The 456847-nt window shown below is 62.0% G+C and carries 425 protein-coding genes, 2 tRNA genes and 2 riboswitches (2 of these 429 running past the window's edge); of the genes, 188 read left to right on the forward strand and 239 right to left on the reverse strand.

Translation table 11 applies throughout. The features are described from left to right. Window positions 1-2137, reverse strand: the 5' portion of a protein-coding gene (locus ACJD00_RS13315) for a bifunctional proline dehydrogenase/L-glutamate gamma-semialdehyde dehydrogenase (protein WP_418907403.1). The gene continues 1385 nt to the left of window position 1, outside the view; the window shows 2137 of its 3522 coding nt (coding positions 1-2137); its start codon is at window positions 2135-2137; its stop codon lies beyond the left edge, outside the window. A 338-nt stretch (window positions 2138-2475) separates the two neighbouring features. Between ACJD00_RS13315 and ACJD00_RS13320 the strand changes: the two genes are divergently transcribed. The 3 genes from ACJD00_RS13320 to ACJD00_RS13330 all read left to right on the forward strand — a co-directional run bounded on the left by ACJD00_RS13320 (window position 2476) and on the right by ACJD00_RS13330 (window position 6517). After that, entirely contained in the window at window positions 2476-3384 is a 909-nt protein-coding gene (locus ACJD00_RS13320) for a LysR family transcriptional regulator (RefSeq protein WP_309409231.1), read from the forward strand. A 102-nt stretch (window positions 3385-3486) separates the two neighbouring features. Next, a complete protein-coding gene (gene putP / locus ACJD00_RS13325; protein ID WP_309409232.1) occupies window positions 3487-4992 on the forward strand; it encodes a sodium/proline symporter PutP in 1506 nt (501 codons plus the stop codon). A gap of 106 nt (window positions 4993-5098) precedes the next feature. Beyond that, the gene (locus tag ACJD00_RS13330) at window positions 5099-6517 is read left to right on the forward strand and encodes an NAD-dependent epimerase/dehydratase family protein (protein WP_418907404.1); all 1419 of its coding nucleotides are present in this window, start codon (window positions 5099-5101) and stop codon (window positions 6515-6517) included. Here ACJD00_RS13330 and ACJD00_RS13335 read toward each other — a convergent pair. The 4 genes from ACJD00_RS13335 to ACJD00_RS13350 are packed head-to-tail and all read right to left on the reverse strand — an operon-like array spanning window position 6514 to window position 11654. Then, the gene (locus ACJD00_RS13335; protein ID WP_418907405.1) at window positions 6514-7467 is read right to left on the reverse strand and encodes an Lrp/AsnC family transcriptional regulator; all 954 of its coding nucleotides are present in this window, start codon (window positions 7465-7467) and stop codon (window positions 6514-6516) included. The two genes, ACJD00_RS13330 and ACJD00_RS13335, sit on opposite strands and share 4 nt — an antisense overlap. Window positions 7468-7495: 28 nt before the next feature. Continuing rightward, the gene (locus tag ACJD00_RS13340) at window positions 7496-9016 is read right to left on the reverse strand and encodes a carboxyl transferase domain-containing protein (RefSeq protein WP_418907406.1); all 1521 of its coding nucleotides are present in this window, start codon (window positions 9014-9016) and stop codon (window positions 7496-7498) included. Continuing rightward, the gene (locus tag ACJD00_RS13345) at window positions 9013-10224 is read right to left on the reverse strand and encodes a CaiB/BaiF CoA transferase family protein (RefSeq protein WP_418907407.1); all 1212 of its coding nucleotides are present in this window, start codon (window positions 10222-10224) and stop codon (window positions 9013-9015) included. The genes ACJD00_RS13340 and ACJD00_RS13345 overlap by 4 nt, the downstream gene beginning before the upstream one ends. Next, complete coding sequence (locus ACJD00_RS13350; RefSeq protein ID WP_418909339.1) at window positions 10221-11654, reverse strand: amidase; 1434 nt, start codon at window positions 11652-11654, stop codon at window positions 10221-10223. The genes ACJD00_RS13345 and ACJD00_RS13350 overlap by 4 nt, the downstream gene beginning before the upstream one ends. 215 nt (window positions 11655-11869) lie before the next feature. On the opposite strand from ACJD00_RS13350, the gene ACJD00_RS13355 reads away from it, so the two are divergent. The 6 genes from ACJD00_RS13355 to ACJD00_RS13380 all read left to right on the forward strand — a co-directional run bounded on the left by ACJD00_RS13355 (window position 11870) and on the right by ACJD00_RS13380 (window position 19211). Beyond that, window positions 11870-12616, forward strand: a complete 747-nt coding sequence (locus ACJD00_RS13355; protein ID WP_418907408.1) for a DUF5058 family protein — start codon at window positions 11870-11872, stop codon at window positions 12614-12616. Window positions 12617-12634: 18 nt separating this feature from the next. Further along, window positions 12635-13384 carry a hypothetical protein gene (locus ACJD00_RS13360; RefSeq protein ID WP_418907409.1) on the forward strand — a complete coding sequence of 250 codons (750 nt, stop codon included), beginning with the start codon at window positions 12635-12637 and terminating at the stop codon, window positions 13382-13384. Between the two features lie 30 nt (window positions 13385-13414). Further along, window positions 13415-14620 carry an amidohydrolase gene (locus ACJD00_RS13365; RefSeq protein ID WP_418907410.1) on the forward strand — a complete coding sequence of 402 codons (1206 nt, stop codon included), beginning with the start codon at window positions 13415-13417 and terminating at the stop codon, window positions 14618-14620. Window positions 14621-15204: 584 nt separating this feature from the next. Continuing rightward, entirely contained in the window at window positions 15205-16833 is a 1629-nt protein-coding gene (locus ACJD00_RS13370) for a biotin carboxylase (RefSeq protein WP_418907411.1), read from the forward strand. Window positions 16834-16915: 82 nt separating this feature from the next. Then, window positions 16916-18103: a serine hydrolase domain-containing protein gene (locus ACJD00_RS13375; RefSeq protein ID WP_418907412.1), complete on the forward strand. Its 1188-nt coding sequence runs from the start codon at window positions 16916-16918 to the stop codon at window positions 18101-18103. 76 nt (window positions 18104-18179) lie between these two features. Beyond that, complete coding sequence (locus ACJD00_RS13380) at window positions 18180-19211, forward strand: LLM class flavin-dependent oxidoreductase (protein ID WP_418907413.1); 1032 nt, start codon at window positions 18180-18182, stop codon at window positions 19209-19211. Between the two features lie 42 nt (window positions 19212-19253). On the opposite strand, the gene ACJD00_RS13385 is transcribed toward ACJD00_RS13380, so the two are convergent. Beyond that, window positions 19254-19841 (reverse strand): nitroreductase family protein, encoded by a 588-nt coding sequence (locus ACJD00_RS13385; protein ID WP_418907414.1) that lies wholly within the window; start codon window positions 19839-19841, stop codon window positions 19254-19256. 93 nt (window positions 19842-19934) lie between these two features. On the opposite strand from ACJD00_RS13385, the gene ACJD00_RS13390 reads away from it, so the two are divergent. The 4 genes from ACJD00_RS13390 to ACJD00_RS13405 are packed head-to-tail and all read left to right on the forward strand — an operon-like array spanning window position 19935 to window position 22458. Further along, window positions 19935-20885 carry an aldo/keto reductase gene (locus ACJD00_RS13390; protein WP_418907415.1) on the forward strand — a complete coding sequence of 317 codons (951 nt, stop codon included), beginning with the start codon at window positions 19935-19937 and terminating at the stop codon, window positions 20883-20885. A 54-nt stretch (window positions 20886-20939) separates the two neighbouring features. Then, window positions 20940-21512 (forward strand): hypothetical protein, encoded by a 573-nt coding sequence (locus ACJD00_RS13395; protein WP_418907416.1) that lies wholly within the window; start codon window positions 20940-20942, stop codon window positions 21510-21512. A 41-nt stretch (window positions 21513-21553) separates the two neighbouring features. Continuing rightward, window positions 21554-21763, forward strand: coding sequence for a hypothetical protein (locus ACJD00_RS13400; protein ID WP_418907417.1), 210 nt, complete (start codon window positions 21554-21556; stop codon window positions 21761-21763). Between the two features lie 8 nt (window positions 21764-21771). Continuing rightward, window positions 21772-22458, forward strand: coding sequence for a hypothetical protein (locus ACJD00_RS13405; RefSeq protein WP_418907418.1), 687 nt, complete (start codon window positions 21772-21774; stop codon window positions 22456-22458). Between the two features lie 17 nt (window positions 22459-22475). Here the strand turns inward: ACJD00_RS13405 and ACJD00_RS13410 are convergent, their stop codons facing one another. The 3 genes from ACJD00_RS13410 to ACJD00_RS13420 all read right to left on the reverse strand — a co-directional run bounded on the left by ACJD00_RS13410 (window position 22476) and on the right by ACJD00_RS13420 (window position 25271). Continuing rightward, window positions 22476-23288, reverse strand: a complete 813-nt coding sequence (locus tag ACJD00_RS13410; protein ID WP_418907419.1) for an ROK family protein — start codon at window positions 23286-23288, stop codon at window positions 22476-22478. A 103-nt stretch (window positions 23289-23391) separates the two neighbouring features. Further along, complete coding sequence (locus ACJD00_RS13415) at window positions 23392-24507, reverse strand: ROK family protein (RefSeq protein ID WP_418907420.1); 1116 nt, start codon at window positions 24505-24507, stop codon at window positions 23392-23394. A 38-nt stretch (window positions 24508-24545) separates the two neighbouring features. Then, window positions 24546-25271 (reverse strand): tyrosine-protein phosphatase, encoded by a 726-nt coding sequence (locus ACJD00_RS13420; protein WP_418907421.1) that lies wholly within the window; start codon window positions 25269-25271, stop codon window positions 24546-24548. A 138-nt stretch (window positions 25272-25409) separates the two neighbouring features. On the opposite strand from ACJD00_RS13420, the gene ACJD00_RS13425 reads away from it, so the two are divergent. Then, window positions 25410-26444 (forward strand): alcohol dehydrogenase catalytic domain-containing protein, encoded by a 1035-nt coding sequence (locus ACJD00_RS13425; protein ID WP_418907422.1) that lies wholly within the window; start codon window positions 25410-25412, stop codon window positions 26442-26444. A gap of 8 nt (window positions 26445-26452) precedes the next feature. Here the strand turns inward: ACJD00_RS13425 and ACJD00_RS13430 are convergent, their stop codons facing one another. The 3 genes from ACJD00_RS13430 to ACJD00_RS13440 form a co-directional block, all read right to left on the reverse strand. Then, window positions 26453-26911, reverse strand: coding sequence for a universal stress protein (locus ACJD00_RS13430; protein WP_309409261.1), 459 nt, complete (start codon window positions 26909-26911; stop codon window positions 26453-26455). A 68-nt stretch (window positions 26912-26979) separates the two neighbouring features. Beyond that, window positions 26980-28191 (reverse strand): NAD(P)/FAD-dependent oxidoreductase, encoded by a 1212-nt coding sequence (locus ACJD00_RS13435; protein ID WP_418907423.1) that lies wholly within the window; start codon window positions 28189-28191, stop codon window positions 26980-26982. 190 nt (window positions 28192-28381) lie between these two features. After that, window positions 28382-30142: a BCCT family transporter gene (locus ACJD00_RS13440; RefSeq protein WP_309410475.1), complete on the reverse strand. Its 1761-nt coding sequence runs from the start codon at window positions 30140-30142 to the stop codon at window positions 28382-28384. A gap of 579 nt (window positions 30143-30721) precedes the next feature. On the opposite strand from ACJD00_RS13440, the gene phoA reads away from it, so the two are divergent. The 5 genes from phoA to ACJD00_RS13465 all read left to right on the forward strand — a co-directional run bounded on the left by phoA (window position 30722) and on the right by ACJD00_RS13465 (window position 35301). Next, window positions 30722-32173 carry an alkaline phosphatase gene (phoA, locus tag ACJD00_RS13445; protein WP_418907424.1) on the forward strand — a complete coding sequence of 484 codons (1452 nt, stop codon included), beginning with the start codon at window positions 30722-30724 and terminating at the stop codon, window positions 32171-32173. 128 nt (window positions 32174-32301) lie between these two features. Further along, window positions 32302-33198: an EamA family transporter gene (locus ACJD00_RS13450; protein WP_418907425.1), complete on the forward strand. Its 897-nt coding sequence runs from the start codon at window positions 32302-32304 to the stop codon at window positions 33196-33198. Between the two features lie 81 nt (window positions 33199-33279). Then, window positions 33280-34425 carry a S8 family serine peptidase gene (locus ACJD00_RS13455; RefSeq protein ID WP_418907426.1) on the forward strand — a complete coding sequence of 382 codons (1146 nt, stop codon included), beginning with the start codon at window positions 33280-33282 and terminating at the stop codon, window positions 34423-34425. A gap of 8 nt (window positions 34426-34433) precedes the next feature. Next, window positions 34434-35027: a dihydrofolate reductase family protein gene (locus ACJD00_RS13460; RefSeq protein ID WP_418907427.1), complete on the forward strand. Its 594-nt coding sequence runs from the start codon at window positions 34434-34436 to the stop codon at window positions 35025-35027. A 22-nt stretch (window positions 35028-35049) separates the two neighbouring features. Next, window positions 35050-35301, forward strand: coding sequence for a hypothetical protein (locus tag ACJD00_RS13465; RefSeq protein ID WP_418907428.1), 252 nt, complete (start codon window positions 35050-35052; stop codon window positions 35299-35301). A gap of 5 nt (window positions 35302-35306) precedes the next feature. On the opposite strand, the gene ACJD00_RS13470 is transcribed toward ACJD00_RS13465, so the two are convergent. Further along, on the reverse strand, window positions 35307-35696 hold the full coding sequence (locus tag ACJD00_RS13470; protein WP_309409270.1) for a VOC family protein: 390 nt from the start codon (window positions 35694-35696) through the stop codon (window positions 35307-35309). Further along, window positions 35693-35980 (reverse strand): ArsR/SmtB family transcription factor, encoded by a 288-nt coding sequence (locus ACJD00_RS13475; RefSeq protein ID WP_418907429.1) that lies wholly within the window; start codon window positions 35978-35980, stop codon window positions 35693-35695. The genes ACJD00_RS13470 and ACJD00_RS13475 overlap by 4 nt, the downstream gene beginning before the upstream one ends. 103 nt (window positions 35981-36083) lie before the next feature. On the opposite strand from ACJD00_RS13475, the gene ACJD00_RS13480 reads away from it, so the two are divergent. The 3 genes from ACJD00_RS13480 (at window position 36084) to ACJD00_RS13490 (ending at window position 38187) form a co-directional block, all read left to right on the forward strand. After that, window positions 36084-36156 (forward strand) — tRNA-Ala (locus ACJD00_RS13480). A 289-nt stretch (window positions 36157-36445) separates the two neighbouring features. Beyond that, window positions 36446-36883: a hypothetical protein gene (locus tag ACJD00_RS13485; protein ID WP_418907430.1), complete on the forward strand. Its 438-nt coding sequence runs from the start codon at window positions 36446-36448 to the stop codon at window positions 36881-36883. A gap of 203 nt (window positions 36884-37086) precedes the next feature. Then, window positions 37087-38187 carry a serine hydrolase domain-containing protein gene (locus tag ACJD00_RS13490; RefSeq protein ID WP_418907431.1) on the forward strand — a complete coding sequence of 367 codons (1101 nt, stop codon included), beginning with the start codon at window positions 37087-37089 and terminating at the stop codon, window positions 38185-38187. Between the two features lie 257 nt (window positions 38188-38444). Here ACJD00_RS13490 and ACJD00_RS13495 read toward each other — a convergent pair. Next, window positions 38445-38517 (reverse strand) — tRNA-Ala (locus tag ACJD00_RS13495). A gap of 193 nt (window positions 38518-38710) precedes the next feature. Here ACJD00_RS13495 and ACJD00_RS13500 point away from each other — a divergent pair. Further along, complete coding sequence (locus ACJD00_RS13500) at window positions 38711-39136, forward strand: VOC family protein (protein ID WP_418907432.1); 426 nt, start codon at window positions 38711-38713, stop codon at window positions 39134-39136. 174 nt (window positions 39137-39310) lie between these two features. Then, the gene (locus ACJD00_RS13505; protein ID WP_418907433.1) at window positions 39311-39907 is read left to right on the forward strand and encodes a glyoxalase; all 597 of its coding nucleotides are present in this window, start codon (window positions 39311-39313) and stop codon (window positions 39905-39907) included. Here ACJD00_RS13505 and ACJD00_RS13510 read toward each other — a convergent pair. Beyond that, window positions 39904-41097, reverse strand: a complete 1194-nt coding sequence (locus ACJD00_RS13510; protein WP_418907434.1) for an MFS transporter — start codon at window positions 41095-41097, stop codon at window positions 39904-39906. The two genes, ACJD00_RS13505 and ACJD00_RS13510, sit on opposite strands and share 4 nt — an antisense overlap. Before the next feature lie 142 nt (window positions 41098-41239). Here ACJD00_RS13510 and ACJD00_RS13515 point away from each other — a divergent pair, with 142 nt between their 5' ends. From ACJD00_RS13515 to ACJD00_RS13535, 5 genes are all read left to right on the forward strand, one after another. Further along, complete coding sequence (locus ACJD00_RS13515; RefSeq protein ID WP_418907435.1) at window positions 41240-42181, forward strand: endonuclease/exonuclease/phosphatase family protein; 942 nt, start codon at window positions 41240-41242, stop codon at window positions 42179-42181. Window positions 42182-42195: 14 nt separating this feature from the next. Continuing rightward, window positions 42196-42666 (forward strand): SRPBCC family protein, encoded by a 471-nt coding sequence (locus ACJD00_RS13520; RefSeq protein ID WP_418907436.1) that lies wholly within the window; start codon window positions 42196-42198, stop codon window positions 42664-42666. Continuing rightward, entirely contained in the window at window positions 42663-43439 is a 777-nt protein-coding gene (locus ACJD00_RS13525) for an IclR family transcriptional regulator (protein ID WP_418907437.1), read from the forward strand. Before ACJD00_RS13520 ends, ACJD00_RS13525 begins: the two co-directional genes overlap by 4 nt. Before the next feature lie 121 nt (window positions 43440-43560). Then, on the forward strand, window positions 43561-44355 hold the full coding sequence (gene cobA / locus ACJD00_RS13530) for a uroporphyrinogen-III C-methyltransferase (RefSeq protein ID WP_418907438.1): 795 nt from the start codon (window positions 43561-43563) through the stop codon (window positions 44353-44355). Beyond that, on the forward strand, window positions 44352-45476 hold the full coding sequence (locus tag ACJD00_RS13535; protein ID WP_418907439.1) for a uroporphyrinogen-III synthase: 1125 nt from the start codon (window positions 44352-44354) through the stop codon (window positions 45474-45476). Before cobA ends, ACJD00_RS13535 begins: the two co-directional genes overlap by 4 nt. 52 nt (window positions 45477-45528) lie before the next feature. Here the strand turns inward: ACJD00_RS13535 and ACJD00_RS13540 are convergent, their stop codons facing one another. Then, a complete protein-coding gene (locus tag ACJD00_RS13540) occupies window positions 45529-46239 on the reverse strand; it encodes a GNAT family N-acetyltransferase (protein ID WP_418907440.1) in 711 nt (236 codons plus the stop codon). Between the two features lie 162 nt (window positions 46240-46401). Further along, a complete protein-coding gene (locus ACJD00_RS13545) occupies window positions 46402-46533 on the reverse strand; it encodes a hypothetical protein (protein ID WP_418907441.1) in 132 nt (43 codons plus the stop codon). A 217-nt stretch (window positions 46534-46750) separates the two neighbouring features. Here ACJD00_RS13545 and hutU point away from each other — a divergent pair, with 217 nt between their 5' ends. After that, a complete protein-coding gene (gene hutU, locus ACJD00_RS13550; RefSeq protein WP_309409294.1) occupies window positions 46751-48424 on the forward strand; it encodes a urocanate hydratase in 1674 nt (557 codons plus the stop codon). A 311-nt stretch (window positions 48425-48735) separates the two neighbouring features. Continuing rightward, on the forward strand, window positions 48736-49098 hold the full coding sequence (locus ACJD00_RS13555) for a hypothetical protein (RefSeq protein WP_418907442.1): 363 nt from the start codon (window positions 48736-48738) through the stop codon (window positions 49096-49098). 81 nt (window positions 49099-49179) lie between these two features. On the opposite strand, the gene ACJD00_RS13560 is transcribed toward ACJD00_RS13555, so the two are convergent. Continuing rightward, window positions 49180-51750 carry an aminotransferase class I/II-fold pyridoxal phosphate-dependent enzyme gene (locus ACJD00_RS13560; protein ID WP_418907443.1) on the reverse strand — a complete coding sequence of 857 codons (2571 nt, stop codon included), beginning with the start codon at window positions 51748-51750 and terminating at the stop codon, window positions 49180-49182. Between the two features lie 496 nt (window positions 51751-52246). Here ACJD00_RS13560 and hutH point away from each other — a divergent pair, with 496 nt between their 5' ends. From hutH to ykgO, 4 genes are all read left to right on the forward strand, one after another. Then, a complete protein-coding gene (gene hutH, locus ACJD00_RS13565; RefSeq protein ID WP_418907444.1) occupies window positions 52247-53791 on the forward strand; it encodes a histidine ammonia-lyase in 1545 nt (514 codons plus the stop codon). Between the two features lie 177 nt (window positions 53792-53968). Further along, window positions 53969-54391 (forward strand): aspartate 1-decarboxylase, encoded by a 423-nt coding sequence (gene panD, locus ACJD00_RS13570; RefSeq protein WP_309409301.1) that lies wholly within the window; start codon window positions 53969-53971, stop codon window positions 54389-54391. A 115-nt stretch (window positions 54392-54506) separates the two neighbouring features. Beyond that, the gene (locus ACJD00_RS13575; RefSeq protein WP_418907445.1) at window positions 54507-55574 is read left to right on the forward strand and encodes a GTP-binding protein; all 1068 of its coding nucleotides are present in this window, start codon (window positions 54507-54509) and stop codon (window positions 55572-55574) included. Further along, window positions 55571-55693, forward strand: coding sequence for a type B 50S ribosomal protein L36 (gene ykgO / locus ACJD00_RS13580; RefSeq protein WP_309409303.1), 123 nt, complete (start codon window positions 55571-55573; stop codon window positions 55691-55693). Before ACJD00_RS13575 ends, ykgO begins: the two co-directional genes overlap by 4 nt. Before the next feature lie 83 nt (window positions 55694-55776). Here ykgO and ACJD00_RS13585 read toward each other — a convergent pair whose 3' ends face one another. Next, window positions 55777-57186, reverse strand: coding sequence for a PLP-dependent aminotransferase family protein (locus tag ACJD00_RS13585; RefSeq protein WP_418907446.1), 1410 nt, complete (start codon window positions 57184-57186; stop codon window positions 55777-55779). Between ACJD00_RS13585 and ACJD00_RS13590 the strand changes: the two genes are divergently transcribed. After that, window positions 57185-58168, forward strand: a complete 984-nt coding sequence (locus ACJD00_RS13590; RefSeq protein ID WP_418907447.1) for a DMT family transporter — start codon at window positions 57185-57187, stop codon at window positions 58166-58168. The genes ACJD00_RS13585 and ACJD00_RS13590 overlap by 2 nt on opposite strands. Before the next feature lie 19 nt (window positions 58169-58187). Here the strand turns inward: ACJD00_RS13590 and ACJD00_RS13595 are convergent, their stop codons facing one another. Genes ACJD00_RS13595 through ACJD00_RS13605 form a run of 3 tightly spaced genes read right to left on the reverse strand, consistent with a single transcriptional unit; the run spans window position 58188 to window position 60386 of the window. Next, window positions 58188-58799 (reverse strand): class I SAM-dependent methyltransferase, encoded by a 612-nt coding sequence (locus ACJD00_RS13595; RefSeq protein WP_418907448.1) that lies wholly within the window; start codon window positions 58797-58799, stop codon window positions 58188-58190. Next, entirely contained in the window at window positions 58789-59601 is an 813-nt protein-coding gene (locus tag ACJD00_RS13600) for an oxygenase MpaB family protein (RefSeq protein ID WP_418907449.1), read from the reverse strand. Before ACJD00_RS13600 ends, ACJD00_RS13595 begins: the two co-directional genes overlap by 11 nt. 8 nt (window positions 59602-59609) lie before the next feature. Then, window positions 59610-60386, reverse strand: coding sequence for a GntR family transcriptional regulator (locus ACJD00_RS13605; protein ID WP_418907450.1), 777 nt, complete (start codon window positions 60384-60386; stop codon window positions 59610-59612). Window positions 60387-60533: 147 nt separating this feature from the next. Between ACJD00_RS13605 and ACJD00_RS13610 the strand changes: the two genes are divergently transcribed. The 9 genes from ACJD00_RS13610 (at window position 60534) to ACJD00_RS13650 (ending at window position 70743) form a co-directional block, all read left to right on the forward strand. Next, window positions 60534-61970 carry an MFS transporter gene (locus ACJD00_RS13610; protein WP_418907451.1) on the forward strand — a complete coding sequence of 479 codons (1437 nt, stop codon included), beginning with the start codon at window positions 60534-60536 and terminating at the stop codon, window positions 61968-61970. 6 nt (window positions 61971-61976) lie between these two features. After that, complete coding sequence (locus tag ACJD00_RS13615) at window positions 61977-62948, forward strand: nucleoside hydrolase (RefSeq protein WP_418907452.1); 972 nt, start codon at window positions 61977-61979, stop codon at window positions 62946-62948. A gap of 36 nt (window positions 62949-62984) precedes the next feature. Continuing rightward, a complete protein-coding gene (locus ACJD00_RS13620) occupies window positions 62985-63665 on the forward strand; it encodes a metal-dependent transcriptional regulator (RefSeq protein WP_418907453.1) in 681 nt (226 codons plus the stop codon). Between the two features lie 330 nt (window positions 63666-63995). After that, entirely contained in the window at window positions 63996-64385 is a 390-nt protein-coding gene (locus ACJD00_RS13625; protein ID WP_418907454.1) for a hypothetical protein, read from the forward strand. Further along, window positions 64378-65895: an ATP-binding protein gene (locus ACJD00_RS13630; protein ID WP_418907455.1), complete on the forward strand. Its 1518-nt coding sequence runs from the start codon at window positions 64378-64380 to the stop codon at window positions 65893-65895. The genes ACJD00_RS13625 and ACJD00_RS13630 overlap by 8 nt, the downstream gene beginning before the upstream one ends. 17 nt (window positions 65896-65912) lie before the next feature. Beyond that, window positions 65913-66572, forward strand: a complete 660-nt coding sequence (locus ACJD00_RS13635; protein ID WP_418907456.1) for a response regulator transcription factor — start codon at window positions 65913-65915, stop codon at window positions 66570-66572. Continuing rightward, complete coding sequence (locus tag ACJD00_RS13640; protein ID WP_418907457.1) at window positions 66569-68050, forward strand: SLC13 family permease; 1482 nt, start codon at window positions 66569-66571, stop codon at window positions 68048-68050. The genes ACJD00_RS13635 and ACJD00_RS13640 overlap by 4 nt, the downstream gene beginning before the upstream one ends. Before the next feature lie 10 nt (window positions 68051-68060). After that, on the forward strand, window positions 68061-69272 hold the full coding sequence (locus ACJD00_RS13645) for a glycerate kinase (RefSeq protein ID WP_418907458.1): 1212 nt from the start codon (window positions 68061-68063) through the stop codon (window positions 69270-69272). Window positions 69273-69312: 40 nt separating this feature from the next. Next, entirely contained in the window at window positions 69313-70743 is a 1431-nt protein-coding gene (locus tag ACJD00_RS13650) for a mycothione reductase (RefSeq protein ID WP_418907459.1), read from the forward strand. 1 nt (window position 70744) lies between these two features. On the opposite strand, the gene ACJD00_RS13655 is transcribed toward ACJD00_RS13650, so the two are convergent. Further along, entirely contained in the window at window positions 70745-71950 is a 1206-nt protein-coding gene (locus ACJD00_RS13655; RefSeq protein WP_418907460.1) for a cation:proton antiporter, read from the reverse strand. Between the two features lie 181 nt (window positions 71951-72131). Between ACJD00_RS13655 and ACJD00_RS13660 the strand changes: the two genes are divergently transcribed. From ACJD00_RS13660 to ACJD00_RS13670, 3 genes are read left to right on the forward strand one after another with little or no spacing between them, the layout of a single operon-like run. Beyond that, on the forward strand, window positions 72132-73202 hold the full coding sequence (locus ACJD00_RS13660; protein ID WP_418907461.1) for a hypothetical protein: 1071 nt from the start codon (window positions 72132-72134) through the stop codon (window positions 73200-73202). Next, window positions 73202-73909, forward strand: a complete 708-nt coding sequence (locus ACJD00_RS13665) for an ABC transporter ATP-binding protein (protein ID WP_309409328.1) — start codon at window positions 73202-73204, stop codon at window positions 73907-73909. The genes ACJD00_RS13660 and ACJD00_RS13665 overlap by 1 nt, the downstream gene beginning before the upstream one ends. Further along, window positions 73906-75141, forward strand: a complete 1236-nt coding sequence (locus ACJD00_RS13670) for an ABC transporter permease (protein ID WP_418907462.1) — start codon at window positions 73906-73908, stop codon at window positions 75139-75141. Before ACJD00_RS13665 ends, ACJD00_RS13670 begins: the two co-directional genes overlap by 4 nt. A gap of 94 nt (window positions 75142-75235) precedes the next feature. Here the strand turns inward: ACJD00_RS13670 and ACJD00_RS13675 are convergent, their stop codons facing one another. From ACJD00_RS13675 to ACJD00_RS13695, 5 genes are all read right to left on the reverse strand, one after another. Then, the gene (locus ACJD00_RS13675; RefSeq protein WP_418907463.1) at window positions 75236-76108 is read right to left on the reverse strand and encodes a metal ABC transporter permease; all 873 of its coding nucleotides are present in this window, start codon (window positions 76106-76108) and stop codon (window positions 75236-75238) included. After that, complete coding sequence (locus ACJD00_RS13680; protein ID WP_418907464.1) at window positions 76105-76845, reverse strand: metal ABC transporter ATP-binding protein; 741 nt, start codon at window positions 76843-76845, stop codon at window positions 76105-76107. Before ACJD00_RS13680 ends, ACJD00_RS13675 begins: the two co-directional genes overlap by 4 nt. Further along, window positions 76842-77759 carry a metal ABC transporter substrate-binding protein gene (locus tag ACJD00_RS13685; RefSeq protein ID WP_418907465.1) on the reverse strand — a complete coding sequence of 306 codons (918 nt, stop codon included), beginning with the start codon at window positions 77757-77759 and terminating at the stop codon, window positions 76842-76844. The genes ACJD00_RS13680 and ACJD00_RS13685 overlap by 4 nt, the downstream gene beginning before the upstream one ends. A gap of 92 nt (window positions 77760-77851) precedes the next feature. Next, entirely contained in the window at window positions 77852-78799 is a 948-nt protein-coding gene (gene hutG / locus ACJD00_RS13690; RefSeq protein WP_418907466.1) for a formimidoylglutamase, read from the reverse strand. 68 nt (window positions 78800-78867) lie between these two features. Next, window positions 78868-79521, reverse strand: coding sequence for a peptidyl-tRNA hydrolase (locus tag ACJD00_RS13695; RefSeq protein WP_418907467.1), 654 nt, complete (start codon window positions 79519-79521; stop codon window positions 78868-78870). A 70-nt stretch (window positions 79522-79591) separates the two neighbouring features. Here ACJD00_RS13695 and ACJD00_RS13700 point away from each other — a divergent pair, with 70 nt between their 5' ends. Beyond that, window positions 79592-80068 (forward strand): hotdog fold thioesterase, encoded by a 477-nt coding sequence (locus ACJD00_RS13700; RefSeq protein ID WP_418907468.1) that lies wholly within the window; start codon window positions 79592-79594, stop codon window positions 80066-80068. Window positions 80069-80101: 33 nt separating this feature from the next. On the opposite strand, the gene ACJD00_RS13705 is transcribed toward ACJD00_RS13700, so the two are convergent. Next, window positions 80102-80875 carry a hypothetical protein gene (locus ACJD00_RS13705; RefSeq protein ID WP_418907469.1) on the reverse strand — a complete coding sequence of 258 codons (774 nt, stop codon included), beginning with the start codon at window positions 80873-80875 and terminating at the stop codon, window positions 80102-80104. Between the two features lie 88 nt (window positions 80876-80963). Further along, window positions 80964-81623, reverse strand: coding sequence for an SDR family oxidoreductase (locus ACJD00_RS13710; RefSeq protein WP_418907470.1), 660 nt, complete (start codon window positions 81621-81623; stop codon window positions 80964-80966). A 387-nt stretch (window positions 81624-82010) separates the two neighbouring features. Here ACJD00_RS13710 and ACJD00_RS13715 point away from each other — a divergent pair, with 387 nt between their 5' ends. Further along, entirely contained in the window at window positions 82011-82787 is a 777-nt protein-coding gene (locus ACJD00_RS13715; RefSeq protein WP_418907471.1) for a MerR family transcriptional regulator, read from the forward strand. Window positions 82788-82854: 67 nt separating this feature from the next. On the opposite strand, the gene ACJD00_RS13720 is transcribed toward ACJD00_RS13715, so the two are convergent. After that, window positions 82855-83064 (reverse strand): helix-turn-helix domain-containing protein, encoded by a 210-nt coding sequence (locus ACJD00_RS13720; RefSeq protein ID WP_309409349.1) that lies wholly within the window; start codon window positions 83062-83064, stop codon window positions 82855-82857. A gap of 204 nt (window positions 83065-83268) precedes the next feature. Here ACJD00_RS13720 and ACJD00_RS13725 point away from each other — a divergent pair, with 204 nt between their 5' ends. Then, window positions 83269-83748 (forward strand): Lrp/AsnC family transcriptional regulator, encoded by a 480-nt coding sequence (locus ACJD00_RS13725; protein WP_309409351.1) that lies wholly within the window; start codon window positions 83269-83271, stop codon window positions 83746-83748. Between the two features lie 13 nt (window positions 83749-83761). On the opposite strand, the gene ACJD00_RS13730 is transcribed toward ACJD00_RS13725, so the two are convergent. The 6 genes from ACJD00_RS13730 to ACJD00_RS13755 form a co-directional block, all read right to left on the reverse strand. Further along, on the reverse strand, window positions 83762-84949 hold the full coding sequence (locus ACJD00_RS13730; RefSeq protein WP_418907472.1) for an MFS transporter: 1188 nt from the start codon (window positions 84947-84949) through the stop codon (window positions 83762-83764). 10 nt (window positions 84950-84959) lie between these two features. Next, the gene (locus tag ACJD00_RS13735) at window positions 84960-85367 is read right to left on the reverse strand and encodes a low molecular weight phosphatase family protein (RefSeq protein ID WP_418907473.1); all 408 of its coding nucleotides are present in this window, start codon (window positions 85365-85367) and stop codon (window positions 84960-84962) included. A 58-nt stretch (window positions 85368-85425) separates the two neighbouring features. Continuing rightward, entirely contained in the window at window positions 85426-86172 is a 747-nt protein-coding gene (locus tag ACJD00_RS13740) for an ATP-binding cassette domain-containing protein (RefSeq protein WP_418907474.1), read from the reverse strand. Then, entirely contained in the window at window positions 86169-86984 is an 816-nt protein-coding gene (locus ACJD00_RS13745; protein WP_418907475.1) for an ABC transporter permease, read from the reverse strand. The genes ACJD00_RS13740 and ACJD00_RS13745 overlap by 4 nt, the downstream gene beginning before the upstream one ends. A 2-nt stretch (window positions 86985-86986) precedes the next feature. Continuing rightward, window positions 86987-87769 carry a molybdate ABC transporter substrate-binding protein gene (modA, locus tag ACJD00_RS13750; RefSeq protein ID WP_418907476.1) on the reverse strand — a complete coding sequence of 261 codons (783 nt, stop codon included), beginning with the start codon at window positions 87767-87769 and terminating at the stop codon, window positions 86987-86989. A gap of 217 nt (window positions 87770-87986) precedes the next feature. Beyond that, a complete protein-coding gene (locus tag ACJD00_RS13755; protein WP_418907477.1) occupies window positions 87987-89408 on the reverse strand; it encodes a flavin monoamine oxidase family protein in 1422 nt (473 codons plus the stop codon). Between the two features lie 98 nt (window positions 89409-89506). Between ACJD00_RS13755 and ACJD00_RS13760 the strand changes: the two genes are divergently transcribed. Beyond that, window positions 89507-90151 carry a TetR/AcrR family transcriptional regulator gene (locus ACJD00_RS13760; RefSeq protein WP_418907478.1) on the forward strand — a complete coding sequence of 215 codons (645 nt, stop codon included), beginning with the start codon at window positions 89507-89509 and terminating at the stop codon, window positions 90149-90151. A 9-nt stretch (window positions 90152-90160) separates the two neighbouring features. On the opposite strand, the gene ACJD00_RS13765 is transcribed toward ACJD00_RS13760, so the two are convergent. From ACJD00_RS13765 to ACJD00_RS13805, 9 genes are all read right to left on the reverse strand, one after another. Continuing rightward, window positions 90161-90349, reverse strand: a complete 189-nt coding sequence (locus ACJD00_RS13765) for a hypothetical protein (RefSeq protein ID WP_309409378.1) — start codon at window positions 90347-90349, stop codon at window positions 90161-90163. A 120-nt stretch (window positions 90350-90469) separates the two neighbouring features. Continuing rightward, the gene (locus ACJD00_RS13770) at window positions 90470-90832 is read right to left on the reverse strand and encodes a hypothetical protein (protein WP_418907479.1); all 363 of its coding nucleotides are present in this window, start codon (window positions 90830-90832) and stop codon (window positions 90470-90472) included. Between the two features lie 194 nt (window positions 90833-91026). Further along, window positions 91027-91269, reverse strand: coding sequence for a hypothetical protein (locus tag ACJD00_RS13775; protein WP_309409382.1), 243 nt, complete (start codon window positions 91267-91269; stop codon window positions 91027-91029). Window positions 91270-91489: 220 nt separating this feature from the next. After that, entirely contained in the window at window positions 91490-91774 is a 285-nt protein-coding gene (locus tag ACJD00_RS13780; RefSeq protein WP_309409384.1) for a DUF1540 domain-containing protein, read from the reverse strand. Window positions 91775-91901: 127 nt separating this feature from the next. After that, window positions 91902-92390, reverse strand: coding sequence for an Lrp/AsnC family transcriptional regulator (locus tag ACJD00_RS13785; protein WP_309409386.1), 489 nt, complete (start codon window positions 92388-92390; stop codon window positions 91902-91904). Window positions 92391-92437: 47 nt separating this feature from the next. Further along, window positions 92438-92917: a DedA family protein gene (locus ACJD00_RS13790; protein WP_418907480.1), complete on the reverse strand. Its 480-nt coding sequence runs from the start codon at window positions 92915-92917 to the stop codon at window positions 92438-92440. Further along, complete coding sequence (locus ACJD00_RS13795) at window positions 92917-94173, reverse strand: MFS transporter (protein ID WP_418907481.1); 1257 nt, start codon at window positions 94171-94173, stop codon at window positions 92917-92919. The genes ACJD00_RS13790 and ACJD00_RS13795 overlap by 1 nt, the downstream gene beginning before the upstream one ends. Next, window positions 94170-95315: an NAD(P)/FAD-dependent oxidoreductase gene (locus ACJD00_RS13800; protein ID WP_418907482.1), complete on the reverse strand. Its 1146-nt coding sequence runs from the start codon at window positions 95313-95315 to the stop codon at window positions 94170-94172. The genes ACJD00_RS13795 and ACJD00_RS13800 overlap by 4 nt, the downstream gene beginning before the upstream one ends. A gap of 1 nt (window position 95316) precedes the next feature. Further along, on the reverse strand, window positions 95317-95634 hold the full coding sequence (locus tag ACJD00_RS13805; protein WP_418907483.1) for a bifunctional 3-phenylpropionate/cinnamic acid dioxygenase ferredoxin subunit: 318 nt from the start codon (window positions 95632-95634) through the stop codon (window positions 95317-95319). A gap of 129 nt (window positions 95635-95763) precedes the next feature. On the opposite strand from ACJD00_RS13805, the gene ACJD00_RS13810 reads away from it, so the two are divergent. Further along, entirely contained in the window at window positions 95764-96198 is a 435-nt protein-coding gene (locus tag ACJD00_RS13810; RefSeq protein WP_418907484.1) for a MarR family winged helix-turn-helix transcriptional regulator, read from the forward strand. A gap of 257 nt (window positions 96199-96455) precedes the next feature. Next, window positions 96456-97706 (forward strand): ATP-binding protein, encoded by a 1251-nt coding sequence (locus tag ACJD00_RS13815; RefSeq protein ID WP_418907485.1) that lies wholly within the window; start codon window positions 96456-96458, stop codon window positions 97704-97706. 81 nt (window positions 97707-97787) lie between these two features. Here the strand turns inward: ACJD00_RS13815 and ACJD00_RS13820 are convergent, their stop codons facing one another. Beyond that, window positions 97788-98375: a helix-turn-helix domain-containing protein gene (locus ACJD00_RS13820; protein WP_418907486.1), complete on the reverse strand. Its 588-nt coding sequence runs from the start codon at window positions 98373-98375 to the stop codon at window positions 97788-97790. Between the two features lie 95 nt (window positions 98376-98470). Between ACJD00_RS13820 and ACJD00_RS13825 the strand changes: the two genes are divergently transcribed. Together ACJD00_RS13825 and ACJD00_RS13830 are read left to right on the forward strand one after the other, a co-directional pair. Beyond that, window positions 98471-99589 carry an aminotransferase gene (locus tag ACJD00_RS13825; protein ID WP_418907487.1) on the forward strand — a complete coding sequence of 373 codons (1119 nt, stop codon included), beginning with the start codon at window positions 98471-98473 and terminating at the stop codon, window positions 99587-99589. Between the two features lie 116 nt (window positions 99590-99705). Beyond that, window positions 99706-101070: an FAD-binding oxidoreductase gene (locus tag ACJD00_RS13830; protein WP_418907488.1), complete on the forward strand. Its 1365-nt coding sequence runs from the start codon at window positions 99706-99708 to the stop codon at window positions 101068-101070. 42 nt (window positions 101071-101112) lie between these two features. Here the strand turns inward: ACJD00_RS13830 and ACJD00_RS13835 are convergent, their stop codons facing one another. The 6 genes from ACJD00_RS13835 to ACJD00_RS13860 all read right to left on the reverse strand — a co-directional run bounded on the left by ACJD00_RS13835 (window position 101113) and on the right by ACJD00_RS13860 (window position 106143). Further along, on the reverse strand, window positions 101113-101673 hold the full coding sequence (locus ACJD00_RS13835) for a hypothetical protein (protein WP_418907489.1): 561 nt from the start codon (window positions 101671-101673) through the stop codon (window positions 101113-101115). Window positions 101674-101850: 177 nt separating this feature from the next. Further along, window positions 101851-102897 (reverse strand): NAD(P)-dependent alcohol dehydrogenase, encoded by a 1047-nt coding sequence (locus ACJD00_RS13840; protein WP_418907490.1) that lies wholly within the window; start codon window positions 102895-102897, stop codon window positions 101851-101853. A gap of 158 nt (window positions 102898-103055) precedes the next feature. Next, the gene (locus tag ACJD00_RS13845; RefSeq protein ID WP_418907491.1) at window positions 103056-103517 is read right to left on the reverse strand and encodes a MerR family transcriptional regulator; all 462 of its coding nucleotides are present in this window, start codon (window positions 103515-103517) and stop codon (window positions 103056-103058) included. A gap of 181 nt (window positions 103518-103698) precedes the next feature. Next, the gene (locus tag ACJD00_RS13850; RefSeq protein WP_309409412.1) at window positions 103699-104187 is read right to left on the reverse strand and encodes a hypothetical protein; all 489 of its coding nucleotides are present in this window, start codon (window positions 104185-104187) and stop codon (window positions 103699-103701) included. A gap of 179 nt (window positions 104188-104366) precedes the next feature. Beyond that, entirely contained in the window at window positions 104367-104951 is a 585-nt protein-coding gene (locus tag ACJD00_RS13855) for a hypothetical protein (RefSeq protein ID WP_418907492.1), read from the reverse strand. A gap of 109 nt (window positions 104952-105060) precedes the next feature. Further along, the gene (locus tag ACJD00_RS13860; protein ID WP_418907493.1) at window positions 105061-106143 is read right to left on the reverse strand and encodes a LacI family DNA-binding transcriptional regulator; all 1083 of its coding nucleotides are present in this window, start codon (window positions 106141-106143) and stop codon (window positions 105061-105063) included. Window positions 106144-106305: 162 nt separating this feature from the next. Here ACJD00_RS13860 and ACJD00_RS13865 point away from each other — a divergent pair, with 162 nt between their 5' ends. The 6 genes from ACJD00_RS13865 (at window position 106306) to ACJD00_RS13890 (ending at window position 111991) form a co-directional block, all read left to right on the forward strand. Next, window positions 106306-107169: an ABC transporter substrate-binding protein gene (locus ACJD00_RS13865; protein ID WP_418907494.1), complete on the forward strand. Its 864-nt coding sequence runs from the start codon at window positions 106306-106308 to the stop codon at window positions 107167-107169. Between the two features lie 60 nt (window positions 107170-107229). Further along, window positions 107230-108009, forward strand: coding sequence for an amino acid ABC transporter permease (locus tag ACJD00_RS13870; RefSeq protein ID WP_418907495.1), 780 nt, complete (start codon window positions 107230-107232; stop codon window positions 108007-108009). Next, window positions 108006-108752 carry an amino acid ABC transporter ATP-binding protein gene (locus ACJD00_RS13875; protein WP_418907496.1) on the forward strand — a complete coding sequence of 249 codons (747 nt, stop codon included), beginning with the start codon at window positions 108006-108008 and terminating at the stop codon, window positions 108750-108752. The genes ACJD00_RS13870 and ACJD00_RS13875 overlap by 4 nt, the downstream gene beginning before the upstream one ends. Beyond that, window positions 108753-109790, forward strand: coding sequence for a Gfo/Idh/MocA family oxidoreductase (locus ACJD00_RS13880; protein ID WP_418907497.1), 1038 nt, complete (start codon window positions 108753-108755; stop codon window positions 109788-109790). Between the two features lie 54 nt (window positions 109791-109844). Beyond that, on the forward strand, window positions 109845-111020 hold the full coding sequence (locus tag ACJD00_RS13885; protein ID WP_418907498.1) for an NAD(P)/FAD-dependent oxidoreductase: 1176 nt from the start codon (window positions 109845-109847) through the stop codon (window positions 111018-111020). A gap of 266 nt (window positions 111021-111286) precedes the next feature. Next, a riboswitch (SAM riboswitch) is annotated at window positions 111287-111422 on the forward strand. Between the two features lie 32 nt (window positions 111423-111454). Continuing rightward, the gene (locus tag ACJD00_RS13890) at window positions 111455-111991 is read left to right on the forward strand and encodes an OsmC family protein (RefSeq protein ID WP_418907499.1); all 537 of its coding nucleotides are present in this window, start codon (window positions 111455-111457) and stop codon (window positions 111989-111991) included. 65 nt (window positions 111992-112056) lie between these two features. On the opposite strand, the gene ACJD00_RS13895 is transcribed toward ACJD00_RS13890, so the two are convergent. From ACJD00_RS13895 to ACJD00_RS13905, 3 genes are all read right to left on the reverse strand, one after another. Beyond that, on the reverse strand, window positions 112057-115251 hold the full coding sequence (locus ACJD00_RS13895) for an SNF2-related protein (RefSeq protein ID WP_418907500.1): 3195 nt from the start codon (window positions 115249-115251) through the stop codon (window positions 112057-112059). A 123-nt stretch (window positions 115252-115374) separates the two neighbouring features. Next, a complete protein-coding gene (locus tag ACJD00_RS13900; RefSeq protein ID WP_418907501.1) occupies window positions 115375-116082 on the reverse strand; it encodes a FadR/GntR family transcriptional regulator in 708 nt (235 codons plus the stop codon). A 20-nt stretch (window positions 116083-116102) separates the two neighbouring features. Further along, a complete protein-coding gene (locus ACJD00_RS13905; RefSeq protein ID WP_418907502.1) occupies window positions 116103-117785 on the reverse strand; it encodes an L-lactate permease in 1683 nt (560 codons plus the stop codon). A 145-nt stretch (window positions 117786-117930) separates the two neighbouring features. On the opposite strand from ACJD00_RS13905, the gene ACJD00_RS13910 reads away from it, so the two are divergent. The 4 genes from ACJD00_RS13910 to ACJD00_RS13925 all read left to right on the forward strand — a co-directional run bounded on the left by ACJD00_RS13910 (window position 117931) and on the right by ACJD00_RS13925 (window position 121375). After that, complete coding sequence (locus ACJD00_RS13910) at window positions 117931-118695, forward strand: (Fe-S)-binding protein (protein WP_418907503.1); 765 nt, start codon at window positions 117931-117933, stop codon at window positions 118693-118695. Next, window positions 118692-120164 (forward strand): lactate utilization protein B, encoded by a 1473-nt coding sequence (locus tag ACJD00_RS13915; protein WP_418907504.1) that lies wholly within the window; start codon window positions 118692-118694, stop codon window positions 120162-120164. The genes ACJD00_RS13910 and ACJD00_RS13915 overlap by 4 nt, the downstream gene beginning before the upstream one ends. Next, a complete protein-coding gene (locus ACJD00_RS13920) occupies window positions 120161-120793 on the forward strand; it encodes a LutC/YkgG family protein (RefSeq protein WP_418907505.1) in 633 nt (210 codons plus the stop codon). Before ACJD00_RS13915 ends, ACJD00_RS13920 begins: the two co-directional genes overlap by 4 nt. A gap of 93 nt (window positions 120794-120886) precedes the next feature. Beyond that, the gene (locus ACJD00_RS13925) at window positions 120887-121375 is read left to right on the forward strand and encodes a MarR family winged helix-turn-helix transcriptional regulator (protein ID WP_418907506.1); all 489 of its coding nucleotides are present in this window, start codon (window positions 120887-120889) and stop codon (window positions 121373-121375) included. A gap of 26 nt (window positions 121376-121401) precedes the next feature. Here the strand turns inward: ACJD00_RS13925 and ACJD00_RS13930 are convergent, their stop codons facing one another. The 4 genes from ACJD00_RS13930 to ACJD00_RS13945 are packed head-to-tail and all read right to left on the reverse strand — an operon-like array spanning window position 121402 to window position 124795. Next, window positions 121402-122184, reverse strand: a complete 783-nt coding sequence (locus ACJD00_RS13930) for an IclR family transcriptional regulator domain-containing protein (protein WP_418907507.1) — start codon at window positions 122182-122184, stop codon at window positions 121402-121404. Window positions 122185-122217: 33 nt separating this feature from the next. After that, window positions 122218-122883, reverse strand: coding sequence for a 3-oxoacid CoA-transferase subunit B (locus tag ACJD00_RS13935; RefSeq protein WP_418907508.1), 666 nt, complete (start codon window positions 122881-122883; stop codon window positions 122218-122220). After that, window positions 122880-123554 (reverse strand): 3-oxoacid CoA-transferase subunit A, encoded by a 675-nt coding sequence (locus ACJD00_RS13940; RefSeq protein WP_418907509.1) that lies wholly within the window; start codon window positions 123552-123554, stop codon window positions 122880-122882. The genes ACJD00_RS13935 and ACJD00_RS13940 overlap by 4 nt, the downstream gene beginning before the upstream one ends. A gap of 32 nt (window positions 123555-123586) precedes the next feature. Next, window positions 123587-124795 (reverse strand): thiolase family protein, encoded by a 1209-nt coding sequence (locus ACJD00_RS13945; protein WP_418907510.1) that lies wholly within the window; start codon window positions 124793-124795, stop codon window positions 123587-123589. A gap of 272 nt (window positions 124796-125067) precedes the next feature. Between ACJD00_RS13945 and ACJD00_RS13950 the strand changes: the two genes are divergently transcribed. From ACJD00_RS13950 to pcaC, 8 genes are all read left to right on the forward strand, one after another. Continuing rightward, window positions 125068-126243 carry an MFS transporter gene (locus ACJD00_RS13950; RefSeq protein WP_418907511.1) on the forward strand — a complete coding sequence of 392 codons (1176 nt, stop codon included), beginning with the start codon at window positions 125068-125070 and terminating at the stop codon, window positions 126241-126243. 10 nt (window positions 126244-126253) lie between these two features. Further along, window positions 126254-127003 (forward strand): IclR family transcriptional regulator, encoded by a 750-nt coding sequence (locus tag ACJD00_RS13955; RefSeq protein ID WP_418907512.1) that lies wholly within the window; start codon window positions 126254-126256, stop codon window positions 127001-127003. A gap of 156 nt (window positions 127004-127159) precedes the next feature. Continuing rightward, entirely contained in the window at window positions 127160-128356 is a 1197-nt protein-coding gene (locus ACJD00_RS13960; RefSeq protein WP_418907513.1) for a 4-hydroxybenzoate 3-monooxygenase, read from the forward strand. Window positions 128357-128391: 35 nt separating this feature from the next. Beyond that, window positions 128392-129240 carry a protocatechuate 3,4-dioxygenase subunit beta gene (gene pcaH / locus ACJD00_RS13965; RefSeq protein ID WP_418907514.1) on the forward strand — a complete coding sequence of 283 codons (849 nt, stop codon included), beginning with the start codon at window positions 128392-128394 and terminating at the stop codon, window positions 129238-129240. After that, entirely contained in the window at window positions 129241-129819 is a 579-nt protein-coding gene (gene pcaG / locus ACJD00_RS13970; protein WP_418907515.1) for a protocatechuate 3,4-dioxygenase subunit alpha, read from the forward strand. Continuing rightward, a complete protein-coding gene (locus ACJD00_RS13975) occupies window positions 129819-131207 on the forward strand; it encodes a lyase family protein (RefSeq protein ID WP_418907516.1) in 1389 nt (462 codons plus the stop codon). Before pcaG ends, ACJD00_RS13975 begins: the two co-directional genes overlap by 1 nt. Then, window positions 131189-131995, forward strand: coding sequence for an alpha/beta fold hydrolase (locus ACJD00_RS13980; protein ID WP_418907517.1), 807 nt, complete (start codon window positions 131189-131191; stop codon window positions 131993-131995). The genes ACJD00_RS13975 and ACJD00_RS13980 overlap by 19 nt, the downstream gene beginning before the upstream one ends. Further along, window positions 131992-132390: a 4-carboxymuconolactone decarboxylase gene (gene pcaC, locus ACJD00_RS13985; RefSeq protein WP_418907518.1), complete on the forward strand. Its 399-nt coding sequence runs from the start codon at window positions 131992-131994 to the stop codon at window positions 132388-132390. Before ACJD00_RS13980 ends, pcaC begins: the two co-directional genes overlap by 4 nt. Here the strand turns inward: pcaC and ACJD00_RS13990 are convergent. After that, entirely contained in the window at window positions 132344-133294 is a 951-nt protein-coding gene (locus tag ACJD00_RS13990; RefSeq protein WP_418907519.1) for an EamA family transporter, read from the reverse strand. The two genes, pcaC and ACJD00_RS13990, sit on opposite strands and share 47 nt — an antisense overlap. A gap of 79 nt (window positions 133295-133373) precedes the next feature. On the opposite strand from ACJD00_RS13990, the gene ACJD00_RS13995 reads away from it, so the two are divergent. Continuing rightward, window positions 133374-134255, forward strand: coding sequence for a LysR family transcriptional regulator (locus ACJD00_RS13995; RefSeq protein WP_418907520.1), 882 nt, complete (start codon window positions 133374-133376; stop codon window positions 134253-134255). Window positions 134256-134545: 290 nt separating this feature from the next. Here the strand turns inward: ACJD00_RS13995 and ACJD00_RS14000 are convergent, their stop codons facing one another. Continuing rightward, window positions 134546-135634, reverse strand: a complete 1089-nt coding sequence (locus ACJD00_RS14000; RefSeq protein WP_418907521.1) for a hypothetical protein — start codon at window positions 135632-135634, stop codon at window positions 134546-134548. A 32-nt stretch (window positions 135635-135666) separates the two neighbouring features. Next, window positions 135667-136329, reverse strand: a complete 663-nt coding sequence (locus ACJD00_RS14005) for a LysE family translocator (RefSeq protein WP_418907522.1) — start codon at window positions 136327-136329, stop codon at window positions 135667-135669. Between the two features lie 127 nt (window positions 136330-136456). Here ACJD00_RS14005 and ACJD00_RS14010 point away from each other — a divergent pair, with 127 nt between their 5' ends. Continuing rightward, the gene (locus ACJD00_RS14010; RefSeq protein ID WP_418907523.1) at window positions 136457-136888 is read left to right on the forward strand and encodes a hypothetical protein; all 432 of its coding nucleotides are present in this window, start codon (window positions 136457-136459) and stop codon (window positions 136886-136888) included. 64 nt (window positions 136889-136952) lie between these two features. Here the strand turns inward: ACJD00_RS14010 and ACJD00_RS14015 are convergent, their stop codons facing one another. The 4 genes from ACJD00_RS14015 to ACJD00_RS14030 form a co-directional block, all read right to left on the reverse strand. Beyond that, a complete protein-coding gene (locus tag ACJD00_RS14015; protein ID WP_418907524.1) occupies window positions 136953-137501 on the reverse strand; it encodes a YceI family protein in 549 nt (182 codons plus the stop codon). Between the two features lie 86 nt (window positions 137502-137587). Further along, entirely contained in the window at window positions 137588-139222 is a 1635-nt protein-coding gene (locus tag ACJD00_RS14020; protein ID WP_418907525.1) for an amidohydrolase, read from the reverse strand. Window positions 139223-139233: 11 nt separating this feature from the next. Beyond that, complete coding sequence (locus tag ACJD00_RS14025) at window positions 139234-140478, reverse strand: MFS transporter (protein ID WP_418907526.1); 1245 nt, start codon at window positions 140476-140478, stop codon at window positions 139234-139236. A 117-nt stretch (window positions 140479-140595) separates the two neighbouring features. Further along, window positions 140596-141222, reverse strand: a complete 627-nt coding sequence (locus ACJD00_RS14030; RefSeq protein WP_418907527.1) for a TetR/AcrR family transcriptional regulator C-terminal domain-containing protein — start codon at window positions 141220-141222, stop codon at window positions 140596-140598. 199 nt (window positions 141223-141421) lie between these two features. Here ACJD00_RS14030 and ACJD00_RS14035 point away from each other — a divergent pair, with 199 nt between their 5' ends. Both ACJD00_RS14035 and rraA read left to right on the forward strand, forming a co-directional pair. After that, window positions 141422-142285, forward strand: coding sequence for a fumarylacetoacetate hydrolase family protein (locus ACJD00_RS14035; protein ID WP_418907528.1), 864 nt, complete (start codon window positions 141422-141424; stop codon window positions 142283-142285). A gap of 3 nt (window positions 142286-142288) precedes the next feature. Further along, window positions 142289-142756, forward strand: coding sequence for a ribonuclease E activity regulator RraA (gene rraA / locus ACJD00_RS14040; RefSeq protein WP_418907529.1), 468 nt, complete (start codon window positions 142289-142291; stop codon window positions 142754-142756). Between the two features lie 45 nt (window positions 142757-142801). Here the strand turns inward: rraA and ACJD00_RS14045 are convergent, their stop codons facing one another. The 4 genes from ACJD00_RS14045 to ACJD00_RS14060 form a co-directional block, all read right to left on the reverse strand. After that, a complete protein-coding gene (locus tag ACJD00_RS14045) occupies window positions 142802-143212 on the reverse strand; it encodes a GNAT family N-acetyltransferase (RefSeq protein WP_418907530.1) in 411 nt (136 codons plus the stop codon). A 310-nt stretch (window positions 143213-143522) separates the two neighbouring features. Next, complete coding sequence (locus tag ACJD00_RS14050) at window positions 143523-144368, reverse strand: CoA ester lyase (protein ID WP_309409479.1); 846 nt, start codon at window positions 144366-144368, stop codon at window positions 143523-143525. A 70-nt stretch (window positions 144369-144438) separates the two neighbouring features. Beyond that, a complete protein-coding gene (locus ACJD00_RS14055) occupies window positions 144439-144849 on the reverse strand; it encodes a DUF4262 domain-containing protein (RefSeq protein ID WP_418907531.1) in 411 nt (136 codons plus the stop codon). 191 nt (window positions 144850-145040) lie between these two features. After that, window positions 145041-146210: an NAD(P)-dependent malic enzyme gene (locus ACJD00_RS14060; protein ID WP_418907532.1), complete on the reverse strand. Its 1170-nt coding sequence runs from the start codon at window positions 146208-146210 to the stop codon at window positions 145041-145043. Window positions 146211-146578: 368 nt separating this feature from the next. On the opposite strand from ACJD00_RS14060, the gene ACJD00_RS14065 reads away from it, so the two are divergent. From ACJD00_RS14065 to nikE, 7 genes are all read left to right on the forward strand, one after another. Then, complete coding sequence (locus tag ACJD00_RS14065; protein WP_309409483.1) at window positions 146579-146965, forward strand: helix-turn-helix domain-containing protein; 387 nt, start codon at window positions 146579-146581, stop codon at window positions 146963-146965. 128 nt (window positions 146966-147093) lie between these two features. Next, entirely contained in the window at window positions 147094-148317 is a 1224-nt protein-coding gene (locus ACJD00_RS14070) for a PLP-dependent aminotransferase family protein (protein ID WP_418907533.1), read from the forward strand. Between the two features lie 173 nt (window positions 148318-148490). After that, entirely contained in the window at window positions 148491-149099 is a 609-nt protein-coding gene (locus ACJD00_RS14075) for an NAD(P)-dependent oxidoreductase (protein ID WP_418907534.1), read from the forward strand. Between the two features lie 122 nt (window positions 149100-149221). Beyond that, complete coding sequence (locus tag ACJD00_RS14080; RefSeq protein WP_418907535.1) at window positions 149222-150889, forward strand: ABC transporter substrate-binding protein; 1668 nt, start codon at window positions 149222-149224, stop codon at window positions 150887-150889. Between the two features lie 19 nt (window positions 150890-150908). Then, window positions 150909-151841, forward strand: coding sequence for an ABC transporter permease (locus tag ACJD00_RS14085; RefSeq protein ID WP_418907536.1), 933 nt, complete (start codon window positions 150909-150911; stop codon window positions 151839-151841). Beyond that, complete coding sequence (locus ACJD00_RS14090; protein WP_418907537.1) at window positions 151838-152644, forward strand: ABC transporter permease; 807 nt, start codon at window positions 151838-151840, stop codon at window positions 152642-152644. The genes ACJD00_RS14085 and ACJD00_RS14090 overlap by 4 nt, the downstream gene beginning before the upstream one ends. Beyond that, window positions 152641-154245 carry a nickel ABC transporter ATP-binding protein NikE gene (gene nikE / locus ACJD00_RS14095; protein ID WP_418907538.1) on the forward strand — a complete coding sequence of 535 codons (1605 nt, stop codon included), beginning with the start codon at window positions 152641-152643 and terminating at the stop codon, window positions 154243-154245. The genes ACJD00_RS14090 and nikE overlap by 4 nt, the downstream gene beginning before the upstream one ends. Window positions 154246-154253: 8 nt before the next feature. Here nikE and ACJD00_RS14100 read toward each other — a convergent pair whose 3' ends face one another. Next, window positions 154254-155108, reverse strand: a complete 855-nt coding sequence (locus ACJD00_RS14100) for an AraC family transcriptional regulator (RefSeq protein WP_418907539.1) — start codon at window positions 155106-155108, stop codon at window positions 154254-154256. A gap of 146 nt (window positions 155109-155254) precedes the next feature. Between ACJD00_RS14100 and ACJD00_RS14105 the strand changes: the two genes are divergently transcribed. Both ACJD00_RS14105 and ACJD00_RS14110 read left to right on the forward strand, forming a co-directional pair. Next, a complete protein-coding gene (locus tag ACJD00_RS14105; protein ID WP_418907540.1) occupies window positions 155255-155812 on the forward strand; it encodes a DUF664 domain-containing protein in 558 nt (185 codons plus the stop codon). A gap of 130 nt (window positions 155813-155942) precedes the next feature. Continuing rightward, window positions 155943-156893 carry a beta-ketoacyl-ACP synthase III gene (locus ACJD00_RS14110; protein WP_418907541.1) on the forward strand — a complete coding sequence of 317 codons (951 nt, stop codon included), beginning with the start codon at window positions 155943-155945 and terminating at the stop codon, window positions 156891-156893. A gap of 97 nt (window positions 156894-156990) precedes the next feature. Here the strand turns inward: ACJD00_RS14110 and ACJD00_RS14115 are convergent, their stop codons facing one another. Continuing rightward, entirely contained in the window at window positions 156991-157308 is a 318-nt protein-coding gene (locus ACJD00_RS14115; protein WP_309409498.1) for an EthD family reductase, read from the reverse strand. Window positions 157309-157463: 155 nt separating this feature from the next. Between ACJD00_RS14115 and ACJD00_RS14120 the strand changes: the two genes are divergently transcribed. Together ACJD00_RS14120 and ACJD00_RS14125 are read left to right on the forward strand one after the other, a co-directional pair. After that, a complete protein-coding gene (locus ACJD00_RS14120; protein ID WP_418907542.1) occupies window positions 157464-157829 on the forward strand; it encodes an ArsR/SmtB family transcription factor in 366 nt (121 codons plus the stop codon). Beyond that, window positions 157826-158824: a TIGR03086 family metal-binding protein gene (locus tag ACJD00_RS14125; RefSeq protein WP_418907543.1), complete on the forward strand. Its 999-nt coding sequence runs from the start codon at window positions 157826-157828 to the stop codon at window positions 158822-158824. The genes ACJD00_RS14120 and ACJD00_RS14125 overlap by 4 nt, the downstream gene beginning before the upstream one ends. Window positions 158825-158891: 67 nt before the next feature. On the opposite strand, the gene ACJD00_RS14130 is transcribed toward ACJD00_RS14125, so the two are convergent. Next, window positions 158892-159674, reverse strand: coding sequence for a FadR/GntR family transcriptional regulator (locus tag ACJD00_RS14130; protein ID WP_418907544.1), 783 nt, complete (start codon window positions 159672-159674; stop codon window positions 158892-158894). 79 nt (window positions 159675-159753) lie between these two features. Here ACJD00_RS14130 and ACJD00_RS14135 point away from each other — a divergent pair, with 79 nt between their 5' ends. The 7 genes from ACJD00_RS14135 (at window position 159754) to ACJD00_RS14165 (ending at window position 167461) form a co-directional block, all read left to right on the forward strand. Next, window positions 159754-160632, forward strand: coding sequence for a carbon-nitrogen hydrolase family protein (locus ACJD00_RS14135; protein WP_418907545.1), 879 nt, complete (start codon window positions 159754-159756; stop codon window positions 160630-160632). Window positions 160633-160650: 18 nt separating this feature from the next. Then, the gene (locus tag ACJD00_RS14140; RefSeq protein WP_418907546.1) at window positions 160651-162006 is read left to right on the forward strand and encodes an APC family permease; all 1356 of its coding nucleotides are present in this window, start codon (window positions 160651-160653) and stop codon (window positions 162004-162006) included. A gap of 119 nt (window positions 162007-162125) precedes the next feature. Next, the gene (locus ACJD00_RS14145; RefSeq protein WP_418907547.1) at window positions 162126-162737 is read left to right on the forward strand and encodes a hypothetical protein; all 612 of its coding nucleotides are present in this window, start codon (window positions 162126-162128) and stop codon (window positions 162735-162737) included. A gap of 60 nt (window positions 162738-162797) precedes the next feature. Further along, entirely contained in the window at window positions 162798-163502 is a 705-nt protein-coding gene (locus ACJD00_RS14150) for a FadR/GntR family transcriptional regulator (protein WP_418907548.1), read from the forward strand. After that, window positions 163499-164479, forward strand: coding sequence for an asparaginase (locus tag ACJD00_RS14155; RefSeq protein ID WP_418907549.1), 981 nt, complete (start codon window positions 163499-163501; stop codon window positions 164477-164479). Before ACJD00_RS14150 ends, ACJD00_RS14155 begins: the two co-directional genes overlap by 4 nt. Before the next feature lie 34 nt (window positions 164480-164513). Continuing rightward, window positions 164514-165920, forward strand: coding sequence for an aspartate ammonia-lyase (locus tag ACJD00_RS14160; protein WP_418907550.1), 1407 nt, complete (start codon window positions 164514-164516; stop codon window positions 165918-165920). A 20-nt stretch (window positions 165921-165940) separates the two neighbouring features. Further along, complete coding sequence (locus ACJD00_RS14165; RefSeq protein WP_418907551.1) at window positions 165941-167461, forward strand: amino acid permease; 1521 nt, start codon at window positions 165941-165943, stop codon at window positions 167459-167461. Between the two features lie 89 nt (window positions 167462-167550). On the opposite strand, the gene ACJD00_RS14170 is transcribed toward ACJD00_RS14165, so the two are convergent. The 5 genes from ACJD00_RS14170 to ACJD00_RS14190 form a co-directional block, all read right to left on the reverse strand. Further along, on the reverse strand, window positions 167551-167898 hold the full coding sequence (locus ACJD00_RS14170) for a DUF202 domain-containing protein (RefSeq protein WP_418907552.1): 348 nt from the start codon (window positions 167896-167898) through the stop codon (window positions 167551-167553). Beyond that, window positions 167895-168275, reverse strand: coding sequence for a YidH family protein (locus ACJD00_RS14175; RefSeq protein WP_309409520.1), 381 nt, complete (start codon window positions 168273-168275; stop codon window positions 167895-167897). The genes ACJD00_RS14170 and ACJD00_RS14175 overlap by 4 nt, the downstream gene beginning before the upstream one ends. 28 nt (window positions 168276-168303) lie before the next feature. Continuing rightward, window positions 168304-169023, reverse strand: coding sequence for a hypothetical protein (locus tag ACJD00_RS14180; RefSeq protein ID WP_418907553.1), 720 nt, complete (start codon window positions 169021-169023; stop codon window positions 168304-168306). Between the two features lie 140 nt (window positions 169024-169163). Then, a complete protein-coding gene (locus tag ACJD00_RS14185) occupies window positions 169164-169700 on the reverse strand; it encodes a methylated-DNA--[protein]-cysteine S-methyltransferase (protein WP_418907554.1) in 537 nt (178 codons plus the stop codon). Continuing rightward, the gene (locus tag ACJD00_RS14190) at window positions 169697-171316 is read right to left on the reverse strand and encodes an AlkA N-terminal domain-containing protein (RefSeq protein WP_418909340.1); all 1620 of its coding nucleotides are present in this window, start codon (window positions 171314-171316) and stop codon (window positions 169697-169699) included. The genes ACJD00_RS14185 and ACJD00_RS14190 overlap by 4 nt, the downstream gene beginning before the upstream one ends. A gap of 161 nt (window positions 171317-171477) precedes the next feature. On the opposite strand from ACJD00_RS14190, the gene ACJD00_RS14195 reads away from it, so the two are divergent. After that, window positions 171478-173502: a S9 family peptidase gene (locus ACJD00_RS14195; RefSeq protein WP_418907555.1), complete on the forward strand. Its 2025-nt coding sequence runs from the start codon at window positions 171478-171480 to the stop codon at window positions 173500-173502. A gap of 60 nt (window positions 173503-173562) precedes the next feature. On the opposite strand, the gene ACJD00_RS14200 is transcribed toward ACJD00_RS14195, so the two are convergent. The 8 genes from ACJD00_RS14200 to ACJD00_RS14235 all read right to left on the reverse strand — a co-directional run bounded on the left by ACJD00_RS14200 (window position 173563) and on the right by ACJD00_RS14235 (window position 184005). Beyond that, a complete protein-coding gene (locus ACJD00_RS14200) occupies window positions 173563-176067 on the reverse strand; it encodes a DUF5129 domain-containing protein (protein WP_418907556.1) in 2505 nt (834 codons plus the stop codon). Continuing rightward, entirely contained in the window at window positions 176064-177557 is a 1494-nt protein-coding gene (locus ACJD00_RS14205) for a hypothetical protein (protein WP_418907557.1), read from the reverse strand. The genes ACJD00_RS14200 and ACJD00_RS14205 overlap by 4 nt, the downstream gene beginning before the upstream one ends. A 39-nt stretch (window positions 177558-177596) precedes the next feature. Next, window positions 177597-178517 carry a sigma-70 family RNA polymerase sigma factor gene (locus tag ACJD00_RS14210; protein WP_418907558.1) on the reverse strand — a complete coding sequence of 307 codons (921 nt, stop codon included), beginning with the start codon at window positions 178515-178517 and terminating at the stop codon, window positions 177597-177599. A 25-nt stretch (window positions 178518-178542) separates the two neighbouring features. Then, window positions 178543-178986, reverse strand: a complete 444-nt coding sequence (locus ACJD00_RS14215; protein ID WP_418907559.1) for a carboxymuconolactone decarboxylase family protein — start codon at window positions 178984-178986, stop codon at window positions 178543-178545. Between the two features lie 211 nt (window positions 178987-179197). Further along, the gene (locus ACJD00_RS14220; protein WP_418907560.1) at window positions 179198-180622 is read right to left on the reverse strand and encodes a dihydrolipoamide acetyltransferase family protein; all 1425 of its coding nucleotides are present in this window, start codon (window positions 180620-180622) and stop codon (window positions 179198-179200) included. A 22-nt stretch (window positions 180623-180644) separates the two neighbouring features. Further along, the gene (locus tag ACJD00_RS14225) at window positions 180645-181622 is read right to left on the reverse strand and encodes an alpha-ketoacid dehydrogenase subunit beta (protein WP_418907561.1); all 978 of its coding nucleotides are present in this window, start codon (window positions 181620-181622) and stop codon (window positions 180645-180647) included. A gap of 2 nt (window positions 181623-181624) precedes the next feature. Next, window positions 181625-182770, reverse strand: coding sequence for a pyruvate dehydrogenase (acetyl-transferring) E1 component subunit alpha (pdhA, locus tag ACJD00_RS14230; RefSeq protein WP_418907562.1), 1146 nt, complete (start codon window positions 182768-182770; stop codon window positions 181625-181627). 119 nt (window positions 182771-182889) lie between these two features. Further along, on the reverse strand, window positions 182890-184005 hold the full coding sequence (locus tag ACJD00_RS14235; protein ID WP_418907563.1) for a histidinol-phosphate transaminase: 1116 nt from the start codon (window positions 184003-184005) through the stop codon (window positions 182890-182892). Between the two features lie 72 nt (window positions 184006-184077). Between ACJD00_RS14235 and ACJD00_RS14240 the strand changes: the two genes are divergently transcribed. Continuing rightward, complete coding sequence (locus tag ACJD00_RS14240; RefSeq protein WP_418907564.1) at window positions 184078-184464, forward strand: phage holin family protein; 387 nt, start codon at window positions 184078-184080, stop codon at window positions 184462-184464. Here the strand turns inward: ACJD00_RS14240 and ACJD00_RS14245 are convergent. Continuing rightward, entirely contained in the window at window positions 184461-185798 is a 1338-nt protein-coding gene (locus ACJD00_RS14245; protein ID WP_418907565.1) for a lipase family protein, read from the reverse strand. The genes ACJD00_RS14240 and ACJD00_RS14245 overlap by 4 nt on opposite strands. 15 nt (window positions 185799-185813) lie before the next feature. Further along, window positions 185814-186089: a hypothetical protein gene (locus tag ACJD00_RS14250; protein WP_418907566.1), complete on the reverse strand. Its 276-nt coding sequence runs from the start codon at window positions 186087-186089 to the stop codon at window positions 185814-185816. Window positions 186090-186260: 171 nt separating this feature from the next. On the opposite strand from ACJD00_RS14250, the gene purB reads away from it, so the two are divergent. Further along, window positions 186261-187667 carry an adenylosuccinate lyase gene (gene purB / locus ACJD00_RS14255; RefSeq protein WP_418907567.1) on the forward strand — a complete coding sequence of 469 codons (1407 nt, stop codon included), beginning with the start codon at window positions 186261-186263 and terminating at the stop codon, window positions 187665-187667. Between the two features lie 70 nt (window positions 187668-187737). On the opposite strand, the gene ACJD00_RS14260 is transcribed toward purB, so the two are convergent. After that, complete coding sequence (locus ACJD00_RS14260; protein WP_418907568.1) at window positions 187738-188727, reverse strand: aldo/keto reductase; 990 nt, start codon at window positions 188725-188727, stop codon at window positions 187738-187740. A gap of 349 nt (window positions 188728-189076) precedes the next feature. Further along, complete coding sequence (locus tag ACJD00_RS14265; RefSeq protein ID WP_418907569.1) at window positions 189077-190627, reverse strand: nucleobase:cation symporter-2 family protein; 1551 nt, start codon at window positions 190625-190627, stop codon at window positions 189077-189079. Window positions 190628-190953: 326 nt separating this feature from the next. Between ACJD00_RS14265 and ACJD00_RS14270 the strand changes: the two genes are divergently transcribed. The 3 genes from ACJD00_RS14270 to ACJD00_RS14280 are packed head-to-tail and all read left to right on the forward strand — an operon-like array spanning window position 190954 to window position 196015. Beyond that, entirely contained in the window at window positions 190954-192369 is a 1416-nt protein-coding gene (locus tag ACJD00_RS14270) for an MFS transporter (protein ID WP_418909341.1), read from the forward strand. Further along, window positions 192369-194507, forward strand: a complete 2139-nt coding sequence (locus ACJD00_RS14275) for a molybdopterin oxidoreductase family protein (protein WP_418907570.1) — start codon at window positions 192369-192371, stop codon at window positions 194505-194507. The genes ACJD00_RS14270 and ACJD00_RS14275 overlap by 1 nt, the downstream gene beginning before the upstream one ends. Further along, window positions 194504-196015, forward strand: a complete 1512-nt coding sequence (locus tag ACJD00_RS14280) for an FAD-dependent oxidoreductase (RefSeq protein ID WP_418907571.1) — start codon at window positions 194504-194506, stop codon at window positions 196013-196015. The genes ACJD00_RS14275 and ACJD00_RS14280 overlap by 4 nt, the downstream gene beginning before the upstream one ends. Before the next feature lie 235 nt (window positions 196016-196250). Here the strand turns inward: ACJD00_RS14280 and ACJD00_RS14285 are convergent, their stop codons facing one another. Both ACJD00_RS14285 and nirD read right to left on the reverse strand, forming a co-directional pair. Next, complete coding sequence (locus ACJD00_RS14285; RefSeq protein ID WP_418907572.1) at window positions 196251-196388, reverse strand: hypothetical protein; 138 nt, start codon at window positions 196386-196388, stop codon at window positions 196251-196253. Then, window positions 196385-196762 (reverse strand): nitrite reductase small subunit NirD, encoded by a 378-nt coding sequence (gene nirD / locus ACJD00_RS14290; RefSeq protein ID WP_309409562.1) that lies wholly within the window; start codon window positions 196760-196762, stop codon window positions 196385-196387. The genes ACJD00_RS14285 and nirD overlap by 4 nt, the downstream gene beginning before the upstream one ends. A 361-nt stretch (window positions 196763-197123) precedes the next feature. Between nirD and nirB the strand changes: the two genes are divergently transcribed. Beyond that, a complete protein-coding gene (gene nirB / locus ACJD00_RS14295) occupies window positions 197124-199745 on the forward strand; it encodes a nitrite reductase large subunit NirB (protein ID WP_418907573.1) in 2622 nt (873 codons plus the stop codon). 12 nt (window positions 199746-199757) lie between these two features. On the opposite strand, the gene ACJD00_RS14300 is transcribed toward nirB, so the two are convergent. From ACJD00_RS14300 to ACJD00_RS14335, 8 genes are all read right to left on the reverse strand, one after another. Further along, window positions 199758-200027 carry a DUF6457 domain-containing protein gene (locus tag ACJD00_RS14300; RefSeq protein ID WP_418907574.1) on the reverse strand — a complete coding sequence of 90 codons (270 nt, stop codon included), beginning with the start codon at window positions 200025-200027 and terminating at the stop codon, window positions 199758-199760. A 20-nt stretch (window positions 200028-200047) separates the two neighbouring features. Continuing rightward, the gene (gene mobA, locus ACJD00_RS14305; protein WP_418907575.1) at window positions 200048-200644 is read right to left on the reverse strand and encodes a molybdenum cofactor guanylyltransferase; all 597 of its coding nucleotides are present in this window, start codon (window positions 200642-200644) and stop codon (window positions 200048-200050) included. Continuing rightward, the gene (glp, locus tag ACJD00_RS14310) at window positions 200641-201879 is read right to left on the reverse strand and encodes a gephyrin-like molybdotransferase Glp (protein WP_418907576.1); all 1239 of its coding nucleotides are present in this window, start codon (window positions 201877-201879) and stop codon (window positions 200641-200643) included. Before glp (ACJD00_RS14310) ends, mobA begins: the two co-directional genes overlap by 4 nt. 66 nt (window positions 201880-201945) lie before the next feature. Then, entirely contained in the window at window positions 201946-202743 is a 798-nt protein-coding gene (gene xdhC / locus ACJD00_RS14315) for a xanthine dehydrogenase accessory protein XdhC (protein ID WP_418907577.1), read from the reverse strand. Further along, on the reverse strand, window positions 202740-205100 hold the full coding sequence (gene xdhB / locus ACJD00_RS14320) for a xanthine dehydrogenase molybdopterin binding subunit (protein ID WP_418907578.1): 2361 nt from the start codon (window positions 205098-205100) through the stop codon (window positions 202740-202742). Before xdhB ends, xdhC begins: the two co-directional genes overlap by 4 nt. Further along, a complete protein-coding gene (locus ACJD00_RS14325) occupies window positions 205097-206602 on the reverse strand; it encodes a xanthine dehydrogenase small subunit (protein WP_418907579.1) in 1506 nt (501 codons plus the stop codon). The genes xdhB and ACJD00_RS14325 overlap by 4 nt, the downstream gene beginning before the upstream one ends. A gap of 348 nt (window positions 206603-206950) precedes the next feature. Continuing rightward, entirely contained in the window at window positions 206951-208471 is a 1521-nt protein-coding gene (locus tag ACJD00_RS14330) for an NCS2 family permease (RefSeq protein ID WP_418907580.1), read from the reverse strand. A 13-nt stretch (window positions 208472-208484) separates the two neighbouring features. Next, the gene (locus ACJD00_RS14335) at window positions 208485-208967 is read right to left on the reverse strand and encodes a nucleoside deaminase (RefSeq protein ID WP_309409586.1); all 483 of its coding nucleotides are present in this window, start codon (window positions 208965-208967) and stop codon (window positions 208485-208487) included. A 272-nt stretch (window positions 208968-209239) separates the two neighbouring features. On the opposite strand from ACJD00_RS14335, the gene mmuM reads away from it, so the two are divergent. Both mmuM and moaA read left to right on the forward strand, forming a co-directional pair. After that, window positions 209240-210202, forward strand: a complete 963-nt coding sequence (mmuM, locus tag ACJD00_RS14340) for a homocysteine S-methyltransferase (RefSeq protein WP_418907581.1) — start codon at window positions 209240-209242, stop codon at window positions 210200-210202. A 111-nt stretch (window positions 210203-210313) separates the two neighbouring features. Further along, complete coding sequence (gene moaA, locus ACJD00_RS14345; protein ID WP_418907582.1) at window positions 210314-211357, forward strand: GTP 3',8-cyclase MoaA; 1044 nt, start codon at window positions 210314-210316, stop codon at window positions 211355-211357. Here moaA and ACJD00_RS14350 read toward each other — a convergent pair. From ACJD00_RS14350 to fdhD, 4 genes are all read right to left on the reverse strand, one after another. Beyond that, entirely contained in the window at window positions 211354-212190 is an 837-nt protein-coding gene (locus ACJD00_RS14350) for a hypothetical protein (RefSeq protein WP_418907583.1), read from the reverse strand. The two genes, moaA and ACJD00_RS14350, sit on opposite strands and share 4 nt — an antisense overlap. Window positions 212191-212464: 274 nt before the next feature. Further along, window positions 212465-212878 carry a molybdenum cofactor biosynthesis protein MoaE gene (locus ACJD00_RS14355; RefSeq protein ID WP_309409593.1) on the reverse strand — a complete coding sequence of 138 codons (414 nt, stop codon included), beginning with the start codon at window positions 212876-212878 and terminating at the stop codon, window positions 212465-212467. Further along, window positions 212875-214083: a ThiF family adenylyltransferase gene (locus ACJD00_RS14360; protein ID WP_418907584.1), complete on the reverse strand. Its 1209-nt coding sequence runs from the start codon at window positions 214081-214083 to the stop codon at window positions 212875-212877. The genes ACJD00_RS14355 and ACJD00_RS14360 overlap by 4 nt, the downstream gene beginning before the upstream one ends. Before the next feature lie 141 nt (window positions 214084-214224). Then, window positions 214225-215049, reverse strand: a complete 825-nt coding sequence (fdhD, locus tag ACJD00_RS14365) for a formate dehydrogenase accessory sulfurtransferase FdhD (RefSeq protein WP_309409595.1) — start codon at window positions 215047-215049, stop codon at window positions 214225-214227. A gap of 294 nt (window positions 215050-215343) precedes the next feature. Here fdhD and ACJD00_RS14370 point away from each other — a divergent pair, with 294 nt between their 5' ends. From ACJD00_RS14370 to ACJD00_RS14385, 4 genes are read left to right on the forward strand one after another with little or no spacing between them, the layout of a single operon-like run. Further along, window positions 215344-215604 carry a MoaD/ThiS family protein gene (locus tag ACJD00_RS14370; RefSeq protein WP_418907585.1) on the forward strand — a complete coding sequence of 87 codons (261 nt, stop codon included), beginning with the start codon at window positions 215344-215346 and terminating at the stop codon, window positions 215602-215604. An 8-nt stretch (window positions 215605-215612) separates the two neighbouring features. Next, entirely contained in the window at window positions 215613-216875 is a 1263-nt protein-coding gene (glp, locus tag ACJD00_RS14375) for a gephyrin-like molybdotransferase Glp (protein ID WP_418907586.1), read from the forward strand. Continuing rightward, complete coding sequence (gene moaC, locus ACJD00_RS14380) at window positions 216868-217356, forward strand: cyclic pyranopterin monophosphate synthase MoaC (RefSeq protein ID WP_309409600.1); 489 nt, start codon at window positions 216868-216870, stop codon at window positions 217354-217356. The genes glp (ACJD00_RS14375) and moaC overlap by 8 nt, the downstream gene beginning before the upstream one ends. Continuing rightward, complete coding sequence (locus tag ACJD00_RS14385; RefSeq protein ID WP_418907587.1) at window positions 217340-217855, forward strand: MogA/MoaB family molybdenum cofactor biosynthesis protein; 516 nt, start codon at window positions 217340-217342, stop codon at window positions 217853-217855. Before moaC ends, ACJD00_RS14385 begins: the two co-directional genes overlap by 17 nt. Here ACJD00_RS14385 and ACJD00_RS14390 read toward each other — a convergent pair. The 11 genes from ACJD00_RS14390 to ACJD00_RS14440 all read right to left on the reverse strand — a co-directional run bounded on the left by ACJD00_RS14390 (window position 217852) and on the right by ACJD00_RS14440 (window position 234973). After that, entirely contained in the window at window positions 217852-218526 is a 675-nt protein-coding gene (locus tag ACJD00_RS14390; RefSeq protein ID WP_418907588.1) for a FadR/GntR family transcriptional regulator, read from the reverse strand. The genes ACJD00_RS14385 and ACJD00_RS14390 overlap by 4 nt on opposite strands. Next, the gene (locus ACJD00_RS14395) at window positions 218523-219764 is read right to left on the reverse strand and encodes an MFS transporter (protein WP_418909342.1); all 1242 of its coding nucleotides are present in this window, start codon (window positions 219762-219764) and stop codon (window positions 218523-218525) included. Before ACJD00_RS14395 ends, ACJD00_RS14390 begins: the two co-directional genes overlap by 4 nt. A 329-nt stretch (window positions 219765-220093) precedes the next feature. Further along, window positions 220094-224728: an alpha-L-arabinofuranosidase C-terminal domain-containing protein gene (locus ACJD00_RS14400; RefSeq protein ID WP_418909343.1), complete on the reverse strand. Its 4635-nt coding sequence runs from the start codon at window positions 224726-224728 to the stop codon at window positions 220094-220096. A 172-nt stretch (window positions 224729-224900) separates the two neighbouring features. Next, the gene (gene yjfF / locus ACJD00_RS14405; RefSeq protein WP_418907589.1) at window positions 224901-225896 is read right to left on the reverse strand and encodes a galactofuranose ABC transporter, permease protein YjfF; all 996 of its coding nucleotides are present in this window, start codon (window positions 225894-225896) and stop codon (window positions 224901-224903) included. Continuing rightward, complete coding sequence (locus ACJD00_RS14410) at window positions 225893-226915, reverse strand: ABC transporter permease (protein WP_418907590.1); 1023 nt, start codon at window positions 226913-226915, stop codon at window positions 225893-225895. Before ACJD00_RS14410 ends, yjfF begins: the two co-directional genes overlap by 4 nt. Beyond that, window positions 226912-228414, reverse strand: a complete 1503-nt coding sequence (locus tag ACJD00_RS14415) for a sugar ABC transporter ATP-binding protein (protein WP_418909344.1) — start codon at window positions 228412-228414, stop codon at window positions 226912-226914. The genes ACJD00_RS14410 and ACJD00_RS14415 overlap by 4 nt, the downstream gene beginning before the upstream one ends. Before the next feature lie 147 nt (window positions 228415-228561). Further along, window positions 228562-229545, reverse strand: coding sequence for an ABC transporter substrate-binding protein (locus ACJD00_RS14420; protein ID WP_418907591.1), 984 nt, complete (start codon window positions 229543-229545; stop codon window positions 228562-228564). Between the two features lie 283 nt (window positions 229546-229828). Beyond that, a complete protein-coding gene (gene araA, locus ACJD00_RS14425; RefSeq protein WP_418907592.1) occupies window positions 229829-231340 on the reverse strand; it encodes an L-arabinose isomerase in 1512 nt (503 codons plus the stop codon). Window positions 231341-231375: 35 nt separating this feature from the next. Continuing rightward, window positions 231376-232056, reverse strand: coding sequence for an L-ribulose-5-phosphate 4-epimerase (locus ACJD00_RS14430; RefSeq protein ID WP_418909345.1), 681 nt, complete (start codon window positions 232054-232056; stop codon window positions 231376-231378). Between the two features lie 93 nt (window positions 232057-232149). Continuing rightward, the gene (locus ACJD00_RS14435) at window positions 232150-233751 is read right to left on the reverse strand and encodes a xylulokinase (RefSeq protein ID WP_418907593.1); all 1602 of its coding nucleotides are present in this window, start codon (window positions 233749-233751) and stop codon (window positions 232150-232152) included. Between the two features lie 145 nt (window positions 233752-233896). Further along, window positions 233897-234973 (reverse strand): LacI family DNA-binding transcriptional regulator, encoded by a 1077-nt coding sequence (locus tag ACJD00_RS14440; protein WP_418907594.1) that lies wholly within the window; start codon window positions 234971-234973, stop codon window positions 233897-233899. 128 nt (window positions 234974-235101) lie between these two features. On the opposite strand from ACJD00_RS14440, the gene ACJD00_RS14445 reads away from it, so the two are divergent. Then, window positions 235102-235899, forward strand: a complete 798-nt coding sequence (locus ACJD00_RS14445; protein WP_418907595.1) for a carbon-nitrogen hydrolase family protein — start codon at window positions 235102-235104, stop codon at window positions 235897-235899. Between the two features lie 102 nt (window positions 235900-236001). After that, complete coding sequence (locus tag ACJD00_RS14450) at window positions 236002-237555, forward strand: long-chain-fatty-acid--CoA ligase (RefSeq protein ID WP_418907596.1); 1554 nt, start codon at window positions 236002-236004, stop codon at window positions 237553-237555. Between the two features lie 39 nt (window positions 237556-237594). On the opposite strand, the gene ACJD00_RS14455 is transcribed toward ACJD00_RS14450, so the two are convergent. Beyond that, entirely contained in the window at window positions 237595-238395 is an 801-nt protein-coding gene (locus ACJD00_RS14455; RefSeq protein ID WP_418907597.1) for an enoyl-CoA hydratase/isomerase family protein, read from the reverse strand. Window positions 238396-238421: 26 nt separating this feature from the next. On the opposite strand from ACJD00_RS14455, the gene ACJD00_RS14460 reads away from it, so the two are divergent. After that, a complete protein-coding gene (locus ACJD00_RS14460) occupies window positions 238422-238922 on the forward strand; it encodes a DUF456 domain-containing protein (RefSeq protein ID WP_418907598.1) in 501 nt (166 codons plus the stop codon). Here ACJD00_RS14460 and ACJD00_RS14465 read toward each other — a convergent pair. The 4 genes from ACJD00_RS14465 to ACJD00_RS14480 are packed head-to-tail and all read right to left on the reverse strand — an operon-like array spanning window position 238919 to window position 242314. Next, window positions 238919-239524, reverse strand: a complete 606-nt coding sequence (locus tag ACJD00_RS14465; protein ID WP_418907599.1) for a response regulator — start codon at window positions 239522-239524, stop codon at window positions 238919-238921. The two genes, ACJD00_RS14460 and ACJD00_RS14465, sit on opposite strands and share 4 nt — an antisense overlap. Further along, a complete protein-coding gene (locus ACJD00_RS14470) occupies window positions 239521-240648 on the reverse strand; it encodes a sensor histidine kinase (protein ID WP_418907600.1) in 1128 nt (375 codons plus the stop codon). The genes ACJD00_RS14465 and ACJD00_RS14470 overlap by 4 nt, the downstream gene beginning before the upstream one ends. Continuing rightward, window positions 240645-241400, reverse strand: a complete 756-nt coding sequence (locus ACJD00_RS14475) for an ABC transporter permease (RefSeq protein WP_418907601.1) — start codon at window positions 241398-241400, stop codon at window positions 240645-240647. Before ACJD00_RS14475 ends, ACJD00_RS14470 begins: the two co-directional genes overlap by 4 nt. After that, window positions 241397-242314: an ABC transporter ATP-binding protein gene (locus ACJD00_RS14480; protein WP_418907602.1), complete on the reverse strand. Its 918-nt coding sequence runs from the start codon at window positions 242312-242314 to the stop codon at window positions 241397-241399. The genes ACJD00_RS14475 and ACJD00_RS14480 overlap by 4 nt, the downstream gene beginning before the upstream one ends. A gap of 153 nt (window positions 242315-242467) precedes the next feature. Between ACJD00_RS14480 and ACJD00_RS14485 the strand changes: the two genes are divergently transcribed. After that, entirely contained in the window at window positions 242468-243163 is a 696-nt protein-coding gene (locus tag ACJD00_RS14485) for a DedA family protein (RefSeq protein WP_418907603.1), read from the forward strand. 1 nt (window position 243164) lies between these two features. Here ACJD00_RS14485 and ACJD00_RS14490 read toward each other — a convergent pair whose 3' ends face one another. From ACJD00_RS14490 to ACJD00_RS14515, 6 genes are all read right to left on the reverse strand, one after another. Then, entirely contained in the window at window positions 243165-243551 is a 387-nt protein-coding gene (locus ACJD00_RS14490) for a DUF2695 domain-containing protein (protein ID WP_418907604.1), read from the reverse strand. Between the two features lie 98 nt (window positions 243552-243649). Beyond that, the gene (locus tag ACJD00_RS14495; protein ID WP_418907605.1) at window positions 243650-244888 is read right to left on the reverse strand and encodes a pyridoxal phosphate-dependent aminotransferase; all 1239 of its coding nucleotides are present in this window, start codon (window positions 244886-244888) and stop codon (window positions 243650-243652) included. A gap of 9 nt (window positions 244889-244897) precedes the next feature. Continuing rightward, window positions 244898-246205 (reverse strand): LLM class flavin-dependent oxidoreductase, encoded by a 1308-nt coding sequence (locus tag ACJD00_RS14500; protein WP_418907606.1) that lies wholly within the window; start codon window positions 246203-246205, stop codon window positions 244898-244900. Continuing rightward, a complete protein-coding gene (locus ACJD00_RS14505; RefSeq protein WP_418907607.1) occupies window positions 246202-246996 on the reverse strand; it encodes a 3-oxoacyl-ACP reductase in 795 nt (264 codons plus the stop codon). Before ACJD00_RS14505 ends, ACJD00_RS14500 begins: the two co-directional genes overlap by 4 nt. A 45-nt stretch (window positions 246997-247041) precedes the next feature. Continuing rightward, window positions 247042-247136: riboswitch (TPP riboswitch) on the reverse strand. Window positions 247137-247443: 307 nt separating this feature from the next. Continuing rightward, window positions 247444-248742 (reverse strand): 23S rRNA (adenine(2503)-C(2))-methyltransferase RlmN, encoded by a 1299-nt coding sequence (gene rlmN / locus ACJD00_RS14510; protein WP_418907608.1) that lies wholly within the window; start codon window positions 248740-248742, stop codon window positions 247444-247446. A gap of 66 nt (window positions 248743-248808) precedes the next feature. Beyond that, window positions 248809-249507, reverse strand: a complete 699-nt coding sequence (locus ACJD00_RS14515; protein WP_418907609.1) for an HAD family hydrolase — start codon at window positions 249505-249507, stop codon at window positions 248809-248811. 202 nt (window positions 249508-249709) lie between these two features. On the opposite strand from ACJD00_RS14515, the gene ACJD00_RS14520 reads away from it, so the two are divergent. Continuing rightward, on the forward strand, window positions 249710-249991 hold the full coding sequence (locus ACJD00_RS14520; RefSeq protein WP_309409637.1) for a helix-turn-helix domain-containing protein: 282 nt from the start codon (window positions 249710-249712) through the stop codon (window positions 249989-249991). On the opposite strand, the gene ACJD00_RS14525 is transcribed toward ACJD00_RS14520, so the two are convergent. From ACJD00_RS14525 to ACJD00_RS14560, 8 genes are all read right to left on the reverse strand, one after another. Next, window positions 249988-251070 (reverse strand): hypothetical protein, encoded by a 1083-nt coding sequence (locus ACJD00_RS14525; protein ID WP_418907610.1) that lies wholly within the window; start codon window positions 251068-251070, stop codon window positions 249988-249990. The two genes, ACJD00_RS14520 and ACJD00_RS14525, sit on opposite strands and share 4 nt — an antisense overlap. 37 nt (window positions 251071-251107) lie before the next feature. Continuing rightward, a complete protein-coding gene (locus ACJD00_RS14530) occupies window positions 251108-251842 on the reverse strand; it encodes a TSUP family transporter (RefSeq protein ID WP_418907611.1) in 735 nt (244 codons plus the stop codon). A 115-nt stretch (window positions 251843-251957) separates the two neighbouring features. Then, a complete protein-coding gene (locus ACJD00_RS14535; protein ID WP_418907612.1) occupies window positions 251958-253484 on the reverse strand; it encodes an APC family permease in 1527 nt (508 codons plus the stop codon). After that, on the reverse strand, window positions 253481-254503 hold the full coding sequence (locus ACJD00_RS14540) for an agmatine deiminase family protein (protein ID WP_418907613.1): 1023 nt from the start codon (window positions 254501-254503) through the stop codon (window positions 253481-253483). The genes ACJD00_RS14535 and ACJD00_RS14540 overlap by 4 nt, the downstream gene beginning before the upstream one ends. 233 nt (window positions 254504-254736) lie before the next feature. Beyond that, complete coding sequence (locus ACJD00_RS14545; protein ID WP_418907614.1) at window positions 254737-255597, reverse strand: sugar phosphate isomerase/epimerase family protein; 861 nt, start codon at window positions 255595-255597, stop codon at window positions 254737-254739. Beyond that, window positions 255594-256430 (reverse strand): carbohydrate ABC transporter permease, encoded by an 837-nt coding sequence (locus tag ACJD00_RS14550; RefSeq protein WP_309409647.1) that lies wholly within the window; start codon window positions 256428-256430, stop codon window positions 255594-255596. The genes ACJD00_RS14545 and ACJD00_RS14550 overlap by 4 nt, the downstream gene beginning before the upstream one ends. After that, window positions 256424-257392 (reverse strand): carbohydrate ABC transporter permease, encoded by a 969-nt coding sequence (locus ACJD00_RS14555; protein WP_418907615.1) that lies wholly within the window; start codon window positions 257390-257392, stop codon window positions 256424-256426. Before ACJD00_RS14555 ends, ACJD00_RS14550 begins: the two co-directional genes overlap by 7 nt. Before the next feature lie 8 nt (window positions 257393-257400). Next, complete coding sequence (locus tag ACJD00_RS14560) at window positions 257401-258720, reverse strand: ABC transporter substrate-binding protein (protein ID WP_418907616.1); 1320 nt, start codon at window positions 258718-258720, stop codon at window positions 257401-257403. Window positions 258721-259031: 311 nt separating this feature from the next. Here ACJD00_RS14560 and ACJD00_RS14565 point away from each other — a divergent pair, with 311 nt between their 5' ends. From ACJD00_RS14565 to ACJD00_RS14575, 3 genes are all read left to right on the forward strand, one after another. Continuing rightward, window positions 259032-260033, forward strand: a complete 1002-nt coding sequence (locus tag ACJD00_RS14565) for an SIS domain-containing protein (RefSeq protein ID WP_418907617.1) — start codon at window positions 259032-259034, stop codon at window positions 260031-260033. Window positions 260034-260103: 70 nt separating this feature from the next. Beyond that, on the forward strand, window positions 260104-260991 hold the full coding sequence (locus tag ACJD00_RS14570; protein WP_418907618.1) for a PfkB family carbohydrate kinase: 888 nt from the start codon (window positions 260104-260106) through the stop codon (window positions 260989-260991). 34 nt (window positions 260992-261025) lie between these two features. Continuing rightward, window positions 261026-262120, forward strand: coding sequence for a LacI family DNA-binding transcriptional regulator (locus ACJD00_RS14575; protein WP_418907619.1), 1095 nt, complete (start codon window positions 261026-261028; stop codon window positions 262118-262120). Here the strand turns inward: ACJD00_RS14575 and ACJD00_RS14580 are convergent. The 4 genes from ACJD00_RS14580 to ACJD00_RS14595 are packed head-to-tail and all read right to left on the reverse strand — an operon-like array spanning window position 262117 to window position 264383. Next, complete coding sequence (locus ACJD00_RS14580) at window positions 262117-262635, reverse strand: hypothetical protein (RefSeq protein WP_418907620.1); 519 nt, start codon at window positions 262633-262635, stop codon at window positions 262117-262119. The genes ACJD00_RS14575 and ACJD00_RS14580 overlap by 4 nt on opposite strands. After that, window positions 262632-263168, reverse strand: a complete 537-nt coding sequence (locus tag ACJD00_RS14585) for a signal peptidase I (RefSeq protein WP_418907621.1) — start codon at window positions 263166-263168, stop codon at window positions 262632-262634. Before ACJD00_RS14585 ends, ACJD00_RS14580 begins: the two co-directional genes overlap by 4 nt. Further along, on the reverse strand, window positions 263165-263740 hold the full coding sequence (locus tag ACJD00_RS14590; RefSeq protein WP_418907622.1) for a hypothetical protein: 576 nt from the start codon (window positions 263738-263740) through the stop codon (window positions 263165-263167). Before ACJD00_RS14590 ends, ACJD00_RS14585 begins: the two co-directional genes overlap by 4 nt. 40 nt (window positions 263741-263780) lie before the next feature. Further along, window positions 263781-264383 (reverse strand): SipW-dependent-type signal peptide-containing protein, encoded by a 603-nt coding sequence (locus tag ACJD00_RS14595; protein WP_418907623.1) that lies wholly within the window; start codon window positions 264381-264383, stop codon window positions 263781-263783. A gap of 346 nt (window positions 264384-264729) precedes the next feature. On the opposite strand from ACJD00_RS14595, the gene ACJD00_RS14600 reads away from it, so the two are divergent. From ACJD00_RS14600 to ACJD00_RS14610, 3 genes are read left to right on the forward strand one after another with little or no spacing between them, the layout of a single operon-like run. After that, a complete protein-coding gene (locus ACJD00_RS14600) occupies window positions 264730-266223 on the forward strand; it encodes an APC family permease (protein WP_418907624.1) in 1494 nt (497 codons plus the stop codon). Then, window positions 266223-266852: a TetR/AcrR family transcriptional regulator gene (locus ACJD00_RS14605; protein WP_418907625.1), complete on the forward strand. Its 630-nt coding sequence runs from the start codon at window positions 266223-266225 to the stop codon at window positions 266850-266852. The genes ACJD00_RS14600 and ACJD00_RS14605 overlap by 1 nt, the downstream gene beginning before the upstream one ends. Next, the gene (locus tag ACJD00_RS14610; protein WP_418907626.1) at window positions 266849-267988 is read left to right on the forward strand and encodes a P1 family peptidase; all 1140 of its coding nucleotides are present in this window, start codon (window positions 266849-266851) and stop codon (window positions 267986-267988) included. The genes ACJD00_RS14605 and ACJD00_RS14610 overlap by 4 nt, the downstream gene beginning before the upstream one ends. A 22-nt stretch (window positions 267989-268010) precedes the next feature. Here the strand turns inward: ACJD00_RS14610 and glsA are convergent, their stop codons facing one another. Beyond that, a complete protein-coding gene (gene glsA / locus ACJD00_RS14615; RefSeq protein WP_418907627.1) occupies window positions 268011-269027 on the reverse strand; it encodes a glutaminase A in 1017 nt (338 codons plus the stop codon). Window positions 269028-269167: 140 nt separating this feature from the next. On the opposite strand from glsA, the gene ACJD00_RS14620 reads away from it, so the two are divergent. From ACJD00_RS14620 to ACJD00_RS14630, 3 genes are all read left to right on the forward strand, one after another. Continuing rightward, window positions 269168-269590, forward strand: a complete 423-nt coding sequence (locus ACJD00_RS14620) for an acyl-CoA thioesterase (protein WP_418907628.1) — start codon at window positions 269168-269170, stop codon at window positions 269588-269590. A 144-nt stretch (window positions 269591-269734) separates the two neighbouring features. Beyond that, a complete protein-coding gene (locus ACJD00_RS14625; RefSeq protein ID WP_418907629.1) occupies window positions 269735-271294 on the forward strand; it encodes an HNH endonuclease in 1560 nt (519 codons plus the stop codon). A gap of 121 nt (window positions 271295-271415) precedes the next feature. Next, window positions 271416-271829: a VOC family protein gene (locus tag ACJD00_RS14630; RefSeq protein WP_418907630.1), complete on the forward strand. Its 414-nt coding sequence runs from the start codon at window positions 271416-271418 to the stop codon at window positions 271827-271829. A 70-nt stretch (window positions 271830-271899) separates the two neighbouring features. Here ACJD00_RS14630 and ACJD00_RS14635 read toward each other — a convergent pair whose 3' ends face one another. The 4 genes from ACJD00_RS14635 to ACJD00_RS14650 all read right to left on the reverse strand — a co-directional run bounded on the left by ACJD00_RS14635 (window position 271900) and on the right by ACJD00_RS14650 (window position 275314). Beyond that, window positions 271900-272067 (reverse strand): hypothetical protein, encoded by a 168-nt coding sequence (locus tag ACJD00_RS14635; RefSeq protein ID WP_418907631.1) that lies wholly within the window; start codon window positions 272065-272067, stop codon window positions 271900-271902. Between the two features lie 92 nt (window positions 272068-272159). Beyond that, on the reverse strand, window positions 272160-273062 hold the full coding sequence (locus ACJD00_RS14640) for a VOC family protein (protein WP_418907632.1): 903 nt from the start codon (window positions 273060-273062) through the stop codon (window positions 272160-272162). Window positions 273063-273164: 102 nt separating this feature from the next. Then, window positions 273165-273980 (reverse strand): PspA/IM30 family protein, encoded by an 816-nt coding sequence (locus ACJD00_RS14645; RefSeq protein ID WP_418907633.1) that lies wholly within the window; start codon window positions 273978-273980, stop codon window positions 273165-273167. 83 nt (window positions 273981-274063) lie between these two features. Beyond that, window positions 274064-275314: an MFS transporter gene (locus ACJD00_RS14650; RefSeq protein ID WP_418907634.1), complete on the reverse strand. Its 1251-nt coding sequence runs from the start codon at window positions 275312-275314 to the stop codon at window positions 274064-274066. A 23-nt stretch (window positions 275315-275337) separates the two neighbouring features. On the opposite strand from ACJD00_RS14650, the gene ACJD00_RS14655 reads away from it, so the two are divergent. Then, the gene (locus ACJD00_RS14655; RefSeq protein WP_418907635.1) at window positions 275338-276027 is read left to right on the forward strand and encodes a FadR/GntR family transcriptional regulator; all 690 of its coding nucleotides are present in this window, start codon (window positions 275338-275340) and stop codon (window positions 276025-276027) included. Here the strand turns inward: ACJD00_RS14655 and ACJD00_RS14660 are convergent. Together ACJD00_RS14660 and ACJD00_RS14665 are read right to left on the reverse strand one after the other, a co-directional pair. Further along, complete coding sequence (locus ACJD00_RS14660; protein WP_418907636.1) at window positions 276024-277298, reverse strand: carbamoyl-phosphate synthase; 1275 nt, start codon at window positions 277296-277298, stop codon at window positions 276024-276026. The genes ACJD00_RS14655 and ACJD00_RS14660 overlap by 4 nt on opposite strands. A 9-nt stretch (window positions 277299-277307) precedes the next feature. Then, window positions 277308-278450, reverse strand: a complete 1143-nt coding sequence (locus tag ACJD00_RS14665; RefSeq protein WP_418907637.1) for a lipid II:glycine glycyltransferase FemX — start codon at window positions 278448-278450, stop codon at window positions 277308-277310. Between the two features lie 96 nt (window positions 278451-278546). Between ACJD00_RS14665 and ACJD00_RS14670 the strand changes: the two genes are divergently transcribed. The 3 genes from ACJD00_RS14670 to ACJD00_RS14680 are packed head-to-tail and all read left to right on the forward strand — an operon-like array spanning window position 278547 to window position 281513. Next, window positions 278547-278876 carry a metal-sensitive transcriptional regulator gene (locus ACJD00_RS14670; protein WP_309409684.1) on the forward strand — a complete coding sequence of 110 codons (330 nt, stop codon included), beginning with the start codon at window positions 278547-278549 and terminating at the stop codon, window positions 278874-278876. A 27-nt stretch (window positions 278877-278903) separates the two neighbouring features. Next, on the forward strand, window positions 278904-279218 hold the full coding sequence (locus ACJD00_RS14675) for a heavy-metal-associated domain-containing protein (protein WP_309409686.1): 315 nt from the start codon (window positions 278904-278906) through the stop codon (window positions 279216-279218). A 33-nt stretch (window positions 279219-279251) separates the two neighbouring features. Further along, entirely contained in the window at window positions 279252-281513 is a 2262-nt protein-coding gene (locus ACJD00_RS14680; RefSeq protein ID WP_418907638.1) for a heavy metal translocating P-type ATPase, read from the forward strand. A gap of 60 nt (window positions 281514-281573) precedes the next feature. On the opposite strand, the gene ACJD00_RS14685 is transcribed toward ACJD00_RS14680, so the two are convergent. Then, window positions 281574-283199: an amidohydrolase gene (locus tag ACJD00_RS14685; RefSeq protein WP_418907639.1), complete on the reverse strand. Its 1626-nt coding sequence runs from the start codon at window positions 283197-283199 to the stop codon at window positions 281574-281576. A gap of 83 nt (window positions 283200-283282) precedes the next feature. Then, window positions 283283-284101, reverse strand: coding sequence for a type II CAAX prenyl endopeptidase Rce1 family protein (locus tag ACJD00_RS14690; protein WP_418907640.1), 819 nt, complete (start codon window positions 284099-284101; stop codon window positions 283283-283285). A 74-nt stretch (window positions 284102-284175) separates the two neighbouring features. Between ACJD00_RS14690 and ACJD00_RS14695 the strand changes: the two genes are divergently transcribed. The 3 genes from ACJD00_RS14695 to ACJD00_RS14705 all read left to right on the forward strand — a co-directional run bounded on the left by ACJD00_RS14695 (window position 284176) and on the right by ACJD00_RS14705 (window position 285440). After that, complete coding sequence (locus tag ACJD00_RS14695; protein ID WP_418907641.1) at window positions 284176-284478, forward strand: MmcQ/YjbR family DNA-binding protein; 303 nt, start codon at window positions 284176-284178, stop codon at window positions 284476-284478. A gap of 38 nt (window positions 284479-284516) precedes the next feature. Beyond that, complete coding sequence (locus tag ACJD00_RS14700; protein ID WP_418907642.1) at window positions 284517-285059, forward strand: CGNR zinc finger domain-containing protein; 543 nt, start codon at window positions 284517-284519, stop codon at window positions 285057-285059. Between the two features lie 66 nt (window positions 285060-285125). Beyond that, window positions 285126-285440 carry a hypothetical protein gene (locus ACJD00_RS14705; protein WP_309409695.1) on the forward strand — a complete coding sequence of 105 codons (315 nt, stop codon included), beginning with the start codon at window positions 285126-285128 and terminating at the stop codon, window positions 285438-285440. Here the strand turns inward: ACJD00_RS14705 and ACJD00_RS14710 are convergent. The 9 genes from ACJD00_RS14710 to ACJD00_RS14750 all read right to left on the reverse strand — a co-directional run bounded on the left by ACJD00_RS14710 (window position 285437) and on the right by ACJD00_RS14750 (window position 295462). After that, on the reverse strand, window positions 285437-285904 hold the full coding sequence (locus tag ACJD00_RS14710) for a DinB family protein (RefSeq protein WP_418907643.1): 468 nt from the start codon (window positions 285902-285904) through the stop codon (window positions 285437-285439). The two genes, ACJD00_RS14705 and ACJD00_RS14710, sit on opposite strands and share 4 nt — an antisense overlap. A gap of 10 nt (window positions 285905-285914) precedes the next feature. Then, window positions 285915-286724 carry an ABC transporter ATP-binding protein gene (locus tag ACJD00_RS14715; RefSeq protein ID WP_418907644.1) on the reverse strand — a complete coding sequence of 270 codons (810 nt, stop codon included), beginning with the start codon at window positions 286722-286724 and terminating at the stop codon, window positions 285915-285917. After that, window positions 286721-287788 carry a FecCD family ABC transporter permease gene (locus tag ACJD00_RS14720; RefSeq protein ID WP_418907645.1) on the reverse strand — a complete coding sequence of 356 codons (1068 nt, stop codon included), beginning with the start codon at window positions 287786-287788 and terminating at the stop codon, window positions 286721-286723. The genes ACJD00_RS14715 and ACJD00_RS14720 overlap by 4 nt, the downstream gene beginning before the upstream one ends. Further along, a complete protein-coding gene (locus ACJD00_RS14725) occupies window positions 287785-288813 on the reverse strand; it encodes a FecCD family ABC transporter permease (RefSeq protein ID WP_418907646.1) in 1029 nt (342 codons plus the stop codon). Before ACJD00_RS14725 ends, ACJD00_RS14720 begins: the two co-directional genes overlap by 4 nt. Window positions 288814-288817: 4 nt before the next feature. After that, window positions 288818-289756 carry an ABC transporter substrate-binding protein gene (locus ACJD00_RS14730; protein ID WP_418907647.1) on the reverse strand — a complete coding sequence of 313 codons (939 nt, stop codon included), beginning with the start codon at window positions 289754-289756 and terminating at the stop codon, window positions 288818-288820. Window positions 289757-289794: 38 nt separating this feature from the next. Beyond that, entirely contained in the window at window positions 289795-290577 is a 783-nt protein-coding gene (locus ACJD00_RS14735; protein WP_418907648.1) for a siderophore-interacting protein, read from the reverse strand. A gap of 567 nt (window positions 290578-291144) precedes the next feature. Beyond that, complete coding sequence (locus ACJD00_RS14740; RefSeq protein ID WP_418907649.1) at window positions 291145-292062, reverse strand: N-acetylglucosamine kinase; 918 nt, start codon at window positions 292060-292062, stop codon at window positions 291145-291147. A 157-nt stretch (window positions 292063-292219) separates the two neighbouring features. After that, on the reverse strand, window positions 292220-293929 hold the full coding sequence (locus ACJD00_RS14745; protein WP_418907650.1) for a flavin monoamine oxidase family protein: 1710 nt from the start codon (window positions 293927-293929) through the stop codon (window positions 292220-292222). 54 nt (window positions 293930-293983) lie between these two features. After that, window positions 293984-295462, reverse strand: a complete 1479-nt coding sequence (locus tag ACJD00_RS14750) for an amino acid permease (RefSeq protein WP_418907651.1) — start codon at window positions 295460-295462, stop codon at window positions 293984-293986. A 100-nt stretch (window positions 295463-295562) separates the two neighbouring features. Here ACJD00_RS14750 and ACJD00_RS14755 point away from each other — a divergent pair, with 100 nt between their 5' ends. Next, entirely contained in the window at window positions 295563-297179 is a 1617-nt protein-coding gene (locus ACJD00_RS14755; RefSeq protein WP_418907652.1) for a PucR family transcriptional regulator, read from the forward strand. Here ACJD00_RS14755 and ACJD00_RS14760 read toward each other — a convergent pair. Continuing rightward, entirely contained in the window at window positions 297176-297967 is a 792-nt protein-coding gene (locus ACJD00_RS14760; protein WP_418907653.1) for a carbon-nitrogen hydrolase family protein, read from the reverse strand. The two genes, ACJD00_RS14755 and ACJD00_RS14760, sit on opposite strands and share 4 nt — an antisense overlap. 127 nt (window positions 297968-298094) lie before the next feature. After that, window positions 298095-300623, reverse strand: a complete 2529-nt coding sequence (locus tag ACJD00_RS14765) for an esterase-like activity of phytase family protein (RefSeq protein WP_418907654.1) — start codon at window positions 300621-300623, stop codon at window positions 298095-298097. Window positions 300624-300816: 193 nt separating this feature from the next. Here ACJD00_RS14765 and ACJD00_RS14770 point away from each other — a divergent pair, with 193 nt between their 5' ends. Then, complete coding sequence (locus tag ACJD00_RS14770) at window positions 300817-301899, forward strand: hypothetical protein (protein WP_418907655.1); 1083 nt, start codon at window positions 300817-300819, stop codon at window positions 301897-301899. Window positions 301900-301912: 13 nt separating this feature from the next. Here ACJD00_RS14770 and ACJD00_RS14775 read toward each other — a convergent pair whose 3' ends face one another. Then, entirely contained in the window at window positions 301913-302341 is a 429-nt protein-coding gene (locus tag ACJD00_RS14775) for a rhodanese-like domain-containing protein (RefSeq protein WP_418907656.1), read from the reverse strand. 93 nt (window positions 302342-302434) lie between these two features. On the opposite strand from ACJD00_RS14775, the gene ACJD00_RS14780 reads away from it, so the two are divergent. Next, window positions 302435-302896 carry an Lrp/AsnC family transcriptional regulator gene (locus ACJD00_RS14780; protein ID WP_309409710.1) on the forward strand — a complete coding sequence of 154 codons (462 nt, stop codon included), beginning with the start codon at window positions 302435-302437 and terminating at the stop codon, window positions 302894-302896. Here ACJD00_RS14780 and ACJD00_RS14785 read toward each other — a convergent pair. From ACJD00_RS14785 to ACJD00_RS14825, 9 genes are all read right to left on the reverse strand, one after another. Next, window positions 302893-304323, reverse strand: coding sequence for a histidine-type phosphatase (locus ACJD00_RS14785; protein ID WP_418907657.1), 1431 nt, complete (start codon window positions 304321-304323; stop codon window positions 302893-302895). The two genes, ACJD00_RS14780 and ACJD00_RS14785, sit on opposite strands and share 4 nt — an antisense overlap. 43 nt (window positions 304324-304366) lie before the next feature. Then, window positions 304367-305365: a LacI family DNA-binding transcriptional regulator gene (locus ACJD00_RS14790; protein WP_309409714.1), complete on the reverse strand. Its 999-nt coding sequence runs from the start codon at window positions 305363-305365 to the stop codon at window positions 304367-304369. A 4-nt stretch (window positions 305366-305369) separates the two neighbouring features. Then, window positions 305370-306242, reverse strand: coding sequence for an inositol monophosphatase family protein (locus ACJD00_RS14795; RefSeq protein ID WP_418907658.1), 873 nt, complete (start codon window positions 306240-306242; stop codon window positions 305370-305372). Next, window positions 306229-307005: an HAD family hydrolase gene (locus ACJD00_RS14800; protein WP_418907659.1), complete on the reverse strand. Its 777-nt coding sequence runs from the start codon at window positions 307003-307005 to the stop codon at window positions 306229-306231. The genes ACJD00_RS14795 and ACJD00_RS14800 overlap by 14 nt, the downstream gene beginning before the upstream one ends. Continuing rightward, on the reverse strand, window positions 307002-308090 hold the full coding sequence (locus ACJD00_RS14805; RefSeq protein ID WP_418907660.1) for an ABC transporter ATP-binding protein: 1089 nt from the start codon (window positions 308088-308090) through the stop codon (window positions 307002-307004). The genes ACJD00_RS14800 and ACJD00_RS14805 overlap by 4 nt, the downstream gene beginning before the upstream one ends. Window positions 308091-308139: 49 nt before the next feature. Then, window positions 308140-309309 carry an extracellular solute-binding protein gene (locus ACJD00_RS14810; RefSeq protein ID WP_418907661.1) on the reverse strand — a complete coding sequence of 390 codons (1170 nt, stop codon included), beginning with the start codon at window positions 309307-309309 and terminating at the stop codon, window positions 308140-308142. Between the two features lie 48 nt (window positions 309310-309357). Continuing rightward, entirely contained in the window at window positions 309358-311196 is a 1839-nt protein-coding gene (locus ACJD00_RS14815) for an ABC transporter permease (protein ID WP_418907662.1), read from the reverse strand. A gap of 223 nt (window positions 311197-311419) precedes the next feature. Further along, window positions 311420-311716 (reverse strand): hypothetical protein, encoded by a 297-nt coding sequence (locus ACJD00_RS14820; RefSeq protein ID WP_418907663.1) that lies wholly within the window; start codon window positions 311714-311716, stop codon window positions 311420-311422. Window positions 311717-311755: 39 nt separating this feature from the next. Further along, entirely contained in the window at window positions 311756-312340 is a 585-nt protein-coding gene (locus ACJD00_RS14825; protein WP_418907664.1) for a DUF308 domain-containing protein, read from the reverse strand. 85 nt (window positions 312341-312425) lie between these two features. On the opposite strand from ACJD00_RS14825, the gene ACJD00_RS14830 reads away from it, so the two are divergent. After that, on the forward strand, window positions 312426-312773 hold the full coding sequence (locus tag ACJD00_RS14830; protein WP_418907665.1) for a nuclear transport factor 2 family protein: 348 nt from the start codon (window positions 312426-312428) through the stop codon (window positions 312771-312773). Between the two features lie 38 nt (window positions 312774-312811). Here the strand turns inward: ACJD00_RS14830 and ACJD00_RS14835 are convergent, their stop codons facing one another. Both ACJD00_RS14835 and ACJD00_RS14840 read right to left on the reverse strand, forming a co-directional pair. After that, window positions 312812-314467, reverse strand: coding sequence for a hypothetical protein (locus tag ACJD00_RS14835; protein WP_418907666.1), 1656 nt, complete (start codon window positions 314465-314467; stop codon window positions 312812-312814). A gap of 79 nt (window positions 314468-314546) precedes the next feature. After that, window positions 314547-315887 carry an MATE family efflux transporter gene (locus ACJD00_RS14840; RefSeq protein ID WP_418907667.1) on the reverse strand — a complete coding sequence of 447 codons (1341 nt, stop codon included), beginning with the start codon at window positions 315885-315887 and terminating at the stop codon, window positions 314547-314549. A 45-nt stretch (window positions 315888-315932) separates the two neighbouring features. Here ACJD00_RS14840 and chrA point away from each other — a divergent pair, with 45 nt between their 5' ends. Together chrA and ACJD00_RS14850 are read left to right on the forward strand one after the other, a co-directional pair. Continuing rightward, window positions 315933-317135, forward strand: a complete 1203-nt coding sequence (chrA, locus tag ACJD00_RS14845; RefSeq protein WP_418907668.1) for a chromate efflux transporter — start codon at window positions 315933-315935, stop codon at window positions 317133-317135. A 30-nt stretch (window positions 317136-317165) separates the two neighbouring features. Next, complete coding sequence (locus ACJD00_RS14850) at window positions 317166-317999, forward strand: hydrolase (RefSeq protein ID WP_418907669.1); 834 nt, start codon at window positions 317166-317168, stop codon at window positions 317997-317999. On the opposite strand, the gene ACJD00_RS14855 is transcribed toward ACJD00_RS14850, so the two are convergent. From ACJD00_RS14855 to ACJD00_RS14870, 4 genes are read right to left on the reverse strand one after another with little or no spacing between them, the layout of a single operon-like run. Continuing rightward, a complete protein-coding gene (locus ACJD00_RS14855; protein WP_418907670.1) occupies window positions 317996-319114 on the reverse strand; it encodes a hypothetical protein in 1119 nt (372 codons plus the stop codon). The two genes, ACJD00_RS14850 and ACJD00_RS14855, sit on opposite strands and share 4 nt — an antisense overlap. 58 nt (window positions 319115-319172) lie before the next feature. Further along, window positions 319173-319853: a response regulator gene (locus ACJD00_RS14860; protein ID WP_418907671.1), complete on the reverse strand. Its 681-nt coding sequence runs from the start codon at window positions 319851-319853 to the stop codon at window positions 319173-319175. After that, window positions 319850-321016, reverse strand: coding sequence for a sensor histidine kinase (locus ACJD00_RS14865; protein WP_418907672.1), 1167 nt, complete (start codon window positions 321014-321016; stop codon window positions 319850-319852). Before ACJD00_RS14865 ends, ACJD00_RS14860 begins: the two co-directional genes overlap by 4 nt. A gap of 40 nt (window positions 321017-321056) precedes the next feature. Then, the gene (locus ACJD00_RS14870) at window positions 321057-322115 is read right to left on the reverse strand and encodes a DUF2867 domain-containing protein (protein ID WP_418907673.1); all 1059 of its coding nucleotides are present in this window, start codon (window positions 322113-322115) and stop codon (window positions 321057-321059) included. Between the two features lie 81 nt (window positions 322116-322196). Here ACJD00_RS14870 and ACJD00_RS14875 point away from each other — a divergent pair, with 81 nt between their 5' ends. Further along, the gene (locus ACJD00_RS14875) at window positions 322197-322748 is read left to right on the forward strand and encodes a TetR/AcrR family transcriptional regulator (protein WP_418907674.1); all 552 of its coding nucleotides are present in this window, start codon (window positions 322197-322199) and stop codon (window positions 322746-322748) included. Window positions 322749-322752: 4 nt separating this feature from the next. Here the strand turns inward: ACJD00_RS14875 and ACJD00_RS14880 are convergent, their stop codons facing one another. Together ACJD00_RS14880 and ACJD00_RS14885 are read right to left on the reverse strand one after the other, a co-directional pair. Continuing rightward, window positions 322753-323529, reverse strand: a complete 777-nt coding sequence (locus ACJD00_RS14880; RefSeq protein WP_418907675.1) for a lysostaphin resistance A-like protein — start codon at window positions 323527-323529, stop codon at window positions 322753-322755. A gap of 175 nt (window positions 323530-323704) precedes the next feature. Continuing rightward, window positions 323705-325711 carry an amidase gene (locus ACJD00_RS14885; protein WP_418907676.1) on the reverse strand — a complete coding sequence of 669 codons (2007 nt, stop codon included), beginning with the start codon at window positions 325709-325711 and terminating at the stop codon, window positions 323705-323707. 211 nt (window positions 325712-325922) lie between these two features. On the opposite strand from ACJD00_RS14885, the gene ACJD00_RS14890 reads away from it, so the two are divergent. Beyond that, on the forward strand, window positions 325923-326486 hold the full coding sequence (locus ACJD00_RS14890) for a TetR/AcrR family transcriptional regulator (RefSeq protein ID WP_418907677.1): 564 nt from the start codon (window positions 325923-325925) through the stop codon (window positions 326484-326486). Between the two features lie 97 nt (window positions 326487-326583). Beyond that, the gene (locus tag ACJD00_RS14895) at window positions 326584-327096 is read left to right on the forward strand and encodes an HAD hydrolase-like protein (protein ID WP_418907678.1); all 513 of its coding nucleotides are present in this window, start codon (window positions 326584-326586) and stop codon (window positions 327094-327096) included. Here ACJD00_RS14895 and ACJD00_RS14900 read toward each other — a convergent pair whose 3' ends face one another. From ACJD00_RS14900 to ACJD00_RS14910, 3 genes are all read right to left on the reverse strand, one after another. After that, entirely contained in the window at window positions 327097-327795 is a 699-nt protein-coding gene (locus ACJD00_RS14900; RefSeq protein ID WP_418907679.1) for a potassium channel family protein, read from the reverse strand. Continuing rightward, a complete protein-coding gene (locus ACJD00_RS14905) occupies window positions 327788-329158 on the reverse strand; it encodes a TrkH family potassium uptake protein (RefSeq protein ID WP_418907680.1) in 1371 nt (456 codons plus the stop codon). Before ACJD00_RS14905 ends, ACJD00_RS14900 begins: the two co-directional genes overlap by 8 nt. Window positions 329159-329301: 143 nt before the next feature. Continuing rightward, entirely contained in the window at window positions 329302-330882 is a 1581-nt protein-coding gene (locus tag ACJD00_RS14910; RefSeq protein ID WP_418907681.1) for a metallophosphoesterase family protein, read from the reverse strand. A gap of 276 nt (window positions 330883-331158) precedes the next feature. Between ACJD00_RS14910 and ACJD00_RS14915 the strand changes: the two genes are divergently transcribed. Continuing rightward, a complete protein-coding gene (locus ACJD00_RS14915; RefSeq protein WP_418907682.1) occupies window positions 331159-333480 on the forward strand; it encodes an FdhF/YdeP family oxidoreductase in 2322 nt (773 codons plus the stop codon). Between the two features lie 89 nt (window positions 333481-333569). Here ACJD00_RS14915 and ACJD00_RS14920 read toward each other — a convergent pair whose 3' ends face one another. The 7 genes from ACJD00_RS14920 to ACJD00_RS14950 form a co-directional block, all read right to left on the reverse strand. After that, window positions 333570-335645, reverse strand: a complete 2076-nt coding sequence (locus ACJD00_RS14920) for an ABC transporter ATP-binding protein (RefSeq protein ID WP_309409754.1) — start codon at window positions 335643-335645, stop codon at window positions 333570-333572. A gap of 1 nt (window position 335646) precedes the next feature. Then, on the reverse strand, window positions 335647-337380 hold the full coding sequence (locus ACJD00_RS14925; RefSeq protein WP_309409756.1) for an ABC transporter ATP-binding protein: 1734 nt from the start codon (window positions 337378-337380) through the stop codon (window positions 335647-335649). 148 nt (window positions 337381-337528) lie between these two features. Further along, window positions 337529-338401: a P1 family peptidase gene (locus tag ACJD00_RS14930; protein ID WP_309409758.1), complete on the reverse strand. Its 873-nt coding sequence runs from the start codon at window positions 338399-338401 to the stop codon at window positions 337529-337531. Window positions 338402-338458: 57 nt separating this feature from the next. Beyond that, entirely contained in the window at window positions 338459-339013 is a 555-nt protein-coding gene (locus ACJD00_RS14935) for a hypothetical protein (RefSeq protein ID WP_418907683.1), read from the reverse strand. Window positions 339014-339214: 201 nt separating this feature from the next. After that, window positions 339215-340384 (reverse strand): hypothetical protein, encoded by a 1170-nt coding sequence (locus ACJD00_RS14940; protein WP_309409762.1) that lies wholly within the window; start codon window positions 340382-340384, stop codon window positions 339215-339217. A 164-nt stretch (window positions 340385-340548) separates the two neighbouring features. Then, window positions 340549-341487, reverse strand: coding sequence for an allantoinase PuuE (gene puuE / locus ACJD00_RS14945; RefSeq protein ID WP_418907684.1), 939 nt, complete (start codon window positions 341485-341487; stop codon window positions 340549-340551). Window positions 341488-341630: 143 nt separating this feature from the next. Beyond that, window positions 341631-342284 (reverse strand): 4a-hydroxytetrahydrobiopterin dehydratase, encoded by a 654-nt coding sequence (locus ACJD00_RS14950; protein ID WP_418907685.1) that lies wholly within the window; start codon window positions 342282-342284, stop codon window positions 341631-341633. Between the two features lie 361 nt (window positions 342285-342645). Between ACJD00_RS14950 and ACJD00_RS14955 the strand changes: the two genes are divergently transcribed. Then, window positions 342646-342774 (forward strand): hypothetical protein, encoded by a 129-nt coding sequence (locus ACJD00_RS14955; protein WP_418907686.1) that lies wholly within the window; start codon window positions 342646-342648, stop codon window positions 342772-342774. Window positions 342775-342812: 38 nt separating this feature from the next. Here ACJD00_RS14955 and ACJD00_RS14960 read toward each other — a convergent pair whose 3' ends face one another. Then, window positions 342813-344510 (reverse strand): purine-cytosine permease family protein, encoded by a 1698-nt coding sequence (locus ACJD00_RS14960; protein WP_418907687.1) that lies wholly within the window; start codon window positions 344508-344510, stop codon window positions 342813-342815. Between the two features lie 182 nt (window positions 344511-344692). Here ACJD00_RS14960 and ACJD00_RS14965 point away from each other — a divergent pair, with 182 nt between their 5' ends. The 7 genes from ACJD00_RS14965 to ACJD00_RS14995 are packed head-to-tail and all read left to right on the forward strand — an operon-like array spanning window position 344693 to window position 350754. After that, complete coding sequence (locus tag ACJD00_RS14965; RefSeq protein WP_309409769.1) at window positions 344693-345004, forward strand: urease subunit gamma; 312 nt, start codon at window positions 344693-344695, stop codon at window positions 345002-345004. Beyond that, window positions 345001-347055, forward strand: coding sequence for an urease subunit alpha (gene ureC, locus ACJD00_RS14970; protein ID WP_418907688.1), 2055 nt, complete (start codon window positions 345001-345003; stop codon window positions 347053-347055). Before ACJD00_RS14965 ends, ureC begins: the two co-directional genes overlap by 4 nt. Before the next feature lie 12 nt (window positions 347056-347067). Further along, window positions 347068-347553, forward strand: a complete 486-nt coding sequence (gene ureE / locus ACJD00_RS14975; RefSeq protein ID WP_309409772.1) for an urease accessory protein UreE — start codon at window positions 347068-347070, stop codon at window positions 347551-347553. Then, window positions 347534-348199, forward strand: a complete 666-nt coding sequence (locus ACJD00_RS14980) for an urease accessory protein UreF (RefSeq protein ID WP_418907689.1) — start codon at window positions 347534-347536, stop codon at window positions 348197-348199. The genes ureE and ACJD00_RS14980 overlap by 20 nt, the downstream gene beginning before the upstream one ends. Before the next feature lie 33 nt (window positions 348200-348232). Further along, complete coding sequence (gene ureG / locus ACJD00_RS14985) at window positions 348233-348847, forward strand: urease accessory protein UreG (protein WP_309409776.1); 615 nt, start codon at window positions 348233-348235, stop codon at window positions 348845-348847. Further along, window positions 348808-349671, forward strand: a complete 864-nt coding sequence (locus ACJD00_RS14990) for an urease accessory protein UreD (RefSeq protein WP_418907690.1) — start codon at window positions 348808-348810, stop codon at window positions 349669-349671. Before ureG ends, ACJD00_RS14990 begins: the two co-directional genes overlap by 40 nt. Before the next feature lie 24 nt (window positions 349672-349695). Beyond that, window positions 349696-350754, forward strand: coding sequence for a HoxN/HupN/NixA family nickel/cobalt transporter (locus ACJD00_RS14995; protein ID WP_418907691.1), 1059 nt, complete (start codon window positions 349696-349698; stop codon window positions 350752-350754). Here the strand turns inward: ACJD00_RS14995 and ACJD00_RS15000 are convergent. After that, window positions 350751-351707, reverse strand: a complete 957-nt coding sequence (locus ACJD00_RS15000; RefSeq protein ID WP_418907692.1) for a helix-turn-helix transcriptional regulator — start codon at window positions 351705-351707, stop codon at window positions 350751-350753. The two genes, ACJD00_RS14995 and ACJD00_RS15000, sit on opposite strands and share 4 nt — an antisense overlap. Window positions 351708-351798: 91 nt before the next feature. On the opposite strand from ACJD00_RS15000, the gene ACJD00_RS15005 reads away from it, so the two are divergent. Further along, window positions 351799-352347 carry a DinB family protein gene (locus tag ACJD00_RS15005; RefSeq protein WP_418907693.1) on the forward strand — a complete coding sequence of 183 codons (549 nt, stop codon included), beginning with the start codon at window positions 351799-351801 and terminating at the stop codon, window positions 352345-352347. Window positions 352348-352513: 166 nt separating this feature from the next. Continuing rightward, window positions 352514-352990 (forward strand): thioredoxin-dependent thiol peroxidase, encoded by a 477-nt coding sequence (gene bcp / locus ACJD00_RS15010; RefSeq protein WP_418907694.1) that lies wholly within the window; start codon window positions 352514-352516, stop codon window positions 352988-352990. 88 nt (window positions 352991-353078) lie between these two features. Here the strand turns inward: bcp and ACJD00_RS15015 are convergent, their stop codons facing one another. Beyond that, entirely contained in the window at window positions 353079-353606 is a 528-nt protein-coding gene (locus tag ACJD00_RS15015; protein WP_418907695.1) for an ASCH domain-containing protein, read from the reverse strand. Between the two features lie 105 nt (window positions 353607-353711). On the opposite strand from ACJD00_RS15015, the gene ACJD00_RS15020 reads away from it, so the two are divergent. The 3 genes from ACJD00_RS15020 (at window position 353712) to ACJD00_RS15030 (ending at window position 359692) form a co-directional block, all read left to right on the forward strand. Continuing rightward, window positions 353712-355229, forward strand: a complete 1518-nt coding sequence (locus ACJD00_RS15020; protein ID WP_418907696.1) for an AAA family ATPase — start codon at window positions 353712-353714, stop codon at window positions 355227-355229. A 1586-nt stretch (window positions 355230-356815) separates the two neighbouring features. Continuing rightward, the gene (locus ACJD00_RS15025) at window positions 356816-358540 is read left to right on the forward strand and encodes a hypothetical protein (RefSeq protein ID WP_418907697.1); all 1725 of its coding nucleotides are present in this window, start codon (window positions 356816-356818) and stop codon (window positions 358538-358540) included. A 12-nt stretch (window positions 358541-358552) separates the two neighbouring features. Further along, window positions 358553-359692 carry a hypothetical protein gene (locus ACJD00_RS15030; protein WP_418907698.1) on the forward strand — a complete coding sequence of 380 codons (1140 nt, stop codon included), beginning with the start codon at window positions 358553-358555 and terminating at the stop codon, window positions 359690-359692. 76 nt (window positions 359693-359768) lie between these two features. Here the strand turns inward: ACJD00_RS15030 and ACJD00_RS15035 are convergent, their stop codons facing one another. The 4 genes from ACJD00_RS15035 to ACJD00_RS15050 all read right to left on the reverse strand — a co-directional run bounded on the left by ACJD00_RS15035 (window position 359769) and on the right by ACJD00_RS15050 (window position 365570). Next, window positions 359769-360104: a hypothetical protein gene (locus ACJD00_RS15035; RefSeq protein ID WP_418907699.1), complete on the reverse strand. Its 336-nt coding sequence runs from the start codon at window positions 360102-360104 to the stop codon at window positions 359769-359771. A gap of 1368 nt (window positions 360105-361472) precedes the next feature. Continuing rightward, the gene (locus ACJD00_RS15040; RefSeq protein WP_418907700.1) at window positions 361473-362264 is read right to left on the reverse strand and encodes a protein NO VEIN domain-containing protein; all 792 of its coding nucleotides are present in this window, start codon (window positions 362262-362264) and stop codon (window positions 361473-361475) included. A 70-nt stretch (window positions 362265-362334) separates the two neighbouring features. Further along, window positions 362335-364194 (reverse strand): DEAD/DEAH box helicase, encoded by a 1860-nt coding sequence (locus ACJD00_RS15045; RefSeq protein WP_418907701.1) that lies wholly within the window; start codon window positions 364192-364194, stop codon window positions 362335-362337. Then, window positions 364164-365570 (reverse strand): transcriptional regulator, encoded by a 1407-nt coding sequence (locus ACJD00_RS15050; protein WP_418907702.1) that lies wholly within the window; start codon window positions 365568-365570, stop codon window positions 364164-364166. The genes ACJD00_RS15045 and ACJD00_RS15050 overlap by 31 nt, the downstream gene beginning before the upstream one ends. 541 nt (window positions 365571-366111) lie before the next feature. Here ACJD00_RS15050 and ACJD00_RS15055 point away from each other — a divergent pair. Next, the gene (locus ACJD00_RS15055; protein ID WP_418907703.1) at window positions 366112-366993 is read left to right on the forward strand and encodes a NaeI family type II restriction endonuclease; all 882 of its coding nucleotides are present in this window, start codon (window positions 366112-366114) and stop codon (window positions 366991-366993) included. Window positions 366994-367084: 91 nt separating this feature from the next. On the opposite strand, the gene ACJD00_RS15060 is transcribed toward ACJD00_RS15055, so the two are convergent. The 3 genes from ACJD00_RS15060 to ACJD00_RS15070 form a co-directional block, all read right to left on the reverse strand. After that, window positions 367085-368092, reverse strand: coding sequence for a DNA cytosine methyltransferase (locus tag ACJD00_RS15060; protein ID WP_418907704.1), 1008 nt, complete (start codon window positions 368090-368092; stop codon window positions 367085-367087). A 342-nt stretch (window positions 368093-368434) separates the two neighbouring features. Continuing rightward, window positions 368435-369757 carry an aspartate aminotransferase family protein gene (locus ACJD00_RS15065; protein ID WP_418907705.1) on the reverse strand — a complete coding sequence of 441 codons (1323 nt, stop codon included), beginning with the start codon at window positions 369755-369757 and terminating at the stop codon, window positions 368435-368437. After that, the gene (locus tag ACJD00_RS15070; RefSeq protein ID WP_418907706.1) at window positions 369754-370389 is read right to left on the reverse strand and encodes a TetR/AcrR family transcriptional regulator; all 636 of its coding nucleotides are present in this window, start codon (window positions 370387-370389) and stop codon (window positions 369754-369756) included. The genes ACJD00_RS15065 and ACJD00_RS15070 overlap by 4 nt, the downstream gene beginning before the upstream one ends. Before the next feature lie 172 nt (window positions 370390-370561). Here ACJD00_RS15070 and ACJD00_RS15075 point away from each other — a divergent pair, with 172 nt between their 5' ends. The 5 genes from ACJD00_RS15075 to ACJD00_RS15095 all read left to right on the forward strand — a co-directional run bounded on the left by ACJD00_RS15075 (window position 370562) and on the right by ACJD00_RS15095 (window position 377093). Further along, on the forward strand, window positions 370562-371584 hold the full coding sequence (locus ACJD00_RS15075) for a phosphotransferase enzyme family protein (protein ID WP_418907707.1): 1023 nt from the start codon (window positions 370562-370564) through the stop codon (window positions 371582-371584). Then, the gene (locus ACJD00_RS15080) at window positions 371581-372387 is read left to right on the forward strand and encodes an SDR family oxidoreductase (protein WP_309409799.1); all 807 of its coding nucleotides are present in this window, start codon (window positions 371581-371583) and stop codon (window positions 372385-372387) included. Before ACJD00_RS15075 ends, ACJD00_RS15080 begins: the two co-directional genes overlap by 4 nt. Before the next feature lie 16 nt (window positions 372388-372403). Next, a complete protein-coding gene (locus tag ACJD00_RS15085) occupies window positions 372404-374065 on the forward strand; it encodes an amidohydrolase (protein WP_418907708.1) in 1662 nt (553 codons plus the stop codon). A gap of 29 nt (window positions 374066-374094) precedes the next feature. Continuing rightward, window positions 374095-375270, forward strand: coding sequence for an MFS transporter (locus tag ACJD00_RS15090; RefSeq protein WP_418907709.1), 1176 nt, complete (start codon window positions 374095-374097; stop codon window positions 375268-375270). Window positions 375271-375758: 488 nt separating this feature from the next. After that, complete coding sequence (locus ACJD00_RS15095; RefSeq protein ID WP_418907710.1) at window positions 375759-377093, forward strand: amidohydrolase family protein; 1335 nt, start codon at window positions 375759-375761, stop codon at window positions 377091-377093. 57 nt (window positions 377094-377150) lie between these two features. Here ACJD00_RS15095 and ACJD00_RS15100 read toward each other — a convergent pair whose 3' ends face one another. Together ACJD00_RS15100 and ACJD00_RS15105 are read right to left on the reverse strand one after the other, a co-directional pair. Then, window positions 377151-377633: a hypothetical protein gene (locus ACJD00_RS15100; RefSeq protein WP_418907711.1), complete on the reverse strand. Its 483-nt coding sequence runs from the start codon at window positions 377631-377633 to the stop codon at window positions 377151-377153. A gap of 33 nt (window positions 377634-377666) precedes the next feature. Next, window positions 377667-378170 carry a hypothetical protein gene (locus ACJD00_RS15105; RefSeq protein ID WP_418907712.1) on the reverse strand — a complete coding sequence of 168 codons (504 nt, stop codon included), beginning with the start codon at window positions 378168-378170 and terminating at the stop codon, window positions 377667-377669. A 205-nt stretch (window positions 378171-378375) separates the two neighbouring features. Between ACJD00_RS15105 and ACJD00_RS15110 the strand changes: the two genes are divergently transcribed. Next, the gene (locus ACJD00_RS15110; protein ID WP_418907713.1) at window positions 378376-379362 is read left to right on the forward strand and encodes a hypothetical protein; all 987 of its coding nucleotides are present in this window, start codon (window positions 378376-378378) and stop codon (window positions 379360-379362) included. Between the two features lie 17 nt (window positions 379363-379379). Here ACJD00_RS15110 and ACJD00_RS15115 read toward each other — a convergent pair whose 3' ends face one another. Beyond that, window positions 379380-380402 carry a YdcF family protein gene (locus ACJD00_RS15115; protein WP_418907714.1) on the reverse strand — a complete coding sequence of 341 codons (1023 nt, stop codon included), beginning with the start codon at window positions 380400-380402 and terminating at the stop codon, window positions 379380-379382. Between the two features lie 267 nt (window positions 380403-380669). Here ACJD00_RS15115 and ACJD00_RS15120 point away from each other — a divergent pair, with 267 nt between their 5' ends. From ACJD00_RS15120 to ACJD00_RS15135, 4 genes are read left to right on the forward strand one after another with little or no spacing between them, the layout of a single operon-like run. Then, on the forward strand, window positions 380670-382205 hold the full coding sequence (locus ACJD00_RS15120; protein WP_418907715.1) for an ABC transporter substrate-binding protein: 1536 nt from the start codon (window positions 380670-380672) through the stop codon (window positions 382203-382205). A 1-nt stretch (window position 382206) separates the two neighbouring features. Beyond that, entirely contained in the window at window positions 382207-383166 is a 960-nt protein-coding gene (locus tag ACJD00_RS15125; RefSeq protein ID WP_418907716.1) for an ABC transporter permease, read from the forward strand. Continuing rightward, window positions 383156-384010, forward strand: a complete 855-nt coding sequence (locus ACJD00_RS15130) for an ABC transporter permease (RefSeq protein WP_418907717.1) — start codon at window positions 383156-383158, stop codon at window positions 384008-384010. The genes ACJD00_RS15125 and ACJD00_RS15130 overlap by 11 nt, the downstream gene beginning before the upstream one ends. Next, window positions 384003-385535 (forward strand): ABC transporter ATP-binding protein, encoded by a 1533-nt coding sequence (locus tag ACJD00_RS15135; RefSeq protein WP_418907718.1) that lies wholly within the window; start codon window positions 384003-384005, stop codon window positions 385533-385535. The genes ACJD00_RS15130 and ACJD00_RS15135 overlap by 8 nt, the downstream gene beginning before the upstream one ends. Before the next feature lie 41 nt (window positions 385536-385576). On the opposite strand, the gene ACJD00_RS15140 is transcribed toward ACJD00_RS15135, so the two are convergent. After that, window positions 385577-386089 carry a hypothetical protein gene (locus ACJD00_RS15140; RefSeq protein ID WP_418907719.1) on the reverse strand — a complete coding sequence of 171 codons (513 nt, stop codon included), beginning with the start codon at window positions 386087-386089 and terminating at the stop codon, window positions 385577-385579. A gap of 167 nt (window positions 386090-386256) precedes the next feature. Between ACJD00_RS15140 and ACJD00_RS15145 the strand changes: the two genes are divergently transcribed. After that, entirely contained in the window at window positions 386257-386844 is a 588-nt protein-coding gene (locus ACJD00_RS15145; protein WP_418907720.1) for an NADPH-dependent FMN reductase, read from the forward strand. Here the strand turns inward: ACJD00_RS15145 and ACJD00_RS15150 are convergent, their stop codons facing one another. From ACJD00_RS15150 to ACJD00_RS15160, 3 genes are read right to left on the reverse strand one after another with little or no spacing between them, the layout of a single operon-like run. Then, on the reverse strand, window positions 386845-388491 hold the full coding sequence (locus ACJD00_RS15150; protein WP_418907721.1) for a thiamine pyrophosphate-binding protein: 1647 nt from the start codon (window positions 388489-388491) through the stop codon (window positions 386845-386847). 25 nt (window positions 388492-388516) lie between these two features. Further along, complete coding sequence (locus ACJD00_RS15155) at window positions 388517-390214, reverse strand: amidohydrolase (RefSeq protein WP_418907722.1); 1698 nt, start codon at window positions 390212-390214, stop codon at window positions 388517-388519. A gap of 24 nt (window positions 390215-390238) precedes the next feature. Beyond that, window positions 390239-391600 (reverse strand): MFS transporter, encoded by a 1362-nt coding sequence (locus ACJD00_RS15160; protein ID WP_418907723.1) that lies wholly within the window; start codon window positions 391598-391600, stop codon window positions 390239-390241. 222 nt (window positions 391601-391822) lie between these two features. Here ACJD00_RS15160 and ACJD00_RS15165 point away from each other — a divergent pair, with 222 nt between their 5' ends. The 4 genes from ACJD00_RS15165 (at window position 391823) to ACJD00_RS15180 (ending at window position 395760) form a co-directional block, all read left to right on the forward strand. Next, window positions 391823-392737, forward strand: a complete 915-nt coding sequence (locus ACJD00_RS15165) for an Lrp/AsnC family transcriptional regulator (protein ID WP_418907724.1) — start codon at window positions 391823-391825, stop codon at window positions 392735-392737. 93 nt (window positions 392738-392830) lie between these two features. Next, window positions 392831-394066 carry a PLP-dependent aminotransferase family protein gene (locus tag ACJD00_RS15170; protein WP_418907725.1) on the forward strand — a complete coding sequence of 412 codons (1236 nt, stop codon included), beginning with the start codon at window positions 392831-392833 and terminating at the stop codon, window positions 394064-394066. Then, window positions 394059-394700: a TetR/AcrR family transcriptional regulator gene (locus ACJD00_RS15175; protein WP_418907726.1), complete on the forward strand. Its 642-nt coding sequence runs from the start codon at window positions 394059-394061 to the stop codon at window positions 394698-394700. Before ACJD00_RS15170 ends, ACJD00_RS15175 begins: the two co-directional genes overlap by 8 nt. A gap of 160 nt (window positions 394701-394860) precedes the next feature. Then, window positions 394861-395760, forward strand: a complete 900-nt coding sequence (locus ACJD00_RS15180; protein ID WP_418907727.1) for a CHAD domain-containing protein — start codon at window positions 394861-394863, stop codon at window positions 395758-395760. 54 nt (window positions 395761-395814) lie between these two features. Here ACJD00_RS15180 and ACJD00_RS15185 read toward each other — a convergent pair whose 3' ends face one another. Beyond that, entirely contained in the window at window positions 395815-396111 is a 297-nt protein-coding gene (locus ACJD00_RS15185; protein WP_418907728.1) for an antibiotic biosynthesis monooxygenase family protein, read from the reverse strand. 71 nt (window positions 396112-396182) lie between these two features. After that, window positions 396183-397220, reverse strand: a complete 1038-nt coding sequence (locus ACJD00_RS15190; RefSeq protein WP_418909346.1) for a M14 family zinc carboxypeptidase — start codon at window positions 397218-397220, stop codon at window positions 396183-396185. 174 nt (window positions 397221-397394) lie between these two features. On the opposite strand from ACJD00_RS15190, the gene lhgO reads away from it, so the two are divergent. After that, a complete protein-coding gene (lhgO, locus tag ACJD00_RS15195; RefSeq protein ID WP_418907729.1) occupies window positions 397395-398588 on the forward strand; it encodes an L-2-hydroxyglutarate oxidase in 1194 nt (397 codons plus the stop codon). A 50-nt stretch (window positions 398589-398638) separates the two neighbouring features. Further along, window positions 398639-399088: a VOC family protein gene (locus ACJD00_RS15200; protein ID WP_418907730.1), complete on the forward strand. Its 450-nt coding sequence runs from the start codon at window positions 398639-398641 to the stop codon at window positions 399086-399088. Here the strand turns inward: ACJD00_RS15200 and ACJD00_RS15205 are convergent. The 4 genes from ACJD00_RS15205 to ACJD00_RS15220 all read right to left on the reverse strand — a co-directional run bounded on the left by ACJD00_RS15205 (window position 399085) and on the right by ACJD00_RS15220 (window position 404158). Next, window positions 399085-401244, reverse strand: a complete 2160-nt coding sequence (locus tag ACJD00_RS15205) for a helix-turn-helix transcriptional regulator (protein ID WP_418907731.1) — start codon at window positions 401242-401244, stop codon at window positions 399085-399087. The two genes, ACJD00_RS15200 and ACJD00_RS15205, sit on opposite strands and share 4 nt — an antisense overlap. Before the next feature lie 754 nt (window positions 401245-401998). After that, entirely contained in the window at window positions 401999-402175 is a 177-nt protein-coding gene (locus ACJD00_RS15210; protein ID WP_418907732.1) for a hypothetical protein, read from the reverse strand. Between the two features lie 307 nt (window positions 402176-402482). Then, window positions 402483-404033, reverse strand: a complete 1551-nt coding sequence (locus tag ACJD00_RS15215; protein ID WP_418907733.1) for a sodium/proline symporter — start codon at window positions 404031-404033, stop codon at window positions 402483-402485. Then, window positions 404030-404158 carry a hypothetical protein gene (locus ACJD00_RS15220; protein ID WP_418907734.1) on the reverse strand — a complete coding sequence of 43 codons (129 nt, stop codon included), beginning with the start codon at window positions 404156-404158 and terminating at the stop codon, window positions 404030-404032. Before ACJD00_RS15220 ends, ACJD00_RS15215 begins: the two co-directional genes overlap by 4 nt. Window positions 404159-404256: 98 nt before the next feature. On the opposite strand from ACJD00_RS15220, the gene ACJD00_RS15225 reads away from it, so the two are divergent. From ACJD00_RS15225 to ACJD00_RS15245, 5 genes are all read left to right on the forward strand, one after another. Then, a complete protein-coding gene (locus tag ACJD00_RS15225; RefSeq protein WP_418907735.1) occupies window positions 404257-405831 on the forward strand; it encodes a PucR family transcriptional regulator ligand-binding domain-containing protein in 1575 nt (524 codons plus the stop codon). Between the two features lie 293 nt (window positions 405832-406124). Further along, window positions 406125-406457, forward strand: coding sequence for a hypothetical protein (locus ACJD00_RS15230; RefSeq protein ID WP_418907736.1), 333 nt, complete (start codon window positions 406125-406127; stop codon window positions 406455-406457). Window positions 406458-406680: 223 nt separating this feature from the next. Further along, window positions 406681-406905 (forward strand): FUSC family protein, encoded by a 225-nt coding sequence (locus ACJD00_RS15235; protein WP_418907737.1) that lies wholly within the window; start codon window positions 406681-406683, stop codon window positions 406903-406905. 8 nt (window positions 406906-406913) lie between these two features. Then, window positions 406914-407585 carry an aspartate/glutamate racemase family protein gene (locus ACJD00_RS15240; RefSeq protein ID WP_418907738.1) on the forward strand — a complete coding sequence of 224 codons (672 nt, stop codon included), beginning with the start codon at window positions 406914-406916 and terminating at the stop codon, window positions 407583-407585. Between the two features lie 119 nt (window positions 407586-407704). Continuing rightward, a complete protein-coding gene (locus ACJD00_RS15245; RefSeq protein WP_418907739.1) occupies window positions 407705-408802 on the forward strand; it encodes an alkene reductase in 1098 nt (365 codons plus the stop codon). A gap of 60 nt (window positions 408803-408862) precedes the next feature. Here the strand turns inward: ACJD00_RS15245 and ACJD00_RS15250 are convergent, their stop codons facing one another. Further along, window positions 408863-410032 carry a Dyp-type peroxidase gene (locus tag ACJD00_RS15250; protein WP_418907740.1) on the reverse strand — a complete coding sequence of 390 codons (1170 nt, stop codon included), beginning with the start codon at window positions 410030-410032 and terminating at the stop codon, window positions 408863-408865. Window positions 410033-410280: 248 nt separating this feature from the next. Here ACJD00_RS15250 and ACJD00_RS15255 point away from each other — a divergent pair, with 248 nt between their 5' ends. The 3 genes from ACJD00_RS15255 to ACJD00_RS15265 all read left to right on the forward strand — a co-directional run bounded on the left by ACJD00_RS15255 (window position 410281) and on the right by ACJD00_RS15265 (window position 412760). Beyond that, a complete protein-coding gene (locus ACJD00_RS15255; protein ID WP_418907741.1) occupies window positions 410281-411468 on the forward strand; it encodes a right-handed parallel beta-helix repeat-containing protein in 1188 nt (395 codons plus the stop codon). Between the two features lie 95 nt (window positions 411469-411563). Continuing rightward, on the forward strand, window positions 411564-412193 hold the full coding sequence (locus ACJD00_RS15260) for a hypothetical protein (protein ID WP_418907742.1): 630 nt from the start codon (window positions 411564-411566) through the stop codon (window positions 412191-412193). Between the two features lie 339 nt (window positions 412194-412532). Continuing rightward, on the forward strand, window positions 412533-412760 hold the full coding sequence (locus ACJD00_RS15265) for a hypothetical protein (protein WP_418907743.1): 228 nt from the start codon (window positions 412533-412535) through the stop codon (window positions 412758-412760). Between the two features lie 1396 nt (window positions 412761-414156). Here the strand turns inward: ACJD00_RS15265 and ACJD00_RS15270 are convergent. Then, on the reverse strand, window positions 414157-419922 hold the full coding sequence (locus tag ACJD00_RS15270) for an SdrD B-like domain-containing protein (protein ID WP_418907744.1): 5766 nt from the start codon (window positions 419920-419922) through the stop codon (window positions 414157-414159). A 594-nt stretch (window positions 419923-420516) separates the two neighbouring features. Between ACJD00_RS15270 and ACJD00_RS15275 the strand changes: the two genes are divergently transcribed. Then, a complete protein-coding gene (locus ACJD00_RS15275; RefSeq protein WP_418907745.1) occupies window positions 420517-421095 on the forward strand; it encodes an NADPH-dependent FMN reductase in 579 nt (192 codons plus the stop codon). A 198-nt stretch (window positions 421096-421293) separates the two neighbouring features. Here ACJD00_RS15275 and ACJD00_RS15280 read toward each other — a convergent pair whose 3' ends face one another. Continuing rightward, window positions 421294-421668 (reverse strand): winged helix-turn-helix transcriptional regulator, encoded by a 375-nt coding sequence (locus ACJD00_RS15280; RefSeq protein WP_418907746.1) that lies wholly within the window; start codon window positions 421666-421668, stop codon window positions 421294-421296. 80 nt (window positions 421669-421748) lie between these two features. Here ACJD00_RS15280 and ACJD00_RS15285 point away from each other — a divergent pair, with 80 nt between their 5' ends. Then, entirely contained in the window at window positions 421749-422156 is a 408-nt protein-coding gene (locus tag ACJD00_RS15285) for a RidA family protein (protein WP_418907747.1), read from the forward strand. Between the two features lie 126 nt (window positions 422157-422282). Here ACJD00_RS15285 and ACJD00_RS15290 read toward each other — a convergent pair whose 3' ends face one another. Continuing rightward, entirely contained in the window at window positions 422283-423749 is a 1467-nt protein-coding gene (locus ACJD00_RS15290; RefSeq protein ID WP_418907748.1) for a chlorohydrolase family protein, read from the reverse strand. 734 nt (window positions 423750-424483) lie between these two features. On the opposite strand from ACJD00_RS15290, the gene ACJD00_RS15295 reads away from it, so the two are divergent. Beyond that, window positions 424484-424999 (forward strand): tetratricopeptide repeat protein, encoded by a 516-nt coding sequence (locus ACJD00_RS15295; RefSeq protein WP_418907749.1) that lies wholly within the window; start codon window positions 424484-424486, stop codon window positions 424997-424999. Here the strand turns inward: ACJD00_RS15295 and ACJD00_RS15300 are convergent. Beyond that, window positions 424996-426318: a YjiH family protein gene (locus ACJD00_RS15300; RefSeq protein WP_418907750.1), complete on the reverse strand. Its 1323-nt coding sequence runs from the start codon at window positions 426316-426318 to the stop codon at window positions 424996-424998. The genes ACJD00_RS15295 and ACJD00_RS15300 overlap by 4 nt on opposite strands. 691 nt (window positions 426319-427009) lie before the next feature. Between ACJD00_RS15300 and ACJD00_RS15305 the strand changes: the two genes are divergently transcribed. Beyond that, window positions 427010-429043 carry a S8 family serine peptidase gene (locus ACJD00_RS15305; protein WP_418907751.1) on the forward strand — a complete coding sequence of 678 codons (2034 nt, stop codon included), beginning with the start codon at window positions 427010-427012 and terminating at the stop codon, window positions 429041-429043. Between the two features lie 275 nt (window positions 429044-429318). On the opposite strand, the gene ACJD00_RS15310 is transcribed toward ACJD00_RS15305, so the two are convergent. Further along, window positions 429319-430329 (reverse strand): FUSC family protein, encoded by a 1011-nt coding sequence (locus tag ACJD00_RS15310; RefSeq protein WP_418907752.1) that lies wholly within the window; start codon window positions 430327-430329, stop codon window positions 429319-429321. A gap of 266 nt (window positions 430330-430595) precedes the next feature. Beyond that, a complete protein-coding gene (locus tag ACJD00_RS15315; protein ID WP_418907753.1) occupies window positions 430596-431513 on the reverse strand; it encodes a LysR family transcriptional regulator in 918 nt (305 codons plus the stop codon). 140 nt (window positions 431514-431653) lie between these two features. Between ACJD00_RS15315 and ACJD00_RS15320 the strand changes: the two genes are divergently transcribed. Together ACJD00_RS15320 and ACJD00_RS15325 are read left to right on the forward strand one after the other, a co-directional pair. After that, window positions 431654-432205, forward strand: a complete 552-nt coding sequence (locus ACJD00_RS15320) for an AAA family ATPase (protein ID WP_418907754.1) — start codon at window positions 431654-431656, stop codon at window positions 432203-432205. 127 nt (window positions 432206-432332) lie between these two features. Further along, window positions 432333-432689 carry a hypothetical protein gene (locus ACJD00_RS15325; protein ID WP_418907755.1) on the forward strand — a complete coding sequence of 119 codons (357 nt, stop codon included), beginning with the start codon at window positions 432333-432335 and terminating at the stop codon, window positions 432687-432689. 69 nt (window positions 432690-432758) lie between these two features. On the opposite strand, the gene trpS is transcribed toward ACJD00_RS15325, so the two are convergent. The 10 genes from trpS to eat all read right to left on the reverse strand — a co-directional run bounded on the left by trpS (window position 432759) and on the right by eat (window position 443076). Continuing rightward, on the reverse strand, window positions 432759-433799 hold the full coding sequence (gene trpS / locus ACJD00_RS15330; protein ID WP_418907756.1) for a tryptophan--tRNA ligase: 1041 nt from the start codon (window positions 433797-433799) through the stop codon (window positions 432759-432761). A gap of 139 nt (window positions 433800-433938) precedes the next feature. Then, complete coding sequence (locus tag ACJD00_RS15335; RefSeq protein WP_418907757.1) at window positions 433939-434121, reverse strand: hypothetical protein; 183 nt, start codon at window positions 434119-434121, stop codon at window positions 433939-433941. Between the two features lie 142 nt (window positions 434122-434263). Further along, the gene (locus ACJD00_RS15340; RefSeq protein ID WP_418907758.1) at window positions 434264-435220 is read right to left on the reverse strand and encodes a D-alanine--D-alanine ligase family protein; all 957 of its coding nucleotides are present in this window, start codon (window positions 435218-435220) and stop codon (window positions 434264-434266) included. Beyond that, window positions 435217-436320, reverse strand: a complete 1104-nt coding sequence (alr, locus tag ACJD00_RS15345; protein WP_418907759.1) for an alanine racemase — start codon at window positions 436318-436320, stop codon at window positions 435217-435219. The genes ACJD00_RS15340 and alr overlap by 4 nt, the downstream gene beginning before the upstream one ends. Next, window positions 436317-436976 (reverse strand): M15 family metallopeptidase, encoded by a 660-nt coding sequence (locus ACJD00_RS15350; RefSeq protein ID WP_418907760.1) that lies wholly within the window; start codon window positions 436974-436976, stop codon window positions 436317-436319. Before ACJD00_RS15350 ends, alr begins: the two co-directional genes overlap by 4 nt. Before the next feature lie 200 nt (window positions 436977-437176). Continuing rightward, on the reverse strand, window positions 437177-437977 hold the full coding sequence (locus ACJD00_RS15355) for a 3-oxoacyl-ACP reductase (protein WP_418907761.1): 801 nt from the start codon (window positions 437975-437977) through the stop codon (window positions 437177-437179). 36 nt (window positions 437978-438013) lie between these two features. Then, window positions 438014-439390: an aldehyde dehydrogenase family protein gene (locus ACJD00_RS15360; RefSeq protein ID WP_418907762.1), complete on the reverse strand. Its 1377-nt coding sequence runs from the start codon at window positions 439388-439390 to the stop codon at window positions 438014-438016. Beyond that, the gene (locus ACJD00_RS15365; RefSeq protein ID WP_418907763.1) at window positions 439387-440154 is read right to left on the reverse strand and encodes a gamma-glutamyl-gamma-aminobutyrate hydrolase family protein; all 768 of its coding nucleotides are present in this window, start codon (window positions 440152-440154) and stop codon (window positions 439387-439389) included. The genes ACJD00_RS15360 and ACJD00_RS15365 overlap by 4 nt, the downstream gene beginning before the upstream one ends. A 33-nt stretch (window positions 440155-440187) precedes the next feature. After that, on the reverse strand, window positions 440188-441585 hold the full coding sequence (locus tag ACJD00_RS15370) for a glutamine synthetase family protein (RefSeq protein WP_418907764.1): 1398 nt from the start codon (window positions 441583-441585) through the stop codon (window positions 440188-440190). Window positions 441586-441639: 54 nt separating this feature from the next. Further along, window positions 441640-443076, reverse strand: coding sequence for an ethanolamine permease (eat, locus tag ACJD00_RS15375; protein WP_418907765.1), 1437 nt, complete (start codon window positions 443074-443076; stop codon window positions 441640-441642). Window positions 443077-443251: 175 nt separating this feature from the next. Between eat and ACJD00_RS15380 the strand changes: the two genes are divergently transcribed. From ACJD00_RS15380 to ACJD00_RS15390, 3 genes are all read left to right on the forward strand, one after another. Continuing rightward, window positions 443252-443977, forward strand: a complete 726-nt coding sequence (locus ACJD00_RS15380) for a FadR/GntR family transcriptional regulator (protein WP_418907766.1) — start codon at window positions 443252-443254, stop codon at window positions 443975-443977. Between the two features lie 99 nt (window positions 443978-444076). Further along, on the forward strand, window positions 444077-444766 hold the full coding sequence (locus ACJD00_RS15385; RefSeq protein WP_418907767.1) for a response regulator transcription factor: 690 nt from the start codon (window positions 444077-444079) through the stop codon (window positions 444764-444766). Further along, a complete protein-coding gene (locus tag ACJD00_RS15390) occupies window positions 444756-445850 on the forward strand; it encodes a sensor histidine kinase (RefSeq protein ID WP_418907768.1) in 1095 nt (364 codons plus the stop codon). The genes ACJD00_RS15385 and ACJD00_RS15390 overlap by 11 nt, the downstream gene beginning before the upstream one ends. Here the strand turns inward: ACJD00_RS15390 and ACJD00_RS15395 are convergent. The 11 genes from ACJD00_RS15395 to ACJD00_RS15445 all read right to left on the reverse strand — a co-directional run. Beyond that, window positions 445847-446134 (reverse strand): putative quinol monooxygenase, encoded by a 288-nt coding sequence (locus ACJD00_RS15395; protein WP_418907769.1) that lies wholly within the window; start codon window positions 446132-446134, stop codon window positions 445847-445849. The two genes, ACJD00_RS15390 and ACJD00_RS15395, sit on opposite strands and share 4 nt — an antisense overlap. A 128-nt stretch (window positions 446135-446262) precedes the next feature. Then, on the reverse strand, window positions 446263-447201 hold the full coding sequence (locus tag ACJD00_RS15400) for a hypothetical protein (protein WP_418907770.1): 939 nt from the start codon (window positions 447199-447201) through the stop codon (window positions 446263-446265). Window positions 447202-447465: 264 nt separating this feature from the next. Continuing rightward, on the reverse strand, window positions 447466-448689 hold the full coding sequence (locus ACJD00_RS15405; protein ID WP_418907771.1) for an amidohydrolase family protein: 1224 nt from the start codon (window positions 448687-448689) through the stop codon (window positions 447466-447468). Between the two features lie 39 nt (window positions 448690-448728). Then, entirely contained in the window at window positions 448729-449727 is a 999-nt protein-coding gene (locus ACJD00_RS15410; protein WP_418907772.1) for an ABC transporter ATP-binding protein, read from the reverse strand. After that, window positions 449724-450722 (reverse strand): ABC transporter ATP-binding protein, encoded by a 999-nt coding sequence (locus tag ACJD00_RS15415; RefSeq protein ID WP_418907773.1) that lies wholly within the window; start codon window positions 450720-450722, stop codon window positions 449724-449726. The genes ACJD00_RS15410 and ACJD00_RS15415 overlap by 4 nt, the downstream gene beginning before the upstream one ends. A gap of 11 nt (window positions 450723-450733) precedes the next feature. After that, window positions 450734-451735 (reverse strand): ABC transporter permease, encoded by a 1002-nt coding sequence (locus ACJD00_RS15420; RefSeq protein ID WP_309409901.1) that lies wholly within the window; start codon window positions 451733-451735, stop codon window positions 450734-450736. A gap of 10 nt (window positions 451736-451745) precedes the next feature. Then, window positions 451746-453455 carry an ABC transporter substrate-binding protein gene (locus tag ACJD00_RS15425; RefSeq protein ID WP_418907774.1) on the reverse strand — a complete coding sequence of 570 codons (1710 nt, stop codon included), beginning with the start codon at window positions 453453-453455 and terminating at the stop codon, window positions 451746-451748. 58 nt (window positions 453456-453513) lie between these two features. Continuing rightward, on the reverse strand, window positions 453514-454503 hold the full coding sequence (locus ACJD00_RS15430; RefSeq protein WP_418907775.1) for an ABC transporter permease: 990 nt from the start codon (window positions 454501-454503) through the stop codon (window positions 453514-453516). Between the two features lie 240 nt (window positions 454504-454743). Further along, the gene (locus ACJD00_RS15435; RefSeq protein WP_418907776.1) at window positions 454744-455403 is read right to left on the reverse strand and encodes a GntR family transcriptional regulator; all 660 of its coding nucleotides are present in this window, start codon (window positions 455401-455403) and stop codon (window positions 454744-454746) included. Window positions 455404-455416: 13 nt separating this feature from the next. Beyond that, complete coding sequence (locus tag ACJD00_RS15440) at window positions 455417-456403, reverse strand: ornithine cyclodeaminase family protein (RefSeq protein ID WP_418907777.1); 987 nt, start codon at window positions 456401-456403, stop codon at window positions 455417-455419. A gap of 209 nt (window positions 456404-456612) precedes the next feature. Next, a protein-coding gene (locus ACJD00_RS15445; RefSeq protein WP_418907778.1) for an amidase crosses the window boundary here: on the reverse strand, window positions 456613-456847 show its final stretch. Its footprint extends 1208 nt past the window's final position; 235 of the gene's 1443 nt are visible here — the last part of the coding sequence; its start codon lies beyond the right edge, outside the window; it ends in the stop codon at window positions 456613-456615.

Consider the following 456847-nt stretch of genomic DNA (forward strand, 5'->3'; position numbering starts at 1 on the left):
TCAGGCGATCCACGCGCTCATCGGCCACGAGCTGCTTGCCCAGGTCGCGGTTGGCCACGAAGACCAGCTGCAGCACGTCCTTAGGGACACCGGCATCCCACAGTGCCTGCACCATCATGGCGCCGATACGGGCCGCCTGGCTGGCCGGCTTGATGATCACGGCGGATCCGGCGGCCAGCGCGGAGAGCGTGGAACCGGCCGGGATCGCCATCGGGAAGTTCCACGGCGGAGTCACCAGGGTCAGCTTCGAGGGCACAAAGGTAGCACCGTCGACCTGCTCAAGTTCGCGGCCACGCTCGGCGTAGTAGTGCGCGAAGTCGATGGCCTCGGAAACTTCCGGGTCACCCTGGTCGATGGTCTTGCCGCACTCGGATCCCATGACCTCGAGCATCAACGCACGACGCTGCTCGAAGATGCGTCCGGCGTTGTGCAGGATTTCGGCGCGGCGATGCGCACCGAGCTCCTGCCAGGCTGCCGAAGCATCCACACCCATGGCGATGGCTTCATCCAGTTCGGCGGCGCTGTCCAAGGTGTTGGCCTTGACCAGGTCGGCACCGAGGGTGGAGTTTTCCATCTTGGCGAGGATTTCGCGGCCCCAGGCACGGTTCGCGGCCAAATCCGGGTCGGTGTCCGGGGTGTTGAAGAAGGCACCTTCGCCGGCGGCCAAGGCGTCGACCTTAGCCTCGATGATCTCGTCGCGGGCGCTACGGTTCTGCACGCGGTTGGAGCTCGGCACCCGAGTGGTCAGCGCGGCCAGCGAGGAGCGGAAGCGGTTCTTCTCGCGCTCGAACAGGGCCTCGTTCTTTTCCAGTTCGAACACGGCCGACATGAAGTTCTCCTGGCTGGCGCCTTCCTCGAGGCGGCGAATCAGGTAGGCGATAGCCACGTCGAACTCGTTCGGGTGCACAACCGGGGTGTAGAGCAGGAGCTCACCGACGTCGCGGCGCACGGCTTCGGCCTGGCCGGTAGCCATACCGAGGAGCATTTCGAATTCGATGCCGTGCTGTACCCCGCGAGCCTTGGCCAGCAGCCAAGCCAACGCAATGTCGAACAGGTTGTGACCGGCAACGCCGATGCGAACGTTCTCCACGTGGCCCGGACGCAGCGAGTATTCAAGCACGGCCTTGTAGCTGGTGTCGGAATCCTGTTTGGTGCCCCAGGTGGCCAACGGCCAACCGTGGACGTCGGCTTCCATGGTTTCCATCGGCAGGTTGGCGCCCTTGACCACGCGGACCTTGATCGGGGCTCCTCCATCGGCCACGCGGGCGGCGGAGAATTCCTGCAGCTGGATCATCGCGCCCAGCGCGTCGGGCAGGTAGGCCTGCAGCACGATGCCGGCGGAGAGGTTCTTGAACTCCGGCAGCGAAAGGATCTTGGTGAATACGGCGATGGTGAGTTCAAGGTCCTTGAACTCTTCCATGTCCAGGTTGATGAACTTCTTCTTCGGGTGGTTGTTGGCCAGCTCGTAGAGCGGGCGCAACTTCTGAACGATGTGCTCCACGGCTTCGTCGAAGGCCCAGTGATTATGCGGGGCCACGGTGGAGGAAACCTTGATGGAGACGTAATCCACGTCGTCACGCGCGAGCAGCTTCTTGGTGCCCTCTAGGCGGCGGGAAGCTTCGCCCTGGCCCAGAATGGCTTCGCCGAGCAGGTTCACGTTCAGGTTCACGCCCTCGCGCTTGATCTTGGCGATGGACTTGCCAAGCTTTGCGTCCGAGGCGTCAATGATCAGGTGCCCGACCATTTCGCGCAGCACCTTGCGGGCGATCGGTACGACCACGCCGGGCATGATCGGCGCCATGGCGCCTCCCAACGCCACGGCCTTACGCATGTACCACGGCAGGAAGCCCGGTACCTTCGGAGCCAGAGCCTTCAGGTTGGCCGCGGCCACCTGTAGGTCCTCCGGGCGAATGACCCCATCGACGAAGCCGACGGTGAAGTCCAGTCCATTCGGGTCCTTCAGCACGCCAGCCAACCGGGCGCCCGAGGCGTCGGCGGGGATCTTGGCGGCTTCGGTGAGCCAATGGCGAACCAGTGCGATGGCCTCATCGGCCAACTCGGCGGGAGCGGTCAATGGGTTACCCTCGGCGTCGAGGGCCGGGGGAACGCTCTGGTTCTCAGCGGAGGTCGCGGACAATTATGCGCCTACCTTTCTTTGCGTATTCGGGATCTGTGGCACCGGGGGCGTCTTGCGTGACTGGCGGGTTTCGATTGCCGTGCATGTGCCGTGCTGATGACCGGTATCCATCGTGGGCATCCCGGTTTTTCCTTGGCCATCAACTGCAAAGAAGCTGTGTGCTGATAAGAGTATGAACCCCATGCTAGGTTTAGGAAAAGTGAACAAACCTGAACGATTTCGTTCGGGATTGCTAAAGTGTTTGACCTAGGCGTGTTGCCCCGCGAAACTACGCCAAATTCGCGCCGTCGAAGCGCTAATTTTTGCCGGTCCGACTAGTAAAAAGAGGTATAGATCACATGCTGGAGTTAAGACGCCTCCGCCTCCTGCAGGAGCTGAGTGTCCGCGGAACAATTTCCGAGGTGGCCGACGTGCTGAGCTACTCACCCTCCTCGGTCTCGCAACAACTGAGTCTGCTCGAGGCCGAAGCCGGTGTTCCGCTTCTGCGTCGCGCCGGACGCACCCTGCAGTTAACCCCGCAAGCGCAGGTACTTGTGGCGCACACCGAACAGCTGCTGGATTCCATGGAACGCGCCGAGTCGGATCTGGCTGCCACCCTCTCTTCGGTGGCCGGAACGGTACGCCTCGCGGCCTTCCAGACCGCCATGCTGGCCATCATGCCTCCGGTCCTGACCCAACTGGCGATCGACCACCCCAATCTGCGAATAGAAATGACTCACCACGAGCCAGCCAAGGCAATGCGCGAAACCAGCGCGCGAAATTTCGATCTGGTGATCGCCGAGCAGTACCCCGCCCATGCCGCGCCGCATTTCGAGAATCTGGATCGACGCACACTGACCCACGACCCCTTGCGCCTGGCCCTGCCACCACAGGCCTCGGCGGCCAAGATCACCTCGCTCGCCCAGGCCTCCGGCATGCACTGGGTCATGGAGCCACGTGGCACCTCTAGCCGACACTTCGCCGAAGAGGCGTGCCGCACCGCAGGTTTCGAACCCGAGGTACGTTACGAGACGGCCGATCTACAGGCACACGTACAGCTTGTCGAGTCGGGACTGGCTGCCGCCTTTCTGCCCGACCTACTGACCGCGCACCGGCCCGAAGCAGTGGGTCGACGCCCGGCGCGGCTCGTGGATTTGCCCGGGGCGCCGGTGCGTACGATCTTCACCGCAATGCGCCATTCCTCGGAGCGCTCCCCCGCCATCCAGGCGGTACGCGAAGAGATCCACAATCAGGTCACGAAATGGTAACGAAGTATCTCCCTCGGCGAGACATTCGCTGTGATTGGTGCCATAGTAGGTTCTCGCACACTTTTGCGGCGTGCCTCACGCTATCCGCCAACAGAGGGAATCATGTCCGACTCCACATTCCAGATGATTGCGATTGTCATCTACATGGCCGCAATGCTCGGCATCGGCTACATCGCGTATAAGCGCACCAACGACATCGACGACTACATGCTCGCCGGCCGTGGGCTCAAACCGTCGGTCGCGGCGCTGTCCGCCGGCGCCTCCGATATGTCCGGCTGGTTGCTCATGGGGCTACCCGGCGCCGTTTACCTCGGCGGCATGCACGCCGCCTGGATCGCCATCGGCCTGATCATCGGTGCCTGGCTGAACTGGAAGTTCGTCGCCCCACGGCTACGGTCCTACACAGCGATCGCTCAAGAAGCCATTACGATTCCGAGCTACTTCGAAAAGCGTCTGAAGGACCGCTCGCACCTTTTGCGCATCACGTCCTCGCTGGTCATCTTGGCTTTCTTCACCTTCTATGTCTCTTCCGGCATGGTTGCGGCGGGCAAGTTCTTCGAATCCACCTTCGCCTGGCCGTATCTGTCGGGTCTGTTCTTCGTCGCCGGCATCACCTTGCTCTACACGCTCTTCGGAGGCTTCCTCGGTGCTTCGCTCACCGACATGGTCCAGGGCATTTTGATGTTCGCCGCATTGATTGCCGTGCCCGTTGTTGCGGCCTTCCGTGTTGGAGATATCTCCACATTGGGTCAACGCATCACCGATGCAAACCCGATCGCCTTCGATCTGTTTTCTTCCTTCCACGATGCCAACGCATTCCTGGCCATCGTGGCCATCTTCTCCACCGCGGCCTGGGGTTTCGGCTACTTTGGCCAGCCGCATATTCTGGTGCGCTTCATGGCGCTACGTACCCCAGGCGAAGCGAAAACCGCGCGCCGCATCGGCATCGGCTGGATGTTCCTGACCACGGTCGGCGCCGTGGTGACCGCCCTGGTGGGCATTGCGTACTTCGCGGACAAGCCGTTGGATAAGAGCAGCAGCGAAACCGTCTTCCTGTTGCTCTCGCAGGTCTTCTTCCACCCGTTCGTGGCCGGCTTGGTGTTGGCCGCGGTGCTCGCGGCCATTATGTCCACCATGTCCTCGCAGCTCGTGGTCTGTTCCTCGGCACTGGTCGAGGATCTGTACAACATTGCCGGTCGCAAGGCGAGCCAGAAGACCCTGGTGCTCATGGGCCGCGCGTGCGTGCTGATCATTGCGATTATCGCCGCGCTGCTCGCCTTGGACTCGAGTTCCTCCATCCTGAAGCTCGTGTCCTTTGCCTGGGCCGGATTCGGCGCCGCCTTCGGACCGATCGTGTTGCTGAGCCTCTACTGGCGTAAGCTCAGCGCCGTGGGCGCCTTCGCCGGCATGCTCACCGGCGCCGTAGTGGTCTTTGTGTGGGGCAATATTCCCGCACTGTCCGGGGCCATGTACGAAATTGTTCCGGGCTTCGCGCTGAACCTACTGGTCACCTGGCTGGTCTCCAAGGCCACCTGGCGTGAAAACGCGACCATCGACGAGGAGTTCTCGGCTATGGAACGCGAAGTCAACGGGTCCGTGCGTGTCTAGTTCGTAACGCACACCGCAACGATTCGGCCTCGGGGAGCAATCCCCGGGGCCGTTTCGGTTCGTGCACAGTAGGCTAGGCAGTGGACCTACGATGAGGGATGGTGACATGCGATACCAGCTACCCGAGGCGCTGAATTCCTTCACGCGCACCGCTACACAATTTGTCGCGCTCGAACCCGATGCGGTGTTCGCCGTTGTCGGGGACCTGGCGCGCACCGGTGATTGGATGAAGAGCTTCAATGGCTTCGTGGTCCATGACGCCGGACATCTGGCCGGCAACAAGGTCGACCTCCTTCCCCCGGGACGCCTTTTTGGTCCACTCCACACCGCGACCGCCCCGTCCGGGTCGATTACCCGGCGCAACGAGCGCGAACGATTAGTGGAATTTACCCAGCCGCAGCCCGGCGGTCGAATGATCTTACGCTGGCAGGTGGCCGAGGAGTCCGGTGGCGCACGGTTATCCTTCACCGTGACGCTGTCCGGTCCAGGAACCAGCGTCTTCAAACTCACCGTGGCCAACGCCCTGTGCCGCGACTTCTCCGTGGCGGCAGCACGACTCTATCGGCTGTTGCCCTCCGCGGCTCGAACCTCAACCCGTGGCGAACACGTGGTCATTGCCGGGGGTCGTGGTTTCCTCGGGCGCAATCTTGCGGCCGATCTCCTCTGCCGCGGACACCAGGTTCGAGTACTCACCCGAAGCCTTGAGGAACACTTCCCAGCCGAGCAACTTCCCTGGGACGGTGCCCACCTAGGTCCGTGGGCTCATGCGCTCCACGGTGGAGTACACCTCATAAATCTCGCCGGTGCCCGCGTGGATGTGGCCAATACGGCGGAGAATCTCGAACTTTTGCGCAACTCGCGGGTGCGCGCCACACACATTCTGGCCGAGGCAGCCGCTGCCGCGGAGCAGCCCTTGCGCACCTGGGCGCAGGCCAGCACCACCGCGATCTTCGGCGATGGGAAACAAAACCGCTACACCGAGCGGTCGACCCCACCGCGCACAGCGGCCGAAGGTGCCCTCGACGAGATGACCGAAGTAGCCCGCGACTGGGAAGCGGCATTCAACGACGCACGGATCAACGCCGAATCAAAGCATATTGTGCGTACCTCGCTGGTGATGCACCCCGATGCCCCGCTACTGACCCCATTGCAGACCCTAGTGCACACCGGAATGGGAGGTGCGCTCGGTAGCGGAGAACAGTGGATGAGTTGGATCAGCCTGCCGGACTGGCTGCGTCTTATTCGCGCCCTGCTTGGGTTGGAGACTGCGCACATCGAGGCCGAGCTGATTCATGCCGCCGCACCGCAACCGGTACGCAACGAGCAACTCATGCGGGTACTGCGCGAAGCCGCCGGATTGCCAGGACTTCCGGTCCCCGCCGCTCTCGCCACCCTAGGGGCCAAGGTTTTGGGCACCAACCCGCGTATCGCCCTCACCGGGCGTTACGTCACCAGTGAAGTGCTTGCCCCCTCCGATTTCGCCGATACCACCTTGGCACAGGCACTCGGGCTTGCGGCGAATTAGGCCAGTTTCCGACCACCGCGTTTGCGAGCCTGAACCACCATCGAGGTTTTCACCTGGGCGAGCTGATCGCCCCAGGTGGCGTGCGAAATGAAGCGATAGAGATCCGCCTGCGAACGCACCGTCACGTCGACGATGAGCTGGCAGTCGCCGGCCACGGCCGCGGCATAGCGCACCTCCGGGAGCGTGGCCAGGCGTTGCCCGAGTTCCTCGAGGTGGCGTGGTGAGGTCTGCACCCACAACAACGCCTCAACGGGGCGTTCCAGCAAGGCTGGTTCAACCAGCGCGCGGATGCTCAGGTATTCGCTACGCAATAGCCACTCGAGGCGCCGTGAAACGGTGGATTCGCCGAGTTTGACCTGACGGGCGATGGATTCAATGCTCGCCCGTCCATCCTGTGCCAGTGCCGCGATAATTTGTTCGTCCGTGCTGGAGAGCTCGTCGAAATCGTGCAAGGTGCGCGGGTCCCCGGTAAGTTCCGGAGCTAAGGCTTGGCGTTGAGCCTCGGTGAGATTCCCGGCCGTCCAGCCACGAATAGTTTTGAAAAATTTGAGGACCGGATAGGCCACATACTGCCTCACCCCGGGGGTGGCCGGTAGCTGCAGGGTCAGCGTTTCGGTGATATCCCCGTCGTAACGTAGCTCGGCCACCACATCATTTTGACCGGTGACCATGTAGCTGTAGCTGGTGTCGGCGCGTTGGGCTAGCGCCTCACAGGCTAGCTGGGCCGTGCCTGGGGCGCATTTAAAGGCCACGATCATCGCAGAGGAGTGGTGCTGCAAGGCCGCGACGATCACCTTGCGATCGGCAAGCAGACTCGAGCCGTAGCGAGCCACGGTACGTTCGGGTTCACCGAGTACCGTGGCAATCTTGCGCCAGGTGGCCCGGCCATCGACCTGTAGCGCGGCAATAATATTGCGTTGCAGGTCGTTCAGTTCCGGCTCCCGGGGCATGCGTTTCACCTTTCACCACCACTGCGTGCTATCGCACCGAAGCATACTTCAGTGCACGCGCCGTGGCCCGCATTGCCGCAGGGGTCGCTGCGGCATCGGCCAAGGCTCCGGCCAGCGCGGCCCCGATGCGCTGCGCGAAGTGGCGTGGGTAGCGGGTGGCCGGTTCCGGCTCGGCAATAATGCGTTCGACGATGCCAGCCCGGCGCAGGGCGAAGGCATCCACTTTCTGTGCATGCGCCAGTTCGGCGGCATGCGCGGTGTCGCGGTAAAGGATCGCGCTGGCCCCTTCCGGCGGTAACGGGCAGAGCCAAGCGTGTTCGGCCGCGAGGGTGATATCGGCCGGAAGCACCGCCAAGGCGCCGCCGCCGGTTCCCTGCCCGAGGAGCAGGGACACGCTGGGTGTCTCGAGTCCGATCAGTGCGCTGATCGAACGGGCAATCTGCCCGGCAAGCCCTTCTTCCTCGGCTTGCTTCGATAGCGCCGCACCCTCGGTGTCAATCACGGTCAGCAGCGGTAGTCCTAACCCGCTGGCTAGTTCGGCCCCGCGGCGAGCCTCACGCAGGAAGGCGGCACCCAAGGGTGCGGCGGTGCTCGGGTCACGATCCTGCGCCACCAACACACAAGGTTGCCCATCGAAGCGGGCGAGCCCCAAATACATCCGGGCATCGTGCTTTCCCTGCCCGGTGCCCGAGAGTTGCAAGGCGTCGCTGGCGGCGTACTTGATGACATGGCGCACGCCCGGTCGTCGCGGATGGCGGGTGTGTCCGACGCTGCGCCACACGGCGTCCTGGTCCAGCTCCCGGTCCACGAAGTCGTCAATCAGCAGGTCCGCCGGGTCCCGCCCGCTGCGGGCAGTGGCCGGGGCGAGAATGCGTAGGATTCCGCGCACGATCTCGGCCAACTGCTCGACCGGGAGCACCGCGTCGATGAGCCCCTGTGCGTAGAGATTCTCGGCCTGCTGCACACCGCTCGGGAATGGCTCATGGTAGATGGTTTCGTACACGCGCGGGCCGAGGAAGCCCAGCAACGCCCCGGGTTGGGCCACGGTGATGTGCCCTAGGGTGCCCCAGGAGGCCATTGCCCCGCCGGTGGTCGGATCCCGCAGATACACGAGGTAGGGCAACGAGGCCTGCTTATGGGCACGCACGGCCGCGCAGATACGTACCATCGCGACAAAGGCCGGGGTACCCTCCTGCATCCGGGTGCCGCCCGAGGCCGGCGAGGCCAGCACCGGCAGACCCAGCGCAGTGGCCTTGTGCAATGCCGCGACGATCCGATCTGCGGCGGCGTTGCCGATCGAACCGGCTAAGAAGTCAAAGACGCTGAGCACGACGGCTACCTGCTGCCCGGCGATACGCCCGGTGCCGGTGATGACCGATTCGTCGTGCCCGCTTTTGGCGGCGGCCGCAGCCAGCTGGCTGGCGTACTGACTATCCGCGTAGGAATAATCCGCGGGAGTATCCCAGCTTTCAAAGGACCCGGGGTCGAGCACTGCGTCGATCATGTCCCGGGCGCTAATCCGCTGGATACGCTGACTGGTTGCGCTCATGACTGCTCCCCCGGCCGGTCCCCGACCGCCGCGGTGCCAGCGAGCCACTGTTGGATCTGGGCGGCATGTTCGTTCAGCCCGGGAGGTGGCGTGTGCTCACGACGAGTTTGCTCTTCGCCGTCGCGGAAGAAACGCAGTGGTGGGCCCGGCAGCTGCACCTGTCCGAGAACCGGGTGGGCCACATCCAGCAGCAATCCCTGGCTGCGGACCTGATCCCAGGCGTAGACCTCATCGAGGCTACGCACGATTCCGGCGGGAATGCCCGCGGCGCCCAGACGTTCGAGCAGCGTCGCGGTGTCGAGGGTCATGAAGACCGCTTCCACCGCCTGAATCAGCTCAGCACGCCGTGCTACGCGGTCGGCGTTGGTTTCGAACCCGGCGGTAGGGATCTGGAATTCGGTGGCGAAGGTCGCCCACAGTTTTTCGCTACCCACCGAGATCTGCACGAACCCATCGGCGCTGCGGAATAGTCCGTAGGGTGCGATCGAGGGGTGATGATTTCCCTGCGCGGCCGGGACTTCACCGGCCACCGTGGCCCGCGTGCCTTGGAACGCGTGGACACCGACAACGGCGGCCAGCAGCGAGGTGCGCACCACCTGCCCGCGCCCGCTGCGTTCGCGCTCGAGTAGCGCGGCGAGCACACCGAAGGCACCATACATGCCTGCCAGCAGGTCGGCGATGGGTACGCCCACGCGTTGCGGGTCCTCGGGTGCGGAACCGGTCAGTGACATCAAACCGGCCTCACCTTGCAAGATCTGGTCGTAGCCACTTCGCCAGGCCTCGGGCCCGTCGTGGCCAAAGCCGCTGATGGAGAGCACCACGAGGCTCGGGTTCAGCTCGGTGAGGCGTTCTTCGGTGAATCCGAGCCGGTCCAATACCCCGGGACGGAAGTTCTCCAACAGGACGTCGGCACGGCGCACCAGCTCGGCCAATTGCTCGGTGCCCTCGGGTGACTTCAGGTCGAGGGTGATCGAACGCTTATTGCGGTTACAGGACATGAAGTAGGTTGAGATACGCTCATCCTCGGGCCCGACGAAGGGCGGACCCCAACCTCGGGTGTCATCGCCGGTGGCCGATTCGACCTTGATGACATCGGCGCCGAGGTCTCCGAGCATCATCCCGGCATGCGGTCCGGCCAGCGCCCGGGTCAGATCGATGACGGTGTACCCGCTCAGTGGCCCGCTGTTGTTGGTCTTCTCCGGGTTCATTGGGCGGCCTCCGTATCGAGCTGGGCCAGCGCCGGGGCACGATCGGCAAAGTGAGTGGCTTCTTCATAACCGGCGGCGGCATTGAGCAGTTCGACATCGCGGTAGTGGTTTGCGGCCAACTGCCAGCCCACCGGCAAACCGGAGGCCGTGAAACCACCGGGCATGGCGATCACCGGCAGGCTCGTGGCCGAGAGCAGGCAGGCCGAGCGCATCCAATCCAGATAAGTCTCGGACGGAACTCCGGCAATCTGCTCGGGATAACGCCATGTCGCATCGAAGGGCAACACCTGGGCGGCCGGTGAGAGGAAGAAATCGAAGCGTTCGAAGTAGCTGTCTACCGCCTCACCCAACCGGGTGCGAGCCGCGGCGGCGCTGATCATGGCATCGGCATCCAATGCCAGCCCCTTGTTGACGTTCCAAATCACCTCGGGCTTGACCAACTCCGGATGCTCGCGCACCAAGCCGCCCAACCCGGTGGCAAAGTCGAAGGCGCGGGTGACCGAGAAAACCTCGTCGGCATCGCTGAAATCGATGGTGGCTTCCTCAAGGATGGCCCCGGCCTGCTCGAATACGGCCAGTTGGCCACGCAGCACCTCGATGACTTCCGGCTCCACCGGGACGTTGAGACCGAAGTCGAAGCTGTACCCGATCCGCGCACCCTTGAGTTCGGGGTGAAGTGACGCAAAATCTTGACCGCTGAGGGTATTGCCCGTGTGGATCTTGTCGTTGCCGGCGCTTGCTTGCATAAACAGTGCGACGTCGGCGACCGTGCGAGCCATCGGACCTGAGCGAGCCAACCAGGCATGTGCATTGCCCGCAGAGCCTAACGGGATCACGCCATAGGAGGGGCGGAAGCCGAAGACGTTACAGAAACTACCGGGGATACGCAGCGAACCGCCCATGTCCGAGCCGTCGCCTAGCGGCTGAATACGTGCGGCGATGGCGGCCGCCACACCTCCGGAGGAACCGCCGGCCGACTTGTCGGTGGCGTAAGGGTTGGTGGTCGTGCCGAATACCTCGTTGAAGGTGTGCGATCCGGCGCCGAACTCCGGAACGTTGGTTTTGCCCGTGCGGATAGCGCCCGCCGCCTTGAGTCGGGCGATCTGCAGGTCATCGTGTTCCGGCACGTTCTCGGCAAAGGCGGGCGAGCCCTGAGTACTCCGCAGACCCGCGGTGTTGAAGGTATCCTTGTGGGTCATGGGTAGCCCGTGGAGGAGACCGAGTTCTGCGCCCTGCGCCTGAGCCTCATCGGCTGCGGTAGCGGCCTCGGCGGCACGCTCGAAGTCCGTGATGACCACAGCGTTGATCGATTCGTTGACCTTCTGGATCTGGTCAATATGGCTGGCCAATGCTTCTCGGGCCGAGAGCTGGCCGGAGCGAATCAGCGAGGTTATTTCCACTGCGCTTAGCGCCTGAAGCTGGGACACGATGCCTCCTGTGGTCTGTGGGTTGTCCCACCATCGTGAACCCGAGTGACCACAAATGGAATAAGAAGCGAGGAAAACGCTCTTTTTGGTGGATCTAGCCAATTTTTTGTCCAGAACCACCATTCCTTGCCGTTTTCCCGCGGATGAATCATCGTAGATACACGTAGTGATCCATCTCACACCGCAACCATCGATCCTCACGTTCAGGAGCATCCGACATGCAGACGCCATCGATACTGGCGCAGGCCAACCCGTCTTCCACAGACATCTGGGCCATCGCCAACTCCCCCTTCCTCTGGATCTGCGCGCTAGGCGTTTTCGCCACCATCTTCGTTCAGACCGTCCTCTACGTGCGGGCCGCCAAGGCGGCAGCACCGCATGTCGATATGCCGCTTCGTGAGGTCAAGGAATCCTTCCGCGCCGGCGCAGTGGCATCCATCGGCCCGTCGCTCGCCGTGGTGCTGGTAGCCATCGCACTGCTAGCCCTGTTCGGTACCCCAGCAGTCCTGGTACGCATCGGCTTGATTGGTTCGGCCTCCACGGAGACCGCTTCGGCGAGTATCGCCGCCCAATCCATGGGTTCAACCCTGGGCGGCGACGACTACACACAGCAGGTTTTCGCGGTCGCCTTCATGGCCATGACCCTCTCGGGCGGCATGTGGATGCTGGCCACGCTGATCCTGACCCCAATCCTCAAGCGCGGCGGCAAGACGCTGGCCAAGCGCAACCCGGCCGCCATGGCATTGATTCCTACTGCGGCCCTGCTCGGCGCCTTCAGCATGCTCACCGTGGCCGAGATGCCTAAGTCCCAGATCCACCTGATCCTGGTGCTTACCTCGGCCGGTGTGATGGCCCTGTGCCTACTACTGGCCAAGATCCTGCACGCTCACTGGCTCAAGGAATGGGCCCTGGGTTTTGCCATCGTCATTTCCATCACCGTCGGCTACCTGCTGCACACGGCCTAAGCACCACGGGAGATCACCATGAACACCCACACACCAGTCACCAGCAATTCCGACGCCTCAATGGCACGCTTCGAAAAGCAGACCACGCGCTACGGTTCGGCCACCATGGCCGCCGGACTTCTCTTCTCATTACTGGGCCCGCTCTACCTCTTCTTCTTCACCGACCTAGAACTCACCGGGGATATGATCTGGGTGGCCTTCTTGGCCGTGGCCGCGACCTTCGGCGTCTTCTGGGTCGTTGAACCGCTAACCTACTTCCCGATTCTCGGCTCGGCGGCAATGTACCAGGCCTTCATGATCGGCAATATCTCCAATAAGCTGCTGCCAGCCGCGATCGTCGCCCAGTCCTCCATCAACGCCAAGCCGGGCACCAAACGCGGAGATATCGCCGCGGTGATGGCCATCTGTGGTGCTGCGACCGTTCACCTAAGTAGCCTGTTGATCTTCGTCGGCCTCTTTGGGTCCTGGCTTGTGGCCCGAATCCCAATGGAGGTCATCGAGGTGGCCCGCCTGTATATCCTGCCCTCCCTGATGGGTGCGGTGCTCGTTCAGGCCATCGTCGCCATGAAGCAAATGCGGACCACGATCGTGGCCATCGCACTGGCACTGATCATGTACTTCCTCATCATTCCCGTTGCCCCATCCCTAGCCCTGTACAGCACGGCCTTGGTCGTGGTGGGATCGATCATCATCTCCTGGTTGGTTCGGGACCGTAAGGCGCACGTCGCCGAGGAGCCGGCCACCGAGAACGACATCGAGCCCAACTAGTTCCGCCCAGTATCCCCGAAGGAGCCGAGCATGGTCACCACCACCTTGAACGACCACCAGACAGAACGCTTACACGCCACCTACAAGCACCTGCACACGCACCCGGAGCTGTCCATGCAGGAGCACCAGACGGCCGCCTTTATCGAGGCCAGACTGGATGAGCTGGGGCTCGAGCACTTCCGGTGCGGCGGAACCGGTGTCGTCGCGCTACAGCGCAACGGTGAGGGACCGGTGGTCGCCTTCCGCGCCGACACCGACGGTTTGCCGATCGCCGAAGACACCGGGGCCGACTACTCTTCCACGGCTACCGGGAAGCTTCCCGATGGCACCGAGGTTCCGGTCATGCACGGCTGTGGACATGACACCCATGTGGCGGCGGCGCTGACCGCCATCGAGGCTCTCGCCGGCCAGCCCAGCGCATGGGCCGGTACCATCGTGTGGATCTTCCAGCCTGGCGAAGAGACCAGTCAGGGCGCGGCGGCCATGGTCGAGGACGGTCTATGGGACCGAGCCCCACGCCCTGAGGTCGTCTTCGGGCAGCATGTCTTCCCATTTCTCTCCGGGGCGTTGGCCTTCACCTCCGGCAATGCCATGGCCATGGCGGACTCGTTAAAGCTGACTCTCTACGGCAAGCAATCCCATGGATCGCAACCGCAAGATTCGGTGGATCCGATCGTACTGGGTTCGCACATCGTGACCCGCCTACAGAGCATCGTCTCTCGCGAGGTCTCGCCGCTGAGTAGCGCGGTGGTCACCTGCGGTAGCTTCCATGCGGGACTGAAGGAAAACATCATTCCGGACCGCGCAGAGCTGACATTGAATGTACGCACATTGACCCCCGAGGTGCGCCAGCAGGTATTGGCTGCGATCACCCGCATCGTCAATGCGGAGGCAGCCGCTTCTGGTGCTCCGCAGCCGCTGATAGAGGAGCTCTACACGTTCCCCCAGCTGTATAACGACCCCGAGCACACCGAGGTTGTCGCCAAGGTGCTTCGCGAAGAGCTTGGCGAAGCGCAGATCCACGAGGTGCCCCCGGCCATGGGCTCGGAGGATTTCGGTGCGCTCGCTTCGGCCATTTCGGTGCCCAGCGTGTATTGGTTCTTCGGAGGCACCGCCGCCAACGATCCAGCTCCGGCGGTCAATCACTCCCCGCATTTCCTTCCCACCCTTGAGCCCACGCTAAGCACCGGCGTGCGGGCCATCCTCGGTGTCCTGGGGCACTATGTCGGGAAATAACTAAACCTGCGAACCGGAGCTTACGCACGAGTATCGCGTACCAGGTGCCTACTCATTACGAACGGCGGGAACCACGCTCAGCGTGGCCCCGCCGGTCACTCTTTGCCAGACGCAACAACGCTCGGCTGACGAAACTTCGACTCGATAAGTATTCCCACACAAAAACAGATCAAATACGATTTGATAATCTCATTATTTGTCGAAAAATTTCACAAGGCGGAGCAATCTCGATGACACCTCAATTACCGTCGAGTATCTAAGTGCTTTTACACGAAATCCTCCTAGAATTCACATCCCTCGAGCTACTTCTCGTCATGTGCAATTAACTGTCGCAACATTCGTCCATGGATGTGGATTTATTGTCCGCGGCTCATATGATCGATGCGTGAGCTAGATCACTCGGTCGCGGACTGCTCGTGCTTGTCGTGCAGCACCGGTCGTTTGAAAAATGTTCACAGCGCGTTCAAGTCGCCTTGATGGCTACCTCACCGGCAAGAGCGACGATGGTTCGGGGCGAAAATCGCACCGACTCGTCAGCACGCGACAGACCGAATATTTTGAGTATTTTCCGTGAGGGTTGAACAATGGCCAAGACTGTGGAATCCATAAAGAAACCAACAAACCGCATACCGAAACCCAGTGACCTAAATCCTCGCCGCGCGGCGAAGGCCGAACTGGAGGATATGACGGCCAACGGGGCCATTGACGCCGCCTACAATGACGAAGACGACGTCGATACCAACAACACACGACGCGTCGACTTTACCGGTCAGGGTCCGCTGAAGAATATGAGCGAGGTGCGCCATTTCTTCCGCACCAATTCGACCCCCATCTACTTCTTTGGCGCCACCCCTGTAAACCTGCTGGGCTTGGACCGCTGGGTTCGTAAATTCAGTTACATCAGTTACTACGACGGTTGGGATGGGCACCACCCGCGTGTCTTCACCCCGAGCGAGAAGCCCTACATCGAGTTCCAGTCGGCCGAAGAGATCAACAACTGGTTGCTGGAAAACCCCGAGGTACGCGAGTACATCGATGCGCGACGCATTCCCGGTGGACCACGTCCCAAGGTCGCCATGGTGTTTTTCGACGAGGAAACCGAGGCGATCTGCGAGGAGCTTGGCTACGACCTCATCCTCCCGCCAGCATCCTTGCGCAACCACCTAGACTCGAAGATCGTCACCACGGAGCTCGGCAACGCAGCCGGCGCCCCATCCGTTCCCAATGTGCTGGGCACCGCCGATAGCTATGCGGAACTGCAGAAGCTCGCCGACGGGGCCGGGCTTGGCGACGACCTAGTGGTACAGACTCCCTATGGCGATTCGGGCAAAACGACCTTTTTTATTACCAACGAGTCCGACTGGAATCAGTACGCCAAGAACATCATTGGCGAACAGCTCAAGGTGATGAAGCGAATCAACAACCTGCCGGTGGCCGTCGAAGCCGTGCTCACCCGTTGCGGCACGGTGGTAGGTCCGATCCTGACCGAGTTGGCCGGCTACAAGCAGCTCACGCCGTACAAGGGTGGCTGGTGCGGCAATGAAATGCATCCCGAGGTGGTTACCGAGACGCAGCGGCACCGCGCCATCGAGCTCGTCAAGGCCGTCGGCGACGGTTTGAATCAGGCCGGTTACCGAGGCTTCTTCGAAGTAGACGTACTCATCGACACCGACACCGACGAGGTATACCTCGGCGAACTGAATCCACGTATCTCGGGTGCCAGTGCAATCACCAATGTGACCGCCGGAGCCTACGCCGACGTGCCGCTGTTCCTCTTCCACCTGCTCGAATACCTCGATGTTGACTTCAAACTCGATGTCGACGAGATCAACGAGCGTTGGGAGCGACTGAGCGGGGTCGACATCTGGAGCCACATGATCATCAAGGAAACCGATGACATCGTGCAGTACATCACCCACGCCCCGCGCACCGGTAACTACTATCTCGATGCTCGTGGCAAGCTACAGTTCTCCCGTAACGCCCTAGACTGGCACCAACTGCAGAACCACAAGGAAGTGTTCTTCCTGCGGATCTATGGTGCCGAGGACTACCGGTGGAAGGGTGCCGACTTGGGAGTACTCGTCACGAAGGCGAAGCTACAGTACGAGTCCAAGGGCAAGAAGCGCCTGTCCATCGATGCGCGGCACTTCATCTCTTCCATTCGCGCACTCTACAAGGGCATTGACGTGCCCCCTGCGAGCTCGGGCGAATAGCGCGAAATCAGGGATGCTCAATTGAATGGTATTCTCCATACTTTGAGCATCCCTGACTTCATCTCTCGAGGAGACCACGTCCATGAACAGTGAGCAACCGGTAGCCGCCGTTACGGCAGCGAACTGGCAGCTACCCGAAAACATTCGGTACAGCTTCCAGAACCTCGCCGACGTTCTGCCCACTGTGAAGGTCTCTCGCGGCGACGACCACATCGCGAAGCTACCGCGTACCGAGATGGACCTAGGCTCGATTCAGCTACCGCGCAGCATGGGCGAGCCATCAATGACGGTGCGTGGTGTCATGAATTCCACGGATACGGATGCCTGGCTCGTAATGCAAGACGGACGGATCCTGACCGAGAAATATCTCGAGCCGATGACCGCGCTGACCGATCATCTGCTGATGAGCGTGAGCAAAACTCTTGTCGGCACCGTCGCCGGCACCTTGGTTGATGCCGGGAAGCTCGACGTCAATGCGCCGGTCACCGACTACGTCCCAGCCCTCTCGCGCAGCGGCTATAACGGGGCCACGGTGCGCCACCTATTAGATATGCGCTCCGGTATCAAGTACTCCGAGGAATACTTGGATCCCGCCGCCGAGGTGCGCCTACTCGAGCAGGCCATCGGATGGGCCGAGCTCGAGGGCGATATGAAGCCCATCGGTCTCTACGATTACCTACTCACGCTCAAGGCCGAAGGCCCCCATGGCGGGCCCTTTGATTACCGCTCCTGTGAAACCGATGTTCTCGGCTGGGTCTGCGAGGCCGCCGGCGGGGCTCGGATGCAGCAACTTCTCTCGGAGAACGTGTGGGCAAAGATCGGCGCCCAACAAGATCTGGTCATGGGTGTCGACCAGTTCGATACCGGTATGTTCGACGGTGGCTTCAACTCGACGTTGCGCGACTTGGCCCGCTTTGGTCACCTGTTCATCAACAACGGTATTTCGCTCACCGGCGAGCGCGTGGTCTCTGAGGCCTGGCTGGCGGATGTCTTCACCGAGGATGAGGAACTCGTCGAGGCCTTCGCGGCCTCACCGGGAGACAACATGATGCCCGGTGGCCACTACCGCAATCAGATCTGGTTCCCCTACCCGGGCACCGGCGTCGCCCTAGCCTTGGGTATTCACGGTCAGATGATCTACATGAACCGTGCGACCGGCATGGTCGGAGTAAAGCTCTCCTCATGGCCACTGCCGCAGGACGCGGGGAAATTATTCCCTACCATCCGGGCCTTCGACGCCATTGCCAATCACTTGGCGGATCTGGACTAGTCGGTCCGCCACTGGCTCGGGGGTTGTCGCGTAGCTGGCCAGGAATAAATCCCTGTCTAATGTAGTTGACGCGTACATGAATTCACCTAAACGCATCGGCTTCCTGTCCTTTGGACACTGGACCCCGCACCCCACCTCAGCGACCCGCTCGGCCTCCGATGTCCTGCTACAAAGTATCGATCTGGCGGTGGCAGCCGAAGAACTAGGCGCCGATGGGGCCTACTTCCGAGTCCACCATTTTGCCCGCCAGCTCGGTTCTCCATTCCCGCTGCTCTCCGCGGTTGGTGCGAAAACCGACCGCATTGAAATTGGCACAGGCGTCATTGACATGCGCTACGTCAATCCCATGACCTTCGCCGAAGACGCCGGAGCCTCGGACCTGATCTCCGCAGGTCGCCTGCAGCTCGGTGTTTCGCGAGGTTCGCCCGAACAGGTCATCGACGGCTGGAAGCACTTCGGGCAGGCCCCCTCCGCCGGACAGAGCGACGCCGATATGGCACGTCAAATCACCACACAGGCTTTGGAGCTGATCTCCGGGAAAAAGTTTGCTCAGCCCAACCCGCGGCCGATGTTCCCGAATCCCCCGGGGCTTCTTGGGCTCGAACCTCAGTCGCCCGGTCTGCGCGAGCGTGTCTGGTGGGGAGCTGGTTCGGATGCCACCGCGATCTGGGCGGCACAGCATGGCATGAACCTCATGTCTTCGACCCTGAAGAACGACGAGTCCGGTGAACCGCTGCATATCCAGCAGCGTAAGCAGATCGAGGCATTCCGTGCCGAGTGGGCCAAACACGATCATGGCTTCACCCCGCGCGTTTCCGTCTCGCGTTCCATCATGCCGATCGTCAACGATCTGGACCGCCGGTACTTCCTAGGCAGCGGGGAACGACGCGATCAATTCGGAAATATCGACGAAACTACCCGTGCCGTTTTCGGACGTAGTTACGCCGATGAACCCGACGCCCTGATCGAACAGCTTGCCGCCGACGAAGCCATCGCCGCGGCCGACACGATCCTGCTCACCGTGCCGAACCAACTAGGCGTCGATTACAACGCGCATTTGTTGCATTCGATCCTCACCCACGTGGCCCCGGGTCTCGGCTGGCGCTAGAGACTCGACGGCAGGAAGCACCTAGTGTCAGTACCCTGCGACCTAACGACGCCTTAGGGCGTCACGACTCCAGACGAGTTCTTCGTGGCTAAGCCGTTCGCGGCTCGTCCCGGCCGATGCTATTTGGCCGGGGCGGTGGGCCGCGACGCCGAAGGCCGTCATTGAGGCGACCTGCCAGTGCGCCGGAACGTCGAATTCCTCGGCCACTGCTTGGCGGTCAAAGGCTCGAATCTGGTGCGCATCCAAACCAAGCGCTAGGCCCTGGATGGTCATATGCGCGACGGCCTGGCCCAAATCATAGTGCGCGAATTCCGAGTACTCCCATCCAGGCGCGTCGGCGACCCCGATTTGGGCAAGATTGACCACAAGTAGCGAAGCGTCTGGGACCCACTGAGCGGCGCTTCGTCCTAAATGGGGCAGAATCCGTGCGTGCACGCTCCCTCCGCGCTTCCCCACAATGAATCTCCACGGTTGCGAGTTACCAGCGGAAGGGGCCCGGCGGGCCGCCTCGATCAAGGTTTCCACCTGTTGCTTCGTGAGCACCGCATCGGGTTGGAACCGTACGGGGCTAAATCTTCGGCATAGGGCAGGATGCAACAACTGGTCAGTAGGGGCCTCGCAACTTGTCATAAACCCATTATGGGCTGGTGCACGGTAGGGACGCGGTTCGCTCCGATCTTGGGGCTGGCCTGTGCTCGCACTACCCTATGAGAGGATTCACCCATGAAAACCGTGCAACTGGGCCCCACCGAAATCAAAGTCCCCAACGTCATTTCCGGCATGATGCGCATTGCCGATGCCAGTGACGCCAAGATTCGCGAGCTCTATGACACCGCCCGCTCCTCCGGAATAGACTACTTTGACCATGCCGACCTCTACGGCTTCAATCATCCCAGCGGCGGGACCCACTGGTGCGAACACCGCTTCGCCCAGGCCTTGGGGCTCTCGACTTCGGAGCGCGAGCAGATCATGCTGCAGTCCAAAACCGGAATCACCACCGACCCGCTCAGCTACGACCAGTCCTACGAGCACATCGTGTCTTCCGTTGAGGGCTCGCTGCGCGCGTTGAACACCGACTACCTCGATGTCTTGCTCCTGCACCGACCCGATGCCCTCGTGGAGCCCGAAGAAGTCGCGCGGGCCTTCGATGATCTGGAATCTCGCGGCATGGTCCGTGCTTTTGGCGTGTCAAACCATACGCCTCGACAGATCGACCTGCTCAAAACCGCAGTTCGCCAACCGCTGGTGGTGAATCAGGTACAACTCTCGCTCACCCACGCCTCACTGATCACCCAGGGCATCTCCTCGAATACGGCCGGAGCCGATAATGCGATAACTCGTGATGGCGGAGGGTTGGTGGATCATGCCCGGCTGAATAAGATCACCTTGCAGGCGTGGAGCCCCTTTCAGAGCGGCGGAACTGCCGGTGTCTTCTTGGATTCATCAGACTACCCCGAGCTCAACGCCGAACTATCGCGCTTGGCCGACCGCTACGGGGTCACCCCGCTGGCGATTGCGGTCGGCTGGATCACCCGGCACCCGGCAGGTATGCAAGTGATTTTAGGTAGCACCACTACGCAGCGAATCGTCGACGCGAGCGCTGGCTCCGAGGTGCCATTGACCCGTGGCGAATGGTACGGGCTGCTCCGCGCCGCCGGTCATCACATACCGTAGCCGGGAACGTAAGCTCCTAGCCCTTAGATCGCTGGGTGAATTAGGCTCAATGGCGTGAAACATCAGCAAATTCTGGACAAGCTCGCCCTCGGTGCGATTCCCTCGTTGGTTCAAGACGAGACGCATATGCTCGCCCGACAGAGTTTCTACGAGGCCAAACACGATGGTCACCGTGGCGCCAGGTATGCGGAGGTCGTTCCCCCGCTCCTTCGTCGCTGGGGTCCGCTCATGACGCGTCATGGCGACCAAAGCGAGCTGATGACCGGGCACCGGGTCGCGATTGCCTTAGCGACCTGCCTGCACAAGGTAGGTCTCGCCGACCCTAGTCTCACCGAGCGGGCCCTGCGTGGGATCGACGAGCTAAATGACGCCGTGTGGCTCAGTGATGAATTTGCCCGTCAGTCCCCGGCTTACTCTGATCTGCTGCGTTCCACGCCGCCTGCTCTGGGCAAAACTCCAGCGGTGCGTGAGCCGGTGACCTTCACTCGGCCCGGAGATTTGCTGGCATCCACACCGCTCGTGGCTATGTGCTGGCCCACGTGCACGGCGATACTGGCACAAACGAAGCGCCCATACTTGAGTTGTATCGGCAGATTTACCAGGTCCTACCCGCGGCTGATCAGGTAGTTGGCACTCAGGCTGCCGGCGAACAACTCGGCAACGGGCCGGTGACGAACAGCCACATCGCGGTCGTCGGTCTACGGCATATCCCCGACCCGGCGGAACAGATTGTGCTCCTTGCCAGCGGCCAGAACCGCGCGCCAGATACCTCGCACCTCGCCGCGAAGGATTATCTGCACACTCGGATGAGGCTTTATGAGTTTCTCGACTACATCGAATCGCCGGTCGCCCGATTGATACCTACCCCTACCGCATAGGACAAGGCATGCCGAGCAGTCGACCCGCGGAGCTTATCGCCGCACAACAGCGAGAGTTTCGCGAGCTATGGCGGTCAGGCCCGTTGCCCGACTTACCGGGCCTGACCGCGCGAGGCACTTCCCGTGCCATCCGCTACGCGCACGCCGGCCAGCTCGCCGTGAGCGTCGAGGTCAGTTTCGTCAATAATCAGCGACTTATGGAATACGGGGCTCTCTGGGCTCTTGAGCTGATCGGAGAATGTCACCACAGCGCCTTCGACGCATGCCTGACGTCGTTGAATGATGCCCTTGGCCCGGTCCACACGTCAGAGGGCCAACCCGCGCTTCTCCGGGTGGCTTCGCGCCACGATCCGCAGTACATGCCGCCCCTACGCCGCGATGGAACCCTGAGCTTCGTCGCGGACAGTGACATCGCGGTAGCGCACGCTCAAGTTCTCACCTGCCTGAACCAGCAGGTGCTTCCACTTCTCACTCGGCTGCACCGGGCTGAGTCGGATGCCATCGAGGACATCTTGGGCCGCGACGGGCAGGGATATCAGACACCGGCGCGACTCGTTGCAGCACTGTGTGCACACGCTGGCACCCCGGACCGCTTCGACGAATTAGCCGCAAGTGGACGTCTGAAGAAACTGGCGCGGCGTGAAGACACCTCGGTAGCGCGGCTACGCGACTGGGTACATTCGTACTGCGCCTAGCCGCCGACTAGCAGCTCCTAATGCGCCAGTAGAGCGCGGTGGGCAGCGCCCAGCACACCGGCAGCGTTGTTATTTTCGGCCGGGATGATCTTCGCGCGCAGCTCTAGGCCGGGCAGGAATTTCTCGTGCTCCACCGAGATCGCCCCGCCGATGATGATCAGATCCGGGCTGCACAGGAACTCAACATGGGACAGGTAGCGCTGTAGACGCTCGGTGTACTGCTCCCAAGTCAGATTTTCTTCACGGATCACGCGTGCTGCGGCAGCCAGTTCGGCGGACTGCCCATCCATGATGAGGTGGCCGAACTCCACATTGGGGAATAGCACCCCGTCGCGGAACATCGCCGAACCAATTCCGGTACCCAGCGTCAACACCAGGGTGCTCCCCGGAGCCGGTAGCCCGTCCGCGCCTCGCCCTGCCCCGGCGTAGACTTCGGCGATACCGGCGGCATCGGCGTCGTTGAGCACATGCACCGGGCGTCCGAGGGTTTCGGTGAGCAACGCCTCGGCGTTAAGCCCACGCCACTGCGGGTCAATATTTGCTGCCGAGTGCACCACACCGTTGGTTACGATGCCGGGCACGGTGACGCCTACTGCCGCGCCGTCCAGTGCCGATCCAAATTGCTCGTTCAGGGTGGCGAGAACGCCCGCCATGGCCTTGGCGACCGCCTGCGGCTGAGCGCCTGCTGGGGTGGGCACCTGCCCAAAGGATGATTCGATCAGGGCCCCGGATGCGTCGATAACACCGAATTTAATGGCAGATCCGCCCAGATCCATGCCAATGGCCTGCGGATTGGTGGCACCGGACGTGTCAGTGATGTTAGCGAGCATGATTCCCCTGAAGCTCAGCGTTCTTGGCACCATCACGCGGACAGCACGACAGAACGCACATTAATTTAGGATTCTTTACGATAACTTTTGCGGGTGCACCGCGTCAATGCTGTGACGCTCCGGTGCGATACTTCTGGAAGATCACCTCGGCCGCCGCAGAGCGGGCGGCAGCCACCGCTCCAAAGAGCTGTGCCTCATCGCCCAGTTGCGCGGCAAGGATTTCATCGGTCCCCACGCTGCGGTGAGCCGAAAGTCCTGCGCGCACCTGCTCAACGAATCCAGGCACCTGCGCCACTGGCCCGCCGATAAGTATTCGTTGCGGGTCGAGGAATCCGGCGGCGTTGCCCAACACCTCGATCACCGGCGAGAGGAACTCAGCGCGCCGTGCGGCCTGCTCTTGGTTGGCCGGCTCCCCTTCGAAGAGCTCTATCACCTCGGGCACCGCCACACGTCCCTGTCCGGGAACCGTGAATCCAACCTCCATCAAATGCTCAATGAGGTTGCTCTTGCCATAGGCCTGATAGCTCAGCTCCGCCGCGGTGCCACGATATCCGCGGTACACGGCGCCATCGAGCACTAGACCGGCGCCAATGCCCGGCCCGAAATAAACCAGCAAGAGGCTTGAGGCCTGCTGGCCCGCACCAGCCATATATTCACCCAGCGCCATCCAGTTCACGTCGTTGTCGACCAGTAGCGGGGCGCCGGTGACCCGTTTGCAGACCGTGGCCAGGTCAGCCTGGGCCGCGGGCAAGACCGGGTTAGGTACCGTCAGCGTGCGATTGCTGTCGCGCAATACCGGGGCGCTGACGCTGAGCGTCGCGTAAATGCAGCGACTACCGACCCGCCGGATCATCTGCTGCAACTCGGTCTCGAGCAGGGCTTCAAGTTCATCGGCGGATATATCGGCGGGCAACGGCGCGGCCGCACGTTCGAGCTTCGCTCCGGCCACATCGCTGGCTTGCAGCACCAGCGAGCCGGCATGCACGAATACCGAGAGCAGGTGCCCATACCCGGGGTTGAGCGCGTAGTACTCGGGGCTGGGCCCACGCTGGGTGGGCACATCGGCCGGTGCCGGCACCACATGAACCAGTTGCGCGTCGAGCAAACGCCCCATGGCTTGGGAGGCGGTGGGTTTGGAGAGCTTTAGTTCACGAGATAGTTCGCTACGGCTACAGGTGCCTTGCTCGAGCAAGTGTTGAAAAATCAGCCGGTCGGTCATGACAGCCACGGTTTGGGGCCCCAGCGGCGCTGCGGGATTCATCGGCTCACCAGCTTCTGCTCGAGGGATCGTAGATCCGCGGCGGATAGACCATGGTCGCGAAGGTAGCCAACGACGCTTCCATGTTGTGTTTCAATGCCTTCAATCGCGGCATTCAGCCCGGCAATGGTGGTGCCCACCAGCAACTCACGCGACCGTTGCCCAAGGGTGATGCCCTGCGCCTTGGCGTTCTTGGTGACCAGACTGAACCACGCGCCGGAGAGTTCATCGGTGGAGCGGGCGTAATCGGCAAAGACGGCGTGACGGTTCGCGCCCACGGCGAGCAACAGCAAGGCAACGGCCACTCCGGTGCGGTCCTTGCCGGCGGTACAGTGCACGAGGGTCGGTCGCTCGGCGTGAGCGACATGTTCCGCGATCCGCACCCACACCGGTCCGTGCTCGTGAACTAGGGTGAGGTAGATTTCCTCGAGGCCCGGCATGTCTGCCGGATTGCCGATCGCGGCTTCCAACAGCGGGATGCGCGTACGGGTGCTGTGATTCAAGGTTTGCGGAAACCCGGGAAAATTGGAGGCTTCGGATTCGCTGCGAAGGTCAAAGATCTCCCCGACCCCTGCGGCGCTCATCCAGTCGGTTAGTGACTGGTCGATGTGAAAGGGTGCGGCGCTGCGAAACAGTACATTGTCGCGGATGACTCCCCCTTGCACGGGTATGCCACCGGCTTGGCGCAGATTGGCGATAACCGGCATCGTGGGCAGGGGTCCCATCGCACTCCTTCGCTCTAAGAATGGTCCCTTCCACATTAGTGCACCGTCGAGGCCGGCGAATATAACCCAGCCACGGACAGAGCTCGATGACAGTGACCCGATGTTAGAGTCGCAACAAGCCAATCTCAGGGAGTGAGCATGAAAGCAACATTTCTGCACGGTCAGGGTGATATCCGTGTCGAAGAGGTCCAGGACGCACGGATTGTCGAACCCAGCGACGCACTGGTACGGGTGGTGCGCAGCTGCATCTGCGGCTCTGATCTGCATCCCTACCGCAGCGACCGGGCGCTAGAAAAGCCAGCGGGCATTGGGCATGAATTCATCGGTGAGGTCCTCGAAACCGGTTCCGAGGTTTCTTCCCTGCGCGCCGGGGATCTCGTTATCGGTCCCTTCATGGTCTCGTGCGGCAATTGCGAGATGTGCGTCGCCGGCCTGTTTACCTCCTGCTTGCACGGCGGAGGTTACTCGGCAATGACCGGTAACGGCTGTCAGGCCGAACTCATCCGGGTACCACTGGCCGAAGGCACATTGGTCCCCGTGGAACCCGGAATTTCGCCCGAACACTACGCCAGCTTGCTCACCCTGTCCGATGTCTACGGCACCGGTTTCCATGCCGCCCACACCGCTAAGGTGTCCGCCGGTGACACGGTGGCTGTTATCGGTGACGGTGCCGTGGGACTCTTGGCCGTGCTGAGCGCCCAGCAGCTCGGGGCAGAACGCATCATCTTGATGGGACGTCATCAGGCGCGCACGGACTTAGGGCGCCAGTTTGGCGCCACCGACGTGGTGGCCGAGCGCGGTGCGGAGGGCATCGCCCGCGTGCGCGAGCTCGCCGGTGGTCTCGGAGTGCATAAGGTGCTCGAGGCGGTGGGTCATATGCCGGCCTTTGAACAGGCGCTCGGGATCGTGCGACCGGGCGGAACCATCAGCCGAGTCGGCGTGCCGCAGTATTCGCAGGGCCATGTGGGACGCAAATTCTTTGGCAATAACATCACGCTGACCGGTGGAGTCGCGCCGGTGCGCGGTTATGTCAAGCGCCTGCTGCCGGGCATTCTCGATGGCTCGGTCAACCCCGGACTGGTCTTTGATGCCGAACTACCGCTGGAGCGTGCCGCGGAAGGGTATGCGGCCATGGATCAGCGTCGCGCCCTGAAAGTCATGCTGGTGCCCTAAGCGTGCGCTCAGGGCGCGGGGGTTACTTCCTGGGGCACCACCATTACCGGGATCGGCTGGTGGTGTGCCAGATAGACGGCCACCGAGCCGTCGAGTAGTTCGGCGAACCGGCTGCGCAGCCCCGCGTGCCGGGTACCAACCACGATCACGCGCGCGCCAACCTCTTGGGCCACGGCCGCCAGGGCTTTCCCTGCATCGCCCGAGACCATCCGAAGTTCGGTGGGTACCGAGGTCTGCTCGGTGACCGCGGTGATCCGCTGTGCCAGTTCGGCATCAAATTCCGGGGGCTCATCAAGCGGGTGCGCCGCCGGTGGGTTGACTAAACTATCGGCCACGAGCCGGCCGGTCTGCACTTGAACGCACAGCAACCGGGCGGATAGGCCCTGTGCAAGACTCAGCGCCTGCTCCAGTACAACCGGTGCTTGATCCGAGTCGATGCCCAGCAGGATGACGTCGGCGGTGTCCATCTTCGGCCCTCACTTTCGCAGGCTTGGTACCTCACAGTATGGCAGACAGACACCGCCGCGCCCAGAGCCTAAAGGGACTCGAGATCGATCTGCGGATCGCGGAGTCGTTCGGGCTCGATGGAGCGTCCGATCAAGCCCCGCAACGTGTCGTTGACATCCCACAGGTTCACGTTCATGGCCGCACGAATCACGCCCTCACGCAGGTAGAACACGATGAATTCGTCCTCCCCACCGCGGAAGACCGCCTCATCGCCGGCCTCGGCCTGCCCGACGAACTCCATGCCCAGATCAAACTGGTCGGTGAAGAAGTACGGGTACCAGTCGTACTTGTCGTCGCCGCCGGTCAATGTGCTGGCCGCCAGAGCGCCCTGGCGGGCCGCGTTATCCCAGTGTTCCACGCGCAGCTGGCGCCGCAGGGTGGTGTTGAAGGCCTGAGCCACATCGCCGATAGCCAGAACGTTCGAGTCGCTACTGCGCAACGATGCATCGACAACGATGCCGGAGTCGGTTTGGATCCCGGCCGCGGCGGCCAACTCGGTGTTGGGTACGGCACCGATGGCCAACAGAACGTGGTCGGCACGGATCGGCTCGGCGTCCGTATCGACCAATAGTTCCCCATGATCGGCATGGATCGAGCGAACCTTGGTCTGTAGCTTGAAGTCGACTCCCTGCGCACGGTGTATCTTCAACAAGTGCTCGCCGAAGCGCTCGCCGAGCACGGCAGCTAGGGGTATGGCATCCGGGGTGATGACCGTGACCTTCGCACCCAGCTGGGTGGCGGAAGCGGCGACCTCCATCCCGATCCATCCCGAACCGACAATGGCCAGGGTGCTCCCCTCGCCAAGGTTCTCACGTAGGGCCTGGGAATCTTCGATGCTCCGCAGCAGGTGCACCCCGGGGAGCTGGGCGCCTTCAATCGGAGCGGATCCCCCGGTATTCGGCCGGGCACCGGTGGCCAGCACCAACTGGTCGTAGCCGAGGCTGGTTCCGTCCGAGAGACGCACCACCCGTTCGGCCCGGTCCAAGCCGGTGACGGTGACCCCGCGCTGCAGGGTGATGTCGTGCTCGGTGTAATACTCTTCCTCGCGCACGGTGAAATCCTTGACCGCGCTCTTTCCCTGCAGAAAGTCCTTCGATAGCGGCGGACGCTCATAGGGAAGATGCTCTTCGGAGGATATGAGGGTGATTTGGCCAGCGTGGCCGCGCTTGCGTAGTTCGATGGCGGTGGTCGCGCCGGCTAGACCGCCACCGACAATCACAATATGTTCACTGTGGCTCATGTTGCTCTACCTCCTAGTTATTGGTTCGAGGCGTCACAATCCCGATCCAAACATCCATTGGGCCCTACTGGCAATGCCTTGGCGGCACATGACGTAGCACGAGGGCAACCTGCCTTGCCCCGAAACGAACAAACGGGCCACTTGCAGCACCTCGTGGTGTTGCAAGTGGCCCGCTGACGTATCCGCAGAACTACTTCGTGGGTTTCTTTCCCGAACCGGTATCGCGGCGCAGACCGCCGCGGGTGCGTGAAATGCGGTAGTCGATACGGTCATCGACGTAGCGCCGCAGTTCGGGCATGTCTTCCACGTTGTTCATCAGCTCGCCGGAGACGTGCTCGGTCAGCGCATCGAGGTGACGCCGCTGGTCGTGGTAGTCCAAGACCCGCGACTCGTAGCTCAGTCCGCGAATCGTGGCGATCGCCATCAGGATCATGATCACGCTGAAGGGCAACGCTGTGGCCAGCGAACCGGCCTGCAGAGTACTCAGACCGCCGGCCAGCAGCAGCCCGATAGCGAGCAGACCCTCAAGGACAGCCCACAGCACACGCGACCAGGTCGGTGGGTTCGGGTGACCACCCGAGGCGAGCATGTCCACCACCAAGGAACCGGAGTCGGAGGAGGTGATGAAGAAGATTGCAACCAGAATGATGGCCACCACGGAGAAGATCTGCCCCAGTGGCAGGCCGTGGAGCACGGTGAACAGCGAACCCTCGGCCGACACCTCTCCGTCCTGAACCAGGTCGCCCTCGCCGAAGAACTGACGGAAGATGCCCGAACCACCCATGATGGAGAACCACAGGAAGCCTACCAGGGTCGGCACCAGAAGGACGCCGAAAACGAACTGGCGCACGGTGCGACCACGCGAAATACGGGCGATGAAGATGCCGACGAACGGTGCCCAAGCGATCCACCAGCCCCAGTAGAACACGGTCCAGGAGGAGAACCAGCTTTCGGCCGCTTCGCTGTGCTGAAAGGCGCCAACATCGAAGGTCATGTTGAAAATGTTGGCCAGATATACGCCTAGGGACTGCACGAAGTTCTGCAGCAGGAACAGCGTCGGCCCGAGAACGAGCACCGAAATCATCAACAGACCGGCCACGGACAGGTTGATGTTCGACAGCCACTTAATGCCGGCGCCCAGACCACTGATCACCGAAAGCGTGGCGAGGAAGGTAATCACAACGATCAGAATGACCAGCAGGGTGTTATCCGCGGTCTCAACGATGCCGATGGCCTTCATACCGGAGCTGATCTGCTGAACGCCCAGGCCCAGCGAGGTCGCCACGCCGAAGACGGTGCCGAAAATGGCTAGCACGTCGATAACGTCACCGAGCCAACCCTTGACGCGATCGCCCAGGATTGGTTCCAACGCCCAGCGAATGGACACCGGACGACCGCGACGGTGGATGGCGTAGGCCAGGGCCAGACCGATGACGGCGTATACGGCCCACGGGTGCAGGCCCCAGTGGATGAAGGTCTGCGCCATGGCCAGACCGGTCAGTTCGGCCTGCGATCCGTCCCATCCCGGCTTCGGGTCGACGGTGGCGTAGATCAGTGGCTCACCGACGCCGTAGAAGACCAGGCCGATGCCCATACCGGCGGCAAAGAGCATGGCAAACCAAGAGATCAGGCCAAATTCGGGTTTCTCGTGATCGTGACCGAGGGTGATCCGCCCCAGCTTGGAGAAGCCGATGACCAGCACGAGGGCCACGAACAAGCCGATAATCAGCATGTAGTACCAGCCCAGGTTCTTCACGATCCAGCTCTGGGTCGTGGAGAAGACGGTGCTGGCCCCGGTTGGGGAAAGGATGGCAAAAATTGCCACGCCCAAGATCACGAGCAAGGCAGGCCAGAAGACGGCCGGGGCGATACCGCCCTTGCCAATGCGCACACCTTGACGACGCAGCTTGGCGGTGATCTGCGCATCGCTGTCGTCCTCGGCGATATGCATATGCACCGGAATTGGTGCCGTGTGTGGATGGGCAGGCTCTAGCAGTAAGCCCTGCTCATCTGCGCGGGGTTCTTCCCCGTTCGTCTCTATATTCGTCATTGTTCACAATCTTTTCGTTATGACCACTCTCGTTCTTTCTTTAATAGCCTTGTCGCTCGTCGTTGATCTTTCAACCTGAGAATGCGAAAATATGGATTTTTCTAGGGTTAGAGCCGCCGGTCCGCACGAGACCAGCGCGAGCAGTTTTTTGCGCACGGCACCTCCAGTCCAAGATCGCAGAATCGACATAACCTCAGTTCATCTGCGGTATATGAGCCGATTCGCGGCGGCTCAAGCGCTCGAGGAGTCAGCCTGCCTAGCCAACGGCAAGTCCTCCAGGTCACAAATTGTCCCTTGAGACCTATTTCACGAAAATCGGTTGCGCCCCGCAACCATGCGAAATCCTGATACAGGGCCCCTGGCGGTTAACCCATCGGTCGCTTTAACTTCACCAACCTGAAATCACTACAGGTCAACCTCGGGATCAAGCGACGCTTTAGAACCTGTGAAGCGAGACTTCGACCCTCGATAGGACTGATGATGACTGTACGGATCCAAAAAATTCTGCCGACTACCGCGGCGCTCGCCTTGGGCCTCGGCGCACTGAGCGGATGCGCAACTACCGCGGGAAACACGGCCGCAGAGCCAGCACGATTACTCGACCGCCCGGCAGCTGGTGAACTGTCCGAACATGGAGGCGCCCGCCGCTTAGATGGCGACACCACAGATGCGGTGCGCCAGGCGGTGCAAGATTCGGGTGCCAAAAACGTCATCCTGCTCATCGGCGACGGCATGGGCGACTCGGAAATTACCGCCGCACGCAATGTGGCCAAGGGAGCCGGCGGATTCTTTGCCGGCCTCGACGCATTGCCACTGACCGGTCAGTACACCCACTATTCGCTACACAAGGACGGCAAGCCTGACTATGTCACGGACTCGGCGGCCAGTGGCAGCGCATGGGCTACGGGCACCAAAACCTACAACGGCGCCATTTCGGTGGATATCAACGGCGCAAAACAACCCACGCTCCTAGAACTAGCCAAAGAAAAGCAGCTGGCCACCGGGGTGGTCACTACCGCCGAGATTCAGGACGCGACCCCGGCCGTGCAACTGGCGCATGTCACCGAGCGCAAGTGCTACGGCCCCGAGGTCACAAGTGCAAAGTGCGCATCCAATGCCCTCGAAAACGGAGGTGAGGGTTCAATCACCGAACAGTTGCTGAACACGCGTGCCGATCTGGTCCTCGGCGGCGGTGCCGAAACCTTCGCCGAAAAGGCCAAGGCAGGGCCCTACAAGGGCCAAACGCTACGGGCACAAGCCGAGTCTCGTGGTTACACCATCGTGGATGACACCCAAACGCTGCAGCGGACGACAGTTGCGAACCAAGAGTCCCCGGTACTGGGGCTGTTCGCGCCCGGGAACATGGAGGTGCGTTGGACCGGTGAACACGCAACGAAGAATGGGATCGAAAAACCAGCGCAGAAGTGCACACAGAACCCGGCACGCGATGAAAGCAAGTCGCCGGATCTCAAGACGATGACGGCCAAAGCCATCGACTTGCTCAAGGGTAATGAGCAGGGATTCTTCTTGCAGGTCGAGGGAGCTTCCATCGATAAACAAGACCACGCGGCAAATCCCTGCGGCCAGATTGGCGAAACCGTTGATCTAGATGAGGCAGTGCAACAGGCTCTGGACTTCGCCAAGCAGGACGGTCAGACGCTCGTCGTGGTCACCGCCGACCATGCGCACACCAGTCAGATTGTCGCACCAGATACCGAATCCCCGGCCCTGACCTCCAAGTTGGTCACCGCTGACGGTGGGGAAATGGCGATCCTTTACGGCACGGGCGAGGAAGATGCCGCACAGGGACACACCGGCACGCAGCTTCGGATCGCCGCCTACGGGCCAGGGGCAGCCAATGTCGTTGGGCTCAGTGACCAGACCGACCTGTTCTTCACCATCCGCGACGCACTCTCCCTCAGTCAGCGCTAGTCGGCAGGTGTGCTCCGCCGTCATCAGTAAACAGAAGGCGGAGTCCACCGCACCCAGCCCTCATAATGGACGGTAACGGCGAACTGAATCTCATTCGACCGCTCAACCGACCTCCGAGGAGTACCTTCGTGCCCGAGACCGCCCGAGGCACCTCAATTGGTGTGGCCCTGTCATTGGGTGCTTCGGCGCTATTCGGTCTGATCTTCCTGGTCTCCGGCTGGGTGCACGCCCCGGCGGAAGTCGTCCTAGCCTGGCGCGTGGTAATCACCTTCGGTTGTTATGCGCTCCTGTTGCTCGGCCAATCGGGCCGAAGGGCCCTGTCCGAGTACTTGAGCGTTGTGCGCTCGATACGCGGCGGACCTCTACTGGTAATTACCCTGGCGCTGATGGTCTCCAGCCAGTTGTGGGTATTCGTCTGGGCCCCTGCCCATGGCATGGCCCTAGATGCTTCGCTTGGCTTTCTGCTATTGCCGATCACCCTGGCGCTCGGTGGACGGTTCATCTTCCACGAACCGATCTCGCGGGTGCAGTGGGTGGCCATCGCCGTGGCCTGTCTTGCGGTGGCCCTCAAGGTACTGCTCGTGGCCGAGTTTTCATGGGTCACCGCGCTGATCTGCTTCGGGTATCCGGTCTACTTCATGACCCGTCGCCACACCGGCCTCGGTCACCGGGCAGGCTTCGGTGTAGAAATGGCGCTGCTCACGCCGGTAATGGTGTTGTTGCTTCTCACGACCCCGGCAGGGAGCCCTGCACTGGCAACCATTGCCGGTGTTGGCATCATTGCTTTCTCTGGGGCGGCCGCGATGGCAGCCTACCTCGGAGCTTCGACCCGACTGTCGCTCCCGGTCTTCGGTTTGCTTTCCTATGTCGAGCCATTGTTGCTCGTGGCAGTTTCGCTGTTGCTGGGCGAGTCACTGACCGCAAGCGACTACTGGATCTACGGCCTCTTGGCAGTTTCGCTGGGCATTCTTGGGATGGATGCGATGCGCGCCGTGTGGCACTCGCGTGGTTTACGAAATACGTAGACGCGCCTGCGGCCCGGCGATAGTGTCGGTACTACTTCATACACTGGCACCACAAAGTGAAGCCGTTCGAAGGAGCAAGCGATGTACCAGCCAAATACTCTGCACACGACCGAAGCCAGTAGCAATCGCTTTGTGGTGCTGTTCGATACAACCGACGACGAGCAACGCAATGTTTACGCTCCGCGCCTGCTCAGCGCGCAGGGTTTCACCACGGACACCTATTTTCCGCGGCTGGGAATCGGCGTTGTCGACGGTGAGCCCACGCAACTGCAGGCGCTTCAAGTACGCGCCAGCGACGAACGCGCCGCGCTACGTTTCGTTCCCGAACTGACCTACCATGTGCTTTCGGAAGCGCCCTCGACCTCCTTCGCGGATACCGACGAGGCAACATGGGGCCTACAGGCCGTGCGGGCCCTCGATTCCGACCTGAGCGGCAAGGGCATCAGGGTCGCGGTGCTAGACACCGGTTTTGATGCCGCGCATCCAGATTTCGCCGACCGTTCGGTGACGACCAAATCCTTCGTTTCCGGTGAGGACGCCAGCGACGGACACGGCCATGGAACGCATTGCATCGGTAGCGCTTGTGGACCGCGAACTCCACAGACCGGTCCGGGCTACGGCGTGGCCTATGAGGCAGATATTTTCGCTGGAAAGGTGCTGGGGACGAATGGATCGGGTACCGATACCTCGATCCTCGCCGGAATCGACTGGGCAATTGAAAACGACTGCCACGTTATTTCGATGTCCTTAGGCGCCGACGTCCGCGACGTCCATCCCCCTTATGTACGGGCCGGTAGGCGCGCCCTGGATCAGGGTTCACTCATTGTCGCCGCGGCAGGCAACAACGCGCGTAGGGCCCAAGGGGATCCAGGTTTCGTCGGCACCCCGGCCAATAGCCCCTACGTTATGGCTGTCGCCGCGCTGGACAGCGACCTACAGATCGCGGATTTCTCGGCCCAGTCACTGGCTGCCCGGGGCGGGCAGATCGATATGGCAGCCCCGGGGGTCAACGTATATTCCTCGTGGCCCGGCCAGAAACGCTACAACACCATTAGCGGCACCTCGATGGCGACACCGCATGTGGCCGGCCTCGCCGCGCTACTGGCCCAAGGCACCGGTTCGCGCGGTCGGGCGCTGTGGGCCGAGCTGGTTCAGGAGGCCCAACGAGTCCAACTATCCTCGCTCGATGCCGGTACCGGGCTAGGTATCGTCGCAGCCAAGCTCTAGGTCGAACCATGGCGGTGATCGCAGACATCTCAGTGTCACTGGACGGCTTCGTCACCGGGCCAAACCCCGGTCTCGAAAACGGTCTTGGTGCTGGAGGCAGCGCATTGCACCGCTGGGCCTTCTCCGATAACCCACAGGAACAAGAGCTTGTGGCCCGGGCGACCGAACGTTCAGGGGCCGTGGTGCTGGGCCGCAAGCTCTTCGATATCGTCGATGGTCCAGGCGGCTGGAACGAGGACGTTGGCTATGGAGCCTCGCTGGCGGCCACCCCACCATTTGTGGTGGTGACCTCCCAGCCCCCTCGGTCGGTACGTTTAACGCAACTCGATTGGTCCTTTTCCACCGGGGGTCTTGCCGAGGCGATATCCATGGCCACCTCCCGCGTTAAGGATCCGGCACAGGATGTGGTGTTAATGGGCGGCGGACTGCTCATCGGCACGGCACTTCAGGCGGGGCTCATCGATCAGTTACACCTGCACGTAGCGCCCGTACTACTCGGGGCGGGCACCCCGTTGTTCCGCGACGGCGGACTGCAGCACTTTGCCCAACGTGAAGTACTGGCGACCGAGAATGCGACCCATTTGGTCTACGAGCCGGCCTAGACAGGCGGCGTATGCTGGGCATATGGAACACGAAGCTGGACTAGTGACGTGGATCGTAACCGTTGAGGAACGAAAAATCGAAGTCATCGACGCGGTGGCAGCCGAACTAGGATCGCAAGGATTGCATGTGCAATCGATCTTGCGATCTCTCGGGCAGGTCTGCGGTCAAGGCTCGTCAGACTGCCGGGCCCGGCTGGCCGCGGTCGATGGCGTGCAGTCGGTGGACGCCGAACGCGAGTTCCGAGTTCCACCCCCGCACAGCGATATTCAGTAAAGCTGTTACTCTTTGGTTTCGATCAACTGAATAAGATTTCCACAGGTGTCATCGAGCACGGCGATAAGCGCCGTGCCGATGTCGGTTGGCGGTTGCGTGAAACTCACTCCAAGACCAGTCAGGCGCTCATGCTCGGCAGCCAAGTCGGTCACCTCAAACTGAGCCAGCGGAATTCCGTCGGCCATAAGCGCGTCACGATACGGTTTGACTGCTGGATGATTCGACGGCTCCAACAACAGTTCCGGCCCGTCGGGCACTTCCGGTGAAGTAACTGTCATCCAGAAAAATTCGCCAAGTGGGATGTTGTGTTTGGGCTGGAACCCCAAGACCTCTGTATAGAAGCGCAGTGCCGTCTGCTGGTCGTCGACAAATAGCGAAAGCATGTTAATTTTCATGCCTGATCTCCTTCGATTGCTTGCGGCCAACGCCGCGTAATTTCAGCCAACGGCCCGGGAGTGAAGTAATGGAATTTCACGCGTCCTGCACGTTCGACCCGTATCAGACCCGCTTCTTCAAGTAGTGTCAGGTGCTGCGAAATTGACTGTCGCGATTGGCTTACGCCATGGTTCATGGTCAACGTTCCGCACAACTCAAAGAGCGACTGGCCGTCTCGTTCGGACAGCACATCAAGAATTTTCCGTCGCGTTGCATCATCCAACGCCCGGTAAATATCGGTCACATGATCATTATATGCAAGTGATCACTTGCATATCTAGAGGTACTGACGGAAAGTTCTGAGAATTTTGCAGTCTGTACCGAAAACAGTAGGCTGAGGAGTACTTGGGGCTATAGCTCAGTTGGTAGAGCGTTTCGTTCGCAATGAAAAGGTCAGGAGTTCGATTCTCCTTAGCTCCACAAAATCTACCGAGCGGATCAACCATCTCGCCTTGCCGCCTCAAACGCGCTTGGACCCGCGGACTGGCTTCCGCCTGCGGATTGCTCCCGGCCACTCAACCTTTATCCCGTATTGCAGTCTGGGCCTTGTCAGGTTGTCCCGCAGGTTTCGTGCACCATAGATCCTCGAACGGCTTAACCCGTAGCCGGCGAGTCTCGGCTGCGCTCGGAGAAAATGCGACGCCATCCGGCCCACCGAGTAGAACCCAACGAAGGTACACTCAGAACATCCCGGGGAAAGGCCGCTGACATGATCTCGCGTAGCTTACTCGGCGTCAGTAGCGCACTTTTGCTGACCGCGTTGGCCGGTTGTGCTCCAGTCAGCGTCAAAGAACCGCAAGAGACTGCCCCCGCGAGTGAGCCTAGCGTCTCGAGCGCCGAAGACTGGCAACCATGGGCCGATAGCGTCATGGAACCTTACCTACGCCAGAATCCCGATCTCTCTCGCATGACGACGCCCAACGCCCCACACCGGCAAATCCTTGGATGGGGCGCCCTCGCGCACGGCGAGCTGCAGGTCATCGTCTCCGGCGAGCGCTGGCAAAACGGAGCGGATCTCGACGCGGTTGCCATGGGGATCCTGGCAGATCTCGAGGGAAATCGCTCGGTCGTTTCGGTCGAGGTGTGGACCATTGCCCGGGACGCCAAGGGGAAGGCCTCGGGAGCGGACGCCCAAAGCACGGCCTAGCCGACAACTGCCGCAGATTCTCCCTTCGAGAACGACATCCGGAGTCGTTGCGAAGCGGATCTGCGCGCCCTACAGATACTGCACCTCTACCGTTTATGTGGGCGTATTGAACTAATCGTGCCTCCATAAGGTCGAGGCCTCGAATCGGAGAGCTGTCGCTTTGGGCCTAGCTGTGCGTACATCGGTCGTGTTAAGGTCTCGGCATGACCTCCGATTTACAGCGCGTCATAGACCGCCACGTTGCACAGGGCACGGCTCCAGGAATTGTGGTTGCGACGGGCAGCACGGAGGAGCCTACACGCTTTCTGCAGGCCGGCGACTTGTCGATTGATGCCATCGCCCGAATCCAGTCGATGACTAAACCCGTCTTGGCCGTAGCCACCCTGCGGTTGATCCAGGGCGGAATGCTGACCCTCGATGATCCGGTTGAACACTGGGTCCCCGAGTTGGCCAACCGGCGCGTCTTGCGTAGCCCCGACGGGCCTCTTGAAGATACGATTCCAGCGGAACGACCCATCACGGTACGTCACCTCCTGACCAATACCTCGGGCTACGGCATGATGACCAGCGATTGCCCACTGCAACGTGCGATGATCGCAAACCAGACTCAAGCCGGACAGGAGCCGGTCGCCTTGGGCGCGCAAGACTGGGTAGCGGCACTGTCTGACTTACCTCTGGCATTCCAGCCGGGCACTGGGTGGCGTTACCACCATTCCTTTGGCCTGCTCGGGATACTACTTTCTCGCTTGGTAGGCGGAGAGCTCGCGAGACACCTACGTGAAGACATTTTCGCGCCCTTGGGGATGCACGACACCGGCTACACCGTGCCTACTGCTCAGGCTCACCGTTTACCGGCGGCCTATCGCCACCTGCCCAATGGCCCACTTGTCGAAGTCGAACCGGCGGGGTCGGGCTTCTACGTTGCGCCGGCAGACTTCGATCTGAGCCACGCGGAGTTGGTCTCCACGGTTAGCGACTATGCCGCCTTTGCCCGAATGCTAGCCGCATCCGGATGGCATGGTGGGCAGCGTCTGCTAGAACCAGGGTTGCTAGAGCTAATGCGTAGTGACCAGATTCCGAAGGAGCTCAAAACCGCGGACAGTTTCTTCCCGGGCTTCTGGAACGAGACCGGCTGGGGGTTCGGCGTGGCGGTACAAACCTCCGGCGCGCAAGCTGGCCGATACGGTTGGTCCGGAGGCCTCGGAACCAATGTGCACATCGATCCCGACGGTTCGTTTCAGGTGTTGTTTACCCAAGTAGAGATGGGGCCTCAGCTGATGGGCCTGTTGGCCGAGGTGCAATAGAACCGCCCGTAGGCCAAGCCCAAGAGTGACTAACCACCACTCTTTCTAGTCCGGTCCGTTCAGTTTTTTTGAGCCCTGGTATTTGGAGACTGCGAGAACTCACCTATGAGCAAGCCGCGCCTAGTGGGCGCTTCGACGCTATGTGAGACCAGCGTTCCCCAGACCCCGAACCGCATGACTACGTTGCGGGCAGTACATGTTGGTCATACGCAAAAATCCCGAAGCATCAAAAATCGATGCTTCGGGATTTTAATCTGTGGAGGTAAGGGGATTCGAACCCCTGACCTTCTGCATGCCATGCAGACGCGCTACCAACTGCGCCATACCCCCAGATGAAGGTTTGGTTTAGGGCTTCTTTCGATCCCCTGAACCGAGATAAAACTCTACACGAGAGTTGTTGGAAAAAGCTAATCGACAAGGGGGTGACTCTGTTCACACAGGCTCTTCCATTGTGTCGGCTCATGCTGGAACAATGCGACGTGGGCCCACTTCAAGCCCGCGAACCCTAGAAAGGTGATCGACAATGGCTATTGGTTTGACCCCATACTTACGCTTTGCCGGTGTAGCCCGCGAAGCAATGGAGTACTACCACTCCGTGCTGGGCGGCGAGTACAGCGCCATGACTTTCCGTGAGGGTGCCGGAGAGGAAAATCCTCAGTTCGCCGACAACATCATGCATGCTTCGCTCTTCGTGGAACGTGGTGTGCATTTCATGGCCTCCGACGTGCCTCCTACGATGAACGCGACGCCCAACGGCGTCATTGCGTTGAGCAACGATGGCAATGGTGACGGCGCGGCCGATGCAGACACTCTGCGGGGATGGTGGGATAAGTTCGCCGACGACTCGACGATCGACATTCCGCTGGAAACCGCCCCATGGGGCGATTCGTTCGGCCAGCTCACCGACCGCTACGGCGTCACCTGGATGTTCAACATCGGCGCACAGTAGTTCGTACAAAGAGATCTTGCGGTCCCGGCAGCGGTGACGATTTCCGTTCGCCGGGCATCGCTCTGCGTAGCCAGCCAGAGATAGTCATTCCCAGCGCCGCATCGCCGGCAGGGAGCGGCCTGCCCGCAAGAATTGCCAAGTCCTAGTCCTCGACCTGCGAGTAGCCTAAGTTTCATGACAACCATTGAGCAGATTCAGATTCGCACCGACGATGCCGAACAGGCCATGACCTTCTACAGCTCGGTATTCGGTGAAGAGTTTCCCGTCGTCGCCATCTCTGGAGGAGTACGCCCCCAAGGGTTCGACGGTTTCGCGCTGTCTGCTCTCACTGCCCAACCAGGGGATGTCGATCTTGTGATCGCCCATGCCGCAAACAGCGGGGCCAAGGTTCTAAAGCCGGCCAAGAAATCCTTGTGGGGATATGGTGGAACGCTCAGCGCGCCAGATGGCACCATCATCCATGTTGTCTCCGAAACGAAGAAAGACAGCTCCCCCGTGCTCCGGAAAATCACCGCGCTAGTTCTACAGCTTGGTGTCGCGGATGTGCCTGCCAGCAAGAACTTCTATATTGAGCAGGGACTGGACCTGAGCAAGAGCTACGGAAAGCGATATGCGGAGTTCGCGACACAGAACGTGAGCGTCATCCTCAATCGACGAAGCGACGCCGCCAAACAGGCCGGAGTGCCCGACGTTGCGCCACAAACGCATCGCCTCGTGGTTTGCTCCGACGCAGGTAGCTTCACCGACCCCGACGGTAATGAGTGGCGTTAGCCGATTTGTAACCCGGTCCGTTTCGCGTTCCATTGTGCGAGCAAGGCCAGAATCAGCCCCAAAGCGGCGAGCAAGGCACCGACGAAGGCCGGCGCCTGATAGCCAAAGCCCATGGTGATGACGGCCGCGCCTAGGGCGGCACCCAACGCGTTGGCCACGTTAAGCGCAGAATGATTAAGCGACGCCGCCAATGATTGTGCGTGGGGCGCGGAATCCATGAGGAGTGTTTGTAGGCCCGGAATGAGCAACGATCCGGTTGCACCCATCACGAACACCATAATCAGCGTCGGGATGAACCACTCGGAAATCAACCCGAAGGTGAGCATCACGACGATCATGATGGAGGTGGCCAGCTTGATCGCGCCAAAAACGGACCAGTCGGCCAGTCGGCCACCGATCAATGAGCCGACAACCATACCAATGCCATAAAGTGCCAAGACCAGCGGAACGAGGTTGATATCAACGCCAGTCACATCGGTTAACGTCGGGCTGATGTAGGAGTACACGGCGAAAAACCCGCCAAAGCCAACAATGCCGGTCAGCATGGCAAGCCACACTGAGCCGCTACGCAGGGCCGATAATTCGCGCCGCATGGACGCTCCCTCGGCGGCCTTATGCCATGGCACGAAGAACGTAATCATCACCAAGGTCAGTAACCCGATAACACCCACGACGATAAACATCGAGCGCCAGCCGAGAGATTGGCCCAGTCGAGTCACCAACGGCACACCGGCGACGTTTGCCACTGACAGGCCCAGCATCACCCACGCGATGGCCCGTCCACGCATGGTTGCGGGCACGAGCGAACCAGCCAATACGCCGGCTAGCCCAAAGTAGGCACCGTGCGGCAGCCCGGAGAGGAAGCGGGTGAGGATCATGGATCCGTAGTCAGGGGCGAAAGCCGAAGATAGGTTCGCAATGGCGAAGAACACCATCAGATACTGCACAGCGCGCTTGCGCGGAATCTTGGCGGCCAGTGCGGTCAGCAAAGGTGCACCGATAACGACACCAATGGCATAAGCACTAATCATCAAGCCCATCGCCGAGTTTTCTACGCCAAGGTCGGCGGCGCCTTCCTGCAACAAGCCCATGATCGAAAACTCGGTAACGCCAATACCAACACCGCCCATGGCCAGAGCGATGACGGCCCAAAATAGCGCGCGGCCTTCTAAGTACTTGGAGGTGCTCATGAAATCCTTTGAGGTGATGAGTGCGGAGTTAGGACGATGCGGCGTCGCTGGCACCCTCTAAGCCTACGGTTCGAGAGTTTCCAGATAAAGGCCGTGGCACTGCCACCTTGCTCACAGGACACTGTGGCAATCTTAGAGCCTGATGTCTCTGAATCCCGTTGCCCGGGTGGGCCTCGGGCGACGTATCGCCCGAGTCGTTTTCTCGCTTGCTCTGCTCGCACTCGCAGGCTTACTCATTTTTCATCATTGGGTACCTGACGTTTTCGGGCTGGGACTGATTGCCGATAATCTCGCACCGTGGCTTGGCGTCCTCGTGTTGTTAGCCATCGTGCCGCTAGCGCTAATTCGTGGAAAACTAGCACTGGTCAGTTGGTGTGTGCCCGCCATAGCGTGGACCCTGATGTTCGGAACCGCGGTGCTCCCGGCTACTACCCCACCGGCAGCTTCTTCCCTCATTATGGCGACACAGAACGCCTATGTGACCACCAACGGGTTGCTGGAGTCCGAACTCACCGGTGGGTCGGTGGATGTGCTCTCGGTACAAGAAATCTCCCCCGAGCAAGTCGACGATCTGCAGCGTGAGCTGTCCGATGTTTTTCCGCACTACGTCCATGTCGGCACCGTGGCGGTGTTCAGCAAGTACCCGCTACGCAATACCCAAGCCTTGGATTTGGGGCTGGGTTGGAAACGCGCCTTGCGCACGGATGTGATCACCGACCAAGGCCCGCTTCGTCTTTACGCGGTACACGCGGCCTCGGCCCGACCGGCGGACCATGCCTCACGTGACCGGATGCTCGATCAACTGGAATCAACCATTGCGACGGACTCCGCTGCCCGAATTGTCGCCATGGGCGATTTCAACGCCACCTCCACGGACCGAAATATGTCAGGGCTCCTCAAATATCTGCGCGACACCCCAAGCAGTCACTGGGGGCTGGGCATGACGTGGCCGGACCGCCCCTTCCCCGTGATGCGCTTGGATCATGTCCTTATTTCGGACTCGCTGACCGGCTCCTCGCGGACCATTAGCGTCAAGGGCAGCGACCATCGAGGCGTGATCGCCACCCTTGCACCAGTGGAATAGGCAATACTGGTGAGATGGCCGTCCAATTTCAATGCGTTACGAGAACCGCACTTCCCGTCCAGGAGCTCTTCGATCGGTCGCTGAGTATTGACGGGCATATCGCCTCAATGCGGCATTCGGCGGAGCGAGCCGTCGCCGGCGTCCGAAGTGGACAAATTGGTTTGGGCGAGCAGGTCACCTGGCGGGCACGTCACTTTGGCCTCCCAATCCGAATGACATCGCGTATCACCGCACTGGAGTCCCCACGATTCTTCATAGATGAACAAGTGACCGGGCCCTTTGCTTTCTTCTACCACCTGCATGAGTTTCGTGTTGAGCACGGGCAAACCGTCATGGTGGATACGGTTCGTTTCCGCGCCCCCTTCGGAGCCTTGGGCTGGCTGGTCGAAAGACTTATTCTGGGCAAGTATCTGCGAAAACTGATCGAAATACGCAACCAACATCTGGTGTCCAATGAAGCCGTAGGCGGGAAGGAGCCCCGATGAACGTCAAGGTGCCCGCAGCCCAACATACGCTCCGCATCCTGACCCTGCTGGCCAGCAGAAAATCGCCGACCCCCGCGGCCATGATCGCCAAACTCCTCGATATTCCACGCTCGAGCGTCTATCAGATTCTCACCATCATGGTGGAGCAGGGCTACGTAGCGCACTACCCCGAAGAACAGTCCTACGGCCTAGGTATTTCCGCGTTCGAGCTCTCGAGCGCTTTCACCAGACAGGAACCACTGGCACGTCACGGTGCGCCACTTCTGGCCAACCTGGTGGACCGCATTGGCGAAAGCGCCCACCTGGCAGTGCTCCACGGCAATGACGTGCTCTACATTGTCGAGGAGCGCGCGAAAGGCCGTCCTTCGCTGGTTACCGACGTCGGGGTGCGTCTACCGTCTCACCTAACAGCCTCAGGACGCGCCATTCTGGCGGCCCTGCCCAAGTCTCAGGTGCGAGCACTCTACCCGCGTGCCTCAAGCTTCACGGTACGCGAAGGGGCAACGACGTCAATGCGCAGCTATGCAACGCTACGCACCGAGCTGGAGCACACCGCAACGCGCGGGTACGCTCAGGAAAGCGGGGATGTCACCCCCGATTTCCACTCGATTGCCGTGGTTGTGAAAGACACCCGAGATTGGCCCGTTGCCGCAATCGCCGTGACGTTCCTGGCTGGACGATTCACCGAGGAAAATATTCGCGAGCGTGTGATTGAGCCACTGCAAGAGACCGCCGGTGCTCTGGCGGATCGCTTTTCAGGACGTCGCCGCTAGCCCGGTCGGGCCAATAGTCGGATTTATCATGCTTGAAACATTCAAGAAACTCGGGGGCAAAGACCCTTGCATAGGGTTTTTTTATTCCCAGATTTCACGAATGAAAGCCGAGTTGGTTCCCATGAGCACCGAACCCTCTAAACAAAGCCGCGGAGGTCGCCCTTCTGGGCGCATCTCCCTCGTCGGGGGTGGCCCCGGCGCATTGGATCTACTCACCCTGCGGGCCGCGCGGGTACTGTCCGAGGCCGATGTGGTGTTCTATGACCGGCTGGGACCGGGCAAGCACCTCTCCGAATTGGCGCCTCATGCGCGACTGGTGGATGTCGGGAAGACCCCCGGCCACCACAAGGTCTCGCAACGCGAAATCGAACAGCGAATGATTGAGGCGGCCAGCGCTGGGGCTCATGTGGTCCGTCTGAAGGGCGGTGACCCCTACGTATTCGGCCGAGGCTACGAAGAAGTTCATGCCGCACGCGCCGCTGGGCTGGAAGTCGACGTCATCCCCGGGCTGAGCAGTTCCATCGCGGTTCCCGCCGCCGCCGGAATCCCGGTGACTTCGCGCTCCGTAACAACCTCATTCACCGTCATCTCTGGGCATGACCCGCTATCCGACGAGCAACTAACTCACCTAGCCGCGCTAGGCAGCACGATCGTGGTGCTCATGGGCATGGGTACTTTGGAGCACACCTGCGCCGGTTTGCTGCGCCGCGGTCTTGTAGCGAGCACTCCCTGCGCCATCATCGAACAGGGATGCACCGAATCGCAACGAACGCTCCACAGCACCCTGGGCTCGCTGGCAACAGATGCTCGCGCACATCACTGCGCTAATCCCGCCGTCATCGTCATCGGTGAAGTAGCAGCGCTTCCCTTAGCATTGCCTCAGATCCAGCCGGTCCCAGCCATGGAGGTGGCATGAACGCCCCGAGTCCGCAGTCCACGCTTCAGGCGGCGCCCCTTGCCGGCTTCCGTATCGCGGTGACCAGCGACCGACGTTCTCAGGAACTTGTCGAGGCGCTGGAACGACGCGGTGCACTGGTTGAACACACACCTCTGCTCAAGCTCGCTCCGCTCGATAACGAAGAACAGCTTCTGTCCCAGACGCGACAAGTAATTGCCCAACGACCTCATCTGCTTCTGGTAACCACCGGCTACGGCTTTCGCCGTTGGTTCGACTCAGCAGAGGCCGCCGGTCTCGGCGAATCCTTGACTCGAGTGTTGAGCGACGCGCAGATTCATGTACGCGGTGCAAAGGCGCTCGGGGCGGTGCGAGCACTGGGATTCACGGCCGCATCGGTGGGATCGGACGGCCTTACCTCCACGCTTTTGCGCGACCTTGCCAGCGAGATCCGGGGCAAGAAGGTGGCGATCCAGTGGCACGCCGATAGCGACCCGGATCTTATTGGTTCGCTACACCGGCTAGGCGCCCGTGATTTGGTTGAGGTCGAACCCTACCGCTGGGTGGACTCGGCGCGCGAAGAATCGATGATCGAACTGGTACATTCGCTGATTGCTGGTCGTCTTGACGCTGTCACTTTCACCAGTGCTCCGGCGGTGCATGCGCTATTCGCCGTGGCTCGCTCCCGAGGTTCCTTCGACGCCCTCACCCGGTCGCTACGCGAACGAGTCACCGTCGCTACCGTCGGCCCGGTGACCGCTGCCCCCTTGCAGTCCGCTGGCGTAGAACCGCTAATTCCCGAGCGTCACCGTATGGGTGCCATGATTTTGCAATTGATTGAGCACTTGGGCACGCACGGCACCTTGAGTTGCCAGACCGCGTTAGGGGCCTGCCAGCTTCGCGGGCACACGCTGTATGTTGAAGATCAGTCCATCGAGCTCGGGCAGGCTCAGGCCGAGGTCTTCCGTCGCCTGCTCGATGCGGGTGGTGCCGTAGTTTCCCGTGCCGAACTGGTGTCATTGCTTCCATCGGTCAGCTCCAACCATGCCTTGGACATGGCCGTGAGCCGACTACGCAAATCACTCCCCGATCCGACGTTGGTCTCGACCGTCATCAAGCGCGGTTACCGGCTGAACGTCTAGGGAAGGCTTGGAATCCCGCGTGGCCAGAGCCTAGGCCAGGCGGGCTCGTCAATTACTTTTTGGCACGCTCTGCAGCGGTCATTCGTCTGCCGTGCCCTTGTGGAATATTACTTTCGGTCTCAACGGAGAGAAATCCCAGCGCACTATTAATCCGACGCACCCATTCGTTCTTCTCGTCGCTACTGGTTCGCACAGTGGCTACCGGGGTCGTACATACTGCCTGAGCAAGGTTCTCCTGTTTCTCGGCCTTCCCGAGCCCTTTTCCACGGTGCTCTGCAAGCACGATGGTCCCTTCGATCTGTGCGGGACGATCGGGCTCCGCAGGAACGACGAGACAGGTCCAAGCCACCACGGTGCCGTCATGGGTTACCGCAAAAGATTCAACGACCGTGGCACCTCGCGCGGTCCAGTTTTCAATTTCGCGGACGTACTGAGCGGGTGTTAGCGGGGCGTCTTGCCAATCCAATGCACCACTTGGCGCTTCCGCGTCGACTAGACCTTTCAGATAGCCAATCTGCTCCTGAAATCTCTGCGGAACCCCGTTATTGAAACTTGCGATGGTGTACCCGGCCATCTCTCCCGGCGGGAAGGGCCCCGCGCTACGAAGATCCAATTCAACGACCGTCTCCGTGGTTGCCACGGCATACCCTAGCGGTAGCGCGAACCGCTGTGTCAGCACATCTATTTCGTGGATTGTCGAACCATACGCGCTAGCAATCAGGCGGCGTGTGTCGGCGGAGCTGGTGGCTTCTACTGCGCGCACGAACGAGCTGCCAATCCCCCTTCGCTGGTACTCAGGTGCGACCCAGACCAACACCCATCGCTCCGTGGCGGAGGCTTCCTCATGCAATCCAGCGGCGAAGCCGCAGAGCCGCGCCCCGCCCCACATCCCGACGAGATTTTTATACCAACCATCATTGGCGCGCTACGTTGCGATGCGGTTCTGCGCAGAGGGTGCGATCCAGCCGGCTCGTACTGCCGAGGTTGCTGCAGTCTCGACCGTATATCCCGAGATCATGTGCCGTTCGTCAGCAAGATCGAGGGAACGCATATCCATAAGGTCATACTAGTCGCCGAGGACCGTCGAAATTCCCTCGCTGACCGGCGGTTTCCCAGATTCGGCCCGGCGCGGATGCCGCGAGATCAGCACGAGTGAACCCCCGGATCTGAAATACCAGACACATCGAGCAAAATTGCGCTACCGCCCGAGCCTTGGGTGACGAATCATTAAATCAATCGCAAAACACTGCTTGATTCCACCCAAGGAGCCACACATGTCGACCTCGACCTCACGTGTAGTCCGCGCCCCACGCGGCACCGAACTAACCGCAAAGTCCTGGGCCACCGAGGCCCCGCTGCGCATGCTGATGAACAACCTCGACCCCGAGGTTGCCGAACACCCCGAATCGCTGGTCGTCTACGGTGGCACCGGCAAGGCCGCCCGTAACTGGGAGGCTTTCGATGCCATCGTTGAGACCCTGAAGGACCTCGAAGAAGACGAGACCTTGTTGGTTCAGTCCGGCAAGCCGGTCGGCGTCTTCAAGACCAACAAGTGGGCACCGCGCGTACTGATCGCCAACTCGAACCTCGTGGGCGACTGGGCCAATTGGGAGTACTTCCGCAAGCTCGAGGCCGAAGGCCTGATGATGTATGGCCAGATGACCGCAGGTTCCTGGATCTACATCGGCACCCAGGGCATTCTGCAGGGCACCTATGAAACCTTCGCAGCGGTCGCCAAGAAGCGCTTCAACGGCACCCTGGCTGGCACCCTGACCCTCACCGGTGGTTGCGGTGGCATGGGCGGCGCCCAGCCACTGTCCGTCACCTTGAACGACGGTGCTTGCCTGATCGTGGACGTCAATGAGTCGCGCCTACGCCGCCGCGCCGAGAAGCGCTACCTCGATGAGGTGGAGCTGGATCTGGACAAGGCCCTGGAGAAGGTCCTGGCCGCCAAGGCCGAAGGCCGCGGCCTGTCCGTTGGCTATGTCGGCAACGCCGCCGAGGTCTTCCCGGCACTGCTCGAGCGTCACAAGGCCGGCGAGTTCACCATCGATATCGTCACCGACCAGACCAGCGCCCATGATCCGCTGTCCTACCTGCCGGTGGAATACACCATGGAGCAGTGGGATGCCGAGGCGAAGGCCGATCCGGTGGGCTTCACGAAGAAGGCCCAGGCTGCCATGGCCGCTCAGGTTCAGGCAATGGTCGAGTTCCAGGATGCCGGCGCCGAAGTCTTCGACTACGGTAACTCGATCCGCGACGAGGCTCGCAAGGGCGGCTACGAGCGTGCCTTCGAATTCCCGGGCTTCGTTCCTGCCTACATCCGCCCGCTGTTCTGCGAGGGTCTTGGCCCATTCCGCTGGGTTGCCCTTTCGGGTGATCCCGAGGACATCCGCGTCACCGACGAGGCGCTGAAGGAACTGTTCCCGGAGAACGAGCACCTGCACCGCTGGTTGGACGCGGCTGCCGAGCGCGTGGAGTTTGAAGGCCTGCCGGCACGTATCTGCTGGTTGGGCTACGGCGAGCGCCACAAGGCCGGTCTGCTGTTCAACAAGTTGGTCGCCGAGGGCAAGGTCTCGGCTCCGATCGTTATCGGCCGCGACCACTTGGACTCGGGTTCGGTTGCTTCGCCGTACCGCGAGACCGAAGCCATGAAGGATGGCTCGGACGCCATCGCTGACTGGCCGCTGCTCAACGCATTGACCGCAACCAGCTCGGGTGCGTCATGGGTTTCGTTGCACCACGGTGGCGGCGTTGGCATCGGCCGTTCCATCCACGCCGGACAGGTCTCCCTGGCCGACGGTACCGAGTTGGCTGCGGCCAAGCTTGAGGCGCTGCTGACCAACGACCCGGGCATGGGCGTTATCCGTCACGTGGATGCCGGCTACGACCGCGCGGTCGAGGTAGCCAAGGAGCGCGGTGTGCGCGTTCCGATGATGGATCAGTAAGCACTGACACCACCCGAGGGTGGGTACCGGCAATGGCGCCGGTACCCACCCTCAACTGGTTAAGCCTTGCCAGTGCCGCTATCGATGTGCCGGCGTTTAGCCATTGCCACGGATGCGGCCTAGGGTGGGTAATTGGCAAAGAAACCGAAAGGATTCTGATGACGAACACCATGCGATCCCTTACCGCTTCCTTGGCGCTAAGCCTGCCTCTCCTAGGGCTATCTGCCTGCGCTGGGCCGGAGGTGGCATCCGAGCCGCCGCAGGGCGAAGGCTCAACGCCCAGTACTTCGGCCCATAATACATCACCTTCCATGGACGGTGATGGACTAAAGGCTGCCTTCACCCAGATCACCACACACGGTCGCAAGGTGACCTGCTCCGAGGGTCCTACCGTCATTCCTCGCGAAACCAGCGGAAAAATCGTCGAACTCACCGGCGACTGCTCCGAGGTCGTGATCGAGGCCAATGGACTGAAGTTGGCAGCCGAGCAAATCGGCACACTTCGCGTGCGTGGCAATGGAAACATCATTGCCCTCGGGACAGTAGTGACCCTTGAACTATCCCGCGATGGAAATATGGTTGGCTTTTCGCAACCACCGCAGACATTTAGCGACACCGCGCACGGAAACCAATACGGCACCGACGCCCTGGCCAATATTCATCTGAATTTCTGACGTCAAATACCGCGAATATGTACGCAAAACAAATGCTCGGCACATCCATTTAGGAACGTGCCGAGCATTTGACTTTACGAACTATTTCTCGAGAATCTTGGCAATCGCGGCAGGGGTAAATACCTGATATCCACGACGGCGGTCATAGCCGTGAATCTCGCGGGTATCGAGCACGTCCATGTAGTCCAAGATCTCCGCGGTAATAACTTGGCCCGGCACGAGCACTGGGAATCCCGGCGGGTAGGGTGTCACGAAGGCCGCCGATACCACTTCTTCGCCTGCCGCAATGCGTTCACGGATCTGTCTGGAGAACAGGAAGTGGCTCGAGCCCTCTTGGTAGGTCAAGTAATAGGCCGTGCGCATGTCACCACTGCCACCGCCCCCGCTAAATGCTTCGGAGAAGTAGCTGAAGTCCGGCATGGGAATGCCCGCCGCCGGGTCAACAATCGGTGCCATGGCACCGTTTAGTCGGCGTTTGTGGTCAAGCTCTTCAGCGATCTTCACGAGCACCTCAATGAGGTGTGCCACGGCGGAACGATTAGTACCGATATTGGTCATCAGCAGCACGGAAGTGCGGCTGGTCTTGTTGACCTGGATTGCGTGCCCGTCCATCAGGTAGGTGTGTTTGAACGTATCCCCATCCACACCGGTGGCACTGATGTCGAGGGTCAGACGGCTGGGGTCAACCACGAACTCGTCTTCGGCCCAGACCGTATCCCACGTCCCCAAGCCGTCCCGAACCGGATCCGGAACCCGCGCACTACGAAATTCTTGGGGAATCAAATCGAAGGTGTTCAAGACACGGAAGTACTTCCGGAGCAGTTGATGACGGTTAACTGCGCGAGCCACTGATTGCGCCAAGTCCACCTGGCGTTGGATCAAGGAATAACCTTCGAGCTCGACCTGTCGACGCCCGATGTCCAGCGACGCCAAAATTTGGTAGTTCGGCGAGGTTGAGGTGTGCGTCATGTAGGCCTCGCGGAACGCGGCAACGTTACGCGTGGCGAAGTCTTGATCGTAGACGTGAATCATCGAGCCCTGACGTAACGAGGTCAGGGTTTTGTGCGTGGACTGCGTGGAGTAGACGCGCAGGCGCGCCTTGTCCGGGTCCGGAATCAACCGGGTGTCGAGCCATGCCTGATCATTATCGGGACTCTGCGCCGATCCGGGAGCCGGAAGCCGATGCGTCTGATCACGGTAGGCGGCGCGGTACTGTACGGTCTCGAAGTCGGCCTCCATACGCGCCGCCGAAGCCATACCGGTGCGTTGCCGGTAGATCGGGTGGAATCCAGCGAAGGCAAACCACGCTTCATCCCACAAGAAGACCAGGTCGGGCTTGATGGCCAGGCACTCTTCCATCACGCGGCGAGCGTCATAGACGATGCCGTCAAAGGTGCAGTTGGTCAACGCAATCATCTTGACCTTATGCAACAAACCTTCGCGACGCAGCGCCAGCAGACGTCCCTTGATTTCGCGGAGCGACACGGCTCCATACATGGAATGCTCATCGAGCGGGTAGGCCTCTAGGTACGAGACGTTTGCCCCTGCCAGCACCAACGAATAGTGGTGCGATTTGTGGCAGTTCCGGTCCACCAAAACGATGTCACCGGGCGCGATGATCGACTGGTGCACGATCTTATTCGCCGTGGAGGTGCCGTTGGTGACGAAGTAGGTGCGGTGGCTCCCGAAGGCTCGGGCAGCCAGCTCATGGGCCTTCTTGATTGACCCGTGCGGATCGAGCAAGGAGTCAAGGCCGCCGGAGGTAGCCGACGTCTCGGCCAACAGGAGATTCATGCCGTAGAAGTCGACGAGGTCGCGGGCCCAAGGCGAGTTTTGCACGGATCCGGCCCGAGAGATGGGCATGGCGTGGAAGACACCGCCAGGTCGTTTGGCATAGCGTTGTAGCGCCTTGAAGAACGGCGTGTCATAGCGCCCCATGATCTCGGCAATCAGCGATAGGTGAAGATCTAGCCCATCGTTGCGGGAGAAGATGCGCTTGAACCGCCCGGTGATTTCATGTGCGAGCGATTCGAGTGCCACCCCGGCGATCAAGTACACCGGAATCTCAGGTCGAATTTCGTCCAGTGCCTCTTCGAGGTCGAGGATCTGCTGGATCTGACGCGCCGAGGAGAAAAGCCTCTTGGTCCGACGGTCAATGTACTGCCGCAACTTGGAGCTGAGCTTACGGCGCGTGGAAAGTTCGAATCGCGCGGTGATCACCACGGCTTGGATACCGGGGTTAATCACCACGGCGGCCAGTGCATCTTCGGCGCTGGGCACAACAACGAAGTTGTAGTTGAACGGATCGGTCCGCACACGCATTGACAGCATTTCTTCTTTGAAACGCGCAATTTCATCTGCCGGTCCGTTGTCGACCAGGAGAATTTCGACGTTTGGCGTGTGCGAGCCGTGCTGATGCTCCTCGTCATGCTCACTGCCATTATGGTGACCCTCTAGGTCAACGTACTGCGTTTGCGTACGAAATGATTGGTTGGCCTGATAGATCTTCTCTAGGGCCTCGGGGAATCGCTCCTCGCGTATGAGGTCAAGCACTCCGTGAAAGTATTCGATACCCGGATTGGCCCAGTAAGACTCCATGCTCTCAAGCAAGCCCAGAAGCCGACGCACCTCACTGCGGTGCAGTTTGCACACTTCGGCTTCCTCCGACTCACGGATAATTTCCCCTAGTACATAGCCCAGGTGTTCCCATGCGTCTTTGCGCTTTCTCCATGCGCTTTCTGGTGTCGCAGTCTGCGGCACATCTTTCGTTACTATTCCCGTGGACACCTTGGGTGGTCTTCCTCTGTGTGGTGGCGCTACGCCGTTAACCTTGCGGACAACGGTCATCGGGGCACATCGTCGTGACCCATTTCTCGAGGGTATTCCACTTCGACAGAGAATTGATCAATAGTGAGAGATGTTACAGAAATCCGCGAAATCTGGGCCCACAATTCGGCGGGCTCGCGACCTTTGCATTAAATCTTTTCAAACTATTCACGCGCCAAGCAAGCAAAATGAATGCCATTCAATAGCAAAAGCTGGGCTGTCTGAAATCCCGGATACCAGCTCGTGGAGGCCCTAGGTAAACCCGCCCGCGTACCCAACAATGGATGGTAGGAACCGAACTGACCTAACCCAAAGGATTGTCATGACTGCTACCACCACCGGCGTGACCTTGAATGTCACCGGCGTCACCGCCGAAGACGTCATCAACGTCGCCCGCCACGACGCGCAGATCACCATCGCCCCGGCTGTTATCGAACAGCTCGCAGAGGTCCGCGCCCACATCGATGCCCTCGCCGCTCAGGAAACCCCGGTCTACGGCGTGTCCACAGGATTCGGCGCACTGGCCACCCGCCACATCCCGCACGAGGATCGGGCCAAACTGCAGCGCTCGTTGATCCGCTCTCACGCCGCGGGTATGGGCACTCCGGTGGAGCGCGAAGTTGCTCGCGCCCTGATGTTCCTGCGCGCCAAGACTCTGGCCTCGGGCCGCGCCGGCGTGCGCCCAGTCGTGCTGCAGACCATGGTCGACCTACTCAATGCCGGGATCACCCCGCTGGTCCGCGAGTACGGTTCGCTGGGCTGCTCCGGTGACCTAGCCCCGCTCTCCCACTGCGCCCTCGTGCTCATGGGCGAAGGCGAAGCCGTAGACAAGGACGGCGTACAGCGCCCGGTTCCCGAACTGCTCGCCGAAGCCGGCATCACCCCGGTGGAGCTGCGCGAAAAGGAGGGCCTCGCACTGGTCAACGGCACCGACGGCATGCTGGGCATGCTGGTCATGGCCCTGGCGGACCTGAACGAGCTGGCAGATCTGGCCGATGTTACCGGCGCCATGAGCGTCGAGTCGCAGTTCGGCACCGATCAGGTGTTCCGTGCCGAGCTCCACGAACCGCTGCGCCCGCACCCGGGCCAGAAGACCAGCGCCGCGAACATGTTCAAGGCCCTGGCCGGATCCGAAATCGTCGCCTCGCACCGTGAGGGCGACGGCCGCGTACAGGACGCCTACTCGCTGCGCTGCTCCCCACAGGTCACCGGCGCGGTCCGCGACACCATCGCCCACGCCACCACCGTGGCTACGCGCGAACTAGCTGCCGCTATCGATAACCCCGTGGTGTTGCCAAGCGGCGAAGTTACCTCCAACGGCAACTTCCACGGCGCCCCAGTGGCGTACGTGTTGGACTTCTTGGCCATCGCCGTCGCCGACCTCGGCTCGCTGGCCGAGCGCCGCACCGACCGTGCGCTAGACCCGGCCCGCAACCGCGATCTGAACGCCTTCTTGGCAGACGATCCGGGCGTGGACTCGGGCATGATGATTGCTCAGTACACTCAGGCCGGCCTGGTGGCCGAAAACAAGCGTCTGGCCGTGCCGGCCAGCGCCGATTCGATCCCGTCTTCGGCCATGCAGGAAGACCACGTGTCGCTGGGCTGGCACGCCGCCCGCAAGCTGCGCACCGCCGTGGCGAACCTGCGTCGCATTCTGGCCATCGAGCTGGTGGTATCGGGCCGCGCACTGGATCTGCGCGCTCCGTTGAAGCCAAGCCCGGTCACCGGCGCCGCCCTCGAGGTGCTGCGCAGCAAGGTTGCCGGCCCGGGCCCGGACCGTTTCCTCTCGGCCGACCTGGAAGCGGCCTACGAGCTGATCGCTTCCGGCGAAGTTACCCGCGCCATCAAGGACGCCGCTGCTAAGTAGTTCTGCGTTTCTGGCATAACCGCCGCAGCCCGGTAAACTCGGGCTGCGGCGGTTTTGCTTGTCCGCTGTCACTGCCGGCGCTTTGTTATCGTCGTCTCCACACGCCCACTGCGCCTAGCGACCGGCGTACACTGGATGAGCGTAAGACCCCGTAGATACCCTCAGGACGGTCACCCCATGCAGCGGACCATGTTCAAGTCCAAGATCCACCGTGCCACGGTCACCCAAGCCGATCTGCACTACGTTGGCTCTGTCACCGTTGACTCCACCCTGCTCGAAGCAGCTGACATCCTGCCTGGCGAGTTGGTCTCGATTGTTGACGTCACCAATGGCGCCCGCCTTGAAACCTACACAATTGCCGGCGAGCCCGGTAGCGGCGTGATTGGCATTAATGGAGCCGCCGCCCATCTGGTGCACCCCGGCGACATCGTGATTCTCATGAGCTACGCCCAGATGGAGGATGCCGAGGCCCGGACCTTCACCCCCTCGGTCGTCCACGTCAATGAAGACAATGCCATCATCCACTTAGGCGATGACCCGGCGGTGGCCGTCTCCGATTCGGTAATGACCCCGCCTTTTGCTCAGGTCACTGGCCACTAATCCAATAGACTCGGCGCGGCCGCGTACTTCCCTTCGGAGGTACGCGGCCGTTTCGTTAAGCCGACCCGTGACCCAGACTTGCTAATGCGAATGATTCTCATTTAGAGTTCTCTCGATGGAACTTCTAGTGATTTCAGCTCTCGAACAACAGGCGCGCGCTGCAGCGCTGACCCATGCGCGAGCCATCTACCCCGACGCGACCGTCGCGACCTACGATGCGCTCGAGGGGCCGCGTTTACTGCGCCAGATTCAACGCCCGGGCGGAGCAGGCGAACGCGCCGAAAGTACCTTCGAGCACTGGTGTCAGGGCTGCGCCTTTCGCTATGACATCCTGCCCACACTCTTACGCCTACGCACCGAGGGCACGCGCTTTATTCTTGCGCTCCCCACCGGATGGTCCTTGGCCACTGTGGAGCACTATGTCGGCGCCGAATTGCGAGCCAAGGATATTCGCGTGCGGTCGGCCATTCTCGGCCTCGATCCCGCCTCTTTCGAGGATCATCTCTGGGACACCCGACTGCTATCCGAGGCGGGCTTTGGGGTCGACGACAGCGACCCGTCACGTCCCGGAGAATTCCTAGTACAGGATGCCGCTTGGGCCGATACGCTCGTACTCGCCCACAGCCTGGACAGCGCCTTGCTCGAACACGACGCTGCTGAGCATCACGAGTGGATGACCGGGCGCCATCTCGTGGACTTGCTCGCACCGCATGCCGTCCGCGTTCAGGTCGGCCACGATCTCACGTTGGGAAACTTTGACCTGCCCTCCGCCCTGAAACGCACTCGGCCCGGCCAACTACCGGCACTTAACGCGCAGGCCACGATTCCGGGAGCCGGTGGACACCGTTGCCTGCGACTCCAGGCCGAGCGCCCGTTACACCCTGAGCGCTTCCGCGAGGCCTTGCCGCAACTTGCTTCCTCATGCGCTTGGATTCGCGGCACGCTCTGGATGGGAAATTCGCCGGGATCACGTATTGCCCTCGGCGGTGTTGGCCCGCGCGTCTGGATGCAATCCACGGGTAGTTGGGGTGCCGAGACGGCATGCACCCAGCTCGTGCTGACCAGTGACGAACATGAGGCCGAGGAAGTCAGTGCGCTCTTGCGGCACTGTGAACTCAACGATGCCGAGCTAGCCGATTTATCAACCGGTTTAACGCCACACACAATGGAGGAAAACTCATGAAAGTTCGCAAGTCGATCCGCTCACTGAAAAATCAGCCCGGCGCTCAGGTGGTGCGCCGCCGCGGCAAGATCTATGTCATCAACAAACAGAATCCGCGGATGAAGGGCCGACAAGGGTAGTCTCCTCGGTCCTCCGCCGACATACTCGAGCACATTCTGTGGGCCGCGCTGAGCTTCCCTTTGAAGCTTAGCGCGGCACCGTATTACAGCCCCTGCGCACTGAGTTGTTGGCCGATCACCTGCGCACCATGTATGAATCCCGCGGGGTCGGTTCCAGAGTAATTCAGCCGCAGGTAGCACCCGGCCGGCTCCGCAGGGAACCACTCGTCGCCTCCAGCGATGGCCACTTGTTGAATTAAGCAATCTTGTTCAAGTCGCATCAGATCCGTATGCTCGGGCAGCTGTAGCCAGAGGTTCAGTCCGCCACGCGGTACGTGGGTCAGCCGGGCCTGCGGCACATATTCTTGCACAGCCGCGATCAGTTGATCTCGCCGGTGTTGCAATTCGGACCGCAACCCTTTCAAGTGCGTTGTCCACCCGGGCTGGGTCACTACATCAAGAGCGGTTTGTTGAAGCACTCCACTGACGTACATCGACTGCGCCTGCAGGTTGTTCAGGAGGCGCTCACGCGCCGGACCTCGCACAATCATCGCCGCAACACGTACCGCAGGCGAAACACTTTTGGTCAATGAGCGCAGGTAGAGCACATGTCCGCTGTTGTCACGGACGGCCAGTGGCATCGGCTCGTTGCTAATGCCGAAGTCGTGAGCCCAATCGTCCTCGATCAGAAAAGCGCCGTATTCGCGCACAACGTCAAGAATGCGGTCGCCGAGTTCCTTGCTCCATTGCGCACCGGTCGGATTGGCGTAATTTGGCTGTGCATAGAAGGCGCGCGCGCCGGTGCGCGCAAAGGCGCGCTCAAGTTCCCGCACGTCTGGGCCCTGTGGTCCGCTGGGGATAGGCACAATCTGCACCCCAATTTGTCGCGCGGAAAGAATTGCACCCCAATAGCTGGGCGACTCGATCAGGAGCGGGCGGCCAGTTCCAACAATGCTCCGAAAGAGCGCCCCCAATCCGCTCTGACTCCCCGGGAGCACCACCACGTCCCGCGCGGAGGGGCGAGCCACGCCCGGAGCCATCACGCGACCTAGTTCGGCCGCGAACCACGCCTGCAGATCAGGCAACCCCGCCGCCGAAGGCCGCGTCAGCGCAGACTCACTGCGCGCGGACCGGGCCAGAGCGGCCCGTATCAAGCGCTGCGGCAGCAATTCGGGCTCCGGATACCCAGAATGCAAGGCAATGACACCGTCGGGTATGGGCCTTAGCGCGGAAGTCAAGCCAAATCTTGGTGCCGCCGGCCCCAGAGCAGCGCTCTGCCACCCATAATCGGGCGGTACGGTGGTACCAGCGGCGCGCACGAACGTTCCCACCCCGGGACGTGACTCGATGAGCCCTTGAGCGTTCAAGAGACGCAGAGCTTTTTGCACCGTAACCGGGCTAGCTTCAAACTGCGCAACCAGTTCTCGCGTGGATGGTAGCTGCGCGCGGTCCGGGGCTTGGGCAATCCACTGGCGTAATGCCTCGACGATACGCTCACTGCTACTATTGTTCATGAAAGATAAGAATAGCGCTATCCTCTTTTCTCGCCACCCGCTACCCAGCCCCGCGACCGGGATTCGCTGGGGGCTACTCGGAGTGCTTGCCTTCTCCTTGACCGTGCCGATGACCCGAGTCGCGGTGGCTGACGATGGCATGTCGGCGCTGTTTGTCGGCGCGGGCCGTGCAGTGATCGCTGGAGTACTTGCTGCCCTGACGCTCTGGGTCACGGGTCAACCGCGGCCGCGTGGTCGACAATGGTTTCGCGTGGGAATCGTTGCCGCGGGAGCCGTTTTGGGCTTTCCACTACTGACCTCCTACGCTCTTGAATCCGTACCGGCGAGCCACGGTGCCGTCGTGATTGCGCTACTTCCAGCTGTAACGGCCGTTGTTGCCGTGCTGCGGAGCCACGAACGGCCTAGGCCAAGCTTTTGGGCGGCCACGCTGGCCGGGGCAATCACTGCGGGTATCCTCTCCAGCCTGCGCACAGGCGGGTTCGGCACCTTCCACTACGCAGACCTTATGCTCTTTGGAGCGGTCTTTCTCTGCGCTACCGCGTATGCCGAAGGCGGTCTGTTGGCCCGCGAACTGGGGTCATGGCAATGCATTTCCTGGGCGCTGGTGCTCTCACTACCGATCACGCTCTTGCTAACCGGATACGCGGTCGCCGCGCATCCCCCGGCACCATCCCCAGCCCAGTGGTCAGCTTTCGGGTATCTCGGCGCGGTCAGCATGTTCTTAGGATTCTTCGCGTGGTATCGAGGCCTTGGCATCGGCCCGATGGCCACTGTCAGCCAAGTACAGCTGATCCAACCACTACTGAGTCTGCTCTGGGCCGGACTTCTATTACATGAAGTTCTCGGCTGGAGCACACTTGTCGGCGGACTCGCCGTCGTACTCTGCGCGTTGCTCGCGACGAAGAGCCGCACCGTAGCGCAGCCTCTACCTGCGGAGTCTCGCCAGGAAAAAGCCACTGAAGGCCCCAGCCGACCGAAGTAGTTTCAGCAGGGCAATTCTCCTAATACGGAAGGTCTACCTTCTGCGCGATCAGTGCCGCGTGGGCTCGCGCCCCCGGGTCTTGACGCGTCTCGCTGCGCACCACGCGAAATCCGGCGCGCTCCAATCTCACGGTGAGATCTGTGACCCGGTGGTAGTAGGCCAAGGTGACGGCATGGTCGAAGGGCTCGCCCTCCGGCCCATCGAAGAACCCCATCAGCAGAGAACCACCAGGGCTCAAACAACGATTAAGCTCCCTGAGCATTTGATCCAGGGTGGCCGAGTCTGCGTGGATGAGGGAGTACCAGGCCAATGCGGCCCCAAACGAAGCGTCTGGGAACGATAGCTGGCGCAGATCTGCGCGGTCGAAGGCTAGCTCGGGGTATCGCTGCCGCGCGGAAGTAATAAAGCGCTCGCTGACATCCACTCCCAGAGTTTGGTGCCCCTGCGCGGCAAGCCATTCCGACCAGTGCCCTGGGCCGCAACCGGCATCGAGGATCCGCCCGTGGCATTCCGCCGCCCAGGAGCTAATCAGTCGGCGATCCTCGGCGGCTAGCCGTGCGGCATCCCCGAAGAGCTCGGTGTAGCGTTCCGCGATGGCGCAGTAGGCCGTGGGGTGTTGTTCAGCGCTCAACGTTGACCTCCCTAAATGTCCGGTGCAAGTACCGCAATGACAGAAAGAGTGGGATCCTCCGGATCCTACGCGGTAGCCACCTGGTGGCCCAGCGTGCGCCGGCAAGGCAGGCCCTCGCCCTCCGCCGGGTCGCCCGCGTACTGCGCAACCCGAAGCCAAGGGCCAACGCCGGTGGAAGAGTTTCGATGGTCACGGCCCGCACCGTGGGCATTACTGCACGAATCCACCACGGAGCGTGCTGGGCTGCGAAGAGCTGCTGGGCTAGGTGCCGTGCCTGCTCAGATACCTGCAAGGAGTGTGTGGTGGCGCGCAGGTAGTCTTCAAAGGCGCTACGGGTCTCCGGCCAGTTCTGTTCGGGCATTTGCAGCGCCGAGCCCAGCCGATGGTAGAAACGATAGATGCTTTCTTCGGCGGCGGGACTCAAAGGCGGCAGCACCTGCTGGGCCAGCCTGTGGGCCGAGTCGTACAGCGTGGCGGCCACCCACAATTGCAGGCGGGGGTCACGCGCCGAGTAGGCCGCCTGCGTACCATTCCGTGAGCCGCGAACCGGCCGATGTTCGGCATTTACCCGCTCGATTACCCAAGCGCGTTGTTCGGCGGTACCGGCCAAGACCGCGTAGACATAGCACAGGGTATGAATTAGCCGCCGCTCGGGGTGCTCGTCAAAGGCCGAGTGCCGGGCGATAGCTCGCGCGATGTCGGGATGGGCCAGTTGCATCAAAATGGCCCGGCCACCACCGAGTAGAAGCGCCCCTTCGGCCACAAAATCCTGAATGACCTTGTCCTCATCGTTCACGGTCATTACGCTACCTAGGTTTGTTTCAGAAGCAGGTGCCCGGCCCGGGCTGGCACAACGCATTTCGCGACATAGCGAGGCACCGAGGCGAAGGCAACACTCTGGGTGAGCACCAGAATTGGATCTTCGACCTCCAGCTCTAAAAGCGGTGCGCGCGTTTCACGGGCCTGCGAAACAGAGATCTCGCATTCGCCAGGGCCAAAGTCGGAGCCCAAACGCTCCTGCAGGCGCGTCAATAAGGTGCCAGTGGACTCCGTGGCAGGCTGGTCGCTTAGTTCCCGCGCCAGCTGGCCGATCTGCTCATCGCTCACCGCCACATGCTCCTGAAGGAGAGCCACCGGCTCGCCGTCGCGGAGAAACACGGTTTCAAATAGATGGGTCGGTGCGTCGATTTCCAGGCCGAGGCGCGGGGCAATAAATTCTGAGGCCGGCTGTTCCGAGACACTGGTGCGGCGCAGTTCTAGCTGTTGATTCGGCGCGGCCAGCAAGCGTTCATAGGGCTGGATTTTCTCGATGCCGATGCGCGGTAGTTCATGGGACACGAACCGCCCAACCCCTCGCCGAGCCCGCACCAGGCCATCTTCTTCGAGCAGCATCAGCGCTTCGCGTACCACGGTGCGTGAAACATGAAGTAGCGTCCCCAGCTGACTTTCCGTGGGCAGTAGCGCACCGGGTGAAAGCTGGCCGGCGCGGATCGCTTCGGCAATGCGTGAGTAGGCAGCCACCCTTAAGGGCACGCCAGGGCGCGATTCGACTTGGGTAGCCCACGGCCACTGCGTGATCTCCTGCATGAACATCCACCTTTGGATTAGAAACGCTCCTGCCGCGATTCTACAGGTTCGTCACATTTACCAATTGTATTCAGTTGTCATTCATGGTTGTATAACAACTCGTAACCAAGAGCTGCCCATCACCTGCAAAACAAGGGAGTTTCTGTCGTGACTGCTCTGTCCTCTGACGCGCCACAAAGCGTCTCTGCCGCGCCCACCGGGGCACGCCGCCCCGGCCCGATCCTGCTGGTCACGGTGCTTCTGCTCGGCGTGATCTCTTTCCAGCTCAACGCCTCGATGCTGACCCCAGCCCTGCCCGCCATCGGCGCGCATTTCGGGGTAGACGCCGGCCAGGTGGCCCAGGTGCAATCCTTATTCTTTCTCGCCGGCGCCATCTCCGGCCCACTGATGGGACGCTGGAGCGACTTCATTGGTCGACGCACCGCACTGCTCATCGTCATCGGCATTATGGCCACCGGCACGGTGCTCTGCCTGCTAGCACCAAGCCTGCCGATCCTGCTCACCGGGCGCTTTATGCAAGGCACCTCCAGCGCGATCTTTGCGCTGAGCTATATCGTGCTCCAAGAAAATCTCTCGCGGGCCGCCTTCGGCACCGCGGTGGGCGTGCTCGCCTCGATCAATGGCGGCGTCGCCGGATTCGACGGCTACCTCGGTGGCCTGATGACCGAGAAACTCGGTTTCCACTCCATCTTCTGGGTTGTGCTCGCCCTAGCCCTCGGGGCCGCCCTGGCAATTCTGCGTGTGGTTCCCGCCCGGCACGCGGCCGTAGCCACCGGGCGCATGGACTGGTGGGGCGCCGCACTGCTCTCGACCTTCTTGGTTCTGCTGACCTACTTCGTGCAATCGGGCTCCGAGGCAGGCTGGGCAGCCGTGCCAACCCTGCTCCTTGGGGCGGGAACGCTGCTGAACTTCGCGGTATTCTGCCTCGTGGAAAAGCGCCGAGCCACGCCTCTGGTTGCCGTGCACCACCTGCGCTCGCGTCCGGTGCTAACCGTGATTGTCTCCACCGTACTCACCTTGGCCGGCGTATTTGCCGTCATGAACTTCACCGTGATCGTCCTGAGCCAGGACAGCGAACACGGCTTCGGCCTAGACCCCTCGCTTTCCGCGCTGCTCTATCTGACCCCCGCGGCACTACTGGGCGTGCTATGCGCACCGTTGGCCGGCTGGCTCACCGGAAAGATCGGCTGGCGTCTGGCGCTACGTATCGGTTCCGCCTGCTCGTTGCTTGCCATGATCGGCGCGGCGTTCTTCGTCGAGAACCGCTGGCTGGTGCTCGCGATGATCGCATGCCTCGGGATCTTCTACAATGGATTCTTCCTGACCTCCATCAACGGACTGTCGGTGCTGCTCTCCCCTAAGGAAGCACCCGGCACGCTACCGGGAATCAACGGAGCCTCCTTTGGCCTCGGCGCCAGCCTCGGCGTGGTGCTCGTCGCCCCGTTGGTGGCCCGTGCCTCCGAGATTGGCTACGCAACCGGACTGTGGCTCTCGGCAGGAATCGCCGCCGCCGCGCTACTGGTCAGCCTCATGGTCCCAGCGCCTACCGATGACAGCACTACCACTACTCCCGAAGGGAACTAACACTCGATGTCTGCACGACCCATCTACTTCGACTGCGATACCGGCGTCGATGATGCGCTGGCGCTGGCCTACCTCATCGCCAGCGACAAGGCCCAGTTGCGCGGCATCGGCACGGTCAGTGGCAACACGGACTCGACCACCGCGGCACGGAACACCCTGGACCTACTGCAGTTGGCTGGAGTGACGAACGTGCCGGTCGCCATTGGCGAACGCGATTTCATGACACGCAGTTATGACGGCGGCGCTCCGCACGTGCACGGTGCAAACGGCATCGGCAACATCGTGCTGCCCGAGTCCACCACCAAGCCCAGCGCAGAATCCGCTGTCGACCTGCTGCTTCGGCTGGCTCACGAGACAGAGGGAAAGCTCCATCTCATCGCGGTGGGTCCGCTGACCAATATTGCCCGGGCGTTGGAGCGTGAGCCCCGACTTCCGGAGCTGGTCGACGGGATCACCATCATGGGTGGCGCCGCGGAGGTGCCGGGGAATATCACGCCGGTAGCCGAAGCAAACATCGCCAATGATCCCGAGGCAGCGGCCGCCGTATTTTCCGCAGGCTGGACGGTCACCATGGTGCCCTTGGACGTCACGATGACTCAGGTGCTCGAGGCCGAAGACCGCGAGCGTTTGGCCGCCTCCGGGACCGAGTTCGAGCAGGCACTTGCCCAAATGCTCGGCCACTACTTCGAGTTCTACCGGGAAATCTATGGTCGTGCCTGCTGCGCCATGCACGACCCATTGGCCGTCGCCGTGGCCCTGGGAGATGTCGAGATCACTTCCGCCCCGTTGGTGCGTGCCCAAGTCGACACCACCAATGGTCCGGGCCGCGGACAGACGATCTGCGACCTGCGGGCCAAATACCGCGGTTATCCCGATCAGTCGCGCGCCAACTGCCGGCCGGTACTGGGCATTACCGGGGACTTCCCCAGCCAGTTAACGCAACTGCTACTGGAGCCAACGGCTCAGGTCCTTTCCTGAGTCGACGAATCCAGCATGGGGGCGTGGCCGACTAAGATGGATACCGTGTCGATCTCAGAGCTTTCGGATAGCGCACAGAACTACCTCAAGATCATCTATGGTCTGCAGGAATGGTCCAGCGACCCGGTCACCCCCAGCAGCATCGCGCAACGCGCCGGCATGAAATTGTCGACCGTCTCCGGTGCGTTGGCCAAATTACGTCAACAGGATTTGTTGGATCACTCCCCCTACGGCGAAGTTGCCCTGACCGAACGCGGCCGCGACTTTGCCGTGCAGATGGTGCGCCGCCATCGGTTGATCGAAACCTTCCTCGTGAAGATGCTCGGCTACCGATGGGATCAGGTTCATGAAGAGGCAGACAGTCTCGAACATTCCGTCTCCGACTTCATGATTGAGCGTATGGATCAAACCCTCGGGTACCCCACCCGCGATCCGCACGGGGACCCGATCCCGGCGGCCGACGGAACGATCAGCTTCCCCGAGGCCTACCTGTTGGCCGATGCCGTGGCGGGCAGCACCGTAGTTATCGAGCGCATCTCCGACGCGGATTCTGAGCTGTTACAGCACCTGCAAGAAAATGGTGTGGTGATCGGCGCGGAAGTCGAAATTTCGGGGATGGATAAGTTTGCCGAAACCGTCGAGGTACGCGCCGAAAGTGGCACCACGGTGGCTCTAGGAATGGCTGCCGCTCAGGCTATTTGGGTCTCTAACCCCTAGCGCTACGGTGCCGGAAACCGGACATCCCTCGACAGTGCCCTGTCACTACTGAGTATTACCGGACGCGGAAAGTCCGCGCCCTCCCCCGGCCCAAGGCCTGAGCCCTCTTCGCTGGGTACGGTTACCTAAAGTGGGAACGGACCTTGGCAACAAAAATCCGCGCCGGAGGCCATCAGCGTCATTTCCTCCGGTGGATGGCCCTTCTTGCCGTGAGGTAAAAAGATTTCGAAGCGAAGCTTCTCCTTCGAAACCACCGATGACCTGTAACTATGAAGAAACCCTTAGACATCCTTCACATCGGTTTCACATTCATCTACCAAGATGAATTCTGTGAGGAAGAAACTAACGACCGCGCTTGTTATCGGGCTATTGCTGATTCCGGTGACATTCCTTGTCGGAAGCCAACTATTACTGGTCAGCGATCAGAACCCCGTTGTGCCACAATCCCCAGTAATCGTCGAGAACACCCCGCGCCCCTCGGTGCACCCCAGCCAGTCGAGCACGGGGCAACACGAAATCTCTGATGGGCGCGCGTCCGATCCGGTGACGGCGCGCGAATCGGCGAAACCATCGGAGCCAGCCAAGGAACAGTCAAGGACGCCAGCCGGAGGCATATCCCCCATCCCTCAGCCGAGCAAGACGCCAACCCACAAACCGGCGCCGAAGCCAGTCGAGTCTGCCGACGAAGACGACGAGGACGAGGACGACGACGATGACTAGGCGCCGCTTCCGCTTCCCCACCCTCTCCGCCCGGCTTCGCATCACCGGCTGGATCCTACTCACCACAGCAGTCGCCCTGGTGGCTGTCTCCACGACCGCACGTAGCATCTCTCAACTCGAAATCGCCCAGAGCGCGAACGAGGCGGTGACCCAAGAAACCCAAGAGTTTGTGCGCTTCGCCGAAACCGGAAGCAACCCACGCACCGGCGGTCCCTTCGAGACCGTGGCTGACCTTCTCCGTCAATATATCCATCGCCAATCACTGACCACCGGCGAAAGCCTTGTGGCCATCGTGGATGACACCGTAGTGTCGGCCGAAGGTGCATCCACCGCATCGGTAGAGGCTGGCACCCCGGTCTCAGCACTCTCCCCGCCGCTCCGAGAAGTGGCAAACGCGTCCGCTACCTCTGGGATTACTGCAACGTCCGATGGTGCTCTGCACTGGGCCCGCATCGAAGTAACCTTTGGGGCACAGAACGCCACCCTAGTGATCACCCAGGCCACCGACCAGGCGGTGGCCTCGCTACAGCGCTCCACTCTGGCCATGGCGTGGGTGGGCCTAGCCGGCCTCGTGCTGACCTGTGGAATCGCATGGCTGGTCGCGGGGCAGATCCTCAAACCCATCCGTCAGGTCCAACGCGTCGCCCAGGACATCTCGACCAAGGACCTCTCGGGTCGAGTACCGGTGAATGGCAATGACGATATTGCAGCCGTGGCGACCACATTCAATCTCATGCTCGATCGACTACAGGCGATCCACGATACCCAGCAACGTTTCGTGGATGATGCCGGGCACGAGCTACGCACCCCCATCACGATTGTGCGCGGTCATCTGGAATTGCTGAGCGAGGACCCGGCCGAACGGGCCGCAACGTTACGCCTCGTCGACTCCGAACTGGCACGCATGGGACGCATCGTCTCGGACCTACTGGTTCTGGCGCGCTCCGAACAGCCGAACTTCGTGAACCCCGCCGAGGTGGAATTGACCGAACTCATGCTCGATATCGAGGCCAAGGTGCAGGTGTTGGGCGACCGTCGTTGGCAACTGGTGCAGATCGCTGAGGGCGAGCAGGTGCTCGATGCTCAACGTATTACCCAGGCATTCCTGCAGCTAGCCACCAATGCTGTGCAGTACACGCAACCCGGAGACAAGATCCGTATGGGCTCAAGCCTCGAAGTTGACGACTGCGGTCAGATCCTACGTTTCTGGATCCACGACTCGGGCCCCGGCGTTTCACAAGCCGACGCCGCCCATATCTTCGAGCGCTTCGAACGAGGCGACGGCCACCGCTCGGGGACGTCCCCACATGAACGGGCCGGCGCGGGATTAGGACTGGCCATCGTTCGAGCGATCGCCCACGCCCACGGCGGAAGTGCATGGGTCTCCAGCACCAAGGGAGACGGGGCGCGCTTCGGCATTGATCTTCCGGCGGAATTCCCGGATCGTAGCGAGTCCTCCGGCGAAGAACCGGCCACCACCATCCCGCTCCATGTCCTTCCCTCAGCATAAATCCGAGAGGATCACCCATGCATATTTTGATTTGCGAGGACGATGCCCACATCGCCTCGTTCGTCAGCCGCGGCCTGCAGTCGGCCGGCTACCAGACCAGCGTCGTGGGCGATGGCGCCTCCTGCCTGCTGATAGCCCGCCAAGGCGAAATAGACATGATCATCTTGGACATCGGGTTGCCCGCCATGAACGGCTTCACCGTGCTCGAAACCCTGCGCGGCGAAGGGGTGCGTACCCCTGTCATCGTGCTGACCGCCCGCGATTCGGTGTTCGACACCGTGGCCGGGTTGGAAGGCGGAGCCAACGACTACATGACCAAGCCCTTCCAGTTCGCCGAGCTGCTGGCTCGCGTAAAATTGCGCATCGGCGACTCCCCGGTAGAAACCGCCGGCACGTCCCTGTTGACCCACCGCGACCTGAGCGTCGATATACGCTCGCGCCGCGTCACCACCGCGACCTCTGAGGTGGACCTGACCACCCGGGAGTTCTCACTGCTCGAGGTCTTCATTGAACATCAGGGCCAGGTGCTCTCACGGGACCAACTCATAGCCCATATTTGGGGGCTGGATTTTGATCCGGCGTCCAACGTTGTTGACGTGTACGTGCGCAGTCTGCGCAGCAAGATCGGTGCCGATCGCATCGAAACCATACGCGGGGCGGGATACCGGTTGAAATGACACAGGTTTTCTACTCAACACGCCCGGCACCGAACGGTCCGCAACCCCCACAGCGCAAGGCTCCGCTTCGCTGGCTGTGGCCGGTTTCCATTGCCTGCAGCACTGTGTTGCTGGCGCTGGCCCCAGATGGCCCCGGGACCTCCGGTGCGGCGACCTTGGGCATCTTCGCGCTCGCCGTGTGGGCGTGGGTGGCCACCAAGCTCTCCGACACCTATGTGGCCCTCTGCGCGTGTCTGCTCCTACTGGCCGTCGGCTCCCTACAGACAAATGAACTGTTCTTGGCGCTCGCCGACCCGACCATCTGGTTGCTTATCGGTGCCTTCCTCGTGGCTGCGGGGATCAGTGCGAGCGGTCTAGCGAACTACGTGGGTCTTCGTATGGTGGTCCGGGCACGCAGCGTACGGCAGCTGTTCTACCTGCTCACGCTGGCCCTATACCTCACGGCCTTCGCCATTCCGGCCACGAGCGGGCGGGCGGCCTTGGCCTTGCCGATCTTTACCGTGCTGGCCGGGGTCTTCGCCGCACAGCGGCGCATCGTGGTGGGCTTGAGCCTGCTGGTCCCCTCGGTGGTGCTGCTGTCCGCGGTCGCCTCGCTGATCGGCGCCGGAGCCCACCTGGTGACCAACCAGTTGCTGGCCACCGCCGGCTACGCACCCATCGATTTCCTCTTCTGGCTACTGCTGGGAACCCCGTTGGCGCTGTTGAGTTCCTTGGCGGCCTGCGAGCTGATCCTGCGCCAGCAGGTGCCGGCCGACCAACGTGGACGCCTGAAAAAGGACGTGCGGGCCCAGCTGCTGCAACATGCCGAGGGGAGGATGAGCCCGGCCATGTACCGCGCCGGCGGCATCCTGCTGGCGGTAGTGTTGGCCTGGGCCACAGGTCCGCTCACCGGGATGGACCCGGCGGTCGCCGCGCTGGGCGGAGCCGCCCTCATGAACTTCCCCGGGCTGACGGGGGCCAAGCTGTCCACTAGCCTGAAGGGCACTCCCCTAAACATCCTGATGTTCTTGGCCTTCACCTTGGCCCTAGGCACGGCGTTGAGCAATACCGGGGCGGCCGGCTGGCTGATCGCATTGCTCTTCGCCCCCGTGGGTTTGCTCGGGGCCGGCGCCCCGGCTGTCACCTTGGCCCTCATCACGGCGATCTCTCTGGCCGCGCATCTGCTCATCCAGTCCCGGTCGGCGCGATCGACCGTGCTCATCCCGTTAGTCATTCCGCTCGCGATTGAGCAAGGAGTGAATCCGGTCGCCGCCGCTTTCCTCTCGACCGCAGCAGCCGGCTTCTGTCACACGCTGACCAGCAGTGCCAAACCCGTTGCCCTTTTCAGCGACTTGCCCGATACGCCCACATTTACCCCTGCCGACCTGCGTCGCTTCGCGATCTGGTTCGCCCCGCTGATGTTCGGCCTACTAATGATCTTCGTCTGGATCGTCTGGCCAGCATTCGGCCTTCACCCATTAATGACCCACCAAAACTAGGAGCACCTCCATGAGCATGATCGTTCCGCAGCGCATTTTGATCGCCCCCAGCGGGTTCAAGGAATCTCTAGACGCGGGCACCGTCGCGTCAGCCATTGCCGCGGGTGTGCGCCGCATTCTTCCCGGCGCCGACCTGTTGCAGCTGCCCATCCCCGACGGCGGGGAGGGCACTGTAGCTGCCATCGCCGCCTCCGTGGGCGGCACCGTGCACACCACCATGGTCACTGGACCTGTTGGCCAACAGGTCGCCGCCGGTTGGATCATGATCGAACGCGACCAACAGCGCACCGCCATACTGGAGATGGCCTCGGCCGCAGGGCTATCATTGGTACCCGTCGATCGGCGCAACCCCACCGCCACCACCACTTACGGGGTGGGAGAACTGATTATCGCAGCGCTCGAAGCCGGGGCAGAGCGCATCATTCTCGGCTGTGGCGACTCGGGGACCAGCGACGGCGGCGCCGGCGCCTTGATGGCTCTGGGAACTACGATCCTTGACGAAAACGGCAAATCAATCGGACTCGGTGGCCGATCGCTACGTCGCGCGGCCCATCTCGACACCACAGGCCTGCATCCCTTGTTGGCAGACGTTCCGATCACTCTGGCCTGCAATATCCACAATGTACTGTGCGGCGAGAAGGGTGTGGCGCGAGTCTTCGGTCCTCAGAAGGGAGCGACTAGCAAACAGGTCGCCAAGCTCGAAGCTGGACTGGAGAACTGGGCAAAGCTACTGAACGAACAGGCTCCCCACGTGGCAGGCAAAGACCTTCGTTTGGGCCCGGGGACCGGGGCTTCAGGAGGACTCGGTGCAGGGCTGGCCGCGGTGCTCGACGCCCGTTTAGGCAGCCGGTTTGAGGTCTTATTGGATTCAGGCATGGCCGGCATCGATTTGGACGCTGCAATGCGTACTGCGGACCTGGTGATCACCGCCGAGGGTGCAATAGATTTCCAGACACCACACGGGAAGGTACCCGCAGAAGTTGCGGCTCGCGCCCAACGAGCCGGCGTGCCGGTGCTAGCCATCGCAGGTTCACTGGGGCAAGGCGCACCCAGTGTGCACGAGATTGGGATCTCGGGGCTAGCGTCAATTTTGACTGTTCCAATGCCGCTGTCGTTGGCCGTGGAACGCGGTGAACAACTACTGATCGACGCTGCCGAGCGCACCATGCGACTAGTTCTCCTCGGTTCCGCAGTGGCGGCGCGCAGCGCGCGCGTTGCATGAGCTGTTAGGGTGTGGCCCAGAGCAACCTAGAGGAGCGACTGTGGAGCATTTCGATCTGATTATCGTCGGTACCGGTTCGGGGAATTCGATCCTCGACGACCGCTTCAAAGATCTCAAGGTGGCGCTGATCGAGCGCGGAACATTCGGCGGCACGTGCCTGAATGTCGGGTGCATTCCCACCAAGATGCTGGTTCATACCGCCGATCTGGCACGCACCCCGTCGCGGGCTGCGGACTTCGGGTTGAGCGAACGGCTAGAGCAGGTACGTTGGGCGGAGATTCGTGATCGGATCTTTGGCAAGCGCATTGACCCGATCTCCTCGGCAGGACGCGAGTACAGGGCTGCGCACGCCGACAATGATCACGTTCGTTTGTTCGAGACCACGGCGCGTTTTGTTGGGCCGCGCGAGCTGGCGTTAAGCCCCAGCGATGGTGGGGCGGAACAGGTCATCAGCGGCGATCAGATCATTCTCGCCGCAGGTTCGCGCCCCAGCCTGCCACCGATCGACGGGCTCGATGACGTCGCGGTGCACACCAGCGACACGATTATGCGACTGGATTCGCTTCCCGAGTCCATGACCATACTGGGCAGCGGCTTCATCGCCGCAGAGTTCGCCCACGTTTTCTCGGCGCTCGGGGTGTCCGTTACCCAGATCGCCCGTTCGGGTGCGTTGCTCCGCTCGGAAGATCAGGACATCTCGCAACGCTTCACCGATGTAGCTTCCGATCGGTGGGATGTGCGGCTCAATACCCAAGTCCATCGCGCCGAGACACTATCGGACCGATCCATTCGGTTGCATGCCACGACGCCACATGGCCCGCAGACCATTGATGCAGAGGTCTTGCTCGTCGCCACCGGACGCACCCCCAACACCGATATCCTCCAGGTAGCGGCCGCTGGGCTGTCCATTGATGAGGAGGGGCTACTCCACGTCGATCAATACCAGCGGGCCTTGCGCGGCGACCAAGTTGCCGAAGGTATTTGGGCCCTAGGTGACCTGTGCTCTCCCTACCAGCTGAAGCATGTGGCAAACCACGAGCAACGGATTGTGCAGTACAACGTACTGCACCCGACGGACCCAAAGCCTGCCGATCACAGGTTTGTACCCCACGCGGTATTCTCTTCCCCGCAGATCGCGTCGGTGGGCCTGACCGAGTCCCAAGCCCGGGAGCAAGGCGTTAATTTTTCCGTCGCCCACCAAGATTATGCGGACATCGCGTACGGATGGGCCATGGAGGATTCCAGCGGCTTCGCCAAACTTCTGGCCGACAAAGACAGTGGACTACTCATCGGCGCCCACATTATCGGACCGCAGGCGTCCACACTGATCCAGCCGATAATCCAAGCTATGAGTTTCTCCCAGCCCGTCTCCGAATTGGCCCGCGGACAGTATTGGATCCATCCGGCCCTACCGGAACTGATTGAAAATGCGCTGCTGAAGCTCGAGGTACCCGGTCCACGTCCGCTGTAGGTTAGGCGGCCATGGGGGTCGGTTTGCCTCCGAGAAGTTTCGCCACGGCCGGGAAGACCAGCACCGTTAGCGCCCCGCCCGTAACCATCACGGAGACGGCGACCTCCGAGAGTATGCCACTGGATCCGGCGATCTGCGTGACCGCGACGATGATTGGCAGACCCGTCGCGGCGTAGAACCCTAGGGCCAGACGTTCACGTACGCTACCGAGCTCGGATGACTGTGCAGCGAACTGCTCACGCAGAAAGACCGGTAGGCCACGCACGAGAATGATCAGCCCGACAAAGGCCAACAGCAGTGGCCATTGGGCAATGACCTGCGAGAGATTGATGTTCATGCCGCTGGTCACGAAAAACACGGGGATCAGGAAACTGAAGCCCAGCACCTCGACCTTATGCATGACCTCGCTTGCATGCTCTGCTTTGATGGCCTTCAGAACCGCATTGGCCAGAATACCCGCGGCGAAGGCCCCTAGGGCCACATCCAGATCGAACACGGCGGTGACCAGCATGAGCGTCACCAACAACAGCACGGTCATGCGCATCATGGTTTGCATCGTGGAATTTGATGCCTGGGATAGCGCGCGGGCCAACAACGGCACCCGGCGGAAGAAGCGCGCTGGGACGGCAATGGCCAGTACAGCCAACACCGCGAAAAGCACCAGGAGTGCCGCCGAAACACCGGTACCACGAGTCGAGAGCAACAGCGACATCGCCACAATGGGAAGCAGCTCGCCGTAGGCGCCATGAACCAATACCGCCTTGCCCAACGGTGTATTCATCGTCCCTGAATCTTTCAGGATCGGCAGTAGCGTGCCCAAAGCCGTCGAGGTGGATGCAATACCGAAGGCCACGGCGGCCTGCCACTGCCCGTGCACCAAGAAGAACGACGCACCGATGCCCAGAGCCGCACAGATCAGCCACGTCCACGCCGCACGCCGACCGGCTTTCGCCCGCATGTCGGAGGTATTCACCTCAAAACCAGCGAGCAAGAACAGGAAACCCATGCCCAGTTCACGCAGGAACTCCACGGCTTGGGTTTGCTCGGCGAGACCCAGAAGATTTGGTCCGATCAGGGCACCAAAGGCCAATAGCCACACCACATCTGGTACGTAGCGCCGGGTGATCAGCGCCAAGATCGGCGCAAGAGCCGCCACTGCGGCAATCCACCAAACGGATACGAGGTTGTCAACGAGCTGATGATGCATATCGCCAGCTTAAACGATTCTCCTTCGTTCCATGCAGACTCCGTTTGTCCAATTACCTCCTCGCAGCCTCTTGGGAAGTAAATATCCAATAAATTTCAATTAATTGTGAGTGTTCGCGGAAAATAAGCTTGGTCTTAGCTGAGTGGTTTGATAATCATGGAAGGATGAAAAGAGTCACCACATGAGCCAACGCCGCGTATTCCGCCGCATCGTCCTTCCCACCGCTTGGCTGGTGATTGGCGCGCTGATCGCCATCAGCCTCGTCAAGCTGGCCTTTACCGGGAGTAATTCCGTAGCCGACGATCAGCTACACCCGACCGGAGAGATCCCGGCCGAAACCATTGTGGCGGAAACCGCCACCGTGGAAAATACCCTCTCGCTATCCGGCACCATCAAGCTCGAGGATGCGCAGAGCGTCAATGCTCCGCTGGACGGCGTGGTGAATTGGTCCTTCGTCAAGCCGGGAGACCACGTTAGCAAGGGTGACCGGATCTTCCAGATTCGCGCCGAAAGCCAGCCCGAGGCCGGTCCGGTGACTCGCTCAACCGAGGACAGCACCGCCGACAGCGAGCCAATGCCAGCGGCCCAGCCGGTGGTGACGTACCACGACGTCCGCTCCCCGGTCACCGGAAAAGTGGGAACTTTCGCCATTGAACTCAATGATCAGGTCACCAAGGGCGCCGACCTGGTCAAGGTCCAGCCACAGGAGTTCAAGGCGGTTGGCAGCATCAGCCCGTTGGATCGCTACCGCCTGACGGATGAAACGCTCGAGGCCACCATCAACATCGAAGGCGGCCCCGAACCCTTTACCTGCAAGGGACTGAGCATCGGAGACGTCGCATCGGAAACCGTGGATTCGGCCACGGACGAACAGGAAATGAATATGGGTATGGGACCCATGCCGGGCGAAGAGCAACCTACCTCCGGCTCCGGTAGCGAAATTTCCTGCACGGTCCCCGAGGACATCACCGTCTTTGATGGACTTTCTATGAGCATGGACATCGACGCCGGCACCGCCGAGAACGTGCTGACCGTGCCGGTCACCGCAGTCCGCGGCCTGGTGGGTCAAGGTACGGTTTGGACGCTCAACGAAAACGGCGAGCAAATCAAGACCGAGGTCAAGCTCGGAATCACCGACGGCAAAGCGGTTCAGATACGCTCCGGCCTGAAGGAAGGGACCGAGGTCCTGCGCTATGTACCTGGCTCCGATCCTCAGCCAATGCAGGAACCGGGCATGGAGATGTACCCCTGATGAGTGGGGCCCAGCTACTACAGCTTGAAAACGTCACCCGTAGCGTCCTACTACCCGACGACAGTGAACTTCACATTCTCAACGGGATCGACCTGACGGTCTCCGAAGGCGATCACATTGCCATTGTCGGACGCTCGGGGACCGGAAAGTCCACCTTGCTCAACATCCTCGGGCTCTTAGATCGCCCCACCTCGGGCACCCTGAGCTGGCGGGGAAAGGATGCCAGCCGGCTCAGTGCACGACGGGCGGCGCTGGCGCGCGGACGTGACTTGGGCTTCGTCTTTCAGCAGTTCAACCTGTTGCCCGGACGTACCGCGTTGGAAAATGTAATGGCGCCGCTGATGTATGCCTCGGGCCGCGACTTTTGGCAGCGGCGTCGCCTAGCCGCCGAGTCCCTCGAACGCGTCGGACTCGGTGCGCGCCTAGACTCCATGCCGCAGACCCTTTCCGGTGGCGAACAACAGCGCGTGGCCATTGCCCGTGCCCTAGTACGACGTCCCCGCGTGGTGCTCGCGGATGAGCCCACCGGCGCGTTGGATGTGACCACTGGACGCGCCGTCATGGAGCTCTTAGACGCGGCGACCGTCGAATCCGGTGCCGCGCTGATCACCATTACCCACGACGCGAATGTGGCTGCGCTTGCCCGCGAGCAGTTCCGCCTCGAAGGAGGACGGCTACAGCCACTCATGCAGGAGGTTGCGCGATGAACGGCCTCGGAGGATTGGCCACCGGCTTCGTCGCCGCGCTACTCGAAGCGTGGCAGGAACTGCGGATCCACAAACTGCGCGTCCTGCTTTCGCTGATCGGCGTCACCATTGCAGTGACCTCGCTGACCACCGCAGTGGCAGGCGCCGGAATGGCAGAGCAACTCATGAAAGAACAGCTAGAACGCCAAGGGCGACCGGCGATGATCTACGCGTACGCCAACGATCCCACGAACATGGGCATGCCAACGGCCACGAATGAGACCTCCGCCGCGTTCAAAAAGACCGCCGAGCGGTTCAAAGTCGAGTACACCTCAATAGTCGGACGTTCGTCCGGGGTTCAGGCCACGCATCAGGGCCTGAGCGTAGACGCCGATGTACAAGTGGTCGATCCCGATTACGCCCCGATGCACCGCATCTTCGCCCAACGCGGTCGCTGGTTGGAGGAAGCCGACGCCAACAACCTCTCCCCCGCCGTGGTTGTCGACAAAACCGTGGTGCGCTCGCTAGGACTGCAAAACGCAAAACTGCCGGCAACCGTCGAAGTAGGCACCGGCGGCGAAAAGGTGTCCGTGACCGTCATCGGCGCCACCTCGACCCAAGACTACGGCACTATGGGTCAGATGTGGATGCTGCCAGAAACCTATGAGCACTGGTTCGCCGCCGCCGTGCCGCTGGGGGACGTCAGCTATGCCATGTGGGTACCCACGGAAAATGCCGACGAACTGGCCTCCAATTTCGCGCTACAGATGCGCGCCGAGCTGCCAGGCTACCAAGTCAATGCTCAACGCGTGGACTATCAGGCCTGGGGTGCCGACGAGAGCCTGGAACAAATGGCCATGGTGGTTGCCGCCATTGCCGGGGTGATCCTGTTGCTCGGGTCGCTGAGCCTGCTCAACGTCGCCATGGTGACCATGAAACAGCGCATCCGCGAGGTCGGCATCCGGCGTAGCTTCGGCGCCACCACCGGCCGGGTGTTCTTCTCGGTCATGATGGAAAGCGTGGTGGCCACCGCAGTGGCCGGCGGAGTGGGCGTGCTCCTTTCGGTGGCGCTGGTCTCCAACCCGACGCTTATCAACATGGTGCTCTACGGCGGAATTGATGAAATGCCCGGCTTCCCCGTGGGCGCCGCACTCCTGGGCATGGGCGTCTCTGTCGCGGTCGGCGCACTGACCGGCGTGCTGCCGGCGCTGGTGGCCGCGCGGGTGCGCATCGTGGACGCAATCCGCGTCTGAGCCTAGACAGTGGAAGGGGCCGACACCGATGGATGGTGGCGGCCCCTTCGAGGTTCCTGCGCTGGCCGACCCCCAATACCCGGCCAGCGCAGCCTCAGCGTGCTGCGAGTGCTACACGCCGCCGACGGGCCGCCCAGCGAGTGGCCAGTTGTCCATGTTTCGGGCTGAACAGGTACACCAGTACGAAGAGGATGCCCTGAGCGAGCACCACCATACCGCCGGTCGCAGCATCGAAAAAGTAACTGGCGTAAACCCCGGCAACAGCGGCGACTGCGGCCAGGATCGGTGCGATCAGCAACATCTTGGAGAATCGATCGGTCAATAGATAGGCGCTCGCCCCTGGGATGATGAGCATGGCCACCACAAGGATGACTCCCACCGCCTGCAGCGCCACGACACTGGTCATGGCCAGCAGGCCCAACAGGACCGCCCCGATTAACCGGGGGTTCATCCCCAACGCGTGGGCATGGGTTGGGTCGAAGGCGTACAGCGTGAAGTCCTTGCGTTTGGCGATGAGAATCCCCAAGGTCAGGGCCCCGAGGATCAGTACCTGCCATAGATCGGCAGTGGAGACGCCTAAGAGATTGCCGAAGATGATGTGGTTCAGATCCAGGTGGCTCGGCGTCACGGAGATTAGTACCAGCCCCAACGAGAACAGGGTGGTGAACACGATTCCGATCGCGGCATCTTCCTTGAGCTTTGAGGTGTCACGTACCCCTCCGATCAGCGCCACCGCGAGCAAACCAAAGGCCACTGCACCGACGGCGAACGGCACGCCGAGAATATAGGCGAGCACCACGCCCGGAAGTACCGCGTGCGAGACGGCATCGCCCATCAGCGACCAGCCGATGAGAACCAGCCAACAGGACAGCACCGCGCAGAGCACAGCGGCCAGTACCGTCACCGCCAGCGCCCGAAGCATGAATTCGTAGCTCAACGGCTCAAGCATCAGATCGATCAGGTTCACGCTGCATCTCCTCGGTTCATCGGGTCCAACCCGAAGGCTAGGGCTAGGTGTTCGGGGCGAAGCACCTGGTGCGGGTCGCCGTGCATTAGCACCCGGCGCATGAGCAACACCGCTTCGTCGGCGAGTTCAGGTAATCCATGCAAGTCATGAGTGGAGACCAGCACGCTGCCGCCCTCCGCGCTTAACTCGCGTAGCAGGCGGGTGATAGTTGCTTCGCTACGCTTGTCGACCCCGGCGAAGGGCTCATCGAGCAGGAGGATGCGTGCCCCCTGAGCCAGCCCGCGCGCCACGAAGGCGCGCTTTTTCTGTCCGCCGGACAGCGCCCCGATCTGCCGGTGGGCGTAGTTGGTCAGTTCCACGCGCTCCAGCGCCTCGGCTACTGCCTTCCGGTCGGCGCTGCGCGCCCGGCGCGTGAAACCCATATGCCCGTAACGACCGGTCATGACGACTTCTCCGACGGTAATCGGAAAGTCCCAGTCCACCGCCTCGTTCTGCGGCACATACCCAACCAGTCCACGCTTGCGTGCCTGCTGCGGGTCCATGCCACCGACCCGTACGGACCCGGTGTCGGGTTTAAGCAGCCCCATGATCGTCTTGAACAGGGTCGACTTGCCCGAGCCGTTCATGCCCACCAGGCCGCAGACCCGCCCCGCCTCAAGTTTGAGGCTCGCCCCGTCAAGGGCGCGCACCGGGCCATAGTGTACGGTGACGTTCTGCACGTCGACGCTGAGGTTCATGGTGTGGCTCCGTTCAGGGCGTTGGCGATGGTTTCGGTGTCGTGGGTGATCAGCGTGAGGTAGTCGGGCACCGGGCCGTCGGGCTCGGACAGGGAGTCGACATAGAGGGTGCCGCCGTAGCTCGAGTTAGCCGATTCAACGACCCGTTGCATGGGCGCGTTAGAGACGGTGGACTCGCAGAACACGGCGGGAACGCGCTGTTCACGGACCTCGTCGATGACCCGGGCAACGGCGCGCGGAGCGGCCTGACCGTCGGTGTTGACCGCCCACAGGTAGCGCTCGGTGAGTCCGGCATCGCGCGCGAGGTAGGAAAAGGCTCCCTCGCAGGTGACCAAGTAGCGTTGCGCGGCAGGCACCTCGCTGATTTGCTCGAGCAGTCGCTCGTGAACCCGTTGCAGCTTGCGCTGATACTCCTGACCATTTCGTCGGTACTCGGCGGCATGTTCCGGGTCCAACTCGCTGAAGGCCTTCACCATATTTTGGACGTAGACCTTGACGTTGAGCGGTGACATCCAAGCGTGAGGGTTTGGGTGTCCCCCCGCTTCACCTTCGGCGATGGCGATGGGTTCTATACCTTCGCTGACGGTGACGTGGGGAGCGCGGATATCGCGCACGAATTTTGCGAACCAGGCTTCGAGGTTCAGCCCGTTGTCGAGGATGAGGTCGGCGCCTGCGGCACGCCGCAAGTCGTCCGGAGTTGGTTCATAACCGTGAATCTCCGCCCCGTACTTGGTGATGGATTCGATGCGCAGGTGATCGCCGGCGACGTTCTGGGCAATATCGGCGAGCACCGTGAAGGTGGTGAGCACCATTGGGCGCTTATCGGCTACCGGTTGCGGATCCGTTGCCGAACAACCAGTAATTAGCACCAGCAGTATTGCCGCCAGCGACGCGGTAACCGCGCGAAGTTTCATTGACCCGCTCCATTGCATGATGAGGTGACGCCGAAGAATTCTTCGACGTCACCTCATCATAATGTTTGTGGGGTCAAACATTCAATTCGGAACTACCCAACACTTGCCAGAGTGTGAATCAAACGAGCCGCGCTCCGTGCGGTGCGCGCATCCACATCGAAGTGCGGGTTCAGCTCAACCACATCCACGAGGCCCAACTTGCCGCTGGCAGCCACCTGTCGGCAAATACCATGGATGACTTCATAGGGCACCCCATAACCAGCCGGTGCACTGACTCCAGGCGCCACGCTGGCCGGCAACACATCAAGGTCGATGGTCAGGTAGAGCACGTCGATCTCCGCTAGGAAATCGGCAACGAATCCGCTGACCTCGGACAAGCTCTGGCTCTCTTCGTCCAGCAGGTAGCGCACCGAAAGCTGCTCCGCCTTATCGAAGAGGATGCCGGTGTTATTCGGGCGGCTGATGCCCACAATCGCGTAGTTGAACGCCTCACCGGTTCCCTGCAGGTGCTGGGCAATGTCCAAAAATGGGGTGCCACTACTGCGCCGCGGGGCGCTACGCAGATCAAAGTGGGCATCAAGGTTCAGGATGCCAATCCGCGCCCCGTCGACCGCGGCATGTAGTCCCATGAAGGATCCGTATGCAGTTTCGTGTCCGCCGCCGAGCACAATCGGCAGCGTGCCACGACGGTGCAACGCCGTGACCGCCTCGGCCAACCGGTGCTGCCCGGATTCCAATTCATCGCCGTGCACCACGACATCACCGGCGTCGACGATTCCTCGTGGCACGTGAATCGCCATCGAACCCAGTGCGGCGCGCAATGCGGCCGGCCCCTCGGCGGCGCCGGGGCGCCCTGCGTTGCGCTTCACCCCGGCATCCGAGGCGAATCCCAGGAGCGCCACGGCGCCCGGGGCGGTGTTTTCGTCCAGCGCGGCCACCTGCTGATGCCAGCGCAGGTGCTCGGCGGTATCGCCATCGATACGCCCACTCCACTGATTTGGGGCACGATCAACATTCACGGGTGCGGCAAAGTTCTCCATAGTTCAAGAACACCAGCAACCACGCGGAAATAGGGGCCCGCGACACACCCAGCGTCCGAAATCCCGGATCAGACCTCGGTCTGCAATACGTAGGCGGTGGAAGAGCCAGGCTCAATCTCGGTGCGCCCGGCATCTTGGATTACCGGCCCCACGGCTCGTGAGGCCACGGCGGCAAACTCCCGGCGCTCTAACCACAAGACCCCGACCGGCGCGTGTTCTTTCAGCCAGGCTTCTACTTGGGGTGCTGGCGCCTCGATGAGCCATGCGAACAGGGCGTGGGCAGCTTGGGCCGCCGCCTTGCCTGTCGACATCCCCAAGCCGAGATTCAGCGCAATCGTCACCGGGGCTCGAAGTCCTTGCTCATCGGGCTCTAGTTGCGTACCGGAAACCTGTAGCTTGGCAATCAGCTTGGGCAAACCCGCCGCGGGTAATGGCAACAGGCCAACGGCTTGGGCCTTACCGACCTCGCTGATCATTCCATGCTCAGTTTCCTCAAGCACTCTCGCGAAAAACTTCGGGTTGGCGCGGCGTACCGACTTCGCGAAGGCCTGCTGCGCCCAGAGCTGCCAGCGTTCGTCCTGCGGCGCCGAGAGGTACGCCAAGACCGCGGCCCGCGCCACGGCGCTAATTGCCTCCTCGGCAGAAGGCGGATCATGCTTATCGATACGCAGAATAATGGGCTGCACTAGTTCCAGCGGGTCACGCTCGTTCTCGGAGATCACCCCAACAGTGTAGTGCCCACGCCAGAAGCTAGGATTGAGCCAACGGGTTATCTCGCGAAAGGCAGCAAATATGGCTGATCGGCAAGACTCCATATGGTTCTCCCCGGAGGCGGCCGGGCACCTGGCCACCATCAGCGGTGGACTGGGCGAACAGTTGGGCATCGAAATCACCGAACTAAAAGCCCAATCGATTCACGGACGCATGCCGGTCGATGAACGCACCATCCAACCGGCCGGCGTACTACACGGAGGCGCCTCCGTAGCCTTCGCCGAAACGTTGGCCTCCCTCGGCGGCCACCTAGTGGTGGACAGCTCGATCTACCAGGTCATGGGTCAAGAGATCAACGCGAACCATTTACGTCCCGGCATTCGTGGCGAATGGGTTTATGGTGCGGCCAGCCCGGTCATGATCGGACGCCGCTCACAGGTATGGTCCATTGAAATCAGCAATGAACAAGGCAAACTCATCTGCCTCTCGCGCTGCACGCTGGCCGTAATCGAGATCCCGTCCCGCCCGCTCACCGCGTCGGATACGCGCGCGCAGTAACCGTCCGGCGGCACGGGCGCTCCGGCTCGTGCCCTAACGCCGCGCCTTAACCTTGCCAACGATCAATAGCATCACGCTCAAAAGCATGGCCACCGCCAAGGTGGTCACCGCTGGCCACAAGGGTTCTTGGTCGCGGACGAGCTGCGCGCCGGTCTTCCACAGCTGAGCAATGCCCACGTCCTGATGTTCGGTGGCACCACGTAGCACCCAGAGGGTGGCGCCAAGCACCCCGGGCATCAGCCACTGAATAAGCAATGCGACCGCCCAGATGGCGAGGTTGGCTACGTGAAGGAATCCCAGCACGCCCAGAGCAATCCCCAGACACAGCGGACCGGCCAGCTCCAAGTAACCCTGTACTTTCACCGGCGCGTGCAGCACGGTACCCATTGCTGCAGCCCAATAGCTCGGGGCGAAGCCCAACACCGCGACGGCCAACACGAGAGAGATCATGGTGCCACGAGCGATAGACCACAGGGCAAGTTGACCCAAGAGCAGACACACCCCGACGGTCCATAATTGCACGACGCTCAACACCGGCAAGGGCGAGGCCAGCGCCTTGGACGAGGCGCCCAGTAACGCACCAAATGTCAACGCCAGCACGCCAAGGCAGAACACCACGTCCACCACCACGGTGAAACGCAGAACCCCATCGCCCACGGTCCGGGCGAGTACGGCCACCAACAGAAGGGCCATACCCATGGTGCCGAGCAGAGCCAGCGGCGCGGAGACGGCATGCGGCCAACTCTGAAATTGTTCGGCGGTGCCTTGAGTCAGCCACCACGGGCCAAGGGCCACAACTAAGGACATGAGCGCTGCCACAACTTGGACCCACCAAGAGTGCCATGCGCCGTGCGCTGAGTACGAAAGCGAAGCTGTTCCCACGCGCCTTATTCTGTCAGAAGGAGTCGATGAGCTCACGCATCGCGGCGGACACTGGCTTGTCCCCGTCCACCAGCTCGATGACGCGGCGACGCAGGGCCGGGGTATAAATAGCCTCATGGATGAACTCGGCGACGTTATCCCGGGACACGGTCCCGTACTGAAGCGCCGGACCGGCGGCCACTAGGCCGCTACCCTCACCATCGGTCAGTCGACCGGGCCGCACGATCACCCATTCCAGATCTGTGGCGGCCAAATACACGTCGGCTTCGCGTTTGACGCGAATATAGTTCTCGAATCCGTCCGTGGATTGCGAGCCCCGGTGCGCGTCCATAAACACCGAAACCAGAATGAAGCGACGCACCCCGGCACGCAGGGCAGCGTCCACCGCTTTTTCTAGACCTTTTCCGTCGATCAAATTGGTTTGTTCCACGCCGGTTCCATGAGCGCCCGCCGAGAAGACCACGACGTCGTGCCCTGCAATCAGCTCCGCCAAGCGTTGCACCGAGTCTTCAATCAGGTCACCGCGCACGGCAGCCGCCCCGGTGCCCTCAATAACGGCGGCTTGCTCTGCCCAGCGGTGCATCCCCGTAACACGAGCCCCGGACCTGACGAGCATTTCACTGAGTCGGCGACCAATCCCGCCAGCTGCGCCGATCTGAAAAATTTTAGCCATGCGCGTTTCTTTCTCTACGTTTGATTTTTCTCGATACTACGCACTGAGGCGGCCCGCGCTCATTCTTTTGACCAAAGAATGACCGCGGGCCGCCTCAAAAGTATGTCTAAGTCATCCGGCATGCTTGACCGGCGCTGTCCGCGGTGGCAGGTGGTGTACTGTCAGCCTCGGCGACGATGACCTCTCGGCGGTGGCCTCAAAGTCATTTTCTGGTACTAGATAACAACACACCCAACAGACTGCGCAACTGACTCACTTTGCACCGGTCATATTGATCAATTCACTGCGATGTACTTCGACATGGACGGGCATTTTGATCGTTCCGGTCCATGCGCTGCGAATGAGACCCTTGAACTTGACGTAACGTCAACCAATATCGTGGAGTCCATGAACGCTCAAGACCAGAGTCACGTGGCCGTACATTCGATCAATGAGGTAGCTCGGGCGGCCGGAGTCACCAGCCGCACCCTGCGTCACTACGATCACATCGGTCTATTGGAACCGGCGTTCACCGCGCCGAACGGCTACCGCTACTACGAACAACCACAAATCCTGCGCCTGCAACGGATCATCTTGCTCCGGCAACTCGGGCTCAAACTCGAGGTCATCGGCGAAATCCTCGACAACCAACGTGACCAGGTGCAGGCCTTGCAAACGCATATCGAGGATCTGCGGCAGCAACGCGAGCTCCTCGACCGGCAAATATCCGCGCTGCGCACCACCATCGAGACCATCGACACGAAAGGAACGCTGGACATGAATAAGACATTCGACGGTTTCAACGAGCAATACAAGGACGAAGTCATTGCCCGCTGGGGAAAGGAGAGCTACGAGAGCTCCAACATCTGGTGGAAGGCCCAAGGGCCGGAAGGACAACATCAGATGATGCAGCGCGTCGCCGAGTTGAACAAACGGTGGGCAGAACTAGGTGCCGCAGGAGCCGATCCGCAAGGCGCCGAAGCCCAAGAATTGGCTGCCGAGCATGTCGACTGGTTGCGCAGCATCCCTGGCACGCCGGCCCACGATTCGCCGCAGCACACCGCACAGTATGTGCGTGGCCTAGCGGACATGTATGTGGATGATCCCCGCTTTGCCGCGAACTATCAGGGGCAGGCTGCCTTCGTGCGTCAGGCGCTGAACCACTACGTCGACGCCGAGGGCTAGACCCCGTGCGCCATTACTTCTGTGGGCCCGTCGAGAGCATAGCGCTCCCGGCGAGCCCGCATGGTGCTCAGTCTTCGCCGAGTCCCTTGGCGATTTCCTCTCGGGCTTCGCTGTACCGGCGCTGGATGTAGTTTTCAAGTTCCACGCGTTCCACCCGCCACATCCCGCGACCACCAATCTGAATCGCGGGTAGCTCCCCGCTTTTCACCAGGGACCTGACCTGCGGGAGCTTCACGTTAAGCTCCTCGGCCACATCTTCCAATCGCAGAAACCTCATATACGAAAGCGTACTGCCCGCTGGGCCGCAGAGGGGCACATCCGCGCAACTGTGGACATTTCACGCTCGAATGGCACCCAGCATTCCGCAATAAAACCGGTCATAGCGTGCAATAAGGTTGGGGTTCGCTGGTCATATTGCCTAAAATTTTCTACGGGCCTTCACCCTCGGGTCACACGGATCTCAATACAGGAGACAGTAGCGATGAATCAGGATACGTACCAGCTCGATGAAACCGATCGGCGTATCCTGCTGGCTCTGGATAACGACCCGCGTGTTCCGATTATGATGCTGGCTCAGCAACTCGGTTTAGCCCGCGGCACCGTGCAGTCGCGCCTCGAACGGCTCGCGAATTCCGGTGCTTTGCGCCCCAACACTGCACGGGTGCGCCCCGCGGCCCTTGGGCGTGGCGTCTCGGCAGTGGTGAGCGCCGAATTGGATCAGGCCCGCCTCGACGATTCCATTGAAGCGCTGCGGCAGATCCCCGAAGTGCTCGAATGCGTCGCCCCGGCCGGCGACACCGATCTGCTCCTGCGCGTCGCGGCCAAGGACCCCGACGACCTTTACCGGGTTAGCGAGGTCATTCGACTCTGCCCCGGCATTACGCGAACCTCGACATCGATGATCCTTCGCGACGTCATCCCGTACCGCACCACCGCATTGTTGCAGCACGATACCCCGTAGCTCCGCGAACGGCTCAGTGCTCGACCACCTGCAGGCCGCCGCGCCCGGGCAGGAAACGGCGCCCGGCAAGTACCAGCACAAGACACAGCCCACAGGCCAGCGCCAAAAGCAGCACGAAATACAGCGGATCACCAAGATTTCTGAATAGGGCCATCAACGTCGGAAACAAGAACCCGACGTAGCACATGGCGTAAAAACGCCCGGTCAGCTTGCCTGCCTCCGCCTCGGCGGCCAGATCCAGCACCTGGGTGAGGCCACCCTTGAGTAAGATCCCGTTCGCGCACCCGGCCGTAAACGAGCCCAAAAGTCCAACGATGACCTGACCGGTCAGAGCGGCAAGGACAATGAATGCGTAGGCCACTAGCCCCACGACGAGACCCAGCACGATCATGCGCACCGAATCCGGTCGATTAAACCGTTCCACTAATGGCTGCACCAACACACCCATCCCCATGGTGAGGGCAACGGTAGCGGTGCTCACCAGTAACGAAGGACCCTGAGCGTTATTCACGAGCGCCGGAACAATGGCGAACCCGCTGGTCGCAAGCCCGAAGACCCACGGTGCCATCGGTAGCACGACCCAGGTGAAGCGGCGCATATTTTGCGCACTAGTGCCGGGCCCCACGGCGATGACCACCTGGCGCGTGTCCACCTCGGCGGCCAGTAGCCACAACGGAATAAACCACAGCAGGGTGCTGGCGGCATGCGCCGCGTAGGCAGCTTCCGGGCTGCCGCTCATCCCCACAATCGCTGCAGAGAGCACCGGGCCAAGGGCGAAGCCTAACGAGGTACTCAACCCCGCGCGGCTCGCTCCCTTCGTTCCGGCGCTATGCTTGACCCAGGTAGTGGCCGCCACCATGGCCAACCCCATCCCCAGCCCGGTGAGCACGCGCCCGGCGTAGAGGCCCAGCGGATCGAACTGGCCCAGCATCATCACCAGCGATGCGGTCAGCGAGCAACCCAACGCCACCAGGGTGAAGGGTTTTCGGCCATAGCGATCGGCCCAGTTCCCGCCAAAGAGCAGAGCCGGCAACAGGCCGATCACATAGCTGGCCAACACCAGGGTGCTGGCTAGTTCGCTCAGCCCGCGCTCTTGCTGATACCAGCCCATCAGGGGCACATACTGATTGGCGCACCAGCCGGTCAGCACTAGGGCCACGGCCGGGAACCACCAGGCAGAACGCGATCGGTGCGAAACCATCGTGCCGATATCAGTCCTCGTTGAGTTCGTGGAACAGCTCGGTGACGCGCGTGGCGATTTCGTCGCGAATCATATTCATGCGTTCGGCTCCGGTCACCCCGTCTTCGCTCGGTTCGTAGGTCACCCAGCGTTCGACGTTCACCTCCGGGTCCAGGACCGGGCGTGCTTCGGAGCCGAGGATTACCACGCGGTCAGCCTCGGCGACCACTGCCGGATCGATTGGCTTGGGTACCCCGCCGGACATATCCGCGCCGGTTTCGGCTAACGAGGCCACCGCCTCCTGATTGATCCCCGAGCCGGGGTTGGTTCCGGCGGAGTAACTGGTAACCGTCCCCTTGGATATCTGGTCCATAAGGGCCGCAGCCATTTGCGATTTTCCGGCGTTACTGGAGCATATAAAAAGTACTTTCGGTGCCATGCTCACATTCAACCACCGATTGCGCGCACCACCACCGGCCGATACCAGATTGTTGCGTTCAACCTCGGGCCGGGTCATCGGCCGCAGGCAAGGTGGCGGCCACGGCTCGGACGAAACGCGTCTGGGGTTGTGCCAGCACGTGGCGCACCTGACCGCGCTGCACCACGCTGCCATGTTCAATCACGATCAGCTCGTCGGCCAATTCGACGGCGTCCACGGCCGAATGCGAGATGACGATGGTGCGGGTTTTGGTGCGGTCCAATTCGTGGCGCAACAGCGTGCGCATATCCGCGGCCGCTTCGACATCCAAGGACACGAAGGGCTCGTCGACCATCAGCATGCGCGGTCCGGCGGCCAAGGCTCGGGCCAGGGCCACGCGCTGACGCTGTCCCCCGGACAGCTCGGCCGGCTTTCGAGCGGCCATGCCCGGCAGGCCAATGCGTTCGAGCCACTGCTCGGCCAATGCCAATGCCGCTGCCTTAGCCATACCCGCGGCCCGTGCGCCAAAGGCGATATTCGCCCGCGCGTCCAGGTGCGGGAAGAGGTTCGGTTCCTGCCCGAGCAGGCCAATGGACCGGCGGTGCGGGGGCAGGTGCACGCCGGGGCTGGCCAGCACCGTGCCATCGAGGCTGATCCGCCCGGCGTCGATACGTTCGAGCCCGGCGATGGCCGAGACGATGGTGGACTTACCTGCACCGCTTGGCCCCATGAGGGCCAGTACCTGTCCCTGATGCAGCTCAAGTTCAACCCGCACCTCGAAGGCTGCCCGTTGCACGGTGAAGTCTGCGAAAAACCCGGGGCTCATTTCAACGCTCCTGGCCGCCAAGCGCGCACCGAAAGCAACACCAAAATGGCGGTGGCTAGGAGCAGCAAGGACAGTGCCACGGCCGATTCGCGGCCGGTGCCGGCCCCGTTGAACGCGGTGTAGATGGCCAGAGGCATGGTTTGGGTGACCCCTGGGGCGTTGCCGGCAAACAGCGCGGTGGCCCCAAATTCACCAATGGCCCTGGCAAAGCACAGAATGACACCGGCCACTAATCCGGGGGCCGCCAGCGGCAGGGTGACCCGGGTGAGCACCATCCACCGTCCCGCCCCGAGGGTTGCGGCGCTCTGCTCGTAGCCGGCGCCTGCCGAGCGCAGGGAACCTTCCACGGACAGTACCAAGAAGGGCAGGGCCACGAAGGCCTGCGCCAAGACCACCGCGGTGGTCGAGAAGGTCAGGCTGACGCCCCAGAGCGCTTCGATCCAGGCACCCACCGGGCTGGAGCGTCCGAAGAGGAAAAGTAATGCCACACCCCCAACCATGGGCGGCAGAACGAGCGGTACGGCCACCAGTGCACGCAACAGGTGCGCGACGCGTGCCGGGCTACGGGCAATCACCAGTGCGAGGGGCACTCCGAGCAGCACGCATAGAGTCGTGGAGGCCAGACCGGTGCGCAATGAGAGCGAGAGGGCATCTAGCGCTTGTTTGCTGGTGACGTCCGAGAGCAAGGTGCCCCACGAGGCACGCGACACCAAGGCGATCAGCGGCAGCACCAGCAGTGCCAGCCCGAGCAATGCCGGGAGCACGGCAATCACCGGGGCACGGGTGCCCACATCAACCGGGACTCGGGCCACGGCTAGTTCTCGCTCGGTTCGGCCCGAGCACCAAAACCGTAGCGCGCCAAGATCTGTTGCCCCGGACCACCGGCGACAAAGTCGACGAACCGCTGGGCGGCCTCTTGGGTGCTTTGCTCCCCCACCGTCAGCGCGGCGGCCGGGTAGTAGTTCACCACCTCATCGGCGCCGTCCGGGCGGATGGATTCCACCGCGTCGTCTCCGGCCACATCGGTGGCGTAGACCAGCCCCGCTTCGGCTTCACCGGCGGCGACCTTGGCCAACACGGCGGTGACATTCTGCTCCATGCTGGCGGGGGTCACCTTGACCGAGGCGTTGCGCAAGAGTTCCTGCGAGGCGTGTCCGCAGGGCACCTGCGGGGCACAGAGCACGGTGGTGGCATCGGCCAATTCCGCCAGCGAGGTGACATGTCCCGGGTTTCCCTTCGGAACGGCGATCACCAACGTGTTGGTGGCAAAGATGCGTGGCTCGGAGGTCAAACCGGCCTCCTGTACCGAGCGCATATTGCGGGTGTCGGCCGAGGCGAAGACGTTGATCGGCGCGCCCTCGAGAATCTGCGTAGCCAAGGTGGAGGAGCCATCGTAAAGGATCGACTCAATACGAATATCGGGGTTGGCCTTCTCGAACGACTGCTGCATGTCCCCAAAGGCCCGTTGCAAGGAGGCGGCCGCGGCCACGGTAATCACCGTGGGTTCTTCGCTCGGAGGTGCCGATTCTTGCGGTGCGCACGCGGACAATGCCAGCAGCCCAGCCAGCAGCAGAGCGGTGGCTCGAAGTACGCGCATGCGATGTTCCTTTGTTCGGTTCTCCCTCGACGATGCCATGCTATCGCCCCACCCGGGTCCCGGCGAATACGCGTCACGTACCAAGTCATCTGGGACTCTTGGCGGCTACCGGTTATACAGAAGAGCGCGGGGCGGACGCCATGATGATGGCTCCGCCCCGCGCGGCGCTTACCCCCCGGATGAGGTGGCAGTGCGCTCGTCGTTCCGTGCTCGGTGGTTACTGCGTAACCAGCGACGCGATCGACTTTTCGCCGTCGTAGGACTCGTCGTATGCGGTGCCATCCAATTCGGCGACAATACGTGCGGCGGTGCGGCGGCCCATCCGGACCGCGCCGTCGACGTGCTGGTAGCCGGCGCCGGCCAAATCCGAGGAGGAGAAGTAAATCGGTCCCACGTTCTCGTTCTGGCTCGGTCCGAAGCGGTACAGACCGCCGAGGTCGTAGCTGGTGGCGTAGGCGCCACGGGTCCATTCCTCGGATCCGAAGTCGGAGAGGTAGAAGACCTTCGGATCGAGTGCCTTGTCGCCAAGGAATTCGGCGATGGCCTTCAGAATCGTTTCCTTGCGCTCTTCGTCACTCTCCATGGCCCAGATCTTGTCGGCTTCCACATCGGAGATGAAGCCGACGAGGGTGCCGGTAGATTCGCCGTCGAAGGTGTTGTCGTAGATTTCCTGCACCAGGTGGTTCGGTCCGAAGCAAGTACCCGACAGGCCTTCTTCGCGCCAGAACGGGGTCTCGTAGACGGCGTGCACCTTGATGACCAGACCCATCGACTGGTGTTGGTGGGTCACGTGCTGCCAGCGTGGCAACGGCGGGAAGTAGCTAATGCGGTTGTAGAGGTTCGGCGGAACGGCCAAGATGACCTTCTTGGCGCTTACGGTCACGTCCGCACCGTGGGCCACCACGCCGTCTTCAGACCATTCAAGCTTCAGCACCGGGTTGTTCAGGAAGAGCGTCTGCTCGTGGAGGCGCTCGGCCACGGCCTTGGACACACCCTGCATGGTGGACTTCATGCGACGATCCAGGATGAAGTCTTCGTCGACGAGGTTGTCGAACGAGCCGGCGGAGGCTGCCATCAACACGGCCTGCAGCGCCGAGAAGGTGTGGGCCGGCTTGGTGAGCATGCCACCGGCGATGAACAGACCGACGTTCAGGCAAGCCAGCTCGTCATCGGACTGTTCGCGAAGCCAGTGATGGAAAGAGATCTTGTCCAGTTCGGCGGCCTGCGGGTGATCCCAGGGCTTATCCGGGTTGGTCGCGGTGGCCAACTCGTTCATCAGGCCGATGAGCTTGTTCATTTCAGCAACCGTGTGCTCGGAGACCGGGAAGTCCGCCCCGTCATATACGGTCACGGTGCCATCGGTGGCACGGTAGACGCTCTTGCCCTGCTTGTAGCGTTCGAAGGTCTCGATCCCCAGCTCGTCGATTAGGTCGTAGAGAGCGGTCTGGTCCGGGCTGATCCACTGTCCACCGATCTCGATGGTGGCCCCGTCCATGACGTCGGTCCAAGTGCGCCCCCCAACGCGATCGCGGGCTTCCAAGACGGCCACGGTCTTGCCGACCTTTTGCAGCTCATAGGCTGCGTTCAAGCCGGAGGGGCCGGCGCCAACGACCACAACGTCGCGTTCCAGATGCTTCATGAAGGGATTCTCCTCGTTCAAAATGAATTGAGTTCATTTATCTTTGAATCCAGCATAGGGTATCGTGACGGTTTTGTGAAGTAGTCGACGTCAGGGAGATGATCGTGGTCGAAAATAGCCACCGCAAGGCGGGTCGTCCGCGTACCAGCGTGCTCGATCGTGAGCGCATTACGCAGCACGCGCTCGAATTGGTCACCGCCAGTGGCTATGAGGGGTTGACCATGCAACGCCTCGCGAAGTCCTTGGGTGTCTCTCCGTCAGCGCTCTACAACCACGTTGATTCCAAGCAGGATCTATTGCAGTGGATCCAGGAAAGCGTGATGACCCAGGTCGATAGCTCCAGCTTCGATACGCTGCCGTTGCGCGAGGCGCTGGGCCATTGGGCCACGAGCTACCGGGACACCTTCTCCAATCACATTCCACTCATCCCGGTCATCGCGGTGCTGCCCGTTGCCGATTCGCCCCGAACCCTGCGCATGTATGAGCGGGTGGCGCGCGCACTGACCGAGGCCGGCTTGGCTCAGGAACAGGTCGTGCCCACGATCGTGGCCCTGGAATCCTTCATTTTCGGCTCGGCGATGGATACCTCGGCGCCGCATGACATCTTTGATGCCGGCGCACACCATGAGGAAACACAGAATTTCACCGAGGCCATTGAGGCGCAGCGGCGTACCGAAGTGCCGACCTCCGACGCGTCGTTTCAGCGTGGACTCCGGGCGCTGATCGACGGTATGGTGCCGTAGCTTCGATAGCTAGTCGTCGAGCAGGGCCCACTCCCCGACGCCCTCGTGGCGGGTATCGAAGACCTCACCCTCTACGCCGTGTTCCATGGGATACAGCTCAATATGATTGGCCAGTGACCTGAGCACATGCTGCAACTGCTCCAGCGGTTGCTCCTGCATGGTTTCGGTGTCGAAATTAACCTCTAGTACGAAACGCATTGCATACTCCCCTCGATGGAATTGTGCTCATCCTATGCGTTGCCTCGCCGAAAAACGAGGCTGCAATGTACAAAATCCCATGTACCTATTCGGTACATGGGATTAGCGAGGGTCGGCGCGTTAGAAGCTGTAACTCGTCAGGTACTGCAGGCTGTCGGCACCGCCGACGTGATAGAGCACTAGGAGTAGGCCGCCGAATACGACACCGGCCACAATGCTGTAGCCCAGCGAAATTTTCGCCAGAGTGCGTGCCTCACGGCGTGAGACGGTCGCCTCGTCGTTCAGGAAACGTTCGGCAGCGCCTCGCATGGAATCTGCTGGAGTGAGCGCTCCGACGCGGGCGACCAGATTGGCTGCCGTATCGGTCTGACCGTTGCGCAGGTACGCCACCGTGCGACCATTCTTGCGGTCTTGACGGAACTTGATGATGTTCGCGCCATGGCGCGCCAACAAAATATCTTCCCCCAATGGAATGGTGCTCATGCGTGTTCTCCCGATTCACTAAGTCTGTGCACCATCTAGTAAATCCCGTACCGCATAACCGGCTGACCAAAACCCGCCTCTAGGCCAGCAAGCTCACAGCCCCATGTGACCAACCCGGCATCCGCGCGGCTCTAACGGCTGGCCTGACAATGCAAAACGGGCAACCCTTCGCTACGAAGGATTGCCCGCCCACGCTATGCGGTTTTCAGATGCTTTTCTTGCTTCTGCTGTTTCTTGGCCTCACGCACCCGACGCTGGAGCACCTTTGTTTCTAGGTCCTCGGGGGCGGCCAGGCCCAGCTTCTTCGCCTGCTTCACTAGGTTCTTACGAATTTCCTCCGCCTGGGTGCGGCGATAGGCCAGCACCAAGAACACACTGATCACGGCCAGCACCAATAATGTTGCCAACGCGGTAGCCACGGTGAACTCGATATTCATGGTTCGACCTCCTGATTCTCTCGTCCATAGGTCTTCGTCGGCGACCTGCCGCGAAGACAGTGGTCCATGAAAGGATCATCAAGTCTAGCATTTTTCTTCGATTAAATCGATTTCCCGTCCGGCATACTCGCTGGTACGTCCCCAAATTCGAATACCTGCAACATCGTTTTGGGCAGAACAAACGGGACGTGGTTTCACGTCCCGTTGGCTCTTGAATTCTTTACTTATGTTCGTAGGTCAGACAGTCGGCGACGTCGGCACCCGGCCCGACCTTTACCTGCGGCGCATTGCACATCAGGTGATCGTTGTGAGCGCACTCGGTTCGCTGGCAGGCGCCGACGCTGGCCAGCACCTTTGGCAGTCCACCGCTGACCCCAATGTCGATAAAGGTGGCGCACTGAGCATGTTCGGAGGCACCGGCGATCGTAATACCGGAAGCGTTGCAGTGCGTGTGGTCGTTGAACGAACAATTCTCGACGCTACATTCGGTGACTTTCGTGTCCATTTTCCCTCCACGGGTCGGGCTCTAGGAACTTGGTGCCCCCAGCGTAACCCCAAATGGCCCGAGCAAATTAGTGCTGATTTCATGGCCCATTTAGCCTTCCATGTGTGGCGCGGAACGCAGGACCGGCTCAGTACTCGTCGGTGCCGATGCTGTGCTCGAAGACGATGGAGGTCTGCGTAGTGGCCACGGCGGGGTTGGCCGAGAGGTTATCCAACACGAATTGACGCACATCGGCCGAGTTGCGCACGGCCACGTGCAACACGAAATCATCGGCCCCACCGAGGAAGAAGAGCTGTCGCACCCCGGCCTTGCGCCGCATTTCGGTGGCAAAGCTCGACATCAAATGCCGCGCCCCGGGCCGAATGCGCACAAAGATCAGCGCTTCGAGTTCACGGCCGAGGACCTGCGGATCGACTTCCACGGTAAAGCGTGAAATCACGCCGCTTTCGCGGAGGGCATTGAGCCGTGCCAGGCAGGTCGATGCCGCAATACCCAGCTCCTCGGCCAGCGAGTTATTGGTTCGGCGCGCGTTCTCGGAGAGCAGTCGCAGAAGTTTACGATCGAGATCGTCGAGTTGCGCGCGACGCGGTTCTCGCGCTGGCTGGCTGGTCGGCATCGGCTAGGCCTTCCGTCTCATGGGTGCAGTGCTGATGAATGGAGAGTTTATTCTGGCACACCCGCGCGTCGGCGACGGCCGCGCAGAATAACGAAGACCGTGATCGCAATAACGACCGCGCCGAGAGCCAACCACTGCCATTCGAGGGCCAGCCACGCATACACCACGGCCATCCCCACCGTGGTGTACACCAGCGCCCAGAGCAAGCATCCAACGACCACCGCCGGGAGGTAGCGGCGTAGCGGCATACGACTGATACCGGCCGAGGCGTTGACGGCGCTTTGCACCCCCACGGTCAAAAAACTCAGTGGCACCGCCAGCACACCCCAGCGAACGATAAATCGTTGGGCCCGCTGGTAGACCGGGCCCTCGAGATGACGCTGAAAACGGGTATGTTCAACCCCCTTGGCCACTCCGCGACCGATCCAATAGGTGGTGTTGGCCCGGATCATGGCACCGCAGAAGAAGAATACGAAGGTCACACCCCACGGGGCATCGTTGAGTAGCCACTGCAAGGCCTCGCCCATTAGGGCACGCTCCTGACCTTCGTAACCAGCCAGGCCCCGGCGAGTGACACCACGGCGGCGGAGAGGAACAGCGCCGGGTAGCCACCCAGCCAGGTCACCGAAATCCAAGCCACCACGGGGGCCACCACCTGCGGTAGCGAATTGGCAATGTTGATCACGCCCAAATCCTTGCCGCGCGAATCGGCATGTGGCAGCACCTGCGTCAGTAGCGCGAAGTCCACCGCCAGATAGGAACCAAAGCCCACACCCAGTAACATGGCGCCGATCACGGCCACCCAGAACACGCTACAGAACGCCATCAGTATTGCGGCCGCGGCGACGATGAGCGAGGAGAGCACCACATACCGTTTACGCTTCCCGTCGCGGTCCGAGAAGCGCCCGAAGAGTACCGCGGAAAAAATCACGCACACCGCATAGACCGCGGTGAGTACCAGCACGCCCTGGGCCGGTTCCGGGTGGTGCAACTTATCCTGCAGGAAGTACAGCAGGTACACCAGTATCAGTTGCGACCCAAGATAAAGCAGGAAGCGAGCCAACCAGGCCCACCCGAAGTCCGGGTAGCGTGCCGGGTTGATCCAGAAACTCCGCAGAAACTGTCCGAGGCGCAGCGGCTCAAGGGCACCGGCTGGCAGCACCACGTCTCGGCGCATCAGCACGAAAGGTACCGCACATAGCCCCACACAGACGGCCACCAACGCATACCCAAAAACTAGATCCGCGGCGGCCACCATGCCAATGGCGGCGCCGATTAGGGCACCACCGGTTTGCCCCAGCGCGACCAGGCCACCGACTAGTCCGCGCTGTTCGACGGGCACCTTATCGGGCACTACCGCGAATATCGCAGCCAGTGCCGCGTTACCGGCGGCCTGCACGAGCGCCCAGCCGAGCACAAGCCCGGAAACCGAATTGGTGGTGGACATGAACAGCAGCGCGGCCGCCACGGACAAGGTTCCGACGAAAATCCAAGGCACGCGCCGGCCAAAGCGCGAGGTGGTGCGATCGCTCAGGGCACCGAAAAGCGGATTAGCCACCATCGAGACCGCGGCACCCACGGCCGTGACGAGGGAGAGAATCGCGGCCTTAGCGGAGGCGTCGATCTGCTGGGCATGCAAGCCGAGTAATACCTGAATCGGGGCGAAGAATCCCACGTTAATGCCGACATGCACCACCACGATGGCGGCAATAAACCCAGCCCCGACGCGGGCGGTGGGCACACATAGTGCCTCGGGTACTTGCGGCGGTGGCAAGGTGCTCATGAGCGGCCCGCCTTCGCTAGTTCACGCGGTCCCACGCTCGGGTCGGCCAGTTGCTCGGCCGTGGGGCTCACTCCGGCGTCCATCAGTCGGCGCAGCGCCTTGGAGAGCAAACCGCCATCGACCATCGAGGCGGCTACCAGGTTCCCGGCGCTGTCCAGTCCGAAGACGGCCTCGAGATTTCCGCGTCGCCCCAACCGGGAGATGTGGGAGCTGGCCCGCGAGAAATCACCGACGACCTCGACATGCGCATCGTGACGGTCGGACCAAAACCAGTCGATCTTGCGGGAGGGCGCCGGTTGCCCGGTGATCACCGCTGCGGCAATGGCCGCATCGTCCATGGCCGCTTCCCAGTGCACCGCGCGCGGATGATCGACGCGACGGGCCGCATCACCGATGGCGAGCACCTGGCGCTGGCCAATCACCCGCTGCGCGTCGTCAACCAGAATTCCATCGTCCACCGCAAGGCCAAGTCCTTCGGCCACGGTGGTGTCGGCCTCGGCCCCTACTGCAGCGACGATCAGCGCGGCCTCATGCCGTTGCCCGGCGGCCACCACATAATCCGGTCCGACCTCGGTCACGGCGGCATCCACGCAGGCGACTCCGTTACGGCGGTGGGCGGCGTGTAGTTCACGCGCCATCTCTTCGCCGAGTACTCGGGCCAAGGGGGCACTGGAGGCGGAAAACAGCGTCACCTGAGCGCCGGCCTGTCGGGCCGCGGAGGCGAACTCCGCGCCCACAAGGCCGGCCCCGATAACGGCCACGGGCATCGCGAACATGCCCTGATCCAGACGCCGGGCAATGAGTTCGGCCTCGTCGGCGGTATGCAGGCTCAGCGCATGCTCGGCGCCCGGCACGGTCAGCTTCTTAGCCCTGCTCCCGGTGGCCAGTACCAGCCACTCGTCGGCGGCTTCGGGCAGCGCCGGATCATTGATCGCCTCGGTCCGCAAGTGCACGCCGTGCTCCGCGTACCAACTGGCGGGCATGAAGTGCTCGCGGCGCAGCGCCTTACTCAGCGGCGGCCGGTCATAGGGCAAACCCTGCGGGTCACAGAGCACGATCTCGCCCCGGTAGCCACGCTGGATGAGCTCGCGGGTCAGCGTAAATCCGGCGACACCGGCGCCGACGATTTGTACGCGGGCCATGCTAGATATCGAGTTCGAGTTGTCCATCGACGACCTCGACCTTATAGGTGCGGGCGTCTACGGTGGCCGGCATGCATAGGGCCTTGCCGGTCTTCAGGCAAAAGGTGGCCGAATGCAGCGGGCATTCAACCTCGGTTCCGTCGATCCATCCATCCGCCAAGGAGGCGGTTTCGTGGGTGCATTCGTCTTGCAGGGCATAGAAATTGCCGTCTTCAGCATGGAAGATCGCAATATCCTCGGCCGCCCCACTGTCACTGGAATCGACGAGCAACGCCTCTCCCTCGGGGATTTGCTCGGCGGGGCCCACCTGGTAACTCACGCTCTCTCCTTCGAATATGCAACACTTCTGGTGCCATTTTGTCACTATCCACCAGGACGGATGTAGCGGCTGGGTCACGTTTCAGGTTTCGAGAACCGTATTTCTGCTACGGGAACCTAGAATGGAGCAATGCACGAGGAGAAGCTGTACCAGCAGGTGGAGGAAGAATTCACCGCCACATTGATTCGCGCCCGCCGCACCTTGCGCCGTCGCGCCCGGCAAATCCACCCCGAGTTGCAGCCGGCCGGTTACAAGGTTTTGGCGTTACTGATGAAGCGCGACGGGCAGCAACAGAATGAATTGGCCGAGCACCTCGAAATAGATAAGGCCACCGTTTCACGCATCATCAAACAGCTAGAAACCCAAGGGCTGATCACACGCATCAGCGATCCGGCCGATCGCCGGGCGCAACTGGTCTCCATCACCGATGAAGCCCGTACCTCGTGGATCGCCACGGGCACCGAGGCTCGGCAAAACCTGCGTCGCAAACTCGACGAATGGTCCGACGAGGACGTGCAGCGTTTCGCCGAGTTACTTCACCGGCTCAACGCGGCCGAGGACTGAGCACCGCGGCGGCCGAGCGCGCCCACGACCACTGGGCAGGCTTCCGCCCCTTTGGAGAACGCGGCCTCTTCGCGGACCTCGGGCCAAAGATCTGGCAACGGCTTGGGCCTCATAGCGGCAAGCTCCCGCCATCCGAGTAGGCCGAGCGACACTCGGTCCGACTGCACCATAGCGATTCACAAACGTGTCGATAGATCGTTCACAAACATGTCACTAAATCATTCACAAACGTGTCGATAGAGACGTAGCATAGGCTCATGGAATACCTTCCGAGAGTTGTTGACCAGGAAATTTCTGAACTCCAGGCGATGGCTGGCGCCCTTCTCATCGAAGGCGCCAGGGCTTGCGGAAAGTCCGCAACCGGCCGGCACCATTCCCGCAGCCACATCCAACTCGATATCGATCAGAATGCTCGAAGACTCGCCGAAATCGACGAGTCGCTGCTTCTCGACGGCGACAAGCCCCGGTTCATCGACGAATGGCAAGTCATTCCGGGCGTGTGGAATCAGGTGCGCGCATCGGTCGATAGCGCACAGACTCCGGGTCAGTACGTGCTCGCCGGCTCTGCCGTACCCGCAGATGACCACACTCGCCACTCAGGCGCAGGCAGGATCCTGCGGATGCGAATGCGACCCATGTCTCTCTTCGAGAGCGGCCACTCCAGCGGTCAAGCGTCGTTGAAGGAAATCCTGGCTGGCGGGGTCTTGAAGCCCCAGCGAAGCCCGCTGACCGTTCGAGCGCTTGCGGAGAGGACAGTCATAGGCGGCTGGCCTGGTTTACAGCGCCTTGGCGCCGACCAGGCCCAGCGATTCCTGCGCTCCTACTTGGCGGATGTCGCACGTGTCGACCTGCCCGCGCTTGAGGACGAGCCACGTCGCGATGCAGCGAGAACTGGCTTGCTCATACGCTCGCTGGCTCGATCGGTAGGCACCGAAGCCAGCTTCAGCACCATCTCCGCCGATATGGGACCGGTCGGAGGACTGAGCGCGAGATCGGTTTCGGCGTACCATCAGGCCCTGGAACGCATTTTCGTGGTCGAAGACCAGCCCGCTTGGTCCCCGAAGCTGCGCTCGAAAGACCGCATTCGGGCCGCCGTCAAGCGGCACTTCGTCGACCCGTCCTTGGGTGCCGCCGCCCTGGGTGCGGGACCCGATCGCCTCCTCAGCGACCTGGAGTATTTCGGCCAGCTCTTCGAGTCACTTGTCGTTCGGGACCTGCGCGTATACACCCAAGCCAGCAGCGGGCAAGTCATGCACGTGAGGGATTCGCGAAACCGGGAAATCGACGCCATCATCGAGTTCCCCAATGGACAATGGGCCGCGCTCGAGATCAAGCTCGGCGCGAATGCCGAGGACAAGGCGGCGCAATCCCTCACCGCATTCATCGACAACGTGGATCAGGCCGCATCTGGACCGCCTCTCGCCAAGATCATCGTGACCGGCGGAGAATTCGCATACACTCGCCGGGACGGAATCCACGTGGTCCCCATCGGGTTGCTTGGCCCATAGCTCCGGCACAACCACGCTAACCACAGGGCCCGGCTCGCATCCGATCGGCACCAGCCATCCGCCCCGTAGAGAGGCCACGGCTCAACGCCCCGAATTGATCACCACGATCCTCACGAACCGCACGTCTTCGGCGCCTTCATTCAGGTAGCTGTAGTGCCGATCACTCGGGATGCGTAGCACCGTACCGGCCGGCACCCGCACACGCTCGGCGTCTAAGAACACGGTCAGCGTGCCGTGCTGCACACCCAGCAGTTCCTCGGATCCCGGTGCGTCGGGCTGGGCATCGTAGCGCTGTCCTGGCGCCAGCGACCAGTCCCAATACTCGGCCCGCCCGACGCCGCGCGTAGACAAGAACATCCGTCCCAGACCGCCCTCCCCAGCGGCACGCCACAAAACCGAGGCCTGCGCGGCGGACACGGATTGCACCGGGGTGCCGCTGCGCGCACCGACCAGATCGGCAAAGTCGACGCCCAGCGCCGCCGCCAACTTGTCGATGGTCACCAGCGACGCGTTGGCCTTACCGCCCTCAATGGAAGCCAGCATGCTGCGCGAGATTCCGGCCGCCTCACACAGGGCCACCATGGACAGTCCACGCCGCATCCGTAGCTCGCGCACGGCCATGCCGACTTGCTGCAAGAGCCCCGCGCTCTCACCTTCGGGTTCACCCACGATATTTCCTCTTCGTCGCCAACATGTTTGCCACACAGGACACTATGTGCACTATATTAGACACAACCGACCGCTGGCAACGACAGAGGAGCCCCATGGAGATCGAAGACTTCGGCGTCGAAATCTGGATGAACGAGTACGAGAACAACTGCACCTATAACCTCGCCGAAACCTGCGTGGACTCGCTGACCGTCGGCGAACTGCTGGACCTCGCCGGCGAGCGCGAGAGCATTCTCGACGAGCTTTCGGCCATGCGGCTGAGCTACGGAGCCATTGCCGGTCGCGAGGATTTGCGGGAACTGATCGCCAAGCTCTACACCGGGCAGAAGGCCGGCAACGTCCTGACCACCCACGGGGCGATCGGCGCCAACGCCTTGGTGCACCAAACCTTGGTCGATCCCGGAGACCACGTCGTGGCGATCGTACCCACCTACCAGCAGCACTATTCGATTCCACGCAGTCTCGGGGCCGAGGTCAGCTTGCTGCCGCTACGCGAAGAGAACGGCTTCCTGCCGGATCTCGAGGAGCTGGCCGCACTGCTCATCCCGCAGACCAAGCTCATCGCGCTGAATAACCCAAATAACCCCACCGGAGCACTGATCGACGCGACCACGCTGCAGAAGATTGCGGACTTGGCCTCCCTCAGCGGCGCCTGGGTGCTCTGCGACGAGGTCTACCGCTGCATCGACCAGCAGGCACCGCATGTCACCGCCTCGATCGCGGATCTCTATGCCAAGGGCATCAGCACCGCGAGCATGTCTAAGTCCTTCTCGATGGCCGGGCTGCGCATGGGCTGGATCGCCGCGCCGGAGGCACTCATCGAGCGCATCATGATCCACCGCGATTACAACACCATCAGCGTCGGCATGATCGACGAGGCCTTCGCGGCCATGGCCCTGCGCCACGCCGAGAAGATCCTGGCGCGCTCGCGCGAACTCACCGCCACGAACCTGTCCATCCTCGACGCGTGGGTGCAGGAGCAGGAGCACATCAGCTTCGTCAAGCCCGGCGGCGGCACCACCGCCTTGCTGAAGTACAGCGCGGCCGCTCCCTCCCACGACTACGCGGTGGAAATCCTCGAAGGCTGCGGGGTGCTGTTCACCCCGGGTTCGGCTCTGGGCATGGAAGGCTACCTGCGGATCGGGTACGCGAATGAAACAGAGGTGCTGCGCGCCGGACTCGCCGCCTTTGCCGAGTTCCTGAATCGCCGCTAAGCAACCGGAGCGTTGAGGACGACCAAACGCCACGCCAACGACCTCGCCGGCAGGTGCGGATCGGGCCAGTAGACTCACACCAACAGCGCAGGCAATCGAAGCGATGGAGCCGGAGTATGCACAGCGATCCACTCGAAGATATCGGCACGTTAGCCGATCACCCGCGCTATGACACAGACCTAGCGGCGCGCGCCGCAGCCTGTACCGACCGCTCAGGGTATATGCCCGATTCGCCGCCCGATGCGGTACTGCGTTGCCACACCGTCGAGGAGGTGCGCGCCGCCCTGCGTTTGGCGCACGCCGAGGGGATTAGTGTGGTCCCACGCGGCGCAGGCACCGGCTTGGCGGCTGGGTCCAGTGCCACCGCCGGCCAGGTCGTCGTCGATGTGTCCGCGATGAACCAGATCCTGCACATCGACGACGTCGAGATGCTGGCCGTAGTCCAGCCGGGCGTGCTCAATGCCGAGGTGAATGCGGCCGTCGCCGACGCCGGCCTGTTCTACGCCCCGGATCCGGCCAGCACCGCCATCTGCTCGATCGGCGGGAACATCGCGACCAACGCGGGCGGCATGTGGTGTGCGAAGTACGGGGTCACCAGGGAATCGGTGTTGTCCCTGTTAGTGGCCTTACCGGATGGAGGGCTGGTGCGGACCGGGCGGAATACTATCAAGGGCGTCACCGGCTACGACCTGAACGCGCTGTTCATCGGCTCGGAAGGGACCTTGGGGATCGTGGTGGAGGCTACCCTGCGGTTGCGCCCGAAACCCGCGCGCACCGAGACCGCGGCAGCCTACTTTGCCGACGTCGAAGCGGCAGGGCGGGCCGCCTCGGCGATCACCGCCGCGCGAATCCAACCATCGATCCTCGAACTTATTGATGGCCCTACCCTTGAAGCCATTGATCTCGCTACGGGTACGGCGCACCGGGCTCAGGGTGGGGCGTTCTTGCTCGCCCAAACCGACGGGTACGGCGCGCACCTTGAACTCGAAGAAATCATCCGTGCCATCGCACCCTACACCACCACGGTGCACCGAGCCACCGACGAACTCGAGGCGCAGGCCCTAGTCCAGGCCCGCCGCGACGCCATCCCGTCGCTCGAGCAGCTAGGCCGTGTGTCCATCGGCGATATCGCCGTGCCGCGCAACAGGCTGGCCGAAGCCTTCACCGGCTTGGAACGCATTGCCGAGCGCACCGGCGTGCGGATCTTTTCCGTGGCTCATGCCGCCGACGGCAACCTACACCCCATGATCGTGGTCGAGCCGGACGAGTCCATCACGACCGGTCCGGCCAAGGTGGCGCTGGGGGAAATGTTCCATTTGGCACGAGATCTAGGTGGCACCCTGACCGGCGAGCACGGAGTTGGGTTACTCAAGCGCGAGTGGGTGCGCGAAGAGCTCGGCGACACGTCGCTCGAACTCCAGCAACGCATCAAACAGGCCTTCGATCCAAGGGGGATCCTCAATCCGGGTAAGGCGCTGTAGCTGTAGTTGCTGCGGTGCCTGCCGGGATCGCACGCCAATGGCTCACTGGAAGAACGTGATCTCGTGGCCGGTCACGTGGTTCCGGAACGCCATGGGGCCGACGGCCCGGCTGAGGTCGCCAGCGTAGAGATTGTCTAGGATCTTCTCCAAACCCCTCGGCACTTCGTCCAGAACGTATCCCTCCGGTGCGAGGACATAACCCTCGTGGCGCTGGACATTCCCTATTTCGCTGGCGGAACTACCGTGGCTGCCGTGCTCGGCGAATAATTCTGGCGGCATGCAGACCGAGCCTCCTCCGCCGTCGTCGTCCACGAGGTCGTAATACACGCACAGGTGGTTTTGCGCGTCGACACCGGCCCACACGGCCGCCGTATCGTTTTCGCCAAGGAAACGCACGCGCGTCGGCTGGTTGAGGTCATCCGCGTCGAGCCGTGAGGAAAACTCGGGAGGGATGCTCTCCATTCCGGCGTCCTCGGTGGCAAGGATCGGCAGCAGGTCCTCGGGCGCGGGCTGCGCAGCGGAACACCCCGAAGCTCCGGCCGCGAGAATCATCAGCACCGAAACCGTCGGCATCCACTTGCCGTTGTGCCATGGCTTTGGCATAACTTCTCCCAGTCCTCGAGGATCGCAGGGTGGGTTGATCCTACGTCGGGGCCACGCTCCTCCACAATGGTCAACCCTTGCAGGGTCTGCAATACGCATAAGCCCGGCGTCTTCCATGGCGTGGGGAGGCGCCGGGCTTACGCGTCGCGGTACGTTACTCGCGCACCGATCGGACCGCTAGGCCAAAGTGGAGATGTCGACCACGAAGCGGTAACGCACATCCGAGGCAAGCACGCGCTCGTAAGCCTCGTTGATCCGAGCAGCCTCGATGACCTCAATCTCCGCCCCGATGCCATGCTCGGCGCAGAAGTCCAGCATCTGCTGGGTTTGCGCGATGCCACCGATCATGGAGCCGGCAAAGGAGCGGCGTCCGCCGATCAATGCCATGGCCTGAACCGGCAGCGGCTCGGCCGGAGCGCCAACGTTGACCATGGTCCCGCCGACGGTTAGCAACCCCAGGAAGGCACTCACATCGATCGGTGCACTGACCGTGTTGATGATCAGATCCAGCGAGCCGGCGAGCTCGGCGAAGGTACTCTCCTCGCTGGTCGCGTAGTAGTGGTCTGCGCCAAGGCGCAGGCCGTCCTCGCGCTTTTTCAGCGACTGGGAGAGCACGGTGACCTCCGCGCCCATGGCGCGCGCGAGCTTCACAGCCATGTGCCCCAGCCCTCCCAGGCCGATCACGGCGACCTTTGTGCCCGGTCCGGCGCTCCAGTGTCGCAGCGGGGAGAAGGTGGTGATCCCGGCACAGAGCAGCGGCGCGGCCACGTCTAGGTCGATGCCCTCCGGGATCGTCAGCACGAAGTCCTCGGTGACCACCACATGGGTGCTATAGCCGCCCTGGGTGATGGTGCCGTCGCGGTCGGTGGCGCCATAGGTGCCGACCATGCCTTCGAGGCAGTACTGCTCGTCGCCGTTCTTGCAGTTCACGCAGCTGCCGCAGGAGTTGACCATGCACCCGACGCCGACCCGGTCGCCAACCGCGTGCTTGGTTACCTCCGAGCCGACGGCGGCAACGATCCCGGCGATTTCGTGCCCGGGCGCCAGCGGGTAGGACTGCGGGCCCCAGTCACCCCGCACGGTGTGGATATCGGAGTGGCAGATGCCGGCGAACTTGATCTCGATCAGCACATCTTTCGGGCCGACCTCGCGGCGCTCGATAGTGGTCTCGATTAAGTCTGCGCCAGCGGCAGGTGCCGCATAGGCTTTTGCAATGGTGCTCAAAGTGGTATTCCTTCGTTGAATGCAGTCGGCATGCTCGGCCGAGTGCGCGTATTCTTTTTCAGTCACGTGCTCTGCTCAAGACACGATCCGGCCGTGCTCAGCGGCCTCCTGGATCGCGGCTCGAACCTCGAACCGCCCGTCCAACCGTTGCGTGGATATCAGCGTTTCGCGCTCTTGGCCAGTTCTATGGCCAACGCACCAGCGTCCTGGGAAATCTGCGCGGCACGGTCCTTGCTTCCCTCGCTGACAGCCATCCAATAATCGATCTTGAGCGCAACATACCGCTGGCGCAGTGCGATTTGGCGGGCTTCGGCCGCCAGGTGCTCCTGCTGGACTTTCAGTAGCTCGATCTGCTGATTCGCCGCATCCGCACCTAGGCGGTTATTGGCGATGTAGTGCCGCATATCGGCAACGGACATCCCGGTGGCCGACAGGCAGGCCACTGCGGTGAGCACGTCGAGATCGCTCGGCGTATAGACCCGGTGCCCACTACTCTCGTCGCGGCCAATTGGCATGATGATGCCAATCGATTCGTAATAGCGCAACGTGCTGGCCGGAAGTCCGGTCAGCGCGGCCGCCTGTCTGATCGAATAGCGTTGTCTGGTGGTCGAAAAGCTCACGAATTCAACGTTAGAAACTTCGAGCACTTGAAGACAAGCGATTCCGTATGCGCTACCCGCCTGTGCGAAATAGGATCATCTCGCATATCAAGTCCGTTGCTCTACGCAACAGCAGCTGGTGCCAACCATCCTATTGACAGCGATTCTCTTAGCTGCCTGAATTCCACCGGCTGCTGCGGGATCAGCGGGGAATCTTGATCTGCCGCCCGGTGCCCTCGGACCTAAAGCTCACCCAATGATCACCGCCAGTTCCCTCGCCGGCCAGCACATTGGGTTGAATGAGCTCGAGGCCCTCGGGTATTTCGACGGGGGCATATCCGTCGGGAACGACGAATAGCTCGGTGTGATCGGTCCGATAGTTGCCCTCTTCATCCTTGTAAGAACCGCTACCGCCCGCCGAAGCGCCATCCAGCCTGAACCGTTGGAGTGACTGGCAGTTGATGCTCACATGTTGAGATAATTTCTGTTCGGCGAAAACACAAATTTCGCCTCGTTCATCGACTCCAACCCAGTAGCGGCCAGAGGCGGTTTCGCCCAGAAAACGAGTCACCCGGAGCTCGGCTCCATCCCGCTCCCGTGCATCGTCAACAATCTTGGGAAGAGCATCCTTTTCGGCATCTCCCGCGCCGGACAGAATAGAGAGCAGGTCGGCCGGTTCGGTTTGTTGCATAGAACAACCCGGGATGGCCACTAGCGCAATCGTTGCCATCACAGCAGCCAGCGCCCAACAGCTCCGCTTCTTATGACTTACGGTTCTCACAATCTACCGCCCTCGACCGTTCACTGTTCATTTGCTCCGTGAGAATCCACCGCGTACAGCGGCATAGAAGGGCGGGACGCTAGCCTCCGTTATCCAGGGAACTCGATCTCCCGGCCGGTCTTCTCCGATCGAAAGGTGATCGGTCGTTCCTCTCCGGTTCGATCACCGGCTAGCACATTCGGCTGGATTTGCTCGAGCCCCTCGGGAATCTCAACCGGCGTGTAGCCATCCGGGGCCACAAAGATTTCGGTACGCTGCGTGCGTTGCACGCCTTGCTCGTCGTCATAGGATCCCATCCCGGAGATCCAGAGCCCGGACATCTCGAAGCGGTGCATCGGAGAACAGGTGCTGGCCAACCCCTTAGCGTCCTTCTGGTAGGCGAAGGCGCAGAGACGCTGCTCCCAATCCGAAGCTACCCAGTAGCGGCCCGCCTCCGTTTCGCCGACGAACCGCGACACCTCAATTTCCCCTCCATCCGGGAGGGAAACAGAACCCGTCCCGAAATCTGGCATTGGATCGTTCTCGGGATCCTCCGGAGAGTCGAGGATCGATAGTAGCTCGACCGGTTCGTCGGGCCGCGCCGAGCATCCGGCGAGCGCTCCCACCGCGCTCAGCCCCGCCAATACCAACCCAAGAGTACGTAACGTGCGTGCTTTGGCTCGAGTGTCTTTCATCGGATGCCTCCGCAATCGGTTCGCCATTTTCCGAGCTCATCAACACCCAACCACACCTGATTGCAAAAATCTACCATTGGTTATTTCAAAGGAGCGCGCACGGCAGTCTTTATCCCGCTTGCCGCACATGCCCTAACGGTTGACCAACCGAGCCGCGAGTCACGACGTGCGGGGTGAGCCAGATTTCGCGACCGCCTTCGGCCCCATCGATGCGCTCGAACAGTGCCGTTGCCGCCTGCTCGCCCAGATCGTAGGCCGGTTGCCGCACCGCGGTGACCGGTGGCTCGACCAACTCGGCCCAGGGCTGGTCATCGAGCATCACCACCGACACATCGTGTGGGATCCGCAACCCGCGCCCTTTGAGTGAGAGCAACAGGTCCAACGCCACTAGCGAATCCGAGGCGACCAGAGCCGTCGGCGGCTCCGAAAGCTCCAGCATTTCTCCGAGGATCCCATCCACGCTCTGGCGATCCGAGGCGCCAAACTGGAACAACACCGGATCCACCTCGCTCTGAGAGTCTTCCAAGGCCCGGCAGATGCCATCCACGCGCTGCGAGACCGTGGAGAGATCCAAATCTTGCCCCGGGGCGAAGCCGTCGGTGGCGAGTTTGAGCGTGGATATATAGGCGATGCGGCGATGTCCCGCGTCGATCAGCCCCTGAACCGCCTCGCGCGTCGCCTCGGCGATGCGCATTTGCACCATATCCAAGCCACTGACGGAAATATCGCGGTCGAAGAGGACCACGGGCCGCCCCGAACGTTCTGCATCTAAAATGTGTCCGTGCGAAGTCCGAGAGGTCGGGCAGATCAAAAGTCCATCGACTCTTTTGTCCAGCAGCATCTTCACGGCTTTTTCCTCGTCGGCGAGGGATTCACCGGTATTGGCTAGCACCACGTCATAGCCGTGCCGGCGCGCCACATCGCTGATTCCGCGCGTGACCAGACCGAAGTAGGGGTTTTCGACATCCCCCACCACTACGCCCAGCGACTGGGACTTGCCGGTGTTGATGCTACGCGCGAGGGCATTGGGACGGTAGCCGAGTTCCTGTGCGGCCTGCTCGACACGTTGCTTGACCTCGTTGCTGACCGATCCGTAGCCTCCCATGGCGCGTGCCGCTTGGGCCTTGGAGACTCCGGCGAGCCGCGCCACATCGGAGATGGTGACCTCGCCGGTCCCCTGTCGTCGAGCCATTTAACTTTTCCTCAACCTCTTGACGTCGCTTCAAATTGAAGTGTAGCTTATTTCACAACGAGATTGAGACCGGTCTCAGGAAGCATTTTGAGACCGGTCTCTGATCATCGGCCACAATCTTCGGGCGGCCCTCACTCGCCCAGCACCGAACGGAGAATCCCCATGAAGAATCGACTCGGCTTCCGCGCACTGGCGGCCACGGCGGCAGTGGCGCTCAGCGCCCTAACCATGACCGCTTGCGGCTCCGGCAACGCCTCCGCAGAGCAAGACAATCCCTACAACCTCATCGAACCCGGCACCATCCGTGTGGCCAGCATCGGTGACAGCAAGCCCTACACTTTCACCGACGCCGAAGGCCAGTTCACCGGCTTCGACGTAGAACTGTTCACCGACGTCGCGCACCGCATCGGCGTCGAAAACGTGGTCTTCACCGGCCAGGATTTCTCGGCCCTCCTCTCGGCGGTCGCCAATGGCCAGTTCGACGTGGGCGTGGCCGCCATCGGCATCACCGACGAACGCAAGCAGACCGTGGACTTCTCCGATGGATATCTTGCCGGATACCTGACGGTCTTGGCCTCCCCGGAGAAGAACATCGACGACAAGGACGACCTCGCCGGCAAGCGGCTGGGCGTCGTGCAAGGCAGCCTGCAAGAGGCCTACGCGGTCAAGAACTTCACCGACACCGACATTGTGCGTTTCCCGGACAACAACACAGCCGTCTCGGGGCTCAACGCCGGCTCCGTTGACGCGCACTTCTTGGACTACGAGGCCGCCAAGGACTACTCGGATCGGTATGACCTAGAAAACGCCCTCGATGTGCCTTCCTTCGACGCACCGGCAGGTTTCGCCGTTGCTCCCGAGAACGACGCGCTACGCGACGCCTTGAATGAGGCGCTGGCCGAGGCCATGGAGGACGGTACCTGGAAGGAGCTATACCAGAAGTGGTTCCCCGGCTCCCCGATGCCCGAGCAGTACCTGCCCAAGGCCGAGCAGACCGGTGCCGAGTCCGCCGGCGACGACTCCTAATTACCACTCGCGGTGGGGTCCGGCGAAACACCGGACCCCACCAGAGGGCAAGGAACACCTATGGAATTCTTCGACACTATCTCCAAGACATTTCTGGACTTCGAATCCATGCTCGAGGTCCTCCCCCAGCTACTGAAGACCGGGCTGACCAACACGCTAATCATCTCCATCAGCGCCACCATCATCGGCATCGTGCTCGGCATGCTGGTCGCCGTGATGGGTATCGCCCAAACCCGCTGGATCCGAATTCCGGCACGTATTTACACGGACCTGTTCCGCGGACTGCCGGCCATTTTGACCATCCTGCTAATCGGACGTGGTTTTACCGGAATCTCTCAAGATATCTTCGGCCCCTCCCCCTACCCACTGGGTATCATCGCGCTCAGTCTCATCGCCAGTGCCTACATCGGCGAGATCTTCCGTTCCGGCATCCAGTCGGTCGAAAAGGGACAGCTCGAGGCCTGCCGCGCGCTGGGCATGTCCTATGGCCGGGCCATGGTATTGGTCGTGATCCCGCAGGGCATCCGCCGTGTATTGCCGGCCTTGGTCAACCAGTTCATCGCCATCGTCAAGGATTCCTCGCTCGTGTACTTCCTCGGGTTGCTTCCGATGGAACGCGAACTATTCCGCGTGGGTCAGGATGCCGCGGTACTGACCGGCAATCTTTCGCCGCTGGTGGCCGCCGGTATCTTCTACCTGATCATCACCGTCCCGCTGACCCACCTGGTCAACTACATCGATCAAAAATTCCGCACCGGACGCCGCAAGGCAACTCCCCCGACCAGCGGGCTGAAGGAAGTTTCGGAACTGCAGTCCTCGACGCAAGGAGAGCGAGCATGAGCGCGACCAAGGAATTTCACGGTTCCTCGCTAGAACTGACCGATATGGCCATGGCCTATGGCGATGTCGAGATCCTGCACAATATCAATCTGAAGGTCGCCCCGGGCACCACCACCTGCATCATTGGACCCTCCGGCTCGGGTAAATCCACCCTGTTGCGAGGTATCAACCGGCTACATGAGCCCAAACGCGGCGACGTCATCGTCAATGGCTCCTCCATTCTGGGAGATCGTCCGGACGATGTGCGCAAGCGCATCGGCATGGTGTTCCAGCACTTCAACCTCTTCCCGGATCACACGGCCCTGCAAAATGTGGCGCTGGCTCCGTGGAAGGTCAAGGGGCTAAACCGCAAGAAGGCCGAAGAGCTCGCCGCCGCCCGCCTGGCCGAGGTGGGCTTGGCCGAGCGTAGCGATCATCGCCCACGCGATCTCTCCGGTGGTCAGCAGCAGCGCGTAGCAATCGCTCGCGCGCTGGCCATGGAGCCGGAGATCATGCTCTTCGATGAGGCCACCAGCGCGCTGGATCCGGAGTTGGTCAAGGGCGTGCTGAACCTGATGGCGGATCTCTGCCAGCGCGGTATGACCATGGTGGTGGTCACCCACGAGATGGGCTTTGCCCGCAAGGTCGCAGATCAGGTGGTGTTCATGGATGAAGGCGAAGTAATCGAATCCGGTACGCCGGAGGAGCTGTTTAATAACCCCAAATCCGACCGACTACGCCGCTTTTTGGACGAGGTGCTCTAGATGTCCGCAACTATCCGTACCGCCATCATCGGCTTCGGCGTCTCCGGCAAGGTCTTCCATGCACCCCTGCTGGCCGCCAACCCGGACTTCGAGATCTCGTTTATCGCCACCGCGAATTCCGAACGGCAGCAGCAAGCGGCCGATGCGTACCCGCACGCCAGCATTGTTCCCAGCTACCGGGAGGTTCTCGCCTCAGCGGAAGAGTTGGATCTGCTCGTGATCGGCACCCCGCCACCGACCCACTTTGAGATTGCCCGTGCAGCACTCAAGCGCGGGTTGAACGTGGTCATTGACAAGCCCTTTGTGGTGCATAGCGCCCAGGGTGAAGAGCTCATCGCTTTGGCCGCCGAGCTGGGGTTGACCCTCACCGTCTACCAAAACCGGCGCTGGGACGGTGACTTCCTCACCATTAAGAAGTTGCTGGGCGAAGAGGCGCTGGGCGCCGTGCATACCTTCGAGTCGCGTTTCGAATGGTTCAAACCCCAGGGCATGCGTAGCTGGAAAGCCGAGCTCACCGCGCAGCAGGGCGGCGGCATCCTCTTCGACCTGGGAACTCACCTGATCGATCAGGCCATCGAGCTTTTCGGACCGGTGAATAGTGTGCAAGCCAGCCTGCGGCCGCTGACCGATCAGGCGACCGCAGAGGAGGACGCGCACGTGTTGCTCCGACACTGTTCGGGCACCGAATCCCGGTTGACCATGAGTAGCTTGAACGCGGCCCCCGGGGCGCGCTTCCAGATGGCAGGGCACCGCGGGGCCTACACCAGCTTTGGGCTCGATCCACAAGAACCTCAGTTGGCTTCGGGCATGAGCCCCACGCAAGCCGAGTACGGTCAGAAACCCGAAGCCCACTGGGGCCAACTGGCCACCGGGCAGGCTACCCGCGAAGTGCCAACCCTGCCCGGGGACTACCCGCAGTTCTACCGTGCGTTGGCCTCCTGCCTGCGCCACGCCGGTCCGGTCCCGGTCGACCCACACGACAGCCTGGCGGTGTTGCGTCTGATCGAATCCATTCATCGGGACACGGTCACCGCCTAACCCCGCACCGTCGGGCCCACAGATCCACCCCAATTCTGAAGAAAGTACACACTCATGTCCTCATCTTCCTCTGTTAAGCACGTCGCCGTGATCGGCGGCGGTATCCTCGGCGTCTCCACCGCCATGCATCTAGCACGCGCCGGCGCCAAGGTCACGCTGGTCACCTCCGGCACCCTAGCCGACGGGGCCTCCAGCCGTTCCATTGCCTGGCTCAACTCCTCCGGCGCCCGCTCCGCCGACTACCATTACCTGCGCATGCTGGCCATGGACCGCTACCGCACCTGGAGCAACCGGCACCCGGAAAGCCACGAATATCTGCGCTTCAATGGGGCACTAAAATGGGCCGCCCCGGGGGAAAGCTTCCGAGATACCTTTGCCTTCGAGCGTTCCGGTGGCTATGACTCCCGCTGGATCACCCGCGAGCAGATCACCGACTTCGCCCCCGATGTCGACCCTGCGGCCGTTGCCGAGGAAGGCGCGATTTACAACCCCGGCGAAGGCTGGGTCAACTTGCCCGACTTCGTGCCGGCGCTGGCCGCCGAGGCGGTGGCCGAGGGAGCACAGATCATCGAGAATGCCGGGCACGCGCGCGTCGCGGTCCGCGAGGGGCGTGCCGTGGGCGTCACTCTCGCCGATGGCAACACCATCGATGCCGATGAGGTGGTGCTTGCCACCGGTGGTGAGGTCCCGGCCCAGCTCGCGGAGCTCGGTATCAGCGTGCCGGATGCTACCCCGGCCGCCTTCGTGCTCTTCACCGACCCGGTGGATCTCCAGGTGCGCACCGTGCTGAACACCCCGCGTGTAGCGGTACGTCCCACCCCCGATGGCCGCCTGGTCTTGGACGCCAACTGGTCCGAGCAGATGGTGGTCGTCGAGGAAGATGGCAACTTCACGGTGCCGCAGCAGGCGGTGCAAGGCCTCCTCGAGGAGGCTTCGAAGGTTCTGGCCGGAAACCCGGTGCTGACCGCCCAGCGCATCGGGGCCGGGCTCAAGCCGATTCCGGGCGATGGCGAACCGGTAGTTGGTCCGGTCCCCTCGGTGAATGGGCTGCACACGCTCTTCACCCACTCCGGGGCGACCCTTGGCTTGATTCTCGGTGAACTGCTGGCCGAGGAGATCGTCACCGGCGAAAACAGCCCGGTGCTACGTTCCTTCCGCCTGGACCGTTTCCACGAGGGTGCCCTGGAGGGCCGCGTTGGAACCGGTGCGTGGGAACCGGTGCAGAAGTAACGAAAGCGCTGCGCCAAAAGGAACCCTATCCCGGCACCGGGAGCGGTTGACCGGCAGGTGGTTGGTCCGACGTGGCTCAACCACCCGCCGCACTAAATTCGATGCCTAGCTGACCGCTCGCAAGGCGGACCGGCTAGCATCGTCGCCAGAGCGTGCCGGCCACGTGCGAGTCGTGGCCCGGCACGCTCCGTTTGTTTGGGGCAGATGACGAAGCATGAACTGCGCCCTACCCACGGCTCCTGTTACCTGCGAGCATGGAGCCACAGAATCACGAGCGTCGATCATTTGCAGCCCTGGCTGGTCGACCGGCAACCCTTCTCGCGCCGTGCGCGGGGTGCCCCAGGTGACGATTCGACGGTGACGATTCGACGGTGCCGAACGTCGGCACCGTAAGCGATGGCGCTTTTTCTGCGCCGGAAAGGGGGATCTTCCCCATGAGCAGTAACCTCTCCACCGTCGAGGACCGTGCCGCACGGCTGATTGCCGCCGGCGAGGCTTGGAGCGGACGCATCGCCGAAAACCCCGATCATGCAAAGCTGACCTTTGCCGTATCGGGAGCCGGGTTCGGTGCCGTGGCCAGCAAGATCAGTGCCGGGAAGCACAACTTCGTCGTGGATGAACCGGCTGCGCTCGGCGGCGATGATGCGGCGGCCAGCCCCGTGGAGTACGCGCTGGGTGCCCTGATTTCCTGCCAAGTGGTGGTGTACCGGCTCTACGCCCAGCAGTTGGGCCTGCAGGTCGACGATGTGCAGATCACCGCCACCGGGCGCCTGGATGTCCGCGGCCTGTTCGCCATCGATGAAGCGGTGCGCCCGGGCTTCAGCGATATCGAGATCGAAGTGACCGTTTCGGGTCCGGAAAGCGACGAGCGTTATGCCGAGCTGCAGCGCACCGTGGATCGGTACTGCCCGGTGCTGGACCTGCTGTCGAACCCGACCCCGGTGAACACCGCGCTAAAGGTCGCCCGGTAGAACCGATTAGTTAGACCTAGGCCGCCGTGGACGAACCCCTCCGGGGATGTCGTCCACGGCGGTTGTCATTGAACCAGTTCGAGGAAGTCCTGCGCCGAGAGCGTGCTCGAACCGGCCGTGTCCTGCTGCTCGCAGAGCACGTCGTTGAACAGTTCGGTCTTCTTGGCCTGGAGCGATAACACCTTGGATTCAATGGTGTTCTGCGAGACCAACCGGTAGACATACACCGGCCGGTCCTGCCCGATGCGGTGGGCACGATCGATCGCCTGCGCTTCAGCGGCAGGATTCCACCAGGGGTCCAGCAATATGCAGTAGTCCGCCTCGGTGAGGTTGATGCCGAACCCGCCGGACTTGAGCGAAATGAAGAACACCGGGAAATCCCCGGCGGAAAACCCCTCCACCAGGGTTTTTCGGTTGGTGCCGGACACCGAGCCGTCAAGGTACCCGTGCGCAATACCCAGCTCTTCGGCTACCGTCCGCGCCTTGGACAAGAAGCCGGTGAATTGGCTGAACACCAGAATCTTGTGCCCCTCGGACACTCCATCCTCCAGCAGGTCGCGCAGCAGATCGAGTTTGGCGCTCGGCGCGTCGCCTTCGTCGACGAGCGAAGGATCCAGAGCCAGCTGACGGAGCAGGGTGAGCGATTGCAGAATCTTGAAGCGGTTGGAATCCACATCATCCTGCACCAGTCCCAAGACTTCTTGCCGGACACGTTGGAATCGGCGATCGTAGGCGCGCCGATGTGCCGGATCAAGCTCAACCTCGAGTACCTGTTCGGTCTTCGGCGGTAGCTCGGGCACCACCTGTTCCTTGGTGCGGCGCATAATGAATGGCCGTAGTCGGCGTTTAAGCCGCTGCAGTTTCCCCGCATCCCCTTCGGTTATGGGCTTGAGGTAATTCTCCTTGAAGGCCTTCAAGCCACCGAGCAGTCCCGGCGCGGCCAGTGAGGCCAGCGCCCATAGTTCGGTGAGGTTGTTCTCCATCGGCGTGCCGGTGACCACGAGCTTGGTCGGCACCGCCATCTGCCGGGCCTGTTTATAGCCCTTGGACACGTGGTTCTTCAGCTGCTGGGCCTCGTCCAAGATGAGCACGTCAAAACCCAGCGCATCGAACTGCTCGAAATCCAATCGGAAAATCGCGTAGCTGGTCAGTACGAGTTGCGCCGTACCGACGGTGTCGGCCAGTGGACGTTGTTGCTTCTTCGCGGTGGCCAGGACCGTCGCCGTGCGTAGCTGAGGGGTGAAGCGAGCTGCTTCGCTGGCCCAGTTGCCCACCACGGAGGTCGGAGCGACGACTAGGTAACGCTGCTCGGGATGCTGGATCCGTGCCCGTTCGAGGGCGGCGAGGAGCTGCACGGTTTTACCCAGCCCCATGTCATCGGCCAGGACCCCGCCGAGCTGGTGTCGTCGAAGGAAATCGAGCCACGCGACCCCTTGGCACTGATAGCCACGCAGTGTTGCGGTGAAACTCTCCGGTAGCTCGACCTCGGCCAAAGTTTCGGTGTCGGAGAGTTGACGCATGGCGTGTAGCCACTCGTTCTCTTGGGCCTCGATAATCCCGAGGGCCACCAGTTCCTGCCACCAATCCACACTGAGTTTGTGCATGCGCACGCCCTCGGGCGTGACCTTGGACAGTTCTCCGGCCTCGGCGATCAGCGCCCGCAGCCGCTCCATTTCCTCGCCATCGATCTTTAGCACCCGGTGTCCATCGAGCTCCAGGTAGCTATCACCGCGTGTGAGGGCCTCGAAGAGCTGAACGAAGGGAACCTTCTGCCCATCGATCTGCACCTCAATGCCCAGGTCAAACCAGTCGTTGCTACTCCGTGGCCGCTGGATGTGCACCTGGGCGGAACCGGCGGCCATCTGGTAGTCCGGAAGTTGCTCGTCCTCGAGCACCCGCACATCGCGGTGCGCCCGAAATACGGGTAACGCATGAAGTACGAAGTCGATCTTCTGGCTGGGATTCAAGGTCGCGGACGGGAAACGGCGGTGACGTACCGGGCCCAGCTCGACCTCTGCCAGGTCGACGGTGAGCTCGTCGATAATCTCTTGCTCGAGTTCGGGGTTGGGGTCGACGTGCTGCGGGTAGACCCAGCGGTAATCAACGCTCAGGAACTCCTCGCGGGTTGCCAACGCCACCTCAAGAACCGGCCGTGGCGGGGCGGGAATCGCATAGCTGTGATCCGGGCTGGTCAGCGGGCCGGTTTGCTGCACCCTCGGCAGAAAGCTGCGTTCGAACTCCGGGAGCGCATCTTCGGGGATGGTGATCGCTCCTTGGCGGGCGAGGGAGCGCAGGGAGGCGTGTAGTGGCGCATCGAACTCGGCCAGTTCGAGGGTTTCGGATTGATCCAGTGGGGTGCTACCGACCAGGGTGAGCAAGGCCGGACGTCCCAGCGGCGCTAAGTCCTGCGATTCAGCGCCGGGGGCCTCGATCCGTGCCGCGAGGCGTGCGTGCCCGTCGTGGCGGGTCAATTCGTAGCCGCCGTGGGCCTGCTCGGCACGGTAGCCGATGACCTGACGGGATGCGGCACCAGGCTTAATGAGCGGCACCTCGGTTGCGCGGATGCGCTCGAAGATGCTCCGAAGTTTTTCCCCGGGCAGCCCGTTGAGCACCACCCAGTCATCTCCGTAATAGTTGCCGTAGCTGTGGTTGCTGCCGTGGTGGTGGTTCTGCAGGGTGACCAGAGAGAAGACGGCCTCGCGTTGTGCTTCCTCGAACCGTTCATCGAAGGCCAGCCCGCGCCACGAGACCCCGCTTTGCACCCAATTCGTGCCACGGGCTCCGGGGTGTACCGGACGGGCCTTGACCTCGTAGCCGCTGTCGTCGATGTAGTTGTTTGGGGTGACCTTAAGGAGCAGGCCTAGCGGCTCGAGTTCCGGAATGTCGACCGGGGCACTGTGCGGGAGCAGGTCGCTTAGTTGGATCCGCCAATGTGGTTCGCGTGTTCGTGTGCTCCCCGGGCGGGTGAAGAGGTCAGGGCGTTGCTTGGTGGCGTCGAGGAGCAGCGCGGCCACATGCTCGCAGCTAAAGCCGTGGGCGTCGACCGCGCAGTAGGCTGAGGCCGACACGGAGCGCCCTTCGAACGCGAAACGGGCCATGGCCCGCACCCCGAGCACCGACCCGTCGAAGGTCATATAGGCATCTTCAACCTGTGCCCGGAGGTTTTTAACCTGCCGTTGGAGCACCAATAGTTGCCCCTTGGCGACATCGGTGGTGCTGAGTAGGGAGGAGATCTGCGCGAAATTCAATTCTCGTGCCACGAGCACCCGGCCTTCATTGTCATCTGCTTATCCCGTCGGTGCTCTAGCCTATCCAGTTCCCAGTGTCGACCGGTGATGCCATGTCGCGTCACCTGTTAATTCTCAGCTTGGAGCGCACACAGGCTAGTGGGTCTGCCCGTAGAACCAGGTGATGTGCTCTTCGAGAAGTTGTGCGGCGCGTTCTCGGTGCCCGTTGGCGTAGGCGTGATGGATGGCCTTATGTTGTCGCCGCAGGATCTTGACGACCGACTGCCAGGTCTCGTCGTCGGTGATCGCGGCCGACACATAGTCACTGATGGCGTTGCGCAGCGACTCCATCATGGTGGCTACCACCGCGTTTCCGGACATCGAGGCCAAGAGCACGTGGAATTCGGCATCGATGCGGTGGAACTCTTCGCGGCTGAGTTCCGGATCGTCCATGCGCATGATTAGCACGGCGGTTCGGGCAATCACCTGCTGGGCGTAGCGCGGATCGCGCGGCTGCATCTGCGCCGCCCAAGTTTCGAGCAGAATGCGTGATTCGACGATCTCGGCGACCTCGATCCCCTTGGCCGCCACATGAAGGCGGAGCGCCTGCGAGATACCGGCAGCGGGATTCGAGATCACCACGGCTCCGGAGTTCGGCCCGGACCCGGTGGAGGTGCGCACCACCCCCATCACATCCAAGATGCGGATGGCGTCGCGGACCGAGGCCCGGGAGATCCCGTGCTGCTCCGCGAGCGCACGCTCCCCCGGCAGCTGCGAGCCGAGCTTGAGCTTGCCGGTGCGCAGGTCGTCCTCGATGGCGTCGAGGACGACCTGGTACGCACGCGGAGCTGGGGTTGAAGCCATAATGCTTCCAGTTTACCGGCCTAGAATGCCGGAAGCATCCAGCTCAGCACCGGCGTGGACTGCAGGTAGACCAGGACGCAGAGCAGCAGCAGCATGCCCACCGACCAGCCGGCGACCTTCTTCAGGATCACCGATTCCTGGCCTTCCATCTTCACGCTAGTTGCGGCGATGGCCAGGTTCTGCGGCGAGATGAGCTTGCCGACCACGCCGCCGGAGGTGTTGGCCGCGACCAGCAGCGTCGGATCGATGCCGGCGTTGGCACCAGCGGTCTGCTGCAGCTTGGCGAACAGGGCGTTGGCGCTGGTGTCCGAGCCGGTGACCGCGGTGCCGATCCAGCCCAGTATCGGCGAGAGGAAGGCGAAGGCTCCGCCGGTGCCGGCCAGCCAGGTGCCCACGGTGATGGTCTGGCCGGACAGGTTCATGACGTAGGCCAGGCCCAGCACAGAGAGGATGGTCAACGCCGCGAAGCGCATGTTCACGATGGTCTTGGCTATTTCCGCCAGGCCCTGGCCGAAGCCCATCTCGTAGCGCCCGCCGCCGTTGTTACGCGAGTAGACGAAGGCCGCGATGATGCCGGTCAGCAGCAACAAGGTGCCCGGGGAGGAAAGCCACTGGAACTTGTAGATGGTGGCCGAGATGGCCTCGCCCTCGCCGTTGACCACCCGGCCGTGCAGCCCGGGCCAGCCGAAGGCGATATCCGTGCCGGAAAGCCACTTCGGGATGTCCACGCCCAGAGTCCACAGCTTGGCGATGCCGAAGATCACGATCACCAGCAGGTACGGGAACAGCGCCATCCAGGTGTCGGCCTTGTCCAGCGACTTACCGGCCACATGCGGCTGCGCGGCGGCCTCCTCGGTCAGCACGCGGTGGCGGGCCTGTTCGATGCCCTGCGGGCGCCAGACGCGCAGCAGCAGCACGGCTGCGCCGAGGCCGACCAGCGAGGCGACGATGTCGGTCAGCTCGTAGGAGAAGTAGGTGGCGCACAGGAACTGGGCGATGGCGAAGGAGAATCCGATGACCAAGGTGGCCGGCAGGGTCTGGCGCATGCCGCGCCAGCCGTCGATGACCAACACCAGGACCGAGGGGACGAAGAGGGCCAGCACCGGGGACTGGTGGCCGACGACCGCGCCGATTTCCGCGGCGGGGATGCCGGTCAGGGCGCCGGCGGTGGTGATCGGGATCGCCACGGCGCCGAAGGCGACCGGGGCGGTGTTAGCGATCAGCACGGCCACCGCGGCGCGCAGCGGTGAGAGCCCCAGGGAGAGCAGCATGGTGGCGGTGATGGCCACCGGGGCGCCGAAGCCGGCTAGGGCCTCGAGCAGGCCGCCGAAGCAGAAGGCGATGAGCACCGTCTGAATGCGCACGTCGCCGCCGCCGATCACGTCGAAGACCCGGCGCAGGTCCTCGAAACGCCCGGAAACCACCGTGACCTGGTAAAGGAAAATGGCCATGACCACGATCCAGACAATCGGGAAGGCGCCGAAGACCATCCCCATCACCCCGGAGTTCAGGGCCATCAGCACCGGCATCTTGAAGCCGAGGATGGCGATGACGATGGCCACCAGCAGGGAGCTGAGGCCGGCCACGTGGGCCTTGGTCTTCACCACTGCCAGCAGGATGAAGAAGGTGAGCAACGGGATGAGCGCGACAAGCGCCGAGATGGCGACACTGCCACCTATGGGATCTGTAGTTGGGGTAAACACGATGCGGGCGTCCTTACTTGAAATGGTCTGACCATACGTGGTCGGACCACTAAGCTAGCAAGGTGAGGGCCGTCACAGCAAGCCTTGACTTTCGAATTTCGCGGTCATACTATGGTCAGACCACATATTGAAAGAGCGAGCAACCATGCGAATTGCACTATTTGCGACCTGCATCGTCGACGCTATGTATCCGGAAACGGCGGCCGCGACGGTCAAGATCTTGCGACGCCTCGGACACGAAGTAGTCTTCCCGCAGAACCAGGCCTGCTGCGGCCAGATGCACATCAACTCCGGCTACATGCCCGAGGCGCTGCCGGTGGTCGAAAACCACATCAACGCCTTCGACACCGACGACTACGACGTCGCCGTGGCCCCCTCCGGCTCCTGCGTCGCCTCGGTCCGCCACCAGCACGGCTTCCTGGCCGACCGCCTCGGCCGCCCGGACCTGAAGGCGCGCGCGAAGCGGGTCGGGGCGCGCACCTACGAGCTCTCCCAGCTGCTCGCCGACGTGCTCGGGGTGACCGACGCCGCCGCGCAGCTGGGCAGCTACTTCCCGCAGACCATCACCTACCACCCCTCCTGCCACGGCATGCGCTCGCTCAAGCTCGAGGACCGCCAACTGAACCTGCTCAAGAGCGTCGGCGGCATCACCGTGGACGAACTGCCCGAGGCGGACCAGTGCTGCGGCTTCGGTGGCACCTTCTCGATCAAGAACTCCGAGGTCTCCACGGCCATGCTCGAGGACAAGGTGAAGAACATCTGCTCCACGTCGGCCTCGCTCTGCTCCGGCGGCGACGCCTCCTGCCTGATGCATATCGGCGGCGGGCTTTCGCGCTCCGGGGCCAAGCCCACCACACTACACCTAGCCAATATTCTGGCCAGCACGAAAGACGAGGTGTTCCTGCCGTGACTCACGTATTCCTCGGCATGCCGGCCGCCGGTCAAGGAAACCTGCACGCGAGCGAACCTTTCCCGCAAGCCGCCCACCACGAACTGGGCAAGCCCCAGCTACGCGCCAACCTGCGCCACGCCACCCACACGATTCGCGACAAACGCCTGAAAGTCGTGGGCGAACTGCCCGACTGGGAAGAGCTGCGCGATGCCGGTGAGGCGATCAAGAATTTCTCCATGGCCACGCTCGAGCAACGCTTGGAGGAGTTCGAAAAGAACTTCACGGCCGCCGGTGGAACCATCCACTGGGCCCGCGACGCGGCCGAAGCGAATGAGATCGTCACCGCGCTCATCCGCGAACAGCAGGTCGCCGAGGTGGTCAAGGTTAAGTCAATGGCCACGCAGGAAATTGGGCTCAATGAGCATCTCGAAGCGCAGGGCATCGCCGCCTACGAAACAGATCTCGCCGAACTCATTGTGCAGCTTGGCCACGATAAACCCAGCCATATCCTCGTCCCGGCGATCCACCGTAACCGCACCGAGGTGCGTGACATCTTCCTACGCGAAATGCCCGAGGTCGATCCCGCACTCACCGATGATCCGCCGCGGTTGGCCGAGGCTGCGCGCCGCCACTTGCGTAAGAAGTTTCTCTCCGCCAAGGTGGCCATCTCCGGGGCGAATTTCGCGTTGGCGGACACCGGCACGCTCGGCGTGGTCGAATCCGAGGGCAACGGCCGCATGTGTTTGACCCTGCCCGAAACGCTGATCACCGTGATGGGCATTGAGAAGGTGTTGCCCTCGTGGCGCGACCTTGAGGTCTTCATGCAACTACTTCCGCGTTCCTCGACCGGTGAGCGGATGAACCCTTACAGCTCACTGTGGACCGGTGTCACGCCCGGGGATGGACCGCAAAATGTGCACCTGATCCTGCTGGATAACGGGCGGACCCGCGCGCTGTCCGATCGCGTCGCACGCAGCGCACTGAACTGCATCCGTTGCTCGGCCTGCATGAATGTCTGCCCGGTTTATGAGCGCACGGGTGGCCACGCCTACGGCTCAACCTACCCCGGACCGATCGGGGCGATCCTCTCGCCATTACTGACCGGCATCGAAGCCGAGGAGAATAACTCCCTCCCCTACGCTTCCTCGCTATGCGGTGCCTGCTATGAGGCCTGCCCGGTGAAGATCAACATCCCGGAAATCTTGGTGCATTTGCGGGCCGAGGACGTCGATGCCCGACGCGGCCAGTCCAAGCTCCCGTCACAGATGGATCTGCTCATGAAGGGCGGATCTTGGGCGCTGGGTTCGGGCAAACATTTGGGGCTCCTGGAAAAGGCGCTACCACTGGGCCGGCTTGCCGCCGGCCGACGCAAGAAGATCAAGCAACTTCCCGGAATCGCTGCGGGCTGGACCGCTAGCCGCGACATTCCCGCACCGCCATCCAAGTCTTTCCGCGACCAGTGGAACGCCGAAAAGAGGAGCCAGTGAGCGCCAAAGAGGAAATCCTGGGCCGCATCCGAAGCGCGCTAGGTGACAGCCCCATCCCCGCCGAGATACCCCGCGCCTATCGCACCGGCTCTCTGCTGCCCGGCGATGAAGTGATCGAATTACTGGTGGACCGACTAGTCGACTACAAGGCCGGTGTTCAGGTGCTCGACGCGGCGCAGGCTCCGCAGGCTGTGGCCGAAGTCCTGCATGTTGCCCGCACGGTGGTGTATCCGCAGGGCTTGGACGCTCAGTTACTTGTCGCGCTACCAGAGACGGTCGAACTCATTGCCGATGGACGGCAACGACAGCTAAGCGTGGCCGAACTGGACCAAGCGGATGCGGTGATCACCAGTTCTGCGGTGAGCATCGCCGAGTCCGGGACCATCATCCTCGACGGCAGCGCCGATCAAGGACGCCGCGCGATTTCGCTGGTACCGGATCATCACCTGTGCGTGGTGCCCGCCTCGACGATCGTGCAGTTGCTACCCGAGGCAATGGAGCGATTGACCATCACCCGCCCGCTGACCTGGATCTCAGGCCCGAGCGCCACCAGCGATATTGAACTCGAGCGCGTCGAAGGAGTTCATGGGCCACGCACCCTCGATGTTCTGATTTTGCGCGACGCGTGAAGCCGGACGGCGCAACGGGCCGTAGCAAAACTGCTGCTCTACGCACGATGAACTCGGCTCGCTGGGAGCCCTTGAACAAATTATGCTGGATAGGTGACTACCCCTGGTGCCCTTCCGAGTGGCGTTCCCGATCCCGAGCCGGGAGCTTCGAATCTATCGGAGCATATTCTGACGCGACTAAGCACGTATGTGCGGCTGGCCGCGCAGAATCTCACGACGCAACGTGCCGAGGCACTCCGGCCCTTCGGGCTGACACCTATGCAACACTTCGTGCTGATGCTGCTACACGACTCGCCCGGGCTGTCCTCCGTAGACTTGGCGCGTCAAGCGGGGGTCACCCCACAAGCGATGAGCCTGATTCTCGACCGGCTTACCGCAACGGGTCTGGTGAAGCGCGAACCGTCGAAAACCAACCGGCGGCGGTACTCGGTCAAGCTCACGCATGAAGGCGAATTGCTGGTATTGCGCGCGGACCGCGAGATGGCCCATATGGAGCACCTGCTCAGTTCCACATTGACAGCCCCGGAGCGGGCCCAGCTAGCCGAACTCTTGCGGCGGCTGGCCGACGGGCAGGACGACTAGGCCACAAGCACTACCGCCGGCGGCACTCAGCGTCGTGCGGCGAGGGCCTGTTCCACACGCTGCGCGGCCTGCTGCAGCGCGGGTAGTACGGCCGCCAACGCCTGCTCTGGGGTACGCGAATCGACGACGCTCAGTGAGACATTCAGTGCGCAGACGATCGTGCCATCGGGGCCGTGTACCGGCACGGCCACGGATCGCAGTCCCAAGGAGAGCTCCTGGTCCACGAAACAGTAGCCCTGCTCGGCTACCTCACGCAGAATCTCACGCAGGCGCTCCGGGTCGGTGACGGTCAGCGGGGTGAGCGCCGGCAGCGGCCCGTCGAGTAGCTCCGTCACAACCTGAGCCGGTGCCCCGGCCAAGAGGACCCGCCCCATCGAGGTGGCGAGCGCCGGGAAACGCGTGCCCACCGAGATTCCTACCTGCATAATTGCGCGCGTGTGCACCCGGGCAATGTAAACGATCGAGTCGCCTTCCAGAACCGACGCCGAGGCCGATTCGCCCATGGCCGCCGAGAGATCCTCGAGTACCGGAGAGACCAGTTGTGGCAAGGGAGCGCTCGAGAGATAGGAGTAGCCCAGCTGCAATACCTCGCTAGTCAGCTCGAAAATCTTGCCGTCCGAGCGTACGTAACCCAAGTCCCTGAGGGTTAGTAAGAACCGTCGGGCGGTGGCTCGCGAGAGCCCCGTGCGGGTGGCAACTTCTGAAAGGGTCATCCGCGGGTTGTCGGCGTCAAAGCTTCGAATCACGGCTAGCCCACGGGCTAGGGATTGCACGGATCCCGCGCTTCGTGCCTCACTGCTCTCGCTCACGCACGCTCCTGTCGATTGGTCAATAGCACCAATCTACCCGCTGGCTTGCGCGTGTAGCGGGACCGGCACCAGCTCACGCAGGTCGGCTAGCTCAATGCCATGAACGGAACGAACGCGCACCTGCCCGGCCGCGATCTCAAAGACCGCCCGTTCGGTGTACACCCGCGAGACACAACGCAGCCCGGTGACCGGGTAGCTCAGCGCGCGCACCAGCTTGGAGGCGCCCTCCTTGGTGCATAGGCTCATCATCACCCAGGTTTCCTTGGCCCCGATGGCTAGGTCCATCGCACCGCCGACCGCCGGAATAGCCTCCGGCGCTCCGGTATGCCAGTTGGCCAGATCGCCCTCGGCGGAGACCTGGAAGGCACCCAGCACGCACACGTCGAGGTGCCCGCCGCGCATCATGGCGAAGGAGTCGGCATGATGGAAATAGCTGGCCCCGGGTAGCTCGGTGACCGGGATTTTCCCGGCGTTGATCAGATCGGGATCGATCTGCTCGCCATGCGCCTCGGGCCCCATCCCGAGCATCCCATTCTCGGTATGCAGGGTGACACGCTGTTCGGCGGCCAGATAGTTCGAGACATTGGTCGGCTGACCGATGCCGAGGTTTACATAGGCTCCGGTCGGGATATCGGCGGCAACCATGGCCGCCATCTCATTGCGGCTCAGCGGCTGCGCGGTGCTTATCGGTTGGCTCATGCCTCGGCTCCTTCCAGGGCCACCAGGGTGTTCACGTAGATTCCGGGGGTCACCACATGCTCGGGATTCAGCGCACCGACGGGCAGGATCTTTTCCACCTGTACGATGGCGTTGCGAGCCGCGGTGGCCATAATTGGCCCAAAATTTCGCGCAGTTTTGCGATATACGAGATTGCCGTACTCGTCGGCGTGCAGCGCCTTGATCAGAGCCACATCGGCGTGGATGGGTGTCTCGAGCACATAACCGCGCCCATCGATCATCCGCGTTTCCTTCCCCTCGGCCAGCATGGTGCCGTACCCGGTGGGAGTAAAGAAGCCGCCAATGCCGGCACCTGCGGCGCGGATGCGCTCGGCGAGGTTGCCCTGCGGGACCAATTCGAGTTCGATCTCACCCGCACGGTAGGCGGCGTCAAAATGCCAAGAATCGGACTGCCGAGGGAAGGAGCAAATCACCTTGGCCACGCGGCGCTCCTTAATCAGCAGGGCCAGTCCAGCATCGCCCTGCCCGGCGTTGTTGTTCACCACGGTGAGCGAGCTGGCTCCGGAGTCCAGCAACGCGTCGATCAGTTCCATGGGTTGCCCGGCGTTACCAAAACCACCGATCAGCACGGTGGAGCCGTCGCTAATTTCGGCCACCGCTTCGGCGGCGGTGCGCACAATCTGAGGTGCCACGTTATCTTCCCTTACTTGAGTTCGTTGATCGGCTAGGCGGCGTTCGGGTTCTCTAGAACCACGGCCAGACCTTGGCCTACGCCGATGCAGATCGCGGCCACGCCATATCGTTCGCCGCTAGCCTGCAACCGGCGCGCCAGCGTGCCGAGAATCCGTAGTCCGGAGGCGCCGAGCGGGTGACCAATGGCGATGGCCCCACCCCAGGCGTTGACGATCGCCGGGTCGATATTCCACGCTCGAACGCAGGCCAGCGACTGCGCGGCAAAGGCCTCATTGAGCTCCACGGCGGAGATATTCCCCCACGACAGCCCGGCCTTGGCTAGGGCCATATTGGCCGCTTCGACCGGGGCGAAGCCGAAGTATTGCGGATCTAGAGCGAAGGCTCCGTTCGAGACGATGCGGGCAATGGGATCGGTCCCCAATACTTCGCCGCCACGCTCGGAGCCGATAAAGGCGGCCGAAGCCCCATCGGACATGGGCGAAGCGTTACCGGCGGTCACGGTGCCGGTTTCGGCCGGACGGAAGACGGTGCGCAATGCCGCGAGGCTGGCGGCCGAGGATTCCGGGCGAATGGTTTCGTCACGCACCACTGCGGTACCCCGCGCGCTAGCTGGCGGTACGTCGATGACGAGATTCGCATAGTCGCCCCGTTCCCAGGCCGCCGCGGCGAGTTGGTGCGAGGTGGCGGCAAAGTCGTCTTGATCTTCACGAGTCACCGCGTACTTCTCGCGCAGTTGTTCGGTGGCCTCCCCCAGCGAAACCGACCACTCACCCGGCATCTTGGGGTTGACCAGCCGCCAGCCAAGGGTGGTGTTGGCTAGCTCGAGGTTGGCCATCGGGTAAGGGCGCTCGGTTTTCGGCAATACCCAAGGGGCGCGCGACATAGACTCCACACCGCCGACCAGCACGAGCTCGGCGTCATGGGTGGCTATCTGGCGGCTGGCGGCTATGGCCGCGTCCAGCGATGAGCCGCAGAGTCGATTCATCGTGGTGCCGGGAATCGAGGTGGGTAGGCCTGCCAGCAAGGTCGCCATGCGTGCCACATTGCGATTCTCCTCGCCGGCCCCGTTGGCGTTCCCGAATATCACTTCGTCGATTGCCCCGGGCTCCAGCTTGGGGGCACGCGCAACTAGCTCGCGCACCACATGGGCGGCGAGATCGTCGGGGCGATGCCCGGCGAGGGTGCCACCGATCTTCCCGAACGGGGTCCGAATCGCATCATACAGATAGGCCTGCCGCACTAGTCACCACTCCATCAACAGTTCGTTCGCATTGTGAACCATAGTTCACTAAACGAACAATACAGTTAGCCGAGCGCTGTTTCAAGGCTCTTGATGCGGCCAACGCGAAGGGAAGGGATTTTTAATTGTGCGCTATACGCACAGTTGTGCGACAAGTGATTATCGCGCTAGTATCTCGGATCACATGACATACATCACTAGATGGCATGCACCGGCACCCGGAAGGACTAACGGCTTTGAGCACATCGACCGAGAACACTAAGACGCTGAGAATGAGCGGTTGGATCGCCACCCTATGTTTCCTGATTGTCGTTTTTGAGGGTTACGACATCGTGGCCCTCGGAGCCACAATTCCGGTACTCACGGACCCGCAGGTCGGCGGCTATTCGGTCAGTTCCATGAACTGGGTCAACACCTTCTCCCTGATCGGTGTCGGAATCGGCGCGGCCATTATGGGGCGTCTGGCGGACCGTTTCGGACGACGGCGCCCGCTACTGATCGCGGTGTTGGTATTCTCCGTTTTCACGCTGGCCTTTCCCTTCATGCCCTCGGCGGTGGCAATGGGAGCCGTACGCCTTATCGCCGGCCTAGGACTCGGCGGTTGCATGCCGGTTGCTCTGGCACTCATGCAGGAAAATGCACCCGTGGGCCGTCGCGCATTAGCCAATAACCTGCCCATGGTCGGTTATCACCTCGGCGCCGTGCTCGCCTCGCTAGCCGGAAAGTACGCTGGCATCCATTGGTCGCTGCTCTACTACCTCGGTGGCGGGCTCGGCCTGCTATTGCTGGCTCTGCTCTGGTTCAAGCTACCCGATAGCCCGGTCACGCCCTCGTCCGAACGGACCGGCATCGCCCAAGTGCTCGCCCCGCGCTACCTGCGCAGCTCCATCGGCCTGTGGATTGCGGCCTTTATGGGCTTGGTTCTGGTCTATGGGCTCAATGCGTGGCTACCAAAGATCATGTCTGGTGCCGGCTATCCAGTGGCCGACTCGCTGACCATGCTGTTTGTGCTGAACCTCGGGGCGATCACCGGCCTGTTCATCAGCGCCTTCGCGGCCGATGCCAAAGGCATCAAGCTGGTTTCGGTCCTCTGGTTCGCCGCTTCGGCCGTGCTATTGGTACTACTGGCCATTCCATTCGGTAGCCAGATCGTGCTCACCACCGTGATCTTCGTGACCGGCATTTTCGTTTTCAGCGCCCAGTGTCTGATGTATGTGTATGCCGGGCATATCTATCCGCGCGATATGGTGGCCACCGGCATCGGCCTAGCCTCCGGCATCGGTCGCTTTGGCGCCATTATCGGCCCATACCTCACGGGCCTGATGGTTGCCGCGGGCACCGCCTACCCCGGAGCCTTCTTCCTCTACGGCGGTGCAGCCCTCGTCGCGGTCGTGGTCATCGCCCAGATCCCCAAACCCTCCCGCGACGTGGCGGCCACAGCGTCTTAGGGTTAGAGCCATGGCCAATTCTCGTAGCGGAGACTCGATGCTGGATCGCCTCGTGCGGATCCTAGACGCCTTCGACCGCGACAACTCGTCGCTGAGCGTCGCTATTTTGGCACGCCGCGCCGAAATTCCCCTAGCCACCACCTATCGACTGATTGAGGACCTCTGCGGTCACGGACTCCTGGCCCGTGACCGCCAGGGACAAATTCGGCTTGGGTTGCGTCTCTGGGAACTTGCCAACCGCGGGGCGGTCACCCAAGACCTGCGCACGGCGGCGCTGCCGTTCATGGAAGACATCAATCAGCTTTTGCGCCAGCACACCCAGCTATCGGTGCTGCACCAAGACGAGGTACTCATCATCGAGCGTCTTTCGCGCCCCGGCGCGGCGGTCAATCAGGCCAATGTGGCCGGACGCATGCCAGTGCACCGCACGTCCATGGGCATGGCCCTGCTGGCTTTTTCGCGCCCAGAGGAGATCACGGGCTTTCTCGAGCGGCACGGGGAAATCATGCGTTCCACCCACCCGCATCTGCGCGCTGAAATGGCCGAGATCCGACGCCGTGGCTACGCGTCAATGGATGGCTACATCGATGAGGACACCACCGGTGCCGCCGTGCCAGTTACCGATGATGCCGGCTACCAGGTCGCAGCGCTCTCGGTGGTGGTTCCACGCTCGACCACCAGCCTGCAGCCGACGATTATGGCGTTGCGGACCGCGGCTCGCGGCGTCTCACGCGCGCTGGGTTACCGTCACGGAACCTAATTAACGGACCGGATTTCTCATTCATTGAGAAGTCGGCTGATCTGTGCCACGGGTCACCGGCAAGCTAGAGGAAATCCACTCATCCCGACGCCATGATGAGCCTCGACTGGTTCTCGACCGTCCCGGCTCACCTGGCCCCACTCGAAGGAACCCTCAATGGCGCAGGAACCTCGCATACTTCGTACCAAGGTCGGTATTATCGGCGGCGGTCCGGCCGGCCTGATGCTCTCGCACCTGCTCTCCGGGGCAGGCATCGAGAACATCGTGGTCGAGAAAAACGACCACGCAACCATCCGCAACACCCACCGCGCCGGGATCCTGGAAGCCCAAGCCGTGCGCATGCTCACCGACTCCGGGGTCGAGGGGCGCGTACTGAGCCACGGTGACGAGCACGCCGGAATCGACCTACGCTTCAACGGAGAATCGCATCCGTTGGATTTCCGTGAGCTCGTAGATGCCACGGTGACCCTCTATGCGCAGAATGAAATCTTCGTGGATCTGGCGGCGGCGCGCGTCCGGGACGGCGGGGACGTCCGCTACTCCTGCGAAGTCACCGAGATCCTGGATGTTGAAAGCAAGAACCCGAAATTCCGTTTCACCGATGCCAACGGAGCGGTCTACGAAGTCCACGCGGACATCCTCGTCGGGGCCGATGGCTCGCGGTCCTTCGCGCGTCGCCAGATGCCGGAATCAACCCGGCAAGATTTCAAGGTCAGCTACCCCTTCGCCTGGTTCGGGATCCTCACCGAGGCCCCCAAATCGGCACCCGAGCTGATCTACGCGAACTCACCGCATGGCTTCGCGCTGATCTCCCAGCGCAGCGACAGCGTTCAGCGCATGTACTTTCAATGCGACCCGAACGAAAACGTCGAGGACTGGAGCGATGATCGAATCTTCGACGAGCTACAACGCCGCGTGGCCGGACCGGATGGCTTCGAACTAAAAACCGGCCCAATCTTCGACAAGACAGTGCTCGGTTTCCGATCCTTCGTCCGCGAACCGCTCTCCCACGGCCGGCTTTTTCTCATCGGCGACGCCGGACATACCGTGCCTCCTACCGGCGCGAAGGGCTTGAACCTGGCTTTTGCCGACGTCAAGGTGCTCTTCGAGGCTCTCGATTCCTACTATTCCACCGGCGATGACACATTGCTCGGTGGCTACTCGCAACAGGCACTGAAGCGCATATGGAAGGCGCAGAACTTCTCCTACTGGATGACGTCGATGCTGCACAACCCCATCGGCGCCGACCCCTTCATGACGCGACGGGCCCTTGGCGAGCTCGACTCGGTGACCTCCTCTACGTACGGCCAGCAGTATTTGGCCGAAGCCTATACCGGCTGGCCAAACTCCTAGACACCCCTCGCCTCCACCCCCGAAAGGAGAACCTCGTGCGCACCGAGCCTACAAGCAGCGATCGCAGTACCGCCGAAACCCTCCAGAACGCCCACACCCTCGACCCGGCGGCCTCCTCAGCGTCACAGGAGCAAGTCAGCGACGAGATCGCGCAGATTCATGACGATTACCGCCAGCGCCTCGTGGCCGGCCAAGATACCGAAACCCAGCCACGCCTGGATTTCGCCCCGTACCGTTCCTCGTTGCTTCGCCACCCCACCAAAGATTTGCACCATGCGGATCCGGAAACCATTGAACTGTTCGCTCCAGCCTTCGGGCAGCGCGATGTCCACGCTCTCGAATCCGACCTGACCATCCAGCACAACGGCGAGCCAATCGGCGAGCGTATCGTGGTCGCCGGACGAGTACTCGACGGTGATGGCCGCCCGGTCGCCGGACAGCTCATTGAAATTTGGCAGGCCAATGCGGCTGGCCGTTACGTGCATAAGCGCGACCAGCACCCGGCGCCCATCGACCCGAATTTCACCGGCGTGGGACGCGCGATCACCGGCCCGAATGGCGAATACTCCTTCACCACCATTAAGCCGGCCCCCTACCCGTGGAAGAACCACCACAACGCTTGGCGCCCGGCGCATATTCATTTCTCGCTATTTGGCACGGACTTCACCCAGCGTATGATCACCCAAATGTACTTCCCGGGCGATCCGTTATTCGCACTGGACCCGATTTTCCAGTCGATCACCGACCCACAGGCCCGCGAGCGGTTGATCGCCACCTACGATCATTCGCTGACCTCGCACGAGTGGGCCACCGGATACAACTGGGATATCGTGCTCACCGGCAGCAATCGCACCTGGATGGAAGACGAAGAGGCAGAGCATTAAATGGCACAACACCCAGCATTGAAGCTACTCCCCACCCCGGGGCAGACCGTCGGTCCCTTCTATGGCTACGCCCTACCTTTCGAACGGGGCGGGGAACTGGTGAACCAGGCGCACCCGGCCGCGGTGCGTTTGCACGGCACGGTGTACGACGGGCAGGGCGAAGTCATCCCCGACGCCCTGCTGGAGATCTGGCAGGCCGACGAACACGGTCAGGTGATTGCCCGCGAAGGCTCGCTCGTGCGCGATGGTTACACCTTCACAGGTTGGGGCCGCGTACCGGTAGATAACGCGGGGCAATACAACTTCACCACGGTGAATCCCGGTCCCACCGAACCGGGCAAGGCCCCGTTCATCATGCTCACGATCTTCGCCCGCGGTCTGCTCAATCGCTTGTTCACGCGAATCTACCTGCCCGAAGATACCGCCGCGTTGGCCAACGATCCATTGCTCGCCTCGCTGCCGGACGAGCGTCGGCAGACGCTGATCGCCACCCGCGAGGATGATGGCGCGTTGCGCTTTGATGTGCACCTACAGGGTGCGCTGGAAACCGTGTTCCTCTCCTACCCGCGCGCCAGCTGATGTCCGCCCGCGACTATGGCCTATTGGCTCCGGCGTGGGCTGGTACCGAAGCGGCCGAACTGACCGACGATACCGCCTTTGTCCAGGGCATGCTCGACGTGGAGGCCGCATGGGTCCGTGTCCAAGGCGCCGCAGGGCTCTGCCCCGCAGAACAGGTGCAACGGGTTCAGCGTGCCGCCCAGGTTCGGAACTACGATCTGCATGAATTGACGCAGGCTACGCCGGCCGGAGCCAACGCGTTGATTCCCCTGCTGGGTATGGTTCGCACCCGGCTAAGCGATGAGACCGCTCCGGTCCCGGCGGCCTTGCACCGTGGTTGCACGAGCCAAGACATTATCGATAGCGCACTGATGTTGTTGGCCGCGCGAACGGTACCGAAGATACGCGCCGCGGTACGGCGTACCGCCACGGCGCTCGCCGCGCTGGCCGAGGAACATCGCCATACCCTGTGCATTGCCCGTTCGCTGACCCAGCATGCACTGCCCACAACCTTTGGATTACGGGCCGCCAATTGGCTCGCCGCGCTACGCGCCGCCGCCCAACGCCTCGATACGGTGAGCTTTCCCCTGCAATTTGGCGGTGCCGCCGGGACGCTGGCCTCGCTGGATCAGTTCCTGAGCGAGGACAACATTGCCACCAGCGCCGAGCTAGGCGCGGCGTTGGCCCAGGAGTTGGGTCTGGACTATCCGCTTACGCCGTGGCACACCAACCGCCAACCCATCCTTGATCTGAGTTCCGCGCTCGGCGGCGTCCTAGCAGCGCTGGGCACCTTCGGTGCCGATGTGCTCACCGCGGCGCGCCCGGAAGTCGGTGAACTCTCCGAACCCCACGCCGCGGGCGCCGGTGGCTCATCGGCCATGCCGCAAAAACGAAACCCGGTGCATTCGATCCTGTTGCGCGAGGCCGCCCTGAGCTCCCCGGGCCTGATCTCCACCCTGTTCACGGCCGCCGGCACCGCGGTGGATGAACGACCCGACGGTAGTTGGCATGCCGAGTGGTCGGCCCTGCGCGAACTGTTGCGGTTGACCGGCGGGGCCGCCGAGCACGCGGCCACCCTGGCCGAGGGGCTCGTGGTCCACCCGGATAAGTTAGAGCGCAATCTTCAGCTTGGCGGCGACGCGGTGCTATCCGAACGCATGGTGACCGTTCTGGCTGACCGCTATCCCGGAGGTGCCGCCGCTATTCGCGCGGAGGTGGTCGACGCCCTCGACGGTGGACCGACACTACGCCAAAGACTTCGGCGCAACCTTCCGGTCGAGCAGTTCAGCGACGCCGCTTTGGACGCGTTGTTTGACCCCGCCGGCTACCTCGGCTCCGCCGACCGTTTCATCTCAAACTCCCTGTCCGACTTCACGACGTGGAAAGAATCATGGCAGTCCCTTTCCTAACTCCCTCGCTACTTCACGCGGCTCCCGGTAACCCCACGCTGCTCCTCGGTCCCTCGCTGGGCACCGGAGTATTGCAGCTGTGGGCTCCGAGCGTGGATTACTTGAAACAGCATTTCCAGTTGGTGGCCTGGGACCTGCCTGGCCATGGGCACAGCGCCCCCAGCACCGAGCCTTTCAGCATGTCCGAACTCGCCACGGCAGTGCTCAATCTGGTGCACACGTTACAAGCCGATGGGGTGATCGACTCCGCCTCTGGATTGCTCTACGCCGGAGTTTCCGTCGGCGGTGCCGTGGGGTTGCAATTAGCCCACGACGCGCCGGGCACCTTTCAGGCCCTGTCGGTGATCTGTTCTGCCGCCAAGATCGGCGAAACGGAAGGCTGGCAGCAGCGTGCCGAACTCGTCTCCCGCGCCGGGACACCCAGCATGGTTGCCGGGTCCGCACAGCGCTGGTTCGCCCCGGGCTTCATGGAACGCAACCCGGTGATCGCCACCAATTTATTGCATTCCTTGCAGGTGGCCGACCGCTTCTCCTACGCGCATGTCTGCGGCGCGCTGGCAGACTTCGATTTGAGGGAGGCACTGCCCACGCTCACCGATCCACTGCTGGCCATCGCCGGGGCCCAGGATGCAGTGTGCCCACCGGCCGAAGCTGAACGAATCGGCACCCAGGCGCCGCATGGGCGTTGGGCGGTCGTGGAATCCGTGGCCCATCTGGCCCCGGCCGAAGCCCCCGAAGCCACCGCCAAGCTACTGCTGGATTTCTTTACCTCTAAGGAGCAACGATGAGCACTACACCGCCAGCCAACGACCCCTACCAGGACGGGATGACCGTGCGCCGCGAGGTCTTAGGCGATGCACATGTGGACCGGGCCACCGACGCTTCAAACGAGTTCACCGACGATTTTCAGGAGCTGATCACCCGTTACGCGTGGGGCAGCATTTGGACCCGCGAGGGGTTGCCGCGCACCACGCGTAGCGCCATCACGCTGACCGCCATGATCGCCGGTGGTTATTGGGAAGAGCTGGAGATGCACGTGCACGCCGCGCTTCGCAACGGCATGACGCCGAATGAAATCAAGGAGGTCTTCTTGCAGTCGGCCATTTATTGTTCGGTGCCGGCCGCCAATATGGCATTCAAGATCGGCAAGCAGGTACTTGCCGAATACCAGCAGGATCACTAGTCCTCCGCCGTCGGGGTCCGGGGAGCTGTCCGGCAACTAGAGCGGCAAGGGCGAGCGCAAATCCGATCAGCTGAAGTGGATTGAGTGACTCACCGGCCAGTAAGGCACCTAGCACGGCAGCCATCAACGGCGAGAGCAGACCCAACAGTGCAGTAGCCGTCACCGGTAGGCGGCGCAGGCCAGCGAACCACAGGGTGTAACTCACCAATGCCCCGGCGAGCCCTAGCCACAGGTAACCAGCGATCGCTTTGCCGTCAATCCCCGCCGGTACCCCGTCAATGAGCAACGCTGGCACGAGCAGGAGGATGCCCGCTGCGCTCAATTGCCATCCGGCGTACCCCAGCGCACCAACCGATTCGGGACGTCCCCACTTTTTACTCAGGACTACCCCTAGCCCCATGGACAGCGCGCCGACCAAGCCCGCCAGGATGCCGATCACGTCGAAGCCGGCTCCGGGGCTCAGCACAACGAATCCAACGCCGATCACCCCGATCACTCCCCAACCAATGCGCCACGCCGAGAAACGCTCACCGAGGACAAGGACGGCAAGGAAGGCGACCACCAGCGGTTGCGAGGCCCCTAGCGTTGCGGCCACTCCTCCGGGCAAGCGTTGCGCGGCGACGAAGAGCAGCGGGAAGAATACTGCGAGGTTCAGCGCGCCGAGCACAAAGCTCCTCCACCACCAGTGACCGTGGGGCAGGTTGCGTGAGAAGAGCACGGCCAGCAGTCCGGCCGGTAGCGAGCGCATCAGTGCCGCGAACAGTGGGTGTCCGGCCGGTAGCAGTTCGGTAGTCACGAGGTATGTGGTCCCCCAGATCAGTGGGGACATGGCCGTTAGCGCGATCCATCCGATACGGGCGGGCGCTGGACCGGCAGTGACCGGGGCGGGGCTGGAGGTAGTCATGTAGCTATCTTCGGCGCTCCCGGTTCAATGAGTCCAACACATTGTTGTCATGAAAACAATGAATGTAGATCATAGTTCTATGGAACTTCAGCAAATGCGTTACGTGGTTGCGGTCGCCGAGGAACGAAATTTCACGCGCGCCGCGCAACGATGTCATGTCGTGCAATCCGCACTGAGTCACCAGATTAAGGCGTTGGAACGCGAACTAGGAGTGCCGCTCTTCGTGCGCAACAGTCGCCGGGTCGAGCTCACCTCCGCGGGTGAGCAGTTTGTTGCCAGCGCCCGAGCGAGCCTCAGCGCCGCTGAACGCGCCGTGGCAGATGCCACGGGCGTCAGCGGTGAGCTGCGCGGAGAACTCCGTGTGGGCCTAATCCCCACGGTCAATGCACTTAACGTCCCCGCCACCCTCGGCGATTTTCATCGGAAGCACCCCGCTGTCAACATCAAGCTCGTTAGCGGTAGTAGCGATAACTTCATGGCCGCCATCGCCGAAGGGCATATGGATCTGGCGGTGCTCGGCCTTCCGGAAAGCGTGACGCCGCGGGGTGTGCAAACCACGGCTTTGGCCCGTGAACCTCTGGTGGCAGTTTGTTCCACCGAGCACCGGTTGGCGCCTCAACCACGGGTGAGCTTGGAGGAGTTAGCTCGTGAGAGTCTGGTCGATTTTCCAGCCGGCACCACCGGGCGCTCCCAAACCGATATCGCCTTCGAGCGTGCCGGTTTAACGCGCACGGTGGTCTTTGAGGCCATGACCACTCCCCTAATCCTCGACCTAGTTCGTCACGGCCTAGCCGTGGCCATTTTGCCCGGCTCCGTGGTGCCCGAAGATCCGCAGTTGCAGTGCCTTCCCATTGGCGAAGACGGTCCGGTACGTGTTGAATATCTGGCATGGCGGGACTTTAACCCGTCGCCAGCCGCGCAGGTCTTCCTGGAAATGCTGCTACCGCATACGGAAATTTAGTAGTAGGTTTGCATTTAACGCGAGAGGCTAGACGCCTACTACAAGCAATTTTCATCCACAGAAGGCCCACACATGCCACAGGCTTTGCGCAAAACATCTCGCCGAACGCTGAGGCTTGCAGCCCTAGCCCTAGTGATAGGCAGCTATTTGGCTTTAGGCGCGACCCTGGGAACGAGCGAGAACTCGCCCCTAGCAGGCTCGGTCTGGCAATTTGGAGCACTTACCGTCGGCGTTCTCTTGACCTTAAGTGGCCTTGGGATGATTGCGGGAGCCGTATTCCGCCACCGCCATTAGGTAACAACCCGCTCCCATTGTTCGCCCACGCCCTCCACATGGCGCACGGACCAGCAGTGGATCGGTTCGCGAATCATCACTCGAGGATCAAACCAATAGGTCACGTCCGGAGCCCAGCCGGCCACCATGCTGGCGGTCTCAGCACCGACGTCGATCACCTCACCGGCACAGCCGAGGTATCCAGCAACGCTCAGGTGCACACCGATGTAGTCGCGGGCGACCTGCTGCCAGTTTGGGATGACCCAGCGCCCGTCACGTCCGGTGCATTCCCACCAGACCCGGCGCATATTGGCACTAACCTCCAGTGGGTAGCGTCGACACAACTCGGCCCAGTCTGCTGGTTGGTGCACCTCATATACGGCGCCGTCGTCGGGGATGCGCAATGCTGCGCTGCACGCTTCGGTCCATCCAAAGTCGTCTTCCTGACACCACAAGGCCAAGGGGGCGGCATCGGCAAATGTGGCGCTGGATTCGTAGAGGCCGGGCCCCGGCGTGACCCACCATTTGCCGTTGGGGCAGTTCTGGATCGGTCGCACCAGATACTTTCGATTCCGATGCTCTACCGCCGTGACCTGCTCGTGCCATTGCCCGAGCGCTTCCGCCGGGGGCCTCGTTCCATAGGCATAGAGATCGATGTCGTTATCGCCGACGAACGCGACTTGGAACTGAGCCTCCCGCTGTACCGGCGCCGCAAATCTCGCGGGCCAATGCTGTGCAAGGTGACGCGCCACTCGGCGAAGCGCGGGACGCACCTCTTCGTAGCCCAGCAAAATATCCACGGAGTCAGCTGGCTGCCAATACGCCGCACGTTCCACCGAGGCATAGAGCGCTCGGCGCCAGCTCGCCGCACTGGGCTCAGGTAACGCGCACTGGTCCAGAGCCTCGGCCAATCTCTCGGCGCAAGTATTCCTGATCTGTCCTGCTCCGGGACCAAGGCAGTCAGCCTCGGGGTGCCGCAGCATCCACGCAAGCAATGGGCCGGTGCCTCCGGTGGCGTTCAGCGCTCGATCCTCATGCTCGCGTAGCATCTCGAACAATAGGCGACGTCCTCGTTGACCAGAGGAAAGAATCTCCACAATGTCCATGGAATGAGCTTATCGGGTCAGTTACAACGCCCCTAGTGGCTCGGCAATACCGCAGAGAGCAGCACCACTGCGCCCATGATAATCAGGGCAGCGCAGGACACTAATTCAAGACGTTGTGCGATCTGCGGTTTCTTGAACCACCCCACGGCTCTGGAGGCCACCACGTTGAGCCCAGTAAGGTAGAGGCAACCCACCAGACCAAAGGTGGCCCCTAGCACCATCCCCCAGAACAGGGTGTTGGAGCCATGCGGGATGAAGGTGGGCATCATGGCCAGAAAAAGTAGCCCAATCTTGGGGTTCAGCGCCGACGACAACACTCCGGCGATAAAGGCCTGGCGCGCACTGGTGGTCGCCGCCGGCAGTGCTCCGCGTTCGGCGCTGCGGGCCATGGCACTGTCGGTCGTGGCCACACGGCGCGACTTGATGAGCCCGCTCAACCCGAGATAACCCAGATAGAGTCCGCCGAGCACAGCAATCACCGTTTCAATCACTGGATAGCGCTGGAGCAAGGTGGCCGCTCCCGCTCCAGCGACGAGGGCCCAGCCGAGAATGGCGACAAACATTCCTCCGATGGCCATCAAGCCCAGGCGTTGGCGAACCAGTGAAAAGCGTAGCGCCAGGAAGGTATCGGGGCCTGGTGATAAGGAAACCATCAGGCACACGCCAAGGTAACCGATGAACGAAGCGAGGGTCATAACTCCCATGATAAAACGGGGTTTCATAACGAATAATGCGTGACCCCAGCGCGTCATCACCGCGCGTCGAGATCCATTCTGAAATACGGCTAGAATTTGGTTGAACTACCCGGTGGAAGGAACTGGAATGTCGAGCCAGCACAACGAGCCCAATAACCCGTACGCAAATCAGGGGCAGAGCGGTTACCAGCAGCAGCCCAATGGCTATTACCAGTCGAGCGCACAGCAGCCCAATGGCTACTATCAGCCCGGTGCGCAGCAGCCCTACCCCGGATACATCAACACTCCACAGCAGCTTGAGGGTGCGCAGCTGGCGCAGACCTCGATGATCCTAGGCATCATTTCGCTATTCGTGGTCGGCATCATTCTCGGACCAATTGCCATCGTTAAAGCCAACCGCGCCGAACGTGAATTTAATACGGCCGCTACTGTAGGTAAGGTCACCGGCTGGATTGGCACCATTTTCGGCATTCTGGGCGCACTATATATAGTCTTTTTGATCATCGTGCTCTTTACGGCCGCGAGCGCTGGCTACTCGGAGTTTTACGATTACATGTAGCACTGCGCGCAAAGGCGCCCGAGAAACTTCGGTTTCTCGGGCACCTTATGCGTTGCGGTGAGGATTACTCGGTCGGCAGCACGAAGGAAGCCTCAATTTCGATAACGACCTTGTCGGAGACCAGCACACCGCCGGCTTCCAGCGCAGCGTTCCAGGTCATGCCGAATTCCTTGCGCGAGATCTTGGTGCTGGCCGAGAAGCCTGCACGGGTTGCCCCGAATGCGTCCACTGCCTGGCCACCCAGCTCGACATCGAGCTCGACCTGCTTGGTGACGCCATGGATGGTCAGATCGCCGACGAGCACGAAGTTCTCTTCATCGCCCTTGACGCCGGTGGAGCGGAATTCCATGGTGGGGAACTGCTCGACGTCGAAGAAGTCTGCGCCCTTCAGGTGTCCATCGCGGTTCGCATCCTTGGTGGTGATGGAACCAACCTGCACCGTCGCTTCTACCGACGAGGCCTCGAGGGTATCGGCGACGACCAGCGTGGCGTCGAACTCGGTGAAGTTGCCACGGACCTTAGAGATGCCGGCGTGACGTACGGTGAAGCTAATTTCGCTGTGCGCGGCGTCCAGGGTCCAGGTGCCGGCGGTCAGTGCGGTGGTTGCAGCCATGGTAAAGATCCTTTCAGGAACGCCAACGTTCATTGACGCTTCAACTTGTTTGATAGAACCACTATGGCACAGGCTAAGTTGAAGCGTCAACTAATTTTTGAAGATTCTTTGGTGAACACCACTTCCCCGGCCACCACGGTCATCCGCGTCCGCACCGATAACAGCTCTCGATTCCGGGCTTGATAAGGGTCTATATCGATAACGCTAAAGTCTGCAGCCATCCCGACCGCCAGCGTACCAACTTCGTCCTCCCAACGACAGGAATATGCAGCACCGGCGCTAAAGGACGCTAAGGCTTCGGAAAGCTCAAGTTTGAGCTCTTCCACATTGGCCGGTAGCTCCGGATCCAGTGCGGAACGGCGCGTGGTGGCGACATACAAGTTGTCCCACGGCTCGTAGGGCGCCGTCGGCGCATCCGTACCAAGGGCCATGCTCACGCCGGCATCGCGAATTTCACGCCAGGGGTAGCCTCGCTCCACCCGTTCATCGCCCAAGTTCTCTCGCCAATGAGCCTGAATTGCCGGGTCGGCATGCACCGGTTGCACGGAGGCTACGAGCTTGAGCTCGGCCAATCGCTGGATGTTGCGCGGGCTAACCACCTCTAAATGCTCCAGTCGATGGCGCCGGGGCAACGAACTGTTGATTTCGAAGGCCGCCTGAAGTGCATCCAAAGCGATATCTGATGCGCGATCGCCAATTGCGTGAATCGCGATTTGTAGCCCGGCCGCATCGGCGGCGGTGACCACCGGGGTCAGTGCCGCGACATCCCAGATGGGTTCCGCCTGCGTGCCATCGGCAAAAGGTTCGCACATGGCCGCGGTGCAACCATCGATCACCCCATCCGCGATGATCTTGATCCCCACCACCTTCAGCCACGGTTCATGCTGTTCCTGTGCTAGGGCAACCGCACGCTCTACTTGGGCGAGGTTCAGCTCGTCTCTGGCTTCGCGGTGCACCAGCCAATGCGCCGCGATGCGGAACGGAGGAATCCGGTAGCCGGACATCACTCGGCGCATGCTGGCCAGCTCGGCCTCACCCAGGGCCATATCGATCGCCCCGGTCACTCCGTGGGCCAAGTAGGTTTCAATGGCGGTGCGCAGGTAGGCATCGCGTTGCTCATCGCTGGTCAACCGCTCAAGGGTGCCCCACACGTACTGTTGCGCCGCCGTCTCCTCCAGCAGGCCGGTCGCCTCGCCGGTCTGCTCGTCGCGCACGATGCGGCCGCCGAGAGGATCTGGACTTTGCGCGGTAATTCCCATTTCACGTAGCGCGGCCGTATTCACCCATACGGAGTGCAGATCGTTGGCATCCAGATACACCGGAATATCGGCAATGATCTCATCCAACATCGCCGCCGTGGGGCGTCCGGAACCAACTGCTGCGTTCAACCATCCGGCACCTAGGAGTCGTTCGGCCTGAGGGTTCTTGGCTCGGGCGGCCAGCAAGCTCTCACGCAATTGCTGTGGCGAGGTGACCTGGCGTAGCTGCACCTTGGCAAGGTTCTCCCCCATCATCACCAAGTGGCTATGGGCATCGATCAGCCCGGGAACGACCACATCTCCCGAGAGGTCAATCGTGGGAGCACCTGGGGCCAACGCAGCCGCCGAGGCTGCGTCCCCGATATGAGCGATCTTGCCGTCTGCGACCACGAGATGGCTGGCCGCTTCGGCTTTTCCGTCGGCCAGGATGCGACCGTTGGCGTAGATCAACGTGTCGGTCATGAATGTTCCTCCTATTTGGATGGGTGAAGGTCAGCCTGCTCGGCCGCGTAATGCTGCCGCTGAATTGATTCGGCCTGAGCGGAGAGCCGCGCCGCGTAAAGCAGTGGAATAAAGAGCGCCGTGGTGATGCCAGCTAGGATCCAACCCAACGCCGTGTAGCCCAAGGTGCTGGCGATACCGGTGCCAACCACCGGGGCGAAGGATGATCCGACCAGATACACCCCGAGCAACGGGCCGGACCAGCGTCCGGTGACATCTAGGGCCGCGGCGATGGCCACGATGTACATGAAGGCCGCGGCATAGATGGTGTTCCAGGCAATCACCACAACGAGGTAGCTACTTTCGGTATGCACCTGAGCGGAAAGCACTTTCAACACGGCCCCAAGGATCAACAAAATGGCCAGGGGCAACGTGCGACCAAGTCGATCGCCCAGGGCCGCCATCACGATGGCAACCACAAGCCCGCCAGCGGAAGATGCGCTAAGCACCAGCGACATTCCACTGTCACCTAGTTGCGCCTGCGCCGCCCCCATAGTTGCCGCGACAGCCCAGAGCGAATCTTCGCCCACCGCCCAGAGCGCAAAACACACCAGAAGCATCCACCCGGCCACGGTAAATTTACGGTCCGTAAGCGGGCGGACAGGCACGGCACCGGCGGCGGCGAGCTTCTCCGGATCGGGTTGCGGGGCGTTCGGGAGCCAGCTGCTGGTGAATAGGGCGGCTAGGCCAAGGCCCGCCAGCAATCCAAAGGCACCAAGCATGAGTGTGGCCACCAGAGGCGCCACCGCCAGCACCACGGTCACGATGGCGCGGTTTACCAGCCCGGAGAGCGCCGCCACACGGTTCGGATTACTCAGCGCGGCCAGCGCCGCACCGCCCGCGGAAACCGCGCCACCAGCACCAATGCCTCCAAGAATAATGCCGACCACAGCCAACGGGACGCTGGTGGTCAAGGCGGTGGTGCCGAAACCGAGTACGACGAACAGTAGGCCTATTCGCGCAACTAGCCTCCGCTGTGAGCCCTCGGTAAGTTTCGTCGTGGCCAACGCAACCAGAGCGGTGCTGAGCAGGCCGAGGGTTACCACGAGGCCGGCCGCCGCCTCGGGCATGCCAGTTTCGGTCACGAGCGCCAGAATCATCAGTGGCGCAAGGTTGGCCCCCATGAAGCCGACGACACTGATGCCAAAGGTCGAGGTGCCGCGCGGAATATTCAGCGGCAGGCGCCCGGTGGCGTCGGTATGTGGTGCGTTGGACATAAGATCTCCGCGAGTATTGATGGTGCATCTGCTTCTCGGTGCGAGTACCGAGCCGTAAAACGAATGCCTTTCGTTTTATAGTGTGGAGCAGATCACCCTTTCACGCAAGGAGAATTTTTAGTGGGTGCGCTCCGATGGCGTAGGGAGGTGCCGCGCCAGCCCCTCCAAGATCAGGTCAAGGCCAAAATCAAAGGCATCGCTGGCGCGCTCCTCGCGATTTGGCATTAGTTGTAGTGCTCGCGCGAACCGTGGATAACGCTCGGCGTTGATCGACCACGCCACTTCGGGCGACCCGACGTCGAGCGCGGCCCCCAGCACGAAGTCATCTATCACGGAAATCATGTGGACGGCCCGTTCCTCCCCGAGGCCCGCGCGGAGCAAGACCTCGATGATTCGGGCGTAGTAGTCGATCACCACTTCACTGCTAACCGTCTGGCGGATCAGCAGCGGCACAAGATTAGGATGCGCGGCAAGCGAGTGCCAATAGGCCTGGATCAGAGCGCGCAACGCCTCACGCCATGGCAAGTCCTGATAATTAGGGACCACCAGGTCCTCGATACAACGAGTACGCACCAACTCGATGACGCCCTCGCGCCCGTTGACATGGTTATACAAGGAGGACTGCCGCACCCCTAAGGCACCAGCCAGCTTGGGCATGGAAAAGTCTCCGGCGCGGTCAATGAGTCCGATCGCCGCCTCGGCAATTGCCTCGCGAGTAATTAACGGGCTACTCGGCCTGGCCATGGACACTCCTTTGAAATTATCTAGCTGACTACCAGTTTGGCGAACATCCAACAACGAACCAAACGCACGCCACAGCAACGCCCCCGTGGGAGCAGTTGTGAAACCGATGGGCCACCCAAAGAATCCGCATCACGAAAATTTTGTTTCATAATGTGGACTCATAGTGACGTTCGGCACATCAATGTAGTGAGATGGAGTCATGAAGTTAGCTACCCTCCGCCTGAGCAGTGAACCAGGACAGACCACGGCAGCAGTCGTCGACAATGGACGCGTCTACTACCTGGAGAACGTCAAGAACCTCAACAAGTTCCTCGAGCTCGACGAAGCCACCCGTCAGCAGGTGATCGAGCGCGCCCTACTCGGCGAGTCCATCGCCGAGGGTGAGGCCGACTATGCCCCGCTGGTGCCGACCGCGGCCCACGTCTTGTGCATTGGGCTGAACTACCCCAAGCACGTTGCCGAGGTCGGTGCCGAATTACCCAAATACCCCACAGTGTTCGCCAAGTACGCCTCAACACTGGCTGGGGCCAACGATCCCATCAGTATTCCGGTCGAAGATCACCGCGTGGACTATGAAGCCGAGCTGGCCGTGATCATTGGCAAGGCCGGGCGACGCATTGCCGTGGAGAATGCCATGGAACATGTCGCCGGTTACTCGATGGCCCAAGATATCTCCATGCGTGGCTATCAAGGACGCACCGCACAATGGTTCCAAGGCAAGGTGTGGGATCGCAGCACACCGTTGGGTCCGTGGCTGGTCACCCCCGACGAGTATGTGGTCGGCGGTTCGATCAGTAGCGCCGTCAACGGTGAAATCATGCAGCAGGACACCACCGATGGGCTGGTCTTTTCCATCGCGGAACTGATCAGCTACCTCTCCACCTTCTGCGAACTGCAGCCCGGCGATGTTATTCTGACCGGCACGCCCTCGGGTGTTGCCATGGGTCGCCGCAATGAGCATGGCCGCCATCCCTGGCTGAAGAACGGGGATGTGCTCGAGACGCGAATCGATTCACTGGGTGTGGCCACTAACCACATCCTCGGACCCGACACCGAAGGATAATCCATGAGCTTCTCCACCTGCGATCTCTTCGACGAGGACCCCACGCTACAGTCCGATAATTCACAGATGCGCAACTTCGGAGCCCAGCACAAGTTCTCTGGCCCCATTCGAACCGTGCTGTGCTATCAGGACAATTCTCTGGTTAAACGAGAATTAGCCACCCCGGGCAACGGCGCGGTGCTCGTGGTCGACGGCGGTGGCTCATTGGACTGCGCGCTCCTAGGCGATATGGTCGCGCAACTCGCGGTGGATAACGGCTGGGCCGGGCTGGTAGTCAATGGCGCTGTTCGAGATAGCGCGGCGTTGGCGCAGATGCCTCTAGGTATCAAGGCGCTAGGCACTAATCCGCGCAAGTCCGCCAAGACCAATTCCGGGTCCGTGGGTGTGGAGCTACGTTTTGGTTCGGTGATTTACCGTCCGGGACTCATGCTGCATTCCGATGAGGACGGCATTGTCGTAGAAGCTATCTAGGTTGCGCGGACGTACCGGTGCTCACCTACCGGTCACGTCCGCGCATCAGGCATCTACCTGAGTGTTGCGCTGGTGCCATTCCTCGGCCAGCATCGCAAAGTGCAACCCATCAAGCCAGCCTAGTTCTGCGTGCCATTCCTCGGCGAGACGGCGCGCCTCCAGCCGCATACCGGCACCCGCCAACAAACGTGCCGAGGCTACATTTGGTGCGCTACAGGTAGCCGTCACGCGACGCAGCCCCAGCACGCTAAAAACAACCTCCAGCAAGGCAGGTACCAAGTCCGAGCCAATCCGCTGTCCCCAGTACTCTGGGTGCACCAGATATCCAATCACTGCCTCGGTACCAAGCCGTTTTCCCGGTTGCCCCGCCGCATCGTGCAACTCTAAAAACCCAATGGCCACGACGGTATCGCCGTGCACCGCCACGCAGGAATAGTCGCGCTCCGACGCGGCCACGTCCTACAGTTCACGGCGCAGCTGTTCGGGTTCCACCGAGGTTCTAATCATGAAGCGGTTCACCTCGGGAAAGTTCCGAAAGGCCATCACCTGCTCTATGTCTCTGGCGGTGGGATAGCGCAGGGTCACTGAGTCTAGCTCTACGGGCCATGGTGAATGCACATGGGAAAGTCTGCCGTCTGACTCCCTATCCGTCAACGCTGAGCGTGGGATGAGCCCACCACCGAGCGCCAATGCCCCGCTTAAGAACCTACGCCGCCGATTCGCGCAATGTGCGAATCGGCGGCGTCGAGAGTTGTGGTGAAAGCTTCTAGGCGTTCCACAGTCCATAGGAGTCGGCCAGATCGGCGATCTTCTGGGCACGAGCAAGACGTGGCAGGTAGGAACCATCGCCCACAGAGGCCCCGGCGGCGTGCGCGTCCAGCAATTCCTTGGCCCACGACAGTTCGTCCTCGCTGGGGGCCAGCGCCGCATTGATGTGATCGACGTGGTCGCGCGACAGCGAAAGTTTGCCGGTCATGCCCATAGACGCGGTGAGCAGGGCTTCCTTGGTGACCTGCTCCGCGGGGGCACCTGCCGCCGGCGGACCATCAATGGCGCCGGGCAACTGACCAACACGCGAGGCGACCACGAGCTTGCCACGTGCATAGGCCAACGCCATCGGGTCGTCGGATACACCGGTGTCTTTGCGGAAATCGTTCAGTCCGAAGGCCAGGCGGAAGGTGCCGGGAGCCGAAGCGATCGCGGTGGCGTTTTCAATACCCACGGCGGATTCGATCAGAGCCAGCACCGGGGTTCCTGCACGCAGTCGCATTGCCGTGTAGGTCACCTGTTCGGGCTTTTCGGTCATGGCCAGCATGACACCGCGTAGACCCGAGACCTTCGAAAGAGCGGCCAAGTCATCGGCCCAAAAATCGGTGTCAATGCCGTTCACACGAACCCAAGCGGTCATCCCCGAGGAGAGCGCGTCGCTGACGTAGCCTAGCGCTTCGGCCTTTTTGTCATCGGGTACCGATGCCTCAAGGTCGAAAATTACCGAGTCGGCTTCGCTCGCCAGTGCCGGCGCAAAATCCTCGGGTTTAGCCGCGTTAACCAGCAGCCAGGAACGAGACAATTTTGCAGGTAGAGCCGCAGCACGGCGATTTCGGAATGCCATACTCTCACATTACCTAGCTTTGCCACCGCGCTTCCACTTAAGACACTGCTTCGGGGCATGTGACCGTTGACTAGTTCTGTGTTGGATGGAACCCTCCGCACGCGGCGGGAAAGCCTTCGGGCATCAAATGTATTTCCAGTACTCGGGCGCGGGAGCCGTAGCGGCTGTAAACGCCAAGGGCATAGTTTCTCGCCCCGCGCATTCGCGCGAAATACAGAATGCGGTTTCCCTTCCATGCGGCGGTGTGGCCGGCGGCATAGAAGTCTCCGCGGTGCAGAATATCGGTGGCTACACCGTTGAGTATGATGCCCGAATCCTCCATGGTCATCCCCCGCACACAAAATTCGGGTTGCCCAAAATCGGTCAGTCCAATGGTGTAGGCGAAGCATTCGCTTGTCTCTTCAGCCTCCACATACTGGATCGTAAACCCGTACTTTTTGATCCGTTCATTCATGGAATGTCTGACCTGTTCGAAAGACATGCCATCGCAAATCTGGCACATTCAGACCATCTCCCGTTTCGATACCGAGCTGCGCTTACGCGCTCAGTGTCAGACCCGGAAGGTTCGAGAAGCGGCGTGCGCCCGCAGAGTGTGGAGAACCTGTCAGATGGCGTGCCACGAGGCGGCACCCCCGAGCCTCGGGGATGCCGCCTCGTGCGGTGTACTCGTGCCTACTTAGCGGCGACCGCTGCTACGGCGGCCGAGACCGCTGGCATCACGCGCTCATCCAACGCCGAAGGGATGATGTAGTCGGCGCTGAGATCCTCACCGACCAGATCGGCGATGGCGTGGGCCGCGGCGACCTTCATCTCCTCGGTGATCGCTGTCGCCCCGGCATCCAGCGCACCGCGGAAGATCCCCGGGAAGGCCAACACGTTGTTGATCTGGTTCGGGAAGTCGCTACGTCCGGTGGCGACGACGGCCGCGTGGCGGGCGGCCACATCCGGCATAACCTCCGGGGTGGGGTTCGACAGGGCGAAAATGATCGCGTCCTTGTTCATCTTCGCCAGCGCCTCTTCCGGGAACTGCGAGGAGGACAGACCGATGACGGCGTCAGCGCCGTCGAGGGCCTCGGCCAGGCCGCCGATGACATCATCGCGGTTGGTCCGGCTAGCCAGTTCGGCCTTGGTGGCGTTCAGGTCGTCGCGCTCACGGTGAATGGTGCCGCGCGAGTCCAGCACGATCACATCGGCCACACCGGCCGAGAGCAGCAGGTTCGTCACGGCCACACCGGCGGCACCGGCTCCGGAAACGACCACGCGCAACGAGCTCAGTTCGCGACCGGTCTGTCGCGTGGCGCCAATCATGGCGGCCAGGGCCACGACGGCGGTGCCGTGCTGGTCGTCGTGCATCACCGGCATATCCAGCGCCTCGATGAGCTTGCGCTCAATCTCGAAGCAGCGCGGGGCGGAGATGTCCTCGAGGTTCACCGCACCGAAGCTCGGGCTCAGGCGAACGATGGTTTCGACGATTTCATCAACGTCGGTGGTGTTTAGCACCAGCGGAATGGAGTCCAGCCCAGCGAATTCCTTGAACAGAGCGCACTTGCCTTCCATCACGGGCAACGATGCGCCGGCGCCGATATTACCCAGTCCGAGCACGGCGGTTCCGTCGGAAACCACGGCCACCAGACGCGAAGCCCACGTGTGGGTGGCGTGCTTGGCCGGATCGTCGGCGATGGCCTGGGAAACCTTTGCAACACCGGGAGTGTAGGCGATGGATAGATCGCGCTTGCTCCGCAGTGGGGACTTGGAGACCACGCTGAGCTTGCCACCCTCGTGGGCTTCGAAGATTTCGGCGTCGGTGATGGTGGAAAGATCTTGGGTTGACTCGACGGTCATGTGAGTTGTCCTTCGGGGAAAGTCTGATGACGGTACACGTATCGCCCGCTGAACGGGTTTTCTCACGCGGCAACACGCAACACCAACTACACGGCCACGGGGCATGGGCGCAGTCCCCTCGTTGGGGCGGCCCTCGTCGCTTCCGCACAAAGACGGCTCCGCCGTTACCAGGTAAGGCACAGGCCACGTTGCCGCACGCCGAGACGTTGGGTGGTCAGTACTTTCTTTAGACCGTGATTTCCACCATACGGGAATGGTTGACCGAAAAACAAGCCGTAATGTCCAGCATTCGGAAACTTGGCCTTCCGCCCTCCAGGAAGGACGGCCACCGGCACCCACGGCGAGGTCTTCTGGGGCAGAATGGCAGTATGTCCGCCGGAACTTCCTCTTATAGCCATGCGCGCACCTTTGAGGCATTGCCTGAGAAGGACACCGCACGCCTAAATCGCGCGCTCGCCGAATCCGATGACACCACGGTGTTCGTCAACGGCACGGCCCTACGCCTCCCCGAGGGCGCGCAGGCCGCATTACTTGAGGTGCTCACGCGTTTTGCGCGCGGGGAGGCAGTCACCATCGGAACGAGCGAAACCCTGCTGAACACCTCCCAAGCCGCGCAGATGGCCGGGATATCCAACTCGTACCTGCGCAAACTCGCCGATAGTGGCCAGATCGAGGTCGAGTATCGCGGCACGCATCGGCGTATTCGCCCCGCCGCGATCCAGGCCTGGCTCAATTCGCGCGAAGCGCAGGACTAACTGGCGGTTGCCGCCCTGCGGGACCCAATGCCCCAGCGGCGCTGAAGATTGGTGCACCTCGGCCCTTTTTGCCCAGCGCGGAAAGGGAGGAAAATACTAATCAAATGCACCGCGAACATCGGAGAACCATGACGGCTACACCCCTGACCGATATCCACGCCAACCTTTTCTCGGCTCGTGCCGCTGGCATTAAGCAGTCTGCGGTGCGCGATGTCTTCGAGCTTTCGCTCGATGAATCGCTGGTCTCCCTGGCCGGTGGCAATCCCTACTTACAGCTCCTGCCGCTGGAGAAGCTTGGAGCCATCGCCCAGCGCATCATCGTCGAGCAGGGCCCGGTGGCCCTCCAGTACGGCTCGGGCCTGGGCACCGAGGAACTGCGCGAACAGATTCTTGAGGTGATGGCCGCCGAGGGCATCACCAATGTGGCGCTCGAAGACGTAGTGGTCACCAACGGTTCGCAGTCGGCTCAGGATATGGCCTGCAAGGTCTTCTGCGACCCGGGTGACACGGTTCTCTGCGAGGACCCCACCTATGTCGGAGCCCTGAACACCTTCGAGGCCTACCAGGTCAAGGCCGCGCCGGTAGCTACCGATGAGCACGGGCTAATCCCGGAAGCCTTGCGTGAGCGGATCCACGAGCTGCGCGCCGCCGGCGAGCGCGTCAAGTTCCTCTACACCATCCCGAACTTCAACAACCCCTCCGGCATCACCTTGGCCGCCGAACGCCGTCAGGCCGTCGTGGACATCTGCCGCGAAGAGGGCGTGCTGATCCTCGAGGACAACCCCTACGGCATGCTGCGCTATGAGGGCGAAGCGGCACCGACGCTGCGCAGTCTAGACGCCGAAAACGTGATTTACATGGGCTCGTTCTCCAAGATCCTCTCCCCCGGCCTGCGCATCGGCTGGGCGGCGCTGCCCACCCACCTGTTCCGTCGTTTCTACCTGGCCGGCGAAGCCGTCGCGCTCTGCCCGCCGACACTGAACCAGATGATCATCAGCGCCTACCTGAACGAACATGACTGGCGCGGACAGATCGCCAGCTACAACGAGGTCTACCGTTCGCGTCGCGACGCGATGCTGAAGGCCTTGGCCGAGTACCTTCCCGAGGGTATTCACTACACCCGCCCCGAGGGTGGCTTCTTCATCTGGCTCACCCTGCCGGAGGGAATCGACACCTACGAGCTGCTGCAGGAAGGCGTGCAGGCCGGGGTCATCTTCATCCCGGGTGCCGCCTTTAGCCCCAATGGTCAGGGCGCAAACACCCTGCGCCTAGCGTTCTGCGCGGTGGATGAGGACACCATCACCGAAGGCGTGCGCCGCCTCGGCGCGCTGCTCGAGGCCAAGCTCGCCTAGGCTCCGTAGCGACGATCCGACGCCCGGTTTCATAACCCCGTCGCCTGTTACAGGCAGCGTGGGAATGAAGCCGGGCGTCTGCGCGTTCAGTACAGTGCAACCGGAATCATTGGACCGCTTTGCTCGCATCGCGGCACGTCCCACCCGTTGATGTTGTCGAAAGGACACACCTTATGAAGATCGCCATTTACGGTGCCACCGGCATGGTCGGTAGCCAGCTTGTCGCCGAAGCTCTCGAACGCGGTGACGAAGTGACCGCCATTTCGCGCAACGGCACCGAGGTGCCCGGAACCACTGCGGTGGCGGCCGAGCTCTCCGACATCTCGACCTACCTCAAGGTGGGCAAGGAGCACGATGCAGTGGTTATTTCCGTGCCGCCTTCGCGCACCGGAGGCGACCACCAGGAGTATCTAGACGCCTTCGAAGAGATCACCGAAACCCTCGTTCCGGCCCGTCTGGTCGTAGTCGGCGGTGCAGGCGCCACCGAGGTCAACGGCACCCGTCTGCTGGATATGCCGGACTTCCCCGAGATGTACAAGGCCGAAGCCACCACCGCCGCGGCCGTCTACGATATGTTCACCTCCGTCTCCGGCATCAGCTGGACCGTGGTGGCCCCGGCCCCGGAGATTGCCCCGGGTCGCCGCACCGGTACCTACACCCTCGGCACCGATTCCCCGGCCGGCGACTTCGTCTCGAGCCAGGACTTCGCGGTCGCTATTCTCGATGAGCTCCACGAACCGAAGCACGAGAATCGCCGCATGACGGTCGCCAGCGAAAAGTAAATCTTTCGCCCGCCAGCCGAGGCCCGGACGCCCTGTGATTTGGGCTACGTCCGGGCCTCGGTCTGCGCCGACCTCGCTATGGTTAGATGCATCAACTCCCACAGTTCAAGGTAAAAGTTCGCATGCCCTCAGTTTCTCGCGCCCGTCGCGTGCTCTCCCTATCCATCGGCTTGCCGGTAGCCCTGACCCTGCTTGCCGCCTGCGCCCCGAGCAACCCGGAGTCCAGTACCAGCCAGGCATCCGTCGACCCGGTTGCCGGCGGCACGCTGGTGTACGCCTCGGGAGACGCCGAACCGACCTGCCTGGACCCGCATGTGGGCGGCAACTACCCGCAGGCGCTGGTCGCTAGTCAGTACCTCGAAACGCTGTTCGCCAAGGACGCCGAGGGCAAGATCGTGCCGTGGCTGGCCGAATCCACCGAGCTGAGCGACGACGGGCTGCACCGCACCATTACGCTGCGCGAGGGCATCACCTTCCATGACGGCACCAAGCTGACCGCCGAGGCCATCAAGGCCAATATTGAGCACCTGCAGGACCCCAATACCGCGTCCTCCACCGGGTACCTGGCCGTCGGCAAGATCGAAAAGGTCGCCGTGACCGACGAGCTAACCGCCGAACTGACCCTGGCCTCGAAGGACAACGCCCTGCTCGAATCGCTATCCATGCCGTGGACCGCGATCGAATCCCCCGAGGCCCTCAAGCGTCCCAAGGCCGTGAACTGCACCTCGCCGGTCGGCACCGGCCCCTTCAAGGTGGAATCATGGCAGACCCAGCAGGCGGTCAACCTGGTACGCAACGAGGACTACCAGCCACCGGTGGCCCAGCCCGAGCGCAGCCAGCCCACCGCCTACCTGGAGGGCATCAGCTGGCGTTTCATCCCGGAGGCCGCCACCCGTTACGCGGCCCTGCAGTCCGGTGAGGTCGACATCATCGACAACGCCCAGCCCGATACCATCGCGACGGCCGCCACCTCCGGCGCATTCGGACACCTCGACGCCCCGCGCCCGGGTGCCGCCAACCGCTTGGAACTGAACAGCTCCAAGGCACCCTTCGACGACCAGCTGGTGCGTGAGGCCTTCATCCGTTCCCTGGATGTGAATTCGGGCATTAATGCGCTGCTGTTCAACACCGCGCAGCGTAGCTACTCCCTGCTGTCCAGCGTCGAACCCCTGGGCATTTCCGAACCGGACCTGTTCGCCCCTGACGTGCAGAAGGCCAATGCGCTACTCGACGAGGCGGGCTGGACCGAGCGCGACGCCGAGGGCTACCGGGTCAAGGACGGGAAGCGGCTCTCGCTGACCTTCCCCGTCTCCACCAACCAATCGGTACCGGCCGAACAATCCCTGTTCGAGCAGATGCAAGCCTCCGCCAAGGAGGTCGGCTTCGAGGTCAAGATTCAGCTGTTGGATCTCTCCAGCTGGTATGGCGCCCTGGCCGAACACGAGTACAATCTGGTCTCCGCCCCCTACACCAAGGTGGGCCCTAGCGTGCTGCGCATCCTCTACCACGCCGATTCGACGGTACCGGCCCCGAGCGGCTACTTCGCGAATAACGCACAGCTGAAGAACCCGAAACTGGATGAGCTGCTGACCCGCGCGGAGGAAACGAACGACGAGGCCGAACGCGCCGAGCTGTACGCGCAGGCCCAACGTTTGGTGCTCGAGGGCTACTACGTGCTACCGCTGTACGACCAGCAGAACCACTTCCTCTACGGCAAGCACGTGCATCAGGTCGGCGACACCACCGCGGTCTCCTCCCCGGTCTACTACAACACCTTCCTGTCCAAGTAACTGAGCTCCGGCACGGCCCATGAAGCTTCTGGCTCTCGTCGCACGGCGCCTCGGCGCGACCCTCGTGGTGCTCTGGCTGGTGGCCAGCGCCATTTTCCTGGCCATCCGCGCGGTGCCTGGCGACCCCGCCGAAGCGATTATGGGAGGTCCGGGGTCCCAGGCCTCGGAGCAGGCCCTCGCCGAGGCACGGGCCGCCTTCGGCCTGGACCGGCCGGTGCCCGTTCAGTACGCGATGTTCCTCGGGCGTCTCGCGGTCGGTGACTTTGGCACCAGTTACTCACTCAAACGCCCGGTCGCAGAGGTCATGGGCGAGGTGCTGCCGCCCACCTTGCTCCTGGCCAGCTGCGCCCTGCTGACGGCCTGGCTGCTAGCCACCATTGGCGGACTGCTCGCGGTGCGGGCCACCGCGCTGGGTAGTGCCCTCGGATCGCTGGCCGAAATCGTGGCCGCAGCGCTGCCCCATTTTTGGTTGGGGAGCGTGCTGATTATGCTCTTCTCCACCGCACTGGGCTGGCTACCTGCGGTCGATACCGGTACCCCGGCCGGCATGCTGCTACCGGTGCTCACGCTCGCGCTGCCCTTGGCCGGGTTCCTCACCCAACTATTGCGTGATTCGCTGGCCACCGCACTGGGTAGCGACTTCGTGCTGGCCGCCCGGGCCCGTGGCGAAAGCAAAACCTCGGTGTTCTTCCGCCACGCGCTACGTCACAGCATGTTGCCGGTGCTCTCGCTCAGCGGCTGGGCCTTTGCCTCGTTGCTCTCCGGGGCGGTAGTGGTCGAGGCCGTGTTCGCCCGCCCCGGGCTGGGCCGCGCCCTGCTCTCGGCCGTGCTGGCCCGCGATATCCCCATGGTCACCGGCATCGCGTTATTCTCCGCTGCGGTCTACATGCTGTTCATGACGCTGGCCGATGCGATCGCCTCAATGCTCGGCGGGCGGGTGCATGCGGCATGAAAACTCGTCGTCTTTTTGCCCGCCTCGCGGCCTGGCTGCTCCTCGCCGTACTGGCGCTGTGCGCGCTGGCTCCGGGGCTACTTGCCCCCGGCGACCCCTTGGCCATCGACCCGGCCGCCGCCTTCACCCCGCCGAATTTGACGCATCTAGCCGGTACCGACGAATCGGGACGCGATGTGCTCACCCGGATCGTGCACGGGGCCCGCCCCTCGCTGGTGATCGGCCTGGCCGCCACCGGATTGGGCATGGGCTTGGCCCTGATCTTGGGCACGGCCGCCGCCTTAGCCCCGCGCTGGCTCGACGGGATGCTATTGCGTCTGCTCGATGCGCTCTACGCGATCCCCTCGCTGCTGATGGCGTTGCTGATCATCGCGCTGACCGGCCCCGGGGTGGGCCCGGCCATTATTGCCGTCGGGTTGTCCACCGCACCGGGCTACGCCCGCATTGTGCGCACCCAAATCCGCACCCTCAAAGACTCGGCAATGATCGAAGCGGCCACCGTGCTGGGCCGTACCGGCATCCAACGCACCGTGCACCACCTGCTGCCGAATGCGCTTCGTCCTTTGTTGGCCTTGGTGACCTTGGGGATTGGTCAGGCCGTCATCTGGGCCTCGGCGTTGAGCTTCCTCGGTTTGGGCACCGCCCCGCCGGCCCCGGAATGGGGCGCGATGCTGGCGGCCGGACGCACCTACCTGCACCTAGCCTGGTGGATGAGCCTCTTCCCGGGACTGGCCATCGTGTTGGTTGCCGCCGGAGCCACCGCCATCGGCCGCGCCCTGGGCGGAAAGGTACGTGCCCTATGAGCCGCTTACTGACGGTGGAAAACCTCAGCGTGGATTTTGCCGGCGCCGAAGCGGTGCGCGGGGTGCAACTACAGCTGGACGCCGGTGAATGCTTAGGGCTGGTGGGCGAATCGGGCTCCGGCAAATCGGTCACCGCACGCAGCCTGCTCGGGCTTTCCGGCGGCACCGTTCGGGCCGATGCGCTGCGCATCGCCGGCACCGACGCCCGCGCGCTGAATGAACGCGGCTGGCGCACCCTGCGCGGAGCCACCGTCTCCATGGTGTTACAAGATGCCCTGCTGGCGCTGGATCCGCTCCGTCCGATCGGTAAGGAAATCGCCGACGCGCTGCGCGTCCACGGACGCCATAACCGGGCCGAGCGGCGCCGGCTGACCCTGAACCTGCTCGAGGCGCTGGGCATGGACGACCCGGCCCGGCGCATCACCGCCCGCAGCGGTGAACTCTCCGGCGGGCAACGCCAGCGCGCACTGATCGCCCAGGCACTCATTGCCGAACCGCAACTAGTTATCGCCGATGAGGCGACCACCGCGCTGGATACGCGGCTGGCGGCCCTGGTGCTCGAGCAACTGCGTGCCGTTAAGCAGTCGGGGCGCGGTGTGTTGATGATCAGCCACGATCTGGCGCAAGTGGCTCAGGTCGCGGACCGGATCGCGGTTATGCGGCAGGGACGCATCGTGGAAACCGGTCCCACCGCCGAGTTGTTGCATAACCCCACGCACGAATACACCCGGATGTTGCTGCGGGCCATCCCCGCCGGGGTGCCGCGCCACACCCCGCTTTCGCGACTCGGCGAGCGCATCACGCTGGCCCCACGAACCGATACGCTACCGGCGGCCGCCAGCGATCCCACACCGGCGCTCCGCGTCGAGAACCTGAGCAAGTCCTTCGATGGCATCCCGGCGGTACGTCAGGTGAGCTTCGAGCTCCCCAAGGGCCAGAGCCTGGGACTGGTTGGGGAATCCGGCTCGGGGAAGACCACCACCGCACGCATGGTGTTGGGCCTGACCACCCCCGACGGCGGCCAGGTCCGGGTGAACGGGAAACTCTTCGCCCCCTTGCCGGAGCGCGAGCGGCGCACCGCGCGGCCACAGCTGGGGGCCGTCTACCAGAACCCGATGGCATCCTTTGATCCGCGATTCACCGTCGGCATGCTACTCGCCGATGCCCTCTCGAAGGGCAGGAACCTGCGCGTTGCCGGGCAACGCAGGGCCATCACCGAGCTGTTGGACACGGTCCGGCTGCCGGCTAAGCTGGCCGAGCGTTACCCCTTCGAGCTCTCCGGAGGGCAGCGCCAGCGGGTAGCCATCGCACGCGCCTTGGCCCCGGAGCCGAAGGTGTTGGTGCTCGACGAACCGGTGTCGGCCCTAGATGTTTCGGTACAGGCCCAGGTGTTGGACCTGCTCGACGAGATCCAGCGGGCGACCGGCACCAGCTACCTCTTCATCAGCCACGATCTAGCGGTCATCGAACATGTCAGCGACCGGGTCGCGGTGATGCGTGGTGGGCAGCTTGTCGAGCAGGGCACCGCCACCCAGGTCTTCACCCAGCCGCAGCACAAGTACACCCGTTCTCTGCTTCAGGCGCTGCCGCGGCTTGGTTAGCCGCGGAATTACTCGCGTTCGATCGGAATCCACAGTTCGCCGCTTCCGGAACGTCCGCCGGTATCGCTGGTGACCTTTAATAGTTGCGGGCCCGGTATCCAGCGGTAGGGGTTCGCCGGGAAGAACTCGGTGGCCGCGCTCGCCCACAGGTTCTGCAGTACCTCGGGGAATGCTCCGTGCCCCTCGAAAACGACCCAGAGCCCCTGGGGAATCGGGCGGGAGTCGAAACCCTCGGGGACCGGGCCCTGCCCTGCCACCGCATGCCAGTACTCAACCGGCGAGCCTTCGACCGCATCCGGGCCCTGCGTTTCGGTGGCGGTCAGGCGCCCCGGCGGTGTCGTATTCGACAGCGGCAGAAGCCGATCATCCAGATCCTTGGGTAGCGACCGTTCAAACTCCTCGATGGCCGGATTGGCCCCCGAATAGACCAGCGGCACGGTGGTCTTCGCCCCGATCAGGAAAAAGCCCGGCTTGTTTTCAATGCGGTGTGTCATTTCATGTGTCCCTTCCACCGTGAGGTGAAATCGCAGTTGCGGTTGACTATGTAGCGTGGCGCCGGGCTCCCGGGCCTGAGAGGGCGTCATTCCGTGCATGGCTTTGAAGGCCCGGCCGAAGGCCTCGGCCGAGTTGTACCCATAACGGACGGCGACCTCGAGCACCGGCTCTCCGGCCACGATCTGCGCGGCCGCCACGGTCAGTCGGCGGCGCCTGATGTATTCGGAGAGCGGCATCCCGGCCAGCGAGGAAAACATCCGACGGAAGTGGTATTCACTGGTAGCCGCATAACGAGCCAGCACCGCCACATCGATCTCCGTCGCCAGCCGCAGCTCAAGTTCTTCGAGCGCCTTGTTCCACTGCTTCATTTCTCATCCCTTCCACACCTAAGCCTAGAAAGCGCGGCGAGCCGCCCGCCCGATAATCCGTGCCCGATATTCTCGGGTCTCAGCCAACGGCCGCTTAGACTGACGCTCATAGGGTGATCCCCCACAACCGCCGAGGAGACAACGAGATGAGCCAATCGCCGAAACGCTGGACACAAGCCACGGTATACCCAGACATGTGGGTCAACCCGGATCAAGATCCGCGGGAGACCGAGCAGCCAATCGAGGGCGAGCGGGCCACCTTAGAGGATTTCCTGCGCAACTACCGCCTGACCCTGCTGATGAAATGCGAGGGGCTGAGTCCCGAGCAACTGGCCCAACGTTCGGTTCCGCCCTCCACCCTCTCCCTGTTGGGGCTACTGCGTCATTTGGCCGAAGTGGAACGTGACTGGCGTGGCTGGGTGACCCCGGGCGGCCCGGAACCGAAAATCTACGGGCCCAAGGATGCGGACTTCAACGGCGTCCGGCCCGACCCGCAGCTGGTCCAAGACGCCTACGCCGATCTGGAACGCGAGCAAGAAGCCACCGACGCCCTTCTGGCACAGTTCAGCGACCTCGGAGCGCGGCTGGATCCTTCCCAGGTTTCGCTACGCGAACTGATGGTGCACCGCGTCGAGGAGTACGCTCGCCACTGTGGGCACGCGGATCTGCTCCGCGAGTGCGTAGATGGCCGCGTGGGGCAGTAACTCCGGTACTCACTGCCGAGTCTCCAGCATCTGGTCAGAACGTGCGCTTCGTCATGTGCGACGCACGCACGTCGCAAAGCAACTAACCTTGATGCTAAGAACTATCCTGATCCTTTCAAGGAGCAACAGCATGTCCGCAAGCAAAGTCGTCTCGTTTGGCCATTTCCAGCCCGAGCGCATCGTTCCGAATTCCGAGCTGGAAAAGCTGGTTGAGACGAGCGACGAGTGGATCACCCGTCGTGTGGGAATCGAGCAGCGTCGTTGGGCGTCGGCGGAGGATTCGGTACAGTCGATGGCCACAGCCGCGGGCACCATGGCCCTCGATAACGCCGCCGAGGTCGATGCCTCGATGATTGACCTGGTCATCGTCGCCACCTGCACCGCGCTGGACCGCTCGCCGAATATGGCCGCCCGTGTGGCTCAGGCCCTGAATATGGATCAGGGCCCGGCCACCATCGACGTCAACACCGCATGCTCGGGCTTCGCCCACGCCGTGGCCCTCGCCCAGCACAGCATCGCCGCCGGTAGCGCCACGCACGCCCTGGTGATCGGTTCCGAGAAGCTCACCGACATGACCGACTTCACCGACCGCACCACCTGTGTGCTCACCGCCGATGGCGCCGGCGCCATGGTGATCTCGGCCTCCGAGGAGTCCGGCATTTCCCCGGTGGTCTGGGGTTCGGTTCCTTCGCTGTCCGACGCGGTGCGCATCGAGCGCGAGAACGATGACAAGTTCGCACAGAACGGGCAGAGCGTGTACCGCTGGACCGTAACTCAGTTGCCGAAGATCGCCTCCAAGATCATCGATCGGGCCGGGCTCGATCCGGAAGAAATCGGCGCCATCGTCTTGCACCAGGCCAACCTGCGCATTATCGAGCCGCTGGCCAAGCAGGTCGGCGCTCCCAACGCCCGTGTCGCCACCGATGTCGTAGAGTCCGGCAATACTTCGGCGGCCTCGGTGCCGCTGGCACTGTCGAAGATGATGGCTTCGGACGAACCGCTAGCCTCGGGTACCAAGGCGCTGCTCTTCGCCTTCGGCGGTGGCCTGTCCTACGCCGGTCAGGTCATCACCATCCCGTAACCCGACCCGCAACGACGTTAGCCGAAGCCTGCCGCCATCTGGTGGCAGGCTTCGGCTAGTTTAACGCTGGGGAACTGCGCCTATGCCGCCGCGCTGGCTAGGAAGCGCTGGAACCGGTTGGGGAAAAGTCCAGCGTGATCGCGCCTCCGCTGGCGTAGTTCGGTACATCCTGGGCAACTTCTTGCCCTTCGGGTGAGGCCATGGCGGCCGCAAAGCTCTGCGCATCGGCGAATTCGGCTTCAAACACCGCAAAATAGGGTGCGCTACCTTCCGGGCCACCAGCAACATCCAGCGCATAGCTCCAGGACTGGAGCCCCGGCAGTTTGGCGACCTTTGGCAGGTGCGTCGAGGTGTAGTAGTCGATAAAGGCCGCGCGATCCGCGGGTTCTGGGTAGAGGACCATGAGTTTGTGCATTATCTGTCTTCCTCGCTATGCGCTGTGCCGCGCGGCACGGCTCTTCCGCGCCGCCGAATGTCCGAGTGAGCCTATGACCGGATGTACGCGTGACACTACCCGCGGAAAAGGACTCGCAACAGTTTCGCGGTGCCGGCTCTTGCCAAAATGCGTTAGTGACAGCTAACGTATTGATTATGCAGGACTTATTGGAAGTCGCCGCCGAACCTCACCGCCGGCGGTTGCTTCAGTTATTGGGATCCGGCGAGCAAACGGTGTCGCAGTTGGCCACGCACTTCACCGTGTCGCGCTCGGCCATTTCGCAACATCTCCTTCTGCTCTGCGAGGTTGGCCTGCTGCAGGCACGCAAGCAGGGGCGTAGCCGCTTCTATGCACTGAACCCCGCCGGGGTCACCCAACTCAAAGCCCAACTCGATTCCTTTTGGAACAGCGAGTTGGATCTGCTCGTTGCCGAAGCTCGGCAACTGAACCCCGGGGCACTGCCACATGCGGCACCCCCGAACAATGGAGCATCATCATGAGTTTTGAACGAACCGTTATTCTTCCTGTTGCCGCCGAGGTCGCCTTTGACCTAGTCACCGACCCGGCGCGCATACGTCGCTGGCAGAGCGTCGCGTGCCGCGTAGACCTAAGACTCGGCGGCGAATTCCGCTACACCATGGGCCCCGGGCACCAAGCCACTGGTACCTTCACCGAAATTGAGCCGGGGCGTCGCCTAGTCTTCGATTGGGGCTGGGAAGGGTCCGCTGAAGTCCCGCCCGGGGCAACGACCGTTTTCCTCACCCTCGAACCCGTCGACGGAGGCACCGCATTGACTCTTAGGCATGAGGGTCTGGGGCCACAGCAAGCCGCGAGCCATGCCGAGGGGTGGAATCACTTCTTGGACCGGCTGACTCAATACGCCGCCACCGGTCACCCCGTGTTCGACGAATGGAACGCCTGCCCGGAGCCCGAAAATCCCCTCGTCTCCGCCGAGGCGTCACTGGCCGCGCTACAGTTCGCTCTGGATCGGCTAACGGAGGCAGATAGCACGCACCAAACACCCTGCACCGAGTTCACGGTCGCGGACCTCGTGGACCACCTAGCCAAGAACCTCGCACTCATTGGCGTAGCGCTTGGTCTGGATCTAACCGACCGCCCAGCGCTACAGCCCGAGCCGCGCATTGCCAGCTTGGCCCAGCCGGTGTTGGAAGCCTTTTATGGGCACGGACTCACCGGCGAGCTCACGCTGGGAAGTACCAGCCTGCCTGCCAGCGTGGTCGCTGGCATTCTCAATCTAGAACTGCTCGTACATGGATGGGACTTTGCACAGGCCACTGCGCAGGATTTTCCGGTGGATCCAGGCTTAGCGGCATATGTCTTGGGGTTGGCTCACGAGGTAATTGGGGCACCGCAACGCGCCTCAGGCTCCTTTGGCCCTCCGACCGCCATTGCAGAATCCGCAGATAGCATGGACCGACTACTCGCGTTCACCGGACGCTTCCCAGCCCCCGCCGGACAGCTCTCACACGCCTAACCTTCCGCAAACGCGCGTCACTAACCCTCGAGCCCTGAAGCTCATCAGGGGCTCGAGGTTAGCGCATTTAGCTAGATGACGAGGAGCTCCGACGGCGCAATCCGACGAACATTTCGCGCCGCAACGCATCCACGTGCTCACGCGTCACCTCTATGGCCGCCAGCGGATCATGACGCCGAAGGGCCGCAACGAGAGCACTGTGATGCCCGCGCCCCTCTTCGAGTTGTTCCTGTGGGTATGGCACAAAATACTTGGTCAGCGCCTCATAACTGGCGAGATACGCCGGCACTTCAGGAAGGGTGCTGATCTCTGCCACGAGGCGATGAAACCGCGTATCGGGGATATGGTGCTCATGCCACGTGGCAGCCTGCCGTGACTGCACGATCAACTCATCGAGCTCATCGCATTGCGCCGAAGTCGCATGCGCCGCGGCGGAAGCGGCGATCGCCGACTCCATCAGACTGCGTTGATCAATGAGCCGCAAGATTGCCTGCTCATCGGCGCGAAAGGCCTGTACCGAGGAATCGTTGAGCTGTGGCGGGTTCTGCGCCACGAAGGTACCGCCGCCGCGACCGCGGCGGCGCTCGAGCACCCCGTCCTCAACTAGGCTCTCCAACGCTCGCCGAGCGGTAATCACGCTGACCTCAAGGCCCGCGGCAATCAGCTCCGTACTAGGCAATTTACTACCCGGCGCCAACAGCGCATGCTCGATGGACAGCAGAATTCTGGCGCGCACGGTTTCCACGGCAGTAAGTCGGGTGACTGCGGCGGAACCGGGAGCCGCGAACAGCAACCTGTCGACCTCGCGCTCCTGCGCCGCGCTCGGCGCCGAGATTTTTTTCGCAGCCATGTATTGAGTCTATCGGCCAGATCACTTACATTTGAAATCTGATCATAATGATCAGTTATAGATTCAAAGGAGCATCCCGGTGGCCGAAGAACTCATCGTGGGCCTAGCGCAACGCACCCCACTGCCACTCACCGACCCCCTGCCGGCATTCACCGACGACGTGGCAGCCACCCTGCGCCGCTACGGCTCGATCGATATGCTCATCTACCCCGAAATGCACCTGCATGGCAGCGAACATTTGCCCGAGGCGGAGCGCCCCGCGGCCATGGAACGCGCCGCGGTGGCCCTAAACGATCCCTTCGTGACCCGATTGGGAGAGATCGCCGCCGCACATAGGATCTGGCTATGCCCCGGAAGCATCGGAGAACTCGATGCCGCGGGAAGCTACTTCAACACCCAGCTACTCTTCGCCCCCGACGGGACGCTGGTCGCCCACTACCGCAAGATGTTCCCCTGGCGCCCCTTCGAACCTCATCAGCCCGGCACCGAATTCGTCGTCGCCGAACTGGAGGGAGTCGGTCGGGCGGGCTTATCCATTTGCTACGACGCGTGGTTCCCAGAACATTCGCGGCATCTGGCCTGGCTAGGAGCGGACGCGATCCTCAACATCGTCAAGACAACCAGCGAGGACCGCGAACAGGAATTGGTGCTGGCTCGAGCCAACGCCATCGTCAATCAGGTGTACGTGCTCAGCGTGAACTGCGCTCACCCGGTCGGCCGGGGTCGGTCCATCGCCGTTGACCCCGAAGGGCACGTACTGGGTGAGGCTGGCCTAGGCGAAGACACCATCATCGCTAGGGTCGATCCGGAGAAGGTCCAGCGCGTACGTGCGACAGGAACGGCCGGCACCAACCGCGTGTGGTCCCAATTCCGCCACGGCGATTCCCCCATCCCACTTCCGATGTATAACGGCGCACTGGAGCCGACCCGATGGTCACCAGGGCCCACCAACTCGTAGAAAACAATGGAGTTTTCCATGTCCAACACAGTCACTCTCAGCAGAACACTGAAACTACCGTCGCTGGTCATCTTCGGACTGGCCTATTTGACACCCCTCATCGTTCTGGGCATCTTCGGGGTTATCGCCTCGCAAACCGGCGGCGCCAGCGCCAGCGCCTACCTCATCGCACTGCTGGCCATGCTTTTCACGGCCAACAGTTATGGACGCATGGCAGCGGCCTACCCAACGGCCGGTTCGGCCTATACCTATGTGCGGCGAACCATTGACGGTCGCGTTGGCTTCCTCGTCGGTTGGGCCACGATGCTGGACTACCTCTTCCTCCCCATGGTTATCTGGCTCATCGGCGGATCCTACCTGCAGGCGCAGTTCCCCGCGGTGCCGATGCCGCTGTGGATCCTCGGATTCATCGTGTTGACCACGGTCCTGAACATCATTGGAATCAAGGTGGCCGATCGGGTGAACCTGGTCCTCATGGCCTTCCAAATCTTGGTGATCGCCTTCTTCGTGGCCCTTTCGGTGGCTCAGATAATGAGCCATGGGGGTGCCGGTGGATTGGTTAGCACCTCACCCTTTGTCGGGATCGACGCCACCGCGGCGGGCATTGCCGGCGGTGCGGCCATCGCGGCTTATTCCTTCCTCGGATTTGACGCCGTGACAACGCTGACAGAAGAAACCATCAATCCGCGACGCACGGTCCCCAAGGCGATCATGCTCGTTGCGCTCATTGGTGGCGGCATCTTCGTAGTGGTCGCCTACGCCGTGCAGCTGGTTCATCCCGGCGGAAACTTTACGAACTCCGATGCGGCCGGGTTCGAGATTGCCCAACAGATCGGCGGCAACCTCTTCGGAGCGGTGTTCCTCGCGGCCCTGGTTATTGCCCAGTTCACCTCCGGCATCGCGGCCCAAGCCGCCGGTAGCCGTCTGCTTTACGCCATGGGTCGCGATGGCGTGCTGCCACGCAGCATCTTCGGTAGGCTCAACGCCCGCTGGCACACACCGGTACTGTCGATCGCAGCCATCGCCGCCGTCGGACTGATCGCCATGGTGATGGATGTGGCCACGTCGACCAGCTTCATTAATTTCGGTGCCTTCGTCGCTTTCATCATGGTCAACGCATCGGTCATCGTCTACTGGGTCAAGGAACGCAAGCAGGGACGCCCCCTTAATCCGTTGCTCTACGTACTATGCCCGGCCATCGGCATGCTCGTTATCGGATTTCTCCTGTCCCAGCTGGATACCAACGCAATCGTACTCGGCACCTCATGGCTGCTGGTGGGGCTGATTATCCTCGCAATTAGCACTCGGGGTTTTAAGTCGCAGCCGCCTCAAATGGATGTCGAGGAAATGCAGAAGTTGGAGACCACGCACTAAACCTTCCTCCAAGCCAGACCCTGTCACCACCTCGTACCCCGCTTCACGCATCTAGCCTCGGGGGATACGGGGTGGTGACATATCGGCATTTAAACCGTAGGGTGGATAAAGGAGGTCTAGTGAAAACTTCAACGCACGGATTTTGTCATCGGGCAGCGGCCGTCTTGCTCCTCACACCGCTGGCCCTTGGCGGGTGTAGCGCCCCACAAGATCTTGATAGCGGCCCCAGCCCTAGCGACCCGACCGCGGAGGGACCTTGCCAAGAGCTCGTTGCCGAACTGCTGAACACCTCGTCCCTTGAACCAGAACTTATTCGCGCCGATCGAACGACCACCGAGGGCGACACTCCCAGCACGAAGTTCTATGGTGGCTTCGAAAATACCTGGTCGTGGACCGGAGATACACCGTACCTCGATCACTTCAAGGTACCCGCCGTGCTCGAGGCCAGCGCCCGAGACAGCGGTTATGAATTGGAAGTAGGCTCGATGGCCGGCGAAGAGCTCTCCCCCACCGCGGAGAACGATCAGTCAAGCTTCGTATTTCAGGTCGCGGAGCCCACCGAGCTGACCTTCGATGTCTCCTGCATGGGTCGAGAGCCACGCGGTGAGGCCAAGGCAATCCATTACAACACCGCGATCAGCGATGTGCTCCCCTGCCGGGCTCCTGAGCCCACCTCGCGCTACCCCGATCTCGAACAAGAGGTCCGCTCGGATCTCTGCTCCGACACCTAAGCTACGCCCTCTCACTAGGGAAGTTGACCTACGTCACCTTGGCTTGCGACACTTACTCTCGTGAACCTGTCAGACAGCTGGACACCCGGACAGCAACCCATTCAACGACGCTCCGCCGCCGAAGCCGTCTTTTATGCGCTCCGTGGCGCCATTGAAGCCGGCGAAATTCCGCTGGGCACCAAACTTGGCTCCGAGGCCTCCCTCGCCGCCGACTACGGGGTAAGCCGCTCGGTGATCCGCGAAGCGCTGCGTTCTTGCGCCGCTTTGGGCCTCACCCGGACCGAAACCGGACGCGGCACCTTCGTCATCTCTCACCAGCCGCCACGCGAATTGAAGCTCGGCACGTTTTCCTCCGAGGATCTGCACGAAGCCCGCCCGCACATTGAAATTCCGGCCACCACTCTGGCGGCAACACGCCGGACCACCGAGGACCTCGAACGGCTTAGTGGGCTCATTGAGCAAATGGAGCAGGAGGACGACCCGGCCGCATGGGTGGACCTCGATACCGCCTTTCACGCCGCCATTGCTCAAGCCAGCGGCAACTCCGTGTTCGTCAAGGTCGTCTCCGACATCCGCGAGGCTATGGCCCGGCAGTCGGAAACCGTCAACCTCGTGGCCGGACGCCGCGGACCGTCCAACGCCGAGCACCGGGCCATCTATCAGGCCGTGGCCGCCCAAGATGCCGCGGCAGCCACCCAAGCCATGACCGGACACCTATCCGCCGTCCAGGACGCCGTCTCAACCATCGTCAGGAGCAAGAAGTGACCCACGCAGATTCTCAACCTTCCCTCGCCACGCTGGCCGCCGCCGGCCTGCCGCATCACGTCCCGTTGGTCGCCGCGACGCGCGGTGAAGCCATCGAGTCCATTCACTACGGTTCGGCGGTGGTTCTCGCGCCCAACGGGCAGATCCACTCCGTGCGCGGGGACGGGCAGGCGGTGTTCTACCCACGTTCGGCCCTGAAGCCACTCTTCGCCGTGGGGATGCTACGCGCCGGCCTCGAGCTAACCGACGAGCAAATTGCTTTGGCCGCCGCCAGCCACTCGGGCTCGGTCCGCCACCAAGAGATCGCTCGCTCCACGCTGACCGCGGCCGGCCTCACCGAGGCAGCCCTAGGCAATTCCACAGACCTGCCTTACGGGGTTGCCGAACGCGCCGCGCATCTGGCCGCCGGTGGCACGGCCACCCAGCTGGCACAGAATTGCTCGGGCAAGCACGCCGCGCTGGTGGCACTAAGTGAACTCAAGGGCTGGGATACCGCCAACTACCTGGCCGACGCTCGCCTGCTAGACCTGCTACAGGAGACCGTTGAGGAACTGACCGGCGAAAAGGTCAGCGGTCAGAGCGTGGACGGGTGCGGCACCCCGGTCTACCAATTGACGCTGGCCGGGCTGGCCCGCGGATTCGCACGCCTGTCCACCGCCGCAGCGGATACCGAAGAGGGACGCGTGGCCGCGGCCATGCGCCGCTACCCCGAGCTGGTGGCCGGCGAGGGGCGCGATGTCACGACGCTCATGCGCGAAGTACCCGGCGCCGTCGCCAAGGACGGCTTCGAAGGCATTCAGGCGGTGGCGCTGCCCGACGGCACCGCACTGGCGGTCAAGATTGCCGATGGCACCGACCGAGCCCGCATGCCCATCACCGCGGCGCTGCTGGCCGAGCATGTAGAGGTGCCCGCCGCGCTATTCAGCTCTCCGGCCCTCGGCGGTGGCAAGCCCGTTGGGCTGCTAGCCGCACTCTGAATTTCACACATATCTACTAAGGAGAATCATCCCCATGGGAGAGCTCACCGCGACCCGCGTAGAGCATGACTTAATCGGCGACCTCGAGGTACCGGTTGAGGCCTACTGGGGCGTGCACACCCTGCGCGCCAAACAGAACTTCGATATCACCGGAACGCAGTTGTCGGGCAACCCCCACCTGATCCGTGCACTGGCGCACGTGAAGCAGGCGGCGGCGCGCGCCAACCACGAGCTCGGATTGCTCGATGCACAGCGTGCCGCTGCCATCGACGCCGCCTGCGAGCGCATTGCGGCCGGTGAACTTCACGACCAGTTCATCATCGACCCGATTCAGGGCGGAGCGGGCACCAGCACCAACATGAATGCCAATGAGGTGATCGCCAACCTCGCGCTGGAGATCCTCGGGCATGCAAAGGGTGAATACCAATACCTGCATCCGAACGATCATGTGAACCTGTCGCAGTCCACCAACGATGCCTACCCCACCGCGGTGAACGTGGCCACCTACTTCGCCACCCAGCCGTTGCTGGAGGCCATGAAGGTGCTCGAGGATTCCTGCCTCGCCAAGGCCGCCGAGTTCCGCACCGTGGTGAAGATGGGCCGCACTCAGTTACAGGACGCCGTCCCCATGACGGTGGGTCAGGAGTTTCGCGGTTGGGCCGTGACACTGGGTGAGGACCGGGCCCGGTTGACCGAATCGTTGAGTCTGGTCACCGAGATCAATCTGGGAGCCACCGCCATCGGCACCGGGCTCAACGCCCCGGCCGGTTACGCCGAAGCCGCCTGCCGCCACCTGGCCGAGCTTACCGGCCTGCCACTGACCACCAGCCCAGATTTGATCGAGGCCACCAGCGATGTGGGCGCATTCGTGCACCTCTCGGGCGTGCTCAAGCGTGTTGCGTTGAAGATTTCCAAAATCTGCAACGATCTGCGCTTGCTGTCCTCCGGACCGCGCGCCGGGCTCAACGATTTGAACCTACCGGCCGTGCAGTCCGGTTCCTCGATCATGCCGGGCAAGGTAAACCCGGTCATTCCCGAGGTCGTCAACCAGATCGCGTACCAAGTGGTCGGCCACGACCTGACCGTGACCATGGCCGCCGAAGGTGGTCAGCTGCAGCTGAACGCCTTCGAACCGGTCATTGCGCACAGTATCGGACTGTCGTTGAAACATTTGACCAACGGCTGCCTTACCTTGGCCACCCGCTGCATCGACGGGATCACCGTGGATGAGGATGCGCTGCGTCGCGAGGTGGAGAACTCCATTGGTTTGGTCACCGCGCTCAACCCGCGTCTGGGATACGCGCAGTCGACCTCGATCGCGCTCGAGGCACTACACACCGGCCGCGGCGTGGCCGAGCTAGTTCTCGAACGAGGCCTGCTCTCCGCAGCGGACCTCAATGAACTGCTCTCCCCCGAACGCCTCGCAAACCTCACCGACTAGTTTTCCCGCAAAGGATTTTGATGGATCGCACCTCCTCCACGGCTACGGGCCCGGCACCGGCCGCCGCGCTCACCGCCGGTGATAACGACTACCACAAGGGCCTATCCTCCCGACAGATGCAGATGATCGCCATTGGCGGCGCCATCGGCACCGGGCTGTTCATGGGTGCCGGCGGCCGTTTGGCCGAGGCTGGCCCCGGCATTGTAATTAGCTATGCCATCTGTGGTTTCTTCGCCTTTCTGATTCTGCGCGCGCTGGGCGAGCTCGTGATGTATCGCCCGTCCTCGGGTTCGTTTGTTTCCTATGCACGCGAGTTCTACGGCGAGAAGGCGGCCTTCGCCACCGGCTGGCTCTACTGGCTGAACTGGGTGATGACCGCCATCGTGGACATCACTGCGGTCGCGCTGTATATGAATTTCTTCGGCAAGTACGTTCCGTTCATTGCCGCCGTTCCGCAGTGGCTCTGGGCCTTGGTGGCCCTAGCCTTGGTGCTGGGCATGAACCTGATCTCGGTCAAGGCGTTCGGCGAGGCCGAATTCTGGTTCGCCTTGGTCAAGGTCGTAGCCCTGGTGGCGTTCTTGATCGTCGGTTGCTACTTCGTCATTTTCGGCACACCGGTCGACGGTCACGAGGTCGGGCTTTCGCTCATCACCCAGGGCGGCGGGCTGCTGCCTAATGGCGTCTTGCCGGTGCTGGTTCTTATGCAGGGAGTGGTGTTCGCCTATGCATCGATCGAGCTGATCGGTACCGCGGCAGGCGAGGCGAAGAACCCGGAGAAGGTTATGCCTAAGGCCGTGAACACCGTGATCATCCGCATCGCAGTGTTCTACCTCGGCTCCCTCGTGCTGCTCTCGCTACTTCTGCCCTACACCGCCTACAAGGCCGGTGAGTCGCCCTTCGTGACCTTCTTTGGTTCCATCGGTGTACAGGGCATGGATGTGGTGATGAACCTCGTGGTGCTCACCGCGGCGCTGTCCTCGTTGAACGCTGGCCTCTACTCCACCGGGCGCATCATGCGTTCGATGTCGCTCTCGGGTTCGGCACCACGCTTCGCCGGGCGGATGAACCGTAGCGGCGTCCCCTACGGCGGCATCGTGATCACCGCGGCCGTTGCCGTGTTCGGTGTCATTCTCAACGCCATCGTCCCGGCGAAGGCTTTTGAGATCGTGCTGAACCTGGCGGCGATTGGCATTATGGCTTCTTGGGGCATGATCGTGCTGTGCCAGATGGCGCTCGTGAAAAAGGCGCGCCGCGGCGAGTTGCAGCGGCCTTCCTTCCGGATGCCGCTCGCTCCTATCTCCGGCTGGGTCACGCTGGCCTTCTTGGCGGCCGTTTTGGTGCTCATGGCCTTCGATAACCCGGTAGGTACCTGGACCGTCGCCTCACTGGTGATCATCGTGCCGCTACTCATTGTCGGCTGGTACCTGTGCCGCGGGCGCATTACGCAAATTGCGCAGGCTCGTCAGGCCGCGGAGCGCGCGGCCGATCAGGAAATCGCCGAACTCTTTGCCCGCGAAACCACCGGGCAGGACACGGTCTAGCATCGCACGGACTGTCACGTTATCGGCCTCGTACCCACGCCAGGGGTGCGGGGCCTTTAACGTTTGGGCGGGCTCGATGCGTGTTTGGCCTAGACGGAATTGGTGTAGGCGGCACCTAGTACGATGGCCATCCCAAACACGGCGAGCGCACAGACGATCACGCTGAGCACCACCACCGACAGCGGTGCGGGGTGAGAACGTTCATCGCGAATCGAGGCGCTGCCTTGGCGATAGCGCACGGTCTGTAGGGCGATGACCAGTAGCGCGCCTCCGAGGCACAGCAGGAGCAACCCCACGGCTAGGTCATTGAGCAGATGCACCCAGCGCAGACTGAGCAGGCCGACGATGGCCATCGAAAACCCGGTGCGTAGCCATGCCTGTGCCGTGCGCTCCGGTTGCAACCCAGCATCCGCGTGTGGCGGCTGTACGCGCCTCATAGCACTCGGGTAATCACAAGCATCAGACCCGCCGCTCCCAACGCCGAGGCGAGCGAGACCAGCGGAACAATCAGCGGTACCGGCAACGAGCGACGATGGCGCATCGCCGACTCGACCCTGAACCACCGGACACACGCACCGGCGGCCAGCAAGAAACCGATCATCAGCAAGATGAGCGACAATACGGTCCGTGTGGCGGCCGGGAAGATCTCGGCGGTAAAGGCCTCAACGGCAATGCCGCCACCGATAAACGCGAGTGAGGTGCGGATCCAGGACAGGAAGGTGCGTTCATTAGCCAGGGTGAATCGTGGGTCAGGATCCTGCCCATGTGGGAAGACACGACGGGTTAGTCGGCTACGAGGCTCTTCACTACTCACGGTTCTATCCTAGAACCTCGTCCGTGCGCTACTGGTCGGCCTGCCGTAGGCTCAGCAGGATCGCCTCCAAGGTCGCGTAGTCCGAACTAGACAGGAATTTCTGAGCCTGTTCTTCGCTAAGCTCCTCTCCGTCCGCGGCTATTTCTTCAACGTAGTCGTGCAGCACCCCGAACATCGGAGCCTGCCGATCGTTAAGTTGGAAGTAGCTAATATCCGGGGCTTCACCCCGTTTGGCGAGCACTTCATCGTCCACCAGTGCGATGTCCAGCCCAGCGCTACGTTCCCCATCTTCTTGGTCTTCCGATACCCAGTACTCGGCGAATTGGCTCGTCGGCTTGTACTTCAGATTCGGTGCCGGTTGCTTAGTCAAGATGGTTCGTTGGTAGAGATTGGTGTCTCCATCGGGTGAGGTCGCACTGTTGGCCGCAAAATACATGGCGTGCTCACCGTTGGCATCGCGGATATCCCACTGACCATATTCATTTTCATTGCAGTCCCCTTCGCAGTACTCCCCCGGCTCTATGCTCCAGCCTTCGGGCAACATCAGCACGATGCCAAACTTCTCCACGCGCTGGGTGAGCTCTTCGGGGGTCGCCGAGGCGGGAGCCGAAGACTCGGTTGGCGAGCTACTCGTGGGACTTTCAGATGTTGGGCTTGAGGGTGGGTTCATGGGACTGGGTGCGGTGCAGGCGGTTAGTGATAATACGGCCACCGCGCCGATCGCAGTCAACATTGGATACTTAGCCATGGGGTTGCTCCTTCGCTCGGAAAATTTGCACACACCCCGGTCTAGGGACTGCCATGCTAGCCACATGGTTAGTCCAAATCAAGACCTAAAGACGGAGGTTCTGCGCGGCAAACCGGCGACCCCTCACTACGCGCCGCGAGCTACGCGGTAGGCAAAAACCCCTCGCGCTCGAGCAGGCTGCGCTTGATCGCCAGTCCGTAGCGAAACCCTCCTAAGGAACCGTCTGAGCGACGCACGCGATGGCAGGGCACAAACAGTGCCGCCGCGTTCATGGCACAGGCCGAGGCCGCGGCACGCACGGCGGCCGGACGGTTCGCCCGTTGCGCATACTCCGTGTAGCTGATGCACTGCCCGGCCGGCACCGTGCGCAGCACGTCCCAGGCCAGCATGCGAAACTCACCGGACTGCTGGCGCACCGCCACACGCTGAGGCGCGGATAGATCACCATCGTAGTAGTCGCTCAGCGCACTGAGCACGGGAGCGAGCCGACTGTCGTCGGATCCGGCCGCCACCTGCTGCAACTGGTCGATCGGCTGCCGCAAGCTTGGGTGAATCAGTGTATTGAGCGCCGCTAGGTCGTCACTAAAGCCAGAGGCCAATAGGCTGCCCTCGCTCACAATAAGGCTAAAGGGTCCATCGGGGGTGCTGACCGTGGTGGCAAGGTGTTGTTCGGTCATGACTCTGTTCTCCTACGTCGAGGGGTCGGATTGGTTAGCGCGGCGGACCACAGATGCAAACTGGCATAAGACCGCCAGGGGGCAAAGTGTTCGGCCGCAAAGTCGCCGAGCGCGCGATGCGCCGCGGCGGGCTTGAGCGAAGGATCGATCAACCCCAAGCTCCGGGCCCCGGCCAGGAGTGCCACGTCGCCGGGCATCCAGGCATCCGGGTCGGCCAGCACCCGCAAGGCGATATAGCCTGCGGTCCACGGACCGATGCGCGGAAGGGCCACAAGTTGCGCGGTCAGCTCCCGAGGGTCCACGGCGCAGTCCACGGCTAGCGCTCCGCTGATCATGGCCTGGGCGCTGGTGCGAATCGCGTTGCTGGCCTGACCGGGAAGACGCAGCACACGTTCCGGGTCGAGCGGCTCGCCGGGGTATACCTCGGGGACGGCCTGCAAGATCTGCTCATTGGTGGGGAAGAGCCTGTCTAGGCCCGGGAAGCGAGAGGAGTAGGGCTCACCGGCGTGGGCCACCAACCGGTTGAGGTGACCGCGCGCCGCGGCGACGCTGATCTGCTGCCCAACCTGGGCACGCACCACCATCTCTTGGGGATCCGCTGCCCCCGGCACCCGGGCACCGGGTCGTGCCGCGACAAGTGGTTGGAGCACCTGCACGGCCGACAACGCCTGATCGACGGCGGCCGGGTCAGCGTCGAGATCGAAGACTCGACGCAAGCGCGCCAGAGCCGGAGCCACGTCGGTGACCTTGCTTAGTTCCAGTCGGCCACGCAACTGCCACTGCCCGTCGCGCGCGCGCTCGGCCAGTACTTCAAAGGCCCCTGGCCCGCCCGGCAGCCGCAGGGTGCGGGCGTACCGCAAGCGCTCGGCACTCATTTCCACGCTTTCGATGCCAGCCAGCGCGCGTTGCGCCAGGAACTCAAAGAGGCCCGGCGCATCATAGGGTTGACGCACCGGCAGGTCGATATCCAGCAACACGGCATCGGCCGTTCCAGTGCCATCCGCCGACTCCTCGTGGGCCGGACGACGGTGGGCCCGCGCACGTAATTGCGAGGGCGTGGCGTCGAAGACCTCACGGACACAGTCGTTGAACTGGCGTACCGAACCAAAACCTGCGGCAAATGCCACTTGCCCCAGTGGCAGGTCCGTCCCCGTCAACAGCGCCCGTGCGGATTGCGCGCGCCGGGCCCGGGCCAGCGCGAGCGCACCAGCCCCCAGCTCGGAGACCAAGAGCCGATTCAAGTGGCGCGGGGTGTAGCTCAGTCGCACGGCCAGCCCCTCTACCCCTTGCCGGTCGATGACACCATCGTTGATTAACCGCATGGCGCGCGCCGCGGTGTCCGAACGAATATCCCACTGCGGCGTGCCCGGCACCGCCTCGGGTAAGCATCGTTTACAGGCGCGGTATCCGGCCTCATGGGCGGCGGCCGAGGTCAGGTAGAAACGCACATGTTCGCGTTTAGGGGTACGCGCCGGGCAGGAGGGCCGGCAGTAGATGCCGGTGGAGGACACGGCGGTATAGAACTGTCCATCGAACCGTGCATCGCGCGCGTCGATGGCCCGATAACGCTCCTCAAAGCCGCGCTCGCCGGGCGCGCAGATGGGATTTTCGCCCATGATGCTCCCCTGTCCCTTATTGCTGGTCATACTCCATAGAAACACGAGCCCGGGAAATATTCTGGCGGGTTTCGGACACGAGGGTGAACTCGCTCCCGAGTAGCGCGCAACGTTGGGCAAAGCTCTGGAAATACCGAGTCAGCCGTGACAGGATGTGAACCATGGCACATGCTAAGCAACTATTTCACGATTTGGATGACTACGTCGCCGCACCTCGGCACGAAACACTACGCTTATCCCCCGACGGCACTCGCCTGGTCACCTCGATCAGCTCGCTGGATGACGATGGCACCGGCTACCAAAGCGCGCTGTGGCAACTCGACCCGCAGGGCGTGTTGCCGGCCCGACGGCTGACGCACGGCAAAACCGGCGAATCCCAGCCGCAGTTCGCGGCAAACGGCGATCTACTGTTCACCGCCAAGCGCTCCACCGAGGAGAACGCCACCGCCGAGCTCTGGCGCCTACCGGCCGCCGGCGGTGAAGCCCATGTCGTGGCCTCGCACCCCGGCGGGATCGGACAGGTTCATCCCTGCCCGGCGAACCCGAACACCCTGCTGGCTCAGGCGCTGGCGCACCGGAGTCCCGCCGATCTTGAACAGGAGCAGGAACTTCGCGATAACCGTCGAAAGCAGAAGGTATCGGCCATCCTGCACGATGGTTATCCGGTGCGCTACTGGGATCACGATTTGGGTCCGGCTACCCCACACCTGTACCGTGCCACCCTCGACGTAGACCCCAAGGCACAGTTGCACGATCTCACCACCGGAGTGCGCGGCGAACTGCTCGAGGCCTCCACCACCGTAGCCCCGAACGGTAGCTACCTGGTGAGTACGTGGAACCAACCCGAGGGACGCGGTGCAACCGTCGCCGGGCTGGTGCGCGTCGACATGCTCACCGGCGAGCGCAGCGAGCTTATCCGCGCCGATGACGAATACGAATACTCGGTCTATGCCATCAGCCCCGACTCCACCCAGCTGGCTTACACTCGGTGGCGTCGCGCCACGGTCGAAGAAACCATGGACTGCACGCTATGGATCATGGATATGGAATCCGGTGAACAGCGCGAGGTGGCCCAGGGGTGGGACCGCTGGGCCAATGAACTAGTTTGGCTACCCGATGCCAGCGGCGTACTACTCTCCGCCGACGAGGATGGGCGTTGCCCGCTCTTCCTGCTGCGTTTCGACGGGCGGTCGCCGGTGCGGCTGACCGATGAGGGCGCCTATTCGAACCTCTCCGTCAGCCCGGATGGCGCCACCGCCTACGCGCTCCGGGCCAGCTACGAATACCCGGCCGAACCGGTTTCCGTGCAACTAACCGGCGCGCACGAGGTCCTGGCACTGCCCTCGGCCATGGTCCGCCCGGAGCTACCCGGTACCCTCACGGAGGTCGAGACCACGGCCGCCGACGGCTCGCGCATCCGCGCGTGGCTGGCCCTTCCGGCCGGCACCGACGCGCAGCACCGTGCACCGCTACTGCTCTGGGTTCATGGCGGACCGGTGGCCTCGTGGAACGCGTGGTCATGGCGCTGGAATCCGTGGCTGGCTGTCGCCCAGGGGTACGCGGTGCTCCTGCCGGATCCAGCGCTGTCCACCGGCTACGGCCGAGACTTCATCCAGCGTGGCTGGGGCCGGTGGGGCGCCGAGCCATACACCGATCTGATGGCCATTACCGATGCCGTGGAAGCACGCGAGGATATCGACGAATCTCGCACGGCGGCCATGGGCGGGTCTTTCGGTGGCTACATGGCCAACTGGATTGCCGGGCACACCGACCGTTTCAAGGCCATCGTCACCCACGCCAGCCTGTGGGCCCTGGAAGGATTTGGCAAAACCACCGATGCCTCCTTCTTCTGGGAGCGCGAAATGTCCAAGGCCATGGTCGATGCCAACTCGCCGCACCATCAGGTCGGACAGATCACCACGCCCATGCTGGTGATTCATGGCGATAAGGACTATCGCGTACCGATCGGTGAGGGGCTGCGTCTCTGGTTCGAACTACTGAGCGCTTCCGGTCTGCCGCAGACCGCCGATGGTTCGACCGTGCACCGATTCCTCTATTTCCCGGATGAGAATCACTGGATCCTCTCCCCGCAGCACGCCAAGATTTGGTACCAGGTGGTCTTCGCCTACCTCGCCGAGCATGTGCTGGAGCAGGGGCCGCAGCAGCTGCCCGAACTGCTCGGCTAGGCATCGACCCGTCTCACCGGTGGATCCGAGTCTGACTCGGCTTCACCGGTGAGCGGCGGGCTAACGCATCTCACGCCGCCCGAGGTCAATGAAGGCCTCGGCACGCTGCGTGACGTCGGCGTCGCGGGCACCCAGGGCGGCGATCACCCCGGCGAGGTGTTCGACCTTGGCCGCGTACGCCGCGGTCAACCGCTCGGAGAGGGCCGCCGAGCGCAGATCCTGCACTTCGCGCCAGGCCATCACCAGACCACGTTCAAACAAGCGTTGCCCCGCCTCGGCGGCAGCCGAGGCCTCATCGGCACCAAGGACCGCCACGGCATTGAGCCGGGACTCGTCAAGTGAACCGGTGAGTTCCTCCAGACGGCGTTCCGCGGCACGTAACCGCGGGCCACTGCTGCCAAAGCTGACCCAGCGCAACAGTAGAGCCCCCAGCGCAAGGGCCACAGCCACCACGGCGAGCACTGTGCACACGATAGCGACATAGAGCAGGAAGAACAGCACGCCATCGGATACACCGATATCCCGGTATCCGTTATTTTCTAGGTCGTCGGCGAAATCCTCTAGCACGTTGGCCACCTGAATTTCACGGTACTTGCTCGCGTGCAGCAATCCGTATTTCCAGTCGGCCGGTGAGCGGAAACCCCAGTCGCCCATATTGGTCACCGAACTGATCATTCCGGGCACTGCCCCCTGGCCGTCGCTGGTGATAAATAGCGGCACAATGTTCTCACCGGCCTTCAGCTCTTCGTTCGGCCCGAGCAGTTCCGGTAATTCTGCCTTGATTCGCCCCATTGCCTCGAGTAGTGAGCGCGGGCTGGCCCCGGAGACCTTACCCGCCTCGCGATACTCGAGTTCGAGATAGGACTCGGCGTCTCGAATAGCCACGGTGACATGTTCACCGGCCGGTAGTTCGCGGTCCAGAGTTTTACGCAGGGCCGCCAGATCGAGGTACTGTCCCGGACCGTCGACCCGAAGTTCTATCTCGGCCACGGGGCTGGTGGGTGCCTTGGCGCGCATCGTTAGCTCATCCACGCCGAGTCCCGCCGGAACAATCGCGCCGACCAGCACGAGGACACCGGCAGTGATCCCCACCCCGCGGGTGATGCGTGCCGAGCCTCCGGTCAAGCGCGCAACCAACGTAGCCAGCGGGTGTTTTCCTGCCGTGTCTCGGGGCGCCAACGGCGGGTCGAAGGATGGATGTGGGCCCAGGATCGCCGCGGCGAGCGCGTTGATCTCCGCCAGTTCAAATCGCGCGTCGAGATGCCGGCGGGTTGGCAGCTTGAGCGATTTGCGCAAGGTTGTCAGCGCCGCATCGGGTAGCCGAATCGGCTGGGTCCGGCCGCGCGGATAGCTCCGTAAATGTTGGTGCACGTCACGCAGGTCTGCGAGCAGCTGCGCTTCGGCCTCGCCAAAACGCGCCAGCAACTTCTGGCTCGGTTCGCCGCGACGTGCCACCGCCAGCATCCGGTTCAAGTCCGCGCGCAACGTGTTTTGTTGCGTCTCGGTGAGGATCTGCGTGCTTCCCTGCGCGACGCGGGTCAGCAGTTCGGTGACTCCGTCATAGAGGGGGCGCAATAGCCGGTCAAAGGTATCGGAGAGCCCGGCCAGTTCGGCATGCACCGATCCGGCACCCATAATCGAGTCGGAGAGCACCGTCAGTCGCGCGGCTTTGGCCTCAAATTTCTCCAGCAGTCTCTCGGTGTCGGCGCTCAGTGCCTTTCGGCGAGTGAATACCCCTTCGACGACCTGTGATTCCTGACGGGCCAGGTCGAGGGAGAGTTCGTTGAGCCGCACAAAATGCTCGGTATAACTCGCCGGCCGCTTATTCTCCGGCACCGTGGCATAGGTGACTTCAAGTGCCTCGAGGTCGAGCACCACACGGGCCAAGTGGCGCTGTGCGGCGCGCAGGCGGCGGTAACGTCGTGCCCAAAGCAATTGCCAGCGCCCGGCCATAATGAGGCTCAGTGCACACAGCGCCGCCCCGCTACTAAGCGAGGAGATCCAGAGCACCGGGTTACGGTTCGGCGCATCGATGCGCTCTGCCGCCTCCCGGGCGGCGGCCAGCACGGCCTTCGGCCCGTGGCCCAATCCGAGGTTGCGTTCGTAGGCATGCAGAATGTCGTAACGCAGCTCGGTACGTGTTTCCTTGGCTTGCTCGAGCTGGACGTTGACCGCCACCCCGTTGAAGCGCTCTTCGACCCCGTAATCCTCGTCCTCAAGTTTTTCCATCTGTGTGGAGAGCAACAGGTCGTTGTCCATCTGTTCGCCACGCAAGATTTCATCTGCGCTGAGGTAGCGGTCGGTGACCGTCAGGGTCAGCGGACGCCACGCAAGGATAGGGTCGCGGATTGAATCGTTGATCGCTTGCTGGGTGATCCCCCAGGGATTGTCGCCCTGAACGCTGATCTGGACCGGATGCGTGGGGGCGCGTCCGAAGGCAAGGGCCGCGTTAGTACCGACCACCGTAGTGACCACCGCTGCAAGGGCGGCCAGTACCCACCACAGCGAATAGGGCCGACGCAGTGCGCGCCCGAATTTATCAAGTCCGTAACGTGCCCGGCTCATAGGCTCCCTGCTTCCAGCGCCGTCAACTCCCGCAGCGCGGCGAATATGTCCTCCGGTTCATTTTCGAGATCAGCGGCCCTAGCGCCCGGGGCATTCTCGCGGACGGCTTGGCGGGTGTGTGCTGCGGCGGCGTACAGCGCGGCGAAGCGTTCGACCAACTCCCAGCGCTCGTTTGGCGACGTCTGTGATGTCTTGAGCCGGTCCACGCTCTGGGTCAGTTGCTGTAATTCGTGGAACTGTTCAAGGATCTCGGCACGCAGTTGGGCGCCAGAATTCTTCTCGCGACCCTCAATCGCCTCGATCTCGGGCATCAGCCGCTGTAGGGACTCGGAAAGGGCCACGCCGGTGCGTTTGAGGTAGGTGCAGGCCTCGGACCAGTTTCCGGTGACCACCTGCCCGTGGTTGACCAGGCGTTGGGCCTGCATGCACCATCGCCGCTGGGCCCGCAAATCCCGCAGGGCGTCGGGTGCTACCTTGCCCTGGTCCTGCTTCTGCCGGTGCACCTGCTCGAGCACCGCCTCGGCGCGCGTCAAACGGTCCGCTCTCTGGCGCAGATGCTCCCGCCAGCTCTCGGCCAGTACACCGTCGCCGAAGGGGTCGGGTGGGGTGCTCTCGCGCAGGCCGCGCAACATTCCGCGCACCGCCACCAGCTCGGTCGCGGCCGCGGCGACACGCGTGGCCTCCTGCTGCTGACGGCGAGTGCGACGCCCCCGCCGTGCCAGCAGGCCCACAACCAGTCCCGCGCAGGCCAGGGTCAGGCCCGCCAGTAACCAGGTTGTTGCGGGCCAGCGATTCGGCGCCCAACCGTCAGGTGCCAGCGTGTAGCCAAGGGAGACATAGTCCTCGGAACGCGCGGCAGTTATGGCGGCATCCAGGGTCAGTGCGGCCGCCTCGGTACGCTGCTGTTCGGCGAACCATTCAGAGATCTGAAGCACCAGTTGCTGTCGCGCGGCGGTGCCGTGCGTCAGGTTGCGCCCATACTGCACATCCACCTCGGGGGCGCCGGTGTCCTGCTGCGGTAACAAGACCCCGATCACCACCCAGTCCTTGCCCACGTAGCCCAGGCGTTTGCCGTTCTCGACCCAGTCGTCGGCCAGCGCATCGCTGGAACCGAACATGAGGATGGCCCGGACAAGCTGTGCCGCGCCCTTGAGCCGGGTCGGGTGGGTGTCCACCCCTAGGAGTATGCGCACGTCCTTGGACGCGGCCTGTCGCTCAAAGCGTTGCACAAGCCCGGCGGCGTCCACCGAGTCCACCCGGTCGCCCACCGCCAGATAGACATGTTCTGACTGTTGCACGACATCGGGGAACGTGATGGCCTGCTCGTCGTCGCGCTCATCGGTGCTCGGAGCGGTGGGAAACACCGGCTCGGTCATATCGGTTTGAGCTGCCGCCGGCGACAGGAAGCCAACACTGATCAGGCCCACCGAGCACAGGGCCAGCAGCGCATTGGATACCCTCAGACGGTGGCGGGGCCGATGGAACCTCACGGCGGGCAACCTTTCGCGCTGGTGACAATAGCCCATAGTCTAGCCGGGTTCGGCTCCAGCCTGTATGACGGTGACCCGACGGTGGGTAGGTAGATATCCAAGCTTCTCGGGGTTGCACACGATAAGGACCCGTTGCCCTCCATCGTGAACCTGGGCGAAGAACACCACGTCTTGCCGCTGGGGCGCCTCGAAAAGCAGCGCGAAGCCGCCGTTGAGCGCTAGTTCGAACACCTTGCGGTCCGGATGTTTTGCGCTCGTTCCGATCAGGAACCTAGCGACCTTTTCGGCTCCAAGTATTGGGCGACGAGCCGCGCTCAGGTGGCCCCCACCATCGGAGTGCAGCGACACCTCATCGTGCAGTAGCGCGGCGACCCGCGCCACCTCACCGCTAGCGATCGCCTCGAGTAGCTGGTACGCATAACGCCGTTGGCTCTCCGTGTCCGCACGCCGTGTGGGCGGGTCGCCGATTTTGCGTTGCGCGCGGGAGACCAACTGGCGGGCCGACGCCGTGGTCAGTTCCAGGATCTGCGCAATCTCTGCATAGGGCAGTTGCAAGGCATGGCGCAGCACGTAGGCCGCACGCGCCTCGGGTGAGAGCACCTCCATGAGATGCAATACCCCGAGCTCTAGGAGTTCGCGCTCCTCGGCCTCTTCGTCCGGTAGCAGCGCGGTGTCGATCGGCTCAGGAAGCCATTCGCCCGGATACTCCACGCGTCGGCGCGTGGCCGAACGCAGTTGGTCGACGGCCCGCCGCGTGGTCATCGTGCGAAGCATCGCCGGCCACGACTGCACTACGTCGGCAGCGTGAGCATCCAGTGCGGCCAGTTGCGCGCCGACCTCGGCCACCGCATCCTCGGCATCACTCCAGGAGCCAAGCATGCGGTAAGCCAAGGCGGTTAATTGCCGGCGTTGCTCCTGCCAGACGGCGATCGGAGGCAACGCTGTTGCATCGGTGCTCACCTGCCGATCGTAACAAGTCGCTCCGTTAGGCACGGACCGGTGGCTCCAAACGGGTGGTGATGGCGATCCGGTTCCACACGTTAATGGTGGCGATGGCCAGGATGAGGTTGCCCAAATCCTTCTCCTCGAAATGTTCGGCGGCCTCATCCCACACCTCGTCGCTGACGCCTTCGGCGGGGTCCAGACGAGTTACCGCATCGGTGAGCCGCAGGGCGGCCCGCTCGGCCACGGTGAATAGCGGCGAATCGTTATAGGCGGCCACCGCGAAGAGCTTCGCCATGGAGATGCCGTGCTTCATCCCATCTTGTGAATGCATGTCCGTGCAGTACGAACATCCGTTGAGAATGGAAGCGCGAAGTTTGATCAGTTCGTATAGCTCCCGCGATACCGACTTGGCGGAATAGGCTTCCATTCCCAAGACGGCGGCGTAGCCAAGCTTGTGGGTTTTATTCATTGGCAAGCGGCTCATGGTGCTCTCCTGAGGTTCTCGTTCCCAGGTACCGTTCGGCGAACGGCCCTCATAGAGACTGTCGAGGCGACCGCCCCAGATGTGACAGCACGCGCAGAAATATTTGCGCCGCATGCCCCAGGCCCACTTCCGCCCTCCGTTAACGCCGCAGGCGGCGGGCACCTCGAGATCATCGAAGTGCCCGCCGCCTGCGTTCCAAGTGCGGGTGCCCTCAGTCCAGCAGCATGGCCGGTTCCTGCATGATCGAGGCGACATCGGCCATAAAGCGCGCCGAGAGATCGCCGTCGACCACGCGATGGTCGAAGGAACCACCCAGGGTGGTGATCCAACGCGGTACCACCTGACCATCGACAACCCACGGCTTCTGTTTGATCGTGCCGAAGGCGACGATCGCGACCTCGCCCGGATTGATGATCGGGGTGCCGATGTCGATGCCGAGCACGCCGATATTGGTGATGGACAGGGTTCCATCGCGCATATCCTCGGGGCGAGTCTTGCCCGCACGGGCGGTGGCGGCCAGCTCGTTGAGCGCAATGGCCAATTCCTTCATGGACAGATCCTGCGCGTCCTTGATATTCGGCACCAGCAGTCCGCGCGGGGTGGCGGCGGCGATGCCCAGGTTCATGAAGTGCTTCTGGTGGATCTCGTCGCCATTCGGTCCCGGAACCCACGAGGCGTTCACCGACGGGTTGCGCGCGGCGGCCCAGATGACGGCCTTGGCCAGGACCAGCAACGGCGATACCTTAATGCCCTCGAAGTCACGCGACTTCTTCAGGCGCGCCACATACTCCATGGTGCGCGTCGCATCCACGTCGACGAAGATCGACACATGCGGTGCCGTGAAGGCGGAGTCCACCATGGCCTTCGCGGTGGCCTTGCGCACCCCGCGCACCGGAATGCGTTCGATGCGGGTTTCCGGTGCCCCGGTGCCCGGACGCCAGTAGGTCGGGGCCGCTGCGTGTTCGGCCTCGCGCTGAGCCTGGTAACTGTTGACGTCCTCGCGGGTCACCTCGCCCTGCGAACCGGTACCCACCACATCGTTGATGTCGATGCCCAGTTCCTTGGCCAGTCGACGCACCGGCGGTTTAGCCAGTACCCGGTCAACGAAGTTGGCCACGGCCGGCTTGCGGCGATCCACCTCTCGGGCCACGACCTGGCTAAAGCCCTGGGCGCGGCGGGAGATCTGGTCGGCCAAGGCGGCCGGGGTCCCGCTGGCGCGCACCGAGGCCGTACGTGCCCCGGTGGCGCTGGGCTCGGGACGATTCACTCGGGCACGGCGGGTCGCGGAGTCGGCCGTCGGCCCGGAGCCGACCAGCGGCCCGGGTTCCTCGCTAGCCACCGGTGCCGCGGTGCTCAGCGCCTCATTAGGCTCCGGTACACCGGTCGGCACCGGCGCCGCTCCGTCCTCGTTGATGGAGATCAGCGGTTCATCTACCTGCACGGTCTCGCCCTCCGCCGCGTGCAGTTCGGTCACTACACCGGCGTAGGGGCTCGGTAGCTCCACGAGCGACTTCGCGGTTTCGATCTCAACAAAGATCTGGTTCACCTCGACGGTGTCCCCCACGGAGACCTTCCAGGAGGCCACATCGGCTTCGGTTAGGCCCTCGCCCACATCGGGAAGATTAAAGGTCGTCATTATTACTCCTCGTCAACCGTGACTAGTACGCGAATGAGCGGTCGAGCGCTTCGAGTAGCTTGTCGATATCGGGCAGGTACTGGGACTCAACCTTGGAGATCGGGTACGGCATGTGGAATCCGCCCACGCGTAACACCGGTGCTTCCAGGGACAAGAATGCGCGTTCCGAGACCCGGGCGGCGATCTCCCCGCCCAACCCGCCGAAAGTTGGGGCTTCGTGGGTCACGATCAGTCGTCCGGTTTTTTGGACCGACTCGAGGATGGTGTCGAAATCGATCGGCGACAGCGAGCGCAGGTCGATGACCTCGACGCTACGGCCATCCTCGCGGGCGGCTTCCGCCGCGGCCAGCGCAACGGGTACCAACGGACCGTAAGCCACAATGGTCGCGTCTTCGCCGGGGCGCACAACCTGCGCCTTGAAGGCATCGAGCGCCGGAGCTTCGGTGTCCACCTCACCCTTGAGCCAGTAACGGCGCTTGGGTTCGAGGTAAATCACCGGGTCTTTGCATTCGGCGGCCTGCTGGATCATCCAGTAGGCATCGTGTGCGTTGGAAGGGGTAATGACGCGCAAACCGGCGGTGTGCACAAAGAGTGCTTCGGGCGATTCCGAGTGATGCTCGATGGAGCCAATGCCGCCACCGTACGGGATGCGGATAACGACCGGGACGTTCAAACGCCCCTCGGAGCGCGCATGCATTTTCGCCAACTGGGTGGTGATCTGGTTGAAGGCCGGGAACACGAAGCCATCGAACTGGATTTCCACCAGTGGCGAGTGGCCTCGCAGAGCCATGCCGACGGCGGTGCCAACGATGCCGGCCTCACCCAGCGGTGAGTCGATAACACGGTGCGAACCGTACTTATCGATCAGCCCATCGGTAATGCGGTACACGCCACCGAGACGTCCAATATCCTCGCCCATCAGTAGCGCCCGATCGTTGTTTTCGAGCACCGCGTCCAGTCCGGAGGTGATGGCCTTGGCCAAGGTCATGGTCGTGGTCATACTTACTTCTCCCCGTCTGCGGCCTGATCGGCAAAACCGGCTTCGTACTCAAGATGCCAGGCGAGTTCTTCCTGAACCAGCGGATGTGCTTCGGCATACACCTGCTCGAAGGACTTGGCCAACGGTGGAACCGGAAAGGCCATGGCGTCACGACGCACGGTGGCCGCCATTTCATCGGCGTCCTGAGCCAACTGTTCGAAGAAGGCATCGTCCACGAGGTCGTTCTCGCGCAAGTAAGTTTCCAGGCGCACCAGTGGGTCCTTCGGCGCCCAGAGCTTCTCTTCCTCGCTCATCCGGTACTTGGTCGGATCGTCTGCCGTGGTGTGTGCACCTAGGCGGTAGGTGACCGCTTCGATGAACACCGGGCCCTTGCCGGAGCGCGCGTGCTCGAGGGCCCAGCGGGTGACTGCCAGCACCGCGAGCACGTCGTTGCCGTCCACGCGGATGCCGGGCATGCCGTAGCCAGCTGCACGGCTGACCAGTGGCACCTTGGACTGCACCTCGAAGGGCACCGAGATGGCGTACTGGTTGTTCTGGCAGAAATACACCACCGGTGCATTGAAGGAGTTCGCGAACACCATGGATTCGTGTGCTTCGCCCTCGGTGGATGAACCGTCACCGAAGTAGGCCACCACCGCCTCGCCTTCGGCGGCGCGCTTGGCCTCGTCCCAACCATGTTGTTCCAGGTTGACGGCCATGGCATATCCCGCCGCATGGGGTAGCTGAGCGGCGAGCACCATGGTGTACATGTGGAAATTATTCTCGCGGGGGTCCCAGCCACCACCGGAGATGCCACGGAACAAGCGGAGCATCTCGGAGAACGGCACGTTGCGGGTGAGAGCCACGCCGTGTTCTCGGTAGGTGGGGAAGATGTAGTCCCCGTCGCGGGCGGCACGGCCAGAGCCAATCTGCGCGGCCTCCTGACCTCGTAATGGCACCCAAAGGCAGAGCTGCCCCTGTCGTTGCAGGGCGGTCGCTTCCTGATCGAAGCGGCGGGTCATGGCCATGTCACGGTAGAAGTCCCGGAGCATGTCGTCGTCGACGTCTTCGAGGTACGCGTCGTAGAGGGAGTGAGATTGACGTTTCCCCTCGGGGGTCAGAATCTGGATCAGGTCCTGCTCCAATGCCTCGGCTGCGCTACGCGGCATGGATCTCCCTTCAATCAAAATATGCCCCGTGCGGCATACATTCCGCACGGGACATATACGGTTTTTCTAGGTATAAGCCTATGTCAGTTGGCTGTGCAAAGGCGAGAAATAAGCCGAATCTACACGGTGAGCAACGTCGCGTTTTCGCGGCAAAGCTCGATAAAGCGATCGTTTGCCTCCGCTTCACCGATACTCACACGCACGCCTTCGCCGGTAAATCCACGCACCGAAAGCGCCTGGGCATCGGCCAGTTCGACGAAGGCATCGGTCTTGTCGCCAAGGGGCAACCACACAAAGTTCGCATCCGTGCGCGGGATGGTCCAGCCCAGCTCGTCCAGCGCCGCCACGACGCGCTCACGCTCAACCACCAGCGAGTCGACCCGTTCGAGCACCTTATCCATATGCCGCAAGGAGGCGATAGCCGCGTCCTGAGCTACGGACGAGACGGCAAACGGTGTGGCTACCACGCGGATATAGTTCGTGATCTCGGGGTGCGCCACCGAGTAGCCCACACGCAGGTTGGCTAGGCCATGGGCCTTGGAGAAGGTACGAAGCAACAGCACATTATTATGGGCACGGTAGGTGGCAACACCATCCACCGCCTGCGGGGAACGCACAAATTCGATATAGGCCTCATCGAGCACGACCAGCACGTTCTTCGGCACCCGCGCCAAGAAGTCGTCCACTTCCTGCTGGCTCAGACTCGGGCCGGTGGGGTTATTCGGGGTGCACAACAGAATGACGGAGGTGTTCTCGTTAATGGCCTCGATCATGGCTTCAAGGTCGTGGCGCCCGTCCTCAAGAAGCGGCACCGGGACCGGCAACGCCCCGGCCGAGTTCACCACAATTGGGTAGGCCTCGAAGGACCGCCAAGCGAAAATCACTTCGTCCTGCACGCCATCTTCGTTCTGCCCTGCGAAGGTGGCCAGTACTTGGCTGAGTGCCCCCAGCGAACCGGTACCCGTAACAATATCTTCGGCTGGCACGTCAATGACCCCGGACAGTTCTTCACGCAGAGCGGTGCACAGCGGATCAGGGTAACGGTTCAGATCCGTTTGCTCACGGACCGCTTCTTTTACCTCGTCCAACGGCCCGAAGGGGTTCTCGTTGGAGGAGAGTTTAAAGGGCTGCAGCCCCGGAACCGTCACCGGCGGCTTGCCCGCAGCGTATCTAGGCAAGCGGGCCACCACCGGGCGTGGCTGGACTGGATCATGGTTCACGGAATTCTGACTCATGGTGCACAGCATATTAGACCGACTGCCTTCGACACCCACCGGCGATTCAGTTTTATGTGCAAGAGTTACCTTATGAGTTTCCTGATTCGAGTTCTGATCAACGCGCTCGCCTTGGCCGCGGCCGTTTGGATCGTGCCCGGTATTCAAATGTCGCCCTTTGCCGACGACTCGCTGAGCGTTGGGTTGTCGTACGGCGTTATTGGCGTTATTTTCGGACTGATCAATGCGCTAGTCCGTCCGATCATCGCTTTGTTCTCGATGCCGATCACCTGCCTGACGCTGGGCCTGTTTACCGTCATTATCAACGCCGGCATGCTCATGCTGACCAGTTGGCTGACCCAATTCACTCCAGTGGGACTGCATGTCGATGCTTTCTGGTGGGACGCGATCGTTGGCACCATCATTATTTCTATCGTCTCTGCCGTATTGGGCGTGTTCGTCAAGTCTGACAACCGCTAATCCTTCGGTGCCGGGTACACCCGGCGTCCCTGATGATTCAACGGCGGCGCCGGGTACTCGTGCCGGCGCCGCAGTTGGAAGCGCCGCAGTTTCACCGGCCCACCATCCAGACTGAGTTCGCGAACGTTCTCGCGCACCTGCCCGGTGGGCCTTCGTTCCAGTTCGGCCAGATGATTTCCGTAGTTGTGCAGATTATGCGCCTTGCCAAAGAATCCGCTCTCGAACTCGTCGGGGCGTCGCGGACCATCAAATGTCACCGTGAGCTGGTTTTGTTGGTACTGGTTCGGCACTCCTTCAAGGCCCGGCACCATATCCTTGGCGTCCTCCAGATGCAGGCTGCGCACCTGTTTCGGCAACTGGATGGTGCCCACGGGTGACCCGAAGGTGACCGCCTGGTTCAAACGGTACTTCTTGCGCAGAAACGCATTTTTTAAGAGATTGGCCACGTGCAGGCCGCCTTGCGAGTATCCAGAAAGAATGACCTCATCACCGGGACCGGCACCGCTGAGTCTTAAGGCCTCGTCCACCGGATCCTGCAGATTCTGCGACTCTCCCCCGTATGCATCAAGAATGCCCTTGGCATCGAAGGGTAGTTGCCCCCAACTATTGTCTTGGGTGCCCGGCAGCACCACCAGGTACACATCCCGTCCGCGTTGTTCGGCCTGCACCACCATGAACCTGCCCGGATTCTGTTGCGCATCGCGCTCTAAGTAATCGTGGAGTTGGTAATAGCCGCTGAGCCCGCCATCGATTTCCTGGCTCATGATGGGTGCGGTATCGCAGAGCTTCATGCTGAAGAGCCGCCGCGAAGTATCTAGGCCCAGCACTCGAGACAAGGTGCGCAAGACATCGCCGTGGCGTTTGCTCTCGCTGTCGTCCAGATACCCCCACAGTGGACCGGTCAGCATGTCCACGACCAGCCGCACGAGTTGCTCAGTTGTCTGCCGTGGCGGACGCAAGTCGTTCAAGGAGGAACTGACCACCAGGTCGGCCAATTGGTCCAGAAGCCGTCGGTCCGTAATGAGCCGCTGGGCCAGACGCTCGGACTCAATGTAATTCACCATGGCCTGACGTGTACGTTGGCTCAGCTTTTCGGCCTCGGTGGCGGCTTCGCTGGCAAGCGGAGCGGTTGACAGTAGCTTCAGCCACAACTCGTTGAGCGTGTGCCCACGCGGGCCCAAGCCAGCGGCAATGCATTGCGACTGCACGATCTGCTGACAGTTCAGCACCTTGTCCCGCAGACGCAGGACGGTCTGCTCTACCTCACGCAATGAGCTATTCGCCGCATCGCAGATCGTTGCTGCATCCGCGTAGTCGGCTTCGTTGAAGTTCACGACGTAACCCACGGGTCAGCCCGCCATCCGTTGACCCATGATCTGCGCCTCGAGGACATCGAGTTCTCGCTTGGCCACCATCACGTAGTTGGCCGTGTCATCCAATGAGCACTCCAGCATGTGAAGTACCTCGATAAGCTCAAGTACTTTCTCTTCAAAGGACCGCCCGGCGCTGGTGTTCCATGTCAGGTTCGTTATCGAGCCAAGGTTTCCGGCGGTCTGATGGGTCGATTGCCGTGCCCGGACGAGTTCGCTCATCACCCCGTCCAGACTAGAGTCGAAGATCATCACGCCTTACCCTCCTATTCCTTCCTGGTGGGCATTCCTCCGCCCGCTGGCATCATCCTGCCCCTAGCCGGTGAGTACTGCGGGGCATGATGCAACGAGCTGTGGATCGGTCGTGTTCGTTGCGGTGCGCCACAAAAGATGTACCGGCCCGCAAGTGATGGAAGAATAGGAATCATGGCTGAGATTGCGCGCACTTCACTTGCAGATGAACCCCTGGCCCTTGGGGCCCTTGACGGCCGCTACCGCGGTGCCGTCGCTCCCCTGGTCGATTACCTTTCCGAAGCAGCGTTGAACCGAGATCGTGTTCACGTAGAAATCGAATGGTTGATCCACCTGACCGATAACTCCGTATTGCCGGGCACCAGCCCGCTGACGGCCGAGCAAAAGGCCGGTCTGCGCAAGATCGTCACGGACTTCAACCTCGATTCCGTCAAGGAACTGGCCGAGATCGAAGCCGTGACCGTGCACGATGTAAAGGCCGTCGAGTACTACATCGCTAACCGCCTCGAGGGGCTGGGCATCGGCCAGCTCAAGCCACTGGTGCACTTCGGCTGTACCTCGGAAGACATCAACAACCTGTCCTACGCCGTGGGCGTGCAGGGTGGCGTTACACAGGTATGGTTGCCTGCCGCACGGGCGCTGGTTGCCCAGCTGACCACCATGGCCGACGAATCCCGCGACGTGCCGATGCTCTCGCGTACGCACGGGCAGCCGGCCACGCCGACCACCCTGGGTAAGGAATTGGCGGTTTTGGCCTGGCGACTGACCCGCCAGCTCAACCGCATCGAGAAGACCGACTACTTGGGCAAGATCAATGGTGCCACCGGCACCTACGCCGCCCACTACGCCTCGGTGCCCGGTGCAGACTGGCAGCAAATCTCCAAGTCCTTCGTGGAGCACTTGGGTCTGACCTGGAACCCGTTGACCACCCAGATCGAATCTCACGACTGGCAGGCCGAGCTGTACGCGGACATTGCGCGCTTCAACCGGATCCTACACAACCTGTGCACAGACATCTGGAGCTACATCTCCATCGGCTACTTCGCACAGATTCCGGTGGCCGGTGCTACCGGTTCCTCGACCATGCCGCACAAGGTCAACCCGATCCGCTTCGAAAACGCCGAAGCGAACCTAGAGATCTCCAACGGCCTGCTCGACACGCTGGCCGCCACCCTAGTCACCAGCCGCTGGCAGCGCGACCTGACTGACTCCTCCTCGCAGCGCAATATCGGCACCGCAATTGGGCACTCGCTGCTCGCGATCTCTAACGTGGCCAAGGGCCTGGATCGCTTGGACGTCGCCGAGTCCGTGCTGGCCGAGGACCTGGACCACAACTGGGAGGTGCTGGCCGAAGCCATTCAGATGGTGATGCGTGCCGAGGCCATCGCTGGTGTCGAAGGGATGGATAACCCCTACGAACGTCTGAAGGATCTGACTCGCGGCCACCGTGTGGATGCAGATCGCCTGAAGGAATTCGTTGGCGAACTGGGCCTGTCCGCCGAAGCGCAGGCGCGCCTGCAGGAGCTGACCCCAGCTACGTACAACGGCATTGCCGCGCAGCTGGTAGATCACCTCAAGTAGCCAGCACAGAAAACCGCCGGCCGCCGCCCCTTTCAGGGGTCGACGGCCGGCGGTTTCTTAACGTCGGGAACTACCAACGAGGATGAATCTGCCCGCGCAGTTCGACATCGTAGAGTTCACGCGCTGCGGCTAGGAATTCCGCAGAAACGCTGTAGTTGGCGGCCTCGGCATTGTCGCGGGCCTGTTCGGCGTTACGCGCCCCGGGAATGACGGTGCTGATGTCCTCCTGCGCAACCAGCCAGGCCAAGGCGGCCTGTGCGGTGCTGGCATCGGGCAATTCGGTCGAAGCCAGCCGGGCAAAATGTGCTGCCGCCTCCAGCCCGGTCCCGTAGTCAACGCCGGAAAAGGTTTCGCCCACGTCGAAGGCCGACCCGTCGCGATTGTAGTTCCGGTGGTCATCCGCGGCGAACGTGGTTTGCCGGGTGTACCGGTTGGTCAATAGCCCGCTGGCTAGCGGAACCCGCGCAATAATGCCTACGCCCGCTTCTCGAGCCACGGGCAGAACCTGCTCGATTGGCTTCTGTCGAAAGGCGTTGATGATGATCTGCACGGTAGCGACATGCGGACGTTCCATAGCGGTCAGGGCTTCATCTACGGTTTCTACCGAGACGCCGTAGCTTGCAATGCGTTCCTCCTGAACCAGTGTGTCTAACGCATCGTAGACAGCGTCGGAGGAATACACCGCGGTGGGAGGACAGTGCAATTGCACGAGATCCACGGTATCCACCCCAAGGTTGCGACGCGATCGATCGTTCCAGCTACGGAAGGCGTCCAGCGTGTAGGCCTCGGGCACTTGGTCCGCCCGACGCCCCATCTTGGTGGCCACCGTGATTTCGGCATTTGGGTTCTCGCGGCGCCAGCGGCCAATCAGCTCCTCGCTGCGCCCGTCCCCGTATACATCTGCGGTGTCAAAGAAGGTCACCCCGGACTCATAGGCCGTGTCGAGCACCGACAGGGCCTCAGCTTCATTGACGTTCCCCCAGTCTGCACCCAGTTGCCAGGTACCCAGCCCGATAACGGAAACTTTACGTCCGGTTCTTCCTAGTGCGCGTGTTTTCATGCTGTCGAGTCTAATCATCAACATTTACGGTCTCGTGCATAACGGGCCCGAACCAACTCTACTAAGTTGCATCGAATGAATAGAATCCTCGCGATGGAACTAATGCATTCTCTTTCTGGAACGAGGAGCCGATGCGTCAGGTATAGCTGACTGGCGAAGTTCCAGTCAACCGCCGGTAGTTTGGCTATGTCTTTGACCGGCATTGTTTAACCTCCGTAGGCGCTGGCAGCACAGGCTCAGATACCTTTTCACGGTCACCCCGGAATGCTAACGAACCTGAGTCGCGGCAATTGAAACATGCCGCGAACGCCACTATGGCTCCCCAACCTCGCGCTTGGCAGACTTGTGGCTAAAGCGGTGGCATTGGACGGTCGCCGGCGGCACCATATTCTTCGCTGATTACACGAATCTCTAGGCCTTGGCCGTCATAGAGCTTACCGTCGATCATACGGTCCCCGTCCTGCAGGCCTTCGGTTTGATACTTATAGACGGTGCGCGGTGATAGCTCGGCCTGTTTCTTGCGGGTCAGTTCATTGAAGATCACGTTGAGCAATACGGCCATGATGGTGGCCGAGGAAATGCTGGACTGGAAGATCGTGCCCACCCATGCCGGGAAGGTTGCGTAGAAGTCCGGCTTGACCATGGGGATGCAACCGAAGGCCAAGGAAGTGGCGATGATCAGCATATTCATGTTGTCGTCGCGCACCTTGGCCAAGGTGCGGATGCCGGCGGCAGCCACGGAACCGAAGAGCACGATCCCCGCGCCGCCGAGCACCGGTGCCGGGATGGAGGCCACCACGCGCCCCAGCACGGGCAGCAGCCCCAGCACCACGAGGATGCCGCCGCCGGCGGCAACGACGAAGCGGCTCTTCACGCCGGTGATGGCCACGAGTCCCACGTTCTGCGCGAAGGCGGACTGGGTGAAGGTATTGAAGATCGGCGCCACGGTCGAGGAGAGCATGTCGGCGCGCAGCCCGTTGGCGATGCGCTTGGAGTCGACCTTCGATCCGGTGATCTCGGCGACCGCGAGCATGTCGGCGGTGGTCTCGGTGTAGGTCACCAGGATGACGATCATCATCGAGATGATCGCGCCGATTTCGAAGACCGGCGCACCGAAGGCAAAGGGGGTTGGGAAGGCGAAGATGTCGCCCTCGAGCACCTGCGAGAAGTCGGCCATGCCCATGAAGGCCGCGACAACGGTGCCCAGCACGATGGAGAGCAGGATCGAGAGGCGGGAGAGCGCCGGAACCCCGGACTTGGAGAGCACCAGCAGGATCACCAGGGTGATCGCGGCCAGCGCAATGTGCTTCAACGAACCGTAGTCCTCCCCGGCCGTGGCGCCGCCCATGGCCCAGTCTGCAGTGACCGGGAACAGCGACACGCCGATGATGGTGATGACCACGCCGGTGACCACGGGCGGGAAATACCGCAGCAGCCGGGCGAAGAAGGGCGCGATCACGATGCCGATCGCGCCGGAGGCCAGCACCGCACCGAACACCGCCGGCATGCCGCCTCCCCCATTGAGGATGGCGATCATGGTGGCTACGCCGGAAAACGAGGTTCCCTGTACGAGCGGGAGCTGAGCGCCGAAGAACGGCAGGCCCAGGGTCTGCAGGAAGGTGGCCAGGCCGCCGATGAACAGGCAGCTGGCAACCAGCACACCCATTTCGGCAGTTCCCATGCCGGCGGCTCCACCCATGACCAGCGGCGGCGCGATAATGCCTCCATACATGGTCAGCACATGCTGGAATCCGTAAGCAACGGTGCGCCCGGCGGACAGACGCTCATCTTCGGGTCGGGCGGCCGGTGCCGCTGTGCCGCGGGCAGAGCTCAAGGGTGATCTCCTCGTCGGTGGGGGTTGATGCTCACTAGGTCGCTCCAGTGAGCTAAACGACCCCATTAATTCTTCCGCACTGAATACTGAAGACAGCACCCCAAGACGCGCTCAGCGGGTAAGCTATGTCACATTAAGCGCTTAGTGTCTGGATTTTCGCCACTTCCCCGACCCAGCGATTCGAAGTTTGTCGACGCTAACCGCCCTTGTCTTTGCGTCTTTCCTCCGACGAACGCCTCCGAAAAACCCGCTAGATTTCAGACGCGTTACGCCTTGCTCTCCACACGACACGATTCGGTGACGAAAAATTGTCATTGGTGCAATACGCTCTGCACGCTCATGAAATACCGCTCTGGAATGCTCGAAGCATCATCCACGAGTGAAAGGCAACGATTCGCGTGAGCGCCCAGCTAGAGTCAGAAACGCAAACAACCGCCACTCTGCCAGCATCAACCACTTCCCTGATGATGACCAAGGGCCGGTGGGTCCACAACTGGGATGCGGAGAACCCAGAATTCTGGGAAGGTATCGGTCAACGTACCGCAGCTACGAACCTTCGGTGGTCGATCTTTGCCGAATTCCTAGGCTTCGTAGTGTGGCAACTCTTCGCCATTATCGCCGTATATCTGCCGGCCGCAGGCTTCGACTACAGCACCTCACAGCTATTCTGGCTGATCTCCATGCCTAGCCTCATCGGTGCAACACTGCGCATTCCTTACACCTTCATGGTGGCCCGATTCGGCGGGCGCAACTGGACCATCGTTTCGGCGCTGCTTTTGCTCATCCCGGCACTGGGACTGGCCTTCGCGGTGTCCAACACGAGTACTCCATTCTGGCTGATGCTCACGCTGGCCGGGCTGGCCGGATTCGGCGGGGGTAACTTCGCCTCCTCGATGGCCAACATCACCTACTTCTACCCGGCCTCGCAAAAAGGGTGGGCACTGGGACTCAATGCGGCAGGCGGCAACCTGGGCGCCGCGGTGGCCCAGCTGATCGTCCCTGTAGCCATCACGATCTTCGCCGCTGGCTCGCTGCAGTTGCCGCTGGCCGGGTTCATCTGGGTTCCGTTGATCATCGTTGCTGTTTTCGGTGCCTGGCGTTCAATGCACAACCTCAGCACGGCTCGTTCCGATGTGCGTGGTGCGCTGAACAGTCTGCGTGAACCGCATTTGTGGATCATCGCGACCCTCTATATCGGCACCTTTGGTTCTTTTATCGGTTTCTCGGCCGTCTTCCCCAAGCTTATTGCGGACACCTTCCCGGAATTCTCCGCATTTGCCCTCGGCACGGCCACCGTTTCCCTAGCTTTTCTTGGTCCGTTGGTTGGGTCGCTGTCTCGCCCCTACGGCGGTAAGCTCGCCGACCGTTTCGGTGGAGCACGCATCACCCTATGCTCATTCGCCGTAATGGCCGCGGTCACCGTGGCCCTGGTCTTGCTATTGCCTACGTTGAATTTCTGGATGTTCCTGGGCTTGTTCCTCGTGCTCTTCACCACCAGCGGTATCGGCAACGGTTCGACCTACCGGATGATCCCGGCCGTCTTCGCCATCAATGCGATACGAGCAGGTGACACCAGCGAAGCGCGGATGAACGGTGCGCGCACCTCCGCAGCCGCGCTCGGACTCATCTCCGCCTTCGGTGCCTACGGCGGGTTCTTGGTCCCCCAGTCACTGAACCTCTCGATCACTACCAGCGGGAGCTACGTCCCCGCATTCAGCGGCTTCGTATTGGTCTACTTGGCGCTCATGGCGCTGACCTACGCCTGCTACGTTCGCCGCAGCAGCATCTTTGCCGCTCAAGGAGTCTAATGTCGCACAGCACCAGCTCCACCGACACCCACTGTCCCTACTGCGCACTTCAATGCGGTATCTCGCTGACGCCCACCCCGGGTCCCGAGGCCGCAACACCTGTCGCATTGCAGGGACGCAACTTCGAAACAAATGGTGGGGCACTCTGCCGCAAGGGATACAGTGCCGCCGAACTACTGGCGCATCCCGAACGGCTTAGCGCCCCGCTAGCCCGACAAGCCGACGGCTCGTTTGCCGCCGTTGAGTGGGATGAAGCTCTGGATCTGGTGGCGCACAAGGTGCGTGCTTTGCAGGCAAGTCATGGGCCGGATTCGGTGGCGGTCTTCGGTGCCGGCGGATTGACCAATGAGAAGGCCTATCAACTAGGCAAGTTCGCGCGGCTGGCGCTGGGAACCTCGCGGATCGACTACAACGGGCGCTTCTGCATGTCCTCGGCGGCGGCCGCCACCAACCGTGCCTTCGGGTTAGACCGCGGTTTACCTTTTCCCCTGCGGGATCTGAATTCGGCCGCGATGATTCTGATGCTCGGCTCCAACGTGGCCGAAACCATGCCACCCTTCGTCCGTCACCTCGACGGCGCCCGGGAGGCAGGCGGCTTGATTGTGGTCGACCCACGGCGCTCCGCCACCGCACAGCTCAGCGAGAACGGGGCCGGATGGCACCTGCAGCCCACCCCGGGCAGCGACCTGCCGCTCCTTCTCGCGCTAAGTCACGTGCTCCTGACCGAGAACTTGGCCGATGCTCGCTACCTCGAGGAACGCACCGCGGGTCTTGCCGCGTTGCGTACCTCGCTCAATGCCTGGTGGCCCGAACGGGTCGCAACGCTGACCGGAGTACCCGCCGCGCAGATCCGTCGGACCGCCCGCGCGCTGGCAGCCGGTGCAGAGCGCGCTAAGCAGGGCGGCGCCCCGGTATTCATCCTGACCGGCCGCGGCGTCGAGCAGCATGAAAACGGCACCGATACCGTTAGTGCCGCCATCAATCTTGCCCTGTTACTGGGACTGCCGGGAACCCGCGCCGGCGGCTATGGCACCATCACCGGCCAAGGCAACGGCCAAGGCGGTCGAGAACATGGTCAGAAGTGCGACCAATTGCCCGGGTACCGCAAGATCAGCGACCCGGCACACCGCGCACATGTGGCCGCGGTCTGGGGTGTGGCGCCCGAGCAAATCCCGGGCCCAGGCCTTCCCGCAACCGAGCTATTGCGCACCCTGGGTACCCCCGGTGGCTCGCGCATTCTGCTGGTGCACGGTTCAAACCCGGTTATTTCGGCCCCCGATGCCGGCAACGTGTTGCGGGCGCTGCGCCGCCTAGATTTCCTCGTGGTCTGCGATTTCTTCCTTTCCGAAACGGCCGCCGAAGCCGACCTCGTGCTCCCGGTGTTGCAGTGGGCCGAGGAAGAAGGCACCATGACCAATCTCGAGGGCCGCGTGCTGCGACGCCGCGCGGCGCTGACCGCACCGGCGGGGGCCCGCAGCGAACTGTGGATCATGTCCCAGCTCGCCGAACGCCTAGACGCCCCGGGACATTTTTCCGATGATCCCCGCGAAGTCTTCGACGAATTGCGCCGGGCGTCGGCCGGTGGCCTGGCCGACTACTCGGGTGTGAGCTGGAGCGCGGTGCAATCCGGGCAACCGGTGTACTGGCCCTGCCCGACAGGTGGCGACCCGGGAGGCACGCCACGCCTGTTCCTCGACCGTTTCGCGCACCCCGACGGCAAGGCCCGGCTGATACCGGTCACCGCCCATGGCGCGACGGAAGCCGTCGACGCCAACCAGCGGCTGTGGCTCATCACCGGTCGACTACTGGAGCATTACCAGTCTGGGGTCCAAACTCGCCGCGTAGCCCAGTTACAGGCAGCCGCCGATCAAGGCTTGCTGGAAATCCACCCGTCCACCGCCCGGGCCCACGGCATTATCGATGGCCAGCCGGTCCGCGTGAGCAACGATCGTGGCACCGTGACCGCACGCGCCCGATTTAGCCCGGAGTTGCGTTTAGACACCGTGTTTCTGCCCTTCCACTTCCCGGGTGAAAACAACGCCAATCTGCTGACCCGGGACGACGTTGACCCGCACAGCGCCATGCCCGAGTTCAAGAACGCCGCCGTGCGACTGACCCCTTTGGAGAGCCGCGAATGAGTCACACTCCCAGCGAAAGAATTCTGATCATCGGTTTTGGGCCGGTGGCCGCCTCACTCATCGAGGGGTTGCTACCGGGCGTCAGCGCCGGGCAGATCGAGCTGACCGTGCTCGGTGCCGAACCGCAGCCAGCCTACAACCGGGTGCTGCTCGCCGAGGTCGCCGTGGGAAGCACGCGGACCGAACATCTGATGCTGAGCGATCTGAACCGGCTGCGCGACGCCGGGGTGCACGTGCTCTGCGGCTACACCGCAACCCGTGTGGACCGGGCTCGTCGCAAGGTGCACCTGGCTACCGGAGAGCCGCTGAGCTACGACCGGTTGATCTTCGCAACCGGTGCCCGCGCAATGATTCCCTCGCTGCACGGCGTGAACTTCGACCCCCACACCGAACCCGACCTGCCCGAAGGGGTATTGGCCCTACGCACCCTCGAGGACGCGTTGTCGTTGCAGAAGGTCTTGGCGCGACGCGGACGAGTGCTTATTCTCGGTGGCGGCATTCTCGGACTCGAGGCCGCCCTAGCCATGGCAACGGCCGGGCACACGCCGGTGCTTATTCACCACGGCCCGGCACCGCTGGGTCGCATGATGGATGCCGACGGCGGCCGGCTCCTGTTGCGCCAACTGAGCGAAGCCGGCGTTGAGGTGCACAGCCAGGTGCGTGCCACCGGAGTGCGGCTCAACGAGAACGGATTCGCCGCACTCGGTACCGAAACCCACGGGGAAATCACCGGCGACGCGCTGCTCATTTCCACCGGCGTGCGAGCACGCACCGAGTTGGCGGCCGGTTGCGGCCTCGAAGTGGGCCGCGGAATCAAGACGGACGAGTACCTCTGCGCCGACGCAGAACACCGGATCTTCGCTCTCGGCGACTGTGCCGAGGTCGCCGGCACCGCACCCGCTGGACTGTTGGCCCCGGGTTGGGCGCAGGCCGGGTGGCTGGCCAACTACTTGCTGACACACCGGGCTCCACGCCCGGACCGGGCGCCGGAACCCCAATCGGCGCTGACCCCACCCTCACCGTTCACTGCCAGTCAGGTGCTCATGCTCAAGGGCCAGGGCCTGGAGCTGACCGCCGCCGGGGACATCGACTCACCGCTCTTCGCCGAGGACGGGCGCGACGTCATGGTCTTCGCCGACCCATCGCGCGGATGCTATCTCAAGCTTGTCACCCGCGATTCGGTGGCTCTAGGGTTCGTCGCCTTAGGGTTGCCGCGCACCAGCGCCGAAGTGGTGCTGGCCTTCGAACGCGGGGCCGCGCTACCCGAGGACCGTTCGCTACTGCTGCGCCTCGATGATCCGGGCCTGCCGGAACCCACCGCGGCTGCCGCCGATGAAGACACCCTATGTCGTTGCTCGGGGGCAACCTACGGAGATGTGGCACATGCCGTTTCCGAGGGCTGCGAAACCGTGGCTGAAGTGGGTGAGAGTTGCCGTGCCGGAACCGGTTGCGGTGGCTGCCGCGAGAAGATCGAGCAGATGCTTCAGCGCGTAGCCATCCCCGCCTAAGCAGCTTGCCTCACCGCGATCTGCGCAAAGCTGCCACCTGGCGGAGCGCTACGTTTCCCGTGCACGGTGTCGGTAGCGATGACCGTTTTCTACTGCCCCAAGGGTGCCAGTTCCCGCGACCAAGCTCGGGCCAGCGGCGGGAACTCGCATTCGGCCGACTCTTCACAAGCCAGGCACGTTAAACTCCTGAGGACCCGCCATGCGGGTCCTCAGGAGTTTGTTCTAGGGATTCGGGCTAGGTCGAGTAGCCCAGCTTGGCTCGGCTGGCGGAAGTCTGCGCCTCAAAGCGCACTTCGCGTTCCTCGGGTACCTCGTACCATCCCTGCCACGCGGTATGTTCGACGGGGGTCGCCGTGCTCGGTCGAGTACTCATGCGCCCTGCTCCATCCAGATCCAACCATCACGTTCGGTGACCTCATACACGGCCAAGGCTTCGGTGTCGGCGTTCAAGCAAATGCCGGTGTCCAGCCGGTACACCTCTTTGTGCAACGGGCAGGCGATGGTATCCACGCGTTGTCCCTCAATGGTCGCGTCTCCGAGGATCCCCCGGGCCATCACCTTGGCTCCTAGGCTCGGGCAGTGGTGAGAGGCCGCGTAGAAGCGCCCCGCTTCGGTCCGGAACAACGCGATCTGGCGACCCTCCAGCCAAGCTGCTTCGCCCCAGCCCGGAAGCAGGTCGGAGCTACGACAAATTGGGGCCGCTTCCTGCGACTCAGCGATGACATTTTCGATGGTTTGTGCGCTCATCTGTGCATTCCTTTCAGCGGATTGATCCGATTGATTTCGAGCTTAATCCGTAAATGTTTCGATGGACACGTTCCTCAGTTGCCGTCGCGTAAACCATATTTCACGTCCTGTCACGAGCCTCGTTAGACCCGATAATCCCCGAAATATCGGGGTTCTTACCACCGCCACCCAGTGTTGGCCCGTACGTCTGCGCGGTTCATGAGTCCATTGTGTTACGCCCGGCTCACCACCGCTCACCGACCGGTCAGAGGAATTTGCTGTGACCGAAACATCTGGGTAATTCCGGGGCAAACATGAATTTATAGGCTTTTCGCAACGAAACAAACCCCTTCAGGAAAAACGAGCGATAGTGGGAGAGACCATGGGCGCACAGAGCGTTGAACGCAGCATCATCGTGATCGGCGGCGGCCCCGCCGCGCACCGATTTACCGAGGCACTCGCCAGCCGTGCACCGAGCGGGGTGCACCTGAGAGTACTCACCGAGGAAAAGCACCTGCCCTACGACCGCGTGGCTCTTTCCCAGGCGCTCACCGCCCCGGATGTTGACCTCACCCTGGGCGATGCCACCCTATGGGAGGCACAGAACATCACCCTAGAGACCAATGCTCAGGTGACCGAGCTGGATCCCGCCAAGCGCCAGGTGCGCACCGCCGATGGACGCTGCTTCGAGTACGACGAATTGGTCCTGGCCACCGGTTCCAACGCGGCACGGCTACCCATCGAGGGGGCCGAGTACACGCACGTCTATCGCACGCTGGAGGATGTCTGGGGCATCGCCGATTCGGTCCGTGAGCTGGGCCAGTCGTTGGGCCGCGCACCGGTGGTGGCCACCATTGGTGGTGGCCTGCTCGGGCTGGAAGCCGCCGCCGGTGCCAAGGCGTTGGGCGCCGAGGCGCTGATTATCGACGGCGGCAAGTGGCTCATGGGTAATCAGCTCGACGAGGGAGCCGGTCAGGCGCTCGGCCGACTGATCGACGAGACCGGCCTGCTGGTTCACGGTGGTGTCTTCCCGAAGAGCATCCTTGTCGACGAGGAAAGCCAGAGTCCGTCCGTGCGCGGTGTACTGATGGCCGACGATCGCACCATCGACGCGGATATGGTCGTGGTCTCCATTGGTGTTCGCCCCCGCGACGAACTGGCCCGCGGCTACAACGAACGCGTCGAGTCTGGCGAACTTTCCGGACCGGCCTTCGGTATCGGCCCGCGTGGTGGCGTTGAGATCGACGCGACCTGCGCGACCGCGGTCCCACATATTTGGGCCATCGGTGAAGTCGCCAACTTCGAGGGAATGTGTATCGGCCTGGTGGCCCCGGCCAACGCGATGGCCGAGGTGGTCGCCGACCGGTTGCTGGGCGGCAGCGCCGAATTCACCGGATTCGATACCGCCACCAAGCTCAAGCTTTCCGGAGTGGATGTGGCCAGCTTCGGCGACGCCTTCGCCCGCGCGGAGGGTGCGCTCGAGGTGGTTTACGCGGATGCGCCACGCGGGCTGTACCAGAAGCTGGTGGTCTCCGCCGACGCCAAGGTCCTGCTCGGCGGCATCTTCGTAGGCGACGCGACGCCATACCAGTCACTACGGCCGTTGCTGGGCCGCGAACTGCCCGGCGAACCCGGCGCGTACCTCTCGGCCCTCGGCGGCGAGGTGCCCGATGGAGAACTGCCCGACGATGCGGTGTTGTGCTCCTGCAACAACGTTTCGGCCGGCGCAATCCGAGATGCGGTCGGCGGTTGCGGTAGCTGCGAGGGCAAGGAGCCGGTCACCAAGCTCGCCGAGCTCAAGGGCTGTACCAAGGCCGGCACCCAGTGCGGTTCCTGCGTTCCGATGCTCAAGAAGCTCATGGAAGCCGAGCTGCGCAAGAACGGCGCCGAGGTCTCCTCGGCCATGTGTGAACACTTCGAATTCTCCCGCGCCCAGCTCTTCGAGGCGGTACGCCTGGCCGGCCTGCACACCTTCGGCGAGGTTATGGAACGCTTCGGTACCGGCGCCGGATGCGATATTTGCAAGCCCGTGATCGCCTCGGTGCTCTCCTCGCAGACCTCGGCCCACCCCATGGAGGCGGGACTGGCCGGCGCGCAAGACACCAACGACCGCGTGATGGCCAATATGCAAAAGGACGGCACCTACTCGGTGGTGCCGCGTATCCCCGGTGGTGAAATCACCCCGGAGAAGCTGGCGGTGATCGCCCGGGTTGCTCAGAAGTACGGGCTGTACACCAAACTCACCGGCGGCCTACGCATCGACATGTTCGGCGCACGGCTCGAACAGTTGCCGGAGATCTGGCGCGAACTGGTGGAGGCAGGCTTCGAATCGGGCCACGCCTACGGCAAGTCGCTGCGTAACGTCAAAACCTGCGTGGGTTCCTCCTGGTGCCGCTACGGCATGCTCGATTCGGTGGCCATGGGCATTGAGATCGAGTTACGATACCGGGGCCTGCGGGCGCCGCACAAGCTGAAGATGGGTGTCTCGGGCTGTGCCCGCGAATGCGCCGAGGCGCGCGGCAAGGACGTCGGCGTGATCGCCACCGCCGAGGGATGGAACCTGTATGTGGGCGGTAACGGCGGCGCGAACCCGGCCCACGCTCAGCTGCTGGCCGGCGGGCTCGATGACCGCACGCTCTTGCGCTACATCGACCGCTACCTGATGTACTACATCCGCACCGCCGACAAGCTCCAGCGTACGGCGCACTGGGTGCAGGAGCTCGAGGGCGGGATCGACATGGTCCGTTCCGTGGTGGTTGACGATGCGCTCGGCCTGGCGGCGGATCTGGATGAGGCCATGGAACGGCATGTGGAGAACTACGAAGATGAATGGGCCGCCACGCTGGCCGACCCGGAGAAGCTCAAGCGTTTCCGTTCCTTCGTCAACGCACCGAACTTGGCCGACCCGGATCTGGAGTACGTGCCCGAGCGCGGTCAGCACCGTCCGGCCGGGCCGGTGTCACTTGGTTCCACCATTGCGGTGGGTGCTCCGGCCCAGCCGTAGGCTGACGGGTTTTTACTCCTCGGCTTCCTCGGCCCAGCGCCTGGCCCGGGCGTTGAGCTGAGTGGCCAGGGCCTGCAGGTCCGCGTCCTTTCCGGCGCGGGCCACGGCCAGGCCGAGCAGGAAGGTGCTCAGCGGTGCCGCCGGGCGGGCCACGGTATGTGCCACCTGTCCGGCGACACCCAGAATGGTGTCGATATTAACCTCGGAGGTATCCAGCTGGAGCTCTTCGCCGGCGGCCTGCAGCCAGGGAATCAGTGCCTCCGCGGGGAGATGTTCTGCCATGATCGTCGATCCTTTCCTCGTTAACTTTGTGGACTAGATGGTGGAAGATCCTGTGCGCGGGCTGCGGCCAGGGCCTCGGGAGTATCCAGGTCGGCGCAGAGCGCATTCTCGACCGGTAGCCTGCGCAACTCAAGCTCGGCCAGCACGGCGCGCAAGGGCGCGTTGGCCAGCCGCGGACCGAGGGCGGCGCATCCGTCGCGCAGGGCCTGTACCCGGTAGCATCCGGCCAGCCACTGCACCCGCTCGTCCTCGTCGACCAGCACCACACCGTCGGCTCCCGGTTGCTTCATCGCCTCGCGCAGCCGTTCAATGAGCGCACCGGGATGCTGAAGATCGCAGGGTAGGATCATCACCCATTCGGTAGCTACTTGCGGCAATCCGGCGGCGATGGAGGCCAAGGGCCCGGTAAAGGGCGGGTCTTCGCGCACCACCAGATCGGCCTGATCCCCGGTGTGCTCCGGGCCGATCACGATGACCGGGCGAGCCTCGGCGTGGGCGGCGGCGGCCACCACCCGGTCCACGAGCCGCTGGCCGCGCAGCAGCAGCGTGGCCTTCTCAACTCCCCCGAGCCGCCGTGAACGGCCACCGGCGAGCACCAGCGTCGAACACCAACTCATGGGCACAACCTCAGCACCGTGACGGTGTCCCCGACCGCCACCTCGGCGCGTTCGGGTTCCACCAGTGCGTAACCCTGAGCCGCCCCGAAACCGCCGACCGAATGTGAAATTCGGGTGGCCGCGACCGCGGGCAGGCAGCGCAGCGTCGGTCCCGGTTCGAAGATGACCGGCAGGACCTGCCAGCGTCCCGGCGCCGAACGCCAGCCGAGGGCCGCCGTGGCTTGCAGGGTGGGGGTCAACGGCTGGCTGGCCCCCTGTATGGCGCGCAGGGCCGGGCGGACGAAGAGTTCAAAGCTCGCCGCGGCGCTGACCGGGTTGCCGGAGAGCGCGAAGATGAAGGCCCCGTTGGACAGCCGTCCGGCCGCCTGATGCTGCCCCGGGCGCATCGCGACGCGCAGCTGCCGCACTACCGGCTCGTCGATCAGCGCGGCGCGCATGACATCGTGGGTTCCCGGCCCTATCCCGCCGGTGGTGATGATGACCTCGTGCTGCTGGGCCAGCTCATCCAGTAGCGCTTGCACCTGCGCCAGTTCATCCGGGCAATGCCGCACGCTGACCTGAGGGATCCCGGATTCGGCGAGAAGTCCGGCGATAAGTTGCGAATTGGATTCGGGGATCTGCCCGCGGCGCAGCGTGCTGCCGGGGGCGGCCAACTCGGCCCCGGTGACCAGCACCGCCACGCGCGGTGCCCGGTGCACAAGCACCTCGTGCACCCCGGCGGCGGCCAGCGCCGAGCGACGCACCGCGCTGAGTTCATCTCCCGCCCGGGCCACCGTGGCCCCGGCGAGCAGATCTTCTCCGGCCGCGCGCACCTCTTGACCGGCGGGCACCTCGGCGGTGAGCGATACGTGATGCTGCGCCCACTGCCCCGGCCCGGATTCGCCGCTGGTGTGTTCCACCCGGACGATGGTGTCCGCGTCGCTGGGCAGCGGCGCACCGGTCATAATACGCACCGCCTGCCCGGCGGCCAACGGCGGATCCCAGTCGCTGCCGGCGGCCACCTCGCCGAGCACCTGAAGGCTCACCGGTGCCGCGTCACTGGCACCGTAAGTGTCCGCGCTGCGTAACGCGTAACCATCCATCGCCGAATTGTCCCAGAGCGGCAGCGAGTGCACGGCGCTGACATCTTCGGCCAGAATCAGCCCCTGGGCGGCAGAAAGCGGCAGGCGCTGCACCTCGGTGCGGCCGATGCGCTGCATAATCCAGTCACGGTGTTCCTGCGGGCTAACCCCCATGCCGGGCTACCTTTCGTCGACGTCACTTGTAGTATCGCACTCGAAGGTCGCCGTCGGGACGAAAGATTACGCGGCCGTGGGTGCGCGCCGAGCGAGCAGTTCGGCGGCCACCGAAACCGCGATCGTTGCCGGCTGTTTGCCCGCCACTTCGGGGATTCCGATGGGGCATTGGATCCGTTCGATGGTGGCCCGGTCGTGGCCGAGTTCGCCGAGCTTCTTAATGAAGCGCTGCCACTTAGCCTTGGACCCAATCAGCCCGATCGAGCCGAGCTGAGGGTGCCGCAGCGCGGCATCACACAGGTGCAGGTCCTCGGCGTGATCGTGGGTCATGATCAGCACGTCGGTCCCGGCCGGCAGCCGTGAGATGGCCTCCTCACCGAGCACCGCGACCTCCGCATGAATGCGGGCCACCGCCGGTTCCAGCACCGGCAACGCATCGAGGAACTCGGGCCGCGAATCACTCAACATCAGATCGAGGTCGTGACGCGAGAGAATGCGTGCCAGTTCCAGCCCCACATGCCCCACCCCGAAGATCGCCACGGTGTGGGCCTGAGCCAGTGGTTCGAGCAAAATGCTCACCTCGCCTCCACAGCACTGACGGCCGTATTTCGCCGGTGCCTTGTCGTTGAGCCGCAGCTCGAGCAGTTCGGGGGTGCGGACCGACTCGTTGAGCATTTCGCGGGCCCGGTTGACCGCCACCATTTCGAGATTGCCGCCGCCGATGGTTTCGTAGATTTCATCGGCGGCGACCACCATTTTCGCCCCGGCCTCGCGCGGGGCGTGGCCCCGCACGGCGGCCAGGGTGACCAGCACCGCCGCGCGCCGCTCGCCACGTAATCGGGCGACGGCGTCGATCCAGGTCATGACGTGGCGCTCGCGGCCTCTGCCACGGCTGGTTCGCGCACCGACTCGATCGCCCAGAACACCGCTTCGGGAGTGGCCGGCGAGGCCAACTCGACGCTCGCCTCGGGGGCGCCGAAGGCAGCCACCGCCTGGCGCAGCGCCTCGCGGACCGAGAAGGCCAACATCAGCGGCGGCTCGCCCACGGCCTTGGAACCGTACACGGCTCCTTCCTCATGGGCCTTGTCCAGCAACGCAATGTTGAATTCCTCGGGCATTTCCGAGAAGCTCGGGATCTTGTAGGTGCTGGCCGCCTGCGTGGCCAGGCGCCCGCGCGTGGGTCGGTCGGAGGTATCCCAGCGCAGATCCTCGAGGGTCATCCACCCGGCACCCTGCACGAATCCGCCTTCGATCTGTCCGATATCGATCAGCGGGGAGAGCGAATCTCCCACGTCATGCACGATGTCGACGCGACGTAGCGTGTAAGAGCCATCGAAGCGGCTGACCTCGACCTCGCTGGCGGCCACTCCGTAGGCGAAGTACTTAAAGGGTTCGCCGGTCATGATGCTCAGATCCCAGTGCAGCCCCTCGGTTCGGTAGAACCCGGCGGCCGATAGCTGGATCCGCTGGAAGTAGGCGGCCTTGACCAGCTCTTCCCAGCTGATGGTGGCCTTGGTGCTCAGTCCACTGACCACCCCACGCTCGAAGCGCACCTCATGGGCGGGCACCCCGAGCTTCCCGGCGGCGACCTGCGCCAGTCGCGCCTGAATCTGCTCGCACGCGTCCTTGACCGCGCCACCGTTCAGGTCGCTGCCGGAGCTGGCCGCGGTGGCCGAAGTGTTCGGGACCTTATCGGTGCGCGTGGGGGCCAGCCGCACCGTGGACATCGGCACGCCGAGGGTGGTGGCGGCCACCTGCAACATCTTGGTGTGCAGGCCCTGCCCCATTTCCGTTCCGCCGTGCGTAACCAGTACCGAGCCGTCCTTATACACCAGCACGAGGGCCCCGCCCTGATTGAAGGCGGTGAGGTTAAAGGAGATTCCGAATTTCACCGGGGTCAGCGCCAAGGCACGCTTACTGTGCTCGTGGGTGGCGTTGTATTCGGCAATCTCGGCTTCGCGACGCTCAATCTCGGCCTGATCGATAACCTGTTGCCAGGCCGCATCGATCCGGTCCGGGTGGCGTACCGGCTGGTAGTACGGGGTGTCCTGTCCCTCGGTGTAGAAATTGCGCCGACGCAGCTCGCGCGGGGAGAGGCCCAGTCGCGGGGCCACCCGCCCCAAGATGTCCTCCATGACCAGCATGCCCTGCGGCCCGCCGAAGCCGCGGAATGCGGTCTGCGAGGTCTTGTGGCATTTGGCCACCCGACCGTGCACCTTGATATTCGGCACCCAGTAGGCGTTGTCGATATGGCACATGGCGCGGGTGAGCACCGGCTCGGATAGATCCAACGACCAGCCGCCATCGGCGGTGAGCGTGGCGTCGAGGGCGAGAATTTTTCCTTCGGCGGTGAAGCCAATCTTCCAGCGCGAATGGAAGCCATGACGTTTGCCGGTCATCGTCATATCCAGGGTGCGGTTCAACCGCACCCGAACCGGACGCCCGGTCAGCGTGGCGCCAAGGGCGGCCACCGCGGCATAGCCGTGCGGCTGCATTTCCTTGCCACCGAAGGCACCACCCATGCGCAACACCTGCACGCTGATCTGGTGGGCCGGAATGCCCAGCACATGCGAGACGATGTCCTGGGTTTCGGTTGGGTGCTGGGTCGAGGAGTGGATCATGATCTGTCCACCCTCGTCCACGTAGGCCAGCGAGTTCTGGGTCTCGAGGTAGAAATGCTCCTGACCGGCGAACTCAAACTCGCCTTCGAAAATATGCGCCGCGTCCGCGAAGGCGGCCTCGGTGTCGCCCTTGTCGATGACCGGCTGCACGCCGTGGAAGCTGTTCGCGGCGATCGCATCCTGAATGCTGATCAGCGATTCAAGCGCCTCGAATTCGACGGTGACGGCGGCGGCGCCGGCCTTCGCCGCTTCGAGATCTTCGCCGAGTACCCAGGCCAGTGGCTGACCATAGAACATGATCTCGTCGGTGGGCAGCATCGGCTCATCGTGCTTAGCGCCCTGATCGTTGACCCCCGGGATGTCCGCGGCGGTCAGTACCCGGACCACGCCGGGGATGCGCAGGGCCGGTGCAACGTCGAGCGAGATCAGCTTGGCGTGGGCAATGGTGGATTGCACCGGGTAGGCGTGTAGCACGCCGACCATGCGACCGACGAGGTCGTCGGTGTACAGCGCGGTGCCGGTGACGTGGGCGGCCGCGGACTCATGTGCGTGGCTTTCGCCGACGATCGGGTTATGTGGGCGTTGCGAGAGGTGGCTCATGCTAACTGCTCCCCTTTGCTGAAGCCGGTATTCGGAAGTTGTTGGGCGTAGAACCGCTCGAGTGAGGAGGCCAGCATGGCCTTGCGGTAACGCGAACTGGCTCGGTGATCATCCATCGGGGTTCCTTCGTCGCCCATGATCTCGGCGGCCGCCCGGATCGTTTCCAGGCTCCATTCCTTGCCCTCTAGGGCCGCCTCGGTGGCGGTGGCACGCAGCGGGGTCGCGGCCACACCGCCCAGCCCGATACGGGCCTTGGTGATCAGCCCGTCGGAGACACTCACGGCATAGCCGATGGCCACCGAGGAGATGTCGTCGAAACGGCGCTTGGCGATCTTCTGGAAGCTGGTCAGCTCGGCCAGTGGACTCGGGATGCGGATCGCGGTGATCAGTTCGCCGGGCTGGCGCACGGTCTGCCGGTAGCCGGTGAAGTAGTCGGCCAGTGGAACCACGCGTCGCCCGGAGGCGCCGGTGAGTACCAATTCGGCTTCGAGAGCCAGCAATGCCGGCGGGGTGTCACCGATCGGGGACCCGGTGCCCAGGTTGCCACCGATGGTCGCCCCGTTGCGGATCAGGCGGGAGGCAAACTGTGGGAAGAGCTTAGCCAGCAATGGAATCTTGCCGTCCAGGGTGCGCTCTAGTTCGCTGAGCGTCAGTGCAGCACCGATTTCGATGTGATCTGGAGTTTCAATGATCTGGCGCAGCTCTTCAAGCCGGTCGATGGCCACGACGGAGCGGGCACGGGTGCCCTTGATGTTGACCTCAACGCCCCAGTCGGTGCCACCGGCCAGCACGAGGGCATCGGGTTCGTCGGCGAGGATCCGTAGGGTTTCGAAGAGGTTTGCCGGTCGACGGTAGCGTCCCAGTTGCCCGGTGGGGGTATCGGCGCGCAGTATGTCGGTGCTCACGGCGGCCGGGGCCGGTTGCCGGCGGCGTGCGGCGATGGCGTCGTCGGTTTCAGGCTCCCCCAGCGCGTAGGCCGCGTCTTTAATGGGGCGGTACCCGGTGCAGCGGCACAGGTTTCCGGAGAGCGCATGCAAATCGAAGCCGTTGGGACCGCAGTGGTGCTCCTCGCTGGATTCGAGTGCTTGGGCCGCATCGGTCGGTCGCTCGGGCCGGTAGTATTCGGCGGCCATGGAACAGATGAAGCCCGGGGTGCAGTAGCCGCACTGCGATCCGCCGCGCTGGGCCATTTCTTCTTGGACCGGGTGCAGGTCATCGACGCTACCTAGGCCTTCGGAGGTGAGCACCTCTTGACCGTCCAGAGCGGCGGCCGGTAGCAGACAGGCGTTCACGGCGGTCCAGCGGGTTTCCTCGCCGTCCGCGCGGGCGACCAGGATGGCGCAGGCGCCGCATTCGCCTTCGGCGCAGCCTTCCTTGCAACCAATCAGACCCTGCGTGCGCAGGAAGTCGAGGGCGTTGGTGTGGGTGGGACCGTCGAATTCGCGTACGGTTCCGTTAACGGTGATCAGGCACCGGGATTTTTCTGTAGCTTCAGCGGTCATGCCGCCAACCTCCTACGCCCCTGCAACAATCGTCGGGCGCATCGAATGATGGTGTGTGGATGAGAAATGCATCGGTAGCCAAGCGCAGAAAAACGTGCGCGGGCTCGAGCGAAAACTGCTCGTTGGTAGCCGGCTCGAGCCCGCGGACGCGACGGTCTGCGGTGAGGCTCAAGCGTCAGTCGCCGTGGGCGATCTGGCCTTTCGACCAGGCAATGCATCCACCCATGATGGACCTCCTGGAATTTCGAATCTCGGAAAAAGATTTTCAGCTAGGACTAGTGAAGCCCACTACTACCCAGTATGTCAAAGCTCACATCGAACTGGGAAGAGCTTCGGTGACGTGCCCGCTCAGGACAACAGCGTGGTAATCGGGCCGCGCGCAAAGTAAACGAGGAATCCCGCGGCAACGATCCACATCAGCGGGTGAATCTTCCGGTACCGTCCGGCCGCGGTGTTGACCACTACCCAGGCGATGAAGCCCGCGCCGATGCCATTGGCAATGGAATAGGTCAGCGGCATGGTGATCAGCGTCAGGAAGGCCGGCATGGCCGAGGAGAAGCGCTTGAAATTGATCTCCTTGATCTGCGCGCACATCAACGTACCGACCAACACGAGTGCGGCCGCGGCAACCTCGATCGGCACCACGGAGGTCAACGGGGTAAAGAACATCGACCCCAGGAACAGTAGGCCGGTGACGATTGCCGCCAAACCGGTTCGCGCGCCTTCACCAATACCGGCCGCCGAATCCACGTAGACGGTATTTGACGAGGAGGAGCCCATACCGCCGGAAACCGCTCCCAGACCCTCGACGACGAAGGCCGCCTTGAGCCGCGGGAAGGTCCCGTCCTTGTGGGCCAGGCCGGCGTTCTTCGCCAGGCCCGTCATGGTGCCCATGGCGTCAAAGAAGTTGGTGAACACCAAGGTGAACACCAGCATCGTCGCCGCCAGCGCCCCGATGCGGGTAAAGGAGCCAAAGAGGTCAAAGTCTCCGGCCAGCGACATATCCGGTAGCGAGGCAAACTGCCCGGCCAACACCGGGGTATTCAGATGCCAGCCATGCGGATTATCTGCGGTGGCTGGGCCAATCTTCAGCACGGCCTCGGCGATCACGGCGAGCACGGTGGAAATGACAATGCCGATGAGGATCGCGCCCTGCACCCCGCGGGCCACCAGTGCGCCCATGATGAGCAGCCCCACCACGAAGATCATCGTGGGGATGGAGACTATGGAGCCGCTATCGCCTAGTTGCACCGGCGGACCGGCCGGCGTTCGGGTGACGAATCCGGAGTCCACAAATCCGATGAAGGTGATGAACAGCCCGATACCCACCGTGATGGCGGCCTTCAGATCCTTGGGAATGGCATGGAAAATCGCGGTTCGAATTCCGGTGAGTCCGAAAACCACGATGAGCACACCGTTGATCACCACCAACCCCATGGCTTCGGGCCAGGTGACATCCTGAATCACCGACACGGCGAGGAAGGAGTTGATCCCGAGCCCGGCGGCCAATCCAAAGGGAAGGTTTGCCACCAGTCCAAAGAGGATGGTCATGGCCCCGGCCGTCAGGCCGGTCATGGCTCCGACCTGTTCGGCCGGCAACCACCCACCGGCCACATCCACCGGGGCGGCGTCCGCGCTAAAACCGCCGAGGATCAGCGGGTTAAGAATCACGATGTAAGCCATCGTGAAGAAGGTGACGATCCCGCCGCGGAATTCGCGGGCGAGAGTTGAACCGCGCTCGGTGACGCGGAAGTAGGCATCGAGCACGCCGCGCGGGCCGGCGCCACCGGAACCGACGGCTGTGGACCGTGCCGCGCGCGTATTCCCGACCTTGCGGGGTTCTACCTGCGACTGACCTGTCGTCGACATTGTGATCGCACCCTTAGTAGTCGGTGCGGGTTTCGAGGGAGTCCCAAACCTTGAATGGCTTGAGTCGCTCCTCACCATCACCGGCACGTTCGACCGGCATGAGCTTACGGTCAGACTCCGGCTCGAAGTAGTCATAGAACACCGCGTCGTCGAATCCGGCGGCCGCGGCGTCGTGACGGTCGGCGGCGAAGACTACTCGGTCGATGCGGGCCCACAGCGACGAGGCTAGGCACATGGGGCAGGGTTCGCAGCTGGAATAGAGCACACAGCCGCTGAGGTTGAAGGTACCCAATTCCTGGGCGGCGGTGCGGATGGCGACGACTTCGGCATGGGCCGTGGGGTCGTTATTCGCGGTGACGCGGTTGACCCCCTCGAAGGTCCGACCATCCGGTGCGACAACCACCGCTCCGAAAGGTCCGCCGGCATTGCGGACATTGGTGGTGGCGATCTCGATAGCCATGGACAAATAGTCGTGGCCGGTAGTTGCGACACTCATTGCGCGACTCCTCAAATTCTCGATGAGTCCAGCGGCCACGGCCTTGGCAACCCAGGCATCGACGCCGGCCCATCTGCTGAAATGGATCAGTTTCACGCCCGGTAGATAGCGACCCGTAGTCGGGTGCCCGCCATAGACAGTTATCGAGATTAGCAGTGAACTGTGAGCCGCGCCACAGATTTTGGAAAAGTAATTTCGCCGCACGCCATCATCCGATGTCACCGGCCGTTCATCCACTGGGCAGGACAACGCTGGAGGTATAGCCTCGAAGGGTGAGTACCCCCGCATCCGCCGACTCCTTGGCCGCAGCCCTAGCCGCCAATGACCCCCGCCCGTTGCTCCTCGATGGCGGTCTCGGCACGCATTTGGCCGAGCGCGGCAACGACATCACCAGCTCGCTGTGGTCGGCCCACATTTTGCGCGAGAATCCGCACGAGGTTCGCGCGGCCCATCAAGATTTCTTTGCCGCCGGAGCACAGCTAGCCACCACCTGTTCCTACCAGGTCAGTGCGGATGCACTGGCCGCCGCCGGGCTGGATGCGACCCAGGCGCCGGAATTGCTGCGGCGTAGCGTGCAGTTGGCCCGCGCGGCCGCAGAGTTCGATGCTGGAACGAGGCAACGTTGGGTGGCTGCGTCGGTCGGCCCTTATGGTGCTGGCCCGGGGCATGGCACCGAATATGACGGTGCCTACGGGCTCACGCAGGGTGAGCTAGCGACCTGGCATCGTCCTCGTATCGCCAGTCTGGATGCCGCCGGGGCCGACCTGTTGCTGGCCGAAACGGTGCCCAGTCTGCCCGAGGTATCCGCGCTACTCGACGAAGTAGCCGGCACCAAGACCCCGGCAGCGCTGAGCCTGGCCGTGCGCCGCGACGAAACCGGACGGGGCGTGGTGCTCGGAGATGGCAGCACACTTTCACAGGTCGCGCAGGTGATCCGCGAGCGCGGAAACTTGTTGGCCGTGGGCGTGAACTGCGCCCCGGTTTCAGTGGTGCTTGAAGCCCTGGATATCTTGCGTCAGGAACTGGACGCGCCGTTGCTGGCCTACCCGAATGGCGCGGAGATCTGGGACCATCAGGCCCGGCAATGGCGCCCCGGTGGTGTCGAGCCGGACTTACCGGAGGCGGTCGAGACCCTGCTCGCCAGGGGCGTACGCCTGCTCGGCGGGTGCTGCCGGGTCTCCCCGGAACAGATCTCCCGGACTAGCGAAACGCTCATACGCCTTACTCGGTCATGAATCGGCATCTGATGGTGCTTGCGCCTAGTTTGTTCCGGTACCATGAAATGCCCGCTGTGAATTGGGACACGATATCTACGCGAATCTCGCGACGTTTTTGGAGGTGAATCCATGACCACTCTTGAGCCGGATCCTACATGGTCCGATACCCGCGGCCGCGCCCTGCGTGACCTGCGCATTTCGATCACCGATCGCTGCAATTTCCGTTGCGTGTATTGCATGCCCAAGGAGATTTTCGGTCAGGATTTCGTCTTCCGCGACCGCTCGGAGCTACTGAGTTTCGAGGAAATTGAACGCCTAGCGCGCATCGTCGTGGCCCGTGGCGTAACCAAGCTGCGCATCACCGGCGGCGAGCCGTTGCTGCGCCGCGGCGTCGAAGATCTGATCTCCCGACTCGCGGCATTGCACACCCCCGAGGGAGAACCGGTGGATCTGGCCATGACCACCAACGGTTCGGCATTGGCCGTGAAAGCCGCCGCGCTGAAGGAAGCGGGACTGAACCGAGTCACGGTCTCTCTGGATTCACTGCGCGAGGAACGCTTCAAGGCCATCAACGACGTGAACTTCCCGGTGGCCCGGGTACTGAAGGCGATCGACGCGGCCGAGCGCGCCGGGCTGGGCCCGGTGAAAATCAACACTGTTCTCAAACGCGGGGTCAATGACGACGAAATCCTCGAACTCGCCGAACATTTCCGCGGCACCGGACACATTCTGCGCTTCATCGAATTCATGGATGTCGGATCCACCAACGGGTGGAAGCTCGACGAGGTGGTCCCCTCCGCCGAGGTCGTGGAGCGCATTTCGGCGCGATACCCGCTCGAGCCGATGGCCGCCGCCCAAGCTGGTGAGACCGCCAAACGCTGGCGCTATGTGGATGGCGGCGGGGAAATCGGCGTCATCTCCTCGGTGACCGGGGCCTTCTGCGGAAGCTGCACCCGCGCCCGAGTTTCGGCCGAAGGCCAGTTATATACCTGCCTGTTCGCCGCGGAAGGCACCGACCTGCGCGCAATGCTCCGCTCCGGCGCCGACGATGAATACATCGCCAGCGCACTGACTGCGGTCTGGTCAGCACGAGACGACAACTACTCGGAGATCCGTGCGGCACTGGCGCCCGGCAATCGTCGACGCATCGAAATGTCGTATATCGGCGGCTAGTTGCGCTCCCACAGCGCCCCGCGCACCTCGTAGGAAGAATCGACGCAGCCACCGCCGGCCACAATATTGTTGGTTCCGATCTCCCACGCCGTGACGATCCCCATCCCAGCACGGGATATTTCAACGATGCGGGCGGTATGGGTTCCCTGCGTCACCGATTCGACCGCGCAGCTACGCACCGAAGCCCATGCCTCACCATCGAGTGCCGTGTAGGCCAACGAGAGGGGCAACAATAAAGTGGCCGCGACGTAGAACATGACGCGCTCGATCCCACGTACTTTCCGCTCATCACTGGAGGGTCGAAGACCTTTGCGTACCCGGAAGATATTGCGCAGGATGAACAGATCGCTCGGCGCACTAAAGACGAGCGTCGCGGCGGCAATAGCCAGAGCCCAAGCCGGCCCGAATAGCACCAAACCCCACAAGAATCCAATTCCCGGGGCCACCAGATCGAGTAGCAGTGTCACCGACCGTGAATTCTGTTGTCGTATATCCCGATGCCCGAGAAAACGGCGCACTGTGGAACGCACTAGTTTTGGCAAGCTTGAGCCGCTGATCAGGGCATAGAGTAATAAGAACGGCAACTGGTAGCGCAATATGTTATCGATGACCGTATCGATCCAACCCATCGGCCCGAGCAAACGAATGACCTCGCCGGCAATGGCAGAACTCTGCGTGACATAGAAGATCTTTAGAAAAGGAAAGCTGATCACCAACGCGAGGGCGATCATCTGAACCGGCATTTTGCGTGACTTTGTTGGATCCACGCCGAGTTCCTCGGCCAATCCATCGATGTCGGCGTCGTCCGGTTCCTGCTCATCTGCTTCACGCACGATGACCTCCCTCGGGTTAACGGTAATCCCTTTCTGAGGCATCGTAACCGAGCGACGATCGAGACATCCCGTAGCATCCCGAACGACGTACTCGTTATTTCACCAGCCGACCCGAAGCTATCCCCAAGGCATGGCTCAGCTTGCCCATAGACTCCACTTGTAGAGTGGTAATTACCTCATGAAGGTGCGAGTGATGATCTGAAACGGTCCCACTGTCCATCGGACAGTGGGACCGTTTTGGTTAACCCGTCAGCGCCTTAGCGGCGCCCTCTGACTAGAGCCCCACCCATTCACTCGTTCCGGTTTCAAAGTGCTGCCGCTTCCAGATCGGCACCTCGAACTTAATCCGCTCCACCAATTGCTCGAGCGCGGCAAAGGCCTCACCACGGTGTGCGGCGGCGCTGGCCGCCACCAACGCAGCATCACCGATAGCCAGCTCACCCACCCGGTGCACGGCCGCCAAACGCACGCCGCTACGCTCAACTTCCTCGGCGACGATCTGCTTCAGGAAGGCTGTGGCTTGCGGGTGACTAGAGTAGTCCAACCCACGCACCGACTCTCCACCGTCGTGATTGCGCACAATCCCGTGGAACATCACCACGGCGCCAGCGTCTGGCCCGTCAACGGCGGCTCGCACGGCCACCTCATCGATCGACTGGTCGGCAATCAGCGCGTAGTGCTCACTCATAGATTCAGATTCTCCTGGTCTCGTGCGTCCACCAGCGGGCCGCTTTCAATAAATTCTGGGGCCTGCTCTTCGAAGGCAAAGATGCCGCCGATAACGTACCGAGCCCGTAGGCCCCGCCCGGCCACAAGCTGTGCCGCGCGTATGGAGCGTGGCTGCCGGGCACAGTAGATGGTGACCTCGCCGGCCACCTCAAGCTCGGGAAGCGCACGGTCCTGATCGATCGCCTCTTGCAGATCATCGAGCTCGAGAGCGTGCGCTCCGCGGATCCGATGTTCGAGGCGCTCGGCCGGGGTGCGCACATCCAACAGCCACGGCGTATGCCCCGCACGCAGCTGTGCGGCCAACTCGGCAGCCGGCAGCCCCTCCGGTTCGGGGTCGGAGCCACGGCAGAACAGTTCATAGTCAATCAGCTCGGTGACTTGTTGCCCGCCGGGGTCCTTGGCGTATGGGATCTCCCGGGTCCGTGCGGCCAGGGCATCGTAGACCAGAACCCGACCGAGCAATAGGTCGCCTAATCCGGTGATCACCTTCAGCGCCTCGGTGGCGAGCAGACTTCCCACCGTACCGCATAGCCCCGGGAGCACACCTCCGGCAGCACAACTGGGTACCTCGCCGGGATTGGGCGGGTCGGGAAACAGGTCGCGGTATCCCGGCCCGTAGGCGTGCCAGGCCAATCCGACTTGACCGTGGGTGGCCAAAATGGCGCCCCAGACCAAGGGGATATTGTTCAGCTGAGCCGCATCATTGGCCAGGTATCGCGTTGGAAAGTTATCGCTTCCGTCGATCACCAGGTCGTAGTCGGCAAAGATCTCCAGCGCATTCGTGGAATCCAGCCGCACCCGGTGTTCGATAATTTTGACCCCCGGGTCCAAGGCCGTGGCGGCCTGGGCGAGGGATTCGGTTTTGGCCACGCCGAGGTTCGCGGTGGTGTGGGCGACCTGGCGGTGGAGGTTGGATAGCTCCACCACATCGTCATCGACCAGTCCGATGGCGCCCACCCCGGACCCAACCAGGTAGGGGACGCTGGCGCTGCCCAGTCCCCCGGCACCGATCACTAGTACCTTCGCGTTAGCCAGTCGCCGCTGGGCGACCTCGTCGAATCCCGGCAATAGCAGTTGGCGTTGGGCTCGCGCCCGACGGTCATCGTCCAGTTGCGCTGCCGGGTGGACGGCGGGCGGCGGCGCGCCGTGCTCACGTTGCTTCATAGGGCAAAATTCTACGCAGTTCTGGCCCCGGAGTGATTCGCATTACAGCACGTGGCTCCCCACCGTAATGTCTTCGTTCGGGCCTAAGCTCCCCGTGCCACACCCAAGGTCCAGATACCCGGCAAACACCGGCATCAAGGGCTAGTAAATACGATCCGTGTGAGTGTAGAGGTTGACGCTACTGCCGCGCGAAAAGGCCGCCAAAGTCATCTGCGATTCCTCGGCGAGCGCAACGGCCAGCGACGAGGGCGCACTGACGGCGGTCAGTACCGGAATGCCGGCCATCGCGGCCTTTTGAACCAGCTCGAAGGAGGCGCGGCCAGAGACCTGCAGGACGCAATCACGTAGCGGAAGTTTGCCGGAGCGCAGAGCCGCGCCGATGACCTTATCCACCGCGTTATGTCGTCCGACGTCCTCACGGAGGATCAGCAGACGCCCATTGAGATCGAAAAGTCCCGCGGCGTGAACGCCGCCGGTGGAGGAGAACAGTTTCTGGGCATCGCGCAGGGTGTCGGGCATACCCAGCAATACGCCCAGTTCTACCCGTCCCGACTCGAGGTCGAGTTCGTGCGGTGACTTCTTGCGCACCTCATCGATGGAATTCGTGCCGCAGATACCGCAGGCCGAGCTGGTCACCACATTGCGGGCCGCACTCAGATCCGGAACCTCTGCCCCAAAACCCAGTTGCACCTGGATGACGTTATATGTCTGATTTCCCTGCTCATCGGTACCCGCGCAGTAGCGCATGGAGACCAGGTGTTCCGGCGAACGCACGATCCCCTCGGCGACGAGAAACCCGGCCACCAAGTCAAAATCGTCCCCGGGGGTACGCATTGATGTGGTGAACGCGGTCGAACCAAAGCGGATTTCTAGGGGCTCTTCGCCCGCGAGGCGTTCATCCCGGGGCCGGCGTACCCCGTCGGCGGTGGCGCGGATAATCCGCTGGCGCACAATCTTGCGTCCCATACAACTCCTTTGGCGATCTGCGACGTGCTCGCTCGCATTCACCGAAAGTCTACGCATATCCGGGCACGGATCAATCGCAGGATAGCCTGCGAGGCCACCGCTGCACCTGAGGTGCTTGGGGTGCCTGCAGGACGGCAAGTAACCAACGCCAAGCTCGGGCCCGCAACAGAATTCATCCGTGCAGGCCCAGCGGCCAGAACGTTGCGGCGCCCACCCCGCGCACGGTGTGTCAACTCCCGAAACCTCCCGCAACCCGACTCACGGGCACTGTGGCGTGGGCGATAGTATGGCGGCATGACCGAGATCCAAATTCGCTACTTCGCCGCGGCCGCCGAGGCCGCAGGGGTCGAGGAGGAGCGCTGGCCCGCCACGAACACTCTGGCAGAGCTGCGCACCGCGCTCTCCGCTAAATACGGTGCGGCAATGACCAAGGTGTTACGTAGCGGCAGTTTCCTCGTCAACGGGACGGTACGCCGCGACGACGGCGCGCTCGAAGCCGCCGACGGCGGCGCGGCCATCACCGTAGACGTACTACCGCCCTTCGCCGGCGGATAGCACCAGCCATGGTTTGCACCCTCGAAAACCACCGTGCCGAAGTGCGTGAGCTTCTCGCCGCGGCATTCGATTCGATCGATACCGGGCCCACACAGCTACTGCCACTGTCCAGCGAGTCGCTACCGGGCCGTGCCCTGGCCCGAGCGATGCATGCCCGCCTGCCCATCCCATCCTTCACGAATTCGCAGATGGATGGCTTCGCGGTCTGCGCCGCGGACCTTGCCGAGGCCAGTACAAGTCACCCCGTCACCCTGCCACTGGGTTTTACCGCGGCCGCCGGCGGCGCCCAGGTAATCCACCAGCCAGGGACGGCCACCCCGGTCATGACCGGTGCCGAGATCCCCGCGGGAGCCGACAGCGTGGTACCCGTCGAAGATACCGACCCTGGGGTGTTCACCGATCTGGTTCGCCCGGGTGAGGGAACGCCAAGCGGCAACGTCAGTTTCAGTTCGCCAAGTGCCGCGGGGCGCTTCATCCGCCCGATCGGCGACCAGCTACCGGCCGGAACCCTACTGGCCGAAGCCGGCACGCGACTGACCCCAGCCCTCATCGGTGCCCTCGCCGCTAGCGGGATCCATGAAGTGCCGGTGCGTCGCGCCCCACGGATCCTGCTGTGCACTACCGGTGACGAATTAGCTGCCCCCGGTGAGCAGTTGCACTCCGGGCGCATCCCCGACGCGAACTCACCGATGTTGGCGGCCTTGTTGCGCGGTTACGGAGCACAGGTCAGTACCGCGCGGCTACCGGATGACCCGCAGGGATTTACCGCGCACCTACATAAGCATGCCGGCCGGGTCGATCTGGTACTGACCATTGGCGGTATTAGTGCCGGTGCCTTCGAGGTGGTGCGGCAAGGTCTCGAACCATACGGCGGCACCTTCCATCACGTGGCCCTGCAACCCGGAGGCCCGCAAGGTTTCGCGGAACTCAACTCCTCGCGGGGTCCCACCTTGCCTGTACTCTGCTTCCCGGGCAATCCGGTCAGTGCGTATCTCTCGGCCGAACTGTTCCTCGCTCCCCTGCTACGATCGCTCGCCGGTCTGCCCGAACCGGTCAGCCGTAGCGCCGTGCTGGCCAGCGAGGTTCATTCGCCCGAGCATAAGCATCAGGTGCGCCGAGCCGTCTTCGAACATGGTCGGGTGCGCGTGCTCGACCCCGGCTCACACCTCATTCACGACCTGGCCAACGCGGACGCATTGGTCCATATCCCGGTCGGAGTTTCACATCTGCCGGCCGGATCACGCATCGACACTTGGAGTTTAAATGTCTGAGCCTTCAAACCTCACCCACCTGCGCGCCGATGGCAGCGCCCATATGGTTGATGTCAGCGATAAGGCCGTGACCAAACGAGTCGCAACCGCTCAGGCGCTCTTCGTCACCCGCCCCGATGTGATCGAACAGCTGATGACCGGCAACCTGCCCAAGGGCGAGGCGCTAGGCACGGCACGTGTGGCCGGAATTATGGCCGCCAAACGCACCTGGGAACTTGTCCCGCTGTGCCATCCGCTACCCATTTCCAAAGTTTCGGTGGACTTTGCCGCCGAGGGCGATACCGTGCGCGTGACCGCGTCCGTGACCACCAAGGGCGTCACCGGGGTCGAAATGGAGGCGTTGACGGCCGCCAGCGTGGCTGCACTGACGCTTTACGATATGACCAAGGCCGTGGACAAGCACGCCAAGGTCACCGACGTTCAGGTACTGGCCAAGTCCGGGGGCAAAAGCGGAGATTGGGACCGTGGTGTCACCGGCTAGCAACCCCACCCGGCGGGCCACGGTGGTGGTGGCCTCCACGAGCGCCGCATCCGGCCTGAACCCGGATCTGACCGGCCCGGCTCTCGTCGACTGGCTGCGCGGGCGCGGATTCGAAGTCGACGCGGCTCAGGTGGTCGCCGATGGGGACCCGGTTGGCCAAGCCTTGCGGGCCGCGGTAGAACGGCACGACGACGTGGTGATTACCACCGGCGGCACCGGTGTATCACCGAGCGATGCCACTCCAGAGCAGAGCCAGGGCTTATTGGACGTGGTACTGCCCGGCATCATTGAGGCTATTCGCCGACGCGGTGAAGCTCAGACGCCGCTTGCGGTGCTAACCCGGGGCGTGGCCGGCTTTGCCGGTAACACCCTGATCGTGAATCTTCCTGGCTCCCGCGGCGGGGTGCGCGATGGGATGGCCGTACTTGAGCCATTGCTCGATCATCTACTCGACCAGCGCCGCGGCGCTGGATCCCACGGACCACGCGGCCGAGCTTAGGGCATCCAGCCCATGCAGTAGTCGAGGTTCGCAATCACCGTACGGGCGGCAGCCTCATCATCGGCGGCCTCAATGGCTTCGACGAGCGCTTCGTGTCCTTCACGCAGGCACCCGTCAAAACCTTCGGCCAGGCGCTGGGACATTTTGGTGCCGTGAAAGACATCCCCGAAGCTCTCGTAAAGTTCGTGCAGTAGTGGCACCCCCGAGGCGCGCGCCACCTCGAGGTGGAAGGCCCAATCCGCTTGCGACCACGCCGAAAAGTCCTGGCGTTGCCAGGCGTCGCTACGCTGGTCCAGGAAGTCCCTGAGCCGTTTGATGACCTCTTGGTCGCTGGCCCGGGCAGCCAGCCGCGCCGCTTGGGTGTCGAGGGCAAAGCGCACCTGCAGCACGTCGTGGTCCGAATGCTCGCGGTACACCCGTTGTGCGGTGCCGCAGATTTCACTCGTGGCTCGCACGTAGGTGCCATCGCCCCGGCGCACCTCGAAGATCCCCGAGTGCGCCAGAGCTTTGATAGCTTCACGCAATGTGCCACGTGAAACACCCAATTCGGCGATCAACTCCGGCTCGGCCGGGATTCGCTGACCCACGGCCCACCGCCCATTAGCCACGTCCTGGCGTAACTTACTCATTACTTCGCCGGCCAGTGGCGGGCGCATCGCCGACGTGCTCATGAGCGTGCCTCCGGCGCAGCGCCATCGACCTCAATGAGCTGTCGGCGGTCGGCGTCGGTGCGCAATCCGCCAAGCTTGTAACAGAACACCAACTGAATAACAGCCAACACCAGCACGATCACCAACCCAACCGTCCATGAGCCAAGGGCGCCCTGTAGCAAGCCGAGTGCGAAGGGTCCGACGGCGGCGATCAGGTAGCCCACCGACTGCGCCACCGTGGACAGCGCCGTGGTTTCCGCCGCCGTCTCGCCGCTTCGGCTCAGCATGAGCATCACCAACGGGAAGATCCCAAAGCCCAAACCGATCAGCACCGCGGAAATCAGCGACAGACTCACCGGAAGCACTAACAAGGTAAGGAAGCCAAGAACGGAGCAGCTTGCGGTCAGCACAAAGGCAGGGCGCAGCAGATGGGGCTTGGCGGCCATCCACAACAAGATCATCACTGCCGGGATGCTCACCCCTTGCACGATTCCCAGCATGAGTCCGGCGGCTGCCGGTTCTAGGCCGCGCGAGATAAGAATATGCGGCAACCAGCTAACGACCGTGTATACGAGTAAGGATTGAACGCCGAAGACGGCGGTGAACAATAGTCCCTTGCCCGTGGCCAGCAGTGGCCACGGTGAAACGTGGGCCCCGGTGGTGGTTTTGCCGCGCCCGCCGGCGAATGACAGCGGAATAAAGGCCACCAATGCCAAGCTTGCGGGAATCGCCCAAAGCGCCAGAGCCGTAGTGGGCGAACCGACCTGCACCGCAAGCGGAACACTGACGGCGGAGGCGAAGGTTGCACCGATGGACATGGTGGTGGTGTAGGCGGCGGTCATGGACGCCGAACGGTGTCCGTGGTGTTCGCGAATGAATGAAGGCATAGCCACGTTGCAGACCGCCAACCCACACATTCCGACCACCGTGCCACCTAGTAGCGCCCACGTGGAGTCGACGACACGCAGGGCGAGCCCGGCGGTAAGAAGCACCAGGGACAGTGCGATACCCAGTTCGAGTCCGGTACGGCGAATGAGTACGCTGGTCGCCGCTCCGGCGACGGCAAAGCAGAGCACCGGGATGGTCGGTAGTAGCGAGGCGACGAAGGTTCCGTAGCCCAGTAGTTCTTGAAGTTCGTGGAAGAGCGGTGAGGCCGAAGCAATACCCATGCGGAGATTCAACCCCACCAAGACCACCGCTACGACGGCCAACGTTCCGGTTATCCATGGTGCCGGGCGGGTCACCGAGGTCGCGGGCATTGGGGGCGTAGGTGCAGAGTTAGTGGTCACTCTTAAACGTTAGACGTTTGATGTTTACCCTCGCGAATTATGTGGTGAAAACCATGAGGAAGGTGTGGCTCGATGATTCAGGGGCACGCTTGATTCGTCATGCCGCAACCGCATGGTCAACATGAAACAGCGACTCGACCCGGCACCTCCGCTTGGAGATACCGGGCCGAGCCGCTATATGTACGCCGCTCGCTAAATCTTCTCTTGCCAGCGTCGATTGATGGGGCACACTTCACCATTTGCACGGCAAGCTGTGCACCGTTGTCTACCGCGCGGTCGCGTCCAATTCCACTCTTACGTCAGCGGTCGGACGATCCGGCGGTAGCCATGCGCAGGAAGGTGACGGAGTACGCCGGGACCTCGTAGTTCAGCCCGTGCTCCCCGGCCGCCACTTCGAAGTCACGCGGAATCACATTCTCCGGATCTTCCTTGGTGTTTTGTGCTTCCGGTGCCGCTACCAGTTCGGTGGCCTTAACCGGGCCCGCGAGGTTAGCGTCCGAAACCTCGATGGCCGCCTGCGTTGCCGTACCGGTCGGGTTGACCAGCTTGACGATCAGCTCATCGGTGTCGGCGTCGCGCGTCACCACCTGGTAGAGCGGCTTGGGTGCAGGCTCGGTGTATTCCAGCTGCAGCTCCCCGTCGAGGTACATCTTGATGGTGTTCCCCTCGACGACGATCTTGACCTGGTAGTCGCGTCCGGTTTCGACGGAGATATCCTTCCCGGCCGCGACTTCACCCTGACGGGCGCCGTCGGCACGTTCAAGCACCGAGCGGGTGTTGCCCCAGCCACCGATATTCCACCAGTAGAAGTCATCCGGTGCCCCGGCCGCGAAACCGACCATGAACCCTTCCGATCCGGCTTCCTTGCGGGCGGTGAGCTCCAGGGTGTAGTTGCTCCAGTCCTTGTTATAGCCATCGGCGATGACGCTACGCGCGTCCTCCGTGCCGGCGTCCTGCTGCACATAACGACCGTCCACGACCTGCCAGTCGCCACCCTGCGCCTCCCACTGCGAGGCATCGGAGAAGTCGTCGGCGAAGAGCGTTTCGCCACTTGCGTTGTCGGTGACCTTGACGTTGTCATAGGCGGCCTTGGTCAGCCAGCTGGTGAGGAAAATACCGCCACTGAGATCCGCGGCGCTGGAGGTTTCCCCGCTGAGCTGCGAGGGAACGACCTGGTCGCCGACGTTATTCATCCACAGTTTCTGGTTGTAGTAGTTCACCGAACCCCAGGCTTGGTCGTTATCGAACCACATCATGTCCGGCGACCACTGCACGTAGTCCTCGTTGGCAAACATCGGCGCGTAGGAGGCCATCTCCACCACATCGGAGTTGCGTTCCAGACCGGTCATGTAGGCCGCTTCGGCCAAGGCGTTGGCGAAGGTGTTTCCCCGCGAGGCGTACTCGCCGAGGAACACATGCGGACCGTTGCGATCGTAGGAGTCATAGCGTTCGTCGTTGCCCAGGAACCAGGAGGGGTCGTTGTAGTAGTGCTCATCGACCATGTCCACGCCCTGTTCGCGGTTGAACTTCCAGAGCTCATCAAAACGCGTGCCGGCATCGTCGGGACCGGTGTTGGAGATGATGGTGACCTCTGGGTACTTTTCGGCGATCGCATCGCGGAACTTCGGGAAATTGGCCTCGAAGGTCTTGGTGTTCTCTTCGTTGCCTAGCCCGATGTACTTCAGGTTGAAGGGCTCCGGGTGACCGAGTTCGGCGCGCTTGGCGCCCCAGGTGGTGTTGGTGTCCCCGTTGGCGAATTCGATCAGGTCCAGGGTGTCTTGCACCCAGACGCCGATGCGTTCGTCATCGGTCATCTCCGGGATATTCGAGCCACAGCCATTGGCACCGACCGAGACCACCGGCAGCGGGGTGGCGCCCAGGTCTTCGGCCCACTTCATATATTCCAGATAGCCGATGCCGTAGGACTGGTTATACCCCCAGAAGTTCCAGTTGGTGGGCCGCTGTTCGATGGCCCCAATGGTTTCCTTCCACTGGTAGGTACGCTGGCGGTCCTGACCATCCGAGTCGAGGTAGGTGTCAAAGGTACCCACATTGGTGACACAGCCTCCGGGGAAGCGCAGGAAACTCGGCTTGAGTTCCTCCACCATCTCGGCCAGATCCTTGCGCAGCACGGACTTGCCGTTGACCGGCCCGACCCAGGTGTCCTGCGGGAAAAGCGAGACCATATCCAGACGCAAGGTGCCTGCCGCGCCGGCGGCAACCTGCAGGCGCCCGGCATCGGTGGTGCGTTGCGCGGTGAGGGTTGCGGTGTATTGCTTCCACTCATCGCTGCCGTCGATGGCCACCGTGACGCTGCCAAGATCCTGTTCTCCGGTGGCATCGGTGAGGCTCACCTGGAGGTCTTGGGCGGTCGCGGAGCGGGCCCACACGCTGAAGTCGTACTTCTCGCCTTCTTTCAGCGCCACTCCCTCGTTGTACGAGGTGTTGCGCACCCCGTCACCGGCTGCACTGGCTTCAATCTGCAGGTAGGCACGGTTGGAATCGTTCAGCCACTGCTCGCGCTCGGAGGCGACCTCGATTTTACCGCCGCCGACGGTCTCCCAGGCGGTTAGGCCGTGGAAGCTCTTATTGTCGCTGGGCGCAAATTCGAAGGAACGGTTCCGCACCAATTCGGCGTAGATGCCGCCGTCGGCCGCGTAGTTGATGTCTTCGTAGAAGGCACCGTACATGGTGTCGCTGATGTCGTGGGCGGTGCCGTCACCGTCGATGCTCAACGTGTGTGCACCGACTTCCCCGGAACCCAGGCTCAGGCTCACGGCCTGGTCCCGGCTACCCAGACGCAACGATCCATCCTCGTGCTGTACGACCCAGGCCTTGGCCTCATGCTTGGCATCAGCCAAACGCAGCTTTAGCTTGCCGCCGCCGGCATCCACCAGACGCCACGCGGCACCGTCCTTCTGGCTCAACTCGAGCTTCTTGCCGCGCACGGAAAGTTCGCCCTGTTCGGCCACGATACGCAGCGGGCTCGTTTCGCCATCGGCCTTCAGCGTGGAGGCGGTGAAGCGCAGGGTTTCGGTCGGGCGAGTTTCGCTCAACGACAGGCGCTGGTGCTTATCGGTGACGAGGTACCGTTGCTTGCCCGGCCCATCGAGGGTGAAGGAACCGGTCGGCACCACGTCCTTGGCTCCGGCTTCGCGCAGCCAGAAGCTATCGAAGCTGGCCGTGTGCCCGGTGCCGTCTTGGGCGGCCAAGGCGTACAGACCCACCTGGGTCACATCCCAGGAGACCGTGAATTTGGCGGCTTCGGCCCACTGGCCCTCGGAGTCACCATAGAACACGGTCAGTTCGTTGCCGGTGCGGTCCAGACGCAACCATTCGGTTTTCGACCCCGGGCGCGGGGTGAAGGACGAACCAAAGACACCGTCGGTTTCGGCGGCGGATTCGATGACCACCGGTCCCCCGGCGGCGCTGTTGACATGGGCCAGTCCGGCGCGCACGTAATTATCGAAGTCCTTCCAAGCCAGCAGTCCGGCGCCCTGGAAGTCCTTGGAGACCGGGGCGGTCAGATGCGTGGCCACCGAGAAATCCCCGGCGGGGACATCGACCATGAACAGGTTCTTCGCGTCGTTCGAGTCCTGCCAGGTGTCTCCGCGCTGCGAGGTGATCTGCAGTGCCGAGTCCTTGAGCTCCCAGCTTCCAGCCTGTTCGTTCACAATGTTGAAGCGCTCGTTCAGCTCGACTGAATCGAAGCCCTCGGTGAAGGTTCCCTCGGGCAATTCGGGATCCGGTCCGGGCTCGACCGGCGCCGGCGGCTCCGGCTCCTCGGTCTCGTCGGCCGGCGGGAAGGCCTCGATCAGGGCCTGCTGTTCGGCGGCGGTAATCGGCAGCACGGTGCCGTGACGCGGGCTGGAGGGCAGGTCGATTTCCGGGGCACTGCGCCAGTCTCCGCTGGCCAGATCGTCGGTTTCGAACACCATGTAGCCCTGGCCACCGTGGTAGGAGGGCTGGTCGATCATCAAGTACCAGCTGTCATCGCGTAGCGAGGGGAACATGGTCGGACCCTCGCCGGAGGTAAAGGTCCCACCCCACGGATTGGGCTGCCCGACACCGATCTGCTCGGTAATCAGGTTCCACCCGTCGCCCTCGGTTACCCCTTGGGTGCGGAGCAGCTCCGGCGAGGACTCCATGCGCACGCTCATGTCGCCTTCGTCCTTGGTCAACCGATAATAGGTGTCGTCGACCTCGGCCACGGTGGAGTCGATCATCCCCAGGCCGTCGCCGCGCTTCTCATCGATCCACAGCTTGGGTTCGGAGAAGTCCACGAAGTCGGTGGTGGTGGAGTACATCATGCGCTGGTAGGAGTCGCGAATATTGCGGTCCTCCGGGGCCACCTCGTCCGGGTAGAGGGCCGAGGCCCAGTAGACCACGTACTGTCCGGTGGCTTCATCCCAGTGGGCCTCGGGAGCCCACAGGTTGCCCGAGTTCTCCGGGGCCAGCTCGACCTCGCGCTGTTCGGACCAGTTGATCAGGTCATTGGATTCCCAGATCATCAGTGAACGGCTGCCCATTTCCTGGGCGTCGCCGAAGCTCCCGCCACCGTACATCTTCAGGTCGGTTGCCAGTAGGTAGTACTTCGACCCGTCGGGCGAGCGGATCAGGAAGGGATCGCGCAGGCCCTTGGTGCCCAACTCGGATTCGAGCACGGGCTTACCGTCGTTGAGCGTGTACCAGCCATCCGGGCTATCGCCCTTGGAGACCGCAAGGTGGATCTTTTCGCCGTCATCGCTGCCTTCCCCGGTGAAGTAGGGGAAAACATAGGCTTCATGCTCCTCGGCGGGTGTATCGTCGGCCGGTTGGGCCAATGGCGTGGCCGGCCGCGGAAGTTGCGGCACGGCCGCCGCGGCGCTGCTGACCGGCAGCGTGAGGGAGACGAGCAGTGCCAGCGGCACCGCCCAGCGTTTTCGTTGGTGCATCACAGCTATAAACCTCCGTTATGGTAGGTCGACGTGCTAACGTCGTGATGGCGCGCGTGGGCATTTGACAGTTGAGCCACTTGCGCTGGGAAACACCGCCGGATGGCGGCGAAAATAATGGGTCAGAGTTCGGCGCCGGTAGCCGCCGACCTCTGACCCGCACCCGGACGGGTCAGGTCCGCCGCAGGGTGAGTATGCGCTGGAGGATCACGAACACCAGCAGCAGCACGCCGATGACGATCTTGGTCCACCAGGAGCTCAGGGTCCCCTCGAAGGTGATGATGGTCTGGATCAGACCCAACACCATCACGCCGAGGACCGAGCCAAGCACAAATCCGGTGCCGCCGGTGAGCAGCGTTCCGCCGATCACCACCGCGGCAATAGCATCAAGCTCCATGCCTACGCCCGTGAGCGCGTAGCCCGAACGGGAAAACATCGCGAAGAGCACCCCGGCCAGGCCGGCGCAGGTCCCGGAGATCACGTACACCATGACCTTGGTGCGTTCGACGCGTAGGCCCATGAGCGTGGCGGACTGTTCGCCGCCGCCCACCGCGTAGACGGTGCGGCCGAAGCGGCTGCGGTGCAGGACCCACCACGAGACCAGCAGCACGAGAGCGGCGATCACCACCGCGGCGGTCAGCCGCCAGCGTCCGGAGGCCATCCCCCAGTTGGTCAGGGCGATGAAACCCTCATCGCGGATCGGCACAGATTCGGGGGCGAAGACGAAGCACAGGCCGCGGGCCAGGAACATGCCCGCCAGCGTGGCCACGAAGGGTTGGACCTCGAAGTATTGGATCATCACGCCCATACCCAGCCCGAGCAGTGACCCGGCGGCGATGGCTAGCGGTAGCACGAGCGCTACGTTCCATCCGGCGTTGAGCAGGGTCGCGGTGATGACCGAGGATAGCGCCAGCACCGAGCCCACCGACAGGTCGATACCGCCGGTGAGGATCACGAAGGTCATGCCCGCGGCCAGCACGATCAGGTGCGCGTTGTTGATGAAGAGGTTGGAGATGACCGCCGGGGATAGGAAGTTGTCGTAGCGTAGCCCACCGATGACGAGCATGAGCCCGAATACGAGCATGGTGCCCAGTACCGGAAGGTAGCGTCGGTCGAGTTTGGGCGGGCGGAATGTGCGGGTGCCGGCGAGCGCGGTTGCGGTGCTCATGCGTTGACCTCCTGGTAACGGCGGCGCTCACGCAAGCCCGCCAGCATGCCACGCAGTCGTGGCGACATCATTAGGGTCACGGCAATCACGACGATCGCCTTGAACATTGGGGTCACCAGCGGGGAAATGCCCAGTACGGTCACCGTGAGGTTCAGCGTGGTAATGATCAGCACGCCCACCAAGGTGCCCCCGAGGTTGAATTTGCCCCCGGCCAGCGAGGTACCACCGATCACCACCGCGAGGATGGCGTCCAGTTCGATAAACAGTCCGGCGTTATTCGCGTCGGCGGCCATGGTGTTGGAGGCGAAGATCAGCCCGGCCAGGCCGGCTAGCGCGCCGCAGAGGGTATAGACGGTAAAGACCAGCGTCTTGGATTTCACGCCGGCCAGGCGACTGGCATCCGGGTTGATGCCCACGGCCTCGAGCAGCATGCCCAGCGCGGTGCGGCGCACCAGGAGTGCGATCACGATGAAGACGCCGTAGGCGATCAGTGCGGCCACCGGAAGACCGAGCAGGAAGCCCGAGGCCAGCGCCGCAAACGGCGCGCTGTTCACGGTGGTGATCTGCCCGCCGGTGATCAGCATGGCCACGCCGCGACCGGCGGTCATCAGGATCAGCGTCGCGATAATCGGCTGAATGCCTAAGCCGGAGACGAGAAATCCGTTGAAACTACCCAGCACGAGGCACAGTCCGAGGGCCACCACAATGGCACCGAGTGCGGTGCCCAGCGATCCGGGGTCGTCCGACCCGGCGATAAAGGTCAGTGCCACGGCTCCGGCGATGGCCACCGTTGCACCCACCGACAGGTCGATGCCGCGGGTGGCGATCACCAGGGTCATGCCCAGCGACACCAGCAGCAGGGGTGCGCTATTGCGCAGAATGTCGATCGGGGCCCCGAAAAGGTGTCCGTCAAGGACGCTGATGCCCAAGATGTCGGGACGTTTCAGGGTACAGGCCAGTAGCAGCGCGGCCAGCGCCACCACGGGCCAGAAGAGTCGATGTTTGTAGATGCGAGTCATTTGCTTTCTCCCCCGTTGGCGATGACTTCGATCAGCTGCGGAACGTCGACGTCACGGGTGGTTGGGATTTCTGCGACCTTCTTGTGATCGCGCATCACGGCGATGCGGTCGGAGAGGCGCAGTACTTCTTCGAGTTCGGCGGAGATGAACACCACCGCCATGCCCTGGTCGGCCAGTTCGGAGACCAGGTTCATGATTTCGGTTTTGGCACCGATGTCGATGCCGCGCGTGGGCTCGTCGAGCAGCAGCAGTTTCGGGGCGGTGGCCAGCCAGCGGGCGAGCAGCACCTTCTGCTGATTGCCGCCGGAGAGGTTTTTCAGTAGGGCGTCCGGGTTGGCCGGGCGCACCCCGAGGGCCTTCATATAGGCCTCGACAATTTGCTTCGCCTTGGTCTTGGGCAGTGGTCGCATCCAGCCGCGGGCCGCTTGCAGGCCCAGGATGATGTTCTCGGCCACCGTCAATTCCCCGACCACGCCCTCTCCCTTGCGGTCTTCGGAGGTATAGGCGATCTTCTGGGCCAGCGCCTGGCGTGGGGTGCGCAGTTTGAGGTCGCTACCGGCGGCCCGTAGCTGGCCGCTGTCGGACTTGTCGGCCCCGTAGAGCAGTCGGGCCAATTCGGTGCGTCCCGAACCGAGCAGGCCGGCCAGGCCGATCACCTCTCCGGGGTACAGGTCCAAGTCGAAGGGCTCGACCGCGCCCTTGCGTCCCAGCCCCACGGCCTGCAGCAGCGGGGCGCTGTCCTCGGTACGCACCGCTTTGCCGCGGCGTTCGGTGGCCACGCCGACCTCGGCGTCGCTGGTGCCGGCGATCATCAGCGAAACCAGTTCGCGTTGCGGCAGGTCGGCGGTCATCCGCTCCTGCACTAGTTGCCCGTTGCGGAGCACCGTGATGCGGTCGGAAATGGCGTAGATCTGGTCCAGGAAGTGCGACACGAAGAGGATCCCGACCCCTTCCTCGCGCAGTCGGCGCATCACCCGGAAGAGCTGCTCGACTTCGTCGGCGTCGAGCGACGAGGTCGGCTCATCGAGAATGAGCACCTTGGCGTCGACCACCATGGCACGGCTAATCGCCACGAGCTGCTGCACGGCGAGCGAATGCGAGTCCAGGGAGCTGGCCGGGTCGATATCTAGTCCCATGCGTTCAAGGTGCACGCGCGCCTGGGCACGCATCGCCTTCCAGTCCAGGCCGCCGAAGCGCCTGGGTTCGTTGCCCAGCATGATATTTTCGGCCACGGTCAGGTTGCCGCAGAGATTGACCTCTTGGTAAACCGTGGAGATGCCGCGTTCGCGGGCATCGGCTGGACCGCCGAACAGGGTTTGCTTCCCGTCGACCACGATCGTGCCGGCGGAGATTTGGTTCACCCCGGTCAAGGCCTTGATCAGGGTGGATTTGCCGGCACCGTTCTCACCCATCAGCGCATGCACTTCGCCGGGGAAGAGCCGGAAGTCCACCGAGTCCAGCGCCTTCACGCCGGGGAACTCGACGCTGATGCCGGTCATTTCGACCACCGGGCGGGCACTTCCCGCGAGCTGATCGGTGGCGGCGTTCTGCCGCTGGTGGGGAGTTGATGCAATCATGGCCTTGCCTTCAAGGGGTTCGTCTAAGGGTGGTGGCGGTGGGCTCGAGCCCACCGCCAAACCTGCTGATTAGTACTGGCGATTCGGTAGCGCCTCGGCTGCCTGTTCCTGGGTAAAGGCGGCGTCTTCAACAACGATGCGCTTCTCGACCGGCTCACCGGCCACAACCTTCTTCGCGATCTCGGCGAGGTCTTCACCAAGCATCGGGTTGCATTCGACGATGTAGTTGATCTTGCCGTCGGCCAGGGCCTGCATGCCGTCCTTGACCGCGTCGATGGTGACGATCTTGATGTCGTCGCCCGGCTTCTTACCGGCGGCCTGAATGGCTTCGATGGCGCCTAGACCCATGTCGTCGTTGTGGGCGAAGACCAGGTCAATGTCGTCGTGCGAGTTCAGGAAGCCTTCCATGACCTTCTTGCCGCCGGCGCGAGTGAAGTCACCGGTCTGCGAATCGATGATCTTGGCATCGCTGCCCTCGATGGCTTCGGCGAAGCCTTCCTGGCGATCCAGCGCCGGGGCAGAGCCGGTGGTGCCCTGCAGTTCGACGATGCTCAGCTGGTCTCCGTCGAAGTTTTCCTTCACCCATGCTCCGGCGCGACGTCCCTCTTCGACGAAGTCCGAGCCGATGAAGGAGGCGTAGAGGCTGTCGTCGGTGGTGTCGACGGCACGGTCGGTGAGGATCACCGGAATACCGGCGTTCTTGGCTTCCTGAAGCACCGCATCCCAGCCGGTTTCAACCACCGGGGAGAAGGCCAGCACGTCCACGCCCTGTGCGATGTAGGAACGCAATGCCTGGATCTGGTTCTCTTGCTTCTGCTGGGCATCCGAGAAGCTGAGCTTGAAGCCGTTTTCCGCGGTCAGTGACTCTTGGATCGACTTCGTGTTCGCAGCGCGCCAACCGGATTCCGCGCCGACCTGGGAGAAGCCAAGGCTGATGGTTTCGCCGGCGCCTGCGGATCCGCCGTCACCTCCGGATGAGCAGGCGCCGAGCGCCGCTACTGCGACCATGGACAGGGCGGCGAGGCCGCTGCGCAAAAAGGTCTTTCGCTTCATTGAGATTCCTCCTTGAGACCGACCCGCTAACGGGTCGGAAATGCATCCATTTGGACGCGAGCTAATGTGCCGATGGTCACAATGTTAGCGCTAACAATTCACCCAGTAAAGAGTTCGACGCAGATATGACCGGAATTTTTTCCCGATGCAACGGGACTCGATCAGGCACCACGCTCACAATGAAAAAGTCGGACTACTAACAAGTAACTGACGTCACAAAGTTAGCAGTCCGACCCCTTGCGCACTGAATCGCGCGCGGTCAGCCGGCGTTCACCGACCCGCCCTAAAGCCCCTCGGCCAGACGGTAGTAGGCCTGGTTGAAGCGCACCGTCTCGGCGAAACCACGCCGCGTGGTGTGCTCATCGATCACCAGCAGTTCGGTGCGGGCGATCTGCGCGAACACCTCAAAGGCCTCCAGCCCCGCGGCGGTCGACATCACCGTATGGTGCGCACCACCGGCGGTCAGCCACGATTCGGCGGAGGTGGAAAAGTCCGGACGCGGCTGCCACACCGCACGGGCAACCGGCAGGTGCGGCAAATCCTGCGGCGGAGTGACCACATCGACCACGTTGGCCGTGAGCCGGAACCGCTCGCGCATATCGGCCAGCGAAACCACCACGGCGGCCTCGCTCGGCGCGGCATTGAACACCATGCGCACCGGATCCTCGCGGCCCCCGATCCCCAGCGGGTGAATCTCGATACGCGGGGTATCGGTGGTCAACGAGGGGCAGACCTCGAGCATATGCGCCCCGAGAATCAGCTCTTGCCCCGGCGTCAGATCGTAGGTGTAGTCCTCCATGAGCGAGGCGCCACCGGCAAGTCCGGCGCCCATGACCTTGGCGGCCCGCACCAACACCGCGGTCTTCCAGTCACCCTCGGCACCAAAACCGTAACCCTTGCTCATCAGGCGTTGCACGGCCAGGCCGGGTAGCTGACGTAGCTCGCCCAGATCCTCGAAGTTGGTGGTGAAGGCCTTGGCCCCCTCGCGCACGAGGAAGGCCTCGATGGCCAGCTCCTGGCGGGCGGCGTAACGTAGCGAGTCATGGCGCTCGCCCCCGGCACGCAGCTCGGGGACCACCTCATATTCGCGCTCGTAGAGTGCCACCAGCTCATCCACCTGCGCCTCGTCGACCGCCGCGACGGCCTCGACCAGGTCGTTGACCGCCCAGGTGTTCACCGAAACTCCAAAGCGCAACTCGGCCTCGGTCTTATCGCCCTCGGTGACCGCCACATTGCGCATATTGTCCCCGAAGCGCACCAGTTTCAAGCCCTGCGTGGCGGCCCAACCGGCCGCCCCACGAATCCAGGTGCCGATGCGCGCGGTCACCGCCGGATTCGACACGTGCCCCACCACGGTCGTGCGCGCGGCACCAATCCGCGTGGCCAGATACGCATACTCGCGATCTCCGTGAGCGGCCTGATTCAGGTTCATGAAGTCGAAGTCGATGGTGTCCCAGGGAAGTTCGACATTGGCCTGGGTGTGCAGATGCAACAGTGGCTTGCGTAGCGCGTTGAGTCCGGCGATCCACATCTTCGCGGGGCTGAAGGTATGCATCCAGGTGATCACCCCCAACACCCGGTCATCGCTATTGGCCTCGAGCATGGCACGACGGATTGCCTCGGCGTCCTTGAGCACCGGCTTCCAGACGATACGGGCCGGAATCTCATCGCTCTGCTCCAGGGTCTGGGCGACTTCGCGAGATTGCTCGGCTACCTGGGCCAGGGTTTGCTCGCCGTAGAGATCTTGGCTCCCGGTAAAGAACCAGACCTCCTGCTGCGCGTACGCTTTGCTCATTTCCGTTAATACCTTTCAGCTTGTTCCGCGGGCCGTTACTTCTGGCCGTAGACGTTTTGGTAGCGGTCGTAGAGGGAGTCGATGGCCTCGGGTGCGATGGCCAAAGGGTCGCCGAGTTGCCGGGCGATATGTACTGTGCGGGCAACCTCTTCGCACATCACGGCGGCCTTAACCGCCGAGCGGGCATCGGCTCCGATGGTGAAGGGCCCGTGGTTACGCATCAGCACCGCCGGGCTGCGCGAAGCGCCGAGGGTTTCGACAATGCCGCGGCCGATGGAGTCATCACCGATGACGGCGAAGGGACCCACCGGGATGGAGCCGCCGAATTCGTCGGCCATCATGGTCAGCACGCAGGGAATCTCCTCGCCACGTGCGGCCCATGCGGTAGCGTAGGTGGAGTGCGTATGCACCACACCGCCAACCTGCGGCATCTGCCGATAGACATAGGCATGTGCCGCGGTGTCGGAGGAGGGAGCCCGGCTGCCCTCGAGCAGTTGCCCATCCAAGGTGCACACCACCATGGACTCGGCGGTCAGTTGCTCGTAGGAGACCCCGGAGGGCTTGATGACAAAAAGGTCGGCGCTGCCGTCGGGCACCTCGGGGTTGGCCACACGTTGGGACACGTTCCCTGCGGTCCACACCACCAATTCGTAGCGGGGCAGTTCGGCGTGCAGCTCGGCCACGGTCTGACGCACCTGGCGAAGCTGTTGGATCATACTGGCCGGGTAGGCGGCCAAGGCATTGCTGGTGGACATGGCGGTCCGTCTCTTTTCTAGGTTCCGATTCGATGTCTAGGGCGCACCTGCCCGTTAGAGGGCCTCGGTGGCGGCGCGTTGCACGGCCAGGCCGGCGCTGTAGCGATTCAGGTAGCTGTCGTAACCGACGACGTCCGCTTCCTGAGGTGCGAGCACCGCAGGTTGGGTGGCGGCGAAAATCTGTCGTTGCAGGTAGTCGGCCAAGTCCTCACGGGCCCCGCTGCCCATGTAGGCGGCTAGGACGGCGATCCCCCAAGCACCGCCCTCCCCCGCCCCTTGCCCGACGGCGACCGGGGTTCCGATGGCAGCGGCCAGCATTTGCTGGGCGACACCAGGGGTGCGGAACAAGCCGCCATGGGCATGCATTGTCTCGATTTGCACCCCCTGCTCGGTCAGCACGCGCAGACCCAATGACAGCGTGGAGAACACCGCATAGAGCTGGGAGCGCATGAGGTTGGCCAAGGTCAGTTGCGAATCTGGACCGCGCACCAGAAGCGGCCGTCCCTCGCTGAGGCCGGTAATGGGTTCGCCGGAAAGATTGTTGTAGGCTAGCAGGCCTCCGGCGTCCGGGGAGCCCTGGCGGGCCGCGTCGAAGAGCGTGGCATAGACCTGTGTGGCATCCACCTGATGCCCCAGTCCCGTGGCGAACTGCGTGAAGACCTCGGCCCAGGCGCCGAGCTCACTGGCTCCGTTATTGCAGTGCACCATGGCCACCGGGTCGCCGCTGGGCGTGGTAACCAGATCGACCTCGGCGTGCGCACCGCGCAGCGCTCGTTCGAGAACGACCATGGCAAAGATGCTCGTGCCGGCCGATATGTTGCCGGTGCGCACGGCCACCGAATTGGTGGCCACCATGCCGGTTCCGGCGTCCCCTTCCGGCGGGCAGAGCGCGATACCCGCCTGCAGCGTGCCACTGGGATCCAAGAGCCGCGCCCCGTCGGCGCTCAGGAATCCGGCATTCTCCCCGGCTGGCTTCACTGTCGGCAACAGGGCGCGAAGCCCTCGGGAACCGAGCCGGTCCCCGGCCAATTCGTCGAAGGAGGCGATGAGCTTAGCGTCGTACTGTCCGCTTTCGCTATCGATCGGGAACATCCCCGAGGCGTCCCCGACGCCCAGCACGAATTCTCCGGTGAGCTTCCAGTGCACGTATCCGGCCAGGGTGGTCAGCCGGTCCAGCTGCGGTACATGCTCCTCGTTATCGAGCATGGCTTGCCAGAGGTGAGCAATGGACCAGCGCAAGGGGATATTGCACCCGAACCGTGCGCTGAGTTGCTCGGCCGCGACGGCGGTGTTGGTATTACGCCACGTGCGGAAGGGCACCAGCAGTTGCCCCTGCGCGTCGAAGGCCAGATAGCCGTGCATCATCGCGGAAATGCCGATGCCGGCCAACTGCCGCAGCGAGGTGTGATACTCCAGTTCGACCTGCTCGGCCAGCGCACCATAGCAGCGCTGGATCCCTTCCCAGACGGCCTCGAGGCTGTAGGTCCAGAGCCGGTTCTCATAACGGTTCTCCCACTGATGCTCCCCGCCGGCGAGCACATCCCCATTGGGTGCGATCAGCACCGCCTTGATGCGGGTGGAGCCAAGTTCGATCCCCAGATAGGCACGCCCCGAGTCGATGTCGCTGCGGGCGGTCTGAAACTGCTGCGTGCTCACGGGTACTCCTTGAGTAACTCCTCGTACGGTGCACGAGAAGCGCTGAAATGTGGTCTGTCTCCAAAAATGTTAGCGCTAACATCTTTGGCTCACAAGCCCCCATGGCAATTTCAGTTTCTAGCTCCGGGCTTCGGCGCCCGGCAAGTTAGTCCTTCGCGGCGCGTGGCGGCGCGGTGGACGCGCGCACAATCAGCTCCGGCTCCAGGGTGGCCGCAAAACGCCCTTCACCACCCGGCTCCCCGGCGGACAGCGCCGAGAGCGCACTCATGGCCGACTTGCCCAGGGCCCCAAAGGGTTGCCTCACGGTGGTCAATGCCGGGATATAAAAAGCCGAACTCTCCACATCATCAAAACCCACTACCGACACATCATCCGGCACTTGCAAGCCACGCTCCCAGAGTGCTCGCAGGAGACCCAGCGCGATGTAGTCGTTGGCCGCGAAAACCGCGGTAGGACCCTGGCCGGCGGCAATATCGTCGGCAACTTGCCGCCCCACCGCATAGCCATCGGCAGCGCTCCAGCCCTCGGCGCGGTACTCTCGACCCTGCACCGCATGCTCCTCGAGCACCTTTCGCCACTCCGTGCGGCGCTCGGCGGCATCGATCCAGTTCTCCTGGCCCACCACATGGGCGATCTGCCGGTGCCCCAGTTCGATGAGATACTCGGTCACCGCCCGCGCGCCGAAACGCTGGTCCGCGCAGACGTAACGCAAGGCATCCGTGGGCTCTGCCAGCGGGTTGGCGGCCACCACGACCACCGGCACATTCAACGAGGCGCGCTCCACCACCTGGGCCACCTCCGCCAGCGGTGCCACCACGATGATCCCGTCCACTCCCTGATCAACCAGGTGGCCCAACGCCAGTTGCGCACCGGCCGCATCGGAGGCCTCCAGAGAACTCACCGAAACGAAGTACCCCTCGGCTCGCGCCGCCGATTCAATGCCCAGCACGGTATTGGCCGGTCCGAAATTCGAATTTCCCACGGTCAGAATGCCAATGGTGCTGGTTCGTGCGGTAGCCAGCGCGCGTGCTGCCCGATTCCGCCGGTAGCCCATCTGCTCAATGGCCTGCAGAACACGCTGGCGGGTGTCTTCACGGACATTGGGGTGGTCGTTGAGGACTCGGGACACCGTTTGATGCGACACCCCGGCCACCGTGGCCACGTCGGCCATCGATGGTGGTCGCGAGTTTGTCGGTTCCGCATCCCTGTGCTCAGTAGTCATTGTCTTATTATTACGGATGATTCTCACCAGCGGCAGGACTTACCGACGTGCGCTTGCCGCACGGGAGCCAATATGGGCCAACTGTGCCAAGATGGTGGAACGCAAGCGTCCACAAGGCAGGGATGATGATGAAAATTGCACTCGCACAAATTTTGAGCACGACCAGCCCAGCCGAGAACCTCGAGCTGCTGCGCACCCACATCGCCGACGCCGCGCGGCAGGGCGCGGATCTCATCGTCTTTCCCGAAGCCTCCATGTGCGCCTTTGGCACCTCGCTATCCCCCATCGCCGAACCCCTAGATGGCCCGTGGGCCAGCGCCGTGCGCGCCGCCGCCGAGCACCATGGGATCACCGTCGTCGCCGGCATGTTCACCCCGGGCGCCGACAAGCACACGGTGCGTAACACTCTGCTCGTCACCGGCCCGACGGTGGACACCAGCTACGACAAGATCCACCTCTACGATGCTTTTGGCTTTCACGAATCGAAAACCGTCACCCCCGGCGAACACCCGGTAACCTTCGAGCTCAACGGCATCACCATCGGCTTGGCCACCTGCTATGACGTGCGCTTCCCCGACCTCTTCCTGCAGATGGCCGAAACCGGCGCGGTAGTCAATATCGTGTGCGCATCCTGGGCCTCGGGCCCCGGAAAGGCGCGGCAGTGGAAGCTGGCCACGCGGGCCCGCGCCATGGACAGCACCACCTTTGTCATCGCGGTCGATCAGGCCGATCCGGCTACGGTTCGCGACGACGTACCAGCCGGCACGCCACTGGGCGTGGGGCATAGTGCGGTCATTTCCCCGACAGGGGAAGTCATCAAGGATCTCGGCACGGCTCCGACCATGCAGCTAGTGGGCATCGATCCAAGCATTATCGATCAAGTTCGTCAGGCCCTGCCCGTGCTGAATAACGCCCGACTGCGCTAGGTCCCCGCGCGAATTGAAACTGAATCTCTTGATTTGAGACGGCGTTCCACTAGGATGATATGTACTGTGATACACGTCACCCAATGCCAAGGAGATCCTTCCATGCAGCGCCCCGCCTCGAATCTCACCATGTCCGTCGCCGCCCTGCTGGCAGAATCCGCCAAGCGTCATGCGGATCGCCCCGCGATCACCATGAGCGGGATTACCACCAGCTACCGTGAGCTCTGGGATGAGACGCGTGCCTACGCCGGGGCACTACGCGACGCCGGGGTGGGCCCTGGCGATCGCGTCGCACTACTGATGCCGAACGTGACAGATTTCGCCCGCGTTTACTATGCGGTGCTGAGCCTTGGGGCCATTGCGGTCCCCATCCATGCACTACTCAAACGCCAAGAAATCTCCTACGTGTTGGAGGACGCCGAGGCCAAGGTGCTTATTTGCGCGGCCCCGCTGCTCGCCGAAGGAACCGCCGGGGCACAAGCCAGCGGTGTGCCGGTCTTCAGCGTGCTGGCACCGACCGAACTGGGCACCGACCGGCTCGAAGAGCGTGCCGCCGCCAGCACCCCCATCGACACCTACCTGCCCCGACACCCCGAAGACATCGCTACGATCCTCTACACCTCCGGAACCACCGGCAAACCCAAAGGGGCCATGGGCACCCACCTGGCCCTTGTGGAACAAACCGGGGCACTGATCGGAGGAACACTTGAAGTCCAGGCCGGTGACCGGCTCTTTGGCGGACTACCGCTCTTTCACACATTCGGGCAAACAGCGGTGCTCAATGTGGGAATCCGCGCGGGTGCCGAAATCATCCTGCTGCCAAAATTCACCGGACCCGATGCACTGGATATCGTGCTCGACCAAGACGTGGACGTGTTCTTTGGGGTGCCGACCATGTATATCGCTCTGCTCGAAGCCGGCAAGGCCCGCACCGAGCGGCCCAAGTCATTGCGCTACGGGGTATCCGGGGGCGCGGCACTTCCGCTAAGCGTCTTGCAGGGCTTTGAACAGCGCTTCGGCGCGAAAATTCACGAAGGCTACGGCCTCACCGAAACCTCACCGGTGGCCTGTCTCAACCATGTCAACCGCGAACCCCGGCCAGGAACGGTCGGCACCCCGATCTGGGGTGTGGACGTCGAGATCGCCGACCCCACCGAGCCCGGACGCATCGTGTTGCTCGCACGCGGCGAACTCGGCGAAGTGGTCGTGCGCGGACACAACCTTTTCTCCGGTTACCTCAATCGTCCCGAAGCCACCGCCGAAGCCATGGTCGATGGCTGGTTCCGCACCGGTGACCTGGGCACCAAGGACGAGGATGATTACGTGCGCATCGTTGACCGAACCAAGGACATGATCCTGCGCAATGGGTACAACGTCTACCCACGCGAAGTCGAGGAAGTCCTCATGGAGCATCCGGGGATCACCAACGCCGCGGTCTACGGCGTCAGTCACGAAACACACGGCCAAGAGATCGCCGCCTCCATCACCGTGGCCGAGTCCTCCGGGCTCGACGCCGATACGGTGCGGCAATGGGCTGCCGAGCGCATGGCCGCATACAAGTACCCGCGGCTCGTCGAGATCGTCACCGAGTTTCCGCTGGGCCCAAGCGGCAAAATCCTCAAACGAGAGCTGGTGGCGCGGCACGCTCAAGCCTAAGAACCGCGGTCCATACGTCGGTTCGGTACCATTCTTTTGCTACTGGACCGACGCGGACCACGGGCGAAAATCAGGGCGGCGTTTCTGCTGGAAGGCTGCCCGCCCCTCGGCCAAATCGGGATTGGCCCCGTTCTCAGCCCAGACACGTTGCCAAAACTCCGACGAGTCGGCGTCTTCGGCGCGCTCGAGCAGGTTCATCGCCTGCTTGCTCCGGCGCAGCGCGTAGGGGGAATTCTCCGCCAACTGCTGCACTAGCTTCGCCACGCGCTCGTCCAGGTCCCGGGCCGGAAGCACCTCGGTAAACAACCCCCAGGCGGCTATCTGCTCGGCCTCGAGCCGGAGTCCGGAAAAGAGCAAATAGCGGGCACGGCTCTGCCCCACCGTATTCACCAGCCGCTCCAGGCCCCGCCGCGGGAAGAGCAAACCGATTTTCGCCGGGGTGATGGCTAAACGCACGTCCTCGCAGGCCAGTTGGATGTCGCAAGCAGAAGCCAGCTGCCAGGCGCCGCCGTAGCAGGTGCCGCGCACGAGCGCGATCACCGGTTTCGGGCAGTCGCGCAGGGCCCGATCGACCGCGTCAAAATGATTCACGACTCCGTCCGGGCCGTCGAAGAGCACTTCGTCCATGCGATCGATGGCAATGCCGGCACAGAAATGCTCGCCGTCGCCGGTGAGCACCAGTACGGCCACGTCGGCGTCCTCGCTACAGCGTGCAATGTGCTCGATCAGTTCCTGACACATCTGGCGCGTCAGGGCGTTGTACTGTCTCGGATTATGCAAGCGCAGGGTGGCCACGGAGTGTTCGATACTCAGTTCAATGCCAGCTGTCGGAAGACTCATGACCTTAGCGTGTCACACTGGGGATCGTGGATACACAGATTTTGTTCTCGGTGCTCGCCGCCGCCTTGTTGATCGTTTCGGCGCTCGGCACGATTTTCCCGGTTTTGCCCGGGTCGCTGTTGACGATCGGCACCCTGATCGGCTGGGCCGCACTGATGGGCACGGCCCCGGCGTGGTGGGCCGCGGGGATCGGTGGCGTGCTGGCCTTGTTGGGTTTTAGCGCCTCGGCGGTGCTGACCGGCAAGAAGCTCAAGGAACACAATATCCCGCGTGGTTCGATCCTGATCGCGCTACTAGCCGCCATTATCGGTGCCTTCGTGATCCCCGTGGTGGGCCTGTTTATCGGTTTCGCGATCGGGTTGTTCGCCGGCGAAAGTGTGCGGCGTCGAGACGCCCACGGTGCGCTTGGATCGTCGTGGGCGGCGTTGAAGGCGATGGGCGTGGGTATCCTGGTGGAATTCGGTTGCGTCGCATTAGCCTCATCGGTCTGGGTGGTCGGCATGATCACCCACTTTGCGACCCGCTAGATCCAGCCGCGTTCTTTTGCCGCATGGGCTGCCTCGATGCGGTTGGCGGCACCGAGTTTGCCGATCGCATTCGATAAATGGTTGCGGACCGTTCCGGCGGATAGGTGCAATTGCCCGGCAATCCGCGCCACCGGGCCTCCTGCGGCAGCCAGCGAAAGCACTTCGCGTTCGCGCTCGGTCAGGGGATTTTGCGCGGTTTGTACGCTGAGCATCGCCAGTTGCGGGTCAATCACCTTGCCTCCCCGATGTACCCTGCGAATGGCCTCGACCAGTTCGGCCGGTGGCGCATCCTTCACCAAGAATCCTTGAGCCCCCAGATCGAAGGCCTGCCGGAAGTAGCCCGGACGGTCAAAGGTGGTGACGATGATGATCTTCACCTCCGGGTGTGCCACACGTAGCTGTGCCGCGGTCTGCAAGCCGTCCTGCCGGGGCATTTGTACATCGAGCAGCGCCACGTCGGCCGGGTGCTCGGCGAGCGCCGCGAGCACTTCGTCGCCGTCGGAACATTCGGCGACCACCTGAAGGTCGGCCTCCAGGTTCAAGAGCGCGACCAGCGCCCCGCGCACCAGATGCTGGTCGTCGGCAATGATGATCCGGATCATCGCTGGTCCCCCTCGGTTACCGGAAAGGTCAGGCGTACGCTGACGCCACCTAGATTAGAGGTGCCTAGTTCGAATTCGGCCCCGAGCAGTCGGGCACGTTCATACATTCCACGAATGCCATGTCCCGGTTCGCTGCCCTGCAGTCCATCACCGTCATCATCCACGCTCAGCGAAGCCGGTCCGATCACCACGCGGACACGGCTGGCATGCGCATGCCGCCACACGTTAGTGAGCGCCTCCCGAAGAATCCATGAGGCGTGCGAACGCCACCGTGTCGGGATCATATCGGGTTGCCCGATGACGGTGAACGAAATGCCGTTGGCCTCGCACGCCTCGCGCACCGCGGCTAACTGTTCGGCTAGGTCGTGGTGACTCAGCCCTTGCACGGTGGTGCGCACCGAATCTAGCGCGGCCACGGCCAGTTCGGAGAGCTGTTCAACCTCGCTACGTGCTTGTTGTACCTTGCCGTTATCGATCAGCCGCAGGGCCAGCTGGGCCTTTAGGTTCAGTGCTGTGAGTGAATGGCCGATGCCGTCGTGCACGTCGCGCGCCATCCGTTCCTGCTCGCTGAGGACGAGGAAGTCGGCGCGCACCGCTTCGGCGGCGACGGACCGCTCGATGGCCATCACGGTGATCAGGTACACCACCATGAGCACCACGTTCAGCCCGATGAGGAACAGGGCTCCGAGCAGCACATCGTAGATGAGCGGTAGCGCGAAGCAGAGCACCAGCACCACGGCGTAGGTTGCATAGACGGCCGGACGGCGAAGCAGGAACGCGGCGTAGGAGGAGATGAAGGGCAGCATGCTCAGCACGCCCGCATCGAGTAGCGGTATGGAGCCCAGAACGAGAACACAGAGCACCGCGAAGTAGCCATACGCTTCGAGGCTTCGCGTTCCGCCGTGACCCACCGTGTGGCTGAAGCGAGCATAGCCGCGCACATAAATCACGGCGAAGAGCACGATGAGCCCTATCCCCAGTACCTTCAGTGGTAGCGGATAGGGCTCCTCGAGCAGCGCCATCAGCGGGAAGGTCAGAAAGATCAGCCACACTCCGGAAATAAGCCATCCATGCTTATTCCAGAACTGTTCCGCTTCATCCGGCGGTAGCGACCGTTCGCTCACTGCCGGGCCTTGGCCTTCCGAGTGGCCGCGACGGCGAAGATCGCGAAGATGACGGTCCATGCCACCAGATTAGTCACCGGAATCCACAATGCGTCCGGTGCCATGCCGGTGAATTCGGGAACATCGCGCATCAGCGGGTAGCGGGCCAGCGCCACGAACCCGTACATCGGGGTGAATCGTGCGATGTCCAGCATGAGGCCGCTGAGCGGCATAAATACGTTGCCGAAGAAAGCGAAGAAGACCAAAAGTCCCGAGGCCAACCCCAGGGCCGATTCCGACTTAAACAGCATGCCTACGCCAATGCCGTAGCAGGCAAAGATCAGCGACCCGCAGAGCGTAATCAGATAGCTCACCGGCCAAATCCAGCCTTCGGCCACGGTGGCCCCGGTACTGGCTCCCAATACGAAAACCAGCGCGGAACTCAGCCCTGCAACGGTAGTCGCCACAAACATCTTGCATGCCACAAAGGAAGCGGCAGGCATACGCGTCATCGCTATCTGGCGGCCCCAGCCCTGCATGGTTTCGGTGGCTACCGTTCCGGCAATGGCCACTGTACTCACCGCCGCACCGTAGGCAGCCATGGAGACCATGATGTAGAACTTCACGTTGCCAGCCCCGGCTTCCTCTGCGGAGTACCCCGGCAGGGTGCCAAAAAGCAGATACATGGCGGCGGGCAGTAGCAGTGCGAAGAGCAAGTTATACCCGTCGCGCAGGTGTCGGGTGAACTCAATGCGGATATAGGTGGCATTCATGAGGGGTCCTTGGTTAGCTGGATGAAAGCATCTTCGAGGCTAGGGGCGGAAATCTCGAGGTCGAAGGCACCGAGTTCGCCCAACAGCCTGGCGGCTAAACGGTCGGAATCTTGGCAACTGAACTGCACGCGCAACCCGTTGCGTTCGACAATGCTTACGTTCGGGTCACTGGCTTCGGCGGCCGCCACTGCCTGGGCGTCGGGTAGGGTGGCGGTGACATGCCGACCCGAGATCAAGGAGCGAAGTTCGCTGGTCGCTCCGTCGGCGATGATCTGTCCTTGCCGCATGAGCACGGTGCGTTCGGCGAAGCTCTGTGCTTCCTCCAGATAGTGGGTGGCGAAAATAATGGTGCGCCCGGTCCCGGCATCTTCGCGCATCGAGGCCCAGAAATCACGGCGTGCCATGACGTCCATGCCGGCCGTGGGTTCATCGAGGATCAGCACATCCGGGTTTGGCAGCAGGGCCAGAGCGAACTTGACGCGTTGTTGCTCGCCGCCGGAGCACTTGGCGATTTTCCGCTTAGCGATTCCGGTCAGCCGCGCCCGCTCCATCACTTCGTTCACCCGTTCGGGGACTTCGTGCATGGCGGCGATCACGGTGACCGTTTCACGTACCGTGAGATCGCGTAGCAATCCTCCGGTCTGCAAGACGGCGGATAGCCGGCCGCCGAGTACCGCCTGCTTAGGCTTCAGCCCCAGCACTTCGACCTCCCCCGAGGTGGGAGTGCTCAAGCCCAGGATCATGTCCACCGTGGTGGTCTTCCCGGCGCCGTTAGGCCCTAGCAGGGCCATGATTTGGCCCGAGGGAATCGACAGGTCGATCCCGCGGACCGCATGGACGGTGTCACCGAGACCGGTAAAGGTTTTAGTCAGCCCCGACAGTGTCAGGGCCTGGGTGGCTGTCTGTGTTTCCATGCCTCTAGTCTTCGCCACGGCACCTAACCGGCAGAAGATCAAAAAGTCATGTTCCACCCATGACAGCTGTCATGCCAGAGCCGGGCAAAGCATAACGTGAGGCTGCCTACTTGTCATGGGAAAAGCCCAGCAAGTTCCCGTACTGTAAGAAGCGTGCTTGATCTTTCCTCCTTGCTTTCGACATTCAGCAATCCCGGAGTGATGCCCCTTGGCGCGGCGTTCCTCCCCGATTGGCTGAACCCTGCCGTATTCCTCAACAACCCGGCCCTCGGCCCTTGGGTCTTGCTCTTGGTGTGCGGCATCGTCTTCGCCGAAACTGGTCTTTTGGTCGGGTTCTTCCTGCCTGGCGATTCGATGCTTTTCACCGTGGGCATGCTCATCGCCACCGGAACCATCCATATTCCGTTGTGGGTCTTCTGCCTCGCGATTTTCGTTTGTGCCTTTATCGGGGATCAAACCGGATACATTATTGGGCGAAAGACCGGGCCAGCGCTGTTTAAGCGCGAGGACTCCCGGTTCTTCTCCCAGTCCAATGTGCAAAAAGCCCACGAATTCTTCGAACGCTTTGGCGGTCGTGCCGTGATTTTGGCTCGCTTCGTACCGGTCGTGCGTACGTTCGTGCCGGTGATCGCCGGCGTGGCCGAAATGAAGCGTTCCACCTTTGTCGCTTTCAACCTCATCGGTGCAGCGCTGTGGGGTATCGGCGTCACGCTACTCGGTTATTGGCTGGGGCAGATCGACTGGATCGAGCACAATATCGACCTGATCTTCATCGTGATCGTGCTGATTTCCTTGATCCCGATCGCAGTGGAGCTATTGCGTGCCCGCAAGGGTGTCGTCAAAAAGTAGTTCATCGATACTGACCGCCGCCCCACTGTATACCGCGGCGGATGAGCCAGTTTTCGCAGGGTCTGGTGCAGCCCCGGCGCACGCCGGTGCACACCAGCTCTTTCTGCCCGTCGTCGGGTTCCCAGCTTTCCAATTCGTAGGCCCCGTCCTCGTCCTCGTCGTCTTCGTCGAGTTCGTCGGCGGGGCTGACTAGGTTCATAAGCACCTCACAGTCACAGAACCCGCCCAGCTCGGCCAGTTTGCGTTCCAGTGCAATGGCGCGCGGCGCCATCGTGTCGCGGTAATAGGCGCTCAGCCGCAAAGTTTTATCGCAGCCCATTACACCGAACATGCGGTAGAGGTAGCAGTACAGGCATTCGTGTTCCACAACGGGCAGTGGCTCGGTCATCACGGTTCCTCACATCGATCCAGGGTCAGTGCACCCAGATTCGCTGTAACCCCCTCGCAACCGACGCGCCGCGGAACGAACTGTGGATACCGCCGCCGCTAGCCGGCGAGCCCGTGGCGCGTGAGGAATGCGTCGATCCGTTCGATGGCTTGCGCGATGGCTGTTGGCCCGGCGGCGAAGGACAGCCGAACATAACGATCTCCGGTCGCGGGGTCGAAGTCGTTGCCGGGGGTGAGCGCCACCCGTGCCTCATCCAGCACCGCCCGACAGTACGCCGACGCACTAGCGAAGCGTTCGACTACCCGCGGAGCCAATCGGCCATAGAGGTAGAACGCTCCATCCGCCGGAGCGGCCGAGTCGAAACCGAGCCGCTGAAGATTCTGCATCACCAGCTCCCGGGTTGCCGCGAACTCGGTCACTCGTTCACGAGCTTCGGCCAACGAGGACGAACTAAAGGCGTGAAGCACCGCCCGCTGCGCCGGGGCCGGTGCGCACAGGGCCAGGTTCGAGGCCAAGGCATCCACGGCACAGATCAGGTCATCTGGCACCAGCATCCAGCCCAACCGCCAACCGGTCATTCCCCAGAACTTGGAGAAGGACGAAACCACGAGACTCTCACGCGAGTATTCCCAGGCGGTGTGGGCCGGACGCTGCGGATCGAACTCGATCCCGTGATAGATCTCGTCGCTGATCAGGCGTACCCCATGCCGTTGGCACCAGTGCGCCAGCTCGGCCAGCTCGGCACCGGAGAGCATCGTGCCGGTGGGGTTCGCCGGGGAGGCGATCACCAGACCGTCGAGCCTACCGTGTTCGGCGAGCGCCGCTTCGAGTGAAGCGACGGTGGGTTGGAAGCGCTGCTCCTCCCCGGTGGCGAGGTCCACTACCTGCAATCCGAGCGCGCTAAGAATGTTTGCGTAGGCTGGGTAGCCCGGACGTGCCAACGCGACCACGTCGCCCGGATCAAAGGCGGCGAGAAAGGCCAACTGGAAGGCTCCGGAGGAGCCGGTCGTCATCACTATATTCTCCGCAGGCAGTTGCACCGAATACTGCCGTGCGTAGTGCTCGGCCAGAGCTGCCCGGGTCTCGGGTAGACCGCGAGTGGGCGTATACCCAAAGTCGGCGCCCTCGGCGTGGAGCTTGGCCGCGGCCGCGTTCACGGCTGCAGGGGCTCCCCCGCCGGGTTCCCCCACGCACAGCGAAATAACATCAATACCCTGAGCCCGGAGTGTGGAAACTCGATCGACTATGTCCATAACCTCGAAGGGTGCCACCGCACCGCGGGCGGAGACCTTAAGGCGACTGACGGTGTGCTGCGATTGTTTCCCACTCTCTGACATATGCCGAGCTTACCGCTCATGCCCCTGAGCGAGATGCGAACGTAGCGTACTGCCCTGATACCCCATGCGAAATCTGCCACGACGCTGCAATTCTGGGACGACGAGATCGACGAAGTCGCGAAGTCCCTCAGGCAAACTCGGTGGCATCAAGTTAAAACCGTCGGCCGCGCCAGTATCCAGCCATAGTTCAATCTCATCGGCGATGCTCTGTGGTGTGCCGATCATGGTGCAGTGACCGCCACCGGCGGCTAGGAATCCCAACAGTTCTCGCACCGTGGGTCGATGCACCTCGATCAGCCGCAAAATGGTCGCATAGCGTCCTTTGGGTCCGGTGAAATCGGCCAGCGGCGGTAGTGGCGGCACCGGCTCATCCAGCTCCCAGTCACTCACATCCTGCTGTGTGAACAGTGCCAGCTGGCGCAGTCCCTGCTCTACAGGTAGTAGCTGGTCCAAGGCGCGCTTCTTGGCGCGTGCTTCGCCCATGCTGCGCCCCACGTAACAGACCAAGCCCGGCATGATCAGTGGGCCGTGTGGGTCTCGGTCGTACCGGCTCGAGCGCCGCCGCAAGTCTCTGGCGTACTCAACGCCCATCTGGTGGTCCGCGGCCACCGCATAGATACCCTCGGCGTACCGTGCTGCCATTTCACGCCCGGGCTCCGAAGCTCCGGCCTGGAAGATAACCGGTGGGCCGTGCTCGTGGGACACCGGAACGTTGAGTGGGCCGTTGACTGCAAAGTGTTCACCACGGTGTGCGATGGCGCGCGCTCCGCTGGGATCCATGAAATGCCCCTCTCGGTCCACCCGCAGGGATTCCATGGGCCAGGAGGCCCAGAGATCGGAGAGTACCCGGATAAATTCATCGGCCCGTGCGTAGCGTTGGGCATGCTCGGGAAGTGCTGACATCGAGTGGTTCTGAGCTTCACTATCAAACATGCTCGTCACCACGTTTACACCAACTCGGCCACCACTGAGTTGCTGCAGGCTGGCCAGCAGTCGCGCCGCATGGAAGGGCGTGTAGAAACTCGAGGAGACGGTACTGATCAGCCCAATACGCCGGGTATGCTGGCTCAGTGCGGTGAGAAGGGTCAACGGTTCGAAGAACCAGCTCGGCGATTCGGCAGCCCTGCGTGGGTCGAGGCTCTGCCCATCGGCAAAGAAGACCGCATCGAATAGTCCGCGTTCGGCCAGTTGGGCCAATTCGATGTGATAGTCCAGCGTGCCTAGGCGTTCAGCGGCCGAGGACCGGTGCCGCCAAGCGGCCTGATGGTGTCCGACCCCGTAACTAAAAAGATTCAGATGTAACTGTTTCAGGCTCATCCCTTAACCAGTCCACCATCGACGATGAGATTCTGTCCCGTCACGCCACGCGCCCACTCGCTGGCAAAGAAGAGCACCGCGTCGGCCAATTCCTCCGGTGTCGTAACCCGACGGGTCGGAGTACCTGCAGCAATGTAATCAAATACGTCGGCAGGGGTCGCAGCGGACGCGTCCGTGGTGCGTAGCAGACCCCCAGAAACCATATTCACGTTGATGCCCTCAGGCCCGAGATCTTCGGCAAAGGTGCGGGTCAATGAGAGCAGTGCCGCCTTGCCCGCGGTGTAGTCGTGATACGGAACCACCGGGTGCTGGAACAGGTTTGTGCCAATGTTGATAACCCGCCCGCCTCCGGCCGCGCGCATCGACGGAAGCACGGCCTGAATCGCTGCGACCGGTGCGAGCACCGACCCGGAAAATTGCCTTTGCAGGTCCGACGGACTCAGATCGGCCGCCTTCGCGCGTGCATTGCCGTTGAAGGAGAAATCAAAAAGGGCATTGTTGACCAGCGTGGTGATCGGCATCCCGAAATGCTGCTCACCTGCGGTCACGGCTTCCTTCAGTGTTTCGGGCTGGTTGAGATCGGCGTGCAGCGCCAGAGCCTGCTGCGGAAACTGCTCAGCGAGTTGCTCCGCTGCCTCTTGCGAGCGGTGGTAATTAATCAGCACACGTGCCCCGGCGCTCAAAAAGGCGTGGCTGATGGCACGGCCTAGGCCGCGGCCAGCGCCGGTGACGAGGACGAGTTGCTCACCAATGAGTGGGGTACGTGCCACGGTGGCAGGTTGGGTGCTCATTCAGGCTCCTTGCGTTAAGGAGGCGAACGGGAAGAGTGCAGCGGGCGACACCCACTAGGACAATCCCTTCGCCAGTACTAACTGGATCAGGTTCAACGGGTGTACTCTCAGCCGATGTCTCGGCACCCCGTGTCACTACCTCCACTCCTACCAGCAGGGCACGGCGAAGGACGAATGTTTCAACATGCCGTACACAGCTTCCGGAGGGCTATCAACAAATACTCCACATCATCTGTGGATAAGCGACAACTCGTTGATAACCGGCAGAATACGCGAATTTACGCGGCTAATTTAGGCCAAGGCACGCTGCGCGCATGTGATCTATGTAAAGTAATTAACAAGTTATCCACAACCCTGCTTGCTCGAGCTAGATGACATGGGTGGATAAACTTCAGGCGGCCACTTCCCTTACCGGAAGTGGCCGCCTGAAGTAGAAACTGTTGCGGGTTACGAGTCGCCGTCGGCGGCCAGCTGGCCGCAGGCTCCGTCGATTTCCTTGCCGCGGGTGTCGCGCAGGGTCGTCGGGACCCCCAGCTCGTCGAGCCGACGCACGAAGTCCCGGGTGATCTCTTCCTCGGAGCGGGTCCACACGGAGCCGGGTACCGGGTTCAACGGAATCGGGTTCACGTGCACCCAACCGCGGCCTCGAGCGTTGAGCTTCTTGGCCAACAGTTCGGCGCGCCAGGCGTGATCGTTCATGTCCTTGATCAGCGCGTACTCGATGGAGACGCGGCGACCGGTTTTCACGTAGTAGTCATAGGCGGCATCCAGTGCCTCGTCGACCTTCCAGCGCGAGTTCACCGGGATCAGCTCGTCACGCAGCTCATCGTCCGGGGCATGCAGCGACAGCGCGAAGGTCACCGGAACGTTTTCCTCGGCCAGCTTGCGGATGGCCGGAACCAGCCCCACGGTGGAGACCGTGATACCGCGGGCGCTCATCGCCAGCCCCTCGGGGGCTTCGGCAACCATGCGGTGCACGGCGTTCATCACGCGCTTGTAGTTGGCTAGCGGCTCGCCCATCCCCATGAACACGATATTGCCTACGCGCTCCTCGGGGTGCTTCTGTCCTCCCAGCCCACCTTCGGCGATCACCCGGTTGGCCTGCACGATCTGGTCCAGGATTTCCGCGGTGGACATGTTGCGGGTCAACCCGGCCTGGCCGGTGGCGCAGAACGGACAGTTCATGCCGCAACCGCACTGCGAGGAGATGCACAGGGTGATGCGGTTCGGGTAACGCATAAGCACCGATTCGACGAGCGACCCGTCGAAGAGCCGCCAGAGGAACTTGATGGTTTTACCGTCGTCCGTGGTCAGCCGCTTCACCTCGGTCAGCAGCTTCGGGAACATTGCCGAGACCAGTTCCTCGCGACCGGCCTTGGGCAGATCGCTCATGGCCTCGGGGTCGGTGGTGTAGTGCTGGAAGTAGTGCACGGAGAGCTGCTTGGCGCGGAACGCCGGAAGCCCGAGCTCCTTGAGCTTCTCCTGGCGCTCGGCCAGGGTCAGATCAGCTAGGTGCACCGGCGGCTGCGAGACCCGACGCTTGGTGGAGAACTGCAGTTCGGGGCGGCCGTCGGCGCCCATCTGCTGCTTCCACCCCTCGGCCGTGGGGATCACCTGGGCGCGCCCTTCGGCCTTGGCCCGCGATTGAGAAATACGCAGTTGCTGGGCGCGCTGGGCGGCGGCCTGCTCCTGGCGCAGGGCCTTGCGTTCGGCCGCGGACAGTGTGGTGGAGTTGCTCGAAGTCATCTCTTCCATTGTTTCATGCCTGCGTCTAAGAGCAACGGTGAAGTTGGGCACCTTCGCGCCGGTGGGCTATTGCTGGGGCGTGAGGCAACCAAGTAGCTCCGCAAGCTGGTCCATATGGCTGAAGGTGTGCTGGGCTCCGGCGGCACGCAGGGTTTCGGACGAGGCATGGACTGGACCGCCGGGGCAGAATCCGAGCACCGTGGCCCCGGCCGCAACTCCGGCCCGCACCCCCGAAACGGTGTCCTCGATAACCAGCGCCGTGGTCGGATCGATGCCGATCCCGGCGGCAGCTGCCAGATAGACGTCCGGAGCGGGTTTACTGCGGGGTTGATCCATGCCGCTGTAGAGTTGCCCGGCGAAGAGCGGCAGCAGCCCGGTCATCTCCAATTGCATGGTGGCCTTGCCCAGGTCCGCCCCGGTGGCGCAGGCGATCCGCGAATCGAACCGGTCCGCCGCTGCGCGCACGGCCGCCGCCGCCCCATCGATGGCTTGCAGCTGAGCGCGCAGTTGGGCATCGCGGCGGGTGCGGAACTCGGCCAACCAGTCCTCGGTGATCCACACGGAACTGTGCTGGAAGATCAGCTCCCGCTGATCCCGTAACGCCCGGCCGATAAAGAGCTCGATGCACTCCTGTGCGGAGATCGCCCACCCCAGTTCGTGCAGCATCGTCCGCAGCACCGCATTGGTGATCGGTTCGGAGTCCACGAGTACCCCGTCGCAGTCGAAAAGTACCCCGCGCACGCTGTTGCTAATTATCTGACTCATCCTTGCCTTTCCGTGCAGATCCCCTCCGCCAAGAGCGCTCCGAAACATCGATGTGGCGGGCGGCACATTTTTATTGATGAAATTCCCAGCTTTGGATCCTACTACTGGTCAGCTTCGCCTATTAGACTGACGGGCGGGGAAATTGGGGACCGTCATCATCGCCCGTTCGCGCTTCGGCGCGCTTCACTGACCGGAGTTATATATGTCAGGTGGAACCTCTCAGCCCGGCCGCTCGGTTACCAACCGAGTTCTCGAAATCCTTGCGGCGTTTGAACAGTCGCCCGCCCCCATCAAGGTGGCGGACATTGCGGCACATGCCGATTTACCCATTAGTTCCGCGCATCGGCTCGTCGCCGAGCTTGTCGAGTGGGGTGCGCTAGAACGGCATCCGCAGGGCGGCCTGCGCCTAGGCCAGCGCATTTTCCGTATGGTTTCTAACCAGTATCCGGAAACAAAGCAGCTGGCCGGATCGGGCGTTCGCTAGCTTTCAATTCCCTCGACCATCGCGGCGGTGGTGCGGATAAAGACGCTTAACCATCCGAAACATATGGCCACCGCGACCAGTTCAAAGCCGGTCAGGTTGTAATAGTGCCAGCGGGTCCACAGCAGATTTGCCAGCACCACCGCGATGAGCGAGGCCACCGAAAACAGGTGGAAGGCGGCCGGGAAACCGGGAAACAGCATGAGGCTGCCGGCGAAGAGCACCATCATGCCCGCCGCCGCAATGCGCACGAAGGCCGAATGCAGTGATTCGGCCGGAGCCACCGGGACCAAACCAATGAACACGACGGCGGCCGCGACCAGCAGCAGGCACCAGCGGACGAACCAGGGGCGTGGCCGAAAGACCTTCCCCCAGCGCCGAGGACGGGCCAGCACCCGCTGCCGATAGATCGCGCCCAGCCTAGCCAGGTCGCGGGTGAGGAATTCGGTGAGCGAGGCTAGCACCAGCCCGGAGACCACCAGCGTGGTGTTAAAGGTCCAGAAGGAGCCGGCCCCGGCGCGCGACGTGCCCAGCGCGGAGAACATCACCCGCCACCAACCCAGTTCCTCGGCCAGGAGCATGCTGATGCTCACCCCGGCGACCATGAATACCCCGAGCACCCCGGCGAGGCTCGCCGCGTCGGTGCGCGCGGTGGATCCCAAGGCGATATAGCAACCGATGCCGGTGGCGGCGGCCACGAAAAGCGAACCGGCCAGGGCGTCGACGTCCAGCCCGAAAAAGGCCTGCTGCGCCAGGTAGAACAGGGTGGATAGGGCCATCACGATGCCACCGCTGTGCACGAGCACCAGACCGGTCATGGTCAGTGCCTTGCGCCAGGGCGGAATATCGGCCAACCAGGGTTCGCGGACCACGAGCAACTGTCGAAATCCCCAGACGCTGGCCGCGACCACGGCGGCGCCCGCGGTCAGCGCGGAGACCGAACCGACCGATAGCCCACCGGCCAGCGGTGGGCGTCGCCCCGCAAAGACAATCAGCGCCACGATCAAACCAAGCACACTCCCGGCGGCGCCGGCCCACAATGCGTGACGCTCGATATCGAGTTTGCTGACCTGACTGCGCACTACCCCGCCCTTTTCGCCTGTTGATCCGTCTGCACCATTATGCGGCGAGTTGCGTAATTCCAGAGAATAGGAGGCTCAGCGCGCCGGCCAGGGCAATGAGGATGACCACCGCGCGGCTGAAGGCGGGATTGATCTTCGCCGCCAGCAGATTCCCAACGGTGATGCCCAACACCATGGCGATGAGGCAGGCGGTCCAGGCCGGTCCGCTGAGCCGCGGCATCCCACCCTTGGCCAGCAGCGAGGCGGTGGCCAACACCAGAAAGTAGAGCTGCACGGAGATCGCGAATTTGGCCTGTGGCCAGCGGGTGGCAACCGCATAGCCGGCGATGGCCGGGCCGGAGACGCCGGCGGTCACCGACATGAACCCGGACAGTGCCCCGGCGCCCACCGCCAGCGCTCGGCTTTGGGCAATGGGCAGGTTGCGGATCGCAAAGCTGAGCGACAGGGCCAGCAGCACCAGCGCCGCAATCATCACGTTGAGCCAACCCGAGCCCAGATGGCCGGCCACCCATGCGCCGGGAACGGTCATCACCACCGCCGGAAGTAGCAGCAGCCCGATCTTGCGGTACTCCACCTGCCGGAAGACCTGCAGGAAGATCAGCGCCGCCGAACAGGCTCCGAGGAAATTCACCAGCATAATTCCCTCGTAGGGCCCCAGCACGAGAACGAGAAAGGGCGAGGCCACCAGGGCGAAACCCATGCCGGAGATGCGTTGGAGGGAACTGCCGAGAAAGGCCGACCCGGCCAGCGCCAAGAGCGCACCGATTCCCACCCGTCGTCCACCTCCCGTACCGCATGCCTACCTCTAACCTAGCGCAACGCCCCGCCCGCCCCGGCGTCGCAAGGACGGGCGGGGCGGACGGGGCGTGCCGACTAGCTGGTGGCGGCTAGCCTTGTTCGAGGTCCTGTCGCACATAGCGGGTTTCGGGACGGGTGTCATAGAAACGCGGACGACGGTTGCGAGCGCCAATGAGGAACACCGCACCCAGGATCAGGATGCCCACTCCGACCACGAACACCAGCCCCATGCCGGCCACGTGCGTACCCGAGCCGTAGTCCGGGTCGAGCGAGTCGATCACGGTCTGTACGAACACGGCCAGCAGGGCGATGCCGCCGAGCAGCGGGGCGATGCCGCGGGTGATCAGGTTGCGCAGCGAGGCGCGCAGGGTGCGGCGGAAGTACCAGACGCAGGCAAAGGCGGTCACGCCGTAGTAGAAGCAGATCATCATGCCCAGCGCAAGGATCGTATCGTTGAGCACGTTCGTGGAAACGAAACGCATCAGCGCGTAGAAGGCGGTGGAGATCACCGCGGCGACGATGGTCGAGAACGCCGGGGTGCCGAACTTCGGGTGGATCCGGGTGAAGGCCGGCGGCAGTGCCCCGTGGTGGCCCATCGAGAGCATCGAGCGTGCCGGGGAAATCATGGTGGACTGCAGCGAGGCGGCGCAGGAAGCCAGGGTGGCCAGCGAAAGCAGGATCGCCGCCGGGCCCATGACCGGTCCGGCCAGCGAGGCGAAAACGTTGCCGATGGTTTCCGGGTTGGCCAGCCCCAGCCCCTCGGTGCCCACACCGGCGAAGACGGTGGCGGCCACGGAGGTCAGCAGGTAGATGGCCAGCACGGCCACCGCGGTGAAGCCCGCGGCCACACCGGCGGTGCGCTCGCCGTTCTTGGTTTCCTCGTTCATCGTCAGGCAGACGTCCCAGCCCCAGAAGGCGAAGATCGACAGGCTCAGGCCCACCGCCATCGCGGAGAAGGAGTCGATCCCCATCGGGTTGAACCATTCGGCGGAGAACTCGACGGCGGGTCCGGCCTTCGCGAAGGCGGCGAAGGTGAACCAGAGCAGCACCAGCACCTGCAGTCCCACCAGCAGGTACTGGACGATCGAGGCGGCGTGCAGCCCGCGCACCGAAATCCAGGTGGCGCCGAGCATGAAGACCAGGCAGGTGGCGACGTTGATCCACGGGTTCGTGGCCAGGTCGGCCAGCTCGGGACGCCCGAAGGCCTGCCCGAGGAACAGGTAGAAGAAGTCCACGGCCACACCGGCCAGGTTGGAGAGCACGATGATATTGGCGGCGAGCATGCCCCAGCCGCCCATCCAGCCGGCGCGCGGACCAAAGGCCCGCCACACCCAGGTGAAGGTCGTGCCGTTATCGGGCATCGCCCGGTTCAGCTCGCGGTAGCCCAGGGCCACCAGGAACATGGGGATGAAGCCGACGATGAAGATCGCTGGCAGGTGGGTGCCCACGGCTTCGGCGGTGGGGCCCAGGGTGCTGGCCACCACGTAGCTCGGGGCGATGGTCGAGACGCCGATGACGATGGCGGTGAACAGGCCGATCTGCCCGGCGGTCAGCCCCTTGCCGGTCTTGGTGACCGGCTCGGTGCTCAGCTTGCTGGTGTTGGTCGTTGAATTCATCGGGTTGGTACCTGTTGGGTGATGCAGTGGATTCCGCCACCGCGGGCGTACAGTTCGGTTGCGTCCACCGAGACGACTTCGCGTCCCGGGTACACCTCGGCGAGGATGCCGGCGGCGACCTCGTCGTTCGGGTCGTTGAAGGCGCAGGCGATCACGCCGTCGTTGGTGACCAGGTGGTTGATGTAGGAGTAATCCACCCAGCCTTCCTCGTCCTTGAGCACCTTCGGGGCCGGGACCGGCACGAGCTTCAGAGCCCGCCCGCGGGCGTCGGTGGCGTTCTCCAGAATCGAGCGCACCTCGGCGGAGATCGCGAAGTCCGGATGGGTGTCATCCTGCTGATCGTGATAGAGCACGACGCCGGGGGCCGGGAAGCAGGCGACGATATCCACGTGCCCGCGGGTGCCGAACTCCTCGTTATCGCGCGTTAGTCCACGGTTGAGCCAGATGACCCGTTCGGTGCCCAGCAGGCGAGCGAACTCGGCCTCGATCTGTTCCTCGGTGGCCTGCGGGTTGCGCCCCGGATCCAGCTGCACGCTGCGCGTGGCCAGAATGGTGCCCTCGCCGTCGACGTGGATGCCACCACCTTCGTTGGTGATGGAGGAGGTCAGCAGCGGCACGTCGGCGTGCCGTGCGATCTCGGCGGCGATCTTGCTGTCTTTGTCCCAGCTGGCCCACTCCTGGGCGCCCCAGCCGTTGAAGTTCCAGTTCACCGCGGCCAGCTCCCCGGAGGCGTCGCGCACGAAGGTCGGCCCGATGTCGCGCATCCAGGCGTCGTTGAGCTCGCGGAATTCGTAGTCCACCGCGTCGCCCAGGTGGCGGCGTGCGTCGGCCTCGGCGGCCGGGTCGACGACCATGGTGACCGGGGTAAAGCGGGCCACGGCACGGGCGACATTGGCCCAAGTGGTGCGGGCGGCTTCGGCCTGTTCCTCGGTATCTCCCAGCGTGTAACCGCTCGACGGGAAGGCCATGTAGATCCGCTCGTGGGCAGCGGTTTCTGCAGGCATGAAGTAGGTGCTCATGGATGCTGTTCCTCATCGGTGGCGGCCTAGCGCCGCCCCGGGGCCAGTAGGTCGCCACACTGCACGGTGATCGCCGGCACGGGTGGTCATGACCTAAATAACGAATATGATTCGTTTTCTACGATACGGCCCATGGAACGTGAGCACAAGCACTTAAAAGAATTAAGTTCATTATTAGTTCACCGTGGAACTTCCGCCTTCGCTTCGAGGCCTTCAAACCACCAACAGCCGTATCAATTACGCCCTAGGTGACCGCTCAGCTCTCCCAAAACCTGCTCAATAGCCCGCGCCGAACGCCGATGCGCGGCGCCGGGATCCGCATGATATTTTCCCTCGCCGAAAAGCTCCACGGTCAGCAGCCCGTCATATCCACCGGCCACCAAATCGCGCAGGATCCCGCGCAGATCGAGCCACCCATCACCCCAGGCCAAATGCCCGGCGGGTCTGCCATCGATCAGGTGCACATGCCACAATCGGTCCCCGACGCTTCGCCAATAGTCCTCCACACTTTCGCCAGCCACCGCCATGGCCACGGTATCCAGCGTGACCCCCAAATTCGGCGCACGCACCGCCTCGAGCATCGCGGCGGCCTGCCCGGCGGTGGTCACGAGGTTCGATTCGCTAGGTTGCAAGGGTTCGAGCACGCAACGCAACCCCAGCTCGTGGGCGTAACCGCAGATCTCGGCGAGCGCCTCGGCACTGCGCGCAAAGCCCCGTTCGGGCTCCTCGAGGGCTGAGCCGCAGCCGGCGGTCAGAAACAACAACTCGGCACCAAGCTCGGCCGCAAGCTGCGCGGCCCGGCGAAATCCGCGCAGGCTGTGCCGCCGAAGGTCACGGTTCGGGGAGGCGATGTTGACCGGATAGCTGACCTGCTCCGGAGTCAGGCATCGAATGCGCAACCCGTAGTCGGCGGCTTGGGCGCGTAGCGCCCGAGCCTGCTCATCGCTGAGCCAGGGAAGGTGCGCATGCCCGGCAATCCCCCACAACTCAAAGTCGGTGCGCCCCGCGGCGGCCATCTGCGCAAAGCAATGCCGCAGCGGGTACAGCTGATAGCCGAAGTTGCTTCCGGCGATCACCGGCAGCGCACCGGTCATTTGCCGACTCCCTCGCTCAGACCCTTGACGAAGTAGCGCTGGCTGGCGAAGAACAGCACCAGTACCGGGATCGCCGCGATGGCCATACCGGCGAAGACCACCGGATAGTCGGTGCCATGCTTGCTCATCAGGCTGGTCAGCCCCACCGGTAGTGGTTCGACGCCGGTGCCGTTGGTGAAGACCATCGCGAAAATGTACTCGTTCCATGCGAACAGCACATGCAACAGAACCGTGGAGACCAGGATCGGGGTGCACATCGGCAGGATGATGTGCCAGAAGGTCTTCCAGCGGCTGGCCCCGTCCATCTCCGCCGCCTCGTCGATCTCAAAGGGCAGATCGATCATGTAGGCGCGAATCAAGAAGGTGGTGAACGGGATGCGGAAGGCCGTGTAGAGAATCAGCAACGCCCAGAAGGTGTTGTACAGCCCCAGCGCCTGCATCAGCTTCACCAGCGGCACCAGTGCCACGGTCGGGGCGAGCATGAGCCCGCCGAGAATGAATCCGGTCCAGAACTTCGAAAACGGGATTTTCACCCGGCTCAGCCCATAGGCGGCCCAGGCGGAGATGAACACCGTGGCGATCGTCGAGGTCACGGTCACCAGCACGCTGGTGGTCACGTAGTTGCTGACCCCGCGGTTCCAGGCGTTGACGTAGTTCTGCCAGCTGAACTGCTGTGGCAGTGCGAAGGGGTTGGCGAACAGCTCGCTATTGGTTTTGAAGCCGTTAAGCAGCATCCAGAGCAGCGGGTAGATCACGATCACCGCCAGACCCAGCAGGAAGGTCCAAGCGAAGACCCGGCCGATCACCGCGAAGAAATAGCCCTTGCTTACCATTGCACTCTCCTGCGCTTGGTGTACCACATCTGAACCAGGCCGATCGAGATCGTCACCACGAAGATCACCGTCGCAATGGCGGCGGCATAGCCGAAGTCATTGCGCGAGAAACCGTTGTGATAGAGCCATGTCCCCAGTACCTGGGTGGAGTTATTCGGCCCACCGCTGGTCATCACCATCACCTCGTTGAAGACCTGGAAGGCACCGGAGATCGTCACGATCACCATGAGCCCGGACATCTCGCGCACCAGCGGCACGGTGATGGTGAAGAACTGACGCACCGGACCGATCCCGTCGATTTCGGCGGCCTCGTAGAGTTCGCGCGGAATGCGCTGGATGGCTACCGCGAAGAGCAGCGTGCTGTAACCGAAACCCTGCCACTGGCTCATCATGATGATCCCGAGCATTGCGGTCGATTCCTGCCCCAGCCATGGCTGGGCCAAGGCACCGAGGTTGACCGCCTCGAGCAGGTGGTTGAGCATGCCGAGCTTCGGCTCGTAGATGAAGTAGAACAGCAGGCCCGCGACGGTCAGCGAGATGGCCGAGGGGACGAAGTAGATCGCCCGCAACGCGCGACGCAGGCGTTCGCTACGTCGAGACTCGATGACCACCGCCAACAGCAGCGCCCCGGCCACCTGGAAGATCAGCGAGAGCCCGGCGTAGAGCAGGTTGTTCAGCAGCGAGCGGTGGAACACCGGATCGGCGGCCAGCCGACTGAAGTTCTCCAGCCCCACGAATTCCCGCGTGCCGGTATACACATCCCACTCGGTCATCGAGAAGGCGAAGTTCTGCACCAGCGGCCAATAGACGAAGGAGAGCAGAATCAGCACCGCCGGGGCCAGCCAGAGCAGCCCGCGCGGGCTCAGCCGTCGGCTGAACAGGGCCGGGCTGGGCCGCCCGCTCCGCCGCGCCGGCGCACCGCTGGGGTGGCGCCGCGGCGGAGCGCTATGCGTCAGGGTCATCACGGCACCTACTTAGCCGATTCGCTGGCCGCGCGGACCGAATCGATAACCTCGGCCGGGGTGCTACTGCCGCTGGTCAGCGCCTCGCCGCCGGCCAACCACGCGTCGGCCACCTCCGGCACGGTGACGGTATCCAACCAAATCACCAGTTGCGAGGCCTCGTTGACCTTCTCGATTCCCTCAAAGACGGCCTTCGAAGAGGTCTCTTCGGTCACCGCACCCTTCACGGCACTGGGCTGACCATATGGCGTGGCGGAGAGGGTCTGCGCGTTCTGCGTATTCGTTGCGAACTTCATGAAGTCCGCCGCTAGGGCGGCCTGCGGCGAGCGGGCGTTGATCATGTAGCCCTCGGGGGAACCCTCAATGGCCGCGGGGTCTCCGGCGGCGTCGGCCGGGGCGGGTAGCGCGAAGATGCCGAACTTCTCCGGGTCGAGCTTCTTCTCGCCGGCCACGGAGTCGAATTCGAGCACCTCTTGGTAGTACATCGCGGCACGTTCGCCGGAGAAGGCTTCCTGTGCGGTGGTGTACAGCACGCCGTTGGACCCGGCTCCGGTGTCGGTGCAGGAATCGACCAATCGCTTGTACTGCTCGAGCGCGGTGACATAGCCCGGGTTCTGCCAGGAGGCCGTCTGCGGATCGAAGTCAGCGTGCAGCACCTCGGCGGGCACGTTGTAGGCGAAGAGCTGGCCTAGGTAGTGCAGCCCGGGCCAGCCGTCCTTGTTGCCAAAGGCGATCGGCTCGTACCCGGCCTTGCGCAGCGGCTCGCAGCTGGAGATGAGTTCGTCGAAGTTCGTGGGCACGTCGACGCCGGCCTTTTCGAAGGCGGCCTTGTTATAGCCCATGAACTTACCGTTGTTGTACAGCGGGATTCCGTAGTATTTCCCGTCCACGGCGAAGGCATCCAGCGAGGCTTCACCGAAGCTACTCCCCCATTCGGTCTCCGGGGCGATGACTTCGCTCAGATCGGCGGCCAGCCCACCGTTGACGTAGTTCTCCTGCCAGTTCCCGGCCCAGGTGAAGTACACATCCGGTAGCGCCTGCGAGGCGGTGAGCGTGCGGATCTTGTCCTTGATCGACTGGTCGGTTTCCTGAATCAGCTCGATGCTGACCCCGGGGTGCTCCTTCTGGTAGGCGGCGGCCACATCTTCGAAGTAGGCCTCGAGCGGCTCACCGGCGAATTTGGTCAAAACGCTGATGCTTCCGTTGTAGTCCGGCTCTCCGGTGAGGTCCGCCGCGGGTGCCGCCTCGGGGCCACCGCCCGAACATGCGCTCAAGGCTAGGGCCGAGGCCGCGACCAACGCGGCCATCTGTATGCGGGGAAACTTCATGAAAATGCTCCTCTTCTCGCCCGAGTGCCGTCGCCTGCCGCTCGGAGCAATGAATAACTTGGATGCGAATATACACACTTTCTGATACCGGTACCAGAGTTTCGTTGAAATTTTCCTCGCGCCAATCCCGGCGTCACCACCCTCTGGGAGATTTACCCCATAAACACAATGAATAACGGGTAGTTAAGCCGGAAAATCCATGGCACTTCACCCTTGACGCGACCGCTTGGGGCATGCAAGCATTATTCGCACCTGATACCGGTACCAGATAGGTCACCATCTCACGAGGATCTGTGAAAGGATCACCGCATATGCTCGGCTTCAACGAATCCGAATTCCGCACCCAAATTGCCAGCGCCGTAGCCCTCCGCCCGGAGGTCGAAGCACATCTCGATACGCTCCTGAGCACCGGCATCGACAACGTGTTACTCATCGGCTCCGGTGGCACCTACGCCCAAATGTGGCCCTATGAGTTCTTGGCCCGCCGCACCTCCACCCTGCCGGTGCAGGCCCTGATCGCCGCCGAGCTGGTGGAAACCGGCAATGCACTGATCAGCGAGCGCACCCTGGCGGTGTTCACCTCGGTCTCCGGCACCACCGACGACGTGGTGCGCGCCATCGACTATGTCGCAGCCCGCGGGGCACAGACCGTCTCCTTCACCGGTCACGCCGACAGCCCCATCGCCGAAAAGGTCGACAAGGCCTTCATCTCCGAACCGAAAACCTGGCCTTTCGACATGCAGATGTTGCTGCTGGTGGGCAATATCCTGCACCGCCGCGGCGAGTTCGCACACTATCCGGTGCTCGCCGACGAGCTGCGCCTGCTACCGGACGCACTGGTGGCCGCCGCGCAGCAGGCCGAAGCACAGGCCATCGACTTTGCCGAGAAGCACAAGGACACCGACTATCACTTCCTGATCGGCGGTGGCCCGCTCTGGGGTTTCACCTACCTGTACTCGATGTGCATCCTCGAAGAAATGCAGTGGCTGAAGACCACCCGCGTGCACAGCGCCGAGTTCTTCCACGGCTCACTCGAGCTGCTCGAGGAAGACACCTCGGTCATCGTCTTCCAGGGCGAAGACGACACTCGCCCGCTGACCGACCGCGCCGAGGACTTCGCCAAGCGCATCACCTCGAACGTCAGCGTCTTCGATACCCGCAACTACGAGCTCGCCGGGTTCAGCGCCGAGAGCCGCGCGTTGATCGCCCCGATCGTGCTGGACACCGTGATGGGCCGAGTCAGCAAGCACCTCGAGCGCGTGCGCGAGCACTCGCTGGACCTGCGCCGCTACTACCGGGTGATGGAGTACTAGACACACCCGCGCGGCCCCGCTCCCCGGCGGGGCCGCGATCACACACCTCATACTGCGAAGGAGATCCCCGATGCGCGTGCTCGGCCTGGGCGATAACATCATTGACCGCTTCATCGACCGCCAGGTCGACTACCCCGGCGGCAACGCCGTTAATGTGGCGGTGTTCGCCCGGCGTCACGGCGCCGAATCGGCCTACCTCGGAGTCTTCGGAGACGACGAGCTGGCCGGCTTTCTGCGCGGTTGCCTCGAGGCCGAAGGGGTGGACACCTCGTACAGCCAGGTCAAGCACGGGCCCACCGGCATCTCTCGGCTTCACGTGGTCGATTCCGATCGCGTCTTCCTAGGCTGGAACGGCGGCGGAGTCACGGTCTCCGACCCACTGGAACTCGACGCGGAACTCCTGGCCTATATCTCCGGCTTCGATCTGACGCACTCCAGCGTCTATTCCGGGCTCGAGTCTCAGCTCGCGGCGCTGCGCGAGACCAACACCCTAGTCAGCTTCGACTTCTCCAGCGAACCCGAATACCGCAGCACCGAGTATCTGGCCCGAGTGGCGCCGCTGGTGGATCTCGCCCTGATCTCCTGCGGCGAGCTGCCACCCGAGCAGGCCGATGCATTGTTGCGCAGCATCCACGCGGCCGGCGCACCGCTGGTACTGGGCACCTGCGGGACCGCCGGCTCCCGGCTTTTCGATGGCACCCAGATCCTCACGCACCCGGCGCACCTGCACCAAGACCCCACGCAACTGCGCGACACCATGGGGTGCGGGGACGCCGCGCTGGCCGGCTTCGCCACCTCGCTGTTGGCCGATGGCTGGTCGCGGCGGCGGCCGCCCACCCCCGAGGCGTTGCGGCGTGGCCTTGAACGGGCGGCCGAGGCGGCGAAGGTGCAGTGCACCGTGGAGGCGGCCTTCGCCCATCCGCGCAGCTGGCGCGATGAAACGCTGCCAGTAAGATGAGGGTAAGACCCACGAGCACGGGAGTAGCCCCCTAATGCCGCAACCGCGAACCGGCGCCCCAACGATTTCCGATGTGGCCCGCGAGGCCGGAGTTGGCCGCGCCACGGCCGCGCGCACCCTCGGCGGCTACGGTTACGTCAGCCCGGCCATGCAGGATAAGGTGCTGGCCGCCGCCGAACGCCTCGGCTACCGGGCCAACGCCCTGGCCCGCAGCATGTCCACCGGCGTCACCCACACCATCGGGGTAATCATCGCCGATATCGGCAACCCCTTCTTCGCCGGGGTCATGCGCGGCATTTCTGATACCGCACGCGCCCGCGGGGTCGACACCCTGGTCATCAGCTCTCACGAAGACCTAGCCGAGGAAGTGTCGGCGATGAATACGCTGATCAATAAGCGGGTGGATGGCATCATCATCTCCACCTCGGCGCGTACCGCCGCCGGGGCCGGGCATATCAGTGCCGCCGCCGCGCAGGGCATCCCGGTGGTCCTGGTGGACCGCGCGATTCCCGAACTCGGACTGGATGAGGTGGTCATCGATAACCGCGCCGCGGCACGCCTGGCGGTCAGCGAGCTGATCGCCGCCGGCCACCAACGCGTCGGCTTCGTCTGGGGCCCACCGAGCACCCACCGCCCGACGGTGCGCCGCGAGCTCGTCGATGCCTCGGCCAATAACCTCTTCACCGAGGGCGAGCGTCTCGAAGGATATCTGGACGCCTTGGACGACGCGGGCCTACCCTGCGACCTCGACCTGGTGATGGTGGGCGAAAAGACCGCCGAACATGCCAAGGCCGAGGTCACCCGAATGCTCGAACTCGAGCAGCCGCCCACCGCCCTGTTCTGCACCGAATCCGATGCCATCGTCGGCGCCCTGCGCGCCATCCGGCAGGCTCGACTGCGTGTGCCGGAAGATATTTCGCTCATCGGCTTCGACGACAACCCCTGGGCCGAGGTGATGGACCCACCGCTGAGCATGATCGCCCAACCCATGCACGAGCTCGGTGCCCGGGCGGCCGATAAGCTCTTCGAACGTATCGACAGTCCCGCCCACGCGGCCGAGCGCATCACCTTGGACACCGGGCTGGTTCGCCGCGATTCGGTACAAGCGCGCAGTCACCAGGCCAACTAGCCGGGTAGCTGCCCCTGCACCTCACAGGTCACCGAGGCGGCAATGCCCACCAGGCCACCGTTGCGTAGTAGCACGCGGCGCGCCGAGGTCACCGACACCCACTCGCTCGACGGGTACTTATAGAACGTCTCGACGGTGACGTTCAGCCGGTCGATGCGCCCAATGGAAAGGCTCAGCAGACCCTCGAGCAGGGTCGTCGTGAAGGTCATCTGCGTATTGGTGGTGAAATCCTGGCGCACCGCGCTTTGCCCCTCAAATTGCGAGGTCACCCGGTACCGGATGGAACTGACCCCCGGCGGCACCGTGGCCGCCGGCCAGCTCAGCTGTGCCCGTGCGCCCAATAGGTTCGGGATGTTCGTGCAGGTCGTACTCGCCGGTCCGGGCAACTGCACAGCACCCACGGTGCCGGCATCGGCCACCTGACTGTGCTGCCAGGTCGCCTGCGTCGGACCGACCACGCCAAGCGCCGCCAAGGCCAGGCAGGCGACCGCGGCCAGCGCGGCACGATACCTCATCGTCGTGCCCTTCGACCCTGCGGGCGCGGCCAAAAAGCCCAGGTCACCAGCCCCGCGGCCAGCACACTGAGCACTCCGAGCACCGCCGGGCGCTGGAAGAACACCACCACGTGAGCCAGCTCCGGCACGCTCCCGCGCACAATCCGCACCTCGCTCACCTGGTAGGGTGCGGGGTCGTTCTGCTCGTTGGCATCCCCACGCAGGGTCAGCTCAACCATGGCCCCCATGCCCGACTCAATGTCGACGATTCGGTGGGTGATCGGCAGCTTTCCGGGACGTTCCACGGTCACCACATCTCCCACCGACACCTCCGCGGCGGGTACCTCCTGCACCAAGGCCACCGAGCCGGCCGGAATCGTCGGAGACATGGAACCGGTGGAAAACATGATCAGCGAGAGCGACTGGGTTTTGGCGATAATCACCAGCACGATGCAGATCAGGCCGAGCCCCGCGAGCAACCACAGCAAGATGTCCCCGAGCGCCCCGGGGACCCCAGCCCAACTCCACCGCCTGCCGGAGGAAGCTGAACTCATTCGCTGCTCCCGGTCACCGTGAGGGTGAGCCCCACCGTGGCCCCCTGCACGCTCGAGGGGACGTTATCGGCCACCATGCGCAGATCGAGGCAGTACTTCACGAGGTTGCCGCGCGCCGCCTGCACCTGCTGATTTCCGGTAATCACCGGGTCGGCGTCCATGGCCCGCCAGGCACCGGAGGCAATGGTGCGCGAGGCGCAGGAGGTGCCGGTGCTAACCGACTCCAGAGAGTACTGCAGATAGCTGGGCAGCGAACCGGTCTTCGAGGTGGGCACCAACGCCAGCTTCGGCACCAACGCGCCGCCGACGGTACTGGCCGAGGTAGTGCGCACCAGAAAGCTGGCAGTTTTCTGCGCGCCGGGGCTCAACGCCGCGGCGTCGAGATTCAGCTGCGCGGCCGCACCCTGCGGGTAATCGGCCCAGCCGGTGGAACCGGTGGCATCCACCGTGCTTTCCAGCGCAAAAATACTGGTGCCCACCGAGCTCTGGGCATACTGCGAGGAGGTCCACGCGGCCAGGGTCGTTGCCGCCCCGACCCCGAGCACCAGTCCTCCGGCTAGTACGGCGGCCACGCGCCGACCCGTCAGACGGGCCCGGCGCGTGGTCTTCGTGCTAGTTGTCAGCCTGTGTTGCGGCAAATTCCCACACCACGCTCGTGGTCTGACCCGGCGTCAGGTCCGCCTGCGCGCCGGCGCTGACGGTGAAGCACAGGTTGACCGGGGCACCGGCGGCGGTATCGGCGCCCTGGCTCAACGACAGCGGGCTGGTCTGCACGCCGTCGGCGGTGGCCAGCGCACGGGTGCCGACCCAGCCGGTCTGCGTACCGTTGGCGCAGTCGGGGGTGCTGGACTGGGTGACGGTGTAGCTCAAACCGGCGTTCGGGGAGCTCACCTCGGTGTTCAGCACCACGGTTGCATCCACCGTGGTATCGCTCGAGAGGCGCACCGCGTAGGGAGCGGTCACCGATTCACCCGGTGCCAGGTTCAGCGACTCGATGCCAAAGCTCAGCGTGGCCGGGGAGGATTCGGGGTGGTTGGCGAAGTCGGTGGCGTTGGTGCTGCCCTCGAGCACCATGTTGCCGGTGCCGAAGGTGCCGGCGGCGAAGTCCGAGCTGTTCCATGCGGCCAGGGTGGCGGCAACGCCGAGACCCAGCACCACGCCGCCTGCCATAATCGCGCGGACCTTCTTGCTTCGCTGTGAACGAGTGCTACCCATTGATGTCTTGCCTTTCGCGGACAGGGAGAAATGTACGGGCAGAAATCAACGCGCCGTCATTTGATGATATGCACAGCGTAACCAGCGCCCGCGCGATACACCATACTCCTTGAGGATGACAAAGTCAGCGGTAGTGACCGACGGCCGCATATGCCGCTTTGCGACTATGACGCACTATGACGACGCCCCGCGCGGCACCGGTCTCAAACCGACCTCAAGCCGGTTCAAAAAGTTGAACAGCTGTTCAGAAATTTTTGGGAAACCGTTGACTTTAAGGTGATCCAGAGCACAAAGTGTTCATACGGCCGATCAATTTTTCGCTAACCCGCCTCAGGGAGCCTCCACCATGCAACTCACCTCTCAGCAAGCCCCGCCACGGGCCGCTCTGGCCCAAGGGAAACTCGGAACCTTGGACATCGTGTTCTTCGTTGTCTCCGCGGCGGCCCCACTGACCGTCGCGGTCAGTTCGGCGCCACTGGCCTTCCTCGTCGGCGGCATCGGTGCCCCCGGTGCCATGCTCGCCAGCGGCATCGCCCTGCTGTTCTTCGCCGTCGGCTTCACCGCCATGTCCCGCTATGTCCGCAATACCGGTGCCTTCTACGCCTATGCGGCCGCGGGCCTCGGCAAGCCGATAGGCATCGGCGTCGCCTTCCTCACCGTCGTCGCCTATGCCTTCCTGTGCATCTGCTTCTACGCCCTGCTCGGCTTCTACGCGCAACTAACCTTCTCGCAACTGCTCGGCATCGACCTGCACTGGGGCGTATGGGCGGTGCTGTCCATCGTGCTGGTCGGCGTGCTGGGCTACCGACGCATCGACGTCGGCGCCAAGGTGCTCGCCGTGCTCCTATCGGCCGAAATCGTGATCCTGTTGGTGATCTGCATTGCGATCATCATCCAAAACGGCGCCACCATCCCCGAGGCCACCCAAGCGACCTTCGACCCGCAGAACGTGCTCTTCGCCTCCGGGGCGAGCGCCCTGTTCGTCTTCGGTTTCGGTGCCTTCCTGGGCTTTGAGGGCACCGTGATCTACGCCGAGGAGGCCCACAACCCGCGACGCACCGTACCGAAGGCCACCTACATCGCCATCATCTTCCTCGCGGTGTTCTACGCCTTCACCTTCTGGGCGCTGGCCGTGGCCTTCGGCCCGGCCGGGATCATCGAGCTGGCGAACTCCGCCGACTTCGAACAAATGATGTTCATCGCCGGCAGCAACGCGTTGGGCGCCTGGGCCGGGGTGGTGCTGGAAATCCTGATCATTACCAGTTTCTTCGCCGCGGTGCTGGCCTTCCACAACGCCTGCTCGCGTTACCTGTTCTCACTGGGCCGCGAACGCCTGCTGCCGCAGATCTTCGCGCGCACCCACCGCACGATGTCCTCCCCACACATCGCCTCGCTGTCCTTCACCGTGCTCTCGGCCGTGGCGCTGATCATCGCCGCCGCCTTCGACGCCGACCCCTTCGTCGGCCTGGCGCTGTGGACCTACGCGGTGGGCGTGGCCGGGCTGGTCTTCTCCCAGGGCATCGCCGCACTGGCGGTCATCGGCTTCTTCCGCAGCAACCGTCGCGGCTACGGTATGTGGAGAGTAGTTATTGCGCCGATCCTCGGTGCCGTCGGACTCTTATCGGCCTTCACCGTGATCGTGCTGAACTTCGACCTGGTCTCCGGGTTCGAAGGCCCGATCAACTGGCTTCTGATCGGTGTGGTGCCGGTGATTTTCCTGACCGGCGTCATCGTCGGACTGGTGATGAAACGCCGCGCACCGCAACGCTACGCGGCGCTGACCCAGAGCATGAAGGTTGTCCCGGCCCCCGAGCGGCAACTGGAGGAAGAGGAAGTGTGATGTCCAAAAGCCAGCAGCGCAAACGCGATCTGCTCTCCGCCGCCACCCATGTGATCGGCGCCCACGGGATTTCCGGGGCGAATATCCGGGCGGTGGCCGAGCAGGCCGGCATCAGCACCGGCAGCGTGCTCTACCACTTCGAATCCTTCGACAAGCTGGTCATCGAGGCGGTGAAGAATGTGCTCGACGAGTTCAGCACCCGACGCCGCCAACTCATCGACGGAATTGCCGATCCGCGCGAGCGGTTGCGGCGCATGATCACCTCCGGCATTCCGGAAGTGATCAGCGACGACCTGCGCGTGATCTACGAAGTGGCCGCCGTGCTGCGCGACAAACCCGAATACCGGGCCAGCATGACCCTGTTGGCCGAACGACAGGTCGGGCTCTACCAGGTGGTGATCGAGGTCGGCGTGGCCCTTGGCGCTTTCCGCCCGCGCGGCGACGTCGAGGGGATCGCGACGAACCTGGTGGCCCTGGAAGACGGCTACGGGCTCTACCTGCTCGACCCGGATAACTGGCAACGCGAACGCTATCTGGCCAACCTCATACAGTACGCGCAGATCGCCCTCGACTGCGATCTAAGCGCCACCGACGAAACCCCCAGCGAGACAGACGAGGAACCCCAATGACCGCGAACTACTCCCCCAGCACCCCTCGCCCCCGCGCCCGCGACCTGGGCATCCCCTTCGACGGCGAACCCGGAACCTGGAACGCCATCACCGACGTGCCGGGCCTCGAGGTCGGCTACACCACCCTGATCGAGGACGGCGAGGAGGTGATCCGCACCGGAGTCACCGCCATCCTGCCGCGCGGCAAGTCCGCTCCGGGCTCCGCCTGCGCCGCCGGGGTCGCGGTGCTCAACGGCAACGGTGAACTCACCGGGCGCTCCTGGATCGACGAGGCCGGCCAATTCCAGATGCCGGTGGCGATCACCAATTCGCATGCCGTCGGCCCCGTCCACCAGGGCATCGACCGCTGGATGGCCCGCAACGACCCGTCCACCGCGGCCCAATGGATGTTGCCGGTGGTCGGCGAAACCTGGGACGGCTACCTGAACTCCATCAACGCCGAGGCGTTAACCCCGCAGCATGCCATGGAGGCCTTCGACGCCGCCGGCACCGGACCGTTGCAAGAAGGCAATGTCGGCGGCGGCACCGGGATGAACTGCTACGGCTTCAAGGGCGGCACCGGCACCGCCTCCCGCGTGGTCCGCGCCGCGGATGCCCAGTGGACCGTCGGGGTGTTGCTGCAGGCAAACTTCGGGCAGCGCGCCGAACTGCGCGTGGCCGGGCACAACCTCGGCAAGGACTCGCAGGCGCCAAACCCCATGGAAACCACCGACTGGCTCTCCGAAGACGTCAACGGCCCGGCCCATGCGGTCCCCGGCGGCGGCAGCGTGATCGTCGTGGTCGCCACGGACGCACCGATGCTACCGGATCAGTGCCGGGCGTTGGCCCGCCGCGTGCCGTTGGGGCTCGCCCGCACCGGCACCACCGGCAGCCACTTCTCCGGGGACATCTTCCTGGCCTTCTCCACGGCCAACCAGGGCCGACTGAACTCGCGCATGGAGCAGGGCATTGTGCGCGAGCAACTTGAGCATCTGACCTGGTCCAGCATGGATGACTTCTACACCGCGGTCGTCGAGGCCACCGAGGAAGCCGTGCTCAACGCGCTGGTGGCGGCCGAAGATATGGTCGGACGCAAAGAGCACACCAGCTACGCGCTGCCTCATGAGGAAATTCGGGCGGCCTTCGCCACCTCCTAGGCGGTTGCGGCGCCGCGCGGGCCTAGTCCCGCGCGGCCGGCATCGACCAGCGTTCGGGGGCCGAGGCGAAGAGATTCAGCCCCAAGGTGCGCGACAGATGACCGACGGCCAGCTGTCCGCGCACCGAGTTTCCGGCCGAATCCAGGCGCGGCGAGAAGGCCCCCAACGCACCCTTGCCCGGGGCGACGGCCACGATGCCGCCGGAGACCCCGGACTTGGCCGGAATCCCTATCTCGAACATCCAATCCCCGGAGCGTTCATACAGTCCGCTGGCGGCCACCGCGGCCAGCGTGTCACGGCAGGTATCGGCATCCAGGACCCGCACCCCGGTGACCGGGTTGACCCCGCCGTCGGCCAGCGTCGCCCCCATCACCGCCAGGTCGCGGGTGGTGATCCGCAGCGAGCACTGGCGAGTGTAGACGTCGACGGCGGCCTCCGGGTCTCCGAGGATACGTCCGTAGCTTTTGAGCAGTCGTCCCAACGCCTTATTGCGTTCATTGGCCGCCGATTCCGAGGCGTACACCTCGGCGTCGAGCTGCAGCTCGCGGCCGGCGAAGTCGGAAAGCCCGCGGTGAATGGCCACCCACTTATCCTCCGGTCCCTCCCCCGGCACCAGTTCGGTGGTGGCGATCGCCCCGGCGTTGACCATGGCGTTCATCGGCCGCCCCTCGTTCAGCTCAATGGCCATGACCGAGTTAAAGGGCAGCCCGGTGTTATTCACTCCGATGCGTTCGCGCACCTCGTCGCGGCCCAGGTGCTGCACGGCCAGCGCAAAGACGAACATTTTGGAGATGGACTGAAGCGAAAACTCATGACCGCAGTCTCCGACCTCGAAGACCGACCCACCCACGTGCGCCATGGAGAGCGCAAAGTGTTCCGGATCGGCGTGGCCTAGGGCCGGAATGTAGTGCGCCTGCAGACCCTCGCGGTTCTCCCGATACCTGTCGTGGGCTTCCTGGAGCAGGCCTTGAATACTTTGCCGAGCCAACCGCCCGGTGGCGACCTGCTGGGCAACATCCTCAAAGTCTGTAGGAATCATCGGCCACCTGCTTTCCCTTACTGCGCTGATCCTGCGTCCGACACTAGCAAAACTGTACTCTGGCCGGGACGCATGTGTTTCCGACGACAGTGTCATCGAGCTAACAGCGCCCCGCCGCGCGCTCAATCTACGATGAGAGCATGGCTAAGGGAATCACTTTTCACACACGTAAATGGGTCCGCCCGGAAGATCTCAACGCGAACGGCTCGCTCTTCGGTGGTAGCCTGCTGCGCTGGATCGATGAAGAAGCGGCTATCTACTCGATCATCCAGCTGGGCAATAAGCACGTGGTCACCAAGTACATGTCGGAGATCAACTTCGTCGCTTCCGCGAAGGAGGGCGACCTGATCGAGATGGGACTGACCGCAACCGATTTCGGGCGCACGTCCATCACGCTCCGCGCCGAGGTGCGCAATATCTTCACCCAGCAGTCGATCCTGACCATCGACAAGATCGTGTTCGTCAATATCGGTAGCGACGGCAAGCCCGAGCCCCACGGCTACGACCACATCACCTACACCCGCGATCGTATTCCGCTGGAAATCACCAAGGCTCTGGTCTAGCTCCACCTTCTTTTCCCTAGTCGGCAAGGGCCCGCCGACGATCTTGACTGATCGTCGGCGGGCCGTTGTCATCTTGGGGCATGCATGAGCGCCCGGAGATCCGTGGCGAGCCAAACTGTCGGACCCCGAACATAACCTAGATATATGTTCGAGGACGAAGGAAAGAATCCTCAAGGGTTCGAAGTTACTTCCGGGGTGCTACGCGATGCGGAGCAGGCCCTGCAGTCGCTAAGTAGCGCCGTGTTTTTGAGCATTTACGCCGGGAACGACCGCGAACTGATCACCACTGTCGAGGAACTAGAAAACCTCAAGGCCTCCGTCTGCGCCTTGCAGGCCGAGTTGGCCTGCGCCTACGAGGATCGCAACCTCAAACAGCAAGAAGCTCCGGAGGGCACCTCGAAGCCGGGGTCCATGTCCATGGCCTCACGCCGCGGTGCCGCCGCCAGCATCGCCCTGGCCCGCCGCGCCCCACAACGCGGAGCCCAACATTATCTGCGATGTGTGCGACTCTTACGCACCGAGGCGCCCTCCGTTTTCGCGCATTTCCTCAATGGCGAACTAAGCGAAGACCAGGCACTGGCCGCCGCCTCCGCACTGCATCGCACATCACAGGCGCATCGCCGTGACTTCAATACGGTCTATCAGGAGAACCCACGGCTCTTTTTTGGGCGCAGCCCGCGCGAAATCACCGATATCGTACGTAGCTATACCCAACGGCATAACACCGCCGAATCCGCCGATCGGCTAGCAGCCGCCGCCAAGGAACGGTTCCTCCGGTTACGTCCGGATGCCGACTGTGTACGGGTCAGCGGCAAGCTACCCCTCGAAAGCGGCATGGCGCTCCTCACTAGCTTTACCGGCCGGATCAAGGCGGCCCGGAAATCCGGCGACCCGCGCAGCGAAGCACAGCTCGGAGCGGACCTTTTCATCACCCACACGCTGGCCACCGATGATGCAGCAGACGAGCCACAGCCGGTGGGTCGTGCCCCGATTAATTTGGAACTGAAACTGGTCATGACCGACCGTTCGCTGCTTCAAGGAGATCGCGAACCGGCCCACCTGCCCGGATACGGTTATCTCCCGGCGGCCCGGGTACGAGAGCTAATTTCGGCAGCGAGCGACGAGACAACCCCCACGGATCAAGCACGTCGCATGGAACTGTTCACTGCCCTGCAGCGAATCTACACGGCCCCGGGGGATCAACAACTCATTGCCATGGATCGTCGAAGCCGGCTGTTCCCCAAGGCGCTAAAGGAGATCCTCTGGCTCCGGGACCGGCGCTGCCGCACGCCTTTCTGCGGAGGTAACGCCGAGCAAGCCGACCACGTGGTTCCGTGGCGGCACGGTGGACGGACTGCCATAGAAAACGGCGCGGCCCGCTGCGGTTGTTGTAATCGCGCTAAAGACGCACCCGGCTGGATCGAAATCGTCACCGACACCCAGGCCGGAGATATCCAGATCACGACTCCATCGGGCCGAAGTTATTCGGCACCAGCGCCGCCGTTGACTGGCGTGGCACGAACCGAAGATTGTGTGCCGCCCACGCATGCATGGCCCACATGGTCAGCGCGGCGCAATCAAGTCGCGCCGCGTGCTGCGGTGGCCGCACGCGCCCGGATCGCCGCGCGATACGCCCAAGAAGATCTCGACCAACCAGTCAGGATGGTTATAGGCCCTCGTCTCGATCCGCCCGACGACGGCTGATCGTCCACTCCACACTAAAGATTTAAAGTCCATTGACCACGTCGGTGGTTCCGGGCAGACTAGTGCCTGCGCAACCAGCGCATCCTTCTTCATCGCATTATGAGGTCTCAACATGAGTCGAATGATCTTTGTTAACCTACCCACCAACGATCTATCCGCGGCCGACCGATTTTACGCTGCCCTAGGGTTCACCAAGAATGATGTTTTCTCAGACGAAAACGCTTCGTCCTGGGTCATCAGCGATGCCATTACCATCATGGTGTTGCGTAGCGAGTTCTTTGCCACCTTCCTCGTCGACGGCGACGAGCCGGTGGTCGGCGGCACCTCGCGCGAGGCGCTGAATGCGCTGTCCTCTGACACTCGCGAGGGGGTTGACGAGTTCCTCGCCAACGCCGAAAAGGGCGGCGGAACCATCTACCGCGCCGCTGCAGAGCCGTTCCCGGGCATGTACCAGGGCGCCGTAAAAGACCCGGACGGTCACGTTTGGGAGATTGCCTGGATGAGCCCCGAAGCCATCGAGGCCGGCGGACAGTAACGCACGGATGATCTAGTAGCACAATGGGAGGGACCCGCTTGGGTCCCTCCCATTGTGGTGACATCGTGATTCAGGCGGTGCAGGCTTCGTTCGAACATCCGGCGTCGCGCGGCAACCATTTATCTTCGCCGGACTCAACTCTCTCCCAGACCACATGCCGGTGCTGGCCGCAACGTTCGCAAGCCGGTGCCAAGTACGTAGCCCGTTCCTCCATGGTGTAAGCGTGAAAATCACCCATGGAAACCTCCCAGATTATTGGCGTTATCCGTTCCGTACCGGGTCGTGGCCCGTCCCGGTGCAAGTCACTCTACGCCGCGCCGGTTCCCCGGGCTAGAACTCGTCGATGACAAGTTTCTTCATTCCCATCAGATTCTGGAAACCGTTAGGACGTGCCAGCAGCTCGTCCATATTGTCGGGAACGATTTGCCAGCTCAATCCCGCCTTGTCGGTGAGCCAGCCGCAGACCTCGTTATCCGGATTAGCGGAGAAGGCCTCCCAGATGCGGTCGATTTCTTCTTGGCCGTGGCAGCTCAGCTGCAGCGAAACACCCGGAGTAAAGCTCCAAGGCTGTTCAACACCCGAATCCATGGCGGCGAACCACTGCCCGCAGAGTTTCATTTCGCTATACATCAAGGCGTCTGCGCTCGCTGGACCGGTTGGGGTACCGTAGCGGAATTTACTGCCCTCAGCCGAGTCCGGCAGAACGCTCCGATAGAAGTCGGTCATCTCCTCGGCCTTATTCTGCGCGGAACCAGCGAACATCAGAGCCGGAATCACGAAGGGGCGTGGTTCCCCTTCGACATCGGATAGGGTCAGCTGCCAGCTCACGCCGTATCGATCCTGCACCCAGCCATATCTGCGGCTGAAGGGATATTCATCGAGGGGCATGAGCACCGAGCCGCCTTCGGCCAGCCCGGCCCAGGTCGCATCTAGAGCTTCGCGGGCCTCCTCCGGATTCGCCTCGAAGAACAGCGGGTCAAAGTTCAAAAAGATCGACAACGAAGGGTTCGGCGTGAACTCTCCGCCAGCATTGAGTAGCCGGACAATGAACCCGTCGATCGTCACATCGACGGTCACCGGCTCGCCAGCAAAGTCACGTTGGAAATCCTGTAGCCCCTCAGTGGGGTATCGGCCAGTGACTTCGGCAGTTGTCTTTGGAAGAACGGAGGCGTAAAAATCGCCGGCCTCCTCGGCATTCTTATGGAACCAAAAGTTGGGGACGATCTGTTGCATGAGGAAATCCGCTCCTTGATCGAAAGTGGCTTATTGGTTAGCCACTTTCGAGCATAAACCGGGATCCCGAGCGCGTCACCAGCCCATGAGGAAATTACTAAGTTATCCCTGATTCTTCTTCAGCGCCGCAAGACGTGCTTCGATCTCCGACATTTCAGGTGCCGAGGCTTCAAGCTGTCCGGGCTCATCGGCTTCCTCCAGAACGTTGCTCTCGTTCTTCATGGCCGCCAGCCGTGCTTCAATTTCAGAGTCCTGCCCCAGGTTATCCAATTCAGCGAACTGCGAGTCCAGTGAAGAGGCCGCCAGTTCGGCAGCACCACGCGCCTTCGCTTCATCGGCACGTACCGCAGCTTCGAATCGCCCCATTTCGGAGGTCGGGTCGGAAACATCCATGGCCTTGAGTGCGTCGAGCATCTGCCCCTGTGTTTTGGCGTTGCGCGCACGCGCCACCAACTCATCGCGCTTCGAAACCAATTGGCGGTGCTTTTCCTTCATGCCGTTCAGCCCGCTCTTGAGCTGTTCCACGGCCTGTCGGGCAGTCGCGATAGGTGCCTCAAGATTGGCTGCGGTTTTCTCGCTGGCCCTCTGCTTCTTAATCGCTACGGTAGCCAGCTGGTTGAACTTATCGGCGTTCAGGCTATCCCCCGCGGCCGCATACTCTTCGGCCTTGTTCGAGGCGGCCAGCGCCTTTACGCCCCACTGTTCAGCTTCGCGCCGCGCCTTGCTCTGATCTTCTTCCTGCATGCGCAGGTTACCGATACTCGTAGCAATGGCGGCTTCGGCCTCGGAAATGTTCTTGGTGTAGTCGCGGATGGTCTGGTCCATCATTTTCTGTGGATCTTCAACCGCGTCGAGGGCAGCATTCGCGTTCGCCTCCCCGATCTTGAAGATACGTTTGAAAATAGAGGTGAACCCCATGGTGCTTTCCCTTCGTCTACCGGCTTTAACTGTATGCCACGAACTGGTACCGGTTCATCTTTTCGATGCGGAGCAAAGGGTGCTTAACGCGCGGTGACCTCTTCAAGCTCGCCATGGAGATCACCCTCGACATAGCGTGGTCGTCCAGCCATATAACCGGCGACGCACAACAAGAGCAGAATGCCTCCCATGAACAATATGGGTCCGTTCCACGAGCCAGTTGCCTCATGGAGAGCTCCCACCACCAGCGGTCCCGGGATCGAAATGAGATAACCGACGGACTGCGTGAAGGCCGACAATTTCACCACACCGGCGGTGGTGCGTGCCTTGAGCCCGATCATGGTCAGGGTCAGCGAGAACGTACAGCCCGAGAACCCCAGCAGCAACGCCCAGAGCAATGCGCCGGAGACCGGCGCGAGCAGGAGACCAGCGATACCCACCAGGCCGCTAATGCCCAGCAGGAGAACGATCGCCCCCTGGTGCGCAAAACGAGCCGCGGTCGTGGGGATGAAGAAGGACAGCGGTACCGAGACACCCATAATGATGGCCAGTAGCCAACCGGCCCGATCGGCGCCCAATCCAAAGTCGGTGAAGATCTTCGCCATCCACCCCATATTGATATAGGCCATCGAGGCCTGCAGACCGAAGAAGATCGCCAACCACCAGGCTGTGGGGCTACGCCAGATGACGATTTCGCCCTGTACATCCGCCGCCGTGACCAGCTCGGCATCTCGCTGAGCTTGGATATGCGGACGCAATCCCAGGTTCAGCACCACCCAAACGACGACGGCCACCGCTGCGGGTACCGCCCAGGCGCCAAGGCCCAGACGCCAGTGCCCACCCAGGGCGTTATTTAGTGGTACCGCCACTCCAGCGATCAACGAGGATCCAATGGCCAGAGCCACCGAATAGGCTCCGGTCACCAACCCGATACGGTGCGGAAACCACCGTTTCACTAGAACCGGCATGAGCACATTGGCCACCGCGATACCGCTCAGCGCTAAGGCACTGAGCAGTAGGAAAAGCGCGGTCGTCGGGGCCAGCGAACGCAACAGAACACCGAGGGTGATAGCCAGCATCGCGGCAAGAACCACCAGTTCGGGTCCACGCCGCTTCGCTAGACGCGGTGCCAAGGCACCAAACAACGCAAAACATACGGCCGGCGCACTGGTGAGCAGTCCAGCCACGAAGCCGCTCATCTGCAGGTCGTCGATGACCAGGTTAAGCAGCGGGCCGAGGGAGACAACAGCGGGGCGAAGATTCAGTGCGGCTAAAACAATGCCAATGAAAAGCACCACGCCCAGCCATTTCGGCAGCGAAGGTTTCGAACTCATGCAAGCAATCATATAATCATAGGATGATTCAGCGTAAAGGATCCTCGGAGACCTTGCCCACCCTGACGCGGCAAAACCTCGTGGAGCAAGTGCTCCACGAGCTTCGCCAACGGATTATCGGCGGTGACTGGAAGGTGGGCGAGAAGATTCCCACGGAACCGCAACTGGTTGAACAACTCGGAGTTGCCCGCAATACCGTGCGGGAAGCGGTGCGCTCCTTGGCCACCAACGGCCTGCTCGATATCCGCCAGGGCTCGGGAACCTACGTGGTGGCCACCAGTGAATTAGCCGGAGTGTTTACTCGCCGCATGGCCGAAACACCCAGCGAGCAGGTCACCGAGCTGCTCACCGAATTGGCCGCCAGCGGCGCGCGTCTTGCGGCGCAACGCCGCGATGAGGCGGACCTGACGCGCATGCGCCAGCTACTCGCCGAGCGCGAGCTAGCTTGGGACCGCGGAGATATTGAGGATTACCTCGAAGTCGACGCGCAATTCCATCGTGCCGTACTGGCGGCCAGCAAGAATCAGGCCCTACTGAACCTCTACGCGGATCTCTCTGAGGTGTGGGGTTCGATGCTACGCTCGCGGCTCGCACGCGATGCCGTGGAGGAACGCGTCGAACACGGCACACTGCTCGAAGCCATCGAAGCGCAGAACGCGGTGCGCGCCGAAGAGATCACCCGTGAGGACCTGCGTCCGCGCGAACGTTCCTAGAGTTCGCGCGGCGGGAACTTCTTGTATTTGCGGTAGTGATTGATCGCGTTAATCTTCAGGTACAGCCGTCGCCGCCAGTGAGTTTCCGGGGCATACTTCAGCGGGTTCGAGACGCGTTTGGCGGCTAGCAGCGCCTTGGCTTTGCGCCCGGTGGCGGTGCCGAGGAATCGGCGGAGCAGGTGCTTGGGGAGCACCGTAAACAGTCGTTCCTCGCGAAGCTGCAGCAACCCGTTGGCGTCGCGCACGGTCGCCGCGGTATCCAGTGCGGTCTTTTCGAAGTCGGGGCCGAGGTACTGAGCCACGTAGAAACGTGCCGGGTTGACCCCGGCAGCGGTGAGGTAGAAGTGGTTGCGCCCCAGCCGCGGGTTAATCTCGAAGAACTTCACCTGCCCATCGCGGGCATCGTACTTGGCGTCGATCATGGCAATGCCGCTATATCCCAGCTCGTTGAGCATGCGCGCCCCGTCCGCGGCGACCTGTTCATGCTGCCCGGTCACGATGGCTGCCGAGTTGCCCAGCACCAGCGGAGCATGTTCCTCGATGACTACCTCGCCATAGCCGGCGAAGACAACCTTCTGCTCGGTGGTGGAGAAGAAGGTGCACAGCCGCATGGCGTCGTCGCCGCCGGGAATGTACTCCTGCAGGATGTAACCGGCGCTGTAGCCGCTGCCATCGATCAAGGCCAGCAACTCACGCAATTGTTGCTCGTTCTCGATGGTGTGGATCTTTTGCTTACCGGCAAATTTGGCGGCGATCCATTCGGCCGAGCTCGATGGCTTGCCGATCAGCGGGAAACTCAGTTCACGGGTCAGCTCGCCGAGATCGTCACCCGGGCGGTGTACGACGGTGCGTGGGTGGGCCACGCCCAGCGACTGGGCCAAGCGATAGAAGTTTTCCTTCACCGCGGCCCGTTCAATCACCTCGAGCGTTGGGTAGGGAATCACAAAGCGCGCGGCCAGCTCGCTACGGTGCCGGGCGATGAGCATGACGTGATAGTCCAGCGAACCGAAGAGCATCAGCGGGCGCGGACCGTCGGCCACCAGGTCGCTGGCCAAGTCGAGCAACCGGGCCACCACACGGGTTTCGTCGGCCATCGAGCCGATGGGGTGTAGCTCCACGGCCACCGAATGTTCGATCACGCCGTTGCCGGCCGCGGGCACCACGACGGACTTCACGCCGTAGGCCTCGTGGAATTCACGGGCCAAGGTGTAGGTGCCGATGTCGCCGCCGAGGATGACCGGCACGAAAGGCTGGGCTGCGTCAATGCTCATCGTTTGGTCCTACTTCTTCCGCCAGGCCATGTACTTGTCGAAGGCCCAGGCGATGGGCTTGTTCAGCGCCAGATCCCATTCGCCCGTGGTCTGCACGATGTCGCAACCGGTATTGGTCTTGAACTTGGTCAACCCGGCTAGGTGGTGATGCGCGTCCAGGGTAGGGCTTACCCCGCCCTGATCCAGATGCTGGCATCCGGCGGCGGAGGCGTCGGCGATCATGCGCTGCATCAAGGCCTTCGGGGCGAAGAGCTTGCGCTGCGCCGAGGAGGAAGCGCCGTAGAGGTACCAGGCACGGTCCGAGGAACGCACCATAATGGCGGCGGCGAGGTCTTCTCCCTCGTGGCTGGCCAGGTACAGGGTGCAGGAGCCGGGCACGGCACCGTTGAGTACGCGGTGCATATTCTCGAAGTAGCTCAGCGGCCGGCCGGTGAATTCGTTGCGGTCCGCGGTGTGATCGTAGAGCGCATGGAAACGGGCCATATCCGCTACCTCGCCGACCTCGACCTGTAGCGGGCCCTTCAGGGCCTTACGGGTTTCATTTCGGGTCGTCGACGAGTAGCTGGCCATCACCGCATCGGCCTCCAGCTGTTCCCCGGCGGCATCGCGCAGCGACACCCGGGCGACGTACTCGGGCTGACCGACCGCAAAGTCCATGCCGGTCTCCTGCTTGGCGTAGCCCAGGTCGCGTAGCGTCTGCACCAGCTGCTCGCCCTGTTCGCTACGCTGCGCGGGTTCCAGATCCTCGAGGCTACGCAGGCCTTCCTTGCCCAGCGATTTGCGCACGACCCCGGCGGCCCACGTTTTGCGCATGAGCCCCGGGCCTACGCGCAGCTGGAAGGCTCCGCGGTTGCGCAGATAACTGGCCAGCGGGTTGAGCACCTCGGCTGGCGTGTGGGCGGCAAAGTCGATCACCGGTCCGTCGGGCACATAGGCCAGGGTTTTGCGGATCACCGGAGCGGCCCGATGCAGCACCAGGGCGGTGCCGACGAGCGTATCGGCCTCGAACCAGCCCAACGACTCCGGCTTCCAGCCGCCCTTGACCTGAGCCCATTCGGGCCGCTGCAGGAAGCTGACGTTGGATTGGTCGGCAAGAAAGGCGGTGTGCTCGGCGCCGGATATTGGGCGCACGCGTAGTTCTTTGCGGATCACAGCACTACCCTACCGTGCATCGGCTATGAACGATGTGAAGCTAGATACCCCCAGGGGGTACTTGACAACATACCCCCTAGGGGTATTATTGAGCCCATGGATACTCACCAGGATCCCGGAGATCACGGCCCAGAACACGGGTACACCAAGGACAAGGCAGCCCTCGAGCGTCGTATGCGGCGCATCGAGGGTCAGGTCCGCGGTGTGGCGAAGATGATCGACGAGGACAAATACTGCATCGACATTCTCACCCAGATCTCCGCCATTAACGCGGCCCTGCATAAGGTCAGCGTGCAACTGGTTGAGGAACATATCGGACATTGTGTCGTGGGGGCCGCCGAAGAGTCCCTGCGCACCGGCGATAACAGCATCGTGGCGGACAAGGTCAGCGAGGCCAGCGCGGCCATCGCCCGGCTTGTGCGCTAGAACCCAACAAGCAAAGGATCGAGAATCATGACCTCCTCCAGCGGATGCGGCTGCGGCTGCGGCACCGACGAGAACAAGAACAACGCGCAGGGTCTGCAGATCGGCTCCGCGCCGACCAGCACCACCACCGAAGTGGGCGTCAGCGGCATGACCTGTGGCCACTGCGTCTCCTCGGTCAGCGAAGAACTCTCCGAACTCGAAGGTGTTAACGACGTGCAGGTGACGCTGAATACCGGCGGCACCTCCGTGGTGACCATCTCCTCCACCTCGGCATTGGATCCGACGGCCATTCGCGCGGCCATCGACGAAGCCGGCTACAGCGTGGAGCACATCAACGCCTAATCCATCCTTGCGCGAAACCGACAAGGAATCGACATGTCCACACACTCCAATCACAGCGACCACGGCGGGACGAACGACCACGGCGGCTCAACCCGCACCGTCAACCTCGATATTCAAGGCATGACCTGCGCCTCCTGTGTGAACCGCGTGGAACGAAAACTCGGCAAACTTCCCGGTGTCAGCGCCGCGGTCAACCTACCGCTGAACTCGGCGGCCGTCGAGGCCCCCGCGGACATCAGCGATGAGAAACTGATCGACGCCGTGCAGGCGGCCGGCTACTCGGCCAATGTGAAGCAACCTTCGCGACACGATGAGCACGGCCACCATGGCGACCACGAGCATCTGGTCCCCGACCACCTGCTCCGCAGGCTGATCGTCTCGGCCATCTTCACCGTTCCCCTGTTCATCATCTCCATGGTGCCCGCGGCGCAATTCGCCAACTGGGGCTGGGTGGCACTGGCACTGGCGACCCCGGTGGTCTTCTACGGGGCTTGGCCCTTCCACAAGGCCGCCGCCGTCAACGCACGCCACCTGGCCTCGACCATGGACACGCTGGTGTCCATCGGTGTGCTGGCCGCCTACCTGTTCTCGCTCTTCGAATTGCTGCGGAACCCGCAGATGACGGCCATGACCGGCATGTCGATGAGCGGGCACGCCCTCTACTTCGAGACCGCCGCGGTGGTGGCCACCTTCCTGCTCCTCGGCCGCTACCTCGAATCACGGGCTAAGGACCGCGCTTCGGATGCCCTGAAGTCGCTGCTGAGCCTGGGTGCCAAGGAAGCGGTGGTGCTGCGCGAGGGACGCGAGGAACGCATCCCCGCCGATCAGCTGGTGCCGGATGACATCTTCGTCGTGCGGCCCGGCGACAAGATTGCCACCGACGGCGTCGTCACCGAGGGCACCAGCGCTGTGGACAGCTCGCTGATCACCGGCGAATCGGTGCCGCAGAGCGTCGGACCGGACTCAGAGGTCATCGGAGCGACGATCAACACCAGCGGACGCTTGCTCGTGCGTGCCACACGGGTGGGGTCGGACACCACGCTGGCCCAAATGGGTCGCCTGGTGTCCGAGGCGCAGTCCGGCAAGGCCCCGATTGCCCGGCTGGCCGACCGCATCTCCGCGGTCTTCGTGCCGATCGTCCTGGCGGTCGCGGTACTGACCTTCGCGGCCTGGCTGATCTTCGGCGGCGAACTGCTGCGGGCCTTCGCCGCGGCGGTGGCCGTGCTCGTCATCGCCTGCCCCTGCGCCCTGGGGTTGGCCACGCCCATCGGCCTGCTGGTCGGTACCGGACGCGGCGCCCAGCTGGGCATTTTGATCCGCGGCCCGCAGGTGTTGGAAGATACCCGCCGGCTGGACACCGTCGTGGTGGATAAGACCGGCACCGTCACCACCGGTGATATGGGCTTTAGCGGACTGACCACGGTCAACGGTTTCAGCGAGGACACCGTGCTCGCGCTCGCCGCCGCCGTCGAACACCATTCCGAACACCCCATCGCCCGGGCGATCGCCAGCGCCGGTGCCGAGGCCGGGCAGCTGCCCGAGGCCAGTGACTTTCATTCCGACGCTGGTGGCGGCGTGCGTGCCACCGTGAAGGGGCAGCGCGTGGTGGTTGGCCGGCGCAGCTGGCTGGCCGATAACGGCACCGAGTTGGATCGGGCGGGCACTCAGCTGCTCGAATCGGCCGAAGCGGCTGGGGCCACCGCAATTCTGGTGGCCGTCGACGGGGAGTTTGCCGGGGTGATCTCGGTGGCCGATACCATCAAGGACAGCTCGGCCCCGGCCATCGCCGCCCTGCGTGAACGCGGTCTGCGCGTGGTGCTGCTGACCGGTGATAACCAGCAGGTGGCCACGCAGGTAGCCTCCAAGGTCGGCATCGATGAGGCCGATGTGCGCGCCGGGGTACTGCCCGCGCAGAAGGTCGACGCCATCCGCGAGCTGCAAGACTCCGGCGGCGTGGTGGCCATGGTTGGCGACGGTGTGAACGACGCTCCCGCCCTGGCGCAGGCTGACCTGGGCATCGCCATGGGTTCGGGCACCGATGTGGCCATCGAGGCCGCGGATATCACCCTGATGGGTAACTCGCTCGAGCAGGTGGTGCAGGCCATCGACCTGTCCACCGCCACCCTGCGGGTCATCAAGATGAACCTGTTCTGGGCCTTCGCCTACAACACCGCCGGCATTCCGATCGCGGCGCTGGGATTGCTGAACCCGATGATCGCCGGTGCGGCCATGGCGGCCAGCTCGGTGCTCGTGGTGCTGAACTCGCTGCGCTTGCGCTCCTTCGGCAAGAAATAACCGGACGACGAATCCCGCCCCCGGACCGACCCGCAACACGCGGTCCGGGGGCGGCCCCCGTTAAGCCTCCCAGCGGCTAAAGCTGGGGAGACCGGCCAGATAGGTGGCCACCACCTGCACGTCTGCCAGTTCGCTCAGGGGCACCTGGCGCGGGTCGCGCTCGAGCACCACCAGATCCGCGCTCGCCCCGGGTTCCAGCACACCCCACGGTGCCGCCAGCCGGTCGGCGAAGGCTTGGTGGGCGACGCCGGCGGTGTAGGCGGCGAGCGCAGTTTCGGCATCCAGTCGTTGCTCCGGCACCCAACCGCCCTCCGGGTAGCCCTGCGCGGTCATGCGACCCACGGCCACCGCGATCCCCGCCAGCGGGTTCGCCTCGGAGCAGGGCCAGTCCGACCCAAAGGCCAACGGCGCACCGCTGCTCTGTAGCGTGTGCAGCTGGTACTGCCGTGCGGCGCGTTCGGCTCCCAAGCGGGGCACCGTCAGCACGGTCATCAAATCGTCGAGTTGCGCCCACAGCGGCTGCATCACCGGAATCACCCCGAGCTTGGCGAAACGTTGCAGATCCACCCCGTCGGCCAACTGCACATGGGCGATCACCGGCCGGTGCGTGCTGGGTCCGTTGGCGCGCGCCGCCGCTTCGATGGCATCCAGCGCCCGCCGCACCGCTCCATCGCCGATGGCATGCAGGTGGGCCTGAAACCCCGCGGCATCCACCGCGCCGACCGCCTGCGCCAACGGCTCGGCCTGCCAGATGTAGAGACCGTGATCGTGCAGGGTGGAGCAGTAGGGCTCGAGCAGGGCCCCGGTCTGGTTCTCCACCACCCCGTCGACGAAGAACTTCACGCTGTGCGCGGTCAGCAGCTCATGCCCGGCCTGCTCCACTCGGCGCCGCGAATCCAGTAGCCGCGGCAGGGAGCCCGGAAATTCACGCGGGTCGGCCAGGAGCGCGAGGTTAAAGCGGTTCTTCAACAGCCCGCGCTCGGCCGCGGCCAGATACACCTCGACGTCCTCGGGCTGCACCCAGGCATCCTGCACCCAGCCGATCCCCAAGGAGGCCAAATGGGCGCTGGCGGCGGCGAGCGCGGCAACCCGTTGCTCAAAGTCATGGCCGGGGTTCACCCTTTGCATCAGGTCAACGGCACCCCATTCACGCAAAACCCCCAGCGGTGCACCGTCGGCATCGCGCGGGATCTGCCCGAGTTCGGGTTCCGGGGTCTCGGCGGTGATCCCGGCTAGTTCCAAGGCCTTCGAGTTGCACCAGAGCGTGTGATAGTCCCACGCCCGGAGCACCACCGGGCGGTCGGGCACCGCCTCATCGAGCCAGCGGGCCTGAAATAGCCCCTCCTCGACCAGTGAACCGTTATAGGAGGCCCCGAGAATCCATGCTTGATCCGGATGCTGCGCGGCGTACTCGCGCACCGCCTCAACGATTCCGGCCACCGAGTCCACCTCGGTGATCTGCGGCCCGGCCCATTCGAGCCCGCCGAAGATCGGATGCGCGTGCCCTTCGCCAAAACTGGGCATGAGAAAGCGCCCGGCGAGGTCGATTACCCGCGAGGCACCCTGTGCCCGGGCCTCGGCGTCAAAGGCCGCCACGGCGCCTTCGCGAATGAGCAAGTCGCTCGCCTCGGGTAATCCCTTGCCGCGCCAGATCGTGCCGCCGGTGAACAGAATGCTCTCGCTCATCTGCGCCTTCCGCAATATATGAATAACGTTCGTATCGCTAAGGCTACGAGGACGCGGCACGCAAAGGCAATGCCTCCGACCGGTCAGTACAGAAAGATCGGTAGCCACTGCCGGTTATGCGCATGCACCAAGGCCAGAAACAGCACGAAGTCGAAAATGAGATGAACCGACACCACATAGCTCAGCGACTTCGTCAGCTTGAAGGTGTATCCCTGCAAAAGCGCAAAGGGAAAGGTCATCAGCGGCCCCCACGTCTGATAACCGATCTCCCACAGGAAAGAAGTGAACATGACCGCCTGCAGGGTATTCGCCGTCCAATCGGGAAAATGCCGACGCAACAACGCGAAGCTCGTGCAGATAAAGAACAGCTCATCCCAGATACCTACCGCGTTCACGCCCAGAAAGAGACGGACAAAGATCACCGGATCGGAGGCATCGGGCCAATTGTGATAAACCCCGGTGTTGATCAGGTAAAAGGGCAGAATCAGGTAGGCCAGCCCGATGATCCCCACGAGGTAGAGTTTCGCGACCAGCGGCCACGGCCGCCCGGTATTGACCGGAAACCGAATGATCCGCTCACGGTAGACGAAGCGCGAGATGAGCCAGGGCAGCAATACGGCCAAGGTCAACGCCGTACCCATCAGCGCCATATGTTGCAGGCTCAGATCCGCATGCAGCGGGACGATACTAATGATCAGCAACCCGCCGGCAATCAGCGACAGATCCCGCAACAGTTCGCGATCGATCAATGCGGCGGCCACGACACCGGCGGCCAACGACGCATAACCGGCCACATCGTTACCCACCGCAAAGAGCAACACCGCGCACAAGGCAATCAGCCCCGCGGGAAGCAGTTTCCAGGACCGCACGCTCCGCGACGGTTCACCGAGTGTCGACGTCATGGCTCCAGCATGTCAGGCGAGCCCGCAGGAGCGGAACCGTTGAACTTCGGCAAGAGCCCTGCGACACTGCCGTTATGGTCAGCGAAGAAGACGTCCGCGATGCGGCGCTGCGTCTGCCCGGGGTCAGTGAACGCCTCAGCTGGGGGCAACCGGCGTGGTTTGCCCGCACCCTATTTGCCCGCATCTGGGAAGATGGCGTGCTGACGGTAAAGTCCGACGAACGCGAAGCGCTCGCCGCGCTCGATCCGGAAACCTACTACTGGACGGCGCATCATCAACGCTCGCCGTTGCTTGTCCTCGTTCGCATGGACCGGATCGATGCCCAGGTGCTGGGCGAGCTCATCGCCGAGTCGTACCGGTTGGCCAACGAACCCTAGAATAGCTAGGACGGCATCCGCGCACGACAGGACCGAGAATGAGCTTTGCCCCCGACACCGAACGCACGCTGCGTTCGATCGTGGACCTGCTAAACACCAGCAGCCCGCTGGTCGACCTCCTCTCCACGGTGGCGGACCTCGACCAGTACCTCTCCGCGCAGAGCTTCGCCGGTCCGCGCGCCCGCAACCAGGCCGAACTTCGCTCCATTCGTCTGCTGCGCTCCCAGCTTCAAGCCATCTGGACCGCACCGGTCGAAGAGGCCGTGCACCGAGTGAACTACATTCTGCGCAACGGACGCGCGTTGCCACAGCTGGTGACCCGCGACGGCAAGAGCTACTTTCTGCATGCGGTGACCGAATCAGCCCCGCTCTACGACCGGATGGCGGTTACCGCGGGGGTGGCCCTGGCCGAGGTGATCAGCGCCGATGGTCTGGACCGCCTGCGGATCTGCGCCTCGCAGGATTGCCATGCGGCCCTGCTCGATCTTTCACGCAACAATTCCAAGCGATACTGCGACACCGGTAACTGTGCAAACCGCGAGCATGTGCGTGCCTACCGAGCGAGAAAGGCCGCCAAGTAGCTCAACGAACAGATCAGACCTATGCTTGGGACAACGGAAATGTTGCCGCCCAGCCGAGGGAGAATCATGAGCACCGAATCTCATGCCGCTGACCACTACGAGGCCCGTCTGGAACAGAGCCACGAGACTCCCCTGCGCGCCGCGGGACGCTGGGTTGCCGCGATCGCCTCGGCGGCGCTGGGCTCCAATGAAATCGAACCCATTGGTGCCGCCGTCGTCGTCCACTCGCGCGCCGACAACTCGGTCATCCTGACCCTGAAGACCTCAAATATCGAAGAGGCCGAGCGACTGATCGAATCGGTTCGCAAGGACCTCGAAGAGCTCACCGACGAAGAGTTCATGGACGAGTGGGGTGCCAAGGCCGCCGAAGACCCGGCCTAGGAGTTAGCCCGCGCCAGATCCACGGTGATCTCAAGCTGCCCTAGATGCTGGCAGAGTTCCTCGAATACGTGCAGGATGACGCCCCCGCAGGTATCGAACCACGGCTCCGCGCGCTCGGCGGGCAGAGCCACCGACGGTGCGGTGAGATCCGTGAGGGCAAGATCTTCGAGGAAGGCCGTACGCGTGGCCGCCGCCAGCTCCAGACCTTGGGCCACGGGCATCTGCACGGTAAATTCCGCCGCGCGATCCCGTGGCACCGTAACCCCGCGATTGACCGTGGAACTCCAGCGGCGCATCATCCCGCAACAGTGGCTCAGCAGCTGAATGGCCGAGTTACTGCCAGGCACCGGCAGCACATAGTTGGCCTGCTCGTCGGTAAGCGAGGCCACCACGGCGACGAGTTCGTCGAACTTCTGCACCGTGAAATCTATTAGCAGCGAATCGTTAGGGCTTCTGGTCGTCATAGCCCTAAGCCTAGCTGCGCTTCATTGCTCGGCTATCGCTGGGGATGAGGCAGGGCAATCCGGTGACCGGGTCGGAGATCACCACATTGGGCAGGTCGAAGATCTCGTGGATCAGGTCGCTGGTCACCACATCGGCCGGTGCCCCCTGTGCCCGGATCTTCCCATCCTTCATCAGCACTAGATGACTGGCATAGCGGAAGGCGAGGTTCAGATCGTGCAACACGGCCACCACGGTGCGCCCGCGATGCACAAGCTCATCGAGCAGATTCAGCAGTTCCACCTGATGGGCGAGGTCCAGGTAGGTGGTGGGCTCGTCAAGCAACAACAGCTCTGTCTGTTGTGCGAGCACCATGGCAATCCACGCGCGTTGACGTTGGCCTCCGGAGAGCTGAGTGAGCGGCCGGTGAGCCAGCTGAACAAGCCCGGTCTGCTCGAGCGCTTCGTGGACCGCCAGCCGATCGTCCGAACCGAATTGACGCAGAAATCCTTGGTACGCATAGCGTCCGCGACAGACCAATTCGTAGACCGTCAACGAGTCTGGCGAACTGGCCGACTGTGGGAGCATCCCTAGGTGCTTGGCCAATTGTCGTGGCGTGTAGCTTTCTAGGCGCCGATCGTTGACGATCACCTGCCCGGCCTCGGCCTTTCCCAGCCCGCTCAGGGCGCGTAGCAGTGTGGACTTTCCGCAGGCGTTCGGCCCGAGAATCGCAGTAAAAGAGCCCGGGGTGATCTGCACGTCCAACCCCTCGCTGATAATTCGGGGGCCGTACCCGAGAGTAAGTCCTTCGCCGGCCAGCAGCCGGGTGACAGTCTCATTCACAGTTGCCCTTCTTTCTGGCTGCTCAGCAGCCACAGCAAATACAGTCCGCCCAGCACCACGGTGACCACACCCACCGGCACCGTCAACGCAATGAGGTGTTGTGCGATTAGGTCGGAGGCGAGCAACAAAAGCGCCCCGCACAGCATGGTGCTGCCCATGGGTAGATGTGCGGTGCCGGCCAGCCGCCGAGCCACCTGCGGCGCCACCAAAGCGATGAAGGATATCGGCCCAGCAGCCACCGTAACGGCGGCAACGACCACTACCGCCAACGCAATGACCAGCACCGGGACCACCCTAATGCGGACCCCGGACGACTGGGCGACATCGTGCCCCAGATCCAGTTGCCGTAGTCCTCGTGCAAAGCCCAACAGCATCAGGCAGGCCACGAACAGTACGATCATTGAGGGCAGGGCATTCTGCCAAGAAATGCTATTCAAGGTACCGGCACCCCACGCCGCAGCGAACAGTGCAACCTCCAGTTCAACGCGCAGGAGTAACCACGTGTTCAACGCCCCAAACATCGCGGCAAGTCCAATACCAACGACGATAAACCGAAATCCCTGCAAACCGTCCTTGAAGGCCAGCAGGTAGATCAGGGCTGCGGCGGCCAAGGCTCCGAGGAGCGACCCGAGCATCTGCTGCGGCCAACTCCCGCCCACAACGGTCAGCACCAGAATCATGCCGGTCATCGAACCGTTAGCCAGCCCAATGACATCCGGGGTGGCCAGCGGGTTCCGCGTCAGCGTTTGAAAGCACAGCCCGGAGAGGCCCAACCCGGCGCCGAAGAGCACCGCGGCGAGCACACGCGGGGCGCGCCACTCGTTCACGATGGTACTTTCCATGCCTCCGTCGGGATGTAGCAGGACACCAAGTACCCGGCCCGGGGCAATCGCAAAATCCCCTAAGCCGAGGGCCAGGATGACCAGCGCGAGCAACAGGAAACCGCCCAGCAAACCCAATAGGGTGGCGCGGCGATGAAGTTGCAGGTAGTACCGTCCCAGGCGCAAGTTCCAGGCGCGCGCGGAAAAATCTCCGCGTGGCAGCAGCTCATTCCTTTGAGTCATAACCCGGTGCCCTCCTTACGCCGCACCAGCGCAATCAGCACTGGACCGCCGACAAAGGCGACCATCACGCCCACCGGCATTTCCCCGGGGAGCACGAGCACCCGCCCGAGCACGTCACAGAGCAGCACGAAGAGCGGGGCGATCAGCAGGGTCACCAACACGATATGTACTTGGTTCGGTCCAACGACCCAGCGGGCCACATGCGGCACCATCAGCCCGATAAAGGCGATCGGTCCGGCCACTGCGGTGGCCGCGCCGGCCAGCAAGGTGACCGCGGCGAGCACAAGGACCTGGTTGCGACGCACCGAGACGCCCTGACTTTTGGCCACGTCGGACCCCAGAATCATGGAGTTCAGCCCGGGGGCACTGGCCAGCGCCAAAACCACTCCGATCAGCAGCATGCCGCTCGCGGGCAAACTGACCTCGTAGCCCCGTTCGAGTAGGGTTCCGGCGTTCCAGCCGCGCAGTCGGTCGAAGGCGTCCGGATGCGTCAACACAATCCCGGTCGTCACTCCAGATAGGGCCGCCCCTAGCGCCACACCGGCCAGCAACAGACGTAGTGGCGAATCGTTCACCGACGCCCGCGACCCAATCCCGTAAACGGCCAGGGTGACGAGCAATGCTCCGAGGCAGGCCAACCACATGATATGCGCCGGGGTATGCAGTGAAAAGAAGGCCACACCTACTGCCACCAGCACACCGGCGCCCGCATTAACTCCCAAGATGCCTGGATCGGCGAGCGGATTGCGGGTGAAGGCCTGTGTGAGACAGCCGGCCACCCCCAAACAGATCCCGACCACTACCCCGGCGACGGTGCGCGGCAAGCGTTGGCCAAAAAGGATGTAGTTGGCTTCGGAGCTCCCCGCGCCGCGGGCGGCATCCCATAACGCGCCCGGGCTGAGCTGATTCGCTCCGATCAGCAAGGAAGCCAGCAGGCTCATCGCTAGCAAGGTGGTTAGAAGCGCCAGACGGCCGCCCAGCAATGCCGGGCGGCCCATGACTTGAGTACTCAGGGTTTGTGTCAAGGTACTACTTTGGTGGCTGAGCGAGGATTCGTTCGAGGTCGTCGAGCACCGTCATCCCACCCTTGGGACCCACTCCGGCAATCCAGTAGGAGAAGTCCACCAGGTGGGTGTTCTCGAAGCTCTCGGCATTCGCCTTGATGCTATCGGGCATCGTGGCCGGATCAGTGGGATCGTTGCTGGTCACGAGCACCAGATCGGCCTTGGCATCGAGCACCTTCTCCGGTGAAATATCCAGTGAAATATCTTCCCAGTCATGTTCCGGGATGCTCAATCCGGCGCATTCTAGGGTGCTACCCGCAAAGGAAACCGGACCGTAGAGGGTCAGCCTGGTATCGCGCGGTCGAATCAGTTGCACGGTGGTATCAGCCGTATTGTAGCTTTGGGCGATTGACTCACAGCGTTGCTGGTAGGCGCCCAGCAGGTCGGCCGCACCTTCGGAATCCCCCAACGCCTCGGCCACCAAGGCCACGTTCTCTTGCCACGGGTCGGCTTGAGTCTTCATGTAAACGGTCGGTGCCACATCGGAAAGTTGTTCGTACAGTGCCGAGTGCCGCGATTCGGTGCCGATGATCAGATCGGGGTTCAGCGCCGCGATCTTCTCTAGGCTGGGCTCCATGACGGTGCCGACCTGTGCGATATCCGCCGCTTCTTCCCCGAGGTAGGCGGGCACGCCGGTGGTCTCGTTGACCACGGTGGTTCCCACCGGTTCCTTGCCGAGGGCCACGGCAGTATCGAGTTGCACCGGTTCGAGTACGACGACGCGTTGCGGGTCGACGGGAACTTCCGTGGTTCCGCGCGCATGAGTTACCTCGTGCATGTCTGCGGCTTCGGCGGAGGGGTCGACTGGCTGTGCGGCGGACGAGCAGGCGCTCAGGGCCAGCACACTGCTGGCCAGCACGGCGGCCGCGGTCAGTATGCGACGGCGCAGGGTCGTTACGGTCATGGGAATACCCTTCATGATGGTTGCGAGACGATGATCGATTAGCTCAGCGCAGCCCGGCCGCGCCGGTTCCAGTAGCCCTGAGCCTGAAGCCGCACGGCACGGTGCCGTGCGGAAAATACCCGTTTCAGGTCGCCGATGACCTGATGTTCGGCGGCGAACCAGGCGTAGGCCGAAGTTCCCGCAGCGGTGTGCGCCCAGTGTGTCGCCGCCTCGTACAGCTGTTGCGGATCGGTGAGCAGGCGAACTTGGCGACCGGGGAGCCGCTCACGCATCCATTGGGCGAGCTCTGCCGAATTGGCCTGAACCAAAAAGAGCGCAGAAACGCTCCCGGGTAGTTCGCGGTGAATGCCGAGCATCGCGGGGAAGGCCGTTTCGTCTCCGGCGATCAGCACCTGCGCTTGGCCGTTGTAGGCGAATTGCACGCCTTTGCGCTTGTGATCCAGTGCGGCCAGAGGGCCGGAGAAGACCAGCTCGTCGCCCACCGCCGCCGACTGGGCGAAGCGGCTGGCCGGACCGTGCGCATGATCGACGAAGAAGTCGATATCGATCTCCCTGACGTCGGGCCGACCATCGGCAATGGTAAAGGTGCGCAAATAGGGACGAACTTCGAGATCCTGCGATCGCCAGAGTGCTTTCCAGCCGCGTTCGGGGAGGCCAGCGAGGTACCCTTCGAGCCGGTTTGGCCGCTTGGGGAGGAAAAGTTTGATGCGCTGGTCCACCCCATGCCACGCCATATCGCCGAGGTCCGCGCTGTGCACGGTGAGACGAATAAAGCCCGGCGCCAGTTCTCGACGCGCGATGACATGGGTACGGAACAGCACGTTCGGAGAAGACGACGCGGGCTTAACCGAAACGTCTCGTAAACGTGGCCGGGTTTCGGTCACCGTCATTGGCGGTTCCCCCTTGGCGGGTCGCGGGCTCTTGCTCAGGTAAGTCTAACCATAGGTTCTGCCGCAATAAATTCGCACTAAGTACGTAACCTAATCTCAATCACGAGTGACTATATCGTCCACGGCATGGCACAGAGCGCACCCAACCCCCTCCAAGGAACGAAATTTGCCAGAAAACCGGTTGTCAGGCGGATCTCAACGCGGCGAGGAGTAACGACAACCTACTAAGTGCCGTGAAGGCTATCGTTCGCGCCGAGGGGAACACATGACGAAAATTTTCGCGTGGGTAGCGAGAACTGCTGAGCGACGATAACCCGAGACAAGTCGCCAAGCCGGTGACATAGACTCTCTGAGTCTCTACGAGGTACGCCGCGCTCCCAAGGCCACAAGCTTGGTAGCCGGAATCTGAAACTACTCGAGGATGGGCGGGCAATGAATCTGCCCTTTCACCGTGACCTCGCGAACTTCCGACCGACCCCTCAGCTCGGTGGCGATAAGTTAATGCCGGGCCTCGGAGACCAGATGCATCAGCGGGTGTTCGGCGCTCAAGTCTGCAAGGCGCAGCGCCCCGGCAAGACCGTCGCCGTCGGCGGATACCACCTCGGCCCGCGGCTGTAGCTCGCCCAGAACCAGGGTGAATTCCTCGGCGATCAGCTCATTGGAGAACACCCCACCGATCGCCGCCACCGGAAGCGACTGCTGGCTTGGTTGTTCTTCGGTCACCAAGCGCAGCGCGGTGGCCGCCGATTGTGCCAGCTCGGTGGCGGCCCGCACGCAAATATCGCGCGACACCGTGTCGGTTGGCGCCCAGCGCGCTACCTCGCGGGCCAGGGAGGCCACGAGGCTCACCCGGTCCGGTGCGGACTGCAAGGCAATGTAGGCCTCGTCGAGTCGTGGCCAACGTTCCCGCACCGGTTCGCTGAGGCCGGTTGCCGGTCCACGTCCGTCGTAGGCCCGCATGACGGCCCGCAGCGCCTGCTGGCCGATCCAATAACCGCTGCCTTCATCTCCCATGATGTAGCCCCAGCCGTCGACCCGGGCGGTGCGTTGCGGTCCAACGGCGAGGGTGACCACGCCGGTGCCGGCCGCGACGACGGCTCCGGGACGATCGCCGAGGGCTCCGAGATAGGAGGTCACCGAATCGTGGGTGAGCAGCACGCGTTCGATGCCCGCGTCTCCAAGCACCGCGAGGAGTTCGGCGGCGTCATCTTCGGCGCTGGTCAAACCGGAGACCCCGAAGGCCAGCGTGGGTGCGCTCAGCCCGCTGTCCTGCACCGCGGCGGCTAGTTGCGGTAACAGCGGCCGATCCGTGCGCACCCCAGGGTGCCGCGACTCGCGCACCGGCTCCCCGGGGCTCTGCAACCGCAGCTTAATGCCGGTTTGACCGCAGTCCACGGCCAGCACAGTTTCGGTCACTTCTCCCCCATCAACGCAGCTCTGCACCTCATCGTCGCCCGTGCCGGCACAAACTGGCAAGCGGGACACGAAAAGCCCCGGTGTCGACGCCCGGGTCACGGGCGCCCACGCCGGGGCTTCTAGCACTCGCAGTGCTCGCTACGCGGTGATGGCCGCGTTAGTCCAATTTCTTCGGGCCGAGTTCGGCCAGGAACTGGCCGGGGCCCGGGTTTGCCTCGGCGTCGTTACCGCCAAGGTGCTGCACAACGCCCCACACTGCATTCAATCCGGTGGTCACCGCGCCTTCGGCCCAGCCCGCGGTCCACGACACGTCGTCGCCGGCGAGGAAGATGCCGCGGTGTTCGGCGGCAAGGTTGGCCTGATCGAAGTGGGTGTACAGGCGCTCCTGGTAGCGGTAGTGACCCGGCAGGTTGGCCTTGAAGGCGCCCATGAAGTTCGGGTCGGCCTCCCAAGAGACGGTGACCGGCTGGCCCACGATGTGGCTGCGGATGTCCACGTTCGGGTAGATCTTCTCCAGCGAGTGCAGCATCAGTTCCATGCGGCGTTCGGCGGAGAGCGAGAGCCACTTCAGCGCATCGTCGTTCCAGGTGTAGGACAACAGGATCACCGCGGGCTGATCGTCCCCGTTATCCAGCAGGTAGGTGGCGCGGTTCAGGCGGTCGGTGAGGGTCATCGACATGACGTACTCGCCGGTGACCGGGTCGCGGTCCTTCCAGAACGGACGGTCCACCATGACGAAGGTCTTCGAGGACTGCATGTAGTGGCTGCGCTCGATCGCGGTCCACAGCTCTGCCGGGAAAAGCCCTTCCTCGGTGTCGATGCCGGTGGAGAGTAACCAGGACTGCACCGTGGAAACCACGGCCGGGTAGGTCGCGGTGCGCCCGAAGCGTTCGGTGATCTCGATGGCGTTCGAACCGTTGAAGCCGGGCTGCTCGGAACGACGGATCTTGGCCACGGCACCGCGCGGTGCGCCACCGTGCAGCGAGGCCAGCGTGGTGCCGGCTGGCCAGTGCTTGAGGTCGGCCGGGGCGTGGTTCCACAGGGCGTGCGGCAGTTTGGCCGCGCCACCGGTGATACCGCGGTGGTTATCGTCGGCATCGGTGTAGACCACGCGCAGGATCTCCAGGATGGAGTTCGGGAAGTCGGTGTCCCAGCCGCCGGAGCCGAAGCCCACCTGGCCGAAGGCCTCGCGGTGTTCGAATCCGGCCTCCTTGAAGGCCTTGGAGTTGGCGATGAAGCCGTAGAAGCTTTCCTCGTCGAACTCCTCGAGCAGCGAGTTCCAGATGCGCTTGACCTCGTGCACGTCGCGGTCCATGATGGCACGCTGCATTTCGTCGAACTTCGCGTCGTCGCGCAGGGCCTGTTTCCAGGCCTCGGCCACCTCATGGTAGAAGGCCGGCAGGTCCTCGTCCTTTTCCACGTAGACCTTTTCGCCCTTGAGCTCGATCACGGTGGAGTCGGTGGGCGCGGCCAGCGGGTTCGGAAAGTCGAAGGTTTCCAGGCCCAGCTTGTCGATGTAGTGGTACAGCGCCTTGCTGGAGACCGGGAAGCGCATGCCACCGAGGTCGCAGGTGATCTCCGGGGCCGAGGTGAAGCTTGCGGTGCGCAGACGGCCGCCGATCTCGTCGGCCTCAAAAACCACCGGCTTCAGACCCAGCTTCATCAGCTCGTAGGCGGTGACGAGGCCGGAAAGACCGGCTCCGATCACGGCCACCTCGGTACCGTACAGCGACTCGGGCACGCTACCCAGGCCCGCCGGGTGCTCCAGGTAGAGGTCGTAGTTGAACGGGAAATCAGGGTTCAGCATGTTGATGCTGCCATCGGCCTGTGGTGCCGCAGCGCCTGCCGCGTTGTGCAGTGAGGTCATGGAGTGTTCTGCAATCCTTCGGTAGTGATGTGCGTAAGTGGCGGGGGTGGGCGGTTACTTCTCGCCCAGGTGACTGTCGATGTATTCCTGCTTGCTCAGCTGCCCCAGGCGAGAGCGGCGGCGTCCGTAGCCGAGGTAGATCGCGGCACCGACGAGCATCCACAGACCGAAGACGGTCCAGGTGTGCCAGGACAGCTGGCTCATCAGGAAGGCGCAGGCGGCAACGCCCAGGATCGGGGTGACCGGGTAGAACGGCACCTTGAAGGTACGTTCGGCCAGCGGCTGCTTGCGGCGCAGGTAAATCACCGAGACACCGACCAGGCCGAAGGCGAAGAGCGTACCGATGCTGGTGGCGTCGGCCAGGGCACCGAGCGGGATGAAGGCCGCGGTGATCGCTATCAGGCCACCGGTGATGAAGGTGCCGGCCAGCGGGGTGCCGGTGCGCGGTGAGACCTTGGCGAAGACCGGCGGAACCAGTCCGTCGCGCGACATGGTCAGCAGAATACGGGTCTGGCCGTAGAGCACGGTCAGCACCACGGAGCCAATGGCCAGCACCGCGGAGGCCGCGAAAAGCAGCACAACCCACTTCTGACCGGTCAGTTCGGCCAGGATCTGCACTAGGGCGGCTTCGGTGCCGTCGAACCAGTTCCATTCGCGGGCACCGATCGCGGAGACAGCGACCAGCACGTAGGCGGAGGTGACGATGAGCATCGAGAGCAGGATGGCGCGCGGCAGGTCGCGCTTCGGGTTCTTGGCCTCTTCACCGGCCGTGGAGGCGGCGTCGAAACCAATGTAGGAGAAGAACACCGAGGAGGCCGCAGCGGTGACACCGGCGGCGCCCATGGGCAACAGCGGTTCGAAGTGACCGGCGTCGAAGGCGGTGAAGGCCACGATCGAGAAGAAGATCAGGATGCCGGTCTTGATGGCCACGATGATGGTGTTCGCGATCGCCGACTCACGGGCGCCGCGGGCCAGCAACAGGGTGGCCAGCACGACGACGATCAGCGCCGGAAGGTTCACCACGCCACCCTCGGAGGGGCCACCGGCCAGTGCGTCGGGCAGGCCCATGCCGAACACGCGCAGCGTTTCGTTGACGTACTCACCGGCGCCGACGGCGACAGCGGCCACCGAGACGGCGTACTCAAGCACGAGGCACCAACCACAGACCCAGGCGATGCCCTCGCCCATGGTGGCGTAGGAGTAGGAGTAGCTGGAGCCGGAGACCGGGACCATGCCGGCCATTTCGGCGTAGGACACCGCCGAGAGCAACGCGGTAATACCGGCAATCACGAAGGAGATCCAGATGGCCGGACCGGCAACCGGCACGGTTTCGCCCAGGATCACCAGGATACCGGTGCCCAGGGTGGCACCGACGCTGATCATGGTCAGCTGGAACACGCCAAAGCTGCGGCGCAGCGTACCGCGACCGGCGTTGGACTCCGCTTCGCGGACCATGGAGTTAATCGACTTGCGTCGGCGCAGCTGCGGACCAAGCGCGGTGGCCGGTCCGGTCGTGCCGGTGGTGGTGTTCATAGGCGTATCCTCATTGAAAGACGTGCAGTGGTGCCGAATACAAGCCTAGGCCTGTGAGGTGGCTCTCAGAACGGTTCGATTTGAACTAAAGTTGTCTGCCATGGGACAAATCGCACCTGAACCGGATACAACGATAACACCGCACGATCCGTTCACTCGGGCGTGGGATACCATCACGCTGGCCCGATTTCTTCGGCAACTTCCCGATGACGTGCGGGTACATCACGACGCGGGTGACCGACCGCTGCGTTGGGTCGAACCCAGTGATATCGATGACCCCACCCCGTATCTGGTCGACCATGAACTCATCCTCACCAGCGGATCGTTATTCGTCGAGCACGCCGAGGACCAGCAGTGGGTGGACTCCTTTGTGGCCCGGCTCGTCGAGGCCAAGGTCAGCGCCTTGGGTTTCGCGATGGACCCCTACTTCTTCGAGGTGCCGACCTCGGTGATCGATGCCTGCCGCCGCCACGACCTGACCCTGTGGGAGATCCCGGCCTCGCTGCCCTTTGCCGCCATCGGTCTGGCCTTTGCCAAACTCATGGAGGCCGACAGCGCACGCCAACTACGCCACAGCGCCGAAGCCAATCGCGCGCTGATGCGCTGCGTCGCCGCGGCCAACCCCGAGGAACAACTAGTTACCGTGCTCGCCCAACGGGCCGGGTGCGCGGTGCAACTACTGAGTCCCGCCGGCCGGCTGCGCCACTATGCCAGCGGCAGCAAGGGCACCGGGCTGGACGGGGCCGCACTGGCCAAGCTCTGCGCCGAAGCCGTGGATGCCCCGGCCGCCGGGCAGCTTGTCATGGAGCAGGATGAGTCCGGCACCCATCTGGCCTTCCCGATTCGCGCCGGCACCAGTGGAACCCGCAGCGCCGCCGTGCTCGGGGTGTTGCAGCTGAGCTTTGCGCAGACGCCCACCAGCATCGACCACGCGCTGGCCTCGACCGCGTTGGGGTTGCTCGAAGTTGTGGCGCGCCAGCGCATGGCGGGATCCTTCGCCCCGACCCAGCTGGCCACCACCATGCTGCTCACCGGTCGTGCCAATCTTGACGCCCGCGAATTGGAGCTTTTCGCCGGCTCGCTGGGCGGTCCGGCGCGCCGCCCGGTGCGTGTGGTGGCGTTGCGGCAACAGGGCGATCCCGGCGAGAGCGGGCTCGGGGCGGATGTCACCCCGCTGCGTTCGTTGCTGGATACCAAGCTGGTGCTGGCCGAAGACGCGGGGTTCCTGGCGATCACCCGGGCCGAACCGGTCAAGGCCCTCTTCGACCGGCTCAAGCGTGCCGGATACGTGGCGGCTTTCAGTCACCCGGCCGAGGTCAACCCCAAACTGGCCGGGCAGTTGGCCGACCTGACCGCGCAGGCCCGCGGCCTGTTGGGCCGCGCCCGGGAGGAAGGACGATGCCTGGATGCCGCCGAACTGCCGCGCACCTTCGCCTCGCTACTGCCGCAGCAGGCGGGGCGTCAGCTGGCCGAGGAAACCCTCGCCGGTGTGCTGGAGCTCCCGGCCAAGCGCCGCAGGTTGTACCTGCAGGTCTTGCGCGCCTGGTTGGCCGCCAACGGTTCCTGGGATGTGACCGCCGGGGCGATCGATCTGCACCGCAATTCGGTGCGCCGCCATATCGCCTCCATCGGCGAACTGCTCGACCTGGACCTCAGCGAGGCCGCGGTGCGAATTGAGCTGTACCTAGCGCTCTCATTCCTGCCGGAGCAGGATTAGCCGTCCCAGCGCTCGTACAGCTCGGGACGACGGTCGGCCAGGTAGGGGATCTCCGCGCGGGCGCTGGCCACCAGTTGCGGATCGAAATCGGCGAAAAGCAGATCCTCGTCGGCCGTGGCCCGCGCCAGCACCGTGCCATCGGGGCCGGCGACCACACTGGTGCCGGCCAGCTGGAAGCCGGCCTCGCTCCCGCAGTGGTTCGCGTAGGCGATATACATCTGGCTTTCCATGGCGCGGGTGGGCACCAGCGTGGTGCACACCGCCTCATAGCCCGCTCCCATCGCGGTGGGGACCAGCAACCCCTGCGCCCCTCGCAGGGCGGCGGCGCGCACGGTCTCGGGGAACTCGACGTCGAAACAAATCACCATGCCCAGGCGCAAGCCGCGGAAGTCGACGATCGTCGCCGGCTGATCGCCGGGCACGAAAACGTCCTTCTCCTCTTCGCCGAAGAGGTGCACCTTTTCATAGTGGCCCAGGCGCGCACCGGTCTCGTCGATGAAGGTCGCGGTGATTTTCCAGCCCGACGGGGAAATCTCGGGCAACGAGTACACCAGGGCGATCCCGCGGGAGACGGCAATTTCGGCCAGCCGGGCACGCGTCTCGGGCAGGATGGCGGGTTCGAGCTCATCGCGCAGTTGGTAGGGTGCGTAGCCGACCACGAAGAGTTCCGGGGTCAACAACAGTTCCGCGCCCTGCGCAACGGCCCGGTGCGCGGCAGCATCAATCGCGGCCAAGTTGGCGTCGATATCCAGCACCGCCGCCTGGGCCTGCATCACCGCGATCTGCATTGAGGGTCCTCCTGCGCGTCGTTTAATCGCTTGCTACTAGATTAATCCGTCAGGGGTGGCGCGGGGGCTAGTCCATTAGTACCGGTTGGGTGGCGAAGCTGGATGATTCGCACCAAAGCGGCGGCGATCAGTGACGACGTCGCATCCGTGCCGCGACCGCCACCACCGCACCGATCAGCAGGGCTGCCGCGCCGAGCCCGAGGAGTTGCTCGGCTGCGAAACCGGTGTCGGCCAGTTTCTCGTCGCGCTCCGGCGCCGAGGCTGTGCTGCTCGGTGTGGAACTTCGTTCCGGTGACTGGCTGGGTTCGGCCGAGACGCTGGGTTGCGGCGACTGGCTTGGCTCCGGGCTGTGCGTCGGCTCGGCGCTCGGGCTCGGGCTCGGTGCTGGCTGTTCGGTCAGCGCGAAGAGCTCCTCGACGGCGCCCAGGTGAGCGAAGACGGTCTCGCCCGTGGCGTCCTTGACCGCGTCGTTGTCGCTGACCACATACACCTGCCCGGAACCGGTCACCCCCAGTCCCTCGAGTTTCTCTTGCACCCGCCCGTTGTCGCCGGTCAGACTCGGCATTACGTCCACGGCAAGCTTCTTGTGCAACATCGGTACCTGGCCGGCCACCGGCTCCGGCAACGTCACCTGATATACGGCCTTGAGTTGGGCGTGCTCCCCCACCTGGTTATCGCGTTCGATGACGGCCAGCGACCCGTCGGGCAGTGCGGTGATCTCCGAGAGACCATTCCACTGCCCCTTTCCGGCGCTGGGCTCGAGTTCGTACCCAAACCAGGCGAAGTCCCCGTCGGCCGGGCGATACCGTCCGATCCGCACGAAATCCTCGCCGGGTACCTCGCGCTGCAGGGCGAAGACCACCTCCTCGTCGGCGTCGGCCCCACGCACGGTCACGCCCTCCAGCCCCTGCTTGCCTAGGTCAGCGACGACGTCCTGCGGCAGCGGAACCTCTTCGGTGACCGAACCCTGCGCGTCGAGGCGCAGCAACAGGTTTTCGGGCCCGCGGGTTCCCTCGTGAACGGCCCAAAAACCACCCTCGGCGCGGGCGGCAATGCCTTCTAAGTCGTAGTGGGCCGGGGCGCCGTCCTTGGTCACCGGGATACTGCCATCGATGAGCGCCGGACTTTGCGCGGTGTCGATGGAGTAGATCCGCGGTAGGTAGGCATTGTCGTTGACCGCGTAGAGCCGATCCGCGTTGGCCGGGTCCTGGCTCAGCCCACTCAGCGCCCCGAAGCCGGCGACCTTCTGGCCGTCGGCCTGCAGCTGCGGGAAGGCAGCCTGCGCGGCCCCGAAGTTGAAGAGGTTCAGCGAGGAACGCACCCCTTCCTCGGCCTCGTCGACCTCCGAGGAGATGGCCAGCAGGTCGCGGCCCGGAATCGGCAGCACGCCCTCGGGCCCGTTGGTAGTTGGCAGGCTCTGCACATAGCGCGGCTGCGTGGGATCGCTTAGCTCATAAACCGCCACGAAATTCGCCCGTTCGGCGGCGACAAAGGCGTAATCGACCCCGTTGAACTCGGCCACGGCCAGCCCCTCGGGCTCGATGCCTTTCTTCTCGGCCCGGTGCTCGGGGAACAGGCCCTGCGCCAGCGCCAGCCGTTCGAGCTCGTTCCCGGCGTCCCAGATGACCTCTCCGGTGCTGGTGTCGAAGACCGAGAACCCGCGGCTGCCGCCCTTCCAGTCGCCCTCATTGGCCGTCAGCAGGTAGCGATCCTGCGCCCAGGCAATCGCGTCGGGTTCGCGCGGGGCCTGTTCCAGCGAGCCGGAGGGATCGAGCTGCCCATCCTTGGCGATATCCACCCCTGCCACGTCCACCTCCCCGGTGCTGAAGGCCCCGGTAATTTCGCCGCTTGGCAGGTCGACGAGCACCACGCCATTGTTCTCCTGCAAGCTCACCGCCAGCTGGTTCTGCCCGTTGATGCTCACATACTCCGGCTCCGGGTCTTGGGGCGTATCGAGACCGGCCTGCTCCAGCACCGGCAAGGCCTGCGGGTCACCGGGATCGCCACTGGTCAGCGGGACCTCACGCAGCGACCACTGCGCAGGTTCGTTAGCCGCCAAATCCAGGATCGCAATGGACCCGGCCGGCGCCTGCGGCAATCCGCCATCCCCGGCTTCCTCATCACGTTCATTCTCGATGGCGATCGCCGCAAAGGCGCCGTCGGCGGATACCGCGATGGAATCCGGCTGCCCGGGTAGCTCGAAACTATGCACCACGGAGCGATCGGCAATCCGCACCACGTCGACCCGTCCGCTGGGCTGCGCATAGCTGGCGGAGGTATTGACCACCACAAAGACGTACTCGCCATGGGTGGCGACGCTGGTGGGCTCGTCTTCTTCATTACCCAGCTGCTTCAGCGACAGGGTGCCAAGACCCTGCGGGGCACTCGCGTTGGAAATGTCGACGAAGCCAATTTGCCGTGCCAACGCGTCGGTATAGATCAGTGTCTTCCCGTCGGGTGACACCGCGGAAATTTCGGCGGCCGTCACCGCCGACTCGCCCTCCGGGTGATTCTGATACACCGGGTAGGTGGCGGTGCGTTCGAAGAACTGCTGCTCGGCGGCCAAGGCCTCCGGACCGATCAGGGTCACACTTAGGGCCAACGATCCGGTGAGCAGGGCGCCGGCTAGTACACGAGGATGAAGGTTGCGATTCACGAGTGACTTTCGGTAGCGAAACGATGCGAGGGCCGCAGGAAATGAGGCCTCTCACAGGGTGGCAAGCCGACATGACCTGTTGCTTAACGGCAGGTGAAGGAACCGCACCGGCCAATATGTCGGCCCGTTTGCTTAGGATGAAGCACGCTTGGGGCAACCAGTGCCCGGGCCCAAGGATTCGAAAGGACTCGCGATGGCACTGCCAGCAATCCGTCGCCACGGTTTCGACCCGGTTTATGACCGGATGGATCGGGCCACCCTCATCGCCCTGTGTCACGATCGTGCAATGCCAGGTCTTGGCAGTCGCCCGGAGAACATGACCCGTCGGGAGCTAATCGATGCCATTCTCGATAGCGAATCATCCCCGGCCCCTGGCCCAACCGACGACTATCCCTTGCGCCGACCTCACCAATGGGTTCCTACCGCTCGGTTATCCGAGCTCACCGGGCAGCGGGTGCTCTGGCGCTTCGCCCAAGCCACGCTGGGAACGCTCCGCGCCTTGGAGCGTGCGGATACCACGGCCCTGCCCGACGATCGTTTTCCGCTACGCGCGGGCGATCTGGTGCTGACCGCGGTGAATACGAGCCCGGCACTGCTGCTGGGCATCGACCAGGTCGTGCAGGACGAGGCTGAAACCACCGCTCTGGAACACCTGGCGACCTTCTCGAATCCGCTGTCGCTGACTCAGCTCGAGGCACGCACCGGTAATCGTCTGCCCCGTGCCACGCAACTTCTTGCGATGCCGGACTCCAATCGATTGCTCGCGGCGGTGACCGACGCGCTAGCAACCCCGGCACCGATTTTCCTTACCGCCGGTGACTGCGCCGCGGGGGCATCGAAGGGCAGCTACCGCACGCTCTTGACGCTTGCCCTATTGCAATCCGGTACTCAGGAAGAGCCAATGTGTCAGGTTTGCGAACGCTACAACCCGTCCCGGCTCGAAGCGCATCTGGACCGCCCGGGGACCGAGGACCTGCATCTGGAAATTCAGGACCACATCGATGACACCGTGGTGCTCTGCAGCGACTGCCATGCCATGGCACATAACCCCACTGTGCAGCAGCTTGGAGGTTTCACTCGCCCCGCCTGCCCGGACTGCGGCGCCCCGAATCCGATGCAGATTATCTGGGGTGAGCCCGCCATTGCGTTCGACGAGGATGTGGTGCTCGCCGGATGCGTCATGTCTTCCGGACCAACACCTCGCTGGCAGTGCCGTGAATGCGAGGCTCGGTACTGGGTGGAATCTGCGCGGCACGCGCCGGAGCAGATGTTCTAGTCCGCCGCACGCCTTAGCAGCCACAGGCGGCGCCGCGCGGGGCAACCCGAGCGTCGACAGCCTCTGAGCGCAGCCCCTGCGCCGTAGCCACGTCGAATCCTTCACGGATCCAATATTCGATGCCGCCGAGCATTTCCTTTACCCGATACCCGGCCTGCGCGAAGGCGAGCGCGGCACGAGTTGCACCGTTGCAACCGGGTGTCCAGCAATAGGTGACCACCGCGGTTCCGGCGGGGATCAGTTCATGCGCGCGCCGCGGAATCTGCGCGGTCGGCAGGTGCACCGCGCCGGGAATATGCCCCTGTTCCCACGCCGCGTCGCTACGCGTGTCGACGAGTACGAAATCCTCATTCGCCTCCAGTGCCGCATGCACATCGGCGACGTCCGTTTCGTAGGCGAGTTTGGCGGAGAAGTGAGCGATGGCTTGTTGTTGAGTCTGCATGCCACCAACACTATGAGGAGTAGCTCGCGCATTGAAGATGAGAATCCCTGACTTTTTCACGGTATGCAATGAAAGTCGTGGGAAAATTCGAGGATGACCGCGAAACTTCCGATCACCCTCGATTCCGTAGATGCCGCACTGCTCGAACGCATCCAGCACAACGGGCGGCAAAGCGTCGCCGAGCTGTCGCGGAGCCTGAATATGAGCCACAGCGCCACCGCCGAACGACTGCGCCGTCTCGAAGAAAACGCGGTGATTAGCGGCTACGCGGCACACTGCGATCCAGAACGCCTGGGGTACAGCATCATGGCGTTTATTCATCTGCGCTACCCGAGTAGCAACTACGCGCCGCTTCATGAACTCATCGGCCAGATGCCCGAAATCATCGAGGCCCACCATGTCACCGGCGACGACTGCTTCATCATGAAGGTTATCGCCGGTGACATGAGGCATCTGGAACAACTCAGCGGCCGGGTGGGGTCCTTGGGAAGCGTGCGGACCTCGGTGGTGTATTCCTCGCCGCTAGCTTCCCGCGCCTTAGCACCGCGCGCCTAGTCTTGCTTCACTAGGTCTCCCAAGCAACGACGCAGTTCGGTGTCCGCGTAGAAGAAGCTGCCCTCTTCAATCGGTTCGCAATCGAATCCGAATGGGATTTCGCGCTCGTTGTAGAGCATCCGCACAAGCACCTCGTGATCGTCATTGGCATAGACATCCCACTGAATGTTCGAGCCCATCGGCGCGACCTGCGCCCCGCGCCAGTCATTGTTTTCGTAGCTGAATAGGCTATCGGACGGCTGGGCGGTGGTGCTGCCGGGCAACTGCAGCAGCGCGGCCAAGGGAATGATCTCCTCCGCGTGGGCGAAGCGGAAGTCCGCGGCTTGGGTAGTTTCACCGGTACGCACTCCGGTGACCGCGTCGAGCATATCGGAGAGCAGCACATCGGCCATCCGGTAGGTCACGTCGCTGCCGACGAAGCTTGGGCCCTTCTCGTAGAAATCTTCGGCTTCGGAGACGCGCGAGAGCACCAAGGCGTCGTCGTTGGTGAGGAACTGGCTAAAGTCGATGGGGTGCTCATCGGCCATACCCGGAGCGATAACGTACAGCTCATACAGGTACATGGCCGCATCGACGACGCTTTGCAGGTGCTTCTTTCCCTTGCCCCGATCGACCAGATCGATCGCGCCGCTATCGAGCTTAGCGATGAACTCTTCGGTAAATAGTCGACCGACCACCCGGCGAGCCACCTGCTGAATTTCCGGGTCGGCCTCGACCTTGTCGAGAGTTTCAGCCAGTAGCGGGTCGTTGTCCACGAAGTCGTTATAGGCTTCGTCGGTGTCGTGGAAGTAGAGCACGTCGGGCTTCGCCACCGGCTCGCCGATCACCTCCGCTAGGTCGTCGTCCTGGTCGGTCAGCCCCTGCACAAAGTTTTGTGCGCTATCCACCGCCCTGTCCACTCCGGAGGTCGCCACGTTGATCGGTAGTTCGTCGTCTTCGGCCTCCTCGAAGAGGTCCTCCATGCGCTCATAGGCACGCTCGGCCATATCTCGGTGCTCTCGTTGGCCCAGGGCACTGAGGTTTCCGTAGCCGACCTGTTCGTGCACGGCGGTGATCTCTGCGACCACCGGTCCGAGCCGCTGACCGGTCTCGGTGAGACCGTTCTCTGACTTGGCCATTTCCCAGAGCTGCGTGATCAGATCGTCATATTTCTTGCTCGAGAGCAAACGTGAGCCGTGGCGGGCCACATGTTCGAGCAATACCGGCTCAAACTCGTCGGGTGCCTCGGAGTATTCGATGTCCTTCGCCGGGGCCTGATAGGTCGCCTTGGTGCCTAGGGCTAGGCGCGCGGCATCCGGTGTCTGGGATTGGCTGAAGCTCTGGGTTTGCGGGGTTTCAGCCGCGAAGCCGGTGGTGCTGCACCCGGTTAACGCCAACATGGTGCCAACCAGTGCCAGCGAGGTGATCCGTGAGGTGGTGTCCTTCATGAATGATGCTCCTTGGAGTGTTGGTGATGGTTCCTGCGGGGTGTTACAGGTCTGTGGTCGAAGCGCGAGCGACAAGGCTCGGGGTGTAGAACTCGCGCAGTGGCTCGGTGCGTCCCTCGCCGCGTTCGACGAGGGCGTCCACGGCGCGTCGTCCCATCTGCGCTTGCGGCTGATCGATGCTCGTGAGGCTGGGGTAAAGCAACTCGGTCAAGTGCGTGTTGTCGTAGCCGATGACCGACAGGCGATCCGGTACGGGGATGGATTGCTGATGGGCCAGGCGGATGACCTCGGCCGCCGTCAGGTCGTTATTGCACAGCAGCGCGTCGAGGTCCCGTTCATCGAGCAGACGCTGCAGGTCGATCTGTTCGCCCGAGGCGATCTGGATCAGGCAACTGGGCAAGTTCGCATCGGCCAGAGCCAGCTGCACGCCCTGAACACGCGCCTGACTGGTGGCGCTCAGCGAGCGGGACAGGTACCCGATACGGCTTCGCCCGCTAGCAATTAGATGTTCCACCGCCAGCCGGGCGCCGAGGATATCATCGCTGGCGATGGTATCGATCACCGGCGGCGGATCGGCAATCTGGGTGACCACCACGGTCGGGACCTCCGCACCAGCCCTCTCCAGCACCTCTCTGGGCACCCAGGACGAGACGATCACCAAGCCATCCACGCGTAGCTCGATCATCGTGTCGATCTGCCGCCGCAGCTCCGCCTCGGAGTGGCCGCCGTGGCCGATAAGCACACTGGCGCTCAGTTCCCTAGCGCGCGCTTCCACCCCGTCCACGATTCCGGTGTGGTGTTGGTTTCCCAGCTGGTTCAGAACCACACCGATCAGCCCCGAGACCCCGCGCACCAAGGAGCGCGCAGCCGAGTTTGGTCGATACCCTAGGTCTTCTGCGGCGTCCAAGACCAGCAGACGGCTTGCTTCGCTGACGCCCGGATCTCCACGCAGTGCGCGTGAAGCCAGTGACTTAGAAACCCCGGCGCGTTCGGCCACATCGATGATGGTGGGTCGCCGGCCGCTGGCAAGCTGCAGTGACATGGGGCTAGTCCCCGATTCCCGCGCGGCGGCGCGAGACCCGCTCGACGAAGCTCTCTAACGCCGGATAGTGCGCGCCGGGTCCCGCCGCCATGAAGGCCGGGGCCAGGTGGTCCGGGCGCTGAGCCTGCGGGGCATCTAACCAGACCGGACGGTAACTGCCCCCGGCGCGTCGCACGATCAACGCGCCGGCGGCCACATCCCAGGGGTTGACCGAGCCGCCGAATGCGCAGTCCACCCAGCCGGCCGCCACGTGGGCTAGGGTCAACGCCCCGGATCCGGTGCGACGAAGCGAGGAGAACGCCTCGATCAAGGTGCCGGCATCTTCCAGTGCCGTGGATCCTTCCACGGCGAGATCGCGGGCGGTTGGGTACCCGGTGATCATGGTGGCCGCATCGGCCGGCTGAGCGGGAGCGGTGCGCAGGACGCTGCCGTCCAGATAGGCGTGCCAGTCATCGGCGCTGAACATGCGGTCGGCCATCGGATCGTAGATGACCCCGGCACGCAGTTCCTCGTCGACCTCCGCCCCGATGGACACGCAGAAGAAGGCCAGTCCCTGGGCGAAGTTCGACGTTCCGTCGATCGGGTCCACATACCAAGTCACCGGGCCGTCGCCGCCACGTGTGCCGCCTTCCTCACCGACGATGCGCCAGCTCGGGTCACGCTCCAGCAGGAACGGAACGATGAGTTCCTCGGCGGCCCGATCGTGCGCGGTGACCAGGTCGTGGCGGTCGCGCTTGTAGTCGATCTCCATCTTCGAGCGGAACACGGTGCGCAGGTAGTCGCCGGCCAGCCGGGCGGCATCCTCGGCGACCAGGCGCAAGGTCTCGGCGTCGTGGCCGGTGACCGTCGAGTGGCTCTGGGTCTTAGGTAGGGACATGAATTTTCCTCATTTCGTTCAACAGGTCTCGTGGGGTGCCCAGTACTAGGTCGGCGCTGACCGGCACGTCATAGGGGCGGGCGGCGCTCCCCGGCGAAGGCATGAGCACGTTGGCGCCGATACCCGCACGGGTGCCGCACAGCACGTCACGGTCCAAGTGGTCACCCACGTACCAGCAGTCGGCGATATCTAGGTTCAGCGCCTGGGCGCCGAGGTGCAGGAAGTCGGGGTTGGGTTTGCGGAGGCCACATTCATCCGAATACAGCTCGGCGACGAAGTAGTGGCTGAGCCCCTGCTCCGCGAGGTAGTCGCGGTGCACCTGCCCGCACATAGCGTTGGAGACGATCGCGACGGGCAAGCCGATCTGCTGGCACCATGCCAGTAGCTCCTCGATGCCGTCGCGCAGGGTGCGCAGTTCCTTGGTGGAGCTAATCAGGTAGCACAGCGCCGCGATGTGTTGGACGATGGTTGCCCGAGCTTCGTCGGGCCAGTCTGCCGCGATGAAGTCCATCACGTAGCTTTCCTGATCCAGTTCTCGCGGGTAGCGCGGACGAGACATGGCGTTGCGCCACAGGCCGGCGGCCACCGCACCGGCGGTGATGTCCGCCAACAGGCGTTCGCGCGGGACCAGCGGCCCCTCTCCCACCAGGCTCAATACGGACTCGGTGACCGTCTGCTGCCACCCGACGGGCTTTTCAGAATTCACGATGACTCCGCCAAAGTCCAGCAACAGGCCGCCGGGCAGGTCTAGATTCTGCCTCATGCCGCAACCTCCATTCGTTCGTAACGCACACCCGAGCCAGTGAAAAGGTGCACCGCCTGCGGTGCCACAAGGACCGGTACCAGTTGCCCCTGCGCCACCTGCGGACAACGCTGAGTGGTGGCGAAGTACCGACGTGCCCCGTCGTTCAGTTCGACGATCCACGACCCGCCGGTGGGCAGAAGCGCACTGACACGCAGGTCAAGGGTGAGCTGACCGCTACCGGGGCGATGCACCTCGCTGGTCAGCTGCAGGTCTTCGGGGCGGATCCCCAACGTGGCCACGTGTGGGTCGATGTGTTCAAGCCAAGCGTCGGCCTGCGCGTTCTGGCCGCGCTCAAAGATGTTGATCGGCGGGTTGCCCATAAATTCGGCAACGAACCGGTTAGCCGGGGCGTTGTAGATTTCCATCGGCGTGCCGACCTGCTGGATTTGGCCCCGGTTCATCACCACAATGCGGGTGGCTAGGGTCATCGCCTCGAATTGGTCGTGGGTCACGAAGAGCATGGTGTTGCCCGTCTGACGGTGCAGGCGTTGGAACTCGGCACGCATCTCCAAGCGAAGCCGCGCGTCGAGATTGGAGAGCGGCTCATCCAGCAGCAGCACTTCGGGACGGGCGGCCAGCGTACGAGCGATGGCCACGCGCTGTTGTTGCCCGCCCGACAGCGCCGACGGGTACCTGTCGGCCAGCTCCGCGATGGCTAAGGTATCCAGCGCCTGTTGCACGCGCAGCTCGCGTTCGGCCTTCGGCAGTTTTTGCACGCGCGGGGCAAAGCAGACGTTCTCGCGCACGCTCAGGTGCGGCCAGAGCGCGTAGTTCTGGAACACCAAGCCCAGGCCGCGTTGCTCGGCGGGGATACAACGCCCGCTGGATACGTCGTCCACGACCCGATCTCCGATCACGATCCGCCCCGAGCTGGGATTTTCCAGCCCGGCGATCATGCGCAGCGTGGTGGATTTGCCGCAGCCCGAAGGTCCGAGCAGGCACAGGAATTCACCTGGTTCGATCTCTAGGTCCAACCCCTGCACACTGGGCGTGCGGCTACCGGGGTAGGTTTTACTCAGCGCGCTGAGCGTTATCTGCGCCATGGCGCGATCCTCCATCCTGAGGGCGGGGCCGATTCACCGGCCGAGTTAGCTATTTGGCCGAGGTGCGCCAGAGGTCCTGCCACGCCTCGCGTGAGGCCCAGTCTGTTTCCAGGCCCGCATTGTTGAACTGGAAAATCTGCTCGAGGTGCTTGCCGACATGGGCCGGGTCCTCAGGCTGGGTGATGCTGGAGTTCGCCGAGATCTTGCCGTCGGCGATCTGTGGGGCGATGCCCTCGGCGGTCAGCGCGAAGTGCACGTAGAGTTTGGCGGCGTTCGGGCTCTTGGTCCCCGAGGCGATGGTCAGCCCCTTCGGGGATGCCTTGCCCACCCACGGGACCATGCCTTCGCAGACACCGAGGGCGTAGCCCTTTTCCTCAATATTTCGGTACTTGGCGCTGGACATCAGGGCCATCGGCGGGTTCTGCTGACCGGTGGCGCCCACGGCCTCGGAGGACTCTTCGCTGGACTTGGTCAGAATCGGCTGGTTGGCTGCCATACGGGCCACCCATTCGGCCGCAGCGGAATCCTTATCGGTCTTCAGTTCTTCGCCAAAGGCCTGCTGGTAGGCCTCGCGCAGGGCGTCCTCGCCGAAGCTCGCCATCTGGCTGTACCAGTCCAAGGCGCCGTTGTCCCCCACCGGGTCTTGGAAGGCCACCTTGCCGCGGAACTCCTCGGTGGTCAGGTCCCAGATATTATCGGCCGGGCAGCTCTGAAACGCCTCGGTGTTATAGGTCCAGAAGCTCGGGTCGGTGATCATCACCAACGGCTCACGCATCGACGGGTCGATATGCTCGGCCACGTCGCCAGGTACCCAGCTGGTCACGAAGTTGTTGGGCAAGAGCTGGTTCTTCAGCGCCGGAAGATCGGATATCGCCACCACATCGCCCACGACGTTGCCCGCCTGCGCTTCCCGGGTGACTTTCTCGATGGTTTCCGCGGCATCGGCCTTCACGCCGGTGGCCTCGATACCGTACGTCTTGGTGAAAGCCGCCGCCATCTCCTCCACCTTCGAGGTGCTGTCGTAGATGGTGATGGGGCCCTCGGATTTAGCGGCGGCGATGAGTTCGTCGAGGTTGTAGTCCTCGGCGGATTCGGTGACCGCGACGGGTCCAGGGTTTGCGCTGGACGCGGGATTGCCCCCGGCGCATCCGGTAAACAGCAGCGCTCCGATGGCGAGGGTAGCGAGGGTGGCCATACGGCCGGTGCTGATGATGGTCATGGCGTTCTGCTCCTTGGTGCGATGGTGTTGCGATGGTGTTGTTGAGGTTTAGCCGCCTAGCCCATCGGCTAGGTTGCTACGGAAAAGTCGTTGGGTCGCCCAGGTGCCGAAGAGGGCAATGGCGCAAATCAGCACCACCACGGCGTTCGCGGCGTGGGTGTAACCGAAGTCGATCAACGTCATGGACAGCGTGGTCATAAGCTGGGTGCCCGGGGTGGCCAGAATGATGACGAGGCTCAGACCCTGCACCCCCGAGACGAAGGGCAGCAAGGTGGCGCTGGCCACCGAGCCACGTAGCATCGGAATGATCACGGTGCGCATCCGTCGGGTAAAGCGCGCCCCGAGGCTTTGTGCCGCTTCCTCGGCCTCCTGCCCCAGCTGCATCATCGCCGACACCCCGGCCCGTGAGGCAAAGGGCATTTCATCGGCGATCATGATCAGGATCAGGATGGTGGCGGTGCCATAGAGTGCGGGGATGGGGCCGCGCGGTACGGCGAAGAGGGAGAGGTAGGCCACCGCGAAGGCTAGACCCGGCACGAGGTAGGGCATGAAGGTGATGACGCGCAGGGCGGTGCCCAACTGCCGAAGCGGGGAGCGCACCACAACGTAGCCGACAAGCAGCCCCAGCAAGCCCGTGCAGATCGCGGCCAGTCCAACCATCCACAGGGTGTTCCAGGCCGCGTGCCATGTCTCTGGCGAAACCAGCACGCCCCGGTTGAATCCCACGGTGGGAAGGTTGCGGCCGATCCAGTAATCCAGGGTGAAGTTCGACGGGGCGAAATGGCCAGGCACCCGCATCACCGTGGACAGCACCAATGTGCCCAGGGGCAGTACCACGGAGATCGTGAACAACGCGGCGACCAGCGTGAAGGCGAGAACCTTGAAGCGTGCCAGCGGCACCACACGCGCCGCGAGGCTCTTACCCGAGACGGTCATGAAACGCTTGGTCTCGCGCAGGAAGCGAATATCGATCAGGAGCGAAATCCCGCCGAGCACCACCATGACCGCTGCGATCACCGCCGCTACCCCGGACTGCTGGGTAGAAATGCTTTGGTGCAGGGTCGTGGAGAGGACCTGGAATCCGGCCGGCAACCCCAGTACGTAGGCCACGCCGAATTCTCCGACGGCCTTGGCGAACATCAGGGTCGCGGCGGAGAGTAGCGCCGGACGCAGCAACGGCAGAGTGATTCGCCGCCACCGTTCCGCGGCCGTGGCTCCGGCCATTTTGGCCGCTTCATCCAGCTCCGAGGGAAGGTTCCTCATGGCGTTGGTGACCAGCAGGATCACGAAGGGAGTGAAGTGCAGGCAGAAGATCACGATAATGGGCAACGGCCCATAGGCCAGCCAGTTCGGAGGCTCCCATCCTAGGGACTCGAGCCAGCCCAGTTGCCCTGCGCTGCTGCGGTTTTTGAAGATCGTCGTCCAGGCCAGCGCGAAGGTCCAGGCCGGCAGCATATAGGGCACGATCAATGCACTGGAGAACCAGCGCCGAGCCGGCAGATCGGTACGAGCCAGCAGCCAAGCCATCGGCACCCCGATCATCAGGGCCAGCGCGATGGAACACAGCGAAATAAGCAGGGTGTTGCGTAGCGGCGTGTAAAAAATGATCTCGGAGACCGGGGAGCTAAAGACTCGCGCCAAGTAGTAGCTGGTCAACTCGCCCGCTCCGGCTCCGGCCTTTGCCTCGTCGCCGAAGCCGACCTGCACGGCGCCCAGTAGCAACGAGATCACCGGAGCCACGATGAGGTACCCGAAGAGCAGAATCAACAGGATCCCGATGAGCGTGGCCGGGTGCCGGAAATTCACCTTCGTGCGGTACGCCAGCCCCTGGGTTTGTGGACGCACTTGGCGTGTGGAACGTTCCCTTTTCGGGGTAATGAGTGCCATACATCCCTCCACGTGACCGGTGATTACGGGGCCGACGAGGAGGTTTCCCCGCGGCACCTGTTTGAGGCTATGTGGCGTGAGCAACGTTCAGATGGCAGTAAAGTGAACGGCTCGAGTCATCAAGTGGAACGTTCCCCTGTCGAGGCACGAAAAAAGCCGCCGCGGCGCTCCACATCGTGTGGTGCGCCGCGGCGGCCTACAAATCTAGGGCCAGCAAGGGGCTTTAGTCCTCGAACTTCTTCTGCGGGTTGGCCGAGGAGCGGTTAACGCCCGAGCCTTTGCCCAGCGACTCGTCATTTTCCTTGGAAGCCATCGTCAGCACGGAGATGACCAGCAGGCAGGCGACAAAGGCGATGCCAAAGCACAACAGACCGATGTCGTAACGAATCGGGTTCTCCGAACCGCCCGTGGAAGTAATCATCCCGACGATTCCGGCGATGAGCGCCATCACCAGTGAGAAACTCAGTGGGCCCTTAATCGACTGGCTCCACGGTTGTTTCTTCTGTCCGTTATTTCCCACCGGAAACTCCGTTTCTATCTTTCTTTGGTCAGCTGAAGTCTAGTTGCTTTCCGGCGTACCGGGGTCGGTTTGTTCCTTGCGGGCCTCGTGACGATGGCCGAAGGCTGCGATAAGCACGAAGACCGCGAAGATGATCGCGCCACCACCGATCAGCCCGAACATGCCGTGCGCATCGAGCGATCCGCCAACAGCCAAGGCCGCAGCCAGTGCAACCGACACCGCCCCGCTGACCAACTGATTGCGGTATGGCGGGAACATCGCCCGATACTTGGCGAAAACAAGGATCTCGCTGATGCCTGCCACGAGGAACCCGAAGGCCGCCATGAAACCAACCATGGCCGGGGTGCCCATGAACAGCGTGACAATACCGGCGATGAGCATGAGCCCGGATCCCAGCGCGTAGAGACCGCGGGACTTTTCGGGCGCCGAGGGCACCGAGGCGTACTGCCACATGAAGACGCCGGTCACCACGAGGAGGGCACCGGTTGCATAGGCGAGCACCTGGGTGTCGGCGTTGATCCAGAAAATCGAGGCCAGCGCGTAAATGAGCGCGCTTAGTCCGCGCAGGAAGACGGGGCGGAAAACCTCTGAAGCTTGAACTGGGGTGGTTTTGTCGGCAGGCACGCATCTATTCTACCGGGCATAGAACAAAGGGCTAACTCACGGAGCATGGGCTTGCGCACGCCGGTAGAAAGGAAAGAATGTGGCTATGACCTTCGCGGAACAGCTGATCGCACGCCACGTTAACGCATTCAATGCCCGTGACCTCGACGCATTGCTGGCAGATTTCACCGACGACGCCTCTTGGGTCACCGGGGATTACAGCGTCCCTGCCGGTGGGTTGCGTGAATTCTTCGACGAGGCGATGCGTGCGATCCTGCCGCACCTCGAGATCCGCAGAGTGATCGATGGCGAACAGGTGGTGGCCGCGGAGCTCACCGAAACGTGGGAACATCAGGGTTCCACCCGTCGTGCCGCACTGATCGCCGTCTTCGATATTGAACGCGGACGCATCAGCCGCGCCAAGATCTATCGCGAGGGGTCGGCCGACGCTTAAACCAGGCAGACTGGTGCCGATGTCCGCAAGCACGGTAGCTACTTGGGTTCGAAGTTGATCGTATTGCGCCACAACCGTTGCTCGGGATCCACGTGCTTTGGATATCGCACCCAGGGCAAGCCGTCCTTCACCACGATCTCAAATAGTCCGGCATGCCGGTCGGTGTGATGTCCCGGATGGATGCTGGCCCCGTTCAGCACACTGGTCGGCCCGCCGTTGACCCATTCTTGAATATGGTCGACCTCGCAATGTTCGGGCGGGACCGTGCACCCCGGGACAATGCATCCACGGTCCCTGGCCAAGATGGCCCGTTTCATCGCGGTCGGGAAGTAGCGTTGGGAGCGTCCGACATCCAGGATCTCGCTGGATCCGCCCAGCACCATGGGGATGATGTTCGCCTCGCACAGCATCCGGCGTAGCGTACCGGGATCGATCGCTAGGCCGTGGGCCGTAATTCCACCGACCGTGGGTAGTCTCCCTGCCCCGGATGCCTCCGGTAACTCGAGTCCGTGCCGGTCCGCGAGGGCCAGCATCTCGCGTAGTGGCATATGCACAATCACGGTCGGCCGAAACAGGCCCTTCGGTTTTCCGGAGCCCGTCGCGGCGATCCCGGCGCTGTTTCCAGTGATCTGCGAGCGCAAGGCATTGGTCAGTCCGGCCAGACGACGTTGCGCAACGGTGGGTTCCGGAGCGCTCAGGTCGACGGCGCAGGCGGAGGCAGCTTCTTCGTCGGTGAGGAAGTCTGGATGGGGCAGCTCGTCCTGTCCCGCCTTGCCAGTTGGGCCGACGCTTGCTTTTGCGGAATCGACCGCTGAGGCGTGAGCCTGTGTTTTGGGGTGGTCCACGTTGGCGATCAACGATTCAAGTAACTCGCTGTCTTCCCCTGCGGCCTTAAAAACGTATGTCGTGATGCCGTTCTTGGTGCCTTTGCGAAAAAGCCCGGTGCCGACCAGCGGGTCGGTGGCTTTCTGGATGTCGGTGGCGCGACGGAAGAATTTCGATAACCCATCGGCGCGCGTGCGTGGATCTTCTTCGCCGAGCAGGGTGGCGGTCTGTTCTTCTAGGTCGGCGGACTCGTTGTCGTCGGCCACTTTCTCCAGGCGGCGCGCCGCGGCCAACACCCCATGGGGGTCAGGCGTACTCGTGAACTGTTCGGCGAGCCGGATGAAACGCGGCTGCTCGGGAAGCTCTGCGCTGGCGGGACGAGCGATGAGCCGGTGGGCATCTTCGACCCGGGCTTTTGCGCCGAAGAACTCGATGCGCAACCATGCGGCGAGGAAGCTGGTGGCGTTCTGGTACGTGGGACGCCCGGGGACCAAAGCGCACGGGCCATCGAGCATACGCTCCAGATCGGGCTCCTTAGCCTTCGGCGAGTCATCCGCGGCCGGTGCTGTGGCTGAGGCGGATTTGAGATGGTCGAGGGTGGCCACTGGCAGGGCGTGAGCAGCGGTGACTTCGACCCTGTGGGCTGCGTGGATCTGGTTCCGCACCACCTCGTGCTCCAGCTGCTCGATCTGCAGTGCCGCCAATGCGGCCACGCGCGGGTCCGCGTTCTGGGCTAGCAGACGTGGGAGTTCGTGCAGATAGTCGGTGATCTGCTTTAGGGCGTGCAGATGCCTGGCCGCACGCTGCTGCGGGTCGAGGTTCGCGGTGGCCTCGTCGTTCAGGGACCGGGCCAGGTCGGTGATCTGCATAGGCCCAGTCTCGACGCGCCGCGGCCGCGGTGCTATGCGGGCTTGCGAACTGTGGATAAGAAGGCGCGGGAGCCCCGGGCTACTCCCCCAGCCGCATCCAGGCGGTGCCGCGGGCGCGCACCGAGAGGGTCAAGCCGCGCGCGGCCATATAGCCGAGGGCGAAGGCAATCCAGATCCACAAGATCGCCGTCGCGGGACTCTGCGCAAATACCTGCACCGCCCACAGCATGGGTAGGTACACCACCATATTCAGCAGGCCCACCAAACCCAGGTACTTCGCATCGCCGGCGCCGATGAGCACGCCGTCGAGCACGAACACCAGCCCGCAGAGCGGCTGAGCCACCGCGAGCACCCAGAGTCCCGGGGTGGCCAGCGCCTGCACCTGCGCGTCGGAGGTCAGCAGTTTCGGGAAAACCCAGGACAGCGCGAAGAGGAACAGCCCGGTCAGCACGCCGAAGTAGAGCCCCCAGCGGCTCATCACACCAGTGAGCGTGCGCACCGCGGGGGCGTCGCCGGCGCCCAATTCCTTGCCGATCAGCGCCTGGGCGGCGATGGCCAAGGCATCCAACGCGAAGGCCAAGAAGGAGAAGATGGTGAAGACCAGCTGGTGGGCCGCCAGCGTGCTCGGGCCGCTATTGGTGGCCACCACCACGGTGGCCAGGAGCGCCACGCGCATGGTCAGGTTGCGCAGCATGAGCCAGGACCCGACCTGACCGGTGGCGATGAACCCGCGATAGGTGGGACGGATGGAAACCTTGGCGGCGCGAATGCGCGGCACCAGCAGCCACAGGTACACCGCGGCCATCATCCACTGGGCGATCGAGGTACCCAGCGCCGCGCCGGCCACCGACATGCCCAGCGGGTAGACCAGCACGAGGTTCAGTAGCGCGTTGATCGCGAAGCCCACGGTCGCCACCAGCAGCGGGGTTTTGGTGTCCTGCATGCCGCGCAGCACGCCGGTGGCCGCCAGCACCAGCAGCATGGCGGTCAGCCCGGGCAGCGAGTAGTGAATGTAGTCCACCGCGAAGTCCAAAGTCGGGCCGCTGCCGCCCATGGCGCGCACCAGCGGGCGCGCCCCGAGGAGCCCGGCGATGCTGAGCAGCACGCCCAGGGCCACCGCGAACCACATGCCGTCGCGCCCGGCCGCCATGGCCCGGGGCATATTTCCGGCGCCGATGGCGCGCGCCACCGCGGGGGTGGTGGAGTAGGCCAGAAACACCATCAGTCCGACGGCGGTTTGAATGATGGTGCTTCCCAGCGCGGCCCCGGCCAGTTCGGCGACCCCAAGATGTCCGACGATGGCCGTGTCGGCCAGCAGGAAGAGCGGCTCGGCGATCAGCGCGCCGAAGGCGGGCACCGCCAGGGCCAGGATGCGCCGGGCCAGCGACCGGGAGGGGTGGGAAGTTTTCGCGTCATTCACGGTTTCCAGCTTAGATTCAGCGCTGCGCCGGGCAATAATTGAGTCATGCGAACTCACCCACCGGGCAGCGCCGGCGAAGTGTTCACCGCCTTTCTCCGTCTCGGGCTGACCGCCTTCGGCGGCCCCGTCGCCCACTTGGCCTATTTCCGGGAGGCCTTCGTCGCCCGACGCAAGTGGCTGAGCGAGGACGAGTACGCCGACACCGTGGCCCTGTGCCAGTTCCTGCCGGGGCCGGCCTCAAGCCAGGTGGGCATGGCGCTGGGTTTGCAGCGGGCCGGTTGGCGCGGGATGCTCGCGGCCTTTACCGCCTTCACCTTGCCTTCGGCGATCCTGATGCTGCTGTTCGCGGGCAGCGCGGTGTTCCTCGGGCAGACCCTGGGCAGTGGCTGGCTGACCGGGTTGAAGGCCGCCGCGGTGGCGGTGGTTGCTCAGGCGGTGCTGGCGATGGCTAAGAACTTGGCCGCGGAGAAGATCCCGGCGGTGTTGGCGGCCGCCGCCTTCGCGTTGGTGTTGCTGGTGCCCGGGGCCTTCAGCCAGCTCTTGGCGATTCTGCTGGGCGCGCTGGCCGGACTGTTGCTGCTGCGGCGCTCGACACCGGGCGAGGCAGGGTCGAGAAACGCCAGCCGCCGACCGGTGTTGCCGATGGCCGTGGCCGTGAGCGCCCTGGTGCTTTTCGCGGTGCTGCTGCTCGGGTTGCCGGTGCTGGCGGCGCTCACCGGCAATGATGCGCTGGTGCTCTCGGAGATTTTCTACCGGGCCGGGGCGCTGGTCTTCGGTGGCGGGCACGTGGTGCTGCCGCTGCTCGAGGCCCAGCTGGTGCCCACCGGGCTGATCGATCACGACCTGTTTTTGGCCGGTTATGGTGCCGCGCAGGCGGTGCCCGGGCCGCTGTTTACCTTCTCGAGCTACCTCGGGGCGCTGAGCCAGGATTCGTTGGCGCCGCTGGCCGGGGCCGGGTTGGCGGTGCTGGCCATGTTCCTGCCCGGGGCGCTACTGGTGGCCGGGGCCTTGCCCTTCTGGCAGCGGCTGCGCACCTGGGCTCCGGCTCGGCGGGCGCTGATTGGGGTGAATGCGGCCGTCGTCGGTATTTTGGGTGCCGCGCTCTACGATCCGGTCTTTACCGCCGGGGTGACCTCGGCCGGCACGCTGGCCCTGGCGGTGGCCGCCTTTGTCGGGCTGCACCGGTTGAAGCTTGCGCCGTGGCTGGTGGTGCTGGGCGCGGCGGTGCTTGGCCAGTTCTTCTTCTAGGCTCCGCCTCACGGGATTACACTGGGGCCCATGGACGCCACTTTGCAACGCTGGCAGTGCGCCACCTGTGCCACCGAATTCGATCCGGCTGATCAGTTGCCGCAGTTGTGCCCGATTTGCGCCGATGAGCGCCAGTATGTGCCCGACGGGGTGCAGCGCTGGGTGACCGCTGGGCAGTTGCTCGACGCCGGTCACCGGGTGCGGATCACCGGGATCGAGCCGCGGCTCTACGCCCTGGACGTGGAACCGGCGGTGGGGATTGGGCAGCGCGCCAAGCTGGTGTGTACCGAGGGCGGGAACCTGCTCTTCGATGTGCCGCCGGTGCTCGATGACAAGTGCGTGGCGCGGCTGCGCGAGCTCGGAGGTGTGGCGGCGATCGTGGCCAGCCACCCGCATATGTATGGGGTGCAAAGCGCCTACAGTGCCGCCTTCGACGACGCCCCGGTGTATGTGGCCGCAGTCGATGCGCACTGGGTGCAGTTCGAATTCGCCGCGATCCGGCACTTCGACGCGGGCTTCGAGCCGTTACCCGGGCTGCGTCTGGAGATCGTCGGCGGGCATTTCCCGGGCAGCACCGTGGCGCTGTGGGCCGATGGGGCCGAGGGCCGTGGCGTGCTGTTGGCCGGGGATGCGATTTTCCCGGTGGCCGATGGCAATGTGACCTTCCTGCGCAGCTACCCGAACCGCATTCCGCTCTCCGGTCCGGTGGTGCGCCGGATCGCCGCGCAGGTCACGCAGTGGGACTTTGATCGGCTGTATAACAACTTCACCGGGGTGCTGCCGCGGAACGCTCGGCGGATCATCGGATTTTCCGCCGAGCGTTACGCGCGTTGGGCCGAGGGCGCCAACGACCACCTGACCTAGCCTTCGGCGGCGCGGTAGCGCGCATAACCCCAGGTGGCGAGGGCCAGCAGCGGGCCCCAGGCCCAGAACGGCAGCATCAGGGCGCTGGCCCAGTGCAGCTGCCCGGCGGCAATGAGCACGAGTTCTTGCGCCCCGCCGGCGGTGAAGAGCACCGCCACCGTCAGCGCCGGGATCACCGCCAGCCGGGTAGGCACCGGTTGCCCGCCGATGCCCGGGACCCAGTGCGGGAAGCGGGTGCCCCAGGGCCGTACCAGCCCGATGGTCAGCAGCGCCCCGAGCAGCATCGCTGCGCCGAGCATCAGCCCGGTGGCGAACATGCTCGGGTCGTCGGCAAACTTCTGCGCATCACCGCCGAAGAGCGGCCATGGGGTCAGCCACGAGATGCGGGCGAGGACATAGGGCAGTGGGCAGAGCGCGGCGAGCACGGTGAGCGTCACCCGGTGGCGCTGCACGGATGCCCCGAGCCCGCCGAAGGCGACGGCGGAGGCGCTGACCCCGCGCACCATCCCGAGTCCGGCGAAGATGATCAGCCCAAGGGCGGTGGCGTAGCGCACCGGCTCGTCAAGCACGGTGGTGGCAAACTTTACGTAGAGTACGCCGAGCGGAAAGTGGCCGGTGAGCGCCAGTACCAGGACCCCTAACGCCGGTAGCGACACGGCCAGGGCCAGCCAGGGGCGACGTCGGGCCAGGAGCAGAATCAGTGCCAGCAGGCCCAGCGGCAATGACAGTGCGAGCGTATATCCGGCGATGACGATTCCGTCGAAACCGATGAGACATAAGGCAACGAGCGCGGCGGCCACGGCGGCCAGCGGCGGGAGGGTTCGGCCGAGCCAGTCAGGCCGCGTGGCGGGCAGCAACCCCGTGGTCAGGGTCAGGGCCCCGGCCGCGGCCAACAGTGCGGCCGCGGCGATGCTGGCACCCTGGCCGATGCCGAGCAGTTGTTCCAGCGGGGTGTTGCCGGCCGCGAAGGGTCCGGCGGCCGGAATCAGCAGCCAGAGTAGGCCAAAGGCCAGCGCCGCGGCACAGAGAATGATGCTGGCCCAGCCCAGCGGGCCGTTCTCGGGGTAGCGATCGTGGGTGGTCGGTAATGTGCGGTTGGTTGCTTGAGTGTTCATGGTTCAAGCCTCGCTCTCGTCATGGTGCGTGCGCTTCGCCCGGCGGGGCGGGACCGGCTCACCCGTGCGGGTGAGTTGGCACGGCCTGCGCTCCCCCGGGTTCGATCACGCCGTGCTCGTAGGCCCAGATCACCACCTGAATGCGATCGGCGAGCCCCAGCTTGGCCAGAATCGACTTCACGTGGGTTTTGACCGTATTGCCGGTGAGGTAGAGGGAGCGGCCGATGGCCTCGTTGGAGGCGCCGCGCGCCAGGAGCAGCGCCACCTCGCGTTCGCGCGGGCTCAGCGGCGCAAGGGCCTGCTCGCCGTCGGAAGGTATGCGATGGCGCGCATATTTCAAGAGCAGTGCCGTGGCCCGCGGGGATACCGCGGCGTCCCCCGCCGCCACCTGCACAATCGCCTCGGCCAGTTCCGCCGGATGGGCGTCCTTGGTGAGAAATCCGCTGGCTCCGGCCCGGATGGCGCCGAAGACGTACTCGTCGACGTCGAAGGTGGTCAGCACCAGCACTCGGGTCTCCGGGCGCAGGGTGCGCACCGCCTGCGTGGCGCGGATCCCGTCCATTTGCGGCATGCGCACATCCATCAGGACGACGTCGACCGCGTGGGCGCGCACGAAGTCCACGGCCTCGGCCCCATCGGCCACGGATCCGACGATCTGCAATCTCGGATCGGCACCGAGCACGGTGCCCAGCGCGTCACGGAGCAACTCCTGGTCATCGGCGAGCAGGACGTGGATCATGTGCCCGCCCCCGCCGGCAGGGTGACGCGGATGCTCCATCCGTCCCCGCGCTGCACCTCGAGATGACCACCGGCTTGGCGGACGCGTTCGGCCATGGCCAGCAGGCCGGTACCCGCGCCCGGATCTTCTCTGGGCCCGGCGCCTCCGTCGTCGGTGACGGTCAGCCGCACTTCCTTAGCGGCCCACGCCAATTCCACCCGCACACTGAGTGGAGGCCGCAGGTGGCGTACGGCGTTGGTCAGCGCCTCCTGGGCGGCGCGGTAAAGGGCCAGTTCGGCCTCGGGGGCCAGTTCTCGAATCTGGCCGGTCTGCCGGAAGCTCAGCTGATGCTCCGGTGAGCTGGCGGCGGCCACCAAGTCGGCCAGCGCGCCTAAACCCGGCACGGGTTGCGTCCCGGCGGGAGGCGCTTCCGGGTCTTCCTCGAGTACCCGGAGCATCCCGCGCAGTCCTTGCAGCGCCGAGCGCCCGGTCTGCGCCACCCGGCTGAGCGCCTGAGCGGTCTCTTGTTCCCTGGTGAGCACCCGGGCCGCCTCGGACTGCGCGATCATCACGGTGAGCGAATGCGAGACCACGTCATGTAGGTCCCGAGAGATACGGGTGCGTTCGGCGGCGATCGCCTGGCGTATTTGGGCCTGTTGTGCGCTCAGTACGGCCGCGCGGCGGCGCCGAGCTGAGCGGCCCCAGAACCAGGCGGCCCCGACCACCGCCGCCAATGCGGTGGCTTCGAAGGCCAGCAGCATCAGGTCACGTTGTTCATAGCTGATGGCGTCCACCGCGGTGATCAGCAGGGCCCCGAGCAGCCCCACGCCCAAACCGGTCAGCGCCGTGGGCCGCGGTTGGGTTGTGGCTAGTTGCCATTGCAGCAGCAGGAAGGTGACCGTCGAGGGCAGCAGCGCGGCGCTCGAACTGCCCAGATCCCCGGCGAGCGCCAGGGCGAGCATCAGCAGGGCGCCGAGACCGAACCCCGCGCGCGGGAACCAGACACAGAGGAACCCCGCCAAATGCAGTGCCACCGCCAGCGCGCCGATCCACGGCACAACCCCGTCCCAGCCGGCGGGCTCGGCGAGCTGAAGCAGCGCGGCGATGCTCAGCGGCAGGCCGATGGCGCAGATCAGCATGGCCGCTACGAGCGGCGCGCGGGTCTCGGCAGAGGTTGGGCTCACGGCTTCATCCTGCCACGTGGGATCGGGCCGGCACCTCCCCCTAACGGGTGATCCCTGAGGCCTTCATCAAAGCGGGAGCTTCGCGCACCATAACGCTCGTGGCATTGAGATGCACCGGCAATAAGATGCGCCAAAGCATTCGTCCTGCCGGCCGCCGGTAGCGGACAAAGGTGGCCAAGCTGAGACGGTCCCCTACGGCGCAGATCACGAGCTGTCCCGTCAAGGAGCGGGACGCCGACGACAGTCGCACCCATCCATCCCCGCGGGATTCGATCGGCCAGCCGGCGATGGTCTCGGAGGTACCCAACTCGGCCAGGGGAAGGCGCAGTACCTTGCGCCAGATCCATTGACCCGGCGTACCGGCAGCATCGCGCAGCAGAATCTGCGCCCACTCTTCGGCACTGGCTCGCACCTCCGTACGGATCGAGACGCAGTCCACAGCATCAACCTCCGGCGCGCCCAGGGCGCGAATTTCTGATGTGACGGCCTCGCCACGAGTTCCTTCGACACGACCGTGTTCCGCGGTCAGACGCGAGAGCCAGGCCCGTTTCCACTGCCGCGTCAGCGAGGGATAGACCAGGAGTCGACGGAAGGGAAGGATGGCCGCGAGATAGGCCCGACCGAACCAGTTGCGCGGGCGTACGAGCACGGCAAAGCGTAGTTCCCAGCCCCGAGCACCCTGCACCCAGCCAAGGTGCATAACCGCGTGGGTGGTGGCGTTGGCGATTTCGCTGGCGTATTCATTGGGCAAGCGATACAGCGGGCGGAACACTTCTACAGGTTCTCCCTCGACGGTTCCACAGAGGTCCTCGGGTAGTTTCTCTGTGAGCGACCGGGATGCGGCACCCGGCGCATATTCGTCCCTGTCCCACCCAAATATCGCGCCCAGCCGCCAGCGTAGCGCGAATAGCGCACGTACGACCGGCGACGAGTTCCCCGGAGCCCCGGCCTCACGGATGGCCTCAAGGAGCGCGGGAAAGTCTTCCGGCCCGGCGCCCGGAGTGTGGATCGACCATAGGTCTTCGAGTACAAACCCGTCGGCGATCTGGTGGATCCGCCGCGGGTGGTTGTAGTGCACGGAATTGCGTAGGCGAGCCATGGTAGCCTCCATCTATACGGATACGTATAAAAGGAGTCTAGCGCTTCTATACGCAGGCGTATAGATTTAAGGAGATTGAGCATGGCCAATGCACGTACCCCGAGAGATGAATGGATTCGCGCGGGTCTTAACGCGCTTGAGCGCGGTGGTCCGGGCGCTGTACGCGTGGAATCGATCGCCAGCACTCTTGGGGTCAGCAAGGGCGGGTTCTATGGATACTTTTCGGGACGCGACCAATTGCTCGACGAGATGCTCGCAACGTGGCAACATGAGGCCGCGAACGCGGTGATCACCGAGGTAGAAGCCGCCGCTGGCGATGCCACCGCTCGGCTTGCCGCCCTACATCAGAGTGTCGACGCACGCGCCGACCGAACCGGACTCGAGCTAGCGGTCCGAGAATGGGGAAGACGCGACCCCGCCGTTGCACGCCGTCTCGCTCAGGTCGATGCCGCCCGCATGGACTACCTGCGTGAGCTCTTTCTCGAAGTGACTGGAGACGAGGAAGAGGCACTGACCCGCGCCGCGACGGTCCTTGCCGTGTGGATGACTGGGTACCTCATGCGCTACGACTGCGCCGGGCGAACTCATGACGAGATAAAGAATCTCACCATGCAACGCACCCTCGACAGGTAACTTCCTAAACGCCCAGGCCCGGCAACATCGGTGCAAGCGTGTAGCTCACCGTCAGCGCGATCCCGTTATTGACCACGTGCATCATGTAGGCATAGGCCAGCGACTTGCCGGAAAGGATGTAGGCCAGCGACATCAGCACCCCGAGGAATAGGTAGGGCAACACCTGCACGATGTTGGTCAGTTGCCCCGAGCCCACGAAATGGATCGACGCGAAGAGCACCGTGGATATGACCGCGCAGATCCACACATTGACCCGACGCGAGAGTTTGCCGATGAGCAGGTGACGGAAGAGGTATTCCTCTACGAAGGGCCCAAAGAGCGCGGTCACCGCAAACATCACCGGGAAGGGCACCACACTCGTCATGGACTGCAGCGCCTGTTGATTCTCGCTGATTTCAGGACCGCCGGCAAGCATGGCCACCGCCGCGGAAACGATGATGGTGGCGAACCAACCCGCCGGTAGCATGAGCCATTTCACCCAGGGCAGATAGCGCATGGTCGCGAAGGACTCGAAGAACTGCTGCCCGCACTGGATCATTGCCAAGATGAAGAACCCCGAGTACAGGATGAGGTTCACCCCGAACAGCGCCGCCTGGTCGCTCGGGAAGGCCTCCATATAGCCCGGCACGAGGGTGAGCAGGGCCGCTCCCCCGCCAACGAACAGGAGTAGGTACGCGAGCACCGTGAAAAAGTCTCCACGGTGGAACCGTCCAGCATCGAACACCCTTTGACGTCGCCGCGGAGGGAAATATGCCGGAGGCCCAAACTGCGATTGCTGCATAATCCCTACCCTACCCAGCACGTCTGTGAGTGGGCCGATTGGACACCGGATAGGCCCGATCCGGAGGCACACGGCAAGCGGTATCGCGCCCGATGTCGCCGGAGCGCGCGAACTCAGGATTGCGAGGAGGGGACGGTACCGTCCCCTCCTTCCGCCCAAGCCGACAGCGCAAGGGCTATGCCTCGGCGAATGCACCTGCCGCACGGCCGGAGGCGTTGACCACATGAGCCACGGCCAACACCTGGCTGATCACCGGGTTACTGGCAACCTCGGCCGGCACAATTTCTGGTCCGATAATGGCGCTGGCCTCCCAGCGATCCCCGTCGCGGGTGGTGGGGGTCTGCTCCCCGTTGATGGTCAGCTGCACCTGAACGCCCTCGGCCTGCTGCACGGTGCCGGTCACGGTGACCAGGCGGGCGCCCTCGTTGTACGCCGGCTCGTGAATGCGCAGCTCCTCGATGGTGATCTCCGGCGCCGGGCCCTGGGCCGAACGCTCAAGCAAGGGCAGCGTGTCGGTGGGCAAGGCAGGGGCCAGAGCCGGGACGCCACGCAGCCGCGCGGCCGCGTCAAAGGCGTAGCCGTAGGCGAGCAGGTTGCTATCGTCATAGGCCGCACCGGCGATGGTCAGGCCCACCGGCATGTCGATGTCCTCCATGATGCCCATGGGTACCGTGATCGAAGGGATACCGAAGTGGCGCAGCACGTAGTTGCCATTGGAGAAGAACACGCCATTGGCCCAAGCCTTATCCGCGGACTGCGGGTTCACGTCCGCGTCGGCGGGGGCCACGTCGGCATTGGCCGGGAAGACGATGCCGTCGAGCTTCAACTCGGCCAGCCAGTCCTCGAAGTATTCCTTCCGCATGGCTTCTAGGGCATGGAGGGCCTCGGAGAAGCCCGGCAGCTCGGAGGCGATGGCGCGCCCCTGCCCGGCCAGCGCCACCATATCGCGGTAGCGGTTCTCATAGTCCTCGACCTCTTCGTAGCGGTCGGGTAGCGAACCGGCCGGCGCCGGGAAGATCTGCAGGTGGTCCACGTCGGCCAGCCGGTTGAGCTTCGGGTCGTTATTGGCACGCAGGAAGGCATCCCAGCCGTAGGCGAGCAATTCGTTGAACTCGCGGTCCATCCAACCCTCGGGCAGGGTGCCGAGCGCGGCCAGGCTTTCTCCGCCCGGGATGGCACCCTCGTACTTCTCCACGACCGGCAGATCCACCTCGATCACCTCGGCGCCGAGTTCTTCGAGCTTGGCCTTGGCCTGCTCCCAGAGCTTGAGCACGCTGGGGCGTACCTCGATGGGGAAGTTCTCATCCTTGCCCAAGTACATTTTCGGGGCACCAAAACGCTTGCCCTGCAGTGCCTGGCCGTCGCCGAGGGCGCGGTAGCTGGCCGGACGCACCTCGCTCAGCGGAGGAAGTTCCACGGCCTTTTGGTCGCGCCAGAAGTCGCCGGTGGTGATCTCGTCCTCGGCCACCAGCACGTCGAGCACGCGCAGCATGTCCGCCATGGTGCGCGTGTGCGGTACGACCACGTCGCGGGTGGGGAACAGCGGCCAGTTACCGCGAATGGAAATCACGCCACGCGAAGGGGTGTAGGCGCACAGCGAGTTATTTGAGGCCGGGCTACGTCCCGAGGAGACGGTTTCTTCGCCCATGCCGAAGGCGCTCATATTCGCGGCAGTGGAAACCCCGGAGCCGTTGGAGGAACCGGAGGCAAAGGCGGCGGGCAGGAAGTTGGTGTTGTACGGGCTTTCGGCGCGTCCGTAGACGCCGCGCTGCATGCCGCCATCGGCCATTGGCGGCATATTGGTCTTGCCGACGAGCACGCCGCCGGCTTGGCGCAACTGCCCCACGCTGAAGGCATCGAACTGTGATTCGAGGTCCTTGAAGGCCGGCGAGCCGCTGGCCACGGTGAGGCCGCGGGCCATGTAGCTGTCCTTGACGGTGAAGGGCACGCCTTCGAGTTCGCGGGCGTTTCCGGCGGCTCGTCGCTCATCGGCGGCGGCGGCTTCGACGAAGAGTTCGGGGTTCAGCACGGGCACGGCGTTGAAGCGAATGCCGGAGCGGTCGTAGCGTCCGATGCGGGCCAGGTAGGCGCTGACTAGTTCCACCGAGGTGGTCGCGCCGGTCTCGAGCGCCTGGGTGATCTCGTCGATTCCGGCCTCGATGAGGTTGAACGGTGTTGCCATGTGTTCGTGATCCTTCGAATCTGTCTTTATCCGGTCCCTCATGCTGCGTGGCTGCGACCGGTGGAGTGCTCACATCCATTATTGACTGGATTTTCAGTTAAGCATAGTCTGGCAGCGAAAAAAGTTGTCGACGAGGTCAGAACTTTCCCGCCGGCAGACAGCCTCGCTAGGGTTGTTTCCTGTAGTCGCGAACGAAATATTGGAGTGGAATATGGCCGCCGGAAACCCGGAACGCATTTTGGCCGCCTGTGCGGCCTGCATTGCCGAGCACGGGGTGCGCGGCCTGCGCGTCACCGACGTCGCCAAACGAGCCGGCGTATCCTCGGGGCTGCTGTATTACCACTTTGAAGATCGCGACGGCTTGCTCGCCGCCACACTGGAATATGTCAACGCCACATCACTGGCCTCACGGCAGGGACAGGAGGCGACCGGGGAACAGGCCGCGGCCGAAATCACGCGTCGCCTGCTGGCCGAAATCGACGAAGATCCCGAAGTACGGGGGAACTCCATTGTGTGGAACGAGATCCGGGCTATCGCCGTATTTGAGCAGACGTTGGCCGGGCATCTGGCCAACTCCACCAGCGCCTGGCAGGGCGTGATCCGAGACCTAGTCACCGGCCACGGCGTCACCGATCCGGCCGTGGCCGAACGTAGCGCACTACTGCTGACCGCCCTCGTCGAAGGGCTTTCCGGACGGTGGCTCAGTGGACAGATCAGTGCCGCCGAGGCACGCGAGGCCTTGGAATCCGGCATCTCGGCCCTGCTGTCGACCTAGCACCACGCGGTATCGTTCACGGGAATTTCACCGGCGCCCAACCGGGTGTACACACCGGACACCACTGGGCGTCACACCGCGCCGTTAGCGTCTTGCCATGACGATTACCACCTTGGCACCGGAGACCCTGTACACCATGGATGCGGTGTTCTTCGATTTCACCTCAGCATTGCGGCAGGGGTCCGGCGGCGATCCCGCCGGGTCCGCGACGGATCGCATCGACGAATCCGCCCGGCAGCTGGTGCGTTCGCTCTACCGTGCCGGAGTTAAGCTCGCCGTGCTCGGTGCCGCTACCGAAGCCGAACTCCTACCGGTCCTGCGCCGGGCCGGCATCCTCGAGCTGATCAGCGTCATTGTCACCGCCGAGGAACTCTCCGGACATGCGCCACACGTTTCGGCCGCGGCCCTGGCCGCTCGGCAGCTGGGCCTGCACCGTTCGAGCCGCGTGGCGGTTTTCGCCGATACCCTACCCGGAGTGCAAGATGCCCTTCAGGAGGGCATGAAGGCGATCGCCGTGAGCGGCGGCAACCCCACCCTGGCGTTCGAATTGACCACGCAACTGGTGGTCCCTCGAATCACCCTCGACTGCCTTGGCCTGAAGTTGGCCTGATCAGCCCGGTAGCTGCCCGAAGGCCTCGGTGTCCTTGGTCGGCCCCAACACCAGAATGCGCTCCCCTGGCCGCAACACGGTGGCCGCGTCGGCGTTCTGCCACTTACCGTCGGCATCCGCATGCGCGGCAATGGTTACCCCATAGTGCTTACGCAGATTGCTATCGCCCAGTCGTAGCCCCTGCAGTACCTTCGGCACGGTCATCTTCACCATGGCATAGCCGCGTTCGACCTCCACATAGTCCATCATCGACCCGCGCACCAGGTGTGCCACTCGGCGCCCCATATCCTTATCCGGATACACGATGTGATGGACGCCGAGCTGCTCCAGGATCAAACCGTGCTGGTCGTCATGGGCCTTGGCCCAGATTTCAGGAACCCCCATCTTCAGGAGTTTCGAGCAGGCCAGGATGGAGGACTGCAGATGGCTGCCGATGGCCACGACCACGCGATCAAAATCGGCCAGGGATAGCTGCTCGAGCGTTTCGAGCTTGGCCACATCGGCCTTCACCACCTGGGTCAGCTCGCCGTTGAGAGACTGCACGGTCTCTTCGTTCGAGTCGATGCCCATCACGCTGGCGCCCGTGCTCATCAATTCGAGAGCCAGCGAGGTTCCGAAGCGGCCCAGGCCGAGAACGGCCACCGAATCGGCTTGCGCGATCTTCTTGGCGGCGTTCCGACCGCCGATAATGTTAACCAATGGCTGGCCTTTCCTTGGGTAGTTCATACACTAATTTCTTGTCTCGTAGCGCAAGCGCGGATCCGAGCGAGAGCACGCCGACGCGGCCGGTGAACATGAGGACGATGACAACGATCTTTCCGGCGGCCGGTAGGTCTGGAGTAATTCCGGTAGACAGCCCCACCGTGGCGAAAGCGGATGCTGCCTCGAAAAGGCACTTGTCCAGCGAATGCTCCGTGATCAGCATCAGCGCCATGGTGCCCACAAACACCGCAGCCACGGCGAGTAGCACCACGGCAATAGCCTGGCGGTGTACCGAACGCGAGAGTCGCTTGCCGAAAATATTGACCGCACCCTCACCGCGCAACTCGGTTGAGAGGATGAAAAACAACACCGCGAAAGTGGTGATCTTGATGCCGCCAGCGGTACCGGCGGGTCCACCACCAATGAACATCAGTACGTCCATGCCCAGCCACGTGGCCGGATGCATCTGTCCGATATCTATGGAGTTGAATCCCGCCGTACGCGTTTGCACGGAATGGAAGAAGCCTGCCATGAGCTTCTCCGGCGGTGACAACGGCCCCAGCGTGCCCGGGTTCGACCACTCGAGCCCGGTGATAAACACCGTTCCAGCCACCAGCAGCATCGCGGTGCCCGCCAGCACCAGCTTGGTATTCATGGACCACTTCAGGCGGTTTCGGGCGTACTTACGCAGCTGCAGTAGGACGGGGAAACCCAACCCGCCAAGGATGATCGCGCCAGCAATCGGCAGACAGATCCAGGGATCGGTCACGAACCCCATGAGACTGTCAGAGAAGAGCGCGAAACCAGCGTTGTTGAATGCCGACACCGAGTGGAAAACGCCCAGCTCAATCGAGCGCGGCACCGAATAGCCGTAGCCGAGGTAGAACCGGCCGATGAGCATCAGTGCCACAATCGCTTCGATGAGGAAGGTGGTCTTGACGATGCCCAAAACAGTTCCGCGCACGTTGTTGCCTTCAACTGCCCGCGCCTCTGTCTGGGTGGTCATCTTGGTACGCAAACTCAGCTTGCCAAGGATGCTCAACGAAATGAGCGAAGCGAGCAGCATAATGCCCATTCCGCCGATCTGGATCAGCATGAGGATAATTCCTTGACCGAACCCGGAGAAGTCGTTGGGCGTGTCCAGCACGACCAATCCCGTGACGCAGACGGCCGAAGTGGCGGTAAACAGTGCATCGATGAAAGCAATTGGCTGACCGTCCGCCGAAGCCCACGGCAAAGCCAGCAGCATCGCGCCAATCAGGATGGTGAAAGCGAACCCACCGACGACGGTCCGCGCCGGTTGGGCAACCACGCGGGCACCGTGCACTCGTATTTGGGGCTTGCCTTTGATGACGCCCATAACCTACCTGAGTTTTCGCTACTGCCTTCCGCATTTCGCAAAAGGCCTTACGAATGGATGATCATACGCCTACCCGGCGGCTAGTCAAACGTTAGCTGCACCACAGAAGCGGTACGTGGATGATCCGTGGTGCAGCCGTGAGGTTAGGCGTTTCTGGGCACTGGGAGATCGATGGACTTGATCAGTTCTTGACTCATGAAGTCCCATGCCTCGATGCGTATACGATCCCTAAAGGTCTTGACTCGCAATCCCGAAGCCCGCTCGCCGGGCAGCGCCACCTCGGAGTAGTCTCCACCCAGCGTGTACTCATTGGCCAGGGCCCCGGTATTGACCACCATGGGCCCACGTTTGCTGCTCCAGGCATCGGAACCGCCGTGATATTCGCTAGCCCAGTCGTCTAAACGTAGCGACCAGTGGGTGTGGCTGGTGAGCATCACGACGTTAGGGTTTTCGGCAAGTAATTGCTTGAACCGCTCTCGGTGGGCTCCAAAATCGTCGCGGTAGAAATTAATGAATGTGCCCGAAACGCTGTTGTCCAGAACATAGTGGCTAAAGAGCAACACCGGCTTTCGTTGCTCCTTCCAATAAGCGAGGCGTTCTTCGAGCCACGTCAGCTGTTCCTCGGAGAAGTCCACAAAGGGCCCCGACCCGGTGTTCTCGTTATAGTCATAGCCTTCGCTCCCGATGACCAGCATCGGGGTCTGCCCGATCATCTGCTCCTGCCACACCTTTTCCTGCCCGGTGTACTTCAAGAAACGTTGCAAGTAAGTTTGGGATCCTTCGCGTCCATAGAATTCATGATTTCCGTTGGCGTAGAAGATCTGTCCGGAACGGTGCCCCTGGCTTGATTCCAAGGCTTGGGTGAATGCTTCCCAGTTCGCGGTACTGCCTTGGCTGACGATGTCACCGTTAATCATTAGGGCGTCGGCCGAGTCGGGTAGTGAATTCAGCAGCGGCAACGCATGGTCCGTGAGGTGTCGGTTGCCGGTGGCACCCTGGATGTCGCTGACTACATCGAGCACGCCGGTAGGCTTGGCACTGGTTTCTGGTAGCGGCGCGACCACCTCGACGTTATCGATGGCCCAGAACCAGTTGTTCGCCGAGTCGCGGTAGTTGAACTCGAAGTTCACCTTCTTCGCTCCCTGCGGGACGGTGAAGCGTACGACTTCGCGTTTGGAGGCCACATCCTTGCCGGCATTATCCGAGGCGGCGGAGCGGTCGTAGGTGAGCACCGTTTGCGGGTGCTGTCCCGGCATATTCATTATGATGTCCGCGCTTTGTTGCCCGCGCCCCTGCCGGTAGTGGCTGTCGAAACGTAGCTCATAGGTGCGTCCGGCTTCTACGGGAATCATCGGTGTTTTCATGTGGCTGGAAAACGAACCGTTCGTTGGCGCATTCTGGTCACTTTCAACCACGGCCATCGGGCCGGCGGCGCGAGTGAACGACTGTCGCAAATCGGTGCCCCAGCGTTGCACAAACTCATCGCGGGTGTGAAGGGTGAAACCTTCCCACCCTTGCGCCATGCCCTCGGTGTTCTCGTGGGTGAAGGACCAGCCGCGCGGGATCCTTCCCTTATCGAATCCCTCGAACCAGACCCGCTGCTCGGTGAAGCTCCTGTCGGCCCCGTCGGTTCCAGGCGGTGCGGCAAGAGCTGTCGTAGGAACAAGAGGTAGTAGCGCGCAGGCCGCAAGCGTCGCGGCGAGGGTACGGCGAGAAGTCTTCATCGATCATCCTTGGTCTGTCATCCGTGCTCCCGAGGAGCAACCTATCTCTACAAGTCAGCCAGCGAAAGATGACTACTACGCGACCGGAATATGTACGGAAGCCAAAGCAGGCACCCGCTGCGGCGAATACTTGGTGAACGCTCACGAAAAGCGGCCCGCGCGGCGAGTTCCTGGGAACGGTCGGACGCTGGCGCGCGGACTCCCGAAACCTATTCATCGCCAAGATCACGCGATAGGGTACGAGTTAACTTCCCCCACCGAAGGACTGTGCGCACCGTGAGCTCATCGAAAAATCAGCAAACAAACAGCATCCCCGAGGCCCCAGACGACTCCGCGAAAGTCAAGAAACCCGAGTTTCACCCCTACCACCATCCTGCCGCCGGATGGGGCGCGGCAAAGAGCGTTGGACGGGTCCTTTTAGAGCAGGGCCAACTCGTCGATGGATCCCGGGCAATTTTCCGGATGAATCATGAAAACAAGGGCTTCGACTGCCCGGGGTGTGCCTGGCCCGATGACACCAAGGGACTACGACTCGATATCTGCGAGAACGGCATCAAGCACGTCACCTGGGAAATGACACGCAAACGCGTCGGCGCAGAGTTTTTCGCCGAGCATTCGGTCGCCGAGCTTTCCCAGTGGACCGAACACGAGCTCGAGAACCAGGGGCGGCTAACCGAGCCGATGCTCTACGACGAGGCCAGCGATCACTACGTTCCCATCTCTTGGGCGGAGGCCTTCGAGGTCATTGGCCGCAACCTACGTGAACTAGAGAACCCCGATCAAGCGGCCTTTTATACCTCTGGGCGCCTCGGCAATGAGGCCACGTTCCTCTACCAACTCTTAGCCAGAGAGCTGGGCACCAATAACCTGCCGGACTGTTCCAACATGTGCCACGAAGCCAGCGGCCGGGCCCTGCAGGCGGCGCTAGGCACGGGCAAGGGCACCGTAGACCTCGAGGATTGGGAAGTCACCGACGCCCTGTTCGTCATCGGCGTCAACGCCGCCAGCAACGCTCCGCGCATGCTTACCTCCTTATCCGAGGCCTACCGACGTGGCGCCCAAATCGTCCACATCAACCCGCTTGTCGAGGCGGCCGCCACCCGGACCATCGTCCCGCACGAGATGCTCGACATGGCCACCTTCCGGAGCACGAAGACCAGCACGCTGAACTTCCAGCCACGCATCGGCGGAGACATGGCGCTGGTGCGGGGCATGGCCAAGGCGATCTTCGAGATGGCCCTGAGCGATGAAAAGGCGTTGGACCGCGAATTCATCGAACGACACACCACAGGGTTCGAGGACTACCGGAAGCTGTGCGAGTCGACCGACTGGGCGGAACTCGAGCACCAATCCGGGTTGAGCCGGGCAGACATCCTGGCGGCGGCTCAGGTATACCGCGATGCCGACCGGAGCATCATCAGCTGGTGCTTGGGCGTCACGCAACACGAACATGGGGTGGACACCGTCCGTGAGATCACCAACTTGCTGCTCATGCGGGGCAACTTGGGCCGTGAGGGTGCCGGGCCTTCTCCGATACGCGGACACAGCAACGTGCAGGGCAACCGTACCTGCGGCATCAACCATCGGCCGCGTGAAGATTTCCTCGACCGTCTCGACGAGGTCTGCGGCATTAAGGCGCCGCGCCATCATGGCCTGGACACGGTGCAATGCATCGAAGCCATGCGACGTGGTGAGGTAAAGGTGTTCGTGGGTATGGGCGGCAACTTCGCCCTGGCGGCCCCGGACACCGAGTACACCTTCGAGGCATTGCGCAACTGCGAACTGACGGTTCATGTGAGCACCAAGCTAAATCGTAGCCATCTGGTGCACGGCCGTACGGCGTTGATACTGCCCTGTTTGGGGCGCACCGAGAAGGACCAGCAGGCCGAAGGACTTCAGAGCACCTCGGTGGAGGACTCGATGAGCATGGTGCATCTCTCGGTCGGCATGAAACAGCCGGCCTCCGAGCATTTGCTTTCCGAACCGGCCATCATCGCCGGGATCGCCCAGCATGCGCTGCCGCAGAGCGAGACGCCGTGGCAGTGGTACGTCGACGACTATGATCGCATCCGCGACACCATGTCACGGGCCCTGGTTGGTTTCGAAGACTTCAATCGCCGGGTGCGCCTGCCCTTGGGTTTCCGAATCAAGCAGCCCGCCCGCGAGCTGGTCTTCCATACGCCCTCGGGCAAGGCCGAGTTCAGCGCGTCCCCTTTGCCCGATGTGGTGCCAGCCTCTGGAACGCTGGCCCTGGGCACGATGCGCTCACATGATCAGTGGAACACCACTATCTACTCGGATAATGACCGCTACCGTGGGGTGAAGAATCTGCGCACGCTGATCTTCATGAACGCCGAGGATATGGCCGAACGAGGCATCGACAAGCTTCAGTCGGTGGATATTGAAAGCACCGCTCGCGACGGGTCCACGCGCTCGCTCGAGGGTTACCTGGCCGTCCCCTATGACATTCCCCGCGGCTGTGCCGCCGGGTACATGCCGGAGATGAACGCACTGTGTGCGATCGGGGATTACAGCACGCAGAGCGACCAGCCCATTATGAAGCACCTCAAGGTGCGGGTCACCCCGGCTCGGCACTAGCCCCCGCGTTAGGTCCGGAACGAGCAAGAGCGCTGTGGCGCGGTCACCAAAGGGTTACCGCGCCACAGCGCTCAATGCATGGTCCTCGCCTAGTGGGCCTGATCCTCGGCGAGCGGTTCGGCGACCGCCGCGTCGGTGACCGGGGTGACGCTGGTATCCGGGTTCGCGTCGATATCTTCGGCGGGGCCGGAGAACTGCGACTGGTACAACCGGTAATAGGCGCCCTCGGCCGCCAGCAGGGTTTCGTGGTTGCCCTGCTCGACAATGCGACCGGCCTCCATCACGAGGATGGTATCCGCGTCGCGAATGGTCGACAATCGGTGCGCAATCACGAAGCTCGTGCGGTCGCTACGCAACGCGGCCATGGCCTTCTGCACGAGCACCTCGGTTCGGGTATCCACCGAGCTGGTAGCCTCGTCGAGGATCAGCAGCGACGGGTTGGCCACGAAGGCGCGGGCGATGGTGATCAGCTGCTTCTCACCGGCCGAAACATTCGTTCCTTCCTCGTCGATGACCGTCTCGTAGCCGTCGGGAAGTGCACGCACGAAACGGTCCACATAGGTGGCCTTGGCCGCGGCGATGACTTCCTCGTCGGTGGCCTCGAGGCGACCGTAGCGGATGTTCTCCATAATGGTGCCGCCGAACAACCAGGCGTCCTGTAGCACCATGCCCACCTTGGACCGCAGATCTGCACGGGACAGGTCCGTAATGTCCACCCCGTCGAGCACAATGCGTCCGCGGTTCAGCTCGTAGAACCGCATCACCAAGTTCACCAAGGTGGTCTTTCCGGCCCCGGTCGGACCGACAATGGCCACGGTGTGCCCCGGGTCGGCGTCGAAGGAGAGATCTTCGATCAGCGGCTTGTCCTTGGAGTAGGAGAAGCTCACGTTCTCGAAGGAGACGTGCCCATCGGTGCGGGCCGGCAGCTCGCGGGTGGCGTTCTCCGGGTCCTGCTCCTCGGCATCCAGCAATTCAAAGGTGCGCTCGGCCGAGGCCACACCGGACTGCAACATGTTGGCCAGGCCGGCCATCTGCCCCAGCGGCTGGGTGAACTCACGCGAGTACTGGATGAAGGCCGTGGCATCGCCCAGGCTCAGTGCACCGGAGGCCACGCGCAGGCCACCGACCACGGCGATGCCCACGTAGGACAGGTAGGAAATGAACTGCATCACCGGGAAGATCATGCCGGACATGAACTGTGCGCCGAAGCTGGCCTTGTACAGTTCGTCGTTGCGCTTGTTGAAGCGCTCGACCATATCCTGTTCGCGACCGAAGACCTTCATCAGCTCATGGCCGGAGAAGGACTCCTCGATCTGCCCGTTCAGTGCGCCGGTGTTCTTCCACTGGGCCGTGAACTTCCCCTGCGCCTTCGAACCGATCACGCCGGCGGCAATACCGGAGAGCGGCAGGGCCACCAACGCGATCAACGCCAGCTGCCAGGAGACGATGAACATCATGATCACGATGCCCAAGACCGTCAGCACGGACTGAATCAGCTGGCTGATGGCCTGCTGCAGGGCGTTTTGGATGTTGTCCACGTCGTTGGTGACGCGTGAAAGCACATCGCCACGCTGCCTGGTATCGAAGTAGTTCAGCGGCAGGCGGTTGAGCTTATCCTCGACGTCCTTGCGCAGGTTGTAGATCACCCGCATCACCAGGCGGTTGAGCAACCATCCGGAGGCCCACATGAAGATCGAGGCCACAAAGTACATGGACAGCACGATCAGGATGTATCGCGAGAGCAGGGTGAAGTCGATCCCCTGGCCCGGTACGAAGTCGATCCGGTTGAGCATATCGGCCTGGGTGGTCTCCCCGGCGGCACGCAGCTGCTCGACGAGACCTTCCTTGGTGGCTCCCGGTGGAAGCTCGATCCGTTGCCCGAGGACGCCGGCGAAGATCACGTCCATGGCCTTACCCAGCACACGCGGGGCAATGACCGAAAGCACCACGTAGACCGCGATCAGGCCCAAGGAGATGAAGACACCGAGCTTGTGCGGGGCGAGCAGCCCGACGAGGCGTTTGGCCGATGGCCAGAAGTGCTTGGCCTTGCGCACGGGTGCGGCGTCGCCGAACACGTCGGTGGAGCCAGCGGTATCAAATTCGTCGACCTCGGCCAGCTCCTGATCCACCGCCGTGGTGGTTCCGCTTTCTTTCTTCCGCGCCATCCTAGGCCACCTCCTCGATGCTCATCTGAGATGCGACGATCTCTTGGTACGTTTCGGAGGTTTCCAGCAGTTGCTCGTGGGTGCCACGCGCCACGATCTGGCCTCCGTCGAGCACGAGAATCTGATCGGCTCCGGTAATGGTGCTCACGCGCTGAGCCACGATAATCACCGCGGCATCGCGGGTGGGTTCACGCAACGCCGCACGCAGCTTGGCGTCGGTGCTCACATCCAATGCGGAGAAGGAGTCATCGAAGAGGTAGGTCTTCGGCTTCGCCGCCAGGGCGCGGGCAATGCATAGCCGTTGCCGCTGACCGCCCGAGATGTTGGTACCGCCCTGGGAGATCCGTGCATCCAGCTCTTCGTCGCGTTCGGCCACGAAATCGGCGGCCTGCGCCACCTGCAGCGCCTGCCACAGGTCCTCGTCTGTCGCCGATTCGGCACCGAAACGCAGGTTGCTGGCAATGGTGCCGGAGAACAGGTAGGGTCGCTGCGGCACGGCGGACACATTGCGCGAAATCACGCTACGGCCCAGTTCCTGCACCGGACGCCCACCAATCAGCACCTGCCCCTCGGAGGCATCGTAAAGCCGCGAGATGAGGTTCAAGAGCGTGGTCTTACCGGCGCCGGTGGAACCGATAATGGCCGTGGTCTGGCCCGGCTCTGCCTTGAAGGACAGGTTCTTGAGTACCGGTTCCTCGGCGCCCGGGTAGCCGAAGCTGACATCGCGGAATTCCACGGTGCCCGGAGTGGGAAGCTCGAGCTCAACATCCGGTGCCTCGGTCATCGACGGTTCGGTCGACATGACCTCGTCGATACGTTCGGCCGAGACCATGGCACGCGGGATCATCATGGCCATGAAGGTACCCATCATGACGGCCATGAGGATTTGGAGCAAGTACTGCAAGAACGCGGTCAGCGCTCCGACCTCAACCTGCCCGGAATCCACGCGGTGCCCACCAAACCACAGCACGGCGGCCGTGGCCAGGTGCATGATCATGCCGATGGCCGGGAACATGAGCACGAAGAGGTTACCGACCTTCACGCCCAGTTGGGTCAGCTTGTCGTTCGCATCGGCGTAGCGTTCGGTTTCGTGGCGTTCGCGCACGAAGGCGCGCACCACGCGGATGCCGGTGATCTGCTCGCGCAGCACCCCGTTGATTCCGTCGATGCGGGTCTGCATCTGGCGGAACAGCGGCATTAGCTTCAGAACCAGCACACCCACGACGACCAGTACGACGGGCACCGACACCCAGACCAGCCAGGAGAGGCCGGGATCTTCGCGGACCGCCATGATCACGCCACCGATGGACATGATCGGAGCGTTGACCATGAAGTTCAGCATCATCAGGGTCAGCATCTGCACCTGCTGCACATCGTTGGTGCCGCGGGTGATCAATGTGGCCGCACCGAACTTGTTCACGTCCTGCGCGGAGAAGGTGGTGACGCGTTCGAAGATGGCATGGCGCAGGTCGCGCCCCAGTGCCATGGCCGTGCGCGCGCCAAAATAGACGGCACCGATGGCGCTGGCCACCTGTGCCAGCGCGACCAGCAGCATCAGCCCGCCGGTGCGCCAAATGTAGTCGATATCGGATTGGACCACGCCGATGTCGATGATCTTCGCGTTGAGACTCGGCAGATAAAGCGTGGCGATGGTTGTGATGAGTTGGAGGATCAACACCGCGATGATCCACCCGGTATACGGTTTGCTATGTTTCAGAATGAGCTTCAGAAGCATGTTTTCCCTCAAGGACTCTCAAATCGGGAGCCACCACCGCCGACCGGTTGCGGGCAGCGTGAATCCCGAGCGATCAATAGTCTATGCAGGGAGTAGGACGCTTTGAGTCATCCTTGCGGTTGATTTTTCTCAACCAATATACTTTTGCTCAGCGCTCCACTTGCCGGATGGCCGCATTGGCCGCCTGCACGGCCAGCAAACGCACCACATCCACATGGGCCGAGACTTCTCCGACGGACGCGGCGATCACGGCGTCGCCGTCGAATCGCGTATGTGGTGGATGCAAAGCTCGGGCCAACCCATCGTGGCCACCCTGAGCCACGACGTGGCAGGCGACCTTGTCCAAGCGCGCGTTGGTCAATACCACCCCGATGGTGGTGTTCGAGCGGGGGGTCTTCGCACCCGGTTCCATGGCGGTTAGTGCGGCCAATACCGAGGCGGTGTCGGCCGTGGACTCCCCCACGTCTCCGAAGGCGTTGACCGCGAACAGCGCGCCGACCACCACATCATGGTAGCGGCGTTCGGCGTAGACAATGCCGCCAGGATAGTGACCGGCCGCTCCTCGCCAATTGCCGGCATAGGCGCCGGTACCAGCGCCCATCGCGCCGGTCACCACAACCCCTTCGGTGGCATCGCGTGCGGCAAGGTAACCGTGTTTGGCTTCGGGGCGGGTGACGGCCTGCCCCACGGCCAAATCGTAGAGGCCGAGCGCCGGAACAATCGGCACCACACCGGCGGGCGCGGGTACCCCACGACCCTGTTCCTCCAGGTATTGCATGACCCCGTCTGCGGCGGCCAACCCGAAGGCCGACCCGCCGGTCAACAGCACCGCGTCGATTTGCGCCACGGTTTTGTCCACGGAGAGCACATCGAGCTCACGGCTGGCCGGGGCACCGCCGCGGATCTCCACCGCGCCGACGGATCCCTCGGGCAGCCGGATGACGGTGCATCCGGTTTGCGCTTCGTGGTGCGTCCAGTGGCCCACGGCGACACCGGGTAGAGACATTCGTTCTTCACTCATGACAACCTCCCGCAATTCAGCATGTGCTTGTGGCCGCCGGATGTCCAGAGCCTTAGGTTAGCGGCCCTCACCGCGTCCGAGCTTGCTGACCTTTTTCGGTAGCTTACTCACCTTGGGCGCGGCGGGCTTGGCCGGCGCAGCTTTTTCTTCCTGGGTGGCTGGCTTCTGCTCGCTGGACTCGGTGGGAAGTTTACGTACCTTGGTCGCGACGCCACTGGGTCGTTTGGTTGCTTTTCCGGAGGGCTTGCCAAGCGATGCGGGCTGATCGGTCACCGGGTGCTTCTTCAGCTCCACGAGTTTGCCGGGCTTGATCTTGGGCTCTGGTTCGGGTTCGCGCAAGACCTTGCGCGCAACGTGATTCGCCTCGTGGACCGCGGCGCGCAGGAACCACCAGACAAAGAGGTAGCCCACGGTACCGAAGATTGCTGCCGCCTTCGCATCGCCGGCGATGGCGAACAGCCCGGCGACGCCTAGCATCACCAGCGACCAGTGCATGGCGCTGCGGACATAGGGCCACGCCGCATAGTGCCCCTCCACCCACGCATGATCGCTACGGGTGGTCCACTTGGTGCGTAGGCCCAAGGAGCCGGGCGCCAAGCTGCGGGATTTCATGGCACCGAAGAGCATGGCACATAGCCCGCATACGCAGGCTAAGCTCATGAGAAATGCGATGACCAAGGGTACGTACATGCTTCTGAGAGTAGCAACGCGCTACCCCAGTTTTGGCCGCTACGCACCTATTAACAGGTCACTTTTGGGTCACGGTCGATTTACTTGCGGATTTAGGCGCATGGTTCCCATCACACTCGGTGATTAGGGGCCTTCGAGCACTGTCCCGGAGGCCGCGTCGAGGGTGTAGTTGGCCGATTCGTAGCCATTGTCGAAGGAGAAATGCGCCTGCGGATCGGCGATCGTCTTGCCGTAGTCGTCACCGCCTATTTCGTTGTTGCGGCCACGTTCAACGTAGTAGCTGGTTTGCTCATCCAGGTGAAGATCACCACCTTGCCCAGCACTACGCACGGCCTGCCAGATCGCGTTCCAATTGATCTTGGAGGCACGGTAGAACTCGCGTTCGTCCTCGGGCTGGATGGTAGCGGGCCCCTCATTGCGCAGCTCGCCACGGCGGTAGATCCAGTCATCTGCTCGCAACCCGGTCGCGTCAACGGCGGCCTCGATAGTTACGAACTCCGGGTAGGCGCGTACGTTAAGCACCCGGTCGTGCCCGACCTCTCGTTCCAGGGCTTGCAGTGCGAGCTCCACCGAGTATGGTTCACGCATATCTAAATGCAGTTGGCCGTGCTCCTGCAGCGCATAGACGCTCTGCGACAGGGCAGCACGATAGGGATAGAGCACTGCGGTGACGGTCAGAGTAAAGATCAGGGCGAAAAGTATGGCGCGCCAACCTCGGCCCTTGGGCCCAATACCCAGCAGTGGCTTGCGGCGCGTTCCGTCCTCGCGCAACCCACCGGGCGCCGGGCGCTGGATGTCGCCGGCCTGCGCCATCGAGGGGATACTGGTACGGGACCAGATCTCCGCGTGCGCATCCGCATCAAGCAGGGCAACGTCGGGCTCTCCCGGGAGCAGTTGCACCACAACCCGGCGCATTCCTGGCTGCACACCCGGTAACTGACTGACCGGAATGACCGAGCGCAAGATCGTTCGGTAGGCGGCTTCGTGCGCCGGTTGCACCGTGAGTTCAAGTTCGCACAGTGGTTGATCATTGATCTGCGTACCGGTTTGTCTTAGCGCATCGATACGCGCCAAGGACACCCGTCCTTCATCCTGGGCCTTGCGTACGAGCGCGGTCGGCGGGGCCTGGATTGTACGCATGGTTCCGGAGATTCCCCAGAGCACCGCGGCGGTGATAGCCAAGCCTAAACCCGGACCCCACGCGCCGACTCCGGCCCCCGGAGGCCCGACCACAGTGGCCGTAATGCCGCCGACGAGGAGACCTAAACCAACGAAGAACAGTGCACGGATCATTCACTTATCTTATCGGCGGATTTAATATCGACTGGACCGCGCGGACCGCACGGCGCCTCCACACAGCTTTATTCGCCCACCTCACCCTCTGACGAATGCTTGTTAACGAAAGACTCCCGGAGACGACAGTCACGCTGTCATCTCCGGGAGTCGTTGCGCTGGCTTTAGCGTGCGGCGTTCTCCGGGTGGTGCTTCTCGTGCCAGTGGCGGGCGATGTCCACGCGGCGGGTAACCCAGATGTCCTCATGGGACTTGACGTACTCCAGGAAGCGGCGCAATGCGGCCGCACGGCCCGGGCGACCCACTAGACGGCAGTGTAGACCGATCGACATCATCTTCGGCGCACCCTCCTGACCCTCTTGGTAGAGGGTGTCGAAGGTGTCTTTGAGGTAGCTGAAGAACTGGTCGCCCGAGTTGAACCCCTGGGCGGTCGCGAAGCGCATGTCGTTGGCTTCGAGGGTGTAAGGAACGATCAGGAAGGGCTTACCCTCGTCGGTGCTGACCCAGTACGGCAGATCGTCGGCGTAGCTGTCGGCGGAGTAGAGGAATCCGCCTTCTTCCTGCACGAGGCGCAGGGTGTTATCCGATGGCTTGCCCTGGTAGATACCGTAGGGGCGCTCACCGGCGACCTCGGTGTGCAGGCGGACGGCCTCACGAATGTGGGCGCGCTCGACCTCTTCGGGAACATCCTTATATTCCAACCAGCGGTAGCCGTGGCTGGCGATTTCCCAGCCGGCCTCGTTCATCGCGGCGACGGCTTCGGGGTTACGCGCCATGGCGGTGGTAACGCCGTACACGGTGACGGGCAGATCTAGGTCGGTGAACATGCGGTGCAGGCGCCAGAATCCGGAACGCGAACCGTACTCGTAGATGGACTCGATGTTCAGGTTGCGCTGACCCTGCCAAGGAGCCGCACCAACGATTTCGGAGAGCAGGCACTCGGAGGCTGCGTCGCCGTCCAGGATGTTGCTTTCGCCGCCCTCTTCGTAGTTGACCACGAACTGCACGGCGAGCTTGGCGCCGCCCGGCCACTGCGGATCCGGGGTGTGGCGGCCATAGCCGACGAATTCACGAGGGCTGGACAGGTCAATGAGGTCGTTCATGACGATTCGCTCATCCTTTCGTTCGGTGAAACTCTGCTTCCGGTTGGTGGAAATGTGCTCCCACTCACAAGATACGCCTTCCGGGCCCCGAAAGGAAACCGTTACGCCCAATTCTCGGTCGCGCGGAGCACCGAACCAATCACCTACTGCTCATGCGGCGCCTCGGTACAAAAACAGAACCGGTTGCCCTGCGCATCGGTCACGACCGTCCAGCTCGGGGTTCCGACATGGCCCAACGCCCCACCAAGCTTCTCGGCCTGCTCGAGTTTAACCGCCGCGTGTGAAACCGGCATATTGATATCCATATGCAAGCGGCTGGTATTTGGCGTGGGCGTGACTTGGAACCATACCGCCGGGCATCGACCATGGGGATCCACGAGAGCGCCGGATTTGTCGCGCACATAACCCAGGGCCTCGCGCCACAGTTCGGCGATCGGTTCGGGGTCATCGGTGTCGATGCAGATATCCATGGTGCGCACCAGTTCCAGACGCACCTTGGCCTCGGCAGCCTTGGCCTTCTCGGAGATGGTGGCGGCAAGGTTCAGATCGCGGTCGGTCACTCCGCCGGCATCGTGGGAACTGAGCGCCACGAACAACATATCGTACCGCCAGTCGACATCTGGGTGGTGGTTCGCATCCTCGGCGGCTGCCGCCACGGCAACGAAGAGCGAGGTGGCCACGCGCGAAGAGTTGAATTTATAAGCGGTGCGCAGCGCGCCGTCCACATACCGCCAGTCGGGCAGCTCTTTCAGGCGGTCAACGATGGTGTCGCGGTCTAAGGGCTTGGGGGAAGTCATCGGCACATCCTTTCTAGTCCAGCGACATGGATCACATGCCACGGCTTCCAGTCTGTCACCGCTCTAGACCCACCGCTAGGGCGCGCCAGATGGATTCCCCTGAAGAAGCGGGGAATGAAAAGTTGCCAGCGGCCAGCCCCGGTCGACGCAGTACGTCTTCTGCGCCGAACTCGCGGCCCGGAGCTCAACCGGGATTGCGGGCAAGGAGCCGGATGAGACTAGTCAGAGGTCACCGACGCCCGCTACCGCACGGTTGATGCTACGGTGATTTTGTTGCCTCTCACGCTGTGAAGAGGTCGTCAGTTACGTGTTGTGCACCGTCTGATTAGCCAATCAACTACCCCATCATCGGAGCCCCTTTATGGAACAACTATTAGAACTGCTCGCCTTGACCCAGAGCAGCTTCAGTGACGCACTAGCCGTCCTTTCCGAAGAACTCCCGCACCTCACCGATACCATCATCGAGCAGCTTCGGGAATTGTTCCGCTAGGGATCAAGCACGTCCGGTCGCTACCCATGGCTCACGATCTAACGAATTGGCGGATCTGCCGGTAGCAGGTGTTCACCGGTGCGGTCGGTAGCCAGCGCCAAGGAAGAGATGTACTGTCTCTCGCCGTTTGGGCCGGGCACCGCAGAGGCCACCATATCGGGGCGTTCGAAACTCAGCCCGGTCACACAGCAGGTCAACTGCTCATCGCTGGGGTTGCCCTCGGCATCCAGCAACGGAATCTCGATTCCGTCGTCGCCCCGTCGCAGGTAGTACCGCCCCTTGGTGGCCACTGCCAGAATCGGCGGCAAGAACAGCGCCAAGGCCACGGCCACCAGTGGGCTGAAGGGTTGCAACTGCGGACCGAAGAGGCCGAAGAAGACGGCGATCGAGGCGACCGCGGAGAGCAACATCGAGATGAATCCCACCGGGTTGACGGCGTAGAGCATGCCGCGGCGGAACTCGGGGACCTTTGGCGAGAGCTTAAGTAGGTACTTGTTGATGGCGATGTCACTAGCCACTGTGACCACCCACGCCATGGCGCAGTTGGCGTAGAAGCCCAGCACGGTATTGAGGAAGTCGAACATGTTCGCTTCCATCAACACCAGGGCGATGCCGAGGTTCACCAGCACGAAGACCATACGCCCCGGGTAGGTTTTCGTCACGCGGGTGAAGGAGTTCGTCCACGCCAGGGATCCCGAGTAGGCGTTGGTGACGTTGATTTTGATTTGCGAGATCACCACGAGCACCACGGCTAGGCTCATCGCCAGCCACGCGGGCATCATCTCACGGTAGACACCGAGGAACTGGTGGACCGGCTCGTTAGCCGTGGCCGAGGCCTGCGGATCCAGTGTGGCAATCAGATACACGGCGATAAACATGCCGGTGATCTGTTTGATCGCACCGAAAATAACCCAGCCCGGACCACCGAGGATGACCGCGGTCCACCAACTGCGCGCATTGGCCGCGGTCTTCGGCGGCATGAAGCGCAGGTAGTCGATCTGCTCGGCGATCTGAGCCATCAATGAGAGGCAAACACCGGCGGCCAGCATGGCCGAGGCGAAGTTCACCCCTCCGCCGGTTCCTTGTTCGCCGGCGTAGCTTAGAAACCTGTCCACCGATTCCGGGTGGGAGGCAACCAGATACACCAGCGGGACGACCATCAACACCAGCCATAACGGTGTGGTCCACACCTGTAGCTTGGCCAAGGTCTTCATCCCGTACACGACCAGCGGAATGACCAGCAACGTAGAGAGCGCGTAGCCCAGCGGCTTGGGAATACCCAGCCCGAGTTCCAGCCCCTGTGCCATGATGGCGCCTTCCAGGGCAAAGAAAATAAAGGTAAAGGTCGCGAAAATGACGTTCGTGACAATCGAACCGTAATAGCCAAACCCCGAACCGCGGGTGATCAGGTCCAGGTCGAGGTTGTAGCGTGCCGCGTAGTAGGCCAGTGGAAAGCCGGTGACAAAGATAATGAGTGCGGCGATCAGCACGCCGGTGATCGCGCTGGCCGTCCCGTGGGCCAGGGCAATATTCGCGCCAATGGAGAAGTCCGCTAGGTAAGCGATCCCACCGAGCGCGCTGGTGGCGACAACTCCCGGTGCCCACTTCCGGTAGGAACGCGGGGCAAAGCGCAGAGTGTAGTCCTCCAAGGACTCCTTGGCCGCATTCATCTGCCCCTGTGTGGAGGTGCTGGCGGCTACCGGAGCTGCGTGCTGTGGCTGATTTGTCACTGTCATGGCTCCAGCCTAAAAATCACATGTTTCACGGGCCGCGTTAGTCATGTAACCAGCTCGTAAATTGCAACTCACCAAGTAAAGCCTCGGTTAAGCGGTCGCACAGGCGATTCATGCCAAGACGTTGCCAGCCAGTGACATAGTCGCAACATGCGTGAAACACATCGTTACTAAGCTCAACGATTATGCGATTGACTGACAGGGAGCAAGAGAAGCTCATGATCGTGGTGGCGGCCGATCTGGCCCGCCGCCGGCAGCAACGGGGACTGCGTTTGAATTACCCCGAAGCCATCGCCATCATCACCTATGAGTTGCTCGAAGGCGCGCGCGACGGGAAGTCGGTGGCCGAGCTGATGTCATTTGGCACCACCATTCTCTCCACCGACGATGTGCTCGACGGGGTCCCCGAAATGATTCACGACGTACAGGTGGAGGCCACCTTCCCGGATGGAACCAAACTGGTCACCGTCCACGACCCGATCAGGAGCGCGGCATGATCCCCGGAGAACTCATCCCGGCCGAGGGGCACGTCGAGCTCAATGCATCGCGTCCCCGGGTGACCGTGACGGTCTGCAATACCGGCGATCGTCCGGTACAGGTCGGTTCGCATTTTCACTTCGCAGAGGCCAACCGTGCGCTCGAGTTCGATCGGGAGGCAGCCACCGGCTACCGACTCGATATTCCGTCGGGAACGGCCGCGCGTTTCGAACCGGGCGATCGGCGCGAAGTACGTCTCGTGGTCTTGGCCGGAGGCCGCGAAGTCTACGGCCTACGCTCGCTCACCGACGGGCCACTTCCGGCAACCGTCGTGCCGGATAAGAAGCCTCAAGGGCTCTCGATCCCGCGCCGGCAGTATGCCGAACTTTACGGACCCACCACCGGCGATAAGGTTCGGTTGGCCGATACCGAGCTCTTCGCCGAGGTTGAAGACGACCTCACCGTGTACGGCGAGGAGGTGGTCTTCGGCGGCGGCAAAACGATCCGCGACGGTATGGGCCACAACGGGCGGTTGCCTCGCGCCGCCGAGATCGCCGACACCGTCATCACCAACGCGCTGATCATCGACTACACCGGGGTGTACAAGGCCGACATCGGGCTACGCGACGGACATATTCACGCCATCGGAAAAGCCGGTAACCCGGACATCCAAGACGGGGTGGATATTGTGATCGGCGCGTCCACCGAGATCATTGCCGGCGAGCGCAAGATCCTCACCGCCGGCGGCATCGATACCCACATTCACTTCATCTCCCCCACCCAGATTCCCACCGCGGTGCAGAACGGCATCACCACCATGATCGGCGGTGGCACCGGCCCGGCCGAGGGAACCAAGGCCACCACGGTCACCCCGGGCCCGTGGCATATTTCCCGTATGCTCCAGGCGGCCGAGGGGCTGCCGGTCAACCTCGGGTTTCTCGGTAAGGGCCACGCCTCGGCCACCGAACCGCTGGCCGAGCAGATCCGTGCCGGGGCGATTGGGCTGAAGATTCATGAGGACTGGGGCGCAACCCATGCGGCCATCGACACCTCATTGCGCGTGGCCGACGAATACGACGTGCAGGTCGCCATCCACACCGACACGCTCAATGAATGCGGTTTTGTCGAGGACACCGAGGCAGCCATTTCCGGCCGGGTGATCCACACCTTCCACACCGAAGGGGCCGGTGGCGGACACGCACCGGATATTATCGCGCTAGCCTCGCGGGAGAACGTGCTGCCGGCCTCCACCAATCCGACGATCCCCTACACGGTGAATACGGCCGAAGAGCATTTGGACATGCTGATGGTCTGCCACCACCTGAACCCGGATATTCCCGAAGACATGGCCTTCGCCGACTCGCGGATCCGCCCCGAAACCATTGCGGCCGAGGACGTGCTGCACGATCTGGGGATCTTCTCGATCATGTCCTCCGATTCGCAGGCCATGGGACGGGTGGGCGAAGTGGTCACCCGCACCTGGCAACTGGCCGATGCGATGAAGCGGCGGCGCGGGGCGATCGACGAGTCGGGGGTGAACTCCGCGGCCAACGACAATTTCCGGATTCGCCGGTACGTCGCCAAATACACCATCAACCCCGCCCTGGCCCAAGGCATCGCCGACACGGTGGGGTCCATCGAGGTCGGGAAGTTCGCCGATTTGGTGCTCTGGGAACCGGCCTTCTTCGGGGTCAAGCCGGATCTGGTGATCAAGGGAGGTCAGATCCTGAACTCGGTGATGGGTGATGCGAATGCCTCCATCCCCACCCCGCAGCCGCAGTTGCTGCGTGGGGCCTTCGCCGAATACGGCACGACCATGGCCGAAGCGGCCATCACCTTTCTGCCGAAGGCCGCCATCGAGGCTCAGGTCCCGGAAAGGCTCGGGCTGCGCCGCAGAATCCGGGCGGTGTCGGGGTGCCGCGAGGTTCGCAAGCAGGACCTGAAACTCAACGACAGCACCGCCCATCTCGAGGTGGACCCGCAAACCTATCAGGTACGTGTGGATGGCGAGCCGGTCGGCTGCGAACCGGTCGTCGAATTGCCCATGGCCCAACGCTATTTCCTGTTCTAGGAAGGACTTGTTATGTTGATCGATTCCCTGCAGGGCAACCTGTACGAACTGGATGAGGCGCAGGCACAGGAACTGGCGCAGCTACACCACGAATATGTGTTGCTCTCCGGCGCGCAACTGACCAAACGCATCCAACGGCTACGCACCGATCACGACCGCGAGCTAGGGTTACGTCTGCCCGGAGGTCACCGCGACCTGCGTGACGGCGATATTCTGCACCGCGATGAGAAGGGGCTGGTGGCGGTGAAACTGCTACCCACCGATGTGTTGGTGATCAGCCCGCGAAGTATCGAGCAGGCCTTGTTCACCGCGCACTCCTTAGGCAACCGGCACCTGCAGGCGCAGTTCTTCGGCCCCGACTCGGCCTATGGCGCGGAGGTGATGGTGGTGCAATACGACCACACGGTCTGCGACTTTCTCGATGCGCACGCGGTGCCGTATGAACGAACCGACCGAGTAATGCCGGTGCCCTTCCGCCATGCCGAACACACCCACTAAGGGCGAAGAGCTCTCGCTGGTGCTGCAGTTGGCCGACTCGGCGTTGCCCACCGGGGCCTTCAGCCACTCCTTCGGCCTGGAATCCCCGATCGTCGCCGGGCTCATCGGCGATGAAGAGTCGCTGCAGCGCTGGCTGCGTAGCTACTTGGAGACCCAGCTGCTGTGCTCGGAGGCCTTGGCCATGCGCTGGATCTACGAGGGGCAAGATCCCGCTCGGGTACACGCACTGCTGGCGGCGGCCACGGTGGCGCCTCAGGTGCGGCTGGCCAATCGCCGCATGGGCGCGCAACTGATCAAACTCGCCCCACAGCTCGACGGCACCCTCGGCACCGCACCGCTGCAGTGGCCCGAACACTTCGCACTGGGCTTCGCCCTGTTCGGCAAGCACCTTGGTCTGGACTTCACCGTTCTGGTGCAGGTGTTCTTGCATTCCTCGGTGACCACTCTGGTGCAGAACGCCGTACGCGCCATACCGCTGGGGCAGTTGGCCGGCCAGCGGGTGCTCAGTGCCCTGCGTCCGGCCATCGCGGCGGCCGCGGTGAAAGCCAGCACGCTGGACGAGCGGGAGTTTGGCAGCGCGGCCCCCGGACTTGAAATCGCCCAGCTGCGTCACGAACACCAGTCCATGCGCATGTTCATGAGTTAGCAGCCACACCACTAGTTGAAAGCAGGACCCACGATGAACGACCCGGTAATCATTGGCATCGGCGGCCCGGTCGGCGCCGGCAAAACCCAGCTGATCGAACGGCTGACCCGGGCGGCCAGCCACGAAATCTCCATGGCCGCGATCACCAATGACATCTACACCATCGAGGACGCGAAAATCCTCTCGGAAAACTCGGTACTCCCCCTCGAACGCATCATCGGCATTGAAACCGGTGGCTGCCCGCATACCGCGATCCGCGAGGACACCTCCATGAATGAGCAGGCCATTGCCGAGCTCAAGGAACGCCACCCGGACCTTCAGGTAATCTTCGTGGAGTCCGGGGGCGATAACCTCTCGGCCACCTTTAGCCCCGAACTCGCCGATGTCTCCATCTACATCATCGACGTGGCCCAGGGTGAGAAGATTCCGCGCAAGGCCGGTCAGGGCATGATCAAGTCGGACCTGTTCATCATCAACAAAACCGATCTGGCCGTGCACGTCGGTGCCGACCTGGCGGTGATGGAATCCGATTCGAAGGTGTTCCGTGGCGAGCGGCCCTTCTGCTTCACCAACCTGAAAACCGACGAGGGGCTCGAGGCGGTGCTGCAGTGGTTGCGCCACGATGTGCTGATGCTGGATCTGGTGTAGCCACCGAAACCGGAACGCTGCGCCTCGCCACACTGAATACGGGCGACGGCCGCACCCGGGTGAGCCAGCAATTCCACCGCGGAGCGCTGCGCATCCTGCGCGCCCACCCCACCGCGGAGCGCACCACCATCACCGTGGTCAATCCGGGCGGCGGATACCTCAGCGGCGACCGCTACCTGCTGGAATACCACGGCGGCGCAGGCACCCGCACCCTGCTGACCACCCAGTCGGCCACCAAGGTCTATCGCAGCACCGGTGAGCCCGCACGCAGCGAACAGCGCTTCTCTCTGGCCTCGGGGGCGGTGTTGGAAAACGTCCCCGACCAGCTGATCGCCTACGCGCACGCGCGCTATGAACAAGACACCGTGATCGAGTTGGCCGATGCCAGCGCCGGCTACTTCGGGGCCGAAATTATCACCCCGGGCTGGTCCCCGGACGGTGGAAGCTTCCGGTACGAGCAGGTCCGCTTACGTACCCGGCTAAGTGTTGCCGGCGCGCCGCTGCTTTACGAAAACCTGCTACTCGCCCCGGGAGAACATGCGGTCGACGACCCCGCCTGGTTGGGTACGAAGAGCCATTGCGCCTCGGTGGTCATTGCCGGCCTCGGCGTCGATGAGCGGCTCCTTGGCGAGATTCGCGCGCTCTGCGCCGAGGCAGAACCTCAGATACTCAGTGGTTGCGGACTGTTGGCCGGACCGGGCGTGGTGGTCCGAGCGCTGGGGGCCGACACCGGTCGGCTACGTGCGCTGGTCGATGATCTCGGTCGGCTCTATCAGCGCGCTCGCGGTCTCCCCGGCACCGGGTGGGACCTGCGCAAATACTGACATTTTCAATTCAAGGAGCACAGCATGACTCAAAGCTCGGTGGCCGGCCAGAAGCATCAGGTTCTCAAGGTTTTGGGCGGGGTTCTGGCACTGAATCTCGTGGCCTGGGGACTTTTCGCCCTCGCGGTGGCCGGTCACGGCTTCGCCCTGCGCGGCGGGCAACTCTTTACCGCCGGGCTCGCGACCAGCGCCTTCCTGCTGGGGGTGCGCCATGCCTTCGACGCCGATCATATCGCCGCCATTGATAACACCACCCGTACCCTCTCCGGCCGGGGCCTACCACATGCCAGCACCGGTTTCTGGTTTGCGCTGGGCCATTCGAGCGTCGTGCTCGGTGCCATGGTGCTGCTGGCCGCCGGAGCGACTGCCTTGGCCGGGGCCCTAGAGAATCCCGAGTCGTTGTTCCTGCACATCACCGGAGTCTGGGGCCCGGCTGTCGCCGGGAGCTTCCTGATGGTTATCGGGCTGATAAATCTTCTCTCGCTGGTGCAGCTCGTCCGGTCGATCCGGGCGCTGCGCTCCGGGGCGGACACCGCCCAGGGCTTGGAAACCGCATTGTCCAAACGTGGTGTGCTGGCTCGGGTAATCGAGCCCTTGGCCCGAAAGGTTGATTCGCCGGCCAAGCTCTACCCGCTGGGTTTGCTCTTCGGGCTGGGCTTCGACACCGCGGCCACGATCGGCCTGTTGGTCATCTCCGGCGGTGCGGCGCTCGCCCTGCCCTGGTACGTCATGCTGTGCCTGCCGTTGCTCTTTACCGCGGGCATGGTGACCTGCGACAGCCTCAACGGTCTGGCCATGGGCGGGGTCTACCGCTGGGCGCATAAGGAACCGGTCCGCCGGGCCGGGTATGCGCTGGTGGTCACCACCTTCTCCGTGTTCGTGGCCTTCGCGGTGGCCGCGGTGGTGCTCGGCGGGCTCGTCGAAACCCTGCGTGGCGAGCCAGTCCGGGTGATTTCCATGGTGGCCGGCATTGATTTGGAGTACTTCGGGCTGATCACCGCCGGCCTGTTCCTCGCAGTGTGGTTGGTTTCCTGGGGGCTATGGAAGCTTTCGGCACCACGAGGCACGTCCGTGACCAGCTAGTCGGCGGTGGCCCGGGCCAGTCGAGCCGACCATTCGTGGAGCATCTGGACCAAGGCGGCGGGGCGTACCTCGCTAAGTTCCGCGGCGGTGCTAGCGAGCGCAAACGCGGCCCAGCGCAGGTCGTTGGTGTCGGCTCGCACCCGGCAGGATTCCGCGCCGAGCTCTTCAACTTCAAACCAGCGTCCAATGGCGCGCCGTACGTCGCCGGTCGGGGCGTGGATCACCGCGCTGCATTCGTGGCGCTCGCTGCCGCGAAGCCCACGCCGAACGAACTCGGCCGCATCCCCGCCGGGGATCGGCCGGGGCGTGAAACGTAATGTCTGCGCCTTGGCGTCTCGGGCCCGGTCAACGCGGAAGCTGCGCCAATCTTGCCGGTCGAGGTCGAAGGCAACCAGGTAATACCGGTTGGCCACACTGACGAGGTTGACCGGTTCCACCCGTCGGGAGGTGGCACCGCCACGGGCGTCGACGTAGTCGAAGGAGATGCGCTCACGGTCGCGGCAGCCCTGTGCGAAAACCACGAGCGCTTCGGGTTCGGCGAATTCGGGAGCCGGTTCGCCTGACCCCAACGGCACCGTCGCCGTGGCTAGGGCCTGGACCTGTTTGCGCAACCGGGCCGGGAGCACCGGAACCACCTTGGTCAGCGCGCGCACCGATGCCTCGGCAAGCGAGCTCACCCCGGCGTGGGCGGCGGACTGCAGGCCCACCACCAGTGCGACGGCTTCATCATCGTCGAGCACCAGTGGCGGCAGGGCCGCACCGGCGGCCAGCTGGTAGCCACCGCCCACTCCCCGTTCGGCCTGCACCGGGTAGCCCAGATCCCGCAAACGTTCGACGTCGCGCCGTAGCGTGCGCAGGGAGACATCGAGTCGTTGCGCCAACTCGTCGCCGGACCAGTAACGATGCGTCTGGAGTAGTGACAGTAAGCGGATGAAGCGTTCGCTGGAGCTCATGAAAATATTCTCCTCTTATTGAGGACAAAAACTGACACTTATTGCTTCTACTCTTGAACCTACCAAGCCACTTCAAGCCAAGGAGCACCCCATGAGCACCACGATGGTCACCCCAGATACCACGCTGACCGGCGAACGCGCAGACCTGCACCAGGCTCTGGCCAATGCGCGGCATTTTCTGAAGTTCACCACCCGAGAGCTGAGCGATGATCAGGCCCGGTTGCGCACCACCGCCAGCGCGCTGACCCTCGGCGGTCTGATCAAACACGTCACCGGCGTGGAGGAGCAGTGGCGCAATTTCATCGTGCAGGGGCGTGCCGCAATGGGTTGGGACGGCATGGGTTTCAGCACGATCACCGAGGAAATGATGGAAGCCTTCCACGAAGAGTTCCGGATGAACGCGGACGAAACGCTTGCAGGGCTACTGCAGCGCTACGACGAGGTCGCTGCCGCCACCGACGAACTGCTCGCCACGGTGGACCTGGATCAAGTCCACGAATTGCCGCAGGCACCTTGGTTCACCGGCACCCATTGGTCGGTGCGCCGCACCCTGTTGCACATCATCGCCGAAACCACCCAGCACGCCGGGCATGCGGACATCATCCGCGAATCGCTGGACGGGGCGAAATCCATGGGTTAGCGCGATGGCGCCCTGTGCGCCCGCACGGTTCCATGCCGTCAGGACGCACAGGGCCATCGAGCGCTAGCCGCTCGGGAAACTCGTCGGTCAGCGCCGTACACTAGAAATCACACCACTAGCGTCCTAGAATGGAATCAAAATATCGCTATATGAAAGTGAGTGTGTAGTGAGCGAGTACTCCACCCCGCTGACCGTCGGCCAGAAAGCCCCGGATTTCTCCCTGCAGGACGCCAACGGAAACACCGTCTCCTTGGCAGATCAGGCCGGCAAGAACGTCATCGTCTACTTCTACCCGAAGGCCGCCACTCCCGGCTGCACCACCGAGGCCTGCGACTTCCGCGATAACCTCAACTCGTTGCAGGGCGCCGGCTACACCGTGCTGGGAATTTCGCCTGACCAGCCGGAAGACATCGCCAAGTTCGCCGCCGATGAGTCGCTGAACTTCCCGCTACTGTCCGATCCGGACAACAATGTCGCCAAGGCCTACGGCTCATACGGCGAGAAAAACATCAACGGCAACACCATTGTCGGCACCCTGCGCTCGACCGCAGTCGTCGACGCCGAAGGCACCATCAGCCACATTGAATACGGCGTTGACGCCCAGGGGCACGTGGCACGCCTGCGCGAAACTTTGGGCGTCTAGCTTCAACTGAAGCCCGCCACCCGGCGAATCAAAATAAATGTCGCGACCCCTCTCCAAGGAGAAGGGGCCGCGGCATTGTTGTTTTCGCCTAGTGCGCGAACTTCAGCGGCCAACAAACCTCGAAGCGCTCCATGATCACCTTGTGCCCCGGCTTGTCAGTATCTGAGGGAGACCATTCATTACCCATGGAACCTTGGGTGCGACGCCAGAATGCTTCATGCTCGCGGCGCCAATACTCCAGCGACAAGTCCCCTTCGCCTTCCGCGGCGGCAAAATCGGCGTCTACGTCATAGAAGCTGCGTTTCTCCACGGACGAGACCCGCGTAATGAGCTGCGGTTGACCACGGCCGTCGCAAATCATCCAATAACGGCCCACCTCGGGCAGCGGTTCATCGAACTGCGCGTACTCGATCTCCAGTGAAGAGGTAGCCCGCTTGGCCCCGTGGCTCACGGCATGCAACAGCTCGTCGGCTAACTCCGGGCTATCCCCGAAACACTCGGCCGTGTATTCCCTTGGACGTTCGGCGCCGTCGAAAGCGGCCAAATATTCCTCCCACAACTGCTGCGCAGCCAGATGATTTATCGCTGGCAATGATGAGTATGTTGAATCGCTCATGCTTCCATCGTTCCATTCTCTCCGGTCAAACTGATTATCCGCTTGTCAGGAAATAGTTCCGGCCTGTCGGTCCACAGAATGTACTATCCCTGATAGCCTCGGCCCATGGATGAAAACCTGACGTCGTTTGCCGATTCCTTCGTTCGCTTATCCCGCCTGGTTCTCAACCATCAACCGGAGTCGGAGAGCCCTCGGCTCGTGCCCGTCCTCAGGGAGTTTCTTGGCGCGGAGCCATCGACCGTGCCGGTACTGACTGAGAATTTCAGCGCCCATCGGCTCGCAGATGCGAATATCGTCCTTGATGACATCGTGGGCCGCGATCCAAACGCAAAGCTCATCGGATTTGCGGGCAGGGAACGTCACCACATGGAGCTGGCAGATCATCTGGAATCCTCCGGTCCCGTCGGTTTCATCGGCGAACCTGACTACATTTCCATGGCCGTAGGCCCAGACGAGCAACGCCGCTTTTTGTCCATGGGAATGCATCTGTTCACTTACCGCGGCACACCAATGGCCGTGTTGATTCGCACGGCCAATGAACGCTTCGGGCGCTCTAATAACTCCCTTGAGATCGTAAGCCCCGACCAAGTATCCGTGGACAGCTTCATCAACGAGTTCCGAGTAGGGCTGCGCACCACCAGCATCTATCGCGGCCACGTCATCACCTTCAAGCCCTCCGAATATGGCAGCACGAACGCCGGAGTGACGTTCCATCACCGTGGCAATATGCAGCCCCACCAGCTCGTGCTTCCCTCCGGCACGCGCGAACGGATCGATGAGCAAGTCCTCGGCATTGGTAAGCACCGTGATTTCCTTAGGGACCGCGGAATTCATCTAAAGCGCGGCGTACTGCTATATGGCCCTCCAGGAACCGGCAAAACCCATACGGTACGCTATCTGACCTCCGCCGCCAAGGACCATACGGTCGTTCTTCTCAATGGAAATTCACTTGCACTAGTCAGCGAGGCAGCTGCCATGGCTCGTGCTCTTCAGCCCTCACTCGTAGTGCTCGAAGATTGCGATCTCATCGCCGAAGACCGTTCTTTCGGACACGGTCCGCAGCCACTGCTTTTTGAAGTTCTTGATGCCATGGATGGGCTGGATCCAGATGCCGATGTGACGTTCCTGCTCACCACAAACCGCGTCGAATCACTTGAGCGTGCGCTGGTCCAGCGCCCCGGTCGCATCGATCTTGCGGTCGAGATACCCCGGCCCGACCGTGACGGAAGACTTTCTCTACTACATCTCTACGGAAAGCACGTCCACGCGTCGGAGGAGACCTTCCATGAGGTAGCCGAGAGGATCGATGGAACGACGGCCTCCTTCATCAAGGAGCTCATCCGCCGCAGCGTCTTGCTTGCCGCGGCAGAGGGTATAGATCCCTCGGACTCGCACCTTATACATGCGGCCGAAGAACTCATGAGCAATCAGGCCGATACGACTCGCAATCTACTCGGCGGCACTGCAGACCCTGAACACAGCGACGAGGACCTGGAACACGGCCATGTACATGAGGGCGGGTCTTTCGGGTTCTTCCCTGAAGCTGTGGCATCTGTCGACTACTTCGCACCTGAACCCGGTATTGCCCCTGGGACTGGGCACAACGCGGAAGACGAGCAGTGAGCGACGCATAGGCACGAGTGCGCATCTCGCGTTCTTCCGTAGCGCAATTCTGCTATCTCTCGGCGCTTCCGGGTGTTGCTATCAGCGCCAATAGACCCATGACCCCTGACGAGAGTACTGAGCTACGAGGATAAAGGGCCCCTCTGCGTACTGCTAACCAGCGTTTACCATACTCGATAGCGACAAAGTGACTCTGCAATATAAAGATCTAATCTGAGCCTGAAGCCGCCCGACGCCAACAGTGAACGCACAACATTAATTATCGGACTCCTGGTTTCGAGGGCGGATAAGTAACAATGTTCGAGTTGTTTCGTTGGCTACTCCTGAAGGATCGTTGAAAGTCCTACCCCCTCCCAAGAACGCCAACGCACCCTAGACATTCCGCTTCATTGCCCACGGCGGCGCGTCCCATCACCCAACTTCCGGTTCACATGTTTTCAATTAAATAAGTTGCCGCGACATTTTGATACGCGCCGAGAAACTCCCAACACCGATCCTTGTTCCTCGAGGAACAGTGCAACCCGCTATATACTCTGTTACTTTGCGAGCTAGTCATCACCAGTCAGCTGCTTCCGCCAGACTTGATACAGGGAATGACGTTTCATTTCCTCGACGCCGAAATTAGAAGTGATTGACACAGCGCCATCCATAGATCATCTTGTGCCTAGCAAGTTTCAAAACGTGGAACGTACCGCGATTTCCATTGCGCTTGACAGCGCCTAGTCGGCCGCAGATCCGAGCTGGGTGAACATCGTTCATCAAGACCGATTCGTTCACGTTACATATCCCCCTGCAATGAAGAGCTAAGCGATCGGTGACCATATCCAGCAGTCGGGACGCTCCGCTGCCCCCCACTCGTCAAGGCCAAATCGAAAATCACGGCGGCATAATCACCTCTCCAACGAGTGCAGCACTATATATACATTCATGCTGATCGTTCTCGTCACTTAGTAAGTGGCCAGCCCCTGGTTAAGACACCGTTTCTCAGCAACGAGCAGAGAGCCGTTCATGGCATCCCACGGTACTCGCGGCATACTCCAATAAGCTAGGCGAACGAATATTGGCCGCCCAACCCGATAACTTCCCACACCAACACAGCTGGAGGGAACTTCTCCGGTGTCTCTGCCAATAGATCGACACCTTGCAATAAGTCCGTTGAACCAGTCATGCGATAGTACCGGCAAGCGAGCACGACCAGTGTTGCCGATGCCAGCCGAAGGGCTCGCCAACTTACCGGGCGCATGTTCGGCAAATCAGGGCCGGCATCCGATGAGTTGACTCAGCTTCAAATCTTATTCCGGGTCTGAAGACACCGACAATCATACGAAATGGTCGATGACCAAGTATTTCGGCAAGAGTTGTCCAGCCCAAGCACCAAGAATGTGTCATTGCACACGTTGAGGCCTTCTGGATGCTCGGTGCAGCGGGCTTAGTCTTACGAAAGAATCGATCCTTTCATACCTAAACGCCACCCATTCCATGGTCGACATTCGCCGCCGACGGCGTCTTCGATCATGAAGCACCGAATATTGAATCAAAGTGTCCGGAAAAACTGATAGAACAAAAGGAGTAGTAAATTCTGCTGAATGCGTGATTCCGTAGGGGAATATGTGATTGGATACAGGACACTCGCGTCCACGGCAACGCCGGGTTCGAGGGAAAAGATGGTCAGTGCGATCGAGAACTGGCTCAGATACAACAAGGGCTTTAGGGAAATGCCAGCGCCCGACCAGACCGTGGTGAACGACAAGAGATTCACGCTACGCCACCAACATCGTTTATTAGATGAGGGAGTTGAAGCTTGGCGATGGCATTTCGTGGAAAAGTGGACGAAACTGCCCTTTCAAGGCGACGACGTAGACCAGACTTCAAGGATGCAAATTACGGTCACCAGCGATGGCCAAACGACTTGGATCCTAACGGATATCCAACCTCCCATGGAAGAAACCCGGTATGGACGGCGGCCACGACATGCAGGAACTCCTGGCGTGATCAGTACACTGCTAGATGCTGTTGAACTCTTCGATGGGCATACAGCACTCACGTTGGTTCCATGTCTAGCAGATTCGGCCGACTCGCTCGACACCCTGCTAAATGCCATTCGCGATGACAGCAGACAGGGCATGGTGCTTGTCACTACGCCGCCGCTCGGGTCGACACCCGCACATTGGCAAGACACGCTACGGGATGTTCTCCATGGGACCAATGGGCTCGCCAGCGCTCATATGGTGGCACCCGAGAAACTAGATGTCTTTAACGACTGGGCCGGCCCGGCGCACAGCCTAGCTCCGGGGTCCATCCGAACTTACAAACCGGGCGCTGACTTTGAGAATCCTCTGGATGGACACCTTCACAGGACGATGCCGCACCACCGCATTGCAGGCAAAGAACACCCTAAGAAGTTAAACCGCGTGCTCTGCCGCTCCTTGGTAGCGGAGCTAGCGTCAGCGGAACTACCGTCAGCACTACGTCTCGCCGACGGTGTTTTCCGTAGAATCACCCGCCAACCACCTTCCCCGATAAGAATCAGCAATCTCGCTGAGGCGACAGCGCTCCAAGAGGAAATTCGAGAACTCAACGAGCTGTTGGAGCATTCCGACAATGAAAATCACGAACTTCAAGAGCAAGTGCGAGAAGCCGAGAAGACGCTCCGCGAAGTAGTCGCAGATAACGAATTGCTCACAATTGAGGTGTCTACCCAGCACGACAAGCTTGACCAGCTCTACGCCGATAGACGCGATCTACGGCGCAGACTTTATGATTTAACGGAAGACCAAAGTTCTTTCAATGCCTCTGCACCGGTTCAAGAATTACCACAAAGTCCCGAGACTTTCACGGAATTGGTTGAACGAATAGGGGAAATACCTGGCGTCCTTTGGTGCGGCGATCCGGACTTCACCACCGAACTCGACGAATACTCCGACCTTGGCGCAAGCGTCGTTATGAAAACGTGGGAAGTACTACTCACCTTCAACGCCTATGCCGAGGCTCGGGCGGAAGGAACCTTCGACAACGGGCTAATCCAATATCAGCGCAATCACGAGACTCACGGCAGATATATGCGTATCAGCAAACTCAGCGCACGGGAATCTAACACTGTCCAGCAGAACCAGAAAATGCGCGACCAGCGGACCTTCAAGGTGCCTCCGGAGGTCAATCCGTCAGGACAACTCACCATGTATGCCCATGTTCCTCTTGCGACCGGTCGCGGGCGATCACCACGCCTCTACTTTGAGGACACATGGGACATTAATGAGCGTGTCATCATCGGATACATCGGCGCTCACCTCGACAACAAATCAACAAACTAAAGGACTACCGCATTGGCTAAGACCACTGGCAAGAAGCCACAAACTCCGATGGAGCGCATCGACAACACGATCGATAAGCTCAAAGACGTAGATTCAAAGTTCTTCATCCGAGCTACCGATGTTCCTCGTGACGCCTATGCCCTCTTAGTTTTCGGCATTTCCCGAGGGTGCACCGTCGAACGAATTACAGAGAGCAATTTCCAACTCAATTCATTGGATACCACCGGAGGTCGGTTCATGGTCGCTAAAAATGCGTCCTTCCGAAGAACCTTCACTCAAATGGTGAAATCGCTTGAACCGAGCCCTGCTTCACGCAAAAACTTCATGACATCCATGGAGAAGTACGCAGAAGCTTGCCTATCCGTGACAGACCAACACAAGGAATTTAACGGCTCACTCCCTTTGGAAGACGACCGTACCCTTAACTCGAACGAACCTGCAGAGAATAGAAAACCAAGCGAAGCCACACCCCCATCAACTACTCCATCAGCACCCTCAGTGTTGACAGACCGACGCAAGGTCATAAAGAGTGAGCCTTTCCAGGCTAAGTACTACCAACGCAAAGACAACGGAGTTAAGCGTGACTCAGAGCTAATCAACACCATCACCTATGACGACGGAAGCGAAGCCTTCCAATGTCGCGTATGCAACGAGTACACGAGCGACAATCCTAAAAGTCTCCCTGGCCATATAGGTAAGCACAGCCCTCAGGAACGCACGAATGCGAAAGGTACCCCCGTCTTGCATCTCACAGATAAATGGGTTCCCACTTCCACCCAGAGAAGCCGAATCACCCGACTAGCCAATGAGATCTCCAAGGCTATGGAGCTTGGCCTGTCAACACCGGAAGAAATTGCAAGCGCAATTATCGAGGCTCGTTCAAAAGATCCAAACGGTCAAGGCGATGGCGACGATCCCGAAGTAATTGATATGACGCCGGAACAGCAGATCGAAGCGATACGCCGTATTCTTGGTGATGATCAAGAGGCAAAAGCAGTATCCGACCGCCAAGAGAAGCTGATTTCCGGACTCCAAGACCAGGTCGACCGTACACGTACGGAAATGGATCTGCTTCGCAAAGATCGCGATCTCGCAAAGAAAAACTTGGCCGACTATCAGGCATGGATGGCCAGCGCTCCGAAGCCGAGCTAGTCCAAGCGCTGGTCCGCGCAGGGTGCACCGGATGCCCGTACCATGCACCCTGCTTCGTGCTCGGACGCCCCCGCGTTTAGCAGACGCATTCGGTAGCGCGTGTGCCAAACAATTTGCGCTTCGTTGAATGGCTGTTCGCGTACTCTCGCCATGCTTGATACACGGTGAAATGCGGGTTCGCTTTCATTGACTTCACGGCGTTCGAGAACTTTGGCGCTTCGTAGTCTTCGGAGACTTTCGAACGGCCGTCGGGGAACAATTGGGCGAGCCGTTCCGGGCTCATTGTTTCCAGTGATTCCGCCGTGATCCGGTAGGTGTTGAGTGTCTGGTTAGCACTGGATACATCTCTGGTCGAGCATTCAGCGCTCGCGCAGATTTGCAGGTAACTGAGCCCCTGCAGAATCTGGCTCATAATCTTGTGGTAGTTAGCCATCGGCGGTTTTTCTCACGTGTCTGACGCGGCACCACCTGATGCGGTGTCGTCAGATAGACCAGAACATCAGGTACTGGATACGCGACCAACTACGAATAAGCGCGAGACCAACTCTGCAGACATCCGCGACCATCAAGCACTATTTGCCAGTCGAGACCAGTCGATCCAAAGTAATTATGCGCATGGCAACAAACGAAAGTATGCGCCACCGCGCCAGAGGCTATAAATGCAAGGGCGGTTATCCGTCAGGAATTTGCGAAGAAACCCCATCAATCCATCAATCCATCAACCTTATTTCGAGAATTAGAGAACGTTGGGTCAACCGGCCTTATAAATAACATTCAGAAGGTGGACTAAATCCGAAACTAATCATTTCGTGCCTGGGCTCGTCCGCAGGGAAGTGGATGCACCATCACCCCCCAGAATTCTCTCGCAGTTAATTCGTCGTGCGGCACTATTGGGAACTATTACGATCGAATTTTGTCACACGTGAAGGCGTTTCCTACCTTCGGAAGCCAAGCCTACAGGCAACTAAAGCAAGCACGTCAGTAACCTCAGCGATCGAGATCGCTCCGATTCCGTGAGACTTTCCTTCACGTAAGCCACCTAGCCCAGCTCCCTATGCAGTGATTCAACGACTTCGGCGCGTCGCTCAGACGGAACTCTCAAAAACGCGGCCCACGCCCGGTCAAGGCCAGTCATGCCGCGACGACCTCGATCCACCCAAACAAGTAACCTGCGCCGTTCGGAGAGCTCTAGCTCTCGCGCAGCGGCTAATACCTCCGAGAGATCACTTGGAGAACTCGTCGAACCTGAACGGCACCTACTGCACTCGGTTTGAAGAACTTCAGATATCTTTCCATCCGGCTCAAGAACACTTCGTCGAAAGACTGAAATTACAGCAGTCTTTACGGGATCGTCGGGATAGGACTCCGCGCCGCTAATGCCGCACAACGTACACATATACTCATCCCGAGCGAGAATAGCTTGCCTCTCTTTACTCGTAATCGCCCTCTGACGAGGCGCGTTGCGCCGTGCCATTTGGTCCCAAACCTCAATTCCCGCCCTGACAAAACGCTGGTCTTCCGCCTGTAAAGATGCGTCCTCGGAGCTCGTGTGCAGCACCCACCCATACTCGCGCAGGTCGCGGATGCGACGATCAATCTGGGAGACACGAGGAAAAGCTTCTCTAAGCTGATTCTTTGTGAATACGTTGCCCACCCCTACAACCTGAACTAGCCACAGTGCACCGCGCACCATAGACCCATCTGACCGCTTCGGATCATTCCATAGTGGAAGTTCCATGGTCGATCCTCCTTTCCACTAGCGCAAATTGAGCAGATTAAATTATTCAGATTGTTCATTTGCTCGATCTCCGCGATGCCTCCAAAGCGGAAGGAGTCCCGCAGCCGCAGCGCCCAGTTCAGCGACGCTGCTCTTGATGGCATCTGCGGGTATTTCGAGTCTGCATGTCTCCCAGTGTCCGAGCTTGCTGGAGTCACATGGTATGTGGCTGGCGATCCAGTCCTTGGAAACTGACCCGACATCGGTAACCTTGAGATCCTCAGACAGCCGGACAGTTACCATTACCCAACACGGATCACGCTGCATTACCCGATACTCGTTGCGTGATATGTACGCCACAAATCTCTCTTTGCGACCAGTGCTTTTGACCTCCAAGTGTGCTGAATAATCACCCTGCACAAATGCGACATCATATCCAAATCCGTCTGAACGCTGAGAAACGTGGTCAATCCTCGCTCCCGTTATCCCACGAAGTAACTCAACAAGTGCAAACTCGCCGGCTGCACCGAATCGTTCTCGCTCGGCTACATCTACTTTTCCCCAACTGCGAACCAACTGCTCATAAATATGATCTGCGTCGAGACCCAATGAGCGACCAGCTTTTAATATATCAATGGGCAATTCTTCGGATGATTGTACAAGAATATCCGCATCTTTCACCCATGATGGTCCGTCAATCTCTAAAATGGCCGATAGTATCTGGTCGGCCGGTTCAAGCGAGTATTCGTTAGACTCCAAAGACTCCAATAAACCACTTTTGCCTAACCAAGAAAGAGCAGCGGAGTACTGCATTGGCGAAAGATCGCTAAACCTTGGATGCGTGGTGAGCAGCATATGAGTACGCTTCAGCCCCCCGCCAGCCGACAGCTCCTCAAGCCAACGCCGCGCAGCCGTCAATAAAGCCTCAGATGGAAGGCGCACGAAGGTGTCCAATCAATGACTGCAAGTCTAGTTGATCGAGCCCGCTTGTCGCGGTTGGGTCCTCATCCAGGTCAGCCAGTTGTTGCACTGAGGGATCATCGAGTATCCCGCCCATAAAGGTCAATTTACTTTGCAGCCTAGAGGCCACCACTTCATCGATGGTGCCTTCAGAAGCTAGCACGGTAATGTGTGTGGTCGTATCTGCGCTGAGACCTAGTCGATGAACGCGATCGAGACTTTGCAAGAATCGTCCAGCCGCGAAGTCGCGATCCACATAGACTGCATCATGACATTCATGATGGAGACTAATCCCCTCGCCAAGCGTCGCTGGGTTTGATAGAAGTACCATACATTCCGGATCGTTACGGAATCTTTGGATCTCGTCTAGTCTATTCTGACTACCGCCATGCACTATTGCTGGCTTGTAGCTGGATAACATTCGATGCAGTGTGTTGAGGCTCCTTATGAATGTCGACCAGACGAGAGTTTTCTTACCCAATGCCGCATTCTTTGCCACAATGGTCAGCACTTCTCGATACTTTGGCGACATTTCATAAGCGGGAAGGTCCTGCATTAGTTGATACAGGGAAGACTTTTTCGGGATCGGCAATGGAGGGACCTGATAAACAAGTGGTTCATACTGGGTAGTTCCGACCGCCAGGAGAGCCGGACTTGTCGCCGCCATAAGCATATAGACCATTACTCGACCAAGAGATTGAAAATCGCTTTCCTGCCCAATGGCACGAGCAGAGAAGTAACCAAGAAGCGCATCGTATATCTCGGAGTGAAGAGTCGGGAGACTGACCGTTCTTAAACTAGTTTCTACAGGAGGGAGATCAAGCTCAGTCTTGGTGGTTCGTGTAAAGAGCGGTTTGAGAATACGGCTAGCTGCGCTCAAGTCCCCACCGTTAACTGCCCGGATTACGCTTTGCCTTCCTGTGCCAGGCCAGACAAAACCTAAAAGATTCTCGAGATCTCTAGCACCATTAGGAGCGGGTGTCCCCGTGAGTATTAATCGTCTCTTGGCTCTCGGGCCTAATGCCAGGCACGCCGACCCGTAAGTCCCGTTCGCCCCGAGTTTCATACGGTGGGCTTCATCCAAAATTATCATTGAAGGACGTTCAGAGAGCCATCTGCCTAGGGTATTTACCAGGTTCGACAAACGCTCGTAATTGACAATAATCGCTTCAGTACCTTCTGTAATACCGTTCTCCGCTATGTCCATATGGAGAGGGTTTCGCAAGCACTGAATGTTTTCGTGCAACCACGCATCATAACTGGATTTAGGTCCAACGATCAGCAAACGCTCAAACCCCTGTTGTTCACGCATTGCCTGAAATATGGCCAACCCAACCCTTGTTTTACCAGCCCCCGGGACTGAAAAATTCGCACCGTGACGTAGCGATTTCAATTTAGCAATGTCACGCAATTGAAAATCTGTCAAACTACCTATCCATCCGCGGCCCAATTGACGGAGAATATCGTCTTTGTTGATAGATTTAGCATCAAACCCTTCACGCAACTCATCGGACAGCGATTGCGCATCTGCAAGTGAGTCTATGACCAAGTCTTTGAGATTCTCATCCCAGATTACGTCGCCATCTTCCCTTTCTGGCCATTTATTCAGGTTACCGAGATTAGTCAGGAGGTCGTCCAATTCGACTTCTACGCTATTTGGAGAGCGCTGAACACTAGAGGTAAAATTTATTGCGATTCGACGTAATTCGTTTTCGCATCCAAGACGCGCCGTTAGGCGGACTCTCATCACATCAGCCGTGAGTTCAATTCTCAAGCTGGGGCCATTTTTGCCCATCACTGCAACCGCGCCGCTTCTAGGAGCCACTCGACGCCCTCACTCGGTGCGCCATAAGCTCGACTGGCGTGTCGGGCAAGACCTCTCAGGCTGTCACGAAGTACGATCAGAGCATCATCGAAGGCTTCGTCATCGAGCGCTCTCTTGGCCCTCGCCTCTGCGAACTCATTAGCGCACTGCACAACGTAATCAGCGGCATCAGTTAAACGTTCTGGCACAGCAGTCTGTCTCTTTACAAGCTCGGCATTCTGTCCGGCCAACTTGACGGCTTTGTCAAAAGTCTCACGAGCTGTCCTCATAATCGCAGTCGCGGCTTGAATCTCATTAGAGCTTTCACCATTTGCGCCTATAGAGATTGCCTTTGAGCGGAGCAAGAGACTTGTAAGTGCTTCAGTAGCCTCAACATCCTCGCCGACTCTCGGCAGCGAAGTCCCAGGAATCCCTGGCACCGACTGTCCAGACCCTTCGGTCGGGCTTGTTTTGAGACTGTCAGGCAATCGATCAGCCAAATACCGGCTATGGAAATCGTGCTCTGCCAGGCGCAAAGAAGTCTTGGGATAGTCCAGCAAAAGCATCGCCAGGCGAGACTGCAAGACTCTCTTGGCTGCGTCCGGGTCTGTTGCCATCAAACTAGCGTAGTCGCGATGAAGCTCTCGCAGCTTTTCCTGATGTTGCTCAAAGTCGATCAATCTCAGAGCAGTGCCTTGGCCGGTTGCGCTACGGTCAATGGCATCCAGAATTTGACCATAAACCCAGCGATCTCTTTGAAGGGTCGCCAGCTTGATATTGAAGTCTTTGGCCACATCGCTTTCAGATCTGCCTCGCCCCAGTTCCTCGTCTATTGCGATCAACCGGTTTATATAGGAATAGTCGCGGCGTCTATCCTTACGAAGCTGTAGTGACAATTCGACATTATTGATGTCTTGACGCGAAGTGTCATCTGGAAGAACTCCGACACGGATATTCTGCTCTCCAATATCGTAAAGTGCCGCGGCCCGAGTATTTCCATCAACCAAAACACCATAGGGACTCACAATCCCGGGCTCACGTTGCCCCGCACTATCGAGCTCGTCCCTCAATGCAATGTAGTCCGGGTCAATCTGGTCCGGATTAGCAGGGCGTTGTCTGAGTAAGTCGCGTAAGTACGACTGGGCTTCTTCCCCCCACGGATCGTCTTCGATGGCGTTGTTTCGTTCCGGATCAAGCATTCGTTGCGCTCGTATCCGATGAGTGTCGGGATTAAAAAATAACAACGACAACGGCATCGAAATCACGTAAAGGTGACGCATATCCCCGCGCCAGTCGATAGTCACTTTGGCACCCTGCTCACTCATCGCTTGAGTAAGTCGTGCTTGTATGACGCCTCTGATCTGCTGGCCCTTGGGCGGAAGTCCAAAGTCAGACACAGCCCCTCCTTCTGGAATTTATATATTCGGCAGTCCAGTAACTGCGTACCAGACCTTCATTGGGGTGACTGCGGTCACGATAGTATGCTATTTGTGGTACTGAAAATCGTCAAACGTATTTCAGCTGATCGGCTAAACACAAATGCTTGACGGCCAATTCTCGAATACACGCACCTACGCTTGAATCAGCAGCTTCAATACTCTGTCGGTAGCGCCGCGCGATGTGTCGGTAATCAAAGGTGACGCTCCCACATCTCGGGATCTCTTCACGTTGATCTTTACTCTAGTTAACTAAACATCCTGCGAATGTATCCATGAAATTCGCATCCTAACAATCGGAACCAACAGGATAAGCGCACCCACGCTCCTTCGCGCGGAATCCAGGTCTCCGGTAAGGCAGTCATGCCCCATACTGCCCAACTTCAGATTTTGGGGTTTTCGATGTGTCAGCATTGAATTGATTCATCGCCTTGAATAGGGTGGGTGCATGCCACGCCTAAACGCGCCAGAAGGATTTCTCCTTGAAGACGATCCTGGCCTCATGTCTGTAATCAATTGGTTTCGACATGCAGATCCCGATGGCGCCCGACTGGCTTCGGTATTTCGCGCAACCTTCGACCAACTGTATGATGGGCAACGAACTGGGCGCTATCGCTGGGACCAACTCTACAAAACAGAAAAAACCCACTTTGGCACGTTGATTGAAATCAACCTGCAGCGCGAGTTTGGCTTCGAAGACGGCTTATTGATGGACTATAAGATCGCCGGGGAAGAAGTCGATTGCAAATACTCGGCCACAGCCCAGTGGATGCTTCCGCCAGAGAGCATCAACCACCTCATACTCGGTTCGGTTGCGAATGATGCGAAATCGACATGGAGCCTCGGTATTGTTCGCGCGACACCGGAGAATAGAAATGCAGGAATGAATCGAGACCAAAAGGGCAGCCTAAACGCCCTCGGAAAATCCAGGATTCGTTGGCTTTTCAAAGATTCGCCGTTGCGTCCCAATATTTTACTGCAGCTTCCAGTGAACATAGTCGAGGGGATATTATCCCAACGAAGTGGGCAGGCCCGCGTTAATGCTTTGTTTCGCAATGCGACGAATATGCGGATTACAAGGAACATTGTCGCGACCGTGGCCCAACAAGAAGACTACATGAAGCGAGTACGAAATAACGGCGGTGCGCGCTCTGCTCTGCGCGAAGAAGGCTACTTGATCTTGAGCGGCGATTACGCGGCCCAAAGACGAGTTGCAGGCGACCTTGGATGCGTCGTACCAGATGTCGGCGAGTTTGTTTGTGTTCGTGTTGGCCCAGTAGACCTAGCTAAAGAAGGCTCCGTGGACATCAACGGACAGCTATGGCGAGCACTTGCGCCCTCCGACATCGCCACTTCAGCAGCCCCTGTTATCGATGGTCAGTGATACCTCACCGTTCAATCGAGCGTCGCCATTTCTCCATCACCTTTCCCTAATGTTACAGCTAAGGCGAATCTTATAAGTCCAACGATTGCGTTTAGCCGACGGCAGACAATCGAAGGACATCGCACTCTTCTCGGCGGAGCCCCGCCGGAAACTTCAAACCGAGCGCAGTTGCGATTGACCGGCCAATCGCAGCCGCAACGGGAGGAGGAAACGCGTTACCAATTTGTCGATAGATGGATGTCTTTCGGCCGGAGAATTGCCAATCTGGGGGGAACCCTTGAATTCTTGCTACCATCTGATTCGTTAACCGAGGAATATGGTCGATTGGCATGTCACTGCCCGGTGGATCATTAGCAATTCCTTTGCCGTCGACTCCCAGAGCCAACCATCCTGCTTTTGCTCGGGTGGGGCCAAGGTCCGCCCCACCGTGCTTCTTCGACCCCCCTACAACCGTAGGGGCGACGTTATTCGCCTTCTCTGCCCAGGCTTCAGCACCCGGCCACCCCAGACTCGCCATGTAAGGAAGCAGAACTTCTCCCACTGTCGGCGGCGTACCTTGTGGCGCTGGCCATTCGAACTTCGTCCGATACCGACTTTTAACAGCAACAAGGATAAATCTGGGGCGAAGCTGTGGGACGCCAAACTCACTGGAGTACAGCAACTGCCACTCCGCTTGGTAGCCCATAGCTTCGAGCCTATTCAAGATCGATTTCCTGTATGGCGCAAAACGAGCAGAGGCAAGTCCTTTGACGTTTTCGAGCATTACGGCGGAAGGCTTAGCTTCCTGCACGAGTCTCAAAGCTTCTGGGAACAAATCACGCTCATCTTCTGCGCCAAGCTGCTTACCCGCCACACTAAACGGCGGGCAGGGAACACCGCCTGCAAGCAGATCTACGCCTTGGTAATCTCTACCGTCTACTTCACGTACGTCGCCCTGCTTCACATTCCACTGTTCGCGGTTAAGCATCAGCGTAGCTGCTGCATCTTTGTCGATTTCCACAGCCAGCGCATGGCCAAATCCGGCTTGTTCCAGCCCTACCGACTGACCACCAGCACCAGCGCATATTTCGAGTACGGAAAGCGTGTCGGTAGTGTTCATAACATCCAGTCTCTCATTCCAAGCCACTAGCAATAACTCTTTGTGGTTCTAGTCCCACCCTCCCACCCGAATCCGACAGTTTGACTCGAGGCTTACCTTCGGTAGGCCTCCTCATAGGGATCGTGTTACCTACAAGACGTTCAAATCAGGTGATGTACAATTCAAGCTTATGGACGGTAGACGGAGCAAAGATCAAATGTAGCGAACCGTTTCAGAGCATTTTACTATTGCTCCTAGACGCCCTCATAATCGATCATCTACGAGTTGCTACAGCCGTCTCAATAGTCATTAGAGGGAGCCCCCCGGTTTCCTGCGGCAAGGCCTTCCAATCGATAATAACTCTCAATTAGTGGCACGTGCCTCGCATACAGACCCAGCCAACGTCTCCACCAGCAATTGCGCCTGCTCGCGTTCGATCACCATTGGCGGGCGCATCTTGAGCACATTGTCGTGACGCCCGATACGGCTAATCAGCACGCCCTTGGCTTTCATGAGTTCGATTAGTTGCTTGGTTGCCGCCGCATTGGGGGCTGATGGATTATCCGGTTGTACGATGTCGTAGCCGAAGAATAGTCCTTGGCCTCTAACTGCACCGATGATCGGGCTGTCCTTCGCGATCTCACGCATGGCATCGGCAATGAATTGACCGTTGGCGACGGCGTTCTCCATCAGGTTGCGGTCCCGCATCTGCGAGAGCACCGCGAGCCCCGCGGCCGAGGATACCGGGCTCCCGGCGAAGGTATTGAAGTACATGTTGTGGCGACCAAATTCGTCAAGTAGCGCCTCGGTGGTAACAACCGCACCCACCGGGTGACCGTTGCCCATGGGCTTGCCAAGGGTGACGAGATCCGGGGTGATGTCGTAGAGCTGGTGCCCCCACATGTGGGTGCCGAGGCGTCCAAACCCGGACTGAACTTCGTCGGCAATGAACAGGCCACCGGCCGTCTGGACACGCTGTGCCAGGCCTTCGACATAGCCGGCCGGGACCTTCAACAGGCCCTCGGTGGAGAAGATCAGGTCGAAGAGCGAGGCTGATATGCCAAAGCCTGCCTGCTGAAGTGAGTCGATCGCACGATCGACCTCGGCGAGGGCCTGGACGCGCAGCGCCTCCGCCTGCGCTTCGTCGAGTCCGGTAGCGTCGGGCACCCGGATAGCGCGCACGTGGGCGCCGAAGGGCTCACGGACGGTGAGGCCAGTGGTCAGCTCGGCCAGTGAGGTGGTGTTGCCGTGATAGCTGAAATCGGAGACAAGGATGCCGGTGTTGCCGGTGTGCTGGCGTGCGATGCGCAAAGCCAGCTCATTGGCCTCGGAGCCGGAGTTGACCAAGAAAAGCCGATTGAGATGTGCCCCGAAAGTCTCCAGTAGCGTTTCCGCGTAGTCCACCACCATGTGGTTGAGGTACCGCGTGTGTAGGTTCAGGGTACGCATCTGTTGGTTGACGGCATCGGCCACGACCTCATTCGCATGCCCCACGTGCGGCACGTTGTTGTAGGCGTCGAGGTAGGTGCGTTCGGCGGCATCGGTGAGCCACACGCCGCGGCCGCTGACCAGTTCCAGCGGGGTGTCATAGAACAGCGGCGAATGTGGGCCAAGGGTGGCGACCCGGCGTGCCATTAGGGCCGCCGTGGATGGGGACAGTTCTTGTTGTGGGGCAACGTTGGTCATGGCTGCTCTCCGTTCGTGGAGGTCTCTTCGGGGCGTAGAAGCCCGGCGGCCAATAGGCCGATGGCATGGATTTGGGTTTCGACCGCTTCTGGGTCGGTGGCGGCGCGGGTGCCGGCGGCGCGCAGGGCCCCGTTGAGCGTATTGGCCAGCGCGTCGGTGTCGGCACCGGGGACGAGGCGGCCCTCCTGTTGCGCCAGAATCAGGTCATCGCGGATGAAGTTTTCGAAGGACCGCGAGGCGGTTCCGGTGACTCCCGCGAGCACCGGCGCGAGGTCCGGACCCATGATGCCGTAGAAGCGACCACGGGGGTCGGCACTGGCTTCGGTCAGCGCTCGCGCCAAGGCACGGGTGCGTTCCACCAGCCCTTCGGCTTCTTCGCGGAGTTCCGCACCGCGGTGCAGGACGGCCTCGGCCAAGCGTAGGTAGACCGCGCGGACGATTTCTTCGCGGCCGCCGGGAAAGTGGGCGTAGATGGTGCCGCGGGCAATTCCTGCGAGTCCGGCGATTTTTTCGAGGGCAGTGCCCGCGTAGCCGCCGTCACTGAGCAATTGCGCGGCAGCATCCATGATGTCGTTTCGGGTCCGCAACCGGTTGCGTTCGCGTTGGCTGGTGATCTCAGGAATCTGGCTCATGAGTCCTCGGAAGAATCTAAGGGGCGTGGCCGGGGTCGGGTGACCCGTTGGCACCAGCATAACCAGAAAAACAAAAAAGTTGAACACTCTGTACTGTTGACAAACACTCTGTTCAACTTTTTACTGAATATGACCACCATCACAGATTTAGCCACGCACCCGAAAGGGCTCCATGATCTCCGCCAGCGCCGCCGAAGCCGCACTCCGGACCGTTCTCCCCCGGTATGGGATCGAGGAATCGGCAGAAATTGACCTCGTCAAATACCGCGAGAACTACGTCTTCCGGGTGACCACGACCAATGGGGACGCCTATGCGGCCCGCATCCACCGCGTGGGCTATCACAGCAACGCGGAACTTAACTCGGAAGCCAACTACCTATTGGAGCTCTCCCACTACGGTTTGCGGGTGCCACAGCTAGTCGCCACCACCGATGGTGCTGCCAATTGCAGCCACGGAACTGCCGAGACCGAAGTCGTGATCGATCTACAGCACTGGATCGAAGATGCCGCGCCCATGGGCGACATTGTTGCCGCCCTCGACGGCGACCCGTCCTTGAGCGAGGACGACTTCCAAGCCCTGGGCCGCGAACTCGGTCGGCTGCATCGGGCCTGCATGAGTATCGGTGTGCCGGAAGACTTCACTCGTGGCGCTTGGGACGCCGACGGACTAGCCGGATCGGCCCCACTGTGGGGTGACCCGACGAAGCTGCCAACCCTGGAATCCGGCGAACGCGAGATGATCGCCGCGGCAATACAAAGGCTTCATCGCCGGCTGCAGCAACTACCGCGCGACGCGACCCATTTCGGCGTGATCCATGCAGACCTAACCCCAGAAAACGTGCTGATCAGCGGCGCTAATCCCACGCTGATCGACTTTGATGACTTCGGTACCGGATGGCACCTGTTTGATCTGGTCACCGTGCTTTTCTTCTACTCCCGCCACCCGCTGCTCAACGAGTACCGCCGGGGCCTCGAGGCCGGATACCGTTCCGAACGCCCGGGGCTGCCCGACGATTTCTTCGACCCCTGGGAGGACCTGTTGGTCGCTCGCGGACTGACCTACCTCGGCTGGGCCACCGAGCGACACGGAGACGAGGAAGCCAGCTTCATCGAACAGCGCGTGGTTCCCGTAGTACTCGAACTTATTTCGCGCCAGCACACCACTCCCGTTGCCAACACCGGAGGCCGAGCATGAACCCGGAATTGACCGAACACTCCCCCGTCGCGCTGATCTCTGGTGGCGGCACCGGCATCGGACGGGCCGCCGCACATCGGCTGCGTGCGGAGGGCTATCGGGTGGTGCTCACCGGCCGCCGCGCCGAGCCGCTCGAGGCGGCCGCCGCCGAGATCGATGCCCTGGCACTGCCGGGCGACATGACCGACACCGACAGCACCGAATCCGTGGTGCGGCGCACCCTCGAAACCTACGGTCGGATCGATGCGGTGCTGGCCAACGCGGGCGGACACGGCTTTTCTACCGTGGTGGACACCGAAGATAGCTCCTGGGCTGCAAGCCTGGATGCGAATCTGACCACCGCTTTCAAACTCTGTCGCGCGGCCCTGCCGCATCTGGTAGAAACCGGTGGACGGATCGTCGTGGTCTCCTCACTGGCCGGCATTGCCGCTGGACCCTCGGTGGCCGGTTACACGGTGGGCAAGCATGCATTGATCGGACTCACCCGGTCGATGGCCCGCGATTACGGCAAGCGTGGGGTACGCGTCAATGCCATCTGCCCCGGCTGGGTACGCACGGATATGGCCGACGCGGAAATGGATGAGCTCTCCAGTGCCATGGGGTTGCCGGATCGGGCCGCCGCCTACGCCAAGGTCACCGAGAATGTCCCGCTGGGCCGCCCGGCCGATCCAGAAGAGATCGCGGGAACCGTGGCCTTCCTGCTCGGACGGGACTCGAGCTACATCACCGGTGCCACCCTCGTCGTTGACGGCGGGGCCCACATGGTCGATCTGCCCACCATTTCCTTTGACGCCCTGTCCTAACTATTCGGGAGTACCTATGAGCGATACAACCCTCGTTTATACCAACGCCACCGTGCACACGATGGATGCCGTCCTGAGCACCGTGGATGCTTTCGCGGTAACCGATGGCCGGATCGTGGCCACCGGTGAGCGCGCCCATGCGCTGCTGGCCGAGGGTGCCGAGTCGGTGGATCTGGGCGGACGCACCGTTCTGCCTGGGCTAATCGATGCCCACATTCACCACGCACAGGGAGGGAAGAAGGCGCTCTTCGACTTCAACATCCCACCCACCGCCGGCCTCGAGGAGGTCTTGCAGGCCATTGGACGGGCCGTGGCCGAACTGCCCGAGGGGGCCTGGCTCACCGGTGGTTCCGTCGGTTCGGGTCTTATCGACCAGGTCAACAGCGCACAGACACTGGCCCGTCTGGATGAAATCAGTGCCGGGCATCCGGTGTTGCTCACCGATGATTCGATCCATAACCGTTGGGCGAACTCGGCGGCCATGGAGCTGGCAGGGATCGATGCCAATACGCCCGACCCGGAGGGCGGCCAGATCTGCCGTGACGCAAAAGGCCAGCCCACCGGATGGCTGGTGGAAGCTGCGGGCATGATGGCCGAGAAAGCCAAGGAACGCGTTGCCCCTTTCGGGCTGGATAAGCTCATGGAAGCCAGCGCGCAGGGCGTGGCCGAATGCAACTCCTTCGGCATCACGGGCTTTCAGGACGCGGCCACTTCGCAGCAGATTATGCAGGCGGTGCACCGACTGGATACTGAGGGGCGGCTGAACGCCTGGGTGGTCTCCTCCACTCCGGTGGAGGAGTTCATCTTCGGATTCGACCCGGTGGGCCAAGAGGTTATCGAGGCCATGCCAGACACCGCCAGCGAGCATCACCGCCCCACCTTCATCAAGATCTTCCTGGACGGGGTGCCGCCGACGCGTACCGCCGCCTTCCTCAACCCCTATAAGGGCATGAGCGAATCGGATCCGTGCTCTCACGGGAAGATGACCATGAGCCAAGACAAATTGGCCGGATGGTTGCTGCGCACCGCCGAACAATGCGTGGGAGCCAAAATCCATTGCACCGGTGATGCCTCGGTACGTGCGGTACTCGACGCCGTCGCCCAGGTACGTGCCGCCGGGTACGCGCACGTGCGGTACCAGGTGGCTCACGGCCAGTTCATTGCCGCCGAAGACCTGCCACGCTTTGCCGAGCTGAACGTCTCGGCAGATATCTCCCCGGCCATCTGGTATCCGGGAGTCATCGCCGAAACCTTCCACGAGGTACTCGACGAACCACAGGCCAGCGAGGTGCAACCCAACCGGCTGCTGCTCGAACACGGGGCCCGGATCGCCGCCGGCAGTGACTGGCCGGTTGCCCCAACACCCAACCCGTGGCCGGCCATCTACGGACTGGTTACCCGCAAGGATCCCAGCGGGAGTTTCCCGGGAACCCTTTGGGCGGAACAGGCCATGACCATCTCCGAGGCGCTGGTCTCCTACACCCGAGCCGCCGCGGAGGCCGCCGGACTGGAGGACGTCACCGGCAGCCTCGAGGTGGGCAAATCGGCCGACTTCATCGTGCTTCCCACCGACCCGATGCACTGCCCCATCGAGCAGGTCATCGAGCTTCGCCCCGAGGCCACCTATTTCGCCGGCCGCCGCGTTTACGCGGCCGTTGCGGACACCGCGCGCGGCTAAGCCCCGCCCGAACTCAGTTAGGCAATGACATGTCCATATCCACTCGCACCACCGAACGAAATATCTACATCTACATCGCGGCGATCTCCGCCGTGCTCAACGCGGTCCTCCTCGTCGCTCCGATTTTGGCTTCCAAACTCAGCGCCGATCTGGGGCTCGAGCCGGCTCAGGTCGGTTTGATCGCGTCCGTGGAACTTGGCTGCTTCTCGCTGGCCACCGTGCCGGCCTTCCTGTGGCTACGCAAGGTCAATATCCGCAAACTCACCTTCTGGTGCCTGCTGGTGGTGATCACCGGCAACGTGCTGTCCTCGATGACCGACAGCTTCGGCTCCTTGCTCGCGGTCCGTGCGGTCACCTCGTTCGCCGCCGGTTCCATCATTGTGGTGATCCTGTCGCTCAGCGCCAAGGCCGCCAACCCCTCGCGGGCCTACGGTCTGTTTGTGGTCAGCCAGCTGGCCATGGGCGCGATCATTCTCTTTCTGTTCCCGGTGATCTACGCGCAGCGTTCCGTCTCGGCCGTGTACCTGACCCTTGCGGCGCTCGCCGCGCTGTGCCTGTTCTGCACGCTCTGCGTCAAGGGCAACGAACTCCACGCGGTACCCGGTGAACGTGCCGCCGTTCAGCGTCGCGTCTTCCCCTTCGCCTGCGCACTGATCGCGGTGCTCGGCTTTTACGTAGCCCTCGGCGGGGTTTGGACCTTCATGGGTCAGATTGCGATCGCCTCGCAGATCCCACTGGACACCGCTTCGAGCATGATTGGTATCGCCACCCTCTTCGGTGTCGCGGCCTCCTTCGTCAGCACCTTGGTCGGCGAAAACTCGCGGGCCCGCTACTTCGTGCTCGGTGGCTTCGTGCTGATGGGCATCTCCATCGCGTTCCTCTACGGGATGCCCGGGCTGATTCGTTTCGTGCTGGCGGCCGTGCTGTTCAAGATCGCGTGGAGCTGGTTGCTTCCCTTCTTGCTGGCCGAGGTCTCCCGCGTGGGTGGCCCGCAGGTTATGAACGCCACCAATATGGTCATCGGTGGCGGCTTGGCCATCGGTCCGATGCTTGCCGGCACCATCCTTCAGACCACCGGCAGCTTTACGGTCATGCTCACCGTGGCCCTTAGCATCCTGGCCGTGGCGGTTTTGGCCTCGCTGGTGGTGTTCCGGGCGGCGAATGTCTCGGCAGGTGAAGCCGAGCAACAGTCGGTGACGGCCTAATTCTCCTAACGCAGCATGCCCACCCTCACCAGGATGGTCAGGGTGGGCATCTCCGTGCGTACGAGAATCGGGCAAGTGGCTATTCGTCGCGTTGGCTGAACACTTTGTGGGCCGCTCGATCCGCCTTGTTTAAGTGCAAGGGCACGGGCCACGAAGCGGGTTAGCGGTGCCCGTGCGAGACACATATATTCCGAATCTATGCCCGAGAGACACCCATGTAGGGCACGCGGTGGATGAGGGCTCCCTGGTCGTCCAGGACCCGGACATTGCGAGCATTTCCGAGCTTGCGCCTAGTGGTGGCGCGACCGTCGACGGTCGTGCCACCACTAGGCATGTCCAGCAAAACTGAATACCAAATTTGGACTCCTCACCCTAACGCGCTGGCATCCTCCTAAACTGAAGGAAATATTTGGTATTCCATTTCTGGATATTTGCTTGCGATCCCCGTAAGATGGGCCGCAATCACCTCCCTGAAAGGCGTAACCATCATGTGCGAACACGACCACAGCACCGGGCCGGTCCCGACCGCAAAACTTGAACGACGACATGTCCTTGCCGGGGCCGCAGCGCTGGCCGGGCTCGGACTTGCCGGCATGGTGCCCGGGGTAGCCCAAGCCGCCGAGCACACCGGCAAGGGTGCTCCGGCACATGCGAAAAACCGCGCCGAAACCACTCCGCTCATTATCGAGGGTGGTTCGCTGATCGATCCGGCCACCGGAAACCTCGTCGAAGACGCCGTAGTGGTGCTGGCCGGAGGGATCGTCCAGGCCGTGGGCACGCGCGACGAAACTCGCAAGGCCGTGGCCAGCTACTCCGCGAACGCAACGCGAATCGACGCCCAGGGCAAATTCATCCTGCCCGGATTCGTCGACGCCCACGTTCACGCCCAAGCCTTTGAGGATGCGGCGCTGATCCTCAGCCACGGCGCCACCACGGTGCGCAGCGGCTCGACGAGTTTCTACCAGGACATCGCCTTGGCCAAGGTCCCCAACTACGCGCCAGGGTTGACCCCGCGCATGCATGCGGCCGGGCTCTTCGTCTCCCCGGATCAGTCCGACTCGATCCTGGCCGACCCGGATCTGGCGCCCTTGGCCGCACAGCGTCACGAGATCACCGATCCGAAGGACCTGGCCTACCTCACCGGGGTAAACATCGCCCGCGGCGCAACGGTTATCAAGACACGCGCCAACCCGCGTGCCGGCTTGGCCGAACAGGATCCACTGGAGCTGGTCTATGACCGTGAACAGCTGGCGTCGATCGTCCATGCCGCAAAGGGCGCGGGCGTGCTCTGCCACAGCTACAGCGCCGAGGGCATTGCCGGGGCGGTGGCTGCTGGCGTGAAGAGCATCGAGCATGGCGTATTCATGGATGAGCAGACCATGGTGCGCATGGCCCAGCAGGGTACGTACTTCACCCCGACCCTGTATGGCATCGCCGGTATGGCCAACTCCAGCAACCCGGTGCTGGCCGAGCGCGGGCGCGAATACGGCCCCGTGCTCGCCGAGGCCGCCCGTGCGGCGAACGAGTTGGGTGTGACCGTGATCGGTGGCACCGATTCCTTCGGCACCGATGTCACCCCGGTCGGCGCCGAGGCCAAGGCGCTGGCCGATGCTGGGCTGGGCACGCTCAAGGCGCTGCAGTCCATCACCACCGCACCGGCCAAACTGCTGGGTGTCGACACTCGCGGCGTGGGCCGACTGGTTCGCCGCGGCGTTGCCGATGTGGTGCTACTGGGTTCGAACCCGCTGGAAAGCGCCGCCGCGCTGGTGGATGTGCACACCGTGGTGGCGCAGGGCGCCATCGTTCGCAACGACGCAGCTTAGCGCGTCGTTGGGCCGGACCGGCGGGCTCTGTTCCGCCGGTCCGGCCCGCTCAATCCGCTATCTACTTTTCTTCTTCGTCTCGAAGGCCGGTGTCGTGACCGAGCATTCCACGGGCTTGCCCGGTGCACCGGTTTGCTTGGCCAGCTCACGCTCGCCATCCAGCAGAATTCGGCAGGTCGCCTTCGCACCGTTGCCCGGGGTCGCGCTGATCCGAGCATCCGCCTCGGCGGTCACCATCACGTCCTTCGTCCAGCTGGCTTTAGCCGCGTTCGACGCGCTGTTGGTGGTTACTGCTTCACCAACCGGCACATTGCTCGAGGACTCGCCACGCGAAGGGGCATCTAGGTAGCTGACCTCGGTGAGTCGATTAATGTCCTTGCCCTCGACCGTGACCTCGTAGGTCACCGACCATGCATCAGCGGTCTGCTTCTTCAGAAAGTCCGAGGCCCCGCAGGCGGTAAGGCTCAGTCCGAGCGCCAGAATCGAGCCGGTGGCCAACAGTCGGCGTCCGCGGCGGGCAGTGGTCGTTGAGGTAGTCATTGATAGAACTTCTTTCACTGAGGTGGGCGGCGGTTAGCGCTTGAGGTTAGGGGTAAAGGCATAGAGATAGCCGTCGGACTGGCTCACCCACCACTTGCCGCACAGGTCGGTGGCTTGGGACTCGGTGCCCTCCGGGTAGAAGTCTGCCTTCAACGTCGCTACGGATTCCTGTTTTTCGGCCAGCTCTTGCGGGGTGAATTTGCCTCCCGTGGTGCTGTCCTCGTGCTTGAGGGCCTTGACCCGTTCCTCGACGGTTGGTTTACCCTTGGTGGCCATCGCCGCGCAGGTCTTGGGCAACTTGCCGTCGTAGGTGGCGCGCACGACGCGCTCGTTGTTTGTGGTGGACTGCTTGATCTGCACATCAGTTGCGTTATCGGGAATCCAGTTGGCTACGACCTTCGCGCTCTTACCTTCTGCGGCGGTGGCGTAGCTGTGGGCTTCGGTGTGATCGGAAGCGATGGAGCACCCGGTCATGGTCAAGGCGCCGCCGAGGGCCAGCACGGAGAGTCCTAGTTTGGAGGCTTGTTTCATCGTCATACTTCAAGACTAGAAAATCTGATTTATCTTCTCGCGCCCCGTACGGTTGATTTGCCCGGAGCGGCTCTCCACCCCGGGTATGAGCGTACTGCGTTGGTCTCTCAGACCCACAGCTCCCTAACGACCGTGCCACCCGATCTACCTCGCCCGTTGCGGCACCTGCGTTCACCTGACAAATCACAGGTCCGAGACTAACCTGAGAGGCGTGAACCATTCTTCCAGTCGTCGTACGGATTTCCCTGCACGAAAGATGCCGGTAGCGCTTGCCGCCGCAGGCATCCTTGCCCTTTCAGCGTGTCAGCCGGCAGCTCCTCCGACCGTCGGCGGTGAGCCCACTGACTCGACGGCTTTCAGTACGCCCGACTCGTTAGGGGATTCCGACCGATTTCACCCAAACGACGAAGCGGTTAAGGCTAGCGCTTTAGCCGCCGGGAGACCCGAGGCGGCATATGACCTTCACTGCGAAGTGTGGTCCTTACCTAAGGCGCTCACCGAAGAGCAAAAGTGGGCCAACAGCCTAGGCAAGACATGGCTCGATGGCCATGGTGTCACCTGCCCGGATGCCATCACCTATCCCAACTACTTCGTGCAAGGGTTTGAACCTGGCGTGGAAGGAGAGCTCGTAGTTGCCCTAGAGAATTTTCCGGGCGCTCGTGAAGCAATGCCTGCTGCGTCCTGGGACATCATGGACCATGTGGGGCGCAAATACCCAGAACTAAACAAGATCACCGCCCGCATAGAAGGTAGCCAAGCCACGCACGAATTCAGGCGAGATTACTGGGAAACTACGTTGCCCATAGGAGAACGTACTGACATAGCGGCCACCAAACCCTATCCAGCCTCAGAACTTACCGGTCAAGCTTGGGCGGATGAGAAGTTTGACCAGTGGCTGACGCTGCTTGGCGCAGAAGATGTCAGCGACCTTACCGCCACCTTCAAGCTGATCACGTCATGGGACTCGCCCTCCAACGGGCACCTTCGCGTTTACCTCGACCCGTCCTTTATCAACACGAAGCTCGTTGATCGTGACATCGAGCCAGTGGAGCAGGACCTTCGAGGCATCGCCACCACGATCCTCGATAACTTACTACTGCGCGGGCCCGAGCTTGATCAGGTCACGGCCGTCGTTACGGGAACCGGAAAAGGTATCACGGTGTCCCGCGAAGACCCTTACTTCTCGGTAAACCAATAATGCCCCAAGCGGTTCCACTAGGCCCCTACTCCGTATCCGGTGTAATTCACGATTGCCAGCAGACCGGCCAGTAGCACCAGCGTGAAGGGCACCGCCATCGCGGCAAAGAAGCCCCAACGATCGCGCATGATCGCAATGAACTCACGTAGGAAGGCGCTGGGCCGGTAGTAGGCCGCGGTCTTGCTGCCGAAGGTCCGCGCGCTATAACCCATGGCGCGCGAGGCCAGCCCAGCACGGAGGTTGTGATAGTCGCTGGTTACGATCCAGAGCTGACCTTCGGGACGTCGGGCGCGAATGAGCTCGGCGGAGAACCGCAGGTTTTCGGTGGTGTCCTTGGCTCGGTCTTCGACGATGATGTCCTCTTCGGATACGCCTTGCTCGCGAAGGTAGCGAGCCATGGATTCGCCTTCCGGTTCGATTTCATCCGATCCCTGCCCGCCGCTGGGCACCATTAACGGCGCCGGGTCTAGGGGTAGCCGATAGAGTTCGATGCCGCGATCTAGGCGACTGCGCAATAGCGGAGTGACCTTGCCGTTGATGGCACGCGAGCCGAGCACGACGATGGCCGCCGCCGTACGGCGGATGGCGAAAAGCCCGTAGAACCAGGCGTAGAGCAACAACATGCTGAACATCGAGGCGATATAACCGGAAGCCACGAAGAGAATAAAGGCCAGCGCCACCGACCACCACTGGTTCACACCCACCAGAATCACTGCAATCACGGGCAGTCCCAGCACCAGCAACCCGAAGATCATCGAGAGCAGATTCGAGAGGCGCCGTCCCTCGCGTTTCAGCATGAGCACACCGTTATAGATCAGCACAAAACCGAAGATCAATACCGCAAAGGGAACGGCCAGCAACAAGAGGGCCGCGATGACGGTCCCGTCGGGCCACGCCGTTTCGATAATGGTTAGCCCCAAAGCCAGCGTGGAGAGCACGGCAAGGCTGAGCACCACCGCGTTGCGTAACCGCCGAGGCTCGCGCCGATAGAGCCAAGTCAGTAGTAACCAGAGAAAGAGTGTCGTCAGCAGCGTGCCCATAGCTTGATCGTATCAACGGAGCCACCAGCCAGGTGAGGCATTTTCGCTACGCCGCGTGACTTCCCGTGCGATAGCTCACATCGACCGTCGATCCATGCCGCCGAAATAATTATCGCAACTCAGCACCCTAATACCGACCCACCGCCTACGTGCTCACAAGTTACCATTCGGTCTCTTTGGCTAAGAAAACAATGGTGAAAATGTTTTAGGTTATGCTTACCAAGGTTTCTTACCACTACGACCCTCTGACTTGCCTCTAGGACCTCAATGAAACACCCCCGTCTCAAGTCCCTAGCCGCCCTGACCCTCGTGGCCCTAGGGCTGAGCTCCTGCGCTGCCGGCGGCAACGATGCCCCGGCCGTAGATTCCGAGGCTCGCCTCGTGGTGGATAACTTCCGCGCCCCGGTTTCGAACTGGGCTCTGGAAAGCGATGATGCCTATGTGCTCTCGATTTCCGGCTGCCTAGAGACGCTCACCCGCTATGACCAGAAGGCGCAGGAAGTTGTGCCGATGCTGGCTACCGAGTGGAAGCAAAGCGCCGAAAAGACCTGGGACTTCACCCTGCGCGAGGGTGTGACCTTCCAGGACGGCAGCGTCCTCGACGCCCAGTCGGTCACGGACGCGCTGAACCACGTTCTGAAGGCCACCGCCCCGGCCCGTGCGGTCAACCCGAAGACCATCTCCGCCGTCGAGGCACTCGACGAGAACACCGTGCGAGTGAGCACCCCTTCGGCCGACCCGCTGCTTCCCTACCGGATGGCCAGCGTTAACGCCGGAGTGCTCTCCCCGGCGGCCTACACCAAGGACGGCATTGACCCCTTCGGCCACTGCACCGGCCCCTTCACCCCGGTCTCCGAACAGGCCGGCCAGTCGCTGACCGTGGACCGCAATGAAAACTACTGGGGCGGAGACGTGAAGCTCGCCGGTGGCGAGATCCGCTTCATCACCGAGGGACCCACCCGAGCCACCCAGGTGCAGACCGGCGAGGCCGACATTTCCATGTCCATCCCCGCGACCTCCCTGGCCACCCTCGAGGCAGACCCGGCCGTCGAGTTGGCCAAGGCCGATTCGCCGCGCACCTCAACGCTGTACCTGAACAACTCCCGCGCCCCATTCGATAACGTGGACGTGCGTCGCGCCGTCACCAAGGCGCTGGATGTCTCGGCCATCGCCGACTCGGTCTACGAGGGTGCCGCCACCGGTGCCACCGGCCCCTTCGCCCCCAGCGAGCCGTGGGCGCTCGCCGATGCTCAGGTTCCGGCCACGGACGTCGAGGCCGCCAAGAAGCTTGTCGAGTCCTCCGGCTTCACCCGGGACAAGCCGCTGGAGATCATCGCGATCACCGAGCGCGCCGAATTCGCCGCCGTGGGCACCATCATTCAGGAACGCCTCAAGCAGATCGGCATCGAGTCCACCGTGGTCACCAAGTCCTACGGTGCAGTGGAACCGCAGCTGCTCAAGGGCGACTACGACATGCTACTCAGCCAGCGCAACCGGATGATCGACATCGCCAACCCGATCGGTTTCCTGCAGGCCGACTACACCTGCGAGGGTAGCTACAACCTCAGCGGCTACTGCAACCCGGAGTACGACAAGCTCGTTAGCGCGGCGGCCGCCGAGAAGGACGAGAAGGCCCGCAACGACCTGTACCGTCAGGCCGGTCAGCTCCTGGCCGACGATGCGGTGAACGTGTGGCTCGTGAACGAGCAGGCCATCGATGGGGTCCGTACCGAGGTTAGCGGCTACGTCCAAGACCCGCTGACTCGATATGTGATGACCAAGGACCTAGCCAAGACCAAGTAGCGTGACACCGGTTCTTTCACTCCTGCTGCGCCGTGCCCTCGGGCTCGGCGCAGCAGTGCTGCTTTCCTCCATCGCCGTATTTCTGGTGCCCTTCGTTTCCCCGGGCGACCCGGTGCGCAATCTGTTGCGCGCGCGTATGGATTTGGGAACCGCCGATGATGCCACGGTGGCGGCCTATGCCGAGCAGCTGGGTCTGAATGAACCGTTGTGGAAGCAGTATCTGGACTGGCTCGGGCGTTTTCTGCACGGAGATATGGGACTGTCCTACGTCAGCGGCACCCCGGTGGTGGACCGCGTGCTACCGGCGCTGGGGGTCACCCTGCTGCTGGCCGGCAGTGCCATCCTGATCGCCGTGCTCGTGTCCATCGTGTTGGGCGTGATCAGCGCGCTGCGCGCCGAGAAGCTCAGCGACAGGACCATCACCTCCATCACCCATGCGTTAATCGCCATCCCCGAGTACGCCATGGCCCCATTAGCGGTGCTGCTCTTCGCCGTCCGCTTGGCGTGGCTGCCCTCCGCGGGGCTGAGCTCTGCGACGTCGCTGGTCCTGCCGGTGGCGGTACTCTGCCTCCGCCCGATCAGTTTCTTCACCATCGCGGTACGCTCCGGGGTGCTGGAAACCCTGGGCTCCGAGCACGTGCTGGCGGCACGCGCCCGTGGGCTGAACGAAGCCCGGGTGTTGCTGCGCCATGTGATCCCCCATTCCCTGTTGCCGCTAAGCACCATGACCGGAGTCTGGTTTGCCGGGTTGCTCGGCGGGTCGGTGATCGTCGAGGTCATCTTCGCGCTACCGGGCATGGGCCGACTGGTTTACGACGCGATCGTCGACTCGGATCTGCCCATGGCGCAGGGCGGAGTGGTGCTCGTGGTGATGTGCGCGGTGGTGGTGACCACCCTGGTGGATCTGATCCATCAGCTTTCGGACCGCTCGGCCAATTTGGAGGTCTCCGGTGTCTCGTAAAACGACCCGCCTGCTTCTAAGCGCCCCGGCCATTGTGCTCGCGCTGATCCTGCTGGCCACCGTCTTCGCGCCGGTGTTGGCACCCTATGACCCCAACGCTCAGGATCTTGCCGCCCGGCTTCAGGGGCCGAGCCTGGCCCATTGGCTGGGCACCGATGATCTGGGCCGCGACACCCTCACCCGCTTACTCATCGGCGGACGCTATTCGCTGTCCATCGCGTTGCTGACCACGCTCCTGTCGCTGGCCGTGGGCACCGTGCTGGGGCTGCTCAGTGCCCTGCGCGGCGGTTGGCTCGATGAGCTGTTTTCCCGCACCAGCGACCTGCTCTTGGCGTTGCCGGAGATCGTGATCGCCCTGCTGATTATCGCGGTGGTGGGTCCGGGGTACCTCTCGATGATTCTGGCGGTATCCGTGGTGTCGTGGACGCCCACCGCCCGGCTTGTCCGCTCGCTCAGCGCCCAGGTGCTCGCCAGCGGATACGTGAGCGCCTCCCGGCATGCGGGCTGCTCGATCGGCTTCGTGCTGCGCCGCCACGTGATTCCGGCCCTGCTCGGTCCGGTGCTTGCACAAACTGCGCTACGCTTCGGGCTGTTGCTGGTGCTACTCGGTTCCCTGTCCTACCTGGGCATCGGGGTACAGCCTCCACAGTCGGACTGGGGCTCCATGCTCGCTCAGGCCCAACCGCATGCGGTGCGCTCGGCCTGGGGCCTGCTCGCCCCGGGCGGTGCGATCTTCACCGTCAGCCTCTGCGTGACCCTGCTGGGCAACCGCATCACCCACACCTATTCGGACCGCGACATTCTGCAGGTCGCCGGGCCGGCCCCCGGGGAGCGCCATGCATAAGGCCCTTGAACTACGCGACTACACGCTGCGCCGGGCCGATGGCGCCGCCTTGTTGCAGGGCGTGAACCTGACTCTGCGTCCCGGCGAGCTACTGGCACTGGTGGGACGCTCGGGCTCCGGAAAGACCCTGATCACCCGGGCACTCACCGGGCTGACCTCTCCGCAGCTACACGCCCAGGGACAACTGCTACTGGATGGCGAGCGCCTCGATAATGCCGCACCGCAGACTCTGCGCGCGTTGCGTGGGGCACGCATCGGCATGCTGTTTCAGCAGCCCAAGCGGGTGCTGAATCCGCGGCTGAGCATCGCCGCTCACCTCTATGAGGCCTTGGGCGCTTTCGGTCCGGCACGTCGCGCCGCCGCGTCGCGCCGCATTCCCGAGCTGTTAGCCGAGGCCGGGCTGAAGGATCCACACCGGGTCGCGCGGATGCGGCCAGGTCAGCTCTCCGGCGGCATGGCGCAACGGGCCATGGTGGCCATAGCCTTGGCCGCCGACCCTGACTACCTGCTCGCCGATGAGCCCACCGCTTCACTAGATTCGGTGCTGAAACATGAGGTGCTGGAACTCCTACGCTCCCGGCAACGCGAACGCGGGCTCGGGGTGCTACTCATTACCCACGACCTGGCCAGCGTGCGCAGCCTCGCGGACCGCATTGCCGTGCTCGAGCACGGGCACCTCGCCGAGTCCGGGCCGGCCACAGGACTACTGGACACACCGGAACACCGAGCGACCCGCGAGCTACTGGAAGCCAGCCTGCACCCGGTAGCCGGCACGGCGCCGGCCACCGGTGCTCCGGTGCTCGAAGCGCAGGCAGTGGAGGGGCGCTATCGTGGCGCGAAGCGTGCCGATCCGGCGCTTTGGCCGACCACGCTGACCCTGCACCGCGGCGAGGTGCTCGGGGTCGTGGGGCAATCCGGCTCGGGCAAGTCCACCTTCGCGCGGCTGCTGGCCGGGCTGCAGAAGCCCAGCGCCGGAAGCGTGCGTCGTTCCCACGGTGCCGAAGCCCCCAACGCCGTGCAGCTGATTTCTCAGGAACCTGCGGCGAGCTTTGACCGCCGATTGACCCTGCGTGAGTCGCTGAGCGCGGCCGTGCACCGGTTACCCAGTGCGCAGGCCAACGAGCTCATCGATCGTGCCGTTGCCCGCGTCGGCCTGGATGTGGCCCTGTGCGATCGCCGCCCGGGTACCTGTTCGGGCGGCCAGCTGCAACGTATGTCGATCGCCCGCGCGCTACTGGCCGAACCCCGGGTGCTGATCTGTGATGAGTCAACCTCCGCACTGGATACCGTCGCCCAACGCCATATCCTTGATCTGCTCCTGCAACTACGCACCGAACTGGGGCTGAGCCTGGTGATCATTTCGCACGATATGCAGGTGGTTGGGCATATGGCCGATAATGTCGCGGTCTTTGGTCAGGGGCGCCTACTGGAACACCGTCCCGCCGCGGAGCTCTTCGCCACCCCACACCATGAACAGACGCGCGCGCTACTCGCCGCCCGCCAGCCGGTCGGTGCCGCTGGCTGATATAGCTGTCTCGCGCCCCGCCAAATCTCACCACCGGCGGTTCAGGTCAGCAAGTCAAGATGTTGCCGCCGTCCACGAAGTAGCGGCTCAATATCCGCAACAACGTCAAGAGCCGGTATAGGTAGGTCGCGATCGAGGGTTTGAACCACAAGCGCCCGACCGTCAAAATCCCCGGCCAACCAACGGCTATTGTCGCTGTTGTCCCATACACCAAATTGCACAACAGATTGCTCCACGGTCACCGTCACGTCACGACGTTTGTCCGGCTCGCCAACGATCGCTTCTTGGTACCTGGCCACCTTCTGCGTCATCAAGGATCGGGCACTCAGTCGCCGGACAAGTCGCAAGCTGGACTGTCCAGTAGCCGCGAATACGGATGCTACGCGCCTGCCCTCCGTGGTGAAGTGATCAACTTGAAATCGACCTTCGTCCGCATCCCAATGCATTAAGGCTTGAGGGCCCGGCCATGAGCGGATCGCCCAGAGTTTGGCAGAACTGAACTGTGTACGGACCATTTGGTCGGCTAGGTCCAGTTCTCGACTCAAATCATCCATGGATTTCCTCGACTATCGCGATGTGGGTTGGTCGGGCAACAGCGGCTCTGGATCGACGTGCTCTCTACCTTTCCCACATTAGTGGACCCGTCGCATGGCGTCAGCCGGTCGGTGCCGCTGGCTGATAACACCTAGACAGGGCACCGGCGGCGGTGTTGAATGCAAGCATGGCTACTTACAACATCGGTTATATCGTCGGATCCCTGGCCAAGAATTCAATCAACCGGACCCTAGCTCACGCACTCATTGGGCTGGCTCCGAGTAACTTGAGATTCACCGAAATACCGATCAAGGACCTGCCGCTCTACAGCTACGACTACGACGACAACTACCCGCCCGAAGGCACGGCATTGAAACAGGCCATCGAAGGTTCGGATGGGCTACTCATCGTCTCCCCCGAGTACAACCGTTCCATTCCCGGCGGCCTCAAGAACGCCATCGACTGGGCCTCAAGACCCTGGGGCTCGAACTCTTTCGCCCGCAAACCCACCGGCCTCATTGGGGCCTCCCCGGGAGCCATCGGCACCGCGGTGATGCAATCCTCGATGCGCAGCGTGTTGAGCTTCCTCAACGTCCCGCAGCTCAACTCACCGGAAGCCTATGTGCACTTTGAGGCGGATGCCTTCGACGAAGAGGACAATGTCACCGATGCACGCACCCGCGAATTCCTCCAACACTACATCGACGAATACGCAGCCTTCGTCGAACGCGTGCTGGATGCCACCGCGGCCGGCCACATCGGCGACAGTCAGTAGTTAGCCCGCGAAGATCCCGGTGGGCACGTGAATCAGCTGTAACCCACCGGCGGCAAAGGCCGACTCAATAGCCTCGGCGAGCGCACCGGGTTCGCGTACCGCGCGCCCGGTGCCGCCGAAGGCCTGCACCAACAGCGGCCAGTCGGGTTGCCGTAACTCGACGCCCACCGGTACGATCCCACGATCCAGCTCGTTTTGCCGGATCTCGCCGTAACCTCCGTTATCGGCCACCACTACTACCAGGTCAAGGTTCTGCTCGACCGCCGTCATGAACTCTTGCACGGCGAACATCAGCGCCCCGTCGCCCAGTACGCAGAGCACCGGCCGTTCCGGATCGGCAACCTTGGCCCCTATGGCGGCGGGAAGCCCGTAGCCCAACGTGGCGTAGGCCGGTGTGTAAAGGAAACTACGCGGCTCGGCTAAGGGCACAAAGCTTGCGGTTCCGAGATAGGTAACCTGCGAGGAGTCTCCGGCGAGGATCGTTCCCTCAGGCATGGCCGAGGCGACCTGCTCGGCCAAACTGGCCAGCCCTCCGGCGATCTGCCGGCCTTGCTCCTTGGCCGCGCTACGCGCCGTAGCAGCCCTTGCTGCTCCGTCCCCCGGCGTCCGCCACAGCTTTGGTTCGGCCAACAGCTGCCGTAGCACCCGCTGACTGTGTCCCTGTAGTTGTATGTCGCTCGCGAGGTTTACCTGCATCTGGGTGGCGAGCAGGTCGATGCGAATCACCGTGCCCGATGGGCTGAGCGACTCAAACCAGAGTTCGGCGTCGCCGACCTTGGAACCGACCACCAGCAACACATCGGCCTCGTTGGCTAATTGTTGCGCCGCCGGCAAGCGAATTTCGCTGCCCACGGACAACGGGTGACTTTCATCGAGGACCGCCTTACCGTTCATGGTGGTGACCACCGGGGCGTCTAGAGCCTCGGCTAGTTCGCGCAAGGCCTCTGGCGCGGCGCTCGCTCCGCCGCCAGCCAGGATGACCGGGGTCGTGCTGCGCCCGAGTAGATCAGCGGCCCGGGCCACTGCACGCGAATCAGCTTCGTGATATGCCCGCCAGGGCACGGCTCGTTCCTGTTCGGCGGTGCTATCGCTGGGCCCCTCCAACACATCCAGCGGTATTTCGAGGTGGATCGGCCGCGGCCTGCCATAACGGAACAGCTCAAAGGCTTCGTGGATCACCTCCACCGCAGCTGCCCCGGAGGTCACCCGATATGAGGCATACATAATGGCGGAGGCTGCCCCGCTGGCGTCCTTCGTTTCGTGCAGGGCACCGCGGTCACTTCCCTCTTCTCCCAGCGGCACGCCGGGAGAGATCACGATCATCGGACGGGATTCGCAGTAGGCGGTTCCCGCCGCCGACAGCGCGTTGAGTAACCCGGGGCCGCTCGTGGTGAGCACGACGCCGGGTAGCCCGGTGCGCTGACTCCAGCCATCCGCCGCGTAGCCTGCCCCCTGCTCGTGACGAGCGGTCACCGGGTGAATGCCAAGGTCCTGCAACGGTCGGTAGAGCTCAAGGTTATGGGTGCCGGGAATCCCGAAGACCGTGTCGATGCCATAGGAACGTAGGGTGGCCATCACGCTGTGCCCTACGGTGGTCACGGGCTCCGGAGGCGGGACGGGCTCGGTGTGTGTTGCGGTGTCGGTCATCTTCTTGTCCTTTACGTTGCTTCACTCAGCGCTGGGTGCTCAGCGCGGCGTCGTTCACATGCTGCAGGTGGCCATCGATCCAGGTCTGCTCGACCCGGATATCGGCGATCGCCGCCGCCGACACCTGGTAGGGATCGGCCCCGAGGACCACGAAGTCGGCCCGTTTGCCCACACTGAGGGAACCGAGGTCATCTTCGCGGCCCAGCGCGGTAGCTGCGGTAATGGTGTGCGCCCGTACTGCCTGGTCCACGGTGATGCACAGATTCTCATCCCCCAGCCGGTGTCCACGCCGAGTCACGCGGGTGACCGCGGCCTGAATGGCCTCCAATGGGCGCGGTTCCGCCACCGGAGCATCGGAAGAAATCGTGATTGGGACCCCGGCCCGCTCAAACTCGCCTAAGGGGTTGAAGCGCTCGCCGGGGGTGCCGATGGCATCGGTGACGCCCTCGCCCCAGTTGTAGTAATGCTGCGGCTGGTTGACCGGGTAAATGCCGGCGGCGGCCATCCGGCTAATCTGCTCGGGCGTAGGTAGCCCACAGTGCTCGATGCGGTGCCGGGCGTCCGGGTCCGGACGCTCGGCTTGCGAGGCTTCAATGGCTGCAATGACCATTTCCAACGCCACCGGCGACTGTGCGTGTGTGGCGGTTTGCAGACCGGCTAGGTGGGCCCGCCGAATCAAGGCGGCATACTCGGCGGGCTCGTGATAGAGCTGGCCGGTACGGCAAGGGTCGCCCACATATCCATCCGGGAAGTACGCCGTCCAGCCACCCAAGGTGCCGTCGGCATAGAACTTAAACCCGGCGAACGCTAGGTGCGAATTGCCAAAGGCTCCCTGCATGCCGATGGCGATGCCCTCTTCTAGAAGATGCGAGAGGAAGTACATATTGACGCGTAGCTTCAGCTCATTCGCCTCGGCCATGCGTAGATACATGTCGAACTCGCGGCTCGAGACTTGGGCGTCGCCGATGGTGGTGACTCCTCCGGCGAGGAAGTCTTCTTGGGCGATGCGCAATTGTCGCAAGTGCTCCTCTGGGGCATCGGCCAGATGAAAGTTTGGTCCATGGTGCCCGACCTTGACCCCATCGAGACCGGTGAGGATATTACAGGCCGCGTCCGATAATTCGCCGGTGAGTGCTCCCTGCGCGTCGCGGAAGAATTCACCTCCCTCGGGGTTCGGAGATTCGGCGGTGATGCCATTGAGCTCAAGGGTGTAACTATTGACCACGCCCCCGTGCCCGGAGGCGTTCATCAGGTACACCTCCCGATCGGTGGCTACCTGATCCAGCTCCTGACGGGTGGGGTGGCGCTTCTCCGCGAGATTCTGTTGTTCGTAACCATAACCGCGCACGGGTAGACCATTCGGGCTCTGGAGTGCGGCTTCGCGGAGCAACTCGATAATTTCCGGGATGCTCCCGGCGCGCTCTGGGCCGCAGTCCACCCACGTTTTTAGTTGGCCAAACATCAAGGGATGCGCATGTGCGTCGATAAATCCCGGAAGAATGGTGCGTCCGGGAAAATCACGATGCATCGGCTCCGGTAGCGCAGACTGCGCAACAACCTGGCGGCAGTGTTCCTCTGACCCCACCGCAAGTATGCGTCCGGCGTGTACCAGCAGGGCCTGCGCCTGTGCCACCGACGGATCTAAGGTGTAGATGTTTTGTGCGGTAATCAATTGCGGAGCGAGCACTACGCTCGGCGCATCGAAGGAGACAAGCTTTCGCATGACGGCCTTTCTTCTGACTGGTGCTCAGTGACTCGAGGTGGACTGTGGGGCAGGATGCGGCTCGTCAGTTGCTGGGTCGCCCTGTGAGAGCTTGTCGCTTACCTCATCGGTAATCTGAGGGGCGAAGATCAGACAGGTGGTGCTCAGCGCGACCAGTGCTAGGAAGAACACAATCACCGAGGAGATCGAACCGGTGCTCGCGTAGAGGAAGGTGGCGGTCACCGGAGCTAAACCGGCCCAGACAGCTGCCGCGATCCCGTTGGACACTGAGATGCTGGTATAGCGAGCCTGCGGCGGGAACATCTGGGTCAGGATCGTGGCGACCGGCGCATAGGTGGCGGTCATGGTCAATCGCATGGCGATGAAAATGGCGAAGATCCAGAACGTTGAACCTCCCGAGAGGAGCAGGAACTGCGGGGCGACCAAGGCTCCGGAACCAAGCAGGCCGATGGCCATCACCTTCTTACGTCCCCATTTGTCGCCCAACCAGGCCACGAAGAGCGTGGCGACGAGCTCGACGAATGCCGCCGCCGAGAGCGCGTTGAGCACTAGGGTTTCGTCCAGTCCGACCTGCGGCTCGGTGGCATAGGCCGTAGCGAAGGTGGTGGTCAGATAGTAGCCACCGGATTCCACCGGGAGCAGGCCGATGGCCAATAGCATGACCTTCCAGTTCTTCTTCACGGCGTGGACCACCGGCAGGGCGCTTGGCTGTTGCGCCTTGGTTTCGGTGAATACCGGCGATTCCTCGAGACGCAGGCGAACCCAAAAGCCGAGGCCGATCAGCACGATGGAGATGAGGAACGGAATACGCCAGCCAAAGCCCATCAGGAAGTCGTCACCCTGAGCGGTAATGATGGCGAAGTTACCGGTGGCACCCAGAGCACCGGCTGAGTTACCCAACTGCGGGAATCCACCGTAGAAGGTCTTGTGTTTCTCCGGGGCACTTTCCACGGCCATCAGCACCGCACCGCCCCATTCGCCGCCGACAGCCAGACCCTGCACAATGCGCAAGATGAGCAATAGAATCGGTGCGATGACTCCGGCATTTTCGTAGGTCGGTAGCAAACCAACCGCTACCGTGGACAGGCCCATAAGTAGCAGCGTGATCACCAGTGAGGGGCGACGTCCGAAGCGGTCGCCGATATGACCAAAGATGATGCCACCGATGGGACGAACGAAGAAGCCCACTGCATAGGTGGCAAAGGCGGCGAGCACACCGAGCATGCGATCCGCTTCGGGGAAGAAGAGCGGCCCGAAGACTAGGGCCGCCGCCGTGGCGTAGACGTAGAAGTCGTACCATTCGATGGCCGTACCGACGAACGCGGCGACGCCGGCTCTACGTGCCCGAGCGTGGCTGAATTGCCCGGTGGTGGTGTTGCTGTGCATGGATGCACTCCCTCGCTTTGACCCCATCGAGCGGGGCGGAGCTCGTAATGACGAGAACACTCTAGGCATAGGTGACGCACCCCACAAAGGCTAAAATTAGGTAGATAGAAGGATCTACCTAATATCCGCCGGGGCATTCCGGCGAACTCCTGAGCGAATCTTTCTAGATACTCCACCTCAGCTTCATTAGTGCGCAACGGTCAGCGCAGATTGGTGTTTCTCATGTTCCACGAACATCTCGCGTCATCATCGCTCGACTCACGGATTGTTCAGGCGCTGCAACGTGATGGGCGAATTGGTTACCAAGAGCTCGCCCGTACCCTAGGGGCTTCTCGGGCCACCGTGGCCGATCACATGAATCGCCTGCTCAGCAACGGTGCGGTGCGCGTCTTCGCGGCCTATGACCCTTCCTTCCTCGGCCAGGAAGTCATTGCCCATCTGTCCATCCGCGTGAACGGGGCGAGCCTGCCGGTCGCGAAGCAGATCGCTCGACGTCCCGAGGCGGTGCTCGTGACCTGCATCAGTGGCGCTTGGAATCTCGTTGCCGAGGTGCGGGTGGGGAACTTGCGGGAATTGGATACGTTGTTGTCCACAGTGCGACAGATAGCGACTATTGAAGCCATCGACAGCGTGCTGTATTCGGGGGAACTCTCCGGGGTCTTCATCTCGCGCTACGACGGCGTCTCAACGGTGGACGAGATCGATCGGCACCTGATCTCACTTCTCCAAGAAGACGGTCGCGCCAGCTACACGAGGCTCGCCGATACCGTCGGGCTTTCCATCCCCGCGGCGCGGGCCCGCATCCAGAGACTGCTAGGTACGGGCATCATCCGCATCGCAGCCGTCGAACTTCGCGGAGGCGGCGGACGTCTCCTGTCACTGGGCCTAGGGCTGACCCTAATAGACGATGGCGGAGAAACCCTCACTCAATTGCGCGCTCACGACTGGATTGAATTTGCCACACCCTGCGTGGGACGTTACGACGCCGTGGCGACCATGGTCGGGCACTCCCCCAAGGAGTTACTGGCGCAGTTGGACCTACTGCGGGAAATGCCGGGAATTCGTCGGCTTGAAAGTTGGCACCACCTCGAACTGATCAAGGAGGACTACTCGCGACAGGCCCAGGTCTCTATCTAGAGGTCCTGAAATTACCTGTTGAAAATTTCAGTATGGACAACTTATTCTTGGCTGAGCGGAGACACATCCGCTCGCCAACGAAAGTGATGTCTCATGACTGCCCTCTCTCTAGCCCGCCGCGCTGCGGGATTTGTGCCCTCACCGGTTCGTGATGTGTGGGAGGTGTCCATGCAGCCGGGCATGATCTCACTCGCCGGGGGTAACCCGGACCTGTCGCTGATGGAGCTGGACTGGATGGCCTCGGTTAGCGCCGAAACCATCAAGAACCAGCCGGGCCGCGTACTACAGTACGGTTCGGGCACCGGGGACTCGCAGCTTCGCGCCGCGATCACCGAGTTGATGGCCGCCGAATCCATTCATGCCGACCCAGCGTCCATTCAGATCACCAGCGGCTCCCAGATGAGTCTGGACCTTATCGTGAAGCTGCTCTGCGACCCCGGAGATATCGTTCTCGCCGAGGGCCCCACATATGTGGGCGCCCTAGGCGTCTTCGGGGGCGCCGGGGTCGAGACGCGACATGTGGCCATGGATGCGCAAGGGCTGATCCCGGAGGATCTGGAACGGGTACTTAACGAACTAGCCGCGCTGGGTACGGCTCCTAAATTCCTCTACAGCATCCCCAACTTCCACAATCCCACCGGCATCACGCTGGCCGCAGAACGCCGCGAACAGGTGGTTCGCATCTGCGCACGGTTCAATATCCCGATCATTGAAGATAATCCCTACGGGTTGCTGAACTTCGGTGATCACACGCGCCCGGCACTGGTCAGCTTTGACCCTGAGCGCGTAATCTACCTCGGTTCCTTCTCCAAGATCCTCGCCCCCGGGCTACGAGTGGGTTGGGTCAGCGCGCCTCACTGGCTACGTCGTCCCTTGCAGCTCGCCGCCGAGTCAACGACCATTTGTCCCTCTAGCCTCAGCCAGGAATTGGCCTTGCAATTTATCGCCGAACGCCCGTGGCGCAAGGAAATCGCGGCGGCAACTGCGGCCTATCAACGCCGGGCAAACGCATTGTGCCACGAGCTTTCCGCGATGCTTCCGGAGAATGTGCAGTTCACCCTTCCTGGCGGCGGATTCTTCAGCTGGGTGACGTTGCCGCAGGGCTGGGATACCGCCGAGTTGCTCGAGCACGCCATCGCCCAGCAGGTAGTCTTCGTGCAGGGTTCCTCCTTCTATGCCGACGGCCAGGGCACGAACCAGTTACGTCTGGCTTTCAGTGCGGTAGCCGAGGAACAGCTCGCTGAGGGCGCCCGGCGCCTTGCGCACGCCATGAACGACTACGCTGCAAGCCGTGTAACCATACCCGCTACACTGTCTGTCGATGACTAGTGACAAGAGCAAACTCACCCAGTACGCGGTAACCGAGGAACAGAAGGCCGCCAAGCGGCAGACGATCCTACGCAGTACCTGCGCCGTCATCGCGAACCGCGGGGTGCAACGCTGTTCCTTCGCCGCCGTGGCCACGGACTGTGGACTGAGCGTAGGCATGATCCAGCACTACTTCAGCTCACGGTCCGCGTTGCTTTCTGCCGCCATCGACCACCGCATTCACGAATCGGAAAACGAATGGTTGCGCATCGTACGTGAGCACAGGCCCGGGCTGGATCAACTACGCGCTCTGGTGATGTTCTCGGTCGACTCGGAGCGCGGCTTCGGTGAAGGGTGGGGCTTTTGGCTCGAGGTTTTTGCCGCGGCACGCCATGATGAGGAACTGGCCGGAGCCGTTAATGAGGCATTAGAAACGTGGCGCGGATTCTTTGTGCGGGCCCTTGTCTTAGCCCAAGAATCCGGGGCAGTGCGGGCAGACCGACCGGCACAGCCGACGGCTCAGCTCTTACTTGCGTTGGTCGATGGCCTGGCGATGCAGACGAGCATTGGCTCGTACGCAGCAACACCGGAGCGGATGCGCGAGCATCTGCTGGGATTCGTGGACGACTACCTCGGCGGACGATCACCGAGGTAGTCACGGCCCGCGCCAGCACCGCTCTCGGTACGATTGAAATATCGTCGGCCGCGCGTTTCGCGCTGTCGGCTACCAAGGTACTCGACGCACGAAAGACGGAATTCTCGCCGTAACATCTGTCGAGGACCGAATCGACCGGACCGCGAGAATGAGGTGTGTCATGAACCGACCGCCTGATCAGCAGGCCAAAGCACCTGCCCATGACATCGCACTAAGCTATCTGTCCGCGCGCCTGAGCGAGATCAAACTCCTCGAATCCGATGTCCGCGCAGACGTGCCCGATTCCATTCATCAAATGCGCACTGCCGTACGTAAGTCCCGCTCCACGCTCGTTGCCTACCGCAAGGCACTAAGTTCCCTACCCACGCGGCAACTGAGTAGGGACTTGAAATGGCTGGGCCGAGTGCTTGGCGAAGCCCGCGACGCCGAGGTCTTACATGACCGGCTGAGCCACCGACTGGCGGAGCTTCCTGCCACGTCGCGTAGCGCCGAGATCTTCGCCCCTATCGACGCACGGCTTGCCCCAGCTTTCGCTACGGCCACCGTCAACGTCCTGCAAGTATTGGACTCAAACCGTTACGCGCTCCTCTTAGAAAACTTCGCCACGCTTCCTCGTCCTGTTCAAATGTCCCGGCCCGCCAAAGGTCAGACGAAGAAAACCTGCAGACAGATCACGCGTTCCGAGAACCTCAAGCTACGCATCGCCTACGATCGAGCCCTCGTCATTCCGGAGGGCCGATCCCGTGATGCGGCGCTACATGAGGTTCGAAAATGTGCCAAACGACTGATGCACACGGCCGAGGCACAGTGCGGCATTCGGCCACGACGCGCCCTCGAGGTATTCGCGCTCGCACGCCAGATCTCACGTTCCCTCGGCGAGGCGCACGACAGCGTCATCTGCCGCGATCTGCTGGCCCTGTTGGAGACCGACTCGCGTCTTCCCGAGTCTGCGCAGGAGGCCTACGGCCGCATCACCGTACGAGAGGCCCAGCTTTGCGACGAGGCGCTCCAAGAATTTACGAGGACCATGACCCGACTTGAGCAATACCCGCACAACTAGTAAACGTCCGCGCCGCACGAGATTTCTCGGCAACGCGGACGTCACTTGGCACGACTAGAGTTCGACGACCTCAAATTCCATGAGCTCGGCTCCGGTGGCCACCGGCTTGGTACCGGAAGGAGCGTGCGCCTTACCCGATCCCTGCTGACGCCAGTTCTCGAAATCCTCACGGCTGGCCCACTGAGTGTAGACGAAGTAGCGGTCTCCGCCACCGGTTGGGCGCAGCAGCTGGAAACCCTCGAACCCCGGTGCGGAATCTACCGCATGTTTGCGCGCAGCAAAGCGTGCTTCAAGTTCGGCGTTTGGTGCCCCGTCCGGAACCGATAGGGCATTGATGACGACAATCGACAAGGTCGAACTCCTTTGAACTGGACTACTCCGGGTAATCTCCAGCCTACGCCGAGGGCTCCTGTCGCCGCGGGCTATTCATCACCTTTGGTGTCCTCGAGCCACACCTGCTCCGGCAGGGTATCCCAGATGGACGTGTCGGCGGTTTCCACCGAACCATCGGCCACGGCCCTAATGGTGCTTTCTAGTGTGGTGATGGTCTGCTGCCGGAGGTAGCCGTTGGATTTCTGGCCCAACACGGCGTCGGGGTTCTCGTGATCACTCATGCCCCGCATTTCGAAGAGCAGCGTGGATATTCCGTACTCGGCGGCGACACCATTTCGGGCAATGGTGTTAGCGGTGCCGCCGGCGTACTTACCAAGGTGACCCCAGCCGGTCGGATCCACGCTCTGGTAGACAATGGCGCCCAGTCGCTTCGATCCCTCGAGGACTTCCGGAGCCACGTCGGGTGTTGTGGGGTGCAGGATGGATCCGGAGACTAATTTTCCGTCCACCGCCGAACGTGTGCCCTGGTGGTGCAGGTCGATCATGTAATCGATGTCGTACGCCTGCAGCACGTTGTAGTGCAACGCTTGGATCTCCGGCTGGGTCTTGGCCACGTGGTCGCGGTTGATATCGACATTGTTGGCGTTGTAACGGGTCAGGTGCCGATCCCCTTTAGCCAGATAGTCATCGAGCGGGAAGTCCACATCCCCCATGGCCCCATCGGGATTCAGCATCGGCAGCACCAGGATGTTCACGTTGTCCAAAACCGAACTCATTCGGCCGGTGCCCAAATGCTTGATGACCTCCAGGGCGCCTTCGGTGGTGAGTTGTTCGTTGCCGTGCTGCTGGGTCAGGAAAAGGATCGTGGGGTTTGCTGGGTCGGAAAGGTACTTCGCTAGGAACAGGTCGCGCCCCTTCACCGACTGCCCGATGACTTCTAGTTCGAGCGCGGACTGCTTGGCGTCCTGCTTCTTCAGTTCGGCGGCCATGGAATCGTAGGTGTGCAGAATCGAGGTGTTGATCGATTCATTACCCCCATAGTTAGGCCCTTCTCCGACGGCGAGGGCGGGAACGGAACCTAGGGATAACACCAACGCGGTGGAGGCCAAGACGCCGGCGACTTTGATGGCCTGCGTGCGGACGGGGCGAGGTTGATTGTTGGACGGCACGATGCGGTTCTCCTTTGAACTAGATGACGCGCCCCCAAGTACGCGAAGTGACATCCCTCACCTCATCATGATTCGATTTAGTAGACAAGAGCACCGCCAACTATATTTACGGCCCGACAAGGAGTCCGCACTATGCCCACCGCGCAATCGTTTGCCGTCATCGGGGCCGGGATCCTCGGAGCTGCGGTGGCCGCCGAGTTATTGCGTCGGTATCCCTCGGCTCAGGTCGCGCTCTTCGAAAAAGAGCATCGGGTCGCGGCGCATCAGAGCAGCCATAATTCCGGTGTGGTGCATGCCGGTCTCTATTACAAGCCCGGTAGCCTCAAGGCGAAGCTCTGCCGTCGCGGGGTCGACCTGATCAAGAACTATTGCGCCGAGAAGGCTCTGCCCTACGAACGCTGCGGCAAACTCGTGGTGGCGCTCGATGAGGCCGAAGAGCAGCGGTTGAACGCCATTCACGCCACGGCTCTGGCCAACGGCGTACCCGAGGTGTCGATGCTGGGGCCCGCGGGACTGCGTGAGATCGAACCGAACGCCACGGGACGAGCGGCCCTGCACTCCCCTCATACCGCGATCGTGGACTACGCGGCGGTCACCCAGGCACTGGTGGGCGATGTGCAGCGTGCCGGCGGGGTACTACGGACCGGGTGCACGGTAGATCGCATCGAGGATCGCGACGATGTGGCCTTGCTGCATACCTCCGCCGGAGAGTTCCGGGTCGAGCGGGTGATCAGTTGCGCCGGTGCGCAATCCGATCGCTTAGCCCGAGCGTCCGGCGCCGGAAATCAGCCACGGATCGTTCCCTTCTTCGGCCAGTATTTCCTGCTCGAAGAACAGCACCGGCAGATCCTCAACGGACTGGTCTACCCGGTGCCGGATCCGCGCTATCCCTTCCTCGGGGTGCACCTCACCAAGCGAGTCGACGGCTCGATGACCATCGGCCCCAACGCCTTTCTCTCGCTGTCCCGGGAGAAGTATTCCGGGCTTGGCCTCGATCCGAAGGACCTGATCGCGACACTGGGCAATGCCGGTTTCTGGCGTTTCTCCGCCGCCAACGCCAGCGCCGCCATTCGCGAACTGCGCTCGGTGGCCAGCCGCGGCTTTTTTGTGGACCAGGCCGCCCGCTATGTTCCCTCGCTTGCCGGCGCCAGCATCACCCCCTTGCCGCGCGGAATTCGGGCGCAGGCCATGGATGCCCGCGGCAAGCTGCTCGACGATTTTGCCCTGGATCGTAGCGAGCGGGTGCTGCACGTACGCAATGCTCCCTCACCGGGGGCAACCAGTTCGCTGGCCATGGCCGAGCACCTGGTGTCTCTGCTCGACTAATTCGCTTCGGCCGGTGACCTCGCCCCCTTAACCGGAGTAGTCTCGCTGTCATGGGTGTACAGCGAATCGACAATATCGGCATCATGGTGGGCGATCTCGACGCGGCCGTCGCGTTCTTCGGCGCCATCGGACTGGAACTCGAGGGTCGTGGTTTCGTCGAGGGACGAGTGGTCGATGACTGCATCGACGTCGATGGCACACGGTGCGAGATCGCCATGATGCGCGTCCCCGGGGAAAGCACCGGCATTGAGCTCAGCCGATTCGAGCGTCCGGCGGCCCATCCGGCACAGCCAGCTGCCCCACCGGTTAATACGCTGGGGCTTCACCGAGCCATGTTTGCCGTCGACGATATTGAGCAGACTCTGCACCGCCTCGAAGCCGTGGGCGGGAGTTTGCTACGAAGCATCGTGGACTACGAAGGGGTGTACCGTCTGTGCTACGTACGAGCTCCCGAGGGATTCGTGGTGGCGCTGGCCGAGCAGTTGGCTTCCGAGGGCTAGAGGCCTAGCCGGTTCGCGATGTTCAGCGCCGCGGCCAGGTCCGTGGCATCAAGTTTGCGGTAGAGGCTACGCATCTGCGTCTTCACCGTATTTTCCGAACGGAACGTGGACACCGCGATCTGTCGGCGCGTTTTCCCAGCTCGCAGGTACTCGAGAAGTTCGAGTTCCTTCGGTGTCAGTTTGGGCGTGTTGGTGCGCTTGGGGCGCGGCCCAAGCTCGGAGAGGTAGGCCAGCGCCCGTTGCTGGCCCACGTTGAGCTCAAGATCCTTGAGCAGCACTTCGAATCCGCTAATGCCCGCCAGCATGGCACGCACGGCCACGGCATTTTCTGGAAGTACCGCCGCGAGCTCCGTGCGCGCCGTCGTGGTGCACCGGCCATGATGCCGGTCGACAACGTCGAGGGCCTGGGTCAATGGGCGCCACAACCCGATGACTTCGGCGTCGGCCACCGTAGAACTTTGGGTTTCAAGGGGTTTACCGGCAGTCCATCCATGGAGCCGTTGCAGGGCCATGGACTGATTTTCACCCAAGCTATCCACGCGCAGACATCCGCCGGGGCTGAGCACTGTGGCCAGCCAGAGAGCGTCGTTTAGCAGTTGCCGTCCGAAGTCACCAAGCGCGTAGCGCCGACTATCGAGTAGATCCACAATCAGTTGGCGGCCTCGGGCACCTTTACCCTCGAGCAGGTACGAGACGGCCAGCAAGAACGTATGAACGCTCCATAGTTCGTCCCGGTCCGGTTCACTCGGCAGCCGGTCGAGTTCGTGACGCAACGCATCGGCATCCAGTTCATTCCACGCCACAATGCCTCGAGCCAGGATGGCGGATCGTTCAACGAGATCGCGGGCCCACCCGGCACGCAGCGCCGCCTGCTCGCTACGGTAGGCCAACTGACGCGCCGCGACATGGTTGTGGTTCAGGGACTCAACCAGAGCCATTTTGGCCGCAGCATCGGCCAACAGGAAGTTACTGCCGCTAATCTGCGCCAGTTCCACCGCCTGCCCCAAAACCCAACGCGAGGCGGTCAGGCGAGCGTCGAGTATCAGCGACACACCGATCTGGGTCTTCGCTATGGCGCGCAATTTTGGCGATGTAATAGCTACGCCCGACGCGAATTGCAGCGACTCGTGAAGACGTGCAGCGGCGTCGGCAGACTGCGAATAAAGCCCGCCCAAGCGGAGATACACAAAATTCAACAGCGCGAGTGCCACATACTTCATGCCGCCGGTCGGTTCGAGTGCTTCGACCTGTTGCGCCAACTTCTGCATGGCGGCGGAACGTTCCCCGTTCCGCGAGGACGTCGGGATCGGAGCGATAACCTTGCCGTGGTCGATCATCGATAGTAGTTTGCCGGCGATCCCTAGGTATCCGGATTCTTCGATCACGTAGACCGGCATTTTCGCAATGATGGACGACAGGAAACGTGGCGCACTGATGAACAGGTCGAGGCCGTGCTCCAACACCAGTTGTTGAAGCGAATCCCAATTCCTGCAGGTCATCGCCTCCCTCATGGCACCGAATACATCTCCGGATTTGGCACGCGTGGCCAAGCTGGCGTCCTGTAACAGGGGGATCTTCGTCGGAGCGACCTCTTGAATGCGCTGGCGTAGTGCCGTTTTCATAAGTTGCGGCATAAAGTATTCGCCCAGATGATCTTGGAACACGGCGCCGGCGTTCCGTAGTTCCTCAATCCCCAGCCCCGCAGCCGAATAATGGCCATAAAATTCGCGGAGGGATTGTTCGCTGAAACTCTCGAGGAAACTTGCCTCGGCAGTCAGGTCGCCTTCACGCACATAACTTAGCCAGGGCAAGACGACGGAGGTCAACAATCGTTGCGCTGCGGTTGTATGCCCTTGAGGATCGGTGGCCAGCACAAACAGCGGCAAAGCCCAGCCGCCAGCCAACCGATACATGTCATTGGCATGGAACATAAGTCGCTGACTGGGATCAATAAGTTGCGCCCAGGAACGCCATTCGGCCAAAAGCAATAACACATCGGAATGCACGGCCAACGCAGCGTCGAAACGCTGGCACAATTTCCACGCGTAACTCTGGCTACCGGTGACAATGGCGGCACGATACTCGGGATCTTCATGGAGTTTCCCGGCCAGCTGCCCCATCCAACCGTCGGGCTCCTGCGCGTAATCATCAAGCATGATCACCTCGGTCGGTGCCCGACCCGTCCAGGTAGCGCAGAACCACTGGCTATTCGCGGAAGGCGGTGCATGAACAACCAACACTCGTTCCCGACCGGTCAGCGCCCCTTGAAAACGAGGGATGGCAGGATGAGTGGTTATGGCTTGGAATTCGCGGACGAATTGCAACCGCATTTCGGCGTTGGGCAAACTCCCTCCAAGCACATGTTGTGCGACGTGTGACGATAAAAGCCGCCGGTTAGGACCGGTTGCTCTCATCAGCTATCGACGACGTCGTTTATTGATCGCCTTTAGCTTATCGCCCGATATGTCCACAAGATAGTGCCAATGACTCTGCGCCAGAAAAGATGCCCACTATAAACTAGATTTATAGAAGTTACGCCCCGTGGTCGCGGCTTAGTCCGCAACCCGGGCGTAACTGCGATGCCGGCGAGGGTCTGCGAGTGGCTGGGTACATTCCATCCCCCAATCCATGGAATCTGCGACAGCCGACCCCTCCGAGCACCAAGCGCGCAGGTCGGCTCCGAGGCCATAACGCGTCGCCCCCGGTGCGGACGTCACGTTCTACTCTGCGCAAAGACGTCATTAGAACGCCCTATTCTTACATTCAACTCCACGCTTGAAGCTTCATCTACCGATTTGCTAGTTTTTCACCCTGCATTTAACCCGAGTAACCTCCGAGGCTATTGCCCACTGTCTCAGTGAATAATAATCACTGCGTTTACTTTTTATTCGAGAGCTCCGAGGCTAGGCATTAGGATTCTAGAAAAAAGTAGCCACCGTTGAGCCCGTCGACCAAGACTCGATACTGCCGCCCGTGCAGGCTGACATCCAATAGCCAATTGGGCTTCCACACCATGCGCACACTGTCCAGCTCACGGATTCCTCCGCGCCAGGCAAGGCGGGCCCGCCGCAGGGCTGCAGTCGACATCAGCGCCCTTGCTCGACGTCGGGCAACCTCAAACTCAATTGAGTTCCACCCGGGATCGACTACGGGCTGCACAGACCCACCCGATTCAGGGGCAAAGTTCCACGAATCAGTAATGAAGGCTTTGCCCGAATAATAGTCAACTAGCGCGTAGGCTCTTTTGGTCTGGCCAGCTAAGTATGGGATCTCGTATTCAAACCCGGCAAACGGATGATGTCGTAGACGAGCTCCATGAATGCGCAGTTGCGGTTCCTTAACACGCAGTAAGTCTGCGGCTTGGTCTGCGTCGACAACCGTCAGAAGGACCCCTTCACCCCTCACGGCGAGCCGCCACTTCTGCCTGAGCGGCTAAGAACGCGTCCTGCCCAAGGAGCATTTTGGCCGGAATAGGGCCGACCTTAGCCGTCTCATCTAGGGCACGGGCAATCCGTTCGGGCACGGGATGGCTCCGCTGGGTCAGCAGTGAGCCCACCACCATACCCAGCACCGAGGCAAGGATACCCACCACCATGGGGTCGATGCCCGTACTGGTCGGCAATCCGGAAAGCTGCCAGGCAACAGATGCTGCCGTACCAGCAAGCATGGAACTAATCGCTCCTACAGCATTCGCTTTCTTCCACCACACGGCACATACATAGGAGGGCACGAAGGCACTTCCAAGCACAGTGGTGGAGAAGATAACAATTTCGGCAACCGCCGGCGGATCGAATGCAGCGATGGCATACCCGATCACCGCCAGGAGCAAAACGGTAATGCGCGAAACCTTCACCATCTGCGCATCGGTCATTTTCCGGTTAATGAAGCGAGCATAAATATCCTGGCTGGCAATAGTACCGGCTTGAAGTAGTAGCGCGTCGGCAGTGGACATAATCGCGGCCATAATTGCAGCCATAACGATGCCCACCGCAAAGGTAGGCAGAACCGCATCGGCCACAGCAAAGACCGCGGTTTCCGGATTTGCGAGGTTGGGCAAGAGGATCAGCGCGAACAGACCCACTAGATACGGCCCCGGGATGAACAATAGATTGAAAGCCAACGAATAAGCCCCAGCGGTGCGCGCCACCGAAGGTCTCTTCATGGCCATATGGCTTACAACCACGTGCGGCCAACCCATGTACCCAATGGAAAACACCAGCAAGGCGCCCAGAATGACACCCCACTGTCCTTGGAACCCTAGATCTGCACCCCACATGGTCAGCAGATTCGGGTTTATTTCGCCGACGGCCTGGTTACCGGCGGTGAAGCCGCCGATCTCGATCAGCGTTGCAATCAAGATCCACACCATACCGATGACCATGATGATGGCTTGCACGAAGTCGGTATAGGCCACCGCCAGGTATCCGCCGAGGAAGGTGTAGAGCACGATGACACCGATTGCGATGGCCAAGGCGACAGGAAAGGACACCCCGGTGACCATTTCGAGTCCACGTCCACCTGCGATGAACTGGGCGAGGACATAGAAAAACATGCAGAAGAGCGCGACCGGTGCGGCAATCAGCCGGATCCACTTCGAGGGATAGCGGTGTTCCAAATACTCAATGGACGTAATGGACCCCAATATCTGGGATAGCTTGCGCATGCGACGGCCAAGTACCGACAAGTTCAGGATGCCTCCACCCAAATCTCCCAGGGCGTACCACATACCGAAATAGCCCTGGGTGTAGCCAAGGGACCCCGCGCCCATGAACATGTAGCCAGACATAGACGAACTTTGAAGACGCAGAGCGGTGACACCGGGGCCGAGACTTCGGCCGGCGAGGAGGAACCCCTCGGAATCCGACCGCCCCTTTTTCATGGCCCAGACACCGATACCCGCCATGGCGGCAAAGTAGACAATCAAGAACGCCAACTCAATGCTCATTTCTTGGCCTCGGCATCCTCGCGCTTCCAGCCACGGCTAACCCAAAGGAACACCCCTGTATAGATCACCCAGAGTATGGGCACCCCGACAATCACCACGGTGGTAAACGTTGGCAGTCCGAACATCTCAGCTAGTCTCCTCAGTCATACAGAATGTATTGTGTGAACTGGATCACTCAATTGCGCTTGACTGCAAGTTTTCCACAACAGAGAGGGCACCGACAGTGACACTTGGACTGAATTTCGAGGAAAGTCATACAAATTGTCCGGAAGGCTCGCCCCTGACCATTACCCAACTCCTGTCCTTTCCCTCCATGCTGGCCGGGAACCCGCAAGTTTTTGCAGATGATCGGGGACTACGTCGCCCCATCCACTGGGCCCATGTCCTTGAAACCGTTGCCGCAGGAATCCATTTACGCGGTCACGAACTAGTACTCACCACGGGGATCGCGTGGGGAGCGGACATGGACTTTGAGCGATTCGTTAGCGAACTGGTTGAAAGGCACTGCCCCGGACTGGTCTTAGAACTCGGAGAACCTGTGCCACAAGTGCCGGTAGATCTGGTGACCGCGTGTGGAAACGCCGGACTGCCACTCATACTGATGCACCGGCCGGTGGCATTCGTCGACATTACCGAGGCCGTCCATCAACACTTGTTTTCTTGGCAAACCCGACGGCTCGAAGCCGGCGGTGAGGTCAATGACCACTTCACCAAGCTGATGCAGGTCGGTACCCCGGCCGAGTCGGTATTGGAGGACTGCGCACGCATGCTCGGACGCACGGTGGTCATGGAAGATTCCGGTTACAACGTGGTGCACTACTCGTGCCCCGGTGACCTACCGCCAGGGTTCTTCGAGGGTTGGCAACACCGTTCGGCGGCCCAGCACCGTGAAGGAAACCCAACGCGCTATGCAGTGCCGGTAGTAGTTCGCGGCAAGCGCTTCGGTACCTTGCTCACCCCCGAAGATGCTGACCACCCCGCTGGGGTACAACACGTCCTCACCATGGCAGCCACGACGCTGGGCACCGATTTGCTCTATCGCCCCGGACCGCTGCTATGGAAGCTCGGAACGGCCAATCGGCTACTTGATCGGTTACTCAATCACCGCGAACCCGACATGCACCGGTTGCAAACCGAATTCGAGTCTGCTGGATTCCCCACCCGTGGTCGATATCTGCGTGGGTTCGCAATTCAGTTGGCTCCCACGGCTGACCCCCAAGAAGCCCTCGAGGCTTTGAAATATCAGTGGCGCTCCGGTGGCTCAGTCCTTGGAGGCATCGCCCCTGGAGCTCCGAGAGTAGTTTTTGGGCTCTACTCCAGCCCCGAGAGCGCACACCCCGTACCCTCAAGCGAACACTTTCTGCTCCCGCTATATATTGGATCGGTTGCCACGGACCTGCCGCGAGCTTCACTCTCACTTGCCCAAGCACTAGCTGGCCGAGAATTACACCTTCCCGGAACCGGCGATGTGCGCCACGCCGCCGATGACCCCCTAGCGCTACTAGTTCACGAGTTACGGCATGAACCGGCGATCCAGCGCTTGCCACAACACCACCTCGCGCCGATCTTGGCTCTGAAACCAGAACGCCGTGACGATTATCTGCGCGCCTTAGAGTCCTACCTGACGTATCCGACGAATCGTTCGAAAGCCGCAGAACACAGTCACCTTTCCCGCTCGGTGTTTTATCAGCGCTTGGGTGACCTCGAGAAGCTACTCGAAGTGGATTTGGGAAGCTCCACAGCGCTAACCATCCTCTCGCTGTCGCTACATATTTACCGGCACAGCCAAAGCACCTGATCTCAGAGCACAATCGAGTAGCGGATTCGCGAGAAATCGAGCCATTTCAAGTACCGGGCACGCGCGCCGAGTAGTCGACCATCTGCCTAGGTTAGCTCTAGCAATTCATTGCGCATCCGCGGGCTTCGCAGGTCGATGCTCGCCTGTCACGTGCTGGGTGGTGGTCAGGAACGCGCGGGGACTTCCCGCGCCATGCCTCGAGACCGGCTCCCCCGGACTTCGCCAGCCGGTACGCAGCGGCCGCGGACCCAAGGTCCGCGGCCATCCACTCGTTAGCAATCGAGGAGCGAACAATGAAGCGATTATTAGCCACGGCCGCCGTTGCTGCACTTTCGGTACTGGGCGCCGTAGCCCCAGCCAATGCCGCACCGCCTGCCGGGGCCGTCTGTCCAAGCTGGGATACCGGACATCTTGGCGCCGGAGGTGCCACTTCAACCACCATCACGGCTCCGGCTGGCATGGTGATCACTGGAGTCTGCGTAAAGGCGGGTTCTGCGCAGCAAGGTGACGGACCGGAAATTACCTACTACGACCCAGGAGTGACCAGCGTGACGATCTGGCACTCGTCGGGGAAGCAAATCTCGCACTACTCGGTGATGTACTCGGAGGGTGGCCCGGTCAGCTAAGCATCACTTCTTTCCCTATCGGTTTAGTTCCCGGACGTAGCTTGCCCGGGAACTTTGCCGCGCGCTGACCTGTCTTCCACTTCATAAATACGGTCAACGAGACGGCCGGGTTGGCAGCCCTTTGGAGCCGTGGCAGTGCTTCGCCTCATCCTGTGCCAATCTCCGTGGCTCACTCCAATCGGCGGTCCCGCTGCCATCTAGCTCGACAAGAGTCTGCGTGCCAGTGCCCGTCCAAACGTTGCTGATCATTGCCCTGATGTATCCCACCGAGCTGTTCATGGTCCGCAATTACGGTCTTGCCATGGGCTATTCCACGCCGATCATCCAGATGATGCTCAAACTGCCAGCACCCACCGGTGACTTCCAATTGCTTGGGGATCGGGCCATCGGCAATCTGGTCGGTGTGCTTGTGGGTATCCTTGTGGCGTTGGTGGTGGGCGACTGTTGAGCGAGCTAATGAAAAATGTAGTGTTACTGAACCCCAACACCAACACGCGCGCCACAACAATGATGACCACACTGGCCATGCGACACCGCAGTGGTTTCCCGCCGATCACCGTCCGTGGGGCTACCGTTCACAGCGGACCGGCAATGATCACGGAGCCGGTAGCGCTGGCCGCGGCCGCTACGGCCGTCGGTGACCAAGTTAATCTACTCGAGCCAGGGACGATGGATGCGCTGATCATCGCGGCCTTTGGAGACCCGGGACTCGCACAGTTACAGCACTCGCTGGACCTGCCTGTGGTTGGCATCGGGCAGTCCGCCATTTTGGAAGCAGCTCACGCAGGCCGTGCATTCGCTTTGGCCACCACGACTCCTGACCTTGTGGATTCCCTAACCGAGCAAGTTGAGCGCTATGGGTGCTCCGATAGTTTCCGCGGGGTATTCCTGACCGGGGATGGCCCGTTAGTTCTCGCAGCAAATCCGCAGGCACAGCTGGAGCAATTGCGCGAGGCCACACGTGCCGCAGCCGCTCGTGGCGCCGAAGCTGTCGTCATCGCTGGTGGCCCGTTGAGTGACACGGCCCGCCAGCTACGCACTAGCACCACTGTGCAGCTGATCGAGCCGGTTCCGGCAGCGATCGCTCGCGTCGAACGCATGCTATTGCTCCGCTCACAAAAGCGCTGAGGCGATGTTGCTGGGGAATACTCCTCGGCCGTTATCCGTTGCCCCGAAGGTAACCATTGATGGAGCACACGAGGCGCAGACGTACCCAGGATGTCGCCTCACCCGATGGAAGGAACGCCTTGACGGATACATCCACGCAGTCACTCTTCTCCGAGATCTCGCTCGGATCGCTGCAACTTCCCAATCGATTGGTCATGGCGCCGTTGACTAGATTACGCGCCGACGAACGTGGCGTACCGACCGATATTATGGTCGAGCACTACGCTCAGCGCGCCTCACTGGGCCTTATCGTTACCGAAGGCACCTGGCCGACCATAGAAGGGCGCACCTGGATCGGCCAACCGGGCATCGAAACGGACGAACATGTGGCTGGTTGGCGTCGGGTTACCGACGCGGTGCACGCCGCAGGCGGGCGCATCTTCATGCAAATCATGCATGGTGGGCGTATCTCCCACGAATTGCTGACCGGCACCGGTCGGATTGTGGCCCCGAGTGCTGTGGCCGCCCCGGATCCCATCCGTACCCCGGAAGGCAAAGCCGACGCGCCCGTGCCCCATGCGCTGGAGGTCGAAGAAATCACCGAGGTAATCGCCGGGTTCGTGAAGGCAGCACAAAACGCGATTGACGCTGGCATGGACGGGGTGCAGATCCATGGCGCCAACGGTTATCTACTGCACCAGTTCACCTCCCCAACCTCGAACCAACGCACCGACGCCTATGGCGGTTCTCCACAGAATCGCGCCAAGTTGAGCATCGAGGTTGCCCGTGCCGTTGCCGAACGTATCGGCGGCGAGCGCACCAGTATCCGGCTCTCCCCGCAGCACAATATTCAGGGCGCGCTGGAGACCGACGATGCAGATGCACTAGCTACCTATGAAGCACTAGCCGCCGGGCTGGCCCCACTGGGGTTGGCCTTTGTCGATGTGCTCAGCGCCAATCCTGCCGGGGAACTCGTGCAGACGATACGGCGTCTTGCCCAAGCGCCCTTGGTGCTAAATACGGGCTTTGGTGAACAGACCACACGCCAGCAGGCCACCGGCCTGCTCGAGTCAGGTGCCGCGGATGCGGTCGCGGTCGGCCGCGCAGCCATCGCGAATCCCGACCTCGTGCATCGTTGGAGTCAAGACCTGGCCGAAAACGCGGCAGACCCGACGACGTTCTACGTCGGCGAACAGGCCGGATATACCGACTATCCGACGTTCGCGGAACTCAACTAAGACCATCTCTGCAGATGCTCGCCCGCAATAGGGCGAGCATCTGGGTTCATCGACGCGACACTACGGCGCCGAGCTCCGGAGGAAATCACCGAGTTTCGTTTCTTCGGTCTGTCCAGGTCCGATCAGAAACGTTCCACTCGCCGTTGTCCTCGTGAAGTTCATCAGGTCATCCAGTTCGTCCATCCGGTGCTGCGTCGCAGTAAACGTTCGCAGTTCGGATTGGAAGGAAATAAAGAGCAGACCCTGGTCGTCGGAGCTATTGAAGTACGAGTAACCCCGACGAAGCATTAACCCCTTGGCCCCGCTGGGTAAGGGATGAGCCCTGCGCACATGAGCTCCCAACGGAATATCTACTTCGCCGGCAGGAGACTTTGAATGCAGGTTCGGATCATCTTCGCGCGAGCCACCAGACAGCGGCGCCCCATTCTTACGCCGACGGCCAACAGCCTGCTCCTGTTCTTCGAGCGTCAGCGCGGCAAATCTGGCCACATCGATTGGCATTCTACGCACCACCGCGATCGTCGCTCCCCGAAGACGTTCGGGTTCCTGAAGCCACACCAAATCATCGAGTTCCGCATCGCCCCGCGGAACGCTCACCCCGTCGTGGAAACCCAGTAAATTCCGCGCCGCTCCATTGTCCAGTGCGCCGCGAAACCCCTGTGCCGACCAATTTTTCACGCTCTTATCCGCCAAGTAATCTTCGACCCGAGCCTGGACGAGCGAGGTGACCATCTGATCGTCAGAACAAAGCTGAATGAACAGGTCGCCTTGTTTCAGCCCCGGCGACTCGAACTGTTCTCGCTGGAAGTCTGGCAGCATTTGGCTACCCGGAGAAGCTTCGGATAGGAATTCACGAATCACCCGTGGCCCGACCCCGACAGTAAGCGTCAACTTGGCCGGTTCGGTGTCAGCCAGCATGCCTCCCTCGATCGCATCGACCGCGATGTTGCCCAACTTGTCCAGAATCTCGGGCACCTGCGCCATCGTGAGAACATCAAAAATGCTCACCGTGACATTTTGCTGCCGTGGCGAGGGCGAAGTAATTCCTGGTTGACGCGCCCCGAATGGTGACACGCGCTCGGGCCCGGCAGCTACATGCGACACCGTTTCCGTTTGGTTTGAGCCAGCGAGATTTCGTCCGACGGCGAAGGATACGGCCGACGTTCCGGCCAGGACGCCGGTGGTCAACAAGCGGCGCCGTGTGGGTCTGATTCCTGGTTCTTTGCTCATCTGACTGTTCAGGTTTTCGCGTGTGCCATGGTCGTGGGACAAGGGACTGTTACTCCGTATACTTCGACTAGCCGGTAGCCCCTCCGGCCACTACCCGACGACAACGATGGGATGAGACCTAGGTGAGAATACGGCGGACATTGGTAGCCATGCTAGTCGGTGGATCCCTCGTACTGTCGGGTTGCAGCGCAACGGAACCTACACCGCGCCCGAATTCCAGTGGCCCACAGACGATTTCGGTGCCGGCAATGGCATCGAGCATCCAAGAAGCAGTCGATGCAGCCCGTCCGGGTGACACCATCGAAATCTCGCCCGGAACCTACAACGAATCCGTCGTGGTGCGCGGCGATGACATCGTTCTTCGGGGTACGGACCGCAACAGCGTAGTTCTCGATGGCGGCGACGCTAAAAGCAATGGCGTTGTCGTCACTGGTGATCACGTACGCGTCGAAAACCTGACGGTGAAGAACTACACCCTCAACGGCGTATTGGTTACGGGCATGGCCACCGAAGAAGGCGGGCTAGCGCGCGGCAGTGATGGCTACCAGAGGCTTGACCCGGAAAAATTCCCACCGGTTGATGGCTTTGCCGTGCGTTACGTCTCCGCATACAACAATGGGCTTTACGGTGTTTACGCATTTGACGCGCAGAATGGCATCCTCGAACACAATTATGCGTCGGGAAGCGCGGACTCCGGACTTTACGTGGGACAGTGCAGTTCCTGTAATGTCCTCGTGCGGAATAACGTCGCCGAGTCGAATGCGGTCGGCTACGAGCAGACCAACGCCTCAAACACCGTGACCGTGATCAATAATAGGTTCACCGGTAACCGCCTTGGGATGACGTTATTGTCCGATTACCAGGAGGCCTTCATCCCTCTGCGAACCTCCGTCGTTGCCGGGAATTTCATTGGGCAAAGTAACAATCCCGATACTCCTGCCCACGGCGAGGGAGGGTATGGTCTGGGGATCGGCGTTTCGGGAGCTACCGATGTGAAGATCTTGAAAAACCGCATCACTGATAATCCGGTCGCAGGCATCGAGATCACCTCCACCGAGGACCTAGCGCCAACCGACATCCACGTGCGCGAGGACCACTTCGAGAATAATCACTTGGATCTGGCCTATACCGCCTCGACGCGCTCACCGGGTTCAGGTAACTGTCTAGACGATGCATCCCTGAGCACTTCTCCAAAGAATCTAGCGAAGCTATGGGACTGCAATACCGGAAGTTCTGCGGCGGCCGGAGAGCCTCTCCCCGCGCCCGAGGTGCCCCGCGGTATCTCCTACCGAAAAATTGCCCCCGGCCCGGCGCAGCCCACTGCACCGCAGGACGATTCCTTCACCTGGGATTCGATCACCGAGCCTTCGCTCGATGCACTAGAGGTTCCGGGCACGGACCTCTTTGAAGATCTGGTTCGGAAAGGCAGTAACTGATGCCTCGACGCCTACAACCACTCGCCGCGTGCCTTTCGATTGCTGCACTGCTGGCAGTCAGTTCCTGTAGTGCTTCGTCAACAGAATTCGGTCAGATGGAACCGTCCATCGTCAGCATGGAGCAGGCTGAGCAACTCTCCGTGATGCGCCTGAATAACTACGAGCTTGGGATAGCGCGTTTCACAATGTCCCTCCCAGACAAGGGCCGACAAGCGTGGCTGCAAGGTCGCGTCGACCTCGTTGAACATACTGGCTACGCAAATATGACCACCAACGGTGCGGGTAACGCCTATTCCTTGCTCGTCTGGACCGAGAATCAGATTGCTGAGCTTCCGGCGCAGAATACCGAGCTACCCACCCAACCGCCAGCAAGCAGAGCATGGTCCTTGCGTGATCTCGACCCTCATGCCGGACTACCCGACTCGGCATTGAATTTCCTGCTCCAGTTGGCTTCAGATCGCCCTGAAAACGCATTACTCCTGCGCCAAAACGGCGCGCAGTATCACGGCCAAACGGTCATCGAGGGGCAAGAAGTATCGGTCTATACCGGCCCCGGAACGAACCACAAGCCATCTGACAACATCACTTACTTTGTATCCTCCGACGCACGGCTCATGAAGGTCGAAGCGCGGCTAGGTGACTCGAGCAATCCTGTCGTCATCAACTTCGAAGGCGCCGAGGAAACTCCCATCGAGCTTCCTGCCCTAGGGAACAGTTCTAAGTAGGCGCAGCCCCGGGGAGTAGCAATCCGCACGTGCCATTTTTCCGGCTGGTTCGCACGCGATCCCGTTCAGGCGTAATTGCTCAGTCCCTATCGATGCACCCAACTTCAAGGAGCGTCTAGTAAAAAACCTATAAAACTACAGCTATTCTGAGGGCATATTTTACAGTAAGGACTCGTCACAATTAAGAGTTGCGGCCAACCTCTACTCCAGTTGCCCTAAATCCGTCAAATATTCGGTCACATTCGACAACTAGCTGCGTTTATCCACTATACATAGCAGTTATTGACAGGTGCTACAGCGCTGAGCAAAGACCATTGAACCATACGGACGGTGACATAAATGATCGAACTGCAACAACTCCGCGAGCTCGCAAATAGGGTGGAAGATAGGCAAGCCGACCTCGATGCGGCTCGTGAAAATCTCCACGACGCCATTTGCATGGCGCTGTCCAAAGGCGTAGACGCGGCATCCGTTGCAAAGTGGTCAGGCGTCTCAAAGCCGTATGTGTATCAGATCCGAAGCAATAGCAAACGATCATCTGCCCATGGAAAAGCGAAGCTTTCATGACCACATCCGGGTACAGCGTTACTTCAGTGAGAAGCCACTGACCCTCCCATTTCAGGCTCCCTAGCGGTCTTATTGGATTCCCCTGGCAGGCTGACTTTGAAGCCATAGGAGTCCAGTCCCACAGAAGGTCCCGAACTGCAAATACAATCGCAAGCCTTTGCATTGGGTGAGTCTTTTCTGCCCGGAACCCTGCTGGAGAAAGCCACAACTCGAAGGCGCTCTCGCTCTCGACAGAGGCCCGGTGAAATGCTACTTGGGGGAGCATTTCACCGGGCCTCTAGCCTGCATTCCGTCGCTATCGTCGCCTACTGACTATGGGGAACCTTAACGACTTTCACGAGCACACAACACCAACTCGAACCAAGTCAATCTTCAGTGGTAACAGTAAACTTCCCCGCTCGAGTCATGGTGTGCCTTGTTCGACCGCGCTTGGGGGAACGGACAAACAATACGGAATATTATGAAGCAGCGCTGCTTCATTAGGTGAGAAACTATGCACATGATGCATTTATGTCAACACTTTAAGGATGAACCATTCTGGCCAGCTAACTTTAGCCAATAAGGAGAGCTCAACAAACAGGGGCGGAAGAACAATCAATTAACTTCACAGACGGCCACGACCCAAAAAGTCGGTCGTAGGCACTGGCAATATTGGGCAATTAAATCGTTGATGATCATTGATCCCGAAAACCACACGGGCCTGAGTACGCAACTAATTTGCAACCCATGTCCGCGGCGACGAGACCGGGCTCGTCATCCCAGCTCCCGCGGCACAATGCATGGCAGACTGCGCAGTCATCGGCAAGGAATGGCACATAGACTAGACGCCGCCGGGGCCGTTCCTTCAAACTTTGCGCCCGCCAGTCATGGGGCGGAACTGACTAGTTCGTTTACATGCTGCGAGTAATGAAGACTCGGTCTGATTCGCTGGAAAATGTGTATCTCCTCGACCCGATAACGCTCAAATGCGAGCAGACTCTTATAGTTTCGCGAGCGATCCATAGGGGGTACGAGCGCAGACTTCCAAGTCAAAGAAGCTGTCACTTGATCTCGGCACTACAAGGTAATTTGTGTGGCCCGGTCTAAGCATCTCGCTGCATAGTTTGAACTACGTTGTACCCAAAAAGATGCCTCCTTTCAAAGGTTCAAATAGGTCGTTGCAGGCGACTAATTGTGCAGCTGACTCACTCGCAACCTGTAGCACGAGTATGACTAGATTCAGCGACCCTGTGCATACTATCGACAGGGCGCCGCAGCTCGGCTGACCGGATGGACAAGTGGAGTCACGAGGCTGCTTTCGAAGCGCCTAGTCTCACTAGGTTTTGGCTATACTACTGGGGGTAGGACCCGGATGGGTCCTACCCCCAGTAGAGGTTTTCAATGCTGTCTACGTTCCTTAGGAGTTCTTCCTCCGGCTACGAAGGAGCATTGTGCCGAGACCGGCAAGCAAAACACCCAACGCACCTGCAGCTATCAAACCGGCGGTCACACCAGTTTCAGGAAGCTTCGGCGTCTTGGGGGTCTCCGGCTTCGGCTGTTCCGGCTTCGGCTGTTCAGGCTTCGGCTGCGGAGTACCTTGCTTGGAAACACCAGCATCGATATCAGTGCGATCGTTCGGCTCCTCGCCACCAACAGTCACGTTCTCCACGACACCATCAGCGTTCGGATCCGAATCCTTCGCAGAATCCTCACCCTCACCCGGCATCGTAAAGACATAACCCTCAGGCAGGTCAGAGAACTTCACCTGGTAAGTGCCGCACTCAACCTCGTCGAACGAGTACTTACCCTCAGCGTCGGTCTTCACCTCAGCGATGACCTTACCGTCCGCATCGATCAGGGTGACAGTAACGTCCTTGATACCCTGCTCGTCAGCGTCCTGGACACCGTTGTTGTTCGCATCAACCCAGACGAAGTCACCAATCGAGCACACCTCAACCGGAGCCGGTGGAACAACACCAGCATCCACATCAGTACGATCGTTCGGCTCCTCGCCACCAACAGTCACGTTCTCCACGACACCATCAGCGTTCGGATCCGAATCCTTCGCAGAATCCTCACCCTCACCCGGCATCGTAAAGACATAACCCTCAGGCAGGTCAGAGAACTTCACCTGGTAAGTGCCGCACTCAATACCCGAGAACACATACCGACCATTGGCATCGGTAGTCAACGGCTCAACACCCTCAACCGGAGTGCCATCAGCATTCAGCAGAGTAACGGTCACACCCTCAACCGGGGCCTCACCCTCATCCTGAACACCATTGCCATTCTCATCAACCCAGACGAAGTCACCAATCGAACACACCTCAGCAGCCGGCGGAACAATACCCGCGTCCACATCAGTACGATCGTTCGGCACCTCGCCACCAACAGTCACGTTCTCCACGACACCATCAGTGTTCGGATCCGAATCCTTCGCAGAATCCTCACCCTCACCCGGAGTCGTAAAGACATAACCCTCAGGCAGATCAGAGAACTTCACCTGATAGGTACCGCACTCAATACCCGAGAACACATACATGCCGTTCTCATCGGTAACGACGGGGGCAACTCCAGTTGGGTTTCCGTCAGCATCCAACAAGGTCACAGTCACACCTTCGACTCCAACCTCGTCAGCGTCCTGGACACCGTTGCTGTTCTCATCCACCCAGACATAGTCACCAATCGAGCACACCTCAACCGGAGCCTGCGGAACAACACCAGCGTCGATTGTTAGGTCCTCGTTCGGCTCTTCGCCGCCGACAATGATGTCGTCAGTTAGTCCATCCGAGTTCGGGTTTGAATCAACTGTGGAGTCATTGCCAGAATTTGGCGTGGTGAACTCGGTGCCTTCAGGTATATCGCTGAATCGAACCTTGTAGGTACCACATTCGATCTCATCGAAGACGTACCCGCCACTGGCATTGGTAGTGGTGGTATCGACCGTCTGACCCTGTGCATCAATAAGAGTTACAGTCACGTTCGGTACGCCGTTCTCATCGGCGCCTTGCGTACCATCCTTATCGACATCGAACCAAACGAAGTCACCGATACGGCACTTGTCTGGGTCCGGTAGCACCTCGGTCTCAATTACACCGGCATCAACTGTCAGGTCCTCAGCAGGCTGTTCTCCACCGACCGTTACCGGGTCCGTCAGACCCTGCTCGTTCGGGTTTGAATCAACTGCGGGGTCATTGCCAGAAGTTTGCGTAGTGAACTCGGTACCTTCAGGGAGATTCTCGAACTGTACTCGGTACGTGCCGCACTCCAGGTTCTCGAACAGGTATTTGCCTTCTGCATCAGTAATCTGTGCCGGAACACCGGCGACCGGGTTGCTGTCTGCATCTAGCAAGGTCACTGATACGCCCGGAACGGCAGCTTCTCCAGCGTCTTGGATGCCATCCTTATCGGCGTCGTACCATACGAAGTCACCAATAGTGCACTTCTGAACTGGAACTACTGGCTGAACCAAGCCTGCGTCGATGTCTGTGCGATCGTTGGGCTCTTCGCCTCCGACAACCACATTTTCAACGATGCCTTCCTCGCTCGGATCCGAATCAATCGTTGAGTCATCGCCCTCACTGGTACCAGTGAAGTTATATCCCTCGGGTTGTTCGAACGTAACGGTGTAGGTTCCGCAGTCGATGTTGGCGAACAAGTACTTGCCGTTGACATCGGTCTCAACCGTGGTGACGGTTTCTCCGTCAGCGTTGACGAGGGTTACAGTGACGCCTTCAGCGCCAGCTTCACCTTCATCCTGAATACCGTCCTTGTCCAGGTCGTACCAGACGAAGTCACCAATCGAACACACCTCAGCAGCCGGCGGAACAATACCCGCGTCCACATCAGTACGATCGTTCGGCACCTCGCCACCAACAGTGAACTCATCAGTCACACCAACAGTCGGGTCATCCTCAGAAGGAACCGGATCGGAATCAACACCCTCATCCTCACCCGCATTCGGGGCAGTGAACGTATTACCCTCCGGCAGATCCGAGAACTGAACACGATAAGTACCGCACTCAATACCCGAGAACACATACAGACCATTGGCATCGGTAGTCAACGGCTCAACACCCTCAACCGGAGTGCCATCAGCATTCAGCAGAGTAACGGTCACACCCTCAACCGGGGCCTCACCCTCATCCTGAACACCATTGCCATTCTCATCAACCCAGACGAAGTCACCAATCGAACACACCTCAGCAGCCGGCGGAACAATACCCGCGTCCACATCAGTACGATCGTTCGGCACCTCGCCACCAACAGTGAACTCATCAGTCACACCAACAGTCGGGTCATCCTCAGAAGGAACCGGATCGGAATCAACACCCTCATCCTCACCCGCATTCGGGGCAGTGAACGTATTACCCTCCGGCAGATCCGAGAACTGAACACGATAAGTACCGCACTCAATACCCGAGAACACATACAGACCATTGGCATCAGTGGTCAACGGCTCAACACCCTCAACCGGAGTGCCATCAGCATTCAGCAGAGTAACGGTCACACCCTCAACCGGGGCCTCACCCTCATCCTGAACACCATTGCCATTCTCATCAACCCAGACGAAGTCACCAATCGAACACACCTCAGCAGCCGGCGGAACAATACCCGCGTCCACATCAGTACGATCGTTCGGCACCTCGCCACCAACAGTGAACTCATCAGTCACACCAACAGTCGGGTCATCCTCAGAAGGAACCGGATCGGAATCAACACCCTCATCCTCACCCGCATTCGGGGCAGTGAACGTATTACCCTCCGGCAGATCCGAGAACTGAACACGATAAGTACCGCACTCAATACCCGAGAACACATACAGACCATTGGCATCAGTGGTCAACGGCTCAACACCCTCAACCGGAGTGCCATCAGCATTCAGCAGAGTAACGGTCACACCCTCAACCGGGGCCTCACCCTCATCCTGAACACCATTGCCATTCTCATCAACCCAGACGAAGTCACCAATCGAACACACCTCAGCAGCCGGGACAAACCCGGCGTCGTAGGTGTGGTTCGCACCGCTTGTAGGCGTCACCAATTCAATCGTCGGCACGCCCTGCTCGTCGAGCACTGCGTTCGAGTCGATTGCAGTGTTTTCTCCCGCGAGTTCGGTCGTCAGCTCCAAGCCTTCAGCCGTGGTTCCGGCAGTTTCGAAATGCAGGGAACACTCAACATTCTGTGCCAAGCCACCGTCGACATTCGAGTCGTTGAAGTAGTATTCGCCGTCCTCATTCGTCGTGGTCGTGGCCGTAGTGGTGCCGCAGGTCAAGGTGACCACGACCCCGGAAACCGATTCCTCGTCGGCGTCCTGCACTCCGTCGCGATCGGTATCGATCCACACGCGGTTACCGACCTCTACGTGATCGGCGACGAGGGCATCGAGATCTCCCAGCCCTGAAGCCTTACCCATGGATCCATCGCGGGTGAAACCGCCGTCTTGGGTCCAGGAACTATTTATCGTCGCCCAACCATTGCCGTCTTTACCGCCATACTGACCGGTGGCGTTCTCGTAGAAACGGAAACCGTTGGTCCAGATTGCGTCTCCTACGTCAAAACCAGTACCGACGAAATCAACGAAGCCTGGAATCTGCAATACAGCACCGAGAGCGATCTGATCGTGTGCTCGAACCCCGTTAGCATCTACGAACTCGTCGTCGTAGTACTCACCGCCATCAACTCCAATACCGTTGTTGGGGAAGGCGCCAGTGGTACCACCGCACGAAGCGTTTGACTCGAGCGCGAAACTTCCGTCGCCGGTGGCACAGGCACGAAGAAGCTCACCGGCAGTGGCCGACGAATAGGGATCGTCCGTGTTATCCGTCGGGTGACCTGCTTGGTAGCCCGCTTGATCACCGAACCGGTCCTTAACAGCAACCGTAAGATCCCCGTTCTCATCGAATCCGATATCGGAGACCAGTGGTTGTGGGTAAGCGATCCACTCTTCAGTTGAGCCCTGCCAAATAGCTGCCGGGTCATCGGTCCACGCGTGCCAATTTGCGGTGGGGTCCGGTGCCACGTTGAACGCAGTACCGCGTTCGTAGTCCATCGGTACTTCAAGAACGGGGCCGGTCCCAACGAGAGTGCCGTCCAGCGCCAACTCGAAAATATATCCACGCAGGTCTGCTTCGGTTGGTCCAGCGCAGGTACCGCTGACCCAGACACTTCCGTCATGGACAGATACCCCAAATGGCCTAACATTCTCCGAAGCGCAACTGGCTCCGGGAAGAGAGGACAAGTCAGCGATCGCTGCCGGCTCACCGGCAACTGGCGTTCCGCTACTCATGTCTACGGGCACCTGATACAGCGACTTATCGTTCAAGTTAACCGCGTAGAGCGCATCAAATGAAGGAGTCGCGGCAAGGCCACCCAGTCCGATCTTGCCGATCTCTGGCCAGGCGGCCATGTCATGGAACCAGTCATAGGCCGCTGGCCCCGCTTCCGACCCAAGAGGACGCGGATCGGTTCCCACATTTGGGATCGTGGCAAAGACCGAAGCATTCGGGTCTGCAGCGGTATCAGTGAGGTAGATTGCGCCAAGGCCGCCTGGGCCGGTAATGACGTGGCGCTTGAACAGCGCGGAGCTGGCAACGTGGTTTTCGCCAAGATTCGCGATGCCCCAGATCGCGCCGGTCTGCGCCACGGTGGCTTCCGTCGTTGCGCCACGTTGATCACCGCGGTCGCCATACAGCATCGAACCGATGCTGCGCTGGGTTGACGGGTCGATCCAGTTCGTCGTGTTTTCAGTAGCCTGTGCCCGTTGCTCGGCCCAAACTAAGGGCGGATTATCATCGGCTGGCTGCCCGGGGATGACGAAGCCGACATCTGCGGTTTTACCCGGTGCCACGAACTGGACTGTGGAACCTGCGGTAGCACCGTCGATTCCAACTGGTGCTGGCGCGTATCCATCAGGGGTAGAGAATTCTAGGCGAACCTCAACCGAATCATCGGCGGTATCGACGTCAAGCACATAGTTGCCGTCGGCCGAAGTAACTGCCGTGCCGGCTTCCTGACCTTCGCTTCCGAAGGCAGTAACCTGAACGCCTTCGAGACCGCTTTCCCCTGCGTCGTATTGACCGTTGGAGTTCCTGTCATTGAAAGCAGAACCGGTAATTTGTCCCTGTGCTGCATTGGCAGCGGCTGGAACTAAGCTACTCGCAAACAATCCCAAGACGAGCACGGCGGCTGTTGATGCAGCGCGTGCTTGTCTTCCCTTACGCGCATTCCTTGGTTCAATACCAAGCCCGCTAGCTCGCGGGCGTGATCTTATTCGTTCCACGAATACGTACCCTTCCTCTGAGAAACTTGAAGGCGAGTCAAACGACCCAGCCTTCCGAGCTCGGGCCTTTCATCTCTAAAGATGCGAGTATGACCCGACGGCTATTTCCACCCAGCACAAATAAGGCATGCTAGGTACTTCAACGGCTCCCCCTTATACCGTCGGCAGCAGTAGCCAGAGCCGATCCTAGAGTTATGGAGATGCATAATTCTACGAGTTGACCAAAAACATAAATGGTCATCGCCCAAGCAATTTTGTTGCAGTTTCAATTAACTGGAAGGAATCTCTTGTTTCATTAGGTCGTTTCCAGATTTCCGCTCGCCAAGGTGGAAAATCGTGAAAATTTGCATCCATTGATGTAAATCTCGCGTAGATAGAATTCGTCGGTGACTAAAGACTGGAGACTGCGGGAGGAGCTCAACATCAGAGTATTAGCCAACTCGGACGGCAGATTCCCTAGCGAAGTAGGCAGAATCTTTCTGCTAGGGTACGGGTGTGCCACTGACACTCCCTGTGATTTCCTGCAGCCTTGACCCCGCCAGCCTTAGCCGCGGCTTGGCCGTCCAAGCAGCGCAAATCCTGCAGAATCACGGGCACAATTCGGAAGTAATCGATCTGGCGGAATTCGAACTTCCAATCTTCGACAATAACGAGATTTTCAGCGACCCAGGATTTGCGCTTTTACATCGGCGCATTCGGGAAAGCGACGGCATTGTCCTCACTTTCCCGATTTACAATTGGGCTCCCAACGCCGCAGTCAAATCTCTGATTGAAGCTACCGGAGCCACCGGCGATGGCCGTAATACCTCGGCGTGGTTCGACAAGGTCGTTTCGTTCGTGTGCTCGGCTGGTCTCCCACACAGTTACATGGCGACGACGTCGCTTGCCGGTTCGTTGATGAATGATTTCAAGTGCGTGATCAACCCGTATTCCGCATACTTTTCCGGTCGCGACTGGGAAGAGGGAAAGCTTTCAGATGACCGGACGAAACGTCTTACCAAGACCATGCATGTTCACGCCGAACTCGCTGCCCTACTCTCCTCGCGTAGCTACACGTCAACATGGGAAGTGTAAGTTCATCGCGTTCAACCTTCAGAGAAATCGCGAAACGCAACCCTATTCTCAAGGGCTCCAGGCTACTAATCCGGATGACCGCCACAACTCCCTAGGACTTCCCTGAAGCAATCCACTCAGGTAACAAGCTCAAGGCACTGCCTTATTGGGTCGGCATGTCAGCGCCTAGGTGCTCTACTGGCCGAATACTAGAGAAATCTATGAGTCTGCCCCGGCTTCAGCGTCGTCAAATGCTTCGCGCGCGGCGTCAATCTCCGGTAAGTAGTCCTCGGCCCATTTCAATAGTTCATCCACCGGCCTGCGCAGGGTTTTCCCGAGTGGTGTAATGCTGTACGTTACTGCGACCGGACGAGTGCTGGCCACGCTCCGCTCTATGACACCGTTTCGCTCAAGTCGTCGCAGAGTTCCCGTCAATGACTTCTGAGTAACCCGTGGAATCGCCCGGCGTAACTCATTGAATCGACAAGGTTTCTCACAAAGTTCGTTCATGACCGAGAGCGACAATTTGTCGAGCACTTGATCAAGCAGCTCACGGTGCGCCGGCGTGACGCGTAGCTCGTTAGTGGTATCCATGCTGAAACCTAGTCTCGTTGAAGTGCCCCGTAACGGGCGCATAGCTTGATGATACCCACTCACAACAAAGGAGAAACTCCGTGGCCGTTCATCGATTCAGTCCCGCCAATATGCTGGAACCAGCCCCCTATGACCACGTCGCGGTTGCGACTGGCACTCGTCACATCCATGTCGCCGGACAGGTGGCGTACCGACCTGACGGTGCGCAAACTCCGGACAATCTCAGAGATCAGGCGGCGCAAGCCTTACGCAACACCGCAACGGGATTGGCCTCTGTCGGCGCGACCTTCGACGATGTCGTCCGGCTAACGATCTACGTCACCGACTGGCAAACTGGGAAAATCAACGAGCTCATGGAGGGCATCTATTCCGTAGCCCAAGAAGTGGGGCTACCTACCCCAATGCCACCGTCCTCGCTCATCGGCGTCGAAATGCTCTTTGATGCCCAAACGCTCATAGAGATCGAGGCGACGGCCATTCTCGATTAAGCCCAATGGTGGGCTGCTACATTGCAACTGTGGCATGCCCACCAACAACACGTCGTACCTCGGAGCCGACCGTCAGGAGGCCCCCAACTCCGAAAGCCGCCTGCGACGATATCCTAGGGACGAAAGTTAGCGCACCGGAAAGCTCGCCGGGAAGAGCTCCGCGGTGGGCCGATGCTTATAGTCACTGACGCTAAATGCGGCCATGTACTTATCTAGAAAATCTTGTGCGCGCCGCTGATAGTCGCTGGTGTCCACGGTAACGATCTGTTTGTCGGACACGATGGTTCGTCCGGCCACCGCGACATGTGTGATATCGCGGCCGTCGCAGTTCATGATTAGAGTGCGGATCGGGTCGGCATTCGGTCCGATATGGGTGCCGTTGAGGTCCAGCACGAAATAGTCGGCCTGCGCACCGGGCGCCAGCCGGCCCAGATCCTCGCGACCTAACGCATTCGCCGGCTCTAAGGTAGCGGCCCGGAAGAGATCTCGTCCCTGGGCGCTGGTCATCGAACCCGTATGTGCCTTGGTCATGCCCATCGCCAAGTCCATCGCGCGGATCATGTTCGGCGGGGCGGAGTCGGTCCCCAGCACCACCCGCACTCCCTGCTCGCGGTAGGAGTCGAAATCTTCAAGGCAAACACCGTAGTGCGCGGTAGGAATCGGGCAGAAAATCACCGATGCTCCCGAGGCGGCGAGTAGCGCAAGATCGTCGCCCTCTCCAAATTCTTCGGGCATATGCCGGTTTCCGGGCACCGTCCAAGCGTGCGGTATAAAAGTTCTTTCGGTCAGAAAGCCCAGCGAATCCAAGTACGGGAGCGGGCGCATTCCGGTGCGCTCGACGATGGCCTGCACTTCGAATAGCCCCTGAGCGGCATGCAAACGTACCGGAACACCCAATTCGTCAGCGGCCTGGCGGGTAAGTTTGAGCGTTTGTTCGGTCTGGGTTTCAATGCGCGCAGGGAGTAGCGCCGTGCGGATCAGCCCATTTGCGGCGTTCTCAAAGTCTCGACAGAATTCTATGGCCTGCTGTAGGCCCACAAGCCCTTTGCCTTCGTCCAAGTGCAACAGCTGCTGCGTGCCATCGGTATAGGGAACGTGAGTGCGGTAGCTTGGTCCGAGGTACGCGCGCAGTCCTAGCGCTTCGACGGCCTGGGCCATTTGAGCCATGTCGGCGTAGTCCTCGCACCACGGCTTATAGGTTTCGGCCGCGATCGGCATGATCGTGGTGATGCCGTTGCGCACTAGCTGGCTGATGGCGAATTGGCGGCGGAACGCCTCTTCTTCCTCGGTGAATACCGCACCATGGTTATGCAAGTACTCCTCGGACCACGCCAGTCCTCGGCGTAGGTCGCCGCTGGTGAAGGAATCAAAGATTGCGTGGTCGATATCCGAGAGCGCGTTGAGGTCGATAAAGCCAGGCGACACGATGGCATTTCCTGAGTCCACTTCGATGTCGACATGCCCTGGATAGTCGCGTCCAACGAAGAGCACGATGCCGTCCTCATGGACAAGTTCACCCTGCGGCCAAATGCAGTGGTCCCCGTCTTGGTAGCCGATGACGAAAGCGGCGCTGATGCGGGTGACCTGCCCCATTGAGTACTCCTTGGCTCGCGTGGAAAGCTGCGGTGCGGTTAGGTGCGCACCGTGCTCCAGCCTACCGACTTAGATCCACATTTGGTATACCGAAAGATACATCCGTCCGCCAAGCGCATTCATCCGACCTTGCACCACCGTGCTGGCGTCGAGGCCTCGCGAAACCGTCTAGAGGGATACGGTTTGGACCGAGCAGCCAGGGGTCCAGAAGTCTTCACATCCAGCACCATCGCCGTCGACCACCTGGGCCTGGTGTTACTTGCGGTTAGACTTCTTTCACTCGTAGCTCTGAGCATCGCGGAATCGAAGAAGCGAGAACGGACATAGGATCGCCTCTCGCGCCATAACGCCGTTTCAGCACTTGCTTGAGGCGCTTCAACTGCACCGATTCACATCGCTCACTTCAGTCAGTAACGTCCTTGAAAGTTGGCGCCAGTTCAGGACTCATGACGAAGGACCAAAAAAAGCAGACTAATCTCCCATCACGCCGAGCACAGTCGGCACTAACGAGAGGACCTTGCCCCTAAGTCTTAACTGCCCGATCGCACAAGGAAAAATTTGCAAAGTTTCGACTAGGCTCGACGTCGCCGCCGCTCCATTTAGTTCAGATCTAGCCAAATACCATCGAAGGCTTGTTCTCGAATTACGAAGCGGCGGCCATGCTGAACAAGAGCGCCAAGCCGTCAGCCCCCATGCAAGAATGAGCCACTTGGCACTACGACAGGAGAACCGCAATGTACGAGGGTTTGTCTCACGACCTCGCCGAAGCAATTCGGTCGGGGTATGCGTTGCGCAACCGCAACGACATGGCGCCAACGATTCGCTTCTTCGAGCAACTACTAGAGCAATATCCCAACAATGCCGTTGTCCGCTACGAATTGGCCGGAGCTCACGATTCCGCGGGACATGAGCAGCAAGCGCGTGAGCTCTACGAGCAAGCCTTGCAACAAGGCTTGAGTGGCGAACCCCTGCGGCGTTGCCTCTGCCAATATGCAAGCACGCTGCGTTGGCTGGGCGAACTCGACGCCTCGCGTGCCATACTTGAGCAAGCACGCGCCCAGTTCCCCAATTCGGAAGGTGTGAAGGTGTTTTCCGCACTCACCTCCCTTGAAGCTGGCCAGACCGACGCGGCCGTTGGCGAACTGCTCGAGGTCATCACCGCGCACCACGGGCATACGGACCTCGGGCGCTGGAGCGACGGCCTGGCAAGCCTGGGTCGCTGGCTGAAGGACGGGCGACTCAATACCTAGAGGATCAGTGAGACAAGCGGCGTTGCGATAAGAATCGTCAGCGCCACACGCTGGAACCAGATGACGACCATCTGCCATAGTTTCAGCGGAATGCTGGTCGCCAAAATACAAGGCACCAATGCGGAGAAGAAGATAATCGCCGAGACACACACGATGCCGATCACCATACGCAGCTCGAGTGACTCGTGACCTGCGGCCAGCGTTGCCGGCAGGAACATTTCAGCGATCCCTGTGGCCGAGGCCTTGCCAGCCAGTAGCGGATCGTCGAGACCAACCACCCAGCCGAAGGGTGCAAACAGGTAGCCGAGCCAGGTGAATATCGGAGTGAATCGGGCCAGGACCAGCCCGAGCAAACCAATCGAAAGAATCGAGGGAAGGATGGCCATCGCCATCTTCAACCCGTCGAGAAGATTCTCGCCGATATTACGTCCCAGCCCCGGTGCTCGCTTAAGTGCGATCATGGCCTCAGCGGACGCCACCTTAAAGCGGTTGCCCTGGGCCTTTTCCTCTGGCAAGTGCTTCACACCCAAGTAGGTAGTGTCAGGAATGCGCGATAGCGGCGGAATCCGCACGGTAATTGCCGTGACCGCAAAGGTCACGAGGAGCGCTAACCAGAAGTAGGTCCCCCAGTACGGCATCAGGTCCACAGCTTTGGCAACAATCACCATGAAGCTGGCCGATACGGTGGAAAACCCTGTGGCAATGATCGCCGCTTCACGCCCGGTGTAGCGTCCGCCCCTATACATGCGGTCGGTGAGCAACAGACCCAGCGAGTAGCTACCTACAAAAGAAGCCACCGCATCAACGGCCGAGCGTCCCGGGGTGCGCCAAAGGGGCTTCATGATCGGCTGGCAGAACACTCCAATGAATTCCATGAGGCCATAGCTGACCAGCATGGCCAAGAAAATCGCGCCGATCGGCACGATGAGGCCCACCGGCACCACGAGCGAGTTCAGCAGGAATGGCCCCATATCCTTTTGCAAGAGCCACTGTGGTCCCCAACCAAAGGTCAGCGCCACGCCCACAACCAATCCAACAATATTGGCGAAGGCAAAGAACATGCGCATCGGCGATTTCTTCCACGCACCATTGGCGAAAGGCAGCACGGTACCGGCGGCCAAGAGCGCCAGAATGTAATAAGGCACGGCTCCGCCCGCAGCGGCACGCACCCAGGTGACCAAATGATCGAGCAGAATGGTGCTCTTCTCGTTGATGGTCACCGGCACGAAAAACACGGTGATGCCGATCGCGCTATACAGCACGAAGCGCAAGACATCCCACGGTTTGGTAGGCTCTCTGGTTTCCAGAGCGTTAGACATGATGGTGTTCCCTTCGGGCAATGATCTTAGATCTATGGAACCCGACGGCAGCGGCCGATAGTGACCCCGATCGCACCCTGTGTCTGGAATATCGGATTTCCCATGCGATTCGGCTTAGCATCCCGTGCGATCCCGACACCTTGAGAGCGGCGAGCCTGCTTCACTCCGAGACCCCTGCACCAGCGCCCGGCCAAAGCCACGCCTCGAGCCACCGAACGCTTTTGGTGAGCTTCCCCTCTGGCTTGGGTCCCAACACATACTCAACTCCGAAACGCCGACATGTGAGTCAGAAGCGAAGCGAGCGAAAAACGCCTAGCCATTTCATTAGCTGCGAACCAGTGCTTCATTAAGGCCAAACCGTTTAATCAATAGATTAGTCAATCATCCGCAAGTCTTTAGTTCACATGGGCGCACACTTGACCGCCGGGGTCGATTGCACCCAACTCACGGCCGTCCACTTCAACAAAGATGCTCTTACCGGTGCGCGAGTTACACGTTTAGTGTGGTCAGAACAGATATGAAAATTTTGCACTCTCGAAACTCGCATTAGATCGCCATTCATTTTTCAAACCCGCGAACCCATTGGGGAGCTCGCTCGGAAATATGTGAAATATCTTTTTAGTACATGCGTGAATATAAAAGATTTATTTGAGAAGTGCTTCCATTCAGGACAACAATGCGGCTAGGCTCCATGTCGGCACACACCAAACCGATTGATCACCGGCTTTTGTGCGCCCAAAATCATCCAACAAGGAGAACATCAATGGTACGTTTTTCTACCCCACTGAGGCGATCTTTGGCTGCCTCCGCAGCGGTCGTGATCGGATTGACCGGCTTCGGCGCCGGTGCATTGCCAGCATCCGCACTTCCCGTGATGGCACCAGCAGAAAAGCCCGCTCCAGCGCCAAGCAACGACGCTAAAGTCATGCTCGGTTCCGTTCAGCCCGGCGAGCCATACGACCAATTCATCGTCACCTACAAGGCCTCGGCCAAGGAGTCGGGCAAGTCTGGTCGGGCCAAGGCGTGGGGTAAAGCGGCCAAAGAAGCAGGGGTATCCGTCAAGGAACTGCGCTCAATGGCAACCGGCGGTTTTGTGGTCAAGGCCAACAAAAAACTCAAGGACAGCGACGCCAAATCTTTCATGGCTGAAATCGCCAAGTCAGGTCTCGTGGAATCCGTAGAACCCGATGCAATCATGAAGATTTCCATGACTCCGAATGACACCCGCTACGGCGAGCAATGGCACTACAGCGGAACCAACGGCATGCGTTTGCCTTCTGCTTGGGACATCTCCACCGGATCGGGCAGCGTTGTTGCTGTCTTGGATACGGGGATCACCTCGCACTCGGACCTGAACGCTAACGTTCTCTCCGGATACGACTTCGTCTCCGACTCTTCGTCGGCCCGCGATGGCAACGGCCGTGACGCAAATCCCCAAGATGAAGGCGACTGGTACGCCGCAGGCGAATGTGGCAGCCGCAGCTCAGGTAATTCCTCCTGGCACGGCACCCACGTAGCCGGTACCGTCGCCGCGGTCACCGGAAATGCCAAGGGCGTTGCCGGAGTTGCACCTAACGCCAAGATCCAGCCAGTTCGTGTTCTGGCCAAATGCGGAGGAAACCTCTCCGATATCGCAGACGCCATTGTCTGGGCCTCGGGCGGATCTGTACCGGGCGTCCCAGCCAACAGCACCCCAGCCGACGCGATCAACATGTCCCTCGGCGGTGGCGGCGCGTGCGGCGCCACCTACCAGGCAGCCATCGACTCTGCCGTTTCTCGAGGCACCTCTGTCGTTGTCGCCGCTGGCAACGAAAGCCAGAACGCATCGAACTCGCGTCCAGCAAACTGCAACAATGTCATTACCGTGGCCGCCAGCAACCCCTCAGGAGCCCCGTCCTACTACACGAACTACGGCTCAGCTGTTGACGTGACGGCCCCCGGCGGCGACACTCGCTACTCCGGCCAAGGTGTACTCTCTACCATCAATACCGGTAGCACCACACCGTCATCTGAAGGCTACGCTTTCTACCAGGGCACCTCCATGGCTACCCCTCACGTAGCTGGCTTGGTGGCGCTGATGAAGTCCCAAAAGCCTTCGCTGACGCCAGCCCAGGTTGAAACCGCTGTAAAGAGCGGCACCCGCCCAATGCCAGGTGGCTGCAACATCGGTTGTGGCACCGGATTGGTTGACGCAACCAAGGTCATGTCCGCCCTCTCCGGCTCCACTCCGGATCCGACTCCGGACCCAACGCCAGCCCCTGAGCCAAGTGGAAACCTGGTGAAGAACCCAGGCTTCGAAGACGGCTCAACGAACTGGAGCTCCAATCGCGCCGACACCTTCGAGAGCGGTGCAGCCGCCCGCTCCGGCAACGGCCTGGCTGGGCTCAACGGCTGGGGTAGCCCGAGCACCTACACGCTGGACCAGAAAGTGAGCATTCCATCAAATGCCTCCAGCGCACAGCTGGACTTCTACCTGCGGGTGTTGACCAATGAATACACCTCGTACACCGCATACGACAAACTTTTCGTCCAGATTATCGACGGCTCCAATACCTACAATGTAGGCACCTGGTCGAATTTGGATGCCAGCTCGTCGTACGAGAAGAAGAGCATCAGCTTGGATAATTTCCGCGGCAAGACTGTCACCCTGCGCTTCTACGGAGCAGAAGACAGCGCGCTGGCGACTGTATTCCGCATCGATGACGTATCGGTGACCGCCGGGTAGTCCCGCACTTCAGTGAACGCCACATAGGCAGAGGGAAGAGGCTCGCGCCTTGCCCTCTGCCTATGCTTTTTCATACCTCCCTCGAAATTTTCGAGGTCAGGTTCACTCCAAGGCCCACCGACCGGTCTTGCCGGTCGCCGAAGACGGTTGGCGTATGGAACGAGGCTCGGTTCCGATACGTTCCGACGAAGCCACCGACATTCCAACTCTCGGCGTACCGTTGCTGCTAACCGACCGACAAGGTACAACAAATTCGGTACCCGCGCGGAGCGAAGTTAGCCCACGGCTCCACTTGCATATTGCGTGCGTGGCCGGCGCTCGAACACGGCGGCCGCTGCGATCCCGAGAATCACGCCCAGCAGGTTACCGATGGCGCAGTCCCACATCACCTGAACACCGAGCGTCGGGTTAGCCAGCTGCAACATCAGAATGATTACCGGCGTGAAGAAGCTCAGGGCCAACCCGTAATTGCGAACCATATAAGCCTCAGTCGGAAACATCAGCGCGAGGATCACCAAACCCAACATCAGCTCGCTTGGCCGCAGATAGTAGATTCCCAGAAGCACACCCATGCCCACCAGCGTTCCGGCGATCCGGTGTGCACCGCGCTTCAGCCGTCCCCGAGCACTGCCAGCGGCCAGCGGCACTACGGCCCCGACCATGATCCACTGCAGATGCTCCACCTGCAGGGTGATGCCCACGGTCCCCGCCACAAGTACCACGGCCAGGTACGTGCCTGCACGGCGCAGGACGTTAGGCCAAGGAAAGGCGATCGTTTCGACTCCGCGTTCTGTCGACGGTCCGAACTTTGCCGCCTGACCCAGCACAATACTGAATAACGCGGTGACCACGAATGTTGCCAAGCCGTCTACGGCCGGATGTTCTCCGACCGGGAGCGTTCCCAAGGCACAAAAAGCGAAGAGCGGAAAGAAGGCGCCGCCGGGCTTGAGGCCGTACCGATCCGCGACCACCGAGCTGAAGGCAGCCCAGAGCATTCCTCCAGCCAACAAAGACCACCCATGCAACTCAAAGGGTGCCAGCATGATGCCGCAAATACCCGCGCAGAGCATCATGACCGCTCCATGTACCTGATTCTTGAAGCGCTGTAGCCGACGTGGGTCACGCCCATACATTCCGACAACCGAGCCGAAAACCGCATAAACAAGAAGATCTGTGCGGCCAACAACTAAAAGCGCCGCCCCTGGAACGGCCAGTCCGAGACCAACGCGCAGGGCGGGTCGGATTTCCGGGACATGGGAGATCAGAAACAATTGCCAGTTTGCCAAGGCTGCCAGCCTCGTTCTGATCGACGAGCTTTCACCCGTAGTGCGCAACTGATCACCAGCCATCAGCGGGCCACCCGAACCAACGAGGTGTCGAACCGCGAGCGCACACCCCTCAACATCACCCGTAGCACCGTGCTGCGTTCTTCCACGTTTTCTCCCCCGTATGACTTGGCGCCGCTCATTCCTTTGTGAATCCGGGCCTGTTACTAGGGTTGACGAGTCTGGTTCATTAGATCAAACAATTAGTACCGATGACTCAATAGAAGCTACTTATCATACCTACTAGACGCGGGTTCAGTCGTCGGGAAGGCATCGAAAATGACTTTCGTTAACGCCTGCGACATGAGCGTTTGAGGGTTACCGTCTTCCATGACAAGAGAGATTTGCGACGTGACGACGGGATCATCAAGTTTGGTGATCATAATTTCCGGCAATTGACCCAAGGGTGGCAGCCACTGCTTAGGAACGATGCTCGCCCAATGCCCCGTAGCGACATGCGCCAGCAAGGTCACAATCGAATCGCATTCAACGCGCGGCGAGACGCTCAGACCTTCTTGAGCCAGCCTCTGTTCAAGGACCTGACGACCGCGCAATGAAGAATCCAACAAGCACAGCGGCAGTTCCAACGCCTTCTGCCAGGTTGCGTCCCCCAGGCAATCGAGCATGTCCACTGACGTAAGCAGGACATGCTCCTCCGAATACAACCGGTAGACCAGCAACCCCGCTAGGTCTTCTGGCTCAGCGTAGATGAGACCTGCGTCCAGCTCGTAGTTCCGAATCCGCCGAAGAATATCTGCGGAGTGCAGACCCGCCTGCACGTTGACCGTGACGTCTGGATGCGTGCGGGCAAACCTATCCGTCAGGACAGCCACGGTCGACGAGGCCGCCGGAACGGTACCCACTCGTAGCGTTCCCCTCAGACCCTCTTGGAGTACGGAGATCTCCTGTTTTAACGACTCTTGATCCTTGAGCAGTTTCCGCGCCCACTTCAATACCGCCTCGCCTTCGACGGTGAATCCCTGGAATGCGTGCCCGCGACGGACTAACGGTGTGCCGAGCTCCTTTTCCAGCTTGCGAATCCCCTCGGACAGTGCCGGTTGGGACACCGAGCATTCGTCGGCTGCGTGGGCGAAATGCCGTTCATTGGCCAACGCTACGAGGTACTCCAGCTGTCTAAGCATCATGGATCTATTGCATCATTCCCCGAAGCCGCAAGAGGCACACAAGGCCTACCTCGAGTCTCCGCGCCTAAGCTCGAGTCGTTTACGCATCATTAGAAGCCACGTCATACCGGCTTGAGCTGGGTCCTGCCTACCATTGGATAATGCGCACCGGGTCTGAAACCACTCGTCTGATCGTTATCCGCGGAAACTCTGGCAGCGGCAAGAGCTCGCTCGCGGCGGCATTGCGTCAGGCGAACGAGCGGCCCACCGCGATACTCGGCCAAGATGTGCTGCGCCGCCAGATCCTGCACGTAGCAGAACGCCAGGGCAACGCGGCGATCGGCTACCTAGATCTCTCGGCGCGCTACGCGCTGGACCTCGGGATGGACGTCGTCATCGAGGGCATCCTCTACGCTGAAATCTACGGAGACATGCTGGCGCAGTTGGCCGCGGATCATCGGGGCCCCAGCCTTTTCTACCGCTATGAGATGGGCTTCGAGGAAACGCTACGACGGCACGACACAAAACCTAGCTCGGGCGAGTTCGGCGAGCGCGAGATGCGCTCGTGGTGGCGCGGACGCGACCCGATGCCCCATGTCGCCGAGACCGCGCTCGGTGAAGACTTGGGGCTCGGCGAAGCGGTGACCCGCATCCTCGCAGATTCCAGGTGCCGCCCTACACCCGAACCTCCGCGGGCACCACCGCCACATTAAGCCATCTGCGCGCAAGCCAGCCAGCTAGATGGACCCCGCTGCTACGATGCCGAACATGGTGAAATTTCCGGTGATCACAGCGACTTCGCGAGTAGCTCCCCAGCATTTTCATGCTCGGTGGTGCGATGTGGAAACCCACCCCGAGTGGGCCCCGGGGATGGAGTACATTCGTCTCGAGGGACCATTGCGGCCCGGGGTCCGCGGGGTCATGAAGACTCGCGACGGCGATGAAACACCGATGATGGTGAGCGATATTGTTCCGGGACTCGCCTTCCAAGACACGGTATTCCTCGACGGCGGCTCGTTGACGGTCCGCCACGAGTCTCATGCAGCGGATGGAGGAAGCCGACTCGAACTTCATGCCACCATCGACGGGCCAAAGTCCGAAGAGCTTGCTTCGGCTATGGCCGGGCTGGAAGATGTGCTTGCCTCAGATCTTGCCGGGCTCATCGCACTAGTCGAACGCGAGCAGGCGGCCCACTAGGCGCTGTGTTGGTGGAGGCAACCCCGAATGCTGGATTGCCCGTGCTCGCTGCTCCACGGGTCGCGATAGCTAGTAAAGCGTGCCCATTGCCTGGCGCACGTCGGCTAGCGTCTGTTCGGCTTCGTCATTGGCACGTTGCGCCCCGCGCTGAAGGATCTGCGACACCAACTCCGGTTGCGCGGCAAACTCTGCCCGCCGCGCGCGGTGCTCGCGCAGGAAATCGTTAACGGCATCCGTGACCAATCGTTTGAGCGCGCCACTTCCGGCGGCACCTATCTCGTCAGCTAATTGCAGTTCCTCGCGCCCGAGACAGAGCGCGGCGGTGCTCAGTAGCGCCGAAACACCTGGTCGCCGTTCTGGATCGAAGCTCACGTGCCGTTGAGAATCGGTGCGCGCTCCTCGGATGAGGGCGGCCGTCTCATCGGCACTCATCCCCAAACCAATAGCATTTCCGTAGCTCTTGGACATCTTGCGCCCATCGAGTCCGGGTACGTGCGGCGCTGCGGTCAGTAGCGCGTCTGGTTCCGGGAAGAGCGCACCGTAGCGGTCGTTGAACCTGCGGGCAATAGTGCGGGTCATTTCAACATGCGGGAGGTTGTCTTTACCCACGGGCACCACATTGGCCTTGCAGAAAAGGATGTCTGCGGCCTGGTGCACCGGATAGGTCAAGAGCAGTCCCGACATGGCTCGACCCGACGATTCGCGTTCGGCCTTCACTGTGGGATTGCGGTGCAGTTCGGCTTCTGAAACGAGTGAGAGGAAAGGAAGCATCAGTTGGTTCAGTGCTGGAACCGCTGAGTGCGTGAAAATTGTCGTTGTCTCCGGATCCAAACCCGCCGCCAAGTAATCCAAGACCGCGTTGTGCACATTCTGGCGCACCGCGCCCATGGAATCTCGGTCGGTAATCACCTGGTAGTCGGCGAGAATGATAAAGGTTTCCACTCCCGCTTGTTGAAGCAGCAGGCGTTCGACGATGCTGCCAAAGTAGTGGCCCAGATGGAGGGCACCGGTGGGGCGTTCGCCACTCAGCACCCGGTATTCCTGTGGCGCTTGAGTGATGTGATGAGACAGTTGCTCGGAACGTTCTTGAGCGGACAGAAAAGTTTGCATGATTTCTCCGTGCGATAGGGCGCCCACGGGCCCGCACGGTCGTCATGCGACCATAAAAAATCCACGAACCGGCGGGCAGCTCGTGGACATGACTGAACCGGGCTGCGTTAGCGCAGCCACCACCAATTGAGGTTTAGGTTCATGGTTCTACCTTATCGCGTGTTTCACGTTGAAGCTCGCGTTCGATGGTCTCCTCGCGCCGCTCCGCCCGAGATGTGTAGGTCAGCACGCGATACAACACGACAACAAGGGCGATTACCGTCAGTGCGGGCAGCACAAAGATGAATACAACTTCGTACGCATTAGGCGTCATGATATTCACCGGATCAACTCTTCTCATCGAATCTTCACGTAACGGCGGGCGGCTAACACCCGCATGTTGTGCTGGAATTTTCTCTATTAGGCTAACATTTCCGGATCGGACGGGCCCTCCTCCTAAAGGATGAGGGCGCAGCTTTCCCGTCCTAGGGTCGCAATGCCGCGCGGACCATGGATTGCACCAGATCTGCGTACTCGATGCCCGCTGCAGCGAACATCTGTGGCACCTGGGAGTGTGCTGTCATGCCGGGCATCGTATTCACTTCGATCAGCACCGGGCCCCGCGTGGTGAGAAAGAAGTCCATCCGTGCCACGCCCGCGCAGCCTAACTCGCGGTACAGAGCCTTTGCCGCGTCACTGAGCGACTGTGCCTCTGCAGGTGTCAGCGCCGCCGGCACGCTGAACGTCGCCGTCCCGTCGTATTTGGTCGCCGTATCGAACAGACCCTGCGCATGGATTTCAAGGGCTGGAGGTGTAAATAGTTCACCGCCGGGTTCTTGCAGGACCGCGACGTCGATTTCTCGCCCGCGCACCATGTGTTCGACGACGATGCGCTCGTCGAACTGCGCAGCGGTTTCTAAGGCCTCGCGTAATTCCTCAGGGGTGGAGGCCGCCGACACACCGTAGCTGGATCCACTCGAGGCGGGCTTAACGACCACCTCTCCCTCGAAATGCACCCGATCGCGCTCGGCGGCGCAGACCAGCTGTCCTTGGGCGGTGGCGATCCCCAAACTTTGCGCCACGAGCTTGGTGGACCACTTATCCATGCCCAACGCTCCGGCGCGCAGGCCCGAGCCCACCACCGGGACGCCGGTCAGTGCACAGAGCGCCGCCAGTGTCCCGTCTTCACCCAGTGGCCCATGTACCGCGGGAAAGACCACCTCGGCCTGATCGAAGAAGCGCAGGGCGGAGGCTACCGAGGCGGCAACGGTCTCGCCGAGCGGCTCCCCATCTTTGCTCCAGCGTCCATCGAGGTCGATCGTCAACGCGATCACGGTATATCCCCGGGAGCTCAGCGCCTTTCCGATGGAGGCGGCGGTGGCCAGCGATACGTTGTGCTCGGCATTTTGGCCGCCACCGATAACGAGAATGTGGGTAGTCATTGAACGCTCCTGATAACACGTGGTCCGATAGTGCAAATTATGGTGTGGGCGATGCTCTGCGCCCAGTTGGCCCACTCGGCCAGGGTGGGTGCCCCGCTGGCCGCTGCGCCGAAGATGGTGGCCGTGGTGCCGCGTGCATAGCGGTGGGGCCCGGTGTCGATGATGATTTGGTCCATGCTGACCCGGCCCACCACCCTGTGCCGACGGCCTGCGATTTGCACGCTGGCATCGGTAGAGATCTCCCGTGGGATGCCGTCGGCGTAGCCCACCGGCAAGACACTCAGGTACCCGTCGTGGGTGCTGCGGTACATGCCGCCGTAGCCCACACTGGTACCTTCCGAAGCCCAGACACTATGCACCACCGGTGCGGTCAGCCGGGCAGGAGCGGCAAGATCGGTGCGCCCAGAGGGGTCGATCCCGGCCAGTCCGGCGCCGAATCTCACCATATCGAAATGGGTGGTTGGGTCGGTGAGGGTGGCCGCGGTGGCCGCTAGGTGCAACTTAAGCTGCCCCAGCCCTAATGCGGTGGCCCGCGCTTTCGCCGCAGACATAGCCCGTACGGCTTGGGCATTAAGTTCCGGTTCGGCACGATCTGCCTGCGCCAAATGCCCCATCAGCCCACCGACCCGGATCTTGTTTTGGCGCTGGGCCCGGGCGGCCGACTCGAAAAGCGCCGGCCAATCCAAGGGCGAGGCTCCCTCCCGGCACATGCCCACATCGAGGTGCAGGTGCACGGTGACCGGTGCGGCCGAGTGTTGCCGCAGGAGCGCATTGAGCTCCTCGAGCGAACCGATTGCCACCGCGATCTGGTGCTCGGCGGCCGCCGCAGCATCAATACCGGAGGCGTTGAGCCACGTCAGTATTGGCGCACGCACACCGGCCTCGCGCAGTGCCACAGCTTCGCCCAAATCCGTGGTCCCAAGACGTGTGGCACCGCCACCAAGTGCGGCGCGAGCCAAAGTGTGTGTACCCAAACCGTAGCCATTGGCCTTAACTACCGCCATCACTTCGGCGGCGCTCCGGCTGCGGGCGATGGCAATATTCTGCGCAATTGCCCGAGGGTCAATCCAGAGGGTTGGTCGATGCAGGTCCCCGTTCACGAATGCATCCGAGGGTCTTCGGTGGGGTCCTTATACATTTCCGGGCAGCCGGTTTCGCTGGCCTCGGAGCGGTATTCAAAGTGCCACGACTCGTTGGCGTAAATCTGGCAGAGACCATAGTGTGCCCCATACCGGGAGAGCCAGTCGCGGGCGTCCGCTTGCCCCACGTCGACCGCATCGCCGGAAACGTGGGCGGAAGTTTCGGCGGTGGCGACCCAGCGGGCCGCCTCGGCCGCGGAACCATAATTGGCTTCGGCCTGCTGAAGCAATTGACGTTGCAGAGCCGGCGAGCGCCAGCCGCTGTTGATGTAGATGGTGATTCCGCGCTTTTGCGCATCACTCGCGGCCGCACTCAATGCTTGGCGCAGTTCCGAATCGAGCTTGCGAACCCCGGCGGTATCCGAGTGCACCGTGGTGCCCTTGGGAACATCTCCCCCGTCCTCGCCCACTCCACCAGAGAACAGTTTCGTGACGGCCTTGGTCACGTGGCTAAAGGAGTCGGAGAGCCAGGCGGTGGGGCGCAGGTTGCCGGTGTCGAGGACCATGGCCGGGAGCATGGCAGCGAGCATCACCAGCAGGGCCACCACTCCGCGTGCTGCCAGTGCCGTCAGGCGCTTCTCGCCCGGTGTGTGCTTGGAGTTCTCATCATTGCTCATGAGGACTAGTCAACGCGGAGGGATGTTGCCAGAGCGTATCTACTTTTCAATACATTTTCGATATGTGCACGCAGGTAGCCTCATATGATGCGCACACCGGTGGCGGCAGTTCTACGCCGCCGTGTATACCCACCAACAATGCCGAGTGGCGCGGACCGTTCCCGGTCTGCGCCACTCGGCAGGTTCGCCGGCGCTACCGCTTAGAGCGGGGTCACGTAGGCACCGGCGATACCGCCGTCGACCAGGAACTGGCTGGCGGTGATGAAGGAGGAATCATCGGAGGCAAGAAAGGCCACGGCGGCGGCCAGTTCATCTGGTTCCGCAAACCGTCCCAGCGGAACGTGGACTAGGCGTCGGGCGGCTCGTTCGGGATCCTTGGCGAACAGCTCCTTGAGCAGCGGGGTGTTCACCGGGCCTGGGCATAGTGCGTTCACGCGGATGCCCTGCCGAGCGAACTCCACACCCAGTTCTCGGCTCATGGACAGTACGCCGCCCTTGGAGGCCGAGTAGCTGATCTGGCTAGTGGCCGCTCCCATCACCGCGACAAAGGACGCCGTATTGATGATCGAACCGCGGCCCTGTTCTTGCATATAGGGAAGTACATACTTGCAGCAGTAGTACACGCTGGTCAGGTTGACTTCCTGCACCTTGCGCCAGGCCTCGATCCCGGTCTCCAAGATGGAGGCGTCGTCCGCCGGAGAGATTCCCGCGTTATTGAAGGCGATATCCACCGAACCATGGGTCTCTTTAGTGGTTGCGAACAGGTTCTTTACATCCTCTTCGTTGGTGACGTCGGTGCGGACAAAGGAGCCACCGATCTGATCGGCGACCCGTTGGCCGACCTCGTCCGCGCAGATATCGGCGATCACCACGGTGGCGCCCTCATGGGCCAGGCGTTTTGCGGTGGCTAGGCCAATACCCGAGGCGCCCCCGGTGATGGTCGCTACGCGGCCGGCCAGTCGGTTGGTGACCAGTCCGTTGTAGGGTGCGGTTTCGCTCATGATATTTCTCCTTAGGTTTCGGGTTAGAGCTCGTGCTTAGTCGTCGGTACCGATGAAAACGTTCTTGACCTCGGTGAAGGAATCCAGGGCATCGGGACCGAGTTCGCGCCCGAGTCCTGACTTCTTGAAGCCGCCAAAGGGCGTGGAATAACGCACCGAGGAGTGCGAATTCACCGAGAGGTTCCCGGCTTCCACACCGCGCGAGACGCGCAGGGCTCGGCCCACGTCACGGGTCCAGATCGACCCGGACAATCCATAGTCGGTGTCGTTGGCCAGTGCGATGGCCTCGGCTTCGTCCTCGAAGGGCACCACAGCGACAACGGGGCCGAAAACTTCTTCGCGCAAGATGCGATCGGCGCGATCGCGTGGCAGCACCACGGTAGGCGGGAACCAAAAACCCTCGCCGCCCGGTGCCTCACCCTGAAAGGCGATGTCGGCGCGCCGCCCCTGCTCACCTTCGAGAAAGGACGCCACGGTTTCACGTTGCCTTGCCGAAATCAGCGGGCCCATGACCGTGTCCTCATGCAGCGGATCCCCCACCCGAACCTGGCGAACAGACTCTTCGAACTTTTCCATGAACGTCTCGAAAACGCTGCGCTGGACGAGGATCCGCGAACGCGCGCAACAGTCCTGTCCGGCATTGTCGAAGACTCCGCCCGGCGCCTGGGCCGCGGCCCGGTCCAGATCCGCGTCGGCGAAAATGATGTTCGCGGATTTGCCGCCAAGTTCTAGGGTGACGCGTTTGAGTTGCTCGGCGCAGCCACGCATGATGCCCTGGCCAACTTGGGTGGAGCCGGTAAAGACCACCTTGCGCACCGCCGGATGAGTCACGAAACGCTCTCCGACGATCGAACCCTTGCCCGGCAGGATCGTCAGCACGCCCTCGGGGATGCCGGCTTCCAGCGCGAGCTCTCCGAGACGCAGCGCAGTCAGCGGGGTCAGCTCGGCCGGTTTGAGCACCACCGTGTTGCCTGCAGCGAGCGCTGGGGCGAACCCCCAGGCGGCGATCGGCATCGGGAAGTTCCACGGAACGATTACCCCGACGACCCCCAACGGTTCGTGGAAGGTGATATTCACGCCGCCGGCCACGGGAATCTGTTTGCCGAAGTTTCGTTCTGGCGCGGCGGCATAGTAGTTCAGCACGTCCCGCACGTTGCCGGCCTCCCAGCGCGCGTTACCCAGAGTGTGCCCGGCGTTGGCAACTTCGAGCAGGGCCAACGCTTCAATCTCGCGGTCCACGATGGCAGCAAAACGGCGCAAGAGCAAGGCCCGGTCCGCCGGGGCCGTATGGCGCCAGGATTCGTAGGCGGCCGCGGCACGGGCGATGGCTCGATCCGTCTGCTCCAGGTCGGCCAGGGCGACGTCGCGGATCGGCTGTGCGGTTGCGGGGTTGATGACGGTATAGCTGCTCACAGTTGACCCTGCCTTTCTCGGTGTTGTGTGGTGCGTGCATAGCTGCGGGCGGCCTCGACGAACCCGGCAAAGAGCCGCAGGTCCTCGAGGTTTTCCTCGGGATGAAACTGGGTGCCCAGCACCCAGCCGGGGGCCTGTGGCATCTCGATCACTTCGGCGGTGCCATCGGCCGCGCGCGCCGTGACCTGCAGACCCTCGGCCACGTTCTCCAGGCTCTGATGGTGGTAGCAGGGTGCCGTGGCCTGCTGCCCGAGCAGGGTTTCGGCCAGCGAGCCACGCACCGTGGTGAAGTCCACGCTGCCAAACACCCCCGGGGCCGGTTGGTAGCGTGCCGCGGCATCCGGAATCAGGTCCGGCAGATGCTGGTTCAAGGTGCCGCCACGTTCCACATTCAGGATCTGCGCGCCACGACATATCGCGAACAACGGCAGTGCCCTCTCCAATGCGGCAGCGGTCAGAGCCATATCGTGGTCGTCGCGTTCGGGCTGCGCGGCCGTGGTGGGGTGCGCTTCGCGCTGGTAGTTCGCCGGGTCAACATCGACGCCGCCAATCACGATCAGCCCATCGAGCAGATCGAGCACCGTGGTGTCGGTGCCCAATGGTGGCAACAACAACGGGGTGCCGCCCACGGCCACGACCGCTTGGACATATTTGCCCGGCACAATTGCTGCCTGTGACTGCCAGACGCCCCAGGAGGCCTCCTGCCAGTAGGTCGTCAACCCGATGCGCGGACGGTACTCGTCGCTAAGGGGGTTTAAGTTCACCGTCGTCTCGATCCCTTCGATCGTTCTCGCTTGCTAGTGCCGCTCGAATCCGCGGCGCACTTCCCAGTCGGTGACCGCGGCGTTGAACTGTTCCAGTTCAATGTCGGCGTAGTGGGTGTAGTGCTTCACGACTTCTTCGCCAAATACCTCGAGGGCGATCTTTGAGTTGGCGAAGAGCTCTCTTGCCTCGGCCATGGTGTGTGGCACATGTTCTGCATCCGAGGCGTAGGCATTGCCCTCGATCATCTCCGGCAGCTCTAGTTCGTGCTTCATTCCGTACAGCCCACCAGCGAGCATGGCGGCCATTGCCAGATAGGGGTTTGCGTCGGCTCCGGGCAGGCGGTTCTCCATGCGCGCCCCATGCCCTTCGCCCACCAACCGTACCGAGCAGGTACGGTTATCCAAGCCCCAAGCCACCGCGGTGGGTGCGAAGGAGCCCTTGGCGAAGCGCTTATAGGAGTTGATATTCGGGGCGTAGAAGAGCGTGAACTCGCGCATCGTGGCCAGCACGCCGGCAATGAAATGGTTGTAAAGCTTGGTGCGCTTCCCCGTGGCAGGGTCCCAAAACGCCAAGGAGCCATCCAACCCGCGGAGCGACATGTGAATATGGCAGCTCGAGCCTTCTCGCTCGTTCGGCTTGGCCATGAAGGTGATCGACTGTCCGCGCTGGGCGGCCATATGTTTGGCCGAAAGCTTGTAGAACGTGTGGTTATCCGCCGTGGTGATCACATCGTCATAGCGGAAGGCGATCTCGTGCTGGCCGAAGTTGCATTCGCCCTTGGCCGATTCGACGATCATACCGGCCTCGTACATGGCGTTGCGGATATCGCGTAGTAGCGGTTCCACGCGCATCGATCCGAGGATCGAGTAGTCAACGTTGTATTGGTTGGCCGGGGTCAGATCTTTGAAGTTGCGTAGCGTGGCGTCCTCGTAGGAGTCCGCATACATCACGAATTCCAGTTCGGTGCCGGCTAATGCCACCAGTCCCAGCTCATTGGCCTTATCTTGCTGGGCACGTAGCAAGGAACGCGGCGAAACCGGCACCGGTCGGCCATCGGTGGTGGCGATATCGGCTTGGATGATCGCAGTCTTCTCCAGGTAGGGCACCCGGCGGATGGTCTGATAGTCCAGAACGAACTCCATATCGCCGTACCCGGTTTCCCAGCTGGTCAGCTTGTATCCATCGACGGTGTTCATGTCCGTGTCCACCGCGAGCAGGTAATTACAGGCCTCAGTGCCGTGGCTGAGCACGGTATCGAGGAAGAATTGACCGTGAATGATTTTTCCTTGGAGGCGTCCCTGCATATCGGTGAAGGCGAGAACGACTGAATCGATCACCCCGGCTTCGATGTCTTTGCTCAGTTGCTCGACCGATAGCATCCGGGAGTTCTTCACGGTGCTCTGCTTGTTCTGTGTGTCCTGAGTGGTCATGTGAAGTCCTGTTCCTAAGTCTCGTGGGTATCCGCTGGTGAAGTGTCTTGCCGCCTAGTTCAGTTGCTCCTCCTCGTTCTCGAGGAGAGCGAACTCTTCCTCCGGAGCGTTGGCGACGAGGTGGTGCCGGCTGTAGAACCAGAAGTAGGCCAGCGCGGCGAGGAATACGAGCGCGGTAATGCCTGCGGCGAGGACGTCGACCACGAAGGTGGCGATCAAGGCAACCACGGCCAATACCAGCGCGATCCCCGTGGTGATCGTGCCGCCCGGTGTCAGGTATCCGCGTTCTAGGTTTGGTTCCTTGATCCGCAGCACGATGTGGCTGAGATTCAAAAGTACGTAGGAGACCGTGGCTCCGAATACGGCGATATTGATTAGCAGGCCACCGTTGCCGGTGAATGCCGCGAGCAGGAAGCCAATGGTGCCGGGAACCAAGAGGGCGACCCATGGCGTGTGGCGGCCCGAGGTCAGCGAAAGCACCCGCGGCAGATAGCCGGCGCGCGATAGCGCAAAGAGCTGACGCGAATAGGCGAAGACGATGGAGAAGAAGCTGGCGATCAGCCCAGCAAGGCCGGCGTAGTTCACGAAGTTCGCAAGCATCGATCCCTCACCGAGCCCGGCCCGCAACGCTTCGGGAAGCGGCGACTCGGAATCGCTCATCGCTTGGGCGCCGGCGACTCCTGGCACCAGAACGAGCATCAAGGCGCCAAACACCAGCAGGATCATCATGGCGGTGATAATGCCCTTGGGCATGTCACGCTTCGGGTCGCTCGATTCCTCCGCAGCCAACGGCACGCCCTCGACCGCCAGGAAGAACCAGATACCAAAGACCAGAGCGCCCAGTGCGCCGGAGATACCAAAGGGCAAAAAGGCGCTGGATCCGGCCGAGCCGTCGGGCACGATATCGAAAAGGTTTGCCGCATCGAAGTGCGGGAGCAAGCCGACGACGGTCACAATCAACGCCACGACGGCAATGGCGGTAACTCCAAACATCACCTTGAGCGCCTCGCCGACGCCCCACAGGTGAATACCGACAAAGACGACGTATGTCACCAGATATACCGGCCAGGAATTGGTCATTCCGAAGAGCCCGAGCGCCTCGATGTAGCCACCGATGAATGTGGCGATGGCGGCCGGTGCCACGGCGTACTCGATCAGCACCGCCATGCCGGTGGCGAACCCGCCCAGTGGCCCGAGTGCCCGTCGGGCGAAGCCATAGCCGGCACCTGACGTGGGCAGAGTGGAGGAAAGCTCAGCGAGGCCGAAGACCATGCAGGTGTACATGACGCCCATCAGCAGGAAGGCGATCAGCAGTCCGCCCCATCCCCCGACCCCTAGCCCTAGGTTCCATCCGGAGAAGTCGCCGGAGATCACGTAGGCGACCCCGAGCCCGGCGAGCAGAATCCAGCCGGCGACGCCCCGGCGTAGTTGGCGGTGCTTCAAGTAGTCTTTGTCGACTGCGGCGTAGTCGATATGTGAGTTCTTTGCCATGGATGTTCCTCTGTCCTACAGAGATCGAATCTATTGGACTGAAATCAGTCCTTTGTTCCGGAACAACTGTGTCTTGCATCACTAGCTAGTGTCAATAGTTCTCGCGAAAACTCTTGCTCAAAAGTCTGAGAGCTGACCATTACATATCGGTTTAAGCTGTGGCAAGCTAGAGACTATGACGGAGAACGAGCCAGTTGAGCCCAATAGAGGCCTGCAGTTTCTGGGACAAGTCCGTAAGGGCAACGTCTTTGAGGAGACCGTGGGGCAGCTACTGCGCTCGATGCGCTTGGGTGTCTTCCCGCCCGGGGAAAAACTCCCCGCGGAACGGGACCTCGCCGAATCGCTGGGAGTTTCTCGCGCCACCTTGCGCGATGCCTTGGCCGAGTTGCAATCGGCCGGTTTCTTGAGCATCCAACGAGGCCGGTACGGCGGTGCTGTCGTGAGCGCAAGCCCCAAAACCGGAGCCGAGCCATTACGCCAAACCGATCGTCCGCGCGTTGAAGACGTGCTGGTCTACCGCTCCGTAGTGGAGCCTGCCGCTGCGGGCCTCGCGGCGGCAGCCCCGCTCAGCGCGGAACAACGTCAACGGCTCATGGCGGCACTCGCCTCCTTGGACTCCGCCGAGAAAGAGACCTACCGGCCACTGGACGCGCGCCTGCACATTATGATTGCCGACCTCTCGGGTTCGGCACTGCTCGCCAAGGCCGTGGCCGAGGCTCGCGACGCCACGAGCGAGCTGCTGGATCGTATCCCGTTCTTAGAGCCGAATATCGAGCATTCCCGGGAACAACATTCGCGCATCGTCGCAGCAATCATGGCCGGTCAGCCCGATGAAGCCAGAGCACTTATGCACGAGCACCTGGAAGGAACCGCTGCACTGCTACGTGGGTTCCTCAACTAAGGAAAACTACCGTCAAACGATGTCCAAGCACACCACGGTCCCCCGCACAGGCTAGTTTTCAATACATTCACGATATGTGCGCGCTCGTAGGATGGGAGCATGCGCGTACTGATCGTCGAGGACGAACCCCTAATGGCCGAAGGAATCCGTGACGGACTGCGGTTGGAAGCCATCGCCTCCGACATCGCCGGTGATGGCCACAGCGCCCTCGAGCTACTAGCGGTGAACTCCTACGACATCGCAATCCTCGACCGTGATATCCCCGGTCCCACAGGCGACGATGTTGCCCGGCAGATCGTGGCATCCGGCACCGGGCTGCCGATTCTGATGCTCACCGCGGCCGACCGCATCGATGAAAAGGCCAGTGGGTTCGAGCTTGGGGCCGATGACTACCTGACCAAGCCCTTCGACTTACAGGAACTGGTCATGCGGCTACGGGCGTTAAATCGACGTCGCGCCCATCATCGACCTCCGGTACGTGAATTGGCCGGCGTGAAACTAGACCCCTTCCGCCGCGAGGTATACCGCGACGGGCGCTACATCGCCCTGACGCGGAAACAATTCGCGGTACTTGAGGTGCTACTCGCCGCCGAAGGTGGTGTGGTCAGCGCCGAAGAGCTGCTCGAACGAGCCTGGGACGAAAACGCGGACCCCTTTACGAATGCGGTACGCATAACCGTCTCGGCACTCCGTAAACGACTGGGTGAACCCTGGGTCATTGGCACAGTTCCCGGGGCAGGCTATCGGATCGTAGATCGGCCAGATGAGGAGAATAGCGATGATGCGTAGATCCCGCGGGCTGAGCATCTCGCTGAAATTCACGCTCGGCTACTTCCTCTTCCTCGCCTTCGGTGGCGCGCTGCTACTCGTCGTGATCTGGCTCTTCCTACTGCGCTACGTACCGGACGGAAATCTCGGTTTAACCACCGGATTCATCCCCAACCGCTCGGATTTGTGGCGGGCCTTTAGCCCACATGCCGCCCGAGCTTTAATTTTCCTGCTGCTGCTAGCTCTCATCGGCGGGTGGTTGATCGCGCGCACCATGCTCGCACCCCTGAAACGGATTACGGCGGTCACCGATGCGGTGGCCAAGGGCGACCTCTCGCGCCGCATCAACTTGCCCGGGCCACGCAATGAACTGAGCAAGCTCGCCGATGCCTTCGACGGAATGCTCGACCAGCTCCAAGCTCACGTCGATGAACAACGGCGCTTCGCGGCCAATGCGTCCCACGAACTGCGCACCCCATTGGCCATCACCCAAACCCTGCTTTCCGTAGCCCAGCAACAACCGGAACCACCCAGCCGGGAACTGCTTGAGAAGCTGGCCGTGCTCAATACTCGCGCCATCGACCTCACCGAATCCCTGCTCCTGTTGGCCCGCGCCGACGCGCGAGCCTTCGAGCGCGAAGACCTTGACCTCTCACTGCTGGTGGAAGAGGCCACCGAAACCATGCTGCCGCTGATCGAGGAACGAAACATCACCCTCGATTTCAACTCGCAGCCGGCGCCAACGAACGGCAACTTTGCCCTGCTCCTCCAGCTGGTGAGCACCTTGCTGCACAATGCGATCGTGCACAATGGCGGCCCCGACCCGCACATTTGGATACACACCAGCCTCAACGCAGAATCGGTAACCCTCAGCATGGAGAACACCGGCGCCCCGGTTCCCGCCGAAACATTGCGGACCCTACTCGAACCCTTCCAGCGCGGGGCGGCACGCCGCCACGACACCGAGCGGGCCGGGGTCGGTCTGGGCCTAGCGATCGCACAAAGTATCACGCGGGCGCACGCCGGTAAGCTCGAACTGACCGCGCGTGACACCGGTGGACTCCGCGCCATGGTCACGCTACCTAGGGGCGCGCGGACGGCTTAATTGCCGGGGAGCTCCACGATCTCGTAATCGCGTCGAATTCCCGCGGTGGCCTGACCCCAAGTACTGGCTGCGGTGCGCGCCTGATGCGCGTCGAAGGCCGCACGATCGCTAAAGAGCTCGTTGACTTCCCACACCAGTTCGCTAGCCGTGGGAACGACCTCGAATTTCAGGCAGCCCGGTTCGTCATGGGTCAGCCGCTGATGCAGTGGAAGATTCCGGCGCACGATATCCGCCTCGTGCGCATCGGAGCAGTGCAATGTCCCGATGAGTTTGATCTGTGCCATGGGAGCCTCCCGGAGAGTGTACGGGCATCATAGCAACGGCCGGTGGCATACGCGCGCACCGCACGGCTTTGACATCCTTCGGCTGACGAGCTGGCTTCAGCCAAAGCGCACATGCTCCTCTAATTGGTCTAGTGGTGCTCCCGAGGAATCTGCGTCAGTTCCGACAATTGACGCTCCTGCAATGTGCGCAAGTTATGCAAACCCGGGTAAGACCTAAGACCCGATTTCCCGTGCAGTACTCGGACCGCTACGGCAGCGGCCAGCAGCCCACCACGCCCGCCAAGCATTAGCGGCTCGCCTTGTTGAAATTGGAGGATCAACGTGCCGCTGTTTCCGTCAGCGTCAATATTGGTTACCCCGTTGAAATAGAAGCTCAACCACACACCGTCATTGCGTCGACATAGGATTCGCTGGGTCGTGACTATGACATGGACTATCTGTTGCTCTCGCCATTGGGCCTGGGCGAAAGCTTGAGCCTGCCGACGTCGTGCGGCGTTGCCCATAGCGGTAATTGCCATACCCACAGCGACAAATGAGGCTCTCCCCATAAAGAAAGCTGAACTATGCATATACGTCGCATCGGTTCCGTAGAAACGCGCGTAGTGCCCCGGTGCAGAACATATAGCTTGTTCCTCAGGATGCAGGACAACTGACCAATCTATACCCATTGGTTGCCAGGAGTCCTCTAGTAAGTGTCCGGCGAGTTCAGCGGCAGCATATTGAGCGCTGAGCAGTTCCTCCCGCTCGGCAACAATCAATTTCTCGGCACGGGTAAAACGCCCACGCGCCCGGCGGAAAGCGCGCCACGCCAATCGCATTTTTCCAATAGATGTCAGGAGAAAAAAGATGCTTGCGCCGAGCATGGCCAACCACAGTAGGCCAAGGCCAAGGACAGTCCCGGGTTGTTTCTCGCTGTCCAGCTCGGTACCTACGTAGGCTATGAGAGCGAACCCGCCAATCCAGAGCATGGCGGCAAGTAACAAACGAAGCACCCACGGAAGGTGACGTTTCCACGTCGGATAATGGTCATATTCCATTGCCTTTATAGTGGCGAATCTGCCGGCCATGTGGTGACCGCTCCCTTTAGTCTAAGTTTTGTTGCTATCCAATCAGCCCAGAGTATCCGACGACAAACGGGAAAATCTCATGTGTGACATCGCAAGTGATCGCGTCCTGCCACCCTTCTGAAGGCTCCGTTCCTTGAGTCAGTCACTTCCCTGCGAGCACATTCTCCGAGCTGCACTAACACAACCTGTACAGGCAATAAATAGACGGCCGGTGGCGTACGCTCGCACCGCACGCCACCGGCCATAAGTTCGTAGGGGCTACCGCTAGTAGCTTTCCTGCACCGAGAGGACCTTCAACCCATCGGCGACAACTCGACCGTCGTGAATGACGGTGCGGTCGGTGCCGCGGTCCATCACGGTTGAGGCGATAGTTTCACCGTCCACCAGTACCAAATCAGCACGGTCCCCCACGGCCACGCCAGGACGATCCGCGACCGAGGCTAGACGCGGGACCTCGTGGCTCATGATCGAGGCGCCGCCGATAGTGGCCACAGCAAGGGCGTGCTCGATCAGTTCGTCCTTGCGGAACCCGTTGACGAAAGCCAGCTGCCAGGTGCGGTCCAAGAGATCGCAGTTGCCATAGGGGCTCCAGTAGTCACGCTGCCCATCTTCGCCAAGCCCGAAACGGACCCCGGCCTCGGTCAGCTGCACCAGTGGCAAGTGATTCGAGGTGCTCGGCGCCACCGAGGTCAGCGAGATGTCCAGCTCGGCGAAGGTGTCGATCAGTCGGCGGGTGGTGGCCTCGTTGACGCTTCCCAGCTCGTAGGCATGGGAGAGGTTGACCTTTCCCTGCATGCCTAATGCACGGGTGCGTTCGGCGATGAGTTCGGCGGAGAAGACGCCCTGGGTACCGTGCTCGTGCAGATGAATATCGACCTCCACCTGGTACTTTTCGGCCAATCCGAACACCACGTCAAGATGGCGGACCGGGTCACGATCCAGTTCGCAGGGGTCGATGCCACCCATCACGTCCGCGCCGGCCTTCAGCGCATCCTCGAGGTATTTTTCGGTGCCCGGCTCAAGCAGGATTCCGGCCTGCGGGAATACCATCACCTGCACCTCGGCCTCGTTCGCGAACTTCTCCTTGGCCGCGATAACCGCCTCGTACTTCTCCAGCTTGGTGTCCACATCCACTTGAGCAAAGGAGCGTACCCGGGTGGTGCCGCGCGCGATCATCCGCTCGAGGGTTCCGGCCACACGCTCGGTGAGTCCGATCTCCGCATCTCGCCAGTTCTCACGATCGTTGCTCATCATCCCCCAGACGCCGGGACGGCCGGTGTGCTCCCGGAAGGGCAATCCGATGCGAGTGGAATCGAGGTGTACGTGAACATCGGAGAATGAGGGGATCAGAATTCGTCCGCGCCCGTCGACGTCGGCGTCCTCGAGGGACCGGTTCGGGTCGTGGGCCGTGATTGAGGCGATCTTCCCGTCGGTGATCAGGATGTCGCTGGGTTCACCGGCCCAGGGGCGGGCATTGCTGATGAGCACTGTATAGTTCCTTCCTACGCTGTGGTGGTGTTTTCGAGGTTAGCGGTGGGCGACGACCGCTGCCAGCGGAGCGCTAGGGAAATGGCAGGCGACCTCACCGGTCGGCACCTGGTCGGCGCATCGTGCGCGGTCGGCTTCGGGCAATAAGGCATAGGCCGGGCAACGGGTACGGAAGACACAGCCAGAGGGTGGATTGCTGGGACTAGGCAGGTCCCCACCGAGCCGGATGCGTTCGGTCAACGCCGCATCCAAATCCACGCTGGGCACGGCGGAGAGCAACGCGCGAGTGTAGGGGTGTTGCGGGTCAGCAAAGATGTGCTCGTTGCTCCCCTGCTCCATGATCTTGCCCAAATACATCACCGCGACCTCATCGGCCATGTGTTTAACCACGGCCAGGTCGTGGGCGATGAAGATGTAGGAGATTCCGGTGTCGCGCTGAATGTCCTTGAGCAGGTTGACCACCTGGGCTTGCACCGAGACATCGAGGGCGGACACCGGTTCGTCGCAGATCACCACGTCCGGATCCAACGCTAGGGCGCGGGCGATGCCGATACGCTGACGCTGCCCTCCGGAGAACTCGTGCGGGAAACGGTTAGCATGCTCTGGACGCAGCCCGACCCGGTCCATCAGGTCGCGCACCTTGGCTTTCACCCCGCCGGGTGGCTTGATGCCTTGCTCGATGAGCGGCGCGGCAATCGCCGCGCCAATGGAGGCACGCGGGTTGAGCGAGGAGGCGGGGTTTTGAAAAACCATCTGGACCCGACGCCGAAAGGCATTCAATTCCTTGCCCTTGAAGGTGGAGATCTCCTCACCGTCGAGTTTGATGCTGCCGCTGGTGGGGTCCAGCAATCGCATCAGCACCTTACCGGTGGTGGATTTGCCACAACCAGACTCACCGACCAATCCTAAGGTGGTGCCGCGTTGCAAGGTGAAGCTCACCGAATCCACGGCCTTGACCGCTCCCACGGTGCGCCCGAAGGCGCCCTTGATCGGGAAGTGCTTACGTAGCTCGCTTACTTCGAGTAGTGGTGTGTTCATGCCCCCACCTTGATTGTTTTGGGAAGTAGGCTCATTTCGTGTCCGTGGCATCGCGCCGCATGCTCCCCGGCGAGCAGCAGTTGCGGTCGTTCATTCTGGCAACGGCTATCTGGCACGAGTGCCGCGAATTCACAGCGATCGGCGAAGATACACCCGGAGGGCAGATCCAGCAGTGCCGGCGGCGAACCCGGGATCGGGGTGAGCCGGTCATCTTCTCCGGACAGGTGCGGCATCGAGGCCATCAGTCCGCGAGTGTAGGGGTGCGAGGGAGCGGTGAAGATTTCGCGCACGCTGGCCTGTTCGACGCATTGTCCGCCATACATCACCACGACGCGCTGGCACAGTTGGGCCACCACGCCCAGATCGTGGGTCACGAAAATGACCGCAGAGTTCGTTTCGGCCTGTAGCTCGGAAATCAGGTCTAGAATCTGGGCCTGAACGGTCACGTCCAGCGCGGTGGTCGGTTCGTCGGCGATCAGCAATTCCGGTTCACAGACCAGAGCCATCGCGATCATCGCACGTTGTCGCATGCCACCGGAGAATTCGTGTGGGTAGTTATCGACCCGTTTCTTCGGGTCGGGGATCCCCACGCGGGCAAGCATGTCGATGGCCACCTGTTTCGCGGCCTTGCGGGAGACCTTGTTGTGCACCCGGTAGGCCTCGGCGATCTGTGACCCTACGGTATAGAAAGGATGCATGGCCGAGAGCGGGTCCTGGAAGATCATACCGATCTTCTTGCCACGGAAGCCGCGCATGCGGTCCTCGCTCAGGGCCAACAGGTCGGTACCCTCGAAGGTGATCTCACCGGAAATCTTGGCCTTGGTCTCCTTGAACAGCCCCATGATCGCCTGGCTGGTCACCGATTTACCCGAACCGGATTCACCCACCAAGCCCACGGTTTCGCCGCGGTGCAGCTGTAGATCCATGCCGTTCAGTGCGGCGACCATGCCGTCATCGGTGGGGAACTGTACCGACAGGTTCTTCACGCTAAGCATTGGTTCCATGGTTAGTTCACCCGCACTCGAGGATCGATGAAGGCGTAGGAGACGTCCACGATCACGTTGAAAAGAATGATGAAGAAGGCCGCGAGCATTGTGATCGCCATGGTCACCGGCAGATCCCCGCTGGTAGCCGCGCGCACCGCGGTGAAGCCCAGGCCCGGAACCGAGAAGATCTGCTCGGTGAGCACCGCTCCCCCGAGCATCGCTCCGAGGTCCAGTCCGAGCATGGTCACGATCGGTGTGATGCCCGCGCGCACGCCGTGTTTGAACACGATGGTGCCGCGGCTCAATCCCTTGGCTCGCGCGGTGCGCATGAAGTCCTCGGAGAAGGTCTCGATCATATTGTTGCGGGTAATACGCACGTACTGGGCGGAGAAGAGCACCGCCAAAGCGATCCAGGCCAGCAAGTAATTGGTGGTCCAGCCGAAGAATCCGGCCTCACCGAAGGGCGATCTGATCGCGTTGGTGGTAAATGGCAGCCACCCTAGGGTGCCGACGAACACCAGCAGGAGCACCAGGCCGGTGACCGGGATCGGCAGAGACACCCCGAAGGACGCGGCCCCAACGATCAGCCGGTCGGCCAGTTTCCCCTTCCGCAGGGCCGCGAATAGCCCCATCCCCACGCCCACCACGGTCCACAGCACTACCGCACCGACGGTGAGCGACACCGTGTAGGGCAGTGCGTTGGCGATCATGTCCGTGACATTTTCGTTGGTCTGGAAGCTCTTGCCTAGGCAGGGCCATGCGCACACCTGCTCGGCTCCCGGCGCCCCGAGCATGCGGGGGCCAACGAGACCGGAGAGGAACGCTAGGTACTGCACAAAGAAGGGCTTATCCAGACCCAGTGCGATCCGCGCCTGTTCAACGCGCTCCGGGGTGCATTCCTGACCGCAAGATGCTGCGGCCGGGTCCGCCGGACCGAACTGGAAAAGGGTGAAGGTAATGAAGCTGACGACGAGCAACAAGATGAGCATCGCGCCGAGCCTGCGGAAGAGGAAACCGATCATGATGGTGGCCCTACTGTTCGACGCCCACGGTGTTCAGGTCAATCGCACCGAAGAAGTAGCCGACCTGGGCGTTGCGGATATTGGATCCGACCACCGAGTTGGTGTAGCTGTGAATGGTCGGGATCAGCGGGTAGGTGGCCATGACCTCGTTGTAGACGTCGGACCACTGGGCGCCGAGCTCTTCGGCCGTGCCGGTGGCACCGCGCAGTTCGTACATGCGCTTGGAGAGTTCCTCGTCGTAGAAACGCGGGATGTTGCTGAACCCATAGGTTTTGCCATCCAGCGATGGACCGAGGTTCGGGTCAACGGTCATGCGAGCCGAGGAGGAGTCGGCGCCGCCGCACCAACCGGCGCGAGCGATATCCGGCATCCCGTCACCGGCCAAGGTGGTGTAGTAGTTGGCCGCAGGAATCGGGCGTAGCTCCAACGTGATGCCCAGCTCCTTGAGGTTCTGCTGCAGCACGGTGCCGATGTTCTTATAGCGTTCGGTGGAATTGGCGTAACCGTAAACCAATTCCTTGGGCACGTCCTTGCCCTCCAGCAGGGCCTTGGCTTCTTCAAGCTTCGGCTTACCGGTCGGGTCCAGATCCGAGACCTGCTCGGTCAGGCCCACCATATTCTCGGTGAGCTGGCTGTTGACCAGCTGGCCAAAGCGAGCTCCGCCGTACTGCACCTGGATGGCGCTGCGGTCGATCGACAGGGCGATGGCCTTGCGGATCTCGGGATCGCTAATGGTTTCGGTGTTCAGGTTCAGCGTGTCAATGCACCCGAGGAAACCACCGGCGGTGCGTGCAGAAATCTTCTCGTCGTTCAGGCTCGCCGCGTCCGAGGCCTGCAACGCACCATTGGAGTCCAAGGTGATCGCATTCGGGTCTGCGTCGGAGATCAGCTTCTGCGAAATAGTGGACTGTGAGGTCGACAGCGAGAAGCGGAATTCGTCTGGTAAGGCCGGACGGTTCGGATCGGTGGCCGGGTCCCACTGATCGTTGCGTTCGAGCACCAGTTCGCGGCCACGGTCGTAGCTCTTGATCTTGTACGGGCCCGAGGAGACCGGGTGGTTGGTGTAGTCCTGCTTGGTGTCCTTGGCTTCGGGGACCGGGGCGGTATTTGAGCGGGAAACCAAGGCCGGGAATTCGGCGAAAGGCTGCTTGAGGTGGAAGATGAGTGTCTTCTCATCCGGGGTTTCGATGGCCTTGAAGTCACCATCCTTGTAGGGGCCCTTGTAGTCATCGTGACTCAATGCGGAGTTCAGCTCCTGCGGGGCCTGCGTGTAAACGTCGCGAGCATAGGTGCGCTCGACCCCGTACTTGATGTCCTGCGCGGTGATCGGCGAACCATCTTCGTACTTCAGCCCGTCCTTGAGGGTGAAAGTCCAGGTCAAGCCGTCCTCGGAAACCTGCCCGGTGTCGGTGGCCAGATCCGGCACGATCTCCGGCGGCTGTCCGGCGGTTTCCTTGGCCATGGTCAGCGTGCGGTAGTACAGCTGACCGACATTGGCGGTCTGCACATAGTTGGAGTTGCCCGGGTCCAGGGTGGCGAAGTCCGAGGACATCAGCACATTGACGGTGCCGCCCTTTTCGGAGAACCCCTGCTGGACGATCACCGGGGCGTAGGGGTCGCCCTGTCCGGCGGACGGAGCCTTGGCTGCTCCACCACCGCCACAGGCGGTCAGGCCGAACGCGACCACGGCGGCCGCGGCCAGCATTTTTGTTGCTCGCATCTTCATTGAGAATCCTCCTTGGACATGTGCGAGGTGATAACTCAGGCGGCGCGGCGCGCTACCGTGAGGACTTGGGGTCGAGAGCGTCACGCAGGGCGTCTCCGAGCAGATTGAACGCGAGCACCGTGATGATCAGGGCGATGCTGGGCACCGCCAGGAACCAGGGGTCGCTGAGGTACCAGTTGCCGGCCTGCGCCGCGTTAAGCATTTGCCCCCAGGAAGGGGTCGGGTCCTTGACGCCCACGCCGAGGAAGGACAGGGCCGCCTCGGCGGTGATATTCGTCGGGATCATCATCGTGGCGTACACCAGCACCACGCCGGTGACGTTGGGAATCACCTGCTTGAAGATCATGGAGCGGTGCGAGGTCCCGTAGGACTGGGCCGCATCGATGAACTCCTGCTGGCGGATGGTCAGCACCTGACCGCGTACGACGCGGGCCAAATAGGCCCAGCCGAAGAATCCGAGCACGATCACCAGTGAGGCGATCGGGACAAAGGAGCCGCTGCCCAGCGCGGTACCGGCCAACCGGGACTGCAGGATCGGGGCGATCGAAAGCACCAGTAGCAGGTGCGGGAAGGCCAAGAAGAGGTCCATAATGCGGCTGATAACCATGTCGACCTTGCCGCCGAAATAGCCGGCCGCGGCCCCGAGGATCGTGCCCAGCACCACCGATACCAGCGTGGCCAGCAGTGCAATGACCAGCGAAACACGTGCCCCGTAGGCTAGGCGGGCGAAGAGGTCACGGCCCAGGCCCGGCTCGACGCCGAGCCAGTGTTCGGCGCTCGGATACATGTACTGCGGCAGCGGCAGTCCCGGGGTGTAGAAGTTATCCAGCACCTCGGGCGTGGTGTTGGTGGTGTTTGGATCTTGCCCTTCAATGGCCACGAGCACCGGAGCCAAAATGGCGAAGAGCACCATGGCCACCACAACGGCCAGGCTGGCCATGGCGATCCGGCTCCGTCGGATCCGCATCCATGCGGTGGCCAGCAGGGAACGTCCCGTAGCCACGGGCTTGGCCGTGGTCGGCGTTGAGGCCGTGGCGGTCATATCCCATCCCCTTAGACGATGTAAGTGATCTAGCTAACACAGAAACCGTATACCAAAACCGAGACATTTGGAATACCAAAACAAGAAATTGGCGCCGGCGCGATTTCCTGCGGCAGCATACTGTGGCGCCGACAGAAGGTTGAAACTACAGCAAAGAAGCCGAGACTTGACCACAAAATATCCACTCGACTAGGTCGAACAAGGGTTCAACGGGCCTCGATCAACCAACAAGAGTGTCAGCTAGGAGAGATCCGCGGCGCTCAAGTCAGCGGCCAGACGCGCCGTACTGCGCTTACTTGTCGCCAAATGATGGGATACCAATAGCGCGACGCGGTCTTCATCGCGGGCGGCGATCGCCTCCAGCAGCTCCTGGTGCTCGCGCCCAATCGCCTGCAAGTCGTCATGCTGCACCAACAGCCACCGCATGCGCGCCGAAAGCACCCCGTGCAGCTCCAGCAACAGGTCATTGCCGGCAAGCCGATTGACGCATTCGTGAAACTCGGCGCCCGCGCGGCGAGCCGCCGCCCCGTCCCCAGTGCGTGCGGCAGTCAACTCCTCCTGCACGATCTCGCGCAAGCGCTCTAGACCCTCGCGGGTATGCCGCCGAGCAGCCAGCCTGAAAGTCATCGACTCCAAACCCACTCGCACCTCGTGCAGATCCGCAATATCCGTCGCCGTGAACTCGCGGACCACCGCCCAAGAGCGAGGGCGCAAGCGCACCATTCCCTCGGTCTCTAGGGTTTTGATCGCGTCGCGTACCGGCAGGCGGCTGACCCCGAGATCAAGGGCGAGGTCACGCTCGACCAGCTTGCTACCCGGAGGGCGCGTGCCATCGATAATTTCGGTGCGAATCTTCTCTGCAATCCGCACCGACTCGGGCTCAAAACCGCCAGCGGCCATCACAGTTGCCTCATTACAGCGAGAGGTCCACAGCCTGGCCGAGCCCCCGCTCCAGCGCACGGTCATAGGCTAGGCGGCCAATGGCCAGATCCAGCGCGCCGATACCGACGGAATTGAACAGCGTGATCTCCCGCGCATCGCGGCGCCCGAGGATTTCACCGGCGGCCACCTGCCCCAGCTCCCCCACGATGGCCTGCTCGGTAATGGCCCCTTCGGCGAGCGCCAGTAGGTAATCGCCGGACTTGGCCCGCGCAGTCCCCCAGTGATCAACGAACACGCGGGCGCGAGCCATGCCCTCGGCATCGATTTCGCGCTCAGTAGGGCGCGGACGGGCACCGACCGCGTTGATGTGCTGGCCGGGCTGGAACCAACTGCCATGCACGATCGGTTCCACCGAGGGAGTCAGCGTGCACAGCACATCGCAGGCGGACACCACCTCTTCGGCCGTAGCCACTGGCACGACTTCGAGTCCATGGTGGGCCACGGCGGCAGCGAATTCGGTGACACGTTGCTTGGTGCGCGACCAGACAACGATCTTTTCAAAGCGGCGCACACAGAGCATGGCCTCGACGTGCGCCACCGCTAGCGCGCCGGCGCCAATGAGTCCGAGGACGGTGCTTTCGGGGCGCGAAAGATACTTGGTGGCCACGGCGGTGGCTGCTGCGGTGCGAATACGCGTCGGAACCTTGCCATCCAAGATGGCCAGCGGATCGCCGGTAATGTGATCGGCCAACATGATCAGGGAACGCTGCGAGGGCAGTCCACGCTGGGCGTTGGAAGGGATGTCGGCCAATAGCTTGACGCTAGCCAGGGCAGGCTCGGCCGCCACGCTGGGCATCACAATAAAGCTCGAGTCTGCGCTCGGAACCCCCATAGCCGACGGAGTCGGCTGGGCCGCCGTGCCTCGCGCCAAATCGGCAAAGATCCGATCAACGGCCTGGACCGTGGAAGGCATATCGAGCACGGCCTGCAGCGCCGAGGCATTGAGCATGAGGGTCATCGGTGGCTTCTTTCAAACAGTGCGGTGTTTCCTAGCTCACACTGTAGCCGATTTGGTATTCCAAAAGGTAGGGTGCTGACGCAATAATCGCTCACAATTCCCTTACTCCCCGAGATTTCGCGCCTCTTGGGTATACCAAAAATAGAAGAACTGGCAGAAAAATGGCCCCGCCACGCACTGCGATGCGTGACAGGGCCAGTCAGGGCCGGCTAGTGACCGACGGTAAAGATCCCGAAAGCCTCCTCGAGCCACTGAGCTACTTCGATGACCTGCAGGTCCTCGTGTGGACGGCCTACCACCTGCACACCCACCGGCAAACCTTCCGCGCTGTAACCGCAGGGCACAACGGCCACCGGGAAACCGAGAATGCTAATGGCACGGCAGCTTGAGCCCAGCTCCGTCCATGGAATCTTTACCCCTTCGATCTCAAACTCCGTCTGCCGC

Origin of the sequence: Glutamicibacter endophyticus, from assembly GCF_048457885.1 — a bacterium.
GTDB lineage: Bacteria > Actinomycetota > Actinomycetes > Actinomycetales > Micrococcaceae > Glutamicibacter > Glutamicibacter endophyticus.

What these genes read in the sequence shown, in the direction of transcription:
- ACJD00_RS13320 (WP_309409231.1), top strand. Translation starts at nt 2,476, where the DNA reads ATGCTGGAGTTAAGACGCCTCCGCCTCCTGCAGGAGCTGAGTGTCCGC.
- putP (WP_309409232.1), top strand. Translation starts at nt 3,487, where the DNA reads ATGTCCGACTCCACATTCCAGATGATTGCGATTGTCATCTACATGGCC.
- ACJD00_RS13330 (WP_418907404.1), top strand. Translation starts at nt 5,099, where the DNA reads ATGCGATACCAGCTACCCGAGGCGCTGAATTCCTTCACGCGCACCGCT.
- ACJD00_RS13335 (WP_418907405.1), bottom strand. Translation starts at nt 7,467, where the DNA reads ATGCCCCGGGAGCCGGAACTGAACGACCTGCAACGCAATATTATTGCC.
- ACJD00_RS13340 (WP_418907406.1), bottom strand. Translation starts at nt 9,016, where the DNA reads ATGAGCGCAACCAGTCAGCGTATCCAGCGGATTAGCGCCCGGGACATG.
- ACJD00_RS13345 (WP_418907407.1), bottom strand. Translation starts at nt 10,224, where the DNA reads ATGAACCCGGAGAAGACCAACAACAGCGGGCCACTGAGCGGGTACACC.
- ACJD00_RS13355 (WP_418907408.1), top strand. Translation starts at nt 11,870, where the DNA reads ATGCAGACGCCATCGATACTGGCGCAGGCCAACCCGTCTTCCACAGAC.
- ACJD00_RS13360 (WP_418907409.1), top strand. Translation starts at nt 12,635, where the DNA reads ATGAACACCCACACACCAGTCACCAGCAATTCCGACGCCTCAATGGCA.
- ACJD00_RS13365 (WP_418907410.1), top strand. Translation starts at nt 13,415, where the DNA reads ATGGTCACCACCACCTTGAACGACCACCAGACAGAACGCTTACACGCC.
- ACJD00_RS13370 (WP_418907411.1), top strand. Translation starts at nt 15,205, where the DNA reads ATGGCCAAGACTGTGGAATCCATAAAGAAACCAACAAACCGCATACCG.
- ACJD00_RS13375 (WP_418907412.1), top strand. Translation starts at nt 16,916, where the DNA reads ATGAACAGTGAGCAACCGGTAGCCGCCGTTACGGCAGCGAACTGGCAG.
- ACJD00_RS13380 (WP_418907413.1), top strand. Translation starts at nt 18,180, where the DNA reads ATGAATTCACCTAAACGCATCGGCTTCCTGTCCTTTGGACACTGGACC.
- ACJD00_RS13385 (WP_418907414.1), bottom strand. Translation starts at nt 19,841, where the DNA reads ATGACAAGTTGCGAGGCCCCTACTGACCAGTTGTTGCATCCTGCCCTA.
- ACJD00_RS13390 (WP_418907415.1), top strand. Translation starts at nt 19,935, where the DNA reads ATGAAAACCGTGCAACTGGGCCCCACCGAAATCAAAGTCCCCAACGTC.
- ACJD00_RS13405 (WP_418907418.1), top strand. Translation starts at nt 21,772, where the DNA reads ATGCCGAGCAGTCGACCCGCGGAGCTTATCGCCGCACAACAGCGAGAG.
- ACJD00_RS13410 (WP_418907419.1), bottom strand. Translation starts at nt 23,288, where the DNA reads ATGCTCGCTAACATCACTGACACGTCCGGTGCCACCAATCCGCAGGCC.
- ACJD00_RS13415 (WP_418907420.1), bottom strand. Translation starts at nt 24,507, where the DNA reads ATGACCGACCGGCTGATTTTTCAACACTTGCTCGAGCAAGGCACCTGT.
- ACJD00_RS13420 (WP_418907421.1), bottom strand. Translation starts at nt 25,271, where the DNA reads ATGGGACCCCTGCCCACGATGCCGGTTATCGCCAATCTGCGCCAAGCC.
- ACJD00_RS13425 (WP_418907422.1), top strand. Translation starts at nt 25,410, where the DNA reads ATGAAAGCAACATTTCTGCACGGTCAGGGTGATATCCGTGTCGAAGAG.
- ACJD00_RS13430 (WP_309409261.1), bottom strand. Translation starts at nt 26,911, where the DNA reads ATGGACACCGCCGACGTCATCCTGCTGGGCATCGACTCGGATCAAGCA.
- ACJD00_RS13435 (WP_418907423.1), bottom strand. Translation starts at nt 28,191, where the DNA reads ATGAGCCACAGTGAACATATTGTGATTGTCGGTGGCGGTCTAGCCGGC.
- ACJD00_RS13440 (WP_309410475.1), bottom strand. Translation starts at nt 30,142, where the DNA reads ATGCATATCGCCGAGGACGACAGCGATGCGCAGATCACCGCCAAGCTG.
- phoA (WP_418907424.1), top strand. Translation starts at nt 30,722, where the DNA reads ATGACTGTACGGATCCAAAAAATTCTGCCGACTACCGCGGCGCTCGCC.
- ACJD00_RS13455 (WP_418907426.1), top strand. Translation starts at nt 33,280, where the DNA reads ATGTACCAGCCAAATACTCTGCACACGACCGAAGCCAGTAGCAATCGC.
- ACJD00_RS13460 (WP_418907427.1), top strand. Translation starts at nt 34,434, where the DNA reads ATGGCGGTGATCGCAGACATCTCAGTGTCACTGGACGGCTTCGTCACC.
- ACJD00_RS13465 (WP_418907428.1), top strand. Translation starts at nt 35,050, where the DNA reads ATGGAACACGAAGCTGGACTAGTGACGTGGATCGTAACCGTTGAGGAA.
- ACJD00_RS13470 (WP_309409270.1), bottom strand. Translation starts at nt 35,696, where the DNA reads ATGAAAATTAACATGCTTTCGCTATTTGTCGACGACCAGCAGACGGCA.
- ACJD00_RS13485 (WP_418907430.1), top strand. Translation starts at nt 36,446, where the DNA reads ATGATCTCGCGTAGCTTACTCGGCGTCAGTAGCGCACTTTTGCTGACC.
- ACJD00_RS13490 (WP_418907431.1), top strand. Translation starts at nt 37,087, where the DNA reads ATGACCTCCGATTTACAGCGCGTCATAGACCGCCACGTTGCACAGGGC.
- ACJD00_RS13500 (WP_418907432.1), top strand. Translation starts at nt 38,711, where the DNA reads ATGGCTATTGGTTTGACCCCATACTTACGCTTTGCCGGTGTAGCCCGC.
- ACJD00_RS13505 (WP_418907433.1), top strand. Translation starts at nt 39,311, where the DNA reads ATGACAACCATTGAGCAGATTCAGATTCGCACCGACGATGCCGAACAG.
- ACJD00_RS13510 (WP_418907434.1), bottom strand. Translation starts at nt 41,097, where the DNA reads ATGAGCACCTCCAAGTACTTAGAAGGCCGCGCGCTATTTTGGGCCGTC.
- ACJD00_RS13515 (WP_418907435.1), top strand. Translation starts at nt 41,240, where the DNA reads ATGTCTCTGAATCCCGTTGCCCGGGTGGGCCTCGGGCGACGTATCGCC.
- ACJD00_RS13520 (WP_418907436.1), top strand. Translation starts at nt 42,196, where the DNA reads ATGGCCGTCCAATTTCAATGCGTTACGAGAACCGCACTTCCCGTCCAG.
- ACJD00_RS13525 (WP_418907437.1), top strand. Translation starts at nt 42,663, where the DNA reads ATGAACGTCAAGGTGCCCGCAGCCCAACATACGCTCCGCATCCTGACC.
- cobA (WP_418907438.1), top strand. Translation starts at nt 43,561, where the DNA reads ATGAGCACCGAACCCTCTAAACAAAGCCGCGGAGGTCGCCCTTCTGGG.
- ACJD00_RS13535 (WP_418907439.1), top strand. Translation starts at nt 44,352, where the DNA reads ATGAACGCCCCGAGTCCGCAGTCCACGCTTCAGGCGGCGCCCCTTGCC.
- ACJD00_RS13545 (WP_418907441.1), bottom strand. Translation starts at nt 46,533, where the DNA reads ATGGATATGCGTTCCCTCGATCTTGCTGACGAACGGCACATGATCTCG.
- hutU (WP_309409294.1), top strand. Translation starts at nt 46,751, where the DNA reads ATGTCGACCTCGACCTCACGTGTAGTCCGCGCCCCACGCGGCACCGAA.
- ACJD00_RS13555 (WP_418907442.1), top strand. Translation starts at nt 48,736, where the DNA reads ATGGACGGTGATGGACTAAAGGCTGCCTTCACCCAGATCACCACACAC.
- hutH (WP_418907444.1), top strand. Translation starts at nt 52,247, where the DNA reads ATGACTGCTACCACCACCGGCGTGACCTTGAATGTCACCGGCGTCACC.
- panD (WP_309409301.1), top strand. Translation starts at nt 53,969, where the DNA reads ATGCAGCGGACCATGTTCAAGTCCAAGATCCACCGTGCCACGGTCACC.
- ACJD00_RS13575 (WP_418907445.1), top strand. Translation starts at nt 54,507, where the DNA reads ATGGAACTTCTAGTGATTTCAGCTCTCGAACAACAGGCGCGCGCTGCA.
- ykgO (WP_309409303.1), top strand. Translation starts at nt 55,571, where the DNA reads ATGAAAGTTCGCAAGTCGATCCGCTCACTGAAAAATCAGCCCGGCGCT.
- ACJD00_RS13590 (WP_418907447.1), top strand. Translation starts at nt 57,185, where the DNA reads ATGAAAGATAAGAATAGCGCTATCCTCTTTTCTCGCCACCCGCTACCC.
- ACJD00_RS13585 (WP_418907446.1), bottom strand. Translation starts at nt 57,186, where the DNA reads ATGAACAATAGTAGCAGTGAGCGTATCGTCGAGGCATTACGCCAGTGG.
- ACJD00_RS13600 (WP_418907449.1), bottom strand. Translation starts at nt 59,601, where the DNA reads ATGACCGTGAACGATGAGGACAAGGTCATTCAGGATTTTGTGGCCGAA.
- ACJD00_RS13605 (WP_418907450.1), bottom strand. Translation starts at nt 60,386, where the DNA reads ATGCAGGAGATCACGCAGTGGCCGTGGGCTACCCAAGTCGAATCGCGC.
- ACJD00_RS13615 (WP_418907452.1), top strand. Translation starts at nt 61,977, where the DNA reads ATGTCTGCACGACCCATCTACTTCGACTGCGATACCGGCGTCGATGAT.
- ACJD00_RS13620 (WP_418907453.1), top strand. Translation starts at nt 62,985, where the DNA reads ATGGATACCGTGTCGATCTCAGAGCTTTCGGATAGCGCACAGAACTAC.
- ACJD00_RS13630 (WP_418907455.1), top strand. Translation starts at nt 64,378, where the DNA reads ATGACTAGGCGCCGCTTCCGCTTCCCCACCCTCTCCGCCCGGCTTCGC.
- ACJD00_RS13635 (WP_418907456.1), top strand. Translation starts at nt 65,913, where the DNA reads ATGCATATTTTGATTTGCGAGGACGATGCCCACATCGCCTCGTTCGTC.
- ACJD00_RS13640 (WP_418907457.1), top strand. Translation starts at nt 66,569, where the DNA reads ATGACACAGGTTTTCTACTCAACACGCCCGGCACCGAACGGTCCGCAA.
- ACJD00_RS13645 (WP_418907458.1), top strand. Translation starts at nt 68,061, where the DNA reads ATGAGCATGATCGTTCCGCAGCGCATTTTGATCGCCCCCAGCGGGTTC.
- ACJD00_RS13655 (WP_418907460.1), bottom strand. Translation starts at nt 71,950, where the DNA reads ATGCATCATCAGCTCGTTGACAACCTCGTATCCGTTTGGTGGATTGCC.
- ACJD00_RS13660 (WP_418907461.1), top strand. Translation starts at nt 72,132, where the DNA reads ATGAGCCAACGCCGCGTATTCCGCCGCATCGTCCTTCCCACCGCTTGG.
- ACJD00_RS13665 (WP_309409328.1), top strand. Translation starts at nt 73,202, where the DNA reads ATGAGTGGGGCCCAGCTACTACAGCTTGAAAACGTCACCCGTAGCGTC.
- ACJD00_RS13670 (WP_418907462.1), top strand. Translation starts at nt 73,906, where the DNA reads ATGAACGGCCTCGGAGGATTGGCCACCGGCTTCGTCGCCGCGCTACTC.
- ACJD00_RS13680 (WP_418907464.1), bottom strand. Translation starts at nt 76,845, where the DNA reads ATGAACCTCAGCGTCGACGTGCAGAACGTCACCGTACACTATGGCCCG.
- ACJD00_RS13685 (WP_418907465.1), bottom strand. Translation starts at nt 77,759, where the DNA reads ATGAAACTTCGCGCGGTTACCGCGTCGCTGGCGGCAATACTGCTGGTG.
- hutG (WP_418907466.1), bottom strand. Translation starts at nt 78,799, where the DNA reads ATGGAGAACTTTGCCGCACCCGTGAATGTTGATCGTGCCCCAAATCAG.
- ACJD00_RS13700 (WP_418907468.1), top strand. Translation starts at nt 79,592, where the DNA reads ATGGCTGATCGGCAAGACTCCATATGGTTCTCCCCGGAGGCGGCCGGG.
- ACJD00_RS13705 (WP_418907469.1), bottom strand. Translation starts at nt 80,875, where the DNA reads ATGTCCTTAGTTGTGGCCCTTGGCCCGTGGTGGCTGACTCAAGGCACC.
- ACJD00_RS13710 (WP_418907470.1), bottom strand. Translation starts at nt 81,623, where the DNA reads ATGGCTAAAATTTTTCAGATCGGCGCAGCTGGCGGGATTGGTCGCCGA.
- ACJD00_RS13715 (WP_418907471.1), top strand. Translation starts at nt 82,011, where the DNA reads ATGAACGCTCAAGACCAGAGTCACGTGGCCGTACATTCGATCAATGAG.
- ACJD00_RS13720 (WP_309409349.1), bottom strand. Translation starts at nt 83,064, where the DNA reads ATGAGGTTTCTGCGATTGGAAGATGTGGCCGAGGAGCTTAACGTGAAG.
- ACJD00_RS13725 (WP_309409351.1), top strand. Translation starts at nt 83,269, where the DNA reads ATGAATCAGGATACGTACCAGCTCGATGAAACCGATCGGCGTATCCTG.
- ACJD00_RS13730 (WP_418907472.1), bottom strand. Translation starts at nt 84,949, where the DNA reads ATGGTTTCGCACCGATCGCGTTCTGCCTGGTGGTTCCCGGCCGTGGCC.
- ACJD00_RS13735 (WP_418907473.1), bottom strand. Translation starts at nt 85,367, where the DNA reads ATGGCACCGAAAGTACTTTTTATATGCTCCAGTAACGCCGGAAAATCG.
- ACJD00_RS13740 (WP_418907474.1), bottom strand. Translation starts at nt 86,172, where the DNA reads ATGAGCCCCGGGTTTTTCGCAGACTTCACCGTGCAACGGGCAGCCTTC.
- modA (WP_418907476.1), bottom strand. Translation starts at nt 87,769, where the DNA reads ATGCGCGTACTTCGAGCCACCGCTCTGCTGCTGGCTGGGCTGCTGGCA.
- ACJD00_RS13755 (WP_418907477.1), bottom strand. Translation starts at nt 89,408, where the DNA reads ATGAAGCATCTGGAACGCGACGTTGTGGTCGTTGGCGCCGGCCCCTCC.
- ACJD00_RS13760 (WP_418907478.1), top strand. Translation starts at nt 89,507, where the DNA reads ATGATCGTGGTCGAAAATAGCCACCGCAAGGCGGGTCGTCCGCGTACC.
- ACJD00_RS13765 (WP_309409378.1), bottom strand. Translation starts at nt 90,349, where the DNA reads ATGCGTTTCGTACTAGAGGTTAATTTCGACACCGAAACCATGCAGGAG.
- ACJD00_RS13770 (WP_418907479.1), bottom strand. Translation starts at nt 90,832, where the DNA reads ATGAGCACCATTCCATTGGGGGAAGATATTTTGTTGGCGCGCCATGGC.
- ACJD00_RS13775 (WP_309409382.1), bottom strand. Translation starts at nt 91,269, where the DNA reads ATGAATATCGAGTTCACCGTGGCTACCGCGTTGGCAACATTATTGGTG.
- ACJD00_RS13780 (WP_309409384.1), bottom strand. Translation starts at nt 91,774, where the DNA reads ATGGACACGAAAGTCACCGAATGTAGCGTCGAGAATTGTTCGTTCAAC.
- ACJD00_RS13785 (WP_309409386.1), bottom strand. Translation starts at nt 92,390, where the DNA reads ATGCCGACCAGCCAGCCAGCGCGAGAACCGCGTCGCGCGCAACTCGAC.
- ACJD00_RS13790 (WP_418907480.1), bottom strand. Translation starts at nt 92,917, where the DNA reads ATGGGCGAGGCCTTGCAGTGGCTACTCAACGATGCCCCGTGGGGTGTG.
- ACJD00_RS13795 (WP_418907481.1), bottom strand. Translation starts at nt 94,173, where the DNA reads ATGAGCACCTTGCCACCGCCGCAAGTACCCGAGGCACTATGTGTGCCC.
- ACJD00_RS13800 (WP_418907482.1), bottom strand. Translation starts at nt 95,315, where the DNA reads ATGGCCCGCGTACAAATCGTCGGCGCCGGTGTCGCCGGATTTACGCTG.
- ACJD00_RS13810 (WP_418907484.1), top strand. Translation starts at nt 95,764, where the DNA reads ATGCACGAGGAGAAGCTGTACCAGCAGGTGGAGGAAGAATTCACCGCC.
- ACJD00_RS13815 (WP_418907485.1), top strand. Translation starts at nt 96,456, where the DNA reads ATGGAATACCTTCCGAGAGTTGTTGACCAGGAAATTTCTGAACTCCAG.
- ACJD00_RS13825 (WP_418907487.1), top strand. Translation starts at nt 98,471, where the DNA reads ATGGAGATCGAAGACTTCGGCGTCGAAATCTGGATGAACGAGTACGAG.
- ACJD00_RS13830 (WP_418907488.1), top strand. Translation starts at nt 99,706, where the DNA reads ATGCACAGCGATCCACTCGAAGATATCGGCACGTTAGCCGATCACCCG.
- ACJD00_RS13835 (WP_418907489.1), bottom strand. Translation starts at nt 101,673, where the DNA reads ATGCCAAAGCCATGGCACAACGGCAAGTGGATGCCGACGGTTTCGGTG.
- ACJD00_RS13850 (WP_309409412.1), bottom strand. Translation starts at nt 104,187, where the DNA reads ATGCAACAAACCGAACCGGCCGACCTGCTCTCTATTCTGTCCGGCGCG.
- ACJD00_RS13855 (WP_418907492.1), bottom strand. Translation starts at nt 104,951, where the DNA reads ATGAAAGACACTCGAGCCAAAGCACGCACGTTACGTACTCTTGGGTTG.
- ACJD00_RS13860 (WP_418907493.1), bottom strand. Translation starts at nt 106,143, where the DNA reads ATGGCTCGACGACAGGGGACCGGCGAGGTCACCATCTCCGATGTGGCG.
- ACJD00_RS13865 (WP_418907494.1), top strand. Translation starts at nt 106,306, where the DNA reads ATGAAGAATCGACTCGGCTTCCGCGCACTGGCGGCCACGGCGGCAGTG.
- ACJD00_RS13870 (WP_418907495.1), top strand. Translation starts at nt 107,230, where the DNA reads ATGGAATTCTTCGACACTATCTCCAAGACATTTCTGGACTTCGAATCC.
- ACJD00_RS13875 (WP_418907496.1), top strand. Translation starts at nt 108,006, where the DNA reads ATGAGCGCGACCAAGGAATTTCACGGTTCCTCGCTAGAACTGACCGAT.
- ACJD00_RS13880 (WP_418907497.1), top strand. Translation starts at nt 108,753, where the DNA reads ATGTCCGCAACTATCCGTACCGCCATCATCGGCTTCGGCGTCTCCGGC.
- ACJD00_RS13885 (WP_418907498.1), top strand. Translation starts at nt 109,845, where the DNA reads ATGTCCTCATCTTCCTCTGTTAAGCACGTCGCCGTGATCGGCGGCGGT.
- ACJD00_RS13890 (WP_418907499.1), top strand. Translation starts at nt 111,455, where the DNA reads ATGAGCAGTAACCTCTCCACCGTCGAGGACCGTGCCGCACGGCTGATT.
- ACJD00_RS13900 (WP_418907501.1), bottom strand. Translation starts at nt 116,082, where the DNA reads ATGGCTTCAACCCCAGCTCCGCGTGCGTACCAGGTCGTCCTCGACGCC.
- ACJD00_RS13910 (WP_418907503.1), top strand. Translation starts at nt 117,931, where the DNA reads ATGCGAATTGCACTATTTGCGACCTGCATCGTCGACGCTATGTATCCG.
- ACJD00_RS13935 (WP_418907508.1), bottom strand. Translation starts at nt 122,883, where the DNA reads ATGAGCCAACCGATAAGCACCGCGCAGCCGCTGAGCCGCAATGAGATG.
- ACJD00_RS13950 (WP_418907511.1), top strand. Translation starts at nt 125,068, where the DNA reads ATGAGCGGTTGGATCGCCACCCTATGTTTCCTGATTGTCGTTTTTGAG.
- ACJD00_RS13955 (WP_418907512.1), top strand. Translation starts at nt 126,254, where the DNA reads ATGGCCAATTCTCGTAGCGGAGACTCGATGCTGGATCGCCTCGTGCGG.
- ACJD00_RS13960 (WP_418907513.1), top strand. Translation starts at nt 127,160, where the DNA reads ATGGCGCAGGAACCTCGCATACTTCGTACCAAGGTCGGTATTATCGGC.
- pcaG (WP_418907515.1), top strand. Translation starts at nt 129,241, where the DNA reads ATGGCACAACACCCAGCATTGAAGCTACTCCCCACCCCGGGGCAGACC.
- ACJD00_RS13975 (WP_418907516.1), top strand. Translation starts at nt 129,819, where the DNA reads ATGTCCGCCCGCGACTATGGCCTATTGGCTCCGGCGTGGGCTGGTACC.
- ACJD00_RS13980 (WP_418907517.1), top strand. Translation starts at nt 131,189, where the DNA reads ATGGCAGTCCCTTTCCTAACTCCCTCGCTACTTCACGCGGCTCCCGGT.
- pcaC (WP_418907518.1), top strand. Translation starts at nt 131,992, where the DNA reads ATGAGCACTACACCGCCAGCCAACGACCCCTACCAGGACGGGATGACC.
- ACJD00_RS13990 (WP_418907519.1), bottom strand. Translation starts at nt 133,294, where the DNA reads ATGACTACCTCCAGCCCCGCCCCGGTCACTGCCGGTCCAGCGCCCGCC.
- ACJD00_RS13995 (WP_418907520.1), top strand. Translation starts at nt 133,374, where the DNA reads ATGGAACTTCAGCAAATGCGTTACGTGGTTGCGGTCGCCGAGGAACGA.
- ACJD00_RS14000 (WP_418907521.1), bottom strand. Translation starts at nt 135,634, where the DNA reads ATGGACATTGTGGAGATTCTTTCCTCTGGTCAACGAGGACGTCGCCTA.
- ACJD00_RS14005 (WP_418907522.1), bottom strand. Translation starts at nt 136,329, where the DNA reads ATGACCCTCGCTTCGTTCATCGGTTACCTTGGCGTGTGCCTGATGGTT.
- ACJD00_RS14010 (WP_418907523.1), top strand. Translation starts at nt 136,457, where the DNA reads ATGTCGAGCCAGCACAACGAGCCCAATAACCCGTACGCAAATCAGGGG.
- ACJD00_RS14015 (WP_418907524.1), bottom strand. Translation starts at nt 137,501, where the DNA reads ATGGCTGCAACCACCGCACTGACCGCCGGCACCTGGACCCTGGACGCC.
- ACJD00_RS14020 (WP_418907525.1), bottom strand. Translation starts at nt 139,222, where the DNA reads ATGACCGACACGTTGATCTACGCCAACGGTCGCATCCTGGCCGACGGA.
- ACJD00_RS14025 (WP_418907526.1), bottom strand. Translation starts at nt 140,478, where the DNA reads ATGTCCAACGCACCACATACCGACGCCACCGGGCGCCTGCCGCTGAAT.
- ACJD00_RS14030 (WP_418907527.1), bottom strand. Translation starts at nt 141,222, where the DNA reads ATGGCCAGGCCGAGTAGCCCGTTAATTACTCGCGAGGCAATTGCCGAG.
- ACJD00_RS14035 (WP_418907528.1), top strand. Translation starts at nt 141,422, where the DNA reads ATGAAGTTAGCTACCCTCCGCCTGAGCAGTGAACCAGGACAGACCACG.
- rraA (WP_418907529.1), top strand. Translation starts at nt 142,289, where the DNA reads ATGAGCTTCTCCACCTGCGATCTCTTCGACGAGGACCCCACGCTACAG.
- ACJD00_RS14050 (WP_309409479.1), bottom strand. Translation starts at nt 144,368, where the DNA reads ATGGCATTCCGAAATCGCCGTGCTGCGGCTCTACCTGCAAAATTGTCT.
- ACJD00_RS14055 (WP_418907531.1), bottom strand. Translation starts at nt 144,849, where the DNA reads ATGTCTTTCGAACAGGTCAGACATTCCATGAATGAACGGATCAAAAAG.
- ACJD00_RS14060 (WP_418907532.1), bottom strand. Translation starts at nt 146,210, where the DNA reads ATGACCGTCGAGTCAACCCAAGATCTTTCCACCATCACCGACGCCGAA.
- ACJD00_RS14065 (WP_309409483.1), top strand. Translation starts at nt 146,579, where the DNA reads ATGTCCGCCGGAACTTCCTCTTATAGCCATGCGCGCACCTTTGAGGCA.
- ACJD00_RS14070 (WP_418907533.1), top strand. Translation starts at nt 147,094, where the DNA reads ATGACGGCTACACCCCTGACCGATATCCACGCCAACCTTTTCTCGGCT.
- ACJD00_RS14075 (WP_418907534.1), top strand. Translation starts at nt 148,491, where the DNA reads ATGAAGATCGCCATTTACGGTGCCACCGGCATGGTCGGTAGCCAGCTT.
- ACJD00_RS14080 (WP_418907535.1), top strand. Translation starts at nt 149,222, where the DNA reads ATGCCCTCAGTTTCTCGCGCCCGTCGCGTGCTCTCCCTATCCATCGGC.
- ACJD00_RS14085 (WP_418907536.1), top strand. Translation starts at nt 150,909, where the DNA reads ATGAAGCTTCTGGCTCTCGTCGCACGGCGCCTCGGCGCGACCCTCGTG.
- ACJD00_RS14090 (WP_418907537.1), top strand. Translation starts at nt 151,838, where the DNA reads ATGAAAACTCGTCGTCTTTTTGCCCGCCTCGCGGCCTGGCTGCTCCTC.
- nikE (WP_418907538.1), top strand. Translation starts at nt 152,641, where the DNA reads ATGAGCCGCTTACTGACGGTGGAAAACCTCAGCGTGGATTTTGCCGGC.
- ACJD00_RS14100 (WP_418907539.1), bottom strand. Translation starts at nt 155,108, where the DNA reads ATGAAGCAGTGGAACAAGGCGCTCGAAGAACTTGAGCTGCGGCTGGCG.
- ACJD00_RS14105 (WP_418907540.1), top strand. Translation starts at nt 155,255, where the DNA reads ATGAGCCAATCGCCGAAACGCTGGACACAAGCCACGGTATACCCAGAC.
- ACJD00_RS14110 (WP_418907541.1), top strand. Translation starts at nt 155,943, where the DNA reads ATGTCCGCAAGCAAAGTCGTCTCGTTTGGCCATTTCCAGCCCGAGCGC.
- ACJD00_RS14115 (WP_309409498.1), bottom strand. Translation starts at nt 157,308, where the DNA reads ATGCACAAACTCATGGTCCTCTACCCAGAACCCGCGGATCGCGCGGCC.
- ACJD00_RS14125 (WP_418907543.1), top strand. Translation starts at nt 157,826, where the DNA reads ATGAGTTTTGAACGAACCGTTATTCTTCCTGTTGCCGCCGAGGTCGCC.
- ACJD00_RS14130 (WP_418907544.1), bottom strand. Translation starts at nt 159,674, where the DNA reads ATGGCTGCGAAAAAAATCTCGGCGCCGAGCGCGGCGCAGGAGCGCGAG.
- ACJD00_RS14140 (WP_418907546.1), top strand. Translation starts at nt 160,651, where the DNA reads ATGTCCAACACAGTCACTCTCAGCAGAACACTGAAACTACCGTCGCTG.
- ACJD00_RS14160 (WP_418907550.1), top strand. Translation starts at nt 164,514, where the DNA reads ATGGGAGAGCTCACCGCGACCCGCGTAGAGCATGACTTAATCGGCGAC.
- ACJD00_RS14165 (WP_418907551.1), top strand. Translation starts at nt 165,941, where the DNA reads ATGGATCGCACCTCCTCCACGGCTACGGGCCCGGCACCGGCCGCCGCG.
- ACJD00_RS14170 (WP_418907552.1), bottom strand. Translation starts at nt 167,898, where the DNA reads ATGAGGCGCGTACAGCCGCCACACGCGGATGCTGGGTTGCAACCGGAG.
- ACJD00_RS14180 (WP_418907553.1), bottom strand. Translation starts at nt 169,023, where the DNA reads ATGGCTAAGTATCCAATGTTGACTGCGATCGGCGCGGTGGCCGTATTA.
- ACJD00_RS14185 (WP_418907554.1), bottom strand. Translation starts at nt 169,700, where the DNA reads ATGACCGAACAACACCTTGCCACCACGGTCAGCACCCCCGATGGACCC.
- ACJD00_RS14190 (WP_418909340.1), bottom strand. Translation starts at nt 171,316, where the DNA reads ATGGGCGAAAATCCCATCTGCGCGCCCGGCGAGCGCGGCTTTGAGGAG.
- ACJD00_RS14195 (WP_418907555.1), top strand. Translation starts at nt 171,478, where the DNA reads ATGGCACATGCTAAGCAACTATTTCACGATTTGGATGACTACGTCGCC.
- ACJD00_RS14200 (WP_418907556.1), bottom strand. Translation starts at nt 176,067, where the DNA reads ATGAGCCGGGCACGTTACGGACTTGATAAATTCGGGCGCGCACTGCGT.
- ACJD00_RS14215 (WP_418907559.1), bottom strand. Translation starts at nt 178,986, where the DNA reads ATGAGCCGCTTGCCAATGAATAAAACCCACAAGCTTGGCTACGCCGCC.
- ACJD00_RS14220 (WP_418907560.1), bottom strand. Translation starts at nt 180,622, where the DNA reads ATGACGACCTTTAATCTTCCCGATGTGGGCGAGGGCCTAACCGAAGCC.
- ACJD00_RS14225 (WP_418907561.1), bottom strand. Translation starts at nt 181,622, where the DNA reads ATGACCACGACCATGACCTTGGCCAAGGCCATCACCTCCGGACTGGAC.
- pdhA (WP_418907562.1), bottom strand. Translation starts at nt 182,770, where the DNA reads ATGCCGCGTAGCGCAGCCGAGGCATTGGAGCAGGACCTGATCCAGATT.
- ACJD00_RS14235 (WP_418907563.1), bottom strand. Translation starts at nt 184,005, where the DNA reads ATGAGTCAGAATTCCGTGAACCATGATCCAGTCCAGCCACGCCCGGTG.
- ACJD00_RS14240 (WP_418907564.1), top strand. Translation starts at nt 184,078, where the DNA reads ATGAGTTTCCTGATTCGAGTTCTGATCAACGCGCTCGCCTTGGCCGCG.
- purB (WP_418907567.1), top strand. Translation starts at nt 186,261, where the DNA reads ATGGCTGAGATTGCGCGCACTTCACTTGCAGATGAACCCCTGGCCCTT.
- ACJD00_RS14260 (WP_418907568.1), bottom strand. Translation starts at nt 188,727, where the DNA reads ATGAAAACACGCGCACTAGGAAGAACCGGACGTAAAGTTTCCGTTATC.
- ACJD00_RS14265 (WP_418907569.1), bottom strand. Translation starts at nt 190,627, where the DNA reads ATGGGGTCGTTTAGCTCACTGGAGCGACCTAGTGAGCATCAACCCCCA.
- ACJD00_RS14275 (WP_418907570.1), top strand. Translation starts at nt 192,369, where the DNA reads ATGTCGCACAGCACCAGCTCCACCGACACCCACTGTCCCTACTGCGCA.
- ACJD00_RS14280 (WP_418907571.1), top strand. Translation starts at nt 194,504, where the DNA reads ATGAGTCACACTCCCAGCGAAAGAATTCTGATCATCGGTTTTGGGCCG.
- ACJD00_RS14285 (WP_418907572.1), bottom strand. Translation starts at nt 196,388, where the DNA reads ATGAGTACTCGACCGAGCACGGCGACCCCCGTCGAACATACCGCGTGG.
- nirD (WP_309409562.1), bottom strand. Translation starts at nt 196,762, where the DNA reads ATGAGCGCACAAACCATCGAAAATGTCATCGCTGAGTCGCAGGAAGCG.
- nirB (WP_418907573.1), top strand. Translation starts at nt 197,124, where the DNA reads ATGGGCGCACAGAGCGTTGAACGCAGCATCATCGTGATCGGCGGCGGC.
- ACJD00_RS14300 (WP_418907574.1), bottom strand. Translation starts at nt 200,027, where the DNA reads ATGGCAGAACATCTCCCCGCGGAGGCACTGATTCCCTGGCTGCAGGCC.
- mobA (WP_418907575.1), bottom strand. Translation starts at nt 200,644, where the DNA reads ATGAGTTGGTGTTCGACGCTGGTGCTCGCCGGTGGCCGTTCACGGCGG.
- glp (WP_418907576.1), bottom strand. Translation starts at nt 201,879, where the DNA reads ATGGGGGTTAGCCCGCAGGAACACCGTGACTGGATTATGCAGCGCATC.
- xdhC (WP_418907577.1), bottom strand. Translation starts at nt 202,743, where the DNA reads ATGACCTGGATCGACGCCGTCGCCCGATTACGTGGCGAGCGGCGCGCG.
- xdhB (WP_418907578.1), bottom strand. Translation starts at nt 205,100, where the DNA reads ATGAGCCACCTCTCGCAACGCCCACATAACCCGATCGTCGGCGAAAGC.
- ACJD00_RS14325 (WP_418907579.1), bottom strand. Translation starts at nt 206,602, where the DNA reads ATGACCGCTGAAGCTACAGAAAAATCCCGGTGCCTGATCACCGTTAAC.
- ACJD00_RS14330 (WP_418907580.1), bottom strand. Translation starts at nt 208,471, where the DNA reads ATGTCGACGACAGGTCAGTCGCAGGTAGAACCCCGCAAGGTCGGGAAT.
- ACJD00_RS14335 (WP_309409586.1), bottom strand. Translation starts at nt 208,967, where the DNA reads ATGAGTGTCGCAACTACCGGCCACGACTATTTGTCCATGGCTATCGAG.
- moaA (WP_418907582.1), top strand. Translation starts at nt 210,314, where the DNA reads ATGACCACTCTTGAGCCGGATCCTACATGGTCCGATACCCGCGGCCGC.
- ACJD00_RS14355 (WP_309409593.1), bottom strand. Translation starts at nt 212,878, where the DNA reads ATGAGTGAGCACTACGCGCTGATTGCCGACCAGTCGATCGATGAGGTG.
- ACJD00_RS14360 (WP_418907584.1), bottom strand. Translation starts at nt 214,083, where the DNA reads ATGAAGCAACGTGAGCACGGCGCGCCGCCGCCCGCCGTCCACCCGGCA.
- fdhD (WP_309409595.1), bottom strand. Translation starts at nt 215,049, where the DNA reads ATGGGACGCAAGATTGTGCGCCAGCGGATTATCCGCGCCACCGCCGAC.
- ACJD00_RS14370 (WP_418907585.1), top strand. Translation starts at nt 215,344, where the DNA reads ATGACCGAGATCCAAATTCGCTACTTCGCCGCGGCCGCCGAGGCCGCA.
- glp (WP_418907586.1), top strand. Translation starts at nt 215,613, where the DNA reads ATGGTTTGCACCCTCGAAAACCACCGTGCCGAAGTGCGTGAGCTTCTC.
- moaC (WP_309409600.1), top strand. Translation starts at nt 216,868, where the DNA reads ATGTCTGAGCCTTCAAACCTCACCCACCTGCGCGCCGATGGCAGCGCC.
- ACJD00_RS14390 (WP_418907588.1), bottom strand. Translation starts at nt 218,526, where the DNA reads ATGAGCACGTCGGCGATGCGCCCGCCACTGGCCGGCGAAGTAATGAGT.
- ACJD00_RS14395 (WP_418909342.1), bottom strand. Translation starts at nt 219,764, where the DNA reads ATGCCCGCGACCTCGGTGACCCGCCCGGCACCATGGATAACCGGAACG.
- ACJD00_RS14400 (WP_418909343.1), bottom strand. Translation starts at nt 224,728, where the DNA reads ATGCACCAACGAAAACGCTGGGCGGTGCCGCTGGCACTGCTCGTCTCC.
- yjfF (WP_418907589.1), bottom strand. Translation starts at nt 225,896, where the DNA reads ATGAGCACCGCAACCGCGCTCGCCGGCACCCGCACATTCCGCCCGCCC.
- ACJD00_RS14410 (WP_418907590.1), bottom strand. Translation starts at nt 226,915, where the DNA reads ATGACTCGCATCTACAAACATCGACTCTTCTGGCCCGTGGTGGCGCTG.
- ACJD00_RS14415 (WP_418909344.1), bottom strand. Translation starts at nt 228,414, where the DNA reads ATGACCGGCATCAGCGTCGAGTTCCCCGGCGTGAAGGCGCTGGACTCG.
- ACJD00_RS14420 (WP_418907591.1), bottom strand. Translation starts at nt 229,545, where the DNA reads ATGAAGCGAAAGACCTTTTTGCGCAGCGGCCTCGCCGCCCTGTCCATG.
- araA (WP_418907592.1), bottom strand. Translation starts at nt 231,340, where the DNA reads ATGAGCAAAGCGTACGCGCAGCAGGAGGTCTGGTTCTTTACCGGGAGC.
- ACJD00_RS14430 (WP_418909345.1), bottom strand. Translation starts at nt 232,056, where the DNA reads ATGATCCAACAGCTTCGCCAGGTGCGTCAGACCGTGGCCGAGCTGCAC.
- ACJD00_RS14440 (WP_418907594.1), bottom strand. Translation starts at nt 234,973, where the DNA reads ATGACTACTGAGCACAGGGATGCGGAACCGACAAACTCGCGACCACCA.
- ACJD00_RS14445 (WP_418907595.1), top strand. Translation starts at nt 235,102, where the DNA reads ATGAAAATTGCACTCGCACAAATTTTGAGCACGACCAGCCCAGCCGAG.
- ACJD00_RS14450 (WP_418907596.1), top strand. Translation starts at nt 236,002, where the DNA reads ATGCAGCGCCCCGCCTCGAATCTCACCATGTCCGTCGCCGCCCTGCTG.
- ACJD00_RS14455 (WP_418907597.1), bottom strand. Translation starts at nt 238,395, where the DNA reads ATGAGTCTTCCGACAGCTGGCATTGAACTGAGTATCGAACACTCCGTG.
- ACJD00_RS14465 (WP_418907599.1), bottom strand. Translation starts at nt 239,524, where the DNA reads ATGATCCGGATCATCATTGCCGACGACCAGCATCTGGTGCGCGGGGCG.
- ACJD00_RS14475 (WP_418907601.1), bottom strand. Translation starts at nt 241,400, where the DNA reads ATGAATGCCACCTATATCCGCATTGAGTTCACCCGACACCTGCGCGAC.
- ACJD00_RS14480 (WP_418907602.1), bottom strand. Translation starts at nt 242,314, where the DNA reads ATGGAAACACAGACAGCCACCCAGGCCCTGACACTGTCGGGGCTGACT.
- ACJD00_RS14490 (WP_418907604.1), bottom strand. Translation starts at nt 243,551, where the DNA reads ATGACCGAGCCACTGCCCGTTGTGGAACACGAATGCCTGTACTGCTAC.
- ACJD00_RS14495 (WP_418907605.1), bottom strand. Translation starts at nt 244,888, where the DNA reads ATGTCAGAGAGTGGGAAACAATCGCAGCACACCGTCAGTCGCCTTAAG.
- ACJD00_RS14500 (WP_418907606.1), bottom strand. Translation starts at nt 246,205, where the DNA reads ATGAGCCTGAAACAGTTACATCTGAATCTTTTTAGTTACGGGGTCGGA.
- ACJD00_RS14505 (WP_418907607.1), bottom strand. Translation starts at nt 246,996, where the DNA reads ATGAGCACCCAACCTGCCACCGTGGCACGTACCCCACTCATTGGTGAG.
- rlmN (WP_418907608.1), bottom strand. Translation starts at nt 248,742, where the DNA reads ATGACTTCGAGCAACTCCACCACACTGTCCGCGGCCGAACGCAAGGCC.
- ACJD00_RS14515 (WP_418907609.1), bottom strand. Translation starts at nt 249,507, where the DNA reads ATGAGTCAGATAATTAGCAACAGCGTGCGCGGGGTACTTTTCGACTGC.
- ACJD00_RS14520 (WP_309409637.1), top strand. Translation starts at nt 249,710, where the DNA reads ATGTCAGGTGGAACCTCTCAGCCCGGCCGCTCGGTTACCAACCGAGTT.
- ACJD00_RS14535 (WP_418907612.1), bottom strand. Translation starts at nt 253,484, where the DNA reads ATGAATTCAACGACCAACACCAGCAAGCTGAGCACCGAGCCGGTCACC.
- ACJD00_RS14540 (WP_418907613.1), bottom strand. Translation starts at nt 254,503, where the DNA reads ATGAGCACCTACTTCATGCCTGCAGAAACCGCTGCCCACGAGCGGATC.
- ACJD00_RS14545 (WP_418907614.1), bottom strand. Translation starts at nt 255,597, where the DNA reads ATGACCGGTGCGCTGCCGGTGATCGCCGGAAGCAACTTCGGCTATCAG.
- ACJD00_RS14550 (WP_309409647.1), bottom strand. Translation starts at nt 256,430, where the DNA reads ATGGTAAGCAAGGGCTATTTCTTCGCGGTGATCGGCCGGGTCTTCGCT.
- ACJD00_RS14555 (WP_418907615.1), bottom strand. Translation starts at nt 257,392, where the DNA reads ATGACCCTGACGCATAGCGCTCCGCCGCGGCGCCACCCCAGCGGTGCG.
- ACJD00_RS14560 (WP_418907616.1), bottom strand. Translation starts at nt 258,720, where the DNA reads ATGAAGTTTCCCCGCATACAGATGGCCGCGTTGGTCGCGGCCTCGGCC.
- ACJD00_RS14565 (WP_418907617.1), top strand. Translation starts at nt 259,032, where the DNA reads ATGCTCGGCTTCAACGAATCCGAATTCCGCACCCAAATTGCCAGCGCC.
- ACJD00_RS14570 (WP_418907618.1), top strand. Translation starts at nt 260,104, where the DNA reads ATGCGCGTGCTCGGCCTGGGCGATAACATCATTGACCGCTTCATCGAC.
- ACJD00_RS14575 (WP_418907619.1), top strand. Translation starts at nt 261,026, where the DNA reads ATGCCGCAACCGCGAACCGGCGCCCCAACGATTTCCGATGTGGCCCGC.
- ACJD00_RS14580 (WP_418907620.1), bottom strand. Translation starts at nt 262,635, where the DNA reads ATGAGGTATCGTGCCGCGCTGGCCGCGGTCGCCTGCCTGGCCTTGGCG.
- ACJD00_RS14585 (WP_418907621.1), bottom strand. Translation starts at nt 263,168, where the DNA reads ATGAGTTCAGCTTCCTCCGGCAGGCGGTGGAGTTGGGCTGGGGTCCCC.
- ACJD00_RS14595 (WP_418907623.1), bottom strand. Translation starts at nt 264,383, where the DNA reads ATGGGTAGCACTCGTTCACAGCGAAGCAAGAAGGTCCGCGCGATTATG.
- ACJD00_RS14600 (WP_418907624.1), top strand. Translation starts at nt 264,730, where the DNA reads ATGCAACTCACCTCTCAGCAAGCCCCGCCACGGGCCGCTCTGGCCCAA.
- ACJD00_RS14605 (WP_418907625.1), top strand. Translation starts at nt 266,223, where the DNA reads ATGTCCAAAAGCCAGCAGCGCAAACGCGATCTGCTCTCCGCCGCCACC.
- ACJD00_RS14610 (WP_418907626.1), top strand. Translation starts at nt 266,849, where the DNA reads ATGACCGCGAACTACTCCCCCAGCACCCCTCGCCCCCGCGCCCGCGAC.
- glsA (WP_418907627.1), bottom strand. Translation starts at nt 269,027, where the DNA reads ATGATTCCTACAGACTTTGAGGATGTTGCCCAGCAGGTCGCCACCGGG.
- ACJD00_RS14620 (WP_418907628.1), top strand. Translation starts at nt 269,168, where the DNA reads ATGGCTAAGGGAATCACTTTTCACACACGTAAATGGGTCCGCCCGGAA.
- ACJD00_RS14625 (WP_418907629.1), top strand. Translation starts at nt 269,735, where the DNA reads ATGTTCGAGGACGAAGGAAAGAATCCTCAAGGGTTCGAAGTTACTTCC.
- ACJD00_RS14630 (WP_418907630.1), top strand. Translation starts at nt 271,416, where the DNA reads ATGATCTTTGTTAACCTACCCACCAACGATCTATCCGCGGCCGACCGA.
- ACJD00_RS14635 (WP_418907631.1), bottom strand. Translation starts at nt 272,067, where the DNA reads ATGGGTGATTTTCACGCTTACACCATGGAGGAACGGGCTACGTACTTG.
- ACJD00_RS14640 (WP_418907632.1), bottom strand. Translation starts at nt 273,062, where the DNA reads ATGCAACAGATCGTCCCCAACTTTTGGTTCCATAAGAATGCCGAGGAG.
- ACJD00_RS14645 (WP_418907633.1), bottom strand. Translation starts at nt 273,980, where the DNA reads ATGGGGTTCACCTCTATTTTCAAACGTATCTTCAAGATCGGGGAGGCG.
- ACJD00_RS14650 (WP_418907634.1), bottom strand. Translation starts at nt 275,314, where the DNA reads ATGAGTTCGAAACCTTCGCTGCCGAAATGGCTGGGCGTGGTGCTTTTC.
- ACJD00_RS14655 (WP_418907635.1), top strand. Translation starts at nt 275,338, where the DNA reads ATGATTCAGCGTAAAGGATCCTCGGAGACCTTGCCCACCCTGACGCGG.
- ACJD00_RS14660 (WP_418907636.1), bottom strand. Translation starts at nt 277,298, where the DNA reads ATGAGCATTGACGCAGCCCAGCCTTTCGTGCCGGTCATCCTCGGCGGC.
- ACJD00_RS14670 (WP_309409684.1), top strand. Translation starts at nt 278,547, where the DNA reads ATGGATACTCACCAGGATCCCGGAGATCACGGCCCAGAACACGGGTAC.
- ACJD00_RS14675 (WP_309409686.1), top strand. Translation starts at nt 278,904, where the DNA reads ATGACCTCCTCCAGCGGATGCGGCTGCGGCTGCGGCACCGACGAGAAC.
- ACJD00_RS14680 (WP_418907638.1), top strand. Translation starts at nt 279,252, where the DNA reads ATGTCCACACACTCCAATCACAGCGACCACGGCGGGACGAACGACCAC.
- ACJD00_RS14685 (WP_418907639.1), bottom strand. Translation starts at nt 283,199, where the DNA reads ATGAGCGAGAGCATTCTGTTCACCGGCGGCACGATCTGGCGCGGCAAG.
- ACJD00_RS14690 (WP_418907640.1), bottom strand. Translation starts at nt 284,101, where the DNA reads ATGACGTCGACACTCGGTGAACCGTCGCGGAGCGTGCGGTCCTGGAAA.
- ACJD00_RS14695 (WP_418907641.1), top strand. Translation starts at nt 284,176, where the DNA reads ATGGTCAGCGAAGAAGACGTCCGCGATGCGGCGCTGCGTCTGCCCGGG.
- ACJD00_RS14700 (WP_418907642.1), top strand. Translation starts at nt 284,517, where the DNA reads ATGAGCTTTGCCCCCGACACCGAACGCACGCTGCGTTCGATCGTGGAC.
- ACJD00_RS14705 (WP_309409695.1), top strand. Translation starts at nt 285,126, where the DNA reads ATGAGCACCGAATCTCATGCCGCTGACCACTACGAGGCCCGTCTGGAA.
- ACJD00_RS14710 (WP_418907643.1), bottom strand. Translation starts at nt 285,904, where the DNA reads ATGACGACCAGAAGCCCTAACGATTCGCTGCTAATAGATTTCACGGTG.
- ACJD00_RS14720 (WP_418907645.1), bottom strand. Translation starts at nt 287,788, where the DNA reads ATGACTCAAAGGAATGAGCTGCTGCCACGCGGAGATTTTTCCGCGCGC.
- ACJD00_RS14730 (WP_418907647.1), bottom strand. Translation starts at nt 289,756, where the DNA reads ATGACCGTAACGACCCTGCGCCGTCGCATACTGACCGCGGCCGCCGTG.
- ACJD00_RS14745 (WP_418907650.1), bottom strand. Translation starts at nt 293,929, where the DNA reads ATGACCTCACTGCACAACGCGGCAGGCGCTGCGGCACCACAGGCCGAT.
- ACJD00_RS14750 (WP_418907651.1), bottom strand. Translation starts at nt 295,462, where the DNA reads ATGAACACCACCACCGGCACGACCGGACCGGCCACCGCGCTTGGTCCG.
- ACJD00_RS14755 (WP_418907652.1), top strand. Translation starts at nt 295,563, where the DNA reads ATGGGACAAATCGCACCTGAACCGGATACAACGATAACACCGCACGAT.
- ACJD00_RS14760 (WP_418907653.1), bottom strand. Translation starts at nt 297,967, where the DNA reads ATGCAGATCGCGGTGATGCAGGCCCAGGCGGCGGTGCTGGATATCGAC.
- ACJD00_RS14770 (WP_418907655.1), top strand. Translation starts at nt 300,817, where the DNA reads ATGGCACTGCCAGCAATCCGTCGCCACGGTTTCGACCCGGTTTATGAC.
- ACJD00_RS14775 (WP_418907656.1), bottom strand. Translation starts at nt 302,341, where the DNA reads ATGCAGACTCAACAACAAGCCATCGCTCACTTCTCCGCCAAACTCGCC.
- ACJD00_RS14780 (WP_309409710.1), top strand. Translation starts at nt 302,435, where the DNA reads ATGACCGCGAAACTTCCGATCACCCTCGATTCCGTAGATGCCGCACTG.
- ACJD00_RS14785 (WP_418907657.1), bottom strand. Translation starts at nt 304,323, where the DNA reads ATGAAGGACACCACCTCACGGATCACCTCGCTGGCACTGGTTGGCACC.
- ACJD00_RS14790 (WP_309409714.1), bottom strand. Translation starts at nt 305,365, where the DNA reads ATGTCACTGCAGCTTGCCAGCGGCCGGCGACCCACCATCATCGATGTG.
- ACJD00_RS14795 (WP_418907658.1), bottom strand. Translation starts at nt 306,242, where the DNA reads ATGTCCCTACCTAAGACCCAGAGCCACTCGACGGTCACCGGCCACGAC.
- ACJD00_RS14800 (WP_418907659.1), bottom strand. Translation starts at nt 307,005, where the DNA reads ATGAGGCAGAATCTAGACCTGCCCGGCGGCCTGTTGCTGGACTTTGGC.
- ACJD00_RS14805 (WP_418907660.1), bottom strand. Translation starts at nt 308,090, where the DNA reads ATGGCGCAGATAACGCTCAGCGCGCTGAGTAAAACCTACCCCGGTAGC.
- ACJD00_RS14810 (WP_418907661.1), bottom strand. Translation starts at nt 309,309, where the DNA reads ATGACCATCATCAGCACCGGCCGTATGGCCACCCTCGCTACCCTCGCC.
- ACJD00_RS14815 (WP_418907662.1), bottom strand. Translation starts at nt 311,196, where the DNA reads ATGGCACTCATTACCCCGAAAAGGGAACGTTCCACACGCCAAGTGCGT.
- ACJD00_RS14830 (WP_418907665.1), top strand. Translation starts at nt 312,426, where the DNA reads ATGACCTTCGCGGAACAGCTGATCGCACGCCACGTTAACGCATTCAAT.
- ACJD00_RS14835 (WP_418907666.1), bottom strand. Translation starts at nt 314,467, where the DNA reads ATGCAGATCACCGACCTGGCCCGGTCCCTGAACGACGAGGCCACCGCG.
- chrA (WP_418907668.1), top strand. Translation starts at nt 315,933, where the DNA reads ATGCGAACTCACCCACCGGGCAGCGCCGGCGAAGTGTTCACCGCCTTT.
- ACJD00_RS14850 (WP_418907669.1), top strand. Translation starts at nt 317,166, where the DNA reads ATGGACGCCACTTTGCAACGCTGGCAGTGCGCCACCTGTGCCACCGAA.
- ACJD00_RS14855 (WP_418907670.1), bottom strand. Translation starts at nt 319,114, where the DNA reads ATGAACACTCAAGCAACCAACCGCACATTACCGACCACCCACGATCGC.
- ACJD00_RS14860 (WP_418907671.1), bottom strand. Translation starts at nt 319,853, where the DNA reads ATGATCCACGTCCTGCTCGCCGATGACCAGGAGTTGCTCCGTGACGCG.
- ACJD00_RS14870 (WP_418907673.1), bottom strand. Translation starts at nt 322,115, where the DNA reads ATGGCTCGCCTACGCAATTCCGTGCACTACAACCACCCGCGGCGGATC.
- ACJD00_RS14875 (WP_418907674.1), top strand. Translation starts at nt 322,197, where the DNA reads ATGGCCAATGCACGTACCCCGAGAGATGAATGGATTCGCGCGGGTCTT.
- ACJD00_RS14880 (WP_418907675.1), bottom strand. Translation starts at nt 323,529, where the DNA reads ATGCAGCAATCGCAGTTTGGGCCTCCGGCATATTTCCCTCCGCGGCGA.
- ACJD00_RS14885 (WP_418907676.1), bottom strand. Translation starts at nt 325,711, where the DNA reads ATGGCAACACCGTTCAACCTCATCGAGGCCGGAATCGACGAGATCACC.
- ACJD00_RS14890 (WP_418907677.1), top strand. Translation starts at nt 325,923, where the DNA reads ATGGCCGCCGGAAACCCGGAACGCATTTTGGCCGCCTGTGCGGCCTGC.
- ACJD00_RS14895 (WP_418907678.1), top strand. Translation starts at nt 326,584, where the DNA reads ATGACGATTACCACCTTGGCACCGGAGACCCTGTACACCATGGATGCG.
- ACJD00_RS14905 (WP_418907680.1), bottom strand. Translation starts at nt 329,158, where the DNA reads ATGGGCGTCATCAAAGGCAAGCCCCAAATACGAGTGCACGGTGCCCGC.
- ACJD00_RS14910 (WP_418907681.1), bottom strand. Translation starts at nt 330,882, where the DNA reads ATGAAGACTTCTCGCCGTACCCTCGCCGCGACGCTTGCGGCCTGCGCG.
- ACJD00_RS14920 (WP_309409754.1), bottom strand. Translation starts at nt 335,645, where the DNA reads ATGGCGCGGAAGAAAGAAAGCGGAACCACCACGGCGGTGGATCAGGAG.
- ACJD00_RS14925 (WP_309409756.1), bottom strand. Translation starts at nt 337,380, where the DNA reads ATGCTTCTGAAGCTCATTCTGAAACATAGCAAACCGTATACCGGGTGG.
- ACJD00_RS14930 (WP_309409758.1), bottom strand. Translation starts at nt 338,401, where the DNA reads ATGAGTGAAGAACGAATGTCTCTACCCGGTGTCGCCGTGGGCCACTGG.
- ACJD00_RS14935 (WP_418907683.1), bottom strand. Translation starts at nt 339,013, where the DNA reads ATGAAATCCCGCAGCTTGGCGCCCGGCTCCTTGGGCCTACGCACCAAG.
- ACJD00_RS14940 (WP_309409762.1), bottom strand. Translation starts at nt 340,384, where the DNA reads ATGATCCGTGCACTGTTCTTCGTTGGTTTAGGTCTCCTCGTCGGCGGC.
- puuE (WP_418907684.1), bottom strand. Translation starts at nt 341,487, where the DNA reads ATGAACGACCTCATTGACCTGTCCAGCCCTCGTGAATTCGTCGGCTAT.
- ACJD00_RS14950 (WP_418907685.1), bottom strand. Translation starts at nt 342,284, where the DNA reads ATGACTTCCCCCAAGCCCTTAGACCGCGACACCATCGTTGACCGCCTG.
- ACJD00_RS14955 (WP_418907686.1), top strand. Translation starts at nt 342,646, where the DNA reads ATGGAACAACTATTAGAACTGCTCGCCTTGACCCAGAGCAGCTTCAGT.
- ACJD00_RS14960 (WP_418907687.1), bottom strand. Translation starts at nt 344,510, where the DNA reads ATGACAGTGACAAATCAGCCACAGCACGCAGCTCCGGTAGCCGCCAGC.
- ACJD00_RS14965 (WP_309409769.1), top strand. Translation starts at nt 344,693, where the DNA reads ATGCGATTGACTGACAGGGAGCAAGAGAAGCTCATGATCGTGGTGGCG.
- ureC (WP_418907688.1), top strand. Translation starts at nt 345,001, where the DNA reads ATGATCCCCGGAGAACTCATCCCGGCCGAGGGGCACGTCGAGCTCAAT.
- ureE (WP_309409772.1), top strand. Translation starts at nt 347,068, where the DNA reads ATGTTGATCGATTCCCTGCAGGGCAACCTGTACGAACTGGATGAGGCG.
- ACJD00_RS14980 (WP_418907689.1), top strand. Translation starts at nt 347,534, where the DNA reads ATGCCGAACACACCCACTAAGGGCGAAGAGCTCTCGCTGGTGCTGCAG.
- ureG (WP_309409776.1), top strand. Translation starts at nt 348,233, where the DNA reads ATGAACGACCCGGTAATCATTGGCATCGGCGGCCCGGTCGGCGCCGGC.
- ACJD00_RS14995 (WP_418907691.1), top strand. Translation starts at nt 349,696, where the DNA reads ATGACTCAAAGCTCGGTGGCCGGCCAGAAGCATCAGGTTCTCAAGGTT.
- ACJD00_RS15000 (WP_418907692.1), bottom strand. Translation starts at nt 351,707, where the DNA reads ATGAGCTCCAGCGAACGCTTCATCCGCTTACTGTCACTACTCCAGACG.
- ACJD00_RS15005 (WP_418907693.1), top strand. Translation starts at nt 351,799, where the DNA reads ATGAGCACCACGATGGTCACCCCAGATACCACGCTGACCGGCGAACGC.
- ACJD00_RS15015 (WP_418907695.1), bottom strand. Translation starts at nt 353,606, where the DNA reads ATGAGCGATTCAACATACTCATCATTGCCAGCGATAAATCATCTGGCT.
- ACJD00_RS15020 (WP_418907696.1), top strand. Translation starts at nt 353,712, where the DNA reads ATGGATGAAAACCTGACGTCGTTTGCCGATTCCTTCGTTCGCTTATCC.
- ACJD00_RS15025 (WP_418907697.1), top strand. Translation starts at nt 356,816, where the DNA reads ATGCGTGATTCCGTAGGGGAATATGTGATTGGATACAGGACACTCGCG.
- ACJD00_RS15035 (WP_418907699.1), bottom strand. Translation starts at nt 360,104, where the DNA reads ATGAGCCAGATTCTGCAGGGGCTCAGTTACCTGCAAATCTGCGCGAGC.
- ACJD00_RS15040 (WP_418907700.1), bottom strand. Translation starts at nt 362,264, where the DNA reads ATGCTGCTCACCACGCATCCAAGGTTTAGCGATCTTTCGCCAATGCAG.
- ACJD00_RS15055 (WP_418907703.1), top strand. Translation starts at nt 366,112, where the DNA reads ATGTCTGTAATCAATTGGTTTCGACATGCAGATCCCGATGGCGCCCGA.
- ACJD00_RS15060 (WP_418907704.1), bottom strand. Translation starts at nt 368,092, where the DNA reads ATGAACACTACCGACACGCTTTCCGTACTCGAAATATGCGCTGGTGCT.
- ACJD00_RS15065 (WP_418907705.1), bottom strand. Translation starts at nt 369,757, where the DNA reads ATGACCAACGTTGCCCCACAACAAGAACTGTCCCCATCCACGGCGGCC.
- ACJD00_RS15070 (WP_418907706.1), bottom strand. Translation starts at nt 370,389, where the DNA reads ATGAGCCAGATTCCTGAGATCACCAGCCAACGCGAACGCAACCGGTTG.
- ACJD00_RS15075 (WP_418907707.1), top strand. Translation starts at nt 370,562, where the DNA reads ATGATCTCCGCCAGCGCCGCCGAAGCCGCACTCCGGACCGTTCTCCCC.
- ACJD00_RS15080 (WP_309409799.1), top strand. Translation starts at nt 371,581, where the DNA reads ATGAACCCGGAATTGACCGAACACTCCCCCGTCGCGCTGATCTCTGGT.
- ACJD00_RS15085 (WP_418907708.1), top strand. Translation starts at nt 372,404, where the DNA reads ATGAGCGATACAACCCTCGTTTATACCAACGCCACCGTGCACACGATG.
- ACJD00_RS15090 (WP_418907709.1), top strand. Translation starts at nt 374,095, where the DNA reads ATGTCCATATCCACTCGCACCACCGAACGAAATATCTACATCTACATC.
- ACJD00_RS15095 (WP_418907710.1), top strand. Translation starts at nt 375,759, where the DNA reads ATGTGCGAACACGACCACAGCACCGGGCCGGTCCCGACCGCAAAACTT.
- ACJD00_RS15100 (WP_418907711.1), bottom strand. Translation starts at nt 377,633, where the DNA reads ATGACTACCTCAACGACCACTGCCCGCCGCGGACGCCGACTGTTGGCC.
- ACJD00_RS15105 (WP_418907712.1), bottom strand. Translation starts at nt 378,170, where the DNA reads ATGACGATGAAACAAGCCTCCAAACTAGGACTCTCCGTGCTGGCCCTC.
- ACJD00_RS15115 (WP_418907714.1), bottom strand. Translation starts at nt 380,402, where the DNA reads ATGGGCACGCTGCTGACGACACTCTTTCTCTGGTTACTACTGACTTGG.
- ACJD00_RS15120 (WP_418907715.1), top strand. Translation starts at nt 380,670, where the DNA reads ATGAAACACCCCCGTCTCAAGTCCCTAGCCGCCCTGACCCTCGTGGCC.
- ACJD00_RS15135 (WP_418907718.1), top strand. Translation starts at nt 384,003, where the DNA reads ATGCATAAGGCCCTTGAACTACGCGACTACACGCTGCGCCGGGCCGAT.
- ACJD00_RS15140 (WP_418907719.1), bottom strand. Translation starts at nt 386,089, where the DNA reads ATGGATGATTTGAGTCGAGAACTGGACCTAGCCGACCAAATGGTCCGT.
- ACJD00_RS15145 (WP_418907720.1), top strand. Translation starts at nt 386,257, where the DNA reads ATGGCTACTTACAACATCGGTTATATCGTCGGATCCCTGGCCAAGAAT.
- ACJD00_RS15150 (WP_418907721.1), bottom strand. Translation starts at nt 388,491, where the DNA reads ATGACCGACACCGCAACACACACCGAGCCCGTCCCGCCTCCGGAGCCC.
- ACJD00_RS15155 (WP_418907722.1), bottom strand. Translation starts at nt 390,214, where the DNA reads ATGCGAAAGCTTGTCTCCTTCGATGCGCCGAGCGTAGTGCTCGCTCCG.
- ACJD00_RS15160 (WP_418907723.1), bottom strand. Translation starts at nt 391,600, where the DNA reads ATGCACAGCAACACCACCACCGGGCAATTCAGCCACGCTCGGGCACGT.
- ACJD00_RS15165 (WP_418907724.1), top strand. Translation starts at nt 391,823, where the DNA reads ATGTTCCACGAACATCTCGCGTCATCATCGCTCGACTCACGGATTGTT.
- ACJD00_RS15170 (WP_418907725.1), top strand. Translation starts at nt 392,831, where the DNA reads ATGACTGCCCTCTCTCTAGCCCGCCGCGCTGCGGGATTTGTGCCCTCA.
- ACJD00_RS15175 (WP_418907726.1), top strand. Translation starts at nt 394,059, where the DNA reads ATGACTAGTGACAAGAGCAAACTCACCCAGTACGCGGTAACCGAGGAA.
- ACJD00_RS15180 (WP_418907727.1), top strand. Translation starts at nt 394,861, where the DNA reads ATGAACCGACCGCCTGATCAGCAGGCCAAAGCACCTGCCCATGACATC.
- lhgO (WP_418907729.1), top strand. Translation starts at nt 397,395, where the DNA reads ATGCCCACCGCGCAATCGTTTGCCGTCATCGGGGCCGGGATCCTCGGA.
- ACJD00_RS15200 (WP_418907730.1), top strand. Translation starts at nt 398,639, where the DNA reads ATGGGTGTACAGCGAATCGACAATATCGGCATCATGGTGGGCGATCTC.
- ACJD00_RS15205 (WP_418907731.1), bottom strand. Translation starts at nt 401,244, where the DNA reads ATGCTTGATGATTACGCGCAGGAGCCCGACGGTTGGATGGGGCAGCTG.
- ACJD00_RS15210 (WP_418907732.1), bottom strand. Translation starts at nt 402,175, where the DNA reads ATGTCGACTGCAGCCCTGCGGCGGGCCCGCCTTGCCTGGCGCGGAGGA.
- ACJD00_RS15215 (WP_418907733.1), bottom strand. Translation starts at nt 404,033, where the DNA reads ATGAGCATTGAGTTGGCGTTCTTGATTGTCTACTTTGCCGCCATGGCG.
- ACJD00_RS15220 (WP_418907734.1), bottom strand. Translation starts at nt 404,158, where the DNA reads ATGTTCGGACTGCCAACGTTTACCACCGTGGTGATTGTCGGGGTGCCC.
- ACJD00_RS15230 (WP_418907736.1), top strand. Translation starts at nt 406,125, where the DNA reads ATGAAGCGATTATTAGCCACGGCCGCCGTTGCTGCACTTTCGGTACTG.
- ACJD00_RS15240 (WP_418907738.1), top strand. Translation starts at nt 406,914, where the DNA reads ATGAAAAATGTAGTGTTACTGAACCCCAACACCAACACGCGCGCCACA.
- ACJD00_RS15250 (WP_418907740.1), bottom strand. Translation starts at nt 410,032, where the DNA reads ATGAGCAAAGAACCAGGAATCAGACCCACACGGCGCCGCTTGTTGACC.
- ACJD00_RS15255 (WP_418907741.1), top strand. Translation starts at nt 410,281, where the DNA reads ATGGCATCGAGCATCCAAGAAGCAGTCGATGCAGCCCGTCCGGGTGAC.
- ACJD00_RS15260 (WP_418907742.1), top strand. Translation starts at nt 411,564, where the DNA reads ATGGAACCGTCCATCGTCAGCATGGAGCAGGCTGAGCAACTCTCCGTG.
- ACJD00_RS15265 (WP_418907743.1), top strand. Translation starts at nt 412,533, where the DNA reads ATGATCGAACTGCAACAACTCCGCGAGCTCGCAAATAGGGTGGAAGAT.
- ACJD00_RS15280 (WP_418907746.1), bottom strand. Translation starts at nt 421,668, where the DNA reads ATGGATACCACTAACGAGCTACGCGTCACGCCGGCGCACCGTGAGCTG.
- ACJD00_RS15290 (WP_418907748.1), bottom strand. Translation starts at nt 423,749, where the DNA reads ATGGGGCAGGTCACCCGCATCAGCGCCGCTTTCGTCATCGGCTACCAA.
- ACJD00_RS15295 (WP_418907749.1), top strand. Translation starts at nt 424,484, where the DNA reads ATGTACGAGGGTTTGTCTCACGACCTCGCCGAAGCAATTCGGTCGGGG.
- ACJD00_RS15300 (WP_418907750.1), bottom strand. Translation starts at nt 426,318, where the DNA reads ATGTCTAACGCTCTGGAAACCAGAGAGCCTACCAAACCGTGGGATGTC.
- ACJD00_RS15305 (WP_418907751.1), top strand. Translation starts at nt 427,010, where the DNA reads ATGTCGGCACACACCAAACCGATTGATCACCGGCTTTTGTGCGCCCAA.
- ACJD00_RS15315 (WP_418907753.1), bottom strand. Translation starts at nt 431,513, where the DNA reads ATGATGCTTAGACAGCTGGAGTACCTCGTAGCGTTGGCCAATGAACGG.
- ACJD00_RS15320 (WP_418907754.1), top strand. Translation starts at nt 431,654, where the DNA reads ATGCGCACCGGGTCTGAAACCACTCGTCTGATCGTTATCCGCGGAAAC.
- trpS (WP_418907756.1), bottom strand. Translation starts at nt 433,799, where the DNA reads ATGCAAACTTTTCTGTCCGCTCAAGAACGTTCCGAGCAACTGTCTCAT.
- ACJD00_RS15340 (WP_418907758.1), bottom strand. Translation starts at nt 435,220, where the DNA reads ATGACTACCCACATTCTCGTTATCGGTGGCGGCCAAAATGCCGAGCAC.
- ACJD00_RS15350 (WP_418907760.1), bottom strand. Translation starts at nt 436,976, where the DNA reads ATGAGCAATGATGAGAACTCCAAGCACACACCGGGCGAGAAGCGCCTG.
- ACJD00_RS15355 (WP_418907761.1), bottom strand. Translation starts at nt 437,977, where the DNA reads ATGAGCGAAACCGCACCCTACAACGGACTGGTCACCAACCGACTGGCC.
- ACJD00_RS15370 (WP_418907764.1), bottom strand. Translation starts at nt 441,585, where the DNA reads ATGACCACTCAGGACACACAGAACAAGCAGAGCACCGTGAAGAACTCC.
- eat (WP_418907765.1), bottom strand. Translation starts at nt 443,076, where the DNA reads ATGGCAAAGAACTCACATATCGACTACGCCGCAGTCGACAAAGACTAC.
- ACJD00_RS15380 (WP_418907766.1), top strand. Translation starts at nt 443,252, where the DNA reads ATGACGGAGAACGAGCCAGTTGAGCCCAATAGAGGCCTGCAGTTTCTG.
- ACJD00_RS15385 (WP_418907767.1), top strand. Translation starts at nt 444,077, where the DNA reads ATGCGCGTACTGATCGTCGAGGACGAACCCCTAATGGCCGAAGGAATC.
- ACJD00_RS15390 (WP_418907768.1), top strand. Translation starts at nt 444,756, where the DNA reads ATGATGCGTAGATCCCGCGGGCTGAGCATCTCGCTGAAATTCACGCTC.
- ACJD00_RS15395 (WP_418907769.1), bottom strand. Translation starts at nt 446,134, where the DNA reads ATGGCACAGATCAAACTCATCGGGACATTGCACTGCTCCGATGCGCAC.
- ACJD00_RS15400 (WP_418907770.1), bottom strand. Translation starts at nt 447,201, where the DNA reads ATGGCCGGCAGATTCGCCACTATAAAGGCAATGGAATATGACCATTAT.
- ACJD00_RS15410 (WP_418907772.1), bottom strand. Translation starts at nt 449,727, where the DNA reads ATGAACACACCACTACTCGAAGTAAGCGAGCTACGTAAGCACTTCCCG.
- ACJD00_RS15415 (WP_418907773.1), bottom strand. Translation starts at nt 450,722, where the DNA reads ATGCTTAGCGTGAAGAACCTGTCGGTACAGTTCCCCACCGATGACGGC.
- ACJD00_RS15420 (WP_309409901.1), bottom strand. Translation starts at nt 451,735, where the DNA reads ATGATCGGTTTCCTCTTCCGCAGGCTCGGCGCGATGCTCATCTTGTTG.
- ACJD00_RS15425 (WP_418907774.1), bottom strand. Translation starts at nt 453,455, where the DNA reads ATGCGAGCAACAAAAATGCTGGCCGCGGCCGCCGTGGTCGCGTTCGGC.
- ACJD00_RS15430 (WP_418907775.1), bottom strand. Translation starts at nt 454,503, where the DNA reads ATGACCGCCACGGCCTCAACGCCGACCACGGCCAAGCCCGTGGCTACG.
- ACJD00_RS15435 (WP_418907776.1), bottom strand. Translation starts at nt 455,403, where the DNA reads ATGGCCGCTGGCGGTTTTGAGCCCGAGTCGGTGCGGATTGCAGAGAAG.
- ACJD00_RS15440 (WP_418907777.1), bottom strand. Translation starts at nt 456,403, where the DNA reads ATGACCCTCATGCTCAATGCCTCGGCGCTGCAGGCCGTGCTCGATATG.